The following is a 340,494-nucleotide window of genomic DNA, read 5'->3' on the forward strand; positions in this document are numbered from 1 at the left end:
GCTGTTGGTCAGGACCCATCTTCGCGGAAGGCATTATGGCCAGCGGTCATGCGTACCGCACCAACAGGTCGAACACATGGCCGCACCGACCAGGCTCAGCAGAACGTCAAATCAATCCTTGCCAACGGAGAGCCGTCCACACATGGCGCATTGCAGATCCCGCAGCGGCAGGCCGATCCGATCGGCGGCCGCGCGCGTATCCGGCAAGTCAGGTGGAGCATCCCATGAATGTCGTCGTCGCCTACGTCCTGACCCTGATCGTCCTCGCGGTGATCGATACGGCCTGGCTGGGAACCATGGGGGATCGGTTCTACCGGCCGCCGATCGGCTCCATGCTGGCGGAAAACTTCCGGCTGGCGCCTGCCATCGCCCTCTATGTGCTTATGCGGCGGGCCTAGCTCTGTTCGCCGTCCTGCCGGGCCTGGCTAGGCTCGCAGCATGTCGAGACGCCGGTTGCGGGCGATGGTGAAGATCCAGGTGGCGGCTCGGGCCTTTCGCGCGTCGAACAGGTCGGCCTTGCGCCACACCGTCAGCACGGCGTCCTGCGCGAAATCCTCCGCCGCGCCGGGCGTCGCGGCGCAGGCCTGCGGTGGGGAGGGACGGAGCTGTTCGGGCGCGACTACGCCGACATCCTGGCGGAATGGACCCGTCGGTTCGAGGGCGCATGGGGCGATATCCGCCGGGAAGGCGCAGGCTTCGACGGACGCTTCCGTCGGCTCTGGCGCTTCTATCTCGCCTATTGCGAGGCCGGTTTCCGATCCGTACGGACGTGATCCAGCTTTCGCTGGACCGGATGTCGTAACCGCTAGGCGCTCAGCCCGGAACCCGGGCGATCAGCCTGGGGCGGTGAATGTCGCCTTCCGGGAGCGACCGAAGCGACCGCTTCTGGCGCGAAGCGGGGATCAGGCCGGCGATCAGGGCAGAGCCGGCAGCAGGGTCCGTTGCCGACGATCCTGCGCGCCGGTCCAGTCTGTGATCGTCCGCTTTTTCGCCGTCAGAGGGGTTAAGCCGAGGGCGGCGCGCCGGAACGGGAGACGGGCAGGCGCCAACCCCAGCGGATCGCCGTCATTCGCAGACCGAAGCAGGCCAGGCCGCCGGTGACGGCGACCGAAACGACCGGGAGATGCAGCAGGTCGCCGCCCACCACAATGGCGGCGCCGGCCAAGGCGGCCACCGCATAGAGATCGGAGCGGAGCACGGCGGGAATTTCGGCGAGCAGCACATCGCGGGCGATGCCGCCGCCTACCCCGGTCAGCATGCCCAGCAAGGCGGCCATCACCGGACTTAACCCGAACGCCAGCGCCTTCTCCGTGCCCGCGACGGCGAAGAAGGCCAGTCCGGCGGCGTCGAGCATGCGTACGGGGCTTGTCAGTTTCTCGATGAGCGGCGCCCAGAAGAAGACGATCAACCCGGCGCCGAGCGAGACCGCCAGATAGCGCCAGTCCTGTAGGGCGGCGGGAGGCGTCGCCCCGATCAGGACATCACGCCCGATGCCGCCGAAGCTGGACGCCGCGAATGACAGCACTAGGACGCCGAACACGTCGAGGCGGCGTCGAACGCCCGCCATCGCGCCGCTGAGAGCAAAGGCGAAGGTTCCGCAGAGATCGAGAATGAGGACGAGCGTCCGCTGAACCTCAAGCGCCGTCTGGGATTCAATCATCGCCGCCGCACCGTGGAGGCCCGACCATCACGCCCGATTCCAGGCCATCGCTGCGGCGACCATGGCCTCGACCCCCGTTTCGAGCGTCGGATGCAGCGTCGGCGCGAAGTTCGGGCTGTGGTTGACCGGGAGTTCGTTGATCCGTCCTTCCTTCCTGGCCGTTTCATACACGACGGGATCCGTGCCGCCGACGAACCAGAAGACCGAGGGAGCGTTCCATGCAGTTCCAAAGCACCCGAAGTCCTCGCTGGCTGGCGCAGGGCCGGTATGGCGGACGCGATCGGCCGAAAAATGCGATCGGAACGCTGCGGCGACCCGGTCGCTCGCCGCCTTGTCGTTCACATTGAGAGGATAGCGGTCGAGGGGCGTGATCTCTGGCGGGCGGGGCGCGCCCGACGCCGCGGCTTCGGCGTTCACGATGCGCTCGATGGCGGCGAGCACGCGCCGGCGAACCCCTTCGTCGAAGGTCCGCACGTTCAGCTTGATCAGGGCCTCGTCCGGGATGACGTTCTCCTTGGTTCCGGCTTGCAGCACGCCCACCGTGACCACGGCGGCCTCGTTGGCGGCCACCTCTCGCGAGACGATGGTCTGCAATCGCAGGACCGTGGCGGCGGCCATGACGATCGGATCGATGCTGGCCTGCGGCATCGAACCGTGCGCGCCGCGGCCGAACATGCGGATCTGCAGGCTGTCGGCCGCCGAGGTGATCGGCCCCGCGCTGCCGGCGACCGTGCCCGAAGACCCGACCATGACGTGCTGGCCCAGGACCACGTCGGGCCTTGGAAAGCGCGTGAGCAGGCCGTCCTCGATCATCGCCCGAGCGCCCTGAGCCGTTTCCTCGCCCGGCTGGAACACGGCGATCAGCGTGCCCTTCCAGGCCTCGCGCGTGCGCGCAAACAACGCGGTCGCCCCCATCAGCCATGCGACGTGCATGTCATGGCCGCAGGCATGGGCCACGGGCGTCGTCTTGCCGGACGGGTCGGTCGCAGACGCCTTGCTGGCATAGTCGAGCCCTGTCGCCTCCTGCACCGGCAAGGCGTCCATGTCGGCGCGCAGCATGACGGTCGGGCCCTCGCCGTTGCGCAGCAGGCCGACGACGCCGGTCTGGCCGACGCCGGTCGTCACCTCATAGCCGTTGTCCGCCAGATGCTTCGCCGCGAGGCCGGCGGTCCGGGTTTCCTGCATCGACAGTTCCGGATGGGAATGTACGTCCTTGTAGGCCGCTTCGAGGGTCGGCAGCAGATCATTCAGTTCGGCCAGCAGCCGATTTAGGGCCTCTGTCGCTGGATCATTCATGTCGCTGCTCCCGCAGATCAAGCGAGAGGGGTCGCTTCGCCCAGCATGACAACACAATAGCGACGCGCCCGTTTCCTGGGATGCGGCTTTTAATCTTGGGGATTTTCGGGGACGCGGCGATGTTTCGCGGGGGTTGGGGTTGGTCCAGCCTGCTAGGGGGCTTTCGTGCTGCGCAGGAAGAAGGCCGGATGCGCAGCCACCGCGTCGGCCGCGTCCCTCAGCAGGCGGACGTCCTCAACCTGGGTCGGGGGCAGGTGGTCAGCGACGCGGCGCAGGGCGGCGACGACGCTGTCCGGGTCGACGTTGAGGCCGCGGATCTGTTCCAGAGCGATACGGGCGTCAGACACGGGATGGTTGGCGAGGACCGGCCGCTCGCTCAGGGCGTGAAGCCTGATCGTCGCCTGACCCAGGGTCAGAACCGCCAGACCGCCGGCCACGGCTGAAACTTCCCGGTCGCCGGTCTTGTCGACCCAGCGGGACAGACGCAGCATCCGGTGTTGCAGGCGTGCACGCCAGGTGTCCTGGCGGCGAACGGCGTCGGGGCTCCGCGCCATGGCCTGGACCTCGCTCACCATGACGCCGATCAGGGTGTCCAGTCGCCGCGACAGGGTTGCGGGATAGATGAGCCGATAACCCAGCCAGGCCGCAGCCGGCCCGGCCAGAACCGCCAGGGCGATGGCCAGAGAATGGCTGAGGGAGCCGGTCAGCGGAAAGATGGGCGGCAACAGAAGCAGCAGGTTCATGTTGTAATCGAACGCCCCTTCGCCGGTCCTTCTGTGGCTCATCAGGAAGGGGCCGAGGAGCAGGAAGGGCATGGTCAGGAGAACCAGTTCGATCGGCTGCCTCGCTAGCGGCCAGACCAGCCACCGGCAGATCAGGGCGGCCAGAACGCCCAGCACCACCCCGCGAAACACATAGACTATGGTCCGCGCCGGGAAGTCCATGGACGAAAACACGCTGGTCATGACCGCGGCGCCCAGCATGAGATAGGGGCCCGTGCTCCAGCCGGTGACGACCCAGACTGCGCCCATCAACAGCATGACCGCCAGCGATCGCAAACCGGCCTCTCTTGCGCCGACCCAATCGCGGTGAAGCAGGCCTGTGACCACGCGCTGCGGCCGCTCTGTCGCCGCTCGGTCGCCCAGCAGGCGGTCGCGGACGGCGGTTTCCAGGCCCAGGAGCGCTTCATGCAGTGCGGGATTGCCTGCGGCTGCATCGGCGGCGCGTTCCAGCGAGCCGACAAGGTCAGCAGGGAGGAGGGCGGTCTCGAAGGCGACGGCGGCCTGATCCAGCGCTTCCGAGATGACGGCGGTCGAGGCGGCGTCGGAGGCGGGTGTTGCGGGGCGTAGTAGCCAGACGACGGCGGAGACCTGAGCGACGAGGATCCGGCGCAGACCCCGAGCCTCTTGCCGACTGCGCCATGAGCCGGCGGCCTGGGAGTCCAGCGTTTCCTCGATCAGGGCGGCCTCGGCCAACAGCGGCTGAACGGCGCGATCGTCAGCCGGCTCGTCGCGCAGGTCGCGGGCCATGGCGCGCAGCAGTCGCGCCGTCAGGTTACGTGTGCGGGCGGCCAGCACGCCCTCCGAGCGCCGGGGTGCGAACGCCAGGCCGATTACCATGGCGACCACGACGCCCAGCAGGACCGTCGCCAATCGATCGCCCGCCAACTCCAGGATATGGCTCGGGCGGTTGTAGTCGAGCAGGGCGACCATGGCGGCCGAATAGCCGGCCAGGGTGACGCCATAGGCCACATAACCGCGCTGAAGGTTTCCCGCCGCAGCGCACAGGGCGGTCCAGGCCGAAACAGCGAGGACCAGGATCAGGGGATCGCTGCCCGAGATCAGCAGGAAGGCGACCCCGGCGGCGACGCCGACGACCGTGCCCGCCATCCGGAACAGGCTCTTTTCGATGACCTGACCGCGCATGGGCTGGGATGAAGCCCAGACCGTCATCGCGGACCATTGCGGATGGTCCAGGCCGATGCACCAGCCGATGAGCAGGGCGGCGCAAGCCCCCAGCGCCGTGCGCAGCGTGAAGGGCAGGCGGGCCACGTCAAAGCCCCAGGTCGACAGGGCGGACGAAAGACGCGTGGGGGCGACGGCGGTCACGCCGGCTGAACCGGGACGTCCGTGCGGCTGTCCAGCCGGCGACGAATTTTTTCAAAGGCGGCAAGGGCGGCGGTGATCTCCGCGTCGCTGAGTTCGACCAGCATGTCGTCCTCGGCCTCGGCCAGCGCCCGCGCGATGGCTTCCACGGCCCCGCGCCCGCTCTCCGTCAGAAAGATCAGACGGGCGCGGCGATCAGCGGCGTCGGCGCGTCGCTCGACCAGGCCGCGCGCCTCCAGAATGTCGATCAGCCGGACCAGCGTCGATCCGTCGATGCCGACGCGCGCGGCCAGGGTCTTTTGCAAAACGCCGTCGCCCGATTCCCGAAGATGGATCAGCGGCCCCCAGGTGGCGTCAGTCAGGCCGGTATTGGCCAGCGCCAGATCCAGGGCCTGGCGCCAACGCCGGGCCAGGACGGAGAATTGGATGCCGAACAGGCGGCGGGATGAGGGGACGGTAGACATCTTGTTCTTGCTAACAGAAATGATTTGAATATCAAATTAATTGCATTATCGGGTTCTTGCGAGTGGCGCCGGGCGTGGGGCGGGGCACGCCTCGGGCGGGCGAGGACGGACATAGACATAGGCGATGCGCTCGTCGGTCGCCTGCAGGGCTGCCGTGATCGCGTTGATGCTCTCGCCTATCGCGGGGGCGTCCGCGGCCTGTTTGAAGCTTAGGGTCAAGGCGACAAGGATCGCGCCGGGACCCAGCTGAAGCGTGGCGATATCGATGATTTCGTCTATATCCTCCGCGCGCCGCAGAGCCTCTCGCAGCTTCTCAAGGACCGGACGCGCGACCGCTTCGCCGGCGATCAGGCTGCGGGTTTCATTGGCCAGGACCAGGGCGACGCCGGTGAGCAGCAAGCCGACGCCGATCGAGGCGGCGCCGTCCGCCCAGGCAAAGCCCAGGAAGCTCGAGCCGATAATTCCCAGGGCCGCCAGGGTCAGTCCGATCATGGCGGCGGAATCCTCCAGAATGACCGAGAAGACGTTGGGGTCCTTGGATCCGCGGATAAAGGCCCAGACGCTCACGTCGCGACCGCGCACGATGCGGCGATATTCTCGCAATCCGACGCGCAGCGACGCGCCTTCAAACACGGCGGCGACCGCCAGAACCGCCAGGCTGATCCAGGGCGAACGGATCGGTTCGGGGTTCAGGGCATGACGGACACCCTCGTAGAGGGACACCACGCCGCCCAGAAAGAAAACCATCAGGGCGACTATGAAGGACCAGAAATAGGCCTCCATGCCGTAGCCCAGGGGATGGGTGGGGTCGGCCGGGCGCTGGCTCCGCCTCTGGCCGATGAGCAGAAGCACCTGGTCTCCGCTATCCACCAGAGAGTGAATGGCTTCTGTCGCCATGGCGGTGGAGCCGGAGACGCCGGCGGCCGCGAACTTGGCGATCGCCACGCCGAGGTCTCCGGCCAAGGCGGCGATGACCACGCGGGTCGACGCTGTCGCCATTCTATCGTCGGGACGAGCGAGACTCGCGCCCGATCCCGGGGCGCCGGAGCGGTTTGCGGCGCAACCACAACCCGACGAGGCCGGCGACGATCAGCACGAGCACCAGCAGCATGCTGGCCTGAACCAGGAAGACGAGTGGGCTGGTTGGCCCGCCCGCGCGCAGGATCGCGACCTGTTTGGCCGTGACCTGCGATTGGGGGTTACCCCATTGCTCGGTCAGATAGTTGACCAGGGTGGCCACCTGAATGTCCGACAGGTCGCGCCCGAAGGCCGGCATGTTCACATCGGGCTGCCTGTGCAGGCCGTTCAACACCACCATGACCAGGTTGTCAGGACGCGACCGACCGAGGGCGGCGTTGTGGAAGAGCGAGGGCAGGCCTCCGTCGAAACTGCCCTGACCCTGGGCCTGATGGCAGGTGGCGCAATGGGCGTCATAAAGTTGCGGGCCGGTCATCTGGTCGAGGTTGGCGGGCAGGGCGACGCCCCGTATCGAAGCCAGGTCGTCGCTGGCCTGGCCCCAGGCGAAGGCGGGCCGGGTATCGCCCTTGCGGCGCACCGGCGGGCTCGACTTCAGATAGACGGCGATGGCGCGCAGGTCGGCCTCATCGAGATGCCGAAGGCTGGCGTCGATCGCTTCGGCCATGGGGCCGGCCGCCTGGGCCTTTCCTGCGGCATGCCCGGTGCGGAGATAGCCCGCCAGTTCCTCGACCGACCAGCCGCCGACCCCGCTGACGGGGTCGGAGGTGATGTTGGGGGCGAACCAGCCGCCGAGCGCGGCGCCGGACAGCACGTTCCTGGAGCTTTCGGCCATCAGAATGTTGCGGGGCGTGTGGCACGAACCGCAGTGCGCAGGGCCCTCCACCAGATAGGCCCCCCGATTCCATTCGGCGCTCCGCTCAGGGTCCGGCGCGAAAGGTTTCTTGTTCAGGAACAGCAGGTTCCAGCCCGCCATCGACAGGCGGATGTTGAAGGGGAAGGGCAGGCGGGTCTTCTCAGGCGCCACGTCGACCGGCTGAACCGAATGCATGAAATAGGCATAGAGGGCGCGCGTATCGTCCTCGGTCAGCTTGGCGTAGGCGGTGTAGGGCATGGCCGGATAGAGCTGCGCCCCGTCGGCCCGAACGCCGCCCCTCACCGCACGATCAAACTGGGTGAAGCTGTAGCCGCCGATGCCGTGGGTTCGGGACGGGGTGATATTGGTCGAGACGATGGTCCCCAAGGGCGAGGCCATCTTCAGTCCGCCGGCCATGGATCTTCCACCGGGCGCGGTATGACAGGCGACGCAGTCGCCGGCGATGGCCAGGTATTCGCCACGCTGGATCAGGGCGGCGTCGGCGGTGGTTTGCGCCTGGGCGGGCAAGGCTGCCAGGCCGAGCAGGCCGAGCAGGCCGATGGGCGCCGCCAGGACCGCGAGACGATGAAACAGGTTTGCCAAAAACGTCATTGAGCCCGCGCCCCTTGATCGGCCGCCAAGGTCGGCCTGGAGCCCAGGATGTGGTGGACGCTTCTCAAGGCGACGGCCACGCCGTTCTCGGTCGAGTTGCAGGTGCCGGATGTCGGAAGCACCCCGGTGCTCGCGAAGAAGAGATTTTCGTGGTCGTGCGCGCGACCGTATCCGTCGCACACCGAGGCGCTCGGATCGGCCCCCATGGAGAGCGTGCCGCAGATGTGCTGATTATTGGCGAAATCGCCGTCCTTGCTGGGCTTCAGCTGGGTTCCCCCCATCAGGTCGGCGATGCGCTGGAAATCCCGCTTGGCGCGTTCATGTCCCAGCCGCGTGTAGTCGTCGATGGCGTAGTGGGCCTGGGGTTTGGGAATGCCCATGGCGTCCTTCTGGTCCGACAGGGTGATCCGATTGTCGAGATGAGGCAGGACTTCGAGCACCGTCTTGACGTTCATCTCGTGAGCGGCACTGCGGCGCAGGCGCTTTTCAAACTCGGGGCCGTAGACGCCGGCGGCGATCAGCGCCCTGGTCGCCCCGTCGACGCGCGAAATGTTGGTGAAGTCCAACCGATAGGGCGCATGGCCGGCGCGGAAGGCGCCGTCTCTCATCGTATTGACCGAACTGGGGCTTTGCGGCCCGCGTCCCAGCCACAGAGCCTCCTCGGCGTCGAAGGTCAGGGAGGTGCTGGGGTGGTCCATCAGGTTTCGGCCCATCATGCCGCTGCTGTTGGCCAGGCCCTGCGGATATTTGTCGCTGCTGGACAGCAGCATCAGCCGAGGGCTCTCGATACCGTTGGCGGCGACGATGAAGGTCTTGCCCGTGACCCGATGCGAGCCCTTGTCGGGGTCATAGTAGTGGGCCGCCGTAATGCGCCCGCGCGCGTCGTGCTCCAGGCGATAGACGTTGGCGTTCGGCGCCAGTTTGGCCCCTGCCGCCTCGGCGGACGCGGCGGCGAGGCCGCCGTGATACTGGGCGTCGATGGGACAGATGGGCTGGCAGCTGTTGTTGCCGCAGCAGGGCGGCCGGCCATCATAGCTGCGGCTGTTCCGGGCGGTTGTGTTGCTGACTACGTCGAAGGTTCCGGCCAGTCGCTCGCGAATGCGGCGCATCGCGAACGGCTCCACGACCGGCTCCATGGGGAAGGGCCTGACGCGGGGCGATCCCGTGTTGGGTGCGCCCGAGACCCCCATCAACTCCTCCGCCTCCTGATAGAAGGGTTCGAGGTCGTCGTAGGTGAAAGGCCAGTCGACGCCGACATCGTAGAGGCTCTTGATGCGGAAATCATTGGGCACATTGCGCCAGGCATGGGCGGCCCAGTGCCAGGTCGTGCCGCCTACCTGGCGGATATATTCCGCTGGATAGGGGTAGGGGCCGGCCTGGACCAGATAGCCGTTGTCCTGGGGCTGATAGACGGGGTGCGGCGCCCAGGCCGAAGGCGGATAGGGCGACATCCAATCGCTGCGTCGCGGCGAATTCCGGAACCGCGCGACCAACTGGCCGCGCGTCACGCGCGGGCCCGCTTCGAGGATGAGGACAGACGCGCCGGCTTCGGCCAGGCGGAGTGCGGCCAGCGAGCCGATAATGCCGGAGCCGATGACCACGAAATCGGCGGACTGGTCAGCCATTGGGCGTGATCTCCACGGAGGGGGAGGGCGGCGTGTTTGCGGCGGCAGGGGGTTCGCTGGGAGGCTGGACCGACCAACTGCCATAGGAGCCGTAGGCATAGGTCGGCGGCTTCAGGGCGTCGGACACCATCACTGCATTCAGCGCCGTCTCAAAGGCCAGGCACCGCGCCCTGTCGCCGGCGCCGACGATGCCGAGGCACCAGGCGGTGACGATCTTGCGCGGCACGGCGGCCAGAGGGGATTGCTGCTCGTCCAGGCGGGCCTGCAACTGAAGGGGATCGACCGCCTGTCGATTGATCAGGGTCAGTAGGTCGCGCGCGGCGGCTGGAAAGCCCGCATCATCGGCGGTCAGGGCGTCGAACAGGCGCGCTGCCTGGGCCTGGTCCAGACCCTGACGCCCGACCAGGATGGCTGAAAGCGCCAGAAACGCGCCGCGCTCGGGGGTTGAAGCGGGCTGGGCGGCCGCCCACGGGATCAAGGCCAGCGTGGAGGTCGACAGCAGTCCGGCCAGAAGGGCGCGCCGCCCGAATCCCGACACATGAATCCGGAGGCTCGGCTCCATCGGATCTGGAAGGTCCTCTGTGTCTGGCTGCATGGCGGAACCTGACTTGGTTAAAGATGGGGACCATGGTTTCGGCGCATACTCCGCCCGACGCGCAGGCATCGCCAAGTTCGCGCCAAATCCGACCGTGAGCGAAGCAGATGTCAGTGTCTGCCTCATGAGCCCCGGGGGCCGAAATTTGGCGCGCCACGGATCGAAAGGGCGCCTTGTGCATATAAGCCTTGAAACGAGATGGCGTTGCCTCGCCGGCGAACGTTTAAGCTTGCTGGAGATACGGAATGAATTCCCAGCTGCTGGCGGGAGTTGCACTGGCCTCTTTGGTGGGTTTTGGCGGTTGTCAGGCTCCGGCCGGAAAGGCGGTGGAGGCGGTGACGGTCTCTCCGGCGGCCATGGCTCGGATTGGCACGGTCGACGAACGTTTCCAGTCCTATAACGTCGAAATGCTGGAAGTGACGGGTGGGGCGTTCTGGAAGCCCTACGGGGCGACCAGCAACAGTCCGCCGGCTGCGAGCGATGCGCCGACGCCGGCCGGTATGGACCCGAATATCTACCAGTACCGCCCGCCGATGGATCTCGCCAATCCGCGGCTTCGCACACTGGCTGCGGCCTTGGGGCCAGCCTATGTCCGTGTCAGCGGCACCTGGGCCAACACCACTTATTTCGCGGACAGCGACACGCCCCCGACCAATCCTCCACCAGGATTTAACGGCGTTCTGACGCGTGCGCAGTGGAAGGGGGTCGTCGACTTCGCGAAGGCGGTCGACGGCGAGATCGTCACCTCCTTCACCGACAGCCCCGGGGTGCGGGACGCCAGCGGTAAATGGACGTCAGATCAGGCGCAGCTTTGGCTGGATTACACCCGGCAGGTCGGGGGACGGATCGCCGCCGCTGAATATATGAACGAACCGTCGTTGGCCGCCATGGGCGGGGCGCCCGAGGGTTATAGCGCTGCCGACTATGGCCGTGACTTCAAGCTGTTCAAGGCATTCGCGGATCGTGCCGCGCCCGACATGCTCATTCTCGGCCCGGGTTCGGTGGGCGAGACGCCGGGGCCGTGGTCGATGGACTATGGAGCCTTGCCGATCATCAAGACGGCCGACCTGCTGGCCGCGTCGGGGCCGGGCGTGGACGCCTTCTCCTATCACCACTATGGCGCCGCATCGCAGCGTTGCGCCGCGACGGGAATGCCGCAGACGACTGAACAGGCGGCCCTGTCTGAGGAATGGCTGGGCCGTACCAGCCAGACCCTGGCCTTCTATGGCGGACTGCGGGATCAGTATGAACCTGGCAAGCCGATGTGGCTGACAGAAGTCGCGGACGCGGCGTGCGGCGGCAACCCATGGGCGGGAACCTTCACCGACAGCTTCCGCTATCTCGACCAGTTGGGCCGTCTAGCGAAGGCAGGGGTTCAGGTCGTGGCGCACAACACCCTGGTCGCCAGCGACTACGGCCTCCTGAACGACCAGACGCTCGAGCCCAAGCCCAACTACTGGGCCGCCCTGTTGTGGCGGCGGCTGATGGGGACGACCGTCCTGGACTCGGGAGTGCCGATCCAGGAGGGGCTTCATGTCTACGCCCAGTGCCAGCGTGGCGCGCCCGGCGGCGTGACGCTTCTGGTCATCAACAATGATCGTAAGACAAGCCGTTCGCTGCGCCTGCCCCTAGCTTCGGAGCGCTATACGCTGGACGCTGAAAAGTTGAACGACAAGGTTGTGCGTCTGAATGGACAACCGCTGGGCCTGGGACCAAATGATGCTCTGCCGGCTCTGCAAGGGGCGGCGACGCCGGCGGGCGCGGTGGTCTTCGCCCCGGCGACGATCAGCTTCCTGGCTGTTCCGACGGCGAACAATCCAGCGTGCCATTAGGATCGAGCAATGGCGCGGGCTTCCTCGGAAGACCCGCGCCTTGACGCCTAGATGCGCCGTTGCACGGCTCGCTGCTTCTGGAGACGCCATGTCGCAAGCCGCGACGGCAGACGCCAGGTGCTGCGCTAGGCCAGATCGACTTCGGGTTCTGAAGTGGGGCGACCGCGTCGGTCGGCCCTGTTCGGCGCATCCCTTTCAGCTTGGCTGGAGAATACCGTTGTCCTCGGGGCAGAGACGCGTCACGAGGGGCTAGGATTAATGAATGTCGAGACCATCGTGACTGAAGCTGAACGTATTGCGGCCCTGCTCGACATCGTCGACGAGACCCGGACCCAAGATGGGGCGAACAGCAACCAGCTTGCGGTGCTGGGACTGGTTGAGCGGTCCGGCAAGGGTGGCTTACGGCTCACCAACGCCGGCTGGAACCTGCTGGGCGGCCTGGGGCGCGCCTTCAGAACCGAGTACGGGGCGATGGACGCCCGCATTCCCTGATGAACCGGCAGGTCCTCGCCCGCTGCGGCAGGCTTGCATGTACGACAATCCTCCCTTTCGACGGGTCGCTGAGTGATTGCCTCCCAACACGGAACTCGGATGCCGCAGGTTAACGACACCGTTCATATCCGCTTCTCGCTGCGAGGCATGGGCGGGCCGTTCTGGCAGACGAACGTCACCGTGGCCTCCGTCAACGGCGCCGCGCTCCTGCTCGATGGGCTGGATCGACAGGTGCCCGCTGCAGCGTCGGAACTGAAGCGCGCCGGACCCGGACGCTGGACGCTCGACTGGGAAGTCAGGCCCCGTCCCTGATACAACCGGGCGGTTCAGCGCGCAGGACGGGGCATAGCCAGGCCATCAGATGCCACGCTTTGAGTTAAAGGCCGATGTGGCCGAGCCCACCGGCTCTGACCACGCGGCGTCCGAGCGCCTACTTCTTCCGGAACTGGTCCAGGGAGACGACCTTGGGACCGTCGTCGTCGCCCGAGGGCGGCGGCGTGGCGGCGTTCGGGTCGCGGGCCGGGGGCGACAGAGGCGCGATCTCCGCCTCGATGATCTCGGGCTCTTCGAACTGCAGCAGGAACTGGACGCTGGGGTCGTAGAAGCGGGTCACGGCCGAATAGGGCGCCGACAGCACCTTCGGCATGCCGCCGAACTTCAGCATGACCGAGAAGCGGTCGTGGTCGACGCTCAGGTCCCAGTACTGGTGCTGCAGCACGATGGTCATTTCGTCGGGGTATTTGGCCAGCACGTCAGGCGGCACCGAGACGCCCGGCGCCCGCGTCTTGAACGTGATGTAGAAATGGTGCGCGCCGGGGATGCCGTCGGGCTCGGCGGCGCGTTCAAGCGCCGAGCGGATCACGCCGCGCAGAGCGTCCTGGGCGAGTTGCTCGTAGTGCATCTCGTCAACCGGGGGGGACTGATCCGTCATCGGGGGCCTCGAAACTGGGAACGCCCGACTGTTACCCGCGACAGGCGAGCGACGGAAGATGCCGATGCAGGAAAGCGCCGGGATTCTGAAGCCAAGCTCTCGCGATGTAAGGAAAGTGGAGGGCTTCTGTTGGCAGGCGCCCTCCGGGCCCCGCCTGAGGAACTGATCCCCCAGGACTTAAGTGTTCGAAATCAACCGAACCGCATTACGCGGCGAGGCGGACTTCTCCAGCGAAGTTATCGTTCGCAGTTAGAAAATGGCCCGATACGGTGGGCCAAGACGGGCAAAAGCATCTTCTTTACACGTCCGTCGATGCTAGTCGGCCCCGCAGCTCCCGCCGATAACGCGGTGAGAGATTGGTGGAGCCGCCGGGAATCGCACCCGGGTCCGGTCCGCTTATTACAAGCGCGTTTATCGCCATAGTCCGGGCGAACCCGAACAGGATCAATATAGGCTGTCCGGCGTCGGCTTCCAAGGGGAAGCTGTTGAAATCCGTCAGGAGAAGCCGGGATGACGCGGCCAGTCTCGGGTCTGGTTCCTGAACCAGGTCAACTGGCGCTTGGCGTAGTGGCGGGTGGACAGGCGGATGGCGGCGACGGCTCGGTCCAGCGTCGTGGCGCCGGTCAGGTGGGCGGCCAGTTCGGGGACGCCGACGGCCTTCATGGCCGGAAGGGCGGGGTCGAGGTTGCGGGCCAGCAGGGCGCGGACCTCGTCCACCGCGCCGGTCTCGATCATCTGGCTGACCCGCGTGTCACAGTTGGCGTAGAGGCGGTCGCGCGGGGGCTCGACCACCAGGGTGGCGTAGGAGCCGGGCGCGAGCAGGGGCTGGGTGTCGGCCTTCCAGTCGCTGAGCGAGCGGCCGGTGGCCTGGGCGACGGCGAGGGCGCGGATCAGGCGCTGGCGGTCGCCGGGGGTGATGGCGGCGGCGGCGGTCGGATCGACCTCGGCCAGGCGGCGGCGGAAGGCGGCTTCGCCCTCGGCGTCATAGGCGGCCTGAACCGTGTCGCGGACGGCGTCAGGGACGGCGGGAATGTCGGCCAGACCGCGCGTCAGGGCGTTGAAATAGAGGCCGGTGCCGCCGACCAGCAGGGCGGGGCGGTCCTGCGCCGCCAGTTCGTCCAGCAAGGGCATGACGGCGCGGGTCCAGCGGCCGACCGACCAGGATTCGGCGGCGTCGGCGACGCCATAGAGGCGGTGCTCGGCGCGGGTTTCATCTTCGACTGATGGGCGAGCGGTGAGGATGCGCAGGTCGGCGTAGAGCTGCTGGCTGTCGGCGTTGACGATGACGGCGCCGGTCTTTTCGGCCATCTCCAACGCCAGACGCGACTTGCCCGAGGCAGTGGGGCCGGCGATCAGGGTGAGACGGGGCGCTTTGGTCAAAGGAACAGGCTCGCGAACAGGACCAGAGGGCGATAGAACGCCCGCGACCGGCCCGGCAAGGGCCAAGGAGCAGAGCCTTGATCGACCGCACCGCCGTAATCGCCGCCCTCGACGCCGTTGTGGACCCGAAATCGGGACAGGGGCTGGTCGCCGCCGGTCTGGTTCAGGGGCTGGTCGTGGGCGAGGACCGCGCGGGATTCGCCATGGAGGTCCCGGCGGGCGAGACGGCGATCTACGCCCCCGTGCGCGACGCGGCCGAGGCGGCGCTGAAAGCCATTCCCGGCATGGCGCGGGTGTCGGTCGTCCTGACCGCAGAGGCCGTGGCGGCCGCCGTGCCGCGTCGCACGGCGGGCCTGTCGAAGGCCGCGACCGATCAAGGGCGGGCCAAGGCCCCTGTGCCGACCGAACGTCCGGCCCATGTGAAGCGTGTTCTGGCCGTGGCCAGCGGCAAGGGCGGCGTCGGCAAGTCGACGGTGGCGGTCAATCTGGCTGCGGCGCTGGCGGCAAGGGGGCTGTCGGTCGGGGTGCTGGACGCTGACGTCTATGGCCCGTCGCTGCCGACCATGTTGGGGCTGTCGGGCCAGCCGGCCTATGTGGACGGGGCCATCATCCCGCACGTCGCCTACGGGCTGAAAGCCATGTCGGTCGGCCTGCTGACCAAGGCCGACGACGCCATGATCTGGCGCGGGCCAATGGCGTCGCAGGCTATCACCCAGATGCTGACCCAGACCCGTTGGGGGACGGAAGAAGAGCCGCTGGACGTTCTGGTGGTGGACCTGCCGCCCGGCACCGGCGACGTGCAACTGACCCTGATCCAGAAGACGCCGCTGGACGGGGCGGTCATCGTCTCGACCCCGCAGGAGGTGGCGCTGGCCGATGCGCGCCGGGCGCATACCCTGTTCCAGCGCGTCAACGTGCCGACGCTGGGCCTGATCGAGAACATGAGCGGAGAGGTGTTCGGGCGTGGCGGCGCAGAGGCCGAGGCCGCCCGGCTGGGCGTGCTCTTCCTCGGCGACCTGCCGCTGGACGCCGCCTTGCGTCAGGCGGGGGATGCGGGCCAGCCGCTGGTCTCGGCTGCCCCCGACGGCGAGGTCGCGCGGCGGTTCGCGGCGGTGGCGGCCAAGGTGGCGAAGAGCCTAGGGCTCTAAGTCTCCCCTATCGACCGTCATCCCGGAAGCGGCGCAGCCGCTATCCGGGAGCGCCCGAAACGCCGACGTCGGCGCCTTGAGCGGTCCCGGCTCTTGGCCTCGCGGAGCGAGGCTGCGGCCGGGATGACGGTTGCACGCTATCGCCGGTCCAGCGTGCGGAAGGTGAAGGCGTGGTCGTCCTTCTCTCCGGCCGGATGGGATTCGGACGCCGTTTCGACGAAGGCGGTTTCGTCGAAGGCCGGGAAGTGGGCGTCGCCCTCGGGTTCGGCGTCGACCTCGGTGATGTAGAGGCGCTGGGCGCGGGGCAGGGCCATCTCGAACAGGGCTGTGCCGCCGATGATGCAGACCTCGTCCACGCTGTCCTCTTCAGCCGTCTCGCGCGCGATGGACAGGGCCTCGCCCAGGTTGGAGCAAACCAGAGCGCCCTTGGACATGCCTTCGGTCTCGTAGGAGCCGTCCTTGGTCAGGACGATGTTCAGCCGGCCGGGCAGGGGTTTCAGCGGCAGGCTTTCCCAGGTCTTGCGGCCCATGATGCAGGGCTTGCCGACCGTAATGGCCTTGAACCGTTGCAGGTCCGAACGGAGCCGCCAGGGCAGGTCGCCTTTGTGGCCGATGACGCCGTTTCGAGCGCGGGCGACGACAAGGGCGATCTTGGGAACAGACACGGGCGAACTCCGGCAGACGGGGGCGACGCGACGCCGCCCCCTTGATGCCGACTTAGGCCTCAGGCTCCAACAGTTTCAAGCGGAAGAAGAGCGCGCCGATCACCGCGCCGATGGCCGGGGCGACGAAGAAGACCCAGACCTGGCTCAGAGCCCGGCCGCCGGCCAGCAGCGCCGGGCCTAAGCTGCGGGCCGGATTGACCGACACGCCGGTCACCTGAATGCCGACAATGTGGATGACCGCCAGGGTGATGCCGATGGCGACGCCGGCGAAGGCACCGTGCCCCTTGGCCCCGGTCACGCCCAGGATGGCGATGATGAAGATGGCGATGGCCACGATCTCGAAGATCAGGGCGGCGTGCAGCCCGTATCCGCCCGGCGATCCGGCGTCGAAGCCAACAGACCACCATGTCCTTCGCGCTCATCCGCCCGGCGACGAAGACGCCCAGGCTGACCGCAGGATTAATGTGGCAGCCCGATACGGGGCCTATGCCATAGGCCATGGCGATGAGGGCGAAGCCAAAGGCCAGGGCGATGCCCAGCTGACCCACATGATCGAACCCGCCGAGAACGGCCGCGCCGCACCCGAACAGCACCAGAACCAGGGTCCCGACCAGTTCGGCCGCAAACTTTCTCAACATGACCACCCTCCCGTTTCATGCGCCGCGTCCGCGCGGATAGAGGGGGGCGCCTAATTCTGACGTTTCGCCAGACAGGGGTACGCGAGTTTACGCTTCGACCTTGAGCCATTTCAGCCATTTGCGCTGCATGGCGGCTTCCAGGTCGATGCCGGCGCGGTCGCAATAGATGAGGAGCATCCCGAGGACGTCGGCCGCCTCATCGCCGAGGGCCGAGGCGTCAGGCGCGCCGCGGGCGCGGCCGGTCAGGCGCAGGTGCTCGGCGGTCAGTTCGCCCAGTTCTTCCTGCAGTTTCAGCAGGGCCCAATCACCGTTCCCGGCGCGGTCGCGGTCGATGGAGTGCTCGCGCGCGTAGATGTCGGAGATGCGGAGGACGTCCGCCGTCAGTTCGGTCAGTTTCATTAGGATCAGACCGCGACGGCGGCCTTGATGTGCGGCCAGGGCGCGTAGTCGCTCAGCACGAAGTCCGACAGCTCGTAGGCGAACAGGTCGGATTTCGGCGCGACGGTCAGGGTCGGCAGGGGCAGGGGCTGGCGGGTCAGTTGCAGCTCGGCCTGCTCCAGATGGTTCAGATAGAGGTGGGCGTCGCCGAAGGTGTGGACGAAGTCGCCGGGCTCCAGCCCCAGAACTTGGGCCAGCATCATGGTCAGCAGGGCGTAGGAGGCGATGTTGAACGGCACGCCGAGGAAGACGTCGGCGCTGCGCTGATACAGTTGGCAGCTCAGCTTTCCGTCGGCGACGAAGAACTGGAACAGGCAGTGGCAGGGTGGCAGGGCCATGTCGTCCACGTCGGCCGGGTTCCAGGCGCTGACGATATGGCGGCGGCTGTTGGGATTGGTCTTCAGTCCGTGGATCAGCTTCTGGATCTGGTCGATGCTCTGGCCGTTCGGCGCGGCCCACGAGCGCCACTGCTTGCCATAGACGGGGCCGAGGTCGCCGTTGGCGTCGGCCCATTCGTCCCAGATGCCGACGCCGTTTTCCTGAAGCCAGCGGATATTGGTGTCGCCGCGCAGGAACCACAGCAGTTCGATGAAGATCGACCGCGTGTGCAGCTTCTTGGTGGTCAGAAGGGGGAAGCCCTTCGACAGATCAAAACGAATCTGACGGCCGAAGACGCCGAGGGTGCCGGTGCCGGTGCGGTCGTCGCGGCGCACGCCGTTGTCGAGGATGTCGCGCAGCAGGTTGAGATACTGCCACTCGGGGTGATCGGCCGGGGCCGCCCCGCTGCGGGTTTCCAGATCGGCGAGGGCGAGTGCGGCGGTCATGGGAAGAGAGGATGAGGCCGAATCGGTCCCGTCGTCACGTGCGACGAATCGTTGCCCACAAGGAAAGCGGAATCAGCCCTTGAAGCCGTCGCCCCCCAGGAACGCGCTCTCTTCCGCCGTCGTGTCGCGGCCCAGGCAGGCGTTGCGGTGCGGGAAGCGACCGAAGCGGGCGATGATGTCCCGGTGGATGACGGCGAACTTGAAGGTGTTCGGCTGCTCGGCCTCGTCCAGCAGGGTCAGAAGCTTGTCCTGATCGGCGAGCGATTCCGAATGCATCAACGGCATTAGAATGAAGGGGCGTAGATCCCTGGCCACCTGACGGTCGTCGCCTCGGGCGATCCCCGCCTTGGCGAACATCAGGGCCAGGGAGTCGGTGGCGAACATGTGCGCCGTGTCGCGAAAGGCGTTTCGCGGCAACTGGTCCAGCAGGATGATGAGTGCCAGGGTTCCTTCGGGCGTCTCAGCCCAGGCGTCCAGTTCGCGGCGGGCGGCGGCGAAATGGGTCTCGCGGCACAGCGCGGTGAAGGCCGCGTCGAAGGCGGCGTTCTTGGCGAACCATTTCTGGGGACCGGCTTCGGTCCAGAAGGCGACGATTTCGGCGGGGGAAAGCAGCATACTCATGCCGCAGAGCTTACCCCGTGGACGCGCCCATGCACGGCCCCGCGAGGGGGAAATCATCTAGCGATGTAAGAAAAAATGGTCGGAGTGAGAGGATTCGAACCTCCGACCCCTGCGTCCCGAACGCAGTGCTCTACCAGACTGAGCCACACTCCGACATTTCGTCTCGACGCGGGCTAGAGGCCGTCGTTGCGCCGAGGAGGGGGCTTATAGCCACGGGTTTCGGACCTCGCAAGCGGGGATTCAGCTGCTTTGAAAAAAGTCTCTGCTCGATGAAAATTCTTCTGTTTTCAGGTGTTGCATCCCCGAAAGCCTTGGCGTATCTCACCGCTCCTCGCAGCAACGAACTGCGGGGCGCACTGGTCCTGCTGGGGAATGGTGTAATGGTAACACTACGGTTTTTGGTACCGTCATTCTAGGTTCGAGTCCTAGTTCCCCAGCCAACCGCCCTAGGGGCGTGAGCATCGACCGGCTCAACTTCTTTTCCCTATATAATAATGTACGCTTTACCGATGGCGGGCTCGTTGTCGGCGTCATCAGGCCGTGTGACTGAACTGAATCGCCAAAGACAAAAGCCGCCGGATTGCTCCGGCGGCCTTTGGTGATTCTAGGCCGGGGTCAGCGGACGGGCGTCGGAGGCGGCGATGCTGGAGCGGGCGCGCCGTTCTTGTAGCGGTCGAACCAGGTCAGGATGGCGCTGATCCGGGCGGCGTTCTGGGACGGGCGGACGGCCAGGCCGTGGCCGACGCCGGGAATCTTGACCAGGGCAGTGGGCACGCCGCGCAGTTGCAGGGCGGTGTAATACTGCTCCGACTCGCTGACGGGGGTGCGGTAGTCCTCGTCGCCCACGACGACCAGGGTGGGGGTGGTGACATTGCCGACCAGCGACAGGGGGGACCGGCGCCAGTAGGCCTCATGGTTCTCCCACGGATATTCGCCGAACCAGTAGCGGGCGAAGAAGGCAGGGTTGTCAGCGGTCAGGACGAAGCTGGCCCAGTCGATCACCGGCTTCTGGCTTGCGGCGGCCTTGAAGCGGTTGGTTTTGCCGACGATCCAGGCGGTCAGCACACCGCCGCCCGAGCCGCCGGTGACAAACAGTCGGTCGGGGTCGGCAACCCCCTTGGCGATAACGGCGTCGACGCTGCTCATCAGGTCGTCATAGTCGTGGCCAGGATAGTCGTGGTGGATCAGGTTGGCGAACTCCTCGCCGTATGACGTCGAGCCGCGCGGATTGACCGACAGGACGGCGTAGCCCGCCGCCGCGAACAATTGATTGTCGGTGGCGAAATGCGGGCCGTAGGCGGCGAAGGGGCCGCCGTGGATTTCCAGGATCAGCGGATACTTCTGACCCTCGACATAGCCGGCGGGGAGGGTCAGCCACGACTCCACCGTGCGGCCGTCATGGGATGAGGCGACCTCCAGCCGCTGAACGGCGCCCAGGATCTTGCTGGCCAGATAGTCGGCATTCAACCTGGTTAGTTGGGTCTGGCGGCCCTGACGCAGCACATGGACGTCAGCGGGGCGCAGGGCGTCGCCGCGGGTGAAGGCGACCGAGCCGTCGTCGGCCAGGGAGAAGTCGCCGCCGGAATAGGGACGACCGATGTCGCTACCGCTGAGGCCTTGAACGATCGTCGAGACTGCGCCGTCCAGCGACACGCGCGCGATCGTGGTCGAGCCGTGGTCGTCATAGGCGATCAGGATGGAGCGCCCGTCCTTGCTCCACACCGGCGACTGGACCGAGCGATCCAGACCGGCGGTCAGGACCCGGCGATTCGCGCCGTCGCGGTCCATCACATAGAGGCGGGTGTTCTGGTAGCCCAGCCTCTGGTCGTCATAGCCGACATAGGCGATGCGGCGGCCGTCGGGCGAGGCGACCGGCGACTGATCGGGGCCGAGGCGGTCTGTCAGGGCGGTCAGGACGCCCGAACGGACGTCCAGGGCATAGACCTCGCTGTTGGCCGCTTCGCGTTGCCAGTCGGGGCCGCGATTGGCGCTGAGATACAGGGTCGCGGAATCGGGCGACCACGACAGGTCTCCACCGTGGTTGAAATCGCCCTGGGTCAGTTGGCGCGCGCCGCCCCCGTCCGCCGGGGCGACGAAGACCTGACGATAGCCGGGCTTCAGATAGCCCTGGCCGTCGGCGCGATAGGTGACGGTATCGATGACCTCCAGCGGCGGGGCCCATTGGGCGCCTTCGGGTTTGGGCAGGGGCGCGCCCAGTTTCGGCGCCTGACCAGCGACCAGAACCGAATAGGCCAGCTTGGTTCCGTCCGGCGACCAGCTGATTCCCGTCGGCGTGTTCGGCAGGCTGGTGACCCGGACCGACTGGCCCGAGCCGATCCAGCGCACGAACATCTGCGCGCCGCCGCCCTCGGCGGTCGAGATATAGGCGACGCGGGTTCCGTCGGGCGACCAGCGCGGCTGGCTATGCGACCCGGCCCCGGCGACCAGCGGGGTCTGCTGGCCCGTGCGCACGTCGATCAGCCAGATGGTCGGTCGCATCCGGTCCGTCATGATGTCGGCGGTCTGGCGCACATAGGCGACGCGCGATCCGTTCGGACTGATCTGCGGGTCCGAGGCGACCTCGAGACCGAACAGGTCCTGAGCCTGGAAGCGGACGGATTCGGACGGCGGCGGCGCGGGCTGCGCCACGACGGGCGTGGACAGTAAGGCCAGGGCGCAACAGGCCCAGATCGCTTTAGACATTCGGTGTTTCCCCCTCTGGAACGCCGCGATCATAGAGGGGGCAGGGGGGGCGGCAAGCGAGATCGGATGACGTTGTGCGACCGCTGATCTGCGCTTGGTGACGTCAGCGGGAGACGCAAAAGCCGACGAGGGCCTTCATGACTATCCCTTGGTCGCCGCGCCTAAAAAGGTTCACATGACATCGCCGCTGGGGCGCGGGTAGCAGGTCGCCATGGCAAAGCTAGTCGCGTTCTCCGCCCCGAAAGCCCGCATCGTTTGGATCAACATTGAGAAGGTGGTCCGCATCGAACACCGCGGCGGACGGAAGTTCTTCGTCCACTTCAGCAACATGTTGCTGTCGCCGGTGGAGATCGAAGACGATCTGGCGGGGCTAGCGGCTCGGCTGGCTTCCGCCAGCGCCTAGCTCGTCCGCCATCCAGCCGGACGCTGCAACTCACACGAAAAAGGCCCGCCGTTTCCGGTGGGCCTTTGTGATCACTTGGGCTGCTTCGATCCAGCAGCGGCCTTATCGACCAGATTCTTCACGCTTGGATTTGAAGCGTTCTGTTTGGGCTGGACCTTCTTGGTCTTGCCTTTGGATTCTTTCACGCCTGTGGCCTTTCATGTGCCAGCGGACCCTATCAGGTCGAACAGCAGCAAATGAGGCGGTGGGTGTCTCGACGGCAATCCGCGAGCCGGGCAGGGCAGCGAAGCCGTTGAGCAAAGTTTCAATGTATTGGGGGCGGTGTGCGCCATTCTCTTCGCTGAAGAGAATGGCGCGAGTGACGGGACTCGAACCCGCGACCTCCGGCGTGACAGGCCGGCACTCTAACCAACTGAGCTACACCCGCGTTTCCCGCCGAGGAGCAATGCGTCTCGGCGAGGGGCGTCGTTTAGGCGGGAGGGCCTTGCGCTGTCAAGCAAGGTGGTGATGATTTTGTGGAGAAAACTGCGCGATCAACGTTGCGTGAGAACGGGTGCGAAAAGTGGGCGTTATCGGGGCTTTTCCTGCGAACCGTTCGCAACATAAAAACCTTTGCCGACATGGGTTTGAACCCCGACGAGGTTGGGTCTAAGAAGCCCCGAATCCGCCCCCACCCTCGGCGGGCGAGGCAGCTCGAATGAACGCATTTCTTCTGGAATATCTCCCGATCGTCGTTTTCCTGGCGATCGCGGCCGTCCTTGGCCTCGGCTTCATGCTGGCCGCCTGGGCTCTGGCGCCGAAAAACCCCGACACTGAAAAGCTGTCGGCCTATGAGTGCGGCTTCAACGCCTTTGACGACGCGCGCATGAAGTTCGACGTCCGGTTCTATCTGGTGTCGATCCTCTTCATCATCTTCGACCTGGAAGTGGCCTTCCTGTTCCCGTGGGCGGTGTCGATGTTCGACCTGTCGACCGGCGGCATGGTCTTCGCCTTCTGGTCGATGATGGTCTTCCTCGGCGTGCTGACCGTCGGCTTTATCTATGAATGGAAGAAGGGAGCGCTGGAATGGCAGTGATCGCGCCTTCGTCGCCCCTGGTCCCCGCCGGCTCGGCCGCGCGCTCGACCGTGGAAGGCTACGACCCCAAGATTCACGACAAGTTTTTCGAGCAGGTGAACACCGAGCTCGGCGAGCAGGGCTTTCTGACCACCTCGCTGGACGACGTCATCAACTGGGCCCGCACGGGTTCGCTGATGTGGATGTCGTTCGGCCTGGCCTGTTGCGCCGTCGAGATGATTCACCTGTCGATGCCGCGTTTCGACCTGGAGCGTTTCGGCACGGCTCCGCGTGGTTCGCCGCGCCAGTCGGACCTGATGATCGTCGCCGGCACCCTGACCAACAAGATGGCTCCGGCCCTGCGCAAGGTCTATGACCAGATGCCGGAGCCGCGCTACGTCATCTCGATGGGCAGCTGCGCCAACGGCGGCGGCTATTATCACTACAGCTACAGCGTCGTGCGCGGTTGCGACCGCGTGGTGCCGGTGGACGTCTATGTCCCGGGCTGCCCGCCCACGGCCGAGGCGCTGCTGTACGGCATCCTGCAACTGCAGAAGAAGATCCGTCGCACGGGGACGATCGAGCGATGAGCGAACTGGTGCGCGTGGCGGAGCGCGAATCCGCCCTGACCCCGCTGGGGACCGAAATGGTCGCCGCCCTGGGTGTCGAAGCCGTCGTCGCCTTTGGCGAGCTGACGCTGATCGCCCCGCGCGAGAATATCGTCGAGGTCATGACGGCCCTGCGCGATCAATTCGGCTTCCAGCAACTGATGGACGCCTGCGGCGCCGACTATCCGGACCGCGTCGAGCGGTTTGAGGTGGTCTATCACCTGCTGTCGCTGACCCGCGCCGCGCGCGTTCGCGTCAAGGTGTCGACCGACGAGGTCGCCCCGGTTCCCAGCGTGTCGTCGGTCTATCCGTCGGCCGGCTGGTTCGAGCGCGAAGCCTTCGACATGTACGGCATGATCTTCTCGGGCCACCCCGACATGCGCCGCATCCTGACCGACTACGGTTTCCAGGGGCATCCGCTGCGCAAGGACTTCCCGATGACGGGTTATGTCGAGGTCCGCTACGACGAAGAGCAGAAGCGCGTGGTCTATGAGCCGGTGAAGCTGGCTCAGGAATACCGTAACTTTGACTTCCTCTCTCCCTGGGAAGGGGCCGAATATCCGGCCCCGGTCCTGCCGGGCGACGAGAAGGCGGGAGCCAAGTAATGGCTGTTGGCGAGAACACTCCGGCGACGGCCGCCCCCAAGGCGATCGATCCGTTCGAGGACTATGAAGACGGCCTGACCCCGCACGCGCGGGCGATGGACGACCGCAAGTTCACCATCAACTTCGGCCCGCAACACCCGGCTGCGCACGGCGTGCTGCGCCTGGTGCTGGAGCTGGACGGCGAGTTGGTGACCCGCGTTGATCCGCATATCGGCCTGTTGCACCGCGGCACCGAGAAGCTGATGGAGGCGCGCACCTACCTCCAGAACATCCCCTACCTGGACCGGCTGGACTACGTCTCGCCGATGAACCAGGAGCACGCCTTCTGCCTCGCCATCGAGCGCCTGCTGGAACTGGACGTGCCGTACCGCGGCCAACTGATCCGGGTTCTCTATTCGGAAATCGGCCGCATCCTGAACCATCTGCTGAACACGACCATGCAAGCCATGGACGTGGGCGCTCTGACCCCGCCGCTGTGGGGACATGAAGAGCGCGAGAAGTTGATGATCTTCTACGAGCGGGCCAGCGGCGCGCGTCTGCACGCCAACTATTTCCGTCCCGGCGGCGTCCATCAGGACCTGACGCCGGAACTGATCGACGACATCGGCCGCTGGTGTCAGGAATTCCCGGCCAAGCTGGCGGACATCGAGAGCCTGGTCACCGAAAACCGTATCTTCAAGCAGCGCAACGTCGACATCGGCGTGGCGTCCAAGGAAGAGGCCCTGGCCTGGGGCTTCTCGGGCGTCATGCTGCGCGGTTCGGATATCGCCTGGGACCTGCGCAAGGCGCAGCCCTATGACTGCTACGCCGATCTGGAGTTCGACATCGCCGTCGGCAAGAACGGCGACTGCTGGGATCGCTACCTCTGCCGCATCGAAGAGATGAAGCAGTCGATACGGATCATGGAGCAGTGCATCCACAAGCTGCGCAACTGCCCCGGCGAACCGGTCCTGGCCGAGAACAACAAGATCACGCCGCCGCGCCGTGGCGAGATGAAGCGTTCGATGGAAGCGCTCATCCACCACTTCAAGCTCTACACCGAGGGCTTCAAGACGCCCGAGGGCGAGGTCTATGCGGCAGTCGAAGCGCCCAAGGGCGAGTTCGGCGTCTATCTGGTGTCGGACGGCACCAACAAACCCTACCGCGTCAAGCTGTCGGCGCCTGGCTTCCGTCACCTGCAGGCGATGGACTGGATGAACCGCGGCCACATGCTGGCGGACGTCTCCGCCATCCTCGGCTCGCTCGACATGGTGTTCGGAGAAGTGGACCGATGAGCGTTCGTCGCCTCGCCAAGGAACAACCTGAATTCTTCGCCTTTTCAAAGGACACGAAGGCCAAGGCCGAGTGGTGGATCAAGAAGTATCCTGACAGCCGCCGCCAATCGGCGGTGATCCCGATCCTGTGGCTGGTCCAGAAGCAGGAAGGCTGGGTCTCGGAACCCTCCATCCGCGCCATCGGCGAACTGCTGGGCATGCCCTTCATCCGGGTTCTGGAGGTCGCGACCTTCTACACCATGTTCCAGTTGGAGCCGGTCGGCAAAGTCGCCCTGATCCAGGTCTGCGGCACCACGCCCTGCATGCTGCGCGGCGCGGGTGAACTGATGCGGGTCTGCAAGCAGAAGATCGGCGACAAGGACATCCTGTCCGCCGACGGTCGCTTCACCTGGCAGGAAGTCGAGTGCATCGGCGCCTGCGCCAATGCGCCGGTCGCCCAGATCAACGACTACTACTACGAAGACCTGACGCCCGAGACGATGGCCCAGATCATCGACGACTTCGCCGCTGGCAAGTCGCCGAAGGCTGGCAGCTACGTCGGTCGTCACAGCTCCGAGCCCGAGGGCGGCGCCCAGGTCCTGACGGACCCGACGCTGTACGACGGTTCGCGGGCCAAGAAGATCAAGTCGCTGCCGAACTCCAAGCCGGCGACTGAGAAGGCTCCGGCCTGATGACTCGACCGAACCTCGACAACGATGAGGGCAGGGCGGCCTACCGGGCCGAGCTGCGTCGCGTCGGCTGGCCCCTGCGTTGGGGCGGGCTGGCGTTGATCGTCGTTGCGGCGGGACTGGTGCTGGCGGTCAAGGACGGCAAGTTCGGGCTGTCGGAAGATCTGTTGCTCGTCGCCTACGGCCTTTTGGCCGCGGGCTGGGTGCTCGTCGTCACCGCTATTTTCATGCGCACCCGCCACCACAAGCGCCGTCTGGCGGAAGGACTTTAAGGGCTCATGGTCGGAATCCTCGAAGACAAGGATCGCATCTTCACCAACCTCTACGGCTTCCAGGACTGGACGCTGGAGGGGGCGAAGGCGCGCGGGGCGTGGAACGCCACCAAGGACATGCTGGACCTTGGCCGCGACTGGATCATCACCAACGTCAAGAATTCGGGCCTGCGCGGACGCGGCGGCGCCGGTTTCTCGACCGGTCTGAAGTGGTCGTTCATGCCCAAGGAAGTGAAGGATCGTCCTCACTACCTGGTCGTCAACGCCGACGAATCCGAACCCGGAACCTGCAAGGACCGGGAGATCATGCGCCATGATCCGCAACTGCTGATCGAAGGCTGCCTGATCGCCTCGTTCGCGATGCAGGCCCACGCCTGCTACATCTACCTGCGCGGCGAGTACGTGCTGGAGCGCGAGCGCATGGAAGCCGCCGTCAAGCAGGCCTATGAGGCCAAGCTGATCGGTAAGGACAACGTCCACGGCTGGGACTTCGACGTCTATATCCACCACGGCGCCGGGGCCTACATCTGCGGCGAAGAGACCGCCCTGCTGGAAAGCCTGGAAGGCAAGAAGGGCCAGCCGCGCCTGAAGCCGCCGTTCCCGGCCGGCGCGGGCCTCTACGGCTGCCCGACCACGGTGAACAACGTCGAGTCGATCGCCGTCGTCGGCACCATCCTGCGTCGCGGCGCCGAATGGTTCGCGGGCTTCGGTCGTCCGAACAACACCGGCACCAAGATCATGTCGATCTCGGGCCACGTGAACCGCCCGTGCAATATCGAAGAAGTCATGTCGATCCCGCTGCGTCAGCTGCTGGAAGAGCACTGCGGCGGCGTTCGCGGCGGGTGGAACAACCTGAAGGCCGTCATTCCGGGCGGTTCGTCGGTTCCCCTGATCACGCGCGACATGGCCGAGACGGCGCTGATGGACTTCGATTCCTTGCGTGAAATGCGCTCGGGTCTGGGCACCGCCGCCGTCATCGTCATGGACCAGTCGACCGATCTGGTGAAGGCGATCGCCCGCATCAGCTACTTCTACAAGCATGAGAGCTGCGGCCAGTGCACGCCGTGCCGCGAAGGCACGGGTTGGATGTGGCGCGTGCTGGAACGCATGTCCGTGGGCGACGCCGATCCGTCGGAAATCGACCTGCTGCTCGACGTGGCCGGTCAGGTCGAAGGCCACACCATCTGCGCCCTCGGCGACGCCGCCGCCTGGCCCGTTCAGGGCCTGATCCGGCACTTCCGTCACGAGATCGAAGACCGAATTCAAACCTACCGCAGCCGCCGCGCGAACTTCGCCGGCCACGCGATCGCGGCGGAGTAATCGTATGCCTATCGCCAAGGTCAACGGCGTCGAAACCGAGTTCGAACCCGGCATGACGGTTCTGCAGGTTGCAGAACTTGCCGGCCAGGAGATCCCGCGTTTCTGCTACCACGAGCGTCTGTCCATCGCCGGCAACTGCCGGATGTGCCTGGTCGAAGTGAAGCCCGGACCGCCGAAGCCGCAGGCTTCGTGCGCGCTGCCGGCTGCTGAAGGTCAGGAGATCTTCACCGACACGCCGATGGTCAAGAAGGCCCGCGAAGGGGTGATGGAGTTCCTGCTCATCAACCACCCGCTGGACTGCCCGATCTGCGACCAGGGCGGCGAATGCGACCTTCAAGACCAGGCTGTCGGCTACGGCCGTGACGGTTCGCGCTACGGCGAGAACAAGCGCGCGGTCGAAGAAAAGAATATGGGCCCGACGGTCAAGACGTTCATGACGCGCTGCATTCAGTGCACGCGTTGCGTTCGCTTCATCACCGAAGTGGCCGGCGTTCCGGACATCGGCATGATCTCGCGCGGCGAAGGCGCCGAGATCACGACCTATCTGGAAAAGAACATCGACAGCGAGCTGTCGGGCAATGTCAACGACCTGTGCCCGGTGGGCGCGCTGACGCACCGTCCGTGGCAGTACCACTACCGTCCGTGGGAACTGAAGAAGACCGAGACCATCGACGTCATGGACGCCCTGGGCTCGAACATCCGCGCCGATGCGCGCGGGTCCGAGGTCATGCGCGTGCTGCCGCGCCTGAACGAAGGCGTCAACGAAGAGTGGCTGTCGGACAAGAGCCGCTATGCGGTCGACGGCCTGGCCCGTCAGCGTCTGGACAAGCCCTATGTCCGTGAAAACGGCAAGCTGCGCGTCGCCTCGTGGGACGAAGCGCTGAACGCTGTGGCGTCTAAGATCAAGGCGGCCTCGGCTGACCGCATCGGCGTCATCGCCGGCGACCTGCAAGATGCTGAGTCGATGAAGGCGACGCTGGACCTGTTCCGCGCGCTCGGCTCGGCCAACACCGACTGTCGCCAGGACGGCGCTGCGATCGGGCAGGGGGCTCGTGAGGGCTGGCTGTTCAACTCCGGCCTGCAAGGCATTGAAAATGCTGACGCAGTTCTGATCGTCGGCGCAAATCCACGCACCGAAGCGCCGCTGCTGAACACGCGCCTGCGCAAGATCTGGCTCAAGGGCGCCGCCGAGATCGGCGTCATCGGCGAACAGGTCGACCTGACTTATGACTACAACTACCTCGGCGCCGGTTCGAAGACGCTGGGCAAGCTGCCCAAGGCGGCTGTCGACTTCCTGACCAAGGCTGAACGCCCGGCGATCATCGTCGGCGCGGGCGCCCTGATCGGCGACACCGGCGCGGCTGTGCTGAACGCTCTGGGCGCGCTGGCCAAGAAGGTCGGCGTGGTCAAGGACGGCTGGAACGGCTTCAACGTCCTGCACACCGCAGCCAGCCGCGTCGGCGGCCTGGACATGGGCTTCGTCCCCGCCGACGGCGGTCTGGATGTCGCCTCCATGCTGAAGCCGGGCGCGCTGGACGTGCTGTTCCTGCTGGGCGCCGACGAGGTCAACGCCTCGGCCTCGGACGCCTTCCGCGTCTATCTGGGCAGCCACGGCGACCGTGGCGCGCACGGCGCGGACGTGATCCTGCCGGGTGCCGCCTATACCGAGAAGTCGGGCCTGTACGTGAACACCGAGGGTCGGGTGCAGATGGCCGAACGCGTCGTCTTCCCCAAGGGCGAGGCCAAGGAAGACTGGGCCATCATCCGCGCCCTGTCGGAACGCGTCGGCCACAAGCTGCCCTTCGACACGCTGGAGCAGCTTCGCACTAAGCTGATGGGCGACCATCCGACCTTCGGCCGCATCGACTACCTGGCGCCGGCCGTGTCGTTCGACGTGGCGGCCCTGGGCGCCAAGGGCGATCTGGGCGACGTCGCCTTCGTCTCGACCATCGTCGATCCCTACCTGACCAACCCGATCGCGCGCGCCAGCGCAACGATGGCCGAGCTGTCCGCTGAGCGGACGGCGCCGGTCGTCCTGGCGGCGGAGTAAATCATGGACGCTGCGACCTCCTTCTGGGCCACCCCCCTCGGCTGGACCCTCGCCACCATCGGCGGAATCCTGATCGTCACGGTCGGCATCCTGATCTCGCTCGCCTTCCTGCTGCTGGCGGACCGCAAGATCTGGGCGGGCGTGCAGATGCGCAAAGGCCCCAACGTGGTCGGCCCGTTCGGCCTGCTGCAGTCCTTCGCCGACTTCTTCAAGTTCGTGCTCAAGGAAATCGTCGTCCCGTCGGGCTCCGACAAGGTCGTCTTCCTGGCCGCGCCGCTGATCACCTTCATCCTGGCCTTCATCGCCTGGGCAGTGATCCCGTTCGCGCCGGGCTGGGTGATCTCGGACCTGAACGTCGGCATCCTCTACATTCTCGCGATCAGCTCGCTGGGCGTGTACGGCATCATCATGGGCGGCTGGGCTTCGAACTCGAAGTATCCGTTCCTGGGTTCGCTGCGTTCGGCGGCGCAGATGGTGTCCTATGAGGTCTCGATGGGCCTGGTCATCATCAACGTCATCCTGCTGGCCGGGACGATGAACCTGACTGAGATCGTCACCCAGCAGACCGGGTGGATCTGGAACTGGAACATGTTCGGCGGCGGGCTCGAAACCCTGCCGACCATCATCGTCATGCTGCCGATGACCATCGTCTTCTTCATCTCGGCCCTGGCCGAGACCAACCGTCCGCCCTTCGACCTTCCGGAAGCGGAGTCGGAGCTGGTGGCCGGTTATCAGGTCGAATATTCGTCGACGCCCTACCTGCTGTTCATGATCGGCGAATACGCCAACATCGTCTTCATGTGCGCCATGATCAGCCTGCTGTTCTGCGGCGGCTGGAACCCGGGCTTCCCGACCGACTTCCTGGACAGCTGGCCGACCTTCCTGGCCAACCTGTTCTACTTCCTGGTCCTGGCGACCAAGATCGTCTTCTGGTTCTTCATGATCGCCCTGGTGAAAGCCTTCGTGCCGCGCTACCGCTATGACCAACTGATGCGCCTGGGCTGGAAGATCTTCCTGCCGTCATCGCTGATCGCTGTGGTCGTCGTGGCGGCCTGGCGCGTGTTCGCGGTGGGCGCGTAATGGGCCTTCGCGCCACATTGCTGAGCTGCCTGGTCCTCGCGGGCGCCACCGGCGCCTGCGCTCCCTATGAGGCCGAGCCGGTCTCGGTCTATCAGTGGGAACGCAAGGTGGAGCAGGTTCAGCGCCAGGACGCCGAACGCCAACGCCTTTGCCAGACCCTCGACAAGGAAAGCGCGCGCTATCAACGCGACTGCGCCGGAGTGAAATCGTAATGCTGACCCGTATCGTTCAGGCGGCCAAGGGCGCGATGCTGACCGACATGTTCAGCGCCGTCGGCCTGTCGATGAAGTACATGCTGAAGCCGAAGGCGACGGTGAACTATCCGTTCGAGCGCAACCCGCAGTCGCCGCGTTTCCGTGGCGAACACGCGCTGCGCCGCTATCCGAACGGTGAAGAACGCTGCATCGCCTGCAAGCTGTGCGAAGCCATCTGCCCGGCCCAGGCCATCACCATCGAGGCCGAACCGCGCGCCGACGGCAGCCGCCGCACGACGCGCTACGACATCGACATGGTCAAATGCATCTACTGCGGCCTGTGCCAGGAGGCCTGCCCGGTGGACGCCATCGTCGAGGGGCCGAACAGCGAGTTCGCCACCGAGACGCGCGAAGAACTGCTCTATGACAAGGTCCGTTTGCTGGATAATGGCGACCGCTGGGAACGGCTGATCGCGAAGAATCTGGAACTCGACGCTCCGTATCGCTAAACCGAGCCGCGATTCCGCCATGGGATCGCTGCGCAAGACTTTGAAGGGGGCTTTGTCCCACCCATGCTGCAAGGCATAGCGTTCTATCTTCTGGCGACGGTCGCCGTGGTTTCGGGCCTTCTGGTCGTGACCGCGCGAAATCCCGTGCACTCCGTCCTGTGGCTGATCCTCAGCTTCTTCTCGGCCGCCGGCCTGTTCGTCCTCTTGGGCGCAGAGTTCCTGGCGATGCTGCTGGTGGTCGTCTACGTCGGCGCCGTCGCGGTGCTGTTCCTGTTCGTGGTCATGATGCTGGACGTCGACTTCGTCCGCCTCCGCGAAGGCTACGCCCGCTACCTGCCGCTGGCGGGGATCGTCGCCGGCGTGTTGCTGGCCGAGATGATCATGGTGTCGATCACCGTGGTTCAGGGCGGAGCCGCCAAGGCGGCGCTCGCGCCGGCCGTGGCTGGCCCTGACGCGTCGAACGTCGAGACGATCGGCCGGGTGCTCTACACGGACTACGTCTATTTCTTCCAGGCTGCGGGCATTGTGCTGCTGATCGCCATGATCGGCGCCATCGTCCTGACCCTGCGTCATCGCCCCAATGTGCGTCGCCAGGACCTGGCCAGCCAGGCCAACCGCGAACGCGCCAAGTCGGTCGAGGTCAAGACCGCGCCGACCGGGCAGGGCGTCACCCCCGAGGAGCTTCTGTGATGGACATCTCGCTCCAGCACTATCTGGCGGTCGCCGCCATGCTGTTCACCATCGGCGTGTTCGGCATCTTCGTGAACCGCAAGAACGTCATCATCATCCTGATGTCGATCGAGCTGATCCTGCTCGCGGTGAACATCAATTTCGTCGCCTTTTCGACCTACCTCAACGACGTGTCGGGCCAACTGATGGCCATGTTCGTCCTGACCGTGGCCGCCGCCGAGGCCGCTGTCGGCCTGGCGATCCTGGTGACCTTCTTCCGTAACCGCGGCGACATCGCAGTCGACGACGCCTCCGTGATGAAGGGCTGACCGGACCGTGACTATCCAGACTCTCGTTGTTCTCGGCGTCTTCGCCCCTCTTCTGGGGGCGATGATCGCCGGCTTCTTCGGACGCCGGATCGGCAACGTCGCCTCGCAAGCGGTGACGACCGGCCTGCTGTTCTTCGCCTGCGCCGTCTCCTGGACGGTGTTCAGCGCCTGGACCTGGGGCGGCCTCGAAGCCTTCACCGTCAAGATCGCGCCCTTCATTCACGTCGGCGACTTCCAGTCGAACTGGGCGATCCGCGTCGACGCCATGTCGGCCACCATGCTGATCGTGGTGACCAGCGTCTCGTCGCTGGTTCACCTCTATTCCTGGGGCTATATGGCCCAGGACGACAGCCGGCCGCGCTTCTTCGCCTATCTGTCGCTGTTCACCTTCATGATGCTGGCGCTGGTGACGGCCGCCGACTTCCTGCAGATGTTCTTCGGCTGGGAAGGCGTGGGCCTGGCGTCCTATCTGCTGATCGGCTTCTGGTACAAGAAGTCCACGGCCTCGGCCGCCGCCATCAAGGCCTTCGTGGTCAACCGCGTCGGCGACTTCGGCTTCCTGCTCGGCATGATGACCATCTTCTGGATGTTCGGCACGATCGAGTTCGCCAAGCTGTTCCCGCTGATCGCTGGCAAGACCGGCGCGGGCTGGGAATTCCTGGGCCACAACTGGTCGGCTCTGGATCTGGCCGGCGTGCTGCTGTTCATCGGCGCCATGGGCAAGTCGGCGCAGTTCTTCCTGCACACCTGGCTGCCGGACGCGATGGAGGGCCCGACGCCCGTGTCGGCGCTGATCCACGCGGCGACCATGGTCACCGCCGGCGTTTTCATGGTCTGCCTGCTGTCGCCGCTGTATGAGCACGCGCCGATCGCGTCGCTGTTCATCGCCATCATCGGCGGAATCACGGCCATCTTCGCCGCAACCGTCGGCATGATGCAGAACGACATCAAGCGGGTCATCGCCTATTCGACCTGTTCGCAACTGGGCTACATGTTCTTCGCGGCGGGCGTCGGCGCCTATCAGCCAGCCATGTTCCACCTGTTCACGCACGCCTTCTTCAAGGCTCTGCTGTTCCTCGGCGCCGGTTCGGTGATCCACGGCATGCACCACGAGCAGGACATGCGGAAGATGGGCGGCCTGTGGAAGCTGCTGCCCGTGACCTATGCGGTCATGATGATCGGCACCATCGCCATCACCGGCCTGGGCCTGCCCGGCGTCGGCGGCTTCGCCGGCTTCTATTCCAAGGACTCCATCATCGAGAGCGCCTATGCGGCGGCGACGAGCGGCCATTCGGTCGCGGGCATGTTCGCCTTCGTCATCGGCATCTCTGCCGCTCTGCTGACGGCCTATTATTCGTGGCGCCTGGTCTTCATGACCTTCCACGGCACGGCCAAATGGAAAGACGACGGCCATCACGCCGCCGACGACCACGCCTCGCACGCCCAGCTGGAGACTCACTCCGAGCCTCTGGACGGCGACGACGCGCATGATGATCACCACCATGGTCCGCTGCAGCCGCATGAGAGTCCGGCACCCATGGTCCTGCCGCTGCTGGGGCTGTCGATCGGCGCCATGTTCGCGGGCATGATCTTCGCCCCGCACTTCATCGGTCACCACGAGGCCGAGTTCTGGCGCGGCGCCATCTTCGTCGGCAGCAACAACCATGTGCTCCACGAGAGCCACAACGTCCCGACCTGGGTGAAGTGGGCGCCGCTGATCGTGACCCTGCTGGGCACAGCCGCCGCCTTCTGGATCTACGTCCTGAAGGAAGGCGTCGCCAAGCAGTGGGCCGATCGCAAGGGCCCGCTGTGGACCTTCCTCTACAACAAGTGGTTCTTCGATGAGCTGTATGACGCCGTCTTCGTGAAGGGCGCCAAGGCCATCGGCGACTTCTTCTGGAAGATCGGCGACGTGAAGATCATCGACGGTCTCGGCCCCAACGGCGCGGCCTGGGCTTCGCTGAAATCGGGCGGCTGGCTGTCGCGCTTCCAGTCCGGTTTCGTCTATTTCTATGCATTCGTGATGCTGATCGGCGTGGCTGCGTTCCTTGCCTTCGCCATCTTCACGTGGGGAGCCTGAGCCTCGTGCCTCACATTCTGAGCATCGTCACCTTCCTGCCGCTGGTCGGCGCTGGCCTGCTGCTGCTGGCCAGCCTGCTGAACAAGGGCGGCCAGGACGCCGCGGCCCCGGCCGCGCGCTGGATCGCCCTGGGCACGACCCTGGCCGTCCTAGCCGTGTCCGTGGTTCTGGTGGCCCAGTTCGATCCGTCGAACCCGGCCTATCAGTTCGTCGAGAACTACGTCTGGTTCGCCGGCGCCGGCTATCATTTGGGCGTGGACGGGATCTCGATCCTGTTCGTCCTGCTGACCGCCTTCCTGATGCCGATCTGCATCGTGGCCAGCTGGAAGTCGATCGAGACGCGCGTCGTCGAGTACATGATCGCCTTCCTGGTGCTGGAGACCCTGGTCATCGGCGTCTTCACGTCGCTGGACCTGTTCCTGTTCTACATCTTCTTCGAAGGCACTCTGGTGCCGATGTTCCTGATCATCGGCATCTGGGGCGGGGCGAACCGGATCTACGCCTCGTACAAGTTCTTCCTCTACACACTGCTGGGGTCGGTGCTGATGCTTCTGGCCATGCTGTGGATGGCCCATGAGACAGGCACCACGAGCATCCCCGAGCTGAAGAAGTACGCCTTCGACCCGGCCGTTCAGCCGATCCTGTGGCTGGCCTTCTTCGCCTCGTTCGCGGTGAAGATGCCGATGTGGCCGGTCCACACCTGGCTGCCCGACGCCCACGTTCAAGCCCCCACGGCGGGTTCGGTCATCCTGGCCGGCATCCTGCTGAAGCTGGGCGGTTACGGCTTCATCCTGTTCAACCTGCCGATGTTCCCCGTGGCGTCGCAGATGTTCACGCCGCTGGTCTTCACCCTGTCGGTGATCGCCGTGGTCTATACGTCGCTGGTCGCCTTCCGTCAGACCGACATCAAGAAGCTGATCGCCTATTCGTCGGTCGCCCACATGGGCTTCGTGACCATGGGCATCTTCGCCGGCAACGACACGGGCGTGCAGGGTGCGGTCTTCCAGATGCTGAGCCACGGCCTGATCTCGGGCGCGCTCTTCCTCTGCGTCGGCGTGGTCTATGACCGGATGCACACGCGTGAGATCGCCTTCTACGGCGGCCTGACGGCACGCATGCCCTGGTATGCCGCCATCTTCCTGATGTTCACCATGGCCAACGTCGGCCTGCCGGGAACCTCGGGCTTCATCGGCGAAGTGCTGACGATGACGGGCGCCTATCAGGTCTCGACCTGGACGGCCCTGATCGCCGCCTCGGGCGTCATCTTCTCGGCGGTCTATGCCCTGACGCTGTTCCGCAACGTCATGTACGGCGAGATCACCAACCCGGCGCTGAAGACCATCACGGACATCGACAAGCGCGAGCTGCTGATCTTCGTGCCGCTGATCGTGGGCACCATCTGGCTGGGTCTCTATCCCAACGCCGTCCTCGACTACACCGGGCCGACCGTTGAGGCCCTGACGACCGCCTATCGCGCAGCCATTGGCGGGTGAGAGCATAATGACTGATCTGTCCTCCGCCCTTCACCTTGCAGCCCCCGAAGTGACCCTCGCGGTCGGCGGGCTGGTGCTGCTCATGCTCGGCGCCTTTACCGGCGAAAAGTCGACGCGCCTGATCTCGGGCCTGTCGGTTCTGCTGCTGGCCGTCGCCGCGGTGCTGGCCGCCGTCGGCCCGCTGGGCACGGCCTTCAACGGCGCCTATGTGGCCGATCCGCTGGCCGTCTATGGCAAGGTCGCCATCTTCCTGTCGGCGGCGGTCGCCATCGTCCTGGGCGACGGCTGGATCCATCGCAACGGCATCGCCAAGTTCGAGTATCCCGTCCTGATCGTGCTGGCCTCGGTCGGCATGTCGATGATGGCGTCCTCGGGCGACCTGATCTCGCTCTACATTGGCATCGAGATGCACTCGCTGGCCCTGTACGTGCTGGCCGCCTATCACCGCGACAACCTGAAGGCCTCGGAAGCGGGTCTGAAGTATTTTGTCCTGGGCGCCCTGTCGTCGGGTCTGCTGCTGTACGGCGCCAGCCTGATCTACGGCTTCGCCGGTTCGATGCGCTTCGTCGACATCGCCGCCTTCGCCACCGCCAACCCCGGTCCGGGCCTGATCTTCGGTCTGGTCTTCCTGATCTGCGGTCTGGCGTTCAAGGTTTCGGCCGCGCCGTTCCACATGTGGACCCCGGACGTTTATGAAGGCGCCCCGACCCCGGTCGTGGCCCTGTTCGCCACGGCGCCCAAGATCGCGGCCATGGTGCTGATCATCCGTGTCCTGATCGAGGGCTTCGGCATTGCGCACGCCCAGTGGGCCCAGGTCATCATCCTGATCTCGCTGATCAGCTTCGCCGTCGGTTCGTTCGGCGGTCTGATGCAAAAGGACATCCAGCGCCTGCTGGCCTATTCCTCGATCATCAACATCGGCTACGCCCTGCTGGGCGTGGCGGCGGGCACCCATGCGGGCGTCCAGGCCACGCTGATGTTCATGAGCTTGTACGCCATCGACCAGTTCGGCTTCTTCGCCGTCCTGCTGTCGCTGAGCCGCAACGGTCGTCCGATCCGCAAGGTCGCCGATCTGGCAGGCCTGAGGAAGGATCGTCCGCTGACGGCGGTGGCCCTGACCATCCTGTCGCTGTCGGCCGTGGGCATTCCGCCGATGTCGGGCTTCTGGGGCAAGTTCTTCGTCTTCGGCGCTGCCGCCGACGCGGGCTACTGGATGGCCGGCGCCGCCGGTCTGGTCGCCTCGGTTGTGGCCGGCTTCTACTATCTGCGCATCATCAAGGTGATGTGGTTCGATACGCCGGAGTTCGACGTGACGACGGACAAGGCTCCGGCCGAGGCCCAGGCGATCGCCCTTGCGGCCGCCGCTTTCTGCTTCCCGCTGGTGATCGTCGCCCTGACCTGGCTGGAGCCGCTGACCCGCGCCGCCGCCGCGGGCGTCGGGGCCGGGTAAGGGGCTTTGGCCGCCCCGGTCCTGATCCTCGACGAAACCGACTCCACCAACGCCGAGGCGCGACGCCGCGCCGAGGGAGGCGAGTTCGGCCCGCTGTGGATCACGGCGCGGCGCCAGACGGCCGGTCGCGGCCGTCGTGGACGCAGATGGGAGAGCGAGAGCGGCAATCTCGCCTCCACCCTGCTGTTGTTGACGCCCAAGTCGCCGGCCGAGGCAGCGCAGCTGACGTTCGTCGCGGCCCTGGCCGTGGCGGACCTGCTGGACCGCTATGTCCCGCCGGCCCTGGTCACGATCAAGTGGCCCAACGACGTGCTGCTGGACGGGCGCAAGACCTCGGGCGTGCTGATCGAGTCCGGTCCGGCGCCGTCCGGAGGCCTTTGGCTGGCGGTCGGCATCGGGGTGAACCTGAGCCAGACGCCGGGCGTCACCGAACGGCCCGCCACCTGCATCGCCGAACACCTGCGCCACGACGTGGCCGCTGCGCCGACCGTCGAGCAGGCGGCGCAAGGGCTCGCAGAGACCTTTGGCGTCTGGTTGGACCGATGGACGACGCTGGGCTTCCGGCCCATTCTCGACGCCTGGATCGCGCGGACGCCCGGTCTGCACGGCGCCTGCACGGCGCGGCTGACGCATGAGACCCTGACCGGCACGGCCGACGGGGTCGAGGCCGATGGGTCGCTGCGGCTGAAACTGCCGGACGGATCGCTGCGGGTGATCTCGGCGGGTGACGTCTTTTTCGGAGGGGCCGCCTGATGCTGCTGGCGATCGAGCAAGGCAACACCAACACCCTTTTTGCGATCCACGACGGGGCGGATTGGATCGCTCAGTGGCGGACCTCGACCTACGCCAACCGAACGGCAGACGAATATGCCGTCTGGCTGCACCAGTTGCTGACCATGCGCGGGCTGGAGATCGTCCAGTTGGACGGCTGCATCATTTCCAGCGTGGTGCCGCAGTCGATCTTCAACTTGCGTAACCTGTCGCGGCGCTACCTGAAGGTCGAGCCGCTGGTCATTGGCGACAATGTCGAACTGGGTATTCCGGTGCGTATTCTGAAGCCGAGCGAGGCGGGGTCCGACCGCCTGGTCAACGCCATCGGCGCGCACCTGGCCTATCCGGGCGACCTGATCGTCATCGACAGCGGCACGGCGACGACCTTTGACGTCATCGCGGCTGACGGCGCCTTTGAGGGCGGCGTCATCGCGCCCGGCATCAATCTGAGCCTGCAGGCGCTGCACGAGGCGGCGGCTATGCTGCCGCGCATCGCCATTCAGAAGCCCGATCGCGTGATCGGCAAGGACACGGTGTCCAACATGCAGTCCGGGGTCTTCTGGGGCTATATCGCCCTGATCGAAGGCCTGGTGGATCGCATGAAGGCCGAGTGGGGCAAGCCCATGACGGTCATCGGCACCGGCGGCGTCGCCTCGTTGTTCGAGGGCGCAACACAATCAATCGACCGGTTCGATCCGGACCTGACTATCCGCGGCCTACTCGAAATCTGGCGGCGGAATACCCACCTTTAGGGCCATATGAAAAAATCTGACTCCAACGAACTCGTTTTCCTGCCGCTGGGCGGCTCGAACGAGATCGGCATGAACCTCAACGCCTACGGCTTCGGCCCGGCGCATGACCGCAAATGGATCATCGTCGATGTCGGCGTGACCTTCGGCGATCCTTCCACGCCCGGCGTGGACGTGATCGTGCCTGATCCCTCCTTCCTGGAAGGCGAGAACATCTTGGGCATCGTGCTGACGCACGCTCACGAAGACCATATCGGCGCCCTGGGCTGGCTGTGGCCGCGCATCCAAGCGCCGCTGTATGCGACGCCCTTCACCGCCTATCTGATCCGCGAGAAGCTGCGCGACGCCAATATCCTGGATCAGGTCGAGCTGAACGAAGTGCCGCTGGGCGGCGACCTGAACCTGGGTCCGTTCGACGTGACCTTCGTGACCATCACCCATTCGATCGCCGAGCCGAACGGCCTGGCCATCAAGACCCCGCTGGGCACGATCCTGCACACCGGCGACTGGAAGATCGACAACGATCCGGTCGTGGGCGAGCGCACCGACGTGGAGACGATCAAGCGTCTCGGCGACGAGGGCATCCTCGCCATGGTGTGTGACAGCACCAACGTCTTCGTGGACGGCGTGGCCGGTTCCGAGGGCGATGTGAAGGTGGCCATGGCCGCCCTGATCTCGGACCTGAAGGGCCGCGTCGCGGTGGGCTGCTTCGCCTCCAACGTCGCGCGCATGGACAGCGTGATCCGCGCCGCTGAGGCCGCCGGTCGTCGCGTGGCCCTGGCCGGGCGTTCGATGCACCGCATCAGCGCCGCCGCCAAGTCGGTCGGCATGCTGAGCGACGTGAAGCCCTTCCTGAGCGAACAGGAAGCCCGCGTCTGGCCCGCCGACGAGATCCTGTATCTCTGCACTGGCAGCCAGGGCGAAGTCCGCGCGGCCCTGTCGCGCGTCGCCGAGGGCACGCACCCCTTCATCAAGCTGGGCAAGGGCGACCACTGCATCTTCTCCTCGCGGGTCATCCCGGGCAACGAGCTGTCGATCGGTCGCCTTCAGGACAAGATGGCCGACCGGGGCGTGCGCCTCTACACTGAGAAGGACCATCCGGGCATCCACGTCTCGGGCCACCCATGCCGTGACGAACTGCGTCAGATGTATAGCTGGGCCCGTCCGCAAATCGCGGTGCCTACCCACGGCATGCGCCGTCACCTGATGGAGCACGCCAATCTGGCCAAGGACATGCAGGTCCCGGAAACCGTGACGCCGCGCAACGGCGACATGGTGCGTTTGGCCCCTGGACCCGCGGCCATCATCGACGAAGTGCCCTCGGGCCGTCTGTTCGTTGACGGCGGCATGCTGGTCGAAGAGGCGGGCGAGGCCCTGCGTGAGCGCAAGCACGCGGCGACCAATGGCGTGCTGATCGTCAGCTTCGCCATGGACAAGCGCGGCAAGATCGTCAGCGACATCGATGTGCGCGGCATCGGCCTGCCGGGCGATGAAGACCGTCCGCTCGGCGACATTCTGGACGATCTGGCCGAGCGCGCCGAGCAGGCGGTTCGCAAGCTGAAGGGCGAGGCGCTGGACGACGAACTGGCGGTCGAACAGGCCGTCAGTCGTGTTCTGAAGAAGGCCAGCCAGCAGATCTGGGACCGCCGTCCGATCGTCGAAACCGTCATCCTGCGGCTGTAATGACCGACCGGCTTTATCTGCTGAACGCCGACTGGTTCGACGATCAGGGCGGGCCCTGGTATTGCCCGCCCGGCGCTCGCATCGAGGGCGTGTTGGGGCTCTATCCACGCCTGCGCGAGCAGGTTCAGGTCACGCATCTGGACCATCCTCGTCCGCGCGCCGCCGTGGTGGCCGAGGTGGGAGAGACGAACCAGAGCTGTCCGCTGCTGGTTCTGGACGGCGAGTTTGACTGGCCCGACGCCCAAGTCAGCGCGGAGACCGGCGCTCGGTTCCTGCAGGACGACGACATCCTGGCCTACTGGGCGGCTCGCTACGGCATCGGTCGGCCGCACCCGTAAGGCTGCCTCTTTCCTCCCCATGAAATGGGGAGGAAAGCCGGGGTCTGAGGCTCAACCTCCCAGCGTGACTTTGCGATAGTTGTCCCTGTCCAGGTTTCCGATCTCGACGGAGATCTGGGCCGGGCCCGCATAGGGCTTCACTCCCGCCAGCAGGGCCGCCTGCACCGCTTCGCCCAGAGCCGTCTTCTGCTCCTGGGTGCGGCCGGTCAGGATGCGCAGGTCGCAATGGACCATGGCCTGGGCCGGATCGCCGTCGGCGATGATCAGATTTTCACAGCGCACGATGCGCGTCTTGCAGGCCTGGGTGGTGGCGCCGACCACGTCGACGCACAGCCGGTGGATCTCCAGCGCCAGGGCGCGCCAATCTGTCCCGTCGAAATGGGGGGAGTGTTCCAGGGTGATCTGTGGCATGAGGACGTCCTTGTTTCGCGCCTTCCTTTAGCCCGCCGACAGCGCGTGCGGAATGCAAGCGGCGCACGAACTGATGGATGGATTGCCCCGATGCCTCTTGGCCCCTTTACCCTGGTGGCGCTGTATCTGACCTCGTGGTGGATCGTGCTGTTCATGATCCTGCCGCTGGGATCGTCGAAGCAGGTCGAGACGCCGCCGACCGACGGCAGCCAGTGGGGGGCGCCCGCCAATCCCCAGCTGAAGAAGAAATTCATCACCACGACCTGGGTCTCGGCCATCGTCTGGCTGGTGATCGTGGCCATCGTCTGGATCGGGTGGATGCCGCTGCCGGACTTCACGCGCGGTCCTGCGCTCTAGCTTTCGCCCTATTCGCCCGGTTAAACCTCGGGCCTGACTGATTTTGCCGAGAATCCCCATGCGTCTGTCGCGCTTTTTCCTGCCGACCCTCAAAGAAGCCCCTTCCGACGCCCAGATCGTGTCGCACCAGCTGATGCTGCGCGCCGGGATGATCAAACAGGAGGCCGCCGGCATCTACGCCTGGCTGCCGCTGGGCCTGCGCGTGCTGCGCAAGATCGAAGGCGTCGTGCGTCAGGAGCAGGAGCGGGCAGGGGCGGTCGAGCTGCTGATGCCGACGCTGCAACTGGCCGACCTGTGGCGCGAGAGCGGCCGCTATGACGCCTACGGCCCGGAGATGCTGCGCATCACCGACCGGCATGAGCGCGAGCTGCTATACGGACCGACCAACGAGGAAATGGTCACGGATATCTTCCGGGCCTATGTGAAGAGCTACAAGGCTCTGCCGCTGAACCTCTTCCACATCCAGTGGAAGTTCCGCGACGAGCGTCGTCCGCGCTTCGGCGTCATGCGCGGCCGCGAATTCCTGATGAAGGACGCCTATTCGTTCGATCTGGACGAGGCCTCGGCCCGCATCGCCTACAAGCGCATGTTCGCCGCCTATCTGAACACCTTCTCGCGTCTGGGCCTGAAGGCCGTGCCGATGCGCGCCGACACCGGCCCGATCGGCGGCGACCTGAGCCACGAGTTCATCGTCCTGGCCGAAACCGGTGAGAGCGAGGTCTTCTGCGACCGCAAGCTGGTCGAGATGGACGCGCCGGGCCACAATCTCAGCGTCGAGCAACTGGAATGCGTCTTCAACGAGCGCACGGCCCTCTACGCCGCGACCGAGGAAATGCACGACGCGGCCCAGTTCGAGGCCCAGACCGCCGAGGGCGACCGCCTGTCGGCGCGCGGCATCGAGGTCGGCCACATCTTCTACTTCGGCACCAAATACTCGGTGCCGATGAAGGCCAAGGTCGCCGGGCCGGACGGTCAGGACACCGAGGTCCACATGGGCAGCTACGGCGTGGGCGTGTCGCGCCTGCTGGGCGCCATCATCGAGGCCAGCCACGACGCCGGCGGCATCATCTGGCCGGACTCGGTCGCGCCGTTCGACGTGGTGGTGATCAACCTGCGCGCCAACGACGAAGCCGTCTCGGCCGCCTGTGAAGAGGCCGTGGCCAAGCTGGAAGCCCTGGGCAAGGACGTCCTCTACGACGACACCGACGAGCGTCCGGGCGGCAAGTTCGCCACCGCCGACCTGATCGGCGTGCCGTGGCAACTGACCATCGGTCCCAAGGGTCTGGCCGACGGCGTGGTCGAACTGAAGCGCCGCGCCACGGGCGAGAAGCAAACCCTGCCGCTGGACGCCGCCCTGGAGTTGCTGACGAAATGACCGACGCCGCGACGGCTTCCGCGCCGCCTGCCGTGAAACCGGCCGGTCCCTTCTCCGCCTGGGAGATCGGACTGGCGTTCCGCTACCTGCGCGCCAAGCGCAAGGAGGGCGGGGTCGCCCTGATCGCCGTCATCAGCTTCGTCGGCATCATGCTGGCCGTGGCGGTGCTGATCAGCGTGATGAGCATCATGGCCGGTTTCCGTAGCGAACTGCTGGGGCGGATGTTGTCGTTCAACGGGCATATGTACGTGCAAGGGCCGGTGCTGACCTCGCCTGACCGCGACGCGGCGCTGAAGCGGATCAGCGACGTTCCGGGCGTGGTCTCGGTGTCGCCTTTGACGGAATCGCCCGCCATGTTCCGCGCGGGCGGCCAGATGACCGGCGGCATGGTCCGCGGCGTGCGGCCGCAGGATCTGGCCTCGACCAAGTACGTTTATGAGAGCCTGACGCCCGAGATGCGGGCCGCCTTCGGTCGCGGCGAGTACGGCGGCGACAATATCCTGATCGGCAAGGCGCTGGCCGACCAGATGGGGCTTCGGGTTGGGGATCCCATCTCGATCTATTCGCCAACTGGCGCCGACAGCGCCTTCGGCAATCTGGGCGGTCTGGAAAAGACCTACACCATCGGCGGGATCTTCAGCTCCGGGACCGCCGACTTCGACCGTGCCTTCGTCTTCATGCCGCTGGAGCAGGCCCAGCTCTTCTTCGGCAAGGAAGGCGTCTGGGACGTGATCGAGATGAAGGTCGCCGAACCGGACATGGTCGAGACCCTGCTGACGCCGGTGCAGCAGGCCGCCGGACCCGGCAGCATCGTCAGCGACTGGCGCAACCGTCTGGCCGCCTTCTGGGGCGCGCTGAAGGTCGAGCGCGTGGCCATGAGCATTATTCTGGGCCTGGTCGTCGCCATCGCCGCCATGAACATCATCAGCGGCATCGTCATGCTGGTGAAGAACAAGACCCGCGACATCGCCATCCTGCGCACCGTGGGGGCCAGCCCGTCGTCGATTCTGCGCATCTTCTTCATGTCGGGCGCCGCGATCGGCATCGGCGGGACCATCGCCGGTCTGGTGCTGGGTCTGCTGTTCTGCCTGAACATCGGCGCGATCCAGCACTTCATCGAAGGCATCACCGGGGTCCAGCTGTTCAACGCCGACGTCTATATGCTGGATGCCATTCCGGCCCTGGTCGATCCGTGGGACGTCACCTGGGTGGCGCTCTTCTCCTTCCTGATGAGTTGCCTCGCCAGTTTGCCGCCGTCGTGGAACGCGTCGCGCATCGACCCGGTGGAGGCGCTTCGCTTTGAATAGTCCCTTGACGACCCTGTCGCTGCGCGGCGTGACCCGCACCTATCCGACCGCTCAGGGCGGGCTGACGGTGCTGAAGGGCGTCGATCTGGACGTCATGCCGGGCGAGGTCGTCGGCCTGATCGGACCGTCAGGCTCGGGCAAGTCGTCGTTGCTGCACGCCGCCGGTCTGCTGGAGCGCCCGACCAGCGGTCAGGTCATGATCGACGGCGAGGACGTCGGCGGTTTGGACGAGCGCGCGCGCACCCGTCTGCGCCTGTCTCGGATCGGTTTCGTCTATCAATTTCACCACCTGCTGCCGGAATTTGATGCACGGGATAACGTCGCCCTGCCGATGCGGATTGCCGGTCATTCCGAGGCCGAGGCGCGTCGCCGGGCCGAGGACATCCTGACAGCCCTGGGGCTGGGCGAGCGTTTCCTGCACCAGCCGGCGCAACTGTCGGGCGGCGAGCAGCAGCGGGTCGCCATCGGCCGGGCGCTGGCCAACCGCCCACGGCTGCTGTTGGCCGACGAGCCGACCGGCAACCTCGACCCCGCCAACAGCCACGCGGTGTTCGAGGCCCTGCGCGAACTGGCCAAGACCACTGGCGTCGCCGCCCTGATCGCCACCCACAACATGGAGTTGGCCGGCCACATGGACCGCGTCTTCGCCCTGAAGGACGGCCATCTGGAAGAGCGCGCGGCCGAGAGCCAGGCCTACTGATCAGCCGACGGCGGCGTCGCCCCACAGGGCGTGCAGTCTGACGCTGCGTCGGCACCCGATGCGATAGGCTTCGTACTGGGCCGGGTGCAGACGGGCGAAATCCTGATGTTCGGGTCCAGCAGGCCAGAAGCGCATGACGGGATTGATCGGCGTGACGAAGGGCCTGTCGCCCGTGGCCTTGGCACCCAGCGCGGTCTGGGCCGCCGTGCGGGACGCCTGGGCCGTCGCCGTTTGCGCTTCGGTGGCATAGACCGCCGAGACGTAGGACGGTCCCTGGTCGCAGACTTGGCCCGTCGGATCGGTCGGGTCGATGGTCCGCCAATAGCGGTCGACCAGGGTGCGATAGCTGACGACGGCGGGATCGAACGTCACCAGCACCGCCTCGCGATAGCCGGTTCCGCCGCGCACCACCTGATCATAGGTCGGGTTCGACCGCGTGCCGCCGACAAAGCCCGACACCGCCGAGCGCACCCCAGGCAGGCCGTCGAACGCCTTTTCCTCGGTCCAGAAGCAGCCACCGGCGAAGATGGCCGTCTGATAGCCGGGCGGGGGCGGTTCCAGCGGGGCGGCGCTTGCGGGCGCGTCGCCGGGCGAACAGGCCGCCGTCAGAGCCATCACAATCAGGGGCAGGATGCGCAGGGTCATGGCTCTCGACCAGTTCACGACCTTGAACGCGCGGCGGGCGATTCCGGATGCCGGCGGTCGCGCAGTTCCACCGGGGGTGCTTGCAATGAGAACAAAACAGGAATAGGAACATTTCAGGAACACACGCTAACTGGGGATAAGCCGATGTCGCGTTGGGTGAGGGATATGCTGTCGCTTGCGTCGTGCAGCGGCTTCGTCTGGATGATCTGGCAGGCGTCTTTCCTGGTGGCGTGATCGCCGCGACGACTCTCTGCATGATTGACGTCCGGCCGCGCGGCGGCTGGACATGAGGTTCCGGCGTCCGGGACCAGCGGAGTAGATATTGGCGGAAACGGCGAACACTCAGGGCTTTGTCCATCTGCGGGTCCGCAGCGCCTATTCCCTGCTGGAAGGTGCGATCAAGGCCAGCAAGATCGGCAAGATGGCGGCCGACGCCGGCATGCCCGCCGTCGCCGTCGCCGACCGCGCCAACCTGTTCGGCGCGCTGGAGTTCAGTCAAACCACCAAGGACGCGGGCGTTCAGCCGATCGTGGCCTGCGCCCTGCCGGTGCTGGGCATCGGCGGCCAGATTTCCGACCGCTGGGCCAAGACGCCGACCGTGGTGCTGCTGGTCCAGAACGAGCAGGGCTGGCTCAACCTGTGCGCCCTGTCGTCCGCCGCCTACCTCGACGCGGGCGAGATGTCCGAGCCGGGCGTGCCCTGGGGACTGGTTGTGGATAAGTCCGAGGGGCTGATCCTGCTGTCGGGCGGACCCGACGGGCCGGTCGATCCTCTGTTCGTTCAGAACAAGCCGGCCGAGGCCCAGGCTGCGCTGGAGGAAATGCAGAGCGTCTTCGGCGATCGCTTCTATGTCGAACTGCAACGCCACGGCCTGCCGCAGGAGCCGATTGCCGAGCGGGGGCTGGTCGACTGGGCCTACGCCCACGACGTTCCCCTGGTCGCCACCAACGACGTCTATTACGCCAAGGCGGCGCAGGCGAAGTCGCACGACGCCCTGCTGTGCATCTCCGACGGCGCCTTTATCGGCCAGGAAGAGCGTCGGCGGATCACCGCGCAGCACTGGTTCAAGACCGCCGCCGCCATGCGCGAGCTGTTCTCGGACCTGCCCGAAGCCTGCGACAACACCATCGACATCGCCCGCCGCTGCGCCTTCCTGGTCCCGACACGCGCGCCGATCCTGCCGCGCTTCGATACCGGCGCCGGTCGCTCCGAGCCCGACGAACTGGCGCACCAGGCGCGCGAGGGCCTGAAGGTCCGCCTGCAACAGGTCACGCCCGCAGCGCCCGAGGAGGAATACTGGACCCGCCTGGAGTGGGAGGTCGGGATCATCCAGCAGATGGGCTTCCCGGGCTACTTCCTGATCGTGGCCGACTTCATCAAATGGGCCAAGCTGCACGGGATTCCCGTCGGGCCGGGGCGGGGTTCCGGCGCCGGTTCGCTTGTGGCCTGGTCGCTGACCATCACCGACCTGGACCCCTTGCGGTTCGGCCTGCTGTTCGAGCGGTTCCTGAACCCCGAACGGGTCTCCATGCCCGACTTCGACATCGACTTCTGCCAGGAGCGGCGGGAGGAGGTGATCGACTATGTGCAGGACCACTACGGCAAGGACCGGGTGGCCCAGATCATCACCTTCGGCACGCTGCAGGCTCGGGCTGTGCTGCGCGACGTCGGCCGGGTGTTGCAGATGCCGCTGGGCCAGGTGGACCGGCTCTGCAAGATGGTGCCGAACAACCCGGCCAACCCGGTGACCTTGGCTCAGGCCATCGACCTGGAGCCGCGCCTGCGCGAGGCGCGTGACGCTGAGGCCTCGGTCAAGACTCTGCTGGAGACGGCGCTGGAGCTGGAGGGGCTGTACCGCAACGCCTCGACCCACGCCGCCGGCATCGTCATCGGCGACCGGCCGCTGACCGAGCTGGTGCCCCTGTATCAGGACCCGCGCTCGACCATCCCGGCCAGCCAGTTCAACATGAAGTGGGTCGAGCCGGCGGGTCTGGTGAAGTTCGACTTCCTGGGCCTGAAGACGCTGACGGTGCTGGACCGGGCGCGGGAGTATCTGGAACGGCGCGGCGCGGCCCCGGAATGGAACCTGCTGCCGCTGGACGACGCGCGCACCTATGAACTGATGGCCTCGGGCCAGACGGTCGGGGTGTTCCAGCTGGAATCCCAGGGCATGCGCGACACCCTGCGCAAGATGCGCTGTGGCTCCATCGAGGAAATCACCGCCCTGATCTCCCTCTATCGGCCGGGACCGATGGAGATGATCGACACCTATATCGACCGGAAATTCGGCCGGGCCGAGGTGGACTATCTGCACCCCTCGCTGACCGAGGTTCTGACCGAGACCTACGGCGTCATCATCTATCAGGAACAGGTGATGAAGATCGCCCAGATCCTGGCGGGCTACAGCCTGGGTGAAGCTGACCTTCTGCGCCGGGCCATGGGCAAGAAGAAGAAGGAGGAGATGGATTTCCAGCGCCTCCGCTTCGTGAAGGGCGCGTCTGAAAAGAACGTCCCCGAGGCGCAGTCGGGCTCCATCTTCGACCTGGTGGCCAAGTTCGCGGGCTACGGCTTCAACAAGTCGCACGCCGCCGCCTATGCGCTGATCTCGTTCCAGACGGGCTGGCTGAAGGCCAATCATCCGGTCGAGTTCTTCGCTGCGTCGATGAGCCTCGACCTGTCGAACACCGACAAGCTGGCGGTCTTCTATCAGGACTGCCGCCGGTTCGAGGTTCCGGTCCTGGCCCCGGACATCAACCGCTCGTCGGCCGACTTCGACGTCTCGTGGAAGGACGGGCAGGGCAGCGTCCTCTATGCCCTGGGCGCCATCCGCAACGTGGGCCTGGAGGCGATGAAGCATGTCGTCGAGGTGCGCGAGACGGGCGGGCCCTTCGCCGACATCTTCGACTTCCTGGAGCGGGTCGATCCCAAGGCGGTCAACAAGCGGGCGCTGGAAGGTCTGGCCAAGTCGGGCGCTTTCGACAGCCTCAATCCCAATCGCCGCCAGTTGTTTGAGCAGGCGGACACCCTGATCGCCTATTGCCAGAGCGTGGCCGCCGAGCGCGCCTCGTCGCAGGTCAGCCTGTTCGGGGCGGATCAGGCGGGGGCCTCGCGGCCGCGCCTGCGCAGCGTCGAGCCCTGGGCGGGACCGGACAAGCTGGATCAGGAGCTTTCGGCGGTAGGCTTCTACCTGTCGGGCCACCCGCTGGAGGATCTGACGCCGGCGCTGAAGCGTAAGCGCGTGACCTTCGTCGCCGAGGCGCAAGGTCTGGCCGAGGCGGGACACGAAGCCTTCCTGATGGCCGGCGTGGTGCGGCGTCGCCAGGAACGGGCTAGCGCCAAGAGCGGCGAGAAATTCGCCTTCGTCACCTTCTCGGACCCGACGGGCGAGTTCGAATGTCTGTTCCCGCCGGAACAACTGCGGCGCTGTCGCGATATCCTCGAGGTCGGAACCTCGGTCCTGGTCAAGGTGCGGGCCAAGTCAGCGGATGGCGAGGTGCGCTTCTTCGGCGACGACGCCAGCCGAATGGAGACCCTGCTGGACGACACCCAGATCGGGCTGCGGGTCGTGCTGTCGGCGCAGTCGGCCGACGCCGAGGCGCTGAAGGCGCGGCTGGATCGGGCGCGGGCGCAAGGCAAGGGCGGCGAGGTCTGGATCCAGGCGACGCTGGGCGGGCGCACCGAGGTCGAGATCAAGCTGCCGGGCCGCTACCGCCTGGACGCAGCCCTGCGCGGGGCGTTGAAGTCGGCGCCGGGCGTGGTGATGTTGGAGGACGCCTGATGAGTGAGGGACTAGCCATGAAGCATGCCCACGGAACCTTCGACGTCGTCATCACGCCGGTCCAGCCGGCGACAGGCGCGGCGCCGGACGCGCCGGGCCGGATGTTGCTGGCCAAGACCTTTCACGGTGATCTGGTCGGAACCGCCGCTGGCGAGATGCTGGCGGTCATGGGCCCCGAGCGGTCGGGGGCCTATGTCGCTCTGGATCGGGTTCGGGGCGTCATTGACGGCCGCGAGGGCGCGTTCACCCTGGTGCATCGCGGTCTGATGGATCGGGGCGCGCAGGAACTGCTGATCACCATCGTTCCGGGGTCTGGCGCGGGCGACTTGACCGGGATCGCCGGGGTCTTTCACCTGACGCTCGCGGACGGCGTTCATCGCTATGATCTGGAATACAGTCTGCCCACATCCTGAGTGAGAAGATCGACATGGCCGTGCACAAGGGTTCCTGCCACTGCGGCGCTGTGGCTTATCAAGTGGAGGTCGGGCTGGAGGGCCTGGTCGAGTGCAATTGTTCGCACTGCTATCGAAAGGGCTTCGTCCTGGCCTTCGCGCCGCGCGCGGCCTTTCGGCTGACGGCGGGCGAGGAGGCCACGACCTCCTACTTCTTCAATCGGCACAATATCGATCACCGCTTCTGCAAGACCTGCGGGGTCCAGCCCTTCGGCTATGGCGTGGCGCCGGATGGGTCGGAGGTCGCGGCGATCAATGTGCGGACGCTGACCGACATCGAGCCGTGGGCATGGACGGCGAAACGCGTGGACGGTCGCAGCTTCTGACTGATCCGCTTGCCTTTTCCGATCAATCCGCCTAGAGAGCGCGCGCACTTCGCACGTGGGCGTGGCGCGGTCCGGGGAGACATCCCGGCCTGCTCCGTTCCGAGGGACCGCAGGTCCTTTTACTCGCCCGCGCTAGGTTTGATCGGAAAAAGGATACCACGATCATGGCACTGCCAGAATTCTCGATGCGTACGCTGCTGGAAGCCGGCGCTCACTTCGGTCACCAGACGCACCGCTGGAACCCGAAGATGGACCGCTACATCTTCGGCTCGCGCTCGAACATTCACATCATCGACCTGTCGCAGACGATGCCGCTGTTCCACCAGGCTCTGGTGGCCGTGCGCGACGTCGCCGCAAAGGGCGGCCGCGTGCTGTTCGTCGGCACCAAGCGTCAGGCTGCTGACCCGGTTGCGCAAGCCGCCACGCGCTGCGCCCAGTACTACATGAACAACCGCTGGCTCGGCGGCACGCTGACCAACTGGCGCACCGTCTCGGGCTCGATCGCCCGCCTGCGCGAGCTGGAAACCGTTCTGGCGACCGGCGGCGAAGGCCGCGTCAAGAAAGAGCTGCTGACGCTGCAGCGCGAGAAGGACAAGCTGGAACTGTCCCTGGGCGGCATCAAGGACATGGGTTCGATCCCGGACATCATGTTCGTGATCGACACCAACAAGGAAGCGATCGCGATCCAGGAAGCTCGCAAGCTGAACATCCCGATCATCGCCATCCTGGACACCAACTCGGATCCGGACGGCATCACCTATCCGGTCCCGGGCAACGACGACGCCGCCCGCGCCATCCAGACCTACTGCGACCTGATCGCCGACGCCGTCCTGGACGGCCTAGCCGCCGGTGCTTCCGCCTCGGGCATCGACCTGGGCGCCTCGGAAGCTCCGGTCGAGCCGATGCTGCGCGAAGCTGCTGCTGCTCCGGTTGAAGCCGAAGTTGCTCCGGCCGGCACGGAAGCCGTGGCTGAGGAACTGCTCGCGACGACTGAAGAAAAGGTCGAGGGCTAAGACGCCCCCGGGGCCCGGTCGGTGATCGGTCCTACGCCAAACTGACATGCGGCCGGGCTATCCAAGCCCGGCCGCTCATTTGAATTTCCAGGAGACTGAACATGGCCGAGATCACTGCCGCCCTCGTGAAGGAACTTCGCGAGCGTTCGGGCGTCGGCATGATGGACTGCAAGAAGGCGCTGGTGGAAACCAACGGCGACATCGACGCAGCTATCGACTGGCTGCGCGCCAAGGGCCTGTCCAAGGCCGCCAAGAAGGCCGACCGCGTCGCCGCTGAAGGCGTTGTCGCCGTCGCCACGCGTGAAGACGGCGAGGGCGAAGTCGCCGCCGCCATCGAATTCAACGCGGAAACCGACTTCGTCGCCCGCAACGACCTGTTCCAGACGGCCGCCAAGCAGTTCGCTGCTCTGGCTCTGCACCACGAAGGCGTTGAAGCCATCCACGGCGCCACGCTGGAAAGCGGCCGCACCGTTCAGGACGAAGTGACCCAACTGATCGCCACTATCGGCGAGAACATGCAATTGCGCCGCGCTGCCCGTCTGGCCGTGTCGCAGGGCGTCGTGTCGTCCTACGTTCACAACGCCGTGTCGCCGGGCCTCGGCCGCATCGGCGTGCTGGTCGCCCTGGAAGGCGAGGGCGACAAGACCGCTCTGCGCGAACTGGGCCGCAAGATCGCCATGCACGTCGCAGCCACGGCGCCGCTGTCGCTGAACACCGACGACCTGGACCCGGCCGCCATCGAGAAGGAACGCACCGTTCTGACCGAAAAGGCCAAGGAAGAGGGGCGTCCGGAAAACATGATCGCCAAGATCGTGGAAGGCCAGATCAACAAGTTCCAGAAGGACGTGGTGCTGACCAAGCAGCCGTTCGTCATGGACCCGGACGTGACCATCGAACAACTGGTCGTCAACTCGGCTAAGGAACTGGGCTCCTCGAACCTCAAGCTGGCCGGCTTCGTCCGCCTGGCTCTGGGTGAAGGCGTCGAGAAGGTCGAGAGCCCCGATTTCGCGGCTGAAGTCGCCTCGATGACCGGCGGCAACTAAGATCGAAGTTTCTTCCTGAAAGGGAAGAATTTTCAAAAGGGCGCGTTCGGCTTTGAAGGCTGACGCGCCCTTCGTCTATGATGAGCCGCCGATTCACCTCGCGCGGATGCGTAACCCCTGTATCCACGGACCCAGACCATGCCCGACGCCCCTTCCGAGTTTCGATATAAGCGCGTCCTGCTCAAGGTCTCGGGCGAGGTTCTGATGGGCGATCAGTCCTATGGCATCGACATGAAGACGGTCGATGTCGTGGCCGCTGCCGTGGCTCAGGTGGCGCGCGAAGGCGTCGAAATCTGCCTGGTCATCGGCGGCGGCAACATCTTCCGCGGGCTGTCCAAGGCCGCTGCGGGCATGGACCGCGCCAACGCCGACTACATGGGCATGCTGGCCACTATCATGAACGCCCTGGCCATGCAGGGCGCGCTCGAGAAGATCGGCGTCGATACGCGGGTCCAGAGCGCCATTCCCATGGCCGCCATCGCCGAGCCCTACATCCGCCGCCGCGCCATGCGGCATCTGGAAAAGGGTCGGGTGGTGATCTTCGCCGCCGGCGTGGGCGCCCCCTTCTTCACGACCGATTCGGGCGCCGCCCTGCGCGCCGCTGAAATGGGCTGCGACGCTCTGCTGAAGGGTACCAGCGTGGATGGCGTCTATACCGCCGACCCCAAGAAGGACCCGACCGCGACCCGCTATGAGACGCTGACCTATCAGGAGGTTCTGGCCAAGGACCTGCGCGTCATGGACGCCTCGGCTATCGCCCTGATGCGCGACAGCGACATTCCGATCGTGGTCTTCTCGATCCGCGAGGAAGGTTCGCTGCGCAAGACCCTGAGCGGCGAGGGCACTTTCACCGTCATCGCCAACAAGGCCGCCTGAGCGGCGACCGACCGATAAAGACCAGACCAGGAAAACGACAATGGCCAAGCCCGACCTCAAGACCTACCGGGACCGGATGGAAAAGTCCGTCGCCTCGCTGAAGGAAGACTTCGCCGGTCTGCGCACGGGCCGGGCCAACTCGGGCCTGCTGGACCCGGTTCAGGTCGAAGCCTACGGCTCGACCTCGCCGCTGACCGCTGTCGCCGCCATCAGCGTGCCCGAGCCGCGCATGATCTCGGTCAGCGTCTGGGACAGGGCCATGGTCGTGGCGGTCGAGAAGGCCATTCGCGCCGCCGGCCTGGGCCTGAACCCGATCGTCGACGGTCAGACCCTGCGTATTCCCGTCCCGCCGCTGACCGAAGAGCGCCGCAAGGACCTGGTCAAACTGGCCGGCAAATACGCCGAGCAGCAGAAGATCGCCGTGCGCAACGTGCGCCGCGACGCCAACGACGACCTGAAAAAGGCCGAGAAGGCGGGCGAGATCAGCCAGGACGAACAGAAGAAGATGGAGACCGAGGTCCAGAAGGACACGGACGCGGCCATCAAGCGCATCGACGAGGCCTTGAAGGTCAAGGAAGTCGAGATCATGCAGGTCTGACGCAGGTTCGCGTCAGGAGGGATCTTTTTAATGTCGGCCGAGACCGTCGCCACGGCGCCTGAAAAGGGGCCTCGTCACGTCGCCCTGATCATGGACGGCAACGGTCGCTGGGCCGAGCGTCGCGGCTTGCCGCGCGTGATGGGTCATCGCGAGGGCGTTCAGGCGCTGCGCCGCACGATCAAGGCGGCGCCGGACTTCGGCATTCGCTGCCTGACCGTGTTCGGTTTCTCCACCGAGAACTGGAGCCGCCCGGCGGACGAGGTGTCGGACCTGATGGGTCTGGTCCGCTCGTTCGTCGGCAGCGACCTGAAGCGACTGGCCGCGGCCGGCGTGCGCATCCGGGTGCTGGGCCGCCGCAGGGGCCTGCCCAGCGACATCGCCGCCATTGTCGATCGCGCCGAGGCGCAGACGGCCGGCAACGACCGGTTCCTGCTGCAGGTGGCTTTCAACTACGGCGGGCGGGCCGATCTGGTGGATGCGGCCCAGCGGCTGGTCGATCAGGCCCGCACGGGACAGTTCACCGGCGAAGTGACCGAGGACGACCTCGGGGCCGGCCTGTCGACGGCCGGGGCGCCGCCGGTGGACCTGATCGTACGGACCTCGGGCGAGCAGCGGCTGTCCAACTTCCTGTTGTGGGAAGCCGCCTATGCCGAACTGGTGTTTCAGGACATCCTCTGGCCCGACTACGGCGCCGAGGCGCTGGGCGAGGCGGTCGTTCTCTATGGCAATCGCGAGCGGCGTTACGGCGGGCGCGACGCCCTGCCGGACGCGGCTGCGGTGAAGACGGCGGCGAACTGATGGCTTTGAAAATCGGCGACATCGGCCTGAGAGCGGCCTCGGCCGTGGTGTTGGCGCCGGCCGCCGTGCTGGCGACGTGGGCAGGGGGCGGCTGGTTCTGCGCCCTGGTCGTGGCGGCGTGCGGCTTGCTGTCGTTTGAATGGTCACGCATGAGCGCGCCGCGCCATTGGCGCTCCGTCGGCGTGGCCGTGGCCTTGGCGTTGATCGTTGCCGTGATCGCCGCCCATGTCGGCCATATGTCGTTGGCGCTGATCCTGCTGGTGTTCGGCGCCTTCTCGGCAGGGCTGTTTGCCCGGTCGCGCGGGGCCGAGGCGCTGGATGCGGCCTATGGCGTTCTCTATCTCGGCTGGCCCTGCGTGCTGCTGATCTGGCTGCGAGATCTGAATGCGGCGCAAGGCCTCTATTGGACGGTGCTGGTCTTCGCCGTGGCCTGGGCCTCGGACATTCTGGCCTATCTGGTCGGCAGCGCCGTAGGCGGGCCCAAGCTGTGGCCGCGCTTTTCGCCCAACAAGACCTGGTCGGGCTTCATCGGCGGGCTTATCGCCGGGATGATCGCCGGGGCCGCCATGGCCGGCTGGCTGGAAATGGGCCGGCTGAACATCTTCTGGGGCGGCGTCCTGGGTCTGGCGGCGGCTCTGGCCACCATGGCGGGCGACCTGTGGGAGTCGGCCTTGAAGCGTCGCTTCGGGGTGAAGGACGCGGGCAATATCATTCCGGGCCACGGCGGCCTGCTGGACCGGGTCGACGGCCTGATGTTCGCGGTCGTGGTCGTGGCGGCGGGGCGTGTGATCGTTCTGATGCTGGGGCAGGGCGCATGATCGCCCGCAAGGTCAGCGTGCTGGGCTCGACCGGCTCTGTCGGCACCTCGACGCTGGACCTGATGGATCAGGCTGAGAAGGCAGGCTCCGGCGCGTTTCAGGTCGAGGTCCTGACCGGCGGAAACAATATCGCTCGGCTAGCTGAACAGGCGCGGCGCTGGCGACCGAAACTGGCGGTGACCGCCGATCCCGCCCGCTTGACGGAATTGCGCGACGCCTTGGCCGGTACGGATGTCGACGTCGCGGCCGGCCCTGAAGCCATTGTCGAGGCCGCGACCCGCCCCGTGGACTGGGTCATGGCGTCCATCGTCGGCGCGGCGGGGCTGCGTTCCGCCTGGGCCGCCGCCGGCACCGGCGCGACGCTGGCCCTGGCCAACAAGGAAAGCCTGGTCTGCTGTGGCCCGGCGCTGATCGAGCGGGTCAGGCACAGCGGCGGCAAGCTGATCCCGGTCGACTCTGAGCATTCCGCCATCTTTCAGGTGTTTCCGGCCGAGGCCCCGGAGCAGGTGTCGAAACTGGTGCTGACGGCTTCGGGCGGTCCTTTCCGCACTCTGCCGCGCGAGGCCATGGGGCGCATCACGCCTGAACAGGCGGTCGCTCATCCGAACTGGAGCATGGGCGCCAAGATTTCGGTCGATAGCGCCACCATGGCCAACAAAGGCCTGGAATTGATCGAGGCCGCCTATCTGTTCGGCATGGCCGGCGATCGCATCGACGTCGTCGTCCACCCCGAATCGATCATCCACAGCCTTGTGGAATATGTGGATGGATCGACGCTGGCCCAGATGGGGCCCCCGGACATGAAGACGCCGATCGCCTGCGCCCTGGCCTGGCCCGACCGGCTGGCCTGGCCGGCGCCCAAGCTGGACCTGGCCGCCCTGGGGCGACTGACCTTCGAAGCGCCCGACGAGACGCGCTTCCCGGCCTTGCGGCTGGCGCGCGAAGCCCTGGCGAGGGGGGGCGTGGCGCCCATCGTTTTCAATGCGGCCAATGAGGTCGCGGCCCTGGCCTTCCTTGACCGCCGACTGGGCTTTCTCAATATTGCCGCAGTCGTCGCCGACACCTTGGAACGCGCGACGAACGCGGGGATGGGTTCCGGTTCCGACGATGCCTGCGATGCGGCCCTGGCCGTTGATGCGACGGCCCGGCGGATTGCGAACGACATCATCGCCTCGCTGGCGATTGCTGCCTGAGGGCGACGGGAGACTTGACCGGCATGCTAGGTGTTCTGGGGCAGGCCCTGATCTATGTCGTGCCGTTCCTGCTGGTGCTGACGCTGGTCGTCACCATTCATGAACTGGGCCACTTCCTGACGGCGCGCGCCTTCCGGGTGAAGATGGACCAGTTCTCCATCGGCTTTGGCCACGCGATTTTTCGGCGCACGGACAAGCAGGGCGTCGAATGGCGTCTGGGCTGGCTGCCACTGGGCGGATACGTCAAGTTCTCCGGCGATCTGGATGCCACGGGCGTGCCGGACCGCGCCGGTCTGGACGTCCTGAAAAAGGAAGTCGTCGCCGCCCACGGTCCGGGGGCCGAGCGCGACTATCTGTATTTCAAGCCTTTGTGGCAGCGCGCCCTGGTCGTGGCGGGCGGTCCGTTCGCCAACTTTGTCCTGGCCATCACCATCTTCACCCTGCTGTTCAGCCTGGTCGGCGTCGAGCAGCGCCCCGCACGGGTCATGCAGGTCCAGCCGGATTCCCCTGCCGCCGCCGCTGGCTTCCTGCCCGGCGACCTGATCACGCGCGTCAACGGCAAGCTGATCGCAGACGGCGGTGAGGTGACCCGCGTCGTGGCCTTGAGCAGCGGCGATCCCGTGCGGTTCACGGTCGAGCGCGCGGGCGCCGATGTGTTGCTGACCGCCACGCCCGAGCGCCGGGTCGAGAATGATCCCATCGCCGGTCGGGTTTCGATCGGCCGCATCGGCCTGGGCCTGGGCTCCAGCCGTGATGAAGTGCGTCACGTTCGTTATGGACCCGTCGCCGCCGTGGGGCAGGGGTTCAAGGAAACCGGCGCCATTCTGAGCACGACCTTCACCTATATCGGCCGCATCTTCACCGGTCGCGAATCAGGCGACCAGTTCAGCGGGCCGCTGGGCATCGCCAAGGCGTCGGGCGCACTGACCAATGCGGCGGTGGCGGCCAATCCCGACCCGCTGGCGATGGCGGGAAATCTCCTGCTGACGCTGACCAGCTTCGCCGCCATACTTTCGGTCGGAATCGGCTTTCTAAATCTGCTGCCTATTCCGGTTCTGGATGGGGGGCATCTGATGTTCTACGCCTATGAGGCGGTGGCGCGCAGGCCTGTGGCGGCCAAGGTTCAGGAGGCGGGATATCGGGTCGGTCTTGCTTTGCTGGCCAGTTTAATGTTGTTCGCGACCTGGAACGACCTGCAGAAACTCAATCTCTTCAAATTCCTCGGCGGGCTCGTCTCGTGAGCCGACGCCAGCCCCCGATGGTTCCCCGAATGATTCAGAACGACAGTCGCCTCATGATCCGAACCCGTGGCCGTATCCTTGGACCCAGCGCCCTGGTGCTGGCTGTCGCCGCCGGCCTGGCTGGGCCGGCGCTGGCGCAGACGCCTGCTGCGGTCCAGCAGGACCCGCAGGTCACGGTGGCGGCGCCCCCCCCGGCCGAGGAACGCGGCGTGGTCAGCCGGATTCTGGTTCGCGGCAATCAGCGGATCGATCAGACGACGGTTCTGTCCTACCTGCCCATCCAGCCTGGCGACACCGTTGACGCGGCCGTGATCGACGTGGCGGTGCGGACGCTGTCGCGGACCGCTCTGTTCGCCAACGTGCAGATCGGCCTTCAGGCCAACGGCGATCTGATCGTCGAAATCGCCGAAAACCCGATCATCAATCAGGTGACGTTCGAGGGAAACAAGGCGCTCGCCGAGAAGAAGCTTCGTGACGAAGTGACGATCAAGCCGCGCGGCATCTACACGCGCGCCCGCGTCCAGGAGGACGTGGGCAAGATCGTCGAGCTCTATCGCCTGTCGGGCCGCATCTCGGCGACCGTGACGCCGAAGCTGGTGCAACTGGATCAGAACCGCGTCGACGTGGTGTTCGAGATCGACGAGGGACCGGAGACCGGCGTCGCCGCCATCACCTTCCTGGGCAACAAGGCCTTCTCGGACAGCGATCTGCGCGAGGTCATGGTCACCAAGCAATCGCAGTGGTGGCGCCTGTTCAGCTCGAACGACAACTACGACCCGAACCGGCTGGACTACGACCGCGAGCAACTGCGGAAATTCTACACGAACCGTGGCTACTACGACTTCCGCATCCTGTCGTCGGTGGCGGAGCTGAAGCCGGACAACAGCGCGTTCGGCATGACCCTGACGCTGGACGAAGGCGACCGGTACAACTTCGGCGAGGTCAAGGTCGTCACCGAGAACGATCGTCTGAACGCCGACTTCCTGAAGCGCCTGCTGCCGATCCGTTCGGGCGATCTGTACGAGAGCGACCGCATCCAGAGCGCAGTCGACACCCTGACCTTCGCGGCGGGTTCAGCCGGCTACGCCTTCGTCGAGATCAATCCGACCTATCGCGCCAACCCCGACACCGACACGGTCGACGTCACCTTCAACATCAAGGAAGGTCAGCGCGTCTATATCGACCGCATCAACGTCGTCGGCAATACGCGGACCCTGGACTCGGTCATTCGTCGTGAACTGATGGTCGGCGAGGGCGACGCCTTCAACCGCTCGCTGGTCGAGCGTTCGCGCAACAATCTGCGCGCTCTGGGCTTCTTCAAGGACGTGAAGATCGAGGAGACGCGCGGCAGCGCGCCGGACCGTTCCATCGTGAACGTCACCGTCGAAGAACAGCCGACCGGCGAATTGTCCGTCGGCGCGGGCTTCAGTTCGGTCGACTCCTTCGTGCTGAACCTGGGCATTTCCGAGCGTAACTTCCGCGGTCGGGGTCAGAACGTGGTGGCGCGCGCGGAATGGGGCTCGCTGCGTCAGCAGATCGACTTCCGCTTCACCGAGCCGAAATTTCTCGGTCGCGACCTGCGGGCCGGTTTCGACCTGTTCCACACGCGGTACGATCTCAGCCAGTACTCGTCCTACGACTATCGGTCGACCGGCGGCGGTCTGCGCCTCAGCTATCCGCTGAACGGCTATTCGTCCTTTAGCGTGCGCTACTTCCTGAAATCCGACGAGGTCATTATCCCGTCGGGCTATTGCTCCAGCGTGGGGTCGTCGGCGCTGTGCGATCAGGCGGGCTCGTTCCTGAACTCGTCGGCGGGCTATACGCTGATGGTCAACCGATTGAACGACCCGGTCAGGCCGACCCGCGGCTGGTCGGCGTCGCTCCGTCAGGACTTCGCCGGCATCGGCGGCGATGTGAACTATCTGAAGACCGAGGCGGACGCGTCCTGGTATTATGGCATCCGCCCGAACTGGGTGGTCAGCCTGCAGGGCTCGACCGGTTACGTCACGGGCTGGAACGGCGACCCGATCCGCATCAACGACCGCTTCTTCAAGGGCGGCAACACCTTCCGCGGCTTCGAAACGGCCGGCATGGGCGCGCGCGATCTGACCACGACCGATGCCCTGGGCGGAAACTTCTACGCCATCGGCACGGTTGAACTGACGGTGCCCAACTACCTGCCGGAAGAATACGGCATCAAAACCTCGCTGTTCGCCGATGTCGGCACCCTCGGTTTGCTGGACGATCGGTATAAGGCCGACTCCGTCACCGGGGCGCTCAATCCGAACATCGCCGACAACCTCGCCCTGCGGGCGGCGGCCGGCGTCAGCATTCACTGGCGTTCGCCGATGGGACCGATCCGCTTCGATCTGTCCAGGGTTCTGTCCAAGGAAGACTACGACAAGACCGAGACCTTCCGCTTCTCCACCTCGACCCAGTTCTAACCGCAGCCTTCTAGACTGCTCAAAGGTTCAAGATGAAACTGTTCGCTATCGGCGCCGCCGTCCTCGTTTCGCTCACCGCTTCGGCGGCCATGGCTCAATCCCAAGGCCCGGCCAACCCCGGCCCGGTGATCCCGGGCGTCTGCGTCTATTTCAACCAGCAGGCGCTGGCTCAATCGTCCGTTGGTCAAGCCGTGCAGACGCGCATGGAGCAACTGGCCAAGGACGTTCAGGGCGAGATCGCCCCCTACGCCCAGCAACTGCAGACCGAGTACCAGGCGCTGCAATCGGGCGCTTCGACCATCCAGGCCGACCAACTGAACCAGCGTCGCCAGGCGCTGCAGCAGCGTGCTCAGGAAGCTCAGCAGCTGGAGCAGACCCGCGACAACGAACTGCGCTACACCCTGGGTGAACAGCGCAGGAAGATCTCCGAAGCCATCGAGCCCATCCTGGTCGCCGTCTATCAGGAGAAGGGTTGCGGCATCATGGTCGACCGCGAAAGCGTCTTCATCATGAACCCGGCCATGGACGTGACGCCGCTGGTCATCCAGCGCCTGAACACGGCCCTGCCGACGCTCAGCTTCAACCGTATGCCGGTTCCGGCCCAGCCGCAGTCGTAAGACCGGGCCATGCCCGATCCGAGGTTCTTTGAGACCCTGTCGCCCCTGACGGTCGCCGCCCTCGCCGAGAAAATCGGCGGGGAGGTGGTCCGGGGCGGCGAAGTCGTCATCTCGGCCGTTGCGCCCCTGTCCAATGCGGACCGGGGCGCGATTGCGTTTCTGGGCGACCGAAAATTCGCGGCGGCCCTGGCTGAGACCCAGGCGGGCTGCGTCATCGTGCCGGCGTCGGCGGTCGAAGCGGCGCCCGAGGGCGCGGCGGTGATCGTGTCCGGCGAAGCGCAAGCCGCCTGGGCGCGGGCATCGGCCCTGCTGCATCAGCCGATCCGGCTGGATCGCGCAGCGGGCGTCGCGGAGGTCGTCGAGGACGACAGCGTGATGATCGAACCGGGCGTGGTGCTGGGCGAGGGCGTCCGCATCGGTCGTGGCACGCGCATCGGCGCCAACACCGTGATCGGTCCCGGCGTGCAGATCGGCCGGGACTGCCTGATCGGCTCGAACGTCACCGTTGGGTTCGCCCTGCTCGGCGATCGGGTCAAACTGCTGTCCGGCGCGCGGATCGGCGAGGCTGGTTTCGGCGCCGCCGGGTCCAAGGCCGGGCCGGTTGATATTCCGCAACTGGGCCGCGTCATCCTGCAAGACGGAGTGACGATCGGCGCCAACTCCTGCATCGACCGCGGGGCCTATGACGACACCGTCGTGGGTGAGAACACGAAGATCGATAATCTGGTCATGATCGGCCACAACTGCGTCATCGGCCGCAACAACCTGATGGCCGCTCACACCGGCATTTCGGGTTCGGTCACAACGGGCGACAACTGCATCTTCGGCGGCCGCGCGGGCGTGGGCGACCACATCGCTATCGGCGAAGGCGCGCGTGTCGCGGCTGGCGGCGGCGTTCTGGCCGATATTCCGCCGGGCGAGACCTGGTCCGGCTATCCTGCAAAACCGCTTCGCCAATCCTTGCGCGAAGCCATCTGGCTGGCCAAACAGGCGTCCCAGAAAAAGACCCCGAGAGAATCATGAGCGACGCTGACAGGATCGACTATGCGGAAGTCATGCGGCGGCTGCCGCATCGATATCCCTTCCTGCTGGTCGACAAGGCCGAGGCTTTCGTCGCGGCCACTTCGATCGTCGGCATCAAGAACGTCTCGCACAACGAGCCCTTCTTCCCCGGTCACTTCCCGATCGATCCGGTCATGCCGGGCGTGCTGATCGTCGAGGCCATGGCCCAGACAGGCGCTCTACTGATGTCCAAGTCGCTGGACGTCGCCGTGGCAGACAAGGTCATCATGTTCATGTCGATCGACGGCGTTCGCTTCCGCAAGCCCGCCCGTCCGGGTGACCAGTTGCGCATGGAGGTCAAGGTGATCCGCGCGCGCGGTGACGCCTACAAGTTCCGCGGCGAGACCTTCATCGACGGCAAGCTGGCCGCCGAAGCCGAATTCATGGCCATGGTCGTGACCGTGCCGGACCCCGCTGCGTGACTATCCATCCGAGCGCCGTCGTCGATGCCTCGGCCCAGATCGCCGACGGGGTCATGATCGGCCCCTGGTGCATCGTCGGCCCGGGCGTGACCCTGGCCGAAGGCGTCACGCTGGTCAGCCATGTGGTGGTCCAGCAGGACACGAGCGTCGGCGCGCGGACTGTGATCCACCCCTTCGCCGTCATCGGCGGCGACCCGCAGCACAACGGTTACAAGGGCGAGCCCGTCCGGCTTGAGATCGGTTCGGACAACGTCATCCGCGAGCACGCCAGCTTCAACCGAGGCACGCCGCAGGGCACAGGCGTGACCCGCGTCGGCTCTAACGGCCTGTTCATGACCGGTGCCCACGTCGGCCACGACTGCGTCGTCGGCGACCATGTCGTCATGGCCAACAACGCCACTCTGGGCGGCCACGCTCAGATCGGCGACAAGGTCTTCCTGGGCGGGCTGTGCGCCGTGCATCAGAACGGTCGGGTGGGGCAGGGCGCCATCGTTGGCGGTCTGGCCGCCGTGACGCGCGACGTCATCCCCTACGGCTCGGCCTGGGGCAATCACGCCAGCTTGCACGGGCTCAACCTGATCGGGTTGAAGCGCAAGGGTTACGGCAAGGACGCCGTGCGTCGCCTGCTGGCCGCCTTCCGCGACCTGTTCGAGGGCGAGGGTGTCTTCGCCGAGCGTCTGGACCGGGTCGAGGCGACCTATGCCGACCTGCCCGAGATCATGGAGATCGTCGCCTTCATCCGTGAGGGCGCCAAGCGACCGCTCTGCCTGCCGGGCAAGGAATGACGCTGACGCCCCACTCGGCGCCCAAATTGGGCCTGATCGCCGGCGGCGGCGATCTGCCCGCCAAGATTGCGGCGCGATGCGAGGCCGAGGGGCGGGCGGTCTTCATCATCCGTCTGGCCGGGTTCGCCGACGCCCACCTGGTGCGCTGGCCGGGCACCGAGTTCGGCATGGCCGAGATCGGCCGCATCCTGAAGACGATGAAGGCCGAAGGCTGCGAAGCCGTCTGTCTGGCCGGCTATGTAAACCGGCCTGATTTCAAGAGTTTGAAGCCAGATCTTAAAGGGGCGACCCTCCTTCCGGGCATCGTGGCGGCGGCGACCAGGGGCGACGACGCTCTGTTGCGCAAGATCTTGTCGGTGTTCGAGGCCGAGGGTTATGCGGTCGAGGGCGCGGACGACATTCTGGGCGGAGAGGCTCTGGTGCCTGGTGCCTTGGGCGCCGTGACGCCGACGAACGAGCAACTTCAGGACTTGAGGAAGGCGCTGCACGTCGCTGAAAAATCAGGAGAACTGGATATCGGTCAGGGCGCGGTCGTCTGCGAGGGACTGGTGCTGGCGGTCGAGGCGCAGGAGGGCACGGACGCCATGCTGACCCGCGTCGCCAGTCTGCCCGCCGACTTACACGGTACCGCTGGTGCTCTGAAGGGTGCCTTGGGAAAGGCGCCCAAGCCGATCCAGGACTTGCGGGTGGACATGCCGGTCATCGGCCCTCGCACCCTCGAACTGGCCGCCGCCGCCGGTCTGGCGGGCGTCGGCGGACGGGCCGGACGGCTGATCCTGATCGACCGTGACGCGATCCGCGAGACCGCCGATCGTCTGGGCCTCTATGTCTGGGGCGAAGCATGAGCCGTCCGTTGAAGATCATGCTGGTGGCCGCCGAGGCGTCGGGCGACGCCCTGGGCGCTGGACTGGCGCACGCGCTGAAGGTGCGGCTGGGACCGGACGCCAGCTTCGTCGGCGTCGGCGGTCCCAAGATGGCGGCCGAGGGCGTCGTCAGCCCGTTCGACATCGCTGAACTGTCCATCCTGGGCTGGATCGAGGGGCTGAAGGCCTATGGTCTGGTCAAGCGTCGGGTGGCCGACACGGTCGAACTGGCCAAGGCCGAGCGGCCCGACGCGGTCGTCCTGATCGACAGTTGGGGCTTCACCATCCGCGTGGCCAAGGCGCTGGGCGAGGCGCTCCCGGGCGTGCCGCTGATCAAATATGTCGGGCCGCAGGTCTGGGCTTCGCGTCCGGGCCGAGCCAAGACGCTCGCCGCCAGCGTCGACCACCTGCTGTCGCTCTATAGCTTCGACGCGCCCTGGTTCGAGCGCGAGGGCCTGCCGACGACGGTCGTGGGCTCGCAGGCCCTGCATGTGGACATGGCGAGCGCCGACGGCGCCCGTTTCCGCGCTGCGCGCGGCATCGCCCCTGACGCGCCCCTGCTGCTGGTCTTGCCGGGCAGTCGGCCCAGCGAGATCACTCGCATGACGCCCGTGTTCGAGGCGACGGTTCAGCGGTTGAAGGCGACGGACCCGTCGCTTGAGATCGCCGTGATCGCCGCCGGAACGGTCGCCGCCGACGTGGCCGGTCGCGTCGCCGCCTGGCCTTTCCGCGCCAATCTGGTGCAGGAATCTGACAAGTATGATGCGATGAAGGCGGCCAATGTCGCCCTGGCCACCAGCGGCACGGTCTCGACCGAACTGGCGCTGGCCGGCGCTCCCATGGTCATCGCCTATCGGATCGACGGTCTCAGCTACGCCCTGATGAAGCATCTGGTGACGGCCAAGCACATCACCCTGTTCAACATCGCCGCCGACGAGCGCATCGCGCCCGAGTTCATCCAGAACGACGCCACGCCCGAGAACCTCGCCGACGCCGTCGGCCGCCTGCTGGCGGACCCGCAGGCCTCAGCCGATCAGGCCGCCCGCCAGACCGGGGCGCTGGACTTGATGGGGCGCGGCGGACCCGATCCGTCCGAGCTGGCGGCGGACGCCGTGTTAAGAGTCATCGCAGCGCGCGGCGGCTGACCGCGCCAAATCAGGCGGTCACTTGCTCATCCACGGGCGCGATGCGCCTGACTTGATGCGGGCGGCCTGTTCGCGCTGGAAGCGGCCGCCGCGGGGCGGTTTGGGGCGGGCGTCGAGCACTGCCTGCTTCAGCCGAAGCGCACGCTGGACTGACGTCTCGCCCGGAATGCCATCCATGACGCTGGCGGCGGGGACGGGTTCATCATCGTTATGGTCGCTCATGTCGCCAATCTAGCACGTCGGCGCGGCTGGAGCGCGGCGCCTGTTGAGTGGAGCGTCGCCGAACAAAAAACGCCGAGGCTCTCGCCCCGGCGTTTTCGGTTTCAGCCTTTGGCCGTCGATCAGCCGCGCTGTTCGATCGGCACGTAGTCGCGTTGCGTTGGGCCCGTGTAGAGCTGACGCGGACGACCGATCTTCTGCGACGGATCGGCCATCATTTCCTGCCACTGCGAGATCCAGCCCACAGTGCGGGCCAGAGCGAACAGGACCGTGAACATGGTGGTCGGGAAGCCCATCGCTGACAGGGTAATACCCGAATAGAAGTCGACGTTCGGGAACAGCTTGCGCGAGGTGAAGTATTCGTCCGACAGGGCGACGCGTTCCAGTTCCTTGGCGACCTGGAACAGCGGATCGTTTTCACGGCCCGTGGCGGCCAGCACTTCATAGGCCGACTGCTGCATGACCTTGGCGCGCGGATCGTAGTTCTTGTACACGCGGTGGCCGAAGCCCATCAGCTTGTACTTCTTGTCCTTAACGCCCTGGATGAACTCAGGAATGCGGTCCGGCGTGCCGATCTCCTTGAGCATGTTCAGCGCTTCTTCGTTGGCGCCGCCGTGCGACGGGCCCCACAGACAAGCGATGCCGGCGGCGATACAGGCGAACGGATTGGCGCCCGACGACCCGGCCAGACGGACGGTCGAGGTCGAGGCGTTCTGCTCGTGGTCGGCGTGCAGGGTAAAGATGCGGTCCATGGCGCGGACCAGGGCCGGATCGACCACATAGTCCTCGGCCGGGACGGCGAAACACATGCGCAGGAAGTTCTCGGCGTACGACAGGTCGTTGCGCGGCGAGATGAAGGGCTGTCCGACGTGGTATTTGTAGGCGCGGGCGGCGATCGTCGGCATCTTGGCGATCAGGCGGATGGCCGAGATGTCGCGCTGCACCGGATCATGGATGTCCAGGCTGTCGTGATAGAAGGCCGACAGGGCGCCGACGGTGCCGACCATGATCGACATGGGGTGAGCGTCGCGGCGGAAGCCTTCGAAGAAGCGGTCGAACTGAGCGTGCAGCATGGTGTGCCGCGTGATGTTTTCTTCGAACTTCTCGAACTGGGCGGCGGTCGGCAGTTCGCCGTGCAGCAGCAGGTGGCAGACTTCGAGGAAGTTCGACTTCGACGCCAGTTGGTCGATCGGATAGCCGCGGTGCAGCAGGACGCCTTCGTCGCCGTCGATGAAGGTCAGGGCGCTTTCGCACGCCGCCGTCGAGGTGAAGCCCGGGTCGAACGTGAAGGCGCCGGTGGCGGCGTACAGCTTGCGGATGTCGATGACGTCCGGTCCGGTGGAGCCCGCGAGAACGGGAAGTTCGACGTTCTTGTCGCCGTAGGTGAAGGTCGCCGTGCCGGCGGGTTTCGCTTGTTCAGTCATCTAGGCCCCTTTTGTTTTCCTTCGACCAGGCGCGGGGAGGCGTCGGCCTGCGTGGCTATGGGTGTTCACTTAGTCTGTTGCAGCGCATCATCCAAGCGCCCGAGACCTTCGTCGCGTCCAAGCGCCGCAAGAATTCGCGCGATATCCGGGGATACCGCGCCGCCGGTGAGAACGCCGCGCATCGAAGGTCCTATTTTTCCGAAGCCTACGCCTTCTTCTTCTGCAAAAGCCTTAAGCTCGGCCTCGAGGGCGAAGACGTCCCAGCTCTGGAAAAGACGGAGGCGTTCACGGAGTCGTGAAATCCGTTCGCCGCCTTCTCCGGTCAACAGGCCGCAGGTCTTCTCGTCCAGGGCGAGCGGGCGCGTCTTCAACACGAACTCGGTCTGGGAGGCCAACTCGACGATGGTCTTGGCGCGGTCCTTGACGAAGGGCATGGCGCGCAACAGGCGAGCCTCGTCGTCGGGCTGCAGCGCGCGGCCCTTGGCCAGATGGGCGTCCAGCGTCAGCTTGGCCAAGCGGTCGTCGTCGGCCAGCCTGAGCCAGTGGGCGTTGACGTGGGCCAGCTTGTCGAAGTCGAGGCGGGCGGGTGCCTTGCCCACGCCGGACAGGTCGAACCATTCCAGCGCCTGCTCGTCGCTGAACAGCTCATGGTCGCCGTGGGCCCAGCCGAGGCGCGCCAGATAGTTGCGCATGGCCTCGGGCAGGTAGCCCATCTCGGCATATTCATGCACCGCCTGGGCGCCGTGGCGCTTGGACAGTTTGGCGCCGTCGGGGCCGTGGATCAGCGGGATGTGGGCGAAGGTCGGCCGGGTCCAGCCCAGCGCATCATAGATCAGGCTCTGGCGGGCGGCGTTGTTCAGGTGGTCGTCGCCGCGAATGACGTGGGTCACGCCCATGTCGTGGTCGTCCACCACCACGGCGAGGTTGTAGGTGGGCGCGCCGTCGGAACGCAGAATGACCAGATCGTCCAGCGACGCCGAATCCCAGCGCACCGCGCCCTGCACCGCGTCCTCGACCAGAACGGCCTGATCCAACGGGCGGCGGAAGCGGATGGTGTGCGGCTTGGCCAGGTCGTCGACGCTAGGCTCACGGTCGCGCCAGGGCGAGACGAAGTCCTTGCCCGAGGCCTTGGCCTGATCGCGCAGGGCGCCGGTTTCCTCGGCGGTCAGGTAGTCGCGGTAGGCGTGGCCCGAGGCCAGCAGTTGCTCGGCGACTTCGCGGTGGCGGTCGGCGCGGGCGAACTGGAAGACGGGCTCTTCGTCGCCGAACAGCTCCAGCCAGGACAGGCCGTCGAAGATGGCCTTTACGGCGTCGTCGGTCGAACGTTCGCGGTCCGTGTCCTCGACGCGGATCAGGAATTTCCCGCCGCGGCTCTTGGCGTACAGCCAGTTGAATAACGCGGTTCTCGCCCCGCCGATATGCAGGTAGCCTGTCGGCGAGGGGGCGAAGCGGGTGACGACTGTCGAGGAGGGGGAGGTCATAAACAAGGGGTCCGTTGCGGAGGCCCTTATACGCCCGCGCGCGCCAAAGCGAAGCCTTGCCGTAAGGGTTCTTGACGGGGTGCGCGCCGAGGTCGCGGACCAGACGGATCGGTGGCGGCTGTGGGCGCCGGTCTTCTTCGGCGGTGGCTGCGCGATCTATTTTGCCCTGAAGGTCGAGCCGGCGAGTTGGCCGCTGATGGTCGCGGCGGTTCTGACCGGCGGGGCCTGGCTGGCGGCGCGGCGGTTCGGGTTGGCGCGGCGCTGGACCTTGTTGCTGCTGATGCTGGCCTGTCTGTGCGGCGGGGCGGCGACAGCCAAGCTGCGGACCGAGGCGGTCAGCGGGCCGATTGCCCCGGCCCTGGCCGAGCCGACCGTGGTCGAGGCCTGGGTCATGGACGTCGACAGTCCGGGCGAGCGCGGCGCGCGAATCGTCGTGGCCCCGGTGCGGGTCAGGGGATTGGCGCCCGAGGCGACGCCGGTGCGGCTGCGGGCTACGGTGCGGGGCGAGCCGCCGGCGCCGGGGACGGCGGTGCGGCTCTATGGCATTCTGAATCCGCCGCCGTCGCCGGCCAGTCCGGGGGCCTATGATTTTGGCCGCAACGCCTATTTTCAGGGTATGGGCGGGACGCTGTTCGCCCTGGGCCAGACGCGGCCGACTGTCCTGCCCGAGCCGCCGTGGCGGGTGCGGATGGCGATGAAGATCAATGCGGCCCGATACGCCTTGGCGCAGCGGATCGTGGCGCGGCTGGGCGAGCGGACCGGCGGGATCGCCGCCGCCATGACCACGGGGCACGAGACCTGGATCGGGCGCGAGGACCTAGACGCCATGCGCGATTCCGGGCTGGCCCACATCCTGTCGATCTCGGGCCTGCACATGGCCATCGTCGGCGGCTTCGTCTTCTTCGCCGTGCGCCTGGGCGTCGCGGCCTGGCCGCGGCTGGCGCTGCGGGTGTCGGGCAAGAAGGTGGCGGCCGTCGCGGGCCTGATCGCGGTCGGAACCTATTTGGTGGTGTCGGGCGCGCCGCCGCCGGCGGAGCGGTCGGCGATCACGGCCTCCATCGCCTTCGTCGCCATCCTGCTGGACCGGCAGGCGGTGACCATGCACGCACTTGCGGTCGCGGCCTTCGCGGTCCTGTTGCTGCAGCCCGAGGCCATCGTTACGCCGGGGTTTCAGATGTCGTTCGCGGCGACGGCGGCTCTGGTGGCGCTGGTCGAGGTCTGGCCGCGCCGGATCAAGGAAATTTCGGCGCCCTGGCCCATCGTCGCAGCCCAACGACTGGGGAACTGGCTGCTGGTCGCCTGCACCGCCAGTCTGGTGGCGGGCATGGCGACGGGTCCGTTCGCGATGCAGCATTTCAACCGCACGGCCATCTACGGCCTGGTCGCCAACCTGGCCACGTCGCCGATCGCGGACTTCATCCTGATGCCGGCGTTGGCGCTGGGCGCGGCGCTGGAGCCTTTGGGCTTGGGCGCGCCCTTCCTGTGGCTGGCGGGCAAGGGCGTCGATCTGATGCTGGCTATCGGCCACTGGACAGCGGAGCTACCTGGGGCGGTGCAGACCGTGGCGAGCGCCCCGGCAGCGGCTTTGCCGGTCGCCTTTTTCGGCATCCTGTTCATCTGCCTGTGGCGAGGGCGGTTGCGCTGGCTGGGCCTGCCGCTGGCGGCGGCGGTGCTGATCTGGCCGCGCCCGACCGCGCCCGACCTGTGGATCGGCGACGGCGGGACCAATGCCGCGTTTCATCAGGGCGACGCGGCGGTCGTAGTGCGCCCCGGCGTACGTCAGTTCGCGGCGGACCTGTGGTCGCGGCGGCGCGGCCTGACCCTGACCCCGCGCTCGGACGAGGGCTGGACCTGCAAGCGGTCGCTCTGCACGCCGGAATCGGCCGAGGCCGGGCCGGTCGCCCTGTGGTGGGGTAAGAAGCCGCCATCGGCGGAACAACTGGATGCCCTGTGCCGTTCGGCGTCGGTCGTCAGCAGCCGCGCCGAGCTGGCCTCGCTGCCGGCCTCATGCGCCGGGCGGTTGGTGCTGGACGGGGTCGACTATGCACGCGGCGGCTCAGTCGAGTTGTGGCGCGTCGGCAAGGGCTGGAAAGCGGTTTGGGCGGCCGACGTGCGCGGGCAGCGGCCCTGGACCCGTCAGGCCGACCCCGATTTCAGTGATAACGGCGGATAAGGCCGACCAGCTTGCCCTGAACCGCAACCTGATCCGAGCCATAGATCTTGGTCTCGTAGTTGCGGTTGGCGGGCTCCAGCGCGATCGAAGCGCCCTTCTTGCGAAGGCGTTTCAGCGTCGCCTGCTCGCCTTCGACCAGGGCCACCACGATCTCGCCGGACGAGGCGTCCGCAGTCGACTTGATGATGACCATGTCGCCGTTGAGGATGCCCGCCTCGATCATCGAGTCGCCCTCGATCTCGAGCAGATAGTGTTCGCCCGCGCCCAGCATGGCTTCCGGCACCGGATAGCGGGCGGTTTCATGCTCGATGGCGTCGATGGGCGTGCCCGCCGCGATCTTGCCCATCAGCGAAAGTTCGCGGGTGTCGTTAGCCGGCTCGGCGCTCTTCGGACGACCGCCTCCCTCAATGACGCCGGGCTTGAAGCCCGCATGGCCGCGCGGCGCGCCCGCCGTGGCCTGTTCCGGCAGCTTGACGACTTCCAGCGCGCGGGCGCGGTGCGCCAGGCGGCGGATGAAGCCGCGCTCTTCCAGCGCCGTGATCAGCCGGTGGATGCCGGATTTGGACGCCAGATCAAGCGCCTCCTTCATCTCGTCGAAGGAGGGCGAGACGCCCGTCTCCTTGATGCGCTCATGGATGAACATCAGGAGTTCGTGCTGCTTCTTGGTGAGCATCGGTATCGGGCTTCCAGAACAAGGCGTGAACCGTTGTCGATGTTCTGTAAGTGTTCTTGCCTAATGTCAACTTAACGCCAGCAGGGCCTTGGTGGCGGCTTCGACGTCGGCCTGACGCATCAGGCTTTCGCCGACCAGAATGGCCTGGGCGTGAGCGTCGGCGACGCGGACGACGTCGTCGGGGGTGAAAATGCCGCTTTCGGCCACCAGCAAGGCTTTGACGGGGCTGAGCATAGACAGGAGCTCGGTCGTGGCCAGATTGACCTCGAATGTGCGCAGGGAGCGGTTGTTGACCCCGACCAGGGCGTCGTCCCGATCGCTTACAAGCGCGCAGGCGCGGGCCATTTCGGCCTCGTCGTGGGTCTCGATCAGGGCGTCCATGCCAAAACGCTCGGCCTCGGCCAGCAGTTCGGCGGCCAGGGCGTCGTCGATCATGGCCAGGATGATCAGGATGCAGTCGGCGCCCAGGGCGCGGCTTTCGGCCACCTGCCAGGGATCGACCAGGAATTCCTTGCGCATGCAGGGCAGGGCGACCGCGTCGCGGGCGGCGGCCAGGAAGGCGTCGTCGCCCTGGAAGCTGGGGCCGTCGGTCAGGACCGACAGGCAGGCGGCGCCGCCGCGCTCATAGGCCTTGGCCAGCGCCGGCGGGTCGAAGTCGGCGCGGATCAGCCCCTTGGACGGGCTGGCCTTCTTGATCTCGGCGATCAGGGCGGGGCGGCCGGTGTCCTGGGTGACGCGTTCCAGCGCGGCGCGGAAGCCGCGCGGAGGCGAGACCTGGGCGGCGCGGGCCTCGATGGCGTCCTGAGAGGTCGCGGCCTTGCGGGCGGCCACGTCGTCGCGCTTGTAAGCGGCGATCTTCGCCAAAACGTCGGTCATGCCGCCTCTTTTTTAGGATTGGGGTCAGGTTCGATAGGGGTGTTGGTGACGCGCATCAGGGTTTCGAGCGCGACGGCCGCGCGACCGTCGTCGATGACGGCTGCGGCCAGTTCAGCGCCTTCGCGCAGGTCCGCGGCCCGGTCGGCCACGACCAGAGCGGCCGCTGCATTCAGCACCACGATGTCGCGATAGGGGCCGCGTTCACCGGCGAGCAGGGCCTTCAGCGCCGCCGCATTGTGCTGAGCGTCGCCGCCGCGCAGGTCGTCCAGCGTGGCCAGCGGCAATCCGGCGTCGGCGGGGGTGACGGTGAAGCGACGGACGGCGCCGTCCTTCCACTCGGCCACCTCGGTCGGGCCGGTCGTGGTCAGTTCGTCCAGGCCCTGGCCGTGGACGGTCCAGGCGCGACGGGCGCCGAGGCGTCCCAAGACTTCGACCAGAGGTTCGAGCAGGGCGGGATCATAGACGCCCATGACCTGACGCGTCGCATGTGCTGGATTACAAAGCGGTCCCAGCAGGTTGAAAACCGTACGGAAACCGATCTCGGCCCGCACCGGACCGACGTGGCGCATGGCCCCGTGATAGGTGGGGGCAAACAGGAAGGCGATGCCGGCCTGATCCAGGGCGCGGGCCTGTTGCGCCGGCGTGGCGTCCAGATTGACGCCCAGCGCGGCCAACACGTCGGACGAGCCGGACTTGGAACTGATGGCGCGGTTGCCGTGCTTGGCGACCTTCAACCCGGCACCCGCCAGAACGAAGGCGGCGGCCGTCGAGACGTTATAGGTGTGCTGGCCGTCGCCGCCGGTGCCGCAGGTGTCGATCACCTCGTCGAAGGAGTGATCCAGCGACAGGGCGGCGTCGCGCATGGCGGTGGCGAAGGCGACGATTTCGTCCACCGTCTCGCCGCGGATGCGCAGGGCCGTGACGGCGGCGGCGACCTGAGACGGGGTCGGCTCGCCGCGCAGGCAGGCGGAGAAAAAGGCGTGGGCTTCTTCCGGCGTCAGGACGCGTCCGTCGACCAGCTTGGCCAGCAGGGGCTTGAAACCGTCCATGGCGATCAGACCGCCGCCAGACGTTTGACGCCCGCCAGATCGAGGAAGTTGGCGATCATGTCGTGGCCGTGCTCGGTGGCGATGGATTCTGGGTGGAACTGGACGCCGTGGATCGGCCGGGTGCGGTGGGCCAGACCCATGATCTCGCCGTCGGCGGTCCAGGCGGTGACTTCCAGTTCGTCCGGCAGGGTTTCGCGACGCACGGCCAGCGAGTGATAGCGGGTGGCGGTGAAGGGCGAGGGCAGGCCGGCGAAGACGCTGCGGCCCTCATGCAGGATGGGCGAGGTCTTGCCGTGCATCAGGGTCTTGGCGCGGACGACCTCGCCGCCAAAGGCCTGACCGATGGCCTGATGGCCCAGGCAGACGCCGAAGATGGGCATGTCCAGCGGTGCGGTCGTGATCAGGGGCAGGCAGATGCCGGCCTGATCCGGGGCGCAGGGGCCGGGCGACAGCAGCACGGCTTCGGGCTTCAACGCCCAGGCTTCTTGCACCGTCAGGTCGTCATTACGGACGACATGCGTCTGGGCGCCCAACTCCGCGAGGTAGTGGACGAGGTTGTAGGTAAAGCTGTCGTAGTTATCGACGACGAGGATCATGGCGGGGTTCTTAGGACGGGAGGGAGGGCACGCCAAGCGGAGGCGAAACGAAAGCGGACGTTAAGCTGTCCGCGCGATACAAGAGCATCGCCATCGGAAGAAATCCGTCTTGACCGCCATGAACGCCATCCGCGACGCCCGGGCTATGCTGAACGAGCCGCCCACCCCGCAGCCGAAACCGCTGCGCCTGCTGGCGGCGGCGGCCTTCGCCGCGACGGCGGCGGTGCTTCTGGCGGGGAGCATGGTGGTGGGCCCCGGCGTGTCGTTCGACCAGGGTTCCACGGTTTCCAATCCTTAGACTGAGCCGTTGCCTTGGCCGCGCGTGGTCGCGGTGAACCGCCACGAGTCCTCGGCCGCCTTCATCGGAGCGCGGGCCTTGGCCAGGGTTTCGGCGTATTCGGCGGCGGGGTCGCTGTCCGCCACGACGCCGGCGCCGGCCTGAACGAAAATCTTGTCTTTAGCGAACATGGCGGTGCGCAGGACGATGCAGATGTCCGCCTCGCCATTGGCCGAGATATAGCCCACGCCGCCGCCGTAGCCGACGCCGCGCTTCTCGGTCTCCAACTCGTCGATGATCTCCATGGCCCGGACCTTGGGCGCGCCGGATAGCGTGCCGGCGGGAAGCGCCGCCAGAAGCGTGTCCACGGCGTCCAGCTTGGGATCGGCGGCGCCGTGCACATTCGAGACGATGTGCATGACCTGGCTGTAGCGTTCGACGACGAAGCTTTCCGTCACCTCGACCGAGCCGGGCGATGAGACCCGACCGACGTCGTTGCGGCCCAGGTCGAGCAGCATCAGGTGTTCGGCGCGTTCCTTGGGATCGGCCAGAAGCTCGGCTTCCAGGGCCTTGTCCGCCTCGGGCGTGGCGCCGCGCGGGCGGGTGCCGGCCAGGGGGCGGATGGTGACGCGGCCGTCCTTCAACCGGACCAGGATTTCCGGACTGGACCCGGCCAGCTGGAAATCGACGTAGTCTAGGAAGAACAGATAGGGCGATGGATTGCCGCGACGCAGCGACCGATAAAAGGCGAACGGGTCCTGGCTCCACGGCGCCGAGAAGCGGTGGGCCAACACGACCTGGAAGATGTCGCCAGCGGTGATGTAGTCCTTGGCCTTGGCGACCATGGCGTCGAAACCGGCGGCGTCGACGGGCGTGTGGAAATCGGGCGCGGGCAGAGGCTCGGCCTCGCGCTGGATCGGCAGCGGGCTGCGCAGGCGCTCCTCGAAATCGTCAAGGCGTGCAATGGCCGCCGAGAAAGCCGTGTCGGGCTCGGCGCCGCTGTCGGGATAGGCGGCGGCGATCAGGACGATCTCGTGCTTTACCGAATCGAAGATCGCGACCAGCGACGGGCGCGCCATGACGGCGTCGGGCAGGTTCAGCGGGTCCGGGTTGGCAGGGCCTAGCGGCTCCAGCAGCCGCACCATGTCATAGCCGAAGACGCCGAACAGGCCGGCGGCCATGGGCGGCAGGTCGTCGGGCAGGTCGAACTTGGTGGCCGCGATCAAGGCGCGCAGGGAGTCCAGCGCAGGCCGGTCCTCAAGCGTGAAGCGGTGGGCCAGGACGGCCTCGCCGCGCGCCATCTCGGCCTGACCGTCACGGCAGCGCCAGACAACATCGGGAGCCAGGGTGACGATCGAATAGCGGCCGTTGACCGCGCCGCCTTCGACCGATTCCAGCAGGCTGGCGTAGGGCCGCCCGTGACCGACCTTGAGGAAGGCCGAGACGGGCGTCTCCAGGTCGTCGATCAAGCGACGCACGACGACCTGGGGGTGGCCCGACGTCAGGCCCGAGACAAACGCGGCGCGTTCGGTTTCTTGTCCGAGGCCTGGGCTCATTTCTTGACGGGCGCGGCCGGAGCCGCCGGAGCTTCAACACCCAGAGCGGCCAGGGCGGCTGCCGGGTCGTTCTTGGCCTTGGTGCGGACGGCGGCGGCGGTGAAGCTCTGTTCGACCATGGCGTTGGCCAGCGCCTGGGTCAGGCGCGGACGCACCTGCTCGACCAGCGGGGCGGCGAGGGCCGGGACGGCGCCGTGGATGGCGTCGACATGGCCGACCACGAAGCTGGTCTGCGACTGGGCGCCGCTGAAGACCTGGCCCTTGCCCTGACCGAACAGGCCGCGCAGCACGCCTTCGCCCAGTTGGGTCTGGCTGTCGCGGCTCTGCTGGACGCCGGCGCGGGTGGTCAGTTCGGCGCCGGAGGTGGCGGCCACCTTGGCGATGTCCTCGCCGGCGCGGACGCGACCGGCCAGTTCCTCGGCCTTGGCCGACAGGCGACGAGCGTTTTCGCGCAGGGTCCATTGCTGGGCCAGCGGTGCGCGGACTTCAGCCAGGGTCGGCAGCGAGGCCGGGCGGATGTCGTCGACGCGGACGGCGAAATACTGGCCTTCGCCAGCGTCGATGATGTCGCTCTCGCCGCCCTTGGACAGGGCGTAAGCCGACTCGAAGATCTGACGCGGAGCGTTCAGCGGCTGACCATCCGGCAGGCGGCCGTCGGCGGTGAAGGGCGGCAGTTGCACCAGGCGCGCGCCGACCGACTGGGCGGCGTCGGCCAGGTTTTTGCCGTCTTGACGGGCCTTTTCGTACTTCTCGACCTTGGCGTAGGTCTCGCCCTTGGCGTCTTCGGCGCGCAACTCCTGGACCAGGGCGTTGCGGACGCTTTCCAGGGTGGCGGGGGCGCCGGCGGTGACGGCCGTCACCTTGGCGACCGTGAAGCCGAGGCGGCCCTGGATCGGGTTGGAGACCTGATCGACCGGCAGGGCGAAGACGGCGGCGGCGACGGCCGGATCCCCCAGAGCGCTCTGCGGCGTATCGACGTAGTTGCCGGGCTCGATCTTGTTGGCGGCGGCGACCTGGGCCGGGGTCTGGCCGGCGCGCAGGGCGGCGGCGATGCGGTCAGCGGTTTCCTTGTTCGGCGCGGCCAGCGTTACGAACGTGCGCTTTTCGGCGCTCGACAGGGCGGCCTTGCGGAACTCGAAGCGTTCGCGAATGCGCTCTTCGCTGATCGGGGCCGGCTGGCTGTTCGGAGCCGCGTTGAACAGCACGATCGAGATCATGCGGAATTCGGGACGGCGCAGCTGCGCGGCGTTCTCGTTGAGGAAGGCGGTCAGCTGGGCGTCGGTGGGGTCGGGGGTCTGACCGGCCATCGCCTGGGTCACGGTGAACCAGCGTCCGTCGCGCGTTTCCAGCGCCTGACCGGCCAGCAGGGCGCCGTAGATGCGAGGCACGCGGGCGCCGGCGAAGACAGCCGCGCCGAACTGGCTGGCGACATACTGATCGCGCAGGTCCTGCTCCAGCATTTCCGACGTCATGCCCTGGGCGGCCAGAGCCTGCTGGTAGCGGTCCTGATCGAACTGGCCAGTAACCTGATTGAAGAAGGCCGGGATCTGGCGAATCTGCTTCAGCACCAGTTCCTTGCCGGGGCGGATGCCGGCGTTCCAGGCCCAGGCGAGGAAGCCCAGGCGCTGGGTCTGGCTTTCCAGATACTGAGTGTGGATGTTCTCCTTGACCATGTCGTCGAACGACACGGGGCGACCGGCCTGCTCCTGCAGGTTGGCGCGAACGCGCTCAAAGTCGCCGCGGAACTGCTGGGCGCCGATGCTGCGGTCGCCAGCGTCGATGACGTGTTTCGGGCCGAGGCTCGAGAACACATCCGACTGAGCGCCCACGATCAGGAAGCTGAGGATGATCAAGGCGAACAGGCCGGCGGCCCATTTCGACTTGGAGAAGTTGCGGAACAGCGAGATCATCGAGACAGAACCTGACGAGGGCCGGCGTCAAAGGGGCGCCACGCTCGCCTATAAGGGCAGTCCCTAGGGCGCCGCAAGCGGACGCACCCCAACATCTTGGCTTCCGCGACAACGGCGCCTAAACAGGCCCCATGAAACAATCTGTGAAGCTGGTCGCCGGCAACTGGAAAATGAACGGCCTGGGCGTGAGCCTGGGCGAGGGTGAAGCGCTGGCTAAAGCCTTGCAGGAACAGGCCGCTGCCTGCCGCGTGGCGCTGTGCCCGCCTGCAACCCTGACCGAGCGGATGGCGCGCGCCTTGGCCGGAAGCCCGGTCGAACTGGGCGGTCAGGACTGTCACGCGGAGGCCTCGGGCGCTTTCACGGGTTCCGTCTCCGCCGCCATGCTAGCCGACGCTGGGGCGACCCTGGTGATTCTCGGCCACTCCGAACGCCGCGCCGGATTCGGGGAAAGCGACGCGGACGTCGCCGCCAAGGTCGAAGCCGCGCTGGCCGCGGGTCTGGAGCCGATCATCTGCATCGGCGAGACCCTGGCCGAACGTGAAGCGGGTCAGGCGGTCGAGGTGGTCAGCCGCCAAGTGGCTGGTTCGTTGCCGGCCAGACTGTCCGGCAAGGCTTTCGCCGTCGCCTATGAGCCGGTCTGGGCCATCGGCACGGGCCTGACGCCGACGCTGGAACAGATCGAGGAAGTTCACATCGCCGTGCGCGCCGCCATGGTTGCGCGGCTGGGCGAGGGCGGTCGGGTCGCGCCGATCCTGTACGGGGGGTCGGTGAAGCCGTCGAACGCTGCCGAAATTCTAGCCGTGGCCGAGGTCGGCGGGGCCCTGGTCGGGGGCGCTTCGCTGAAGGCCGAGAATTTTCTGGGCATCATCCGCGCCGCCTAGAGGGCCCTATGCCAGGCCTGTTTTCGTTCGGCGTTTGCCCCGGTCCCGCATCGGTGTTAGACGCCGCCGCTTGATCGGCGCATCTGCGCGCCCACATGATTGACACCATGCTCCAGACCATCTTGCTCGTCGCCATGATCCTGATCTCGGTCGCTTTGGCAGCCGTGATCCTGCTGCAACGCTCTGAGGGCGGCGCCCTGGGCATGGGCGGAGGCCCGTCGGGCTTCATGACCGCCCGCGGCGCGGGCAACCTGCTGACCCGGGCGACTTCGGTTCTGGCCGTGCTCTTCTTCGTGTGCGCCATCAGCCTGACCATCGCGGGCAACTTCGCTCGCGGCTCGCGTTCGGTGATCGATGCGGACGCCGTCGGCGCCATCGCGGTCGGCAACGAACAGCAGACCGCTCCGGCCGAACAGCCGGCGCAAGTCGCTCCGGCCAAGCCCGCAGCACCGTCGCTCGACGATCTGGAGGCCAGCCTGCCGGCGGCCTCGACCCCCGCGACGCCGGCTCCGGCGCCCTAGCCGGTCCGACAGTCACGAAATTCCAGAAAGCGCGCCGCAGGGCGCGCTTTCTTCTTTTGTTCAACGGTTGTTTTGCGTCGGGCCATGCTCCCGCCGCGAATCATGGAGTAAGGTGTCCGCCCATGGCTCGCTATGTGTTCATCACCGGCGGCGTGGTTTCCTCGCTAGGAAAAGGCCTCGCCTCCGCCGCTCTCGGCGCTCTTTTGCAGGCGCGAGGTTACAAGGTCCGTCTGCGCAAGCTGGACCCTTATCTGAACGTCGATCCGGGGACGATGAGCCCCTATCAGCACGGCGAGGTCTTCGTGACCGACGACGGCGCCGAGACCGACCTCGATCTGGGCCACTATGAGCGCTTCACCGGCGTCTCGGCGGCCAAGTCGGACAACGTCACGACCGGACGCATCTATTCGACCATCCTGGAGAAGGAGCGTCGCGGCGATTATCTGGGCGCGACCGTTCAGGTGATTCCGCACGTCACCGACCAGATCAAACAATTCTGCCTCAGCCCGGCCAAGACGGACGCGGGCGAGGACGTGGACTTCGTCCTGGTCGAGATCGGCGGCACTGTCGGCGACATCGAGGGCCTGCCCTTCTTCGAGGCGATCCGCCAACTGGGCCAGGACCTGCCGCGCGGCCAGTCCTGCTTTGTCCACCTGACCCTGCTGCCGTTCATCAAGACGGCCGGCGAGATGAAGACCAAGCCGACGCAGCACTCGGTTAAGGAACTGCGCTCCATCGGGATTCAGCCGGACATCCTGCTGTGTCGCTGCGAACAGCCGATCCCGGCTGACGAGAAACGCAAGATCGGCCTGTTCTGCAACGTGCGGGAAAGCGGCGTGATCCAGGCGATGGACTCGGCCGACATCTACGCTGTGCCGCTGGACTATCACCACCAAGGTCTGGACAGCGAAGTTCTGGCCCACTTCGGCCTCACCGATGCGCCCAAGCCTGACCTGTCCAGCTGGGAAGAGATCGTGCGCCGTCGCCTGCATCCGGACGGCGAAGTGACCATCGCCGTGGTCGGCAAATATACGGTGCTAAAGGACGCCTATAAGTCCCTGATTGAGGCCCTGCATCACGGCGGCGTGGCCAATAACGTCAAGGTCAATATCGACTGGGTCGAGGCCGACACCTTCGAAGGCGATCCCCAGGCCTGCCAGGAGCGTCTGCAAGGCGCCCACGCGGTTCTGGTGCCGGGCGGCTTCGGCGAACGCGGCGCCGAGGGCAAGATCGAGGCGGCGCGCTTTGCTCGTGAGCGCAAGATTCCCTACTTCGGCATCTGCTTCGGCATGCAGATGGCGGTGATCGAGGCGGCGCGGAACCTGGCGGGCTTCCCCAAGGCGACCTCGACTGAGTTCGGCCCTGCGGAAGAACCCGTCGTCGGCCTGATGACCGAATGGACCCAGGGCAACCAGCGCGTCCTGCGTCAGCAGGGCGGCGATCTGGGCGGCACCATGCGTCTGGGCGCCTATGATTCGACCCTGGCCGAAGGCTCGAAGATCGCGGAGATCTACGGCACGACCGAGATCAGCGAACGCCACCGTCACCGCTATGAGGTGAACATCAATTATCGCGAGGCGATAGAGCAGAAGGCGGGTCTGATTTTCGCCGGCCTGTCGCCTGACGGCGTCCTGCCCGAGACGGTCGAGCGCGCGGACCATCCCTGGTTCATTGGCGTCCAGTACCACCCGGAACTGAAGAGCCGCCCGTTCGCGCCGCACCCGCTGTTCGCCAGCTTCATCGGCGCGGCGGTCGTTCAGAGCCGGCTGGTCTAGGGGCGGGCTTCACGCACGCTTGTTGCAGCGTTTGTCCAGTGTTGTGCCAATATGGGCCGCAATCACTGGACAGACGCAAATGGCGGGTGAAATTCTCTATTTCCTGCATCGGCATTTCAAGGCCGTCCTGATCCTTGGAATGATCGCGAGTCTCGGCGTGCTGTTCGCCGTGGCGAACGCGACGTTTCTGCATCTGGATCTTTAGCCGCCAGGCGACGCGTGGCGTGGCCATGCAGGCGGCGGACGTATGGCCCGCCGCCTTTTTGAGCCTTATCGGCCGGACTTCGCTGTCGTCGCCGGCCCGTAGAAGAGGGCGTTGAACAGCAGGCGGGCCGAGGACCGGGCCTGGGCGCGGTTGACCACGTCGGGGCCGAGCACGATCACCCGGCCCGCGCCGTGCGGCAGGTCGAGGATGGCGTCCGAGCCCGACAGCTTCTGCGGGCCGATGGCCCAGCCGCTCGAAACCGTCACCTGCTGCGGATAGCGGACGATGGAGCCGGTTTCCCCGGTGTGGCGGAAGCCCGAGTTGCGGTTGAAGAAGACGTCCATCCGGTCCGAGGCGCCGAAGGCCAGGGGCTGGGTGTTGTCGACCTCGGTGCGCAGGATGGCGCCGGGGATGAAGAAGTCGGTCGAGGCCGGGGCCTTGCCGTCCGCACCCAGCAGCACGTCCTGAACCGGCGCGCCCAGGGCCGTGGCCAGACGGTGGGCCGAGCCGATGGTCACCACGCTGCCGCCGCCGCGCACGAAGGCGTCGATCTGCGGCACGGAGGTCTCGGTCGTGATCTTGCCCAGCCAGCCGCGATACTCGGCCGGGATGGCGTCGGGTTCGGGTTGCTTGTCGTCGGCGTCCTGAGCCGCCGCCGACAGGTTGGCGGGGATCATGTCCGAGGCGAAGACCAGGACGTCGAAATCCTTGGCCAGATCGCCCGCGTCCAGACGCTGCGGATAGACCACCTCGAACGGATACTCGAACTGCTCCAGCATGAAGCGGGTCCAGCCCGAGGCCATCGAGCCGCCGTAGCGGTCGACGAGACCGACGCGCACCGGCTTCAGCGCGATCTTGTCGCCGCCCGGCGCGCGGGCGGCGGCGTGGGCGTTCAGGCCCAGGTCACGCACGGCGGCCTCGACGATCGGACGGGCCTTGGCGTCGGCGGGGATCCACAGGGCGCCGGGGGCCAGGATGGCGCGGCCCGCGCGGGTCTCGCCTTCCTGCCAATAGACGGGCACGCCCGCCGCCAGCAGGCGGTTGGTCAGGATGTAGCCGTTGACCGGGGCGTGATCGATCAGCCAGCCAGCGCGGCCCGAGCCTTCGATCTTGCCGGCAGGCGGGGTCATGACGTCGGCCACGCGCTCGGTCGGGGCTTCGAAACCGTCGAGGATGCGGTCGAACTTGACCCCCATCTGCAGCGCCAGCGTATAGCCGGTCGCGTCATAGGGCAGGGCGGGCGGGCCGCCCGGATACTGTAGGTCGTGCGGGTGGTCCTGCGGCTCGAACATGTCCAGCACGTGCGGGCGATAGGCCTGGGCCGTCTTCACCACATAGGAGCCGGCCGGATAGGTCGTGCCGCCGATGGTAAAGGCGCGCGTGGCGCGGTCCACGTCCACGCCCGTCTTGATCAGGCTGTTCAGGAAGGCCACCGCGTTGGGCAGGTCGGCCTGATCCGCCGGGATGACATAGCCGCGCGGATCGCGACGCGCCGGATCGCGCAGCACCTTGTCATAGAGGGCCGGATCGACGCCGCGACGGCCCGCCGTGGGACCGGCGGCCTCGACCAGAGCCTCGACGCCGGTCGGCGTGATGCGCCAGGTGTCGGTGTTGCCCTTGTCGATGGCGTTCTGGCCCATGCGCCAGATATTGAACAGCAGCCGGTCCTTGTTGCGCGAGGCGTAGTTGAGGACGGCGCGGTTGATCGACTGCGAGTATTCGATCGACTGGGCGAAATGCCAGGTCTGGGGCGCGACCGGCATGGGCAGGTCGTTGCGGGCCAGCTGGTTCTGCGGGATCAGGCTGATCTGGCTCGGCGTCGGGTGGCCGGTGATCTCGGTCAGCAGGCCGACTGCATTGTGGAAGTAGGTGATGGAGCGCTCCATCCCGTTGTTCCAGGTCGAGTAGCTGGCGCCGCTGCGCATGGTCGAGCCGGGCTTGCCCTCTTCGATCAGGCGGCTGTGCATGGCCGCGCCGACTTCCGACAGGGTCCCCATGACCAGCGGGTCGTAGTTGTAGTTAAACGGGTCGCGGAAGGGCGGCATGAAGACCACGGTTCCGGCGGGCGCCGTCTGGTGGTGGTTGTAGATGATCTGCGGGAACCACTCGCGGAAGAACTGGCGGTTGACGTTGGTCGTCTCGGCCATGGCCGACAGGTAATAGTCGCGGTTGTTATCGTGGCCGACGTACTTCTGGTACAGGACCGGGATCGAGGCGAACTCGCGCTTCAGCGGGTCCGCGTTGCGCATGTACCAGTTGGAGACCAACTCCATCCCGTCGGGGTTCAGCGGCGCGAACAGGATGATGGTGTCGTTCAGGACGCGCAGGGCCTCGGGGTCTTCCGCCGTCAGCCATTCGTGCACGGCGGCGATCAGGGCCTGGGGCGGGACGGTCTCGGTCGAGTGCAGACCGCCGTCGATCCAGACCACGGCCTTGCCCTCGGCCGACATGGCGCGGGCCTCGGCCTCGCTGACGCCCTCGGCCTTGGCCAGACGACGCGCGATCTCCCGATAGCGGTCCAGGTTGGCCAGGTTCTGCGGCGTCGAGACGATGGCGATGTACTGAGTGCGGCCCTCGGACGACTTGCCGATCTCGACCAGCTTCATCCGGTCCGACTGGCTGGCCAGCGTCTTCAGATAGGCTTCCCACTGGGTGTAGTTGATCAGGTGGTAGTCGGCCCCGACCTCATGGCCGAAGGCCTCACGCGGCGAGGTGATGCGCGAGGTCGTCGCGGATGCGTTCGCCGGTGCGGCGGCGGGCGGCTGGGCCAGTACGCCCTCATAGGCCAGGGCGCTGGTCGCCGACAGCAGCAAGGCCGCCAATCCAGCTGCCCAGGGGGCGGTTACTCGGGTCATGCGAACTCCTGGGACGTCTTCTGATTACGATCCATAGTCAAGCTTGTCGCAGGCTTCGTCAAAGCCGGAGTTCGTCTGGCGGGGCGACACCCGAAAATTTTCGAGCGTCGAGCAGGTCTTAGCGGCTTGGCGAGAGATCGTCGGCGCCCAGGTCCAGCAGGGTGAGCCGGTCGCACAGCGTCGAAGGGACGGTCGTTGTCAGCACCGGGGTCGTGGACCGTCTGCTGCGCGCCAACAAAGGGGGCTCGACGGAGGATCGTCAAATTGACCGTTCTCGATGGGGCGGTCAGCCGTCTCCACCCGACGGTTCGGCGTTGGACTGACAGCGCGCTTCCGAAGGGTCTCCCGAGAACCGTACCGATCACGAAGCGGCCGCTGGTCAGGCCGAAGCACATCATGACGTCATGAGCGGCGAACCTTCAGCGGGGTGCATTTACCGCACCGTCGGGGTCGACCAGGGCCAGAGCGAAATCCATCGACAGCCGTCACGTCGCCAAAGCGGCAGCTCAGTGGCGCATGAGCCCGACCGGAGCCGACGGTACGGCCATGCGCCGGATCGCCTTCACCAGACGAGCGGCAACCGCCAGCCACCAGCCTACAGGAACTCGTCGTAGACGACTTGGGCGATTTCTCCCGTAGCAACGTCGACCAGGATGGCATCTGGTCCGTAGCGCACCCATTCATAACCGACGGGAGGGATGTCCAGGCCGAACAGCCAGTAGTCCGACAGCCAGTATTGCTCGTCCCAGAAGATCGGCGGGAGCATTTCACCGAACCGCCAGCGCCGGTACTCGAAGCCTTCGGGGCCGTGATAAGGGCCAATGCGATGACCTTCATTGGCCTGGAAGTTGTGGTTCATGAAGTCACGGTCGAAGGAAGGGCGATTCTGAATTCCTTCCGGTCGGCTCGGTGGCATGTAGTCACGCGGCATTCTTTGCGGTTCACCGCGAGGCATGGGTCCCATGTCCCTTTGCGGTCCACGCTGCATATCGCTGCGGGGCGCCTGCATCTGCATCTGCCGGTGTTGCATATCTCCCGGCGGTTGCTGCATCTGCCCGTGCTGCGCATCCGGGTTCGAAGCGGCGTAGCTTGAAGCGGCGAGCGCGCCCGTGGAAGCGGTCAAGGCGACGAACGTGGTCAGCAGAATGCGACGGTTCATGGCGAAGCTCCTTGAATTCGACGGCGTTGCGAGGAGATTTGAAGGCCTCATAACGTCGTTCCATTCTGAAAGGTTGCGCCCCGGCGTCATGACGACGGCTCGGCGGTAAAGTCCCCGCCTAGGGCCTCGATCAAGGCGACGGCGGCCAGTTGGCGGGTGAGGACGGACTGGGCCAAGGCGCGGCGCGCGCTCAGGGCCGTAGCCTGGGCGACGACGACGTCCGTATAGGCGACCAACCCCGCGCGATACTGATTGAGGCTGATCTGCTCGGCGGCGTCGGCGGCTGCCGAGGCTTCGGCGAGGTGCTGGTTCTGCTGGGCGAGAATCCGCGTCGCGGCCAGTTGGTCTTCGACATTCCGGAAGGCGGTCAGGGTGATCTGACGGTATTGGGCCACGGCCTGATCATAGGCCGCGCGCGCCTGTTCCGTTCGACCGCGACGGGCGCCGCCGTCGAACACCGTCTCGGCCAAGGCGACGCCCAGCGACCACAGGCTGGACGAGGCGTCGAACAGGCGGTTCAGTTGCGAAGCGGCTCCGCCATAGTCGCCCGTCAGGGTGATGACGGGGAAATAGGCGGCTTCCGCCACCCCGATCTGGGCGTTGGCCGCCGCGACCCGGCGCTCGGCCGCGGCGATGTCGGGGCGGCGTTGCAGCAGGGCCGAAGGCAACTCTACGGGAACGTCGGGCGCGGTCTGCGACCATGAGGGGGTGACGGCCAGGGTGAAGTCGGCGGGCACCTGTCCGATCAGGACGGCGATGGCGTGTTCGGCCTGGGCGCGTTGCTGGGTCAGGGCCGACAGGCTGGCCTGGGCGTTGGCGAGCTGGGTTTCGGCCAGAAGGACGTCGCTGCGGGCGGCGATCCTGGCGTCGTACCGGTTGCTGGTGATCTGAAGCGATCGCGCATAGCCGTCGACCGTAGCCGCGACGAGGGCGATCTCGGCGTCTGCCTCGCGCAGTAGCAGATAGTTGGCCGCTAGTTCGCCCTGCGCCGAGAGCTTGGCGGCGGCGAGATCCCCGACGCTGGCCTGGGCTAGGGCTCCGGCGGCCTCGACGGCGCGCCGCACGGCGCCCCAGACGTCCGGCGCCCAGGTTCCGCCGATGTCGAAGCGATAGGCATTGGCGGTGGATGCTCCCCCGCCGAGGCTGGCGGCTTTTGCACGCTGGCCTGACCCCTCCAGAAGCACGGTCGGGAAATAGGCCGCGCGCTGCTCTCGCACGAGGGCGCGCGCCTGACGGTAGGCGGCCTCGGCGGCCGCGAGATTCTGGTTGGAGACCTCCAGCCGCTGCTGCAGCGCGTCCAGAATGGGATCGTTGAACACCCGCCACCAGTCACGGCGATCGACGGCGTCGGCCGGGACGGCTTGCATCCAGCCCTCGGTCGGCGCCACGGCCTCCTTGTAGGCGGCGGAGATGGGCGTCGTGGGTCGGACATAGTTGGGGCCCGACGCGCAGGCCGTCAGAACCAGGCCGCCGACCACACTGATGCAGACCACGGTACGCATCTTCGTTTCCTAGGCGGTTCCAAGGGGGGATGGAGTAGCGGTAGGCGCGGCTCGCGCCGCCCTGGCGCGCGGGCTCCCGAGACGGTCCAGGTAGAGGAAGACCACCGGCGTGGTGAGCAGGGTCAGCAACTGGCTGGCCACCAGACCGCCGATAATGGCTATGCCGAGGGGTTGACGGAGTTCGGCCCCGTCGCCGAAGCCGATGGCCAGGGGCAGGGCGCCGAGGGCGGCCGCCAGGGTGGTCATCAGGATGGGGCGGAACCGCAGCATCGACGCCTCGCCGATGGCGTCACGCGCGCTCAACCCACGTTGGCGCTGGGCGTTGATGGCGAAGTCGATGATCAGGATGGCGTTCTTCTTGACGATGCCGATCAGCAGGATCAGCCCGATCAGGGCGATGATCGAAAACTCCATCTTGAAGGCCATCAGGGCGATCACGGCCCCGATCCCCGCCGAGGGCAGGGTCGACAGGACGGTGAGCGGGTGGATCAGACTTTCGTAGAGGACGCCGAGGACGAGATAGACCGCCAGTATGCCGGCGAGGATCAACAGCGGCTGGCTGTTCAGCGAGTCCTGAAACGCCTTGGCCGCGCCCTGGAAACTGCCTTGAACATTGGACGGCATATGGATTTCGGCTTCCGCGGCGGCGATCGCCGCCTTGGCGTCGCTGAGGGATTTTCCAGGTGGAAGGTTGAACGAAATGGTCGTCGCCAGCTGGCCGTCCTGATGGTTGATCGTCGTCGGTGCGGCCGAGTCGGAAAAACTGGCGAAGGCCGCGAGCGGCGCTGTCTTGCGCGGGGTCAGGGTCAGGGCGGATCCCTGGGAGGCGTTGCGGACAGGCGAGGCCGTCGGGCCGGTGCTCGCTTGAACCGAACCGGCCGCCAGAACCGTCGCCCCGCCGCTGACGGGCACATGGACGTCGTACAGGGCCGAGGGATCGCGGGCGTACTGGGGGGCGACCTCCTGGACGATATGGTACTGGTTCAGGTCCTTGTAGATCGTGGACACCTGCCGCTGGCCGAAGGCATCGTAGAGGACGTTGTCGAGCGTCGCCGAATTGATCCCCAGGCGAGCGGCGGCGGTCCGGTCGATCATGACATAGGATTCCAGGCCGTTGGGTTGGGCGTTGGAATTGACGTCGACAAGGTCAGGGCGCCGGCTCATGGCGTCGGCCAGGGCCCCCGCCCAGGTCGCCAGATCGGCAGCGTTGTCGCTCTTCAGGGTGTACTGATATGCGGCGTTGCTTTGTCGCGCCCCGATGGTGACGTCCTGAACCGGGCTGAGGAACAGCGTCGCACCGCTGACGTGCATCAGCCTGGGGCGTAGTCGAGCGATGACGGTCTGGCTGCTGTCCTTGCGACCGGGCTTGGGCTTCAGGGTGATGAAGACGAAGCCGCCGCCCGCCCGCGATCCTCCGGTAAAGCCGACCACGGATTGAACGGCAGGGTCCTGACCCACCACGTCCAGAATTTGCTTCAGCTTGCCCTGCATGGCCTGGAACGAGATGCTTTGGTCGGCCCTCAGGCCGCCGCTGATCTGGCCGGTGTCCTGGATAGGAAAGAAGCCCTTGGGCACGGCGGTAAACAGATAGACGTTCAGCCCGATCACAATGGCCAGGGCGCACAGCATCAACCGACCGTGATCCAGCGCCCATTCGAGCGCCGATCCATAGCCGTCGCGCACACGCTCAAAGCCCCGGTTCAACGCAGACGCTAGTCGGCCGGGCTGTTTGGCCTGGCGGGCGGGACGCAGAAGGAAGGCGCACATCATCGGCGTCGCCGTCAGCGAGATCACCAGCGAAATCAGCACCGCCGCCGCCAGGGTGACGGCGAACTCGCGGAACAGGCGGCCGACGATCCCTTCCATGAACAGCAGGGGGACGAAGACCGCCACCAGAGACAGGCTGATCGAGACGACGGTGAAGCCGACCTCGCGCGCGCCCAGCAAGGCGGCCTGGACGCGGTCCATGCCCCTTTCCAGATGGCGGCTGGTGTTCTCCAGAACTACGATGGCGTCGTCCACCACGAAGCCGGTCGCCACCGTCAGGGCCATCAGGCTGAGGTTGTTGAGGCTGAAGCCCAGCAGGAACATGACGCTGACGGCGCCGAGGATCGACACGGTCACGGCGACGGCGGGAATGATCGTGGCCCGGACGCTGCCCAGGAAGACGGCCACGACCAGCACGACCAGCACCAGAGCGATGAGCAGGGTGATCTCGACCTCCTTCAGCGAGGCCCGGGTCGTCAGCGTCCGGTCGGCGGCGACGGCCATTTCGATGTCGGCCGGCAGGCGCGTCTTCAGCAAGGGCAGGGCGGCCCTGACGCCGTCAGCGGTCTTGATGACATTGGCTCCGGGCTGGCGGCTGATCAGCGCCACGACAGCGGGTTCGCCGTTGTAGAGGCCCAGGGTGTGCAGGTCCTCGACGCTGTCGACCACCTCGGCCACATCGCTCAAACGCACCGGGGCCCCGTCGCGCCAGGCCAGGATCAGGTCGCGGAAATCGGCCGCCGACTGGCCCGTGTCGTTGGTGTAGATCTGAAAGGCGCGGGCGCTGTCCTCGATGACCCCCTTGGGGCGGTTCGGGTTGGCGGCGGTGATGGCGGCGCGTACGTCTTCCATGCCGATGCCGTATTGGCTCAGGGCATGAGGGTTCAGTTCGACGCGCACCGCAGGCAAAGAGCTTCCGCCCAACTCGACCGAGCCGACGCCGTCGATCTGCGACAGGGTCTGCTGGACGATGTTGGCGGCGGCCTCATAGATCTGGCCCGGGGTGCGGGTCTGGGATTGCAGGGCGATGATCATGACCGGAGCGTCGGCGGGATTGGTCTTGGCGTAACTGGGGTTGGCCTTCAGAGTCGTGGGCAGGTCGGCGCGCGCGGCGTTGATCGCCGCCATGACGTCGCGCGCGGCCCCGTTGATGTCGCGGCTGAGATCGAACTGCAGGGTGATCCGGCCTTGGCCGGTGGTGCTGGACGAGGTCAGTTCGCTGACGTTCGAGATCACGCCCAGGCGGCGTTCCAGCGGGGTGACGACGTTGGCGGCCATGGTCTGGGGACTGGCCCCCGGCAGGCTGGCCGAAACCGAAATCGTCGGAAAGTCGACCTGGGGCAGGGGCGCGACCGGCAGGTTGAAAAAGGCGGCGATGCCGGTCAGGGCCAGGCCGATGGTCAGCAGGATGGTGCCGATCGGACGACGGACGAATGGCCCCGACAGGTTCATGCCGACGCCTCCTCGCCCAGGGCGGCTGGCGCTCGACGCCGGGTCAGGCGGTCGAAGGCCAGATAGACGACAGGCGTGGTGAACAGGGTCAGGGCTTGGCTGATGATCAACCCGCCGAAGATGGCGATGCCCAACGGGTGACGAAGTTCGGAGCCCACCCCCCATCCCAGCATCAGGGGCACGGCGGCGAACATGGCCGCCAGCGTCGTCATCAGAATCGGCCGCAGACGCAGCAGCGCGGCCTGATGGATCGCCTCGCGCGGCGGCTTGCCCTGGTCGCGCTCGGCGTCCAGGGCGAAGTCGATCATCATAATGGCGTTCTTCTTGACGATGCCGATCAGCAGAATGATCCCGATGACGCCGATCACCCCCAGGTCGTTGCCGGTCAGCATCAGAGCCAGCAGAGCCCCGATCCCGGCCGACGGCAGGGTCGACAGGATGGTCAGGGGGTGGATGAAGCTCTCATAGAGAACGCCCAGCACGATATAGACGCAGACGACGGCGGCCAGGATCAGCCAGAGCTCGTTCTGAAGCGAGTTCTCATAGGCGCTGGCAGCCCCCAGGAAGACAATCTGGACGCTGGGCGGAAGCCCGATGGATTGGGCCGTCTGGCGGATCTGACCGACCGCCGCGCCCAGCGAGGCGCCCGGCGCGACATTGAATCCTACGGTCGCGGCAGGAAACTGAGCCACATGGTTGACCTCCAGCGGCGCCGACCGCTCCTCGATGGCGGCGATTACGGACAGGGGCGTCGGCGCGCCAATGGTCGGAACGTGCAGCAGGGCCAGGTCCGCGGGCGTGGACACCAGCGTCGGGTCGGCCTCCAGGATGACGCGATACTGGTTGGTTTCGTCGAAGATGGTCGAGACGATCCGCTGGCCGAAGGCGCTGTAGAGGGTCTCGTCCACCGTCGAGGCGGTGACGCCGAGCCGCGCCGCCGTATCCCGGTCGATGTTGACGTAGGCGGCCAGACCGGACGCGCCTGCGTCGGTGACGACGTTCCTCAGCTTCGACCCGTCCTGCAGGGCGGCTGTGAGTTTTTGCGCCCAGAGGTCCACGGTCGCCTGGTCCGAGCCCTGCAAGGCGAAACGGTTCTGGGTCGGGCCGGTCTCGGCGTCGATGGTCAGGTCCTGAACCGGCTGAACATAGAGGACCACGCCCGGCACGGTCGCCGCCGCCTGCTTCAGTCGGTCCATGATCACGGCCTGGGAGGCGGTGCGATGGTCCTTGAGGTTGATCAGCATCCGCCCAACGCCCAGCAGGGAGGTGTTGACGCCGTCGACGCCGATGAAGGCGCTCAGTGAGGCCACGTCCGGGTCCTGCAACAGGACCTTGGCGACTGCCTGCTGGGTTTCGGCCATGCCGCCATAGGAGATGGAACGGGCGGCGCGCACCTCGGCCTGAAGCTGGCCGGTGTCCTGGGTCGGGAACAGGCCCTTGGGGATGACGATATAGAGCAGGGCGGTCAGGGCCAGGGTGACGGCGACCACTGCCAGCGTCGCGCCCTGACGGTCCAGCACCCAGTCCAGGGCGCGATCATAGCGGTACAGCAGGCGCTGGAAGACGTCCGGCTTGGCTTCGGTTTGCCCCTCCGGTCGGGACGGGCGCGGCTTGAGCCAATAGGCCGACAGCATCGGCGTCAGCGTCAGGGACACCACGGCGGAAATGGCGATGGTGACGGCCAGGGTGACGGCGAATTCCCGGAACAGCCGCCCCACCACATCGCCCATGAAGAGCAGGGGGATCAGCACCGCGATCAGCGACACGGTCAACGAGACGATGGTGAAGCCGATCTGGCGCGCGCCGTTCAACGCCGCCTGGAACGGCTTTTCGCCGGCCTCGATGCGGCGGGCGATGTTCTCAATCATGACGATGGCGTCGTCGACGACGAAGCCCGTGGCGATGGTCAGGGCCATCAGGCTGAGGTTGTTGAGGCTGAACCCCATCAGATACATGAAGCCGAAGGTGCCGATCAGCGAGATCGGCACGGCCAGACCCGCGATCAGGGTCGCGGGGCCGCTGCGGAGGAAGGCGAAGATCACGGCCACGACAAAGGCGACGGCCAGCAGCATCTCGAACTCGACGTCCCGGACCGAGGCGCGGATGCTGGTCGTGCGATCGCTTAGCACCTCGACCTTGAGCCCGGCGGGAAGACCGGTCGTCAGGTCGGGCAGGCGCGCCTTTACGGCGTCGACCGTCGCGATGACATTGGCCCCGGGCTGGCGCTGGACGTTGACGAGGATCGCGGGCGTCAGGTTGGCCCAGGCGCCCAGCCGCACGTTTTCGGCGCTGTCGATGACGCTGGCGACGTCCGATAGCCGGACGGCGGCTCCATCGCGATACAGCAGCACCATGTCCCGATAGTCCTGGGCCGTGGTCAACTGATCGTTGGCGTCGATCGTGTAGGCGCGGCTTGGGCCGTCGAAACCGCCCTTGGCCCCGCTGGCCGCGCCGCTGGCGATCGCGGTGCGCAGGGCGTCGATGGTCAGGCCGTAGGATGCAAGCCGCTGGGTGTCGACCTGAACCCTGACGGCTGGCCTGGCGCCGCCGCTGAGCGACACCAGACCCACGCCGCCGACCTGGGAAATCTTCTGGGCCAGATGGGTGTCGACCAGGGTCTCCACCTGGGTCAAAGGCAGGGTGGCGGAGGTGATCGCGAGGGTCAGGACGGGGGCGTCGGCCGGGTTGACCTTGGCATAGATGGGCGGTGCCGGCAGATCGGCGGGCAGCAGGCTTCCCGCCGCATTGATGGCCGCCTGGACCTCTTGCTCGGCCACGTCAAGCGACAGGGACAGATCGAACTGCAAGGTGATCGCCGAGGCACCCGCCGCGCTGGTCGAACTCATTCGGCCAAGGCCCGACATCTGGCCGAACTGGCGTTCCAGCGGGGCGGTGACGGTGTTGGCCATCACTTCCGGGCTGGCGCCGGGATAGAGAGTCTGGACCTGGATGGTCGGGTAGTCGACCTGGGGCAGGGCGGAGAGCGGCAGCAGGCGAAACGCCGCCAGTCCCGCCAGCACCAGCGCCGCCATCATCAGTGCGGTCGCAACCGGACGCAGGATGAAGGGGCCCGAGATATTCATCGGCCTGGGTGTTGGTGGGTCGCAGAGTTTGGGTTTCCCGCGTTCGACAGAACCACCTGTGCGCCGTCCGTCAGTTGATCGCCGCCGGCCGTGACCACCTGTTCCCCGACGGCGAGTCCCTGGCTGATCGAGACGAGGTCGCCGCTGGTCGGGCCGCGGCGGACGGAACGGAAGGTGGCCTTGGAGGCTGGGCTGACGACATAGACGAAATCGCCCCTGGGCCCGGTGCGAACGGCTGCGGACGGGACGAGGACGACATCCTCCTGAACCTCGAGCAGCAGCCGCGTATTGACGAACTGGCCGGGGAAGAGGGCGCCGTCCGTATTGGCGAAGCGGGCCTTGGCCTTCACCGTGCCGGTGGCGGCGTCCACGGCGTTGTCCAGGGTCAGGAACTGTCCCTGAGCCAGGACGCGGGTGCGGGTTTCGTCCAGGGCGGTCGCGGGCGGCGACGACCCCGCCGCCAAGCGGGTGCGGATGCGCGTCAGGTCCTGCTGCGGAACCGAAAATTCGACGTCGATGGGGGTCAGTTGCGCAATCGTGGCGACGCCGCCGCCGGCTGGCGTGACATAGGCGCCCAGATCCGCCGTCCGCAGTCCGATCCGGCCGCTGACTGGGGCCGAGACCCGGCTGAAGGTCAGGTTCAGCCTTGCTGCGCCGATGGCGGCGCGATCGCCGGCTACGGCGCCCGCCAGTTGCTTGACGGTCGCGGCCTGGGTGTCGACATCCTGGCCGGCGATTGAGTCCTGCGCCGACAGGGTGCGGTAACGGTCCAGGGTCAGCTGGGCGATTTGAAGCTGCGCCTCGTCGCGGGCGAGGGCGGCTTCGGCCTGTTGCAGGGCCAGTTGGAACGGGCGCGGGTCGATCACGACCAGAGGCGCGCCCTTGGCGACGATCTGGCCCTCCCGATAGAGGACGGCGGCGATCACGCCTGAAACCTGCGGCTGTACCGCCACCTCGGCCAGAGGCGTGACCGTGCCGAGCGCATCGACCTGGATCGGGACCGACCCCTTGGTCGCCGCCGCCACGGCGACAGCCACGGGCGGCTTGTGGCCCGCGCGCGCCTTGTCCGCGTTGGAATTTCGATGGGTCAGAAACCAGGCCAGGGCCAGAAGCGCCGCTATGGACAGGAGCAGAATCCAGATCCCTCGCTTTCGGCCGACGCGCCCGCGTCTTTCAGCGTCGGTCGTCGAGCGTTCAGGGGCGGCGGGATGTTCGTCCATGGTGCCTGACTGAAATGTCTGTGCAGCGTGGGATCAGAGGGAAGGCGCTCACTAATTGGCGCGTTAAGGCGAGGGGCTGGCGGAGATCAGAAGAACACGTCGGCGGGCTTTGGCCAAGGCTTAGGGAGAGATTGCAAAAACGAAGATATGCGACGCTAGATCGTCGGGATGCGCAGGGATGATCTGACCGCAGGTTTGTTCGCCGGGCTGATGTCGCCGGGGGCGGTGGCGAGAAAGGCGCTTTGCTCTGAAGACTTAAGCTGACAGGTCGCATGCGAGCTAACGCATCGCTGGACACGTCCTAGTCCGGCCCGGGCTTCGACGGCGCTCGCCCTGCGGCGCCCGATGCGGGCGCGGGATCAATCGCCTCGGCGCCTTCGATATGGCCGCCGAAGCCGAAGCGCATGGCCGACAGCATCCGGTCGGCGAAGGTGTGGTCCCGGCGCGAGCGGAAGCGTGCATAGAGGGCGGTGGACAGCACGTCCGCTGGTACCGCTTCCTCGATGGCGGCCTCCACGGTCCAGCGGCCTTCTCCGGAATCCTGAACGAAGCCGGAATACTCGTTGAGTTGCTCGTCCTTGACCAAAGCCGCGGCCCCCAGGTCGAGCAACCAGGAGGTAATCACGCTGCCGCGCCGCCAAACCTCGGCGATATCCGCCAGATTCAGGGTGTAGCGTTCGTCCTCCGCTAGATCCTCGGAGATCTTGTTGCGCAGGATGTTGAAGCCCTCGGCATAGGCCTGCATCAACCCATACTCGATGCCGTTGTGCACCATCTTGACGAAGTGCCCTGCGCCGGCGGGACCCGCATGGATGTAGCCGCGCTCGGCCTGGCAAACCTCGCCGGTGCGCCCGAGCGTGCGGGGGATGTGGCCGACACCGGGGGCCAGGGCCTCAAAGATCGGGTCGAGACGGGCGACGGCCTCCTGGGGTCCGCCTATCATCATGCTATAGCCGCGCTCCAGGCCCCAGACCCCGCCCGAGGTGCCGCAGTCGACATAGGCGACACCCTTTTCGCCTAGGAGTTTGGCCCGGCGGATGTCGTCCTTGTAGAAGCTGTTGCCGCCGTCGATGATCGTGTCGCCGGTCTCAAGCAAATCGCGCAATTGATGGACAGTCTCTTCGGTGGCCTGTCCGGCGGGTAGCATGAGCCACACCGCGCGCGGCTTTTGCAGCTTGCCGACCAGGTCCGCCAGCGAGTCGGCGGCCGTGGCGCCCTCCTTGGCCAGGACGTCGCGCGCCTTAGCGTCCAGGGCATAGACCACGCAACTGTGCCCAGCCGCCATCAAACGGCGGGACATATTGCCCCCCATGCGTCCAAGTCCGATCATCGCGATCTGCATGGGGCCGTCACTCCTTCGAGCGGCGCGGTTGCGCGAGCGCCGCGTCCAGGGCTTGGGCCAACTCGGCTAGCCCAGCGTCGACATCGGTCAGATGAACGCGGAGCGCCCGTCGGCCGCGTTCGACCAGCACCTCCAGATCGCCGCGCGCCTGCGCCGCCTTGACCACGCCAAAGCTGTAGCCGTGGCCCGGCACATGGATGTCGGCCGGGTCGTCGCAGGTGAGTTGCAGGAATAGGCCGCTGTTGGGTCCGCCCTTGTAGGTCTGGCCGGTCGAATGCAGGAAGCGCGGCCCGAAGCCCAGGCAGGTTGCGGCCCGGGTCTTGTCGCGGATACGGGCCCGGATCGCGGTCAGCGCCTGGCTGTGGCGCTCGTTGCGCTCGATATAGGCCAGGAGCGCCACGTAGTCGCCCGCGTGAAGACGGTCCAGATGGCTCTTCAGGTAGCCCGACAGGCTGTGGTGCCGGCCAAGGTTGGCGGCGTTGCGCGGATCGGCGTAGAGGGCGACCCCCTTGCCGCGAAACAGCGGCGCCTCTTCGGGCAGGCTTTGCGACGTCTCATAGGCCTTGGTCAGGGCCTTGGTCTTGGCCTTGCTGGCCTCGACATCGAGCTGGTCGAACGGGTTGATGGCGATGATCGCTCCGGCCACAGCCACGGCGATCTCCCAGCGGAAGAACTCCTGGCCGAGGCGCCAGATGTCCTTGATCGTGATGCGTACGACGGGGTGGCCGGCCTGCTCCAGTGCTTGCACCGCCTGGCGCAGTGCGGCCTCGCCCCGACCGTCCAGCTCGATATAGGCGAACAGCCGGTCTTGGCCGTAAAGGTCGGGGGAGGCCAGCGGTTCGTCGGCCAGGGGGATAAGGCCGCGCTCCTGCTTGCCGGTGCTCTCGGCCAAGAGCTGCTCCAGCCAGGCGCTGAGAGGCTCGATGCCCGGCGAAGCGATGATCGTCACCTTGTCGCGGCCGAACTGTTTGGCGGCCACGCCCAGGAGAATCCCCAACTGCACGCCCGGATTTTCCGCTGGCGGGACATCGGGTCCGCAGGCGTGTTGCATCGGCCGGGTGGCGCGAAGCAGGCGCGCGACATCCAGACCCATGGCCGCCGCCGGCGCCAGGCCGAAATTGGACAGCACCGAATAGCGCCCGCCGATGGAGGGCGCGCCGTAGAAGATATGGCTAAAGCCCAAGGTTCTAGCGCGCGTCTCCAGCGAAGACCCGGGGTCGGTTACGGCGATGAACTGCTCGCCCGCCTTGCCCTTGTCCTGGCCCCGCACCGCGACCACGCGGTCCATGAAGTAGTCCAGGAAGATGTTGGGCTCTAGCGTGCCGCCGGATTTGGAAGAGACGATGAACAGGGTCCGGCCGATATCGACCGCCTGTTCGACGGTCTTGATCTGGGCCGGATCGGTGCTGTCGAGCATATGGAAACGCGGCGCGCCGGGCTGGCGGCTGAAGGTCTCGGCCAGGACGGCTGGTCCCAGGCTGGAGCCGCCCATGCCCAGCAACAGCACGTCGGTGAACCCGCGCTGCCGGACTTCCTCGGCCAAGGCCTGCAGCGGCGTGAGGTCAGCCAGGGCCTCGTCCACCGAATGCAGCCAGCCCATCCACTGGTCCTCGTCCGCGCCGGTCCATAGCGTCTTGTCCCCGGCCCAGAGCCGGCGAATGCGGCCGTCCTTGCGCCACGCCTCCATCATCCTGGTCACGGCAGCCTCCAGTTCAGGCGAGCCGCAGACGATCTGCTGGTTGGAGCCTTCGCCGTTCAGTTGGCTGCGCTGGCGGGCGATGGCGGCGAACAGCCTGTCGAAGGCGTCGGCGAACTCCTGGACGCCATCGACGACCAGGGCGTTGGTGACGGCCTTCATCGACACGCCCTGCTGCTCCAGCGCCACGAGCAAGGCGCGGGCCTCGTCCACGCCCTGTTCGATGGCGTCGGCCGTGACGATGCCATGATCGCGGAAGGCGTCCATGGTCGCGGGCGGCAAGGTGTCCACGGTGTCGCGACCGATCACCGCCTCGGCATAGAGGGTATCCTTGTAGGTCGGGTTCTTGGTGCTGGTGGAGGCCCATAGCAGGCGCTGGGTCTTGGCCCCGGCTGCGGCCAGGGCTTGCCAGCGCGGGCCGGAGAACAGAGCCTGGTAGCGGCTATAGGCCAGTGTGGCGCTGGCTATGGCCGCCTTGCCGCGTAGCCCATCCGCCAAGGCCTTGTCGTTCAGCTTGTCCAGCCGCTTGTCGACCGCAATGTCGATGCGGCTGAGGAAGAAGCTTGCGACGCTGGCGATCTTGGACAGGTCGCCGCCCGCCCGTTGCCACTGCTCGAGCCCGGACAGATAGGCCTCGACCACCTGTTCATAGGCGTCCAGGGAAAACAGCAGGGTGATGTTGATGTTCAATCCACGCCCGGTCAACTCGCGGATCGCGGGGATGCCGGCGGGCGTCGCCGGAACCTTGATCATGACGTTGGGTCGATCCACCGCTTGATGCAGACGCAGGGCTTCGACGATGGTCCCTTGGGTGTCGTTGGCCAGATAGGGCGAGCATTCCAGGCTGATGTAGCCGTCCCGGCCCTCGGTCTGTTCAAAGACCGGGCGCAGAACCGCGGCGGCCGCCTGGATGTCTTCGATGGCCAGGTGTTCGTAGATGTCCGCGACGCTGTGGTCCGCGTCGGCCTGAAACGCCTTGATGGCGTCGGCGTATTCGTCGCTCTCGGCGATGGCCCTCTCGAAGATCGAGGGGTTGGAGGTCACGCCCTTCAGCCCATCATTGTCGACCAGGGCCTTCAGGCCGCCCGTCTGGATCAGGCTGCGCTTCAGATAGTCCAGCCAGATCGCCTGGCCGCAGGCCTCAAGCTGCCGCAACGGGTTCATGCGCCTTGTCCCTTTGCTTGCGCCAACTGGGCCTTGGCGGCTTCGACCACCGCGTCCGGCGTGAATCCGAACCGGGCCATCAGGTCCTTGGCGGGGGCCGACGCCCCGAAGCTGCGCATACCGATCCTGGCGCCGTCGGCCCCGACGTAGCGGTCCCAGCCGATCACTGAGCCGGCTTCCACTGACACGCGCGCCGTGACGTGGGGCGGGAGCACCCCGTCGCGATAGGTCTGGTCCTGTTGCTCGAACAACTCCCACGACGGCATGCTGACGACCCGGGCGGCCACGCCTTGGTGTTTGAGGGTCTCGAAGGCCTTCACGCAGACGCTGACTTCGCTGCCCGTGCCGATCAGGATCACGTCAGGGTCTTTGTCCTGGGCGTCCGCCATGACATAGGCGCCGCGGGCCAGCCCCTGGGCAGAGCCGTAGAGCGAGCGGTCGAAGGTCGGCAGCGCCTGACGGCTTAGCACCAGGCAAGCTGGCTGATGCTTGAGTCCGCCGATGACCCGCCAGGCCTCGACCACCTCGTTGGCGTCTGCCGGCCGCAGGACGACGAGGTTTGGAATGGCGCGCAGGCCGACAAGCTGTTCGACCGACTGATGGGTCGGACCATCCTCGCCGAGGCCGATGGAGTCGTGGGTATAGATATAGACGACAGGCAGTTGCATCAGCGCGGCGAGGCGGATGGCCGGCTTCATGTAGTCGGAGAAGATCAGGAAGCTGGAGCCGTAGGCGCGCAGCCCGGAGAGCGCCAGGCCGCTGAGGATGGCCCCCATGGCGTGCTCGCGAATGCCGAAATGCAGGTTGCGGCCGCCGTATGAGCCGGCTTCGAAACTGCCGGCCGTCTCGAAGGTGAGGTTGGTCTTGGTCGAGGGCGACAGGTCCGCCGAGCCGCCGATCAGCCAGGGATAGCGCGGCGCGATGGCGTTGATCGCCTTGGCCGACGACTCGCGGCTGGCCATGCCCTTGGCGTCGGCGGGGAAGTTGGGGAGGTCGGCGTCCCAGCCCACCGGCGGCTCGCCCTTGGCCATCTGGTCCAGTTGCTCGGCCAGGTCTGGATGCTGCGCACGATAGGCGTCGTAGCCTTTCTGCCAGGCCATTCGCACCTGCCGGCCGCGCAGGCCGATGCCGGCGTCGAAATGCTCGCGCACGCCCTCGGGGACGAGGAACTGGGCGTCTTCCGGCCAACCGTAGCTGCGCTTGGCCAAGCGGACCTCTTCCTCGCCTAGCGGCTCGCCGTGGGCGGAGCTGGTGTCCTGCTTATGCGGCGCGCCATAGCCGATATGGCTATCGACAATGATCAGGGTGGGCGTGTTCTGGGTTGCGCGGAAGCGCTCAAGGGCCTCGGCTATGCGCGGGGTGTCGTTGGCGTCGCCGACATGGATAACGTTCCAGCCATAGGCCAGGAAACGCGCCCCGACATCCTCGGTGAAGGCCAGATCCGTGTGACCTTCGATGGTGATGTTGTTGGCGTCGTAGATCCAGCAGAGGTTGCCCAGCATCAGGTGGCCGGCGATCGAGGCGGCCTCGCTGCTGACCCCTTCCATCAGGTCGCCGTCGCTGCACAGGACATAGACGTCGTGGTCGAAGACGGCGAAGTCGGGCTGGTTGAAATGCTTGGCCAGCCAGCGCTCGGCGATGGCCATGCCGACGCTGTTCCCGCAGCCCTGACCGAGCGGACCGGTCGTCGTCTCAACGCCCGTCGTGTGGCCATACTCCGGATGACCCGGGCATTTGCTGTCCAACTGGCGGAAGGCCTTGATGTCGTCGAGCGAGACGGCGGGGGCGTCCAGAAGCTCCTGATCCGGGCCCGTCGCCATGACCCCGGCCAGATGCAACATCGAGTAGAGCAGCATCGAGGCGTGGCCGTTGGACAGCACGAAGCGGTCGCGGTTCAGCCACAACGGGTCGGTGGGATCGTAGCGCAAGAAGCGCTGCCACAGGGTGTAGATCACGGGCGCCAAGGCCATCGGCGTGCCGGGGTGGCCGGACTCGGCCTTTTGTACGGCATCCATCGACAAGGTGCGGATGGTGTCGATGCAAAGGCGGTCGATGGTCATGACACCCTGTTTCGCCTCGTCGCAATCCGGCTACCCCATTTCGAAACTCACGGGGGAAAGCGAAGTTGCAGCGGCCGGAGAAGGCGCCTGCGGAATAAGCTTGCAGCGCCAAGCGGCAAACCGACGCCTGAAGCCGGAATCAGAGATCCGGGTTTCTTTGAATTTCAGCTAGTTCAGCGGGTGAAGGCGGCGCGATCAGGTCTCAAATGTTCATGGGCCACCGCCGTCACGCGCCGCCCGAGAGCGAAGCCGACGGGGAGGGCTTCGAACAGGGGCGTGAAGGCCTCGTCACGCAAGTTCAATCCACCGGCATAGGCGCCGAAGGCGGGCAGGATCAGGCGGCGACCGTCCGAGGCGAAGCAACGGCGCCGCACGCTGCCCGCGGGGCCGTGGATGCGAGCACAGGGGTGCAGGTGTCCGGCGACCTCGCCGAGTGCGGGATAGGGGGAGGGATCGTGGCGGAGGGTCAATCCGGCGACCGCGACAACCGCCGCCGTCTCGCCGCCCAGGTCGCCGGCGCCGTCGGGGTCGTGGTTGCCGCAGACCCAGATCAGCCGTAGCCGATCCGCCAGGGCGGCGATCCGCGCCCGCTCTGATGAGGCGATGCGGGTCTCCGCGTCGCCGTCGTGCAGGGTGTCGCCCAGCAGGACGACCGAGCGAGGCGCCAGTGCGCCGACCTCGCGCTCCAGCCGGTCCAGGGTCTCACGCGTGTCGTAGGGCGGCAGCAACTGACCTCGTGCGGCGTAGGCTGAACCCTTTTCCAGGTGCAGGTCCGCGACGACCAGCATCCGTTCCTGCGCCAGCCAAAGAGCGCCTGAGGCCCGCAGCACGACCTCGACGTTGGCGACGCGGATGGTCAGGGCGCCGTCGTCGGTCGCCGCGCCGATCCCCAAAGCGGTCAAGACATGGCCTCGTCTATTAGGGCGGCGTCCTCCAGCATCATGTCGACCGCCGAAGTCCCCGGCGCCCGCTCTTTTCCGATCTCCATCAGCAGGGGAACGGCAAAGGGGGACAGATGCGCCAGCCGCTCGACGCGGATGCGGCCGGATATCCGCGTCAGCAGTTCGCCCAAACGCGCGACGTCCAACAGGCCTCGCGCTGCATCTTCGCGCGCGCAGGACAGCAGCAGATGGTCGGGGTCGTGTCGGCGCAGGGTGTCGTAGATCAGGTCCGCCGAGAAGGTGACCTGACGGTTGTTTTTCTCATGCCCCGGCATACGTCGCTCAATCAGGCCGGCGATCAGAGCGCACTCCTTGAAGGCGCGTTTCATCATGAAGCTTTCGTCCAGCCAGGCTTCCAGATCATCCCCCAGCATGTCCTGCTGGAACAGGGCGTCGAAATCGAGGCCGTCCATCGACCGCATGGCCCAGACGCACAGGGCGTAGTCGTTGGCCAGATAGCCGATCGGTCCGACCCCGGCGCGGTCCAGCCGCCGCGTGACCAACATGGCCAGGGTGGTGTGCGCCAGGCGCCCCTCGAACGGATAGCAGATCATGAAATGCCGTTTGCCCCGGCTGAAGGTCTCGACCAGCAGATCGTCTTCGCCCGGGAGGCTGGAATGCTCCTTCTGGGCGTGCAGCCATTCGCAGACGTCGGGCGGCAGGCGCGACCAGGAGGCCTCGTCGCTCATCATCTGTCGTACCCGCTTGGCCAGATAGGTCGACAGGGGGAATTTCGAGCCGCCCCAACTGGGGACCTTGGGCTCTGTTTCCGCCGAGCGGGTGACGATGGCGTCGGCGCCCTCGACCCCTTCAAAGCGCCAGACCTGGCCGGCGAACAGGAAGCTGTCGCCTGGCGAAAGTTGCTCGAAATAGGCTTCCTCGGCCTGGCCGATCTTGCGGCCGGCGCCGCGCCGTCCAGGCAGGCGGATGTTCAGCGTCTGGGCGGTGACTATGACGCCGACGTTCATGCGGTGACGCCGCGCCATCTCCTCAGTGCGGACCCGCCACAGGCCGTCAGGACCTCGGATCAGACGCCGGAAGCGGTCATAGGTCCTGAGCGCATAGCCGCCGGTCGAAACGAAATCGACGACCTGTTCGTAGGCCTCCCACGTCAGGTCGGCATAGGGCGCGGCGCGGGTCACCTCGGCGTAGAGCGCCTCCAGATCGAACGGCTCCGAGCAGCCACAGCCCATGACGTGCTGGGCCAGGACGTCCCGGGCGCCGGTGCGGGGCGGATCGCCGTCCAGGGCGTTCTCGGCCACGGCCTCCGCCGCCGCCTGGCACTCGAGCATCTCGAACCGGCTGGCGGGCACGAGGACGGCGCGCGAGGGCTCGTCCAGCCGGTGGTTGGCCCGGCCGATCCGCTGCACCAGTCGCGACGAGCCCTTGGGCGCGGCCAATTGGATGACCAGGTCCACCGATCCCCAGTCGATACCCAGGTCCAGCGTCGAGGTGCAGACCACGGCCCTTAATTCGTTGCGCGCCATCGCCGCCTCGACACGCCGACGCTGTTCGGCCGACAGGCTGCCGTGGTGCAGGGCTATGGGCAGATTGTCGTCGTTCAGCCGCCACAGTTCCTGGAAGGCGAACTCGGCCTGCCAGCGGGTGTTGACGAAGATTAGGGTGGTGCGCGCCGTCTTGATGGTCTCATAGACCTCGGCCATGGCGTGCTGGGCGGTATGGCCGGCCCAGGGCACGTGGTTTTCGGACAGCAGGATCTCCAGCTGAGGCGGCGCGCCGGCCTGGCCCAGGACGATGTCGTCGCCGCGATCCGACAGCCAACGTCGCACGCGCGCCGGATCATCCACCGTCGCCGACAGGCCGACGCAGCGCAGGTGCGGCGCGAAGCTCCGCAGGCGGGCCAGTCCCAGCGCCAGAAGGTCGCCGCGCTTGGAGCCGTGGATGGCGTGGATCTCGTCGATGACCACGCAGCGCAGATTTTCGAAATAGCCACGCGCTCCCTCCCAGGCGCAGAACAGGGCCAGTTGCTCGGGCGTGGTCAGCAGGATGTCGGGCGGGGCGATCCGCTGGCGCTGACGGCGGGCCTGACCGGTGTCGCCGGTGCGCGATTCGACGACTATGGGCAGGTCCATCTCGCGCACCGGCGTCAGCAGGTTGCGCTCCACATCCACGGCCAGAGCCTTTAGCGGGGAAATATAGAGAGTGTGCAGCGATTTCGGCCCGTTGCGAGGGTCGCGCTCGGCCAGGTCGATCAGGCTGGGCAGGAAGCCGGCCAGGGTCTTGCCCCCGCCGGTCGGCGCGACCAGCAGGACGTCGGCGTCTGCGTCAGCCTTTTCGATCATGGCCAGTTGATGCGCGCGCGCAGACCAGCCGCGCTCGGCGAACCAGTCGCGAAAACGGGGCGGCAGCAGGTCGGAAGCGGAGACGCTGAGATCCAAGTCGGCGGGTCCAGAGGGCGAAGCGACGAATATAGGGGCGTTCCCCTTCCGTTTCATCTCTCGATCTGATCCAGCATCCGCTCCAGCGTCGTCAGTTCGTCGGCCTCCTTGGCCGGCTTGTCCCAGCGGATGCGGCTGATGCGGGGAAAGCGCATGGCCACGCCGGACTTGTGGCGTTTCGACCGCTGCAGGCCCTCGAACGCCACCTCCAGCACCAGGCCGAACTCGCGCGTGGCGGTGACCGAGCGCACCGGGCCGAAGCGTTCGACGGTGTGGTCGCGCACGAACTTGTCGAGCTGTTTCAACTCCTCGTCGGTGAAGCCGAAATAGGCCTTCCCAACCGGGGTGAGGGCGTGGATCCCGTCCACGTCCTCGGTCCAGACGCCGAAGGTGTAGTCGGAATAGAAGCTGGACCGCTTGCCGTGGCCGCGCTGGGCGTACATCAGCACGGCGTCGATCAGGTGCGGGTCGCGCTTCCACTTGAACCACGGACCGCGTGGACGGCCCGCCTCATAGACGCTGTCCAGCCGTTTCAGCATCAGGCCCTCGGCGGCTTGCGGATCGCCAGGCGGCGGCGCAGCCCGCCGGGCGGCGAGATCGTCCCAGCGGTCGAAAGGGACGAGTGGCGACAGGTCGATGCGGTCCGATCCTGTCGCGGCGACGAAGGCTTCCAGCCGGACGCGACGCTCGGCGAAGGGCAGGGCGCGCAGATCCTCGCCGTGGGTGGCCAGCAGGTCGTAGGCGCGTATGCCGGCCGGATGGCTGACCATCAGTTTGGCGTCTGCGGTCTTGCGGTTCAGCCGCTGCTGCAGGTCGCCGAAGGGCGCGACCCGGCCGTCGCGAAGCACCAGCAGTTCGCCGTCGATCGCCCCCTCATAGGTCAGGGCGGCGACCACGTCAGGGAAGGCGCCGGACACGTCCTCGCCGGTGCGGCTGTAGAGGCGTTTGACGCCGCTCTCGCTGACGGCCTGGACGCGGATTCCGTCCCATTTCCATTCGGCGGCGTAGGCGGCGGGGTCCAGCTTGGGCAGGTCGACGGCCTCGTCGATCGGTTGGGCCAGCATGACGGGGCGGAAGCGGCCGTGGGCCATGGCCGAGGGGCGCTCGGCCTTGCCGTCCAGCCAAGCCAGAAGGTCGGCGTAGGGCGGGTTCTGGGCGTGCCAGACCTCCTGAATGGCCGCGACTTCGACGCCGCCGAAATCCGCGGCCGCCTGCCAGGCCAGCCGCGCCGAGACGCCGACGCGCAGGCCGCCGGTCACCAGTTTCAGCAAGGCCCAGCGCCCGTCGGCGTCCAGGGCGTCGAGCCAGCCTTCCAGCAGGCCCTGAACCTCGCCGCGTTTGGCCGTGTTCAGCGTGTCGACCACCTCCGACAGCTCCGGCTCGCGGTTGGCCCCGTGACGGGTCGGCCAGATCAGGGCAGCGGTCTCGGCCAGATCGCCGACGTAGTCGTAGGACAGGCGGAACAACTCGGGATCCACCCGCGCCTCGACTGCCTGACGGATCATGGCCGGCTTGGCGGCGGTGAAGGACAGGGCGCCGGTCAGGGCGGCCAGGGCCCAGCCCCGGTCGGGATCGGGCGCGTCGGCCAGATGGTCGCGGATCAGCCGCAGCTTGGCGTTGCGCGACGCCGTGAACGACAGGCGGTCCAGCAGGGCGGCGAAGGCGCGCATCAGTCGTCGTCCTCGTCTTCGTAGCCGACAAGGTGTAGGGCGCGCGCCGTCAGCCCCTGCAGTTCAGCCCAGCGGCGCAGGGCGTCGTCGCGGCCATGGGTGATCCAGATCTCCTGTGGCGACAGTTCGGTCAGCGTGGCGGTCAGTTCGTCCCAGTCGGCGTGGTCCGACAGGATTAGCGGCAGTTCGACGCCCCGCTGGCGGACCCGCGCCCGCACGCGCATCCACCCCGAGGCGAAGGCCGTGACCGGATCGGGGAACCGTCGGCTCCAACGGTCGGCGATGGCCGAAGGCGGGGCGATGACGATCCGTCCGGCGAAGTCCGCCTTCGATCCTGTCGCGGGGGCCAGGGATCCCAGGTCGACGCCGAAATGCTCGTACAGCCGGTTCAATCGCTCCAGCGCGCCGTGGACATAGATGGTCTCGTCATAGCCAGTCTCTCGCAGCAGTCTGATCACCCGCTGCGCCTTGCCGAGCGCATAGGCCCCGACCAGGTGGGCGCGCTCGGGAAACTGGACCACCGAGCGCAGCAGGCGACCGATTTCCAGAGTGTCCGGCGGATGGCGAAAGACCGGCAGGCCGAAGGTCGCCTCGGTGATGAAGATGTCGCTGGGCACCGGCTCGAAAGGGGCGCAGGTCGGGTCGCGCCGGCGTTTGTAGTCGCCCGAGGCCGTGACCGTCAGTCCGTCCTGCCGCACCGTCGCCTGGGCCGAGCCCAGAACATGGCCGGCCGGCGCCAGAGACACCTCGGCGTTTCCGATCCTGAGCCGTTCGCCATAGGCCAGGGCCTGCTTCCGCCCGGCGAAGTCCGCGCCGTAGCGTTCGCCCATGATGGCCAGGGTCTCGGCGGTGGCCAGGACGGCGCCGTGGCCCGCCCGGGCATGGTCGGCATGGCCGTGGGTGATGACCGCCCGGTCCACCGGGCGCGACGGGTCAATGTAGAAGTCGCCTTCCGGGCACCACAGGCCAGCGGGTGTGGGTCGGAGAACGGAAACGGGACGATGATCGGGCGTGGGCATGCGGGTGCGGGGCGCTCCTGATGGGTGTCATTCGCGGATCCCGCAATCGGGCCTTCGGCAGACAATGGGAAACGCACCTTGTCGGGTGGTGTTGCACGTCGCCTGGAAGATGAAGTCGTCGACCTGAAGTCGGCCTCTTACAAACGCAACTATCCTGAAGGCGATCGGGGCCTGCTGACGGTTCACCCCTCCCATCTGTCGCGCCTGCCGGATGTTGAGGCCCGTCGTCGGGAGCGGCGGACGTTGGTCGCGGACCTCAGGGCCGCGAAGAGGGAAACGGTCCTGCTTTAAAGGTGGAGGATCGGCAATGCGGCGTGGACGCGGCGCTCAAAGCTCCCTTTTTGCTTGCTGCCGAACGATTTGAGGCCCTGCGCATTCAGCCAGGAACCCCTGACAATCGCACGGAAAGAAACGCCCATGGCCAACCCGCCCGTTGACGACGACCACCCCGGCCAAGCTGGTGAACTCCACCAGACCGCTTCAACCCCCGAGACACGCACCACCACCAACCATGGCGCGCCGATCAGCGACAACCAGAACTCGCTCAGGGCCGGCCCGAGGGGCTCGACCCTGCTGGAGGACTTCATCCTTCGCGAGAAGATCCAGCACTTTGACCATGAGCGTATTCCGGAGCGGATCGTCCATGCGCGCGGCTCGGCCGCCCACGGTTTCTTCGAACTGACCCAGAGTCTGGAACCCTACACTACGGCTAAAATCCTGACCGAAGTCGGGAAGAAGACGGAGGTCTTCACTCGCTTCTCGACGGTGGCCGGCGGGGCGGGGTCGGTCGATACGCCGCGCGACGTGCGCGGCTTTGCGGTGAAGTTTTATACGACCGAGGGCAATTGGGACCTGGTCGGGAACAACATCCCCGTCTTCTTCATCCAGGACGCGATCAAGTTTCCCGACCTGATCCATGCGGTGAAGATGGAGGCGGACCGCGGCTATCCCCAGGCGGCCAGCGCCCATGACACCTTCTGGGACTTCATCGGCCTGATGCCTGAGAGCACCCACATGGTCATGTGGGCCATGTCGGACCGAGCCATTCCGCGGTCGCTGCGCATGATCGAAGGCTTCGGCGTCAACACCTTCCGCCTGATCAACGCCAAGGGGGAGGCGACCTTCGTCAAATTCCACTGGCGGCCCAGGCTCGGGACCCAGTCGACCTGCTGGGACGAGGCGGTCAAGATCGCCGGGGCCGACCCCGACTACCACCGCCGCGACCTGTTCGAGGCCATCGATCAGGGCGACTTCCCGGAGTGGGAGTTCGCGGTCCAGCTTCTAAGCCAGGCCGAGGCCGACGCCCTGCCATTCGACATTCTCGACGCGACCAAGCTGATCCCCGAAGAGGATCATCCTCTGCGGGTCATCGGCCGCATGGTCCTGAACCGAAACCCGGACAACTTCTTCGCCGAGACCGAGCAGGCCGCCTTCCTGCCGACCAACATCGTGCCGGGCGTCGACTTCTCGGAAGATCCCCTGCTGCAGGGGCGGCTCTTCTCCTATCAGGACACCCAGTTGTCGCGACTGGGGACCGTCAACTTCCATCAGATCCCGATCAACCGGGCCAAGGGTTGTCCCTTCCAGAACTTCCAGCGTGACGGCCATATGCAGACACAGGTCTTCAAGGGGCGCGCGAACTACGAGCCCAACAGCCTAGCCGAGGCAGGGGAGGAGGGCGGATCGCGTGAGGATTCGCAAGGCGGCTTCCGCACCGCCGCGATCCCGATGGAAGGCGAAAAAGTCAGGCTGCGCGCCGAGAGCTTCGCCGATCACTACAGCCAGGCCCGGCTCTTCTTCCGGTCGCAGACGGAGATCGAACAGGCCCATCTGGCCAGCGCGCTTGTGTTTGAGCTGTCGAAGGTAACGCTCGACCACGTCCGGGCGCGCGTCCTGGCCAATCTTCGCAATGTCGACGAGACCCTCGCCAAGCGGGTGGCGGAGGGCATGAGCGTGTCCCTGCCCCAGGCGTCAGCGCCGGCCGCGGCGCCCATCGACCTCGAACCGTCGCCGGCGCTGCGGATCGTCGGCAAGTACCCGGGTACGCTCAAGGGCCGCAAGGTCGGGATTCTGGTCGCCGACGGCTCCGACGGCGCTGTGGTCGAGGCTGTTCGCAAGGTCGTGGAAGGGGACGGGGGCGCCGTATTCATCGTCGCGCCGAAGATCGGTGGGGCGAAATTGGCGGACGGATCCGTCCTCGCCGCTAACGGCCAACTCGCCGGAAGTCCGTCAGTGCTGTTCGACGCCGTGGCGATCATCCTGTCGGACGACGGCTGCATCCAGCTTCTGAAGGAGGGCGCCGCCGTCGACTTCGCCAAAGACGCCTTCGGGCATCTCAAGGCCATCGGTCACACGCCGCAGGCCCGGCCGCTGCTGGACAGGGCGGGCGTTGAGCCAGGCGACGGCGTGGTGGACGTCGCTGCCTCCGCCAAGGCCTTCCTGTCGCCAGCGCGCACCCGTCAGTGGGAGCGCGAGTCCAGGGTGCGGACGCTGGCCTGAAGACGGCATGCTCCACCCGGGCGAACACCCCGGCCCGACGGGGTGGTCGTTTAGCTCGACGCGTTGCAGGAGGACGATGCGAGCGTTTCCGCAAACTTGCTGAGCGCGCGGAAGCCGTCCTGATTGGTGGTGGCGGCGGCGACAGCCGTGCCTTGCGCGGGGGCATAGTAGGCGACGGTGCCCCAGAAGCCGGAGTGCCAATAGGTTTCGGCCTCGCCGTCGCGTCGGGCCATGAGGCCCAGTCGATAATGATCTCCGCCCGGATGTTCGGCGGGGCGGATCATCGTATTCAAGGTGTCCGGGCGGTCGAAGATCCGTCCTTCGAACAGCGCCGCCATGAAGCGCGCCACGTCGCGCGTCGACATCACCAGACCTCCGCCTCCATACAGATCCATGGAGGCGTGGATGTCGGTGGCGTCGCGTTCGCCAAGAAACTGCCGGGCGCGTGGGGCTGCGCCGGGGGGTGGGGCTTCCATCTCCTCCCACCAAGTCGCGGTCAGACCCAGGCGATCGAGGTGCAACTGCTCGCGTACGGCGGCGGCGATCGTACTGCCGGTGATCCGCTCGATGATGTCGCCCAGCAGGATATAGCCGGTGTCCGAGTAGAGGAATTTCTCGCCCGGCAGGCCTTGCGGGCCGGCGTACTCCATCGACAGCCGCACCAGGTCCTCACGCGACCAGCGCCGGTCGGGCGCGGCGAACAGAGTCTGGATGAAGCGCGGGTCCGAGCCGTGGTCGTAGAGGCCCGAGGTATGATTGAGCAGTTGGCGCACCGTGATCCGCGCCGTGTCGTAACCGCGCTCGCGCAGGATCAGGTCCAGCGCCGGCGTCAGCAGGGGGCGGATCGGCGACTCGATATCCAGCCGGCCTTGTTCCCACAGGCGCAAGGCCGTGGCGGCGGTGAAGGTCTTGGTGTTGCTGGCGATGCGCAGGGGCGTATCGACCGTCATCGGCCGGCCGGTCTCGGGATCGGCTGGGCCGGAGGCCGCGCTTAGCCCGCCCGGTTGGCAGCGCCCTTCGATGGAGACGGCGCTGGGCCGAGGCAGGTCGGCGAGGGCGGATTGAAGATCGCGCTCCAGCAGCATGGCCGCCATCAGGCTGAGGGTGCCGGTCACGCGGAAGCCGGACGGGTGTCAGGGGTCAGTTGTTCGTAGGCGAGGCGCCAGCCCGCCGGGGTGCGACGCATCAGGTTCACGCCCTGGCCCCCGCCGCTTAGGCGTCGGCCATCGGCCATAGTTCCCCGATAGGTGTAGCGAAACGCGCAGGCGGCGGCGTCCGCGCCGTCGATCAGCCATTCGGGGTCGGTCATCTCATAGACCTCGTCCGGCAGGATTGACCATGTGCGCTCGAACCCGGCGCGCACGGCGGCGATGCCCGCGTCGCGTCGGTCGGAGAAGACGAAGATCGCGTCGGACGCGATCACCCGCTGCTCCAGCAGGTTGAAGTCATGGGCGTTGATCAGGCCGCGATAGAGTTCGAACAGGCCTTCGGCCGTGGCGCTGTCTGGGCCGCGAGCCAGGGCGCCGCTGGTGGGCAGGGCAGTTGCGGCGCCGGCGGCCAGAGACAGCAGCAGCCGTCGGTTCAGGGGGGCGGGGGGTGTCATGCAAAGGCCTCCGAACGGACCTTGGCGGGCTCCGCGACGCTTGAGGGCGGGTTGAGACGCAGCATTTCGAACCTCTGGGTGCGAGGGGTGGCGCCGAAGCGTTTGAACGCGCGGGCAATGGGGGATTGAGCGGGCTCGTCGGCGAGGCTGAGGCGACGCCCGCGGGTTCGCGCGGCGAGCGAGGCGATCAGGGCCTCGGCGGCCTGGTCGTTTTCCGCCGCTGCGTCGATGAGGTAGGTGACGCCGCTGCGAGCCTGTTCAACCGCATAGGCGGCCAAGCCCGTGGGGCTGCGCCACCCCAGGATGGTCAGGCGGTCCCGCCGCACGGCGCGCTCGACAGCCTCCAGTTCACGCTGCCAGGGCGCGGCGCTGACGCCGACGTGCATGCGGCGATGCAATCGGGCCAGGTCGTCAGGCGGAATAACCTCAAGCGGGTCCGCGCCGCCGCCCACGGCGGCGCTGTTGAAGCTGTCGAGCCGCCGACGGTCGATGAAGCCGGCCGAGGCGTAGAGGCGGCGCGCCTTGTTCGTGGTCATGACCTCCAGCCGCGTCGAGACGATGCCGGCTGCCTCCAGAACCCGGCATTGATGGCGCAGCAAATCCGAACCGACGCCGGTGCGTCGGTGGGCCGCGACGACGCCGAAGCCGCCGATCCAGGCCTCGCCCTGGGATCTCGCGGCCAGGGACAGGCCGACCGGCGTATCGCCCACGGTCGCGACCTGAGAGAGCGTCCGATCGACGCCTGACCCCTCGATGAAGCGCGCCAGTTCGTCCTCGGTGAAGGGCAAGGGGACGGGATAGTTGGCGTAGATTTCACGCCACAGCAGGGTCAGTTCGCCGGGCGGCAGGACGTCTGCGGGATGGTTCCCGGTGGGCGAGGCTTTCAAGGCTTCAGGCTCCCGGATCAAGGTCGAGGATCAGGGGCGCGCGGCCCGCCTGTCGCGTGCGCTCCAGGCGCGGCGTCTCGCCGGTCGTCCAGGCAGGCAGGCGGTGCGCGACGCGATAGGCCAGGGGGATGCCCGCTTCGCCCTCGGTGGAGCGGGTCGGACGCGGCGTGGCGACGAATTCGACATCCAGGGCCTCGTCGGTCGCGGTCACGACGGCAAAGCCGTGGCCGCCCATGTCGGCGAACGCCAGGTGAGGCGCGACGTCGGGATTGGTGGCCGCCAGGGCGTCCTCGATCCGACCCGTCGCCTTCAGCGCATAACAGGCCTTCACGCCGTGCCGGATCGCCAGATTCATCGCCGGCTGAACCGGCGCTGCCTCCGTCGGGCGGTGCAGATAGACAGGCGAAAGGGGGCGGTCCAGCGGCAGGGCCGCCTCGGCGGCCTCGAAACTGGACGGCGTCGATATGGAGCCGACCACGAATTCGGCGGCCACGGGCGCGAAGTCGCCGGGGGGCAGTTCGGGCGCCAGGAGCCCCGCGAAGAAGCTGTGCCGATCACCGACCAGGGTGGCGATATTGGTCACGCCCGCATCGCGGATGAAGTCCAGCAACTCGCGTCGCTCGGTCGGGAAACCGCACCAGTCGTCCGTGCCGTAGAGGCCGTAGCCCTCGGACGGCCAGTCCGCCGCCACCTCGTCCGGCAGATTCTGGAAGTCGGTGCGGCGGTGCAGCATGCCGACCGAATTGCCCCACAGCTTCCAGCGGGCGGTCGAGGTGCGCAGGCGCTCCTTGAACCAGCGCTTCTGCTCGGCCCCCAGCATGCTGCCGGGCGTGGCGTCGCGTCGGGGATTGGGCGCGTCCTTGCCGTCGAAACGCAGGGTGGCCGGCGGCGCGCCCTGGGCCCAGGTTCGCCCGGCATCCAGCACGTCGATCACATCCTGCGCCGCGAACCAGGGAAAGCCCCGGACGGCGAAGGGGGCGGCCGCCTCGCTCTCGGCCACGGCCTGGGCGCGGAAAGAGCGGTTGTCGGTCAGGATCAGCTCGATATTGGCGCCCCAGCGCAGGGACCGCGCGATCTTCAAGCTGTTGATCGCGGCCAGATTGCCGGGCTCATGCGACAGGCCGTCGGCGTCGACGGCGTCCAGCGGCGCGTCTGAGACCGTCGGCGCCAGAAACCGCTCCAGCCTCAGGGTCGCGCCGGAAACCCGGGCGGGGATGTATTCGAACCAGGCCTGATTGGCGGCCAGCTTCAGGTTCTGGGCAGGGCGCGATCCGTCGTAGTTGATCTGGCTCTGCCAGCAGCGGTTAGAGAACTCGTGGTTGTCCCAGACGCAGATGAAGGGCCACAGGGCGCGCGCATCCTGGATGTCGGGATCGGCCAGATAGGCCTGATAGACGTGGCGATAGTCGGCGACCGTGGTCGGAACCTGCAGGGCGCCGACGCGGGCGCCGGTCGGCAGCGGCCCGATCTCGCGCACTACGCGGCCCTGCATCGTCGGCTGGTCCTGGGGCGACCAGATCATCTCATAGATGAAGTCGCCCAGGTGCAGGACGAAGCGGATGCGCTCGGCCTTGGGCAGGGCCGCGTCCTCGACAATCATGCGCCGATAGGGGGTGGCGTAGCCGAGGTTGACGTTCTGGCAGCTGACGAAGGCGAAGCGGGCAGGGGCGGCGTCGGTCTCCGCCGGGGCGGTGAAGGTGCGCCCGGTGCGGCTGGCGGCGCCGTCGGCGTCGATGAAGCGATACCAGTAGGCCCGTCCCGGCTTCAGCCCCGCCACCAGCACGCGGCAGGTCCAGTCCGCCGCCACCTCCGGCGTGACCGAGGCGCGGGCGACCAGCCGGCGGAACCCCTCGTCCTCGGCCGTCTCGACCGTCAGGGCACCCTCGACGCCACCCGCGACGGGCGGACGGCGGGTCCACAGGATCACGCTGTCCGGGCGGGGGTCGCCGGAGGCCACGCCCTGGGGGAAGCGATCGGGCGCCGGGCGCACGGGGCGCGATCCAGCGACGGCCGGACCGGCGATGGCCAGCACGGCTCCTAAGGATGCCGCGGCGGCGAGGAATTCACGACGGTCCGAGGCGCTCATGGGCAGGGCGCAACTTCATTCATGGGGGATGGGGCTTCCGTCGGACGTCAGGCCGAGGAGGCTGCGCAGACCTGGCGGGTGCATGCCCGCGACGGTCAGCTGCGGGGCGACTTCACGTTCGGGAGCCGGCAGGGCGTGCAGGCGCAGTTCGGCCGACAGGGCGTAGTGCTGCTGTACCGACAGATAGATGCTGTCGCTCCACAGGGCGTGGCGAACTTCGGTCAGGTCGCGGGTCAGCAGGGCCAGCAGATGCTGGGTCGCGTCGGCGGCCAGCCGCAATTCGGCGCCGGGCCAGCGTTCCAGAACCCGTTCGGCCGTCCGTGAACGGACGACCTGATAGCCGCCGTGCCGTGCCTGGGCGTCGTCATAGACCACGCCAGACACCACCACGCCGCGCTCGACGGCGCGTCCGAGGGCGTCGGCCAGTCGCGCCTCGACCTGAGGGAAGCAGTCGAACAGCAAGGTTTCGGTCGCGGCGTCGATCATCGCCTCGGCCTGGGCCCAGACCTGATCCGGCGAGCGCAGTTGATAGAGGCGATCCTCGGCCTCATGCGATTTCAGGCTCGCCAGGGCGTCTGCGGCGGCTTGGGTTTGGTCCGCGAAACGGGTGTTGAGCGCGGCGATCAACTGATCGGGCGCCACTGCGCGAAACGAGCGCGGATCGCCGCCATCGTCGATGACCGCGCCTTTCTGACTCAGGGTCGACAGGGTCTTGTAGGTGTTGGCCTGCGCTTTCCCGATCCCTTGCGCGATCCGATAGCCGGTCGCAGGGCCGGTGCGCAGCAACTCGCAGTAGGCCAGAGCTTCGGTCTCGGTGAAGCCGAGAGGGATGAGGGCGTCTTCGGGAGCCATGGCATAAACCTATTTGTAATCGCTGCTATCAAAAGTGAAAACGGCGTAATCTGACGCCACAATTTAATCCTTACCATTTTCTCATTTGACGACTAGTCGTTGCTACTAGTCTTCATGGGGCCATGAAGATTCACGCTTTCGCTCTGTCCGCTGCGGCCCTCCTGGCCGCGACCGCGACCGCTTCGGCGGAGACCCCGCCGTCCCCTGAGGAACTGCTGCAACGCCACGCCGCCTGGCGTGGCGGCCCCGCCTTTGAAGGCCTGACGGGGCTGCACCAAACGGGCGTCGTGACCACGACCGGCCTTCAAGGCGTGGCGCAGTGGTGGATCGCCGCCGGGCCCGACGGCGTCCGCCGCGCGCGTCAGGCCTCCGAACTGGGGCCGGTGCACGAGGAGACGGGCGCGACCGAGGGCGACGCCTGGAGCCGCACCATGAGCGGCCAGATCGAAACCCTGTCCCGACTGCAGGCCGAGGACGAGCTGAACGGGGCGGCGTTGATGCTGGGTCTGCTGCCGCGCGGCGCGCGCTCGATCGTGGGCCAGGCCGAAATGCTAGACGGCCGCGCCTGCGCACCCGTGGCGGCGGACGCCGGGCGTCGGCGCTATGAACTGCTGATCGAGGTTTCGAGCGGCGTCCTGTGCGGCGTGCGCGCGTCCTCGCCGGGCAAGAGCCGCACCACCCTCTACTCCGACTGGCGCTGGGTCGACGGCGTGCGCCTGCCCTTCCGGCACGCGGTGGACGATAGCGACGACAACCAGGACGGCCAGATCGTGATCGACAGCCTGTCGCTGAATCCGACGCTGGACGCCGCCACCTTTTCCCGGCCGGAGGCGGCGCGCGTGGTCCGGTTCGATCCGGGGCGGACCGACAGCGGCTGGGTGGATTTCGAACTCTTCTCGCAGCGCCGCATCTTCATTCCGGTGTCCGTTCAGGGGCGTCCTGTCGAGGCCATGCTCGACAGCGGGGCCGAGGTCACGGTGGTGGACCGCGCCTTCGCCGAGTCGATCGGCCTGATCGCCCAGGGCGGGGTCACGGCGATCGGCACCGGAGGCACGGAGACGGTATCCATTGCGCCGGGCTTCGACGTCCGTTTCGGCGAGGCGACGCTGAAGGGCATGACGGTCGCGGTGATGGATTTGTCGGCGATCGCTCAGGCGCTGGGCCGCCCCGTCCCGGTTCTGCTCGGCAAGGAACTGATGAACCAGTCGATCACCGACATCGATTTCGCCGCAGGCCGGATCAGGCTGGTCTCGGCCGAGGGCTTCGCGCCGCCGCCGGGCACGGTCGAGCTGCCGCTGACGCCGGTCGAGGGCCTGCGTGCCGTGCCTATCACGATCGAGGACGGGCCGCCTGTCCTGGCGATGTTCGACCTGGGCAACGGCTCGGCGCTGTCGCTCTATCCCGGCTACGCCGCCGAGGCTCGTCTGCTGGAGGGTCGCCGGGTCTCGGCCGCTATGGCCGGCGGCGTCGGTGGCGCCGCGCCGTCTGCCTTGGTCAGCCTGAGCCGCATCAGCATCGGCGGCTACGTCTTCGCGAATGTGCCTGCCACCTTGCGCACCAGCGGCGGAGTGTGGGCGCGCGACGATGCGGCGGCCAACATCGGCCTGCCCATCTTTTCCCGTTTCCGCCTGATGATCGACTTCGGCGGCGACAGGCTGTTCCTGCTGCCGGGTCAAAACATGTCGGCGCCCTTGGCGCGCAACCGGTCGGGTCTGAACACCGTGATCAGCAACGGCAAGCGGGTCGTTCGCTACGTGGCGCCTGGCTCTCCGGCCGAGGCCGGAGCCTGGAAGGCGGGCGACGTTATCGTCGATATCGACGGCCAAGGCATCGATCCAGAGAACCACTGGGGCGAGGCGGCGGCCGGGCGGACGGTGACCCTGACGCTCGAGGGCGGGGAACGCCGACAACTCACCCTCGCTGACTATTTCTGACGCGGTGCAAGCGGGGCGTCTGATCAGGTCGCGGGGTCTAGGCCTTGTCGCGAATCCGCATCGACCCGCCGTTGCTGGTCTGGACCTCGAACCGCCCCGTGGCGCGAATGAGATCCGACAGCTTGGGGTAACCGTAGCTGCGCTGGTCGAAATCTGGGTACGCGTTCCGGAGGCGATCCCCCAGGCCGCCGACCGCTACCCAGCCGTCGCCGTCCTCGTCCATGTCGGCGATGACAGTGGCGACGAGCCGTGCGGCTTCCGACGCCGGGCGGCGCGCGTCGGACGACCTGAGCGAACGCCCCGCAGGCGCCGCCCCTTCGGGAGCTGCAGAGACGCTGAGGTTTTCAGTATAGATGAACCTGGTGCAGGCTTGGCGGAAGCTCTCTGGGGTCTTCTGCTCTCCAAACCCGTAGACCGCGACGCCTTCCTCGCGAATTCTCGAGGCAAGGCGCGTGAAATCCGCGTCCGAAGACACAAGGCAGAAGCCGTCGAACCGACCGGAGTGCAGCAGGTCCATGCCGTCGATGACTAAGGCGATGTCTCCGGAATTCTTCCCTTTGGTGTTGGCGAAGTTCTGCTGGGGCTGAATGGCGAACCTCGCCAGAACCTTGGTCCATCCGCTCAACTGGGCGCTGGAGAAGTCGCCGTAAATGCGGCGGGCCGACGCCTCTCCGAGCGTGGCTATCTCGGTAAAGAGGGTCTCCGCTATACGGGCGGAGGCGTTCTCCGCATCGATCAGCACGGCCAGACGAGGCGCATTAACCTGAGAAGACATCATCAACTAATACCAAAGCGCCGCCGCCTCGACTCGAGGGGGCTGACCGAACTGCAGGCTGGCGCGCAACTCAGGCGGCGATCAAACGCAAGGACGGCGACGGGGCCGCAACGGCGTCAAGCGAATCGGCGATTCGGGTCAGGAAGACAAGGCGCCGTTCCGCCGCCTGCACCGGATTCGCATCTTTCAACATGACCCGACCGGTGAATTCAGGCGCCACATCTCGAAGCCGGCGGATCAGGGCGTCCAGATGCCCGGGACCCTTGCGCGCATCCATGATCGCCGCGTGGGCGCGAGCGTCGGCAAGACGCTTGTCGACGGCGGCATGGACATCCTGGCCGAGCTCGGACCGGCCGGCCATCTGCACGAAGTCATGGGCGTAAAGGCGGACGTAGGCGTCTTCGATCATGTGGGAACCTCGGGAGGGGCGGGGTGGGGCGGCTGCGCCGATACAAGGGCTAGAAGTCCTTGTGGCCCGCATTAGTCCTGTGAGATGGGGATGATAGGGCTTTGGCGCAACCATCAGGCGACGATCGGGCGCCGCGCAGTAGGTGCCTCTCAACTTTGCCGGGTTAACCTGACAGTGCTGTCCAGATCACCTCGGCGAGCCGGCGGAACGGAGTGTCGGACCTGGCCGTTCAGCTATCCGGTAGAGTGACGAAAATTCCAGGGCTCCTGCGCCCAACACCTTCTCGCTCTCACGTTGCCGATCCTTGCCTGCGAACAGACGGTAAAAGGAGGCTTTTGTGGACCCTGCCGCAACAGAGGCTTACCGCGGCAACGATAGGTTGCTGTACGGAATTATCCTGGGGGTGCTCGCATTCTGGCTGTTTGCTCAGACGACGCTGAACATCGCGCCCACTATGGCCGCCGACCTGCATCTCGAGCAGTCCTTCATGAACATCGCCGTCTCCATCACGGCGCTGTTTTCGGGGATTTTCATCGTCGTCATCGGCGGCCTGGCCGACCGGGTCGGCCGCGTGAAGATGGTGATGTTCGGCTTTGTGTTCTCGATTGTCGGCTCGTTGCTGGTCGGGCTGGCGCCGTCGGGGTCGCTGGGCGGCTCTTTCCTGATGGTGGGCCGGATTTGCCAGGGCCTGTCGGGGGCCTTCATCATGCCGGCCTCGCTGGCGTTGGTGAAGGCCTACTGGGACGGGGCGGAACGCCAGCGCGCCATCTCGCTCTGGTCCATGGGGTCGTGGGGCGGTTCGGGCTTTGCGGCCTTGTTCGGCGGGCTCATGGCCCAGAACATCGGTTGGCGCTGGATCTTCATCATCGCCGCCATCGTGTCGCTGATCGGCATGCTGATGGTGCGCGGCACGCCCGAGAGCAAGGCACCGCCGAAAGAGGGTTACAAGTTCGATCTGCTCGGCGTGCTGACCTTCATGTTCGCCATGGTGGCGCTGCAGATCTTCGCGACCCAGGGCGGCCAGTTTGGCTGGGCCAGCCCGACCTCGCTGTCCTTGCTGGCCGCAGCGCTGATCTTCGGGTTCGCCTTCTACAAGATTGAAAGCAAGAATCCGAACGCCTTTGTCCAGTTCGGCTTGTTCAAGAACCTGACCTTCACCGGGGCGACGATCTCGAACCTGCTTCTGAACGCCACGGCGGGGATCATCATGATCGCCATGCTGGTGCTCCAGGAGGCCGGCGAGATGACAGCCCAGAAGGCCGGCTTGCTGACTATCGGCTACGCCGTCACGATCATGGCGTTCATCCGCGTCGGCGAGAAGCTGCTGCAACGCTTTGGCCCGCGCAAACCAATGCTGTGGGGTGGCTATATCGTCGTTCTGTCGGTCCTCCTGCTGATGCCCACCAACCTGATGCTGGGGACCTATACGGTGCTGGCGATCATCTCGTTTTCCCTGTTCGGCTTGGGCCTCGCGTTCTACGCCACGCCCTCGACCGACGCGGCGATGTCGAACCTGCCCGAAGACCAGGGCGGCGCCGGCGCCGGGATTTACAAGATGGCCTCGTCGCTCGGCGCGTCCTTTGGCGTGGCCGTCTCATCGACGATCTACACGGCGATCGCGGGTCGTAACGAAGGCGTGCGCTGGATCGAGGGCGTGATCACCTTCACCGGCAATCAGACGAACCTCGCCTCGCGCGAGGCTGCGTTCTTCGCGCTGCTGGCCAATCTGGTGATGGTGGCGGTGGCGATCCTTTCGATCCTGATCACCGTGCCCAAGGGCAAGGCCGCCCATCGCGGCTGACCCATCCGGCCTTTTTCATGAAGGAGACGTGAGAGATGACCGCCATCGTCCAAAGGCTGGAACAGAACCGCGGGCTGATGACCGAATGGTTCGAGCATATGCATCGCCATCCCGAACTATCGATGCAGGAAACCAGCACTGCGGATTATATCGCGGAGACGTTGCGCGGGTTCGGCGCCTATGAGGTTGAGACCGGCGTCGGCAAGAACGGCATCGTCGCCTCGCTGAAAGTAGGCGACGGCGACGCGGCGATCGGTCTGCGGGCGGACTTCGATGCGCTTCCCATCCAGGAGCAGAACGACCTGCCCTATAAGTCGAACGTCGATGGCGTGGCGCATCTGTGCGGCCATGACGGCCATTCCGCTATGCTGCTGGGCGCCGCGAAGCACCTGGCCGAGACGAAAAACTTCAACGGAACCGTCCGCCTGATCTTCCAGCCGGGCGAAGAAACCATGCAAGGCGGCCCTGCCATGATCAGCGACGGGCTGTTCGAGCGTTTCCCCGTCGACGCCGTCTTCGGCATGCACAACATTCCCGGCCTCGAGAAGGGCAAGTTCTACTTCCGCCCCGGCCAGATGATGGCCTCCGTCGACAACTGGGAGGTCGAGATCATCGGCAAGGGCGGCCATGGCGGCGTGCCCGAACAGACCATCGACACCGTCGTGGCCGGCTCATCCATCGTCATGGCTATCCAGAGCATCGTGTCGCGCAACGTGGCGCCGGCGCGCCCCGCCATCGTCACGATCGGCGCCTTCCTTGCGGGCAATGCCGGGAACGCCGTGGCCGGCAACGCCATCCTGCGCTTTTCGGTCCGCACCACCACGCCCGAGGACCGCGAGCTGGTGCTCGGCAACATCCGTCGAATCGTCGCCCACCAGGCCGAGTCCTTCGGCTGCACCTCGGAAATCCGGGAAGGCGTGCCCGGCGCGGTGCTGGTCAACGACGCCGGCGAAACCGAAAAGGCCGCCCAGATCGCGCAGGCGGCTTTTGGCGAGGATCAGGTGGTCTATCCTGGCCCGTCCTTCCTGGCGTCCGAGGACTTCGCCTTCATGCTGCAAAAGAAGAAGGGGACCTACTGCTTCCTGGGCGGCGGCCCGGGCAAGATGGTCCACCATCCCGAATACTATTTCGACCGGGAGATCCTGCCCGTTGGCGCGGCCTATTGGGTGGCGCTGACCGAGAGCTATCTTCGGTGATGAATTCCACGTCCCGGCCTCCGGGTTATCCTGACAGCGCGGTTCAGGGTCGACCTGGTGGAACGGGGCGTCGGATTTGGCCATAAGGCCACGCTATCCGCTCCGGTCAGCGTCGCTAGCCGGTTGGCCTGACAAGGGCGGGGGCGGTACTGTTCGAGTTTTCGACCGTCTACTTCCCCGCTAGGCTGTGGCGACGGCCATAAGCCAGGTAGAGGCCGACCCCCGCCAGGTTCCAGATCACGAACCATATCTGGGTTTTCTGCGGCAGGCTGGCGAGTAGATAGAGGCATCCTGCTATGGCGATGGGGCCGACGACCCAGGCGAGCGGCGTACGGAATCCACGCGGAGCCTCGGGCGCACGACGGCGCATGATCAGCATGCAGAGGGCCACGGCGCTGAAGGCGACCAGGGTGCCTGCGTTGGCCAGGGCGACGATTTCATCCAGCGGGAAGAAGAGGGCGATGACGCCGACGACCGCGCCCGTGAACAGGGTGATGCGCACCGGCGCGCCGCTCGACGACACCTTGGACAGGCTGTGCGGCAACAGGCCGTCGCGGGCCATGACGAAGAAGATCCGGCTCTGGCCATAGAAGAAGGCCATGATCACGGTCGGCAGGGTGATGACGGCGGTGACGGCCAGGAAATGGGCGGCGCCGGGCTGGTTGATCTCGCGCAGGATCAGGGCCAGTGGCTCGGGGCTGTTGGCGAAGCGGGTGAATGAGGTCGCGCCCAGCGCAGCCAGGGCGATCACCGTGTAGATGGCCGCGCAGGCCAGCATCGAGCCGATGATGCCGATGGCCAGATCACGTTTTGGATTGCGGGTCTCCTCGGCGGCGGTGGCGATGGCGTCGAAGCCGTAGAAGGCGGAGAAGATGATGGCAGCGGCGGCCATGACGCCGCGTTCGACACCGTCGGCGCTCGTGTTGCGAGCAAAGCCAAAGGGGCTGAACGGCTCCAGGTTGGCGGCGTTGAAATGCGGCAGGGCGAACCAGACGAAGACCGCCAGCGCCGACAGCTTCACCACCACCAGGATCATGGTCAGGCTGGCGCTCTTGCGCGTGCCGGCGATCAGCAGCCCTGCGACCACGGCGATGATGAAGAGGGCGGGCAGGTTGGCGACGCCGCCGGCATGGGGGGCCTGCATCAGGGCCATGGGGACGCCCAGCCAACTGTTCAGCAGCGGGGCGGCGTAGCCCGACCAACTGACGGCCACGGCGCTGACCACCAGGCTGTATTCCAGGATCAGGCTCCAGCCGATGATCCAGGCGACGACCTCGCCCATGACCACATAGCTATAGGTATAGGCGCTGCCCGAGGCGGGGATCATGGTCGCCATCTCGGCATAGGCCAGGGCGGCGCAGGCACAGACGAAGCCGGCGATCAAGAAGGACAGAAGGACCGCAGGCCCGGCCTTGTCGGCGCCGATCCCGATCAGGGTGAGGATGCCGGTGCCGACAATGGCGCCGACGCCCATGGCGATCAGATGCGGCCAACTCAGGGTGCGGGCGAGGTCATGCGCGTCCTGAGCATTGGCTTCGATGCGCTTGCGTACGTTCCAACGGCCCATTCGGGGTTCCTGTGGGAGGAGGCGTCATATTCGACGCCCAGAATGCTAGGCCTCGAAGGCCCGATCGTAAAAGATCGAAGAGGTTGCCTGCCATACCTAAACGGAACATGTGTTGCCCGCTTCGCCCGGATAATCCTTCAACGCCATTTCGGTTGGAGAAAGACCATGATCGACATGAGCGACTCCCTTGTCATTTTCCTGCACGGGGTCGGCAGCAGCGGCGCCTCCCTAGCGCCACTGGCGAACGTCTGGACGAAAGTTCTGCCCGGCGCCGCCTTCGCCGCTCCGAACGGTCCCTTCCCGTTCGATCAAGGCGGCGCCGGGCGGCAGTGGTTCAGCGTCGCCGGCGTCACGCCAGACAATCGCGCCGAGCGCATCGTTTCGGCGCGCGCGGACCTTGACGCCGTGATCCAGGGATTGGTCGCTGATCATGGCCTGGAACAGCGGCTTGATCGGGTCGCCCTAGTGGGCTTCTCCCAGGGGACGATCATGGCCCTCGACGCCGTCGTGACCGGCCGGTGGCCGGTAGGCGCCGTTGTGGGCTTTTCCGGTCGGCTGGCCAGTCCCAAGCCATGGCGGCCGTCGCCGACCCCCGTCCTGCTGGTCCATGGCACGGCGGACACCGTGATTCCTTATGGCGAAGGGCAGGCGGCTGCCGCCTCTCTGGCCGAGGTTGGTGTGCCGGTCGAGACTTTCTGGGTCGAGGGAGGGCGGCACGAGCTACAGGCGGCTGGAGTTGGTGCAGCGGGACTGTTTCTTGCAAAGGCGCTCGGCGAGAAGGCGCGCTGAAAAGGCGAACCGCTATCTGGCCGGATTGATGGTCTCAAGCCATTGATAAGGACCTGGGCTTTGCCACCCCTCTAGAAAAGCCGCGCTCCCAAATCTCTATTATGGAAACAATAGTTCCTGTCATGATCTATTGTTCGCGCAGAAAAGTTCTGCTGAACGTCGAGAATCTGAGCTCTTGCATCCTGTCGCAGGCGATTTAATTGCCCTCCATCCGTCTCATCGAGACAAACTATGCTTGAAGATGGTGCGGGCCGATCTTAGGGTCGTCTATGGTGTAGGCCATTGGGTATGGCTAGCGAAATGCGCGGGGGGTAATATGCGCCTTGTCTCAATGGCGATTGCCGTCCTGACGACGAGCATCCTGACCGCCTGCGGCGGGGGAAGCGGCGGAGGCGGCGCGGCTCCGATCATCCCTGTTACCCCTCCGCCCGGCAACAGCAGCATCAACAATTTGACGGTCAGTCAGACGTTCAACGCGATTGGCAACAACCAGCAGGCTGTTTTCGACCTCGCCAACGGAACCGTTGCATCCACAAGCGGCGGCTCGGCCAATCTGCAGGTGGCTTATGACGCGTCCTCGAAGAGCTATAAGGTCTCCCTGAACACCGAGAGCGCCACCTTCCTTCCGTCGGACCTGAAGTCTACCGTCCAAGGCGAGGCGAAGTATGAGCAACGTAGCGCCGACGGCGTCCAGTTACTGACCCTAGTGACGACGCCCTACTCGAAGTCGGTCAGCAACCGCTATGTGGGCATGGGCCTTTGGCAGCGCTATTCATCGGCGAACGGCCGCCAGAACGACCGCTTCAGCACCTTCGTCTATGGCCTGGATACGCCTGCGTCTGCGATGCCGCGCACAGGCACGGCCCGCTACAACATTGACGTCTTCGGCGTGACGGCCGCCCCTGGCTATGAGCCGGTCGTCTATCAGGGCGAAGGAAGCTTTGACGTGGATTTCCTCGGCGGAGAGTTCGCCGCCCACTCCTATCTGCGTGAAACCGGCTTGCTGACGGGACAGGGCGTTTCCGGCGGCGGCATCGAGATGGCCGCGAGCGGCCGCCTGAGCAGCGGTGACGGCGCCTTCTCGGGCTATGTTACGGTCGGATCTTCCAAGGCCAATACGGCGGGCGATATCTCGGGGCGCTTCTTCGGTCCGGAGAGCGAAGAGGTGGGCGCCAGTTTCAGCGCATCGAACTCGGACGGCGCGACCGCCGTTGGGAGCTTCACGGGACAGCGTGTCGGGGCGGCGGGCGTGAACTTGCGGATGACGGACATTGTGGTCCCGCAACTGTTTTACGCGAGTGGACGCGCCCTTTTGGTCAGCAAGGCCACCCCCTCGAACGCTGTTCGAAGCGTGTCGCAGATCCCGTTGATCGGCCAGTTCAATGATCGGACTAATGGCAACTTCAGCTTCGGCCCCGGCCTATCGTCGATGGCAGGAGGCAACTTCACCTCTGGGGACATTGTCGCAGGCGACGACGCCAACTTCGTCCACTACAGGAAAACCTTCGGCGATCGAGAGGTGCAACTCCAGTTGTACAAGCTCGGATCGGCGAACTCGGAACTGGCGCTGACCTACGTCGGCCTGGGTCGGTGGGCCAGCCAGGTAGTTGAAGTCGCGGAAGTTCAGCTTCAGCGGCACCACTTCGTTTACGGACTGGTGACACGCGACAGCATGCTCACCCGGCGCACGGGCAGCGCCCGCTACGAAGGGGTCGTCTATGGCACCGGAGCCAATCGGACGACCGGGGCCATGTACGATGTGGGCGGCACGTCGAACTTCGACGTGGATTTCTCAAAACAAACCTATACGGGGGCCCTGGTACTGAACGGCAAGACGCAGGGACAGCCGCTTGATTTCGGTCGTTACGAATTCGGCGGGCGCCTCTTCTGGAATGGCAACACCGGCTCGATCATCGAAGGGAATGCGGAGATCGGCCAGATCAACACCCGCTTCTACGGCCCGACCGGAGAAGAACTGGCGGGCGATTTCCACATCTATGCGCCCGAGCGCGTGCAGGCCGGAGGGCTGGTTATCAACGGCGTGACCGTGGCGCGTCGTAAGTGACGCCGAAAGGAGGCGGGCGAAGCGTCCGCTGGCATCGTAAGGCTTGCTGGGGACTAGCCGCAGCAGCCTTGATCGCCGCCGCCCCTGGCGCCGTCAGGGCGCAGGACGTGGTGGAGGGGGTCCGCGCCGCCCAACTCTTCGCGCTGGCCGATGCCCGAATGGCGGTGGGTCAGGCCGTGGACGCTCTCGTCATTTACGAGGCGCTCGCCAGGGACGCCGACGCCGATATTCGGGCCGAGGCGCGCTATCGGCACGGGCTCCTGCTGGCTGACATGGGCCGATATTCCGAAGCTGCGGTGATGTTCCGCGCCCTGCTGGACGAAAAACCGGACGTGCTGGTGGCCCGGCTGGAGTTGGCGCGGATGCTGGCCGCCTTGGGACGTGAGAAGGACGCGCGGCGCGAACTGCGTCAGGCCCGGGCCTCGGGCGTGCCGGAAGAGGCCGCCGCCATGGTCGATCATTTCGCCCGGGCCCTGCGCAGCGAAAAGCGCATCGGGGGCGTCTTCGAATTCGCCGTCGCCCCCGACAGCAACATCAATCGCGCGACTGAAGCCCGGACCCTGGACACGGTCATCGCGCCCTTGACCCTGTCTGACGATGCGCGGGCGCGCTCCGGAGCCGGGCTTCGCAGCATGACTCAGGTCTTTGGGCGGATACCCATGGCAGAGGGGTGGTCGGTCCTTCCGCGCGGGGCCGTGCAGGGCAGCGTCTATCGGCAGAGTCAGTTTAACGATGTCTCCGCCTCGGCGCTTCTGGGCGTGGAGCGGCGGGGCGAACGCAACCGCTTCACCGCTTCGGTCGGCCAGACCTGGCGCTGGTTCGGAAACGAGCCCTACGCTCAAACGTCGGCGTTGGCGTTCGACTGGGTGCGGGCGATGGACGCACGATCGCAGCTGATCACCTCATACAGCGTCAGCGACGCTCGATACGACACCAACGCCCTCCAGGATGGAAACATCTACGACTTGTCGGCGGCCTATGAACGGGCGCTGGACGCGCGCTCGGGCGTCTCCGCTTCTGCCTCGATCACCCGACAAGGCGCTGTCGATCCCGGCTATGCGACCTGGGCGGGGGGGCTGACCCTGGGAGGATGGCGCGAGACGCGATGGGGGACGGCCTTTGTCTCGGCGGGCCTGCGCCGTACAGAAGGTGACGAACGGCTGTTTCTCTTTCCCGATAGGCGTCGCGAGTGGCTCGCCACGGGCCGTCTCGGCATGACTTTCCGCTCCCTGACGGCTTACGGTTTCGCTCCGACTGTCCGCATCGCCCTAGAGCGTAACGATTCTACGGTTGGAATTTACGACTATCGTCGGGTGGCCGCCGACATCGGCGTGTCGCGGGCGTTCTGACAATGGTTCATCGTTAGGAATTAGCGGAAAGACTGCCGCAAGGAGGCTTGGTCGCGGGGACTATTGGAATCTGCTTCGAAGCAACGAGCCAATGTCCAGACCCTACGCTGAGCCGATTTGCACCCCCCGAGCCACAGCAGGGCGGGGGCAATCGTCAGTCAGCGACTGACGGCGTGGCGGTGCTGCCAGTCCAATGCGAACGTGTCTCCAGCAGGTGCGGCGCTACCGTCACCCCGTTTCGCTTGGCAGAGCTTGAGAGCATGGAGGCGCGTCCGTGATTGTCCAAGGGCCGGTTGGGGGCGCGAGCGTTGGGCGGGCAATAGATCCTTAAGCCTAGAGGAGCATTCTACAGGCGATAGCTCGGAGCCTGCTGATGAATTCCCGAACAATGCGGATAGCCGCCGCTGTTGCCGTGAGCGTTTTGGCTAGCGGCGCTTCGGCGCAGTCCGCGCGCTTCGAGGGGAGCGTGCAGCCCATCTGCACCGTCAAGACGATGTCCGGTGGCGCAGCCCTGTCATCCGAGCTGGCGGTGTTCTGCAACGTGTCAGACGGAGCGACGCTTTACGCCAGCCTCGTTGGCGAGGGCGCTCAGGGCTATGTCTTGGTTCTGGACGGTCAGGAAATCGCGATGGACGCGCAATCGGAATCGGTCGTGCGACGTTACCCCACGGCGGTGTCGCGTCGTGAAACCGTTATGTTGCGGAAGCTATCCGAGGATGCGGTGGAGACGCCGCCCCAGTTGAGCTTCCGCATCGTAACCGGCGGCTAACCTTCAGGCACGACGCGAATGGTGATCTCGTCGGAATAGCGGCCGGCGCGCGCTGCGCCGATTCGACCGATGCGGACGTTCAGGGTATCGGTCGCTCCCGACATTTCCGTGGCGCGGAAGGACGATGTGCGTGTCTCGCCCGTGCCCAGGGCCACCTTGGCGCCGCCGAAGGTGACCGCATAGGGAATCTGGGAGGCGCGCCCCAGGTTCTCGTGCCACAGCGCTCCGCCGTTCAGAGACCTGAAACTGATGGCGTATCCGTCATTGGATTGAACCAGCACGCGAAGGTTGGCTTGTTCGCCCTCTTGAAGTGTGTCGAAATCCAGTTGCCGCGTGCGAACGCCGGCATCGTCGCGTGCGCTGGAAGCAGGAATGCCGCCCTCGAACAGCAGGATGGTCATGGCCGATCTGACCGTTGTCGCCAGACGCGCTGGGCGCTCCACGACAAGCATGCCGTTCTCAGTATCGAACGCCCGCACCAGCAGCGTGGTGTCATATACGCCTGAAGGCACGATCTGGTTCGGCGAAATCCTCACGGAAAATCCGAGGACCTGGACGCGACCCGGCGTCAAGGAAAAGGGCACTGCATTTGCCGGCGAGGGTGTTTCGGACTGCGGGCTAACCAGGTCCGACTGTCCGCTTGACGAGGTGAGGCGGTAATCGAGCGTGTCGCCGCCGTAGCCCCGCAAAACTGCCCGCCCGTCGCCGTTCTGCAGCGAAAGGTAGCCGCTGCAGTCGTCCTCGCCGTCGTTGCGGATCATCACGGAAAAATCGGTCTGATAGGTGGAGCGTTCGAAGGCGTCGTAAGCCGCGCCGCCGGCCCCCATCAGATTGACCGTCTCGATCGGGTCCAGGCTCAGCCGGCACGCCGCATGAGCTTGGGCCGAAACGAGGCTCAGGGCGACGGCGACTGGAATGGCCATGATATGCATCATCAGTCTGCGCTTCCTATCTGCTCGCCGACGTTTACGAACCCTGACGCATCCGCCGGGATGGTGATCTGAACCTTGAGCTTCCTGTCAGGGAAGTCGAGGATATAGGTATTGCCCTGGATGAGGCCCGACAGGCTGAAACGACCTGCGCGGTTCGTGAATATCTGCTGCGGCAGGAAGCCCCGATCCGTTGTCGAGGACGCGGAGCCGACCGCCAGCCCCAGGGCCCGGCCGTCCTTGTCCAGCACCACCCCCACCGCCGAGGCCAGTCTGGCGCTGCCGATGTCGACCAGATAGCCGGAGCGATAGGGCGGGAAGAACTCCATAGATCCCACGCCGATGTCGTAGCCGACCGGAAGATCGGTCACGTCATAGGGCAGACGCGCGATGGAATAGGATCCCAGGTCGGACACTACGGCCGGGCCGAGCGGGCCAGACCGCGCCCGGTCGCCCTGGCGCTCCCGGCCCGGGGAGACGACGATCGTGCGCCCTTCCAGAGCCGGATGTCCGCGGACGATGGCGAACGAGTCCCGGATCGGGCGCGACACGGCGAACTGATTGCCGGCGAACGCTAGCCCTGAGGCGAGATTGAGCGTCGTGCGCCCTCCGCTAGAGGAACGCTCGCCTTCGATCACCTGGGAATAGCCGGCGGAGGCTTCGAACCGGTTCGCCGTATAGTTCACAAAACCGTCCGCGACAGCATCCTGGCTGTCGGCACCGCTGACAGAAGCATTGCCGGTCAGGGTGCCGATGCCGCCAAACTGGTTGCTGAAGGCGTAGTCGGCGAGATAGCGACTGTCGCGCGTATCGAAGCTGGTGGAGGCGCGCCCGCTATATCCGAACGACTTGGATAGACCGAAACGCACAGCCGCCTCGCCTTCGCCCTGTGCGTCGCTCCGGTAGTCGGTGGAGGCCCGCAATGTGACGTCGGGGCGATAGCGGTAGGCGAGCGACAGAGACGCCTCAGGACCTTCCCGACCCGTTCTGCCGATCCGGGAATATCCCAGAGAGGCAGTGAAGTTGTAGCGCTCGAACCCGAAGGAGTCGCCATAACGGATGGCGGTGCGGAAGGTCTCGCCCAGGTTAAACAGCGCATTGTCGCCGTACTCAGATGATCGGTATTCGATGAAGCCGTCGATTTGGCGGTTCCGCGCTTCCCAAGCGTCGGGAAGTTCGGGCTGTGCGGTCATCAGTACGGCAAAGCCGGTGTTTCCGGCGCTCTGGCTGATCGAGATGTCGGTCGAGAAGCGGCCCAGGGCGGTGGCGCCCGTCGCCTCGCCGCCGATCAGCCACTGATCGCGAAAATACCGCCCGCTGATCCCCAGCGTCAGCGCGTCAGAGATGCCGCGACGATAAAATCCGGACACGAGGGCGTCGTTGAAATCATATTCGATCCGTCGAGACAGCCGCGTCGCCGCAACGCCGGCGGTGAAATCCCACTGACTGAGCCCCGTGCGAAGAAGATTGGAATCGAAAAAGCTGGTGAAGTTGAAGGCGGTAGTCTGGCCCAGATCGTTTCTGGCTTCGATGCGGACGTCGTTGGCCCCGTCAGTCAGAGGGAAATTGGTCAGGTCATAATTGCCAGCGGGCAGGCGCACCTGCCTGAGGACCGCGCCGTTGACGATGATATCGACGTTCGAGGCTTCATTCAGGATGAAAGACTGCCGCCCCGTCGGACGCGAGGACTGGAAGGGATCGAAGGTTTCGACGTTTCGTACGGCGGATACGCCCAGCACGTCGACCGAGCCTATAAACCCGCGCGATGTGCTGAACAGGTCGCCGGCGGAGACGCGAACGCCTGCTATCGGGAAGTCGCGGGTCACGCGGGTGAACTGGCGGCTGAGCGATCCGTCTTCGTGTCCCCCGGTGGCAAGCACTGAGGAATTCTCGATCGCAAAACCGCCCCATCGCACGGCGCCCTCGAACAGGACAGCGCCGCTGGTGCGGCTGCCGCTGAAGGCAGGATTGTCGACGACCGAGATGTTCGTGTTCAGATAGGCGGTGAAATCTCTAGGCGTCTGACGCGAGCGATCGGGTTCAGGCACTCGACCAGGGGCGGCCAGAGCGATCTCCGTGCGTCCTCGCTGGTTCGCCGGCACATCGAGTCGCAGGGCCGCCTTCTGGGCGTCAAACCGGATGGGCAGGCCTAGTCTTGCGGCCTCGTCCGGGCCGATTTCCCCGAGCGTGGCGACCTGAGGCTCGAGGAGCGCGAACTCTTCAGCGGAATAGACCGGCCGAAGGATAGAGATAAGCGCCGCAGCCGATATCCGATAGGCGCCCGTTCCGTTTACCCTTGCCGCCACGGTGCCGATCGGCCGATCGCCGTCGAAAACCGGCACGGTGATAGGCACGAGGCGCTGCGGCGGGGCGATGTCTTGGTCAAGGACCTCGGAGTTCGCCGGAGAAACGGCCAGTAGCGACGCCGCAACGCCAAGGGCGATCATATGCCGCGAGCTAGACCGGGCCAAGATGCCGCAGCCTCATCGCCGCCGCGTCCGGGACGGCGCCATCGCGGGGAATAAAGAAGGTGTTGGTCTGGCCCGGCAGGAGGAAGCCGACGCCGATCGCTTTTTTCAGCGCGGCGCGGTCCATCGTAGGACCACCATCCACGATCAGTTCCTGTTCCGACATCCGCGCAAAACGGGATCCCACGTTGCGGACATCAATCTCCACGCCGCGGACGCCGTCTTTTTCGGCCGGGCGAGACGCGGTGATCTGAATGTCCGGCTGCGTCCCAGGCGGAACCACATGAACGGAGATGCCGAACTGGTAGTTGATCCGAACGCCACTCACGCCGGGCGTGATCTGGGCCGGAACTTGGGTGACGTAGACATAATAGGATTCGGATGTCGGCGGGGCCTGGCCGACCAGCCATTGCATGCGCAACGTCTGCGATGAGCCGGTGGGAATGATCGTCTGGTAGGGGAAAATGGCGAAGTCATCTTCGGCCGGAATCTGCTGTTCTTCGCCATCCACGACGACGCGTTTCATCACCGTGACCTCGAACGGCAGGTCGATGTCGGTGACATTGGTCAGTTCGACGACCGCCGAGGAGGAACTCGGAGTGAGGTAGACGACCAACGGATTAACGCGGAGGCTGGCGACTGCAAGCGCAGGCCAGACGGTCCAGATCAGGCAGCTCAGCAACAGAACGCCGCGAGAAATTAACTTCACGAATTCCCCCGAATTCACAGCCGCTGCATGTCGCGCAATATACTGAGAGCCGCTGCTCAGTTCAGCATAGAGACAAACGCGTTAACAATGACGCAAGACGCAGACGTCGTTCGGGAAGGCGCCGCAGCGACGCCCTCCCGAAGACGGCGTCAACCTTAGCTGGCGTCAGCCACGAAGGTCAGGGTCAGGGTTTCCACGAAATCGCCAGCGATCGGCGGCGTCGTGCTAGCCGGGACGTTGATGTCGAGTTGCGACGTGCCCTCGAAGGCGTCGCTTTGGAACACGCCGGAGCCGCCAGCCGCCAGGTTCACGCCGTTCTGTTGCGTGCCAGCCCCGGTGCCGATTTGCTTGATGGCGAGCGTATAGTCGAGGCTGTTGGTGAAGCCGGCAGGCGCGGTGCTGCTGTTGAGCATGGCGCCGTTGGTGGCGGTCGTCGTCCAGGTGAAGTCGTCGTTGCAGAAGGTCTTGAAGCCGACCGAGAAGAACCGCTGGCTTGTGTCGCCGATGGTGGCTTGGGTCGGATCGGTCGTGTTGGCGATCGCGAACTGCCAGCTGGTGGTGACGTTGTCGCCGCTGACCGAATACGGCGTCGAAGCGCCGGCGTTGCCGCCTGCCAAGCCCGCTTGCGGCACAACGGTGCAGATCTGCTCGACCGTGCCCGTCATGGCGATGGTCGCGGTGTCGCTCGACTCAGCCAAGACCGGGGTGGCGAACAGGGTGGTGGCCATGGCGGCCATAAACAGCTTCTTCATGATGTGTCCCTTCGAAAAAATGTTCGGTTGACGGCGCAAAAACGCCGCTACTCACGCGACCTTCCGAAGGGTGTGTGCTGAATGAGTCTTTGCTCGCGACGCCCCCTTCAACCAAAAGGTTAAGAAAGCGTTACCGGCGTAACGGCGAGATGGCAACGTCGAATAACGTCGAAACGCCATTTTTTTTCGAGCTAGTCGTCAGTTATTTATGAAATTTTCCCCTCATGGGCGAATAGTAACCTTACCGGTCGGTGGCTGCGGATAATTGTTGTCCTCGGGTCGTGGTGCTGTGGCGTTCTGGCCAATGTGACGAGGGGCCGCCTTGCGGGACAAGCCGAGCACGGGGAGGAGCCGGTATTCGGAGCCATCGGCGATGGAGATATTCATGGATCCAGCCTGGTACCAAGCCCGGCTCGACGCGCTTCGACCGGCACGCACCGTGAAGCTCGGCGATCCTGAATACGGCCGCCCAACGCACAATGGCCGTCGATCCGTCCGCTGCAGAGCCTGGTCGAAAACCTGGCCCGCGTCATCGGCGCGCTGCGCGAGCGCGGCTATAGCCAGGGGGAGATAGCGGCCCGCCGATCTTGTCAAACCCGATACGGTGGAAGGAGGTGGCCGGCGCCGACCATATCGAGCGCGAGAGATTGGTGCGCGAGTTGGCGATGGTGACCCCTTATGGCGACGACGCCTTGGTTGTTGGTTATCGCGGCGGGGTTCCTGGAACGCCTGCTGTCTCGACAGCCCATCGAGTAATTCTTAGCCACTGATCATTTTGAGGTGTTGGAGACCTTTAGGGGCGTCATCGCCGCCGCTTCGCTCGAGGCGCCGCCAGCGGCGGCCGGAACGCCGGGATAAGCGGACCGGGACCCACAAGCGCCGGGACCATCGGAGAAGCCGCCGTGTGGGGCGGGTCAAGGATGGCGGCGGGGATGACGGCCAACCCGTTCGGAGCCCGCTAGACTGATCGCGATCAGATCGGTTGTCGATGAGGGGCGGCTGAACACGCGCGAGGCGCGCTGTGTTCGGCCGCTTTTCAAAGGCTCAGAGTTCGATCGGCTTGGCGCTCGAGGCCGTGGCGTTGGCGGGCACTTCGACGCCGCCGCGGCTGAGCAGGGTGCGCATGGGGCCGACCATGGAGCGGGTGCTCTGGACTTGGTCGCCGAGCAGGCCGGCGGCGGCGCGCAGGCTGCCCAGCTTGGTGATGTGCATGGGATTGGACTGCAGGCCGGTGATGAGGTCCGGCGACTGTTGGGCCAGTTGGACGTTGCGCATCATGCCGATGGTGAAGTTGTAGGCGGCGTTCAGCATCATCGTGCGTTGCTGCTCGCTGGCGTTGTCGTATTTCGCCTGGAAGGTCGCCGCATCCGCCACGTTGGCGTTCACGGCCGCGACGTTGGCCTCGAAGTTTGCCTTTTGAGTCTGAAGCTCACGGAGCGACGAAGCGCCCTGGATCGCCGCGAGCTGCGCTCGGGCTTCGTCTTGCTTGCCGTCTTCGGCGACGGCGTTCGCGAGAAGCGAAGCGGCGCTCCAGACGAGTTTAGTGGTCTCGACGGTCTCGCTCAGGAAGACGTCGGGATCGCCAGCGGAGGGGCCGGACTGAGCGCCGCCGGGCACCAGCTTGCGCAGTCCGCCCAGTTGGGCATGAGCGGAGGAGGCGTAGCCGGAGACGGCCAGGGCGCCGGTCAGAGCGACAGCCAAAAGAGACAAGGTCTTCATGAGAAGCTCCAGTTGCAGAGACGGTTAGGGATTGGGGTTCAAGGCCTTGGCCGCGCGTAAGGCGAGGTCTGAGGCGAAATCGGCCAGATCGATCTGAACAGACAGGGTCTGATGCGTGGCGTCGGCGTCCGCAGGGACGGCCGTGGCGGCAAGCGTCTGTTGCAGCCCCTGAGCGCCGACCCTTTGGTCGTTCCGTTTCAGCACATAGCCCACCGTCAGATCATAGGTGTTCTGGACGAAGGTCTGGCCCGACCGCTTCTGGCCGGTGTGGGTCAGATTGTGGACGGCTTCGAAGCACAGGTCGGCGGGCCGCACTGTCAGCGCCTTCACCTCGCGGTATTCGGGCGCGATGGAGGTGAGGGCCAGGGGGGCTGCTTCGTCGCCAAAGCGCGTCGCGTGAACCGCGCCCGGGAAGCCCGCGGCGAAGCGGTTGAAGCTGAGGGCGCGGAACAGCGGCTGTTCCGCCCCGCGGAAAACGACGACGGGATCGCCGGCGGCTGTGGCGCATTGGCCATAGCGGAAACGCGAAGCCGACAGGGAGCCGATCGTGTCGTGGGCCACCTGATCGCCTCGCCGAACTTTGGCGATCTCGACGCCGGATTGACGCGCCGTGGCGATTCCGTCGCCGAAACCGGTCACTTCCAGAGATGCGACTGGCATCCAGACATCCCCTTGAATGCCTGAAACGCGGCCGATGGAGCGCACCACATGAGCGTCCTGACCGATGCCGAGCGCACCGGTCGGGTCGGCGATCGTGACTTCCCCGTCATCGGCTGAGGCGACAGCCAGCCTCATGCGAGAGGGCGTGAAACCGGCTTTGAGGGCGTCTGGTGCTCGTCGCATGGCGTTGCGGGCGGCCACGTCGCGGCGCTGGGCCGTGGAGGGGGCCATGCCGTCTGCGATTTCGTCGATCTGCTGGTCCTTGCCTTCGACAGCGAAGACGGCGCGGCCGTCATGGTCGATGACCTCCAGGAAGACGCGAGCGTCCTGCACGCGGCGGTCGACGTTGCGCACGTTGGTGGCGGCCTGGACGGGCTCCAGCGGGGCGACGGTGACGCGAAGGAAGTAGTCCGGCAGGGCGGGCGGGCGACTTTCCACGCCGGCCGCCGTCAGTTGGGGCGCGCGGATGGCCGAGGCGGCCGGGTTGATCTGCACGAGGGCGAAGCCGCCCGCAGCGGACAAGGCTTCTTCCATGATGACGGCGGCGTAGCCGCGCGGCATATCGGGCGCCGTGTCAGCCACCACGACCAGCACCGAGGGCCGGCTCAGGGCGTCGAGGGGTTGGGCCACATAACGCGACAGGGTCTGTCCGACGCTGAGCGCATCCAGGGCTGGCGCGACCACGGCGTAGTGGGCGTCGGCGAACACCACGCGGGCGTCGGCGCCGATCTGGTCGCCGGGGCGCAGGCCCTTCTGCAAGCCGGCGTCGACGACGTAGAGATCGCCGTTGCGGCTGCGGACCTGGGTCGTGACCGCGTTGGGCTGGAAGCGGGTCCTGGCTTCATCGACCAGGCGCACCAAGGCGGCGTCGAAATGGCGGTCAAACTGGGCTGCGGCCTCGGCCTGATAGCCGGCGCGCTCCATCAATCCCTGGACATTGGTCGAGACTGAATGGGCGAACATGACCTCGCCGGTCAGCACATTGGTCATCAACAGGGTGACGGTGATGGGCATGTGGGCCTCGACCACGCTGGCCTTGGGCACAACCCACAGGTCGGCTCGCGAAACATGCAGCGATGCCACGAGGGTGCGCGACATCAGGGTTTCGCGCGTCATGCCCGCGGGCGGCAGCGCTGACAGGTCGCGCGTCACCTGATCTGAACCAAAGCGATCGGCGATCAAGGCGTCGAAGCGCGCGCCCCAGTATTGGCGGCGCTCGATCGGTGCGAGCTTATCGCATAGGGCCGACGAAATCAGATGGTCGGTGCGACCCGAGGCGCCGCAGACCGAATCCTCCGGGCCAAATAAGCCGGGAATCGGGTACAGCCGGAGGCCGCTTTCGTCAGCGGCGGCGGTCGTCGGCGCGGCGATCACTGCAGCCAGCAGAAGGGGAGCGAGGCGCGACATCAGCAGCCGTTCAGGCAGAGGATCACTTGCTGGGGCGCCGTCTGCGACTGCATGGCGGCGAAGGCAGGATTGCTGCGCAGGCGCTGGAACAGGGCGAGGTGCAGGGGCGTCGAGCCGGAATAGCGCACGTGAATGTTGATCTGTTTGGCGTCCTGCCCGAGGAAGGCGTGCTGATCGACGCCTTGGATGGCGCCGAGCGCATCGAGAAGATCGGCCTGAACCCCCATGTTCAGATCATTGCCGCGCACGGTCAGGGTGTATTCGGCCGGGGCCGATGCGGATTGGATCGCCGAGGTTTGGGCGCGGCTGACGTTGCGCCATTCGCGCTGGATCTGCGGGCCCAGCGCCGCCGCCACCTGACCGGCCAGAGCCGTGGTCAGGCGGTTTTCGCAATCGGCGCTGTTGCGGCCTGTGCCGGTCGCCTCACGGAAGGCGGAGCCGACGTTCTGGCCGGTGGCGGTGCTGTAGGCGTCCGCATTGAAGGCTCCGGTGCATTCCACCTCGCCGGTGGCGGGATGGCGACCGCCATGATTGATCTCCAGCGCGCCCGACATGAAGAAGGGCGCCGACTGGCTCTGCGCATACTGGAAGAATTGGCTCAGCTTGCCGCTGGATTGAAGTTCCGAAAACAGCGGCGTCGGGCCGGGTTGGAAGCTGGCCATCAGCGGCACAACGCTGGAAATGCCGATGTCATAGTTGACTAGGCCTTCCGTCAGGGCCGAGACAGCGGCGCGCCCTGTGGCGCTGCTGGCGGCGGACTGGAAGGTGATGCGTTGACGGAAGCGAACGTCGTCGTGGGTGCTGGCCTCGACGTTGGTGCGGTTGATCAACGAGGTGTCGCTGGAGGAAGCGGACGACGAACGCGAGCGTTGGGCGCTGGAGCTTCTGCCCGACCCGCTGACGGCGACCGAACCCCGCGCGCCGCTGGCGCCGCCAGCGTATCGGCCTTGCGAGGACTGGCCTGACGCTGAGGACGACGACGAACCGGCGCGTTCGCGATTGCCGTACGCCAGCGCCGACTTGTCGCTGAAGGACGAGCCGCTGTCGCGATCATACTCGGTGACGATTTCGGCCGGTTGGCTGAAGTCCGGCGCGACGCCGATGGCTTCGTCGATCATCACCACGATGCGCTGCTGCTGCCTGCCGCCGCGGCGCGAAGAGGAGGCGACGCCGAGATCATCCAGCCCGCGTTGGAACCATTCGCGGTCAATGCTGGCCGACAGGGTGACGTTGAAGGCGGCGCCGACCCGTTCGGACGAGCGATCCACGATCATGTCGTTGCGGATCTGGGTAGCCAACTGGCTGACCATTTCGGGGGTGAGTTCGCTCAGGCGTTCAGCGCCGATGACCTGACGCGCGAAGGCGCGGACCAAATCGGCCTTGGCCAAGGCTTCGGCCTGAGCGCGGACGGCGTTCGTATCGCGCGTGACCGGGGCGGAGCCGCTGCCGGAAACGATCGTATTGGCTTGCGCGAGCGCGGCGGTGCTGACCGCCGCCAAGGCCATGGCGGCGGCGCAAGAGATTTTGAAGGTCATGGGGAACTCTTAGTGACGGGTGTCGAGAACGACGTCGCCGGCGCGGATGACGTCGCCGTCGGCGCTTTCGATGATTTCCACGTCGCCGGCGCGGATGTGGCTGGTGGGGCGGGTGAGCGCAGAGCCCGATGCGGCGAGGCGCGCGCGATAGGGAGCGAAGGCTCGGTGGCCGCGCACGGTGTCGAAGGCCGGCTCCGCCAGTACGTCGGCCACGTGGGGAAGCCCGGCGGCGATCGCGCGGTCCAGCGCCGCAGCGGACGCTTCGGCGTCGCCGAGGCGCGCCTGAGCGCGGGCGGCGGCGGCGTGGACCCGTTGGTCGCCGGGGAAACGGCTCTGGGCGTCGGTCGCCAGGCGGGCGGCTTCACCGTAATTCATGCGCGCGAGACTGTCATTGATCGCAGTGAGCAAGGCGTCGGCGTTGGCTTCCGCCTCTTCGGCGGCGGGCGGCGCGTCGACCTTGTTGCAGGCTGTAAGGGACGATGCCACGATCGCCGCACCCAGGGTCACGCAAACTCGGAAACGAGATTTCATATAAAAAGCTAGGCCCTTAAATCACTGGAGGCGTCTTCTTCGAGAGACGAAGTCAAGCTTGACAGTAATCTCGTAGCTTGGCTTTATCATGACGATCAGCGTTCTTCTGCGCGCCCCTTCATGAGCGACGGGGCCGCGTTGCAACCCCGGCACGGCATTGGCGACGGCGACGTCATGGGACGGCAGGGGCACCGGAGGAAAAAAGGTGTCCGCTCGGCGACGCTACTGAGCCAACATCAGCAGGAAGGGAGAGTCCGTCTCGGCGCGAACCTCAGCCAGCCTGTCCCTCGGGCAGATCCCCCTTTAGTCGAGGTCGGCCAGGGGCGCCGCGCGGGTCGGGGCGGCGGCTTCCCGATGGCGCATCTTGCGGATTGGCGTGAACCGATTCGTTGGCGGCGGCTTGGGCCAGCGCCCATTGGCGAGAGCCCGGCGACGCCGCGGCCTTGAGGCGTTCGATCCCGCTGAGGGCGGTGAGACTGCCCCCCCTGTGAGCCGCTCCAAGCTTCGGGCCCCGTCTGCGGCGGCCGCGCGGGCGGCTTGGGTTTGCGCGGCGCTCCCTCCTTTCGGAGGCCAGGCCAGAACGCTGCGATTCTCTGTATTTTCCTGTAAACAGGCGAAGGAGTTGGTTCGTGGAAACCCAACCGACGTCGGCGTTCATTGCTCCGCTCCGCGATCCATTCACCCCCGGAGGTTGATGCGGGATTCCGACAGCGCGAGCCAAGCGGGGTTCGCGGCGTACATCTGTTCGATGAGGTCCTTGATCTCATCAATCCGGCCGCTGGCGTCATTGACGCGATAGCTCATGATGATGGGCGAGACGGCCTTGGGGTCATTGATCGGGCGGAAGACCACGTCGCTGCTGCGCAGGCGATGCGCGGACGCAGGGACGACCGCGACCCCGAGGCCCGAGGCCACGAGGCCCATGGCGGTCTGGAGTTCACGGACCTCGCGCGTCGCCGCTGGCGAGATGCCGGCGTCCGCCAAAAGCGACAGCACTTCGTCCGCGAAACTCGGGCGAGGCTGGGACGGGTAGAGGATCAGGGTTTCTTCGGTCAGGACCGACCACTCGACCGGGTCGCTGGTGCTGGCGAGCGGATGCTCCGCCGGAAGGGCGAGAACCAGCGCTTCTTCCCGCAAGCGAACCCGCGCGATGGCGGGGTCGGTAAGGCGGACTCGACCGAAACCGAGGTCGATACGCCCTTCCTTCAGGGCCGTGATCTGCTCGCTGGACATCATCTCGAGGATTTCGATCTGCAGGTGGGGCCAGCGCGCCCGCATCCGGCGGATGAGGTCGGGCGTGCCGCCATACAGGCTGGAGGCGACGCAGCCGATGACGAAGCGGGTCCGGCCGGTGGCGCCGATTTCCTGGGTCTGCTCCTTCAACTGCGCCAGACGCCCGAGGATCTGCAGCGCCTGGCCATAGAAGAAGCGGCCCGCCTCGGTCAGTTGCAGCGGACGGGCGCTGCGATCCAGCAGCTTGACCCCCAGTTCCGCCTCCAGGTTCTGAATCTGGCGGCTGAGCGGCGGTTGGGCGATGTGCAGTTCTTCTGCGGCGCGGCTCACATTGCGGGTGCGGGCGACGGCGACGAAATAACGAAGCTGTCTGAGTTCCATTCTACGTCCTCCGCCGAAGCGCCGCGCCGACCGACGGAAAGGGCCCGCTGACCGCCATAGCAGGCCTTGTTGGGCGGTCTGTCAAACCGTCCGACAAGAGCGCCGTTCGCTCGAAGGAAACGGCGGGCGCGGCGACCTTCATCGTGAACCTCTTCCGCCTCTTGAGGACGTGCATCGCGATCATTCACGCCCGCTGCTACCGGCGTCACCAGGCCCGATCCGTGCATGATCGAGTGACGTCGGCATGAGCGGAATGTGTCTCAAAGGTATAATAGAAGACCGCATCGGTTTTGGATTTCGATCCGGGGGGAGATTAGCACTCTGCGGATGATGTCGACCCTGCATCCTCGCCGTAAAGGGCAATCACTTCGCCAAATGCGTGGTCAAGACGGTGCTGTTCGATACCCAGGGCAAACGCTTCGACCCGTCCGTGTCGGAGTTTTGCGGCGGGCGGATGTGGGACGAAACGCGATCTCATCGACAGAATGACCGCTGAAATAGCGGCGCCATATTCTCAAGGGAGACATTCGAATGCACACCGATTTCGTCAAATCCGCTCCTGTTCAGGCTCTGCTCGACCGTGCGGTCGGCCTTGACCGCGAAGGCGGCGATGCGCGCCTGAAGGCCATCGTTCGTGACCTCACCCAGGCGGTGGCCGAGGTCATCGTCCGCTACGACATCAGCGAGGACGAGTTCTGGGGTGGCGTGAACTACCTGTCCGGCGCTGCGCCCGAGTTCGGGCTGCTGATCCCCGGCACGGGCCTTGAGCACTTCATGGACCTCTATCTGGACGCCAAGGACGCCGAGGTCGGCCGCGCCGGCGGAACGCCGCGCACCATCGAAGGCCCCCTCTATGTCGCCGGGGCGCCGCTGGTCGAGGGCGAGGTCAATCTGTCCAAGGACGCCGACGACACCTCGACTCTTCGTATGTACGGCACGGTCCGTGGACCCGACGGCGAGCCGGTGAAGGATGCGATCGTCCATGTCTGGCACGCCAACTCGAAGGGTTGGTACTCCCACTTCGACCCGACCACGGAGCAGACCCCGTTCAACAACCGGGCGCGAATCAAGCTGGGCGACGACGGCGCATACGCCTTCCACTCCAAGATGCCGGAAGGTTACGCCGTTCCGCCGCAGGGCGCGACGGATCGCCTGATGCAGGCGGTCGGGCGCCACGGCAAGCGCCCGGCCCACGTCCACTTCTTCATCGAGGCGCCGGGCTATCGGCAACTGACCACCCAGATCAATTTCGGCGACGATCCCTTCGCCAACGACGACTTCGCCTTCGCGACTCGGGAAGGGCTTCTGCCCATGCCGAACCGTCAGGGCGACACCGTGACCGTATCGTTTGATTTCGAACTGCAGATGGCGGTCGGCGAGAACGATCAAGTCCTGTCCGAGCGCACGCGCGTCGCCGCTTGAGAGCGGCGATCAGATGAGGAAATCACAATGAAGCAGACCCTGCGCGAACGCCTTGAAACCGCTGTCGTCGAGAACCCGGAACAGGGCCTGTTCCGGTGCCGTCGCGACGTTTTCACCGACGCTGAACTGTTCGAGCTGGAGATGAAGCACATCTTCGAGGGCAACTGGGTCTTTCTGGCCCACGAGAGTCAGATCCCTGAACCGAACGACTATTTCACCACCTGGATCGGCCGTCAGCCGGTCGTGGTCACGCGGGATAAGGGCGGCGAGTTGCACGCCGTGATCAACGCCTGCGCCCATCGGGGGGCCACCCTGTGCCGGCGCAAGCACGGCAACAAGGGCAGCTTCACCTGTCCCTTCCATGGCTGGACCTTCAGCAATACGGGCAAGCTTTTGAAGGTGAAGGACGGCAAGACCGGCGACTATCCGGAGAGCTTCAACACTGAAGGCTCCCACGACCTGACGCGCGTCGCCCGTTTCGAGAACTACCGCGGCTTCCTGTTCGGCAGCGTCAATCCAGATGTGAAGCCGCTGGATGAGCACCTGGGTTCGACACGAGTGATCATCGACCAGATCGTCGACCAGGCCGCCGAGGGGCTGGAAGTGCTGCGCGGCAACTCCACCTATGTCTACGACGGCAACTGGAAGCTCCAGATGGAGAACGGCGCCGACGGCTATCACGTTAGCGCCGTGCACTGGAACTACTCCGCCACCATGGGGCATCGGAACTACGAGGCCGAAGGTACCCGCACGGTGGACGCTAACGGCTGGTCCAAGAGCGTCGGCGGGGTCTACGGCTTCGACAACGGCCACATCCTGTTGTGGACCGACACGCTCAATCCGGAAGTGCGTCCGATCTACGCCCACCGCGAGGAACTGGAACAGCGCCTCGGAAAGGCACGGGCCGACCTGATCGTGGGCCAAACGCGCAATCTCGGCCTCTATCCCAACCTCTATCTGATGGACCAGTTCTCCACCCAGATCCGGGTCGTTCGGCCGATCAGCGTCGATCAGACCGAGATCAGCATTTACTGCTTCGCGCCCAAGGGCGAGGCGGCGGCGGAGCGTGCCTTGCGCATCCGCCAGTACGAGGACTTCTTCAACGTCAGCGGCATGGGCACGCCCGACGATCTGGAGGAATTCCGCGCCTGTCAGAACGCCTATACCGGCGCGGGCGCGCTCTGGAACGACCTGAGCCGCGGCGCCGTCCACTGGGTCGAAGGCGCGGACGACAACGCCAGGGCCATGGGGCTTGAGCCGTTGATCAGCGGCAACCGCAGCGAGGACGAAGGCCTGTTCGTGCGTCAGCACGAATACTGGGCGCAGACGCTCATCGCGGCCCTCGATCGCGACGGCGGCCCATCCGCGCCCAGGCCCGTGCTGGAGGACGCCGCATGACCGCGCACAATCTGAACCGCGCCGAGATCGAGGACTTCCTCTATCGCGAGGGCGCCTGCTCGACGACCGTCAGTGGGACGAGTGGCTCGCTCTCTATTCGCCCCAGGTCGAATACTGGATGCCGGCCTGGGACGACGACGATCAACTGGTCGAGGATCCCCAGCAGCATATCTCGCTGATCTACTATCCCAACCGCGACGGGCTGGAGGACCGGGTCTTCCGCATCAAGACCGAACGGTCCGGCGCCAGCACGCCAGAGCCGCGAACCAGCCACAACATCTCCAATGTGGAGATCACGGAGGAGCGCGACGGCGAGCTCGATATCCGCTTCAACTGGTTCACGCTCAGCCACAGGTACAAGGACACCCTGACCTTCTTCGGGACGTCCTACTACAGCCTGGATGTCCGCGGGCCGTCGCCGCTGATCACGCGGAAGAAGATCGTTCTGAAGAACGACTACATCCGCCAGATCATCGATGTTTACCACGTCTGATTGGGCGGAGAATTAGCATGACTTACCGTATCGCGCTCAATTTCGAGGACGGCGAGACCCGTTTCATCGCGTGCAATCCCGGCGAAAAGGTTCTGGACGCCGCCTACCGGCACAAGATCAACCTGCCGATGGACTGTTCCGACGGCGTCTGCGGCACCTGCAAATGCCGCTGCGAACAGGGCGACTATGACCTGGGCGACGACTATATCGAGGACGCCCTCACCCAGGACGAGGCGGAGGAACGGATCGTCCTGACCTGCCAGATGACGCCGTCCAGCGACTGCATCATCGCCGTGCCGGTCCCGTCGTCGGCCTGCAAGGTCAAACCGGCGGCCCACGAAGGCGTCATCACATCGGTGGAGACAGCGTCGGACAGCACCGTCGTCCTGCGTCTCGCGCTCGACAATCCTGCGGGGCTGAACTTCCTGCCGGGCCAGTATGTGAATCTCGGCGTGCCATGGGCCGAACAGCACCGTTCCTACTCCTTTAGCTCCAAGCCGGGGGCGAGCGAGGCCAGCTTCCTGATCCGGAATATTCCGGGTGGCCTGATGAGCGGCTGGCTCACGAGCAAGGCGGCGGTCGGCGACCGTATGACCTTCTTCGGCCCCAGCGGTAGCTTCTTCCTGAGGCCGGTGGATCGGCCGGTCGTCATGCTCGCGGGCGGGACGGGGCTGGCGCCCCTGCTGTCTATGCTGGAAGTGTTGGCGGATCAGGGCAGCGACCAGCCGATCCATCTGATCTATGGCGTGACCCACGACGGCGACCTGGTCGAGACCGATCGACTGGTGACTCTGAAGACGCGCCTGCCGTCCCTGACCTGGGCGGCTTGCGTCGCCGACGAGGCCAGCCAACATCCGCTCAAGGGCTATGTCACCCATCATCTGGCCGATGAGCACCTGAACGCCGGCGACTGCGACATCTATCTGTGCGGCCCCCCGCGGATGGTCGAAGCGGTGCGCGTCTTCCTGCGCGAAAAGGGCGTCACGCCCACGCACTTCCACTACGAAAAGTTCGCGCCGAGCGAGACCGAGAGGGCCGCCGCATGAGCGTCCAGGGTCGCTTCGCCGGCAAGTCTGTGGTCGTCACCGGGGCCGCCCAGGGCATTGGCCGGGGCGTGGCGCTCCGCATCGCCGCCGAGGGCGGGCGTGTCTTCCTCGTCGATCGCGCGGATTTCGTGAGCGAGGTCGCCGCCGAGGCCGGGCCCGAGGCCCGTCATTTCTGCTGCGACCTGGAAACCTACGAAGGCGCGGCAGCGGCGATGGCGGCCGCTGTCCAGGCGTTCGGCCGGATAGACATCCTGATCAACAATGTCGGCGGCGCCATCCGCATGCGGCCCTTCGCGGCGTTCGAACCGGAACAGATCGACCAGGAGATCCGCCGCTCGCTTTTCCCGACGCTCTACGGCTGCCGCGCCGTCCTGCCGACCATGCTCGACCAGGGCGGCGGCGTGATCGTCAACGTCTCCTCCAACGCCACGCGGGGCATCCGCAGGGTTCCCTATTCGGCCGCCAAGGGGGGGATCAACGCCCTGACCCAGAGCGTGGCGATGGAGTATGCGGAGCAGCGTATCCGCGTCGTCGCGACGGCTCCGGGCGGGACGTCGGCCCCGCCTCGTCGCACGCCACGGAACGCCGAGGGGGACAGCGCCCAGGAACTGGCCTGGATGGCGGAAGCCGTCGATCAGGTCACTAGCTCGGCCTTCATGAAGCGCTACGGGACGCTCGACGAACAGATCGCGCCGATCCTGTTCCTGGCCTCCGACGAGGCCAGCTACATCACAGGCGTTGTCCTGCCTGTCGCCGGCGGCGATCTGGGGTGAGCGAGGCGGTTTGAACCGTACTCTCCCGTTGAAGGATTCCACAAACCCGTTCTGGGTCGGCTTGCGGGGCGCGATGTAGTGCCAGTCGACGCCATGATCCTGGCCCAGGCCAGGATGGCCGTGGATGTGAACTCCGTGCCGTTGTCGCTGACGATCATGGCGGGACGGCCCAGCCGAGCGATCAGCGCTGTCAGCTCGCGCGCGACGCGGCGTCCCGAGCGCGCCGACTTACGGTCCGCCTTGATAATGGAGCAGGCCCGTCGCTCGCTGACGCCGAACGCCGCCTTCAGATGGGCGACGGCCTGGCGCAGCGCCGCGGGCCCTACCACTTTTTGAAAGCAGATCGTTCAGCGCCGCCTTGTCGAGCATGGCGTCGGCCAAAAGACGCTTCAGCCTGCCGTTCTCGTCTTCCAGGACCCGGAGGCGCTGGGCGTCCGACACGTTCATCCCCCCGAACTTGGCCTTCCAGGCGTAGATCGTGCCCTCCGACACGCCGTGCTTGCGCGCCAGCTCGCCCGCTTTGGCGCCGGCCTCGTTCTCCCGCAGGATCCCAATGATCTGCTCTTCCGTGAATCTCGCTCGTTTCATTCCGTCCGTCCTTTCAAGGGTCGGACTCTAGCTCCGCGTGGAGGAAATTCTCAGGGGCACGTCACTTACGCCACGGACGGCATCCTGCCCTTCATGAGCTCGATTGATGCAGGCCTGCGTTGGAACGAGACGAGCGTGCTCAACGATAGCGTCACCGGCACCACGAATTTCACCAACGTCACCTCGTCCTTCTTCCGGCCGAGCGGCGATCGATTCTCGAGCCTCATGATCGCCGGCCCGAACAATTTCAACGCCGCCTATGATCGGCGCCTATATTTTTCGGACTTCCTGATCATCGACGGCGCCCGCGCCTTCCGCGATCCCGCGGGAACGCTGGCGGAGCTCAATGCCGCGATCGCGGCCAGCAATACCGCCAACGGATCCATTGCGGAGTCCCGCGGCTCGAATCCCCGCGGCGCTCCTCGGCCGGCGGACGTAGAGACAAAGGGCGATCTGGTCTTCGCCCCCGCCGGTGAGTCAGTCTCGGTCCTCGCCGATCGTGAATCCGCGCGCCCGCAAGGCCGTCAGCAGCGCGCAGGTTTGCGCGGCGCGCTATTGTTCTGAACGCTAGGCCAGACCGCCGCGATCCCCTGTATTTCCCTGTAAACAGGCAATGAGCATCGATCGCAGAAAACCCAACCAAATTAGTTCCAATTATCATTGGAAATGTCTTCGATTTTTACTGTATCTTTGGTGCTGTTTTTACGACCAAAGCTAGGCTGTACTTAAAAAGTACTTCCTAGTTGTTGATGAGTGTGTGGCGGACAGGGTGGGATTCGAACCCACGGTAGGCTTCCACCTACGGCGGTTTTCAAGACCGCTGCCTTAAACCACTCGGCCACCTGTCCCAGCGCGAGTCGAAACAGCGCGCGGAGGCTCCATAGCCGCAACCTTGGCTCTGCCCAAGCGGAAACCGCGTCAGGCCTGAGCAGCCGCGGGAGCGGCGGGTCGGGACGGGCGCGTCACCAGCCAGATGCCGGCGCAGACCAGAACCAGTGCCGCCAGATAGCTCCACCGCAGCAGGGATTCGCCCAGGAAAATGGCCGACAGGGCCACGCCGAAGACGGGGATCAGGAAGTTGAAGGCCGCGATCAGTCCAACGGGATTGTGCTTAAGCAGCAAGCTCCACACCGCGAAGGCCACCGAGGACAGCAGAGCCATATAGAGCAGCAGCGCGCCCGATTGCAGGTCCAGCGCTTCCAGATGACCGCCCCCCGCCATGCCGATCCCCGTCAGGATCACCCCGCCGATGAACAACTGCCAGGCGGTCATCACCATCGGATCCATGCTGGCCGAGATTCGCTTTCCGTAGATGGACGCCGCCGCCAGCACCAAGGCGGCGATGATGACGAAGCCTTCGCCCAGCAAGCTGAAGTCGAAGCCTAGCGCGCCGCCGCCCAGGTTGACCACCACCACGCCGAGGAATCCGATCAGACAGCCGAGCGCCTTGCGTCCGCTGAGCCGGTCGTTCGCGTAGATAAAGTGGGCCAGGACCACGCTGAAGAAGACGCCGGTGGCGTTCATGATCGACGACTTCACGCCCGTGGCGTGGGCCAGGCCGATATAGAAGAAGACATACTGGATCGCCGTCTGCATCAGCCCAAGCAGAGCGACTTGGCGCATCTCTCTTCCGTTCAGGGCCAGGATCGGCTTTCGCATCGCCGCCGCGACGATCAGCAGGATCGCGCCGGCCAGGGCGAAGCGCCAGCCGGCGAACAGCATCTGGCTGGCGATGTCGCCCGGCGCGATATGCAGCAGGGCATAGCCGTTCTTGATGGCCGGATAGGCGCTGCCCCACAGAATGCAGCACAGGGTCGCCAGGGCGAAGACCCCCGAGCGGGTCTGGTAGAGGGAGGGTTTCAAGGCGCTCGCTTCAAGAACTGGGCGCGGACGCGAAAGCGTCGCTGCGACGCCGGGACGCATAGCCTCAAACGGCCTGTTAACCAAACAGGAAACGTCCTTAGCGATGATCGCCCCGAGTGACCGGGAGTGCGTAAGGCCATGATGGCGAGATTGCTTAGGGGCGCGTTGATCGCCGCCGCCTTTTCCACGCTGGCGGCCTGCGCCAGCCTTGGAGGAGGGCGCGAGGCTCCGTTGCCGCCGCCGGTCGTGACCGACCCCGCCCCCATCGTCTCGGGCACGATGCGACCCTATCAGATCCGCGGCCGTTGGTACCGCCCGGCCGAGGAGCCGAACTATGACGAGGTCGGCATAGCCTCCTGGTACGGGGCGCAGCACAACGGCCGCCCGACCTCGACCGGCGAGCGGTTCGACATGAACGCCCTGACGGCGGCGCACAAGACCCTGCCTCTGCCGAGCCTGGTCGAGGTGACGAACCGGGCCAACGGTCGCCGCGTCATCCTGCGCATCAACGACCGCGGGCCGTTCGTCGACGGGCGGATCATCGATCTGTCGCGCGCCGCCGCTGAAGAACTGGGCCTGTTGTCCCAGGGCGTGGGCGAGGTGCGGGTGCGTTATGTCGGACGCGCGCCGAGGGCAGGGGGCGGGACGGCTCTGCGGCGGGCGGAAGCCGCACCGGCGCAGCCGTCGAGGCCCTATTCGCAGCCTCTGGCGCCGATCGCGCCCGCGGTTTCGGACGGATCGGCCTATTGGGTTCAGGCTGCGGCCTTTTCCGACCGTCGGGCGGCCGTGCGAATCGCTGGCCGCCTGGGCGATCGGGCCACGGTTCAGGACCTGACCGGCGGCGGACAGCCCCTGTTTCGGGTGATCGTCGGTCCGTGGGCCGACGCCAACGCCGCCGAACAGGCCCGTCAGGCCGTGGTGGCGCGCGGGTTTGGCGACGCCCTGTTGATATCAGGTCGTTAAGGCTTGCCTGTCGCGCCGCGCTCGCCATTGTGCGCGGGTGCAGCGTGGAAAATTCATCACATTCGAGGGCGGCGAGGGCGCCGGTAAGACCACGCAGGCGCGCCTGTTGGTCGATCACCTGCGTTCGCGCGGAATCGACGTCGTCCAGACGCGCGAGCCGGGCGGTTCGCCGGGCGCCGAGGTCATCCGCAACATCGTCGTGGCCGGTGACGCCGAGCGCTGGTCGCCGCGCACCGAGACCCTGCTGATGTATGCGGCGCGCTCCGACCATCTGGAGCGCACTATTCGCCCGGCGCTGGACGAGGGCAAATGGGTCGTCTGCGACCGTTTCGCCGATTCCAGCCGCGTCTATCAGGGCGCGGGCGGCGGTGCGCCGGAAAGCCTGATCGAGGCGCTGGACGCCGCCATCGTGGCCGACGACCAGCCGGATCTGACCCTGGTGTTCGACCTGCCGGTCGAGGTCGGGCTGGAGCGCGCGTTTGGCCGCGGCCTGTTCGAGACCCGGTTCGAGTCCAAGGGCCTGGCCTTCCACCAGAAGCTTCGTGAGGGCTTCCTCGGCGTGGCGCGTCGCCACCCGGAACGCTGCGTCCTGATCGACGCGACCGGCGAGGTCGAGATCGTTTCCGAACGCCTGTGGAGCGCCGTGTCGGAGCGGCTGCTATGAGCGAACACCCGCGCGACCGGTTCGACCTGATCCCGGACGCGGCGGCCGAAGAAGCCTTTCTTGACGCCCTGGGCCGGGGACGTTTGCATCACGCCTGGCTGCTGTGCGGGGTCGAGGGCAGTGGCAAGGCGACCTTCGCCTATCGCGCCGCGCGTCGGTTGCTGGGCGCGGCTCCTGATCCGACGCGCGGACCGCTGGGCGCTGCGCCGTATGATCCGGTCAGCCAGTTGGTCTCCGCCCAGTCCCATCCCGATCTGCTGGTGCTGGAACGACTGGTCGAAGGCGGCAAGCAGAAGAAGACGATCTCGGTCGATCAGGCGCGCGACCTACCCGGTTTCTTCGCCAAGAGCCCGTCCCAGGCCCAGCATCGCGTGGCGATCATCGACGCCGCCGACGACCTGAACATCAATGCCGCCAACGCCTTGCTGAAAATTCTTGAGGAGCCGCCTGAGCGTGGCGTCCTGCTTCTGGTGACCCATGCGCCCGGTCGGCTGCTGGCCACGATCCGCTCGCGCTGCCGTCGCCTCAGCTTCCCGATCTGGACGCCGGACCAGTTGGAGACCCTGGTGCGCAACCGTACGGGCGCGGAACCCGACGACGCGCGCCTCGCCGCCGACATGGCCGGCGGGTCGCCCGGCGCGGCTCTCGCCCTGTCGTCCGGCGCGATGCAGGAGGTCGACGCCCTGGCTCGCTCCTGGGTATTCGGCGACGCCGTCGATCGGGCCGAACAACTGGCGGTCGCGGACGGTTTTCGCGGCGCCGAGGGTCAGGCCCGGTTCGAGGCCCTGATGGATCGGCTGATCGCGGCGGTGAAGGCCCGCGCACTCGAGGCGTCGGCGGGGCAGGGCGCGCGCTGGGCCGAACTGTGGACCCGACTGGCCGAACTCCCCGATCGCACGGCGGCCATCAATCTGGACCGCGCCGACGTTCTGGCCGGCGCCCTGGCCGACATCGCCCGCACCAAGGCCCTCGGATGATCATCGATAGTCACGTCAACCTGCACGCCCCTCAGTTCGACGAGGACCGCGACGCCGTCATCGCCCGCGCCCGCGAGGCGGGCGTGCGTCTGATGGTCGAGATTTCGGACAAGCTGTCGACCTTCGAGGCGACGCACGCTCTGGCCATGGCCCACGACGACATCTGGTGCACCGTCGGTGCCCATCCGCACGAGGCCAAGGACCACATCGAACTGACCGCCGATGAACTGGTCGCCCTGGCCCAGCGGCCGCGCGTTATTGGCATCGGCGAATGCGGACTGGATTTCCACTACGACCTCAGCCCGCGCGATATCCAGGCGGCAGTCTTCCGCCAGCATATCGACGCCGCGCGCCGGACCGGCCTGCCGCTGGTGGTGCATACGCGCGAAGCTGACGAGACCATGGCCGAGATCCTGCGCGAGGAACATGCGCGCGGGCCGTTCAAGCTGTTGATGCACTGCTATACTAGCGGCATTGAACTGGCTGAAACTGCGGCGGAACTTGGGGCCTGGTTCTCCGTTTCCGGCATCGCCACTTTCAAGGCGGCGGAAGACGTGCGTGAGGTCGTTCGCCGAATGCCAGAAGACCGAATCATCGTCGAAACGGATTGCCCCTATCTGGCGCCGATCCCTCATCGCGGACGGCGCAACGAACCGGCCTATGTCGGTCTGGTCCTGCAAAAGCTGGCCGAGATCCGGGGCTGGACGCCCGAGGAGGCCGAGCAGCGCACGACCGACGCCTTCTTCGCCCTGTTCGACCGCATACCCCGGCCAGCGGAATGACCGAGGCGGGCGAACTGGAGATCGTCATCCTCGGTTGCGGCTCGTCCGGCGGCGTGCCGCGCGGCGACGGCGACTGGGGCGACTGCGATCCCAATGTGCCCGAAAACCAGCGCACCCGTTGTTCCATGCTGGCACGCCGTCATGGGCCCCATGGGACCACCAACGTCCTGATCGACACCTCGCCCGACTTGCGTCAGCAAGCGCTGGCCGCCGGGATTCGCCACGTCGATGCGGTCCTCTACACCCATGATCACGCGGATCAGACCCACGGCATCGATGATCTTCGCGTCTTCGCCATTCATGCGCGGCGGCGGCTTCAGGCTTGGATGGACCCGGCCACGCACCACGCGCTGACGACGCGGTTCGACTATATCTTCGAGAGCCATCACGGCTATCCGGCCATTCTGGAGGCCCGGCGGATCCCGCCCCATGGTGAGGCCTGGAGCGTCGACGGCGCGGGCGGCCAAATCCCGGTCGTCACCTTCGATCAGGCGCACGGGCCGATCCGCTCGGTCGGCTATCGCCTGGGGCCTGTCGCCTATTCCAGCGACGTGTCCGATCTGAACGAGGCGGCGCTGGAGGCGGTGCGCGGCGCCGACCTGTGGATTCTCGACGCCCTGCGCTACACGCCCCATCCGACCCACGCCCATGTCGACAAGGCGTTGGACTGGATTGCGCGGGCCGACGTCGGCCGAGCCGTTCTGACCAACCTGCATATTGATTTGGATTACAGGAAGTTGTCGGCCTCTCTTCCCGATAATGTCGAGGTCGCATTCGATGGCTGGAGCCGCCGCTTCGGTCTCTGATCGGGCGGCGCGCGCGGCCATCGCACGACGGGATTGAACCGGCATCAGCAAGCGGCGTTGCATTGCTTTCCGGATGAAGGATCGACGCCATGCTCCACACGGGCCTCACGATCGCCGCCGCAGCCACCGCCTTAACCCTGACCGCGGCGTATTCTCCCGCCCCGCAAGCCGGTCCCTCCGTCATCGAGGTTCAGCTCAAGAACTATCAGTTCGTCCCGTCGACTCTGCATCTGCAACGCGGCGTTCCCGTCGTGCTGCGACTGATCGACGCCCGCGGCTCCCACAGCTTCTCGGCGCCCGAACTGTTCGCGGCCTCGACGCTGGACCCGGCGACCGCTCAACTGGTTCGCAATGGAAAGGTCGAGGTCGGCGAGGGGGGCGTCGAACTGCGTCTGACGCCGAACACGCCAGGCACCTATGCCTTTCACTGCACCCATTTCATGCATTCAGCGTTCGGCATGAAGGGCACGGCGGTCGTCGATTAGTGCCGCCTCCCGTCGCCTTGCTGGCGCTGTCTACGGCGTCGCCGCCGAACATCCTACGTCAGGATGACGCCGCCGCGGCCGCTCGTTCATTGCTCCAGGACCGCTTCCCAGGTTTCGACCGGATGGCCCCGGTGTTCAGCACGGCAGGCATCGACACGCGCCAATCCGCGATGCCGATTGAATGGTTCTTCGAGGCGCGCGGCTGGCCCGAGCGGACGGAGGTCTATCTGAGGGTTGCTATCGACCTGTTCGTTGAGGCGGCGCATCGGGCGCTGGACGAGGCGGGCCTGACGGGACGCGAGGTCGACACCATCGTTACCGTGTCCTCGACCGGCATCGCCACGCCCAGTCTGGAGGCGTGCGCGATGGAGCGTATGGGGTTTCGCCCCGACGCCGCCCGCATTCCGGTCTTCGGCCTGGGCTGCGCAGGCGGGACGACGGGGCTGGGGCTGGCGAGCAAGCTGGCGCGGGCGACGCCGGGCAGCGTGGTCCTTCTGGTCGTGGTCGAGCTTTGCACCCTGTCGTTCCGGATGGACAACCTCAGCAAGGCCGACATCGTGGCCACCGCCCTGTTCGGCGACGGCGCGGCGGCCTGCGTGCTGCGGACAGGCGAGGGCGGTTTCGCCAGCATCGAGGGCGCGGCGGAACACACCTGGCCGGACACGCTGAACATCATGGGCTGGCGGGTCGGAGACACCGGATTCGGCGTCATTTTCGACCGGGCGATCCCGCCTTTCGCCAAAAACCATCTGCGGCCGGCGATGGATGAAATGCTGGCGGCGCAGGGGCTCAGCGTCGCGGGAGTGGACCGCTTCATCTGTCATCCGGGCGGGATGAAGGTCATCGACGCGCTGGAAAGCGCGCTGTCGCTCGAACCTGGACGGCTGGATCACGAGCGCGCTGTCCTGGCCGAGCATGGGAATATGTCGGCGCCGACCGTCCTCTATGTGCTGGACCGAGCCAGGCGGGCCGGTCTGCCGACGAAATCGGTCCTGGTCGCTCTGGGGCCGGGCTTCACCGCCAGCACCGTGAGCCTGAGCGCGACGTGATCCTGTCCGTCGTCATTCTGAGCCTCGTCACGGCGCAGCGTATCGGCGAACTGGCCCTGGCCCGGGAAAACACGCGGCGGCTGCTGGCGCGCGGGGCAGTCGAGACCGGCGCCGGCCACTATCCCTTCATTGTCGTACTTCACGCCGCCTGGCTGATCGGCCTATGGCTTCTGGCCTGGGATCGATCGCTGAACCTCTGGCTGCTGGCCCTCTTCATCGGCCTTCAGGCCGCGCGGGTCTGGGTCATTGCGACGCTGGGCGGTCGCTGGACGACGCGGATCATAACCCTGCCGGGCGAACCGCTGGTGCGGCGAGGGCCTTACCGCTTCGTGTCGCACCCGAACTACCTGGTGGTAGCGGTTGAAATTCTTGTCCTCCCGTTGGCCTTCGGGTTGGTGTGGTTCGCCCTGATTTTCAGTCTTCTCAACATCGCGATGATGGCGGTCAGGATCAGCAGTGAAGCGGAGGCGTTGCGGGCTTCGTCGCGCTGCTAGGCGGCTGACGACCTATCCCCGGCGGATGGCCTCGAACCCGCCGGTGAAGACAGCCTCCATGGCGTCGCAGATGGCCGCCATTTCCGAGGACCTGCACAGGCCGCCGGACAGAACGTCGATGCGACCCGTCTGGGCCAGCGACAGGGTCAGCGATCCCGACAGCAGGTGATAAAACCAGTAGATCTGGCGTTCGGGCGTTTCCGGTGCAATCCGCTTCAGTACGCCGATGAAGCGTTCGATCACCGGATCGAAATGCTGGTGCATGGTGTCGCCGCCCCAGACCGGGGTGTTGTTCACCTGGGCCACAAGCGCCGCATAGTTCAACCAACTGGCGTCGCCGTTTTCGAACAGGATGAACAGGGGACGCAGGAAGGCGTCGATGGCGCCGCGCACGGTCATGGCGTCGCCGTGCTTGGCCTCGTAGCGGTCCAGGCTGTCGAGGCGCAGCCGGTTCACCACCTCGGCGCGGCGGCCGAAGACCGTCGAGAACAGCCGGTTCTTGTCGTCGAAATAATAGTGCAGCAGGGCCGTATCGACGCCCGCCTCCTTGGCCACGGCCTTCAGGGTGACGCCGTGGAGCCCGTCGCGCGCGAACAGGGCCTCGGCCACGTCGAGGATGCGGGTCGTCGTCTCCTCGCGGCGCTGGGCCTTGGGCTTGGGCGGGGCCTTGGCTTTGGCCGTCCCCTTGGGACGGGGCTTGCTCTCGGTGGCGGTCATCGACGCAGTCTAGCCGAGAACAACTGTTGCAGGCGATCCCGCGCCCGCAGCAGCAGGATCAGCAGCTTGCCCTTGCGCCCGTGGTGGTCCAACGCCGCCTTCCACCAGCCACGCCGGACCTCGCCGCCGGGCCGGTCGCCGAACACCATCCAGGCGCCGTCGGCGGCGACATAGGCGGGCCAGTCGGCGCCGGGCGCGCCGGTCCGGGCGAAATCGACCCAGCGGGCGTGCATGGCGGCGCTGACCGCGCGGTCGGCCTCGGTCGCGGGCGGGGCGTTGTCGGGGCGCTGGTCCAGGGTCTCGAAGACGTGGAAGATTTCGGCGGCGTGGGCGGCGCCCAGCATGGTTTCGCGCCGCGCCTCCTCGACATAGTCGAAAACGTAGAGCCAGGCCTTGGAGCGGCGCGGCCTGGACGCAACCCAGCGCGCCGGCGCGGCGAAGGCGAAGTCGCGGAAGCCGAGGCGGATCAGTTGTTCCTCGTCGCCGTTCGCCTGCGGATAGAGACGAGCCAGCTTGGCGTTCGGCTTGATCAACTGGCCGAAGCGCTTCAGCCCGCCGCCGTAGTTGAGCAGGGAATCCTCGCCGCTGTTGACCCCGATCATCAACGGCACGTCGGCGAAGTCGCCGCGCGCGAAGGCGTTGATCGGATCACGGTCCAGCAGCCGGCCATCGATGACCGGGCCGAAGGCGCCCTCGATCGCCGTCAACCGCTCGGGCGCGACGGCGCGCAGGGCAGCGGCGTCGGGAGCAGTCAGACCCAGTGCCGTCGCCGCCGCAACGCCGCGTTCCTCGGCCATTTTCAACGGCGTGGCCGGCAGCCAGCCGCCGCCAGACTGGACGACGGCCTTGTGGAACAGGCCGCGCGCGAGCTTGGCCGTCATCAGGGCCAGGATGTCGAGGCCGCCGGCGGATTCTCCGAACAGGGTGACGTTGGCGGGATCGCCGCCGAAGGCCCCCACATGGTCGCGCACCCATTCCAGCGCCGCGATCTGATCCAGCAGGGCCTGGTTGCCCAGCGCCTCGTCGGGCGCGCCCTCGGCGCTCAGCGCCGGGTGGGCGAAGAAGCCGAGTTGGCCCAGGCGATAGTTGACGCTGATCAGCACCACGCCGTCTCGCGCAAAGGCCGCGCCGTCATAGAAGGGCAGGGAGCCGGCTCCCATCCGGTTCGATCCGCCGTGCAGCCAGACCATGACTGGCGCCGGACTGGCGGTCTCGGCGGGCGCCCAGATGTTCAGCGTCAGACAGTCTTCGCCGGTCGGCTCGGGCGCGCCGCCGATGGAGACGATGTCGGTCACGTCGGCAGGGCCGGCCTGGGGCGCGGAGGGCCCGAAATCCGCCGCTTCACGTATGTCACTCCACGCGGGGAGGGGCTGCGGCGCGCGCCAGCGCAGGTCGCCTATGGGCGCGGCAGCGTAGGGGACGCCGCGAAACACGTTCGCCGGGCCTTCGCGACGACCGCGCAGGTCGCCACGCAGGGTGTGCGCGACGGGATGCGTCGTGGCTTTGGTGATTTGATCCATGTTTCGTCCCTTCGCCGCGATCTTCGTCGCGCTCGTTCATTCGAGGATGAAGAAGGCTTGGAGCTCTGTCGAGCCGCTTCGTGAAACATCATTCATGCAAGAATGAATGATGTTGACAGCGGGGCCGTTCGCGGACCACCGTCAGGTCAACACAGATCAGCGGCGACCAAACGACCGCGCGTGGAGAGGAAACGAGAATGCGAACGACAGGACAGTTGCGTCTGGCGCTGATGACCAGCGCCTTCATCACGGCCTCGCTCTGCGCGGCTCCGACGCTGGCGCAGCAGGCGACCGCTTCCGGCGAACAGGCCTCCAGCGTCGATGACATCGTCGTCACCGCACGCCGTCGTGAAGAGTCGCTGAAGGATGTGCCGGTCGCCGTGTCGGCCATCAGCAGCGAGCGTCTGGAACAGACCGGCGCCGCCGACATCACGACCCTGCAGCAGCAGACCCCGAACGCCACTGTGCAGATCGCGCGCGGCACCAACTCGACCCTGACGAGCTTCATCCGCGGCGTCGGCCAGCAGGACCCGCTGTGGGGCTTCGAGCCCGGCGTCGGCCTCTATGTCGACGACGTCTATGTCGCTCGCCCGCAGGGCGCGGTTCTGGATATCTTCGACATCGAGCGGCTGGAAGTCCTGCGCGGACCGCAGGGCACGCTGTATGGCCGCAACACCATCGGCGGCGCGATCAAATACGTCACCAAGCGCCTGAGCCAGGACCCGGAACTGACGCTCAAGGGAGCCTACGGCAGCTATAATCAGGTCGACTTGATCGCCTCGGGTTCGGCCCCGGTCACCGACACCCTGCGCGTCGGCGGCGCGGTCGCCCGCTACACCCGCGACGGCTTCGGCACGAACCTGAACACCGGCGCCGAGCACTATAACAAGGATGTCACCGCCGCCCGTCTGAGTGTCGAATGGACGCCGACCGAGGACCTGTTCTTCCGTCTGGCCGGCGACATCACCCAGGACGATTCCAATCCCCGTCACGGCTATCGTCTGAAGGCGCCCAGTCCGGACAGCGTCTATGATACTCGCGCCGGGATCGGCGACGAGGGCGACGTGCGGACGCGCGGCCTGTCCTTCACCGGCGAATGGGCGGCCAACGACACCCTGACCTTCAAGTCGATCACCGCCTGGCGCGACGGCGACACCAAGGGTTCGGGAATCGACTTCGACGGCCTGCCGCAACCGATCCTCGACATCCCCGGCTACTACGCCGACAGCCAGTTCACCCAGGAGTTTCAGGCTCTGTTCGAAGGCGAGCGTTGGCAGGGCGTGGCGGGCGTCTTCTACATGGACGCCTCGGCCGAAGGCGCGTTCGACACCGTCATCGGCCTGTATCCTCTGGTACCGCCCGGCTTCAAACCCGGCCTGACGACCTTCACGGGCGGCAAGGTGGACACCCGCAGCTTCGCCGCCTTCGCCGACTTCAGTTATGATCTGACGAACCAGTTGTCGCTGTCGGTCGGCGGCCGCTGGACCCAGGACAAGAAGAGCGTCCATCAACTGCGTCAGAACTATCTGGGGATCAAGAGCCCCTTCTTCGGCAACAGTTCCGCCATCGCCGCCGGCCCGCCCTCGACCAACTACAGCAACTCGGACACCTATGCCGAGTTCACGCCGCGGGTCAGCGCCAGCTACAAGTTCACGCCTGATCTGACCGGCTACGCCTCCTACGGGCGCGGCTTCAAGTCAGGCGGATTCGACATGCGCGGCGACGCCTCCCTCTATCCCGAGACGATCAACGGCTATCAGCCGGAACTGGTCGACACATATGAGATCGGACTGAAGGGCTCGCTGCTGGACCGCCGGATCAACTTCGCCACGGCGCTGTTCAAGTCGGACTACACCGACCAGCAGATCACCTCGCAGTTCTTCATCCCCCCGGCCTCGGTCGTCAGCTTCGTCGACAACGCCGGGTCCAGCGAGATCTGGGGTTGGGAGCTGGAGGCCAGCGCGCGGGTCACCGACAGCTTTATCCCGCGTCTGACGCTGGGTTACCTGGACGCAAAGTTTAACGACTTCGTCACCTTTAACCCGCTGACCGGCAAGCGCGAAAACCTGGCCGACCAGCGTCATTTCCAGAACACGCCCGACTGGACCGCCAATATCGCGCTGCCCTACAGCGTCGATCTGGGTGATCGCGGCTCGCTGATCTTCACGCCGATGGCCTCGTATCGTGGTGCGACGCAGATGTTCGAGACGCCGATCCCTCTGCTCGATCAGGGCTCTTACTGGCTCTATGACGCCACCCTGATGTGGACGGCGCCGGACGCTCGCTATCGCGTCAGCCTGGCTGGGCGGAACCTGTCGGACGAACGCTATCGCGCTGGCGGTTACAACTTCCCGGGCGCGCTGACGGGAGATTCCGTCATCGGCTTCTATGGCGCGCCGCGCACGGTGACGCTGAGTGTGACGGCGAACTTCTAAGCTGCACTCCAGGTGACTGCCGCCCCTCCCGCAAGAACGCAGGTTCGGGGGGAGGGGACGACAATCGCCGAGAAGAATCTAGTCGTCGTCTCCGTCAGACCCATCAACCGCGCTGGCGACCAGGTCGCGCCAGGTCGGATCAGTGTCGTCCACCAGGTCGACATCGTCCATCAGCGCCACCGCCGCGCTGCCGTCGGGCAGGATCAGGCCGAGCACTTCCATGGTCTCGCCATCGGACCCGACGTGCGCCTCTGCCTGCACGGCCACCGCCGCCTGTTCGCCGTCATCCTCCCACCAGATCAGCGGCTGGGGCAGGTCCATGTCGATCGTCTTGGCGTCTTCCGTATCGCCTAGCGCGAAAACCGCCTTGCGGGCCTGCACGTCGTCTAGGGTCGCCACCGCGCCGGTAAAGGCCTCGTGGTCTTCATAGCCCTGGCTCATGCGCCGCTCCTCGATGCGAGGGGCGTTCTCTAGCGCCGGCGGCTCCGAAAGTAACGGCCACTGATCGCAAACCTTGCGAGTGATAGGGCCGACGACTCATCTCAGACGATTCGGCTGTGGTCTGTCTCTTTTGTTAGCCGCCATGCGGGGGGCTAGCCGCAGTGGTTGAAACCTTATTTGAGCGTGAGTGGTTGTTCCGTCATCGGGGCGGCGCATCAAGACAACAAACGGAGCGACCAATGCGCATGCTTTTGAAGGTTCAGATGGAGGTTGAGGCCGCCAATCGTGCGATCAAGGACGGGACCCTGCCAAAGATAATCCAGGGCTTCACAGAGGCGGCCAAACCCGAGGGGGTCTGGTTCACCGCTCTAGGCGGTAAGCGTACCATGGTCGCTGTGTTCGATCTGGCCTCGTCCGCCCAGATTCCACCGCTGGCTGAACCCTTCTTCACCGGGCTAAACGCTACTTTTGAGCTAAGCCCTGCCATGGATGTGGCCGACCTGCAGGCAGGCCTTTCGAAGCTCTGATCCGAAAGCGACGGATACAGGTTTCATGAATCGCATAAGATATATTATGCGAAGAATAATCATGAAGCGAAGCCGATCATTGTCAGAGTTCCTCATTCCTGAGACTCCGGCCTAAACCGGCCTAAATTGGCTATTTGGTTCCTGATTGATGAGATTCCCGAGCGCGACTTGACGCGTGAAAGGACAATGGCAGGTCTAGCCGCTGCGCGTGCACGAGGCAGAAGGGGCGGGCGTCCCCCTGCCCTATCTCCGAAACAACTGACACAAGCGCGCCATCTGATGCAGCATCCTGATCAAACAATGGCTGAGATCGCTGCCACCTTGGGCGTATCCCGTAGTACTCTATATCGGTCGCTCCGCTCTACAAGATCATAGAGCCTACGACGGGCTACTGCGCCCTGGACGATGGTTTTGTTTGAAGGCCGTAATCTGGCGCTGAAGCTGGACACGTGCTCGGTGTTCAAATCGTTTTGTGCGACCACCTAGGCGCGGACAAGGTCGTACTGGATCAGTGCGTCTGCCCTGGCAGGCCGCCCAAGCCCCGACGTTCGACTGCCTGATCTTGGCCGCTCACAAATGGTCGCCCTCGCCGCTCTTGATGGTGGCGGAGCAATACTTGCAGCCAGGGGCCTGCGGGAAATGCGCCAACCGGATATGAGGATTTCCAGATCAGCGACGTTCCTGTTCGTAATGGGCGCGTCGTCCGAGTTTGAAGGCCGATTGGAGTGGAAACCTTGGTCGCCATTAAGGAGCCGGACGAGGCGTCGCCTGGCCGGTCCGACCATCACCAGGAACTGGCTGCGCTTGCAAAGCGATCCCGGTCGGCGCTCCTCCGCTATTTCGCGCGTCGAGGCCTGATCCGCGAGGAAGCGGAGGACGCCTTTCAGGAAGTGTTCCTGCGCCTGTCGCGCCATCCCGCCTTCGCGAGTCTGGAGAGCGCCGAGGGATATCTGTTCGAGACGGCAGCCTCTGTCGCGGTCGACCACTTCCGGCGCGCCCGTGCCCGCAGTGCTGATCGGCACGCCCCCTATGACGAAGCGCTGCACGCCCGGCCGGACTTGGCGGCGGACCGGATCGTCGAAGGACGACAGGAACTGGCGCTCGTCATGGCGGCCTTGCGCGAAATGCCCGAGCGCACGCGTCATGTCGTCGTCCTGGCCCGGCTCGAACGGATGCGCCATGCGGAGATCGCCCGGCGTCTGGGCATATCGGTCAGCGCTGTCGAGAAGCATCTCGTCAGGGGGCTTGCCCGCCTAGCCGAACGCATCGGGAGGGCGCACCCATGACGCGCCGCTCTCACATGCAAGGCGCAGAAGCCGCCGCCCAGTGGCTTCTGCTTCAGGAGGCCGGCTCGGGGCCTTCCGACGACCGGCGTCTGGCTGCCTGGCTGGACGAGGACGACGATCACATCCGTGAACTGGCTGCGGTCAGGAACGCCTGTGACGCACTCGACCGGCACGGCGGCGAAGACGAACTGTTGGCCATGCGTCAGGCAGCGCTGGCGGCTCGTGCGGAGCGCCGGCCCTATACCCACGGCTGGGTGCGATTGGCGGCCGGAATCGGCGTTCTGGCCATTGGCGGAGCACTGGCATGGGGAGCCATGACCACCTTCTCGCCTAGCAGGGCGATCTCGTCCGGGAGCATCAGCGCTCAAGCCGTCCGATATGCGACGGCCGTGGGCGAACGCTCGACCGCGACCCTTCCCGACGGCTCCGTCGTCGCCCTGAATACGGCCACTGTGCTTGAAGTGGACTACAGCGACCGTGAACGCGCGGTCCGCCTGTTGGCTGGACAGGCGCAGTTCGATGTGGCGCATGGATCGCCCCTGCCCTTCCGCGTCTACGCCCAGGGACAGGTGATCACCGCCACCGGCACCCTGTTCGATGTTTTCGTAAAGCCCGACGAGGTTCGGGTGGCCCTGATCGAAGGGCGGGTGCTGGTGAAGAACGAACGCCCGCAGGGTCGATCCGCCTCCACGCCGGAGGTTCTGGCGCCAGGAGAGGTCCTTGTGGCGCAGGTCGGCGCACCCGTCAGCGTTCGCCCCGGCGACGTCCGTCAACTCTCGCAATGGCGCGAAGGGTTGGTCGCCTTCAATGACACACCGCTGTCGGAGGCGGTCGCGGAAATCAACCGCTACACGAACCGACCCATCCAGCTGGCCGATCCGGAGGTCGGGCGTCTGCGTGTCAGCGGCTCGTTCCGCGTTGCCGAGCCTGAACGGTTCGCGCACACCATGGCCGAAGTGTTTCTTTTAGATGTAAACAGTTCAGACATCGGACTTGTTTTGTCTTCCAAGACAAAAATGTAGTGAAATCTTCACGTATAAAGAATTGAGGTTTCACCTCTCCTGACCGTTCCTGATCTCGTGTCCGTCCCAAGGTGGGCCGAACAGGGGGTCAAGCGTGAAGATTCTCGGCAGAGTCCGATTCAGAGCCTTGCTGCAAGCGAGCTGCGCCGTCCTGGCCGGCGCGGCTGCGGCGACGCCTGCTTCGGCCCTGGCTGAAGTCGCCCGCCCCGCCGTCATCACCATCGCTCCGCAACCCCTGGGCTCCGCCCTGGTGGAACTGGGACGATTAACCGGACGCGAGATCATCGCGCCTGCCGATCTGGTGCGTCCCTATCGATCACAGGAGGTCAGGGGCACCGCCTCCGTTGAAGCGGGGCTCGCCCTCTTGCTGCGCGGAACTGGTCTGACGTGGCGGATGAATGCGTCCGGCACCTACCTGATCGAGCGCCGAACCGCAGCAGCAGCAGCGCCCCTCCCGTTCGAAGTCTCCGAAGTCGTCGTGACCGGAACCCGCCTTCAGGCGCGTGAGGAAATCGCCAACCGCCGTCAGTCGATCACGGTCGTCGACACCCTCAGCCAGGACGACACAGGCGACCTGGCCGACCAGTCGCTGGCGGAGGCCCTCCGTCGCATCCCCGGCGTCTCGACGCTGTATGATGAGGATGAAGGCTCCCTGGTCACCATTCGCGGCATCCAGCCGGACTGGAACCATGTGACGGTGGACGGCCTGACGCTAGCCTCGGTCGGCACCGGCGGCGGCGGGCGCCGCCAGGTCGATCTGGCGCTGATCCCCAGTTCGTCGTCGCGCAAGTCCGAGGTCTTCAAGACCTTCACCGCCGACCTGGACGCGGCGGTGGTGGGCGGCGTCCTGAACATCGTTCCGCGCAGCGCCTATGATCGAAGGCGCCGCCTCTTCCTGGTCGACGTCTACGCCAACGACTTCACCTACAATGCGGTGCCCGGCGACAACAGTATGGGCGGGTCCAAGGACTCTCCCTGGGGCGGCGGATTCAACTTCACCTATGCGGACCGGTTCGGCGCGAGCGATCAGTTCGGCCTGGTGCTCACCGCCGGCTTTCAGCGCAAGCAGCGCGACCAGACCAATCTCAACGTTCCGCGCCGCGCCTACTATAACGCCGCCGGGCTGGAGACGACGCCCGACAGCCCCGACTGGAACGGCTTTTCCGCCCCCGGTCAGTTCGTCGCCTACAACCTGACCAACGCCATCGAAAACGCCGGCGGCTCGGTTCGCTTCGAGTACCGTCCGACCGATGCCCTCTATGGCGCGCTGACCCTGTTTCAGTACACCCAAGGCGAATCCGAAACCCGCAACACCAACAACTTCTCGGCGCTGGATCGCCCGCTGAACCAGACGGCGGAAACGGGCAACCTGCGCGTCAGGGACTACAGGGTCGCCTACCGCCACCACACCTATGATCGCGCGACGCGCGGTGCCCAGTTCCGCACCAGATGGCGGCCCGATGCCGGGTCCAGCCTGGATTTCGGCATCGGCTATTCACGTTCTTCGTATGAAGACCTGATCCCGGACGTCTCTTACGCCTATGCGCCCAACCTGCGGCTCTACTACACGGGGGGCGCCTATCATCCGAGGTTCACGCTCGACGATCCCGCGAGTTATCGCGACCCGAGCCGGTTCACGCTTCGGGCGGCCAGCCTGGCGCATGAAGACGTCGTAGGCGAATTGACGGACGCTCGGCTGGACTATGCGCGTAACGCAGCGTTCGAGGACCGCGGCTGGGGGTTCAAGGCCGGCGCGAGTTTGCGGCGCTTCGCCCTGCGCCGTGACAACACCTACCTAAACTACTTGAGCGACGGCTCCGCCCTGACGGGACTGGAATACGCACCGGACTTCACGCCTCTCGACTGGCCCTATCCGGTTCTGTGGATGAACGGTCGCCGCTTCTTCGAGATCAAGGCGCCGACCCTGGCCGTCAACTCCGACGTTTCCGCTCGGAACTCCGTCGCCGAAGACTACAAGTATCGCGAGACCATCGGCGCCGGCTACGCCATGGCGACCTTCTCCACCGATCGCCTGAAGCTGGCGGGCGGGGTCCGTTACGATCGTTCCGAGAGCGACGCCTATATTCCGCGCACGGTGAACGGCGTCACCGCCTTCGCCGCCAACGGCAGCGGCTACGATCAACTGCTGCCGTCTGCCAGTCTCGCCTGGCTCCCGCGCGACGATCTGCGCGTCAAGGCCAGCTTCAGCCAGACGATAGGCCGCCCCAACCCTCGCGATCTGGCTCGCCCCGAAACCCGCGACGATCAGGAACTGACGATCACGCGCGGCAATCCGGGCATCCGCCCGCGCCGCGCCGACAACTACGATCTGGCGGTCGAGAAATACTTCAACGGGAGCAGCGGCATGATGGCCCTGACCCTGTTCGACAAAGAGGTGGCCGACGACATCCTCGTGCTGACCACCCAGCAAATGATCGATGGGGTCGCCTATGCGGTCAGGCAGCCGCTGAACGCCGAGCTCTCGTCCGAACGCGGCGTCGAGTTCAGCTTCGTCAACGAACGGATCGCCCTGCCCGGCCCGCTGAAGGACAAGGTCGGCGTCTCGCTTAACGCCACGCGCCTGTGGGGCGAGACGACCTATCCGATCGACGGCCGGGCCGTGACGGCGCACAGGCTTCCGTTTCAATCCGACTGGCTGGCCAATGCCGCCGTCTTCTACGCCTTACCGCGCGGCGGCGAGGCCCGGATCGCGGTCAACTACCAGAGCGAATATGTCGACGACTTCGGTGCCCAGCCTTGGCTGCGCGAGGGCTGGGCCGACTACCTGACCTGGGACCTGATGATCCGTCATCAGGTCACCGACCGGCTTCTGATCAAGTTCCAGGCGCGCAACATCGGCGACGCCAACCGTGTCGGTCTGCTGGGCCGGGATTTCGAGTTCAAGCGACGCGAGCTTGAGTTCGGCCAGTCCTTCTACCTCCACCTCATCTGCAAACTCTGATCGCCATGTCCGGCGGGGAGATATCCATGCGTTCCATGCCTCTTGATCGTCGCGGTCTGCTGGCCGTTGGCGGAGGTCTTCTCCTGGCGGGCGGCGCGGCGCCGTCGCCGCTCTGGGCCCAGGCGCGGCTCGCCGACGATCCCTTCACTCAGGGCGTGGCCTCGGGCGACCCCGCGCCCGACGGCTTCGTCATCTGGACCCGGCTGGCCCCGCGCCCGGCGGAAGAGCACGGCGGCATGCCCATGCGGACCGTCCTGGTTCGCTGGGAAGTGGCCGAGGACGACGCCTTCTCCCGCATCGTCCGCACCGGCGACGCCCCGGCCTATCCCGAACTCGGCCACAGCGTGCACGTCGAACTGGACGGGCTGAAGCCGAGCCGGCCCTACTGGTATCGTTTCCAGATCGACACGGCCCGCAGCCCCGTCGGCATGGTCCGCACGGCCCCTGCCCTGGACGCCCTGCCGCAACGCCTGCGCATCGGCCTGGCCGGCTGCCAGCAGTACGAAGTCGGCTTCTACGGCGCCTACGGCTACCTGGCGCAGGAGCCGGACCTGGATTTCATCTACCACTACGGCGACTACATCTATGAGGGGCCGGGCGGACGCGGCGGCAAGCTCAGCGGCCGCAACGAGCGGTTCCTGGCGCGACCGCTGACCGGCGATCTGCTCTACAGCCTGGACGACTATCGTCGCCGCTACGCCCAATACAAGACCGACCCCGACCTTCAGGCCGCCCACGCCGCCGCCGCCTTCATCGTCTCCTATGACGACGGCGACGTGGCCAATGACTTCGTCGGCGACCTCGACCCGCGAGGCAGCCCGCCCGAGGTCTTCGCCCTGCGCCGGGCCGCGGCCATGCAGGCCTGGTACGAGAACATGCCCGTTCGCCGCGCCCAGTTCCCCAAGGCCGGCGGGCCGACGGTCTATCGCCGCCTCGAGTTCGGCCAGTTGATGCGGATGCACGTGCTCGACACGCGCGCCTATCGCAGCCACCGTGCCTGCGTTAAGCCGAACGACAAGCTCTGCGGGCCCTCGCCCGACGGCACGGTCAGCATGCTGGGCGGTGCTCAGGAGGCCTGGCTGGACAGCGGCCTGTCCCGGACCCATCGCTGGAACTTCATCGGTCAACAGGTCCTGGTCATGCCGATGAGCGGCGAGGCCGACGGCGAGGGCCTGCTGACCGGATGGAACGCCTATCCCGAGGCGCGCGCTCGTCTGGGGCAGACCATCGCCGAACAGGGCCTGACCAACGTCGTCATCGCCTCGGGCGGCGGTCACCAGCACTTCATCGGCAACGTCCCGCTGGACCCGACGGCGCCCGATCGGAACCCCGTGGCGGCCGAGTTCCACGGCACCTCCATCACCTCCGCCGGCGACGGCGAGCCGCACCGCGCTGAATCCGCAGGGCTGCTGGCCGGGTCCCCCAACCTAGCCTTCATCAACGCCCAGCGCGGCTATCAGGTCTTCGACGTCACGCCGGACGCCTGGAAGACGACCGTCAAGGTCATCGACCGCGTGCAGACGCGAGGCGGCGCCCTGAGCACCGTCGCCGAGTTCCATGTCCGCCCCGACGCCCCTGGCGCGATGAGAGCCTGACGCCCGACCAAGCGGCCGAAGAAGCCGCATCGACCTCCTCCCCAAAACCGGATCATCGAGAGTCCACTGCAATGAACACGACCCCCGTTTGCGGGCGCCGTTCGCGCGCGCATCTGAAAATCACCGCCTCCACGTCCACCCTGGCGCTGTTCGCCGCCATCCTCGGCGCGTCGGGCGCCCATGCTCAAGCCGCCGCCGACGGACCGATCAGCACCACGGAGGTCGATGCCATCGAGGTCGTCGGCTTCCGTCAGTCGCTGAACCAGAGCAGCGCCGACAAGCGGCGCGCCGATCAGGTCGTCGATGTCATCACCGCCGAAGAGTTCGGCAAGTTCCCGGATCAGAACATCGCGGAGGCCATCCAGCGCATCCCCGGCATCTCGATGGAGCGGACCGACGGCGAGGGCGATCGGATCACCATCCGCGGGCTTGAGCCCGATCTGACGCGCGTGGAGATCAACGGCCGCTCCACCCTGGTGATGGGCAATGTCGAGTCTCCCGTCATGGGCTCGTCCCTGGCGATCTTTGGTTCCGACCAGTTCTCCAAGATCGAGGTGGTGAAGACCGCCCAGGCCAAGGACAACGAAGGCGGCGTGGGCGGCATCGTGCGGCTGATCACCGCCAAACCGTTCGACATCGACGGCTTCGCCGCGCGCTTCTCGGCGCAGGGGCGCTACAACGCCTACAGCGGCGAGACCGATCCGGTCATCAGCATCATGGCGTCCAACCGCTTCCTGAACGACACGCTCGGCCTGCTGGTGGCGGCCTCCTATGACGACCGCACCCGCCGCAGCGACCAGACCCGCAGCATCGATGGCTGGCTGCCGGCTCCGACCAGCCAGACCGGCCGTCCTGCGGCCCTGCCGCTCCGCGGCCAGACCTACGCCACCCAATTCGACCAGCAATTCCGCTTCGGCAGCCTGCCGCGCACCAACCTCGACCTGACGGCGCAGTATCGCCCCATCACCGCGTTCGAACTCTACCTGAACGCCAACTACGCCCATGAACAGCGACAGGAGAGCATCAGCCGGGTCGCGATCAACACCGCGCGCAATCGCCCCTTCATCGAAGGGCATGCGAACGAGGCCGGCACGATCGACTACGTCCTGGTCGACCAGGGCCAGTTCACCTTCCAGAACCGAGGCCTCAATCGCGAGACCGACTCCTATGGTCTGACGATCAAGCCGAAGTGGGAAAACGACAACTGGATCGTTTCGGGGCGCCTCGACTACAGCCTCGGCCAGCAGATCGGCTATGACCGCCGCATCCGCAGCCGCATGAATCGTAACATCGGTTACGATCTGCGCTCCGATCCGAAGTCGCCTGTCCTGATCGTTCCGGGTCTGGACCTGACCAATCTGTCGGCCTTCAAGATCGACAAAAACCTGAACGAATACGGCAAGGCGCGCTCTTCGGAGTTCGCCTATCAGGGCGACGTCACGCGCAAGCTAAACGGCTTCTTCACCGAAGTGCGGGCCGGCTTCAAAATCAGGGACAACCGCGTCAGCGCGGCTCAGGGGCCGGCCGAGGGGCCGACGAACTTCACCTTCGCCGACGCCGTCAGCCCGTTCCCGCTGAACGACTTCTTCAAGGGACACGGCAGCGCAGACTTCCTGCGCATCTGGCCCTACGTCGATGCCCAGTCGTTCGTGGACAAGTACGGCCCCAACGAAGCCGACGCCAGGGCCGCCATCGACCCGGCGCTGGCCTATGAAGTGCGCTACGACGTGATCGCGGCCTACGCCCAGACCTCGTTCGAAGGCCAGATGCCGTGGGCCGACGTGCGGGGCAACGCCGGCGTCCGGGTGGTGCAAACGGATCATTCGGGCAGCGGCTGGGAGAATTTCCTCATCAACGGCAAGAAGAGCGTTCGCGCCGTCGAAAGCTCAAACTCCTTCAGCAATGTCCTGCCGAACATCAATGTGGCCTTCGAGCCGACGGCGGTGGACGGCCTGATCGTGCGTCTGGGCGCCGGGCGGGTGATGACCCATCCGCGCTTCACGCAGATCAACCCCACGGCGACGATTTCGGAAGATGACCTGACCCTGGTGCGGGGCAACCCGGACCTGAAACCGTTTGAAGCCAACTACTATGACGCCGGCTTGGAGTATTACTTCGGCAACGGAAACCTGGTCTCGGTGGCGTTCTTCCACAAGGACATCGACAACTTCGTCGAGCCCGTCAGCTACGTCGAGGCCTACCTCTTCCCCGGCGCGACCACGCCGGAAGACGTGCGGACCACCACCTATAGCAACGGCGGCGAGGGCAAGGTCAGCGGCGTCGAGTTCAGCCTGCAGATGCCGTTCACCTTCCTGCCCGCGCCGCTCGACGGCTTCGGCGGCATCTTCAACTACACCCGGCTGGACTCGTCGCGCACCCTGGCGACGGGGCAGGATGTCGAGATCCCCGGCAACTCGCCGCATACGGCGAACGCCACGCTCTATTATGAAAAAGCCGGGTTCTCGGCGCGCGTGGCCTACAACTATCGCGATACCTTCCTGAAAGAGCAGTTCGGCCCTGCCAACAACCCGGTCTACGTCGAAGGCCAGGGGCGTATCGACCTGTCGGCGGGCTACCGGCTCGAAAACGGCCTGAGCCTGACCGCCACCGTCGCCAACCTGACGGAAGAGAACCGCTACGAGTACTCGGGCCAGTCGGATCGGGTCATGCTGTACCAGCTCGAAGGTCGAACGATCACGGTGGGCCTCGGCTACACCTTCTGATGCGGTGAACGCGGCGGCGGCGGGCCCGGCCGCCGCCGCCCTTCCCCCATATTCACGCCACCGGGCCGCCTGACATCCAGGACCATGACATGCTGATCACCGACCGCCGGCAACTGCTTCACGGCGCCTCCCTTCTGGCCGGAGCCGCCCTGCTGCCCATCGATCGCGCTTTCGCCGCGCCGTTGCGGTTCGGGACGTCACCCTTCACCCTGGGCGTCGCCTCGGGCGATCCGGACCCCACCAGTGTCGTCCTGTGGACTCGCTTGGCCCCCGATCCGATGGCCATCGACTTCGGCATGCCCCAGGTCCCGGCGACGGTGCGCTGGGAAATGGCCGAGGATGAGGAGTTCCGTCGCATGGTTCAGACGGGCGTGTCGGAGGCTCACCCTGACGCTGCGCATTCGGTGCATGTCGTGGTCGAGGGCCTGGAGCCCGATCGACCCTACTTCTACCGGTTCCATGCGGGGGACGCCTCCAGCCCGGTCGGCCGCACCCGCACCACACCGGCGCGCGACGCCCAGCCCCAGGCCCTGCGCTACATCTTCGCCGCCTGTCAGCGCTACGAGAACGGCTACTACGCCGCCTGGCGCCATGCGGCGGCCGACAACCCCGACCTGATCCTCTTCCTGGGGGACTACATCTATGAGGCCGGGCCCCGCGAGGGACTGCCGCGTCGCCACCCCGACGAGGCGGCCGCCGACCTCGCCTCGTATCGGCGCCGCTACGGCCTCTACAAGATGGACGCCGATCTGCAGGCGGCCCATGCCGCCGCGCCCTGGATGGTGATCTGGGACGACCACGAGGTGGTCAACAACTACAAGGCCGAGCGCTCGCCTTCGATGGAGGATCGCGAGGCGTTCAGGCTCCGACGCGCGGCCGCCTTCCGGGTCTGGTACGAGCATATGCCGGTGCGCATGACGCCGAGCGGCGCCGACATGAAGATCTATCGCGCCCTCGACTGGGGCCGGCTGGCCCGGTTCCACATGCTCGACGCCCGCCAGTACGCCACCTGGACCGACTGGCCCCGGAAGGAAGGCGAGCAAGCCCATATTCTGGACAGCGAGCTGAGACGCGATCACCGCCGCAGTCTTCTCGGCGCTGAACAGGAAGCGTGGCTCCAACAAAGCCTTACGCAAAGCCCCGCGACGTGGAACGTCCTGGCCCAGCAGTTCGCCATGGCCGAGTTACGGCGGCCCGATGAGCAGACGGGCGTCATGGGCTATGGCAATGACGGTTGGGACGGCTTCCCCGCCACGCGCCAGCGCGTCGTCGAAATGCTGAGCCAGGCATCCAATCCCATGGTCGTCGGCGGCGACATGCACAGCTTCGCGGCGTCAAACCTGCGGCAGACGCCCGACGGCCCCGTCGTCGCTCCCGCCTTTGTCGCCGGCGCCATCAGTTCGCCCAGCGCCGGCGGCTATCCCAAGATGCAGCGCCTGATGGCCGACAATCCGGACTTCTACTACGCCGACAATCGCGTGAACGGCTACAGCCGCGCCGACGTGACCTCAGAGGAAACGATCATCACCATGCGCGGTGTCGATGACGTCAGCCGCGCTGCGTCCGGCGCCCACGACCTCGCCCGCTTTGTTCTGGAGGATGGAAAGCCCGGCGCGACGATGGCGTGACCCTTGCGGCCACGCCCCCCCCGACCAGCGGTCACCATCGACTTTTGCAGAACGAAGACATACCGCCCTCAGGTCATGGATTCCGAGAAATCGGGAACCGGTAGCTCTCAAAAATCCAATCACTTAGAGTCCAGGGATCTAGGAGCGCTCACATCATGGATCCGATATAGATGACGGCCCGCCCGATCGGACCTTCGGCGACGCCTTGGGTGGACCGGGCGGGCTGAAGCCCTGGGATCAAAAGGCCTTGGGATCAGAAGCGGACGCGCACGCCGCCGACCACGCCCTGACCGGCAGTTCCGTAGTTCTGGACCGTTTGATAGGTCTCGTCGAAAGCGTTCTCGATCCGACCGTACAGTTCCAGATTATCGTTGATGGGATAGGAGGCCCGGACGTCCACCAAGGTGTAGGCGTCCAGAACCGAGGTGTTGGCTTCATTGCTGAACGCCTCGCCGACATAGCGGACCGATACGCCCGTTTTCAGGCCGAACGGCCAGGCATAGTCCGCCGCCAGATTGCCCATGTGCTCGGGCCGGCGCGTCAACTGCTTGCCGTCGTTGACGCCCGAGGCGTTCTGGGCGTCGGTCCAGGTGTAGTTGCCGCTGAGGTTCAGACGCTTGGTCACGTCGATGCGGCCGACCAGTTCTACGCCCTGCGCCTTGGTTTTCTGGACGTTCTTGTAGTAGCCCCAGCGGCCCACGCCGTTGACGGTGCACAGCGGATCGGTCGTGCCGAAGTCGCAGCCGTTGTAACGGATCTCGTTGTCGGCCTGACGGTTAAAATAGGTCGCCGAAACCACGGCGCGGTTGAACAGGCGCTGCTCGACGCCGACTTCCCAGCTGTTGAACTCTTCCGGTTGAAGCGTCAGATTGCCGTACTCGCTGTAGAGTTCATACAGGCCCGGCGCCCGGAAGCCCTGGCCCCAGCTGGCGCGGATGACGGTGTCGCCTTCGTTCAGCGCCCAGGCCGCCGCGACCTGACCCAGCACCTGATCGCCGTACTGCTGATGGTCGTCGTAGCGCAGACCCCCGGTCAGGGTCAGACCGTTCAGCCCCCGTCCCATCAAGGTCCACTGCGCCTGACCATAGACGCTGTCGATGCCGGCCTCGCCCTTGCCGAAGGCGGGGTTCAGATCCCAGGCCGACGGCGAGCGGGTCTTCATCTCGGCGCGCTCGCTCTCGATGCCAAAGGTCGTGTTCAGCGTCTCGGTGACGGCGAACGTGCCCTGATATTCCCAGCGGCGGTTCTGGCCCTTGGCGTCGAAGGTCAGCGGCTGGACCAGGGTGTCGGGGTTGTAGTTCTGACGGTCGGTGTCGGTCCAGGCGTAGCCGATCCGGTTGCGCAAGCGCCCGGCCAGCAGGTCGAAGTTCAGACCGGCGTAGGCGACCAGTTCGCGGGTGTTGCCATAGTCGCGGCTGTCGCCGTTCCAGGCGTCGAAATCGGCCCGTCCGTCCGACCAGACCGAGCGCAGGTCCAGCGACACCGCGTCCGTCAGCTTGAGGTTCAGACGCCCCGACAGGCCCGTGTTGGCGTAGCCGTCGTCCTCGGTCCCGGTCGCATAGGCCGAGAAGCCGTGGGTCGAATAGCGGCTGGCCGCCAGACGCCAGCTGAGGCGATCACCAGCCCCGCCGATCCCGCCCCGGAAATAGGTCGTGCCGCGCGCGCCAGCTTCGGCGTCGAGCGAGCCTTGCAGGGCTTCGGTCGGCTCGGCGGTGACGATGTTGACCACGCCGCCGATGGCCTGGCTGCCCCACAGGGTCGACTGGGCGCCGCGCAGGACTTCGATCCGGGTCGTGTCGCCGACCAGCAGATTGCCGAAGTTATAGCCGCCCTGGGTCGAGGACAGGTCGTTCAGCTTGACCCCATCGATCAGGACGACGGTGTGATGGCCCTCGGCACCGCGGATGTTCAGGCTGCTGGCGGCGCCGATCCCGCCGTTGCGCGTGTAGCTGACACCCGGCGTCTGGGCCAGAAGCTCGGCCACGGCGGGGTTCTGGCGCGCCTCAATGGCGGCTTGGGTCAGGACGGTAACCGAGGCGCCGACGCGCTGGGCCGGCTGGGCCGAGCGGTTGGCGGTGACGATGACGTCGGCGACCTGACTGGCGGCGGCGCGACCGGCCACGTCAGGGGCGGCAGCCTTCTGATCGACCTCATCGGCGACGGCGGGGAATGCGGCCAGCAGGCTGGCGGCGGCGAGAGAGGCGTAGGCGATCCGGTTCATCCGGGGCTCCATTGACGACGCCGCCCCACGCCTCTCCCAAGCGTCGATCGGACGCGCGGAAGGGGCCGCGGACGCGGCAGGTTTCCACTTGTCGTCACACGAGTCACCTCGACCGCTCGGCACATCCCGACCGCGCGGAGAACGACGGCGACAGGCAGGTCTCCTGGCTCACGGATCAAGGCCGGTGCACGTCGCCTTCCCAGAGGTCTTTCGGGCTTGAGGCCGTCCAGATCGCCAGTGGCTAATGACGCGCGGGCTAGCCGCTTACAGTTGCGGGAACAGCCGGAGCATCAAACTCCGTTCCCTTTTGATCCCCTTGCGGGGAACCTGACGCGACCGTGGCAGTAGGGCCGCGCGCCGGTCAGGTCAACTGGAGAGCCCCCTGCCGCGCTCAAGACTGGAAGGTCCGCATGATCCGCCGCGCCTGTTCCGCTACGCTCGCGGCGTGACGTTCGACAGCGTCTTCCCGCACGCCGCTGTGGACGCCGCCGATATTGTAGTGACCGATCACTTCCAGCCCGGTCACGGCGGCGAAATGGTCGTCGAAATGCTTGCGCATGGCGTCCCAGGCGCCCGAGCGTTCGACCCAGTGCTGCGGGGCGCCTGAACTGGAGAAGCTGGCCAGCTTTCGTCCGCCCAGCAGCGGTCGGTTTCCGTCGCGTCCGAAAGACGAATAGCCGAACCCCATGCCGAACACCCTTTCGACATAGCCCTTGAGCATCGCCGGCGGCGCGTTGAACCAAAGCGGATAGAAGAAGACGAACACATCCGCGTCGCCGATGGCCGAACGCTCGCTGACCACGTCGGCGCGCGGCGCGAATCCGTCGTGATCCGGCATCTCGCCGGGATGCAGCAAGGGATCGAAATCCATCCTGTAGAGATCGCGAAGATCGACTTCGGCACCCTCCTCCCGGGCGGCCGCGCCATAGGCTTCGGCCATGGCCATGGTGAAGCTGTGAACGCGGGGATGGACGACAATCAGCACCTGTTTCATCGCAACCTCTTCAGAGCGAGGATCAGCGTCCGGCTGTGGTCGGCCGCCGCCGCACGTCTTCAGCACTGCCAACAAACGCGCGAGCCGTTTCGTTGCGCGCCGCGTCGCCGGGCGACAGTGCGATTTGTTTTCGGCCGCGCTTGACACCAGAAGGGCTTGTGGCGGCATATAGAACAAATGAAGAACATCAGTTCACGCGATGGTCGTCTGATCGCTCTCAAGGGGCGGTTGCAGACGCTCGACAAATTCTCCGGCCGTAGGCCACGCATGCCCCTCGGCGCTTCTGAGGCATTTCCTGTCGAAGTTGCGCCTCAAGCCTTGCACGACCTTTATGCCGCTACGCCGGCTGACGCCGTGGCGGTCAATGCTTTCGGACTGGGGCTGGCGCTGAAGGCGGCGGCGGGGCGGCCGATCGTCTGGGGGCTGCACGAGATGATGGGACAGGAATCCGGGCGACCGCACGGGCCGGGACTGCACGAGATGGGATTGTCGCCAGGCGATCTTCTGCTGGTGCGGGCGCGCGACGTCCTGACCCTGTTGGCCGTGGGCGAAGAGGCCCTGCGCAGTCCCGCCGTCGGAGCCGTGCTGCTGAGCGCCTGGGGCGAGGCCAAGGCCTTCAGCCTGACGGCCAGCCGGCGGCTGGCGCTGGCGGCGGAAACCGGCGGTGCGACCCTGTTCCTGGCGCGGGCGGGGGCCGCCCCCTGCCCCAGTGCGGCTGAGAGCCGCTGGTCGATCACGTCTTGCGCCTCGGAGCCTCTGGAAGGCGGGGCGCCGGGGCGACCGTCTTTTTCCGCGACCCTGCTGCGGCGGCGCGGCGGCGGGGCGACCGGAACCTGGATCATGGAGTGGGATCGTGAGCAGCGATCATTCCGCCCGCCGACGCCGCTATCTGGCGGTCTGGTTCCCCTGGCTGCCCAGCGACCGGCTGTGGCGTCAGGAACGGGGTCAGAAGCAGGACGCCGTCACGCCGCCTGAGGACGCGCCGCCGGTCGTTCTGGTCGAGAAGATCAAGGGCGCGCTGCGCCTGGCGGCCGTCGATCCGGCGGCGGCGCGGGCGGGACTGACGCCCGGCCTGACCCTGGCCGACGCGCGGGCGCGGACGCCAACCTTACGCACCGTCGCCCACCGGCCCGACGTCGACGCCGCCTTGCTGGCGCGCGTGCTTGAGGATTTCGGCCGCTTCACCCCGATGATCGCTCTGGACCCGCCCCATGGCCTGATGCTGGACGTGACCGGCTGCGCCCACCTGTTCGGCGGCGAGGCGGGACTGATGAGGACGGCGCAGGCCCGGGCGAACCGCATCGGCCTGCAGGTCCGCAGCGCCCTGTCTGGAACGCCCCAGAACGCGCGAGCGCTGGCGCGTTTCGGCCCTGGTGGGATCTTCGCGGAAGGCGAGGATCGCGCCGCCGCGCGCCGTCTGCCGGTCGCCGCCCTGGAACTGTCTGACAAAGAGGAACAGGCCCTGCGTCGCGCCGGGCTGAAACGTCTGGCCGATCTGGACGACCGACCCCGCGCGCCCCTGGCCGCCCGCTTCGGCGCCGACTTTCCCGCCCGGCTGGCGCGCATTCTGGGCGACGAGGACGTGCGCATCACCCCGCATCGCCCGCCCGCCCCCGTGGTCGTCGACCGCGTCTTCTTCGAGCCGGTCTCGGCCCCCGAGGACATCGAGCGCGTCCTGTCCGACCTGCTGGTCGAGACCATGGACCGGCTGGATCTGGCCGGTCAGGGCGGGTGCGCCTTCGAGGCCGGCTTCTATCGCGTGGACGGCGAAGTGCGCCGCATCGACGTCCGCACCGGCCGCCCGACGCGCGACGCGCCCGCGACCTTGCGGCTGTTTCGCGAGCGGATGGCGGCCCTGTCGAACCCGCTGGACCCCGGCTTCGGCTTCGACCAGATGCGGATGTCGGTCCCCTGGACCCAGACCCTGACGCCGACCCAGCAGGGGCTGGAACGCGAGACGCCCGGCGAGGAGGCCTTCAGCCGCCTGATCGACCGGCTGACGGCCCGTCTGGGACCGGAGGCGGTGCTGCGTTTCGAGCCCTTCGCCTCGCATATCCCTGAGCGCGCGGCGCGGCTGGTCCCCGCGTCGGCGCGACCAGGCGGCGAAACCTGGCCCGACCTCGATCCCGACGATCCGCCCTTACGTCCGCTACAGATGTTCGATCCGCCCCAGCCGGTCGAGGCTCTGGCCGAAGTGCCCGACGGCTCGCCCCTGCGCTTCCGCTGGCGCCGGGTCCTGCATGAAGTCGTGCGCGCCGAGGGGCCGGAACGGATCGGCGGCGAATGGTGGCGGGCGCCGGATCAGCGCACCCGTGACTACTACCGGATCGAGGATCAGGACGGTCGCCGCTTCTGGCTGTTCCGTCAGGGCCTCTATGGCGAGACGCCCGAACCGCGCTGGTTCATCCACGGCCTGTTCGCATGAGCGGCCTGCCTCCCATGGGCGACTACGCCGAGTTGGCCGCGACCAGCAACTTCTCCTTCCTGCGCGGGGCCTCCCATCCCAAGGATCTGGTGCTGACGGGACTCCTGCGCGGCCACGCCGGTCTGGGTCTGGCCGACCGCAACACCGTGGCGGGCGTGGTCCGGGCCTGGAGCGCGCTGAAAGCTCTGCGCCGCGACGGCCTGTCTCCGCCCGAAAAAATGCGCGACGGCGGCAGTCCCGGTGAGGTCGCCTATGTCGAGGACCCGTTGAACGATCCGGCTGCGTCCGAGGCGGTGAAGCAGCGGGCGGCCGACTTCCGCCTGCTGACCGGCGCGCGACTGGTCTTCAACGACGGCACGCCTGACATCATCGCCTATCCCGAAACGCGCGCGGGCTGGGGTCGGCTGACCCGGCTGCTGACCCTGGGCAATCGCCGGGCGAAGAAGGGCGAGTGCGAGATCGGCCTGAGCGACCTGCTGGCTGATCCTGAAGGTCTGCTGCTGATCGTCGTTCCGCCCGATCAGTTGGCTGGATTAGAGACCGTGCTGGCGCGCGGGGCCAAGGCCGCGCCCGGCGCGGTCTGGTTGGCCGCCGCCATGTTGAGACGCGGCGATGATCGTCGGCGGCTGGCTCGGCTGAAGATGCTGGCGGCGAACACGAACACGCCGCTGCTGGCCGTCAATGACGTCCTCTATCATTCCCCGTCAGAGCGCGACCTGCAGGATGTCCTGACCTGTATCCGCGAGGGCGTAACCATCGAGAGCGCCGGCCGCCGTCTGCAGACCAACGCCGAACGCTGGCTGAAATCCCCCGACGAAATGGCCCGCCTGTTCCGCGACGCGCCCGAGGCGATAGCAGAGACGACCGCCTTCCTGTCGCGCGTCGATTTCGACCTGAAGGACCTGAAGTACGAATACCCTGAAGAACCCATTCCGCCCGGCTGGACGCCGCAGGGCTGGCTGAAAGAACTGGTCCGCCGCCGCACGCCGATCCGCTACGAGGACGGCGCGCCGCCCAAGGTCCAAGCCCTGCTTGACAAGGAACTGGCCTTCATCGCCGAGCGCAACCTGGCGCCCTACTTCCTGACCATCCACGACATCGTCCGCACCGCCGAGAACAAGGGCATCCTGTGTCAGGGGCGGGGTTCCGCCGCTAACTCCGCCGTCTGCTACGTGCTGGGCATCACCAGCGTCGATCCCGCCTGCCACGACCTGTTGTTCGAACGCTTCCTGTCGTCCAACCGCGATGAGCCGCCCGACATCGACGTCGATTTCGAGCACGAACGGCGCGAGGAGATCATCCAGTACATCTATGACCGCTATGGCCGTCATCGCGCCGGCATCGCCGCCACCGTCATCCGCTATCGCCCCAAGAGCGCCATCCGCGAGGTCGGCAAGGTTCTGGGCCTGACCGAGGACGTCACCGCCCGCCTGGCCTCCAGCCAGTGGGGCAGTTGGGGCGACGAGATCAGCGACGGTCACGTGGCCCAAGCCGGGCTGGACACGACCAATCCGATGATCCGCCGCGCCGTTGGCATGGCGATACGCCTGCTCAGCTTCCCCCGCCACCTGTCCCAGCACGTCGGCGGCTTCGTCCTGACCCAGGGGCGGCTGGACGAGACGGTCCCCATCGGCAACGCGGCCATGGCCAATCGCACCTTCATCGAATGGGACAAGGACGACATCGACGAACTCGGCCTGATGAAGGTCGATGTCCTGGCGCTGGGCATGCTGACCTGCATCCGAAAGGCGTTCGACCTGCTCAAGACCCATGAAGGCGTCGAACATGACCTCGCCTCCGTCCCGGCGGAACGGCCCGAGGTCTACGACATGCTGTGCCGGGGTCACTCCATCGGTGTCTTTCAGGTCGAGAGCCGCGCCCAGATCAACATGCTGCCGCGCCTGAAGCCCCGGAAATTCTACGACCTAGTCATCCAGGTCGCCATCGTCCGGCCCGGCCCGATCCAGGGCGACATGGTCCATCCCTATCTGCGACGACGCAACGGGATCGAGGCGGTTCATTACCCCCCGCCCTCGCCCGACCACGGCCCGCCCGACGAGCTGAGGCAGGTGTTGCACCGGACCCTCGGCGTCCCCCTGTTTCAGGAACAGGCGATGAGGGTCGCCATGGTCGCCGCCAAGTTCACCGACGCCGAGGCCAACGGACTGCGAAAGGCCATGGGCACATTCCGCGGCGACGGGACCCTGCACACCTATGAAGACCGGATGGTCGGCATGATGATCGCGCGCGGCTACGACCCCGACTTCGCCCAGCGCTGCTTCGAACAGATCAAGGGCTTCGGCTCCTATGGCTTCCCGGAAAGCCACGCGGCTAGCTTCGCCCGGCTGGTCTATGTTTCGTCGTGGATCAAATGCTTCCACCCGGCGGCCTTCGCCTGCGCCCTGTTGAACAGCCAGCCTATGGGCTTCTACGCCCCGGCCCAGATCGTGCGCGAGGCGCAGGACATCGGCCGCGTCGAGGTGCGGCCCATCGACGTCTCGCACAGCGATTGGGACAACAGCCTGGAGCCGACGTCGTGCGAACCGGCTCTGCGCCTGGGCCTGCGCCAAATCGACGGCTTCAAGAAGGACTGGGCCGACAGCCTGTCGGCAGCGCGGGCGGAGCAGCCCTTCGCCGACATCGAGACCCTGGCCCGGCGCGCTGAACTGCCCGGCGCGGCGATGCGCAAGCTGGCCGACGCCGACGCCTTCCGTTCGCTGGGCCAGGACCGACGCGAGGCCCTGTGGGCGGTGCGGCGCCTGCCCGACGATGATCCCCTGCCCCTGTTCGCCGCCGCCGAGGCGCGCGAGCGCGGCGCCCGCGAGTTGGGCTCCGAGCCGGACGCACAACTCCCCTTGATGCCGCTGGGCGAGCACGTCGCCGCCGACTACCAGACCGTGCGTCTGTCGCTGAAGGCCCACCCGATGAGCATTCTTCGCCCCGTCTTCGCCGCCGACCGGGTGCTGACCTGCGCAGCCACCGAGGCGATGCGCGGCGGCTCCGTGGTGCGGGTCGCGGGGGTAGTTTTGGTGCGTCAGCGCCCGGGCAAGGGCAACGCCGTCTTCATCACCCTGGAGGACGAGACCGGCATCACCAACATCGTCCTGTGGGCGCGGATGCTGGAACAGTTTCGCCGCGAGGTCATGGCCGCCCGGCTGATGCAGGTCGAAGGCGTGGTCGAGAAAAGCCCCGAAGGCGTCGTCCACGTCGTCGCCCGCCGCGTCGTCGATCGCACCGCCGACTTGGCTCGCCTGTCAGAGGACCATGTCGCCGACGTCCAGCTGGCCCGCGTCGACATCGTCGCCCACCCGCAGCCGCCGCGTCAGCCGCCCCATCGTCATCCGCGAGACGTGCGCATCCTGCCCAGTTCGCGGGATTTCCACTGAGCCGACTAGAGGTCGTCCGCCCGCTGTTCGGCAGCTTGAATCTCAGTCTTCATCCATCCCACGAAGGCGCGGGCGGGCTCGGATACGCCGCTGCGCCGTGTCAGCACGTGATAGGCCAACTCGGTAGAGAGCGCGCCGTCGGCGAAGGGCGCGACCAGACGGCCCGACGCCAGATCGTCAGCGACGAAGGCGTAGGGCGCCAAGGCGACCCCCTGACCGTGGGCCGCTGCTTCGATCGCCAGCGCGGTCTGATCGAACCGGGGGCCGGCCGAGGCGTCGATCTGATTCAGTTTGCGGGCGGCCAGCCAGGTCGGCCAATCCGGTCGTGGTTCTTCCAGTTCGCCCGGACGCAAATGGATCAGGACATGATGCGCCAGATCCGCCGGCCGCTTCAGCGGATGCGCCCCGGTGAGCAAGGCCGGACTGCAGACGGGGGTCACATCGGCGGACAACAGGCGCTCGGACCGCACGCCGGCATAGTCGCCCCGGCCGTAACGCACCGCCACGTCGACGCGGCCGCCGCCGACGTCGGCCAGACGCATGTCCGCCGACATCCAGACCTCCACCTCGGGGTGAGCCGCCGAGAACCGAGCGATGCGCGGCGCCAGCCATTTGGCGGCGAAGGACGGCGGCACGCTGATCGCCAGGGCGTGACGGCGGTTGGGGCGGTAGAGCAGGTCCCCTGCCCGTTTCAGGTAGTCGAACCCGTCGTGCAGCAGCGGATAGAGCTCGGTGCCCAGTTCAGTCAGGGCGATCTGGCGTCCCTCGCGGTGGAATAGCGGCGCGCCCGCGTGCTGCTCCAGAATGCGGATCTGCTGACTGATGGCGCCGGGCGTGACCGACAGCTCTTCGGCGGCGCGGGTGATGTTCAGGCGGCGCGCGGCGGCCTCGAACGCCTTCAGAGCGTTCAGCGGCGGAATGCGGCTGTCGACGGGCGCGTCCTTCTTGCGGCTCATCGGCTCAGCCACTCCGGCGTCGGCAGGCCGCGCGCGGTCAGGAAGGCCGGGTCATAGACCTTGCTGGCGTAACGCTGCCCGGCGTCGCACAGAACGGTGACGATGGTTTTGCCCGGCCCCAGGTCGCGCGCCATGCGAATGGCCCCGGCGATATTCACCCCGCTGGACGGCCCCAGCGACAGGCCCTCATGCTTCACCAGATCGAACAGGATGGGCAGGAATTCTGCGTCTTCGATCCGATAGGGATGATCGACCGTCAGCCCCTCCAGATTGCCGGTGATGCGGTTGACGCCGATGCCCTCGGTGATCGAGGAGCCCTCGCCGGTCAGCTTGCCCTCGGTGAACCAGCTGTAGAGCGCAGCCCCCGGCACGTCGGCCAGGCCGATCTGCACGTCCGGCTTCTGTTCGCGCAGATAGGCGGCGCATCCGGCCAGCGTCCCGCCCGAACCGACGGCGCAGATGAAGCCGTCAATCTCGCCGTCCGTCTGTTTCCAGATTTCAGGCGCGGTGCCTTCATAGTGGGCTTGGCGATTGGCCAGGTTGTCGAACTGATCGGCGTAGAAGGCGCCGTTCGGCTCGCTTTCGTTCAGTTCCTCGGCCAGGCGGCGGGAATAGGCGACGAAATGGTTGGGGCTGGCGAAGGGCGCCGGATCGACCTCGATCAGACGGGCGCCGTGCAGACGCACCGCGCGCTTCTTCTCGTCCGTCTGGCTGCGGGGCATGACGATAACGACGGGGTGCCCCAGCGCCGCCCCGACGAGGGCCAGGCCGATGCCGGTATTGCCAGCCGTGCCTTCGACGATGACCCCGCCGGGCTTCAGCGCGCCCGACGCGCGGGCCTTCCTAATGATGCTGAGGGCCGCGCGATCCTTGATCGAGCCGCCGACGTTCATGACCTCGGCCTTGCCGAGGATCTCACAGCCCGTCAGTTCCGACGCGCGCTTCAGGCGCACCAGAGGCGTGTTGCCGATCAGGCCGAGAACATCAGGCGCGACGATCATGGAACTTCCGAACCGTGGAGAAGAGGGCGATCCTCTTAGCCACAGTTCAGAAATTCTAACAACCGGATCAGATGTGGATCACGCGGCCATAGGCGTCGAGTGCGGCCTCGTGCATGGCCTCGGACATGGTCGGGTGCGGATAGACGATGCCGTGGATGTCTTCCTCGGTCGCTTCCATGGTGATGGCGGTGACGTAGCCTTGGATCATCTCGGTCACTTCGTGGCCGATCATGTGGGCGCCGATCAGGGCGCCGGTCTTGGCGTCGAAGATGACCTTGACGAAGCCGTCGACCTCGCCCGCCGCCACGGCCTTGCCGTTCACGCGGAACGGGAAGCGGCCGATCTTGACCTCGCGCTTCTCGGCGCGCGCGCCCTGCTCGGTGATCCCAACGGAGGCGACCTGCGGCTGGGCGTAGGTGCAGCCGGCGATGGGCGAATGGACGTTCGGCGTCTTGTAGGCCGCGATGTGCTCGGCGGCGTGGATGCCTTCGTGCGATGCCTTGTGCGCCAGCCAGGGCGCGCCGGCGCAGTCGCCGATGGCGTAGAGGCCCTTGACGTTGGTCTGGCAGTGGCTGTCGGTCTTGATATGGCCGCGGTCCAGTTCGACGCCCAGCGCCTCCAGGCCGATGCCATCGGTGTTGGCGGTGATGCCGACGGCCGAGATGCAGACCTCGGCTTCCAGCGTCTCGGCCTTACCGTTCACTTCAACAGCGACCTTCACGCCCTTGGAATCCTTGGATACCTTCGTGACCTTGGCATCGACCTTGAACTTGATGCCGCGCTTCTCGAAGGACTTCTGCGCGGCCTTGGACACTTCCTCGTCCTCGACCGGCATGATGCGGTCGACGGCTTCAACGACCGTCACCTCGGCGCCGAGGGCGCGATAGAAGCTGGCGAACTCGATGCCGATGGCGCCCGAGCCGATGACGACGAAGGTCTTGGGCAGGGTCTTCGGCGCGAGGGCGTCGCGATAGGCCCAGATCTTGTCGCCGTCAGCTTCCAGACCGATCTGCGGCAGGGCGCGGGCGCGGGCGCCGACGGCCAGCATGACGGTCTTGGCTTCGATGGCGCGCGTGCCGCCGGCCTTCAGGGCGACGACGACCTTGGGCGCGGCTGCGCCCTTCTCGAGCGTGGCCGAACCCTCGATGACCTCGATCTTGTTCTTCTTCATCAGGAAGCCGATGCCCTTGTTCATCGTCGCCGCGACCCCGCGCGAGCGCGCGATGATGGCGTCGAAGTCAAAGGACGCGCCCGAGGCGGACAGGCCGTATTCCTTCAAGTGGCTCAGGCTCTCGAACTTCTCGCCGGACTTGAGCAGGGCCTTGGTCGGGATACAGCCCCAGTTCAGGCAGATGCCGCCCAGGTTCTCGCGCTCGACGATGGCGACCTTCAGGCCCAGTTGGCTGGCGCGGATCGCCGCGACGTAACCGCCGGGGCCCGAACCGATGACGACGAGATCGAATTCAGCAGCCATGGTCAGATCAACTTCTCGATGTCGGCCTTGATGGCCTCGGGTTCAGTCTGGGGCGAATAGCGCGCGACGACGCGGCCTTCGCGGTCGGTCAGGAATTTGGTGAAATTCCACTTGATGGCCTGGGAGCCCAGGAAGCCGCGCTTCTGTTTGGTCAGCCAGGCATAGAGCGGGTGCCGGTTCGGCCCGTTGACCTCCACCTTGTCGAACAGGGGGAAGGTCACGTCGAAGCTGGTGGCGCAGAAGGCGGCGATTTCCGCCGCCCTGCCCGGCTCCTGCGCGCCGAACTGGTTGCAAGGAAAACCCAGAACCTCGAACGGCGCATCGGCGAAGTCCCGGTGCAGCTTCTCCAGCCCGTCATACTGACGGGTGAAGCCGCACTTGGACGCCGTATTGACGATCAGCAGCGCTTTCCCGCGAAAGCGGTCCAGCGCTACGTCCGTGCCGTCGATGGCGCGGGCGGAGAAGTCATAGACCGAGGTCATGACCTCACCCTCCCCTTAGGCCAGCATCGCCACGGGATCTTCGATCAGCGGCTTGAACGCTTGCAGGAAGCGAGCGCCCGTTGCGCCGTCGACCACGCGGTGATCGCAGGTCAGCGTCACGGTCATGACGGTGGCGACCGCCAGTTGCCCGTCCTTGACGACCGGACGTTGCTCGCCGGCGCCCACGCTCATGATGCAGCCCTGCGGCTCATTGATGATCGAGGTGAACTGCTTGATGCCGAACATGCCCAGGTTGGACACCGAGAAGGTGCCGCCCTGGAACTCTTCGGGCTTCAGCTTGCGTTCGCGGGCGCGCTTGGCCAGGTCCTTGGACTCGGTCGCGATCTGCGCCAGACCCTTGGTTTCGGCCTTCTTGATGATTGGCGTGATCAGCCCGCCTTCAATCGCCACCGCCATCGAGACGTCGGCGTTGTGGTGCATGGCGATGCCTTCGGGGGTGTAGGAAGCGTTCGCCTCCGGCACCAGTTTCAGCGCCAGGGCCGCGGCCTTGATGACGAAGTCATTGACCGACACCTTGATGCCTTGCGGCTCCAGCATCTTGTTCACCTTCGCGCGGACGGCCATCAGCTGGTCGATCTCGACGTCGATGAAGAGCGGGAAGTGTGGGACGTTCTGGATGCTGTCGACCATGCGACGCGCGACGGCCTTCTTCATCCCGTCCAGCGGGATCAGGTCGTAGCTGCCGTCCGGGATGCCCATCTGGGCCAGCGACTGAGCCTGACGCGGGGCGATGCCCGAGGTCGCGGCGGCGGTCGCCGTCGAGGCGGCCGGTTGAGCCGCGCCCTTCGGCGCGCCCTCGACATCGCGCTTGACGATACGGCCGTGCGGGCCGGTGCCTTTGACGGACTTCAGCTCGATCCCGGCCTGGGCGGCCAGACGACGGGCCAGGGGCGAGGCGAAGATGCGCTCGCCGCTGTCCGACTTCGCTGCAGCCGGAGCCGGCGTTGCAGAAGCAGCAGCCTTGGGCGCTTCGGCCTTGGCCGGGGCGGCTTCAGCCTTGGCGGCGGGCTTGGGCGCAGCAGCGCCGCCCTCGTCCTTGAGGCGGGCGATCGGAGTGTTGACCTTCACGCCCTCCGTGCCTTCGGGGACCAGGATGTCGGTGACTTCGCCCTCGTCCACGGCCTCGACTTCCATCGTGGCCTTGTCGGTTTCGATCTCGGCGATCACGTCGCCGGCGGAGACGACGTCCCCGACCTTGACGTGCCATTTGGCCAGAACGCCCTCTTCCATCGTCGGAGACAGGGCCGGCATCAGGATGTCGGTCATTGTGCGGACTCCGGTTGAGCGACCTCGGCGGCCTTGGCGTGCGCCGCGTCCCAGCTGTCGCAGATGGCCTTGAACGCCGTGGCCTGGTCGAAGCCGTGGTGCTCGGCGTAGGCGTGGGAATAGTGCCAGGCCAGTTCAGCCAAGACGACGCCGATATTGCCCGGCTCGGCCAGAGCCGGACGGATGTTCATGATCGGACCGGCGCCGTTCCACCAGACGCGGGCCAGTTCGATGATCTGGTCCTCGGGGGCGTTCAGGCCTTCAGGGATCGGCAGGGAACGTTGTTCCAGAGCGGCGGCGTCCATCAGGCGTTCCCCTTCGCTTGGACCGCAGGCTCAGCCACGGTCTGCACATTGTCCGCCTTCACGACATCGGTAAGGCCCTGAAGGATGCGGTTGTAGGCTTCACGCTCGTTGTGGCCATGACGTACGGCGTAGCCGTGCGCCATGTGACGCGCGGCATAGGCCAGCAGTTCGCCGAACTTGATCGGATCGTTGAAGGCAGGCTTCACCGACATGACAGGCTCGTTCTTCGACCACCACATCCGCAGGACCTCAATCGCTTGAGGGTCGGCGGCGACGCTGTCCGGCGTCGTCAGTTGGAACTCTGACGCCTCGCTCACGCCATCACCTGCTTCACGGCGGCGATGATCTTGTCCACGCCCGGCAGCGACAGAACTTCCAGGTTGGCGGCGTAAGGCAGCGGCACGTCTTCCTGGTGAACGCGCAGCGGCGGGGCGTCCAGGTAGTCGAAGGCGTGTTCGATCACGCGGGCCACCACCTCGGCGCCGACGCCCATCGGACCCCAGCCTTCTTCGGCCGAGACCAGGCGGCTGGTCTTCTTGACGCTTTCGACGATGGTTTCGTGGTCCAGAGGACGCAGGGTGCGCAGGTCGATGACCTCGGCCTCGATGCCTTCCAGGGCCAGCTTCTCAGCGGCCTGCAGGGCGAAACCGACCATGCGGGCGTGCGCCGTTATGGTGACATCCTTGCCCTCGCGGCGGACCTTGGCCTTGCCGATCGGCAGGACATAGTCGTCGCCTTCCGGCACGTCGAACTCGGTGCCGTACAGCATTTCGTGTTCGAGGAAGACGACCGGGTTCGGGTCGCGGATGGCGGCTTTCAGCAGACCCTTGGCGTCAGCGGCGTCGTAGGGCGCGATGACCTTCAAACCCGGGATCTGCGCGTACCACGCCGAATAGTCCTGGCTGTGCTGGGCGCCGACGCGGCTAGCCGCGCCGTTGGGACCACGGAAGACGATGTCCGCGCGGATCTGACCGCCCGACATGTACAGGGTCTTGGCCGCCGAGTTGATGATGTGGTCGATCGCCTGCATGGCGAAGTTGAACGTCATGAACTCGACGATCGGCTTCAGGCCCGCCATGGCGGCGCCGACGCCGAGACCGGCGAAGCCGTGCTCGGTGATCGGGGTGTCGATGACGCGACGCTCGCCAAACTCCTGAAGCAGGTCACGGCTGACCTTGTAGGCGCCCTGGTACTGGGCGACTTCCTCGCCGATCAGGAAAACGCGGTCGTCGCGACGCATTTCCTCGGCCATGGCGTCGCGCAGGGCGTCGCGCACGGTCGTCTTGACCAGCTTGGCGTCAGCCGGGATTTCCGGGTCGCGCAGTTCGACCTTGGGCGTAGCCGGAGCGGCAGCGGCGACCGGAGCAGCCTCGGCCTTCGGCGCTTCAGCCTTGGGCGCGGGCGCAGGCGCGCTGTCTTCGCCGGCCAGACGCGCGATCGGCGTATTGACCTTCACGTTCTCGGAGCCTTCCGGCACCAGGATTTCCAGCACTTCGCCTTCATCGACGGCTTCGACTTCCATCGTCGCCTTGTCGGTTTCGATCTCGGCGATCACCTGGCCGGCCGACACGGTGTCGCCTGCCTTGATGTGCCACTTGGTCAGCGTGCCCTCTTCCATCGTGGGGGACAGCGCCGGCATCAGAATGTCGGTCACGGATCAGGCCTCCACGTAGACGTCAGTATAGAGCTCGGACGGATCCGGCTCAGGGCTTTCCTGTGCGAACTGCACGGCTTCGGCGACGATGGCTTTCACCTCGTTGTCGATGGCCTTCAGCTCTTCCTCGGTCGCCTTGGCGGCGGCGAGCAGCATTTTCAGATGGTCGATGGGGTCGCGGGTCTTCTTGACCTCGTCGACCTCTTCCTTGGTGCGGTACTTGGCCGGGTCCGACATGGAGTGGCCGCGATAGCGGTAGGTCTTCACTTCCAGGATGTAGGGGCCGCCGCCTTCACGGGCGCGCTTCACGGCGCGGGCCGTGGCGTCGCGGACCGCCAGCACGTCCATGCCGTCGACCTGCTCGCCCGGGATGCCGAAGCTGGCGCCGCGCATGTAGAGCTCGGTCGTGGACGACGAGCGTTCGATGCTCGTTCCCATGGCGTACTGGTTGTTCTCGATGATGTAGATGGCCGGCAGCTTCCACAGCTGGGCCATGTTGAAGCTCTCGTACACCTGCCCCTGGTTCGAAGCGCCGTCGCCGAAATAGACGAAGGCGACCGAATCGTCGCCGCGGTACTTGCCGGCGAAAGCCAGGCCGGTGCCGAGCGCCACCTGGGCGCCGACGATGCCGTGACCGCCATAGAAGCCGGTCGCGGTGTCGAACATGTGCATCGAACCGCCCTTGCCCTTGGACGAGCCGCCGATGCGCCCCGTCAACTCGGCCATGACGGCGTTCGGATCCATGCCGGCGGCCAGCATGTGGCCGTGGTCACGGTAGCCGGTGATGATCTTGTCGTAGCCTTGCTTGACGCTCTCCTGAACGCCAACCGCCACGGCCTCCTGGCCGATGTACAGGTGGCAGAAGCCGCCGATCAGGCCCATGCCGTAAAGCTGGCCCGCGCGCTCCTCGAAGCGGCGGATGAGAACCATCTCGCGGTAGAAGCGCAGCAGGTCTTCCTTGGAAGCCTGAGGCGTGTTCGGAATCTTGGTGTCGTCCGCGCTGGACGAGGATTTCTGAGCGGCGGCTTTCGCCATCCGGCATCTCCCGGCTGCGCCCCCACTTTCAGGGACTCTTATCGTTACGGAAAGGGGCTTTAGCAGCCTTCGTTCCCGAAACGCAAAGCGCGCCAGCCTGGCTGTAACAATAGTTCAGGAGGTTTGCGTCGCGCCAGGGTTGTGCGCGACAGGGGCGCTTAGCCGTACGACGTAGTCGCGCGGATCGGCAAAGCCCAGCACCGCCCTCGCCCGCTCTTCCAGTAGGTCCTTGGAGAGACTCTCGGTCCGCAGATATCGGACACGAACTTCCAGATCTCGGCGCTGTTCCGTCAGGCGCGCCAACTGCGCCTCGCGCTTGGCGAGAAGGGCATCGCGCTCGGCTCCGCTCAACAGGCCGCGCTGCCCGGTCAGGGCCTGAACGCCCAGATAGACGATCAAGAACAACAGGAACACGGACGGCAGGTAGGGCTTCATCTGCTCGGGCACGACTGACGCTCCTTCTGAGCGCAAACACGGTTTCCTATCCCTGACCGGAAATGCCTAACGAACCGTAGCTTGACCGTAATTGCGAACGCCGCCCCCGAGGTCGGAGGCGGCGTCCTGCACATCTTTGTGAGAGGCGCTTACTTCAGCAGCATACCGTCGCCGAAATAGGCGGCCTGGTCGCCGAGCATCTCTTCAATGCGCAGCAGTTGGTTGTACTTGGCCGTACGGTCCGAGCGGGCCAGCGAGCCGGTCTTGATCTGACCGCAGTTGGTGGCGACGGCCAGGTCGGCGATGGTCGAGTCTTCGGTCTCGCCCGAGCGGTGGCTCATCACCGAGGTGTAGCCGGCGCGGTGGGCCATATCGACGGCGTCGAGGGTCTCGGACAGGGTGCCGATCTGGTTGACCTTGATCAGGATGGAGTTGGCTAGGCCTTCGCCGATGCCTGCGGCTAGACGGCGCGGGTTGGTCACGAACAAGTCATCGCCGACCAGCTGAACGCGGTCGCCCAGACGGTCCGTCAGCAGCTTCCAGCCGTCGAAATCGTCCTCGGCGCAACCGTCTTCGATCGAAACGATCGGGAAGCGTTCGACCAGATCGGCCAGATAGCCGACCATGCCATCGGCATCGAAGCTCTTGCCCTCGCCCGTCAGGTTGTACTTGCCGTTCTTGAAGAACTCGGTCGAGGCGACATCGAGGCCGAGGTGGAAGTCCTCGCCCGCCAGATAGCCGGCCGCCTGACCCGCCTTGGTGATGAAGGCCAGGGCCTCTTCGGCCGAGGCCAGGTTTGGAGCGAAGCCGCCCTCGTCGCCGACGTTGGTGTTGTGACCGGCGTCCTTCAGCGCCTTCTTCAGGGCATGGAAGATCTCGGCGCCCATGCGCAAGGCGTCCGAGAAGGTGTCGGCGCCGGTCGGCAGGATCATGAACTCCTGAATGTCGATCGGATTGTCGGCGTGGGCGCCGCCGTTGATGATGTTCATCATCGGGGTCGGCAGGACGCGGGCCGAGACGCCGCCGATGTAGCGGTGCAGAGGCAGGTTCGAACTGATGGCGCTGGCCTTGGCCGCCGCCAGCGACACGCCCAAGATGGCGTTGGCGCCCAGGCGGGCCTTATTCTCGGTGCCGTCCAGCTCGATCAGGGCTTCGTCCAGACGGCGCTGGTCCTCGGCGTCCATGCCCGACAGGGCGTCAAAAATCTCGCCGTTGACGGCGTCGACCGCCTTCTGGACGCCCTTGCCGCCCCACATGTCCATGTCGCCGTCACGCAGCTCGACAGCTTCGTGTGCGCCGGTCGAGGCGCCCGACGGCACGGAGGCGCGGCCAAAGCTGCCGTCCTCCAGGGTGACGTCCACCTCGACCGTCGGATTGCCCCGGCTGTCGAGAATCTGGCGGGCGACGATGTCGGCGATGTCGGTCATGGAAGGCGCTCTATCAGGAGAGTGAGATCAAGCCTCCGGTTTAGACCGCGCCTGCCGAATCGCCAACCTAGCCGCAGCTTTCAACCAGTTGGATCGACGGGCCGCCGCCGTGGACGGCCTTCACCTTTCCGTTCGCACCGACGTCATAGCGAACCCCGCGCGCCGCCGCCTCGGTGACATAGGCCTCGCCCCTCGGGCCGCCGCTCCAGACGGTGATGTATTCCGATGGCGCTGATTCGTATTTGTGCGGGGAAAGCTGCGCGGCGGCGCCGTAAACGCGCTTCACCTCGGCGGCGGGTGCTCCCAGGCCCAGGGCGCGGTCGGTCCTGACCGACGCGCCGTCGCGCAGAGTCACGCGGCTGACCTTGCCCTCTTCGGTCATAACCCAGACGCCTTCCGGCGCGCGAGCGGGGTGGAAAACGTTGCACCCGTTGGGATCAACGATGGGTTTGGCCGGCGCGCCATAGGCCTGCTCGACCTCGGCCAGGGTCTGACCAACGCGAATGGCGCCGAACCCTTCGGTCGTCAGTTGATCCGCCGCCGGAGCTTCGGCCGCTGCAGGTTTTTCGGCGGGCCCCTTGCATCCCGCCAGGGCGAGGACTGCGACAGAGCCAAGGACGGCGAAACGGGTCATGCGGATCGCTCCAGGTTCAGCTTCGCAGTACAAAACGCACGAAAACGGCGCGCGATGACATCGCGCGCCGCTAAAATCTATCGTCCGACCGAAGCCGGAGCCTTAGTGAAGACTACTCTTCCTTCGGCGTAATGACCTGACGGCCACGATACGTGCCGGTCTTCAGGTCGATGTGGTGCGGGCGCTTCAGCTCGCCCGTGTCCTTGTCCTCGACATAGGCGTTGGTGCCCAGGGCGTCGTGGGCGCGGCGCATGTTGCGACGCGAGGGTGATACTTTGCGCTTCGGAACGGCCATGTCCGTCTCAATCTCTAAGTCGGTGCGCCGTAAAGACGCGAAAACATACAGCAGCGGCCCCCCGATAAGAGCCGCCACGCGAGGGCGGGCTTATGCATGAAGATGCTACCGATTTCAAGGGCGTCAGTCGGATGACAGCCGCTTGATGATCTTGGCCCGGTTCTGACACCCACGACAGCGGCGCTTTCCACGCCGAAACGCCGCTTCTTCGCGTCCAGCGGGTGTTCAATCATCGGCCGCCTGAACCATTTCATTGATCAGGCGAGGCGTTTCTCGCGACCTGGCTCCCGATTGATTCGCCTACCGCTCGCGCTCGCGGCGAATCGCCCGGGTCGTAGTTCAGGCCGCGAACATCTCCGCGCATTCGGCCCTCCTCATGGCCTGGTCAGCGCCTCCGCCACGGCCTCGCCGATGGCCAGTGAACTGGTCAGGCCCGGGCTCTCGATCCCGAACAGGGCCATCAGGCCGTCGATGCCGTGATGCTCGCGGCCATGAAGCTGGAAGTCCGGCTGCGGTTCGCTCGGCCCGTGCAGCTTGGGCCGGATACCGGCGTAGTCGGGCGTCAGCCGCTCGACCGTCACGCCCGGCCAGAAGCGGCGGATATAGAGCGCGAACTCCTCGGCCTTGGCCGGATTGACCGAATAGTCCTCGACCTCGACATAGGCCAGATCGGGACCGAACACCCCCTGCCCGCCCAGATCCTTGCGGTAGTGGGTGCCGAGCGCGCCCGCGATGGGCGGCGGGTAGATCAGTCGATTGAACGGCGCTGGCCCCTTCAGACGGAAATAGACGCCCTTGCCCAGATGCCGTGTCGGGATGTCGCTGGCGGGATAGGTGTCGATGCGAGCGGCCACAGCCTGGGCCGACAGGCCGGGCGCCGTGACCAGCAGCCGGGTCGTCAGCACCGCCCCGCCCTCTCCACCCGCCGTAATACGGAAGCCGCCGCCCGGCAGGGGCTCGGCGCGCTCGAACGGCGTGGAGACCACGACTGAGCCGCCCGCATCCTCAATCTCGCCTTCCAGGGCCAGCATATAGCCATGACTGTCGAACAGGCCGCTCTCGGGCGACAGGATGGCGGCGTGGGCGTTCAACTGGGGCTCCAGCGCCCGCGCCTGGGCCCCGGTCAGATGCGCCAGCCCCTCGACGCCGTTGGCCGTCGCCTGTTCGAAGATGGCCTCGATGCGTGAGACCTCGGCCTCCTCAGTCGCCACGACCAGCTTGCCGCATTTCCAGTGATCGATCTTGTGGCTGGTCAGGAAGTCATAGAGCGCCCGCCGGCCCTCGACGCAGAACCGGGCCTTCAGCGAGCCGGTCGGGTAATAGAGGCCGCCGTGAATGACCTCGGAGTTGCGCGAGGAGACGCCCTGGCCGATGTAGGCCTCTTTTTCCAGCACCAACACCGACTGGCCGCGCTTCGCCAGCGCCCGCCCGCAGGCCAGCCCCACAGCCCCCGCGCCCACGACCGTCGCATCGAAGTCGAAAGGCGCGCCCATGGGTCCTACCTCTTGCCGTAGAGGGCCTTGGCGCGGTCCTCGAAACACTGGATCAGCTTGTCGACCGCGCGGTCGAAGTTCGCCTGGAGCATCATGTCCAGCATGCGCGACTTGAAGGCGAAGTCGATAAAGAACTCCAGCCGCGTGCCCTCGGGATGGGGATGGAACTCCCAGCGGTTCTTCAGGTGCTTGAACGGACCCCGGATCAGGCCGACCTCGACCTTGGGCGCGTGAATGTCATGTCGCACCCAGGTCGAAAACTTCTCGGACAGGAAGGCGAAGCCCACGCCCGCCTCGGCGTCCAGCAGACGGACGCCCGCCGCCTCATCGCGCTGGTTCCAGACGCGCATCGAGGTGATCCACGGCACGAAGGCCGGATAGGACTCTACGTCCGCGATCAGGCTCGCCAATTGCTCGGGCGCATACGGAAGGATGCGTGTAACGCGATGAACCGCCATTTGGGGCTTAGCGGGCCGAGCGGCCTGCCTGCGCCAGACGCGCGGCCTTCAGACGAGCGAAGTCGTCCCCGGCATGGTGCGACGACCGCGTCAGCGGCGACGACGACACCATCAGGAAGCCCTTGGCGCGAGCGATGGCTTCATAGGCCTTGAACTCTTCCGGGGTCACGAAGCGGTCGATGGCGGCGTGCTTGCGCGTCGGCTGCAGGTACTGGCCGATGGTGATGAAATCCACGCCAGCGGACCGCATGTCGTCCATCACCTGCATGACCTCTTCCTTGGTCTCGCCCAGACCGACCATGATGCCGGACTTGGTGAACTGGTTCGGGTCGCGCTCCTTGACCATCTGCAGCAGGCGCAAGCTGTGGAAGTAGCGGGCGCCGGGGCGGATCTTCAGATAGAGGCGCGGAACGGTCTCGAGGTTGTGATTGAAGACGTCGGGCGTGGCGTCGATCATCACCTCTGCCGCGCCGTCCTTGCGCAGGAAGTCGGGCGTCAGAATCTCGATGGTGGTGTTCGGCGCCTGCAGGCGGATCTGGCGCACCACTTCGGCGAAGTGGGCGGCGCCGCCGTCCGACACGTCATCGCGGTCCACCGAAGTGATGACGACGTGGTTCAGGCCCATCTGTTGGACGGCCATACCGACCTTGGCCGGCTCTTCCGGGTCCAGGGCCTGCGGCAGGCCGGTCTTGACGTTGCAGAAGGCGCAGGCCCGCGTGCAGGTGTCGCCCATGATCATCAGGGTGGCGTGCTTCTGGCTCCAGCACTCGCCGATGTTCGGGCAGGCTGCCTCTTCGCAGACGGTCACCAGACCCTTGGAGCGAACAATCTCCTTGGTCGCATTATACTGGCCCGAGCCGGGCGCCTTGACGCGCAGCCAGTCAGGCTTCTTCAGCACCGCCGATTCCGGGCGGTTCTGTTTTTCCGGGTGACGCAGCTCAGCTGGCTTCTTCGTCAGGGTATCGATCAGCGTGACCATAGCCGGCGGTCTGGCTCCTGTGCAGAAGGGCGGTATGTCGGCTTTCCGACCGGCAATGGCAAGCCACAGTCGGCTTCAGATGCGTCGGTGCGACGCTCACGCCACGTTACGCATCTTTTCAAGCTGACCTTGGGTCACTAGGTTCCGGCCTCTTGTAACCGAGAGGGCCGCGTCAGAGCTCTCCGAAGGAGGACGTGCTTGCGGGCTGCCCTGGACCCTAAGGTCTATGATGAATCCCTGTTCGACGCGCTGATCGATGCGCGCGCCCGCTATGGCGACAAGGAGATCCTGGAAGACCAGGATCGTCATCCCCTGACCTACACCGGCCTGATCCGCGCCGCCTTCGTTCTAGGCCGCAAGATCGCGAAGATGACGAAGCCCGGCGAGCGCGTCGGCGTCCTGCTGCCGTCCAGCGCGGGCGTGGTCGTGACCTTCTTTGGGCTGCACGCCTTCGGTCGCGTGCCGGTCATGCTGAACTTCACCTCGGGCGAGGCCAATCTGAAGGCGGCGCTAAAGACGGCGGGCGTCACCAAGATTCTGTCGGCCAAGCGGTTCGTCACCCAGGCCAAGCTGGACGACCTGATGACCGCTCTCGGCGATGTGGCCGAGATCGTCTGGCTGGACGACGTGCGCAAAACCATCGGCCTGGCCGACAAGCTCTACGGCCTGAGCGCCGGCCTGGCCCCGCGTCGTTTCCGCGTGAAGACCGATCCGGATTCGCCGGGCGTGGTCCTGTTCACCTCGGGCAGTTTCGGCGCGCCCAAGGGCGTGGTCCTGAGCCAGAGAAACCTGGTCGCCAATGCCCGACAGGTCGCGGCCCATATCGACCTGGATCCCGACTGGGTCATGTTCAACCCGCTGCCGACCTTCCATTGCTTCGGCCTGACCGGCGGGGTCATCCTGCCGCTGCTGCAGGGGCTGAAGGCATTTGAGTATCCCTCGCCGCTTCACGCGAAGCAGATCACCGACCTGCTGCCAAAGGTGAAGGCGTCGATCCTGTTCGCCACCGACACCTTCCTGAACCAGTACGCCCGCGTGGCCGCGCCGGGCGACTTCGCCACACTGAAATTCGCGGTGGCCGGGGCAGAAAAGGTGCGCGAGGAAACGCGTGCCGCCTTCGACGCCAAGTTCGGCGGCTTGACCCTGCTGGAAGGCTACGGCGCGACCGAGGCCGCGCCCGTCGTGGCCGTGAACCACCCGGACCGCAACCGCCCAGGAACCGTGGGCCAGATCTTGCCGGGCATGGATTACCGGATCGAGCCGGTCGAGGGCATCGACGTCGGCGGCCGCCTGTTCCTGCGCGGGCCGAACGTCATGGAAGGCTACATCTCGCCGAACGACCCGGCCGGCCTGGAGCCTCTGGACGATGACTGGCTCGACACCGGCGATATCGTCGACATCGACGCCGAGGGCTACATCACCATTCTCGGGCGGGCCAAGCGCTTCGCCAAGATCGGCGGCGAGATGGTCTCCCTTACGGCGGTCGAGGGCATGGCCGGCGCGGTCTGGCCGACCGGCCACCACGCCGTCGTCGCCGTGCCCGACAGCAAGAAGGGCGAGCGCCTGGTGCTGGTCACCGATTACGAGGCCGCCGAAACGGCGCGACTGTCGGAATGGGCGCGCGGCAACGGCGCACCGGAACTGGCTGTCCCGAAAAAGATTTTCAAGATCGCCGCGATCCCGGTTCTCGGCACAGGCAAGACCGACTACGTCGCCATTCAGAATCTGGTCGAGGATCTATTGAGGGCAGCCTAACAGGATGGCTTGCGGCGGCCGCGACTTCGCCTAACCTCCTCTGCTGCGCCTTGCGTCGATCCGGCCCTCCGGACCCGGCGGTCGCGCGTCATCGGGAGGAAAATGAATGGCGAGTTCAACGACTCTTTCGGGCTGGGCCCCGCGCGTCCAAAGCATTCTGAGGATCGTGGCCGGTCTGCTGATCCTGCAGCACGGCTGCCAGAAGATTCTGGGCTTCCCGCCCGGCGGTAACGGCGGCGGCCTCGACCTGACGAGCGCCGCGGGCTGGTCCGGCCCGATCGAACTGGTCGGCGGCGCCTTGATGGTGCTGGGCCTGTTCAGCCGCCCGACCGCGTTCATCCTGTCGGGCTTCACCGCCGTGGCCTACTGGATGGTGCATGCGCCGCAGAGCCCCTATCCGATCAACAACGGCGGCGAGCTCGCGGTGCTCTACTGCTTCGTCTTCCTGTACCTGTTCTTCGCCGGTCCTGGCCCGTGGGCGCTGGACAGCATGATACGCGACGGTCGCCGCCGCTAACCAGCCAGAACAGACCCTAGAGCGGCGCCTGGATCAGCCGATCCGGGCGCCGGTCATCGAGATAGAACCGCCCTCGATGGCGTCAGTGAAGAAGCGCACCGCCTCGCCCGGCGCCTGCTGGGCCGCGACGTAGAGCAGGGGCAGATAGTGCTCGTCGGTCGGCACGCTGAGTTGCGCCTGTTCCGCCAGATGAACCCAGTCGATCAGGGCGTCGTGGTCGCCGGTCGACAGGGCGTGTTTCACCGCCTCGTTGAAATGAATGGCCCAGTCGTAAGGCTCGCCGCCGGCGCGCTTCCACGTCCGCAGATTGTGCACGAAGTCGCCCGAACCGGCGATCAGGACGCCTTCGTCCCGCAGCGGCTGAAGACGCTTGGCCAACTCATAGTGGCCGCGCGCATCAATGGTGCGGTCCAGCGACAGTTGCACGACCGGCACGTCGGCGTCGGGCCAGACGTGGGCCAGCACCGACCATGTACCGTGATCCAGCCCCCATTGCGTCGTCTGATGCGCGCCCGTCAGCTCCGCCACTCGGGTCGCCAGCGAGGGCGAGCCGGGCGCGGGATACTGCATGGCGTGAAGTTCCGGCGGGAAACCTCCGAAATCATGGATGGTTTCCGGCCGTTCCTGCGCCGTTACGCCCAACCCGCGGGTTTCCCAGTGGGCCGAGACCATGACGACGCCCTTGGGCTTGCCGATCTCCTCTCCCAACGCGCGCCAAGCGTCCGCATAGGGACTACCTAGAGCGTTCATCGGAGAACCGTGACCGAAGAAGATGGCGGGCTGTCTCATGGCTTGACCGTTCCTGCGACGCTGACTGCGCCAATGACTGTTACAGATGATCTAGTGCAGTCCGTCGTTCCCGCAAGGGGCTAAATCTCCATACGCCCGTCCAGCGGGCAGACGCGATCATAGAAGGCCTGATCGGCAGGAACCCGCCCGCCGCGCGACAGTACGAAACGATGTTCGACCACCATGGCCTGCTGCTCGATGTTCAGAACGCTCCAGTCGCAACGATCGTCCAGCGGATAGGCATAGGCGGTGGGGCTGTCCCCCGCCCGCAGCTTTTCCGTCAGCAGGTTCACCCCGTTTTGCGCCTGCCAGACGTGGGCCAGTTCGTGAATAAAGACGGCCTGGGTCCGTAGCGGCGCGCGCGACAGATCCAGCTCCAGCGTCTTCTTCGGCCAGACGATCCAGTCCCGTCCGAACCAGCTTCCCGCTACGAAGGCCCGATCGAACGGCCAGGGCGAGGCGAGGAAGCGAACCGCGTCCAGCCTCAGCGCCGCGCCGAACACCTCGCGCGCCAGCGCTGCCTCACCGTCCGCCAGCGGCCGTATCATCGCCTATCCACTCCCAGTGCCAAGGCTCGAAGACATAGGGCGTGAACCCGAAACGGGAAGCATTGGCGACCAGCCAGCGATAAGCCGGCCCCTGCGCCATATGGCGGCGGCTCATCGGATCGGTCGAGTCCACGCCCATCCCGGCGACGTGGCCAACGTGGATGTCGATGGCGGTTCCGGTCCGGTGCGGCGAACAGGCGGCGCGCCGCACACCGTCGCAGTTGCCCAGGGCGGCGCAGCGCGCGGCGTCCGCCTCCGGGTCACGGAAGCCCGAGAAGATCTGCATCAGTTCGGGATCGGCGGCGATGGCCGGGACCTCGGCGCGGGCGGCGGCGGCCATGCGGCGATAGGCGTCCAGCACGTCGCGGCGCAGCAGGCGTGTCATCCGCTCGGCGTGCTCCTCCTGCGGAGACAAATAACCCAGCAGGCTGATCGGCGGCGGCTCGGGACATTCCCCCCTCACCCGCGCCATGACGAAGGGGCGCCGCTCCTGCCACAGGCCGCGAAACACCTGAAACGTCGCCTGATCGAACTGGCCCGTTCCGACCAGTCCATAGCGCGCCTGAAACCCGGCCAAGGCCTCGGCGAAGGCGGGTGACGCCGGATCGCAGGGCGAACCGATCTCGCGCTGGATCAGCGGGGTATAGGTCTCCCATCCCCATTCCGCCGATCCGAACGGCGACCATTCCAGAGTGTAGAGCGAAATCCCGTTGGCCTGAGCCGCGTTGTCCCAGGCGTTGGTCGGCCGGTCGCAGATCTGGGCGTCCTGGGCCTGGACCGCTCCGGCGGCGCCGAGAACTGCGGCAAAGGCTGTGGCGAGGATCGCAAATCGCACTGACATGGGATCAGCAGGCCCCAGCTTGCCCGGAACCGCAAGGCCGTCTTCGCCTGTTCGTAGAAAACCGGCATGGTGAAGCTGCGGCCGACTCAGGCCGACCATGTTCGGACGCCTGATGTCATCGACTGTCGCCGCAGACGCTCCCCGCCGCTCCAACGCCGTTCTGGCCGCCTTTTCCGGCCCCTGCCTGCCGCTGGCGGCCTTCGGCGTCGCCCTGCCCGTCACCCTGCCCGAGTTCTACGCCACCCATGTCGGGATGGAGTTGGGCGTCGTGGCCGGGGTCTTCATGGCCGTGCGGCTGATCGATATCCTGTTCGACCCCTTCATCGGCTGGGGCATGGACAAGACCAAGACCAAGTTCGGCCGCTATCGCCCATGGATGGTGCTGTCGACGCCCATCCTGATGCTGTCGGCGCTGATGATGTTCGTGGTGGTCCAGCCCGGCGCCGGTCCCGCCTATCTGTTCGCCTGGCTGCTGGTCCTCTACCTCGGCTTCTCGATCGGCACCCTGAGCCAACTGGGCTGGGCGGCGGTTCTGGCGCCTCAGTACGACCAGCGCAGCCGGGTCTATGGCTGGTGGCAGGTGTTCAACATCATCGGCGTCATCCTGATCCTGATCCTGCCGACCGTGGTAGTGAAGACGGGCATCGGGACCTATGCCGACGGCGTGCGGATCATGGGCTGGGCCATCCTGATCGCCCTGCCCCTCACCATCGGCCTGGCCATGGTCGCCGTGCCGGAACCGATGACCGTCGGCGCCCCGCCCCACGGCGGACCTAAGGCCTATCTAGCCCTGTTCGGCATGAAGACGGTGCGCAAGCTGCTGATCGCCGACCTGCTGCTGGGCGTGGCGCCCGGCATCACCGGCGCGCTGCTGTTCTTCTTCTTCGGCCAGATCAAGGGCTACGACCACACCCAGGCGTCGCTCTTCATGCTGTTCTATTTCGTGGCGGGACTGGTCGGGGCGCCCATCTGGGCCTGGCTGGCCACCAAGATCGGCAAGGACAGGGCCCTGGCGGTCGCCAGCCTGATCTTTGCGGGTCTCTATATCGCCGCGACCCTGGTTCCCGGCGGCAACTTCGCCCTGACCGCCGTGGTCATGTTCATCGCCGGCCTGCCCTATGCGGCGGGTCTGTTCCTGCTGCGGGCCATGATGGCCGACGCAGGCGACGAGGTGCGGCTGGAGACGGGCGTGGACCGCACAGGCCTGATGTTCTCCATCCTGTCGGCCACGACCAAGATCGGTCACGTCGTGGCGCTGATCCCCTACCTCATCCTGCAATGGGTGGGCTTCAAGGCGCTGCCGGGCCCTGAGGGCAACAGCGAGTTTTCGCTGCTGGCGCTGCAAATCCTGTTCATCGCCGTGCCGGGCCTGCTACTGGCGGCGGCCGCCTGGGTGCTGAAGGGCTATCCTCTGACGCCCAAGCGCCATGATGAAATCCGCGAGGCGCTTGCGCTGCGCGACGCCGGGACCGCCTGAATGACCCACTCCGTCGACCGCCTGAAAGAGATCATGGTTCGCCTGCGCGATCCGGACGGCGGCTGCCCCTGGGACGTCGAGCAGACCTTCGCCAGCATCGCTCCCTATACGATCGAGGAGGCCTACGAGGTCGCCGACGCCATCGAGCGCGCCGACATGGAGGAGTTGAAGGTCGAACTGGGCGACCTGCTGTTCCAGGTCGTCTTCCACGCCCGCATGGCCGAGGAGGCCGGGCATTTCGTCTTCGACGACGTGGCCGACGCCATGGCCGACAAGCTGATCCGTCGCCATCCGCACGTCTTCGGCGAGGAAGCCGCCAAGGTCAGCGGCTCGGCCCAGAAGGTGCGCTGGGAGGACATCAAGGCCGCAGAGCGCAAGGCCAAGGCACAGCACGGCGTGCTGGACGACGTGCCGGTCGGCCTGCCCGCCCTGACCCGCGCCGCCAAACTGACCAAGCGCGCCGGCCGCGTCGGCTTCGACTGGCCCTCGACCGACGAGGTCTTCGACAAGCTGGCCGAGGAGGTCGAGGAACTGCGCGTCGAGATCGCCGCCGGCGACAAGGAAAAGGCCCGCGAGGAACTGGGCGACCTGCTGTTCGTCGTCGCCAACCTGGCCCGCAAGCTGGAGGTCGAACCCGAAGACGCCCTGCGCGCCGCCAACGCCAAATTCATCCGCCGCTTCGGCTTCATCGAAGCCGAACTGGCCAAGGACGGCCGCACGCCGGAGCAGTCGAACCTGGCCGAAATGGACGCACTGTGGAACGCGGCCAAGGCGGCAGAACGGACCTGACGTTGGCGGCCTATGACCTGATCATTTTTGATTTTGACGGGGTTGTCGCCGACAGCGAGGTGTTGAACAACGCCATCCTCGCGGACCTTCTGAGCGAAGCCGGGATGCCCACGACGCTGGACGAGGCTCTGGCGGCCTATGTGGGCCGGCGCTGGTTGGATTGCCGCACCCTGATCGAGGCGCGATTCGGGTCCTGCCCCGAAGATCTCCACGACCAATGGACCGGGCGATGTCACGCCCGGGCGCCGACCGAGCTCAAGCCTGTCACGGGCGCGCTCGACTTTATAGCCTCGCGAGGCGAGCGTCGCTGCATCGCCTCGTCCAGCCCGCTGGACTGGATTCACATGGGCCTGAACCGCTTCGGTCTAACCTCGACCTTCGGCGGGCCGATCTTCAGCGCGACCGTTCATGTCACGCGCGGCAAGCCTCACCCCGACTTGTTCCTGCACGCCGCGGCCGAGATGCAGGTCGATCCCGCCAGAACCCTGGTGATCGAGGACAGCACCAGCGGCGTGGCGGCAGGACGCGCCGCTGGGATGACCGTCGTGGGGCTCTGTGCGGGTGGCCACATGCGCGATGGCGACGGTGATCGTCTGCAGGATGCCGGCGCCCATTATGTCGTCGACGACTATGCAGCGATCGGCGCGATACTCACGGTCTAGATGTAGCGGAGTTCCTGCAGGTCGACTTCGCGGATCAGGCGGCGCGCCGTCTCGTTATCGACCAGGCGCTGCCGACTAAGACGGATCAGTTCCTCGCGTTCCGCTGCCAGACCGGCCAGCCGCAACTGACGCTCGATCTCGTCGCCGCGTCGGGTGCGCGACAGGTCGTCGCCCTCGCCATGGCTGCGGCTTTCGATGCGACGACGATAGACCTCCATCAACCGGGCGGCGGTCTCGGCGTAGAGGTCGGGATCCGCCTTGCCCTCGGCCATGGCGTGCTGGCGATCTTCAATGGCGCGCATGGCCGCCGACGCGGCCGCGACGCGCGAGCGATCCGCATCCTCGAGGTGAGACGGCTCGGGCGGCAGTTCGACGCCCTTCAGCAGGCGCGGCAAGGCGATGGTCGCCAACAACAGCGAAACGATGATCACCCCCGCCGCCAGGAAGATGGCCAGGTTGCGCGCCGGCATGGGCGAACCGTCGCCCAGAACGAACGGCAGGGTCAGGATGCCGGCCAGAGTGATGGCGCCGCGCACGCCCGCCAGGGACATGACGGCCACCAGCCGCAGCCCCACTTTCGGCGGCGCGCGGCGTCCTCGCTTACGGAACAGGGTGAGCTTCAGCGACGTCCACACCCAGACAAAGCGCAGCGTCGCCAACGCCGCTACGATGGCGAGGACATAGACCCCCAGCCACCAGACCTCGCGGTGCTGTGTCGTTTGGATGACCTCGGCCGCGCGCGCCATGATCGACGGCATCTGTTCGCCCAGAATGACGAAGATCAGGCCATTGGCGACGAACTGGACCGTGTCCCAGACGACGGCGCGTCGGATTCGCGTCGCCGCCAGGGCCGAGCCCTGACGCTCGGTGAAGCTCATGGTCACGCCCGCCGCGACGGCGGCCAGAATGCCCGAGCCGTGCACCGCTTCGGCCGCCAGATAGGCGGCGAAGGGGATCAGCAGGCTGATCAGGATCTGCCCGCCCACGTCCTCGCCCCAGCGCCGGCTGATCCAGCCCTTGATCACGCCGATGGCCAGGGTCACGACGATCCCGACCGCGATCCCTGAGACGGCCAGCCAGGCGAAGGTCCCGATCGCGTTCGTCAGCGAGAACACGCCCGTCGTCGCCGCGATCACCGCGATCCGCATGCAGGTCAGGCCGGTCGCATCGTTGAGCAACGACTCGCCTTCCAGGATGTGCATCAGCCGCTTGGGGATCGGCGCGCGAGCAGCCACCGCCGACACCGCGATAGGATCGGTCGGCGACAGGATGGCCGCCAGGGCGAAGGCCACCGCCAGGGGCATGGCCGGGATCATCCAGTGGATCAGGAAGCCCAGCCCCACGACGGTGAAGACTACCAGCCCCAGCGCCAGCTCCAGGATCACCACCCGGTCGCGATAGAGAGCCTCGTTGGGAATGCGCCAGCCGTCCACGAACAGCAGCGGCGGCAGGAACAGTAGGAAAAAGATGTCCGGCTTCAGATCGACCGCTTCGCCTGTGATCAACACCACTGCCGCGCCGAGACCGATCTGCACCAGCGGCAGGGCTATCCGCGTGATCCGCGCCACCCAGCCGGACAGCACCACGGCCAGAAGCAGGAACAGAATGGTCTCGATCAGGTGCATGGGACTAGTCGATGATGTCGGGGTACAGCCGCTCCAGCCGCCCCAGCGCGGAAGGATGCAGCCGCACGACCAGATGGGTCCGGCCATCGGAATCCGTGTCGCGGAAGGTCACCCGTCCGTTCTCATACAGCCAGGCCAGGGCCTCGCCCTGGTGGGCCTGCAGCGTCAGGTGGGTTTCGGGGTCGTCGTCGATCAGGGCGGCGATGGTCTCGCGCAGAGGTTCGATCCCCTCGCCCGTCCAGGCCGACACCGCGACCGCCTTGCCCTCGCGCGCCAGACGTTCGGCCTGACCCAGAACGCCTTCGCGCACGTCGGCGTCCAGCAGGTCGATCTTGTTCCAGACTTCCAGGATGCGGCGCGTCTTGCCTTCCGGTGTCGGGATCTGCTCCAGCACCGCCTCGACGTCCTTGGCCTGGGCGTCGCTGTCTGTGGAGGCGATGTCGCGGACGTGCAGGATCAGGTCGGCCTCGCCCACCTCTTCCAGCGTGGCGCGGAAGCTCTCGACCAGTTCGTGCGGCAGGTCCGAGATGAAGCCCACGGTGTCGGCGATGATGGCCGGACGGCCCTGCGGCAGGCGGATGGTGCGCTGGGTCGTGTCCAGGGTGGCGAACAGCAGGTCCTTGGCGAAGACCTCAGACCCCGTCAGCCGGTTGAACAGCGTCGACTTGCCCGCATTGGTGTAGCCGACCAGGGCCACTGATGGGAAAGGCACCTTCTTGCGGGCCTTACGGTGCAGACCGCGCGTGCGGCGCACCTCTTCCAGTTCCACTTTCAGGCGAACGATCCGGTCGGCGATCAGACGCCGGTCCAGTTCGATCTGGGTTTCGCCCGGACCGCCCGTCGAGCCGGTGCCCCCGCGCTGACGCTCCAGGTGGGTCCAGGTGCGGACCAGACGCGAGCGCTCGTATTCCAGCCGCGCCAGTTCGACCTGCAGTCGGCCTTCCTTGGTACGCGCGCGGCGCCCGAAAATTTCGAGGATCAGGCCGGTGCGGTCGATGACCTTCACCTCCCACGCCTTCTCCAGATTGCGCTGCTGGACCGGAGACAAGTCGTCGTCGATGACCACGGCCTCGGCGTCGGCGGCCCGGATGAGGGCGGCCAATTCCTCGACCTTGCCCGAACCGAACAGGGTGGCGGGCGTGGTTCCGCGCAGGCGCACGATCTCTTCGGCGCGCACGTCGAGGTCCAGCGCACGGGCCAGGCCCGCGGCTTCCTCAAGGCGTTCGGACGCCAGCCGCGGGCTGTCCGAGCGGCGGTCGGGGTGGATGACGACCGCCCGGATCAGCGGGACGGTGTGGTCTATGTGTTTGGAGGTCAATCAGTCTTCTTCGGCATCCGGCTCGTACAGTTGCACGGGCGCGGACGGCATGATGGTCGAGATGGCGTGCTTGTAGACGAGCTGCGACTGGCCATCGCGACGCAGCAGCACACAGAAGTTGTCGAACCAGGTCACGATTCCCTGCAGCTTGACGCCATTTACCAGGAAGATGGTCAGCGGGGTCTTGGTCTTGCGAACGCTGTTGAGGAAGGTGTCTTGAAGGTTTTGTCGTTTGTCTTGCGACATGGCAGGTTGGTCCTGTTCTTGGTTCTTTTTCGCCGGCCGGTTCAGCCAGTGCGGACTCGTCGGTCCGCACCTGACTTTAGACGCGCCTTCGCAGTCGCGGCAACGCCCTAAATGGCCTCGCGGCGCGCCTGTTCCAGATAAACCTCGCGCAGCCGAGTCGCGATAGGACCGGGCTTGCCGTCCGCGATCTTCGATCCATCCAGCGACACGATAGGCATGACGAAGGAACTGGCGGCGGTGACGAAAATCTCTTTGGCCCGCTTGGCTTCGTCCACGCTGAACGGGCGTTCGTCCAGTTCGATGCCCTCGACCTCGGCCAGTTTCAGGATGGCCGTGCGGGTGATGCCGCGCAGGATATTGGCCTGGGCGTCGCGGGTGCGCAGCTTGCCGTCTTCGTCGACGATCCAGGCGTTGGTGGACGACCCTTCGGTCACCAGCCCCATGTCGTCGACCATCAGACACTCATAGGCGCCCTTCTCGCGCGCCGCCTGCTTCGCCAGGACGTTGGGCAGAAGCCCCACGGTCTTGATGTCGCAACGGCCCCAGCGGATGTCGGGCATGGTCACGCCCGCCGCGCCCTTAGCGGCCAGGGCCTCGCCCTTGGCCAGGTCGATCGTCTTGGAGGTGACGATCACGCTTGGCGGCGTGTCCTTCGGGAAGGCGTGATCGCGCGGCGACGTTCCCCGCGTGACTTGCAGATAGACGATGCCGTTGCGGACCCGGTTGCGCCGGATGGTTTCCTTGAGCACGCGCTCCAAAGCCTGAGCGGTCATCGGGATGGGGATGCGAAGCTCAGTCAGGCTGCGGGCCAGACGCGTCATGTGGCCTTGGAAGTCGGCCAGCTTGCCGTCGAACACCGACCAGACCTCATAGACCCCGTCAGCGAACTGGAAGCCGCGATCCTCGATATGAACCGTCGCGCCGCTATGCGGCTGATAGGTCCCGTTGACATAGGCGATCCTGGACATCAGGCGCCCTCTCCTTCTTCGTCTTCGCCGCCGCGAGCGGGCGAAACGCCCAGCGACTTCAGTTTGCGATGCAGTGCGGATCGTTCCATGCCGATGAAGGCGGCCGTGCGCGAGATGTTTCCACCGAAACGCATGATCTGGGCCGCCAGATAATCGCGCTCGAACACCTCGCGCGCCTCGCGCAGCGGCAAGGCGATGATACGGTCAGAGCCCAACGAGGAGCCGCCGCTGGAGGAGGCCACCTCCTGCGGCAGCATGTCGGCGGTGATCGGTTCATCGGCCGCCCCGGTGGCGAGGATCAGCAGGCGCTCCACGTTGTTGCGCAGCTGGCGCACGTTGCCCGGCCACGGATGGACCTGCAGGACGGCCAGGGCGTCCTCGGCGATGCGACGGCGCGGAAGGCCTTGAGACGCCGCCAGGCTCTCGACGAAATATTCGATCAGTTCGCTGATGTCCTCGCGACGCTCGGACAGCGGCGGGACGCGGATCGGCACCACGTTCAGGCGGTGGAACAGATCCTCGCGGAAGCGGCCTTCGGTGATCTCGACCCTCAGGTCGCGGGCGGTGGAGGTGACGACGCGGACATCGACCTGAACATCCTGTTCGCCGCCGACTCGACGGAAACGCTGCTCCACCAGCACCCGCAGGATGCGACTCTGGCTCTCGCGAGGCATGTCGCCGACGTCGTCCAGGTAGAGGGTGCCGTTATGGGCGCGCTCGAAGACGCCGATCTTGCGGGGCCGTCCGTCGCCGCCCTCCTCGCCGAACAGTTCGACGTCCAGCCGCTCCGGCGTCATGCCTGCGGCCGAAATGGCGACGAACTCGGACTTGGCGCGCGGGCTGGCGTCGTGGATCTGGCGCGCGACCAGTTCCTTGCCCGAGCCCGGAGGACCGGAGATCAGCACACGGCTGTTGGCGGGGGCCACCTTGGCGATCGTCCCGCGCAGCAGCTGCGCCGCCGCCGACTTCCCGATCAATCCGGTCAGCGCCATGGTCTGCGTCCGCAGACGACGGTTCTCGCGCTTCAGCGACGCCGCTTCCAGAGCGCGCTCGACCACCACCACCAGACGGTCGGACTTGAACGGCTTTTCGATGAAGTCATAGGCGCCGCGCTTCAGGGCGCTGACGGCGGTTTCGATATTGCCGTGCCCGGAGATCATGACGACCGGCAGGTCCTCGTCCAGCCCCTTGACCACGTCCAGCAGCTCCAGTCCGTCCAGACCGCCGCCCTGCATCCAGATATCCAGCACCGCCAGCGACGGCTTGCGCGCCCGGATCGCGGCCAGGGCCTCGTCCGAGTTGGCGGCCACGCGAACGGAATGGCCCTCGTCCTCGAGCAGGCCTGAGACCAGTTCGCGGATGTCGGCCTCGTCGTCGACGACCAGAATGTCGGCACCGGTATTGCGCATGACGCCTCTCTACTCCGCCGCTCGCGCCGCGCCGGGGGCACGGTGAGCGACCTTGCTGTCTTGGGTCAGGGGGAAGATCAGGCACACGCGAGCGCCTGATAATGTCTCGGCGTCGGCCAGCTTCAGCTCTCCGCCATGGTCTTCACAGATACGCTTGACGATGGCCAGGCCCAGGCCCGTCCCCTTCTCGCGCGTCGTGACATAGGGTTCTGTCAGCCGGTCGCGATTCTTGGCGGGCAGGCCGATGCCGTCGTCCTCGATGACGAAGGTGGCGATCCCGCCCTCGACCGCCAGGCGAGAGATGATGCCCGTGGTTCCCGACGGAACCGAGCCGTCGGCGCGGCGTGCGGCCACGGCTTCGCCGGCGTTCTTCAGGATGTTGGCCAGCGCCTGCCCGACCATTCGGCCATCGCACTGCAGGACCACGTCAGGTAACGGCTCGACCAGGTCGATGCCGATGTCGGCCGCCGCGACGCGCTGGGCGAAGACCGCCTCGCGCAGCATCTCGGCTGGATTCTCGCGGGTGAAGCGCGGCGCCGGCATGCGGGCGAAGGACGAGAACTCGTCCACCATCCGGCCGATGTCGCCCACCTGGCGAATGATAGTCTCGGTGCAACGATCGAACACCTCGACGTCGTCGCCGACTTGAGAGCGGTACTTGCGCCGCAGCCGCTCGGCCGACAGCTGGATCGGCGTCAGGGGGTTCTTGATCTCATGGGCGATGCGGCGCGCCACGTCGCGCCAGGCGGCGTTGCGCTGGGCCGTGACCAGCCGGGTGATGTCGTCGAAGGTCAGAACCATCTCACCGCCCTGCCCGCCCTCGATGCGGACCCGCAGACGCCGCGTCTCGCCATGACGGCTGACGTCTATGTCTTCCTCGATGTGGGCTTCCGCCCGTTCGGACAGTTCGCTCAGTTCGGGCGCGACTTCGGCCAGCAGACGCCCCTGAACATCGGTTTCGCTGATCGCCAGAAGCTGGCTGGCGCTGTCGTTGATGGCCGAGATGCGCCCCCGCCGATCCAGGCCGATCACCCCCGCGCTGACGCCGGACAGCACCGTTTCGATGAATCGGCTGCGGCCCTGGGCGTCGTCGCTGGCGGTCTTCAGCGCCGCCTGTTGGGTCATGATGTCCCCGGTCATCCGGTTAAAGGCCTCGGACAGGACGACCAGTTCGGCCGGCGCTCCGGCATTGTCGACCCGCGCGCTCAGGTCCCCCCCCGCCACCTGATCCGCCGCCTTCACCAGCCGCCCGATAGGCGCAGAGATCGAACTGGCCGCCGACATCGCCAGCCAGACCGCGCCGACCAGCACGAGCAAGGCCGTTTCAAGGTAGCTGAGGGCGAAGGCCGCCTGGATGCGCGCCCGGCTTTCCTCGGCGGAGCGATAGGCGGCGATGGACTCCTCGCCGTTGCGCATCCTCTGGATCAGACCCGGCGCCAGCGGCCGCACGACATAGAGATAGGCGTGGCCATAGTCGGGCAGCGGATAGAGGGCCCGCACCATGTCGGGGTTCTCGGTCACGGTCGTCGGTGCGACTTCGCCCGCCGCCACCGTCTCGAACGCCTCGCGCGGAGGGGCGACATAGGGCGGCGCGCCCGGCTGTTCGCCGCTGGCCAGCACCTCGCCGTCGCTGTCCAGGATGTAGAGCGCCGGATAGCCGAAGAACTCGCCGATCTGAGCCAGGGCGCGCGAAAACTGGATGCGATTGTCGAACAGGCTGCGTACGCCGCCCAGTTCGGTGCTCATGGTCTCCAGGTCCCTCTCGAGCCCGGCGCCGATGTCGGCGACATAGGCCCGGCCGATCTCGGCGCCGTTCTCGACCGCCGAGCGGACGTTGGTGCTGAACCACTGATCCACGCCCCGGTTGACCAGCACGCCGAACACCAGGGCGATCAACACCGCCGGCACCACGGCCACCAGCGAGAACAGGGTCACGAACCGCAGATGAAGCCGCGCGCCGGGATTGTCGCGATTCCGCATCAAGCGCAGCACCCGTCCGCCGATCACCGCCGCCAGGCCGCCGATCAGGATCAGATTGGCGAGAAGGATATACAGGACCGCACGACTGGCCGCCGTGCGCGCATCGCCGCCCGCCGTCGCGCCGGGCGCGATCGCCACCAGCCAGATCGCTGCCGCCGTGATCAGGAAGGCGATGGCGTAGGCCGTGCCGAACAAGGCCCTCACCCGGTTGCCGGAAAGGCGCCCCCAGAGCGATCGCTCGGAGCCGTGACCTTCAACCTGCGCGGTGGGGGAGTCCGTCATTACCTGGCAGCTTCGACCAGCTGTGGCAGGTTTTCAACACCAGAGTTGCTGAATTGATCCACCGCACGCGACCAAAGCGCGGAAAGCGCCTGTTCGACCTCGTTCGGGGTCTCCAATCGGCAGAGCCGCGCCTTGGCGACGCGCCGCTCGGCCGGGTCTTCCGGCCATGGCGCCTGTTCGACATACCAGCCCAGATGTTTGCGGAACATCTTCAGCCCCAAGGGCAGGCCATAGAAGGCGACCGAGCCGCGCAAATGCTCGATGACGATGGCCAGCCGTTCTTCCCGGCCCGGCTCCTGCAGCCGGGTTCCATCGGCCAGCGCCCGCTCCAGATGCGCCGCCAGCCAGGGGCGGCCATAGACCCCGCGCCCCAGCATCAGGGCGTCGGCGCCCGATTGGGCCAGCGCCTCGCGCGCCTGTTCGGCCGTGATGATGTCGCCGTTGACGATGACCGGTATGGCGGACACCGCCGCCTTGACCTCGCCCACCGCGCTCCAGTCCGCCTGGCCGGTGTAGAACTGTTTGCGGGTGCGTCCGTGAACCGTAACGGCCTGGACGCCTAAGTCCTCGGCCCGGCGCGCGAGTTCGGCGGCGTTGCGGTTGTCGTCGTCCCAGCCCAACCGCATCTTGACCGTCACCGGGCGGCTGACGGCCTTGACCGCCGCCTCCATCAGGCGACAGGCCAGATCTGGCGTCCGCATCAGGGCCGAACCGCAGGCCGAGCCGGTCACTTCCTTGGCCGGGCAGCCGAAGTTCAGATCGATGATGTCGGCGCCCGCAGCCTCAGCCATGCGCGCGCCCTCGGCCATGATCTCCGGATCACGCCCGACCAACTGGATCACCGTCAGCGGCAGACCGCCGCCGACCGCCGCCCGCCGCACCACGTCAGGCCGCCCGCGCGCCAGCTCGGCCGAAGCCACCATCTCGGTCGCCACATAGGCCGCGCCCAGCTTCGAGGCGAGCAGCCGAAACGGCAGGTCGGTGATCCCGGTCATCGGGGCCATCAGCACCCGCCCGGCGATCCGCACGTCTCCGATTTGCAATCCTGCGCTCATGCCGCCCTTACCGCCGACTGTTGAGCCTCTCGTCAAGCGGAACTGGGGCGCTTAGAAGGCCGACATGGCATTCTCAGCAATCGTGGTGGCCGCCGGTTCAGGGTCCAGGGCCGGTGGAGACAAGCAGTGGCGGGCCGTCGGCGGCCGGCCGATGGTGCGCTGGTCCGTCGAAGCCCTGCTTGCGGCGGGGGCCGATTCGGTCGTCGTCGTGGTCGCGCCCGGCGCCGAGCCGCGCGCCGCGGATGCCCTGGGCGGCCTATCGGGCTGGCGTGCCGTCACGGGCGGCGCCACGCGGGCCGCCTCGGTGTGCGCCGGCCTCGCAGCGCTCGACTGCGCCGACGATTCGCCGGTTTTGATCCACGACGCCGCTCGGCCCTTCCTGAGCCCGGCCGTGATCGACCGCCTGCTGGAGGCGCTGAAAGACGCCGACGGCGCCCTGCCCGCCCTGCCCGTGGCCGACAGCTTGCGTCGCGGGCTGGACGGTCTGGTTGTCGGCGGGGTCGAGCGCGACGGCCTGTGGCGCGCCCAGACGCCGCAAGCCTTCCGCCTCAGGACGATCCGCGGCGCCTACGCCGCCTGGACCGCCCCTGACGCCCCCACGGACGAAGCCGCCGTGCTCGAACGCGCCGGCGGACGCGTGCGTCTGGTCGAAGGCGAGGCCCGCCTGATGAAGCTCACCTATCCCGAGGATTTCGCCATGGCCGAGGCCCTGTCTCCCAAGACCATTCGCATCGGCCAAGGCTATGACGTGCATCGCTGGGGACCGGGAACCTCGGTCTGGCTGTGCGGCGTCGAGATCCCCCACGATCAGACCCTGATCGGTCATTCCGACGCGGACGCGGGCCTGCACGCCCTGACCGACGCCATCCTGGGCGCCATCGCCGACGGCGATATCGGCGATCACTTCCCGCCCAGCGATCCGCAGTGGAAGGGCGCCTCGTCCGACCGCTTCCTGGTCTATGCAGCCGAACGCGTGGCCGCGCGCGGAGGCCGGATCGTCAACGTCGATGTGACCCTGATCTGCGAGCAGCCCAAGGTGAAGCCCCATCGCCAGGCCATGCGCGAGCGTCTCGCCGACCTGCTGAGCCTTCCGCTCGACGCGGTCAGCGTCAAGGCGACGACGACCGAGGGCCTGGGCTTCACCGGTCGCGGCGAAGGCCTGGCGGCTCAGGCCGTCGCCCTGGTGGAACTGCCCGCCTAGGCGTTCGCCAGATCGGCCGACGCTCGTTCCAGAACCGCGGCGGGCGTTTCGCCGTCCTGCATCTCGGCCACGCCGACGTCGAACTCGACCACGAAGGGCGAGCGGTCCTGACCGGCGTCGAAAGCGGTGCAGGCGATCACCGCCGCGATACGTTCAGCAGCCCTCCTCGCCTCCGATTCCGCCGTCGCGGGCAGGACCAGGGCGAATATCTCCGGCCCCAGGCGCGCCGCAGTATCCTCGACCCGCACCAACCGCGACACCATGGCGCCGATCTGCGGCATGGCGCGATCCAGCCAGCCGCCGCTCCGCGCCTGAACGACCGGTTCGTGCTCCGCCACCCGCAGGACACAGACCGACAGCGCCCGGTCACGCAGGCGCGCGCCCTCCGCCACCCGCGCCAGATGGGCGGCGAACAGGTCGCGCGTGAACAGGCCCGTCGCCGCGTCCATCAGGTCGGAACCGCGCACCGAATCAAGTGCGCGACGGATAGCCTGACGACGGCGGTGGTTACGAGCCAAGGCCAGGACCCGCTCCGCAGTTTCATCCTCGGGGGTGTCGGCCGCCGCCACGTCGGCGAAGCCCCGGCTGAAGAGCTCGGCCAATTCAACGTCGGCCGAGCCCCGCAAATAGAGTGTCAGCGGGATATGATAGAGGCGCGTGTTCCGCTTCATGCCCGAGGCGATGGACAGCGCTGGCGCATGACCCTGCCCGCCCCAAAGCACGGCGGCGTCAAAGGCGCGCTCATGCAGATAATCGAAGGCGGTATAGGGCGTCGGCGCAGCCACGACTTCGGCGCCCGCTTCCGACAGCGCATTGGACATGGCGAGGAAACGACGGTCGGCCGCCCCCGCGGTCAAAATCTGCAGCGGAGTCTCGCCGACCTCGGGCGCGTTCAGCGTCACGCCATGCGCGGCGAAGGTCGCCTGGCGCAGTGCGAACTCCTCTTCGGCGATCCCGGCGCGTGTCAGTTGATCCAGCCGCAAGGCGGCCTGCGCCGGATGCGGCGGCGATGACATCGTCAGGTCGACGCCCTCACGATCAGCAGGTCCCGGTGCGCCGATCGCCAGGATCGGCAGATAGCGAGGCGCCGCGGCCTGGCGCAATCGGGCGACAAATCCCTCGGCTTCCGCCCGAGCATCGACGATGGCTGCATCCAGCGAAAGGTCGTGCAGCGTGAGGATTGCGGCGTCCAGCGTGCGCGCCGTCACCGTGGGCCAGCCCAGTTGGTCCAGTCCCTCGCACAGGGGGCCGATCAGGGCGTCATCAGCGGCGACGACCAGTAAACGCGGATCGGAATCCAAACAGTTCTCTCCATGAGCCTGAGCGGCTCGCCCCCGACGCCGACACCTCAAGCCATCGGATGATACCGAGCCGCCCCCCTGTGTAGCAATGGACGGATCAGCAAAATCCGTCCCGCGCCCCTAAGGGTTTCGTCGCAAGCCAAATGAGGTTAATCGGTCGCTTTGACGACTGCCCGAGGTCAGGCTTGAACCCTCCTATTCGTTTGATAGCCCAACCCCTGCTCTGGGGAAGGTTGGCAGTCCGCGCCTTCGCCCGAAGCTGGGGGCGCGACGTCATGCTTTACACCGGGGGCGTGTCCTTCTTCGCCCTGCTGGCGGTGTTTCCGGCCATCGCCATCCTTATCGGTTTCTACAAGGTCGTCCTGTCCATCGGACAGGTCAGCGAACAGGCCGCAGCACTGGCGGATGTCGTGCCGCACGCCGCGCGCGCCATCTTCCTAAACGAGATCGACCGGCTGGCGAACGCCTCCGCGCGCACGGTTTCGGCCCAGAGCGCGCTTGCGTTGCTGATCGGCGCCTATGCCGCTCACCGTGGTTTCAAAGCCTTGCTGGCGGGTCTTAACCTGATCCACGATGAAACCGAGCCGCACGGCTTCTTCAAATTCAACATGCTGGCCTTCCTCGTCGCCCTCGCCGCCTTCGTCCTGTTCACCATCGTGTCGGGAGCGGTCGTGACCTCGCGGCTGATGGAGCATGCCCACGCCCAGGACCCCGTGGCCTGGCTGGTTCAGCCGCTCGACGGCCTATGGCCGGCCCTGGGCCTATGGCTAGGCCTGACCATGCTCTACCGCTACGCCATGTCCCATGCGACGCGCGTGGCGTGGAAGGCCGCGGTCATGGGCGGGCTGATCGCCACGATCATGTCCAGCTTCTTCTCATGGCTGTGCGCCATCTACGTCGAACAGATCGCCCAACTCGGCGCCACCTACGGCTCGGTCGGCGCGGTGGTGGTGCTGCTGATCTGGCTGTCGTGGAACGTCAACGCCATCTTCTACGGCGGCGCCTTCGCCACCGAACTGGAGATCGCCTGGAAGCCGGAAGAGCCGGAAATCGAAACCAGGGGCTCGGTCGTCAACCTGTCGGAGCGGCGCCAGTCTCGACAGTGATGCGCAGGACGCCGTCCTGTTCCTCCACCCCGCACACGGTCCCGCTCAAATCGGTCATCAGATAGGGCACGTCGATCCGGGCCATGGGGTCGGTCGCCAGCAGGATCAGCCGGACGCCTGGCGCCAGCCCCTCCATCGCCTTGCGCAGCCGCAAACTGGGCACCGGGCAGCGGTGGCCCCGCGCGTCGACCAGAATCGGCTCGCTCACGCCGTCACCGCATCCAGCAGCAGACCCAGCGCCACGCGGACGCTTTCCAGCCGAACCCCCTCGCGCCCGATGTCGCCGAAGCGGCGCTCGACATGAACCACGCCGCCGCGCGGGCCGACGGCGGCGAAATGCACCAGACCGACCGGCTTGTCCGCTGAACCGCCTCCAGGCCCGGCCACGCCGGTGATGGAAACCGACACCGAGGCGCGCGACCGTTCGACTGCACCCAAAGCCATCGCCCGCGCCACGGGCTCCGACACCGCGCCAAACTGCGCCAGCAGGTCGTCCGAGACGCCCAGCATCTCGCCCTTGGCCTCATTGCTGTAGGTGACGAAGCCCCGGTCCAGCACCGCGGACGACCCCGCCACCGCTGTCAGCACGCCTGACACCAGGCCGCCGGTGCAACTCTCCGCCGTGGCGACCATGACGTTTGCCTTGATCGCCGCCTGGATCACGGCGGCGGCCGAGGCCTCAATATCTTGCGGGAACATGGCTATGCGCTCCGTCTGCGAGTCGGTCTAAACCTGCTGGACAGGGGGCGGGTCAGACGACCACGCCGAAGCCAGCGGATCGCGAATGACCGATTCCACCATGACCACGGCCTTTCGCAAGGCCGATGCGATAACACCCGCATTGTTCGCCGTCGCCATCTTCACGTCGGCGTCGCTGGTTTTTGTCGTCCAGCCCATGGTGACCAAACTGGCCTTGCCCATGCTGGGGGGATCGCCGTCGGTATGGAACACCTCGATGGTCTTCTTCCAGACGGCGCTGCTGGTCGGCTACGGCTACGCCCACCTGCTGCAACGTGTTCGGTCGCTGAAGTGGCAGGCGGCGATACACCTCAGCCTGTTGCTGGCGGCGGCGCTCTTCCTGCCGCTGCAGATCAACGGTCTGCTGGGCGAGCCGAACCCTTCGGCGCCCACCGCCTGGCTGCTGGCGACCCTGGCCTTGTCGGTCGGGGCGCCGTTCGCCGTCCTGTCGGCCACCGCGCCCCTGCTGCAAGCTTGGTACGCAAGGGTGCGCGCCGGCCATGCCGACGGCCAGAACCCTTATGTCCTCTATGCCGCCTCCAACCTCGGCAGTTTCCTGGCCCTGCTCGCCTACCCCGCCCTGATCGAGCCGCTGATGTCCCTGTCAGGGCAGAGAACGGGATGGACCGGGGGTTACGGCCTGTTCGTCGTGCTGGTGGTCGGTCTGGCCGCCCTGGTCTGGCGACGGCGAGTTCAGAATGCGCCCGAGCCGGCGCCCCTGGCCGTCAGCGCGCTGATCCCCTGGCGCGAGAAAGGCGTTCTGGTCCTGCTGGCCGCCGCCCCGTCCAGCCTGCTGCTGGGCGTCACGGCCCACCTGTCGACCGACGTGGCCTCAGCCCCCTTCCTCTGGGTCGCGCCCCTGGCGCTCTACCTCCTGACCTTCGTCATCGCCTTCCAGGCCAAACCGTTGGTCAGACTGTCCACGACCCTTGTGCTGCAGGCGGCGCTCGGCGTCATCGTCGTCAGCATGATCGGCATGAACACGGGCCAATGGGTGATGCTGCTGCTGGCGCACTTGGGCGCCTTCTTCATTACCGCTCTGATGTGTCACCAGAGACTGGCCGCGCGACGGCCGGCGCCTGACCGGCTGACGGAGTTCTACCTGCTGCTGTCGCTGGGCGGCGTCGTCGGCGGGGCATTCAACGCCCTCATCGCCCCCGCGATTTTCAACGTGGTGTGGGAATATCCTCTGGTCATGGTGCTGGTCGGCCTGGCGCGGCCCTGGGGCGAAGGCGCGCTGTCGCGCCGTGAGATCATTATCCTCCTGCTGGGCGTCGGCATCGCCGCCGCGCCGCCGATCGTGCTGGAGTTCATGCGCTACAACCCCGACTTCAGGGCCCTGCTCAGTGATCAGGCGCGGCTTCAGGTGGTGCAGTTCATTCTGGGCGGCGCCGCCATATGCGCCTTCCTGGTGCGGGACCGCGCCGTGCTGTTCACGATCATCATCGCCGTCATCACCCTGTCGGCGCACCACGTCGGCCGCGGCTATGACTGGAGCCTGAGCGAGCGCAGCTTCTTCGGCGTCATGCGGATCGCCGTCACCCAGGATCCGGGCATGGGCGGCGACGTCCACGTGCTGATGCATGGCACGACCCTGCACGGCGCCCAGGCTCGCGCGCCCGACTTCGCCTGTAGCCCGACGATGTATTACGCGACCGCCACGCCTCTGGGCCAGGCGGCGCAGCGTATTCAGGCGCGCAGCCCGGCGGTAAAGATCGGCGTTGTGGGCCAGGGCTCGGGCGCCATGGCGGCCTACAAGCGGGCCGAGGACGAACTGACCTTCTTCGAGATCGACCCCATGGTGAACCGCGTCTCGCGCGATCCGTCCTGGTTCACCTATATCTCGAACTGCGCCCACGGCCCGATCCGCACGGTTCTGGGCGACGCCCGGCTGACCATGGCCAAGGAAGCGCCCGGCACCTACGACCTGCTGGTCATCGATGCCTTCTCGTCGGACGCCGTGCCGACCCACCTGCTGACGGTCGAGGCCATCCAAGGCTATCTGCACCTGCTCAAGCCTGACGGCGTGGTGGTGCTGCACCTGTCCAACCGCAACCTCGAGATCACCATGCCGGCGGTCGCCGCCGCCCGCCAGCTAGGCGCAGCGGACCTGCATCAGATCTACATCGAACAGCCCAACGCCCCGGAAATGGCCGAGGCCTCGACCGAGGCCCTCGCCCTCTCGCCTACCGCCGAAGGCCTGGCCGACTTCAAGGGCGACGGGCGCTGGCGCAAGCTGGCCCCGACCGATGTGCGGCCGTGGACCGACGACTACGTCAACCTGTTCGGCGCCCTGATCCGCCAGATGAAGGGGCGCGGCTAGGAAGGTTTCGCTTGCATTTACGGCGTCATCCCGGAAGCGGCGCAGCCGCTATCCGGGACCGCAAGAGACGCGGCGCTCAGGTCGTTGCAACCCAAACCGTCGCGCCCAGGGCGGTCCCGGCCTAGGGCGGTCCCGGCTCTTCGGCCGGGATGACGGTCACAGATGACTAGGCCGCCCCCGCCACCCGCGCCAGGTCGGTCGTGATCCGCTCGGCGACCTTCAGGCGGTCGCTGGGGGTGGGCCAGTCGCCCTTGACCACGATCTTCTGATCCGGCCGAAGCTTCCAGAAGGCCTGGTTCTTCTGGATCAGGCCGACCAGCCCCATTGGATTGGGGAAGCTGTTGTTGCGCAGGGTCAGCACCGCCCCCTTGGGCCCGATGTCGATGCGTTCGATCGAGGCCGTGCGGCAATTCGCCTTGATGCCCACGATCCGCAGAAGCTGCTGCGCCTCGTCCGGCAACGGGCCGAACCGGTCGATCAGTTCGGCGGCCAGGGCTTCGCGGTCCTCGCTGCGTTCGGCGTCGGACAAACGGCGATAGAGGCTGAGGCGGACATTCAGATCTGGGACGTAGACCTCTGGAATCAGGACCGCAGCGCCGACGTTGATCGCCGGCGACCAGCCCCGGTCGGCCACGCCTTCGCCCTGCTCGCGCAGTTCGGCGACGGCGTCTTCCAGCATCTGCTGATACAGTTCGACCCCGACCTCGCGGATGTGGCCCGACTGTTCGTCGCCCAGCAGGTTGCCGCCGCCGCGCTGATCCAGATCGTGGCTGGCCAGCTGGAAGCCAGCGCCCAGGTTGTCCAGCGACTGCAGAACCTGCAGGCGCCGCTCGGCCGACAGGCTCAAGGGACGCTTGGGATCCGTCGTCAGATAGGCAAAGGCCCGCGCCTTGGACCGACCGATGCGGCCCCGGATCTGGTGCAACTGGGCTAGGCCGAACATATCGGCGCGGTGGACGATCAGGGTGTTGGCCGTCGGAATGTCGATGCCGCTCTCGACGATGGTGGTCGAGACCAGGACGTCATAACTGCCGTCGTAGAAGGCGCTCATCACGTCTTCCAACTGGGTCGGGCTCATCTGGCCGTGACCGACGACGAACTTCACCTCGGGCACCTGCTCGCGCAGGAATTTCTCGATTTCCGGCAGTTCCTTCAGGCGGGGGGCGACATAGAAGGCCTGACCGCCGCGATACTTCTCGCGTAGCAGGGCCTCGCGCACCAGCACCGGATCCCACGGCGTGACATAGGTCCGCACCGCCAGACGATCGACCGGCGGCGTCGCGATGATCGACATCTCGCGGATGCCCGACAGCGCCATCTGCAGGGTGCGCGGAATGGGCGTGGCGGTCAGGGTCAGCAGGTGAACATCGGCCCGCAGGGACTTCAACTTCTCCTTGTGCTTGACGCCGAAGTGCTGCTCCTCGTCCACGATCACCAGGCCCAGATCGCGGAAACCCACCTGTTCGGCCAGCACGGCGTGGGTGCCGACCACGATCTCGAACGTGCCGTCTTTCAGGCCCGCGCGCGTCTCGTTGGCGTCCTTGGCGGTGACCATGCGCGACAGGTGCCGCACCGTGATCGGCCAGCCGGCGAAGCGCTCGCTGAAGGTCTTGAAATGCTGACGCGCCAGCAGGGTCGTCGGGCAGACAATCGCCACCTGCTGCCCCGTCATGGCCACGACGAAGGCGGCGCGCAGGGCCACTTCCGTCTTGCCGAAACCGACGTCGCCGCAGATCAGGCGATCCATCGGGGTACCCTTGCCCAGGTCCTCCAGTACGTCGCCGATGGCGTTCAACTGGTCGTCCGTCTCCTCATAGGGGAAGCGGGCGCAGAACTCGTCGAACAGGCCGGACGGCGGCACGATGGCGTCGGACACGCGCATCGCCCGCTTGGCGGCCAGTGCGATCAGCCCCTCGGCCATGGCGCGCAGACGCTCCTTGGCCTTGGCCTTGCGGCCCTGCCAGCCCGCGCCGCCCAGACGGTCCAGTTGCACCCCGTCGGCGTCGGTGCCGTAGCGGGTCAGCAGATCGATGTTCTCAACCGGCAAGTACAGCTTGCTGTCGCCGGCGTAGAGCAGTTCCAGACAGTCGTGCGGCGCCTCCTGGATCTCCAGCGTCTTCAGGCCCTCATAGCGCCCGATGCCGTGATCCAGGTGGACGACCAGATCGCCCGCCGTCAGAGCCGAGGCCTCAGCCAGGAAGTTGGAGGCCCGACGCTTGCGACGCGGCCGCGCCAGACGGTCGCCCAGGATGTCGGTCTCGGAAATCACCGCCACGTCGTCGGTGACGAAGCCGTGTTCGACCGGCAGAACGGCCCGCAAATAGATGTCCTTGGGCGCGTCTAGGACATCGTCCCAGTCGCGCACTGGCAGGACGTGTTCCAGCCCGTGGTCCGACAGCATGGCCGCCAGACGCTCGGACGAGCCCTCGCTCCACGAGGCGAACAGAACCTGCTTGCCCGCTGATTTCAGGGTCTCGGCGTGTTTGGCCACGGCCGCGAACAGGTTGACGCTGTCCTGGGTGCGCTCGGCCGCGAAGCTGTGGCCCAGACGCCCGCCGGCGTCCTCGCCGCCCAGGGCCGGATCGGCGGCCAGCGGCGACAGGCGGCGCACGGCGCGACCGGCCAGGGCGCTGTTCCAGTCGCCTTCGTCCAGGTAGAGGCTGCGCGGCGCTGGCGCGCGATAGGCTGCACCGCCCTTGCCCTTGGCCGCCTCGCGCCGCGCCTCATAGGCGTCGGTGGTCAGGCTCCAGCGTTCGGCGCGCGCCTGCTCGACCTGGCTGTCGAGGAAGACCGGGGCGCTGTCGGGCAGGAAGTCGAACAGGGTGTCCAGCCGGTCGTAAAAGAGGGGCAGCCAGTGCTCCAGCCCCTGACGACGCGCGCCCTCGCTGACGGCGGCGTACATGGGCTCGTCGCCCGCCGCGCCGAACAGGTTCAGATAGCCGGTGCGGAACCGCGAGATGGACTCGGCGTCCAGCAGGATCTCGGACACGGGCAGCAGGACGACCTGCTTCAGCTGTTTGGTCGAGCGCTGGGTCTCGGGATCAAAGGCGCGGATCGATTCCAGCTCGGTCCCGAACAGGTCCAGACGCACAGGCTCGTCAAAGCCCGGCGGGAAGACGTCGATGACGCCGCCGCGAATGGCGTATTCGCCGCGCTCGGACACGGTCGAGGCGCGCATATAGCCGTTGGCCGAGACATAGCGTTCCAGCGCCGCCGTATCCAGATCGCGGCCGACGCGGGCCTCGAACCCGGCCCCGGTGACGGCCTGACGCGGCGGCGTGCGTTGGGTCACGGCGGCGATGGTGGCGACGACCAGCAGCGGCCTGGCGTCCGAGGGATCGCGCTGAGCCAGCCGGGTCAGGGTCGCCATGCGCTGCGCGGCGACCGATGCGGTCGGGCTCAACCGGTCATAAGGCAGGCAGTCCCAGGCCGGATATTCAAGAACTTCAATGTCCTTGGCGAAGAAACTAAGCGCCTGGGTGAAATTGCCCGACCGCTGATAGTCGCGCGCCACCAGCAAGCCCGCCCCGCCGTGCGCCCTCAGCCGTTCGGCGACGACCAGCGCGTCCAGCCCCTCGGGCGCGCCGCCCAGTTCGACGTCGCGCCGTGCCATCGCCTTGGAACTCATCAACCGATACCCTTGGCCACTTCCGCCGCTACATGTTCACGCATGAAGACCCGGATGCGCGCCAGCATAGGTCCGTCAAACTCGGGAGGCGTCGGCTCCTTCTCGATGATCCAGGCGTAGAGGTACTGGTCCTCTTCGTTCAGAAGGAACTCCAGTTCATCAAGCTCCTCGTCGCTCAGCGTCGGCCCGACCTGATCGGTGAACGGCCCCAGCACCATGTCGGCCTCGCGGAAGCCGCGTCGCCACGCGCGATAGGAAATCCGGCCCAGGCGTTGGTGCTTCAGAGTGTCCTCTGGACGTGCGTCAATTTCGGCCACGCGGTTCCTTGCCCGGTCCGTTCATGTGAAGAGTTCGATCAGATAGCGTTCCCGTTCCGTTTTCGCCAGCTATGCTGAGGCTAATGCGGCCTGAGATTCTCTTTCCCCTGTTTGCGGACGTCTCCACCCTGAAAGGCGTGGGGCCTCGAAGCGCGCCTCTGGTGCATAAGCTGGCGGGTCCGCTGGTGCGCGACGTGCTGTTCCTGTCGCCGTCGGGGATCATCCAGCGCCGCCGCACGACCGCCGCCGCCGCTGTCGAGGGCGAGATCGGCATCTTCGACGTCCTGATCGACCGGCTGATCCCGCCGCACAAGATCGGCGCGCCGCTGAAGATGCGGGCGTCCGACGACACCGGCTTCGTCCACCTGATCTGGTTTGCTGGTTCCCCCCGCCATATCGAAAGCCTGGCCCCACGCGGGGAGCGTCGCCTGGTGACCGGCAAGGTCGAACGCTTCAACAACGAGGTGCAGATCGCGCACCCCGACTACATCCTGCCGCTGGAAAAGGCGGACGAAATTCCCCTGTCCGAACCCGTCTATCCAGCGACCCAGGGCCTGACCTCGCGCGTGGTGCGAAAGCTGGCGCAGGGCGCGCTGGCCGCCGCGCCTGAACTGGCCGAGTGGCAGGACGCGGCATGGCTGTCGGCGCGGCGCTGGCCCGGCTGGCGCGCGGCGCTGGAGACGCTGCACGCCCCGACCTCGGAAATGGACCTGACGCCCGAGGCCCCCGCACGTCAGCGGCTGGCCTATGACGAGTTGTTCGCGCATCAGTTGGCCCTGGCCCGTCGCCGCCGGGCGCGTCAGATCACGCCCGGAGCGCGCATCACGGCGGGCGAAGCCTCGCAGCGGATGCTGGCCGCCCTGCCCTTCACCCTGACCGGCGCCCAGACCCGCGCCGTCGAGGAAATCCGCACCGACCTGGCCTCGGGCGAGCAGATGGGCCGGCTGCTGCAAGGCGACGTGGGCTCAGGCAAGACAGCGGTTGCAGCCCTGGCCCTGGCCGACGCGGCTTCCAGCGGCTTCCAGTCCGCCCTGATGGCCCCGACTGAAATCCTGGCCCGCCAGCATTATCAACGGCTGGCCCCCATGTTTGAAGCGGCCGGCGTCTCGACCGTCCTGCTGACCGGCCGCGACACCCAGGCCGAGCGGCGGCAGCGATTGGCGGCGCTGGCCTCGGGCGAAGCCCAGGTCGCCATCGGCACCCACGCCCTGTTCCAGGACGCAGTCCAGTTCAAACGGCTGGCCCTGGCTGTCATCGACGAACAGCACCGTTTCGGCGTCAACGAGCGTCAGCGGCTTCAGGCCAAGGGCGATCCGCGCTTCGGCGGGGTCCACCTGCTGACCATGTCGGCCACGCCCATCCCGCGCACGCTGGAACTGACCCAGTACGGTGAACTGGAAGTCAGCCGCCTGATGGAAAAGCCGCCGGGTCGCACGCCCGTCGCCACCGCCGTCCTGCCACTGGTCCGCATCGGCGAGGTCGCCAAGCGGCTGAAGGCCGCGATCGACAGCGGCGCGCAGGCCTACTGGATATGCCCCCTCGTGGCCGAGTCCGAAGCCATCGATCTAGCCGCCGCCGAGGAGCGCGCCAACGACCTGCGCCGCATTCTTCAGGTCGAGGTCGGCCTTGCCCACGGCCAGATGCCCGGGGCCGAACGCGAGGCGGTGATGGCCGAGTTCGCCGAAGGCCGCATCCCGCTTCTGGTCGCCACCACGGTCGTCGAAGTCGGGGTCGATGTGCCCAACGCCTCGATCATGGTCATCGAACACGCCGACCGCTTCGGCCTGGCCCAGCTCCACCAGTTGCGCGGCCGCGTCGGGCGCGGGGCCAAGTCCAGTTCCTGCATCCTGCTCTACGGCGGCCAAGACGGCGCCCTCGGCGAGACCGCCCGCGAGCGGCTAGAGACCCTGCGCCGCACCGAGGACGGGTTCGAGATCGCCGAGGAGGACTTCCGCCTGCGCGGCGGCGGCGACCCGCTGGGCCTGAAACAGAGCGGCTTCCCCGCCTATCGCTTCGCCGATCCGATCAAGCATCGCTTGTTGATGCTGGCGGCGTCCGACGACGCGCGCCTGATCCTGGGCCGCGATCCCGACCTGACCAGTCCGCGCGGTGAGGCCGTTAGGGTATTGGAATCCCTGTTCGACTGGCGCAACGACCGGCCGGGGGTCGACTAGGAGGCCGGCTTCGCGTTCCAGGTTGCCAACCGCGCCACCGCATCGGCCTCGATGTCGGCGTAGAACAGGTTATAGGGCCGCGCCTTGCGGCGGTCGGCCCAGCCGCTGAACTCGCGGAAGGATTCCGACTTCAGCACCGTGTGGCGCAGCAAGCCGTCGCGGCATTGGGTGGCGATCTGGCGGTCGAGGAAGGCGGGGCGAACCCCCCACTCCAGTCCCGTGGCGTTGGCCGCGCCCAGATGCCGACGCGCGGGAACCGCAGCGCCATCGTCGCTGCCGGACACCGGATTTACGCACAGGGCCGGGCGATCCCCCAGTTCGACCAGTCGCCCCCGATCATCCCAGACCAGGGCGCGCCGAAGCCGCCGACGGGCGGCGCCTTCATCGCCCTCGCCCACCTGCGACCAGCCGACGACGCAATCCGTCTGGTCCCGCGCATGACAGGCGATGATCGGCGCGGTCTGGTCCAAACTGACGATGGCGTCCATCAGATAGACCGCGACCAGCCGTTGGCGCAGCCCAGCATCCCTGGCGACGCGCTCATGCACCAGACGCGCGATCAGATCCGCCCCCTGCTCCACGCCGGCCAGGATGATCGGCCCGCGAGGGTGATCGATGAGCCATTGATCGAAGGCCTTCTCCACGTCGCCATAGGCGAAGGCCCGGGCTTCGCGCGCGTCTTCGCGCATCGTCAGGCGGGTGTAGAGGCTGGCCTGCCGATAGCGCGGCGCGCTGATGGCCCCGGCGCGCGCGAAGGGGCCGGCGTAGTTGGGGATGACGACCCGTTTCAGATAGGTGTCAGCCTGGCGGTCGCCGATCGGGCCGTTCCACCCGGCCCCGCCGTCGTAGGTCGTCGAATGAAGAAAGAAGATCGCGGCGTTTTCGGCGCCGGGCGCCCGCGCGTCCAGCAGGGCCCAGGCTGCGGGCTGACGATAATCAGGCGCGGGGGGCGGCTCATAGGTCTGGAACGGAATCTGGGGATCCAGAGCGGCCTTTAGAATATCGCCGCGCCAGACCACGACGGCAGCCACCAGAATGAAGACGAGCGCAAAGCCCGTGTAGCCGACCCATTGGCGAAAGGTCAGGCCGGGCTTTTTCATCGATAGGAATCCGGCTGGGACAGGAAGTCCTGAACGTAACGACGGACGCCTTCTTCCAGCGGGGTCGACTGGCCGCCGAAGCCGACCGCGCGGATGCGGTCCATGCTGGCCTCGGTGAAATACTGATACCGATCGCGGATCGCCTCGGGCATGTCGATGTAGGCGATGGACGCCTCTTTGCCCGCCGCCGCGAAGGTCGCTCTCGCCAGATCGGCGAAGGACCGCGCCTGACCCGAACCGGCGTTGAACACGCCCGACACGTCCGGCGTCTGCAGCAGCCAGTCGATGATGTTCACCACATCATCGACATAGACGAAGTCGCGCAGTTGGCCGCCGTCGGGATAGTTGGGGTTGTGCGAGCGGAACAGGCTGACGGTCTCGCCCGCCTGAACCTTGGGCCAGATCTGGGCCACGACCGACTTCATGCCGCCCTTATGGCCCTCGTTCGGGCCATAGACGTTGAAGAATTTCAGTCCTGCCCACTGGCGCGGTGCCTGACCGCGATCCGCTTGCCGCACGGCATACTGGTCGAACAGGTATTTCGAATAACCATAGGCGTTTAGAGGGCGAAGCGCATTCAGGCTCTCAGGATCGTCGCGATCCTCGAACCCCGTCTCGCCGTCGCCGTAGGTCGCCGCCGACGAGGCGTAGATCATCCGCACGTCGCGAATGGCGCACCAGTCCCAGATGTCGCGCGACAGGCTGAAATTGGTGCGCAGGATCAGGTCCGCGTCCGGCTCGGTCGTCGAGGAGATGGCGCCCATATGCACCACGGCCTCGATGCGCTCGGCGTGGCGCTCCAGTTGCTCGAACAGCTCTTCCGGCGCCCACAGATCGGCGATGGGGTGCTTGGCGATGTTCTTCCACTTGGCGAGGTCGGCGGTTTCCAGCCGGTCGCAGACGACCACATCCCAAGCGTCGCTCGCGCACAGGCGCGCCACGATGTTGGAACCGATGAAGCCAGCCCCGCCCGTCACCACGATCATGCGCGGGGTCATGCCTTGTCTCCGGTCATCTTCTCGATCGTCTTGGTGGTGGAATAGCCATCGGCGAAATCGGCCAGACGGACGACGCCGCCCCAGCTCTCGACCTCGGTCGCGCCGACCACCTTGTCCTTGGTGTAGTCCGCGCCCTTGATCAGGACGTCGGGCCGCAGCCGCTCGATCAGGGCCATTGGCGTCGGATCATCGAAGGCCGTCACCCGGTCCACGCTGGCCAGACCGCCGATGACGACGGCGCGGCTGTCCAGATCATTGACCGGCCGCCCCTCGCCCTTGAGACGGCGCACCGAGGCGTCGGTGTTCAGCGCCACCACCAGTCGGTCGCACCAGATGCGCGCTTGGGCCAGATAGGCGACGTGGCCGCGGTGCAGGATGTCGAAGCAGCCGTTAGTGAAGCCGACCTTCAGGCCCTGACGCTTCCACGCCTCGACCTGATCCGACAGTTCGTCCAGCGGCGTGACCTTGGACTGGGCCAGGGCCGCGTGCTGGCTCATCTCGGCCTCGATCAGCTCGGCGGGCGACACGACCGCCGTGCCGCTCTTACCGACCACAACGCCCGAGGCGAGGATGGCGAACTGCACCGCCGCCTCCAGCGACGCGCCCGCGCCGAGCGCCAGACCCAGCGCCGCCAGCGAGGTGTCGCCCGCGCCGGAGACGTCAAAGACTTCGCGCGCGCGACCGGGGAAATGCACCACGTCCCCGCCGCGTCGGGCCAGGGTCATTCCCTTGCCGGCGCGGGTGACGACGACCGCCTTGGCCGTGGTGGAGGCCAGCAGGGCCGCCAGCGCCGCCTCGACCTCGACGTCCGCCTCGACCGGCAGGCCCGTGGCGCCGGCCAGTTCGCTGGCGTTCGGCTTGATCAGATCGACCGCGCCATAGCGGGCGAAGTCACGGCCCTTGGGGTCCACGATGACCGGCGCACCGTATTCACGCGCAGCCCACAACGCCGCCTCGATCAGGGCGTCGTCCACCACGCCCTTGGCGTAGTCCGACAGCAGGATCGCCTTGGCACCCATGAAAACCGATTTGTCGCCATAGGCGCTGGTCGCCTGCTGTTCGTCGTCCAGCCGCAAAAGTTGCTGACCGGCCGCGACGAAGCGCGTCTTGACGATAGTGGCCGCGCCCTCGGGGCGGACCAGCACGTCTTCGACCCGGTCCTCGGCGGCGATCAGGTCGGTCAGTTCTGCGCCCGCCGCATCCTGTCCCGCCACAGCGCCCAATCGCGCGTGACCGCCCAGCGCCGCGACGTTGCGCGCCACATTGCCCACGCCCCCGGGCATGGCCACGGTGCGGCGCGCGCGCAGAACCGGGATCGGCGCCTCGGGTGAAATCCGGCTGACCTCGCCATAGACATAGCGGTCCAGCATCAGGTCGCCCACGCAGGCGACCTTCAGCTCATGCACCTGCGCCAGCAAACCCTGCAGCGCGCCCAAATCCAGTGATCGTTCAGCCATGACGCCGAACTACCGGATTCAGGCCAGGTTCGCCATCGGCGCCTTGACGCCAACCTTGATAGCCAGGTCGTCGAAGGCGATCAGTTCGGCGGCCAGGGCCTCGAACTGGTCCAGCGGCACCATGTTGGGACCGTCCGACGGGGCGTTGTCGGGGTCTTCGTGCGTTTCCAGGAAGACGGCGTCCACGCCCACGGCCACGGCGGCGCGCGCCAGAACCGGCACAAACTCGCGCTGACCGCCCGAGGACGTGCCCTGCCCGCCGGGCTGCTGCACGCTGTGGGTGGCGTCGAAGACAATGGGGCAGCCGATCTCGCGCATGATCGGCAGGGACCGCATGTCGCTGACCAGGGTGTTGTAGCCAAAGCTGGCGCCGCGCTCGCAGGCCATGACGTTGGGGTTTCCAGCGTTCACCACCTTGGCGATGACGTTCTTCATGTCCCACGGGGCCAGGAACTGACCCTTCTTGATGTTGATCGCCTTACCCGTGGCGGCGGCGGCCAGCAGCAGGTCGGTCTGACGCGACAGGAAGGCCGGGATTTGCAGCACATCGACGGCCTCGGCCACGCCTTCGCACTGCGCCTCGGAATGAACGTCGGTCAGGGTCGGCAGGCCGGTGACTTCGCGGATCTCGGCGAAGATCGGCAGGGCGTCCTTCAGGCCGATGCCGCGCGCTGCGGTCGCGCTGGTGCGGTTCGCCTTGTCGAAGCTGGTCTTGTAGATGATGCCGACGTTCAGCCGGTCGCCGATTTCCTTCAGCCGATGCGCCGTCTCCAGCGCGTGCTGGCGGCTTTCCATCTGGCAGGGACCGGCGATGAAGACGATACGGCGGCCGCCGCCGATCACGACGGGCTTCTTGAGGCCAGCGGACAGTTCGATGACGGCGTTGGGACGGTTCACGGCGGCGCTTTCGTCTGTTTGAATCAATCAGGTCGCGAGCCTGTGCCGCAACTTTGCGTCCGACAGGTGGCGTCGAACCCTCAGTTTCGCAACCTACAGGGCGACTCAGCGCCTGACCACATAGGTCGACAGCCTGTGTTATCCTGCCGCCATGTCTAGCCTCTCGAACAGCCCCCTGATCTCCACGCAAGCGTTGGCGGATAGCCTCGGCGCTCCCGACCTGCGGATCATCGACGCCAGCTGGTGGTTGGACGGCCGGGACGCGCGCGCGAGTTTCGAGACTGAGCGTCTGCCGGGGGCGGTGTTCTTCGATCTGGAGGAGACCTCCAACCACGCAAGCCCCTATCCGCACATGCTGCCTACGCCGACGGCCCTTGCCGAGGCCATCGGCGCCTTGGGCGTTTCCGAGAGCGACGACATCGTCGTTTATGACGCTCAGGGCCTGTTTTCGGCGGCGCGGGTCTGGTGGACGCTGCAGATCATGGGCGCGAAACGGGTGCGCGTACTGGACGGCGGCCTGCCCAAATGGCGGGCAGAGGGACGGCCTGTGGAACAGGGCGCCGTCGCCCCCGGAAAGGCGTCGCCTTTCCATCCCGCCTTGGACGCTAACCGCGTTGTCGATCTGGAACAGGTTCGGCAGGCGCTGGGCGGCGAGGTTCAGGTCGTGGACGCCCGAGGAGCGCCCCGGTTTCGCGGCGAGGCCGCCGAACCGCGCGCGGGCGTACGCTCTGGTCATATTCCGGGGTCGATCAACCTGCCCTTCGGCCAACTCCTGAACGCGGACGGCAGCCTGAAACGCGGCGCGGCGCTGGAAGCCGCCTTCCGCGACGCCGGGGTCGATCTGGACCGTCCCGTCATCACCAGTTGCGGCTCCGGCGTGACCGCCGCCATCATCAGCCTCGGCCTGGCCGAACTGGGCCGGTCGTCGCGGCTCTATGACGGTTCATGGGCCGAATGGGGCGCGCGTGAAGACGCCCCAATCGAGGTCGGCTGATGTTGGAGGTCAGCTAAGGAACCCCGAGGGCGTCGCCGCCGATGGTCAGGGTGACGATCAAGCCGCCCTCGCTACCTGTCGTCGGCGCGCCTAGCGGATGGGCAGACCATAGACCAAGCCTCCCGACCGTGCGCTCCATTGCGCATTCAGGCCCCGCGCGAGGTTCAACGGAGATTGCGCGCCCAAATTCCGTTCAAAGATCTCGCCGTAATTTCCGCCTGCGGCGATGGCGTCGCGCGCCCAGGTCCGGGGAAGACCCAGCGACGGACCGAATTCCCCTTCCTGGCCCAGCAGGCGGCGAATGCGCGGATCCTGGCTGTCACGCTCCAGCGCCGCGACATTGGCTTTCGTCACGCCCAGTTCCTCGCCCAGGATCAAGGCGTTCAAGGTCCAGCGGATCACCGCCGTCCACTGATCGTCGCCCCCGCGAACGACCGGCCCCAACGGCTCCTTGGAGATCACGTCCGGCAGGATGACGTGCTGCTGCGGGTTCGGCAGCGTCGTGCGCGCGGCCGCCAGGGCCGAGATGTCCGCGGTGAAGGCGTCGCACGCCTCACGCGCATAGGCCTGCCGCGCCTCCTCCTCCGTTTTCACCACGACCGGGCGATATTCGATGCCCCGCGTCCTGAAATAATCCTCGACGTTCAGTTCGGTGGTCGATCCTGCCTGGACGCAGACCCGTGCCCCGTTCAGTTCGGCCGCGCTGCTGAGGTTGAGCGCGCGACGCACCAGGAAGCCTTGCCCGTCGTAATAGTTGACGCCGGCGAAGCTGAGCTCACCGCCAGTGTCGCGGCTCATGGTCCAGGAGGTGTTGCGCCACAGCACGTCGATGCGCCCGTCCCGCAGAGCCTCGAATCGCTGCTCGGCCGTCAGAGGCACGAAGCGCACGGCATCGGGATCGCCGAAAATGGCCGCCGCCGTGGCCCGGCAGAAATCCACGTCAAAGCCGCGCCAGGCGCCGCGATTGTCGGTGTAGGCGAAACCGACCAGGCCCTGATGCACGCCGCAGTTCAGCCGGCCGCGCTGCTTGATCGCCGCCAGGGTCGGGCTTTCGGTATTCGTCGGCAGAGCGACGGGCCTTGCAGGAAGGGCCTCGCTCGCGTCGGGTTTATGAGTCTCGGCGCGCCGTTCGCAACCGCCCGTCGCCACCGCGAAGGCTACCGCCGCTCCCGTCGCTATCCTTGACGCCCGCATTCCATCACCCTCGCCAGCTTGCGCCCCCGAAGACTTTAGAGCCCTCTAGGCGCGGAACCGCAACCCGCTGGAGATTTCATGCCTCGTCTTTCCGACCGCACCCGCTTGATCGCGTCGGCCACGCGTCGAGGCCAGGGACGGCGGCCGGTCAGTCCGCCGCTCGAGCGCGCCTCGACCATGCTCAGCGACGATCCGGCGACCATGCAGGATGCGACGGACGGCCCCGTCTATGGGTTGGAGGGGACCAGCGCGGCGAGAGAGTTGCGGGCGGCTCTGGCCGACCTGGAAGGCGGGGACGAGGCTTTCCTGCTGCCTTCGGGTCTGGCCGCCGTCACCGTGCCGCTGAGCGCCCTGCTACGGCCTGGCGACGAGGTTCTGGTCACCGACGCCGTCTATGGTCCCACACGACGGTTTCTGACCCGGCACATGGCGGCGCGCGGCGTAACGGCTCGTTTTCACCCAGCCGAGGCCTCGACAGCAGACATTCTCGGGGCTCTGAGCGAACGCACCCGTCTGCTGCTGATCGAAGCGCCAGCGTCGCTGACGTTCGAGATCGTCGATGCCCCGGCCCTGGCGACCGCCTGTCGCGAGCGCGGCGTGCTGACCGTCATGGACAGCACCTGGGCCGCCGGACTGTCGTTCCGGCCGCTCGAACACGGCGTCGACGTCAGCGTTCAGGCCCTGACGAAATACGCCGCAGGCCATTCGGACCTGTTCATGGGCGGCGTCGCCGTTCGGGACCGGGAGATCGGCCGCGCCATAGCGGACACCATCGACGACATGGGCTGGCACGTCTCGCCCGACGACGCCTGGCTGGCCTTGCGCGGCCTGCGGACCTTGCCGCTGCGCTACGCCGAACAGGCGCGCTCGGCGCTTGCGGTCGCCCAATGGCTGCAACAACGGCCAGAGGTGGCGCGCATCCTCTATCCGCCCCTGCCCGGCTCGGTCAGCCATGACCTGTGGCGACGCGACTATTCAGGGGCGGCGTCGCTGATGGGCCTGGTCATGAAGGGCGGCGACAAGGCCGCCGCCCATGCCCTGATGCGCGCCCTGTCCCTGTTCGGCATGGGTTATTCCTGGGGCGGGTTCGAAAGCCTGATCACCCACGAGACCCCGCAACTGCCCTATCGCCGCCACGCGCCGTCGCTGGAGGGCCAGCTTCTGCGCCTGCATATAGGGCTGGAGGATCCGGCCGATCTGATCGCGGACCTGGAAATGGGTCTGGAGGCGTGGCGCGCCCTGCAGGACTCGAACCTGCAACCGTCCGCTTAGAAGGCGGGTGCTCTATCCGGTTGAGCTAAGGGCGCGTTCAGCCAGGGCCGCAGCGAGAAGCCGGACTTAGTGCGTCCAGGACTGCTTGCGGTTGGTGGCGAAATTGTCGGCATAGGCCTTGAGGATGACCGGCGCTTCGTTCGGTTCATGCAGGCGGAAGGCGATGCCGTGACGCTCGGCGTATTCGACCGCTTCTTCCTTGGTCTCGAAGGTCAGGCGGACCTGACCGTTCATGTCGGACGAACTGGTCCAGCCGGTCAGCGGGTCCTGCGTCCGCGCCGAGGCGGGTTCGAACTCAAGGCGCCAGTCGTTGGTCTTGGCCTTGCCCGACTGCATCGCGGTCTTGGCCGGGCGATAGATGCGAGCGAGCATGAGCAGGAATCCTTCGGCGACTTGTCTTGGCCGGGTCAATAGCCCGCCGTCGCCGTCCGGTCCAGAGTCCGCCGCTACAAGCTTCAGGCAGCCAGAGTGGTCGAGCCCGCGTCGATCCAGCGGCGCGCGGCGCGCTGGGCCTCGGCGATCTCGTCGTGCTCCATCTCCTGGCTCATCTCGCGGCGATAGATGCGCGCCTCGATCGACCCCTTCATGGCCGCCAGGTTGAAGATCATGTGCGCCGAGACCCGGTCGATGGGACAGCCGTCCAGCCCGGCTGAATAGGCCAGCCCCAACCGGAACAGGGCGTCGCCGTCCATTTCGACGGTCGGCAGCGGCAGGGCCGCGGGGTCGATAGCTTCAGGCGCTCTGTCTTGCGCGGTCATGGCCAGATCCTCCAGGCGCCGGTCGTTCTGACCCTGCCTTTCGAACCTCATTCAAATACCGGCGGTTTGAAATTAGAGTTAACGGGCGCGTTGGCCGAACAGGACGCTCCGCGCGGCCTCCGCCGCCTTGCCCGAGGCGGCCAGATTGGCGCGCCATTCCTCGCCCACCGCCCTGCCCGCCTTCACAGCCGGCCGCGCCCCGACCCGCTCCATCCAGGCGGCGAGATGCGGAAACTCGATCAGGCTTTGTCCCTGATGCGTCGGCAAGATCCAGGGCCAGATCGCCATGTCGGCGATGGAGTAGTCGCCCGCGACATAGTCCCGATCCGCCAGTCGCCGGTTAAGCACGCCATACAGCCGGTGCGTCTCATTGGTGTAGCGCCGGACGCCATAGGCGAGCTGGCGCTGATCCTTGATGAGGGTCGGCGCGTACTGTCGGAAATGATGCGTCTGGCCCGCCATCGGCCCCAGGCCGCCGACCTGCCAAAAGAGCCACTGATCGACCTCGGCCTTGGAGCGCGCATCGGTCGGATAGAAACGCCCCGACTTCACTCCCAGATATTGCAGGATGGCGCCGGACTCGAAGATCGACAGCAGCTGGCCATCAGGCCCGTCAGGATCGACGATGGCGGGCATCCGGCCATTCGGACTGATCGCCTGGAACGTCGGCGCGAACTGTTCGCCTGCGCCGATATTCACCGGCTTGACGACATAGGGCAGCCCCATCTCCTCCAGCGCAATGGAAATTTTCCAACCGTTGGGCGTGGGCCAATACCAGAGCTCTATGGGCTGGGTCATGGTCGCCTGGTCCTTCGTGTTTCAGCGATCAGAGATGGCGCGCGCGACATGAACAGACAAGGCTGAAACCTGACATCTCCGTTCAGGACGAGTTCATGCGCCAGGGCCGACTTTGGCCTCCTGTTTCAACGGGCCGTCCGCAGCTTACCTTCGGCGCCCAGACCAAGGAGACGTACAGATGAACCGCCTGACCAAGGCTGCCCTCGTCGCCCTGGCGCTGACCACTACGGCCGCGCCGCTGGCGGCCCAGGCCCAGAACCGCCAAGATCATCGCGAATGGCGTCAGGACCGACGCGACGACCGCAATGATCGTCGCGACTATCGCCAGGACCAACGCAATGACCGTTGGGACCGCAACAACCGCGACTGGTGGCGGGGGCGCTCCGACTTCCGCGACTATCGCGGCGCCCGCAACGGCTACTGGTATGCGCCGGGCCACGGTTATTACCGGGTTGATCCACGCTACGCCGGCTATCGCTGGCGTCAGGGCGGTTATCTGCCCTCGGCCTACCGCGGCTACTATGTGAATGACCCTTACTACTACGGTCTGCCTCCCGCGCCGCGCGGCTATCGCTACGTCTACGCCGGCAACGACATCCTTCTCATCGCCGTCGCCAGCGGCCTGATCGCCAGCGTTTTGAGCAACATCTACTAGGTTCGATCACAGTCTGCTGAAGCCCCGCAAAGCCTTGCTTTGCGGGGCTTTTTCTATGCAAGCTGTCAGTTTCCAACGACCGATGTTCAGCCGCGGTTCATGGCCATGGCGCCAGATTACCCTTCAAGCCGCCGTTCTTGGCGCGCAAGGAACAAGACCATGAAACGTTCCCTGATGGTGTTCACGGCCATCGCCAGCTTCGTCCTTCCGGCCGCCGCCCCCTTGGCGGTCATGGCTCAGGACCAGCAGGCGCAGGCGGAAAACTCACCACGCCCTGCCCGCGCCCAGCGGAGGGCCGAACGCGGCGATCAGGCTGTATCGCCTCAACAGCGCCAGGATGCCCCCCGCGCGAACGATCCCCGGCCTGATCGGGCTCAATGGTCGGGCGGAGAAAGTCGCTTGGACAGCCAGCCGCGCCCGGACAGACCCAGCCGTCCGGAACCTGCCGGTGACCAAGGCCGCCCCGACGGTCAGGGGCGTCCCGAGGGTCAGTGGCGTCCCCAGACCCCGCAACCGGATCAACCGAACAGCCGCCCTGGCCGTCCCGGCAGCCAAGCGCCGAGCCGTCCGGACCAGATGGGAAGTCCGGATCGATCGAACCGAGCCGACCGACCTGGCCGACCCGACCAATCGAACCGCCCTGATCGTCCCGGTTCGCAGCAATCTGGCCGCCCGAACCAACCGGATTGGAACCGGCCCGATCGCCCTGGGGCGCAACAACCGGGGCGCCCGAACCGGCCCGGCGGGAACCAGAACCGCGACTATCGTGATTTCCACAATCGCTGGAACCAGGATCAGTGGCGGCGCAACTGGAACCAGCGCCACCGCAGCGACTGGTGGCGCAACGACCAGCGCTTCCGCGGCTGGAACGGCGTGCGGCTCGGCTTCTATTTCGCGCCAGGCTACGGCTACTACAGCGTCCCCCGCGCCTACTGGAACCGTCAGTATTATGTCGGCCAGTATCTGCCGGACATTTTCTGGCGCTATCAGGTCAACGACTGGCGGACCTACGGCCTTGGCTACCCGCCTCCGGGGACGCGCTGGGTCTATGTCGACAACACGATCTATCTGATCGACGACTACGACGGCTACATCATCGACGTCGTCCGCGACGCCTGGAACTGGTAGCCGGCGTCGCAACGAAAGAGGCCCCGGAGAGCAATCTCCGGGGCCATTTTTGTGGGCCGCGGTCAAAAGGCTCTGCCTTTTCGACCCGACGCGGCCTGGCGCTTCGCGCGCGCTCAAACAGCGAGCGACCGCGTCGCGAGCGTTAGCGACCAACGGGGGTTTGGGCGCGCAAGCCCCCAAGCGAACGCCTTAAATCAAAGCCCAAGCTTTGATTTAAGGATGTCATTCACCGCGGCCGGGTTGGCCTTGCCGCCCGTCGCCTTCATCACCTGACCCACGAACCAGCCCAGCGCTTGCGGCTTCTCGGCCACGGCTGCGGCCTTGTCCGGGTTGGCGGCGATGATGTCGTCAACGGCCTTCTCGATGGCCCCGGTGTCGGTCACCTGCTTCAGGCCGTGCTTCTCGACCACCTCGGCGGGGCTGCCCTCGCCGTTCCAGACGTGGTCGAACACCTCCTTGGCGATCTTGGACGAGATGACGTTGGTCTCGATCAGTTCGACCAATTGGGCGACGTGCGCGGCCGGCAGCGGGTTCTCGCTGAAGTCCTTGCCGTCGGCGGCCAGACGCGCTGAGACCTCGTTCGTGACCCAGTTGGACACCAGCTTGGCGTCGCGGCCCTTGGCGGCGGCTTCGAAATAGTCGGCCTTGGCCTGTTCCGAGATCAGCACCACGGCGTCGTATTGCGACAGGCCATAGTCGGCCATCAGGCGACGGCGCTTCTCGTCCGGCAGTTCCGGCAGCTTGGCCTTGATGCCGTCGATCCAGGCCTGTTCCAGCTCCAGCGGCAGCAGGTCGGGGTCAGGGAAGTAGCGATAGTCCATCGCCTCTTCTTTGGAGCGCATCGAGCGCGTCTCGCCCGCCGTCGGATCGTACAAGCGGGTTTCCTGGGTGATCTTGCCGCCGTCCTCGAGGATCTCGATCTGGCGACGCGCCTCATAGTTGATGGCCTGGCTGATGAAGCGGAACGAGTTGACGTTCTTGATCTCGCAGCGCGTGCCCAGATGGCTGAAGTCGCCGGTCGCCTTGTACTTTTCGTACTGGCCTGCGCGGCAGACCGAGACGTTGACGTCGGCGCGCAGGTTGCCCTTGTCCATGTCGCCGTCGCAGGTGCCCAGATAGATCAGGATGGTGCGGATCTTCTTGACGTAGGCGACCGCCTCTTCCGGCGAGCGGATGTCGGGCCGCGAGACGATCTCCATCAGGGCCGTGCCGGCCCGGTTCAGGTCGACATAGGATTCAGTCGGCGACAGGTCGTGGATCAGCTTGCCCGCGTCCTGTTCCAGGTGCAGGCGCTCGATGCCGACGTTGAAGAAGCTGCCGTCTTCGGCCTCGACCTCGACCACGCCCTCGCCCACGATCGGGAAATACAGCTGGCTGATCTGATAGCCGGTCGGCAGGTCGGGATAGAAGTAGTTCTTGCGGTCGAACTGGCTGCGCTTGTTGATCTGGGCGTTCAGGCCCAGGCCGGTCTTCACCGCCTGCTCGACGCAATAGCCGTTCAGGGTCGGCAGCATGCCGGGGAAGCCGGCGTCGACCAGCGACACCTGCTCGTTCGGCCCCGCGCCAAAGCCCACGGCCGCGCCCGAGAACAGCTTGGCCTTCGACGCCACCTGGGCGTGGATTTCCAGCCCCATGACGATTTCCCAAGCGCCCGTGCGGCCTTGGATCAGTTTCGAGTTCTCAGTCATGCTCACCACCAACGATCCGGCTTGGCCACGAAGCCGGCAGACTCTTCCAGCGCGCTCGCGACCTGGAAGACGGTCGCTTCATCCAGCGCCTTGCCGATGACCTGCAGACCCAGCGGCAGGCCGTTGGCGTCGACGCCCGCGGGCACCGAGATGCCCGGCAGGCCGGCCAGGTTCGTCGTCACCGTGAAGATGTCGTTCAGATACATCTGCAGCGGGTCGATCTGCTTGTCGCCCAGGGCGAAGGCGGCCGACGGCGTCGACGGGGTCAGGATGGCGTCCACCTTGCCCCAGACGTTGTCGAAGTCCTCGGCAATGCGGCGACGCACCTTCAGCGCCTTGACGTAGTAGGCGTCATAGAAGCCCGCCGACAGCACATAGGCGCCGATGATCAGGCGACGCTTGACCTCGGCCCCGAAGCCCTCGGCGCGCGAGGTTTCGTAGAGGTCGGTCAGCGAGGTCGGGCCCTCGGCGCGATGGCCGAAACGCATGCCGTCATAGCGGGCCAGATTCGACGACGCCTCGGCCGGGGCCACGATGTAGTAGGTCGGCAGGGCGTATTTGGTGTGCGGCAGACTGATCTCGACGATCTCGCAGCCAGCGGCCTTCAGCCACTCGACGCCCTGCTCCCACAGCTTCTGGATCTCGGCGGGCATCCCGTCGATGACGTATTCAGCAGGCACCCCGATGCGCAGCCCCTTGACCGACTTGCCGACCGACTGGGTCCAGTCGGGCGTCGGAATGTCGAGGCTGGTCGAGTCCTTGGCGTCGAACGAGCACATGGACTTCAGCAGGATGGCGGCGTCGGCCACCGTCTTGGTGATCGGCCCGGCCTGATCCAGCGAACTGGCGAAGGCCACCATGCCGAAGCGGCTGGCGCGGCCATAGGTCGGCTTGATGCCCACGGTGCCGGTGAAGGCCGCGGGCTGGCGGATCGAGCCGCCGGTGTCCGACGCGGTCGCGGCAAGGCAGAGGTCAGCCGCCACGGCCGAGGCCGAACCGCCCGACGAACCGCCCGGCGTCAGCTCGGCGTTCGAGGTCTTGGACTTCCACGGGTTCTTCACCGGACCAAAGGCCGAGGTCTCGTTGGACGAGCCCATGGCGAACTCGTCCATGTTCAGCTTACCCAGCATGACCGCCCCGTCGCGCCACAGATTGGCGGTGACGGTCGATTCATACGGGGGCTTGAACCCGCGCAGCATGTTGGAGCCGGCGGTCGTCTGCACGCCCTCGGTGCAGAACAGGTCCTTGATGCCCAGCGGCGCGCCTTCCAGTGCGCCAGCGGTCCCGGCGGCGATCCGGGCGTCAGAGGCCCGCGCCTGTTCCAGCGCCTTGTCCGTCGTCACCTCGACAAAGGCGTTCAGCGCCGGGTTCGAGGCTTCGATATTGGTCAGGAAGGCCTTGGTCAGTTCCTCGGAGGAGAAGGTCTTGGCCTTCAGCCCGTCCAGGGCGTCCTTCAGGTTCAGTTTGGTCAGATCAGTCATGGCTTACTCGACCACCTTGGGCACGACGAAGAAGCCGTCGGCCGACTTCGGGGCGTTCGACAGGACGGCGTCCACCTTACCGCCGTCGGTGACGACGTCTTCGCGCAGGCGCAGGGGCTGGGCGACGTTGGAGGTCATCGGCTCGACACCCTGCACGTCGACCTCGTTGAGCTGCTCGATCCAGTTCAGGATGCCGTTCATCTCCTGGGCCAGCGGCTCCAGGCGGTCCTCGGGGGTCTTGATGCGGGCGAGGTGGGCGACACGCCTCACCGTCGCGGCGTCGATAGCCATGGAAATCTCCGAAATTCCTCCAGCCGCAACGAAAGGGAGTCGTCGCAGACTGATGATTGTCGTGGGTTAACCGCCCGATGCGGCTTCGACAAGCGTTCCGCATTGCAATATGGGACGTCCGTGCCCGTATTTGACCTTGCCGACCTGCCCGCCGCCTGCCCGCCCGGCACCCCCTGGATGGGGCTGGATCTGGGCGAGAACACCATTGGCGTGGCGGTGTCCGACACCAGCCGCATGATCGCCAGCCCGCTGCAACTGATCCGCAAGGTGAAATTCAGCCAGGACGCCGAACAGCTGATCAAGCTGATGAACGTCCGCAACGTCTCGGCCCTGGTCATCGGCCTGCCGTTGAACATGGACGGCTCCGAAGGGCCGCGCGCCCAGTCCTGCCGCGCCTTCGCCCGCAATCTGGAGCGTCTGCGGCCCGTCAACGTTGCCTTCCAGGACGAGCGCCTGTCGACCAGCGCCGTCGAACGCTTCCTGATCGAAGAGCTGGACCTGAACCGCAAGCGCCGCGCCAATGTCGTGGACCGCACCGCCGCCGCCTGGATCCTGCAAGGCGCGCTGGACCGTCTGCGCGACTACTGATGCTGGCCTTGCTCGCGGGCATCGTGCCCGTCTTCCTGCTGATCGCGCTCGGCTACGGGCTGAGGAAATCCGACTTCCTGCCGGACGCCGCCTGGCGGCCAATCGAGAAGCTGTCGATCCACGTCCTCTATCCGGGGTTTCTGATCCCGGCGATCTGGCACGCCGATCTTTCCGGCGGCGGCGCAGGCGCGGCTGGCGCGGCGGCTGTCAGTTCGGTCGTCGTCATCGCGGCCTTCACCCTGGCGATGAAGCCGCTGCTGAAGATCGAGGGGCCCGCCTACACCAGCGTGTTTCAGGGCGCGATCCGCTGGAACAGCTTCGTCTTCCTGCCGGTGATTCAGGCGACCTTCGGCCAGGACGGACTGGCCCTGGCCGCCGTGGTCATCGCCGCCATGATCCCCGTGACCAACATCCTGTGCGTCATCGTCCTGGCCAAGTGGGGGGCGGACCAGCGCGGCACCTCGCCGCTGGCCCTGACGAAAGCCATCCTGGCCAACCCCATCCTGCTGGCCTGCATCATCGGCCTGGCGCTGAACGTAATGGGCGTGCCGCAACTGCCGGGCATCTCCAACACGCTGAAGCTTCTGGGCGCCAGCGCCCTGCCCCTGGGTCTGATCGTGGCCGGCGCGGGTCTCAGCTTCCGCGCGGTAGCGCGCACGCGCCTGACCATCGGCGCCGTGACCTTCGTCAAGCTGATCATCACCCCGCCGCTGATGTGGGGCCTGTGCGTCCTCTATGGCGGCGACGAGATGGCTCAGGGCGTCGCCCTGATGTGCGGCGCCGCTCCGGGCGCCGCCGCCTCCTATGTCCTGGCGCGTCAGATGGGCGGCGACGCCCCGCTGATGGCCGGGATCATCGCCCTGACGACGGTGCTGTCGGCGCTGGGGATTCCGCTGGCCTTGACCCTGTTCGGCTACGCCTGACCTTCCCCTGAAGCAGACTCGGCTCTATAGCGGCGTCTCGATGACCCATGCCGCTTCCGTCACCGAAACCATTGAGGAACGGCTGCTGCCGTTTCCCCGTAATCATTTCCTCGCCGCCGGCGATCTGAACCCGCCCGCCGCCCTGGCGCTGCTGGATCTCGCCGACGCCTTCGTCGACTTCAACCGACAGTCGGCCAAGGGCATCGACCTGATGCGCGGCCAGACGGTCGTGAACCTGTTCTTCGAGAACTCGACCCGCACCAGTTCCTCGTTCGAGATCGCGGCCAAGCGTCTGGGCGCCGACGTTGTGACCATGCCGGTCTCGGCCTCCTCGGTCGCCAAGGGCGAGACCCTGATCGATACGGCGGTGACGCTGAACGCCATGAAGCCGGAAATCCTGGTGGTCCGCCACGCCTCCTCGGGCGCTGTGGACCTGCTGTCGCAAAAGGTCGGCTGCGCCGTCGTCAACGCCGGCGATGGTCGCCACGAACACCCGACCCAGGCCCTGCTGGACCTGCTGAGCCTGCGCCGCGCCTTTGGCGACGTGGGCGGCCTGACGGTGGCCATCTGCGGCGACATCGCCCACAGCCGCGTGGCCCGCTCCAACGTCGCCCTGTTGTCGATGATGGGGGCGCGGGTGCGCCTCATCGGCCCGCCGACCCTGGTGCCCGGCGACGCCGACCGCTGGGGCTGCGAGGTCTTCCACGACATGAAGGAAGGTCTGGCCGGCTGCGACGTGGTCATGATGCTGCGCCTTCAACTGGAGCGGATGACCGGCGCCCTGATCCCCTCGACCCGCGAGTATTTCCGCTTCTGGGGTCTGGACCGCGAGAAGCTGGCCTGGGCCGCCCCCAACGCCAAGGTCATGCACCCCGGCCCCATGAACCGGGGGGTCGAGATCGATTCCGATGTGGCCGACGACCTGAGCGTCTCCCTGATCCAGGATCAGGTCGAGATGGGCGTCGCCGCCCGCATGGCCGTTCTGGCCGCCCTCGCCCACCGCCGCGCGGGAGCCGCCCCATGAACGCTGCCTCTACCCCGCTGGCCATCGTCAACGCCCGCCTGCTCGACCCGGCCAGCGACTATGACGGCCCTGGCGCGGTCCTGATTCAGGGGGGGCGGATCGTCGAGGTCGTCCACGGCCAGGCGACCCAGCGCCCTGACGGCGTCACCGTCATCGACGCGCAAGGCCGCTGCCTGGCGCCCGGCCTGATCGACATCCGGGTCAAGACCGGCGAGCCGGGCAACGAGCCCAAGGAAACGCTGAAGTCGGCCAGTCTATCGGCGGCGGCGGGCGGCGTCACCACCATCGTCATTCAGCCCGACACCGATCCGGCCATCGACGATCCGGCCCGGATCGACCACATCCAGCGGCGCGGCGCGGCGCTCGATCTGGTCAACGTCCGCGCGGCGGGCGCGGCGACCCAGGGCCGCGACGGCCAGCGCATGGCCGAGATCGGCCTGATGCACGAAGCGGGGGCCCTCTATTTCACGGACGGCGACCGGGTCATCGTCAACACCCGCACCCTGCAACGGGTGATGAGCTACGCCGCCGCCTTCAACGCCCTGATCGCCTGCCGCCCGGCCGAGCCCTGGCTGTCGGAGGGCGCCGTCGCCACTGCGGGCGAACTGGCCACCCGGCTGGGCCTGTCGGGCTCCCCCGCCATCGCCGAACGTATCCAGCTGGAGCGCGACCTGGCCCTGGTCGAACAGACCGGCGCCCGCTTCCTGGTCGACCAGATCTCGACCGAGGGCGCGCTGGAGACCCTGGCCCGCGCCCGCGCTCGCGGGCTGGAAGTCTCGGCCTCGGTGTCGATCAACCACCTCTGCTTCAACGAGATCGACATCGGCGACTACCGGACCTTCTACCGGCTGGACCCGCCGCTGCGCGCCGAGAGCGACCGTCAGGCCCTGGTCGAGGCCCTCCGCGACGGCCTGATCGACGCCATCACCTCGGCCCACGCGCCTGAGCCTGCCGAGAACAAGCGCCGTCCCTTCGCCGAGGCCGCGCCCGGCGCCGTCGGTCTGGAAACCCTGCTGCCCGCCGCCCTGATGTTGCACCACGAGCACGGGCTGGACCTTCTGGACGTCCTGCGCCCCCTGACCCAGGGTCCCGCCGGCCTGCTGGGTCTGGACGCCGGGGTTCTGGCCCAAGGCGCACCCGCCGACCTCGTCCTGTTCGACGCGGGCGCTCCGGTTGTCATCGACGCGGCCACACTTCGTTCGAAATCGAAGAATTCGCCCTTCGACGGCCGTCGTCTGCAAGGGAAGGTCTTGCTCACGGTCGTCGGGGGACGCATCGTCCACGACGCACGCTAAACGGGAGCGAATCACTTGCAGGATCTGGCGGGGCCGGCGCTCCTTACGCTCGGGCTTGTGGCTATGGGCGGATACCTGCTGGGCTCGATTCCGTTCGGGGTCATCCTGACGCGCGCCGCAGGCGCCGGGGACGTGCGCAACATCGGCTCGGGCAATATCGGCGCGACCAACGTCCTTCGCACCGGGCGCAAGGATCTGGCCATCGCCACCCTGATCCTCGATGCGGGCAAGGGCGCGGTCGCCCTGCTGATCGCGCGGCACCTGTTCGGCGAAGCGGCCGGCGCCATCGCCGGCGGCGCGGCCTTTATGGGGCACCTCTTCCCCGTCTGGCTGGGCTTCAAGGGCGGCAAAGGCGTCGCGACCTTCTTCGGCCTGATCCTGGCCGCCTGCTGGCCTCTGGGCCTGATGGCGGCGGCGACCTGGCTGATCGTCGCCTTCGCCCTGCGTTATTCGTCGCTAGCGGCCCTGGTCGCGGCGGCGGCGACGCCCTTCTATGCGCTTCTGCCCCTGGCGATGCTGGGCCTTCCCGCCCCCGCGCCCATCCTGATCCTGGCCATCTTCACCGCCGTCCTGATCTATATCCGCCACCATGAGAACATCGCCCGGCTGCTGAAAGGCGTTGAGCCGCGCATCGGGGCCAAGAAGGCTTGACCCCCCTGTCCGACGCCGAGCGCTTCGCCCGGCTTCGGCTGGCCCGCACCGACCGCGTCGGTCCCGTGGCCTTTTCCCAACTGCTGCAACGCTTCGGTTCCGCCGTCCGCGCGGTCGAGGCCCTGCCTGATCTGCTGCGGCGCAACGGCCGCGACGGCTACGCCCTGCCCGCCGTCGAGCGGGTCGAGGCCGAACTGACGGCGGGCGAGCGCGCGGGCGCGAAGCTGATCCTGCTGGGCGACGCCGCCTATTCGGCCATGTTGGCCGCCGTCGACCCGCCGCCGCCCCTGCTCTGGACGCGCGGCGATGTAGCCTTGCTGTCGCGCCCCTGCGTCGGCGTCGTCGGCGCGCGCATCGCCTCGGCAGGCGGTCAGCGCATCGCGCGCGGCCTGTCGCAGCAGTTGGGCGAAGCCGGCCACGTCATCGTGTCCGGTCTGGCGCGCGGCATCGACGCCGCCGCCCATCTGGGCGCCTTGCCGACCGGCACGGTCGCGGTGCTCGGCGGCGGCGTGGACGACGTCTATCCCGCCGACAACACCGACCTCTATCGCCAGATCGCCGAACAGGGCTGCATCGTCTCGGAAAGCCCCATCGGCGCCCGCGCCCAGGCGCGAGACTTCCCCCGTCGCAACCGCATCATCTCGGGCCTGTCGCGCGGCGTGATCGTGGTCGAGGCGGAAATTCGTTCCGGCTCCCTGATCACCGCCCGCCTGGCCAATGAACAGGGCCGCGACGTTTTCGCCGTGCCGGGGTCGCCGCTGGACCCCCGCTCCAAGGGCCCCAACGAACTGCTGCGTCAGGGCGCCATCCTATGCGAGGGTCTGGAAGACGTGGAGCGCGCCTTCAACACCCTGCGCACCCTGGGCGAACCGCCTGCCGGTTCTCCCTTCGACGGCGCGCCCGACGATCTGGACGACGCCGTGATCGAACAGATCGCGGCCTTGCTGTCGCCCACGCCAACGCCGCGGGACGAACTGGCGCGGGCGGTCGGGCTCCCGATCGGCGTCGTCGCCTCGGCGCTGCTGGAGCTTAACCTCACGGGCCGCGCCAACCTTCTGCCCGGCGGGCTGGTCTCGTCCTAGACGGCTGTCGCCTCATGCCTGGCCAGATCCGCCGCGACATCCAGCGCGCTCGCCAGTTGTTCGTCCCCGTCCCAGCGCGCCATGGTCGCCAGTTCCCTCGCCATGGCGGCGACGTATTCACGAACAGGATAGTCCGCCATATCCGGCGGCGACACAGGCTCTTCCTGTCGCCGACCCGCCTCGAGATCATGGGATCGCGCCGCTTCAGCCATATCCAACCCTCCTGACAGAGCAGCAGTAAGACACAACTTATAGTCGAATAACAGAGAGATGTTACACCCTTACCGCGCACCCCTTCAACGTCGTGATTGACTTCCCTCGCGACGCCAACCACGTTCGCGCCCCGATTTCCCGAACAGAGCGCCATGAATCTCGTCATCGTCGAGAGCCCCGCCAAGGCCAAGACCATCAATAAATACCTGGGCTCCGGCTACGAGGTGCTGGCTTCCTACGGCCATATCCGCGACCTGCCGTCCAAGGACGGCTCCGTCCTGCCTGACGACGATTTCGCCATGGTGTGGGAGGTCGACGCCAAGGCGTCCAAACGTCTCGCCGAGATCGCGGAGGCGGCCAAGCGCGCCGACCGCGTTATTCTCGCGACCGACCCCGACCGCGAGGGAGAGGCGATCAGCTGGCACGTTCTGGAAGTTCTGAACAAGAAGAAGGCGCTGAAGGACACCGAGGTCCAGCGCGTCACCTTCAACGCCATCACCAAGGCCGCCGTGCTGGAGGCCATGGCCAATCCGCGTCAGCTGGATATGGAGCTGGTCGAGGCCTATCTGGCCCGCCGCGCGCTGGACTATCTGGTGGGCTTCAACCTGTCGCCCGTCCTGTGGCGCAAGCTGCCCGGCGCCCGCTCGGCGGGGCGGGTGCAGTCGGTCGCCCTGCGCATCGTCGTCGATCGCGAGATGGAGATCGAGAAGTTCAAGGCCCAGGAATACTGGTCGGTCGAGGCCGATCTGGTCGCCGACAGCCCGCCCTTCACCACCCGTCTGGTCAAGCACGCCGGCAAGCGAATCCAGCGCCTCGACATCCCGACCGAGGAAATGGCCTTCGCCGCCCGCGACGCCATCAAGGCCGGCGACTTCACCATCAAGTCCGTCGAGAAGAAGCCGGCCAAGCGGTCCCCCGCGCCGCCCTTCACCACCTCGACCCTGCAACAGGAAGCCTCGCGCAAGCTGGGCTTCACCGCCCAACGCACCATGCAGGCGGCTCAGAAACTGTATGAAGGCGTCGACGACACCGGCGGCCTGATCACCTACATGCGTACCGACGGCCTGTTCGTCAGCCCCGAGGGCATCGCCCAGGCGCGTGAGGTCATCGCCGACCGCTTCGGCCCCGCCTACGTCCCGGCCGAGCCGCGCTACTACAAGACTAAGGCCAAGAACGCCCAGGAAGCGCACGAGGCGATCCGCCCGACCAACCTGGCGCGTCATCCCGACAGCCTGCGCATCGATTCCGACCTGCAGCGGCTCTACGAGCTGATCTGGAAGCGGATGATCGCCTCGCAGATGGAGAGCGCGCGTCTGGACCGCACCTCGGTCGAGATCGAGACGCCGGACGGCCAGACCGGCCTGCGCGCCACCGGGCAGGTCGTCGCCTTCGACGGCTTCATCGCCGCCTATGAAGAAGGCCGTGATGAGAAGCAGAAGGGCTCCGAGGACGAAGAGGACGAAGGCGGCCGCCTGCCCGCGCTGAAGGAAGGCGCCAAGGCCAAGGTCGAAGCCGTCCGCGCGGACCAGCACTTCACCGAGCCGCCGCCGCGCTTCTCGGAAGCCACCCTGGTCAAGAAGCTGGAAGAACTCGGTATCGGTCGTCCCTCGACCTACGCCTCGATCCTGACCACCCTGCGCGACCGCGAATACGTCCGCATGGACAGGAACCGCTTCTATCCCGAGGACAAGGGACGGCTGGTCACGGCCTTCCTGGAGCAGTTCTTCAGCCGCTGGGTGGAATACGACTTCACCGCCGCGCTTGAGAGCCAGTTGGATGAGGTCTCCGCGGGCGAACTGGACTGGAAGGCGCTGCTGCGCAGCTTCTGGACCGACTTCCATGCCGCGACGCAAGCCGCCGGCGAACTGCGTACCACGGCCATCCTGGACCACCTCAACGACGCCCTGGGCGCCCACATCTTCCCGGACAAGGGCGATGGGTCGGACCCGCGCGAATGCCCCCTGTGCCATCAGGGCCAGCTCAGCCTGAAGACCAGCCGTTTCGGCGCCTTCATCGGCTGCTCGCGCTATCCCGACTGCAAATACACCCGTCCCGTGGCCTCGCCTGACGGCGCCGAAGGCGGCGCAGACGGCGGCGACCGTGAACTGGGCGTCGATCCGGCGACCGGCCAGCCGGTGCAACTCAAGATCGGCCGCTTCGGCCCCTATGTCGAAACCACCCCGCCGGGCGAGGAGAAGCCGAAACGCTCGTCCCTGCCCAAGGGCTGGGGCCCCGCATCCCTGACGCTGGACCAAGCCCTGCGCCTGCTGGCCCTGCCGCGCGAGGTCGGGGTTCACCCCGAGGACGGCAAGATGATCACGTCGGGCCTGGGCCGTTACGGCCCGTTCGTCCTGCACGCCGGCACCTACGCCAACGTCTCGGACATCGACGAAGTGTTCGAGGTCGGCATCAACCGCGCGGTCGCCCTGCTGGCGGAAAAGCGCGCGGGTCGTCCGGGTCGCGGCTCGACCACGGCGCCGCTCAAGGAACTGGGCGCCCACCCGGAAGACGCAGCCCCGGTTCAGGTCATGGCTGGTCGCTTCGGCCCCTATGTCAAATGGGGCAAGGTCAACGCCACCCTGCCCAAGGGCATGGCGCCCGAAGATCTGACGCTGGAAGAGGCCCTGCCCCTGCTGGCCGCCAAGGCCGGCGCCGCCCCGAAAAAGAAGGTGGCTGCAGCCAAGAAACCCGCCGCGAAGAAGGCTCCGGCTAAGGCCGCTGCGGACAAGAAGCCTGCGGCAGCGAAAAAGCCTGCGGCCAAGAAACCCGCCGCTAAAAAGGCCGCGTCCAAGAAGGCCGCCGACGCCGAGTAACGTGATGACGCCTCCCGGTTCGCCCAGCGGATCGGGAGGTCGCCTAGCGCCCGGCCACCAGTTCGTTGCGAACCCGACGCCCCAGCGGATCCCGCCCGGGCCAGGTCTGGCCCACCGACGCTTCGACCATGGCCGTGCAGAACCGCGACAGCAGCATGCGGGGCCTGATCCCGTTCAGGCAGACCCGTTCGCCCTCGACGGCCCAGCGCGCCGAAAGTCTCCGCCCATCCGAAAACTGCGCCTGATAGCTGCCGTCACGGTTGAACCAGTGCTTGACCCAGGCGCCGTCGGGATAATGCGACACGACGGTATTGCCAAAAGCGGCATCCATTTCCGCCTGAGCCGGCAGCGCCGTCGCGCAGCAGGCAGCCAAGGCGAACGCAAGCGTTTTCATACGCATACGACAACCCTTCCCTTCCCCGAGGCGACCTTACAGACCTCAAAGGCTTTGCCAACCGTCTGGTTCCCGAACGGAAATACTTGACTGCGACGTAGGGCTTTCCATATACCGCCGCAGGCTCGGGACAGGACTGGCGATGCGCGCCGCCCACTCGCCCACGAGGGGCGGTTCCGCAAGGCCGAAGACGTTACGACGTTTCCTCCGTTCCTAAGGTTTCATGACAGAATTCACTAAGCTGGGCCTTTCGGCCACGACCCTGCAAGCGGTCGCCGATACAGGCTATACCGTGGCGACCCCGATCCAGGCCGCCGCCATTCCCGTGGCCCTCGCCGGCCGCGACGTCCTGGGCATCGCCCAGACCGGCACCGGCAAGACCGCCGCCTTCACCCTGCCGATGATCGACCGCCTCGGCTCCGGCCGCGCTCGCGCCCGTATGCCGCGCGCCCTGGTGCTGGCCCCGACCCGCGAACTGGCTGACCAGGTCGCCGAGAATTTCGCCAAGTACGCCAAGGGCACCAAGCTCAGCTGGGCGCTGCTGATCGGCGGCGTGTCGATGGGCGACCAGGTGGCGCTGCTGAACAAGGGCGTCGACGTCCTGATCGCCACGCCCGGCCGTCTGCTGGACCTGTTCGAACGCGGCAAGATCCTGCTGACCGGGGTCGAGATGATGGTGGTCGACGAGGCGGACCGCATGCTCGACATGGGCTTCATCCCCGACATCGAGCGTATCTTCAAACTGACGCCGCCGCGCCGTCAGACCCTGTTCTTCTCAGCCACCATGCCGCCCGAGATCACCCGCCTGACCACGCAGTTCCTCAAGGATCCGACCCGGATCGAGGCCTCGCGTCCGGCGATGACCGCCGACACCATCACCCAGTATGTCGTCCGCATCCCGACCTCGGACCCCAAGGCCAAGCGCACCGCGCTGCGCGCCCTGGTCGGACGTGATGACGTCAAGAACGGCATCGTCTTCTGCAATCGCAAGTCGGAAGTCGACATCGTCGCCAAGTCGCTGAAGACCCACGGCTTCGACGCCGCGCCGATCCACGGCGACCTGGACCAGTCCCTGCGCATGAAGACCCTGGCGGACTTCCGCTCGGGCGCGCTGAAGATTCTGGTGGCCTCTGACGTCGCCGCGCGCGGCCTGGACATCCCGGACGTCAGCCACGTCTTCAACTACGACGTCTCGCACCACGCCGACGACTATGTGCACCGCATCGGCCGCACCGGCCGCGCCGGCAAGCTGGGTCAGGCCTTCATGATCGTCACCCCGTCCGACGACAAGTCGCTGGATAAGGTACTGAAGCTGATCAAGATGGATCCGCAGGAGCTGACGCTGGAAGGCATCGACTTCGCGGCCATCAAGGACCGTCCCCGCACCGACGACAGCCGTTCCAGCGGCCGTGGTCGCGCCCGCAGCGACCGTCCCCGCCCGATCCCCAAGAGCGACAACGTCGCCTCGATGGAGCCCATCACGGCCCCTCTCCCCAAGGCCGAAAAGGCTGAGGAAGCTCCGCGTCGTTCGCGCAGCCGTCGTTCGACCCGGCCAGAAGCCGCGCCCGAAGGCGTTGAAGCCGTCGTCGTCGCGGCCCCGGAATCGACGCCCCAAGCCGAGGCCGCTCCCGCCAAGGCCGCGACTCAGCGTCGCGAACGCACCCGCGACCACGCCCCGCGGGAGGCCAGGAAGCCCGAGCCGGCCAAGGAGCAGCCCGTCCAGGCTGCTCGCGGCGGCTTCGGCGACGACGTCCCCGCCTTCCTGCGTCGCCCGGTGATCTTCTCGGACTGACGACCGTTCGACGGGCGTGGCCTCGCACTTAACCGCTCATTACGGATCGCTGTCCTAGGGTTCTCACACTGGAACTAGGGGCGCGAGAATCAGAATGACGGCGCAGGTCGAGACCACGCTTCGAGGCCCGGACGCTTATTCACTGGCGCACCGTGTGGTGGATGCGATGCAGGAGGCCTCGGTTTGGCCGACGCCTCTGAATTTTGAGCTGTGGCTGCACTATGTCAGCGACCCCGAGGGGCCGTTGGGCCGCGAGATGCATCGCCTGCTGACCGGCGACACGCCTTTCACCGACGCCACCGCCGAAATGCTGGCCGCCGAGTTCCTGCCGCGCGGCCGCTTGTCCGAAGAGATTCGCGACGTCGGCGCCGTGCTGAACCGCGAACTCGCGGCCGTGGCGGAAGCCATCGACAATGCGCGCAAGACCCAGGCGTCCTATGGCGAAACCCTGACCAACGCCTCTGCGAAGATGGCCGCGGCCGAGGACGCGACGGTCCTGACCGCCATCGTCACCACCCTCTCGACCGCCACCCGCAAGGTCCAGCGGCATACATCCGCGCTGGAAAAGCGCCTTGAATCCTCGAACCGCGAAGTGGTCCGTCTACGCGAACACCTGGAACAGGTCCGGCGCGACGCCATGACCGACGCCCTGACCAATCTGGCCAATCGCAAAGCATTTGATGAGCAGTTAGCCCGCATCTGCGATGAAGCGGAAGACGGCGGCAAGGGCGTCACCCTGGCGATCGTCGACATCGATCATTTCAAGCGCTTCAACGACACCTGGGGCCACCAGACCGGCGATCAGGTGCTGCGCTACGTCGCCAGCGTCCTGGGCCGCATCTCCCGCGCGCCCCGCGTCGCCGCCCGCTACGGCGGCGAGGAGTTCGCGGTTATCTTCCCCGGGGAAACGCCTGGAACAGTCGAGGCGGCCCTGAACGCCATTCGCGAAGAGATCGCCTCGCGCTCGCTACGCCGTCGCTCGACCAACGACGATCTGGGCGCGGTGACCATTTCGGTCGGGTTCGCCGAACGACAGGCCGGCGAGACCGCCCTGGCTCTGCTCGAGCGCGCGGACGAGGCCCTCTACGCCTCCAAGCGCGGCGGCAGAAACCGCGTCACCAACGCTGAAACCATCGCTCGCGCCGCCGCCTGACGGTTGTCGCCGGGCCAATATTCCATGTCATAGCGCCACCATGAGAAGCTTGGCCTTCCGTCTCGCCTATTGGGCGCTATCCATCACCTACGGCCTGGCCGCCGCCTTCGCCGCCCTGGCGCCGGGCCGGCGCGCGACCAGTTGGATGATCCGCCGCTATGTCCGTCGCATGGTGCAGGCCATGGCGCTGTTTGCGGGTATCAAGATCCAGACGCGCGGCAAGGAATGTCTGCCGACCGGCGCCTTTATCATCGCCTCCAAGCACCAGAGCTGGGGCGACGGATTCGCTGCGTATGATCAGTTCGACGACCTGGCCTTCGTCACCGGCGACCACCTGGAGAAATTCCCGCTGCTCGGCACGGTGCTGAGGAAGCTCGGCGCCATCGTAGTCAACAGCTGCGGCGGCCACACGGCCCGCGCCGCGCTCAAGGAACGCGCCGCCGACGCCCATCGCGAAGGCCGCAAGATCCTGATCTATCCTGAGGGCCACCTGGCCAAGGTGGGCGAGAAGTTCCGCTATCGCTCGGGCGTCTGGCACATGTACCGCGACTTCGACATGCCGGTCGTGCCGCTGGCCACCAACCTGGGCCTGTTCTGGCCGCAGAAAGAGGCGCGCACCACACCAGGGACCGCCACCCTGGAGTTCCTCGACCCCATCCCCACCGGCCTGACGAAGGACGAGTTCCTGGCCCGGCTGGAGGCTGCCATCGAAGGTCGGACCGCCGAACTGATCGCCGAGGCCACCGGTCGCCCGGTCGCGCACGCCGTCCAGGTCCCGACGCCGAACGAAGCGGCGCTGGCGATGGAAGCAGCGGCGGCTTAAGCCGCCGGGATCACCGCACCGTCGTACTTCTTGGCGATGAAGTCCTTGACCGCCTGGCTGCGCAGCGCCGCCGCCAGGGCCTGGACGCGCGGGTCGTTCTGGTTGTCGGGACGCGCCACCAGATAGTTGACATAGGGGCTGTCTGCGCCTTCCAGCGACAGGGCGTCGGTCTTGGGCTTCAGCCCGGCGTCCAGCGCATAGTTGGTGTTGATCACCGCCGCATCGACCTGGGGCAGGATGCGCGGAATGGTGGCGGCCTCAACCTCCTGAAACTTCAGTCCCTTGGGGTTGGTCGCGATGTCGCGCACCGTCTGCAGCGGATTGGCCGGATCGCGCAGGGTGATGAGGCCGGCGCCTTGCAGCAGCAGCAGCGCCCGTCCGGTGTTCGACGCATCGTTCGGCAGGATGACCTGCGCCCCGTTCGGGATCGCCGCCAGCGTCGTGTGCTTCTTGGAATAGATGCCCAGCGGCTCGACGTGGACGCCCGCCACCGTCACCAGATCGGCGCCGCGCGCTTTGTTGAACTCATCCAGATAGGGCTTGGTCTGGAAGTAGTTCACATCCAGCCGTTTTTCAGACAGTTGCACGTTGGGCTGAACGTAGTCGTTGAAGACCTTGATCTCGATCGGCACGCCCTCGGCGGCCAGGATCGGCTTCACCACCTCCAGGATTTCGGCGTGCGGCACGGCGGTCGCGCCGACCAGCAGCGGGGCGGCGCCCGCCTTCTTTTCCGCGCCCTGCCCGCACGCGGCGAGCATCAGGACAGCGGCGGCGGACAGCAGAAGCGAACGGCGGATCATGGCGTCTCTCTAACTCAGCGGTGCGAGACCTTAGCGACCAGACGGTCGCCGATCATCTGCAGAATTTGTACGAGGATCAGCAGCAGAACTACGGTCACGACCATGACGTCGGTCTGGAACCGCTGATAGCCGAAGCGCACGGCCAGGTCGCCCAGCCCGCCCGCGCCGACCACGCCCGCCATGGCGGTATAGCTGACCAGGGCGATGGCCGTGACCGTGGCCCCGGCGATGATGCCCGGCATAGCCTCGGGCAAGAGCGCCCGCGTCACGATCTGGAAGGTCGAGCCGCCCATGGCCTGGGTCGCCTCGACCACGCCCTTGTCCACTTCGCGCAGCGCCGTCTCGACCAGACGCGCATAGAAGGGCGCGGCCCCCACGACCAGCGGCGGAATGGCCCCGGCCACGCCCAGCGAGGTGCCGACCAGCAGCACCGTCACTGGCAGCATGACGATCAGCAGGATGATGAAAGGCACCGAGCGCAGCACGTTGACGATCAGCGACAGCACGGCGTTCAGCACCGGATTGGACGCCAGCCGTCCCTTGCCCGACAGATAGAGCAGCACGCCCAGCGGTATGCCGAGGATCACGGTCAGCACCAGCGACCCGCCCAGCATCAGCAGGGTGTCCACGGTCGCACGGCCGATCTCGGGCCAGTTCACATTGTCGAACATCAGGCGGCTTCCACCGTCACGCCGCGCGCGGTCAGTTGCGCCACGGCCGCCCCGGCGTCGCCGCCGGTGAAGGCCACGACCAGCTGGCCATAGGGCTCGCCCCGGATGCGGCTGATGCGGCCCGACAGGATCGAATAGTCCACGCCCACGGTCCGCGCGACGCGGCTCAGCTCCGGCTCATAGGTCGAGCCGCCGCGGAAGGTCAGCTTGGCCAGACGCGCCCCCACCGGCACGACTGAGGCGTCAAACGCCTCCTCGCCCTCGGCCAGCATGGCGCGGGTCACGGGGTGCTGCGGGTGCAGGAAGACGTCGGCCGTCGCGCCCTGCTCCACGATCCTGCCGTCCTTCAGCACCGCCACCCGGTCGCAGACGCGGCGCACCACCTCCATCTGGTGGGTAATCAGAACGATGGTCAGGCCCAGATCGCGGTTCAGCCCGTCCAGCAGGGTCAGGATGTCCTCGGTCGTCTCCGGATCCAGGGCGCTGGTCGCCTCGTCGCACAGCAGGACGCTGGGACCACAGGCCAGGGCGCGGGCGATGCCGACGCGCTGCTTCTGGCCGCCCGACAGCTGGGCCGGGTGCTTCTTGGCGTGCTCGCCCAGACCCAACTGCTCCAGCAACTGCGCCGTCCGCGCCTTCACCTCGGCCTCGGGCCGCCCTTCCAGCCGCAGGGGAAAGGCGACATTGTCCTCAATGGTCTTGGCGTTCAGCAGATTGAAATGCTGGAAGATCATGCCGATCCGACGCCGCGCGGCGCGCAGTTCGGCGGGTTTCAGCGCCGTGATCTCCTGATCGTCGACGAAGATGCGGCCCGCGTCGGGCGTCTCCAGCCGATTGATGGCGCGGATCAGGGTCGACTTGCCGGCCCCCGAACGCCCGACCACGCCGAACACCTCGCCGCGCCCTATGGTCAGGTCAACGGCGTCCAGCGCCGTGCGCTCACCCGCCGCGCTGCGATAGCGCCGGGTCACGCCCTCCAGTCGGATCATGTCAGTCGGCGTCCAGAGCGGCGGCAGGGATGATGGTCACGCTCTCGCCGCAGCCGCAGGCGTCGGTCTCGTTCGGATTGCGGAACACGAATTTCGAGGCCAGCTTGGTCGTCTCATAATCGATCTCGCTGCCGATCAGGAACAGCACGGCCTTGGGCTCGATCAGGATGGTGACGCCCTTGTCCTCGACCACCTCGTCCAGCGGCTCGATCTTCTCGGCATAGGCGAAGGTGTATTCCTGCCCGGCGCAGCCGCCGTTCTTCACCCCGACGCGCAGGGCGACGTAGTTCTTTTCCGCATTGGCCATGATCTCGCGCACGCGTTCGGCGGCCGCGTCGGTCAGGGTCACGGCCTTGGGCCGGGGCCGGCGTGGTCGGGCGGCGGTCTGAAGCTCGGTCATCGACGCATCCCTAGAACATGTTGAGGGCCAGCTTGGCCTCGTCGCTCATCTTGGAGGAATCCCACGGCGGGTCGAACACCAGATTGGCCCGCGCGGACTTCACACCCTCGACCTTCTTCACCGCATCCTCGACCCAGCCCGGCATCTCGCCGGCCACGGGACAGCCCGGCGCCGTCAGCGTCATCTCGATCAGGACGTCGCGGTCGTCGGACACGTCCACCTTGTAGATCAGGCCCAGCTCATAGATGTCGACCGGGATTTCCGGGTCGAACACCGTCTTCAGCGCTTCGATCAGGTCGTCGGTCAGCTTGTCCAGCTCGGCTTGCGACAAGGCGCTTTTCTGCGGCTCGTCCCAGGTGGCGGCGAAGGCGTCGCTGTCGCTGATGGCGGTGTCGGTCTTGGCGTCGTCCATACTCGTCACACGAAGAAGTTCCGCGCCTTGATCAGCGCATCCACGAAGGCGTCTGTATCCTCCATGGTGTTATATAGGGCGAAGGACGCGCGCGTGCTCGAGGTCACGCCCAGTCTTTTCGCCAGCGGTTCGGCGCAGTGCAGCCCGGCCCGCACGGCGACGCCGTAACGGTCCATGATCTGGGCCACGTCGTGAGCGTGCGCGCCCTCGACGGAGAAGGTCAGCAGCGCGCCCTTACCCTCGGCCTCGCCCAGAACCCGCAGCCAGTCGGCGTCGGCCAGTCGTGCGCGGGCGTGGTCATAGAGCGCCATCTCATGCGCGGCCACGGCCTGACGGTCAAAGCCCGACAGCCATGCCAGCGCCGCGCCCAGACCAATCGCCTCCAGGATCGGCGGCGTGCCGGCCTCAAACCGATGCGGAGGCTTGGCGTAGGTAATTCGGTCCTTCGTGACCGTCTCGATCATCTCGCCCCCGCCCTGATAGGGCGGCAGGCTCTCCAGAGCCTCGGTCGTGCCGTACAGGGTGCCGACGCCCGTGGGGCCATACAGCTTGTGGCCGGTGATGACATACCAGTCGCAGCCGACCGCCTGAACGTCCGGCGTCGCATGGACCGCACCCTGGCAGCCGTCGATCAGCACCCGTGCGCCAGCGGCGTGGGCCAGACGGGTGATCTCGGCGATCGGGTTGATGGTCCCCAGCACGTTCGACATATGGGTGACGGCGACGACCTTGGTTTTCGGCCCCAGCAGCTCAGCAAAGGCCGCCATGTCCAGCGAGCCGTCGTCGTTGATCGGCGCCCATTTCAGCACCGCGCCCTTGCGCTCGCGCAGCAGGTGCCACGGCACGATGTTGGAGTGGTGCTCCATCTCGCTGACGATGATCTCGTCGCCCGGCTCGATGCTCAGCCCAATGCCGTTGGCGACCAGATTGATCGCCTCGGTCCCGCCCTTGGTCCAGACGATGTTCTCGGCCGAGGGTGCGTTCAGGAAGCGGGCGACGATCTCGCGCGCGGCCTCGAACGCCTCGGTCGCCTCGTTCGACAGGGTGTGCAGGCCGCGATGGACGTTGGCGTAGCTGCCCTCCATCGACGCCACCAGGGCGTCGATCACTGCGCGGGGCTTTTGCGCCGAGGCGGCGTTGTCCAGATAGACCAGCGGCTTGCCGTTCACCTGTCGCGACAGGATCGGGAACTGCGCCCGCGCGGCATAGGGATCAAAGGTCTTCACAGGCGAGCCGTCAGCCATTCGCGCACAACCTCCCTCGCCGCCTCGTCCTCGATGCGGTCGACGACCTCGATCAGGAAGGCCTGGGTCAGCAGGGCGCGGGCCTCGTCGGCCGGAATGCCGCGCTGCTGGATGTAGAACAGGGCGCTTTCGTCCAGCGTCCCGACCGTATTGCCGTGCGCGCACTGCACGTCGTCGGCATAGATGATCAACTCGGGCTTGGCGTCGACCTCGCCGCGCTCGCCGGCGATCAGGGCGTGGTGGCCCATGCGGGCGTCGGTGCCGTCGGCCCCGCGCTCGACGATGATCTTGCCCTGGAACACGCCGCGCGCCGTGTCGTGAACGACGCCCTTGGTCAGTTGGCTGGTGGTGCCGTCGGCGGCCAGGTGGTCAACCACTGTCGTCAGGTCGGCGTGACGCGACCCCTTCAACAGATAGAGGCCGTCCAGCCGCACGTCGGCGCCCTCGGCCCCGTGGCTCACCTGGGTCTCCAGCCGCTGCAGCTTGGCGCCCGTCGTGACGATGGTCTGGCGATACAGGCCGCCGGCCTCGACCCGCACCACGGCGTTGGTAACGGAAATGGCGTCTTCCGGCTCGTCCATCAGCACGATGCGCGTGACCTCGGCGCCCGCCGGCACGTCCAGTTCGACGCGGTTGTGGGCCACATAGGCCGAGCCCGCGCCCTCATGGCTTTCCAGCAGCAGCAACTTGGCGCCCGCCCGCGCCGCGATCCGCACCGAGGCCGTGTGGCCGGTGTTCACCGCGTCCGAGACAAAGCGCAGACGCAGCGTCTGCACCCCCGCAGCGACAAAGGCGTCCGCCCCCGTCGCCCGCCCGTTGGCGAAGGCTAGGCCCTCGCCGCCCAGCGTCTCGAAAGGCCCCTCGCCGCTGACGGTGATTGGCCCCGAAGGTTCAGGCGCTTCACGAAGCCAACGCTTCAGGTCGCTGTATTTCCACGTTTCCGTGCGTCGAGAAGGAAAGGTCTCGGCGTTCTTCAGGTCGATCTGGACGGCGTTCACGCGGCGGTCGGCAGGAACTTGTCGTACCCTTCCGCCTCCAGCTCCAGCGCCAGTTCAGGTCCGCCCGAGGCGACGATGCGGCCGGCGGCCAGCACATGCACCTTGTCCGGTTTGATGTAGTCCAGCAGGCGCTGATAGTGGGTGATGACCAGCATCGACCGGTCGGCGCGACGCAGGGCGTTCACCCCCTCCGACACGATGCGCAGGGCGTCGATGTCCAGACCCGAGTCCGTCTCGTCCAGGATCAGCAGCGACGGCTCCAGCAGTGCCATCTGCAGGATCTCCATCCGCTTCTTCTCGCCGCCCGAGAAGCCGACGTTCAGCGGCCGCTTCAGCATGTCAAAGTCCATCTTCAGCGCCTGCGACGCCGCCTTGACCTGCTTCAGGAAGGCGGGGGCCGAGACCTCCTCCTCGCCGCGCGCACGCTTCTGGGCGTTCAGCGCCGTGCGGATGAAGGTCATGGCCGGCACGCCGGGGATCTCCATCGGATACTGGAAGGACAGGAAGACGCCCGCCGCCGCGCGCTCGGCCGGGGCCAGACCCAGCAGGTCCTGACCGTTCCACGACGCCGAACCAGCCGTGACCTCATAGCCGGGACGCCCCGACAGGCTGTAGCCCAGCGTCGACTTGCCGGCCCCGTTCGGCCCCATGACGGCGTGCACCTCGCCCGCCGGCACTTCGAGCGTCAGGCCCTTGAGGATCGGCTTGTCAGCGACCGAGACGTGGAGGTTGTTGATAGAAAGCATGGTTCTCACAGGTCCGAACGAGTGGACACAAAGCCGTTGTAAGCGATGATCAAAATGACCAGTCCGCCGAGGACGATCTGGCCGAAGGTCTTCTGCCCATTGAAAAGCAAGGCGAGGCCGGTCGCGCCGAGAGCAAGAAAGACGCCGAGGCCGATAAGACCAAAACGCCGCGCCTTTGGCCCTTTGGGATAGAAGCCGGTCAGCCGACGATTGAAGAAGCGCTCGTGGAAGCTCGTCACCCCACGCTCCCCTCAAGGCTGATCGCCACCAGCTTCTGCGCTTCGACGGCGAACTCCATCGGCAGCTTCTGCATCACGTCGCGGACGAAGCCGTTGACCAGCAGGGCCACCGCCTCTTCCTGCGACAGGCCGCGCTGCTGGGCGTAGAAGAGCTGGTCTTCCGACAGACGGGTCGTCGTCGCCTCGTGCTCCAGCTGGGCCGAGCCGTTGCGGGCCTCGATATAGGGGATGGTGTGCGAGCCGCACTCCTTGCCGATCAGCAGGCTGTCGCACTGGGTGAAGTTGCGCACGCCCGTCGCCTTGGGATGCACCGAGACCAGGCCGCGATAGGTCGAGTCCGACTTGCCCGCCGACACCGCCTTGGCGATGATCCGCGACTTCGAGTTCTTGCCCAGGTGGATCATCTTGGTGCCGGTGTCGGCCTGCTGATGCCCGTTGGTGATGGCGATCGAGTAGAACTCGCCCGAGCTTTCCTCGCCCTTCAGGATGCAGGACGGGTATTTCCAGGTGACGGCCGAGCCGGTCTCGACCTGGGTCCAACTGACTTTCGAGCGATCACCGCGGCAGTCCGCGCGCTTGGTCACGAAGTTATAGATGCCGCCCTTGCCCTCGGCGTCGCCGGGGTACCAGTTCTGAACCGTCGAGTATTTCACCTCGGCGTCGTCCAGGGCCACGATCTCCACGACCGCCGCGTGCAGTTGGTTCTCGTCGCGCATCGGCGCGGTGCAGCCTTCCAGATAGGAAACGTAGCTGCCCTTGTCGGCGATGATCAGGGTGCGCTCGAACTGGCCCGTCTGGCTGGCATTGATGCGGAAATAGGTCGACAGCTCCATCGGGCAGCGCACGCCCGGTGGGATATAGACGAACGACCCGTCCGAAAAGACCGCGCTGTTCAGCGCCGCGAAATAGTTGTCTGACACCGGCACGACCGATCCCAGATACTGACGCACCAGATCAGGATATTCGCGCAAGGCCTCGGAAATCGGCATGAAAATCACACCAACCTTGGCCAGTTCGGCCTTGAAGGTCGTGACCACGCTGACGCTGTCGAACACGGCGTCCACGGCATAGCGCGGCGCGCCTTCGACCCCGGCCAACACCGCCTGCTCGCCCAGCGGAATGCCCAGCTTGGCATAGACGGCCAGCAGTTCCGGATCGACTTCGTCCAGCGACTTGGGGCCTTCCTTCTGCTTCGGCGCGGCGTAGTAGAAGAGCGACTGATAATCGACCGGCTCATACTTCACCGCCGCCCAGGTCGGCTCTTCCATCGCCAGCCAGCGCTCATAGGCGGCCAGACGCCATTCCAGCATCCACTCCGGCTCGCCCTTCTTCTCGGAGATGAAGCGGATGATGTCGGCGTTCAGGCCGCGCGGCGCATATTCCGTTTCGATGTCCGAGGTGAAACCGTGCTCATACTTCTCGAGAGCGGCGACAGCTTCGACAGTTTCCTTAACAGCAGCCATGACTTACGCGACTTCCTTCACGCGCTCAGACACGCGCGCTTGATGCTTGTTCCAGGCGGAGACCCAGGCGTCGGCGAACCGATCCCAGTCCGCCTCGGTCGTGCCCCAGCCGCCGGAAACGCGCACGCCCCCAGTCGCCAGATGATCCAGGCCCATGGCGCTGATCGCCTTGGACGGCTTGACCTTGCCCGACGAACAGGCCGAGCCGGCCGAGACCATGACCCCGACCAGATCCAGCGTGATCAGCTGCTGCGGGCTGTCCCAGCCCTCGACGGCCATGAACAGGGTGTTGGGCAGACGCGGCACGGCGCCGCCGATGATGGTCGCGCCCGCCGCCTTGACCTTGGCCTCGGCCGCATCGCGCCAGGCGACGTGCGCCATGGCCGCGTCCAGATCGCGCGCGGCGCAATCGGCGGCCGCGCCAAATCCGGTAATGCCCGGCACGTTCTCGGTTCCGGCGCGCAGGCCGCGTTCCTGCCCCGCCCCATGCAGAATCCGCACGGCGGCGACGCCTTCCTTGAGCACCAGAGCGCCCACGCCCTGCGGCCCGCCCAGCTTGTGCGCCGACAGGGTCAGGCTGTCCGCGTCCAGCGCGCGCATGTCGACCGGAACCTTGCCCGCCGACTGGATGGCGTCGACGTGCAGCCAGCCGCCCGCCGCGCGAACCAGAGCCGCCGCCTCGACGATCGGCTGGATCACGCCGCTTTCGTTGTTCGCATGGTGGATGGCCACGACCGCCCGGCCCGGTCGCGCAAGCGCCTCGGCCAGCCAGGCCAGATCGACCACGCCGTTTGCATCGACCGGCAGAACCTCGACCGGCGCGCTCGACGCCGTCGCCGCCTCGGCTACGCAAGGGTGTTCGGTCGCGCCGACGATCAGCCGCTCGCAAGCCGCCGACAGAGCGCTGACGATGGCCTGGGCGTTGGATTCCGTGCCGCCCGAGGAAAAGACCACGGCGGTCGGATCAGCCCCGACCAGTTCGGCCACCTGCGCCCGCGCCGTCTCGACCCGCGCCCTCGCCCGGCGTCCGGCCGCGTGAACCGCCGACGGATTGCCGTTGTCGGCCAGAGCCTTGGCCATGATGTCCTGCACCTCAGGACGAACCAGACCCGAGGCGTTGTAATCCAGGTAAACGCTCACGCCGCAGCCTCCATGCGCCCATCAGTTGTCACCGCGCCCATGCGGGCCTTGCCCGTGCGGTTCTGGATCACGTCCTCCAGACTGACGCTGGCGAGATAGCGGTGGATCTCTTGGCCCAGGTCTTCCCAGAGGTGGTGGGTGATGCAACGCTCGCCCTTGATCATGCAGCCCTTGGGCGAGCCGGCGCCGACGCAACGCGTGGCGCGGATCGGTTCATCGACCGCCAGGACGATCTCGGCCACGGCGGTTTCACAGGCCTTGCGCGCCAGTCGATAGCCGCCGCCAGGGCCGCGCACGCTCTTGACCAGACCGCCCTTGCGGAGCCTTGCAAACAGCTGTTCCAGATAGCTGAGCGAGATTTCCTGACGCGTCGCGATCTCGGCCAGCGACACCGCCCGGTCCGCGCCGTTGCGCGCCAAATCGGCCATCGCCATCACGGCGTAACGTCCCTTTGTCGACAGGCGCATAGAAAGCCCTCAAAAATTTCGCGCTTTTCGGGGCTCATGTGCTAGAACCCGCGCCCTCGCAGACAAGTGCGCCGCGCAGGGCCGACTTAGAAAGTCCTACTGCGTTGGTCAAGTATTGTCCGCCCGCGAAACGACAGTTGAAGACAGGATTCCGCTGATCCATGCCTGAAGTCATTCTTCCCGGCGCCTCGGGCCGTATCGAAGGCCGCTATTCGCCCGGCAAGCGCCCCAACGCGCCGATCGCCCTGATCCTGCACCCGCACCCCAAGGCGGGCGGGCATATGAACAACCCGGTGACGGTCACCCTGCACCAGTTGTTCGTGCAGCGCGGCTTCGCCACCCTGCGCTACAACTCGCGCGGCGTCGGCAAGTCCCAGGGCGAGTTCGACAGCGGCATCGGCGAACTGGCCGACGCGGCGACGGCCCTGGACTGGCTCCAGGCCAACAACCCCGCCGCGACCCAGACCTGGGTCGCGGGCTATCAGTTCGGCGCCTATATCGGCATGCAACTGCTGATGCGCCGTCCCGAGACGGACGGCTTCATTTCGGTGTCGCCGCCCTCGAACATGTACGATTTCAGCTTCCTGGCCCCCTGCCCGGCCTCGGGCCTGTTCCTGCACGGCACCGCCGACACCGTCGTGCCGCCGGTCGAGGTCGAGCGCGTGGTCAACAAGCTGCGCACCCAGAAGGGCATCATCATCGACTACGAACTGGAAGAAGGCGCGAGCCACTTCTGGCAGGACCACATCGGCGCGGTCGAGCGTCGCGTCGGCGCCTATCTGGATAAGCGTCTGGAAGAAAACCCGGCCTGATCGGGTCTTCGGCCCAGGACTTCAAACGCCGCCGTCGGTCATCGACGGCGGCGTTTTCGTATCCGGACCCTAGTGATCGCCTTCCGCCGCCGCGACGGCCGCCGGACGGTGCGCGCGCACGCACCAGACCACGCTGACGACCATCAGGATCATGGCGACGACCTCGATCACCGTCGGCCCGCGGCCCTCCCACAGGAAGCCGTAGAGGAAGGCGAACAGGGTCTCGGACACGATCATCTGACCCAGCATGGTCAGGGGCAGCAGGCGGCTGGCCTGGTTCCAGAAGGCGTTGCCGATGATGGAGGCGAAGATGGCGACGCCGATGCTGACCCCGATCAGCCGCATCCAAGCCTCGCCCGACCAGACGCCCATGGTCAGGACCGCAGGGACCGCCAGCAGCAGGGCGAACCCGCCCGTCACCACCCCGGTCAACAGGGACCAGTCGTGCGGTGAAACCTCGGGCAGCCGCCCCATCCAGCGGCTGTTGCCGACCGCGAAGGCCGACCAGGACAGCAGGGCCGCCAAGGCGCAGGCCAGGCCGATCAGGGTCTGAACGCCGTCATGGCCCGCGCCCCCGCCCTGGCTCAGCGATTCCCAGCCGATCAGGCCGACCGCCAAGGCCGCGACCCCAATGGGCGGCGCCACGCGCGACAGCGGCGGCGAGTCCTTGTCCTTCAGGCCCCACAGGGCGACCACGACCGGCACCATGCCGACGATCAGAGCCGAGGCCCCGACGCCCGCGAAATGGACGCCGACCACCAGGAAGACGAAATAGACGATGTTCCCGGTCAGGCTCAGCCAGGCCAGCGCCCGCCAGGCCTTCCAGTCCAGCGCCGCCGTCACGCGGCGCCAGCGCGGCGCGATCAGCAGGGCCGCGATCAGGCCATAGGCCAGGTAGCGCCCCGCCGTCAGCATCATCGGCGAGGCCTCGGGCGCGACCTTGGGCGCCAGGAAGACCAGCCCCCACAGGGCCCCGGCCGCCACGCCGCTGGCGACGCCCCAGAACCGCTGGGATTGGGCCAGACTCACTGTTCGCCGGGCTCTACGATACGGCCGCCGGTCATCGGCTCGGCCACGCCCGTCGTGCCGGGGAAGCTGATCGGCAGGCCCAGCAGGCAGCGCGCGGCCAGGAAGGCGAAGGCCTCGGCCTCGATCGAGTCGCCGCGCCAGCCCTCCTCCTCCGCGGTCGTGACCGGCACGCCCGCGCGCTCGCGGATCGCCGCCAGCAGCACCGGATTATGCCGTCCGCCGCCGCAGGCCACGACCTTGGTCGGCCGCTCCGAGCAACGCGCCACGCCCAGCGCCGCCGCCTCGGCCGCAAACGCCGTCAGCGTCGCCGCGGCGTCTTCCAGCGACAGGTGCGCCGTGGCGTCCAGCGAGAAATCGAACCGGTCCAGCGACTTCGGCCCCGTCGCGGCGAAATAAGGATGGGCCAGATAGGCGTCCAGCACGGCCTGATCCACGGTCCCCGCCGCCGCCAGCCTGCCGTCTTCATCCATCCGCTTCTTGCCGCGCGACTGAACCAGCAGGTCGACCATGCCGTTGGCCGGGCCGGTGTCGAAGGCCTCCAGCCCACCATCGGCTCGGATCAGGGTGATGTTGCCGACCCCGCCCAGGTTCAGCACGGCGACCGGCCCGCTCAGGCCCGACTTGCGCACCAGGGCCGCGTGATAGACCGGGGCCAGCGGCGCCCCCTGCCCGCCCGCCGCCACGTCCGCGCTGCGGAAATCATAGGCCGCGCGCACGCCCAGCCCCTCGGCCACGCTCAGGGCGTCGATCAACTGCACCGTCCGGCCCGGCAAGTCCGGCGTCGGCGCCTCGTGCAGCACGGTCTGGCCGTGCACGCCGACCAGATCCAGCCCGCTGGCCTTGACCCCATTGACCGCCATGAAGCTGAGCGCCGCCGCCAAATGGGCGTCGGCCACCGCCATGCGGGCGTCCTCGAAGCTGTCCGGCTCTTCCTCGTCGCGTTCCCAGTCCAGGGCGTCCTCGATGGCGTCCTCGACGATGGCGCGCGTCTCGGCGTCCAGCTTCATCTCGCCGGCGGGGCCGAAGCTGATGATGTTCTCGCCATCGGTTTCGATCACCGCCATGTCCACGGCGTCGAGCGAGGTGCCGGTCATGAAGCCGAGCACGCGGAGGGTCTTTGTCGGAGAGGTCGTCATGGGCGGGTTGACTGCCACGTCAGGCGCGCCGTAGCTAGCGCCCATGATCGCCGTTCGCGCCCTTTCCGGCCTGTATTACCGCCCGCTGAGCTAACGAGCGGCCGCGATCTCGTGCCGCCTTCGCTGGCGGCGCGGCTTCCCGAAAGGAAGACGGCCGCCGGCATCCCTGCTACGGAGCCGTCCATGACCGACCAAGCTTTCAAGTCCGACTTCCTCAAGACCCTGCAATCGCGCGGCTATATCCACCAGGTGACCCACCCGGTGGAGTTGGACGAGGCCGCCTCCACGGGAATCGTGACGGCCTATATCGGCTTCGACGCCACGGCCCCGTCCCTGCATGTCGGCAGCCTGATCCAGATCATGATGCTGCGCCGTCTGCAGCAGGCCGGGCACAAGCCCATCGTCCTGATGGGCGGCGGCACCACCAAGGTCGGCGATCCGACCGGCAAGGACGCCTCGCGCCCGCAACTCACCGACGAGACGATCCAGGCCAACATCGCCTCGATCAAGACCGTGTTCGAGAAGTTCCTGACCTTCGGCGACGGCCCGTCCGACGCCGTCATGGTCGACAACGACGTCTGGCTGTCCAAGTTCGGCTACGTCGAGTTCCTGCGCGACTTCGGCACGCATTTCACCATCAATCGGATGCTGAGCTTCGACTCGGTCAAGCTGCGCCTCGAGCGCGAGCAGCCGATGACCTTCCTCGAATTCAACTACATGCTGATGCAGTCGGTGGACTTCTTGGAACTGAACCGCTCGCTGAACGTGACGCTGCAGATGGGCGGCTCGGACCAGTGGGGCAACATCACCTCGGGCGTCGATCTGGTGCGCCGCGTGGACCAGAAGGCCTCGTTCGGCCTGACCACGCCGCTGCTGACCACGGCCTCGGGCGGAAAGATGGGCAAGACGGCCCAGGGCGCGGTCTGGCTGAACGCCGAGCAACTCAGCCCCTATGACTACTGGCAGTTCTGGCGCAACGCCGAGGACGCCGACGTCGGCCGTTTCATGCGCCTGTTCACCGACCTGCCGCTGGACCAGATCGCGCTTTACGAAGCCATGGAAGGCGCGGGCATCAACGAGGCCAAGAAGGCCCTGGCCGACGCCGCGACCTCGATGCTGCACGGCTCGGACGCCGCCCACGCCGCCCGCGCCGCCGCCGAGGCCGCCTTCGAGAAGGGCCAGTTGTCGGCCGACCTGCCGACGGTCGAACTGCCGCGCGACGAGGTGATCGGCGCCATGATCGCCGCCGTCGTCACCAAGGCCGGTCTCAGCACCTCCAACGGCGAGGCCCGTCGCCTGGCCCAGGGCGGCGGTCTGCGCCTCAACGACGAAGCCATCGCTGACGGCGCCCGCCTGATCGAGGCCTCGGACGTCAACGCCGATGGCGTGCTGAAACTGGCTGCCGGCAAGAAGAAGATCGTCCTGGTCCGCCCCATCTAACCCGCTCATCCCGGCGGACGCCGGGATCCAGTGCTTTGGCTTCAACCGCAGCAGTTGGTTCGCTGCAAATCACTCAACCGGCGCCGCCGAGGCTCTCACTGGGTCCCGACGTCCGCCGGGATGAGCGGAGATTGAGATGACCGACATCACCGAAGGCCAAGCCGCCCCCGCGTTCGACCTGTCCACCGACGGCGACGGCGGCGTCACCCTCGACGGGCTGAAAGGTAAGTCGGTCGTCCTCTACTTCTACCCCAAGGCCGACACCCCCGGCTGCACGACCGAGGGCCTGGACTTCTCGGCCCTGGCCGACCCGTTCGCCGCCGCCAACGCCGTCGTCATCGGCGTCTCGCGCGACGCGGTGAAGAAGCTGGATCGCTTCATGGCCAAGCACGACCTCAAGGTGGTGCTCGGCTCGGACGAGGACGGCCTGGTCTGCGAGGCCTACGGCACGTGGGTGCAGAAGAAGCTCTACGGCCGCGAGTACATGGGCGTCGAACGCGCCACCTTCCTGATCGACGGGGCCGGCGTGGTTCGCCGCGTCTGGCGCAGCGTCAAGGTCAAGGGACACGCCGAACAGGTGCTGGAAGCGGTCAAGGCGCTCTGATCAACGAATGCTCTGTGGCCAAGCTTGCCTCTCTCGCCAACCTGACCCTAACTGCCGCCCAAGGGGCTATGAGTAGGATTAGGCCGGCCTTGCTGGCGAGATGCGGAGAGCACCATGTTCAACAAGAGCAAGCCTTTCGACAATAACCCGTCCAGCGGATTGGGCATCCCGCCTGCGCCGGAGCCCACGCCTTCGGCGGCCCCCGCTGCGGCGCCGCGCCCGCCTGAAGCCGCCCGTCCGGCGTCGCGGTCGTCCAGCCTGTCGACCCTGTCGGCCGGCGTGAAATACGAAGGCAATATCTCGGGGGCCGGCGAACTTCAGGTCGACGGCTCGCTGAAGGGCGACATCCGCGTCGTCCGCGTCACCATCGGCGAAGGCGGCTCGGTCGAGGGCACGGTCCACGCCGACGTGCTGGACGTGCGCGGCCGTGTCTCGGGCGCCATCGTCGCCAAACAGGTCAAGCTGTTCGCCACCGCCCGCATCGAGGGCGACATCACCCAGGAGCAGCTGTCGATCGAACAGGGCGCCTGGTTCCAGGGCCGCTGCACCCAGGCCAAGCGCGACACGCCCGGCGCCAACATGCTGGAAACGCCGACGACAGCTGAAAAGCCCGGTGCCGCTAACGCCAAGACCGACAAGGTCGAGACCAAACCCGCCGCCTGATCCGGGCGGCACGCCAAATGAAAAGGGGCGGCCCGCCTGGGCCGCCCCTTTTTTTAGGTCGCGTCGCGGGTCTCGCCGACCCGGGCCGCCAGGGCCGCGCCCATGAACGGATCAAGGTCGCCGTCCAGGACCCCTTGCGTATCCGAGGTCTCGACCTCGGTGCGCAGGTCCTTGACCATCTGATACGGCTGCAGAACGTAGGATCGGATCTGGTGGCCCCAGCCGATGTCGGTCTTGGCGTCGGCCAAAGCCTGAGCCGCCGCTTCACGCTTCTGCAGTTCCAGTTCGTACAGACGCGCCCGCAGCATCTTCCACGCCTGTTCGCGGTTCTGGTGCTGCGAACGACCGGCCTGGCAGGCCACGACCGTGTTGGTCGGAACGTGGGTCAGACGCACGGCCGAGTCCGTCTTGTTGATGTGCTGACCGCCCGCGCCGGACGCGCGATAGGTGTCGGTGCGCACGTCGGACGGGTTGATGTCGATCTCGATCGTATCGTCCACGACCGGCGAGACGCCGATGGAGGCGAACGAGGTGTGCCGCTTGGCCGCCGCGTCATAGGGGCTGATGCGGACCAGACGGTGCACGCCCGATTCCGACTTCAGCCAGCCGTAGGCGTTGGGACCCGAAATCAGGATGGTGGCCGACTTGACCCCCGCCTGTTCGCCCTCTTCGTAGGCCTCGATCGTGACTTCGTAGCCGTGGGCCTTGGCCCAGCGCGAATACATGCGCAGCAACATGCCGGCCCAGTCGTTGGACTCGGTGCCGCCGGCGCCGGAATTCACTTCCAGATAGGCGTCGTTGCCGTCGGCCTCGCCGGACAGCAGGGCCTCCAGTTCGGCGCGGGCCGCACGATCCTTGACGCCGCGCAATTGCTCGCGGGCCTCCTCAAGGGTGGCGTCGTCGCCTTCCTCGTCGGCCATCTCGGCCAGCATGACGCCGTCTTCCAGACCGCTCTCCAGCGCACGAACGCTGTTGATCTGAGCTTCAAGACGCGAGCGATCGCGGCTGACAGCCTGGGCCTGTTCCGGGTTGTCCCACAGGGTCGGATCTTCGACCCGAGCGTTCAGCTCATCCAGTTTTCGAAGCGCGACATCCCAGTCAAAGACGCCTCCTGAGCAGAGCGACGCTCTGCTCGATGTCGGCCTTCATGGCCTCGACATCCGGTCTCATCGCAATCTCCTGCGAATAACGACTCTCCCCTCAAGCAGGCCCGCGCCGCGCGCGGGTCGATAGGGGAAAGACAATGGAAACGGCGCGCCTGCGGACAGGCGCGCCGAATGATGGGCCTAACTAGAGCCTCAGTAGAGTCCGCTCAAGTCCTCGGCCGGCGGCTTCTTCGGCGGCGGAGGCGCGACGGCTGCGGGCGCGGCGGCTGACGGGGCCTGTGCAGCCTCCTGCTCGCGGCGGACCACGTCATTATAACTCTGCGGTCCTTCCGGCTGGACGGGACGCGGCGCTTCCTCGCGGATCTGACGTTCGGTGCCCGGACGGAAGGCCTCCTCGATGCCGTTGACCGTGCGGAAGACGGCGTTCTTGGGCCGCACGAAGGGCCGCGCCGGACGTTCCTTCAACGCGACCTGCATGAAGTCGGTGAAGATCGGCACGGCGGTCGCCGCCCCGGCCTCGCCGCCGCCCAGCGAGCGGTTGTCATCAAAGCCGACGAAGACGCCGACCACGATGTCGCTGGAGAAGCCGACGAACCAGGCCGAGCGATACTCGTTGGTCGTGCCGGTCTTGCCGCCGACCCACGGCCCCAGGCTGCGCGCCCCGGCGCCGGTGCCGCGCTGGATCACGCCCTCCAATATGGAGCTCATCTGATAGGCGGTGATCGGGTCGATGACCTGCACGCCGCGCTCCGGCAGGCGCGGCGATTCCTGGCCGCTGAAGCCCCGGCTGCAGTCGCGGCACTGGCGACGGTCGGCCCGGTGGATGGTCTGGCCGTTCCGGTCCTGCACCATCTCGATCAGATAGGGATCGATCCTGCGCCCGCCGTTGACGAAGGCGGCATAGGCGGCGGTGATGCGATAAGGCGTCGTCTCCCCTGCCCCCAGCGACATGGCCAGGTTCGGCGACATATCGTCCACCACGCCCATCTTCTTGGACAGATCGACGACGTTCTTCATGCCGACCGCCTGGGCCAGACGCACGGTCATGACGTTGCGCGACAACTCCAGTCCGCGACGCAGGGTCTGCGGACCATAATACTGGCGGCTGTAGTTCTCGGGCGTCCACCGGCCGCCGTTGGCGCCGCCGGCGAAGCTGATCGGCGCATCCAGCACGATCGACGCTGGGGTGAAATCGCCCTCCAGCGCCGCGGCATAGACGAAGGGCTTGTAGGCCGAACCCGGTTGCCGCTTGGCCTGGGTCGCGCGGTTGAAGCTCGACAGGGCGTAGGAATAACCGCCGACCATCGCCAGCACCCGACCCGACTGCGGCTCGATGGCCACCAGGGCGCCGTTCACGGCCGGCACCTGTTTCAGGGCGAACTGGCCGCCCTGCGGCTCGACGAAGATCAGGTCGCCGCGCTTCAGCGGGCGGTTGGCGTTGGCCCAGGCGGCGTCGGAGACGATCATCGACCCTGTGCGGTCGTCCCGGGCCGTGCGGACGCGGACGTTGTTGCCGACGACGCTTTCGACGGCGGCCGCCTGCCAGGTCCGGCGCTCGGGCGGGGTCGCCTTCCTCAGGGCGGCGGCCTGCCAACCCTCGGCGAAATCGGTCGTGCCCCAGGCGCCGCGCCAGCCGTGACGGCGGTCATAGCGTTCCAGCCCGTTCATCAGGGCGTCGCGCGCGGCGGACTGCAGCTTGGGGTCCAGCGTCGTGCGCATATAGTAGCCGCCGCGGTTGACCTCTTCCTGACCGAACAGAACGATGGCGCGACGGCGGGCCTCCTCGACGAAGAAGTCGGCGTCGGCGTATTCGGCGCGACGCGGGGCGGAGCGGGTGTTCAGCGGACGGGCCAGAGCGGTCGCCAGTTCTTCGTGCGACAGCCACTTGTTGTCGGCCATCTCGCCCAGAACCCAGTCACGTCGGCCCTTGGCGGCGTCGGGATAGCGTTTCGGATTGTAGTTGTTCGGCCCCTTGGGCAGGGCCGCCAGGAAGGCCGCCTCGTCCGGCGTCAGTTGGTTCAGCGACTTGCCGAAATAGTTGTAGGCCGCCGAAGCCACGCCATAGGAGCGATAGCCCAGGTAGATTTCGTTCAGATACAGCTCAAGGATCTGTTCCTTGGTCAGGGTCGCTTCCAGACGGCTGGAAAGGATCGCCTCCTTCAGCTTGCGGTTCAGGCTGGATTCGTTGGTCAGCAGGACGTTCTTCGCCACCTGCTGGGTGATGGTCGAGCCCCCCTCCAGGCGTCGTCCCGACAGGACGTTGAACACGTTCTTGAACATGGCCCGGCCGATGCCGGACACGTCGATGCCGCCGTGCTGGAAGAAATGGCTGTCCTCGGCCGCCAGGAAGGCGTGGATCACCTGCTCCGGCACCTGGTCATAGGTGACATAGATGCGGCGCTCGTCCGAGAACTCGCCGATCAGCGTGCCGTCGCCAGCGAAGACCCGCGTGGCCGTCGCCGGACGGTAGTCGGCCAGCTCGGACGCGTCCGGCATGTCATGCAGCACCCAGGCCGCATAGATGGCCACGACCAGCCCGGCCACGGCGATGGCGCCAAGCAAGGCGACGCCCGCCATCACGAACCAGCGTTCGGCTATCTTCACCGTGAACTCCGCAAGACGCGCCCCATGAATTGTCGTTTATCGCGCGTCGGTCCCGCCGCAAAGCGGAACCGTCCTTGATGTCCGCCCCCGGCCCTAGCCCTTGTCGCGCATCAGGCGAGCCTTGTCGCGCTGCCAATCGCGTTCGGCCGAGGCCTCGCGCTTGTCGTGCAGCTTCTTGCCCTTGGCCAGGGCGATCTCGAGCTTGGCCTTGCCCTTTTCGTTCAGATACAGCCGCACCGGGATAATCGTGCGTCCGTCGCGCTGGACGGCGCCGATCAGCTTGTCGATCTGCTTGCGGTGCAGCAGCAGCTTCCGGTGACGACGCGGCTCGTGGTTGAACCGGTTGGCCTGTTTGTAGGGCGGGATGTCCGAGTTGATCAGAACGATCTCGCGCCCCTCCACCGCCGCGTAGCTTTCGGCGATATTGGCCCGCCCGTCGCGCAGCGCCTTGATCTCGGTGCCCAGCAACTGGATCCCGGCCTCGATATAGTCCTCGAGGAAATAGTCGAAGCGCGCGCGCCGGTTCTCGGCGATCACCTTCTTGGGCGCGTCAGCAGCCATCAGGCGACCCCGGCCTCCACCATGGCCCGGTCGATGTGCGGTTTGACCGCATCGCGGGTCAACGACAGCGGCAGGCGGACTTCCTCGCTGCACAAGCCCAGCTTGGCCAGGGCGTACTTGGCCGGCGACGGCGAGTTGTCGAGGAAGAGCGCCTTGTGCAGGTTGATCAGACGGTCCTGCCAGGTCCGCGCCGTGGCGAAGTCGCCGGCGGCGACCGCCTCATACATGGCGACCATGGCTTCGGGCGCGACGTTCGAGGTGACCGAGATCACGCCCACGCCGCCGCTGGCGGCATAGCCCAGCCAGCTGGCGTCATCCCCGCTGATCAGGTCAAAGCGCCCGCTGATGTTGGCGCGCATCCAGCTGACCCGCGAGATGTCGCTGGTGGCGTCCTTGATGCCGACGATATTCGGATTGTTCGCCAGGTGCGCAACCGCTTCGTTCGACAGATCGACGCCGCAACGGCTGGGGACGTTGTACAGCAGCATGGGGATCTGCACGGCGTCAGAGATCGCCTCGAAGTGGGCGATCATGCCTTCCTGAGACGGCTTGTTGTAATAGGGCGTCACCACCAGGGTCGCATCCGCGCCGACCTGCTTGGCGAAGGCTGACAGCTCGATCGCCTCATGCGTAGCGTTCGATCCGGCGCCGGCGATCACACGAACGCGACCCGCAGCGACTTTCACGCACTGCTCGATGACGCGCTTGTGCTCGTCCATGTGCAGGGTGGCGCTTTCCCCGGTCGTACCGACGGGGACGACGCCATGGACGCCAGCAGCGATCTGGCGTTCCAGGAGTTTTTCAAATGCCCCTTCGTCCACGTTTCCGTCACGAAGAGGTGTGATCAAGGCGGTGATCACGCCCTTGAACAAGGGGGCGGTCATTGGAACAAGATACCTGCGCGGAGTTTCGGGCGGCCCGCCGCCCTTTTGAAGAGGCAGGGAGCGTAGGTTGCTCGCCGCTCGGCCGCAACCAGTGATGAATGAGGATCGGACATCTGATGATCGCGACGACCGTGGCCGCCGCCCTGGCGATTCTGACTCCACCGGCCCAGGACGTGCTGAACAGCGCGCCTGCGCCCTATGCCTCCAGCCAGAACGGGATCCTCAGCAGCCAGGACATGACCCTGTTCCAGCAAGGTCTGACGTCGGCCCGCGCCCGCGACGTGATCGGCACGCAATCCATCATGAGCCGCATTTCCGACCCCACGGCCAGGAAATTGGTCGAATGGGCGCTGGTCGACACCTCGGACCGACAGCTTTCCTTCACCGATCTGGCCCGGGCACAGACCGACCTCGCCAACTGGCCCCGCGGCGATTCGCGCCGGGCGGCGGGCGAACGGGCGCTGGGCGCAGCCAACGCCTCGCCTGACACGGTCATCGCCTTCTTCAGCGGCTCCGCTCCGACGACGGCCGACGGCGCCATAGCCCTGGCCGCCGCTCTGGAGCAGAAGGGCCAGCGTCGCGAGGCCCAGGACCTGATCCGCGACTGGTGGCGCAACCGTTCCTTCGAGGAAGCCCAGCAGTCCCGTATCGCCAATCGCTGGAGCGGCTGGCTGACGACCGAGGATCACGTCGCCCGCCTGAACATGCTGCTGCTTGGCCCGCACGGTCCGGCGACCCGCGCCATGGTCCCCCTGGTTCCGGCCGACCGTCAGGCGATCGCCAACGCCGTTCTCGCCCTGCGCACCGCCTATTCGCCCGACGCCATCGTCGCCGGCCTGACCCAGGCCCAGGCCAACGACCCGGCCGTGGTGCTGGAGCGCGTGCGCCTGCTGCGCTCGGCGGGTCGCCAGGCCGAGGCCTTCCCCCTGCTGGCCGCCCTGCCCGCCGCGCCGGCGCACAAGGAAGGCCAGGACACGCTGTGGAGCGAGCGCCGCAACTACTTCCTCGACGCCCTGCAACAGGGCAACCCGCGCGCCGCCTACGCCGCCATGAACGGTCACGGCTTCCCCTCGGGCGAGCGCAAGGTCGACGCCGAGTTCTTCGCCGGCTGGGTCGCCCTGACCAAGCTGAACGATCCGGCCGCCGCCGCCCAACACTTCGAGGTCCTGCGCAACAGCTCCTCGACCCCGATCACCCAAGGCCGCGCCCTCTACTGGCTGGGTCGCGCCGCGGAGGCGCGCGGCGACCGCGCCGGAGCCCAGCGCCTGTACAAGGCCGGCGCCGAACACTGGCAGACCTTCTATGGCCAGTTGGCCGCCGAGAAGGCCGGGGTCACCACCCTGACCCTGCCGGGCGAACCCGCCCCCACGCCCGAAGACGTCAACCGTTTCGAGGGCAACGAGGTCGTCCGCGCTGCGCGCATCCTGGGCGCGGCGGGTGAAAACACCCTGCTGCGGGTCTTCGCCTACCATCTGGACGACACCCTGCCCGCCTACGACCTGACCCAGGTGTTCGACCTGATGCAGGGCTATGGCGACCAGTTCGGCTCCATGATGGTCGGCCGCGCCGCCAGCCAGCGCGGCTTCGTCATGCCCGAGCGCATGTATCCGCTACGGATGCCGCCCGCGGTTTCGGGCGCCGCCCCGCCGGAGTTCACCCTGGCCATCACCCGCCAGGAATCCAGCTTCGACCCTCTGGCTCGCTCCGGAGCCGACGCGCGCGGCATGATGCAGCTTCTGCCCGCGACGGGTCAGGGCGTGGCGCGCCGCATGGGCCTCGGCTTCTCGGCCGAGCAACTGTGGGACCCGGACGCCAACATGAAGCTGGGCAGCTATCACCTGGGCGAACTGATCAACAACTTCGGCGGTTCGCCTCTGCTGGCCACCGTCGGTTACAACGCCGGTCCGGCGCGTCCGCCGCAATGGGTGGCGCGCTGCGGCGATCCGCGCAGCCAGCAGGTCGACCCCATCGACTTCATCGAATGCGCCCCCTTCACGGAGACGCGCAACTACATGATGCGGGTGATGGAAAACATGCAGGTCTATCGCGCCCGGCTGAACGGCGGCTCGGCGCCCCTCACCCCTTCGGCCGACCTGGCGCGCGGCACGCCGCCCTCCAGCGGCCCCCGCGCCTATCAGCCGTAAACGCGCGCGCGTCGCCCTTCCCGAATTCCGGGAGGGGCGACAGCCATGTTTTTATCTTCAGCAGACCCGACCCAACCCCGACGGGCGTTCCAGCGCCGTTTCCAGCCTTCAGCGCGCCGCGCTCCAAAACCGGACTAGGATCGCCTTCCCGGTCTTTGACATCACTGCGCACGCCTCATGACGTTGCCCTCATCCCCCACGCTGGCGTCACCCCCAAGCCGAGCGATGCCGTCATCTCCCTCAACGCCGTCACGTTCCCCTTCATGCCGTCATCCTCGGGCTTGACCCGAGGATCCAGCGCAGCGGCGCGCTCGTCCTAAAAAAGGTCGCGCAGGCAGAGGACCCGATCCTCGGGTCAAGCCCGAGGATGACGGCGGAACGAAACCGCCCGCCCATTGCACCAATTGCACTGTTTTTTTTCGCTGCACCGTGCAATCCGGCCGCTTCTCAACCGCCGGTCGAAAGCCTCCGCGCCGCCAGCAACGGCCCGTCCATCCCCTCGACCCAGACCCCGTCCAGGTGGAAGGCCGACCGCAGCACACCCGACGACAGAGCCTCGACCGGCGCCGCGTCGGCGACCACCCGCCCGGCGTCCAGCACCACCACCCGGTCCGCAATTCGCGCCGCCAGCGTCAGGTCATGCAGGCTGACCAGCACCCCGCCGCCCGCATCGGCCCGCGCCCGCAACCGTTCCAGCACCAGCAGTTGCGCATCCGGATCCAGCCCGGCGATGGGCTCATCCGCCAGCAACAGCGGCGCCTGAACCACCAGCGCTCGCGCCAGCAGCACCCGCGCCCGCTCGCCGCCCGACATCTCGGCCACGCCGCGCTCTGCCAGATAACCGGCCCCGACCTCGTTCAGCGCCGTCCGCGCGCGCTCCAGCGCCGCATCCCCCGCCAGGAAGGGCGCGCCCAGCGCCGCCACCTCGACGGCCGGCAGGTTCCAGGCGATATGCCGTTCCTGCGGCAGATAGGCGACCCGCGCACCGCGTTCCCGCTCGGAGAGACGGTGCACGTCTTCCCCGCCCAGCTTTGCGGCGCCGCCGTGCAGAGGCATCAACCCCAGCGCCGCGCGAATGGCGCTCGACTTGCCGGCTCCGTTCGGCCCGCACAGCGCCACCAGTTCGCCCGACGCGACCGACAGGCTGACCCCGTCCAACACGGTGGCCGCGCCCATGCGCGCAAGGACGCCGTCCAGTTCCAGCAAGACGCTCACAGCCGCCACTCCCGCGCCGCGCGCCAGGCGATCAGGGCGAACAGAGGTGCCCCGACCAGGGCCGTGAACACGCCCAGCTTCAACTCCTGATCGGTCGGGACCAGCCGCGCCGCCAGATCGGCCAGCACCAGCATCAGCCCGCCCGCCAGCGCCGAGGGCAGCAGCAGCCGCCCCGGATCGCCGCGCACGGCGGCTCGCACCAGATGCGGCGCCGCCAGGCCGACGAAGCCGATCACGCCCGCGACGGCCACCGCCGCCCCCGCCGCCACCGCCGAGGCGATCAGGGCCAGCACCCGCATCCGCCCCATCGACAGGCCCGACGCCCGCGCCGCCTCCTCGCCCAGGGTCAGCATCCGCAAGCCCGGCGATGCGCCCGCCGCCAGTACGGCAGCGACCGCCAAGGCCGGAGCCACCCAGGCCACGTCGATCCAGCTCCGGTTCTGCACCGAACCCAGCAGCCAGTTCATCACCTCGGCCGAGGCGATCGGCGACGGCGACAGGTTGAAGATCAGGGCCGTCAGCGCCCCGGCAAAGCTCGACAGCGCCACCCCGAACAGGATCAGCGCCTCGGGCGCCCGCACCCTGGCCGCGATGGCTGTCAGCAGCACGCCTGCCAGCGCCGCCCCGATCAGGGCCGCGCCCTCGACCAGTCCGGGAATGGCCGCAGCCCCCAGCACGATGGCCCCCGCCGCCCCCAGCGCCGCCGTCGCCGACACGCCCAGCACGCCGGGGTCAGCCAGCGGGTTCCTCAGCAGACCTTGCAGCACCGCCCCCGCCAGACCCAGCGCCGCCCCGACCATCAGGGCGCAGACCGCGCGCGGGGCCCGCACCTGCCACAGGACCTCGCCGGGCCCGGAGGACGGATCGGCCAGGGCTTGCGCATATTGCGCCGACGTCAGCGCCGTCTCGCCGAACACCACCGCCCCGACCAGGGCCAGCAGGATCGCCGCCCCCAGCCCCAAATTCAGGCTCATATGTCTGGTCATCGCGCCGCCTCCGCCAGCAGGGCCGCGGCGTCGGCGGCGAACCAGGCCGGGCAGCTCAACGCCGAGGCCGGCAAATCCGCCACCGTCCGCCCCTGCGCCGCGCGCTGCACCACCGGATGCCGCCCCGGCCCGCGCCAATCCGCTCGCCATTGCTGGAAAAAGCCGCGGACGAACAGGGCCGGCGGCGTCAGTGCGATCTTCTCGATCCCCAGCGGCTGATAGCCCGGCCCGCTGACGCCGTTGCGGAACCCCGCCGCCTTCAGGATGGAATCGATCAGAGACCCCGAGCCGGTCGTATAGCCGCCCGGCGTGACATAGACGGCCTCCCGCCCGCGTCCCGCGCCCGCCGCCTGGGCCAGCCGACGGTCCATGTGGGCGATCAGCGCCGCGCCGCGCGCGTCCTGCCCCAGTCCGCGCGACACGTTGGCCAGGTTCTCGCGGACCCCGGCCATGTCGGTCGCGTCATTGATGGCCAGCACCCGCGTCCCTCGCTTCTCCAGCCCAGCCAGCAGGCGCGGCTCGCCGCCCCAATAGCGGACCACGACGTCGGGCTGAAAGCCGATGGCCGCCTCCAGCGTCGGGCGAACCCGAGGCCGTCCTCGCGCCGCCTGACGCATCCATGAATCCGGGTCGTCCGCCCGCGACGACAACGCCAGCGTCGCCTCGGGCGCCAGGGCCAGGACATACTGATCCGCGCACTGATCCAGCGACAGCACCCTCAGCGGACGCGCCTCGGCCACGCCTGGCCATAGAAGGACAAGCGCCAGAAGGGCGCCGCGCGCGCGCGTCACGGTCGGAGCAGCCCCGCGAACAGGGCGTCCAACTGGATGCGGACCAGTTCGTCCCGGTCCACCCAGTCGAAGTAGGGCTTGGTGATCATCAGCGACACGATCCCATGTCCGCTGGCCCAGATCACCTGAGCGATGGCTCGGGGATCGCCCTGCATCCGGCCCGAGGCCACCGCCTCCTCGACCACTGACATGAAGGATCGGAACAGTTCGAACCCTGTCTCCTGCGCCACCGTTTCCGCGCCTTCGCGCGCCTCGACCGGTCGGGTCAGATAGGTCAGCCGATAGGCGTTCGGGTTGTCGAAGCCGAAGCGGACATAGCCTTCGATCATCCGCCGCAGCCGCACCTCGGCCGGCGCCGGCTCCGTCGTGATCCCCTCATGGGTCGCAATCAGCGTCTCGAAAGCGCCGCGACAAATCTCGTGCAGAATCGCGGCCTTGTCAGGGAAATGCATATAGAGGGCGGTCGACGACAGGCCGACTTCATCCGCGATCTTGCGGATCGTCGCACCCTCATAGCCATGCTCGACAAAGATGCGTTCCGCCACGGCCAGGATCTCCGCACGACGCGCATGGCCTTCGCCCTTGGGCTTGCGAGCGGATCGAGGCGTGGGGAGCGATGAACCGGGCAATCCAGACTCCATGGCTAGGACCGAGCCTGAATAGCCGCAATGCCTGAGTCCGCCAATCACTTGCCCTCAAAGAACAACGATATTAAAAAACAGGGTTTGCAACGGGCCGGGGGGCTTCTCGTATGCACGGCGCACTGCCCAGGAAGAAGCGCGACCAGACGGCGTCCACCGCGCGGATCACCGTCAGTAGCTTGCAGTTCCTTGTCTTGGCCGGACTGGCGTCGGCGCTTGCCATCAGCCTCCTTCTGCCGCTCCATGTCGCGCCTCTGGCCCTGACGGGCGTCCAACTCGGCTTTCTGACGGTCTCCGGGTGGCGGCTTGTGACTCTGGTGACGCGCCGTCCCCCGGCACGCGACGATCCTGAACCGACCGCGTGGCCGCGCTACACTGTCATAGCGGCCCTCTATGACGAAGCCGCCGTCCTGCCCCAACTGATCGAGCGGCTGGGCCAGCTCGACTATCCCGCCGACCGGCTGGAAGGCTTTCTCGCGCTGGAAGCCGACGACAACGCTACCATCGCCGCCGCCCTGAACACGGATCGCCCCGATTGGCTGAAGGTCCTGATCGTCCCGCCCGGCTCGCCGAAGACCAAGCCCCGCGCGCTGAACTACGCCCTGTCCCTGGCCCAAGGCGATCTGGTGACCATCTATGACGCCGAGGACGACCCCGATCCCCTCCAGCTCAAGGAGGCGGCCGCCCGCTTTGTCGCCGAGGGTGAGGACTTGGTCTGTCTGCAGGCGCCGCTCCGCATCCGGCGTCGGGACAAGCGAAACGACGCCTCTCCTTTCCTCGACGCGCAGTTCGCGGCGGAATATGCGGCGCTCTTTGAGGTCACTCTGCCGGCCATGGCGGCGCTGGGTCTTCCGTTTCCGCTGGGCGGCACAAGCAACCACTTCCGCGCCGGCGCTCTCCGCGCGCTGGGCGGTTGGGACGCGTGGAACGTGACGGAGGACGCCGACCTCGGCTTCCGAATCTGGCGATCGGGAGGGCGTCTCGGGGTGCTGGAACGCCCCACATACGAAACACCGCCCGGCGCCCTGCGGCTTTGGCTGCCTCAACGCACCCGCTGGCTCAAAGGCCATCTTCAGACCCTGGCCGTTCATACCCGCAGTCTTGGCGGCATGGGATGGCGCGGCTGGTCGGCCTTGGCTCTGACCCTGGGCGCCGGCGTCGCATCCGCCGCGATTCACGCGGCGTGCATCGCCTGGATCGGCGCCGTCGCGCTGACCTCCATCGTTTGCGGCAAGTTGCCGCCAGCGCCGCCTCTGGGAATGAGCGTCCTCGTCGCCGGCGTCGCCACGGCCTGGCTGGCCAAGCTGGCGGGAGCGCGACGTGCGGGCGTCCGCTTCGGACTGAAGGAGATGGCGGCAGCTCCCGCCTACTGGTGCCTGCTCAGCCTGGCCTTCGTGCACGCCCTGTTCCGACTGGTGATAGAGCCGCACCGATGGGACAAGACCCCGCACACGCCCGACCTTGCGTCGGATCGCGACATGGAACCCGTCGCCGACGCTGGACGAGCAGCCGCCTGAGCGCCTATCAGCCCACATGGCTCCGGTTCTCTCTTCTTCGCCCGAAACCCTCATCACCCGAGGATGGTCCGACTATGCGCTGCTGGACAGCGGTCATGGTCGCAAGCTGGAGCGGTATGGCCGCTACACCGTCGTCCGGCCCGAGCCGCAGTGCTTCTGGGCGCCGCGCGATCCGGCAGCGTTCGAGCGCGCCAACGCCGTCTTCGATCCGCAGCAGGAAGAAGAGGACGCCGGCCGCTGGCGCTTTGACGCCCACGGTCCCATCGACGCCTTCCCGCTGAAATGGCGCGACGTGCGCTTCACCGGCCGTTTCACCCCCTTCCGCCACCTGGCCTTCTTCCCCGAGCAGGCGGCGAACTGGGAGTGGATGGATGCGCGCATCCGCACCCTGAAGCAGCCCAAGATCCTGAACCTGTTCGGCTACACCGGCGTGGCCAGCCTGGCCGCCGCCGCCGCCGGCGCTCACGTGACCCACGTCGACGCCTCCAAGAAGTCCGTGGCTTATGCGCGCGAGAACGCCGAAGCGTCAGGCCTTGCAGATCAGCCTATCCGCTGGATCGTCGAAGACGCCCGCAAGTTCGTGGCCCGCGAAGTTCGTCGTGGCTCGAAGTACGACGGCATCATTCTGGACCCTCCCAAATACGGTCGCGGCGCCAACGGCGAAGTCTGGCGCCTGTTCGAGGACATGCCGGCCCTGCTCAAGGACTGCGCCGCCCTTCTATCGGATGACGCCTCCTTCCTGCTGCTGAACGCCTACGCCGCACGGGTATCGGGCCTGTCGCTGGCGCACATGATGGCCGAGGCGACGCATGATCGCGGCGGGCGCATCGACTGGGGCGAACTGGCCCTGTCGGAAGACGGCCCGGACGCTCGCGCTATCGGCCTGTCGTTCTTCGCCCGCTGGAGCGCCTGATGTACGAGCGCGTCATCACCTCCCTGACCAACGACACGATCAAGTCGGTCCGCGCCCTGCACATGCGCAAGGAACGCGACCTGACCGGTCGTTTTCTGGCCGAGGGTCTCAAGTTCATCGGTGAAGCCCTGGATCAGGGCCGCGCCCCGGTCATGCTGCTGGTCGGCGAAGAGGCCCGGCCTCACCCCCTGCTGGACCGCGCCAAGGCCGAGACCATCAAGGCCGGCGGCCAGATCATCGTCGTCACCCACGCCATCCTCGAAAAGATCAGCCGTCGCGACAATCCGCAGACCGTGCTGGGCGTGTTCGAGCAGGTCTATACGCCGCTGGACGCCATCCAGCCCGACGCCAAGCCCTGCTGGGTGGCGCTGGAGCAGGTGCGTGATCCGGGCAACCTCGGCACCATCATCCGCACGGCGGATTCCGCCGGCTGCGGCGGCGTCATTCTTATAGGCGACTGCGTTGATCCCTTCTCGGTCGAGGCCGTGCGCGCCACCATGGGCTCGGTCTTCGCCGTCACCATCAGCCGCGCGACCAAGGAAGAGTTCCTGGCCTGGCGCGCCAAATGGCCGGGCAGCGTCATCGGCACGCGCCTGGACGCCCAGCACGGCTATCGCGACAGCCCCGTGCGCCATCCGGCTCTGATCATGATGGGCAACGAACAGGCCGGGCTGACCGACGACCTGGCCGCCGCCTGCGACCTGAACGTCAAGATCCCCATGCGCGGCCGGGCCGACAGCCTGAACCTGGCCATCGCCACCGGCATCATGGTCTATGCCGTGACCGACGCGGCCTACGGCACGGACATCTAGGCGATCATTCCAGTCGTCATCCTCGGCCCTGTGCCGAGGATCCAGAAACACATCGCTTTATGGTGAACCTCGACGCCTGACATCGCCGACGTCGAGGTTATGGACCCTCGGCACAGGGCCGAGGGTGACGGCCAGAGGTTCTTACGCCTCGCCTTCCGTCCTGATCCGCCTCATGCCCAGCAGGGCCAGAATGGTCAGGCCAGCGGCGACGGCCAGGTAGGCGCCCACGGCCTGCAAGCCGTAGTGACCGGCCAGCCAGGTCGCCGCAAACGGCGCCAACGACGCGCCCAGAATCCCCGCCAGATTAAAGGTCATCGACGCCCCGGTGTAGCGCACCGCCGTCGGGAAGGGCCGGGCCAGTGCGGCTCCCAACGGACCATAGGTGCAGCCCATCAGGCTGAAACCGATGATGAAGAAGGCCACCACGCCGGCCAGCCCGCCACTCCCGAACAGGGGCGCCAGCACCAGACCGAACAGGGCGATAGCGACCGAGGTCGCCAGCAGGGTCCGCCCCTGCCCCCAACGATCCGCCGCCAGCGCCGACAGCGGGATGAACAGGCCGAAGAAGCAGACCCCCAGCAACTGGATCGGCAGGAACTGCTCGCGGCTATAGCCCATCGCCGTCGTGCCCCAGCCCAGGGCGAAGACCGTCATCAGATAAAACAGGACGAAGGTCGCCATCCCGGCCAGCGTCCCCGTCAGCAGGGCGAACTTGTGCCGCGCCAGCAGGGTCAGGATCGGCGTTTCGACCCGCTCGGACTTGTCGATGGCCTTCTTGAACTCGGGCGTCTCGGTGATGCGCAACCGCACCCACAGGCCGACGAAGACCAGCAACGAACTGGCGATGAAGGGAATGCGCCAGCCCCAGCCCAGGAACTGTTCGTTCGACAGCGTCGCCGTCAGGATGATGAAGGACAGGGTCGCTAGGATGAAGCCGATCGGCGCGCCCAGTTGCGGGAACATGCCGAACCAGGCCTTCTTGCCCGGAGGCGCGTTCTCGGTCGCCAGCAGCACCGCTCCGCCCCATTCACCGCCCAGACCCAGCCCCTGCCCGAACCGGCACAGAGCCAGCAGCAGAGGCGCGATCACACCGACGGAATGCCAGGTCGGCAGCACGCCGATCGCCACCGTCGACAGCCCCATAGTCATCAGGGCCGCGACCAGCGTCGCCTTGCGCCCCATCTTGTCGCCGAAATGGCCGAACACGACCGCCCCGACCGGCCGCGCGAAGAAGGCGATGGAGAAGGTGGCGAAGGAGGCCAGCATCGCCGTCGTCGCATCCTGCCCCGGAAAAAACAGGGCCGGAAACACCAGCACCGCCGCCGTGGCGTAGATGTAAAAGTCAAAGAACTCGATCGTAGTGCCGATCAGGCTGGCGAACAGAATTCTCCGCTTGGAGGCGGAAGGCGGTAAGAGTGCAGCGTCGGCCACGCGAAATCCTTGCATTGCTGCAAGGTCATTGCGGTGCGCCGCCACCTGCCGTCAAGCCGAGCGTCAGGTCCCGCGCGGCTTGACCCGGTTGGTGGGCGAGGCGTTGGCGGGGTCGTCCGGCCAGGGATGGCGCGGATACCGCCCCCGCATCTCACTGCGCACCGCCGCCCAGGATCCGATCCAGAAGCCCGGCAGGTCCTTGGTCACCTGCACCGGCCGCCGCGCGGGCGACAGCAGGCTGAGCGTCAACGGAACCCGCCCGCCGCCGACCGTCGGATGCGCCTTCACCCCGAACAGTTCCTGCACCCGAATTTCGACCCGCGGCCCGCCCTCGGCGGCGTAGTCGATGGAGGCCGATCCCAGCGGCGTGGTCAGACGCGGCGGGGCCAGGTCGTCCAGCTTGCGCTGCAAATCCCAGGGGATCAGGCCGCGCAGGGCCTCGGCCAGCTTGCTGTCGCCGATATCGCCCAGCGACCGCGCCCCATCCAGCAGCGGCCACAGCCAGTCCTCGCGCAGCGCCAGCAGGCCGTCGTCCGACACATCCGGCCACGTCGCATCCAGCCCCCGCAGGAAGGCCAGCCGCGCCCGCAGCGCCCCCGCCTGCTCGCCCCAGTTCAGGGCCTTCAACCCGCCCGCCTCGACTTCTGATTTCAGCGCCGCCGTCATGGTGGCCCGATCCGGCGCGCCGACGACCTTCTCGTCCAGCACCAGAGCGCCGATCCGGCGAATGCGGCGGATCACCGGCTTGCCCGAAGGCTCGCGCGCCAGCCGGTCCTCGACCTCGATCCGGTGCGCCAGATCGGCCTCCAGCGTCGTCGCGTCCAGCGCCGCCGCCAGCCGGATGCGGTCGCGAGCGTCTCCCCCGCCCAGTTCCGCCACCGCCAGCCAGGGCTCGCGCGCCATATGCTCGCTCGGATCAAGAAAGGCCCCGCGCCCGGAGGCCAGCAGCACCTCGCCCGGCTTGCCGCGCGCCCGCGCGATCCGTTCGGGGAAGGCTTCCGCCAGCAGCAGGCCCGCGTCCGCCTCGCCGCCGCGCCCGCCGCCCGCCGCCCGCGCCCAGCGCTCGGCCAGCTTCATCGCATCACGCGCACGCGGCGAACGATCCCGCTCCAGCCCCTTCAATCGGTCGTGCAGATCAACGGCGTTCCCGCCCAGCCCCGGTTCGCTCAGCACCGCCGCGATCCTCGCCCCGCCCAGGGCGTCGTCCTGATCCGAGGCGACGGCGACCATGTGCGCCAGTCGCGGCGGCAGCGGAATCCGCGTCAGCCGCCGTCCGTGCGCCGTCAGATCGCCCTTGGCGTCCAGCGCCCCCAGCCGGGTCAGCACCTTCCTCGCCTCGGCCATCGCCCCGGCGGGCGGAGGGTCCAGCAGGGCCAGCCCATCGACCGATTTCGCGCCCCAACGCGCCAGATCAAGCGCGAAGCCCGTCAGGTCGGCTTCCTGAATTTCAGGCCGCTGATGCGGGACCAAGCCCCGCGTCTGTTCCTCGTCCCACAGGCGGTAGCAGACGCCCGGCTCGACACGACCGGCGCGCCCTCGCCTCTGCTCCGCCGACGACCGGCTGACCTTGACCGTCGCCAGCCGGGTCAAGCCGCTGGACGGCTCGAAGCGGGGCACCCGCGACAGGCCGCCGTCAATCACCACCCGCACGCCCTCGATGGTCAGGCTGGTTTCCGCCACCGAGGTCGCCAGCACCACCTTGCGCCGCCCCGGCGGCGCCGGTTCGATGGCCCGGTCCTGCTCGCCCTTGTCCAGCGCGCCATACAGGGCGACCACATCGACGGATGGATCGCGCAACCGTTCGTTCAGTCGCTGAACCGTTCGGTGAATCTCGCCCTGCCCCGGCAGGAAGACCAGCACCGACCCCGCCTGCTCGCCCAGCGCCAGCATGACCGCGCGCGCCACGGCGTCCTCGAATCGCTCTGCGGCGTTTCGGCCCAGATAGAGGGTCTCGACCGGGAACATCCGCCCCTCGGCCTCGATCACCGGCGCCCATTCTCCAGATGGATTGGCCAAGAGCTTCGACACCCCCGCGATGTCGAGCGTGGCCGACATGACCAGCAGCCGCAGATCGTCGCGCAGCACCGACTGGCTCTCGCGCGCCAGGGCCAGCCCCAGATCGGCGTCCAGACTGCGTTCGTGGAATTCGTCGAACAGGACCGCGCCGACGCCTTCCAGCCCTGGATCGTCGAGAATCATCCGGGTGAAGACGCCCTCGGTGATGACTTCGATGCGCGTCTCGGGGCCGACGCGGCTTTGCAGCCGGGTGCGATAGCCGACCGTTCCGCCCGCCTTTTGGCTCAGGGTCGTCGCCATCCGGTCCGCCGCCGCCCGCGCCGCCAGTCGGCGCGGCTCCAGCACCAGGATTTTGCGGTCCCCCAGCCAGGGCTGATCCAGCAGGGCCAAAGGCACGATCGTGGTCTTGCCCGCCCCAGGCGGGGCGGCCAGCACGACCGCGTTGGTCGCGGCCAGGGCCGCTTTCAGCGGCTCCAGTACGGCGTGAATCGGCAGCATCGCATGGGCCTTAGCCGCAACGCCCCGGGTCACGAAAGCGTCGTCTTCGCTTCATCGTTCGGAAACCGCGTTGCGCGCGGCCTCATCCATGGGTAGCGTCCGCGCCCAAGAAGGCAGCCCGGGGAGGGCCTGCCGAGTATCAATGGGGGGCGCGACTTCATGTCCGCAGACGGCGTAAAGCCAGCCGGCAACCGGCTATTTCTCAAAAAATCGATCGGCCAGATTCAGAAGGAAGCCGCCAAGAGCGAGCTGAAGCGGACTCTCGGCCCGCTCAACCTGATGAGCCTGGGCATCGGGGCCATCATCGGCGCCGGTATCTTCGTCCTGACGGGTCAGGTGGCCTCGGCTAACGCCGGCCCGGCCATCATGCTGTCCTTCGTGGTTGCGGGCGTCGCCTGCGGTCTCGCCGGCCTCTGCTACGCTGAGCTGGCCTCGACCATGCCGGTGTCCGGCTCGGCCTACACCTACGCCTATGGCACGCTGGGCGAAGTCTTCGCCTGGATCATGGGCTGGCTGCTGGTGCTGGAATACGGCGTCGCCGCCTCGACCGTCGCGGTCGGTTGGTCCGGCTATGTCGTCTCGATCCTCAGCGACTTCGGGATAAGTCAGCAGATATTCCCAACCATACAGTATATGGGCGGCGAAGGTCCCCAGTGGGCGACCCCGCTGGTCCAGGCCGTGCAGGGCGCCGCCGGCGCCAGCTTCCCGATGACGGGCACCTTCAACCTGGTCGCCGCCATCGGCATCGCCTCGGTCTGCGGCCTGCTGGTGCTGGGCGTGTCGGAATCGGCGAACATCAACAACGCCATCGTGGTCATCAAGATCATCGTGCTGCTGACGTTCATCGCCGTGGGCATCCAGTATATCAACCCGGCCAACTGGCACCCCTTCATTCCAGAACCGACCGGCCAGCCGGGTCAGTTCGGCGTGGGCGGCATCTTCCGCGGCGCGGCCATCATCTTCTTCGCCTACGTCGGCTTCGAAGCCGTCTCGACCGCCGCCGCCGAAGCCAAGAACCCGTCCAAGGACGTGCCGATCGGCATCCTGGGCGCCCTATTTGTCTGCACCCTGATCTACATGGCCGTCGCGGCCGTCATGACCGGCGTGGTTCCCTATCTAAAACTGGCTTCGCCGGCTCCGATCGCCGTCGCCATTGACGCGATGAAGCTGGAATGGGCCAACGTGCCCCTGGCCGTCGCGCCTAGCGGCCAACTGAACCTGATCGCCTTCCTGATCAAGATCGGCGCCGTCACCGGCCTGTCCTCGGTCATGCTGGTGCTGTGCTACGGCCAGACGCGCATCTTCTACACGATGGCGCGCGACGGCCTGCTGCCCAAGGCCTTCGCCGTAGTGCACCCGAAATTCCGCACCCCGTGGATCGGCACCATCGTTCTGGGCATCCTGATCGCCATCGCGGCGGCCTTCCTGCCCATCTCGATCCTGGGTGACCTGGTGTCGCTGGGGACCGCGACGGCCTTCGCCATCGTCTGCCTCAGCGTCATCTACCTGCGCGTCAAACACCCTGAACTGCCGCGGCCCTTCAAGGTGCCCGGCGGGGTGATCACCGCCGGTCTGGGCATCGTGGCCTGCCTCTTCCTGGCCAGCCAGAACCTGATCCCGATGTTCCAGCATGCGGCGACTGACAACCCGCTGCCGCTGATGCTGCTGGGCGGTTACGCCCTGATCGGCGCCATCATCTACGCCGCCTACGGCTTCTGGAACTCCAAGCTGGCCAAGGGCATCGACATCACCGAGGACATGACGCTGGAAACGGCCGTCGAAGCTCTCGGCCACGGCGTCGACAACAAGAAGGACTGATCTCCGGATCAGCCTTCAACGGTCTCAAGCAGCGCAAGCGCGATAGGCCACAAGAAATGAAAAGGCCCCGGAGCGATCCGGGGCCTTTTTTGATGCGGCCCAGGTTATCCCGGTTGCCCAATCCCGCCCCCTCGCCTACAGGCTGCGGCCTACCTATGCGGATGTGGCGGAACTGGTAGACGCACCAGATTTAGGTTCTGGCGCCGAGAGGCGTGGAGGTTCGAGTCCTCTCATCCGCACCATGGGTTCAGCCGCGATACAGGTCGGCCAGCACCCCCGGGATCAGTCCTGGCAGATCCTCGGCGATCAATCCCGGCCCGAACCGCCCCGCCGCATCAGCGTGCATCCAGACCGCCGCGCATGCCGCGTCGAAACTGTCCATATGCTGGGCCAGCAGGCCGCCGATCATGCCCGCCAGGACGTCGCCGCTGCCCGCCGTCGCCAACCAGGGCGAGCCGTTGGCGTTGACGACGCAGCGCCCGTCCGGTGCGGCGACGACGGTGGCGCTGCCCTTCAACACCACGACCGCGCCCGCGCGCTTGGCGGCCTCGACCGCCGCCGTCTCGCGCCCCTTGGCCAGCAGGCTCGGGAACAGCCGCTCGAACTCGCCCTCATGCGGCGTCAGCACGTCCCTGCGATCCAGACAGGCGAACAGGTCGCTGGGCCGGTCGCGGAACAGGGTCAGGGCGTCGGCGTCGATCACCAGGGCCGCCCCGCTCCGCGCCAAGGCCGCCACATTGGCCGCCGTCGCCTCCGTGAGGCCCGCTGCGGGACCGATCACCACGGCGTCCATCAGTTGGGCCAGCGCCGCCAACTGCTCGCCCGTAGAGAAGCTGGCCAGCATGACCGCCTCCAACGTCGGCGCCAGCACAGGCGCGGCGTCAGGCGGACAGAAGACCTTCACCAGCCCCGCGCCGATCCTCAGCCCCGCCCGCGCCGCCAACCGTGCCGCGCCGGTCGACAGGGCGCCGCCGGACACCACGCCTAGACGCCCTCGCTTGTGCTTGTACGCCTCGGCGTCGGGCCAGGGCAGCAGGCTCTGCCATGTCATGGGGTCGTTGATCGGGTTCATGATCGAATTCCGTTCACGGATGGCCTCTAAGCACGAAAATTGCTTGCCTTATTGTGCGATGCAATGTCCCTTTACACCCCGAGCGTCGGACCAACCAAGGAGCCGCCTCGGGACTCGCCATGAAGAAGATTGAAGCCGTCATCAAGCCGTTCAAGCTGGATGAAGTGAAGGATGCGCTCCAGGACATCGGGGTGCAGGGGATGACCGTGCTGGAGGCCAAGGGATATGGCCGTCAGAAGGGCCATTCCGAGCTTTACCGCGGCGCCGAGTACGTCATCGACTTCCTGCCCAAGATCAAGATCGAGGTCGTCGTCGCCGACGACCTGGCTCCGGCCGTGATCGACGCCATCCAGACCGCAGCCCGCACCGGCAAGATCGGCGACGGCAAGATCTTCGTCTCCACCCTTGAAGACGTGATCCGTATCCGCACGGGCGAGACCGGCGCCCAGGCTATCTGACCACGCTACGGCCGTCCCTCGGGGCGGCCGCTTTTCGTTCCTCCTCTCCTCCCCGAACCAACAGGACTTCGAGCATGAGCGCCGCCCAAAAGATCCTTCAAGAGATCAAGGACAAGGACGTCCAGTACGTCGACGTCCGCTTCACCGACACCCGTGGTCGGCTGCAGCACGTCACCTTCGACATCGATCTGGTCGACGAAGAGTTTTTGGAAGAAGGCACCATGTTCGACGGTTCGTCGATCGCCGGCTGGAAGGCGATCAACGAAAGCGACATGCTGCTGAAGCCGGACCTGACGCGCGCCTATATCGACCCCTTCTACCAGCAGACCACGCTGTTCCTGTTCTGCGACGTTGTCAGCCCCGACACGGGCGAGCCCTACAACCGCGACAGCCGCTCGATGGCCAAGAAGGCCCTGGCCTATGTCCAGTCCTCGGGCGTGGGCGACGTGGTCTATTTCGGCCCGGAAGCCGAGTTCTTCATCTTCGACGACGTGCGCTGGAACACTGCCCCGCACAACACCGGCTACAGCTTCGATTCGATCGAACTGCCGTCCAACACCGGCGCTGAATACGCCGAGGGCAACCTGGGCCACCGTCCGGGCCACAAGGGCGGCTATTTCCCGGTCAACCCGGTCGACTCCGCCCAGGACCTGCGCGGCGAGATGCTGGGCGTGATGAAGGATCTGGGCATGGAGCCCGAGAAGCATCACCACGAGGTCGCCCCGGCGCAGCACGAACTGGGCCTGAAGTTCAGCGACCTGCTGACCATGGCCGACCGCCTGCAGCTCTACAAATACGTGATCCACAACGTGGCCGCGGCCTACGGCAAGTCGGCGACCTTCATGGCCAAGCCCATGTTCGCCGACAACGGCTCGGGCATGCACGTCCACATGTCGATCTGGAAGGACGGCAAGCCCCAGTTCGCCGGCGACAAGTACGCCGGCCTGTCGCAGGAATGCCTGTGGTACATCGGCGGCGTCATCAAGCACGCCAAGGCCATCAACGCCTTCGCCAACTCCACCACCAACTCCTACAAGCGTCTGGTGCCCGGCTATGAAGCCCCGGTGAAACTGGCCTATTCGGCCAGCAACCGTTCGGCCTCGATCCGCATCCCGCACGTCTCCTCGCCCAAGGCCAAGCGTCTGGAAGCCCGCTTCCCCGACCCGATGGGCAACCCCTATCTGACCTTCGTGGCCCTGCTGATGGCGGGTCTGGACGGCATCGAGAACCGCATCGATCCGGGCGCGCCCGCCGACAAGAACCTCTACGACCTGCCGCCGGAAGAGCGCGGCTCGATCCCCGAGGTGGCCGGCAGCCTGAAGGAAGCCCTGGACGCCCTCGACGCCGACCGCGCCTTCCTCAAGAAGGGCGGCGTCATGGATGACGACTTCATCGACAGCTACATCACGCTGAAAATGGAAGAGGTCGCCCGTCTGCAACTGCACCCGCACCCGGTCGAGTTCGACATGTACTACAGCTGCTGATCCCCGGATCAGTCCGACGATCAAGGCGCCGGGCGGCAACGTCCGGCGCTTTTTTCATGGCGCGAGGGGCCGGACGACAACCCGGGAACATCCGTCCCCCTACGCGGTTGCCTCCTCAAAGGAGAGCGTCGCCATGCCACACAAACACGCCGACACTGATCGCTGGGGCGGTCCCGGGGCCAGTCAGGAAAATCGGAACAAACCCAAGCCTGACCCCAAGGTGAAGGACGCCGACGCACCGGATCACTTGTCGCCGCGCAGTCAGGTGTCGGGCGGCGGCGGCGAGAACGACATCCACAAGGGCCATTCAGCCAAGGCCAAGCACGGAAAGCACTCCACCTCGCAGGAAAAGAAGCACGAGCGGGACGGTCGGCACTAAACACCGCCGCCGCTTGTCGCAGGTCTCGTTTGCGGTGATGATCGCCCGGTCATGAGGGGGCTGGCGATGAGGCGATCGGCGACAATCCTGCTGGTTCTCGCCGCGACGGCGATATCCTCGAGTGCATTAAGCCAAACCGATGTCGGCTCGAACCACCACGGCGGACTTCACTGGTCTGTAGCGGCGCCGCCTAATGTGTCCTGGTCGCTGTCCTGCGGCTTCAGCCCTGTCACGCTGCACATGAGCCAATACGACCGCAAGCACTGGGCGAACCGCCTGGCTCTCTCAGGACGCGGGGCGCAGCGCGGACGTCTACCGGGGGACAATGGCAGTTGCACCCTCACCAAGACAGGCGGCGAAGGCCCCGTCGGCATTGCCATTGTGAAGAACGGCCGGACCACGGCCGCGGGCACGAACCATCCGACCGAGCCTGCTCAGATCAACGTCTTCTAGAAGACGTCCTTAGGCCGCCTCGGCTGCATCGGCCTTCTTGCGGCGCAGTTCGATGATGCGGACGCACCAGATCGAGACCTCATAGAGCAGCACCATCGGCACCGCGAGCATCAGCTGGCTGATGGGGTCAGGCGGTGTGACGACGGCGGCGACCACGACCACGGCGACGATGGCGTAGCGTCGCCCCTTGGCCATGACCTTGGAGCTGATCAGGTTGGCCAGTCCCAGCAGGGTCATGACGACCGGCAACTGGAAGCACAGGCCAAAGGCCAGGATCAGCGCCGTCACCAGGTTCAGATAGTCCGACACCTTGGGCAGCAGTTCAGCCGAGACGCCCTGACCGATGATCTGCTGGCTCAGCGAGAACCACATGACGAAGGGCAGCATGACGAAATAGACCAGAGCCGCGCCCAGCAGGAACAGCAGCGGCGCCGCGATCAGGAACGGCAGGAAGGCGCCCTTCTCGTTGCGATAAAGGCCCGGCGCGACAAAGCGGTACAACTGCCAGGCCAGCACCGGGAAAGCGACGATCACCGCACCCAGGCCGGCCAGTTTCATCTTGGTGAACAGGATTTCCAGCGGCGCCGTGTAGATCAGCTTGACGGTCTGGTGATCCACGTCGGGCACCGGGATCAGGCGCGCCGTGCCCAGGATCAGATCGAAGGGCGAAACATGCCCGTGCGCCCCCACCGTCTGGTGGAAGGCGGCCGACACCACGTAGGGCTGGACCAGGAACAGGTAGAGTTTTTCGGAGAAGGCGAAACAGCCGATGAAGGCGACGATGAAGGCGATGACGCAGATCAGCAGCCGCCCGCGCAGCTCGATCAGGTGATCCATCAGGGGCGCGCGTGACGCCTCGATCTCGGCCTCGTCGCGGTCGAGCGAACTCATTGGTCGACCTTCTTCTTGCGCACCGCTTTAGGCTTGGCGACCGCAGGCGCGGTCGAGGCGGCCTTGGTCTTGGCTGCCGTGGTGGTCGGCGCGCGGGCGGCCTTGGGCTTCGGCGGGGCCTTGGCTTTAGGCTTGGGAGAAACAATGGCCTCTGCGGCGAGCTCAACGCCCGTCGTCGTATCATCCGGCCATTCATCCACGCCGGTGGCGATAGGCGCAGCCAAAGCCGGGGCGTCCAGCGGCGCCTCCAGATCCTTGCGGATGTCCTTGAAGGCCGCTTCGGCGTCGGCGCCGAGCGGATACATGCCCTGCCCCGTCCGCAGCGCCTCGACCTCCTTGCGAAGGTCGTCCAGTTCGGACTGGCGCGCCATTTCGTCGAAGCTGGCGCGGAATTCGTTGGCCATGCCGCGCGCCTTGGCGACGAACTGACCGACCTTGCGCATCAGCACCGGCAAATCCTTCGGCCCCACGACAAGCAGGGCCACCAGACCGATGACAAGGATTTCGAACCCGCCGACCCCAGGGCCAAGACCACCCATGATTCAGCGTCTTTCCGCGAGAGCGATCAGCGGTTCAGGTCTTCTTTTTCGGCCTCGGTACGCGGCAGCGAGCTGACGCCTTCCTTCGGCCCCTTGGAATCGGTGTCGTCTTTCAGACCGTCCTTGAAGGCGCGAATGCCCTTGGCCGCGTCGCCCATGATGCCGGACAGCTTGCCGCGTCCGCCGAACAGCAGGGCGACGACGACGATGACGATGGCCCAGTGCCAGATGCTCATCGAGCCCATGGCGTTACCTCCTCAAAGGGACCAGCAAAGCGGTCCCGTCCGACTGATTGTTGTGCGTCATATAGGCTGACTGATGGCGGCGCGCCAAGGGACGCTGTAGGCATCCCGCCATGAGTCTCGTCGATCACGTCATCATTCACACCGACGGCGCCTGCAAGGGCAATCCGGGCCCTGGCGGCTGGGGCGCTATCCTGCAGACCGGCGGCGGTCACGAAAAGGAAATCTGGGGCGGCGAGCCCAACACGACCAACAACCGCATGGAGCTGATGGCCGCCATCGCGGCGCTGGAGGTCCTGAAGCGCCCCTGCCGCGTCGATCTGCATACCGACAGCAAATACGTCATGCAGGGCATCACCGAGTGGATCAGGGGCTGGAAGGCGCGCGGCTGGAAAACCGCCGACAAGAAGCCGGTCAAGAACGACGACCTGTGGCGCCGCCTGGACGAGGCCCGCAGCCGCCACGACGTCAAATGGCATTGGGTCAAGGGCCACGCCGGCCACGTCCTGAACGAACGGGCCGACGGACTGGCGAATCGCGGCGTCGACGACATGCGACGCCGCTAACCTCAGAGCGAACGCACCCGCAGGCGCGGGCCGGCGACGGATTCGACCACCACGCTCTCGCCCGCCAGCGGCGCCGCGCCCTCGATCTCGGCCGGCCATTCGGCGCCCGAGACGAAGACCCGGCCGCGACCGTCCACAAAGGCCTCGACCACCCGCGCCCGCTCGCCGACCAGACGCAGGTCGCGGTCGTTGATGTCGGGCTCGTCGGTCGGATTGACCCGTTTGATCAGGGTCCGCGACGCCAGGGTGGCGACGACCGTCAGAGTGGCGAAGATTCCGCCCTCGACCGGCAGTCCCATATTGGGCGCGATCGCTGTGATCAGGGCGACGACGCCCGCCGCGACCGCCGGCCAAAGAAGCCATTCGGTCGACGCAGCGGCCTCGATGCCCAGCAGGACCACGCCGATCACCAGCCAGAGCCAGAAGGGTTGCGCGGCGTAGAGGTTCAGAATGAACTCCATGACCTACTCCGTGGTCGGCACGGCGCCGCCGGGGCGGCGAGGCGTGACAGCGCGGGCGGGCGGCGCCGAGGCAGGCGAAGGCGCGGCGGCGGGACGGGGCTCGCGGCGAACGTCCGTGCGGCTCTGCTGCTGCTCCTTGGCCAGACCGACCAGTTCGCCCAGACCGGCGATGGTGCCGACCAGGCCGCTCATTTCGGCGGGGACGATGACCGTCTTCGCCGTCGGGTTGCGGGCCAGTTCGGCGAAGGCCTCGACGTATTTCTGAGCCACGAAATAGTTGATGGCGTTGACGTCGCCGCGGGCGATGGCTTCGGACACCATGGCCGTCGCCTTGGCCTCGGCCTCGGCTTCGCGCTCACGCGCCTCGGCGTCGCGGAAGGCGGCTTCGCGGCGGCCCTCGGCCTGCAGGATGGCCGACTGCTTGGCGCCCTCGGCGCGGGCGATGGCGGCCTGTTTCTCGCCCTCGGCTTCGGTGATGACGGCGCGTTTTTCGCGCTCGGCCTTCATCTGACGCGCCATGGCGTTGGTGATGTCGGCAGGCGGGGTCAGGTCCTTGATCTCGATCCGGTTGACCTTGACGCCCCACGGCTCGGTCGCCGCGTCGATGACGGTCAGCAGACGCGAGTTGATGCTGTCGCGCTGGAACAGCACCTCGTCCAGCTCCATCGAGCCGACCACGGTGCGCAGGTTGGTCATGCACAGCTGGGTGATGGCGTAGGGCAGGTTTTCGACCCGGTAAGCGGCGGCCGAGGCCTCCATCACCTGGATGAAGACGATGGCGTCGACCTTCACCATGGCGTTGTCCTTGGTGATGACCTCCTGCTGGGGCACGTCCAGGACCTGCTCCATCATGTTCATGCGCCGGCCGACCCTTTCGACGAAGGGGGTCAGGATGCTGATGCCCGGCTTCAGGGTCTTGGTGTACTTGCCGAACCGTTCCACCGTGAATTCACGGCCTTGCGGCACGATCTTGACGACGCTGAACAGGAAGATGAGCGCGAAGGCCGCGAACACCACAAAGAAAAGAATCGAGAAATCCATAGGCCCCTCCGGTTGAGAGCCAAGCTTATCGGTCGCCCCGCCCCGACGCCACCGAATCCGGTTCAGCGGGAATGACAAGCGCGTCAGCGCGACAATCCGCCATCGCCCGGGCCTGTCGAATGATCCGCCGCGTCTCGGACCAGTCGACCCGGCGCAGCGCCTCATCGAACGTCACGAAGGCCGCCTCAGCCGCATCATCGCCCGCCACCGGCTCGCCGCCGGTCCAGAGCGCGGCGTAGTCGATCAGGACGTAGTGACGCCCCGCCTCGGGAAACAGGCCGTCGACTACGTCGATCAGGCCGATCAGCTCCGCCTCCACGCCCGTCTCCTCGCGCAGTTCGCGAAGCGCCGCCTCCGCCAGCCGCTCGCCCGGCTCGATGTGCCCGCCGGGCAGGCTCCATTCGCCCTGACGCGGCGGCGTGCCGCGCCGGATCAGCAGGACTTCGTCGCCTTTCAGGCAGACCACGCCGACGGCCGGGACCGGAATCATGTTTTCTCCGCGAATTGACCGCCTGGAGGCAGGGTTTTGCGCTTCCACCACGCCACGCCTTTTGCCACAAGGCGGATATGACCCTCCCCACGCCCGCCGCCATCGAAGAGCTGAAATCCGCCCTGCCCGGCGCCTGGACCACGGACGCCAATGAAATGGCGCCCTGGCTGACCGAATGGCGCGGCCGCTGGACGGGCGAGACGCCGATTCTGCTGCAGCCGCGCACGACCGAGGAGGTGGCCAAGGCCATCGAGATTTGCGCCCGCCACGGCGTGGCTGTCGTGACCCAGGGGGGCGGCACCGGCCTGGTCGGCGGCCAGATCCCGTTCGGCGAAGTGCTGTTATCGACGCGCAAGCTGCGCACCGTGCGCGACGTGACGCCGCTGGACGACGCCATGACGCTGGAGGCCGGCGTAACCCTGCTGGAGGCCCAGCAACTGGCCAAAGAGAAGGACCGCTTCTTTCCCCTCAGCCTCGCCGCCGAGGGCTCGGCCACCATCGGCGGGGTGATCTCGACCAACGCCGGCGGCACCGCCGTCCTGCGCTACGGCATGATGCGCGATCTGGTGCTGGGCATTGAGGCCGTCATGCCGGACGGACAGGTGTTCAACGGCCTGAAGCGCCTGCGCAAGGACAACACCGGCTATGACCTGAAGCAGTTGTTCATCGGCGCCGAGGGCACACTGGGCGTCGTCACGGCGGCGACGCTGAAGCTCTTCCCGATCATGCGCAGCCGCGCCACGGCCATTGTCGGGCTGGACAGCCACCACGCCGCCGTCGCCCTGCTGGCCCGCGCCAAGGCCGAGACCGGCGGCGGGGTCGAGGCCTTCGAGCTGATGAAGCGCCTGGGCATGGCCCTGGTGCTCAAGAACATTCCCGACACGCGCGAGCCGCTGGAAACCACCCCGCCCTGGTACGTCCTGATCGAGCTGACCTCGGGCGAGCCCGGCGCCGCCGATTCGGCCATGGAGCGGCTGCTGACCAACGCCTTCGAGGAAGGCCTGATCGTCGACGCCGCCATCGCCCAGAACGACGCCCAGAAGGCCGCCTTCTGGCGTCTGCGCGAGGAACACTCGGCGGGCCTCAAGCCCGAGGGCGGCGGCTGGAAGCACGATGTCTCCGTGCCGGTGTCGCAAATCGCCGACTTCATCGACGAGGCCACGGCGGCGGTCGAGAAATTCCATCCCGGCTGCCGCGTCTCGGTCTTCGGCCACGTCGGCGACGGCAACCTTCACTATGACGTGATCCCCGGCGTCGGCGAAGACGTGCCCGCCTTCATCGCCCGCTGGATGGAAGGGTCCGAGATCGTCCACGACATCGTCGCCCGCTACAACGGCTCCATCTCGGCCGAACACGGCCTGGGGCGGCTGAAAACGGACGAAGCCCGCCGCTACAAGTCGCCGCTAGAGATCGCGACCATGCAAGCGGTCCGGCACGCCATTGATCCCCAGCGGATCATGAACCCGGCGGTTCTCTTCTAGGCGTCACGACCGCATGTGACGCCGCAGGCGGTTCAAATCGTCATGGAAGGGGCCTATGAGGCCCGCTTCCCGATGTTTCGGAGCCTGTCGCCTTGCTGATCGTCCTGTCCCCGGCCAAACGGCTGGACTTCACGCCCCCTGCTCTCGACGTGCCCTCGACCCCGCGTCGCTGCGCCGACGAGACCGCCGAACTGGCCAAGGTGACGCGCAAGCTGAGCCGCGCCGACCTGCGCCGCCTGATGTCGATCTCGGACGCCCTGGCCGACCTCAACTACGAACGCTTCCAGGCCTTCGACAACGAGACGACCGAAGGCGCGCTGCAGGCCGTCTTCGCCTTCGCCGGCGACGTCTATGACGGGCTGGACGCGCGCTCGCTGGCGCCCGCCGATCTGAACTGGGCCCAGGATCACCTGCGTATCCTGTCGGGATTCTATGGCCTGCTGCGTCCGCTGGACGCCATCCAGCCCTATCGGCTGGAGATGGGCACGCGGCTGAAGACGCCGCGCGGCGCCAACCTCTATGACTTCTGGGGCGAACGCATCTCGCAGCGGCTGAACGCCGACGCCGAGCCGCTGCCCGACCGCACCCTGGTGAACCTGGCCAGCCAGGAATATTTCGGCGCTGTCGACGCCAGGGCGCTGAAGCTCCCGGTGATCACGCCCCACTTCAAGGAGCGCAAGGACGGCGAAGCCCGCATCATCTCCTTCTTCGCCAAGAAGGCGCGCGGCGCCATGGCCCGCTACGCCATCGAGAACCGCATCGAAAAGGCCGCCGATCTGAAGGCCTTCGACCGCGACGGCTATCGCTTCGACAAGGCGCTTTCGACCGAGGCGGACTGGATATTCATCAGAGAAGGAAATTCCTGATCGCCAGAACGAACGACTGCGGTTAGGCTGTGTAGCAGCATACTAATCCACGGGTTTTCACCGCATGTTCGCCATGAACGATCTCAAGGGCCAGGTCGCCGTCGTCTCCGGCTCGACCTCCGGCATCGGCCTGGCGCTGGCGCGCGCCGTCGCTCAATGCGGCGGCGACGTGGTGCTGAACGGCCTGGGCGATCCCGCTGTCATCGAACAGACCCGCGCCGATCTGGCGGCCGAGACCGGCGTGCGCGTCCTCTATCACCCTGCCGACATGACCCAGCCGGATCAGATCGCCGACATGGTCGCCACCGCGCACCGCGAGCTGGGCCGTCTCGACATCCTGGTCAACAACGCCGGCATCCAGCACGTCGAGGCCGTCGAGAATTTCCCCGCCGACCAGTGGGAGAAGATCATCGCGATCAACCTGTCCTCGACCTTCTACGCCACCAAGGCGGCGATCCCCATCATGAAGGCGCAGGGCCGCGGCCGCATCGTCAACATCGCCTCGGCCCACGGCCTGGTCGCCAGTCCGTTCAAGTCGGCCTATGTCGCCGCCAAGCACGGCGTGATCGGCTTCACCAAGACGGTGGCGCTGGAACTGGCGCAGGACAACATCACCTGCAACGCCATCTGTCCCGGCTTTGTCGAGACCCCCATCGTCGCCAAACAGATCGAGGATCAGGCTCGCACGCGCGGCATGACGCCAGAGGACGTAATGAAGAACGTCATCCTCGGCTCGCAGCCGACCAAGCGGTTCGTCACGACCGACGAACTGGCGGGGATCTTCCTCTATCTGGTGTCGGACCTGGGCGCCTCGGCCAACGGCTCGCACTTCTCGGTCGACGGCGGCTGGACCGCGCAATAGGCCGCTGACACCCCCCAGAATTAAAGCCCTCCCCCTCGATGGGGGAGGGTTGGGTGGGGGTGGAGGCAGGCCGTATCCGATAGGTCTTCGGAGGCGCGGACTGGCCTCATCCGCTTCATCGGCAATGTTACGCTCGACACCCCCATCCCCGCCCCTTCCCCCATCGAGGGGGAAGGGAGACTGTTGAAGGTTGTTCTCCGCTGCCTCGCGCCCCGGAATGACGGCAAAAGAGACAGGAATCGCTGTCCAACCATCGCAACCTGGCGCGCCAATCCCTTGCAAAACAAGGGATCGCCAGACCGTCGCGCCCATTCGCTCGCCTGAGCTGCGGGGTGGCCCAGACTGCAGACCTTCAGACGGTCTTTAAAATCCCCGCTCGCCGCCGTCCGTGTCAGGACTCCGGCTCTCGCCCAGGCTCCAGCGTCGTCATCCGCCCAATAACGAGCGACGCGAGCCACCCTCCGCCGATTGCACGAATTGCACTGTTTTTTTCGTCGCACCGTACAAGTGCAATCAGCCCACGAAGCCCGCCGCGCGCCGAAGCCGGTCGTTGATCGCCTCGCCCAGCCCCTTGGCGGGGATGGGCGACACGGCGATGCCAGCGGGCTTGGTGCGGTCCGCCTCGCGCAACAGACGAAACAGATTGGCGGCCGCCTCACGCAGATCGCCGGTCGGGCTCAGGCTCCAGCGCGGTTCGCCTATGCCGGGACCGAAGCCCAGCAGGATTTCGCCCTCGTTCGCCGCCTCGGCTTCGATCCGCACCGGGGCGTCGGGGGCGTAGTGCAGCGCCAATCGGCCGGGCGAGCGATGCCCCTGCCCGCTCTCGGCCAGCGGCCCGACCACGGCCTCGATCTCTTCGCGCGTCACCGAGCCGGGGCGCAGCAGCGCCACCCGTCCCTCCAGCACGGACACGACCGTGCTCTCGACGCCCACCGCGCAAGGTCCGCCGTCGACGGCGGCGCCGACGGCATGGCCGGTTTCCTCCAGCGCGTCTTCAAAGGTCGTCGGACTAGGCCGTCCCGAACGGTTGGCCGAAGGCGCGACCACGGCCCCGCCGAAAGCCGCGATCACGGCTCGCGCCCGGGGATGTCCCGGCACGCGCACGGCGACGCTGTCCAGACCGGCGCGCGCCAGATCGCAGACTCGCTCGCGGTCCCGCACCGGGGCCACGATGGTCAGGGGACCCGGCCAGAAGGCCTCGGCCAGCGCCCGTGCGCGCTCGTCGAACACGGCGATCGTCTCGGCGTCCAGGGCGTTGGCGACGTGCGCAATCAAGGGGTTGAAGCGTGGTCTTCCCTTAGCCTCGAAGATGCGCGCCACCGCCTGCGGGTTCGAAGCGTCGGCCGCCAGCCCATAGACGGTCTCGGTCGGCAGGATGACCAGCCGGCCGGTCTTCAGCGCTTCGGCGGCGATTTCCGGAGTGTCGCCGCTCATGGCCGACGCGGGATCGTCGGGATCATGCGGTGCAGGACATTGTCGCGGTTGATGAACTGGTGCTTCAACGCGCCCGCAACGTGCAGGAAGATCAGCAGCAACAGCAGCGCCGCAGTCGCCTCATGAACATCCATGAAACGACCCGCGGCTTCGCGCCCGCCGCCGATCGGCAGCAGGGGCCATTGGAACAGGCCGAACCAACTGATGGCCCGCCCGCCCGCCGACGAGGCCAGCCATCCGCTCAGCGGCATGACCAGCAAGACCACGTAGAACAGGATTTGCGTCGTCCGCGCCAACAGCCGCTCCCATTTCGGCATCTCGACCGGCAGGGCGATCAGCGGGTTGGCCAGCCGCCAGCCGATACGCACCAGGGTCAGCACCAGAATGGTCAGGCCGACCGCCTTGTGGTCCTGTATCAACTCGCGGGACAACGGCCCTTCGGTCGCGTCATGGCCTATGATCAGCGCCACCTGGACGACCACGGCCAGGGCGATCACCCAATGCAGGATCAGCGAGACGGTCGAATATCGATTGCGGGGTTCGGCCAAGGTCTTTCCTTCCGCGACGGCACTGGGCCACAGAGTGGCGGAATCTCGACCAAAGTCCAAGCGCCCTTGCATCACCAGCCGCTCGGGCGTCAGAAGCGTTTTGAAGATTCTGGAGACCGCCATGAGCTACCGCGCCCCCGTCCGTGACCTCGCCTTCGCCCTGGAAGCCGTCGCCGGCATCGATCAGGTCGCCGCCACCGGCGCGTTTCCCGACTACGACGCCGACGTCATGGGCGCGGTGCTGGAGGCCGCGGGTCAGTTCTCGGAACAGGTCCTGGCCCCGCTGAATCGCCCCGGCGACCTGGCGGGCGCCAAGTACGCTGACGGCGCCGTCACCGCCGCCCCCGGCTTCGTCGAGGCCTACAAGCAGTTCGCCGAAGGCGGCTGGACCAGCCTGACCGCCTCGGTCGAGGCCGGCGGCCAGGCCCTGCCCAAGGCGCTGGAACTGGCGGCCTATGAGACCGTCCACGCCGCCAATATGGCCTTCGGCCTCTGCCCCATGCTGTCGCTGGCCTCCATTGAGGCGCTGGAGCAGGTCGGCACTGAGCACCAGAAGACCACCTATCTGACCAAGCTGGTCTCGGGCGAATGGACCGGCGCCATGGTGCTGACCGAGCCGCACGCCGGTTCGGACCTGGGCGCCCTGACCACCACGGCCACGCCGAACGGCGACGGCACCTATGCCCTGAACGGCCAGAAGATCTTCATCACCTGGGGCGACCACGACGCCGCGGACAACATCATCCACCTGGTGCTGGCCCGCCTGCCTGACGCCCCTGCGGGCCCCAAGGGCATCAGCCTGTTCCTGACGCCCAAGTTCGCGGTCAACCCCGACGGGTCGCTGGGCGAACGGAACGCCTTCCATCCGGTCGGGCTCGAACACAAGCTGGGCATCCACGCCTCGCCCACCTGCGTCATGTCCTATGAAGGCGCCCGCGCCGAACTGGTCGGCCGTCCGAACGAGGGCCTGGCCCATATGTTCGTGATGATGAACGCCGCGCGTCTGGCCGTCGGCGTCGAGGGCGTCGGCATCGCCGAGCGCGCCTATCAGCACGCCCTGACCTATGCGCTGGAACGCCGTCAGGGCCGCAGCGTCTGGACCGGCGAGAAGAACGCCCCGATCTTCGACCACCCCGACGTGCGCCGCACTCTGGGCGTCATGAAGGCCAAGATCGCCGCCGCCCGCGCCATCTGCCTGTCCACCGGCGTGGCCGCCGACCTGGCCAAGCACGCCGCCACCGAGGCCGAGCGCAAGCTGTGGAAGGGCCGCGAGGACCTGTTCACCCCCATCGCCAAGGCCTGGTCCACCGATGTCGGCTGCGAGGTCGCCTCCCTGGGCATTCAGGTCCACGGCGGCATGGGCTTCATCGAGGAAACCGGCGCGGCCCAATACTATCGCGACGCCCGCATCACCCCGATCTACGAAGGCACCAACGGCATCCAGGCCATGGACCTGGTCGGCCGCAAGCTGTCGATGGACGGCGGCGAGTCGGCCCATGCCCTGATCGCGGACATGAAGAAGACCCTGGTCCAGATCGACCTTCTCTATACGGGCAAGCCGGTCGAGCGTTTCGCCACCGCCATCGAGGCCGTGGAAGACGCCACCCTTTGGCTGCTGGACCGCAAGGCCGCCGCTGACGGCGCCGCCGACGCTCTGGCCGGCGCCGACGCCTATCTGAAGCTGATGGGCGACGTGGTCGGCGGCTGGATGCTGGCCAAGGGCGCTCTGGCCGCCAAGGCGCGCCTGGACGCCGGCGCCGGCGATCCCGTCTGGCTGCAAGGCAAGCTGGACCTCTACGAATTCTACGCCGCCAACGTGCTTGGCCACGCCTCCAGCCGTCTGGCCGCGGTGGGCCAGGGCGGGGAACTGCTGCAAGGCCTGAGCGTCGAAGCCCTCGCGGGTTAAGGACAACCGTCACCCCGGAAGGCGCGCAGCGCCTATCCGGGGCCGCAGGAAGCGGCGACGTCTGCAGCGGTCCCGGCTCTTCGCTTCGCTACGGCCGGGATGACGCGGAAGGGCGATCCAGCAGTTCGATCGCCTCGCGCACATACTGGCCGTGAGCCACCACGCCCAGCTCCAGCCCCTCGCCGCCGCCCTGGACCTCCTGCACCAGCACCCCGGCGATATAGGGATGGTCCGGCGTCGGTGCCCCGGGCAGGCGGTCGACGGCGGGGGTCCAGAAGACCGGCCCGCCCGAGTTGCCTTGCGACACGGCGAAATCCAGCAGGAAGATCGGGAAGTGCCGGATCGGCGTCAGCGGCCAGGAGCTGATCCGGCCCAGCCGCAGGATCGGGAACCCCGCCTTGTTCGCCGACAGGCCATGCGGATAGCCCAGCGCCATCAGTTCGTCGCCCGGCCCCACCCGCCATTGGTCGAAGGTCGTCTCGTCCGCCAGCCAGCCCAGAGGGATGGCGGCCCGGGTAAAGGCGTCCGGCGCCTTGATCTCCATCACCGCCACGTCGCGCTCGGGGTGCTGGGTCCACAGCGGTGCCCCGGCGGCGTCCCGGATGGTCAGACGACCCGGCGTGAACTTCCACGCGCCGTCGGCCTCGGCGGTGCGCCAGCCGATGCGAGCATCCGCCCCCGGCATGACGTTCAGCACATGGACCGCCGTGACCAGCACGACACGCGGCGCGCCGTCCGGCTTTGGCGCTGAAATCAGGAAACCGGTGCCAACCTTGCGCTGGCTGTCGTTCAACGGCTGGTCGATCTGCACCGTGGCGTTGATCATACCCACGGTCAGATCCCATTCGACGGGGGCGACGACGGCGGGCGGGGTGTCCTGAATGAGCATCAGGACATTTGACGCCGCTGGCCGGCAGGCACAAGGTCCGCCCGAAACACAGGGGAGCCTCACGCCATGAATCGCCGCGAACTGATCGCCTCGACCGCCGCCGTCGGTCTGGCCGCCGCCTCCCCCGCCCTAGCCCGTTCGACTACCGGAGCCTCGATGTCCCTGCCTGTCCCGCCCGTCGCCAAGAAGATCCTCGTCCGCATCGAACAGTTGGGCCGCGTCCGCACCGACGACTATCAGTGGATGAAGGACGACAACTGGCAGGCCGTGCTGCGCGATCCGTCGCTGATCAAGGCCGACGTCAAGGAACACCTGACCGCCGAAAACGCCTATCGCGAAGCCATGATGGCCTCGACCCTGCCGCTGCAGGCCGCGATGTTCGAAGAGATGAAGGGCCGCATCAAGGAGGATGATTCCTCTGTGCCCCAGGCCGACGGCGCCTGGGAATATTTCACAGAGTACCGCACCGGCGAGCAGCACCCGCGCTATATGCGGGTCGAGCGCCAGGGGACCTGGATGGTCGACGGCCAGCCCGTGACCAAGAACTTCATCAAGGCCCCGACGCCTCAGCTCCTGCTGGACTGCAACAAGCTGGCCGAGGGCAAGGCCTATTCGGAGGTCTCGGCTGTCGAGCACAGCCCCGACCACGCCCTGTTCGCCTATGCCGAGGACGCGCAGGGCTCCGAGGTCTTCAAGATCTACGTCAAGGATCTGGCGACCGGCGAGGTCCTGCCCCACACCATCGAATCGGCGACCGAGAACTTCACCTTCTCGCCGGACAGCCAGTGGATTTTCTGGACCAACCGCGACGACAACGGCCGCCCGGACAAGATCTTCCGTCGTCCCGCGCGCGGCGGCGAGACAACCCTGGTCTATGAAGAAACCGACGACGGCATGTTCCAGAGCGTCCACCGGACCTCGGACGACGCCTTCATCGTCATCGGCATCGGCAATCAGGAGACCTCGGAAGGCCGTATCATTCCCGGCGCGAACCCGACCGCGACGCCCGTCGTGGCCGAACCGCGCCACGTCGGCCGCCTGTATGAGCTGGACCACTGGGGCGATCGCTGGGTGATACGCACCAACGCCGACGAGGCCATCGACTTCAAGGTGGTCGAGGCTCCGACCGACGCCCCGGCCAAGGCCGCCTGGAAAGATCTGGTCCCCCACACGCCCGGCCGTTTCATCGAGGGCGTGGCCCTTGTGAAGGACTATCTGGGCCGTCAGGAGCGCGCCGACGCCAATACGAAGATCGTCATCCGCGACCGTTCGGGCGCCGAGCATGAGATCGCCGTGGACGAGCCCGCCTACGCCCTGTCGCTGGGCGGTGCGTCGGAGTTCGACACCACGGTCATGCGCTATGGCTACAACTCGCCGTCGACGCCGACCTCGACCTATGACTACGATCTGAAATCGCGCGAACGCACCCTGCGCAAGGTTCAGGAGGTCCCTTCGGGCCACAACCCCGCCGACTATGTGGTCGAGCGGCTCAACGCCCCGGCGTCCGACGGCCAGCTGGTGCCGGTGACCGTGCTGCGCAAAAAGTCCACCCCCCTCGACGGCTCGGCGCCCCTGCTGCTCTACGGCTACGGCTCCTACGGCATCCCGATGGGGGCCAGCTTCTCGACCAACCGACTGTCGCTGGTGGATCGCGGTTTCATCTACGCCATCGCCCATATCCGCGGCGGCTCGGACAAGGGCTGGGGCTGGTTCCTGGACGCCCGGCGGATGACCAAGAAGAACACCTTCACCGATTTCATCGCCGCCGCCGAACATCTGATCGGCCAGAACTACGCCACGGCCGGCAAGATCGTCGCCCAGGGCGGATCGGCTGGCGGCCTGCTGATGGGCGCGGTCACCAATATGCGGCCCGACCTGTGGGCCGGCGTGATCGGCAGCGTGCCTTTTGTCGACGTCATCAACACCATGAGCGACACCTCCCTGCCGCTGACGCCGCCGGAATGGCCTGAGTGGGGCAATCCCATCGAGGACGCCGCCGCCTACGACTACATGTACAGCTACAGCCCCTATGATCAGGTGGAGGCCAAGCCCTACCCGGCGGTGCTGGCGACGGGCGGCCTGTCCGATCCGCGCGTCACCTATTGGGAGCCTGAGAAGTGGGTCGCCAAGCTGCGGCCCGCGACCACCTCGGGCAATCCCGTGCTGCTGAAGATCAACATGACAGCGGGCCACTTCAGTTCGTCGGGCCGGTTCGACTATCTGAAGGACGTCGCCCACGACTACGCCTTCGCCGTCTGGGCAGTCGAAAAGGGCTGGCAAAAGGCGTGATCATCCGGCCGACCACGGACGCCGATCTGGAGGCCGTCACGGCCATCTACGCGGACAGCGTACTGAACGGCACGGGGACGTTCGAACTGGACGTCCCCTCGACGGACGAGATGCGGGTGCGCCTGGCCGCGCCCGCCGCGCTCGGCCTTCCCGTCCTCACCGCCGAGATCGACGGCGCAGTGGCGGGCTACGCCTATGCCGGCCCTTACCGCCTGCGCGCCGCCTATCGCTACATGGTCGAGGACTCGATCTATGTGGCCGAGGCGTTTCGCGGGCGCGGCGTCGGCAAGGCCCTGCTGGACGCCCTTCTGAGCGCCTGCGAAGCCTTGGGGATGCGTCAGATGGTGGCGGTGATCGGCGACAGCGCCAACGCCGGATCCATCGCCCTGCACGCCGCCGCCGGCTTCGAACACGTCGGCATATTCCACGCCGCCGGGTGGAAGTTCGACGCCTGGCGCGACGTGGTCTTCATGCAGAAGGCGCTTGGCTCCGGCGCGACCGCGGCGCCGGATGCTCCAGGCCTCGACTGCGGGCGCTAAAAGCTGAATTCGCAGCTTTTTTCAGCCTCTTCGCACATTGCGCTTGACCCCATCGTGAGTCGCCCTTAATCGGCGCTTCTCCTCCTCGCGGAGGGGAACGCGGGTGTAGCTCAGTTGGTTAGAGTGCCGGCCTGTCACGCCGGAGGTCGCGGGTTCGAGTCCCGTCACTCGCGCCATTCTCTTCAGCGAAGAGAATGGCGCGCCCCGCCCCCGACGGGCGCCGCCTCTCTTATCATTACATCGTCAGCACGATGCGCCGCCGCACATGACCGCGTGCGGATTCCGCGCGGCTAGTTCAGCGGCGCGACATCTTGCGGCATGACGAACTCGGAGCGACCGCTCAGTTCGCCGTAAAGCATCGACAGGTCCTCGAAGACCCGGTTCCAGGCGAATTGCTCGACCGTCTTGACCCGCGCCGCCTGACCCAGGGCCTCCACATCCCGCGCGAACAGCGCCTCGATCGCTTCGGCGTAGTCGGCGGGGTCGGCCGAGCGCGCCAACTGGCCCACGTTCAGGTCGACTGTTTCGGCCACCCCGCCTGCATCGACGCCCACGACCGGGCGACCGCAGGCCATGGCCTCCAGCACGATCAAGCCGAACGGCTCCTTGTCGTTGGCGTGCACGAAGGCGTCGCAGCTGGCGATGATCCGCGCCACGGCCCGGGGGTCCTTTTCATAGGGCAGCGAGATCACCCGATCCTCGGGCGGCATCCCGGCCCCGGCCCCGACCAGCACAAGATGATAGGGCGCGCCCAGGCGCTGCACCGCGTCGATCAGGACGTCGACATTCTTTTCCTTGGCCGGACGGCCCGCGAAGCACAGCAGGCGCGCCTCCGCGCCCAGGCCCAGCTTCTTCAGCAGCCAGTCGCGGTCCCGCCGATCGGGATGGAAGGTCTCGACCTCGACCCCGAGCGGCCGAATCACGATCCCGTCGACGCCCGCCTCCTCCAGCCGGCGCGCGATGAAGCGGCTGGGCGAAACAACGCGGTCGAACTGCGAAAACAGCTTGGCCCAGCGTTTCTCGACCGGCTTCTTGGCCCACTCGCCGAAATGCAGCGCCGCCAGACCCGCCGGATCCGAATGACAGAAGCCGACGACCGGACACCCCGCCCGCTGACCGGCCTCAAGCGCGCCCTGCCCCGGCGTATAAGGGTCGCCGGCCTCGATCACGGCCGGGTTCATCGACGCCACCCAGGCCCCCCAGCGCCGCACCGAACTGGGCCAGCGATAGCCATCGCCGAACGGCAGCTTTGCGGCGTGAAGCTGGACGATGCCGTCCGCCCCCGCCTTATGCTTGGCCCCCGGCACCACCAGAGTGTGAGCCACCGAAGGCCGATTCGCCTCAAGCCAGGCCTTTTTGGACAGGAGATAACGTTTCACCCCGCCCGAGCGGGGCGCGAACAGCATGGTCGTGTCCACCAATCGCGGACGCGGGTCGGCCGTCGAAGCCTTCAGCGTCCGCAGAGTCTCGGCGACTTCCTCGTCCAGCCCAGGAAACAGGCGAAGCTCGCTCTCCTGGACGTCGATATCGCTCATGCTCATTGCGGCGGCCTCTCCCGAGTTCAACGCCGTAAGGCGGCTGGCTCGACTTTGGATGCGACGCGCGCGTTTGGAACTCACCATGAATCGCCCGTAGCGCCGGAAACTGCTCCGCTCAAGCATCCATTTTCAGAACCCCCGTCCGTCGGCGCAGAATGGGGGCCTTCATCTCCCGTTCAGCTTCGTCGGCCTAACCCCGGCCTTGCATTCGCCTCAAATTCGAGAAACTTGGGGCATGGCGGCGGCGAGCCTGTTAAACGGGCGTTCGGCGTCCTTGCGCGTGTGTCCACGAGGGGTTTCTAACTAATGCGTATTCTGCTCGCGACCGCGGTGGCGATCGCCCCCCTGATGGCTGCCGCCGGGGCTCAGGCCGAGGTGGTGATCTCGACCGCTCGCACAACCCCGATCTCGACCTCCAACGCCACCGGTACGGCCCCGGACAGCATCCGCCTGGCCAATGGCGGTTCGGTCGCCGTGACCAGCGGCGCCGCCGTCACCATTGATTCCAACCACGGCGTGGACCTCGACAGCGGCTCCTCGATCACGATGGCCAAGGCCGCCGACGGCGCGACCGGCATCCTGGCCCAGGGCGGAACGACCGGCCCGATCACGATCGGTGGGACGATCTCGATCACCGACGACATCGAAGAATACAAGGATACAGACAAGGACGGCGACGCGGACGGTCCCTTCGCCTCCGGCACGGGCCGCTACGGCCTGCGGGTCACTGGACCTGCCGCCAAGACCGGCGACATCATGATCGAGTCGACGGGCACGATTCTGGTCGAGGGCAACAACTCGTACGGCATTTCGGTCGAAGCCCCCCTGGTCGGCAACCTGACCAGCTTCGGCAACGTCGACGTCACAGGCAATAATACGCGCGGCGTCAGCCTCAGCGGACCTGTGACGGGCAACGTCAATATCCTGGGTTCCGTAACGGCCCGAGGCGAGAACGCCGTCGGCGTAGCGGTGGACGGCGCTGTCAATGGCCGCGTCGCCATTCAGGGGACGATCACGTCAACGGGCTACCGCTACACGACCCGGCCGAACAACAAGCCCACCAGCGGCTCTGTGCCGTCCGAAACCCTCTTCCTCGAAAATCTCGACGCTGACGATCTGCTCCAGGGCGGGTCGGCCGTGCGCATCGCTGGCGACGTCTCCAAGGGCGTGCTGTTCGACGCCGCCCCCGCCTACAGCGCCGCAGGAATCGACGGCGATGACAACGGCAACGGCGTCAAGAACGGCGACGAGGACGATGACGGCGACGGCATCAAGAACCGCGATGATCCGGATCGTGACGGCGACGGTCTGCCCGACGCCAGCGAAACCACAGCCAAGATCACGACCTATGGGGCGGCGCCCGCAGTGCTCGTCGGCTCCACGGCCAACAGCGTGACGCTGGGCGTCGCGGGCACAGGAAACAACGCCTACGGCTTCGTCAATCGCGGCGAGATCTTCGGCATCGGCGTCTATGACGACGTCGCTCCGACCGCCGTTCAGTTCGGGGTCGCCGGCGGTCAGGCGGTGACGATCCAGGGCGGCGTACGGAACGAAGGCTCCATCGCGGTGCTCGCGAACAACGCTGACGCCACCGCCATCCGCTTCGCGGCGGGCGCCACCACGCCGACGGTGATCAATACCGGCGCCATCAGCGCCGCCTCGGCCTCCGATGGCGCAAATCAGGTCACGGCGATCCGTATCGAAGCCGGCGCGAACGTGTCGTCGATCAACAATGACGGAATGATCGCCGCAACGACGGGCGGCGGCGCCGCCAATACGACCGCGATCGCCGACCTCAGCGGCAGCCTGACCTCGATCACCAACACCCGCTCGATCCAGGCCAACGTCTCTCCCAATGACAAGGGCGACCCGATCACCGGCAAGGCGACCGCGATCGACGTCAGCGCCAATACATCCGGTGTCACCTTCACCCAGAAGGGCATCCCAGGAACCGCTACCGCAGGGGATCCCGACACCGACGGCGACGGGGTCACCGATTCTCGCGAGCCCTCGACGTACGGAGACATCCGTCTCGGGTCCGGCGCCGACTTCCTCGATATCCAGAACGGCCTGGTCCAGGGCGACATCTCGTTCGGCGCGGGCGCCGACCGACTGTCCATCTCGGGCGGCGCCGTGGTTCGCGGCGCGATCACCAACTCGGACGGCCAACTGGACATCGACATTTCCAAAGGCACGCTCGACGCCCGGCAGAGCGGCGTCACGGCGATCAGCAACCTGAATGTCGGCGCAGACGGCGATCTGATCGTGACGCTGGATCCGGGGAACGGCTCGAACAGCGGTTTCAAGGTAAGCGGAACCGCCAATATCGCCACCGGCGCTGGCTTGGGCGTGCGGTTCAACTCCCTTCTGCAAGCCCCCACTCGCTTCACGATCATTGACGCGAACACGCTCAATGTCGGCGCCATCGACGCCGGCGCGGTTCAGGCCAACTCGCCCTACGCCTTCGTCGTCAAGGCGGGAACCGACGCCGCCGCAGGTCAGGTCTATGTCGACGCCCGCCGCCGCTCGGCGGAAGAAGCCGGCATGATCAAGGTCGAGGCCGCGGCCTATGATTCGATCTACGGCGCGCTCGGCCAGAACGAGGCGATCCGCAACGCTGTCCTGAGCCAGACCGGCCGCGACGGCTTCTTCGACATCTATGAGCAGATGCTGCCCGACCACTCGGGCGGTCCCCTGCTCTCCCTGGCCAGCGGCGTCGACGCCGTGACCCGCGCCCTGACCGGCCGCAACGCCTCGGCCGCGCAGGGCGAAACCAGCGCCTGGGTTCAGGAAATCAACTTCTACGCCGACAAGGACAAGACCGAATCCTACGGCTTCCGCTCCGAGGGCTTCGGCGTGGCGGGCGGCGTCGAACGCGGCACCGGCATGGGCGCGGTCGGCATTTCCGCCGCCTTCACCTCTTCCGATCTGCAAGACCCCGAGGCCGCGGCCGAGGAAGTTCTATCCGCCAATCTGCTGGAACTGGGTCTCTACTGGCGCGCCCAGGGCCAGTACTGGACGACCTGGGCTCGCGCAGCGGGAGGCTATGCCTCGTTCAACGCGACCCGGAAACTGGTCGCCGACGGCCTGAACCTGAAGAATGAATCCGACTGGCATGGCTTCACCCTGGCCGCCGCCGGCGGTGCCTCTTACGAGCGCACCTTCGGTCGGGTGAACGTCCGTCCTGAAATTTACGGCGAATATTTCTCGCTGAGCGAAGGCGCACGCACCGAAAAGGGCGGCGGCGACGGCTTCGACCTCAAGATCGAAGATCGCGACGGCCACATGTTCTCCGGCGTCGCGGCCGTGAACATCGGCTACGGCTTCGGCCAGAACGGCTGGATTCGCCCAGAGGTTCGCCTCGGCTGGCGCCAGAATTTCTCGGTCGACGCCGGCACGACCATCGCCCGCTTCGCCTCGGGCGGCGACGCCTTCACCCTGGATCCCGCCAGCATCGAAGGCGGCGGCCCCATCCTCGGCTTCCGCCTGAACGTGGGCAACGAACTGGGCATGCTGGCCATCACTGGCGATGCAGAACTTCTGGAAGACTACGTCCGCTACACCCTGCTGCTGCGGGCCAGCTTCAAATTCTGATCGGATAACCTCGAACAGCAAAAAGGCCGCCGGTTCGCCCGGCGGCCTTTTTTAGTGCTGGCAAAGGGCGACGGCTTACCCCCCGCGACGCAGCCACATCATGAAGAGGCGGAAGAACACGCCTCCCGAGGCGGCTCGCAGCCGGCGCGCGCGTCGGCCCTTGCCGCGATAGACCTCAAATCCCGCCCGGTTGACCATATGGCCTGTCACTTCCACGCGCTCCCCAAGCTTGATTCTGTTGCTTCAGTCTGACCGATAGAGCCTGGCAAGAAAACCGCGACGGCGCCGAGCGGCTCATAGCGACGATCCGGTCCGCTCAAAAGCGGACACGCCCGTCTCACTCTCTCGGCAACACCCGGATCGTGATCCGCTCGCGCTCGCCCTCGCGGCGCTCGACCAGCAGGCGGGCGACCTGGCTGTCGTCATGGAACAGATAGCCCTTGATGGAATCCAACAGGGCTTTGGCCAGGTTGTCGAGGTCCATCCACGGCGCGTCGCCGACGTGCTCCATCAGGATCTCGACCGTGTAGTCGCCCCAGGCAGGACGGGACGTCCATTCCTTGCGGAAGAACTCATAGGCCAGCGGCTTGTAGTATTTGGCCTGGGTGGTCAGGCCGTCGATGGTGATCTCGACCGTGTCGCCGACCTCGCGTCCGCGCACCTTGCCTGTGCCGATCCAGCCTTCCACGCGCGCCTTGCTCCCTTAGCCAATGGTCGGGCCGCCTTGCCCCGCCGTGTCTGCGTGCTACACCGCCGGGCATCTTCCCGCCACGTCTGAGAACGAGCCTGCGATGAGCAACGTCCGCATTGAAACCGACACCTTCGGCCCCATCGAGGTCGCCGCTGACCGCTACTGGGGCGCGCAGGCGCAGCGCTCGCTCGGCAACTTCAAGATCGGCTGGGAAAAGATGCCTCTGCCGGTCGTGCGCGCCCTTGGCATCGTCAAGCGCGCCGCCGCCGAGACCAACCGCGATCTGGGCAAGCTGGACGCCAAGCTGGCCGACGCCATCATCGCCGCCGCCAATGAAGTGATCGAAGGCAAGCTGAACGACCACTTCCCGCTGGTCGTCTGGCAGACGGGTTCGGGCACCCAGTCCAATATGAACGCCAACGAGGTGATCTCGAACCGCGCCATCGAGATGCTGGGCGGCGAGATGGGCTCCAAGAAGCCGGTCCACCCCAACGACCACGTCAACATGAGCCAGTCGTCGAACGACACCTATCCCACGGCCATGCACGTCGCCTGCGCCGAACAGGTGGTCAACGACCTGCTGCCCGCGCTGAAGCACCTGCACGCCGCGCTGGACGCCAAGGCCAAGGCCTGGGCCCACATCATCAAGATCGGCCGCACCCACACCCAGGACGCCACGCCTCTGACCCTGGGTCAGGAGTTCGGCGGCTATGCGCATCAGGTCGCCATGGGCATCGAGCGCATCGAGCAGACCCTGCCCCGCCTGATGGAACTGGCCCAGGGCGGCACCGCCGTCGGCACCGGCCTGAACGCGCCGATCGGCTTTGCTGAAAAGGTCGCCGAGAACATCGCCGCCATCACCGGCCTGGCCTTCACCACCGCCCCGAACAAGTTCGAGGCCCTGGCCGCCCACGACGCCATGGTCTTCAGCCACGGCGCGATCAACACGGTCGCCGCCTCGCTGTTCAAGATCGCCAACGACATCCGCTTCCTCGGCTCCGGCCCGCGTTCGGGTCTGGGCGAACTGGCCCTGCCGGAAAACGAGCCCGGCTCGTCGATCATGCCGGGCAAGGTCAACCCGACCCAGTGTGAAGCCCTGACCCAGGTCTGCGCCCAGGTGTTCGGCAACAACGCCGCCCTGTCGTTCGCCGGCTCGCAAGGCCACTTCGAGCTGAACGTCTACAACCCCGTGATGGCCTACAACTTCCTGCAGTCGGTCCGCCTGGTCGCCGACGCGGCCATCAGCTTCACCGACAACTGCGTCGTCGGCATCGAGGCCCGCGAGGACAACATCGCGCGTGGCCTGAACAACTCGCTGATGCTGGTCACGGCCCTGAACGGCCGCCTCGGCTATGACACCTGCGCCAAGATCGCCAAGACCGCGCACAAGAACGGCACCACCCTGCGCCAGGAAACCGTCGGCGGCGGCTACCTGACCGACGCCGAGTTCGACGAAGCCGTCCGTCCCGAGAAGATGATCTCGCCGGGCTGAGATTAAGCGACACAGCTAGACAGAAGCGCCGGTCAGGTTCGCCCTGGCCGGCGCTTTTATTTGTTCCGCTCACCCCGGCGGACGCCGGGGTCCAGTCCTTTGGCTTCAGACGCGGCCGCGAGAGGTCCAATGCCGGTGACGAAGTTCTCACTGGATCCCGGCGTCCGCCGGGATGAGCGGGATGTAAAGGTCAGCGCCTATCCCTAATCGTCCGCCCCACCGGCGCCAGCGACAGCTTGGCCAGTTCGACGTTCTTCAGCGCGAACGGGATGCCGATGATCGAGACGAACTGCGGCACGGCGATCAGGATGTGGGCCAGGGCGATGTACCAGCCGGCCAGAACCAGCCAGATCAGGTTCAGTCCGAGGCCGAGGCAACCCGCGCCCAGATCGGCCGGGTTGGGCTCGCGCCAGACGATCTCTCGCCCGAACGGCCAGAAGGAATAGCTGGCGATCCGCCATGCGGCGAAGGCCCACGGCAGACCCACCACCGTCAGGGCCAGCAGCACCCCGCCAAACAGCCAGGCCAGGCCCGAGGCGAAGCCGCCCAGGAAGAACCACAGCAGGTTCAGGATCAGTCGAATCAAGGCCGTCTCCCCTGCGCGATCTGCGCGCCGCCCCTGATATGGCGAAAGGCCCCGCCTGTTACAGCGGGGCCCGGATGAATTCGCGGTAAGCCTGTCCTCAGTGTTTCACGGCCCAACGCGACTTGGCTTCGTCCTTGGTCATGCTCAGGTGGACGTGGTCGTCCACACGATCGACCCAACTGACCGGGATCATGTGGTGTTTCATGCCCGAGCCGATGTCCATCTTGGCCAGCTCGATCTGATCGCCCATCACATGGTCCACTCGACCGACATGGCCGCCGTCCGAGCCGACGACTTCAAGATGTTCCTTGATCATCGAGGCGCTTATCATGGCATTCTCCGTTCCTGCTGCGGGTGATGGGATAACCCCCACGACCGCGTTCGGGTCCATGGCAGGGCCGTTCAGGGAGTTCACGATGTCGCTGCTGGTTCACCACGCGCCCCAGTCCCGCTCCACCCGCCTGCTGTGGCTGCTGGAGGAACTGGGGGCCGACTACGAGATCCACTACGTCGAGATCGAGCGGCAGGGCGGTCAGGGCCGCGCGGACCCGACCAATCCGCACCCCTTGAAACAGGCCCCCTCGGTCAGCGTCGACGGCCAACTCTTGATCGAGTCGGTGCTGATCTTCCTCTTCCTGACCGACCGCTATCCCGAGGCGAAGATGGCGCCCGGCCCGAACGATCCGCGCCGGGCCGAGTATCTGTCGTGGCTGGGTCTCTACAACAATGTGCTGGAAAGCGTCCTGACCTCGGGTCCGCCCGACAGCTTGAACGATCTGCGCAAGGCCGGCTACGCCGCGCTGGACCAGCGCTGGCGCGCGGCCATCAAGGGCGGCGGCTATATCCTGGGCGAGTTCTCCGCCCTCGACATCCTGTTCGGCAGTCTGCTGCAATGGTTCCGCGGGGCCATGCCGCCGGGCGAGCCCTACGATTCATACGCCCAGCGCATCGGCGGTCGTCCGGCCCTGAAACGCGCCTGGGCCAAGGACAGCCCCGAGGGTCACGTCTGATGGGCGAAGTCGTCAATCTGAACAAGGCGAGGAAGGCCCGCGACAAGGTCGAGGGCAGACGCGCCGCCGACGCCAATCGGCTGACCTTCGGCCGCACCAAGGCGGAACGCCAGACGACGCAACAGGAGCGCAACCGCGCCGCCGCGAAGCTGGATGGTCACAAGCTGGACGAGCCGGAGACTTAACATACCTATCCGCTCACCCCGGCGACGCCGGGGTCCAGTTATTTGGCTACAAACGTCGCGCGTGGGGCTCTCACTGGATCCCGGCGTCCGCCGGGATGAGCGGTTTGTTATTGCGCTTAAAGACGGGGCTAGGCCGCCGACCGCTTCGGCGCGCGGATCAGGAACAACTGCCCGGCCAGCACCAGCGCCAGTCCCAGCAGGGCGATGACCCCGAACGTCGCCCCCTCGAACATCACCGACACCAGCATGGCGATGGGCGGCGTCAGGGCCGAGATATAGCTGGCCAGGGCATAGCCGCGCGCCCGGGCGATGGTGAAATACAGGCCGAACGCGATCACCGAGCCGAACAGAGACAGATACAGCAGCGAGATGACATAGGCCGGGCTCCACGCCACCGACCACGACACCCCCGTCACCAGGCCGTACAGCGCCAGCGCGCCCGTGCCGTAGGCCATGGCCCAGGCCGTGCCCGGCAGGACCTGCGCGCCCGCCTGCTGGCCTTTCCAGGCGAACCAGTTGCCGAAGGCCGAGGCGACCACCGCGATCAGGGCGAAGGTCACGCCCTCGACGGCATGAAGCCCCAGGCCGGCGCCCATGACCTCGCCGCCCGACAGGACCGCCACCCCGACCACCCCCATGCCGGCGCCCAGCCAGGCCGCCGGCGCCGCCTTCTGCTTGGAGGCCACGCGGAACAGGATCAGGTTGAGAAAGGCCAGAGCCGCAAAGATCACCGCCACTACGGCCGAAGCGATCTTCTCCTCGGACGCATAGACAAAGGCGTAGCTGATCGCGAAGGAGAACAGTCCCTGCCCCATGGCCATCAGGTGCTGCGGCCGCGTCATGGCCAATCGTCCGCCGGTCGCCTTGACCACCAGGGCCAACACCGCCGCCGCGATGGCGAAGCGCATCACCACCGACACCACCGGATCGACGGCACCCAGCTGGAAGGTGATGGCGTACCAGGTCGTGCCCCAGATCAGGGCGCAGACGCCGATCCCGCCCAGCGCCAGCGCGGCTGGAGACATCGGGGACTTCACAGGCTGGGTCACAGGCAGGGCCTCAAGGCGACTCACGGAAACGAAACCGGGACCTCCGTTAGCATCTGATCGTGGCTGCCGCGCCTCACGTCTTGCAGCCTTATGTGACGCTCGCACGTTCTGCTAAGCTCGCCCGTGAACAGGATCTCTCCGATGCGCTTCCTTCCGCTGATCGCCCCGCTCGCCCTCGGCGTCCGCTAAACCGTGAGCAGCCTCGCCAAGCGTTCCGTCCTCCTGTCCGGCCACGCCACCTCTGTGGCGCTGGAACCGGAATTCTGGGCGGTGCTGGACGCCATCGGGGCTGAACTGAACCTCGGCCGCGCCGCTCTGTTGATCCGTATCGACGAATGGCGCGGCCGCCGCCCCCTCGCCTCGGCCTGCCGGGTTTTGGCCCTGCAATGGACCGGCGGCGACCGCAGCTTTGCAGGAACAGACATATGACCACTGACAACCGCCTGATCCCCGCCGCCGTCATCGGCGGTCTGCTGGCCCTCGGCCTGATCGGCGGCGGCGCGCTGATCGGCCAGGGGGTGGTCAACGCCCGCGTGGGCGACCGCTCCGTCACCGTGCGCGGCTTGGCCGAGCGCGACGTGAAGGCCGATCTGGCCGTCCTGCCGATCCGCTTCACAGCCTCCGGCGAAGTCCTGTCCGAGGTTCAGGCCCGCATCGACGGCGATCTGGTCATCGTGCGCCAGTTCCTCAAGGCCCAGGGCTATCCCGACACCGCGGTTGACCTGGGTCAGTTGGGCGTCGTCGACACCCGCTCGCGCGAATACGCCAGCCAGACCGGCGGGCCGCGCTTCATCCTGACCCAGACGGTGAATGTGCGCACCAACGACGTCGATCGGGTCCAGACCACCACCCGCAACCTGAACGACCTGGTCCGTCAGGGCGTGGTGCTGCAGGACTTCCAGGGACCGTCCTACATCTTCACCAAGCTCAACGACGTCCGCCCCGCCATGATCGCCGAGGCCACCGCCGCCGCCCGCACCGGCGCCGTCCAGTTCGCCAAGGACTCCGGCGCCCCGCTGGGGCCGATCAAGTCAGCGGGTCAGGGCTCATTCGAAATCCTGCCCCGCGACGGGACTGGCGACGAAGCCACGTCCCTGAACAAGAAGGTCCGCGTCGTCACCACCATCAGCTACCGGCTGAAGTAGGCCTCCAAACCGCGCTCATCCGGCGAAGGCGGGGATGAGCGGTGGGATATGACTGCTCACTTCCCTTCCAGATAGGCCGCCAGCACGACAGCGTCGTTGTGCGCCTCGTCCTTCGCGCCATAGATCAGCGTCGTCTTCCCCGCGCGGATCGCCTGGGTCAATTGCGCCACGATCTCGGTGTTGGCGTCCAGTTCGGCCCGGTAGCGACGCTGGAACTCCTCCCATCGCGCGGGATCATGGCCGAACCACTGGCGCAGGCCGGTGCTGGGCGCGATCTCCTTAAGCCACAGATCGATCGCCGCCTTGTCCTTGCTCACGCCGCGCGGCCACAGCCGGTCGACCAGAACCCGCTGACCGTCATCAGAGGCGGCGGGTTCATAGGCGCGCTTTAGGGCCACCTTGACCGGTCCCCGTCCCATCATCGGCCCTGAGGCTCGGGCGTCGGCGCCGAAACGGTCGGCGGCTCGGCAGGGCGGGGCACGTCGGGCAAGACCGGCCGGTCAGGCAATCTCGGCGCCTCCGGCAGCTTGGGCCTCGGAACATTGATGTTCAGATTGACGTCCGGCGCCTCGGGCGCGGCGGGACGTCCGCCCGAATAGAGGAACCAGCCGATCACCGCGACCGCGACGATCAGCCCGCCAACGATGAGGGCCAGCAAGCCGCCGCCGCCCTTTCGTTCAGGGGTCGTGGTGTTGATCGTCGTCTGATGCACGACGCGATCAGGCGGCGGGATATTGGGATCCGTCATTCCAGCGCTCCTTTATTGACCGCCCGGCGCGGCCGGCGCCGACACCTCTGGCAGCTTCACATCGACGTCGACCTTCTTGGTCTCCGGCACGCCGCCCCTGCCAAACAGGAACCAGGCCAAGACCGCCACCACGACCACCAGGCCGCCAACGATAAAAGCCAGTCCGGCGTTGCCGCCTCCGCTTGAGCTCTCAGCCATTCGTTTCCCTTCCATCGCTTCCCCTGAGGTCGAGAGAACGGGGGTCAGGCTTGGCGGTTCCCGCCGGCCATTTTTCGCAAGGGCCTGACTTTGGTCTCTGTGCTGCTTATGTTCTCCTCCGAATCCGCCTTGCGTGAGCCGCTTATCCTGTGACCGACCTGCCCGCCCCCCGCATTTCCGACCTCGCGCGCGCCCAGTCGCCCGACGGCGCCGCCGGCGTTCGCGACTACCTGTCCGGCCTGAACCCCGAACAGAGGCTGGCGGTCGAGACGACCGAGGGGCCGGTTCTGGTCCTGGCCGGCGCCGGCACCGGCAAGACCCGCGTCCTGACCACCCGTCTGGCCCACATCCTGGCCACCGGCCGGGCCAAGCCGTGGGAACTGCTGGTCGTCACCTTCACCAACAAGGCCGCGCGCGAGATGCGCGAGCGGATCACCCACCTGATCGGCCCCTCGGCCGAGGGCCTGCGCTGGCTCGGCACCTTCCACTCGGTCGCGGCCCAGATCCTGCGACGCCATTCGGAACTGGTCGGACTGAAATCCAGCTTCACCATCCTGGACACCGACGATCAGGAACGGCTGCTGAAGCAACTGCTCGAAGCCGCCAATATCGACACCAAGAAGCACACGCCCAAGTCGCTGGCCCACCTGATCGACCACTGGAAGAACCGCGGCTGGACGCCCGAGAAGCTGCCGCCCGGCGAGGACTTCGCCAACGGCAAGGGCCACGCCCTCTACGCCGCCTATCAGAAGCGGCTGGCCACGCTGAACGCCTGCGACTTCGGCGACCTCTTGCTGCACAACCTCACCATCCTGTCGAAACATGCTGATCTGGCTGAGGAATATCGCCGCCGGTTCCGCTACATCCTGGTGGACGAGTATCAGGACACCAACGTCGCCCAGTATCTGTGGCTGCGGCTGCTGACCTCCTCGACCGGCAATGTCTGCTGCGTCGGCGACGACGATCAGTCGATCTACGGCTGGCGCGGGGCCGAGGTGGACAACATCCTGCGCTTCGAACGCGACTTCCCCGGCGCCAAGATCGTCAAGCTGGAGCGCAACTACCGCTCAACCAAGCACATCCTCGGCGCCGCCTCGGCCCTGATCGCGACCAATCAGGACCGTCTGGGCAAGACCCTGTGGACCGAGGACGACAGCGGCGACAAGGTCCGCGTGCGCGGCGTCTGGGACGGCGAGGCCGAGGCCCGCCTGATCGCCGACGAGATCGAGACCGCCCGCAAGACCGGTCTGAAGTACAAGGACATGGCCGTCCTGGTGCGCGCCTCCTTCCAGATGCGGGCGTTCGAAGAACGCTTCGTCATGCTGGCCGTCCCCTATCAGGTCATCGGCGGCCCCCGCTTCTTCGAGCGCGCCGAAATCCGCGACGCCCACGCCTACCTCCGCCTGATCCAGTCCGAGGACGACGATCTGGCCTTCGAGCGCATCGTCAATGTGCCCAAGCGCGGCATCGGCGAGACCAGCGTCCAGAAAATCCTGCATATCGCGCGAGAGAACGGCGTCTCGGCCATGCAGGCCGTCCGCCACCTGATCACCACGGACGAGCTTCAGGCCCGCACCCGCACGCCCCTGGCCAACTTCGTGCGCGACCTCGACCGCTGGCGCGACCTGGCGACCATGGGCACGCCCCACTGGCAGGTGACCGAGACCCTGCTGGACGAGAGCGGCTACACCGACATGCAGAAGGCCGACCGCACCAGCGGCCAGACGCGCCTGGACAACCTCAAGGAACTGACCCAGGCCATGCAGGCGTTCGAGACGCTGCAAGCCTATCTGGAGCACGTCTCCCTGGTCATGGACCTGGACCGGGCCGCGCCCGAGTCGGAGACCGGAGCCGTGCAGATCATGACCCTGCACGGCGCCAAGGGGCTGGAGTTCCCGCTGGTCTTCCTGCCCGGCTGGGAGGAAGGCGTCTTCCCCTCGCAGCGCAGCATCGACGAAAAGGGCGTGAAGGGCCTCGAGGAGGAACGCCGCCTCGCCTACGTCGGCGTCACCCGCGCCAAGCGGGACGCGCGCATCAGCTTCGCCGCCAACCGTCTGGTCTATGGCCGCTGGACCTCGCAACTGCCCAGCCGCTTCGTCGACGAACTGCCCCTGGCCCACGTCGATCCGCAGTCCGACACCGGCTACTACGGCGCCTCGACCGGCATGAAAGAGGCCAAGAGCCGCTGGGACGAGGCCCCCTCCTTCGGCAGCGGCTATTCCAGCCCCGGCTGGAAACGCGCCCAGAGCTTCACCTCGGGCCAACCAGCGCGTTCCGCCTCAACGCCCGCTCGCAAGGCCGTCATCGAGGGCGAAGGCCGCCTGATCGCCACCGCCGTCCCCAAGGCCGGTTCCAGTTGGTCGCGCGGCGACCGCGTCTTCCACCAGAAATTCGGCTACGGCGCCGTCCGCGCGGTCGAGGGCAACAAGCTGGTCGTCGCCTTCGAAAAGGCCGGCGAGAAGAAGGTCATCGACAGCTTCGTGGAGAAGGCGTGAATCGCCGCACAGGCTTCTCCACAACAACCTGCCGCCCCGGCGTCGCGCTTGCGTCGAACCGGCGCGGGGCCTACCAGATCGAACCCCGAATCGCCCCAGACTGCGTAGATGGCTGACCTTTTCTCCACGCTCGACGACCCTGAACCCACCCAACCGAGCGTTCCGGAAAAAGCGCCCGCACCCGCACTAGCGCCTGTCCCGGCGCCCATCCCGGCTCCGGCCCCCGTCGCGCATGAGCCCAAGGTCGAACTGACGTCGCACGCCAGTGCGGCGACGGCGGCCGCCACCGGCTATTCGGCCTCCTCGATCGAAGTGCTGGAGGGGCTGGAGCCCGTCCGCAAGCGCCCCGGCATGTATATCGGCGGCACCGACGAGCGCGCCCTGCACCACCTGTTCGCCGAAGTCCTCGACAACGCGATGGACGAGGCCGTAGCCCGCCACGCCAAGCTGATCACCGTCGATCTGGACGCCGACGGCTTCCTGTCGGTTCGCGACGACGGGCGCGGCATCCCGGTCGACCCCCACCCCAAACACCCGGGCAAGTCGGCGCTGGAAGTCGTCATGACCGTGCTGCACTCGGGCGGCAAGTTCTCGGGCAAGGCCTATGAGACCTCGGGCGGCCTGCACGGCGTCGGCGTCTCGGTGGTCAACGCCCTGTCGGACCATCTGAACGTCACGGTCTGGCGCGACGGCTTCGAGTGGCGGCAGTCCTTCAGCCGCGGCCTTGTGCAAGGCCCCATCCAGCAGATCGGCCCCTCGAAGAAGAAGGGCACCCTGATCCGCTTCCATCCGGACGAGCAAATCTTCGGCGTCGGCGCGGCCTTTAAACCCGCCCGTCTCTACCGCATGGCCCGCGCCAAGGCCTATCTGTTCCGCGGCGTCGAGATCAGATGGACCTGCGCCCCGGAACGCATCACCGACGCCACCCCGGCCGAGGCGACCCTGCACTTCCCCGGCGGTCTGGCCGACGCCCTGGCCGAGCGCGTGGGCGAGTTGGAAACCGTCACCCCCGTCTTCGCCGGCCGCGCGGAGAAAAAGGGCGAGGCAGGCGCGCTGGAATGGGCCGTCACCTGGTCGCCCATCGGCTTTGGCGACGTCGACAGCTTCATCGGCTCCTACTGCAACACCGTCTCGACCCCGGACGGCGGCACGCACGAGGCGGGCTTCCGCTCCGCCCTGGTCAAGGGCCTGAAGTCCTATGGCGAGCTGATCAGCGAGAAGCGCGCCGCTCAGATCACGGCCGAGGACGTCATCGCCAACGCCGGCGCCCTGATCTCGGTCTTCATCCGCAACCCGGAATTCCAGGGCCAGACCAAGGACCGCCTGTCGTCGCCCGAGGGCCAGCGGCTGACCGAACAGCTTCTGCGCGACCCGTTCGACCACTGGCTGACCGAAAGTCCGAAACAGGCCAACGCCCTGCTCGGCTTCGTCATCGACCGCGCCGAGGACCGCCTGCGCCGCCGCAAGGACAAGGAAGTCCAGCGCGCCGCCGCCACCCGCAAGCTGCGTCTGCCGGGCAAGCTGTCCGACTGTTCGCGGCAATCGGCCCAGGGCACCGAACTGTTCATCGTCGAGGGCGACTCGGCCGGCGGCTCGGCCAAGCAGGCGCGCGACCGCACCACCCAGGCTATCCTGCCCCTGCGCGGCAAGATCCTGAACGTCGCCTCGGCCACGGCGGACAAGCTGCGCCAGAACATCGAACTGTCAGACCTGGCCCTGGCGCTCGGCGTCCAGCCGGGCGCACGCTTCAACATCGAAGACCTGCGCTACGAGCGTATCGTCATCATGACCGACGCCGACGTGGACGGCGCCCACATCGCGGCCCTGCTCATCACCTTCTTCTACCGCTCCATGCCCGAGACCATCCGCCAGGGCCGCCTGTTCATGGCCCTGCCGCCGCTCTATCGGATTTCGGCCGGCCCGCTGTCGGAATACGCCCGAGACGAGGCCCACCGCGACGAGCTGATGGCCACGGTCTTCAAGGGCAAGAAGGTCGAGATCGGGCGCTTCAAGGGCCTGGGCGAGATGATGGCCTCCCAGCTGAAGGAGACCACCATGGATCCGAAGAAGCGGACCCTGGCCCGCGTCTCCCTGCCCGAGAGCGAAGAAGAGATCGAGGATCTGGTCGAACGCCTGATGGGCCGCAAGGCCGAGGCCCGCTACCAGTTCATCCAGGACAACGCCCGCTTCGCCGTGGCGGATCTGGACGTCTAATCGAGGCGATCCTCCCCCGTTTACGGGGGAGGGGGACCGCCGCAGGCGGTGGAGGGGGCGGAAGCAAACGCTGCCCTCGTCCCTTCGAACCGCCCGAAACTCACTTCAAAATCGAGCGCCCCTCGCTCGCCCCCTCCACCATGCTCCGCATGGTCCCCCTCCCCCGCTTCGCAGGGGAGGATCGAGTTCACCCCTTCAGCAACCGATCCCGCGCGGCGTTGACGCGCGCGGCCAGCCCTTCGGTGCCGCCCTGATCAGGATGTGCCCGCGCCATAAGACGACGCCAGGCGGACTGGATGGCTTCAGGCGTGGCGTCTGCCGGGACGCCCAGGATAGCCCGCGCTTCAGCCTCGGACAGACGCTCAGTCCGCGGGGCGCGCGGCGGCACGATGCGAATGCGCGACTGAACCGCCAGCCACAGGCCTGCCCCCGCCAGCCCCACCGCCGCCAGCCAGACCCCGCGGGAGGCGGCCAGAACCGCTCCCGCGAACAGGGCCGTGCTGAGGATGGTCGCGGAAATGCGCCAGTGGCCGCGCCGCGCGCGCTCGGTCTGGCGGCCCAACCGGACCAGCGCCCAGACCGCCACGGCGGCGAGCGCCAGCCAGATCAGGCCCATGGGACGATCAGGCCGCCGCGTCCAGCGGAGACAACGAGCCCCCTTTGGCGTCGTCCAGACCCAGGGCCTGCATCAGATTGCGCAACTCCTGACGCGCCGCGACGTGGGCCAGGGACACCGATACCGGGCGGATGTCGTTCGACAAGTCGGCGACCGTCAGGCCGAAGGGGAACAACTCGCGATAGATGACCCGGTCGCGCAGGCCCGGCCCGACGCGGAAGCCGACGCGCTTGGCCAGCTTCATCATCCGCTCTTCCAGACGGCGACGGTTGCGGGCCTCGGCCACGGCCAGGCGGTTGGTGACGACGATCCAGTCGATCGTCACCTGACGGCCCTCGGTGATGGCGCGGTGCTTGCGCGCCTCCCAGACGCTCTCGGAATAGATGGAGGGCTTTTTCAGATCCAGCGTCACCGGATCGACCTCGCCCAGCAGGTCGAAGTCGACGAAACTGTCGTTCATCGGCGTGACGATCTGGTCGGCGCGGGCATGGGCGGCGCGCGACAGGGCGGTGTCGCCGCCGGGCGTGTCGATCAGGATGATGTCGGCGGACCCTTGCGCCTCCGCGTAGGCAGCCTCGAACCGGGCCAACTGCTCGGCTTCGTCGGCCTTGGCCAGCGCCTTGCCGTCGCCCATGTCGGGCACGATCGGCATGGGCAGGGACTGCGCATTGGCCGCCGTCCACGCCCCACGGTTCGAGAAGAACTTCTCCATCGACCGCTGGCGCAGGTCCAGATCGATGATGGCGACCTTCTTGCCCGCGTGCAGCAGGCCGGTGACGATGTGAATGGCCAGGGTGGACTTGCCCGCCCCGCCCTTTTCATTGCCGATGACGATGACCTGAGGCTGCGCCATTTTGGATTCCGTTGCTTCGACAGACGCGACTCAATCGTTCGCAGCCCGCCCCTAGACCCCTAGATCGGGCCAAGGGCGTCAGTCGTCAACGAAACCTTAAGCTGCGCCTGTGGACGATGCGCCAGCTGCGGCCCGAACGCACCATGGATCGGCCGCTGCGGCCTTGGCGCAAAGGGCCTTGGCCTGAGCCGATCCGGCGCGAACCTTCAGCCGGATCAGACGCCGACCGTTGACCTCGACCGGCTCGAAGACAGGGCTCAAACCCGTCGTCGCCCCCTGCCCCAGCCTATCCCACGCCGCCTGAGCCGAGGCCTGACTGGCGTAGGCGCCCAGTTGGATCAACGCGCCGGATGAGGGCGCCGGGGCGGCCTTGGCGGGTTGAGAAGCGTGCCCTCTCAACGGCTTGGCCGCAGGCGGTGAGATCGCCTGACCATCGGCCGGCGTTTCGGGATCATGAAACACTTGCGGCATGGCCGGCAGCATGGCGGCGGCCTTGGTCGTCAGCCCGTCGCGAGCGTCCCACAGCTGATGCGGCGTCAGCAGCTCCACTTTGAGGGGACGCAGGCCGGCTTCCTCCGCGTTGCGCGGCCCCGAGGGCTCGCGCCGGGGTGCTGCACTGCGGGGCGACAACGGAATGGCAGCAATCTGATCCGCCACGCTTTCGAAACGATGAGGATCAGCCTCAGTCATGCCGCAGCCGGCCAGCAGCGCCGCGAGGGCGCCGACCGAACCAAGCCGCAGAATGACAGAAGCGTTCATAGCGCCACAGTGGACGCCGCTCTTTGAGACAGGGTTGAGGAACAGGCTTAACGCCCGTTCACTCTTTAATCAGCCGATGGCGCCGACGCAGCCTTCCGCCTCGCCCGGCGCCACGTCGGCGTCGGTCAGAGCCAGGGTCCAGCCGTGGTTGGTGTTCAGGCCCCAGCGGCGCGCGCCCGAGCCGTCGCCGGCGTCGCCGCCGACCGTCACCACCACGCGGCGGCCCGTCGGCAGGGCCGGCGGATCGATCTTGCCCACGGCCAGCGAGGTCGGCGTCTCGCCGCCATAACCGTCGAAGACGCTCAGCATCGACCATTCACGACGCAGACCCATCCACCAGGCGTCGTCGGTGTTGATCGACAGGACCGCCACGCCATGACCTTCGGCGGCATGCGCCAGCGCGGCCTGCGGATCGCGGACCAGCTTGATGTCGGCGGCGGCGCCGAAGCGCAGGCGGGCGCCGTCCACGGCCTTGGCCGGGTCGATGGGGGCCCAGACGTGGACCTGCAGCCGGCCCTGACGCGCCAGACCCCAGCCCACGATCTCGCGCCACAGGTGCTCGACCGCCTCGCGGTTCTCGGGTTCGCACTGCTTCAGGACGCGGGCCTGAACGGCCTGTTCGCGGTCGGGGCGCAGCTTGGTGTGGGGGCCGGTCGGCGCGTCCTTGGCCTTGCCGACCTGGGCGGCGATGGCGAGGCGGCGCTCGAACAGGTTCAGGATCTGGTCGTCCAGGCTGTCGATCTCGGCGCGCAGGGCGGCCAGCGCCTTCTGCTCGGGCGACAGTTCGGCTTGGTCAGCGGGCCAGACTTGCTGGAGATTGGAATTGGGCATGGGATTGGGCTTTCAGCATTCGAATTTCGATGGGGGATGCGTGTGATCGCGTCGCCGCCCTGGGTCAGAGCGGTCGCCGGTGAGACAGTCAGGGTTTGAAAAAGCCCGACGCCTCAGCCGGCGTATCGAAAGCCGTAATAGCCGTAGCCAAAATAGAAGCCGGCCACCGCGCGCGTGGTGGTTTCAAGGGTCATTTGTGCGCGCAGCGAGGACATGGGTCCGGTCCGATTTCAGGATCAGGGTCGATCCGATCCCCTCTTAAGCGCGCAAAGTCCGTGCGCGGTCAAGCCCCGGGAGCACTGAGCAGGACAAATCGCGTCCGATTGTCGCTGAAATCCTGCAGATCGTTGCGCAGGACCGTCAGTCCGTAAACCTCGGCGGCACGTGCAGGGGCCACGGCGGCGCGGGTCAGGTCGCCGGCTTCGGCCACGGCGGCGGCGGCCCCGCCGGTGTCGAACACCTCGACCGGCGCGATCTTCAACTCATCCAGAGCCTTGGAACATTGCTGCAGGGCGACCGGATGGCTCTCGGCCGTCCTGATGTCCGACAGCCGCGCCTCGGGCAGCCCCATCAAAGCCAGGCGGATCGGCCGCCAAGCCTCGCTGACCACGACCAGTCCCGCCTCGCGCACCAGGCTGGCGGCGGGCTCGACCGTGCCGATGGTCGAGTTCTCGACCGGAATCAGCGCGAACTGGCAGTCGCCGGACAGCAGGGCCTGGATGGCCCCGTCGAAGGTCTCGAACCCGACCGCCTCGTCCCACGGACGCAGGTCGAGGCAGGCTTCATGGCTGAAGGCGCCGGGCGCGCCCTGATAGGCGACGCGCCCCGGCCCTTCGTTTTCGGCTGACGAGGTCACGCGGCCTCGGCGCGCGCCTGACGGCCGACCTTGAGGCGTTCCGCCACGAGGAAGGCCAGTTCCAGCGCCTGATCCGCGTTCAGACGCGGATCGCAGTGGGTGTGATAGCGGCTCGACAGCTCGTCCTCGGTCACCGCCTGGGCGCCGCCCAGACATTCGGTGACGTTCTGACCGGTCATCTCCAGGTGCACGCCGCCGGGATGGACGCCTTCGGCTTCCGCCACGTCGATGAAGGTGCGGACCTCGCCCATGACCCGGTCGAACGGCCGGGTCTTGTAGCCGTTGGCGGCCTTGAGCGTATTGCCGTGCATCGGGTCGATCGACCAGATGACGCGCCTGCCCTCGGCCTTCACCGCCCGCATCAGGGCCGGCAGGCGATCCCCGACCTTGTCGTGACCGAAGCGGCCGATCAGGGTCAGGCGTCCCGGAATATTGTCCGGGTTCAGCGCGTCGATCAGCGGCAGGATGTCCTCCGCCGTCATCGTCGGCCCGCACTTGACCCCGATGGGGTTCGAGATGCCGCGCATGAACTCGATGTGCGCGCCGTCCAACTGACGGGTGCGCTCGCCGATCCACAGCATATGGGCCGAGGTGTCGAACCATTCACCGGTCGAGCCTTCCAGGCGCGTCAGGGCGCTCTCGACGTTCAACAGCAGGGCTTCGTGACTGGTGAAGACCTCGACGCGCGACAGATCAGGGTGCGTCTCGGGCGTAACGCCGACCGCTTCCATGAAGGCCAGGGCCTCGGTGATCTTCTCGGCCAGTTCGCGATAGGCCGCGCCCGCGCCGTTGTCGGCAAAGCCGAGCGTCCAGCGGTGGATATTGTACAGGTCGGCATAGCCGCCGCCGGCAAAGGCGCGCAGCAGGTTCAGCGTCGAGGCCGACTGGTTATAGGCCTTCATCAGACGCTGCGGATCGGGCACGCGCTCTTCGGGCGTGAAGCCCATGCCGTTGATGATGTCGCCGCGGTAGGACGGCAGCTCGACGCCGCCGATCTCCTCGACGGCCGACGAGCGCGGCTTGGCGAACTGACCGGCGATGCGGCCGACCTTCACCACCGGCTTGCGGCCGGCGAAGGTCAGGACCACCGCCATCTGCAGGATCAGGCGGAAGGTGTCGCGGATATTGTCGGTCGAGAACTCCTTGAAGCTCTCGGCGCAGTCGCCGCCCTGGAGGAGGAAGGCGTTGCCCGCCTCCACCTGCGCCAGATGCTGGGTCAGTTTGCGGGCCTCGCCCGCAAAGACCAGGGGCGGCATGGCCCGCAGTTCGTCTTCGACACGGGCCAGTTCGGCCATGTCAGGATAGTCCGTCGGCATATGCACGACGGGCTTGTTTCTCCAGGATTCAGGGGTCCAGCGCTTACTCATGCCGCCTAGATAGCCCTACGGGCCGTTCGGAACAACAAATGTTGCGCCGCAACGACGATTCAGAGCGGCGACCAGGCCTCGTCGGCGGGCAGCGGCGCGAACAGTTCGTCCAGGGCATCAATGCTGACGCCCGACAGGTCCTTGGGCGACCACTGCGGGGCGTTGTCCTTGTCGACGATGACGGCGCGGACGCCTTCCTGGAAATCGTGGGTGCGCACCACCCGGCCGCCCAGCGCATATTCCATCGCCATGTTCTCGGCGAAGGAGGCCAACGTCGCCCCGGTGCGGATCTGGCGCAGCGAAACCTTCAGCGACTGCGGCGACTTGGTCTTCAGCGTCTTCAGCTGCGCCAGCGCCCAGTCCGACCCATCGGCCTCCAGCGCGGCGAAGATGTCCTCGACCGTGTCAAAGGCGAACAGCCGGTCGATGGCCTCGCGGTGGGCGTCCAGCGGCGCCTCTTCCGGCTCGGTCGGACAGGCGTAGCGATCCGCCTCCTCGCGCGGATCAGCCGGGTTCGACAGCAGCGCGGCCTTGAAGGCCTCAAGGTCGATGCTCGGGACGAAATGGGTGTGGATGCCCAGCGCCACCGTATCCGCCGCCTTCAGCCGCGCCCCCGTCAGCGCCAGCCAGACGCCCGTCTGTCCCGGCAGACGCGACAGGAACCAACCCCCGCCCACGTCGGGAAACAGGCCGATCCCCGTCTCCGGCATGGCGTAGGTGGTGCGCTCGGTGGCGATGCGGATATCCGCCGGCTCGCTGATCCCCACGCCGCCGCCCATGACGATGCCGTCGACGATGGCCGTCACCGGTTTGGGATAATCGAACAGCAGATGGTTCAACTGATACTCGGTCTTGAAGAAGGCCTTGGCCTCCGACGCATCCCCCGCCCCGCTCTCGGCGATCATGCGGATGTCGCCCCCGGCGCAGAAGCCGCGCTCGCCCGCATGGTCGATCAGCACCGAGGCCACGGCGGCGTCGTCCCGCCAGGACAGCAGCGCCTCGATCATCGCCTCACACATGGCCCGGTTCAGCGCATGGATCGCTCTGGGCCGGTTCAGGGTGATACGGCCCACGCCGTTCTCGATGCGGGTCAGGACTTCGGGTTCGGTCATCGAGGGGCGGCCTTTAATCACGCAGGTCGAAGATTTCCACGCCAAGCACGACGGCGGCTTGGAGCAGATCGGCATCGCGGCTGGCCAAGGCAGTGTCCTGGTCGATGCACAGTTGAAGATAGGCGTTGTCAAAAAGGCTCAGCCGTCGCGACAGGGCCGAGTCCACCGACGCGAGAACGGCGTCGGCAGCGGGGGGAACCGCGACCTCCACCTCAAGCACCTGAAGGTCGCCCAGCATATCGGCGGCGGACGCCCCGCTCTTCCGGGCGCGATTGAGAATCTGGTTTCCCAACTCCCAGGCGAAAATGCTCGGAGCAATGAAACGTCGCGGCTCCTCGGCCATGAGGAAAGCGTCCGCGGCGCGCGTCGCCTGACCGGGAAATATCCAACTGGCGGCGGCCGAGGCGTCAACCGTGACGGTCTTCATCACGCCCTATCCGCTTGAGCGCCGGCCAGTCCAGGTCATCGAAACCCTCGACGACAGGACGGGCGTCGCGCCGCCTCAACAGTTCCCGAATGGCCGCCGCCCGTTGCCCGGGCGCACGCCCCGAAGGCGTCTGCACCGGCACGATACGCACCGCCGCCCTGCCGTGTCGCGTCACAGTCACAACCTCCCCGGTGCGCTCCACCTCGGCGATCAGCCGGGTGAACGACGTCTTGGCTTCCAGAACTCCGATTTCGCGCATGACGATTTCCTGACTACAATGGTCAGAATATCCGAATTCAGCGGAGTCCGCCACTACCCCCGCGCCAACTCCCGCGCGATGATCACCCGCATGATCTCGTTGGTGCCTTCCAGGATGCGGTGGACGCGCAGGTCGCGCACGATCCGCTCCAGCGGATAGTCCTTCAGATAGCCGTAGCCGCCGTGGATTTGCAGCGCCTCGTCGGCGACCTGGAAACAGGCGTCGGTGGCCAGCCGCTTGGCCATGGCGCACCACTTGGTCTTTTCGGGATGGTCGTTGTCGATGGCCCAGGCGCCGCGCAGCACCATCAGGCGGGCCGCCTCCAGGTCCGTCGCCATGTCGGCCAGCCGGAACTGCAGCGCCTGGAACTGGCCGATGGCCTGCCCGAACTGCTTGCGCGTGGCGACGTAGTCCTGGGCCGTCTCCAGCGCCAGCCGCGCCCCGCCCAGCGAGCAGGCTGCGATGTTCAGACGCCCGCCGTCCAGACCGGCCATGGCGTATTTGAAGCCCGCGCCCTCCTCGCCCAGCAGGTTGGCCACCGGAATGCGGCAGTCGTCAAACTGGACGATGGCGGTCGGCTGGGCGTTCCAGCCCATCTTCTTTTCCTGCGCCCCGAACGACAGGCCCGGCGTCCCCGCCTCGACCACCACGGCGCTGACGCCCTTGGCGCCCTCTCCGCCCGTGCGGACCATGACGACATAGACGTCGGACGTCCCCGCGCCCGAGATGAAGGCCTTGGAGCCGTTCAGCACGAAATGATCGCCGTCGCGCACTGCGGTCGTGCGCAGCGCCGCCGCGTCCGACCCCGAGCCCGGTTCGGTCAGGCAATAGCTGGCGATCTTGTCCATCGTGACCAGCGACGGCACGAAGCGCGACCGCAGATCGGCCGAGCCGAACTTGTCGATCATCCACGTCGCCATGTTGTGGATCGAGATAAAGGCCGCCGTCGCCACGTCCCCGCGCGACAGCTCCTCGAAGATCAGCGCCGCCTCGACGCGCCCCAGCGCCATCCCGCCGTGCTCTTCGCCCGTATAGATGCCGCAGAAGCCCATCTCGGCGGCGTGGCGCATGACGTCGACCGGGAAATGCTTGTCCTCATCCCAGCGCGCCGAATGCGGCGCCAGCTCGGCGTCGGCGAAGGCCCGCGCCGCGTCCTGAATCGCGCGCTGGTCGTCGTTGAGGGCGAAGTCCATGATCTATACTCCCGACTCTGGTCTGCCCTCTGACGGGGCGTTCACGCTGCTTCTATCCAAGCGCCCGCGAAACGTCACCCTGTCGAAAACGTCACTCTGTGTCCGCGCATGACGCATGCGCGTGCTAGCGCTCCCCTATCCGTCATCCCCGGGCCTGTCCCGGGGATCCAGACACTCCACCTCGAGAGAAGGTTGCGCCGCGCTCGCACATCAACCGTCGTGGTTCTGGATTCTCGGCACAAGGCCGAGAATGACGAGTCTTTGCCGGCGCCGATTTCAGACTATTCAGACGAATTGGACTCTGTTTTTTCGCGGCCGAGGTCCGATATGCGACCCCCAAGGCCGTTTCCCTGCTCCGCCTACCGGACTATGAGCCCTGCATGACCCTGCCCTTCGCCCCCGCCGCCTTCCCCTACGCCCGTCCGCGCCGCCTGCGCTCGCAGCCCTGGGTGCGCCGTCTCGTCGCCGAGACGACCCTGACGCCGGCCGACCTGATCTGGCCGATCATCGTCCATGACGGGTCCGAGGAGCGTCAGGCCGTCGCCTCCATGCCGGGCGTCTTCCGCCTGTCGCCCAGGGAGGCCGCCAAGGCCGCTGTCGAGGCGCGTGATCTGGGCATCCCGATGATCGCCCTCTTCCCCAACGTGGACAGCGCGATCAAGGACAGCATCGGCACCGCCGCCAGCGACCCCGACGGCCTGATCCCCGACTGCATCAAGGCCATCAAGGACGCCGCGCCCGAGATCGGCGTCATGACCGACGTCGCTCTGGACTGCTACACCGACCACGGCCACGACGGCGTCGTGGAGAACGGCTGTATCCTCAACGACGCCAGCATCGAACGTCTGGTGGAACAGGCCTTCATCCACGCCCACGCGGGCGCCGACGCCGTCGCCCCGTCCGACATGATGGACGGCCGGGTCCAGGCCATCCGCGAAGCCTTGGAAGCCAACGGCCTGCCGGACACGCTGATCATCAGCTACGCCGCCAAATACGCCTCGAGCTTCTACGGCCCCTATCGCGACGCCGTGGGCTCGTCCAAGTCGCTGACCGGCGACAAGAAGACCTATCAGATGGACTACGCCAACGCCGACGAGGCGCTGCGCGAGGTGGCGATGGACATTTCCGAAGGGGCCGACGCCCTGATCGTCAAGCCGGGCCTGCCCTATCTCGACATCGTCCGCCTGGTCTCGGACACCTTCAAGATCCCGACCTTCGCCTATCAGGTGTCCGGCGAGTACGCGATGATGCAGGCCTCCATCGCCAACGGCTGGCTGGAGGAAGACCGCGCCATCCTGGAAACCCTCCACGCCTTCAAGCGCGCCGGCGCCTCCGGCGTGCTCAGCTACTTTGCGCCGACAGCCGCGCGGCTGCTGGGCTAGATCTTCCTTCTCCCCTTGAGGGAGAAGGTGGGCCCGAAGGGCTCGGATGAGGGGTGTCAGCGCGACGCAAAACATGAGGGCGTGTGCGAATTTCCTGGCACCCCTCATCCGTCAGGCTTCGCCTGCCACCTTCTCCCTCAAGGGGAGAAGGCTCAGGTCACGCCGTCGGATCGACCGCCTGCCCATACTTCCCCCGGAAATAGGTCAGGGCGTCGCCGGGATGGGTGTCAAACGCCGCGACCCGCCCCACGATCACCAGGTGGTCGCCCATGACGATGCGGTCGTGGGTCAGGCAGTCCAGCCGCGTCACGGCGTTGCGCAGGCGCGGCGGGGCGGGATCGCCGACCTCGAACTCGTCGTCCGACAGGGTGCAGACGCCCCAGGCGAAGCGGTCCGACATGGCCTGATCCTCGACTGGCAGCATGTGAACGGCGAAGCGCTCGGCCCCGGCGAAGGCGTCATGGCGGTCGGACTTGATGTCCAGGCACCACAGGACCAGCGGCGGGTCCAGCGAGACAGAGGTGAAGCTGTTGACCGTAATGCCCAGCGGCCCCTCGGCCGTATGGGCCGTCACCACGCAGACGCCGGTGGCGAAACCGCCCAGCGCCTTGCGATAGGCCTTGGCGTCGAATTCGGAAGGAGATGAGGACCCGGACACAGGCCTGACCTAAGCCGTGGGCCGCCGCCGGGCAAGACCGAGTCCCGGAAACGACCGCGCCGCAACCGCTTCTTAACGGCCACGTGGGATTCACGACTAACGAACGACGTTAAGATTGGCCTGCCCATGTCCGCGAGCGATCGCCCGATCCTCATCAAGAAGGTGAAGAAGGTGGTCGCCGGCGGCCACCACGGCGGCGCGTGGAAGGTCGCCTATGCAGACTTCGTGACCGCCATGATGGCCTTCTTCCTGCTGATGTGGCTGATCAACACGACCGACCCCGAGCAGAAGCGCGGCATCGCCGAGTACTTCGCCCCGGCCAACGTCTCGGCCTCGACCTCCGGTTCCGGCGGCATCCTCGGCGGCACCGCCCTGGGCGACGACGGAGCCAAGGGCTCGGGCTCCATGTCCGTCATCGAACAACTGGCTCCCGAAGCGCCCGATTCGCCTGAGCAAGCCGGCCAGAGTTCAAACCTGGCCGCCGCCAGCGAGGCCGCCCTGCGCGCCGAAATCGCCAAGCGCGAGGCCGCCGACTTCGCCAGCGCCGCCGAGAGCTTGCGTCAGGCCATGCAGGCCATGCCCGAACTGGCCGAACTGTCGAAACAGCTGATCATCGACCAGACGCCGGAAGGCCTGCGCATCCAACTGGTCGATCAGGAAGGCCGCTCGATGTTCGAGAACGGTTCCGCCCGCCCCAACCCGCGCGCCCAACTGCTGCTGCGCGCCATCGCCAAGGTCATCAATCAGCTTCCCAACCGCATCTCGATCACCGGCCACACCAGCGCCGTCGCCGGCTCCAGCCGCGCCAGCGGCGCGGGCGACTGGACCCTGTCGTCCGAGCGCGCCAACGCCTCGCGCCTGACGCTCCAGGGCGCAGGCGTGGACGCCGACCGGGTCTATTCGGTCGCGGGCAAGGCGGGGTCGGACCCTCTCTATCCCGACGACCCTTCGCTGGCCGGCAACCGTCGTATCGCCATCGTCCTGCTGCGCGAGGCGCCGGTCCTGCCCACGGACACCAGCCTGTGACGACGGGCGCCGCTCTCACGGCGCTTGCGAAATCGACGGCTTGCGCGCCAAATCGGAACATGATGAACCGCGCGCGATACAGCCGACGAGTATGGAAGCGGACCTGAGGCCGTGACGCAGCATTTTCCGACCCGGCAGCTTCGGTTCTTCATGACCTCGAACGCGCCCTGCCCCTACCTGCCGGGCCAGTTCGAGCGGAAGGTCTTCGCCAACCTGCCCTTCTCGGACGGCGCCGACGTCAACGACGCTCTGACCCAGGCCGGGTTCCGCCGCAGCCAGAACATCGCCTATCGCCCCGCCTGCGAGGCCTGCGCCGCCTGCGTCTCCGTGCGCATCCCGGTCAGCGAGTTCGTCTTCTCACGCTCGCAGCGCAAGATCCTGAACCGCAACGCCGACCTGTCGCGTGATCTGGTCGAGGCCGAGGCGACGATGGAGCAGTTCGACCTGCTGCGACGCTACCTCAGCGCCCGCCACCCCGGCGGCGGCATGAGCGACATGGGCTGGTCCGACTATGTCTCCATGGTCGAGGACACGGCGGTCCGCACCCACCTGATCGAATACCGCCTGCCCGCGACCGAAGACGGCCCGGGCGATCTGGTCGGAGTCTGCCTGACCGACCTGCTGCATGACGGCCTGTCGATGGTCTACAGCTTCTTCGACCCGGAACTGGAGCGCCGCAGCCTGGGCCAGTTCGCCATCATGGATCACCTGCGGCAGGCCGCCATGGTCGGCCTGCCCTTCGTCTATCTGGGCTACTGGGTCCAGGGCTCGCCCAAGATGGACTACAAGGCCAAGTTCAGGCCGATGGAAGCGTTGAGGCCAATGGGCTGGGAACGCCTCTAGCTTCCTTCTCCCCTTGCGGGAGAAGGTGGCAGGCGAAGCCTGACGGATGAGGGGTTGCGCGACGTTCAACTCGCAGCCGTCATCCGATGTTGAGAGACCCCTCATCCGGCCCTGACGGGCCACCTTCTCCCGCAAGGGGAGAAGGGTTCTCACGTTGTCGGAACCGCCGTACTTCCACGCACCGGTGTCGGTCCCCACGGCCCCTCGTCTCGCCCGCCCGCGAACTTCACCAGCGCGGCGATCCGCTTCTCGATCGGCGGGTGGGTGGCGAACAGGCCGGCGAAGTCCGACTTGTCGGCGGTGTTGTCCAGGAACAGGCCGCGCAGTTCGTCGGGGGCCTCGACCTTCGAATGCCCCGACACCTTCCGCAGCGCCGAGATCATGGCGTCGGGGTTCTTGGTCAACTCGACTGCCCCGGCATCGGCCACATACTCGCGCGTCCGCGACAGGGTCATGCGGATGATCGCCGCCAGACCGAAGCCGATCACCCCGATGGCCAGCCCGATCAGGATCAGGGGCATGGCGTTCTTGTTGTCCCGACCGCGTCCGCCGCGCATGTAGAACAGGCTGCGGAACACCAGTTCGGCGATCACGCTGATGATCCCCGCGAAGATCGAGGCGATCACCATGGTCCGCACGTCCTTGTTGATGACGTGGGTCAGTTCGTGGGCCAGGACGCATTCCATCTCGTCCCGGCTCAGGGTCTGCATCAGGCCGCGCGTAACGGTGACGCTATAGTTCCCCTCATGCAGGCCCGAGGCATAGGCGTTCAGCGACGGACTCTCGATGATCCGCAGCGTCGGCGTCCGCAGGCCGCGCGAGATGGCGAGGTTTTCCAGCAGATTGTAGAGCTCAGGCTCGACCCGACGCTCGACCTTCCTCGCGCCGGTCATGGCGTCGATCATCACCTGATTGCCGAAATAGGCGATGACGAACCAGATGGCGGCGACGACCAGCGCCGTCGGCACGGTCCAACCCAGCATGGAGGCGGCCAAAGCCAGATCCTGCGACAGGGTCCCGCCCGAGTTGGGCAACAGGCCGAAGCCCATCATCAGCACCTGAATGCCGAACAGGATGCCCACCAGCAAAACCGGGAACCCGGCCAGCAGGATCGCCGACCGGGTATTGTTCTTCCAGATATGGGTCTTGAGGCCGAGGGCCTGACCGAAGACAGTCATGAACGCTTAGAACTTCACCGTCGGCGGAGCCGCCGTCATGGATGCGCGATTGCCATCACCCACGTCGAAGAAGGGCTTGTCGGAGGCAAAGCCGAACATCCCGGCGAACAGCACCGTCGGGAACTGGCGGCGCACGGCGTTGAACTCGCTGACCGCATTATTGAAGAAGCGACGCGCCGCGGCCAGCTTGTTCTCGATGTCCGACAGGTCCATCTGCAACTGCTGGAAGTTGGCGTTGGCCTTCAGGTCCGGATAGGCCTCGGACACGGCGAACAGGCGGCCCAGGGCGCCGGTCAGCATGTTTTCAGCCTGCACCTTGTCGTTGACCGTGGTGGCCCCCGCGGCGGCGGCGCGGGCCTGGGTCACGGCGTCCAGCGTGCCGCGCTCGTGCGTGGCGTAACCTTTCACCGTCTCGACCAGATTCGGGATCAGGTCCTGACGCTGCTTCAGCTGCACGTCGATGTCGGCGAACGACTGGTTCGCCGACTGATCCAACGCCACCAGCTTGTTATAGGCGCCGACGACGACGAACAGCAGAACGACGACGATGACGGCGATGACGATCAGAGCGATCATTGGGCCTCCTCCAGAGTTTCAGGCGAAATATGGGGGGCCGCAGCCCCCCTGCCTAATGACAATCCTGACAGGTCAGGTCAGCGGAACTTGCGCATCCCGCGCGGACCCTGGCGACCGGCGCCGGCGCGTTTGCCCAGCCAGTCCTTCCAGTCGGGCCAGTTACGGCGGCGGCCGCCGCCGTCGGCCCATTCCGGCCCCGCCTCGGCGTTGAACACGGCCACGTCGGCCAGGCCGCCCTGCTTGTAGCTCTGCAGCTTCACGCCCTTGCCGCGGCCCATTTCGGGCAGTTCCGCGATGGGGAAGATCAGCGCCTTGATGTTCTCGCCGATCGTCGCGACGTGGTCGCCCGTGACGCGCAGCATGGCCAGCATGTCGCCGTTCAGTACCTGCTTGCCGCCGCGCTTCTGGGCCAAAAGCTCGTTCTCGGGCGCGACAAAGCCGTAACCGGCCTTGGACGCCACCAGAAGCTTCGCATTCGGTTCGTGCGACAGCACATTGATAATCTCGGCCTTTTCGTCGAGATCGATCATCAGACGCAGCGGCTCGCCGTGGCCGCGCCCCGAGGCCAGCTTATCGGCGCCGATGGTGAAGATGCGCCCGTCAGAGGCGCCCACCAGCAGCTTGTCGGTGGTGAAGGTCGGCACCAGGAAGGCCAGGCTGTCGCCCTCCTTGAACTTCAGTTCCGACGGGTCCTCGACCTTGCCCTTGGCGGCGCGGATCCAGCCGCGTTCCGACAGGATGACGGTGATGGCTTCGCGCGGGATAAAGGCCTCGGGCGCCACGAAGGCCGAGGCGTCCACCGCCTCGCCGATGGTCGTGCGGCGCGGCGAGATCAAGGCCTTGCGGACCAGTTCCAGCTCCTTGGAAATAGCCTTCCACTGCTTGCCCTCGGACGAGGTCAGCGCCTTCAGCGCCGCCAGTTCCTCGGCCAGTGCATTGTATTCCTTGTCGATCGCCATTTCCTCGATCCGCGCCAGCTGACGCAGACGGGTATCGAGGATGTAGTCGGCTTGCGGCTCGGTCAGGCCAAACCGCGCGATCAGGACAGCCTTGGGCTGCTCCTCCTCGCGGACGATGCGGATCACCTCGTCCAGATTGAGGAAGACGATGCGCAGGCCTTCAAGCAGGTGCAGTCGCTTCTCGACCCGCTCGATGCGCCATTGCGAGCGCCGGTTCAGCACCACGCGGCGGTGATCGAGGAAGGCGCGCAGACATTCCTTCAGGCCCATGACGCGCGGCGTGCCGCTGGCGTCCAGAACGTTCATGTTGATCGGGAAGCGAACCTCCAGATCGGACAGCTTGAACAGGCTCTCCATCAGCATCTCAGGCTCGATGGTGCGGTTCTTGGGCTCGAGGATCAGGCGGATGTCTTCCGCCGACTCGTCGCGGACGTCGCCCAGAAGCGGCGCCTTCTTGTTCTCGATCAAATCGGCCAGGGCCTCGATCAGGCGGCTCTTCTGCACCTGATAGGGCATCTCGGTGACGATGATGCGCCAGACGCCGCGCCCCAGGTCCTCGGTCTCCCAGCGGGCGCGCAGGCGCACCCCGCCGCGGCCAGTCTCATAGGCGTCCAGGATGGAGGCGTGCCCCTCGACCGAGACCCCGCCGGTCGGGAAGTCCGGTCCCGGCACGATCTGGACCAGTTCCGAGGTCGTCGCCTCGGGCCGTTCCAGCAGCAACTGGCAGGCGTCGATCAGTTCACCGACATTGTGGGGCGGGATCGAGGTCGCCATGCCCACGGCGATGCCCGACGAGCCATTGGCCAGCAGGTTGGGGAAGCCGGCCGGCAGGACTACCGGCTCTTCGTCCTGATCGTCATAGGTGGGACGGAAATCGACCGAGTCCTGATCGATCCCGTCCAGCAGCAGCACGGCCGCCGGCGTCAGCTTGCACTCGGTGTAGCGCATGGCCGCGGCGCTATCGCCGTCGATATTGCCGAAATTGCCCTGCCCGTCGACCAGCGGATAGCGCTGCGCGAAGTCCTGAGCCAGACGCACCAGGGCCTCATAAATCGAGGCGTCGCCGTGCGGGTGATAGCCGCCCATGACCTCGCCGACGACCTTGGCGCATTTGCGCGCCGCCGCCTGCGGGTTCAGCCGCATCTGGTGCATGGCGTACATGATGCGGCGGTGCACCGGCTTGAAGCCGTCGCGCACGTCGGGCAGCGCCCGGTTGGTGATCGTGGACAGGGCGTAGGCGAGATAGCGCTTGGACAGCGCCTCGCTCATCGGCTCTTCAACGATGCGGCCGCCTTCGGGCGTCGGAGTGTGGATGGTCATGTGTTTTCGAATCGGAGATCGGACGCCGGAAGTCTAGCCCACTGACGGAATCAGAAGGGGGTAAAGTCGGGGAAACCTGAGACCCTGCATCCAGATGGCCTGTTGAGGCGTATCTTTACCCGAGGCGACAACGCCCGAGGACGACGCCATGCTCCTGATCCTCCTGTCCTATCTGGCCGGGGCGCTGACCATTCTCAGCCCCTGCATCCTGCCGGTCCTGCCTTTCGTCTTCGCGCGAGCGGGGCAGCCCTTCATGAAAAGCGGCCTGCCCCTGCTGCTGGGCATGGCGCTGACCTTTGCGGGCGTGGCGACGCTGGCGGCGGTCGGCGGCGGCTGGGCGGTGCAGGCCAATCAGGTCGGGCGCTGGATCGCCCTGGCGGTCATGGCGGTGCTGGGGCTGACGCTGGTGTTTCCGTCGCTGGCGGATCGGCTGACCCGGCCTCTGGTGGCGCTCGGCTCGCGCCTGACCGAAAGGGCCAGCGCGGAACAGCAGTCCGGCGGCGGCGTCTGGCCCTCCTTCCTGCTGGGCGTGGCGACGGGTCTGCTGTGGGCGCCCTGCGCGGGACCGATCCTGGGGCTGATCCTGACGGGAGCGGCGCTGCAAGGCGCCAGCGTCGGCACGACCCTGCTGCTGGTCGCCTACGCCGCCGGCGCCGCGACGTCCCTCGCTCTGGCCCTGCTGATCGGCGGCAAGGTGTTCCAGACCATGAAGAAGTCGCTGGGCGTCGGCGAATGGGTGCGAAAGGGTCTGGGCGTTCTGGTCCTGATCGGCGTCGCCGCCATCGCCATGGGTCTCGACACCGGCCTGCTCACGCGACTGTCGAGCGGCGGGACCAACCGGATCGAACAGAGCCTGCTCAGCCGCTTCGGCGCCGCCCAGCCGATGAACGCCCCGACCGCGCCCCTGAACGCCCTGCCTATCGAAGGGGCCATGCCGTCCCTGACCGGCGCGACCGAATGGATCAACAGCCCGCCCCTGACGACCGAACAGCTGCGCGGCAAGGTCGTGGTGGTCGATTTCTGGACCTACTCCTGCATCAACTGCGTGCGCAGCATTCCCTATGTCCGCGCCTGGGCCGAGAAATACCGCGATCAGGGGCTGGTCGTGATCGGGGTCCACACGCCCGAGTTCGCCTTCGAGAAGTCGCCCGCCAATGTCCGCGACGCCGTGGCCCGCTTCGGCATCACCTACCCCGTGGCCATGGACAACGACTTCGCCATCTGGCGCGCGTTCAAGAACAACTACTGGCCGGCCCACTACTTCGTCGATGCCAAGGGGAACATCCGCTACCACCACTTCGGCGAGGGCGACTATGAGCAGTCCGAGCGGGTCATCCAGCAACTGCTGAAGGAGGCCGGGGCCGCCAACGTCGATCAGGCCGTGGTTCAGGTACAGGGCCAGGGCGCCGAGGCCGCCGCCGACATGGCCGAGGTCGCCTCGCCTGAAACCTATGTCGGCTATGCCCGGGCCCAGCATTTCGTCTCGTCCGGCGGGTTCGGCTTCGATGTGCGCAAGACCTATGAGGCCGCGCCCCTGCAACTGAACGACTGGAGCCTGTCGGGCGACTGGATCGTGCGCGCCGAACACGCCGATCTGCAGACGGCGGGCGGACGGCTGGCCTTCCGCTTCAAGGCGCGCGACCTGCATCTGGTCATGGGCCCAAGCAGCATGGGCAAGGCCGTGCGCTTCCGCGTCCGCATCGACGGTCAGGCGCCGGGCGCCGACGCGGGCGTGGATATCGACGCCCAAGGCATGGGCCGGATCGACAGTCAGCGCCTGTATCAACTGGTGCGCCAGTCAGGCCCTGTGCGCTCGCGGACGTTCGACATCGAGTTCCTCGACCCCGGCGCTCAGGTCTTCGCCTTCACCTTTGGCTGAAACGGCCTAGAGCCGCCCAGCCTCGGCCAGCCGTTCGATCATCCAGACCCGCGCGGGCGGCAGCGGCTTGTTCAGGGCGTGGAAGACGAACTGTTCGAGGAAATGCCCGGTTAGCTCCAGCCCCGCCCTCACGTCCCCTTCGCCCAATCCCGCCTGCGCCCCCAGCATGAAGGGCGGCAGGTTCAGCAGCTTGTCGGCATAGGGCGCGCCCGCCTCGCGGCTGACGGCGCGGCCCGTGCGCGGGCTGACGTAGATCAGGTCGTCCATCGACCCGGTGGCGGCGCAGCGCGACAGATCGAGACCGAAGCCGAGGTCTTCCAGCAGCCCCGCCTCGAACCGCACGAAGATAGCGGGCCAGACCTCGGGCAGCGCGAACGCCCCCATCATCGCCTCGAAGGCCAGAAACGCCCCCGGATGCGGCTCGCGCTCGGGCAGAGCGCCTTGCGCCACGGCGGCCGCGGCGTTCAGCCCGACCAGGGCCAGGGGATCGTCGAACAGGGCCGCGGGCCCCTCGCCCACCGGCTCCAGTCTTGCAGACCCCAGTTGGTCCGACGTCCGCGCTCGCAAGTCGGCCACGACCCGCGCCCCCGCCTGCAGGAAGGGCCGCATCTTGCGCGACGCCCCGCCGGCGACGTAGGCCGCGCGACGGCCATGCCGCTCGGTCAGCAGTTCGACCACCGCCCCGGTGTCGCCATGCGCCCGAGCCGACAGGACGAAGGCGTCGTCCTGAACCTCCATCAGTCGGCCTTGATCACGCCGACGACGGCGCGCGCCTTGTCGTTCGGCACGGCGAAGCTGAGGACATATTGGTCGATCTTCCAGCCGCCCTCGGTCAGGCGCAGCACGCCCGAGCCGCGCGTGGTTCCATAGGCGTCGTTGTCCAGCACCTCGTCGAACCAGGCGACGCAGCGGCAGTCGATGGGGGCGATGGTCACGGTCCGCGTCACCGGCCGATAGGTCCAGCCCTTGCCTTGCGAGAAATAGGGCATGGCGTAGGCGCGGAACTCCGGCAGGCTCCAGCGCTCGGTCGCGTCCGTACCGATGAACCGGCCGTCCGGCGTGAAGGTCGCGAAATAGGCCTCGCCGTCGGCCCGCGACGCGGCGGCGTGCATGGCGTCCAGCACCCGGTTCACGGGGGAGACTTCGGCCTCTAGCGCAGGCGCGGCCTGAACCGGGGCGGCGGACACTTGGAGCATCATCAGGGCGGCGGTGATCATGCCGATGTTCTAGTCCTGTTCTCGTACAGGTGAAAGCGCCGGCTTCTACATCCTGAAAACCCTTCTCCCCTTGCGGGAGAAGGTGGCGTAGGCGGACGGATGAGGGGTTTCCGCACCATCCTCCCGTTCATCCCGGCGGACGCCGGGATCCAGTGCGAGCCCCACGCGCCCCGCTTGTCACCCCAGGACTGGACCCCGGCGTCCGCCGGGGTGAGCGGTATTAAGGTGCAGCCATCACAATCCCCCCGCCCAATCCCTGACCCCGCAAGCGATCGCGTCAACGCCAGCCCCCATCGCCTCGCCCCACCCGCCAACCGCGCCATGCTCCACCTGTCCCGTCGCAAGGGAGGGCTCGCTCGGCCGGCGAACCGAAGCGGCGGCGGGAGCGGAGAGAACGGGGGTCTTGTCGGACCGTTCGCCTCTCGTCGCGCGCACCGGGCAAGGGAGCACCCAGCGGAAGGCGGCGATG

309 protein-coding genes, 7 tRNA genes, 1 other RNA gene, 2 pseudogenes and 1 riboswitch are annotated in these 340,494 nt (G+C 66.7%); of the genes and pseudogenes, 147 read left to right on the forward strand and 172 right to left on the reverse strand.

From position 1 onward, the window contains the following. Window positions 1–228: hypothetical protein (locus AC1DJ5_RS01705; protein WP_477019481.1), on the forward strand; the 228-nt coding region annotated here is incomplete at its 5' end. After that, window positions 225–398 carry a DUF2177 family protein gene (locus tag AC1DJ5_RS01710; protein WP_477019482.1) on the forward strand — a complete coding sequence of 58 codons (174 nt, stop codon included), beginning with the start codon at window positions 225–227 and terminating at the stop codon, window positions 396–398. The genes AC1DJ5_RS01705 and AC1DJ5_RS01710, both read left to right, overlap by 4 nt. 27 nt (window positions 399–425) lie before the next feature. Here the strand turns inward: AC1DJ5_RS01710 and AC1DJ5_RS01715 are convergent, their stop codons facing one another. The 9 genes from AC1DJ5_RS01715 to AC1DJ5_RS01755 all read right to left on the reverse strand — a co-directional run bounded on the left by AC1DJ5_RS01715 (window position 426) and on the right by AC1DJ5_RS01755 (window position 10,155). Beyond that, complete coding sequence (locus tag AC1DJ5_RS01715; RefSeq protein ID WP_477019677.1) at window positions 426–740, reverse strand: sigma factor; 315 nt, start codon at window positions 738–740, stop codon at window positions 426–428. Window positions 741–1,003: 263 nt separating this feature from the next. Next, a complete protein-coding gene (locus tag AC1DJ5_RS01720; RefSeq protein ID WP_441453678.1) occupies window positions 1,004–1,660 on the reverse strand; it encodes a trimeric intracellular cation channel family protein in 657 nt (218 codons plus the stop codon). Window positions 1,661–1,687: 27 nt separating this feature from the next. After that, window positions 1,688–2,956 carry a M20 family metallopeptidase gene (locus AC1DJ5_RS01725; protein ID WP_441453676.1) on the reverse strand — a complete coding sequence of 423 codons (1,269 nt, stop codon included), beginning with the start codon at window positions 2,954–2,956 and terminating at the stop codon, window positions 1,688–1,690. Between the two features lie 152 nt (window positions 2,957–3,108). Then, entirely contained in the window at window positions 3,109–5,064 is a 1,956-nt protein-coding gene (locus tag AC1DJ5_RS01730) for an FUSC family protein (protein WP_477019483.1), read from the reverse strand. Next, a complete protein-coding gene (locus AC1DJ5_RS01735; protein WP_441453672.1) occupies window positions 5,061–5,525 on the reverse strand; it encodes a MarR family winged helix-turn-helix transcriptional regulator in 465 nt (154 codons plus the stop codon). Before AC1DJ5_RS01735 ends, AC1DJ5_RS01730 begins: the two co-directional genes overlap by 4 nt. 45 nt (window positions 5,526–5,570) lie before the next feature. Next, the gene (locus AC1DJ5_RS01740; RefSeq protein ID WP_477019484.1) at window positions 5,571–6,524 is read right to left on the reverse strand and encodes a cation diffusion facilitator family transporter; all 954 of its coding nucleotides are present in this window, start codon (window positions 6,522–6,524) and stop codon (window positions 5,571–5,573) included. 1 nt (window position 6,525) lies between these two features. Beyond that, window positions 6,526–7,968, reverse strand: coding sequence for a c-type cytochrome (locus AC1DJ5_RS01745; protein ID WP_477019485.1), 1,443 nt, complete (start codon window positions 7,966–7,968; stop codon window positions 6,526–6,528). Further along, window positions 7,965–9,593 (reverse strand): GMC family oxidoreductase, encoded by a 1,629-nt coding sequence (locus AC1DJ5_RS01750; RefSeq protein WP_477019486.1) that lies wholly within the window; start codon window positions 9,591–9,593, stop codon window positions 7,965–7,967. Before AC1DJ5_RS01750 ends, AC1DJ5_RS01745 begins: the two co-directional genes overlap by 4 nt. Next, window positions 9,586–10,155 (reverse strand): sugar dehydrogenase complex small subunit, encoded by a 570-nt coding sequence (locus tag AC1DJ5_RS01755; protein ID WP_477019487.1) that lies wholly within the window; start codon window positions 10,153–10,155, stop codon window positions 9,586–9,588. The genes AC1DJ5_RS01750 and AC1DJ5_RS01755 overlap by 8 nt, the downstream gene beginning before the upstream one ends. 278 nt (window positions 10,156–10,433) lie before the next feature. Between AC1DJ5_RS01755 and AC1DJ5_RS01760 the strand changes: the two genes are divergently transcribed. From AC1DJ5_RS01760 to AC1DJ5_RS01770, 3 genes are all read left to right on the forward strand, one after another. Then, window positions 10,434–12,020, forward strand: a complete 1,587-nt coding sequence (locus AC1DJ5_RS01760; protein ID WP_477019488.1) for a glycosyl hydrolase family 79 N-terminal domain-containing protein — start codon at window positions 10,434–10,436, stop codon at window positions 12,018–12,020. Between the two features lie 258 nt (window positions 12,021–12,278). Continuing rightward, window positions 12,279–12,512 carry a hypothetical protein gene (locus AC1DJ5_RS01765; RefSeq protein ID WP_441453660.1) on the forward strand — a complete coding sequence of 78 codons (234 nt, stop codon included), beginning with the start codon at window positions 12,279–12,281 and terminating at the stop codon, window positions 12,510–12,512. A gap of 99 nt (window positions 12,513–12,611) precedes the next feature. Continuing rightward, entirely contained in the window at window positions 12,612–12,824 is a 213-nt protein-coding gene (locus AC1DJ5_RS01770) for a hypothetical protein (protein WP_441453658.1), read from the forward strand. Between the two features lie 118 nt (window positions 12,825–12,942). On the opposite strand, the gene AC1DJ5_RS01775 is transcribed toward AC1DJ5_RS01770, so the two are convergent. The 3 genes from AC1DJ5_RS01775 to miaA all read right to left on the reverse strand — a co-directional run bounded on the left by AC1DJ5_RS01775 (window position 12,943) and on the right by miaA (window position 14,823). Continuing rightward, window positions 12,943–13,443, reverse strand: a complete 501-nt coding sequence (locus AC1DJ5_RS01775) for an SspB family protein (RefSeq protein ID WP_477019489.1) — start codon at window positions 13,441–13,443, stop codon at window positions 12,943–12,945. A gap of 114 nt (window positions 13,444–13,557) precedes the next feature. Next, window positions 13,558–13,922: a transfer-messenger RNA gene (gene ssrA / locus AC1DJ5_RS01780) on the reverse strand. A gap of 16 nt (window positions 13,923–13,938) precedes the next feature. Next, window positions 13,939–14,823 carry a tRNA (adenosine(37)-N6)-dimethylallyltransferase MiaA gene (miaA, locus tag AC1DJ5_RS01785; RefSeq protein ID WP_477019490.1) on the reverse strand — a complete coding sequence of 295 codons (885 nt, stop codon included), beginning with the start codon at window positions 14,821–14,823 and terminating at the stop codon, window positions 13,939–13,941. A gap of 77 nt (window positions 14,824–14,900) precedes the next feature. Between miaA and AC1DJ5_RS01790 the strand changes: the two genes are divergently transcribed. Further along, entirely contained in the window at window positions 14,901–15,971 is a 1,071-nt protein-coding gene (locus AC1DJ5_RS01790) for an Mrp/NBP35 family ATP-binding protein (protein WP_477019491.1), read from the forward strand. 137 nt (window positions 15,972–16,108) lie between these two features. Here AC1DJ5_RS01790 and AC1DJ5_RS01795 read toward each other — a convergent pair whose 3' ends face one another. The 6 genes and pseudogenes from AC1DJ5_RS01795 to AC1DJ5_RS01820 all read right to left on the reverse strand — a co-directional run bounded on the left by AC1DJ5_RS01795 (window position 16,109) and on the right by AC1DJ5_RS01820 (window position 19,310). After that, a complete protein-coding gene (locus tag AC1DJ5_RS01795; RefSeq protein WP_477019492.1) occupies window positions 16,109–16,636 on the reverse strand; it encodes a dihydrofolate reductase in 528 nt (175 codons plus the stop codon). A gap of 52 nt (window positions 16,637–16,688) precedes the next feature. Further along, window positions 16,689–17,274: pseudogene (locus AC1DJ5_RS01800) on the reverse strand (aquaporin). An 87-nt stretch (window positions 17,275–17,361) separates the two neighbouring features. Beyond that, window positions 17,362–17,673, reverse strand: a complete 312-nt coding sequence (locus tag AC1DJ5_RS01805; RefSeq protein WP_477019493.1) for a phosphoribosyl-ATP pyrophosphohydrolase — start codon at window positions 17,671–17,673, stop codon at window positions 17,362–17,364. Window positions 17,674–17,678: 5 nt separating this feature from the next. Beyond that, the gene (locus AC1DJ5_RS01810) at window positions 17,679–18,536 is read right to left on the reverse strand and encodes a thymidylate synthase (RefSeq protein ID WP_477019494.1); all 858 of its coding nucleotides are present in this window, start codon (window positions 18,534–18,536) and stop codon (window positions 17,679–17,681) included. Between the two features lie 72 nt (window positions 18,537–18,608). Then, complete coding sequence (locus AC1DJ5_RS01815; RefSeq protein WP_441453645.1) at window positions 18,609–19,157, reverse strand: DUF924 family protein; 549 nt, start codon at window positions 19,155–19,157, stop codon at window positions 18,609–18,611. A 76-nt stretch (window positions 19,158–19,233) separates the two neighbouring features. Continuing rightward, a tRNA-Pro gene (locus AC1DJ5_RS01820) sits at window positions 19,234–19,310 on the reverse strand. A 213-nt stretch (window positions 19,311–19,523) separates the two neighbouring features. Between AC1DJ5_RS01820 and AC1DJ5_RS01825 the strand changes: the two genes are divergently transcribed. Then, window positions 19,524–19,597, forward strand: a tRNA-Gln gene (locus tag AC1DJ5_RS01825). Between the two features lie 175 nt (window positions 19,598–19,772). On the opposite strand, the gene AC1DJ5_RS01830 is transcribed toward AC1DJ5_RS01825, so the two are convergent. Further along, entirely contained in the window at window positions 19,773–21,860 is a 2,088-nt protein-coding gene (locus tag AC1DJ5_RS01830; RefSeq protein ID WP_477019495.1) for a prolyl oligopeptidase family serine peptidase, read from the reverse strand. Between the two features lie 211 nt (window positions 21,861–22,071). Between AC1DJ5_RS01830 and AC1DJ5_RS01835 the strand changes: the two genes are divergently transcribed. Next, entirely contained in the window at window positions 22,072–22,263 is a 192-nt protein-coding gene (locus AC1DJ5_RS01835) for a hypothetical protein (protein ID WP_477019496.1), read from the forward strand. A gap of 350 nt (window positions 22,264–22,613) precedes the next feature. Here AC1DJ5_RS01835 and AC1DJ5_RS01840 read toward each other — a convergent pair. Further along, window positions 22,614–22,690 (reverse strand) — tRNA-Asp (locus AC1DJ5_RS01840). Between the two features lie 270 nt (window positions 22,691–22,960). On the opposite strand from AC1DJ5_RS01840, the gene AC1DJ5_RS01845 reads away from it, so the two are divergent. From AC1DJ5_RS01845 to AC1DJ5_RS01940, 20 genes are all read left to right on the forward strand, one after another. Next, window positions 22,961–23,338 carry an NADH-quinone oxidoreductase subunit A gene (locus tag AC1DJ5_RS01845; protein ID WP_207821670.1) on the forward strand — a complete coding sequence of 126 codons (378 nt, stop codon included), beginning with the start codon at window positions 22,961–22,963 and terminating at the stop codon, window positions 23,336–23,338. Next, on the forward strand, window positions 23,308–23,907 hold the full coding sequence (locus AC1DJ5_RS01850) for a NuoB/complex I 20 kDa subunit family protein (protein ID WP_441453639.1): 600 nt from the start codon (window positions 23,308–23,310) through the stop codon (window positions 23,905–23,907). Before AC1DJ5_RS01845 ends, AC1DJ5_RS01850 begins: the two co-directional genes overlap by 31 nt. Beyond that, window positions 23,904–24,530, forward strand: coding sequence for an NADH-quinone oxidoreductase subunit C (locus AC1DJ5_RS01855; RefSeq protein ID WP_441453637.1), 627 nt, complete (start codon window positions 23,904–23,906; stop codon window positions 24,528–24,530). The genes AC1DJ5_RS01850 and AC1DJ5_RS01855 overlap by 4 nt, the downstream gene beginning before the upstream one ends. A 95-nt stretch (window positions 24,531–24,625) precedes the next feature. After that, complete coding sequence (locus AC1DJ5_RS01860; protein WP_441453815.1) at window positions 24,626–25,804, forward strand: NADH-quinone oxidoreductase subunit D; 1,179 nt, start codon at window positions 24,626–24,628, stop codon at window positions 25,802–25,804. Further along, on the forward strand, window positions 25,801–26,475 hold the full coding sequence (gene nuoE, locus AC1DJ5_RS01865; protein ID WP_477019497.1) for an NADH-quinone oxidoreductase subunit NuoE: 675 nt from the start codon (window positions 25,801–25,803) through the stop codon (window positions 26,473–26,475). The genes AC1DJ5_RS01860 and nuoE overlap by 4 nt, the downstream gene beginning before the upstream one ends. Next, window positions 26,475–26,744 (forward strand): hypothetical protein, encoded by a 270-nt coding sequence (locus AC1DJ5_RS01870; protein ID WP_441453635.1) that lies wholly within the window; start codon window positions 26,475–26,477, stop codon window positions 26,742–26,744. Before nuoE ends, AC1DJ5_RS01870 begins: the two co-directional genes overlap by 1 nt. A gap of 6 nt (window positions 26,745–26,750) precedes the next feature. Next, on the forward strand, window positions 26,751–28,064 hold the full coding sequence (gene nuoF / locus AC1DJ5_RS01875) for an NADH-quinone oxidoreductase subunit NuoF (protein ID WP_441453633.1): 1,314 nt from the start codon (window positions 26,751–26,753) through the stop codon (window positions 28,062–28,064). A gap of 4 nt (window positions 28,065–28,068) precedes the next feature. Further along, window positions 28,069–30,114, forward strand: a complete 2,046-nt coding sequence (gene nuoG, locus AC1DJ5_RS01880; protein ID WP_477019498.1) for an NADH-quinone oxidoreductase subunit NuoG — start codon at window positions 28,069–28,071, stop codon at window positions 30,112–30,114. Between the two features lie 3 nt (window positions 30,115–30,117). Then, window positions 30,118–31,194, forward strand: coding sequence for an NADH-quinone oxidoreductase subunit NuoH (gene nuoH / locus AC1DJ5_RS01885; protein WP_477019499.1), 1,077 nt, complete (start codon window positions 30,118–30,120; stop codon window positions 31,192–31,194). Then, on the forward strand, window positions 31,194–31,406 hold the full coding sequence (locus AC1DJ5_RS01890; protein WP_441453627.1) for a hypothetical protein: 213 nt from the start codon (window positions 31,194–31,196) through the stop codon (window positions 31,404–31,406). Before nuoH ends, AC1DJ5_RS01890 begins: the two co-directional genes overlap by 1 nt. Further along, window positions 31,406–31,897: an NADH-quinone oxidoreductase subunit NuoI gene (nuoI, locus tag AC1DJ5_RS01895; RefSeq protein WP_441453626.1), complete on the forward strand. Its 492-nt coding sequence runs from the start codon at window positions 31,406–31,408 to the stop codon at window positions 31,895–31,897. The genes AC1DJ5_RS01890 and nuoI overlap by 1 nt, the downstream gene beginning before the upstream one ends. A gap of 63 nt (window positions 31,898–31,960) precedes the next feature. Then, window positions 31,961–32,587, forward strand: a complete 627-nt coding sequence (locus AC1DJ5_RS01900) for an NADH-quinone oxidoreductase subunit J (protein WP_441453624.1) — start codon at window positions 31,961–31,963, stop codon at window positions 32,585–32,587. After that, window positions 32,587–32,895 (forward strand): NADH-quinone oxidoreductase subunit NuoK, encoded by a 309-nt coding sequence (nuoK, locus tag AC1DJ5_RS01905; RefSeq protein ID WP_441453622.1) that lies wholly within the window; start codon window positions 32,587–32,589, stop codon window positions 32,893–32,895. The genes AC1DJ5_RS01900 and nuoK overlap by 1 nt, the downstream gene beginning before the upstream one ends. Before the next feature lie 13 nt (window positions 32,896–32,908). Next, on the forward strand, window positions 32,909–34,975 hold the full coding sequence (nuoL, locus tag AC1DJ5_RS01910) for an NADH-quinone oxidoreductase subunit L (protein WP_477019678.1): 2,067 nt from the start codon (window positions 32,909–32,911) through the stop codon (window positions 34,973–34,975). 5 nt (window positions 34,976–34,980) lie between these two features. Then, on the forward strand, window positions 34,981–36,468 hold the full coding sequence (locus AC1DJ5_RS01915; protein WP_441453620.1) for an NADH-quinone oxidoreductase subunit M: 1,488 nt from the start codon (window positions 34,981–34,983) through the stop codon (window positions 36,466–36,468). 7 nt (window positions 36,469–36,475) lie between these two features. Further along, window positions 36,476–37,918 carry an NADH-quinone oxidoreductase subunit NuoN gene (nuoN, locus tag AC1DJ5_RS01920; protein WP_477019500.1) on the forward strand — a complete coding sequence of 481 codons (1,443 nt, stop codon included), beginning with the start codon at window positions 36,476–36,478 and terminating at the stop codon, window positions 37,916–37,918. A gap of 6 nt (window positions 37,919–37,924) precedes the next feature. Continuing rightward, entirely contained in the window at window positions 37,925–38,671 is a 747-nt protein-coding gene (locus tag AC1DJ5_RS01925) for a biotin--[acetyl-CoA-carboxylase] ligase (protein ID WP_477019501.1), read from the forward strand. Beyond that, the gene (locus AC1DJ5_RS01930; protein ID WP_441453811.1) at window positions 38,668–39,441 is read left to right on the forward strand and encodes a type III pantothenate kinase; all 774 of its coding nucleotides are present in this window, start codon (window positions 38,668–38,670) and stop codon (window positions 39,439–39,441) included. The genes AC1DJ5_RS01925 and AC1DJ5_RS01930 overlap by 4 nt, the downstream gene beginning before the upstream one ends. A gap of 6 nt (window positions 39,442–39,447) precedes the next feature. Then, a complete protein-coding gene (locus AC1DJ5_RS01935) occupies window positions 39,448–41,121 on the forward strand; it encodes a ribonuclease J (protein WP_477019502.1) in 1,674 nt (557 codons plus the stop codon). Further along, the gene (locus AC1DJ5_RS01940) at window positions 41,121–41,459 is read left to right on the forward strand and encodes a DUF3088 family protein (RefSeq protein WP_441453613.1); all 339 of its coding nucleotides are present in this window, start codon (window positions 41,121–41,123) and stop codon (window positions 41,457–41,459) included. Before AC1DJ5_RS01935 ends, AC1DJ5_RS01940 begins: the two co-directional genes overlap by 1 nt. Window positions 41,460–41,510: 51 nt before the next feature. Here the strand turns inward: AC1DJ5_RS01940 and AC1DJ5_RS01945 are convergent, their stop codons facing one another. Further along, window positions 41,511–41,870 carry a 5-carboxymethyl-2-hydroxymuconate Delta-isomerase gene (locus AC1DJ5_RS01945; protein WP_477019503.1) on the reverse strand — a complete coding sequence of 120 codons (360 nt, stop codon included), beginning with the start codon at window positions 41,868–41,870 and terminating at the stop codon, window positions 41,511–41,513. A gap of 90 nt (window positions 41,871–41,960) precedes the next feature. On the opposite strand from AC1DJ5_RS01945, the gene AC1DJ5_RS01950 reads away from it, so the two are divergent. The 4 genes from AC1DJ5_RS01950 to AC1DJ5_RS01965 are packed head-to-tail and all read left to right on the forward strand — an operon-like array spanning window position 41,961 to window position 45,609. After that, window positions 41,961–42,227, forward strand: coding sequence for a DUF1467 family protein (locus AC1DJ5_RS01950; RefSeq protein ID WP_477019504.1), 267 nt, complete (start codon window positions 41,961–41,963; stop codon window positions 42,225–42,227). Window positions 42,228–42,285: 58 nt separating this feature from the next. Next, window positions 42,286–43,602, forward strand: a complete 1,317-nt coding sequence (gene proS, locus AC1DJ5_RS01955) for a proline--tRNA ligase (protein WP_477019505.1) — start codon at window positions 42,286–42,288, stop codon at window positions 43,600–43,602. Next, window positions 43,599–44,909: a lipoprotein-releasing ABC transporter permease subunit gene (locus AC1DJ5_RS01960; protein ID WP_441453606.1), complete on the forward strand. Its 1,311-nt coding sequence runs from the start codon at window positions 43,599–43,601 to the stop codon at window positions 44,907–44,909. Before proS ends, AC1DJ5_RS01960 begins: the two co-directional genes overlap by 4 nt. A gap of 4 nt (window positions 44,910–44,913) precedes the next feature. Continuing rightward, window positions 44,914–45,609 (forward strand): ABC transporter ATP-binding protein, encoded by a 696-nt coding sequence (locus AC1DJ5_RS01965; RefSeq protein WP_441453604.1) that lies wholly within the window; start codon window positions 44,914–44,916, stop codon window positions 45,607–45,609. Here AC1DJ5_RS01965 and msrA read toward each other — a convergent pair whose 3' ends face one another. Continuing rightward, a complete protein-coding gene (gene msrA / locus AC1DJ5_RS01970) occupies window positions 45,610–46,254 on the reverse strand; it encodes a peptide-methionine (S)-S-oxide reductase MsrA (protein ID WP_441453602.1) in 645 nt (214 codons plus the stop codon). It lies immediately after the preceding gene. Between the two features lie 322 nt (window positions 46,255–46,576). Between msrA and dnaE the strand changes: the two genes are divergently transcribed. The 18 genes from dnaE to lpxB all read left to right on the forward strand — a co-directional run bounded on the left by dnaE (window position 46,577) and on the right by lpxB (window position 65,728). Continuing rightward, complete coding sequence (gene dnaE, locus AC1DJ5_RS01975) at window positions 46,577–50,032, forward strand: DNA polymerase III subunit alpha (protein WP_477019506.1); 3,456 nt, start codon at window positions 46,577–46,579, stop codon at window positions 50,030–50,032. 17 nt (window positions 50,033–50,049) lie between these two features. Further along, window positions 50,050–50,445: a DUF3224 domain-containing protein gene (locus tag AC1DJ5_RS01980; protein ID WP_441453599.1), complete on the forward strand. Its 396-nt coding sequence runs from the start codon at window positions 50,050–50,052 to the stop codon at window positions 50,443–50,445. 14 nt (window positions 50,446–50,459) lie between these two features. After that, the gene (locus AC1DJ5_RS01985; RefSeq protein WP_441453597.1) at window positions 50,460–50,810 is read left to right on the forward strand and encodes a GFA family protein; all 351 of its coding nucleotides are present in this window, start codon (window positions 50,460–50,462) and stop codon (window positions 50,808–50,810) included. A 164-nt stretch (window positions 50,811–50,974) separates the two neighbouring features. Beyond that, window positions 50,975–51,823: a 30S ribosomal protein S2 gene (gene rpsB / locus AC1DJ5_RS01990; RefSeq protein WP_441453595.1), complete on the forward strand. Its 849-nt coding sequence runs from the start codon at window positions 50,975–50,977 to the stop codon at window positions 51,821–51,823. 101 nt (window positions 51,824–51,924) lie between these two features. Further along, a complete protein-coding gene (gene tsf / locus AC1DJ5_RS01995; RefSeq protein WP_441453594.1) occupies window positions 51,925–52,866 on the forward strand; it encodes a translation elongation factor Ts in 942 nt (313 codons plus the stop codon). 138 nt (window positions 52,867–53,004) lie between these two features. Next, window positions 53,005–53,742 (forward strand): UMP kinase, encoded by a 738-nt coding sequence (pyrH, locus tag AC1DJ5_RS02000; RefSeq protein ID WP_441453592.1) that lies wholly within the window; start codon window positions 53,005–53,007, stop codon window positions 53,740–53,742. 40 nt (window positions 53,743–53,782) lie between these two features. Then, window positions 53,783–54,340 carry a ribosome recycling factor gene (gene frr / locus AC1DJ5_RS02005; protein WP_477019507.1) on the forward strand — a complete coding sequence of 186 codons (558 nt, stop codon included), beginning with the start codon at window positions 53,783–53,785 and terminating at the stop codon, window positions 54,338–54,340. 30 nt (window positions 54,341–54,370) lie between these two features. Continuing rightward, entirely contained in the window at window positions 54,371–55,138 is a 768-nt protein-coding gene (gene uppS / locus AC1DJ5_RS02010) for a polyprenyl diphosphate synthase (RefSeq protein ID WP_477019508.1), read from the forward strand. Next, the gene (locus AC1DJ5_RS02015) at window positions 55,138–55,956 is read left to right on the forward strand and encodes a phosphatidate cytidylyltransferase (protein WP_441453586.1); all 819 of its coding nucleotides are present in this window, start codon (window positions 55,138–55,140) and stop codon (window positions 55,954–55,956) included. The genes uppS and AC1DJ5_RS02015 overlap by 1 nt, the downstream gene beginning before the upstream one ends. Further along, window positions 55,953–57,149, forward strand: coding sequence for a 1-deoxy-D-xylulose-5-phosphate reductoisomerase (gene dxr, locus AC1DJ5_RS02020; protein WP_477019509.1), 1,197 nt, complete (start codon window positions 55,953–55,955; stop codon window positions 57,147–57,149). Before AC1DJ5_RS02015 ends, dxr begins: the two co-directional genes overlap by 4 nt. Window positions 57,150–57,172: 23 nt before the next feature. After that, window positions 57,173–58,390 (forward strand): M50 family metallopeptidase, encoded by a 1,218-nt coding sequence (locus AC1DJ5_RS02025; RefSeq protein ID WP_477019679.1) that lies wholly within the window; start codon window positions 57,173–57,175, stop codon window positions 58,388–58,390. A gap of 53 nt (window positions 58,391–58,443) precedes the next feature. Then, entirely contained in the window at window positions 58,444–60,834 is a 2,391-nt protein-coding gene (bamA, locus tag AC1DJ5_RS02030) for an outer membrane protein assembly factor BamA (protein ID WP_477019510.1), read from the forward strand. 32 nt (window positions 60,835–60,866) lie between these two features. Then, window positions 60,867–61,451 (forward strand): OmpH/Skp family outer membrane protein, encoded by a 585-nt coding sequence (locus AC1DJ5_RS02035; RefSeq protein ID WP_477019511.1) that lies wholly within the window; start codon window positions 60,867–60,869, stop codon window positions 61,449–61,451. Window positions 61,452–61,460: 9 nt separating this feature from the next. Further along, on the forward strand, window positions 61,461–62,474 hold the full coding sequence (lpxD, locus tag AC1DJ5_RS02040; protein WP_477019512.1) for a UDP-3-O-(3-hydroxymyristoyl)glucosamine N-acyltransferase: 1,014 nt from the start codon (window positions 61,461–61,463) through the stop codon (window positions 62,472–62,474). Continuing rightward, complete coding sequence (fabZ, locus tag AC1DJ5_RS02045) at window positions 62,471–62,935, forward strand: 3-hydroxyacyl-ACP dehydratase FabZ (RefSeq protein WP_441453574.1); 465 nt, start codon at window positions 62,471–62,473, stop codon at window positions 62,933–62,935. The genes lpxD and fabZ overlap by 4 nt, the downstream gene beginning before the upstream one ends. After that, a complete protein-coding gene (lpxA, locus tag AC1DJ5_RS02050) occupies window positions 62,932–63,720 on the forward strand; it encodes an acyl-ACP--UDP-N-acetylglucosamine O-acyltransferase (protein ID WP_477019513.1) in 789 nt (262 codons plus the stop codon). The genes fabZ and lpxA overlap by 4 nt, the downstream gene beginning before the upstream one ends. Continuing rightward, the gene (gene lpxI / locus AC1DJ5_RS02055) at window positions 63,717–64,565 is read left to right on the forward strand and encodes a UDP-2,3-diacylglucosamine diphosphatase (protein WP_477019514.1); all 849 of its coding nucleotides are present in this window, start codon (window positions 63,717–63,719) and stop codon (window positions 64,563–64,565) included. Before lpxA ends, lpxI begins: the two co-directional genes overlap by 4 nt. Beyond that, the gene (gene lpxB, locus AC1DJ5_RS02060) at window positions 64,562–65,728 is read left to right on the forward strand and encodes a lipid-A-disaccharide synthase (protein WP_477019515.1); all 1,167 of its coding nucleotides are present in this window, start codon (window positions 64,562–64,564) and stop codon (window positions 65,726–65,728) included. Before lpxI ends, lpxB begins: the two co-directional genes overlap by 4 nt. A gap of 18 nt (window positions 65,729–65,746) precedes the next feature. Here lpxB and AC1DJ5_RS02065 read toward each other — a convergent pair whose 3' ends face one another. From AC1DJ5_RS02065 to gltX, 3 genes are all read right to left on the reverse strand, one after another. Further along, window positions 65,747–65,950 (reverse strand): hypothetical protein, encoded by a 204-nt coding sequence (locus tag AC1DJ5_RS02065; RefSeq protein WP_477019516.1) that lies wholly within the window; start codon window positions 65,948–65,950, stop codon window positions 65,747–65,749. Window positions 65,951–66,069: 119 nt separating this feature from the next. Then, window positions 66,070–67,371, reverse strand: coding sequence for a citrate synthase (gene gltA / locus AC1DJ5_RS02070; RefSeq protein ID WP_477019517.1), 1,302 nt, complete (start codon window positions 67,369–67,371; stop codon window positions 66,070–66,072). Window positions 67,372–67,436: 65 nt separating this feature from the next. Continuing rightward, window positions 67,437–68,852, reverse strand: a complete 1,416-nt coding sequence (gene gltX, locus AC1DJ5_RS02075) for a glutamate--tRNA ligase (protein WP_477019518.1) — start codon at window positions 68,850–68,852, stop codon at window positions 67,437–67,439. 79 nt (window positions 68,853–68,931) lie between these two features. On the opposite strand from gltX, the gene AC1DJ5_RS02080 reads away from it, so the two are divergent. Next, window positions 68,932–71,025, forward strand: a complete 2,094-nt coding sequence (locus AC1DJ5_RS02080; protein ID WP_477019519.1) for a ComEC/Rec2 family competence protein — start codon at window positions 68,932–68,934, stop codon at window positions 71,023–71,025. On the opposite strand, the gene lexA is transcribed toward AC1DJ5_RS02080, so the two are convergent. The 4 genes from lexA to AC1DJ5_RS02100 form a co-directional block, all read right to left on the reverse strand. Then, window positions 71,006–71,698 carry a transcriptional repressor LexA gene (gene lexA / locus AC1DJ5_RS02085; protein ID WP_441453561.1) on the reverse strand — a complete coding sequence of 231 codons (693 nt, stop codon included), beginning with the start codon at window positions 71,696–71,698 and terminating at the stop codon, window positions 71,006–71,008. The genes AC1DJ5_RS02080 and lexA overlap by 20 nt on opposite strands. Before the next feature lie 66 nt (window positions 71,699–71,764). Continuing rightward, the gene (gene trpC, locus AC1DJ5_RS02090; protein ID WP_441453559.1) at window positions 71,765–72,574 is read right to left on the reverse strand and encodes an indole-3-glycerol phosphate synthase TrpC; all 810 of its coding nucleotides are present in this window, start codon (window positions 72,572–72,574) and stop codon (window positions 71,765–71,767) included. Further along, window positions 72,571–73,623, reverse strand: a complete 1,053-nt coding sequence (trpD, locus tag AC1DJ5_RS02095; RefSeq protein ID WP_441453557.1) for an anthranilate phosphoribosyltransferase — start codon at window positions 73,621–73,623, stop codon at window positions 72,571–72,573. Before trpD ends, trpC begins: the two co-directional genes overlap by 4 nt. A 5-nt stretch (window positions 73,624–73,628) precedes the next feature. Further along, entirely contained in the window at window positions 73,629–74,219 is a 591-nt protein-coding gene (locus AC1DJ5_RS02100) for an anthranilate synthase component II (RefSeq protein ID WP_441453555.1), read from the reverse strand. A gap of 118 nt (window positions 74,220–74,337) precedes the next feature. On the opposite strand from AC1DJ5_RS02100, the gene AC1DJ5_RS02105 reads away from it, so the two are divergent. Next, a complete protein-coding gene (locus AC1DJ5_RS02105) occupies window positions 74,338–74,517 on the forward strand; it encodes a hypothetical protein (protein WP_441453808.1) in 180 nt (59 codons plus the stop codon). Here AC1DJ5_RS02105 and trpE read toward each other — a convergent pair. Both trpE and AC1DJ5_RS02115 read right to left on the reverse strand, forming a co-directional pair. Then, complete coding sequence (gene trpE / locus AC1DJ5_RS02110) at window positions 74,514–76,052, reverse strand: anthranilate synthase component I (RefSeq protein ID WP_441453553.1); 1,539 nt, start codon at window positions 76,050–76,052, stop codon at window positions 74,514–74,516. The two genes, AC1DJ5_RS02105 and trpE, sit on opposite strands and share 4 nt — an antisense overlap. After that, on the reverse strand, window positions 76,049–77,962 hold the full coding sequence (locus AC1DJ5_RS02115; RefSeq protein ID WP_441453551.1) for a peptidylprolyl isomerase: 1,914 nt from the start codon (window positions 77,960–77,962) through the stop codon (window positions 76,049–76,051). The genes trpE and AC1DJ5_RS02115 overlap by 4 nt, the downstream gene beginning before the upstream one ends. A 131-nt stretch (window positions 77,963–78,093) precedes the next feature. Between AC1DJ5_RS02115 and tpiA the strand changes: the two genes are divergently transcribed. From tpiA to AC1DJ5_RS02135, 4 genes are all read left to right on the forward strand, one after another. After that, on the forward strand, window positions 78,094–78,843 hold the full coding sequence (gene tpiA, locus AC1DJ5_RS02120; RefSeq protein WP_477019520.1) for a triose-phosphate isomerase: 750 nt from the start codon (window positions 78,094–78,096) through the stop codon (window positions 78,841–78,843). Between the two features lie 107 nt (window positions 78,844–78,950). Beyond that, on the forward strand, window positions 78,951–79,364 hold the full coding sequence (gene secG / locus AC1DJ5_RS02125; protein WP_441453547.1) for a preprotein translocase subunit SecG: 414 nt from the start codon (window positions 78,951–78,953) through the stop codon (window positions 79,362–79,364). Between the two features lie 122 nt (window positions 79,365–79,486). After that, window positions 79,487–81,139 carry a CTP synthase gene (locus tag AC1DJ5_RS02130; RefSeq protein ID WP_477019521.1) on the forward strand — a complete coding sequence of 551 codons (1,653 nt, stop codon included), beginning with the start codon at window positions 79,487–79,489 and terminating at the stop codon, window positions 81,137–81,139. Window positions 81,140–81,218: 79 nt separating this feature from the next. After that, on the forward strand, window positions 81,219–81,344 hold the full coding sequence (locus AC1DJ5_RS02135; RefSeq protein ID WP_441453543.1) for a hypothetical protein: 126 nt from the start codon (window positions 81,219–81,221) through the stop codon (window positions 81,342–81,344). A 65-nt stretch (window positions 81,345–81,409) separates the two neighbouring features. Here AC1DJ5_RS02135 and AC1DJ5_RS02140 read toward each other — a convergent pair whose 3' ends face one another. From AC1DJ5_RS02140 to AC1DJ5_RS02200, 13 genes are all read right to left on the reverse strand, one after another. Next, a complete protein-coding gene (locus tag AC1DJ5_RS02140) occupies window positions 81,410–84,199 on the reverse strand; it encodes a M14 family metallopeptidase (RefSeq protein WP_477019522.1) in 2,790 nt (929 codons plus the stop codon). A 595-nt stretch (window positions 84,200–84,794) separates the two neighbouring features. Next, on the reverse strand, window positions 84,795–85,358 hold the full coding sequence (locus AC1DJ5_RS02145) for an RcnB family protein (protein WP_477019523.1): 564 nt from the start codon (window positions 85,356–85,358) through the stop codon (window positions 84,795–84,797). Window positions 85,359–85,444: 86 nt separating this feature from the next. After that, window positions 85,445–86,860, reverse strand: coding sequence for an efflux transporter outer membrane subunit (locus AC1DJ5_RS02150; RefSeq protein ID WP_477019524.1), 1,416 nt, complete (start codon window positions 86,858–86,860; stop codon window positions 85,445–85,447). A 9-nt stretch (window positions 86,861–86,869) separates the two neighbouring features. Beyond that, window positions 86,870–90,079 carry an efflux RND transporter permease subunit gene (locus AC1DJ5_RS02155; RefSeq protein ID WP_477019525.1) on the reverse strand — a complete coding sequence of 1,070 codons (3,210 nt, stop codon included), beginning with the start codon at window positions 90,077–90,079 and terminating at the stop codon, window positions 86,870–86,872. Then, window positions 90,076–93,162: an efflux RND transporter permease subunit gene (locus AC1DJ5_RS02160; protein ID WP_477019526.1), complete on the reverse strand. Its 3,087-nt coding sequence runs from the start codon at window positions 93,160–93,162 to the stop codon at window positions 90,076–90,078. The genes AC1DJ5_RS02155 and AC1DJ5_RS02160 overlap by 4 nt, the downstream gene beginning before the upstream one ends. Further along, complete coding sequence (locus AC1DJ5_RS02165) at window positions 93,159–94,382, reverse strand: efflux RND transporter periplasmic adaptor subunit (RefSeq protein ID WP_477019527.1); 1,224 nt, start codon at window positions 94,380–94,382, stop codon at window positions 93,159–93,161. The genes AC1DJ5_RS02160 and AC1DJ5_RS02165 overlap by 4 nt, the downstream gene beginning before the upstream one ends. Window positions 94,383–94,683: 301 nt before the next feature. After that, window positions 94,684–95,724 (reverse strand): phosphogluconate dehydrogenase (NAD(+)-dependent, decarboxylating), encoded by a 1,041-nt coding sequence (gene gnd, locus AC1DJ5_RS02170; RefSeq protein WP_441453530.1) that lies wholly within the window; start codon window positions 95,722–95,724, stop codon window positions 94,684–94,686. A gap of 7 nt (window positions 95,725–95,731) precedes the next feature. Next, window positions 95,732–98,584 carry a bifunctional transaldolase/phosoglucose isomerase gene (locus tag AC1DJ5_RS02175; protein ID WP_477019528.1) on the reverse strand — a complete coding sequence of 951 codons (2,853 nt, stop codon included), beginning with the start codon at window positions 98,582–98,584 and terminating at the stop codon, window positions 95,732–95,734. Next, window positions 98,581–100,644: a transketolase gene (tkt, locus tag AC1DJ5_RS02180; RefSeq protein WP_477019529.1), complete on the reverse strand. Its 2,064-nt coding sequence runs from the start codon at window positions 100,642–100,644 to the stop codon at window positions 98,581–98,583. Before tkt ends, AC1DJ5_RS02175 begins: the two co-directional genes overlap by 4 nt. A 173-nt stretch (window positions 100,645–100,817) precedes the next feature. Beyond that, window positions 100,818–101,546: a ligase-associated DNA damage response endonuclease PdeM gene (gene pdeM, locus AC1DJ5_RS02185; RefSeq protein WP_441453524.1), complete on the reverse strand. Its 729-nt coding sequence runs from the start codon at window positions 101,544–101,546 to the stop codon at window positions 100,818–100,820. After that, window positions 101,543–103,984, reverse strand: a complete 2,442-nt coding sequence (locus AC1DJ5_RS02190) for a ligase-associated DNA damage response DEXH box helicase (RefSeq protein ID WP_477019530.1) — start codon at window positions 103,982–103,984, stop codon at window positions 101,543–101,545. Before AC1DJ5_RS02190 ends, pdeM begins: the two co-directional genes overlap by 4 nt. A 53-nt stretch (window positions 103,985–104,037) precedes the next feature. Beyond that, window positions 104,038–105,654 (reverse strand): cisplatin damage response ATP-dependent DNA ligase, encoded by a 1,617-nt coding sequence (locus AC1DJ5_RS02195; protein WP_477019531.1) that lies wholly within the window; start codon window positions 105,652–105,654, stop codon window positions 104,038–104,040. After that, entirely contained in the window at window positions 105,654–106,673 is a 1,020-nt protein-coding gene (locus AC1DJ5_RS02200; protein ID WP_477019532.1) for a ligase-associated DNA damage response exonuclease, read from the reverse strand. Before AC1DJ5_RS02200 ends, AC1DJ5_RS02195 begins: the two co-directional genes overlap by 1 nt. Before the next feature lie 417 nt (window positions 106,674–107,090). On the opposite strand from AC1DJ5_RS02200, the gene AC1DJ5_RS02205 reads away from it, so the two are divergent. After that, window positions 107,091–109,172, forward strand: a complete 2,082-nt coding sequence (locus AC1DJ5_RS02205; protein WP_477019533.1) for a catalase — start codon at window positions 107,091–107,093, stop codon at window positions 109,170–109,172. 50 nt (window positions 109,173–109,222) lie between these two features. Here the strand turns inward: AC1DJ5_RS02205 and AC1DJ5_RS02210 are convergent, their stop codons facing one another. The 5 genes from AC1DJ5_RS02210 to AC1DJ5_RS02230 are packed head-to-tail and all read right to left on the reverse strand — an operon-like array spanning window position 109,223 to window position 114,600. Continuing rightward, window positions 109,223–110,287 (reverse strand): serine hydrolase domain-containing protein, encoded by a 1,065-nt coding sequence (locus AC1DJ5_RS02210; protein ID WP_477019534.1) that lies wholly within the window; start codon window positions 110,285–110,287, stop codon window positions 109,223–109,225. After that, the gene (locus tag AC1DJ5_RS02215) at window positions 110,284–110,775 is read right to left on the reverse strand and encodes a YybH family protein (protein WP_477019535.1); all 492 of its coding nucleotides are present in this window, start codon (window positions 110,773–110,775) and stop codon (window positions 110,284–110,286) included. The genes AC1DJ5_RS02210 and AC1DJ5_RS02215 overlap by 4 nt, the downstream gene beginning before the upstream one ends. After that, window positions 110,772–111,662 (reverse strand): GNAT family N-acetyltransferase, encoded by an 891-nt coding sequence (locus AC1DJ5_RS02220; protein ID WP_477019536.1) that lies wholly within the window; start codon window positions 111,660–111,662, stop codon window positions 110,772–110,774. Before AC1DJ5_RS02220 ends, AC1DJ5_RS02215 begins: the two co-directional genes overlap by 4 nt. A gap of 4 nt (window positions 111,663–111,666) precedes the next feature. Beyond that, complete coding sequence (locus tag AC1DJ5_RS02225; protein WP_477019537.1) at window positions 111,667–113,748, reverse strand: alkaline phosphatase D family protein; 2,082 nt, start codon at window positions 113,746–113,748, stop codon at window positions 111,667–111,669. 15 nt (window positions 113,749–113,763) lie between these two features. Further along, the gene (locus tag AC1DJ5_RS02230) at window positions 113,764–114,600 is read right to left on the reverse strand and encodes a TrmB family transcriptional regulator (protein ID WP_477019538.1); all 837 of its coding nucleotides are present in this window, start codon (window positions 114,598–114,600) and stop codon (window positions 113,764–113,766) included. Between the two features lie 122 nt (window positions 114,601–114,722). On the opposite strand from AC1DJ5_RS02230, the gene AC1DJ5_RS02235 reads away from it, so the two are divergent. Continuing rightward, window positions 114,723–116,534: an aspartyl protease family protein gene (locus tag AC1DJ5_RS02235; protein ID WP_441453502.1), complete on the forward strand. Its 1,812-nt coding sequence runs from the start codon at window positions 114,723–114,725 to the stop codon at window positions 116,532–116,534. Window positions 116,535–116,571: 37 nt separating this feature from the next. Here AC1DJ5_RS02235 and AC1DJ5_RS02240 read toward each other — a convergent pair whose 3' ends face one another. Next, complete coding sequence (locus tag AC1DJ5_RS02240) at window positions 116,572–117,312, reverse strand: NYN domain-containing protein (protein WP_441453500.1); 741 nt, start codon at window positions 117,310–117,312, stop codon at window positions 116,572–116,574. Between the two features lie 67 nt (window positions 117,313–117,379). After that, entirely contained in the window at window positions 117,380–117,718 is a 339-nt protein-coding gene (locus AC1DJ5_RS02245) for a hypothetical protein (protein WP_441453499.1), read from the reverse strand. A 379-nt stretch (window positions 117,719–118,097) separates the two neighbouring features. Between AC1DJ5_RS02245 and AC1DJ5_RS02250 the strand changes: the two genes are divergently transcribed. Both AC1DJ5_RS02250 and AC1DJ5_RS02255 read left to right on the forward strand, forming a co-directional pair. Continuing rightward, window positions 118,098–119,519, forward strand: coding sequence for an MFS transporter (locus tag AC1DJ5_RS02250; RefSeq protein ID WP_477019539.1), 1,422 nt, complete (start codon window positions 118,098–118,100; stop codon window positions 119,517–119,519). A 35-nt stretch (window positions 119,520–119,554) separates the two neighbouring features. Next, window positions 119,555–120,715, forward strand: coding sequence for a M20 aminoacylase family protein (locus AC1DJ5_RS02255; protein WP_477019540.1), 1,161 nt, complete (start codon window positions 119,555–119,557; stop codon window positions 120,713–120,715). Between the two features lie 169 nt (window positions 120,716–120,884). On the opposite strand, the gene AC1DJ5_RS02260 is transcribed toward AC1DJ5_RS02255, so the two are convergent. After that, a complete protein-coding gene (locus tag AC1DJ5_RS02260) occupies window positions 120,885–122,282 on the reverse strand; it encodes an amino acid permease (protein ID WP_477019541.1) in 1,398 nt (465 codons plus the stop codon). A gap of 165 nt (window positions 122,283–122,447) precedes the next feature. Between AC1DJ5_RS02260 and AC1DJ5_RS02265 the strand changes: the two genes are divergently transcribed. From AC1DJ5_RS02265 to AC1DJ5_RS02280, 4 genes are all read left to right on the forward strand, one after another. Continuing rightward, window positions 122,448–123,071, forward strand: a complete 624-nt coding sequence (locus tag AC1DJ5_RS02265) for an alpha/beta hydrolase (RefSeq protein ID WP_441453491.1) — start codon at window positions 122,448–122,450, stop codon at window positions 123,069–123,071. 331 nt (window positions 123,072–123,402) lie between these two features. Beyond that, on the forward strand, window positions 123,403–125,136 hold the full coding sequence (locus AC1DJ5_RS02270) for a transferrin-binding protein-like solute binding protein (protein WP_477019542.1): 1,734 nt from the start codon (window positions 123,403–123,405) through the stop codon (window positions 125,134–125,136). 68 nt (window positions 125,137–125,204) lie between these two features. After that, window positions 125,205–126,485 carry a surface lipoprotein assembly modifier gene (locus tag AC1DJ5_RS02275; protein ID WP_477019543.1) on the forward strand — a complete coding sequence of 427 codons (1,281 nt, stop codon included), beginning with the start codon at window positions 125,205–125,207 and terminating at the stop codon, window positions 126,483–126,485. Window positions 126,486–126,858: 373 nt separating this feature from the next. Beyond that, complete coding sequence (locus tag AC1DJ5_RS02280; RefSeq protein WP_477019544.1) at window positions 126,859–127,254, forward strand: hypothetical protein; 396 nt, start codon at window positions 126,859–126,861, stop codon at window positions 127,252–127,254. On the opposite strand, the gene AC1DJ5_RS02285 is transcribed toward AC1DJ5_RS02280, so the two are convergent. The 9 genes from AC1DJ5_RS02285 to AC1DJ5_RS02325 all read right to left on the reverse strand — a co-directional run bounded on the left by AC1DJ5_RS02285 (window position 127,251) and on the right by AC1DJ5_RS02325 (window position 139,578). After that, window positions 127,251–128,189 (reverse strand): hypothetical protein, encoded by a 939-nt coding sequence (locus tag AC1DJ5_RS02285; protein ID WP_441453483.1) that lies wholly within the window; start codon window positions 128,187–128,189, stop codon window positions 127,251–127,253. The genes AC1DJ5_RS02280 and AC1DJ5_RS02285 overlap by 4 nt on opposite strands. Further along, on the reverse strand, window positions 128,189–130,630 hold the full coding sequence (locus AC1DJ5_RS02290; protein WP_477019545.1) for a fimbria/pilus outer membrane usher protein: 2,442 nt from the start codon (window positions 130,628–130,630) through the stop codon (window positions 128,189–128,191). The genes AC1DJ5_RS02285 and AC1DJ5_RS02290 overlap by 1 nt, the downstream gene beginning before the upstream one ends. Window positions 130,631–130,640: 10 nt before the next feature. Further along, a complete protein-coding gene (locus tag AC1DJ5_RS02295) occupies window positions 130,641–131,333 on the reverse strand; it encodes a fimbrial biogenesis chaperone (RefSeq protein WP_441453480.1) in 693 nt (230 codons plus the stop codon). A 182-nt stretch (window positions 131,334–131,515) separates the two neighbouring features. After that, window positions 131,516–132,112 carry a hypothetical protein gene (locus AC1DJ5_RS02300; RefSeq protein WP_441453478.1) on the reverse strand — a complete coding sequence of 199 codons (597 nt, stop codon included), beginning with the start codon at window positions 132,110–132,112 and terminating at the stop codon, window positions 131,516–131,518. Window positions 132,113–133,156: 1,044 nt separating this feature from the next. Beyond that, the gene (locus tag AC1DJ5_RS02305) at window positions 133,157–133,831 is read right to left on the reverse strand and encodes a hypothetical protein (RefSeq protein ID WP_477019546.1); all 675 of its coding nucleotides are present in this window, start codon (window positions 133,829–133,831) and stop codon (window positions 133,157–133,159) included. Window positions 133,832–133,855: 24 nt separating this feature from the next. Further along, window positions 133,856–135,898, reverse strand: a complete 2,043-nt coding sequence (locus tag AC1DJ5_RS02310; RefSeq protein WP_477019547.1) for a hypothetical protein — start codon at window positions 135,896–135,898, stop codon at window positions 133,856–133,858. Further along, the gene (locus AC1DJ5_RS02315; RefSeq protein ID WP_477019548.1) at window positions 135,898–137,433 is read right to left on the reverse strand and encodes a hypothetical protein; all 1,536 of its coding nucleotides are present in this window, start codon (window positions 137,431–137,433) and stop codon (window positions 135,898–135,900) included. The genes AC1DJ5_RS02310 and AC1DJ5_RS02315 overlap by 1 nt, the downstream gene beginning before the upstream one ends. A gap of 9 nt (window positions 137,434–137,442) precedes the next feature. Further along, window positions 137,443–137,919, reverse strand: coding sequence for a hypothetical protein (locus tag AC1DJ5_RS02320; RefSeq protein ID WP_477019549.1), 477 nt, complete (start codon window positions 137,917–137,919; stop codon window positions 137,443–137,445). Window positions 137,920–138,642: 723 nt separating this feature from the next. Continuing rightward, entirely contained in the window at window positions 138,643–139,578 is a 936-nt protein-coding gene (locus tag AC1DJ5_RS02325; RefSeq protein WP_477019550.1) for a LysR family transcriptional regulator, read from the reverse strand. A gap of 531 nt (window positions 139,579–140,109) precedes the next feature. Between AC1DJ5_RS02325 and AC1DJ5_RS02330 the strand changes: the two genes are divergently transcribed. Genes AC1DJ5_RS02330 through benD form a run of 5 tightly spaced genes read left to right on the forward strand, consistent with a single transcriptional unit; the run spans window position 140,110 to window position 144,710 of the window. After that, the gene (locus tag AC1DJ5_RS02330) at window positions 140,110–141,000 is read left to right on the forward strand and encodes a dioxygenase family protein (protein WP_477019551.1); all 891 of its coding nucleotides are present in this window, start codon (window positions 140,110–140,112) and stop codon (window positions 140,998–141,000) included. Between the two features lie 27 nt (window positions 141,001–141,027). Further along, on the forward strand, window positions 141,028–142,398 hold the full coding sequence (locus AC1DJ5_RS02335; protein WP_477019552.1) for a Rieske 2Fe-2S domain-containing protein: 1,371 nt from the start codon (window positions 141,028–141,030) through the stop codon (window positions 142,396–142,398). A gap of 55 nt (window positions 142,399–142,453) precedes the next feature. Then, entirely contained in the window at window positions 142,454–142,891 is a 438-nt protein-coding gene (benB, locus tag AC1DJ5_RS02340; protein ID WP_477019680.1) for a benzoate 1,2-dioxygenase small subunit, read from the forward strand. A 17-nt stretch (window positions 142,892–142,908) separates the two neighbouring features. Further along, the gene (gene benC, locus AC1DJ5_RS02345; RefSeq protein ID WP_477019553.1) at window positions 142,909–143,937 is read left to right on the forward strand and encodes a benzoate 1,2-dioxygenase electron transfer component BenC; all 1,029 of its coding nucleotides are present in this window, start codon (window positions 142,909–142,911) and stop codon (window positions 143,935–143,937) included. Beyond that, complete coding sequence (gene benD / locus AC1DJ5_RS02350; RefSeq protein WP_477019554.1) at window positions 143,934–144,710, forward strand: benzoate diol dehydrogenase BenD; 777 nt, start codon at window positions 143,934–143,936, stop codon at window positions 144,708–144,710. The genes benC and benD overlap by 4 nt, the downstream gene beginning before the upstream one ends. Window positions 144,711–144,725: 15 nt before the next feature. On the opposite strand, the pseudogene AC1DJ5_RS02355 reads toward benD, so the two are convergent. Next, window positions 144,726–145,298, reverse strand: a pseudogene (locus AC1DJ5_RS02355) (transposase); the annotation flags it as partial. Window positions 145,299–145,391: 93 nt separating this feature from the next. On the opposite strand from AC1DJ5_RS02355, the gene AC1DJ5_RS02360 reads away from it, so the two are divergent. Further along, the gene (locus tag AC1DJ5_RS02360; protein WP_477019555.1) at window positions 145,392–145,862 is read left to right on the forward strand and encodes a hypothetical protein; all 471 of its coding nucleotides are present in this window, start codon (window positions 145,392–145,394) and stop codon (window positions 145,860–145,862) included. 194 nt (window positions 145,863–146,056) lie between these two features. Here the strand turns inward: AC1DJ5_RS02360 and AC1DJ5_RS02365 are convergent. Then, window positions 146,057–146,146 (reverse strand) — tRNA-Ser (locus tag AC1DJ5_RS02365). 70 nt (window positions 146,147–146,216) lie between these two features. Continuing rightward, window positions 146,217–147,161, reverse strand: a complete 945-nt coding sequence (locus AC1DJ5_RS02370; RefSeq protein ID WP_477019556.1) for a DMT family transporter — start codon at window positions 147,159–147,161, stop codon at window positions 146,217–146,219. Between the two features lie 126 nt (window positions 147,162–147,287). On the opposite strand from AC1DJ5_RS02370, the gene AC1DJ5_RS02375 reads away from it, so the two are divergent. The 8 genes from AC1DJ5_RS02375 to AC1DJ5_RS02410 all read left to right on the forward strand — a co-directional run bounded on the left by AC1DJ5_RS02375 (window position 147,288) and on the right by AC1DJ5_RS02410 (window position 153,381). Then, complete coding sequence (locus tag AC1DJ5_RS02375) at window positions 147,288–148,124, forward strand: septal ring lytic transglycosylase RlpA family protein (RefSeq protein ID WP_477019557.1); 837 nt, start codon at window positions 147,288–147,290, stop codon at window positions 148,122–148,124. Between the two features lie 37 nt (window positions 148,125–148,161). Beyond that, a complete protein-coding gene (tmk, locus tag AC1DJ5_RS02380) occupies window positions 148,162–148,788 on the forward strand; it encodes a dTMP kinase (RefSeq protein WP_441453451.1) in 627 nt (208 codons plus the stop codon). Continuing rightward, window positions 148,785–149,765, forward strand: coding sequence for a DNA polymerase III subunit delta' (locus AC1DJ5_RS02385; protein WP_441453449.1), 981 nt, complete (start codon window positions 148,785–148,787; stop codon window positions 149,763–149,765). The genes tmk and AC1DJ5_RS02385 overlap by 4 nt, the downstream gene beginning before the upstream one ends. After that, entirely contained in the window at window positions 149,762–150,547 is a 786-nt protein-coding gene (locus AC1DJ5_RS02390; protein WP_441453447.1) for a TatD family hydrolase, read from the forward strand. Before AC1DJ5_RS02385 ends, AC1DJ5_RS02390 begins: the two co-directional genes overlap by 4 nt. Further along, window positions 150,544–151,353 carry an MBL fold metallo-hydrolase gene (locus tag AC1DJ5_RS02395; protein WP_477019558.1) on the forward strand — a complete coding sequence of 270 codons (810 nt, stop codon included), beginning with the start codon at window positions 150,544–150,546 and terminating at the stop codon, window positions 151,351–151,353. Before AC1DJ5_RS02390 ends, AC1DJ5_RS02395 begins: the two co-directional genes overlap by 4 nt. A gap of 89 nt (window positions 151,354–151,442) precedes the next feature. Continuing rightward, window positions 151,443–151,838, forward strand: a complete 396-nt coding sequence (locus tag AC1DJ5_RS02400) for a cupredoxin domain-containing protein (protein WP_441453443.1) — start codon at window positions 151,443–151,445, stop codon at window positions 151,836–151,838. A 131-nt stretch (window positions 151,839–151,969) separates the two neighbouring features. Then, on the forward strand, window positions 151,970–152,887 hold the full coding sequence (locus AC1DJ5_RS02405; protein WP_477019559.1) for a type III polyketide synthase: 918 nt from the start codon (window positions 151,970–151,972) through the stop codon (window positions 152,885–152,887). Then, on the forward strand, window positions 152,884–153,381 hold the full coding sequence (locus tag AC1DJ5_RS02410) for an isoprenylcysteine carboxyl methyltransferase family protein (protein WP_477019560.1): 498 nt from the start codon (window positions 152,884–152,886) through the stop codon (window positions 153,379–153,381). Before AC1DJ5_RS02405 ends, AC1DJ5_RS02410 begins: the two co-directional genes overlap by 4 nt. 12 nt (window positions 153,382–153,393) lie before the next feature. On the opposite strand, the gene AC1DJ5_RS02415 is transcribed toward AC1DJ5_RS02410, so the two are convergent. Next, complete coding sequence (locus tag AC1DJ5_RS02415) at window positions 153,394–154,098, reverse strand: TetR/AcrR family transcriptional regulator (RefSeq protein WP_477019561.1); 705 nt, start codon at window positions 154,096–154,098, stop codon at window positions 153,394–153,396. Continuing rightward, the gene (locus tag AC1DJ5_RS02420) at window positions 154,095–155,618 is read right to left on the reverse strand and encodes a carboxylesterase/lipase family protein (RefSeq protein WP_477019562.1); all 1,524 of its coding nucleotides are present in this window, start codon (window positions 155,616–155,618) and stop codon (window positions 154,095–154,097) included. Before AC1DJ5_RS02420 ends, AC1DJ5_RS02415 begins: the two co-directional genes overlap by 4 nt. Window positions 155,619–155,815: 197 nt before the next feature. On the opposite strand from AC1DJ5_RS02420, the gene AC1DJ5_RS02425 reads away from it, so the two are divergent. After that, window positions 155,816–158,053, forward strand: a complete 2,238-nt coding sequence (locus AC1DJ5_RS02425; protein WP_477019563.1) for a TonB-dependent receptor — start codon at window positions 155,816–155,818, stop codon at window positions 158,051–158,053. Window positions 158,054–158,131: 78 nt separating this feature from the next. Here the strand turns inward: AC1DJ5_RS02425 and AC1DJ5_RS02430 are convergent, their stop codons facing one another. Next, the gene (locus AC1DJ5_RS02430) at window positions 158,132–158,494 is read right to left on the reverse strand and encodes a hypothetical protein (protein ID WP_477019564.1); all 363 of its coding nucleotides are present in this window, start codon (window positions 158,492–158,494) and stop codon (window positions 158,132–158,134) included. 239 nt (window positions 158,495–158,733) lie between these two features. Here AC1DJ5_RS02430 and AC1DJ5_RS02435 point away from each other — a divergent pair, with 239 nt between their 5' ends. From AC1DJ5_RS02435 to AC1DJ5_RS02470, 8 genes are all read left to right on the forward strand, one after another. Then, window positions 158,734–159,021, forward strand: coding sequence for a hypothetical protein (locus AC1DJ5_RS02435; RefSeq protein WP_477019565.1), 288 nt, complete (start codon window positions 158,734–158,736; stop codon window positions 159,019–159,021). A 186-nt stretch (window positions 159,022–159,207) separates the two neighbouring features. Beyond that, the gene (locus AC1DJ5_RS02440) at window positions 159,208–159,396 is read left to right on the forward strand and encodes a helix-turn-helix domain-containing protein (protein ID WP_477019681.1); all 189 of its coding nucleotides are present in this window, start codon (window positions 159,208–159,210) and stop codon (window positions 159,394–159,396) included. Between the two features lie 359 nt (window positions 159,397–159,755). Then, window positions 159,756–160,307: an RNA polymerase sigma factor gene (locus AC1DJ5_RS02445; RefSeq protein WP_441453428.1), complete on the forward strand. Its 552-nt coding sequence runs from the start codon at window positions 159,756–159,758 to the stop codon at window positions 160,305–160,307. After that, window positions 160,304–161,329 (forward strand): FecR family protein, encoded by a 1,026-nt coding sequence (locus AC1DJ5_RS02450; protein ID WP_441453426.1) that lies wholly within the window; start codon window positions 160,304–160,306, stop codon window positions 161,327–161,329. Before AC1DJ5_RS02445 ends, AC1DJ5_RS02450 begins: the two co-directional genes overlap by 4 nt. Before the next feature lie 127 nt (window positions 161,330–161,456). Next, complete coding sequence (locus AC1DJ5_RS02455) at window positions 161,457–164,291, forward strand: TonB-dependent receptor (protein ID WP_477019566.1); 2,835 nt, start codon at window positions 161,457–161,459, stop codon at window positions 164,289–164,291. A gap of 26 nt (window positions 164,292–164,317) precedes the next feature. After that, on the forward strand, window positions 164,318–165,886 hold the full coding sequence (locus AC1DJ5_RS02460) for an alkaline phosphatase D family protein (protein ID WP_477019567.1): 1,569 nt from the start codon (window positions 164,318–164,320) through the stop codon (window positions 165,884–165,886). A 71-nt stretch (window positions 165,887–165,957) separates the two neighbouring features. Then, window positions 165,958–168,609 carry a TonB-dependent receptor gene (locus AC1DJ5_RS02465; RefSeq protein WP_477019568.1) on the forward strand — a complete coding sequence of 884 codons (2,652 nt, stop codon included), beginning with the start codon at window positions 165,958–165,960 and terminating at the stop codon, window positions 168,607–168,609. A gap of 89 nt (window positions 168,610–168,698) precedes the next feature. After that, window positions 168,699–170,237: an alkaline phosphatase D family protein gene (locus AC1DJ5_RS02470; protein ID WP_477019569.1), complete on the forward strand. Its 1,539-nt coding sequence runs from the start codon at window positions 168,699–168,701 to the stop codon at window positions 170,235–170,237. A gap of 253 nt (window positions 170,238–170,490) precedes the next feature. On the opposite strand, the gene AC1DJ5_RS02475 is transcribed toward AC1DJ5_RS02470, so the two are convergent. Together AC1DJ5_RS02475 and AC1DJ5_RS02480 are read right to left on the reverse strand one after the other, a co-directional pair. Next, a complete protein-coding gene (locus AC1DJ5_RS02475; protein ID WP_477019570.1) occupies window positions 170,491–172,458 on the reverse strand; it encodes a TonB-dependent receptor plug domain-containing protein in 1,968 nt (655 codons plus the stop codon). A gap of 136 nt (window positions 172,459–172,594) precedes the next feature. Beyond that, window positions 172,595–172,804, reverse strand: a riboswitch (cobalamin riboswitch). A gap of 45 nt (window positions 172,805–172,849) precedes the next feature. After that, entirely contained in the window at window positions 172,850–173,452 is a 603-nt protein-coding gene (locus AC1DJ5_RS02480; RefSeq protein WP_441453416.1) for an NAD(P)H-dependent oxidoreductase, read from the reverse strand. Between the two features lie 318 nt (window positions 173,453–173,770). Between AC1DJ5_RS02480 and AC1DJ5_RS02485 the strand changes: the two genes are divergently transcribed. The 3 genes from AC1DJ5_RS02485 (at window position 173,771) to AC1DJ5_RS02495 (ending at window position 179,263) form a co-directional block, all read left to right on the forward strand. Beyond that, entirely contained in the window at window positions 173,771–174,427 is a 657-nt protein-coding gene (locus tag AC1DJ5_RS02485) for an ImuA family protein (RefSeq protein ID WP_477019571.1), read from the forward strand. 103 nt (window positions 174,428–174,530) lie between these two features. After that, window positions 174,531–175,877 (forward strand): Y-family DNA polymerase, encoded by a 1,347-nt coding sequence (locus AC1DJ5_RS02490; protein ID WP_477019682.1) that lies wholly within the window; start codon window positions 174,531–174,533, stop codon window positions 175,875–175,877. Next, window positions 175,874–179,263 carry an error-prone DNA polymerase gene (locus tag AC1DJ5_RS02495; protein WP_477019572.1) on the forward strand — a complete coding sequence of 1,130 codons (3,390 nt, stop codon included), beginning with the start codon at window positions 175,874–175,876 and terminating at the stop codon, window positions 179,261–179,263. Before AC1DJ5_RS02490 ends, AC1DJ5_RS02495 begins: the two co-directional genes overlap by 4 nt. Window positions 179,264–179,268: 5 nt before the next feature. On the opposite strand, the gene gcvA is transcribed toward AC1DJ5_RS02495, so the two are convergent. The 16 genes from gcvA to lipA all read right to left on the reverse strand — a co-directional run bounded on the left by gcvA (window position 179,269) and on the right by lipA (window position 193,178). Then, entirely contained in the window at window positions 179,269–180,219 is a 951-nt protein-coding gene (gene gcvA, locus AC1DJ5_RS02500) for a transcriptional regulator GcvA (protein ID WP_477019573.1), read from the reverse strand. After that, the gene (locus AC1DJ5_RS02505; RefSeq protein ID WP_477019574.1) at window positions 180,216–181,220 is read right to left on the reverse strand and encodes a cysteine synthase A; all 1,005 of its coding nucleotides are present in this window, start codon (window positions 181,218–181,220) and stop codon (window positions 180,216–180,218) included. Before AC1DJ5_RS02505 ends, gcvA begins: the two co-directional genes overlap by 4 nt. A 67-nt stretch (window positions 181,221–181,287) precedes the next feature. Continuing rightward, window positions 181,288–182,694 (reverse strand): dihydrolipoyl dehydrogenase, encoded by a 1,407-nt coding sequence (gene lpdA / locus AC1DJ5_RS02510; RefSeq protein WP_477019575.1) that lies wholly within the window; start codon window positions 182,692–182,694, stop codon window positions 181,288–181,290. A 2-nt stretch (window positions 182,695–182,696) separates the two neighbouring features. Next, complete coding sequence (locus AC1DJ5_RS02515) at window positions 182,697–183,176, reverse strand: glutathione peroxidase (RefSeq protein ID WP_477019576.1); 480 nt, start codon at window positions 183,174–183,176, stop codon at window positions 182,697–182,699. A 15-nt stretch (window positions 183,177–183,191) separates the two neighbouring features. Beyond that, entirely contained in the window at window positions 183,192–184,463 is a 1,272-nt protein-coding gene (locus AC1DJ5_RS02520; RefSeq protein WP_477019577.1) for a pyruvate dehydrogenase complex dihydrolipoamide acetyltransferase, read from the reverse strand. Continuing rightward, entirely contained in the window at window positions 184,460–184,768 is a 309-nt protein-coding gene (locus tag AC1DJ5_RS02525) for a DUF5076 domain-containing protein (protein WP_441453402.1), read from the reverse strand. The genes AC1DJ5_RS02520 and AC1DJ5_RS02525 overlap by 4 nt, the downstream gene beginning before the upstream one ends. Further along, on the reverse strand, window positions 184,768–185,085 hold the full coding sequence (locus tag AC1DJ5_RS02530; protein ID WP_441453401.1) for a DUF5076 domain-containing protein: 318 nt from the start codon (window positions 185,083–185,085) through the stop codon (window positions 184,768–184,770). Before AC1DJ5_RS02530 ends, AC1DJ5_RS02525 begins: the two co-directional genes overlap by 1 nt. After that, window positions 185,082–186,422: a pyruvate dehydrogenase complex E1 component subunit beta gene (locus tag AC1DJ5_RS02535; protein WP_477019578.1), complete on the reverse strand. Its 1,341-nt coding sequence runs from the start codon at window positions 186,420–186,422 to the stop codon at window positions 185,082–185,084. The genes AC1DJ5_RS02530 and AC1DJ5_RS02535 overlap by 4 nt, the downstream gene beginning before the upstream one ends. Window positions 186,423–186,425: 3 nt before the next feature. Beyond that, entirely contained in the window at window positions 186,426–187,457 is a 1,032-nt protein-coding gene (gene pdhA / locus AC1DJ5_RS02540) for a pyruvate dehydrogenase (acetyl-transferring) E1 component subunit alpha (protein WP_477019579.1), read from the reverse strand. Window positions 187,458–187,571: 114 nt separating this feature from the next. Next, window positions 187,572–187,892 carry an FtsB family cell division protein gene (locus AC1DJ5_RS02545; protein WP_441453804.1) on the reverse strand — a complete coding sequence of 107 codons (321 nt, stop codon included), beginning with the start codon at window positions 187,890–187,892 and terminating at the stop codon, window positions 187,572–187,574. Between the two features lie 149 nt (window positions 187,893–188,041). Next, window positions 188,042–189,319: a phosphopyruvate hydratase gene (gene eno / locus AC1DJ5_RS02550; protein WP_477019580.1), complete on the reverse strand. Its 1,278-nt coding sequence runs from the start codon at window positions 189,317–189,319 to the stop codon at window positions 188,042–188,044. A 67-nt stretch (window positions 189,320–189,386) separates the two neighbouring features. After that, entirely contained in the window at window positions 189,387–189,953 is a 567-nt protein-coding gene (locus tag AC1DJ5_RS02555; RefSeq protein ID WP_477019581.1) for a hypothetical protein, read from the reverse strand. Between the two features lie 112 nt (window positions 189,954–190,065). Beyond that, window positions 190,066–190,248: a 50S ribosomal protein L32 gene (gene rpmF / locus AC1DJ5_RS02560; protein WP_441453392.1), complete on the reverse strand. Its 183-nt coding sequence runs from the start codon at window positions 190,246–190,248 to the stop codon at window positions 190,066–190,068. Between the two features lie 374 nt (window positions 190,249–190,622). Beyond that, complete coding sequence (locus AC1DJ5_RS02565; RefSeq protein WP_477019582.1) at window positions 190,623–191,741, reverse strand: NAD(P)/FAD-dependent oxidoreductase; 1,119 nt, start codon at window positions 191,739–191,741, stop codon at window positions 190,623–190,625. A gap of 5 nt (window positions 191,742–191,746) precedes the next feature. Next, window positions 191,747–192,199, reverse strand: coding sequence for a type II toxin-antitoxin system RatA family toxin (locus tag AC1DJ5_RS02570; RefSeq protein ID WP_477019583.1), 453 nt, complete (start codon window positions 192,197–192,199; stop codon window positions 191,747–191,749). Window positions 192,200–192,206: 7 nt separating this feature from the next. Further along, a complete protein-coding gene (lipA, locus tag AC1DJ5_RS02575) occupies window positions 192,207–193,178 on the reverse strand; it encodes a lipoyl synthase (protein WP_441453387.1) in 972 nt (323 codons plus the stop codon). A 198-nt stretch (window positions 193,179–193,376) separates the two neighbouring features. On the opposite strand from lipA, the gene AC1DJ5_RS02580 reads away from it, so the two are divergent. Together AC1DJ5_RS02580 and AC1DJ5_RS02585 are read left to right on the forward strand one after the other, a co-directional pair. Then, a complete protein-coding gene (locus AC1DJ5_RS02580; RefSeq protein ID WP_477019584.1) occupies window positions 193,377–194,933 on the forward strand; it encodes an AMP-binding protein in 1,557 nt (518 codons plus the stop codon). A gap of 106 nt (window positions 194,934–195,039) precedes the next feature. Next, window positions 195,040–195,450, forward strand: coding sequence for a DoxX family protein (locus AC1DJ5_RS02585; RefSeq protein WP_477019585.1), 411 nt, complete (start codon window positions 195,040–195,042; stop codon window positions 195,448–195,450). A gap of 33 nt (window positions 195,451–195,483) precedes the next feature. Here AC1DJ5_RS02585 and ygiD read toward each other — a convergent pair whose 3' ends face one another. The 3 genes from ygiD to AC1DJ5_RS02600 all read right to left on the reverse strand — a co-directional run bounded on the left by ygiD (window position 195,484) and on the right by AC1DJ5_RS02600 (window position 197,628). Then, on the reverse strand, window positions 195,484–196,239 hold the full coding sequence (ygiD, locus tag AC1DJ5_RS02590) for a 4,5-DOPA-extradiol-dioxygenase (protein WP_441453381.1): 756 nt from the start codon (window positions 196,237–196,239) through the stop codon (window positions 195,484–195,486). 80 nt (window positions 196,240–196,319) lie between these two features. Beyond that, window positions 196,320–196,787, reverse strand: coding sequence for a hypothetical protein (locus AC1DJ5_RS02595; RefSeq protein ID WP_477019586.1), 468 nt, complete (start codon window positions 196,785–196,787; stop codon window positions 196,320–196,322). Next, the gene (locus tag AC1DJ5_RS02600) at window positions 196,762–197,628 is read right to left on the reverse strand and encodes a D-alanyl-D-alanine carboxypeptidase family protein (protein WP_477019587.1); all 867 of its coding nucleotides are present in this window, start codon (window positions 197,626–197,628) and stop codon (window positions 196,762–196,764) included. Before AC1DJ5_RS02600 ends, AC1DJ5_RS02595 begins: the two co-directional genes overlap by 26 nt. A gap of 112 nt (window positions 197,629–197,740) precedes the next feature. Here AC1DJ5_RS02600 and AC1DJ5_RS02605 point away from each other — a divergent pair, with 112 nt between their 5' ends. Genes AC1DJ5_RS02605 through AC1DJ5_RS02615 form a run of 3 tightly spaced genes read left to right on the forward strand, consistent with a single transcriptional unit; the run spans window position 197,741 to window position 200,556 of the window. After that, the gene (locus AC1DJ5_RS02605) at window positions 197,741–199,105 is read left to right on the forward strand and encodes an MFS transporter (protein WP_477019588.1); all 1,365 of its coding nucleotides are present in this window, start codon (window positions 197,741–197,743) and stop codon (window positions 199,103–199,105) included. Continuing rightward, window positions 199,106–199,894, forward strand: coding sequence for a nucleoside triphosphate pyrophosphohydrolase (mazG, locus tag AC1DJ5_RS02610; protein ID WP_441453374.1), 789 nt, complete (start codon window positions 199,106–199,108; stop codon window positions 199,892–199,894). Between the two features lie 2 nt (window positions 199,895–199,896). Next, window positions 199,897–200,556 (forward strand): HAD family hydrolase, encoded by a 660-nt coding sequence (locus tag AC1DJ5_RS02615; protein WP_441453372.1) that lies wholly within the window; start codon window positions 199,897–199,899, stop codon window positions 200,554–200,556. Here AC1DJ5_RS02615 and AC1DJ5_RS02620 read toward each other — a convergent pair. The 7 genes from AC1DJ5_RS02620 to dusB all read right to left on the reverse strand — a co-directional run bounded on the left by AC1DJ5_RS02620 (window position 200,553) and on the right by dusB (window position 209,439). After that, entirely contained in the window at window positions 200,553–202,181 is a 1,629-nt protein-coding gene (locus tag AC1DJ5_RS02620) for a Na+/H+ antiporter (protein WP_441453370.1), read from the reverse strand. The genes AC1DJ5_RS02615 and AC1DJ5_RS02620 overlap by 4 nt on opposite strands. 4 nt (window positions 202,182–202,185) lie before the next feature. Further along, complete coding sequence (gene hflX / locus AC1DJ5_RS02625) at window positions 202,186–203,499, reverse strand: GTPase HflX (RefSeq protein ID WP_477019589.1); 1,314 nt, start codon at window positions 203,497–203,499, stop codon at window positions 202,186–202,188. Further along, complete coding sequence (gene hfq / locus AC1DJ5_RS02630) at window positions 203,500–203,745, reverse strand: RNA chaperone Hfq (RefSeq protein WP_003164861.1); 246 nt, start codon at window positions 203,743–203,745, stop codon at window positions 203,500–203,502. Window positions 203,746–203,852: 107 nt separating this feature from the next. After that, window positions 203,853–204,713, reverse strand: a complete 861-nt coding sequence (locus AC1DJ5_RS02635) for a D-amino-acid transaminase (protein WP_441453366.1) — start codon at window positions 204,711–204,713, stop codon at window positions 203,853–203,855. Next, window positions 204,713–206,122 carry a nitrogen assimilation response regulator NtrX gene (gene ntrX, locus AC1DJ5_RS02640; protein ID WP_441453365.1) on the reverse strand — a complete coding sequence of 470 codons (1,410 nt, stop codon included), beginning with the start codon at window positions 206,120–206,122 and terminating at the stop codon, window positions 204,713–204,715. Before ntrX ends, AC1DJ5_RS02635 begins: the two co-directional genes overlap by 1 nt. Window positions 206,123–206,131: 9 nt before the next feature. After that, the gene (locus AC1DJ5_RS02645; RefSeq protein WP_477019590.1) at window positions 206,132–208,384 is read right to left on the reverse strand and encodes a sensor histidine kinase NtrY-like; all 2,253 of its coding nucleotides are present in this window, start codon (window positions 208,382–208,384) and stop codon (window positions 206,132–206,134) included. Then, window positions 208,384–209,439, reverse strand: a complete 1,056-nt coding sequence (gene dusB, locus AC1DJ5_RS02650; RefSeq protein ID WP_477019591.1) for a tRNA dihydrouridine synthase DusB — start codon at window positions 209,437–209,439, stop codon at window positions 208,384–208,386. The genes AC1DJ5_RS02645 and dusB overlap by 1 nt, the downstream gene beginning before the upstream one ends. A gap of 64 nt (window positions 209,440–209,503) precedes the next feature. On the opposite strand from dusB, the gene AC1DJ5_RS02655 reads away from it, so the two are divergent. Then, window positions 209,504–210,640, forward strand: a complete 1,137-nt coding sequence (locus AC1DJ5_RS02655) for a bifunctional 2-C-methyl-D-erythritol 4-phosphate cytidylyltransferase/2-C-methyl-D-erythritol 2,4-cyclodiphosphate synthase (protein WP_477019592.1) — start codon at window positions 209,504–209,506, stop codon at window positions 210,638–210,640. Here AC1DJ5_RS02655 and AC1DJ5_RS02660 read toward each other — a convergent pair. Then, window positions 210,637–211,941: a diguanylate cyclase domain-containing protein gene (locus tag AC1DJ5_RS02660; RefSeq protein ID WP_441453358.1), complete on the reverse strand. Its 1,305-nt coding sequence runs from the start codon at window positions 211,939–211,941 to the stop codon at window positions 210,637–210,639. The two genes, AC1DJ5_RS02655 and AC1DJ5_RS02660, sit on opposite strands and share 4 nt — an antisense overlap. Window positions 211,942–212,216: 275 nt before the next feature. Between AC1DJ5_RS02660 and AC1DJ5_RS02665 the strand changes: the two genes are divergently transcribed. Continuing rightward, window positions 212,217–213,047, forward strand: a complete 831-nt coding sequence (locus tag AC1DJ5_RS02665; protein WP_477019593.1) for a YihY/virulence factor BrkB family protein — start codon at window positions 212,217–212,219, stop codon at window positions 213,045–213,047. On the opposite strand, the gene AC1DJ5_RS02670 is transcribed toward AC1DJ5_RS02665, so the two are convergent. Both AC1DJ5_RS02670 and AC1DJ5_RS02675 read right to left on the reverse strand, forming a co-directional pair. Then, complete coding sequence (locus tag AC1DJ5_RS02670; RefSeq protein WP_441453355.1) at window positions 213,013–213,255, reverse strand: sulfurtransferase TusA family protein; 243 nt, start codon at window positions 213,253–213,255, stop codon at window positions 213,013–213,015. The two genes, AC1DJ5_RS02665 and AC1DJ5_RS02670, sit on opposite strands and share 35 nt — an antisense overlap. Next, window positions 213,252–213,746 carry a CinA family protein gene (locus AC1DJ5_RS02675; RefSeq protein WP_477019594.1) on the reverse strand — a complete coding sequence of 165 codons (495 nt, stop codon included), beginning with the start codon at window positions 213,744–213,746 and terminating at the stop codon, window positions 213,252–213,254. Before AC1DJ5_RS02675 ends, AC1DJ5_RS02670 begins: the two co-directional genes overlap by 4 nt. Before the next feature lie 85 nt (window positions 213,747–213,831). On the opposite strand from AC1DJ5_RS02675, the gene AC1DJ5_RS02680 reads away from it, so the two are divergent. After that, a complete protein-coding gene (locus tag AC1DJ5_RS02680) occupies window positions 213,832–216,108 on the forward strand; it encodes a fused MFS/spermidine synthase (protein ID WP_477019595.1) in 2,277 nt (758 codons plus the stop codon). Between the two features lie 166 nt (window positions 216,109–216,274). Here the strand turns inward: AC1DJ5_RS02680 and mfd are convergent, their stop codons facing one another. Both mfd and AC1DJ5_RS02690 read right to left on the reverse strand, forming a co-directional pair. Then, window positions 216,275–219,721, reverse strand: coding sequence for a transcription-repair coupling factor (gene mfd, locus AC1DJ5_RS02685; RefSeq protein WP_477019596.1), 3,447 nt, complete (start codon window positions 219,719–219,721; stop codon window positions 216,275–216,277). A 14-nt stretch (window positions 219,722–219,735) separates the two neighbouring features. Beyond that, entirely contained in the window at window positions 219,736–220,053 is a 318-nt protein-coding gene (locus tag AC1DJ5_RS02690; RefSeq protein WP_441453347.1) for an FAD assembly factor SdhE, read from the reverse strand. Window positions 220,054–220,136: 83 nt separating this feature from the next. On the opposite strand from AC1DJ5_RS02690, the gene recG reads away from it, so the two are divergent. After that, a complete protein-coding gene (gene recG / locus AC1DJ5_RS02695; protein ID WP_477019597.1) occupies window positions 220,137–222,227 on the forward strand; it encodes an ATP-dependent DNA helicase RecG in 2,091 nt (696 codons plus the stop codon). Here recG and AC1DJ5_RS02700 read toward each other — a convergent pair. The 4 genes from AC1DJ5_RS02700 to kdsA are packed head-to-tail and all read right to left on the reverse strand — an operon-like array spanning window position 222,224 to window position 226,703. Further along, on the reverse strand, window positions 222,224–223,327 hold the full coding sequence (locus tag AC1DJ5_RS02700) for a DUF3089 domain-containing protein (RefSeq protein ID WP_441453344.1): 1,104 nt from the start codon (window positions 223,325–223,327) through the stop codon (window positions 222,224–222,226). The two genes, recG and AC1DJ5_RS02700, sit on opposite strands and share 4 nt — an antisense overlap. Then, window positions 223,324–224,325, reverse strand: coding sequence for an ADP-glyceromanno-heptose 6-epimerase (gene rfaD / locus AC1DJ5_RS02705; protein ID WP_477019598.1), 1,002 nt, complete (start codon window positions 224,323–224,325; stop codon window positions 223,324–223,326). The genes AC1DJ5_RS02700 and rfaD overlap by 4 nt, the downstream gene beginning before the upstream one ends. Continuing rightward, a complete protein-coding gene (gene rfaE2 / locus AC1DJ5_RS02710) occupies window positions 224,322–225,782 on the reverse strand; it encodes a D-glycero-beta-D-manno-heptose 1-phosphate adenylyltransferase (protein WP_477019599.1) in 1,461 nt (486 codons plus the stop codon). The genes rfaD and rfaE2 overlap by 4 nt, the downstream gene beginning before the upstream one ends. 18 nt (window positions 225,783–225,800) lie before the next feature. Further along, window positions 225,801–226,703: a 3-deoxy-8-phosphooctulonate synthase gene (gene kdsA / locus AC1DJ5_RS02715; protein ID WP_441453802.1), complete on the reverse strand. Its 903-nt coding sequence runs from the start codon at window positions 226,701–226,703 to the stop codon at window positions 225,801–225,803. A gap of 127 nt (window positions 226,704–226,830) precedes the next feature. Here kdsA and sseA point away from each other — a divergent pair, with 127 nt between their 5' ends. Continuing rightward, entirely contained in the window at window positions 226,831–227,673 is an 843-nt protein-coding gene (gene sseA, locus AC1DJ5_RS02720) for a 3-mercaptopyruvate sulfurtransferase (RefSeq protein WP_477019600.1), read from the forward strand. 90 nt (window positions 227,674–227,763) lie between these two features. Here the strand turns inward: sseA and AC1DJ5_RS02725 are convergent, their stop codons facing one another. Next, complete coding sequence (locus tag AC1DJ5_RS02725; protein ID WP_441453337.1) at window positions 227,764–228,867, reverse strand: amino acid ABC transporter substrate-binding protein; 1,104 nt, start codon at window positions 228,865–228,867, stop codon at window positions 227,764–227,766. Between the two features lie 78 nt (window positions 228,868–228,945). Between AC1DJ5_RS02725 and metC the strand changes: the two genes are divergently transcribed. Then, the gene (gene metC, locus AC1DJ5_RS02730; protein WP_477019683.1) at window positions 228,946–230,139 is read left to right on the forward strand and encodes a cystathionine beta-lyase; all 1,194 of its coding nucleotides are present in this window, start codon (window positions 228,946–228,948) and stop codon (window positions 230,137–230,139) included. Here metC and AC1DJ5_RS02735 read toward each other — a convergent pair. The 4 genes from AC1DJ5_RS02735 to AC1DJ5_RS02750 all read right to left on the reverse strand — a co-directional run bounded on the left by AC1DJ5_RS02735 (window position 230,098) and on the right by AC1DJ5_RS02750 (window position 231,695). Beyond that, window positions 230,098–230,174: transfer RNA gene (locus AC1DJ5_RS02735), tRNA-Arg, on the reverse strand. The two genes, metC and AC1DJ5_RS02735, sit on opposite strands and share 42 nt — an antisense overlap. A gap of 31 nt (window positions 230,175–230,205) precedes the next feature. Then, on the reverse strand, window positions 230,206–230,511 hold the full coding sequence (locus AC1DJ5_RS02740; protein WP_441453336.1) for an ETC complex I subunit: 306 nt from the start codon (window positions 230,509–230,511) through the stop codon (window positions 230,206–230,208). An 83-nt stretch (window positions 230,512–230,594) separates the two neighbouring features. After that, a complete protein-coding gene (locus AC1DJ5_RS02745) occupies window positions 230,595–230,897 on the reverse strand; it encodes a sel1 repeat family protein (RefSeq protein ID WP_441453334.1) in 303 nt (100 codons plus the stop codon). A gap of 78 nt (window positions 230,898–230,975) precedes the next feature. Then, on the reverse strand, window positions 230,976–231,695 hold the full coding sequence (locus AC1DJ5_RS02750) for a glutathione S-transferase family protein (protein WP_477019601.1): 720 nt from the start codon (window positions 231,693–231,695) through the stop codon (window positions 230,976–230,978). Between the two features lie 178 nt (window positions 231,696–231,873). Between AC1DJ5_RS02750 and AC1DJ5_RS02755 the strand changes: the two genes are divergently transcribed. Both AC1DJ5_RS02755 and AC1DJ5_RS02760 read left to right on the forward strand, forming a co-directional pair. Then, window positions 231,874–232,350, forward strand: a complete 477-nt coding sequence (locus AC1DJ5_RS02755) for an RcnB family protein (protein ID WP_441453332.1) — start codon at window positions 231,874–231,876, stop codon at window positions 232,348–232,350. 576 nt (window positions 232,351–232,926) lie between these two features. Further along, on the forward strand, window positions 232,927–233,478 hold the full coding sequence (locus AC1DJ5_RS02760) for an RcnB family protein (protein ID WP_477019602.1): 552 nt from the start codon (window positions 232,927–232,929) through the stop codon (window positions 233,476–233,478). 194 nt (window positions 233,479–233,672) lie between these two features. Here AC1DJ5_RS02760 and gatB read toward each other — a convergent pair whose 3' ends face one another. Genes gatB through gatC form a run of 3 tightly spaced genes read right to left on the reverse strand, consistent with a single transcriptional unit; the run spans window position 233,673 to window position 236,938 of the window. Beyond that, window positions 233,673–235,166 (reverse strand): Asp-tRNA(Asn)/Glu-tRNA(Gln) amidotransferase subunit GatB, encoded by a 1,494-nt coding sequence (gatB, locus tag AC1DJ5_RS02765; protein WP_477019603.1) that lies wholly within the window; start codon window positions 235,164–235,166, stop codon window positions 233,673–233,675. Window positions 235,167–235,168: 2 nt separating this feature from the next. Next, window positions 235,169–236,647: an Asp-tRNA(Asn)/Glu-tRNA(Gln) amidotransferase subunit GatA gene (gatA, locus tag AC1DJ5_RS02770; RefSeq protein WP_441453327.1), complete on the reverse strand. Its 1,479-nt coding sequence runs from the start codon at window positions 236,645–236,647 to the stop codon at window positions 235,169–235,171. 3 nt (window positions 236,648–236,650) lie between these two features. Then, window positions 236,651–236,938, reverse strand: coding sequence for an Asp-tRNA(Asn)/Glu-tRNA(Gln) amidotransferase subunit GatC (gene gatC, locus AC1DJ5_RS02775; protein ID WP_477019604.1), 288 nt, complete (start codon window positions 236,936–236,938; stop codon window positions 236,651–236,653). A 120-nt stretch (window positions 236,939–237,058) separates the two neighbouring features. Here gatC and ruvX point away from each other — a divergent pair, with 120 nt between their 5' ends. Genes ruvX through dprA form a run of 6 tightly spaced genes read left to right on the forward strand, consistent with a single transcriptional unit; the run spans window position 237,059 to window position 242,501 of the window. Further along, a complete protein-coding gene (gene ruvX / locus AC1DJ5_RS02780) occupies window positions 237,059–237,526 on the forward strand; it encodes a Holliday junction resolvase RuvX (protein ID WP_477019605.1) in 468 nt (155 codons plus the stop codon). Beyond that, window positions 237,526–238,449 (forward strand): AEC family transporter, encoded by a 924-nt coding sequence (locus AC1DJ5_RS02785; RefSeq protein WP_477019606.1) that lies wholly within the window; start codon window positions 237,526–237,528, stop codon window positions 238,447–238,449. The genes ruvX and AC1DJ5_RS02785 overlap by 1 nt, the downstream gene beginning before the upstream one ends. Window positions 238,450–238,489: 40 nt before the next feature. Then, a complete protein-coding gene (locus tag AC1DJ5_RS02790; protein ID WP_477019607.1) occupies window positions 238,490–239,473 on the forward strand; it encodes an aspartate carbamoyltransferase catalytic subunit in 984 nt (327 codons plus the stop codon). Beyond that, window positions 239,470–240,768, forward strand: a complete 1,299-nt coding sequence (gene pyrC, locus AC1DJ5_RS02795) for a dihydroorotase (RefSeq protein ID WP_441453318.1) — start codon at window positions 239,470–239,472, stop codon at window positions 240,766–240,768. The genes AC1DJ5_RS02790 and pyrC overlap by 4 nt, the downstream gene beginning before the upstream one ends. 15 nt (window positions 240,769–240,783) lie before the next feature. Further along, on the forward strand, window positions 240,784–241,419 hold the full coding sequence (gene plsY / locus AC1DJ5_RS02800) for a glycerol-3-phosphate 1-O-acyltransferase PlsY (RefSeq protein WP_441453317.1): 636 nt from the start codon (window positions 240,784–240,786) through the stop codon (window positions 241,417–241,419). Continuing rightward, a complete protein-coding gene (gene dprA, locus AC1DJ5_RS02805; protein WP_477019608.1) occupies window positions 241,416–242,501 on the forward strand; it encodes a DNA-processing protein DprA in 1,086 nt (361 codons plus the stop codon). The genes plsY and dprA overlap by 4 nt, the downstream gene beginning before the upstream one ends. Here the strand turns inward: dprA and AC1DJ5_RS02810 are convergent. Continuing rightward, a complete protein-coding gene (locus AC1DJ5_RS02810) occupies window positions 242,498–242,656 on the reverse strand; it encodes a hypothetical protein (RefSeq protein ID WP_477019609.1) in 159 nt (52 codons plus the stop codon). The two genes, dprA and AC1DJ5_RS02810, sit on opposite strands and share 4 nt — an antisense overlap. A 210-nt stretch (window positions 242,657–242,866) precedes the next feature. On the opposite strand from AC1DJ5_RS02810, the gene topA reads away from it, so the two are divergent. After that, window positions 242,867–245,527 carry a type I DNA topoisomerase gene (gene topA, locus AC1DJ5_RS02815; protein ID WP_477019610.1) on the forward strand — a complete coding sequence of 887 codons (2,661 nt, stop codon included), beginning with the start codon at window positions 242,867–242,869 and terminating at the stop codon, window positions 245,525–245,527. Between the two features lie 43 nt (window positions 245,528–245,570). On the opposite strand, the gene AC1DJ5_RS02820 is transcribed toward topA, so the two are convergent. Continuing rightward, complete coding sequence (locus AC1DJ5_RS02820; RefSeq protein WP_477019611.1) at window positions 245,571–245,927, reverse strand: hypothetical protein; 357 nt, start codon at window positions 245,925–245,927, stop codon at window positions 245,571–245,573. Between the two features lie 217 nt (window positions 245,928–246,144). On the opposite strand from AC1DJ5_RS02820, the gene AC1DJ5_RS02825 reads away from it, so the two are divergent. The 3 genes from AC1DJ5_RS02825 to AC1DJ5_RS02835 all read left to right on the forward strand — a co-directional run bounded on the left by AC1DJ5_RS02825 (window position 246,145) and on the right by AC1DJ5_RS02835 (window position 249,689). Continuing rightward, complete coding sequence (locus AC1DJ5_RS02825) at window positions 246,145–247,713, forward strand: DEAD/DEAH box helicase (protein ID WP_477019612.1); 1,569 nt, start codon at window positions 246,145–246,147, stop codon at window positions 247,711–247,713. A gap of 94 nt (window positions 247,714–247,807) precedes the next feature. Beyond that, window positions 247,808–248,866 carry a GGDEF domain-containing protein gene (locus AC1DJ5_RS02830; protein WP_477019613.1) on the forward strand — a complete coding sequence of 353 codons (1,059 nt, stop codon included), beginning with the start codon at window positions 247,808–247,810 and terminating at the stop codon, window positions 248,864–248,866. Window positions 248,867–248,906: 40 nt separating this feature from the next. Next, complete coding sequence (locus tag AC1DJ5_RS02835) at window positions 248,907–249,689, forward strand: lysophospholipid acyltransferase family protein (protein ID WP_477019614.1); 783 nt, start codon at window positions 248,907–248,909, stop codon at window positions 249,687–249,689. Here the strand turns inward: AC1DJ5_RS02835 and AC1DJ5_RS02840 are convergent. From AC1DJ5_RS02840 to AC1DJ5_RS02895, 12 genes are read right to left on the reverse strand one after another with little or no spacing between them, the layout of a single operon-like run. Beyond that, window positions 249,686–250,489 carry a MetQ/NlpA family ABC transporter substrate-binding protein gene (locus AC1DJ5_RS02840; RefSeq protein WP_477019615.1) on the reverse strand — a complete coding sequence of 268 codons (804 nt, stop codon included), beginning with the start codon at window positions 250,487–250,489 and terminating at the stop codon, window positions 249,686–249,688. The genes AC1DJ5_RS02835 and AC1DJ5_RS02840 overlap by 4 nt on opposite strands. Window positions 250,490–250,503: 14 nt before the next feature. Further along, on the reverse strand, window positions 250,504–251,160 hold the full coding sequence (locus AC1DJ5_RS02845; protein ID WP_477019616.1) for a methionine ABC transporter permease: 657 nt from the start codon (window positions 251,158–251,160) through the stop codon (window positions 250,504–250,506). Then, entirely contained in the window at window positions 251,160–252,149 is a 990-nt protein-coding gene (locus tag AC1DJ5_RS02850) for a methionine ABC transporter ATP-binding protein (RefSeq protein WP_477019617.1), read from the reverse strand. Before AC1DJ5_RS02850 ends, AC1DJ5_RS02845 begins: the two co-directional genes overlap by 1 nt. Window position 252,150: 1 nt before the next feature. Continuing rightward, window positions 252,151–252,549 carry a HesB/IscA family protein gene (locus AC1DJ5_RS02855; RefSeq protein ID WP_477019618.1) on the reverse strand — a complete coding sequence of 133 codons (399 nt, stop codon included), beginning with the start codon at window positions 252,547–252,549 and terminating at the stop codon, window positions 252,151–252,153. A gap of 10 nt (window positions 252,550–252,559) precedes the next feature. Next, complete coding sequence (locus AC1DJ5_RS02860) at window positions 252,560–252,961, reverse strand: SUF system Fe-S cluster assembly protein (protein WP_477019619.1); 402 nt, start codon at window positions 252,959–252,961, stop codon at window positions 252,560–252,562. Window positions 252,962–252,966: 5 nt separating this feature from the next. Beyond that, entirely contained in the window at window positions 252,967–254,205 is a 1,239-nt protein-coding gene (locus tag AC1DJ5_RS02865) for an aminotransferase class V-fold PLP-dependent enzyme (RefSeq protein ID WP_477019620.1), read from the reverse strand. Beyond that, window positions 254,184–255,203, reverse strand: coding sequence for a Fe-S cluster assembly protein SufD (gene sufD, locus AC1DJ5_RS02870; protein ID WP_441453294.1), 1,020 nt, complete (start codon window positions 255,201–255,203; stop codon window positions 254,184–254,186). The genes AC1DJ5_RS02865 and sufD overlap by 22 nt, the downstream gene beginning before the upstream one ends. Next, window positions 255,200–255,949, reverse strand: coding sequence for a Fe-S cluster assembly ATPase SufC (gene sufC, locus AC1DJ5_RS02875; RefSeq protein ID WP_477019621.1), 750 nt, complete (start codon window positions 255,947–255,949; stop codon window positions 255,200–255,202). The genes sufD and sufC overlap by 4 nt, the downstream gene beginning before the upstream one ends. Before the next feature lie 5 nt (window positions 255,950–255,954). Further along, entirely contained in the window at window positions 255,955–256,188 is a 234-nt protein-coding gene (locus tag AC1DJ5_RS02880; RefSeq protein WP_441453290.1) for a hypothetical protein, read from the reverse strand. Beyond that, window positions 256,185–257,651, reverse strand: a complete 1,467-nt coding sequence (sufB, locus tag AC1DJ5_RS02885; RefSeq protein WP_477019622.1) for a Fe-S cluster assembly protein SufB — start codon at window positions 257,649–257,651, stop codon at window positions 256,185–256,187. Before sufB ends, AC1DJ5_RS02880 begins: the two co-directional genes overlap by 4 nt. Before the next feature lie 3 nt (window positions 257,652–257,654). Next, window positions 257,655–258,791 carry a cysteine desulfurase family protein gene (locus tag AC1DJ5_RS02890; protein ID WP_477019623.1) on the reverse strand — a complete coding sequence of 379 codons (1,137 nt, stop codon included), beginning with the start codon at window positions 258,789–258,791 and terminating at the stop codon, window positions 257,655–257,657. After that, window positions 258,788–259,258, reverse strand: coding sequence for an Rrf2 family transcriptional regulator (locus AC1DJ5_RS02895; protein ID WP_441453284.1), 471 nt, complete (start codon window positions 259,256–259,258; stop codon window positions 258,788–258,790). The genes AC1DJ5_RS02890 and AC1DJ5_RS02895 overlap by 4 nt, the downstream gene beginning before the upstream one ends. Before the next feature lie 161 nt (window positions 259,259–259,419). On the opposite strand from AC1DJ5_RS02895, the gene AC1DJ5_RS02900 reads away from it, so the two are divergent. Next, window positions 259,420–260,070: an alpha/beta hydrolase gene (locus AC1DJ5_RS02900; RefSeq protein ID WP_477019624.1), complete on the forward strand. Its 651-nt coding sequence runs from the start codon at window positions 259,420–259,422 to the stop codon at window positions 260,068–260,070. A gap of 69 nt (window positions 260,071–260,139) precedes the next feature. Here the strand turns inward: AC1DJ5_RS02900 and AC1DJ5_RS02905 are convergent, their stop codons facing one another. Both AC1DJ5_RS02905 and AC1DJ5_RS02910 read right to left on the reverse strand, forming a co-directional pair. Further along, window positions 260,140–261,099 (reverse strand): DMT family transporter, encoded by a 960-nt coding sequence (locus tag AC1DJ5_RS02905; RefSeq protein WP_441453280.1) that lies wholly within the window; start codon window positions 261,097–261,099, stop codon window positions 260,140–260,142. Beyond that, window positions 261,096–262,235, reverse strand: a complete 1,140-nt coding sequence (locus tag AC1DJ5_RS02910; RefSeq protein ID WP_477019625.1) for an anhydro-N-acetylmuramic acid kinase — start codon at window positions 262,233–262,235, stop codon at window positions 261,096–261,098. Before AC1DJ5_RS02910 ends, AC1DJ5_RS02905 begins: the two co-directional genes overlap by 4 nt. 183 nt (window positions 262,236–262,418) lie before the next feature. On the opposite strand from AC1DJ5_RS02910, the gene tyrS reads away from it, so the two are divergent. From tyrS to AC1DJ5_RS02925, 3 genes are all read left to right on the forward strand, one after another. After that, window positions 262,419–263,675: a tyrosine--tRNA ligase gene (gene tyrS / locus AC1DJ5_RS02915; protein ID WP_477019626.1), complete on the forward strand. Its 1,257-nt coding sequence runs from the start codon at window positions 262,419–262,421 to the stop codon at window positions 263,673–263,675. A gap of 136 nt (window positions 263,676–263,811) precedes the next feature. Then, complete coding sequence (locus AC1DJ5_RS02920; RefSeq protein ID WP_477019627.1) at window positions 263,812–264,279, forward strand: peroxiredoxin; 468 nt, start codon at window positions 263,812–263,814, stop codon at window positions 264,277–264,279. A 114-nt stretch (window positions 264,280–264,393) separates the two neighbouring features. Beyond that, window positions 264,394–264,942 carry a bactofilin family protein gene (locus tag AC1DJ5_RS02925; protein ID WP_441453272.1) on the forward strand — a complete coding sequence of 183 codons (549 nt, stop codon included), beginning with the start codon at window positions 264,394–264,396 and terminating at the stop codon, window positions 264,940–264,942. A 53-nt stretch (window positions 264,943–264,995) separates the two neighbouring features. Here the strand turns inward: AC1DJ5_RS02925 and prfB are convergent. From prfB to dapA, 4 genes are all read right to left on the reverse strand, one after another. After that, window positions 264,996–266,112, reverse strand: a protein-coding gene (prfB, locus tag AC1DJ5_RS02930; protein WP_441453271.1) for a peptide chain release factor 2 whose coding sequence is annotated in 2 segments (ribosomal slippage) — window positions 264,996–266,042 and window positions 266,044–266,112 — 1,116 coding nt in all. Because the reading frame shifts where the segments join, the coding sequence is not laid out codon by codon here. Window positions 266,113–266,240: 128 nt separating this feature from the next. Next, a complete protein-coding gene (locus AC1DJ5_RS02935) occupies window positions 266,241–268,625 on the reverse strand; it encodes a penicillin-binding protein 1A (RefSeq protein ID WP_477019684.1) in 2,385 nt (794 codons plus the stop codon). Between the two features lie 120 nt (window positions 268,626–268,745). Next, window positions 268,746–269,213, reverse strand: a complete 468-nt coding sequence (gene smpB / locus AC1DJ5_RS02940; RefSeq protein WP_331033467.1) for an SsrA-binding protein SmpB — start codon at window positions 269,211–269,213, stop codon at window positions 268,746–268,748. Then, on the reverse strand, window positions 269,213–270,097 hold the full coding sequence (gene dapA, locus AC1DJ5_RS02945) for a 4-hydroxy-tetrahydrodipicolinate synthase (RefSeq protein WP_477019628.1): 885 nt from the start codon (window positions 270,095–270,097) through the stop codon (window positions 269,213–269,215). The genes smpB and dapA overlap by 1 nt, the downstream gene beginning before the upstream one ends. A 116-nt stretch (window positions 270,098–270,213) precedes the next feature. Here dapA and AC1DJ5_RS02950 point away from each other — a divergent pair, with 116 nt between their 5' ends. Beyond that, window positions 270,214–272,241: a lytic transglycosylase domain-containing protein gene (locus tag AC1DJ5_RS02950; RefSeq protein WP_477019629.1), complete on the forward strand. Its 2,028-nt coding sequence runs from the start codon at window positions 270,214–270,216 to the stop codon at window positions 272,239–272,241. Window positions 272,242–272,688: 447 nt separating this feature from the next. On the opposite strand, the gene AC1DJ5_RS02955 is transcribed toward AC1DJ5_RS02950, so the two are convergent. The 4 genes from AC1DJ5_RS02955 to AC1DJ5_RS02970 are packed head-to-tail and all read right to left on the reverse strand — an operon-like array spanning window position 272,689 to window position 275,862. Further along, window positions 272,689–273,456: an ABC transporter ATP-binding protein gene (locus AC1DJ5_RS02955; RefSeq protein ID WP_441453265.1), complete on the reverse strand. Its 768-nt coding sequence runs from the start codon at window positions 273,454–273,456 to the stop codon at window positions 272,689–272,691. Further along, on the reverse strand, window positions 273,453–274,430 hold the full coding sequence (locus AC1DJ5_RS02960) for a FecCD family ABC transporter permease (RefSeq protein ID WP_477019630.1): 978 nt from the start codon (window positions 274,428–274,430) through the stop codon (window positions 273,453–273,455). The genes AC1DJ5_RS02955 and AC1DJ5_RS02960 overlap by 4 nt, the downstream gene beginning before the upstream one ends. Window positions 274,431–274,438: 8 nt before the next feature. After that, window positions 274,439–275,233: an ABC transporter substrate-binding protein gene (locus AC1DJ5_RS02965; RefSeq protein ID WP_477019631.1), complete on the reverse strand. Its 795-nt coding sequence runs from the start codon at window positions 275,231–275,233 to the stop codon at window positions 274,439–274,441. Further along, window positions 275,230–275,862 carry a TetR/AcrR family transcriptional regulator gene (locus tag AC1DJ5_RS02970; protein WP_477019632.1) on the reverse strand — a complete coding sequence of 211 codons (633 nt, stop codon included), beginning with the start codon at window positions 275,860–275,862 and terminating at the stop codon, window positions 275,230–275,232. Before AC1DJ5_RS02970 ends, AC1DJ5_RS02965 begins: the two co-directional genes overlap by 4 nt. A gap of 122 nt (window positions 275,863–275,984) precedes the next feature. Here AC1DJ5_RS02970 and AC1DJ5_RS02975 point away from each other — a divergent pair, with 122 nt between their 5' ends. The 3 genes from AC1DJ5_RS02975 to AC1DJ5_RS02985 are packed head-to-tail and all read left to right on the forward strand — an operon-like array spanning window position 275,985 to window position 279,116. Beyond that, entirely contained in the window at window positions 275,985–277,391 is a 1,407-nt protein-coding gene (locus AC1DJ5_RS02975; protein ID WP_477019633.1) for a glycosyltransferase family 2 protein, read from the forward strand. A 16-nt stretch (window positions 277,392–277,407) separates the two neighbouring features. After that, window positions 277,408–278,304 (forward strand): RsmD family RNA methyltransferase, encoded by an 897-nt coding sequence (locus tag AC1DJ5_RS02980; protein ID WP_441453256.1) that lies wholly within the window; start codon window positions 277,408–277,410, stop codon window positions 278,302–278,304. Continuing rightward, window positions 278,304–279,116, forward strand: coding sequence for a TrmH family RNA methyltransferase (locus tag AC1DJ5_RS02985; RefSeq protein WP_441453254.1), 813 nt, complete (start codon window positions 278,304–278,306; stop codon window positions 279,114–279,116). Before AC1DJ5_RS02980 ends, AC1DJ5_RS02985 begins: the two co-directional genes overlap by 1 nt. Before the next feature lie 141 nt (window positions 279,117–279,257). Here AC1DJ5_RS02985 and AC1DJ5_RS02990 read toward each other — a convergent pair whose 3' ends face one another. Both AC1DJ5_RS02990 and hrpB read right to left on the reverse strand, forming a co-directional pair. Next, window positions 279,258–280,547 carry an MFS transporter gene (locus AC1DJ5_RS02990; RefSeq protein WP_477019634.1) on the reverse strand — a complete coding sequence of 430 codons (1,290 nt, stop codon included), beginning with the start codon at window positions 280,545–280,547 and terminating at the stop codon, window positions 279,258–279,260. A gap of 63 nt (window positions 280,548–280,610) precedes the next feature. Then, window positions 280,611–283,061 carry an ATP-dependent helicase HrpB gene (gene hrpB, locus AC1DJ5_RS02995; protein ID WP_477019635.1) on the reverse strand — a complete coding sequence of 817 codons (2,451 nt, stop codon included), beginning with the start codon at window positions 283,059–283,061 and terminating at the stop codon, window positions 280,611–280,613. A gap of 159 nt (window positions 283,062–283,220) precedes the next feature. Between hrpB and AC1DJ5_RS03000 the strand changes: the two genes are divergently transcribed. Beyond that, window positions 283,221–284,879: an amino acid permease gene (locus tag AC1DJ5_RS03000; RefSeq protein WP_477019636.1), complete on the forward strand. Its 1,659-nt coding sequence runs from the start codon at window positions 283,221–283,223 to the stop codon at window positions 284,877–284,879. 157 nt (window positions 284,880–285,036) lie between these two features. Further along, window positions 285,037–285,121: transfer RNA gene (locus AC1DJ5_RS03005), tRNA-Leu, on the forward strand. Between the two features lie 5 nt (window positions 285,122–285,126). On the opposite strand, the gene AC1DJ5_RS03010 is transcribed toward AC1DJ5_RS03005, so the two are convergent. Beyond that, window positions 285,127–285,951: an NAD(P)H-hydrate dehydratase gene (locus AC1DJ5_RS03010; RefSeq protein WP_477019637.1), complete on the reverse strand. Its 825-nt coding sequence runs from the start codon at window positions 285,949–285,951 to the stop codon at window positions 285,127–285,129. A 119-nt stretch (window positions 285,952–286,070) separates the two neighbouring features. Between AC1DJ5_RS03010 and AC1DJ5_RS03015 the strand changes: the two genes are divergently transcribed. From AC1DJ5_RS03015 to AC1DJ5_RS03030, 4 genes are all read left to right on the forward strand, one after another. Further along, complete coding sequence (locus AC1DJ5_RS03015; RefSeq protein ID WP_184268136.1) at window positions 286,071–286,409, forward strand: P-II family nitrogen regulator; 339 nt, start codon at window positions 286,071–286,073, stop codon at window positions 286,407–286,409. A gap of 74 nt (window positions 286,410–286,483) precedes the next feature. Beyond that, complete coding sequence (gene glnA / locus AC1DJ5_RS03020; protein WP_441453244.1) at window positions 286,484–287,893, forward strand: type I glutamate--ammonia ligase; 1,410 nt, start codon at window positions 286,484–286,486, stop codon at window positions 287,891–287,893. A gap of 133 nt (window positions 287,894–288,026) precedes the next feature. After that, complete coding sequence (locus AC1DJ5_RS03025) at window positions 288,027–288,272, forward strand: hypothetical protein (RefSeq protein WP_441453242.1); 246 nt, start codon at window positions 288,027–288,029, stop codon at window positions 288,270–288,272. 51 nt (window positions 288,273–288,323) lie between these two features. Further along, window positions 288,324–288,725 (forward strand): hypothetical protein, encoded by a 402-nt coding sequence (locus tag AC1DJ5_RS03030; RefSeq protein WP_477019638.1) that lies wholly within the window; start codon window positions 288,324–288,326, stop codon window positions 288,723–288,725. 9 nt (window positions 288,726–288,734) lie between these two features. Here AC1DJ5_RS03030 and tatC read toward each other — a convergent pair whose 3' ends face one another. The 3 genes from tatC to AC1DJ5_RS03045 are packed head-to-tail and all read right to left on the reverse strand — an operon-like array spanning window position 288,735 to window position 290,400. Then, window positions 288,735–289,616 (reverse strand): twin-arginine translocase subunit TatC, encoded by an 882-nt coding sequence (tatC, locus tag AC1DJ5_RS03035; RefSeq protein WP_477019639.1) that lies wholly within the window; start codon window positions 289,614–289,616, stop codon window positions 288,735–288,737. Continuing rightward, on the reverse strand, window positions 289,613–290,155 hold the full coding sequence (gene tatB / locus AC1DJ5_RS03040) for a Sec-independent protein translocase protein TatB (RefSeq protein ID WP_477019640.1): 543 nt from the start codon (window positions 290,153–290,155) through the stop codon (window positions 289,613–289,615). Before tatB ends, tatC begins: the two co-directional genes overlap by 4 nt. Before the next feature lie 26 nt (window positions 290,156–290,181). After that, on the reverse strand, window positions 290,182–290,400 hold the full coding sequence (locus AC1DJ5_RS03045; protein ID WP_441453235.1) for a twin-arginine translocase TatA/TatE family subunit: 219 nt from the start codon (window positions 290,398–290,400) through the stop codon (window positions 290,182–290,184). 110 nt (window positions 290,401–290,510) lie between these two features. On the opposite strand from AC1DJ5_RS03045, the gene rnhA reads away from it, so the two are divergent. Next, window positions 290,511–290,963 carry a ribonuclease HI gene (gene rnhA / locus AC1DJ5_RS03050; RefSeq protein ID WP_441453233.1) on the forward strand — a complete coding sequence of 151 codons (453 nt, stop codon included), beginning with the start codon at window positions 290,511–290,513 and terminating at the stop codon, window positions 290,961–290,963. A 2-nt stretch (window positions 290,964–290,965) separates the two neighbouring features. Here the strand turns inward: rnhA and AC1DJ5_RS03055 are convergent, their stop codons facing one another. From AC1DJ5_RS03055 to AC1DJ5_RS03065, 3 genes are read right to left on the reverse strand one after another with little or no spacing between them, the layout of a single operon-like run. After that, entirely contained in the window at window positions 290,966–291,424 is a 459-nt protein-coding gene (locus AC1DJ5_RS03055; RefSeq protein WP_441453231.1) for an NfeD family protein, read from the reverse strand. A 3-nt stretch (window positions 291,425–291,427) separates the two neighbouring features. Continuing rightward, window positions 291,428–292,465 carry an SPFH domain-containing protein gene (locus AC1DJ5_RS03060; RefSeq protein ID WP_477019641.1) on the reverse strand — a complete coding sequence of 346 codons (1,038 nt, stop codon included), beginning with the start codon at window positions 292,463–292,465 and terminating at the stop codon, window positions 291,428–291,430. Between the two features lie 25 nt (window positions 292,466–292,490). Further along, a complete protein-coding gene (locus AC1DJ5_RS03065; protein WP_477019642.1) occupies window positions 292,491–292,955 on the reverse strand; it encodes an NUDIX hydrolase in 465 nt (154 codons plus the stop codon). A 77-nt stretch (window positions 292,956–293,032) separates the two neighbouring features. Between AC1DJ5_RS03065 and AC1DJ5_RS03070 the strand changes: the two genes are divergently transcribed. The 3 genes from AC1DJ5_RS03070 to AC1DJ5_RS03080 all read left to right on the forward strand — a co-directional run bounded on the left by AC1DJ5_RS03070 (window position 293,033) and on the right by AC1DJ5_RS03080 (window position 296,164). Then, window positions 293,033–294,436: an FAD-binding oxidoreductase gene (locus AC1DJ5_RS03070; protein WP_477019643.1), complete on the forward strand. Its 1,404-nt coding sequence runs from the start codon at window positions 293,033–293,035 to the stop codon at window positions 294,434–294,436. 92 nt (window positions 294,437–294,528) lie between these two features. Further along, entirely contained in the window at window positions 294,529–295,302 is a 774-nt protein-coding gene (gene yaaA, locus AC1DJ5_RS03075) for a peroxide stress protein YaaA (RefSeq protein WP_477019644.1), read from the forward strand. Between the two features lie 64 nt (window positions 295,303–295,366). After that, window positions 295,367–296,164 (forward strand): 3-hydroxybutyrate dehydrogenase, encoded by a 798-nt coding sequence (locus tag AC1DJ5_RS03080; RefSeq protein WP_477019645.1) that lies wholly within the window; start codon window positions 295,367–295,369, stop codon window positions 296,162–296,164. 513 nt (window positions 296,165–296,677) lie between these two features. Here the strand turns inward: AC1DJ5_RS03080 and AC1DJ5_RS03085 are convergent. Both AC1DJ5_RS03085 and AC1DJ5_RS03090 read right to left on the reverse strand, forming a co-directional pair. After that, window positions 296,678–297,598 carry an L-threonylcarbamoyladenylate synthase gene (locus tag AC1DJ5_RS03085; RefSeq protein ID WP_477019646.1) on the reverse strand — a complete coding sequence of 307 codons (921 nt, stop codon included), beginning with the start codon at window positions 297,596–297,598 and terminating at the stop codon, window positions 296,678–296,680. Then, the gene (locus tag AC1DJ5_RS03090) at window positions 297,595–298,146 is read right to left on the reverse strand and encodes a cytochrome b (RefSeq protein ID WP_477019647.1); all 552 of its coding nucleotides are present in this window, start codon (window positions 298,144–298,146) and stop codon (window positions 297,595–297,597) included. The genes AC1DJ5_RS03085 and AC1DJ5_RS03090 overlap by 4 nt, the downstream gene beginning before the upstream one ends. A gap of 121 nt (window positions 298,147–298,267) precedes the next feature. Here AC1DJ5_RS03090 and AC1DJ5_RS03095 point away from each other — a divergent pair, with 121 nt between their 5' ends. After that, window positions 298,268–300,052, forward strand: coding sequence for an acyl-CoA dehydrogenase (locus tag AC1DJ5_RS03095; protein ID WP_477019648.1), 1,785 nt, complete (start codon window positions 298,268–298,270; stop codon window positions 300,050–300,052). An 88-nt stretch (window positions 300,053–300,140) separates the two neighbouring features. Here AC1DJ5_RS03095 and AC1DJ5_RS03100 read toward each other — a convergent pair whose 3' ends face one another. Further along, window positions 300,141–300,941: a trypsin-like serine peptidase gene (locus tag AC1DJ5_RS03100; protein WP_477019649.1), complete on the reverse strand. Its 801-nt coding sequence runs from the start codon at window positions 300,939–300,941 to the stop codon at window positions 300,141–300,143. A gap of 66 nt (window positions 300,942–301,007) precedes the next feature. Between AC1DJ5_RS03100 and AC1DJ5_RS03105 the strand changes: the two genes are divergently transcribed. The 3 genes from AC1DJ5_RS03105 to AC1DJ5_RS03115 all read left to right on the forward strand — a co-directional run bounded on the left by AC1DJ5_RS03105 (window position 301,008) and on the right by AC1DJ5_RS03115 (window position 303,945). After that, a complete protein-coding gene (locus AC1DJ5_RS03105; RefSeq protein WP_477019650.1) occupies window positions 301,008–303,230 on the forward strand; it encodes a S9 family peptidase in 2,223 nt (740 codons plus the stop codon). Then, window positions 303,227–303,769: a GNAT family N-acetyltransferase gene (locus AC1DJ5_RS03110; protein ID WP_441453212.1), complete on the forward strand. Its 543-nt coding sequence runs from the start codon at window positions 303,227–303,229 to the stop codon at window positions 303,767–303,769. The genes AC1DJ5_RS03105 and AC1DJ5_RS03110 overlap by 4 nt, the downstream gene beginning before the upstream one ends. A gap of 99 nt (window positions 303,770–303,868) precedes the next feature. Then, window positions 303,869–303,945 (forward strand) — tRNA-Asp (locus AC1DJ5_RS03115). 114 nt (window positions 303,946–304,059) lie between these two features. On the opposite strand, the gene AC1DJ5_RS03120 is transcribed toward AC1DJ5_RS03115, so the two are convergent. Further along, window positions 304,060–305,310 carry a glycosyltransferase gene (locus AC1DJ5_RS03120; RefSeq protein ID WP_441453211.1) on the reverse strand — a complete coding sequence of 417 codons (1,251 nt, stop codon included), beginning with the start codon at window positions 305,308–305,310 and terminating at the stop codon, window positions 304,060–304,062. A 303-nt stretch (window positions 305,311–305,613) separates the two neighbouring features. On the opposite strand from AC1DJ5_RS03120, the gene AC1DJ5_RS03125 reads away from it, so the two are divergent. After that, a complete protein-coding gene (locus AC1DJ5_RS03125) occupies window positions 305,614–308,901 on the forward strand; it encodes an autotransporter outer membrane beta-barrel domain-containing protein (RefSeq protein ID WP_477019651.1) in 3,288 nt (1,095 codons plus the stop codon). A gap of 337 nt (window positions 308,902–309,238) precedes the next feature. Here AC1DJ5_RS03125 and AC1DJ5_RS03130 read toward each other — a convergent pair whose 3' ends face one another. Continuing rightward, the gene (locus AC1DJ5_RS03130; RefSeq protein ID WP_441453208.1) at window positions 309,239–309,589 is read right to left on the reverse strand and encodes a RusA family crossover junction endodeoxyribonuclease; all 351 of its coding nucleotides are present in this window, start codon (window positions 309,587–309,589) and stop codon (window positions 309,239–309,241) included. A 103-nt stretch (window positions 309,590–309,692) separates the two neighbouring features. Between AC1DJ5_RS03130 and fumC the strand changes: the two genes are divergently transcribed. Further along, entirely contained in the window at window positions 309,693–311,084 is a 1,392-nt protein-coding gene (fumC, locus tag AC1DJ5_RS03135) for a class II fumarate hydratase (RefSeq protein WP_441453206.1), read from the forward strand. A gap of 190 nt (window positions 311,085–311,274) precedes the next feature. Here fumC and AC1DJ5_RS03140 read toward each other — a convergent pair whose 3' ends face one another. Beyond that, on the reverse strand, window positions 311,275–311,670 hold the full coding sequence (locus tag AC1DJ5_RS03140; protein WP_477019652.1) for a YccF domain-containing protein: 396 nt from the start codon (window positions 311,668–311,670) through the stop codon (window positions 311,275–311,277). 97 nt (window positions 311,671–311,767) lie between these two features. Beyond that, the gene (locus tag AC1DJ5_RS03145; RefSeq protein ID WP_441453204.1) at window positions 311,768–312,001 is read right to left on the reverse strand and encodes a DUF2171 domain-containing protein; all 234 of its coding nucleotides are present in this window, start codon (window positions 311,999–312,001) and stop codon (window positions 311,768–311,770) included. A gap of 85 nt (window positions 312,002–312,086) precedes the next feature. Here AC1DJ5_RS03145 and AC1DJ5_RS03150 point away from each other — a divergent pair, with 85 nt between their 5' ends. Both AC1DJ5_RS03150 and AC1DJ5_RS03155 read left to right on the forward strand, forming a co-directional pair. Continuing rightward, window positions 312,087–312,680, forward strand: coding sequence for a glutathione S-transferase family protein (locus AC1DJ5_RS03150; RefSeq protein ID WP_477019653.1), 594 nt, complete (start codon window positions 312,087–312,089; stop codon window positions 312,678–312,680). Next, window positions 312,680–312,865 (forward strand): DUF4169 family protein, encoded by a 186-nt coding sequence (locus AC1DJ5_RS03155; RefSeq protein WP_477019654.1) that lies wholly within the window; start codon window positions 312,680–312,682, stop codon window positions 312,863–312,865. Before AC1DJ5_RS03150 ends, AC1DJ5_RS03155 begins: the two co-directional genes overlap by 1 nt. A gap of 128 nt (window positions 312,866–312,993) precedes the next feature. Here the strand turns inward: AC1DJ5_RS03155 and AC1DJ5_RS03160 are convergent, their stop codons facing one another. Then, a complete protein-coding gene (locus AC1DJ5_RS03160) occupies window positions 312,994–313,890 on the reverse strand; it encodes a DMT family transporter (RefSeq protein ID WP_441453198.1) in 897 nt (298 codons plus the stop codon). Between the two features lie 216 nt (window positions 313,891–314,106). Between AC1DJ5_RS03160 and AC1DJ5_RS03165 the strand changes: the two genes are divergently transcribed. Both AC1DJ5_RS03165 and AC1DJ5_RS03170 read left to right on the forward strand, forming a co-directional pair. Beyond that, window positions 314,107–314,343 (forward strand): ribbon-helix-helix domain-containing protein, encoded by a 237-nt coding sequence (locus AC1DJ5_RS03165; RefSeq protein ID WP_441453196.1) that lies wholly within the window; start codon window positions 314,107–314,109, stop codon window positions 314,341–314,343. After that, window positions 314,340–315,059, forward strand: coding sequence for an SIMPL domain-containing protein (locus AC1DJ5_RS03170; RefSeq protein ID WP_477019655.1), 720 nt, complete (start codon window positions 314,340–314,342; stop codon window positions 315,057–315,059). Before AC1DJ5_RS03165 ends, AC1DJ5_RS03170 begins: the two co-directional genes overlap by 4 nt. Before the next feature lie 56 nt (window positions 315,060–315,115). Here the strand turns inward: AC1DJ5_RS03170 and AC1DJ5_RS03175 are convergent, their stop codons facing one another. Genes AC1DJ5_RS03175 through AC1DJ5_RS03185 form a run of 3 tightly spaced genes read right to left on the reverse strand, consistent with a single transcriptional unit; the run spans window position 315,116 to window position 316,005 of the window. Next, on the reverse strand, window positions 315,116–315,457 hold the full coding sequence (locus AC1DJ5_RS03175; protein WP_477019656.1) for a DUF488 domain-containing protein: 342 nt from the start codon (window positions 315,455–315,457) through the stop codon (window positions 315,116–315,118). Between the two features lie 20 nt (window positions 315,458–315,477). Further along, window positions 315,478–315,807 carry a hypothetical protein gene (locus AC1DJ5_RS03180; protein WP_441453191.1) on the reverse strand — a complete coding sequence of 110 codons (330 nt, stop codon included), beginning with the start codon at window positions 315,805–315,807 and terminating at the stop codon, window positions 315,478–315,480. A 12-nt stretch (window positions 315,808–315,819) separates the two neighbouring features. Continuing rightward, the gene (locus tag AC1DJ5_RS03185; protein WP_441453189.1) at window positions 315,820–316,005 is read right to left on the reverse strand and encodes a hypothetical protein; all 186 of its coding nucleotides are present in this window, start codon (window positions 316,003–316,005) and stop codon (window positions 315,820–315,822) included. Window positions 316,006–316,154: 149 nt separating this feature from the next. Here AC1DJ5_RS03185 and AC1DJ5_RS03190 point away from each other — a divergent pair, with 149 nt between their 5' ends. Both AC1DJ5_RS03190 and AC1DJ5_RS03195 read left to right on the forward strand, forming a co-directional pair. After that, complete coding sequence (locus AC1DJ5_RS03190) at window positions 316,155–318,500, forward strand: ATP-dependent helicase (RefSeq protein ID WP_477019657.1); 2,346 nt, start codon at window positions 316,155–316,157, stop codon at window positions 318,498–318,500. A gap of 108 nt (window positions 318,501–318,608) precedes the next feature. Further along, a complete protein-coding gene (locus AC1DJ5_RS03195; protein WP_477019658.1) occupies window positions 318,609–320,714 on the forward strand; it encodes a DNA topoisomerase IV subunit B in 2,106 nt (701 codons plus the stop codon). Between the two features lie 187 nt (window positions 320,715–320,901). Here AC1DJ5_RS03195 and AC1DJ5_RS03200 read toward each other — a convergent pair whose 3' ends face one another. From AC1DJ5_RS03200 to AC1DJ5_RS03245, 10 genes are all read right to left on the reverse strand, one after another. Then, complete coding sequence (locus tag AC1DJ5_RS03200) at window positions 320,902–321,330, reverse strand: J domain-containing protein (protein WP_441453183.1); 429 nt, start codon at window positions 321,328–321,330, stop codon at window positions 320,902–320,904. 7 nt (window positions 321,331–321,337) lie between these two features. Further along, window positions 321,338–322,183 carry a division plane positioning ATPase MipZ gene (locus tag AC1DJ5_RS03205; protein ID WP_477019659.1) on the reverse strand — a complete coding sequence of 282 codons (846 nt, stop codon included), beginning with the start codon at window positions 322,181–322,183 and terminating at the stop codon, window positions 321,338–321,340. 96 nt (window positions 322,184–322,279) lie between these two features. Continuing rightward, window positions 322,280–322,942 carry an SPOR domain-containing protein gene (locus AC1DJ5_RS03210; RefSeq protein WP_477019660.1) on the reverse strand — a complete coding sequence of 221 codons (663 nt, stop codon included), beginning with the start codon at window positions 322,940–322,942 and terminating at the stop codon, window positions 322,280–322,282. A 69-nt stretch (window positions 322,943–323,011) separates the two neighbouring features. Further along, a complete protein-coding gene (locus AC1DJ5_RS03215; RefSeq protein ID WP_477019661.1) occupies window positions 323,012–323,773 on the reverse strand; it encodes a chorismate mutase in 762 nt (253 codons plus the stop codon). A gap of 283 nt (window positions 323,774–324,056) precedes the next feature. After that, on the reverse strand, window positions 324,057–324,629 hold the full coding sequence (locus tag AC1DJ5_RS03220) for a prephenate dehydratase domain-containing protein (RefSeq protein WP_477019662.1): 573 nt from the start codon (window positions 324,627–324,629) through the stop codon (window positions 324,057–324,059). Then, window positions 324,626–325,996, reverse strand: a complete 1,371-nt coding sequence (locus AC1DJ5_RS03225) for a class II 3-deoxy-7-phosphoheptulonate synthase (RefSeq protein WP_477019663.1) — start codon at window positions 325,994–325,996, stop codon at window positions 324,626–324,628. Before AC1DJ5_RS03225 ends, AC1DJ5_RS03220 begins: the two co-directional genes overlap by 4 nt. Before the next feature lie 59 nt (window positions 325,997–326,055). After that, a complete protein-coding gene (locus AC1DJ5_RS03230) occupies window positions 326,056–327,108 on the reverse strand; it encodes an enoyl-CoA hydratase/isomerase family protein (protein ID WP_477019664.1) in 1,053 nt (350 codons plus the stop codon). A 13-nt stretch (window positions 327,109–327,121) separates the two neighbouring features. Next, entirely contained in the window at window positions 327,122–327,535 is a 414-nt protein-coding gene (locus AC1DJ5_RS03235) for a type II toxin-antitoxin system VapC family toxin (protein WP_477019665.1), read from the reverse strand. After that, window positions 327,516–327,794, reverse strand: coding sequence for a type II toxin-antitoxin system Phd/YefM family antitoxin (locus AC1DJ5_RS03240; protein WP_441453168.1), 279 nt, complete (start codon window positions 327,792–327,794; stop codon window positions 327,516–327,518). The genes AC1DJ5_RS03235 and AC1DJ5_RS03240 overlap by 20 nt, the downstream gene beginning before the upstream one ends. Window positions 327,795–327,847: 53 nt before the next feature. After that, window positions 327,848–328,987, reverse strand: coding sequence for an isobutyryl-CoA dehydrogenase (locus AC1DJ5_RS03245; RefSeq protein ID WP_477019666.1), 1,140 nt, complete (start codon window positions 328,985–328,987; stop codon window positions 327,848–327,850). 380 nt (window positions 328,988–329,367) lie between these two features. Here AC1DJ5_RS03245 and hemB point away from each other — a divergent pair, with 380 nt between their 5' ends. Continuing rightward, window positions 329,368–330,369: a porphobilinogen synthase gene (gene hemB, locus AC1DJ5_RS03250; protein ID WP_477019667.1), complete on the forward strand. Its 1,002-nt coding sequence runs from the start codon at window positions 329,368–329,370 to the stop codon at window positions 330,367–330,369. 157 nt (window positions 330,370–330,526) lie between these two features. On the opposite strand, the gene AC1DJ5_RS03255 is transcribed toward hemB, so the two are convergent. Further along, complete coding sequence (locus tag AC1DJ5_RS03255) at window positions 330,527–331,027, reverse strand: flavin reductase family protein (protein WP_477019668.1); 501 nt, start codon at window positions 331,025–331,027, stop codon at window positions 330,527–330,529. A 126-nt stretch (window positions 331,028–331,153) separates the two neighbouring features. On the opposite strand from AC1DJ5_RS03255, the gene AC1DJ5_RS03260 reads away from it, so the two are divergent. Next, window positions 331,154–332,053, forward strand: coding sequence for a flagellar motor protein MotB (locus tag AC1DJ5_RS03260; RefSeq protein WP_477019669.1), 900 nt, complete (start codon window positions 331,154–331,156; stop codon window positions 332,051–332,053). Window positions 332,054–332,164: 111 nt separating this feature from the next. Next, window positions 332,165–332,896 carry an arginyltransferase gene (locus tag AC1DJ5_RS03265; RefSeq protein ID WP_477019670.1) on the forward strand — a complete coding sequence of 244 codons (732 nt, stop codon included), beginning with the start codon at window positions 332,165–332,167 and terminating at the stop codon, window positions 332,894–332,896. Window positions 332,897–333,045: 149 nt separating this feature from the next. Here the strand turns inward: AC1DJ5_RS03265 and AC1DJ5_RS03270 are convergent, their stop codons facing one another. From AC1DJ5_RS03270 to parC, 3 genes are all read right to left on the reverse strand, one after another. Beyond that, window positions 333,046–334,074 (reverse strand): M48 family metallopeptidase, encoded by a 1,029-nt coding sequence (locus AC1DJ5_RS03270; protein WP_477019671.1) that lies wholly within the window; start codon window positions 334,072–334,074, stop codon window positions 333,046–333,048. Window positions 334,075–334,080: 6 nt separating this feature from the next. After that, window positions 334,081–334,650, reverse strand: a complete 570-nt coding sequence (locus tag AC1DJ5_RS03275; RefSeq protein ID WP_477019672.1) for a LemA family protein — start codon at window positions 334,648–334,650, stop codon at window positions 334,081–334,083. Between the two features lie 77 nt (window positions 334,651–334,727). Continuing rightward, window positions 334,728–336,929, reverse strand: a complete 2,202-nt coding sequence (gene parC, locus AC1DJ5_RS03280) for a DNA topoisomerase IV subunit A (protein ID WP_477019673.1) — start codon at window positions 336,927–336,929, stop codon at window positions 334,728–334,730. 148 nt (window positions 336,930–337,077) lie between these two features. On the opposite strand from parC, the gene AC1DJ5_RS03285 reads away from it, so the two are divergent. Then, window positions 337,078–338,808, forward strand: coding sequence for a cytochrome c biogenesis protein DipZ (locus tag AC1DJ5_RS03285; RefSeq protein ID WP_477019674.1), 1,731 nt, complete (start codon window positions 337,078–337,080; stop codon window positions 338,806–338,808). 6 nt (window positions 338,809–338,814) lie between these two features. On the opposite strand, the gene recO is transcribed toward AC1DJ5_RS03285, so the two are convergent. Together recO and AC1DJ5_RS03295 are read right to left on the reverse strand one after the other, a co-directional pair. After that, on the reverse strand, window positions 338,815–339,546 hold the full coding sequence (gene recO, locus AC1DJ5_RS03290; protein WP_477019675.1) for a DNA repair protein RecO: 732 nt from the start codon (window positions 339,544–339,546) through the stop codon (window positions 338,815–338,817). Then, window positions 339,546–340,025, reverse strand: a complete 480-nt coding sequence (locus AC1DJ5_RS03295) for a nuclear transport factor 2 family protein (protein WP_477019676.1) — start codon at window positions 340,023–340,025, stop codon at window positions 339,546–339,548. Before AC1DJ5_RS03295 ends, recO begins: the two co-directional genes overlap by 1 nt. Window positions 340,026–340,494: the final 469 nt, after the last annotated feature.

Source organism: Brevundimonas sp. 01N35 (assembly GCF_056399785.1).

Excerpts from the sequence above, each read along its gene's own strand:
- metC (WP_477019683.1), top strand. The coding sequence starts at position 228,946 with ATGCCTCGTCTTTCCGACCGCACCCGCTTGATCGCGTCGGCCACGCGT.
- AC1DJ5_RS02230 (WP_477019538.1), bottom strand. The coding sequence starts at position 114,600 with ATGGCTCCCGAAGACGCCCTCATCCCTCTCGGCTTCACCGAGACCGAA.
- AC1DJ5_RS02605 (WP_477019588.1), top strand. The coding sequence starts at position 197,741 with ATGTCATCGACTGTCGCCGCAGACGCTCCCCGCCGCTCCAACGCCGTT.
- tsf (WP_441453594.1), top strand. The coding sequence starts at position 51,925 with ATGGCCGAGATCACTGCCGCCCTCGTGAAGGAACTTCGCGAGCGTTCG.
- AC1DJ5_RS01830 (WP_477019495.1), bottom strand. The coding sequence starts at position 21,860 with ATGTCTAAAGCGATCTGGGCCTGTTGCGCCCTGGCCTTACTGTCCACG.
- AC1DJ5_RS02865 (WP_477019620.1), bottom strand. The coding sequence starts at position 254,205 with ATGGCTGACGGCTCGCCTGTGAAGACCTTTGATCCCTATGCCGCGCGG.
- AC1DJ5_RS02400 (WP_441453443.1), top strand. The coding sequence starts at position 151,443 with ATGCTCCACACGGGCCTCACGATCGCCGCCGCAGCCACCGCCTTAACC.
- mazG (WP_441453374.1), top strand. The coding sequence starts at position 199,106 with ATGACCCACTCCGTCGACCGCCTGAAAGAGATCATGGTTCGCCTGCGC.
- AC1DJ5_RS02385 (WP_441453449.1), top strand. The coding sequence starts at position 148,785 with ATGAGCGAACACCCGCGCGACCGGTTCGACCTGATCCCGGACGCGGCG.
- AC1DJ5_RS02655 (WP_477019592.1), top strand. The coding sequence starts at position 209,504 with ATGGCATTCTCAGCAATCGTGGTGGCCGCCGGTTCAGGGTCCAGGGCC.
- AC1DJ5_RS03285 (WP_477019674.1), top strand. The coding sequence starts at position 337,078 with ATGCTCCTGATCCTCCTGTCCTATCTGGCCGGGGCGCTGACCATTCTC.
- ntrX (WP_441453365.1), bottom strand. The coding sequence starts at position 206,122 with ATGCGCAATACCGGTGCCGACATTCTGGTCGTCGACGACGAGGCCGAC.
- AC1DJ5_RS02495 (WP_477019572.1), top strand. The coding sequence starts at position 175,874 with ATGAGCGGCCTGCCTCCCATGGGCGACTACGCCGAGTTGGCCGCGACC.
- AC1DJ5_RS03150 (WP_477019653.1), top strand. The coding sequence starts at position 312,087 with ATGTCGCTGCTGGTTCACCACGCGCCCCAGTCCCGCTCCACCCGCCTG.
- tatC (WP_477019639.1), bottom strand. The coding sequence starts at position 289,616 with ATGAGTTCGCTCGACCGCGACGAGGCCGAGATCGAGGCGTCACGCGCG.
- AC1DJ5_RS01870 (WP_441453635.1), top strand. The coding sequence starts at position 26,475 with ATGACTCGACCGAACCTCGACAACGATGAGGGCAGGGCGGCCTACCGG.
- parC (WP_477019673.1), bottom strand. The coding sequence starts at position 336,929 with ATGACCATCCACACTCCGACGCCCGAAGGCGGCCGCATCGTTGAAGAG.
- AC1DJ5_RS02240 (WP_441453500.1), bottom strand. The coding sequence starts at position 117,312 with ATGATGTCTTCTCAGGTTAATGCGCCTCGTCTGGCCGTGCTGATCGAT.
- AC1DJ5_RS01755 (WP_477019487.1), bottom strand. The coding sequence starts at position 10,155 with ATGGAGCCGAGCCTCCGGATTCATGTGTCGGGATTCGGGCGGCGCGCC.
- AC1DJ5_RS02595 (WP_477019586.1), bottom strand. The coding sequence starts at position 196,787 with ATGATACGGCCGCTGGCGGACGGTGAGGCAGCGCTGGCGCGCGAGGTG.
- AC1DJ5_RS02460 (WP_477019567.1), top strand. The coding sequence starts at position 164,318 with ATGCGTTCCATGCCTCTTGATCGTCGCGGTCTGCTGGCCGTTGGCGGA.
- AC1DJ5_RS02545 (WP_441453804.1), bottom strand. The coding sequence starts at position 187,892 with ATGAAGCCCTACCTGCCGTCCGTGTTCCTGTTGTTCTTGATCGTCTAT.
- AC1DJ5_RS02515 (WP_477019576.1), bottom strand. The coding sequence starts at position 183,176 with ATGACCTCGGTCTATGACTTCTCCGCCCGCGCCATCGACGGCACGGAC.
- AC1DJ5_RS03120 (WP_441453211.1), bottom strand. The coding sequence starts at position 305,310 with ATGAGCATGAGCGATATCGACGTCCAGGAGAGCGAGCTTCGCCTGTTT.
- AC1DJ5_RS02015 (WP_441453586.1), top strand. The coding sequence starts at position 55,138 with ATGGCTTTGAAAATCGGCGACATCGGCCTGAGAGCGGCCTCGGCCGTG.
- AC1DJ5_RS01815 (WP_441453645.1), bottom strand. The coding sequence starts at position 19,157 with ATGAGTATGCTGCTTTCCCCCGCCGAAATCGTCGCCTTCTGGACCGAA.
- AC1DJ5_RS02300 (WP_441453478.1), bottom strand. The coding sequence starts at position 132,112 with ATGAAGAAGCTGTTTATGGCCGCCATGGCCACCACCCTGTTCGCCACC.
- AC1DJ5_RS02425 (WP_477019563.1), top strand. The coding sequence starts at position 155,816 with ATGCGAACGACAGGACAGTTGCGTCTGGCGCTGATGACCAGCGCCTTC.
- AC1DJ5_RS02645 (WP_477019590.1), bottom strand. The coding sequence starts at position 208,384 with ATGACGGACTCCCCCACCGCGCAGGTTGAAGGTCACGGCTCCGAGCGA.
- AC1DJ5_RS02115 (WP_441453551.1), bottom strand. The coding sequence starts at position 77,962 with ATGATCTCGCTGTTCCGCAACTTCTCCAAGTCGAAATGGGCCGCCGGC.
- AC1DJ5_RS03235 (WP_477019665.1), bottom strand. The coding sequence starts at position 327,535 with ATGAAGACCGTCACGGTTGACGCCTCGGCCGCCGCCAGTTGGATATTT.
- rpsB (WP_441453595.1), top strand. The coding sequence starts at position 50,975 with ATGGCACTGCCAGAATTCTCGATGCGTACGCTGCTGGAAGCCGGCGCT.
- sufB (WP_477019622.1), bottom strand. The coding sequence starts at position 257,651 with ATGGCTGCTGTTAAGGAAACTGTCGAAGCTGTCGCCGCTCTCGAGAAG.
- gltX (WP_477019518.1), bottom strand. The coding sequence starts at position 68,852 with ATGACCTCCCCCTCCTCGACAGTCGTCACCCGCTTCGCCCCCTCGCCG.
- AC1DJ5_RS02850 (WP_477019617.1), bottom strand. The coding sequence starts at position 252,149 with ATGATCCGACTGGAGGGCGTGACCCGGCGCTATCGCAGCGCGGCGGGT.
- AC1DJ5_RS02145 (WP_477019523.1), bottom strand. The coding sequence starts at position 85,358 with ATGAACCGTCGCATTCTGCTGACCACGTTCGTCGCCTTGACCGCTTCC.
- AC1DJ5_RS02175 (WP_477019528.1), bottom strand. The coding sequence starts at position 98,584 with ATGAACCCGTTGCGGCAGCTTGAGGCCTGCGGCCAGGCGATCTGGCTG.
- AC1DJ5_RS03015 (WP_184268136.1), top strand. The coding sequence starts at position 286,071 with ATGAAGAAGATTGAAGCCGTCATCAAGCCGTTCAAGCTGGATGAAGTG.
- AC1DJ5_RS01860 (WP_441453815.1), top strand. The coding sequence starts at position 24,626 with ATGGACGACCGCAAGTTCACCATCAACTTCGGCCCGCAACACCCGGCT.
- AC1DJ5_RS03000 (WP_477019636.1), top strand. The coding sequence starts at position 283,221 with ATGTCCGCAGACGGCGTAAAGCCAGCCGGCAACCGGCTATTTCTCAAA.
- AC1DJ5_RS02135 (WP_441453543.1), top strand. The coding sequence starts at position 81,219 with ATGGCGGGTGAAATTCTCTATTTCCTGCATCGGCATTTCAAGGCCGTC.
- AC1DJ5_RS02825 (WP_477019612.1), top strand. The coding sequence starts at position 246,145 with ATGACAGAATTCACTAAGCTGGGCCTTTCGGCCACGACCCTGCAAGCG.
- gatB (WP_477019603.1), bottom strand. The coding sequence starts at position 235,166 with ATGACTGAGAACTCGAAACTGATCCAAGGCCGCACGGGCGCTTGGGAA.
- AC1DJ5_RS02840 (WP_477019615.1), bottom strand. The coding sequence starts at position 250,489 with ATGATCCGCCGTTCGCTTCTGCTGTCCGCCGCCGCTGTCCTGATGCTC.
- AC1DJ5_RS02025 (WP_477019679.1), top strand. The coding sequence starts at position 57,173 with ATGCTAGGTGTTCTGGGGCAGGCCCTGATCTATGTCGTGCCGTTCCTG.
- AC1DJ5_RS02700 (WP_441453344.1), bottom strand. The coding sequence starts at position 223,327 with ATGAAAAAGCCCGGCCTGACCTTTCGCCAATGGGTCGGCTACACGGGC.
- lpxB (WP_477019515.1), top strand. The coding sequence starts at position 64,562 with ATGAGCCGTCCGTTGAAGATCATGCTGGTGGCCGCCGAGGCGTCGGGC.
- AC1DJ5_RS03180 (WP_441453191.1), bottom strand. The coding sequence starts at position 315,807 with ATGACGGATCCCAATATCCCGCCGCCTGATCGCGTCGTGCATCAGACG.
- AC1DJ5_RS02315 (WP_477019548.1), bottom strand. The coding sequence starts at position 137,433 with ATGACCTTCAAAATCTCTTGCGCCGCCGCCATGGCCTTGGCGGCGGTC.
- AC1DJ5_RS02480 (WP_441453416.1), bottom strand. The coding sequence starts at position 173,452 with ATGAAACAGGTGCTGATTGTCGTCCATCCCCGCGTTCACAGCTTCACC.
- mfd (WP_477019596.1), bottom strand. The coding sequence starts at position 219,721 with ATGGCACGGCGCGACGTCGAACTGGGCGGCGCGCCCGAGGGGCTGGAC.
- AC1DJ5_RS01950 (WP_477019504.1), top strand. The coding sequence starts at position 41,961 with ATGCCTCTTGGCCCCTTTACCCTGGTGGCGCTGTATCTGACCTCGTGG.
- AC1DJ5_RS02265 (WP_441453491.1), top strand. The coding sequence starts at position 122,448 with ATGATCGACATGAGCGACTCCCTTGTCATTTTCCTGCACGGGGTCGGC.
- AC1DJ5_RS02305 (WP_477019546.1), bottom strand. The coding sequence starts at position 133,831 with ATGAAGACCTTGTCTCTTTTGGCTGTCGCTCTGACCGGCGCCCTGGCC.
- msrA (WP_441453602.1), bottom strand. The coding sequence starts at position 46,254 with ATGACCCTGCGCATCCTGCCCCTGATTGTGATGGCTCTGACGGCGGCC.
- benC (WP_477019553.1), top strand. The coding sequence starts at position 142,909 with ATGACTTACCGTATCGCGCTCAATTTCGAGGACGGCGAGACCCGTTTC.
- AC1DJ5_RS02100 (WP_441453555.1), bottom strand. The coding sequence starts at position 74,219 with ATGATCCTCGTCGTCGATAACTACGACAGCTTTACCTACAACCTCGTC.
- AC1DJ5_RS01935 (WP_477019502.1), top strand. The coding sequence starts at position 39,448 with ATGAAAAAATCTGACTCCAACGAACTCGTTTTCCTGCCGCTGGGCGGC.
- lpdA (WP_477019575.1), bottom strand. The coding sequence starts at position 182,694 with ATGGCTGCTGAATTCGATCTCGTCGTCATCGGTTCGGGCCCCGGCGGT.
- frr (WP_477019507.1), top strand. The coding sequence starts at position 53,783 with ATGGCCAAGCCCGACCTCAAGACCTACCGGGACCGGATGGAAAAGTCC.
- AC1DJ5_RS02035 (WP_477019511.1), top strand. The coding sequence starts at position 60,867 with ATGAAACTGTTCGCTATCGGCGCCGCCGTCCTCGTTTCGCTCACCGCT.
- AC1DJ5_RS02725 (WP_441453337.1), bottom strand. The coding sequence starts at position 228,867 with ATGCGGGCGTCAAGGATAGCGACGGGAGCGGCGGTAGCCTTCGCGGTG.
- nuoG (WP_477019498.1), top strand. The coding sequence starts at position 28,069 with ATGCCTATCGCCAAGGTCAACGGCGTCGAAACCGAGTTCGAACCCGGC.
- AC1DJ5_RS02555 (WP_477019581.1), bottom strand. The coding sequence starts at position 189,953 with ATGACCCGTTTCGCCGTCCTTGGCTCTGTCGCAGTCCTCGCCCTGGCG.
- AC1DJ5_RS01940 (WP_441453613.1), top strand. The coding sequence starts at position 41,121 with ATGACCGACCGGCTTTATCTGCTGAACGCCGACTGGTTCGACGATCAG.
- rfaE2 (WP_477019599.1), bottom strand. The coding sequence starts at position 225,782 with ATGGCTGAACGATCACTGGATTTGGGCGCGCTGCAGGGTTTGCTGGCG.
- AC1DJ5_RS03145 (WP_441453204.1), bottom strand. The coding sequence starts at position 312,001 with ATGATAAGCGCCTCGATGATCAAGGAACATCTTGAAGTCGTCGGCTCG.
- tpiA (WP_477019520.1), top strand. The coding sequence starts at position 78,094 with ATGAAACAATCTGTGAAGCTGGTCGCCGGCAACTGGAAAATGAACGGC.
- AC1DJ5_RS01710 (WP_477019482.1), top strand. The coding sequence starts at position 225 with ATGAATGTCGTCGTCGCCTACGTCCTGACCCTGATCGTCCTCGCGGTG.
- AC1DJ5_RS02855 (WP_477019618.1), bottom strand. The coding sequence starts at position 252,549 with ATGACCGAGCTTCAGACCGCCGCCCGACCACGCCGGCCCCGGCCCAAG.
- AC1DJ5_RS01740 (WP_477019484.1), bottom strand. The coding sequence starts at position 6,524 with ATGGCGACAGCGTCGACCCGCGTGGTCATCGCCGCCTTGGCCGGAGAC.
- topA (WP_477019610.1), top strand. The coding sequence starts at position 242,867 with ATGAATCTCGTCATCGTCGAGAGCCCCGCCAAGGCCAAGACCATCAAT.
- AC1DJ5_RS03195 (WP_477019658.1), top strand. The coding sequence starts at position 318,609 with ATGGCTGACCTTTTCTCCACGCTCGACGACCCTGAACCCACCCAACCG.
- AC1DJ5_RS02360 (WP_477019555.1), top strand. The coding sequence starts at position 145,392 with ATGAGCTCGATTGATGCAGGCCTGCGTTGGAACGAGACGAGCGTGCTC.
- AC1DJ5_RS03095 (WP_477019648.1), top strand. The coding sequence starts at position 298,268 with ATGAGCTACCGCGCCCCCGTCCGTGACCTCGCCTTCGCCCTGGAAGCC.
- dusB (WP_477019591.1), bottom strand. The coding sequence starts at position 209,439 with ATGAGCGCAGGATTGCAAATCGGAGACGTGCGGATCGCCGGGCGGGTG.
- AC1DJ5_RS01850 (WP_441453639.1), top strand. The coding sequence starts at position 23,308 with ATGGAAGAAGGGAGCGCTGGAATGGCAGTGATCGCGCCTTCGTCGCCC.
- AC1DJ5_RS03010 (WP_477019637.1), bottom strand. The coding sequence starts at position 285,951 with ATGAACCCGATCAACGACCCCATGACATGGCAGAGCCTGCTGCCCTGG.
- AC1DJ5_RS03240 (WP_441453168.1), bottom strand. The coding sequence starts at position 327,794 with ATGCGCGAAATCGGAGTTCTGGAAGCCAAGACGTCGTTCACCCGGCTG.
- AC1DJ5_RS02975 (WP_477019633.1), top strand. The coding sequence starts at position 275,985 with ATGCACGGCGCACTGCCCAGGAAGAAGCGCGACCAGACGGCGTCCACC.
- AC1DJ5_RS02255 (WP_477019540.1), top strand. The coding sequence starts at position 119,555 with ATGACCGCCATCGTCCAAAGGCTGGAACAGAACCGCGGGCTGATGACC.
- tatB (WP_477019640.1), bottom strand. The coding sequence starts at position 290,155 with ATGGGTGGTCTTGGCCCTGGGGTCGGCGGGTTCGAAATCCTTGTCATC.
- AC1DJ5_RS02790 (WP_477019607.1), top strand. The coding sequence starts at position 238,490 with ATGACCCATGCCGCTTCCGTCACCGAAACCATTGAGGAACGGCTGCTG.
- AC1DJ5_RS03045 (WP_441453235.1), bottom strand. The coding sequence starts at position 290,400 with ATGGGCTCGATGAGCATCTGGCACTGGGCCATCGTCATCGTCGTCGTC.
- dapA (WP_477019628.1), bottom strand. The coding sequence starts at position 270,097 with ATGACCGCCCCCTTGTTCAAGGGCGTGATCACCGCCTTGATCACACCT.
- secG (WP_441453547.1), top strand. The coding sequence starts at position 78,951 with ATGCTCCAGACCATCTTGCTCGTCGCCATGATCCTGATCTCGGTCGCT.
- AC1DJ5_RS02335 (WP_477019552.1), top strand. The coding sequence starts at position 141,028 with ATGAAGCAGACCCTGCGCGAACGCCTTGAAACCGCTGTCGTCGAGAAC.
- AC1DJ5_RS03100 (WP_477019649.1), bottom strand. The coding sequence starts at position 300,941 with ATGCTCATTCAGGACACCCCGCCCGCCGTCGTCGCCCCCGTCGAATGG.
- AC1DJ5_RS02475 (WP_477019570.1), bottom strand. The coding sequence starts at position 172,458 with ATGAACCGGATCGCCTACGCCTCTCTCGCCGCCGCCAGCCTGCTGGCC.
- gltA (WP_477019517.1), bottom strand. The coding sequence starts at position 67,371 with ATGACTGAACAAGCGAAACCCGCCGGCACGGCGACCTTCACCTACGGC.
- AC1DJ5_RS03070 (WP_477019643.1), top strand. The coding sequence starts at position 293,033 with ATGACCCTCCCCACGCCCGCCGCCATCGAAGAGCTGAAATCCGCCCTG.
- AC1DJ5_RS02390 (WP_441453447.1), top strand. The coding sequence starts at position 149,762 with ATGATCATCGATAGTCACGTCAACCTGCACGCCCCTCAGTTCGACGAG.
- nuoE (WP_477019497.1), top strand. The coding sequence starts at position 25,801 with ATGAGCGTTCGTCGCCTCGCCAAGGAACAACCTGAATTCTTCGCCTTT.
- lexA (WP_441453561.1), bottom strand. The coding sequence starts at position 71,698 with ATGCTCACCAAGAAGCAGCACGAACTCCTGATGTTCATCCATGAGCGC.
- AC1DJ5_RS02910 (WP_477019625.1), bottom strand. The coding sequence starts at position 262,235 with ATGACGACCTCTCCGACAAAGACCCTCCGCGTGCTCGGCTTCATGACC.
- AC1DJ5_RS02155 (WP_477019525.1), bottom strand. The coding sequence starts at position 90,079 with ATGAACCTGTCGGGGCCATTCGTCCGTCGTCCGATCGGCACCATCCTG.
- AC1DJ5_RS02585 (WP_477019585.1), top strand. The coding sequence starts at position 195,040 with ATGGCGAGTTCAACGACTCTTTCGGGCTGGGCCCCGCGCGTCCAAAGC.
- AC1DJ5_RS03230 (WP_477019664.1), bottom strand. The coding sequence starts at position 327,108 with ATGACCGAACCCGAAGTCCTGACCCGCATCGAGAACGGCGTGGGCCGT.
- AC1DJ5_RS02200 (WP_477019532.1), bottom strand. The coding sequence starts at position 106,673 with ATGCCCACGCCCGATCATCGTCCCGTTTCCGTTCTCCGACCCACACCC.
- AC1DJ5_RS03065 (WP_477019642.1), bottom strand. The coding sequence starts at position 292,955 with ATGATTCCGGTCCCGGCCGTCGGCGTGGTCTGCCTGAAAGGCGACGAA.
- AC1DJ5_RS03085 (WP_477019646.1), bottom strand. The coding sequence starts at position 297,598 with ATGAGCGGCGACACTCCGGAAATCGCCGCCGAAGCGCTGAAGACCGGC.
- AC1DJ5_RS02450 (WP_441453426.1), top strand. The coding sequence starts at position 160,304 with ATGACGCGCCGCTCTCACATGCAAGGCGCAGAAGCCGCCGCCCAGTGG.
- AC1DJ5_RS01745 (WP_477019485.1), bottom strand. The coding sequence starts at position 7,968 with ATGACGTTTTTGGCAAACCTGTTTCATCGTCTCGCGGTCCTGGCGGCG.
- AC1DJ5_RS02860 (WP_477019619.1), bottom strand. The coding sequence starts at position 252,961 with ATGGACGACGCCAAGACCGACACCGCCATCAGCGACAGCGACGCCTTC.
- AC1DJ5_RS03200 (WP_441453183.1), bottom strand. The coding sequence starts at position 321,330 with ATGGGCCTGATCTGGCTGGCGCTCGCCGCCGTGGCGGTCTGGGCGCTG.
- benD (WP_477019554.1), top strand. The coding sequence starts at position 143,934 with ATGAGCGTCCAGGGTCGCTTCGCCGGCAAGTCTGTGGTCGTCACCGGG.
- lpxD (WP_477019512.1), top strand. The coding sequence starts at position 61,461 with ATGCCCGATCCGAGGTTCTTTGAGACCCTGTCGCCCCTGACGGTCGCC.
- fabZ (WP_441453574.1), top strand. The coding sequence starts at position 62,471 with ATGAGCGACGCTGACAGGATCGACTATGCGGAAGTCATGCGGCGGCTG.
- AC1DJ5_RS02065 (WP_477019516.1), bottom strand. The coding sequence starts at position 65,950 with ATGAGCGACCATAACGATGATGAACCCGTCCCCGCCGCCAGCGTCATG.
- AC1DJ5_RS03125 (WP_477019651.1), top strand. The coding sequence starts at position 305,614 with ATGCGTATTCTGCTCGCGACCGCGGTGGCGATCGCCCCCCTGATGGCT.
- AC1DJ5_RS02440 (WP_477019681.1), top strand. The coding sequence starts at position 159,208 with ATGGCAGGTCTAGCCGCTGCGCGTGCACGAGGCAGAAGGGGCGGGCGT.
- AC1DJ5_RS03160 (WP_441453198.1), bottom strand. The coding sequence starts at position 313,890 with ATGTCTCCAGCCGCGCTGGCGCTGGGCGGGATCGGCGTCTGCGCCCTG.
- AC1DJ5_RS02195 (WP_477019531.1), bottom strand. The coding sequence starts at position 105,654 with ATGCGCGCCTTCGCCGCCCTGCTGGACCGCCTGTCGTTCACGGCGTCG.
- AC1DJ5_RS02985 (WP_441453254.1), top strand. The coding sequence starts at position 278,304 with ATGTACGAGCGCGTCATCACCTCCCTGACCAACGACACGATCAAGTCG.
- AC1DJ5_RS02635 (WP_441453366.1), bottom strand. The coding sequence starts at position 204,713 with ATGTCCAGGATCGCCTATGTCAACGGGACCTATCAGCCGCATAGCGGC.
- AC1DJ5_RS02270 (WP_477019542.1), top strand. The coding sequence starts at position 123,403 with ATGGCGATTGCCGTCCTGACGACGAGCATCCTGACCGCCTGCGGCGGG.
- AC1DJ5_RS02750 (WP_477019601.1), bottom strand. The coding sequence starts at position 231,695 with ATGACCCAGCCCATAGAGCTCTGGTATTGGCCCACGCCCAACGGTTGG.
- dxr (WP_477019509.1), top strand. The coding sequence starts at position 55,953 with ATGATCGCCCGCAAGGTCAGCGTGCTGGGCTCGACCGGCTCTGTCGGC.
- AC1DJ5_RS01810 (WP_477019494.1), bottom strand. The coding sequence starts at position 18,536 with ATGACCGCCGCACTCGCCCTCGCCGATCTGGAAACCCGCAGCGGGGCG.
- AC1DJ5_RS02745 (WP_441453334.1), bottom strand. The coding sequence starts at position 230,897 with ATGACCGCGCAAGACAGAGCGCCTGAAGCTATCGACCCCGCGGCCCTG.
- AC1DJ5_RS02140 (WP_477019522.1), bottom strand. The coding sequence starts at position 84,199 with ATGACCCGAGTAACCGCCCCCTGGGCAGCTGGATTGGCGGCCTTGCTG.
- gatC (WP_477019604.1), bottom strand. The coding sequence starts at position 236,938 with ATGGCTATCGACGCCGCGACGGTGAGGCGTGTCGCCCACCTCGCCCGC.
- AC1DJ5_RS02835 (WP_477019614.1), top strand. The coding sequence starts at position 248,907 with ATGAGAAGCTTGGCCTTCCGTCTCGCCTATTGGGCGCTATCCATCACC.
- AC1DJ5_RS03055 (WP_441453231.1), bottom strand. The coding sequence starts at position 291,424 with ATGGAGTTCATTCTGAACCTCTACGCCGCGCAACCCTTCTGGCTCTGG.
- AC1DJ5_RS03295 (WP_477019676.1), bottom strand. The coding sequence starts at position 340,025 with ATGATCACCGCCGCCCTGATGATGCTCCAAGTGTCCGCCGCCCCGGTT.
- AC1DJ5_RS02830 (WP_477019613.1), top strand. The coding sequence starts at position 247,808 with ATGACGGCGCAGGTCGAGACCACGCTTCGAGGCCCGGACGCTTATTCA.
- AC1DJ5_RS03105 (WP_477019650.1), top strand. The coding sequence starts at position 301,008 with ATGAATCGCCGCGAACTGATCGCCTCGACCGCCGCCGTCGGTCTGGCC.
- AC1DJ5_RS02925 (WP_441453272.1), top strand. The coding sequence starts at position 264,394 with ATGTTCAACAAGAGCAAGCCTTTCGACAATAACCCGTCCAGCGGATTG.
- AC1DJ5_RS02505 (WP_477019574.1), bottom strand. The coding sequence starts at position 181,220 with ATGATCGTCGCGCCTGATGTTCTCGGCCTGATCGGCAACACGCCTCTG.
- AC1DJ5_RS02260 (WP_477019541.1), bottom strand. The coding sequence starts at position 122,282 with ATGGGCCGTTGGAACGTACGCAAGCGCATCGAAGCCAATGCTCAGGAC.
- AC1DJ5_RS02165 (WP_477019527.1), bottom strand. The coding sequence starts at position 94,382 with ATGGACGAACATCCCGCCGCCCCTGAACGCTCGACGACCGACGCTGAA.
- AC1DJ5_RS03210 (WP_477019660.1), bottom strand. The coding sequence starts at position 322,942 with ATGAACGCTTCTGTCATTCTGCGGCTTGGTTCGGTCGGCGCCCTCGCG.
- pyrC (WP_441453318.1), top strand. The coding sequence starts at position 239,470 with ATGAACGCTGCCTCTACCCCGCTGGCCATCGTCAACGCCCGCCTGCTC.
- rnhA (WP_441453233.1), top strand. The coding sequence starts at position 290,511 with ATGAGTCTCGTCGATCACGTCATCATTCACACCGACGGCGCCTGCAAG.
- AC1DJ5_RS02310 (WP_477019547.1), bottom strand. The coding sequence starts at position 135,898 with ATGTCGCGCCTCGCTCCCCTTCTGCTGGCTGCAGTGATCGCCGCGCCG.
- AC1DJ5_RS01845 (WP_207821670.1), top strand. The coding sequence starts at position 22,961 with ATGAACGCATTTCTTCTGGAATATCTCCCGATCGTCGTTTTCCTGGCG.
- nuoK (WP_441453622.1), top strand. The coding sequence starts at position 32,587 with ATGGACATCTCGCTCCAGCACTATCTGGCGGTCGCCGCCATGCTGTTC.
- lipA (WP_441453387.1), bottom strand. The coding sequence starts at position 193,178 with ATGGTCACGCTGATCGATACCCTGACGAAGAAGCCAGCTGAGCTGCGT.
- AC1DJ5_RS02520 (WP_477019577.1), bottom strand. The coding sequence starts at position 184,463 with ATGACCGACATCCTGATGCCGGCCCTGTCTCCGACGATGGAAGAGGGC.
- fumC (WP_441453206.1), top strand. The coding sequence starts at position 309,693 with ATGAGCAACGTCCGCATTGAAACCGACACCTTCGGCCCCATCGAGGTC.
- AC1DJ5_RS02285 (WP_441453483.1), bottom strand. The coding sequence starts at position 128,189 with ATGATGCATATCATGGCCATTCCAGTCGCCGTCGCCCTGAGCCTCGTT.
- AC1DJ5_RS02290 (WP_477019545.1), bottom strand. The coding sequence starts at position 130,630 with ATGATCGCCCTTGGCGTTGCGGCGTCGCTACTGGCCGTTTCTCCGGCG.
- AC1DJ5_RS02465 (WP_477019568.1), top strand. The coding sequence starts at position 165,958 with ATGAACACGACCCCCGTTTGCGGGCGCCGTTCGCGCGCGCATCTGAAA.
- nuoN (WP_477019500.1), top strand. The coding sequence starts at position 36,476 with ATGACTGATCTGTCCTCCGCCCTTCACCTTGCAGCCCCCGAAGTGACC.
- pdhA (WP_477019579.1), bottom strand. The coding sequence starts at position 187,457 with ATGGCGAAAGCCGCCGCTCAGAAATCCTCGTCCAGCGCGGACGACACC.
- AC1DJ5_RS02420 (WP_477019562.1), bottom strand. The coding sequence starts at position 155,618 with ATGGATCAAATCACCAAAGCCACGACGCATCCCGTCGCGCACACCCTG.
- sseA (WP_477019600.1), top strand. The coding sequence starts at position 226,831 with ATGTCTAGCCTCTCGAACAGCCCCCTGATCTCCACGCAAGCGTTGGCG.
- AC1DJ5_RS01980 (WP_441453599.1), top strand. The coding sequence starts at position 50,050 with ATGAAGCATGCCCACGGAACCTTCGACGTCGTCATCACGCCGGTCCAG.
- rfaD (WP_477019598.1), bottom strand. The coding sequence starts at position 224,325 with ATGACCCCGCGCATGATCGTGGTGACGGGCGGGGCTGGCTTCATCGGT.
- AC1DJ5_RS01835 (WP_477019496.1), top strand. The coding sequence starts at position 22,072 with ATGGCAAAGCTAGTCGCGTTCTCCGCCCCGAAAGCCCGCATCGTTTGG.
- AC1DJ5_RS02845 (WP_477019616.1), bottom strand. The coding sequence starts at position 251,160 with ATGTTCGACAATGTGAACTGGCCCGAGATCGGCCGTGCGACCGTGGAC.
- AC1DJ5_RS02415 (WP_477019561.1), bottom strand. The coding sequence starts at position 154,098 with ATGACCGCCACCGAGAGCAAGCCCCGTCCCAAGGGGACGGCCAAAGCC.
- AC1DJ5_RS03225 (WP_477019663.1), bottom strand. The coding sequence starts at position 325,996 with ATGAGTAAGCGCTGGACCCCTGAATCCTGGAGAAACAAGCCCGTCGTG.
- AC1DJ5_RS01900 (WP_441453624.1), top strand. The coding sequence starts at position 31,961 with ATGCTGCAAGGCATAGCGTTCTATCTTCTGGCGACGGTCGCCGTGGTT.
- AC1DJ5_RS02225 (WP_477019537.1), bottom strand. The coding sequence starts at position 113,748 with ATGAGCGCCTCGGACCGTCGTGAATTCCTCGCCGCCGCGGCATCCTTA.
- AC1DJ5_RS01805 (WP_477019493.1), bottom strand. The coding sequence starts at position 17,673 with ATGAAACTGACCGAACTGACGGCGGACGTCCTCCGCATCTCCGACATC.
- AC1DJ5_RS03215 (WP_477019661.1), bottom strand. The coding sequence starts at position 323,773 with ATGCCCAATTCCAATCTCCAGCAAGTCTGGCCCGCTGACCAAGCCGAA.
- rpmF (WP_441453392.1), bottom strand. The coding sequence starts at position 190,248 with ATGGCCGTTCCGAAGCGCAAAGTATCACCCTCGCGTCGCAACATGCGC.
- AC1DJ5_RS01720 (WP_441453678.1), bottom strand. The coding sequence starts at position 1,660 with ATGATTGAATCCCAGACGGCGCTTGAGGTTCAGCGGACGCTCGTCCTC.
- AC1DJ5_RS03025 (WP_441453242.1), top strand. The coding sequence starts at position 288,027 with ATGCCACACAAACACGCCGACACTGATCGCTGGGGCGGTCCCGGGGCC.
- AC1DJ5_RS03080 (WP_477019645.1), top strand. The coding sequence starts at position 295,367 with ATGTTCGCCATGAACGATCTCAAGGGCCAGGTCGCCGTCGTCTCCGGC.
- AC1DJ5_RS02755 (WP_441453332.1), top strand. The coding sequence starts at position 231,874 with ATGAACCGCCTGACCAAGGCTGCCCTCGTCGCCCTGGCGCTGACCACT.
- nuoI (WP_441453626.1), top strand. The coding sequence starts at position 31,406 with ATGCTGACCCGTATCGTTCAGGCGGCCAAGGGCGCGATGCTGACCGAC.
- AC1DJ5_RS02675 (WP_477019594.1), bottom strand. The coding sequence starts at position 213,746 with ATGTTCCCGCAAGATATTGAGGCCTCGGCCGCCGCCGTGATCCAGGCG.
- bamA (WP_477019510.1), top strand. The coding sequence starts at position 58,444 with ATGATCCGAACCCGTGGCCGTATCCTTGGACCCAGCGCCCTGGTGCTG.
- uppS (WP_477019508.1), top strand. The coding sequence starts at position 54,371 with ATGTCGGCCGAGACCGTCGCCACGGCGCCTGAAAAGGGGCCTCGTCAC.
- AC1DJ5_RS02935 (WP_477019684.1), bottom strand. The coding sequence starts at position 268,625 with ATGGCGGGCGTCGCCTTGCTTGGCGCCATCGCCGTGGCCGGGCTGGTC.
- hrpB (WP_477019635.1), bottom strand. The coding sequence starts at position 283,061 with ATGCTGCCGATTCACGCCGTACTGGAGCCGCTGAAAGCGGCCCTGGCC.
- AC1DJ5_RS02820 (WP_477019611.1), bottom strand. The coding sequence starts at position 245,927 with ATGCGTATGAAAACGCTTGCGTTCGCCTTGGCTGCCTGCTGCGCGACG.
- AC1DJ5_RS01725 (WP_441453676.1), bottom strand. The coding sequence starts at position 2,956 with ATGAATGATCCAGCGACAGAGGCCCTAAATCGGCTGCTGGCCGAACTG.
- AC1DJ5_RS02565 (WP_477019582.1), bottom strand. The coding sequence starts at position 191,741 with ATGGGCGCGCCTTTCGACTTCGATGCGACGGTCGTGGGCGCGGGGGCT.
- AC1DJ5_RS01765 (WP_441453660.1), top strand. The coding sequence starts at position 12,279 with ATGAATGTCGAGACCATCGTGACTGAAGCTGAACGTATTGCGGCCCTG.
- AC1DJ5_RS03245 (WP_477019666.1), bottom strand. The coding sequence starts at position 328,987 with ATGGACTTCGCCCTCAACGACGACCAGCGCGCGATTCAGGACGCGGCG.
- pyrH (WP_441453592.1), top strand. The coding sequence starts at position 53,005 with ATGCCCGACGCCCCTTCCGAGTTTCGATATAAGCGCGTCCTGCTCAAG.
- AC1DJ5_RS02435 (WP_477019565.1), top strand. The coding sequence starts at position 158,734 with ATGCGCATGCTTTTGAAGGTTCAGATGGAGGTTGAGGCCGCCAATCGT.
- nuoH (WP_477019499.1), top strand. The coding sequence starts at position 30,118 with ATGGACGCTGCGACCTCCTTCTGGGCCACCCCCCTCGGCTGGACCCTC.
- AC1DJ5_RS01945 (WP_477019503.1), bottom strand. The coding sequence starts at position 41,870 with ATGCCACAGATCACCCTGGAACACTCCCCCCATTTCGACGGGACAGAT.
- glnA (WP_441453244.1), top strand. The coding sequence starts at position 286,484 with ATGAGCGCCGCCCAAAAGATCCTTCAAGAGATCAAGGACAAGGACGTC.
- AC1DJ5_RS02330 (WP_477019551.1), top strand. The coding sequence starts at position 140,110 with ATGCACACCGATTTCGTCAAATCCGCTCCTGTTCAGGCTCTGCTCGAC.
- AC1DJ5_RS01985 (WP_441453597.1), top strand. The coding sequence starts at position 50,460 with ATGGCCGTGCACAAGGGTTCCTGCCACTGCGGCGCTGTGGCTTATCAA.
- AC1DJ5_RS01750 (WP_477019486.1), bottom strand. The coding sequence starts at position 9,593 with ATGGCTGACCAGTCCGCCGATTTCGTGGTCATCGGCTCCGGCATTATC.
- hfq (WP_003164861.1), bottom strand. The coding sequence starts at position 203,745 with ATGTCGCAAGACAAACGACAAAACCTTCAAGACACCTTCCTCAACAGC.
- recG (WP_477019597.1), top strand. The coding sequence starts at position 220,137 with ATGCGGCCTGAGATTCTCTTTCCCCTGTTTGCGGACGTCTCCACCCTG.
- AC1DJ5_RS02960 (WP_477019630.1), bottom strand. The coding sequence starts at position 274,430 with ATGAGCCTGAATTTGGGGCTGGGGGCGGCGATCCTGCTGGCCCTGGTC.
- AC1DJ5_RS01960 (WP_441453606.1), top strand. The coding sequence starts at position 43,599 with ATGACCGACGCCGCGACGGCTTCCGCGCCGCCTGCCGTGAAACCGGCC.
- hemB (WP_477019667.1), top strand. The coding sequence starts at position 329,368 with ATGACCCTGCCCTTCGCCCCCGCCGCCTTCCCCTACGCCCGTCCGCGC.
- AC1DJ5_RS03170 (WP_477019655.1), top strand. The coding sequence starts at position 314,340 with ATGACCACTGACAACCGCCTGATCCCCGCCGCCGTCATCGGCGGTCTG.
- AC1DJ5_RS02900 (WP_477019624.1), top strand. The coding sequence starts at position 259,420 with ATGCCTGAAGTCATTCTTCCCGGCGCCTCGGGCCGTATCGAAGGCCGC.
- lpxI (WP_477019514.1), top strand. The coding sequence starts at position 63,717 with ATGACGCTGACGCCCCACTCGGCGCCCAAATTGGGCCTGATCGCCGGC.
- AC1DJ5_RS03260 (WP_477019669.1), top strand. The coding sequence starts at position 331,154 with ATGTCCGCGAGCGATCGCCCGATCCTCATCAAGAAGGTGAAGAAGGTG.
- AC1DJ5_RS03185 (WP_441453189.1), bottom strand. The coding sequence starts at position 316,005 with ATGGCTGAGAGCTCAAGCGGAGGCGGCAACGCCGGACTGGCTTTTATC.
- trpE (WP_441453553.1), bottom strand. The coding sequence starts at position 76,052 with ATGAGCCCAGGCCTCGGACAAGAAACCGAACGCGCCGCGTTTGTCTCG.
- AC1DJ5_RS02680 (WP_477019595.1), top strand. The coding sequence starts at position 213,832 with ATGACCGATTCCACCATGACCACGGCCTTTCGCAAGGCCGATGCGATA.
- AC1DJ5_RS02235 (WP_441453502.1), top strand. The coding sequence starts at position 114,723 with ATGAAGATTCACGCTTTCGCTCTGTCCGCTGCGGCCCTCCTGGCCGCG.
- recO (WP_477019675.1), bottom strand. The coding sequence starts at position 339,546 with ATGGAGGTTCAGGACGACGCCTTCGTCCTGTCGGCTCGGGCGCATGGC.
- AC1DJ5_RS02895 (WP_441453284.1), bottom strand. The coding sequence starts at position 259,258 with ATGCGCCTGTCGACAAAGGGACGTTACGCCGTGATGGCGATGGCCGAT.
- AC1DJ5_RS03270 (WP_477019671.1), bottom strand. The coding sequence starts at position 334,074 with ATGACTGTCTTCGGTCAGGCCCTCGGCCTCAAGACCCATATCTGGAAG.
- AC1DJ5_RS03030 (WP_477019638.1), top strand. The coding sequence starts at position 288,324 with ATGAGGGGGCTGGCGATGAGGCGATCGGCGACAATCCTGCTGGTTCTC.
- AC1DJ5_RS02105 (WP_441453808.1), top strand. The coding sequence starts at position 74,338 with ATGAACGCCATCCGCGACGCCCGGGCTATGCTGAACGAGCCGCCCACC.
- gnd (WP_441453530.1), bottom strand. The coding sequence starts at position 95,724 with ATGCAGATCGCGATGATCGGACTTGGACGCATGGGGGGCAATATGTCC.
- AC1DJ5_RS01760 (WP_477019488.1), top strand. The coding sequence starts at position 10,434 with ATGAATTCCCAGCTGCTGGCGGGAGTTGCACTGGCCTCTTTGGTGGGT.
- AC1DJ5_RS02760 (WP_477019602.1), top strand. The coding sequence starts at position 232,927 with ATGGGAAGTCCGGATCGATCGAACCGAGCCGACCGACCTGGCCGACCC.
- AC1DJ5_RS02740 (WP_441453336.1), bottom strand. The coding sequence starts at position 230,511 with ATGCTCGCTCGCATCTATCGCCCGGCCAAGACCGCGATGCAGTCGGGC.
- AC1DJ5_RS02470 (WP_477019569.1), top strand. The coding sequence starts at position 168,699 with ATGCTGATCACCGACCGCCGGCAACTGCTTCACGGCGCCTCCCTTCTG.
- AC1DJ5_RS02920 (WP_477019627.1), top strand. The coding sequence starts at position 263,812 with ATGACCGACATCACCGAAGGCCAAGCCGCCCCCGCGTTCGACCTGTCC.
- AC1DJ5_RS01855 (WP_441453637.1), top strand. The coding sequence starts at position 23,904 with ATGAGCGAACTGGTGCGCGTGGCGGAGCGCGAATCCGCCCTGACCCCG.
- sufC (WP_477019621.1), bottom strand. The coding sequence starts at position 255,949 with ATGCTTTCTATCAACAACCTCCACGTCTCGGTCGCTGACAAGCCGATC.
- AC1DJ5_RS02395 (WP_477019558.1), top strand. The coding sequence starts at position 150,544 with ATGACCGAGGCGGGCGAACTGGAGATCGTCATCCTCGGTTGCGGCTCG.
- nuoF (WP_441453633.1), top strand. The coding sequence starts at position 26,751 with ATGGTCGGAATCCTCGAAGACAAGGATCGCATCTTCACCAACCTCTAC.
- trpC (WP_441453559.1), bottom strand. The coding sequence starts at position 72,574 with ATGACCGACGTTTTGGCGAAGATCGCCGCTTACAAGCGCGACGACGTG.
- tyrS (WP_477019626.1), top strand. The coding sequence starts at position 262,419 with ATGACCGACCAAGCTTTCAAGTCCGACTTCCTCAAGACCCTGCAATCG.
- AC1DJ5_RS02665 (WP_477019593.1), top strand. The coding sequence starts at position 212,217 with ATGCTTTACACCGGGGGCGTGTCCTTCTTCGCCCTGCTGGCGGTGTTT.
- AC1DJ5_RS02130 (WP_477019521.1), top strand. The coding sequence starts at position 79,487 with ATGGCTCGCTATGTGTTCATCACCGGCGGCGTGGTTTCCTCGCTAGGA.
- AC1DJ5_RS01775 (WP_477019489.1), bottom strand. The coding sequence starts at position 13,443 with ATGACGGATCAGTCCCCCCCGGTTGACGAGATGCACTACGAGCAACTC.
- AC1DJ5_RS02160 (WP_477019526.1), bottom strand. The coding sequence starts at position 93,162 with ATGAATATCTCGGGCCCCTTCATCCTGCGTCCGGTTGCGACCGCACTG.
- eno (WP_477019580.1), bottom strand. The coding sequence starts at position 189,319 with ATGACCGACATCGCCGACATCGTCGCCCGCCAGATTCTCGACAGCCGG.
- AC1DJ5_RS02280 (WP_477019544.1), top strand. The coding sequence starts at position 126,859 with ATGAATTCCCGAACAATGCGGATAGCCGCCGCTGTTGCCGTGAGCGTT.
- AC1DJ5_RS02950 (WP_477019629.1), top strand. The coding sequence starts at position 270,214 with ATGATCGCGACGACCGTGGCCGCCGCCCTGGCGATTCTGACTCCACCG.
- gatA (WP_441453327.1), bottom strand. The coding sequence starts at position 236,647 with ATGACTGATCTGACCAAACTGAACCTGAAGGACGCCCTGGACGGGCTG.
- gcvA (WP_477019573.1), bottom strand. The coding sequence starts at position 180,219 with ATGAGCCGCAAGAAGGACGCGCCCGTCGACAGCCGCATTCCGCCGCTG.
- AC1DJ5_RS02570 (WP_477019583.1), bottom strand. The coding sequence starts at position 192,199 with ATGGCGGTTCATCGCGTTACACGCATCCTTCCGTATGCGCCCGAGCAA.
- AC1DJ5_RS02215 (WP_477019535.1), bottom strand. The coding sequence starts at position 110,775 with ATGACACCCCCCGCCCCCCTGAACCGACGGCTGCTGCTGTCTCTGGCC.
- AC1DJ5_RS02620 (WP_441453370.1), bottom strand. The coding sequence starts at position 202,181 with ATGCACCTGATCGAGACCATTCTGTTCCTGCTTCTGGCCGTGGTGCTG.
- AC1DJ5_RS02205 (WP_477019533.1), top strand. The coding sequence starts at position 107,091 with ATGGCCAACCCGCCCGTTGACGACGACCACCCCGGCCAAGCTGGTGAA.
- ygiD (WP_441453381.1), bottom strand. The coding sequence starts at position 196,239 with ATGAGACAGCCCGCCATCTTCTTCGGTCACGGTTCTCCGATGAACGCT.
- AC1DJ5_RS02525 (WP_441453402.1), bottom strand. The coding sequence starts at position 184,768 with ATGGACGCCGCCGCTCTGGAACAACGTTCCCTGCCGATCCCTGAAGGC.
- AC1DJ5_RS02600 (WP_477019587.1), bottom strand. The coding sequence starts at position 197,628 with ATGTCAGTGCGATTTGCGATCCTCGCCACAGCCTTTGCCGCAGTTCTC.
- AC1DJ5_RS03205 (WP_477019659.1), bottom strand. The coding sequence starts at position 322,183 with ATGGCGCAGCCTCAGGTCATCGTCATCGGCAATGAAAAGGGCGGGGCG.
- AC1DJ5_RS03155 (WP_477019654.1), top strand. The coding sequence starts at position 312,680 with ATGGGCGAAGTCGTCAATCTGAACAAGGCGAGGAAGGCCCGCGACAAG.
- AC1DJ5_RS02785 (WP_477019606.1), top strand. The coding sequence starts at position 237,526 with ATGCTGGCCTTGCTCGCGGGCATCGTGCCCGTCTTCCTGCTGATCGCG.
- AC1DJ5_RS02325 (WP_477019550.1), bottom strand. The coding sequence starts at position 139,578 with ATGGAACTCAGACAGCTTCGTTATTTCGTCGCCGTCGCCCGCACCCGC.
- AC1DJ5_RS01770 (WP_441453658.1), top strand. The coding sequence starts at position 12,612 with ATGCCGCAGGTTAACGACACCGTTCATATCCGCTTCTCGCTGCGAGGC.
- AC1DJ5_RS03060 (WP_477019641.1), bottom strand. The coding sequence starts at position 292,465 with ATGGATTTCTCGATTCTTTTCTTTGTGGTGTTCGCGGCCTTCGCGCTC.
- AC1DJ5_RS01890 (WP_441453627.1), top strand. The coding sequence starts at position 31,194 with ATGGGCCTTCGCGCCACATTGCTGAGCTGCCTGGTCCTCGCGGGCGCC.
- AC1DJ5_RS02430 (WP_477019564.1), bottom strand. The coding sequence starts at position 158,494 with ATGAGCCAGGGCTATGAAGACCACGAGGCCTTTACCGGCGCGGTGGCG.
- AC1DJ5_RS01735 (WP_441453672.1), bottom strand. The coding sequence starts at position 5,525 with ATGTCTACCGTCCCCTCATCCCGCCGCCTGTTCGGCATCCAATTCTCC.
- smpB (WP_331033467.1), bottom strand. The coding sequence starts at position 269,213 with ATGGCTGCTGACGCGCCCAAGAAGGTGATCGCCGAGAACCGGCGCGCG.
- proS (WP_477019505.1), top strand. The coding sequence starts at position 42,286 with ATGCGTCTGTCGCGCTTTTTCCTGCCGACCCTCAAAGAAGCCCCTTCC.
- trpD (WP_441453557.1), bottom strand. The coding sequence starts at position 73,623 with ATGGACGGTTTCAAGCCCCTGCTGGCCAAGCTGGTCGACGGACGCGTC.
- AC1DJ5_RS02980 (WP_441453256.1), top strand. The coding sequence starts at position 277,408 with ATGGCTCCGGTTCTCTCTTCTTCGCCCGAAACCCTCATCACCCGAGGA.
- tkt (WP_477019529.1), bottom strand. The coding sequence starts at position 100,644 with ATGACCATCGACCGCCTTTGCATCGACACCATCCGCACCTTGTCGATG.
- AC1DJ5_RS02150 (WP_477019524.1), bottom strand. The coding sequence starts at position 86,860 with ATGCGTACCGTGGTCTGCATCAGTGTGGTCGGCGGCCTGGTTCTGACG.
- AC1DJ5_RS02245 (WP_441453499.1), bottom strand. The coding sequence starts at position 117,718 with ATGATCGAAGACGCCTACGTCCGCCTTTACGCCCATGACTTCGTGCAG.
- AC1DJ5_RS03275 (WP_477019672.1), bottom strand. The coding sequence starts at position 334,650 with ATGATCGCTCTGATCGTCATCGCCGTCATCGTCGTCGTTCTGCTGTTC.